Raw genomic sequence first — 459,073 nt, 5'->3', positions numbered from 1 at the left:
GGCGTAGTAGAACTCCTCCATCAGGAAGCGTCCGGACGGTTGCAGGTCGACGATGGTCGGCATGCCGCGACCGATGCGGGTCCAGTCGTCCAGGTCCAGCTGCACGCCGATGCGTCCGGCGATGGCCTTGAGGTGAATCACCGCGTTGGTCGAACCGCCGATGGCAGCGTTGACGCGGATGGCGTTTTCGAAGGCTTCCTTGGTCAGGATCTTCGACAGCTTCAGGTCTTCACGGACCATTTCCACGGCACGCATGCCCGACATGTGGGCCAGCACATAACGGCGTGCGTCCACGGCCGGAATCGCCGCGTTGTGGGGCAGGGAGGTGCCGAGGGCTTCGGCCATGCAGGCCATGGTCGACGCCGTGCCCATGGTGTTGCAGGTGCCAGCCGAGCGGGACATGCCGCCCTCGGCCGCGAGGAAGTCGTCGATGGTGATGGTGCCGGCCTTGACCTGTTCGCTCAGTTGCCAGACCACGGTGCCCGAGCCGATGTCCTGGCCCTTGTGCTTGCCGTTGAGCATCGGCCCGCCGGTGACGACGATGGCCGGCACGTCGCAACTGGCGGCGCCCATCAGCAGGGCCGGAGTGGTCTTGTCGCAACCGGTGAGCAATACCACGCCATCAATCGGGTTGCCGCGAATCGCCTCTTCCACGTCCATGCTCGCCAGGTTGCGGGTCAGCATAGCGGTGGGGCGCAGGTTCGATTCGCCGTTGGAGAACACCGGGAATTCCACCGGAAAGCCCCCGGCCTCGATCACGCCGCGCTTGACGTGCTCGGCGATCTGCCGGAAATGCGCGTTGCACGGTGTCAGCTCCGACCAAGTGTTGCAGATACCGATGATCGGCTTGCCATGGAACTGGTGGTCGGCGATGCCCTGATTTTTCATCCAGCTGCGGTACATGAAGCCGTTTTTGTCGGCGGTGCCAAACCATTGGGCCGAGCGCAGGGAGGGTTTCTTATCAGACATGATCGATTCTCTTATTGTATGACTATATTGTTCGAGCTGAAGCGTAACATAAGCGCAATTTACGCCGTTTGGAAGTGTTGTTGGGTAAATAGTATTACTATATAGTCCGATTTAACGGAGGGGTTGTCCTGGCGGTCATTCGCGAGAGAAATCCCCCGAGGTTCTATAACAACAACAATCGGAGACCGGTCCCATGAGCCAGGAATTGCGGCTTATACGTCGCATCACACTCAAACTGATTCCCTTCCTGATCCTGCTTTACCTGATCGCGTACGTGGATCGCTCCGCCGTGGGCTTCGCCAAGCTGCACATGGGCGCGGACATCGGCATCGGCGACGCCGCCTACGGCCTCGGCGCGGGCCTGTTCTTCATCGGTTATTTCCTCCTGGAGATTCCCAGCAACCTGATGCTGGAGCGCTTCGGTGCGCGGCGCTGGTTTGCCCGGATCATGATCACCTGGGGCGCAATCACCATCGGCATGGCTTTTGTGCAGGGGCCCTATAGTTTCTACGTGATGCGCTTTCTGCTGGGCGCGGCCGAAGCCGGGTTCTTTCCGGGCGTGCTGTATTACATCACCCAGTGGTTCCCGGTGCGCCATCGCGGCAAGATCCTCGGGCTGTTCATTCTTTCCCAACCCATTGCGATGATGATCACCGGCCCAGTTTCCGGTGGCTTGCTGGGCATGGACGGCATCCTCGGCCTGCACGGCTGGCAGTGGTTGTTCATCGTCATCGGCCTGCCGGCGGTGCTGTTGACCTGGCCGGTGCTGCGTTATCTGCCGGACGGCCCGCAACAGGTCAAATGGATGGACCAGTCCGAGAAGGACTGGTTGACCGGTGAGCTGAAAAAGGACCTGGAGGAATACGGCCAGACCCGTCATGGCAACCCGCTGCATGCGCTCAAGGACAAGCGCGTCCTGCTGCTGGCGCTGTTCTACCTGCCGGTGACCCTGAGCATCTACGGCCTGGGGCTGTGGCTGCCGACGCTGATCAAGCAGTTCGGCGGCAGTGACCTGGTGACCGGCTTTGTCTCTTCCGTGCCGTATATCTTCGGCATCATTGGCCTGCTGATCATTCCTCGCAGCTCCGACCGCCTGAACGACCGTTACGGTCACCTGGCCGTGTTGTATGTATTGGGCGCCATCGGTCTGTTCCTCAGCGCCTGGTTGACCGTGCCGGTGCTGCAACTGGCGGCGTTGTGCCTGGTGGCGTTTGCACTGTTTTCCTGCACGGCGGTGTTCTGGACCTTGCCGGGACGATTCTTCGCCGGTGCCAGCGCGGCGGCGGGCATTGCCTTGATCAACTCGGTAGGCAACCTGGGCGGCTACATCGGCCCGTTCGTGATCGGCGCCTTGAAGGAATACACCGGTAACCTGGCGTCCGGGCTGTACTTCCTGTCGTGCGTGATGGTGTTCGGCCTGGTGTTGACCGGCGTGGTCTATCGCTTGCTCGAACGCAAGCACGTGTTGCCGGCTGACCAGTTCGCGGCAAGCGCCCGCGGGGCGACGCGTAGCTGAATCTGAGGGCTGACGCTGATCAAGCTGTGGGAGCGAGCCTGCTCGCGAAAGCGGTTTTCCATCCACCAATAATGTCGACTGTCAGACCGTTTTCGCGAGCAGGCTCGCTCCCACAGGGGACTGCATAGAGGTCAAAATTTGTTTACAGGGAGAAACCCATGCGTTTAGTTCAGTTCGAATTGAGTAACGGCGAACGCCGCGTCGGTGTAGTTGACGGCGAGCAGGTGCGCGAAGTGCAGGGCGCCACGACGGTGCGCGACCTGGCGCTGACCGCCATCGAGGCGGGCTTCAAGCTTGAGCAACAGGTCGACGGCCTGGGCCTGGGAGCGAGCCATGACTATGCGCAACTGCTGAGCGAGTTGCGCATCCTGCCGCCGCTGGACCATCCGGACCCGGCTCACCTGCTGGTCAGCGGTACCGGCCTGACTCACCTGGGCAGCGCCTCGGCCCGGGACAAGATGCACCAACAGGCTGGCGACGAGAGCGCCATGACCGACACCATGCGCATCTTCAAATGGGGCGTGGAGGGCGGCAAACCCGCCGCCGGGCAGGCTGGCGTTCAGCCGGAATGGTTCTACAAGGGCGACGGCAGCATCGTCGTCCGTCCCGGCCATCCGTTCCCGCTGCCGCCCTTTGCCGAAGACGCTGGCGAGGAGCCGGAAATCAGCGGTCTGTATGTCATCGGTCATGACGGCAAGCCATATCGGCTGGGCTTTGCGGTAGGCAACGAATTCTCCGATCACGTCATGGAACGCAAGAATTATCTGTACCTGGCCCATTCGAAACTGCGCAGTTGCAGCTTCGGCCCGGAACTTCGCGTGGGCGAACTGCCTCAACATCTGTCCGGGACCAGTCGTATCCTGCGCAACGGCGAAGTGCTGTGGCAGAACGAATTCCTCAGCGGCGAGGCGAACATGTGCCACAGCCTCGAGAACCTCGAGTTCCACCATTTCAAGTACAGTCAGTTCCTGCGCCCCGGGGACGTGCACGTTCACTTCTTCGGCACCGCGACGCTGTCGTTCGCCGACGGCATCCGCACCCAGCCGGGGGACGTGTTCGAAATCAGCCAGGCCGAATTCGGCGCACCGCTGATCAACGGCATTGCTCCGGTAGACGCGGTGTTCAACCCAGGTACTATCGGCACACTTTAAAAGGAGACTTGCGATGAACCAGATCCTTGGCCACAACTACATCGGCGGCGCCCGCAGCGCGGCCGGCCAGACTCGCCTGCAAAGTTTCGACGCCAGCACCGGCGAGGCCTTGCCGCATGATTTCGTCCAGGCCACGGCGGAAGAAGTCGACGCCGCCGCCAAGGCCGCCGCGGCGGCTTATCCAGCCTACCGCAGCCTGAGCGCGGCGCGCCGGGCCGAATTTCTCGATGCCATCGCCGATGAGCTGGACGCCTTGGGTGATGAGTTCGTCGCCGTGGTCTGCCGCGAAACCGCGTTGCCAGCCGCACGAATCCAGGGCGAGCGCGGCCGCACCAGCGGGCAGATGCGCCTGTTCGCCAAGGTCTTGCGCCGTGGCGATTTCTACGGCGCGCGTATCGACCGGGCCTTGCCGGAGCGTACGCCGCTGCCGCGCCCGGACCTGCGCCAGTACCGCATCGGCCTCGGCCCGGTGGCCGTGTTTGGCGCCAGCAATTTCCCCTTGGCATTCTCCACCGCTGGCGGTGACACCGCTGCCGCGCTGGCCGCCGGTTGCCCGGTGGTATTCAAGGCCCACAGTGGCCACATGGCCACCGCCGAGCATGTGGCCGATGCGATCATTCGCGCGGCTGAAAAGACTTCGATGCCGGCCGGTGTGTTCAACATGATCTACGGCGGTGGCGTCGGCGAATGGCTGGTCAAGCATCCGGCGATCCAGGCCGTCGGCTTCACCGGTTCCCTGAAAGGCGGGCGTGCCCTGTGCGACATGGCGGCCGCGCGGCCGCAGCCGATCCCGGTCTTCGCCGAGATGTCGAGCATCAACCCGGTGATCGTCCTCCCGCAGGCGTTGCAAGCGCGCGCCGAAAGTGTCGCTCGCGACCTGACCGCTTCGGTGGTGCAAGGCTGCGGTCAGTTCTGCACCAACCCTGGCCTGGTGATCGGTCTCCGCTCACCTGAGTTCACTGCCTTCACCCAGCAGGTGGCTGCGCTGATCGGCGACCAGGCACCGCAAACCATGCTCAACGCCGGCACGCTGCAAAGCTACGGCAAAGGCCTGCAAAAATTGCTCGCCCACCCAGGCATCGAACACCTGGCCGGTCGCGAGCAGCAGGGCAACCAGGCGCAACCGCAATTGTTCAAGGCTGACGCCAGCCTGTTGATCAACGGTGACGAGGCGTTGCAGGAAGAAGTCTTCGGCCCGACCACGGTGTTTGTCGAAGTGGCGGACCAGGCGCAATTGAGCGCTGCGCTGCATGGCCTGCACGGCCAGCTCACCGCCACGATCATTGGCGAACCGGCAGACTTCGAACGGTTCGGCGAACTGACGCCGTTGCTGGAGCAGAAGGTCGGCCGCATCTTGCTCAACGGTTATCCAACCGGTGTGGAGGTCTGCGATTCGATGGTCCATGGCGGGCCTTACCCGGCGACGTCCGATGCGCGTGGCACTTCGGTCGGCACGCTGGCGATCGATCGGTTCCTGCGTCCGGTGTGCTTCCAGAACTACCCCGACAACCTGTTGCCAGAGCCGTTGAAGAACGCCAACCCGCTGGGGATCCTGCGATTGGTAGATGGCGTGCCGGGGCGCGAGGCGCTCTGAGGAGCTGAACAGGCCGTTGCATTCATGTTGAATGCGCCGGCCTTTTCGCGAGCAGGCTCGCTCCCACAGGGGATTTCTGGTGGGTATGAATCCTTTGTGGGAGCGAGCCTGCTCGCGAAAGCGATAGGTCGGCCAGCACCGCTTTCGAACCTTATGGCCCAAGCCCCACTCTGACATTGGGTTATCATGCCGCCTTTCCCAATGACTGACTGATCGCCATGACTGCCCCGACCAACACTCTGCTGCACGCCCTCGAACACTGCGACATGCTGATCATCGATGGGCTGCACGCTTTCGATTTTTCCCTCGACGAGCAGGATCAACTGCACGTCGAATGCATGAACGGCCGCACCCTCGAGCATTGGCGCTTCACGCCGGCACAGATGCAGGCCGCGACTTTCGACACAGCCTCGAAACATTGGGTCATCACCAGTGATTCGGGCGATCACCATCTGGAATGCGTGGAGGCGACCAGCGGCCACGACGACGAGGACTCCGAGCATGAAGATGCGTAGTTTCTGGCCATTGCTGATGGCCGGTAGCGTGGGCGCCATGGGCGTCCAGGCAGAAACCACCGAGCACTATCAATTGCTGGTGGGCTCCTACACGGCGGACCAGAGCCAGGGCATCTACCGCATGCAGTTCGACAGCCGGACCGGCCAGCTCGACGCCAAGCCACTGCAGGTGATCAAGACGGACAACCCCTCTTGGTTGACCCTTTCCAAGGACCTGAGCCGGCTGTTCGTGGTCAACGAAAACGGCCCGGGCCAGAAAGACCCGGTGGGCAAGGTCAGCAGTTACGCCGTTGACCCCAAGACCCATGAACTGAGCCTGATCAATCAGGTCCAGTCCCTGGGCAACGAGCCGACTCATTCCAGCCTGAGCCATGACGGCCAGCATCTGCTGGTGAGTAATTATTCCGTTCTGGAAAACCCGGGCGGCACCTTGGTCGTGCTGCCGGTGGGGGCGGATGGCAAGCTCGCGCCGGTGGTGCAGTCGGGCAGCCATCAGCCGAGCCGGGTCAACCCTGAGCGGCAGAAGTCGGGGCATGTGCATTCGGCGGTGCCTTCGCCGGACGGCAAGTATGTGTTTGCCAACGACCTGGGGGCGGACAAGGTATTTGTCTACCGCTACGACCCGAAAGCCAACCCCGAGCTGCCGCTGACGCCTGCCGATCCGGCATTCGTGCAGTTGCCGCCGGGCAGCGGGCCGCGTCACCTGCTGTTCAGCAACGATGGCAAGCACGCCTGGCTGACCATGGAGATGACCGCCCAGGTTGCGGTGTTCGACTACCAGGATGGCCGCCTTACCCAGCGTCAACTGGTCGACCTCGCCGTCGGCAAGCCCCAGCCGGGTAAAGCGGCGGCAGCGCTGCATGCGTCCAGGGACGGCAAGTTCCTGTACGTCAGCAATCGGGGCACCACCAACGAACTGGTGGTGCTTGCCATCGACCCGGCGGCTGGCACGCTGAAAGAGCTTCAGCGGCGCTCTGTCGAGGGCGACCACCCTCGGGAATTCAGCCTCGACCCGAGTGAAAAATTTGTCCTGGTGGCCAACCAGAAGAGCAACCAGATCGTCGTCATCGAGCGTGATCCGAAGACCGGCCTGCTGGGTAAAACCGTCCAGAAGCTGGCGATGGATGCGCCGAGCGACTTGAAATTCATGGTTCGTCAGTAAGCTGAAGGCCCCGATTCACGGGGCCTTCGCCGTTGTATCAACCAGACTGATAGTCGCTAGTATTACAAAGCATTTCAAGACGAGACGCCTCGGCGCGTAAGTTTGCTTCACGGCCCCACCGGGCAAATCAGCAAACTGAATCCGAGGACTACCGCCATGAATCTGAATCTCTTCTCCGTTATTGCCGCTTCCGCTATCTCTGCTACCGTGGCATTGCCAGCCAGTGCCAGCATCGAAATCAGCGACAAGAAAAACCGCACCCAGAGCTACACCGAGAAATACCTGCAACAGAGCGCCAACTTCTACGCCGCACTGGATCACAAGACCCAACACTGAATCACGTTGACCCTTGAAGCCTGCGATCTTTTCATTTCCTGCTGCATGCCAGCGGAGAGAAAAGATCGCAGGCTTCGTGCGTGGGCAGAAAAATCCCGTTGTGATATCACATAGCCATGTGTTTAAATTTGACGCTATTTAATTGACTCCTTACCAATAAGGATCGACACCATGGCGATGCGTCTGGCAGTGATGCTGCTGTTTCTCTACTCCACTCCGATTGTCTCGGCGGCCCAGCCAATTCCTGGAGAGCTGGAAGTGGCTCGCGAGCGATTGTTGAGCTTGGTCAACGACTGATTTCAGGGTTTCATCAATCAATAAACCTGATGGTGACTATGCATAATCGTCGCTATTCATAACGGTTTATTTGATTGATTCTGTGGGCATCGAAACATGCCCACGGAGAACCCCATGGCCCGCGCAATCCTTTCTTCCGCCAGACACGGCGCCTACATAGCCATCGGCCTTTACGTCGCATTGGTGCTGGTGGTCAGCGTCGGCGCCCAATACCAAGGCTTCGTTGGTTCGTCGCTGCATGCGTCGGTTTCCACTGTCGCCGCCGAACGCGGCGCAGGCAAAGGGGCTGTCGGCGCATGAGCAGATGCAAGTTCTGGGTGATTGCCTTCCTGGCGTTTATCACCAACGGGTTTTCGTTGCTTGGATTGGGGCAGGCGTCGGCGGGGTCGTTGGCGCGGACGATCGAGTGCAACCACAACATCGCCCATAACATTCTCACCGCCAGGGCATTGGGGGTGTTGGTGGGTAATCCGCCGTCGGCGCCGAGGGTGGCTGAGTTTGGGCCGTTTCAGGTTGATTGCGCGCTGGTGCGCATGTGCACCGTCGCCGCTTGAAGGGATCTACGGGCTTTTGTGGCGAGGGAGCTTGCTCCCGCTCGGCTGCGCAGCAGACGCCTTGGGTGTAGACCGAATGGGCTTGCTGCGCAGGCCAGCGGGAGCAAGCTCCCTCGCCACGACGGCGATGCAGCTCACTTGGCCATGATCGCTACGAACAGCTCGGAATCCAGGAATTTCTGCAACCAACCTTGCAATCGCGGATAGGGCGCCTCGGCAAACCAGTCGCGATCGACATGGGCGAACTGGCGTACGAAGGGCATCACCGCCACGTCGGCCAGGCTCTGATGTTCGGCCGCCAGGAACGGCCGGGTTTCAAGCAGTCCTTCCAGCTTGCGCAGAAAAACTTCGCCTTCGCTGCGGTAGTGTTCCTGCGTGTATTCGGGATGTCGCTCCGGGTATTTGTAGCGGTTCAGGTGAAGCTTGAATACCTGGTCGTTTTCCTCGATCAACGCTGCCGTCAATGCCTGGGCCTTGGCATCGTCCCGTAGCTGCCAGTCCTGCGGATCGTGTTGGGCCAAGGCCCAGTTGATGATCTCCAGGCTTTCGTCGATCACTCGGCCATCGACCTGCAACACCGGCACCGTGCCTTTGCTCGAGAGTGCAAGCATCTCGGCGGGCTTGGCCTTCAGGCTGACTTCGACGATCGTCAGTTCGACCGCGCTGTAACGCAATGCCATGCGTGCACGCATGGCATAGGGGCAGCGGCGGAAGGAGTACAGCGTGGCACGGCTCATTTCACCTCCAGCGTGCTCAGCCCATTGCCCTGGCGACGGACCTGGATCTGCACCGGGATTCGCTCGTGCATTTCCTGCACATGGGAGATGACCGCGACCTTGCGCCCCTGGGCCTGCAAGCCGTCGAGGGCGTCCATCGCCAGTTGCAGCGATTCGGGGTCGAGGCTGCCGAAGCCTTCGTCGATGAACAACGATTCGATTCTCAGCGTGCTGGACGCCATCGAAGCCAGGCCCAACGCCAGGGCAAGGGAGACCAGGAAGGTCTCGCCGCCGGACAACGAATGTACCGAGCGCAGTTCATCGCCCATTTCCGTGTCCATTACCAGCAGGCCAAGCATGCTGCCGCCGCGCTTGAGCCGGTAACGGCGAACCAGTTGGCGCAACTGGGCGTTGGCGTGGTGGACCAGCAAGTCGAGGTTGTACGCCTGGGCCAGTTTGCGGAAGCGGTCGCCGGTGGCCGAGCCAATCAAGGCGTCGAGGCGCGCCCAGCGCTGGTATTCGGCATAGGCCTGCTCGATCTGTCGGGCCAGGGCCTGGTTGGCGTGCTGCCGACGCTGGTCTTCAGCCTGTTCGGCGCGCAACTCGGCGCAGCGTTGTTCGCTGGCGGCAAACTGCTCCTGCAGTACCGCCAAGGCTTGGGTCAATTCTTCAGGCGGCAGGTTGCCGTTGTGTTGGGCCTGGTGGTTGTGCAGGCGCTGCTCGCGTTCGGTGAGCAGGACGCGGGCCTGCTCGATGGCTTTTTCGCTGGTGAGCAGGCGTTGCCGCAGTTGACTGACCTGTTGCTCGTCGAGGCCGAGCAGGGCATCGAGCGCGGCGTCGTCGAGTTCCGGATGAGAAGCGCGCCATTGGGCGATGCCGGCGGCGAGCGTCTGCTGTTCGGCCTCAAGCAACTGGGCCTGCTCATGCCGGGCCTGGAGCTCGGCAGCCAGTTGCACAAGGGTATTGCGCAACTCCTGTAACTGCTGACCGGCCGCTGCCTCGGCATGGCGGGCCTGTTCCAGGGCCTGGTCGAGTTGTTGCTGCCATTGTTCGGCACTGGAATGTTCGCCCAGCAGTTGCGTGAGCTTTTGCTGGCAGGTCTGCTGTTGTTCATTCAGTGCGTTGAATTGCTGCTGCGCCGCTTCGAGTTGTTGCACACGGGTCTGCTGGCGGTCCTGCTCTTTCTCCAGGGCTTGCTGGCGTTGAAGTTGTTCGCCGAGTTCTTCGCGTTGCTGTTCCAGTTGCGCCAGGCGCTGGGTGATCTGCTGGTCGAGTCGCATGAACGTCGCGGCGGGATCGCTGCGCAGGGCCTGCAAGGTATCGGCCGGCAGCAGCGCACTGAAATGCCCGAGCTCTTCGTCCAGGCGCTGGCGGTCGCGGGCCATTTCCTGTTGCTGGTTGCCCAGGTGCAGTGACGCCTGCTGGCTGGCGGTTTCCGCTTCGCGCAGTTGCTGCGCCAGGCGCGCGGCGTCCTGTTGCAGGGTGAGCAGGGCGGCCTGGCGTTGTTCGTCCTGGCTGATGCGCAGGTTCAACTGGCTGTTTTGCTGGGCCAGCCAGGCGTCGCGCCGGTCTGGCGCCTGAGCCAGCAACTGCTCCGACAACGGATGGGCTTCGAGGCTTGGCGCGAGGCCTTGTTGCTGGGCGGCGAGTTGTTCCTGCTGCTGTTTGAATTCCTTGAGCTGGGCAATGACCCCACTGTATTGCGCTCGCAGATCGATGACTTTTTCATTGAGCAGGCCGACGGCTCTGCGCGCATTGGCCTCTTCGCTTTCATCGAATCGGCCGAGGCTTTGCAGCAGCGCTTCGGGCTGATGGTACGGGTGTTCGACGCTGCCGCAGACCGGGCACGGCTGGTTGTCCTGCAACTGTTCGCGCAGTTGCTCGACGCTTTCGCTGCGAGCCAGGCGCTGGCGTTCCAGCAGTTCACGGGTGACAGTCAGGGTCTGTTCGGCAATGGTCAGCTCGGCCTTGGCTTCGCCGCCTTCGGACACCAGCCGGTCGCGCTCCTGCAAGGCTTGCTGCTGGCGTCGCTCCAGCTCCGCGCTGCGTTTGTCCAGCTCCTGCTGGCTGGCCCAAAGCCGGGCCAGTTCTTCGAATGCGCGCAGTTGCTTGCGATTGTCTTGCAGCAGGTTGCCGAGCAACTGGATCTGTTCCGCCACCGCTTGCGGTTCGGCCCCGGCTTCCTTGTAGAGCACTTCGAGGTTTTGCCGGCGGGTTGCCAGGTCATCGGCGGCGCGAGTGGCGCTTTGTTCCAGCAGCGCGAGTTCGTCCTGGCCCTTGTTCAGCCGGTTGCCGATCAACATCAACTGTTGCAGGCGATCGCGGTAGGCGGACCAGGCATCGCCCAGCGGTGCGAGATCGGTACTTTGTTCCAGTTCGCCGGCGATCCTTTGCAGGCGCTCATCAACCTGCCGTTGCTGTTCGAGCAGGGTGTCGATGCTGCGCTGGCCGTCGGTGCAAGCCTGCTGGACCTGTTGCAACTGTTCGGCGCCTTGGCCGGCTTCCCTGGCCAGGCGAGCGAGGCTGCTTTGTTCGTCGAATGCCTGGCGTAGCAGCGGTGCGTTATCCGCACTCTGCTGGCGGGCGGCGGCCAGGGCCAATTGCGCCACGCCCAGGCCTTTTTCCAGTTCGGCCTGTTGCTCATGCAACTCGACTTGCTGCTGGGTCAGTTGCTGGATCCTGACTGCCAGCGGCTCCAGCTGACGATCCAATTCCGCTTGGCGGATGAATTGGTGCCGCTGGGGCGCCAGTTGTTCCAGGCGTGTCAGTTTCAGGCGTTCGTCGGCCAGCGCAGCCCAATCGGCCTGGGCCCGTTGCAGTTGTTCGGCGGCGCTGGCCTGTTCGTCCTGCAATTGGCGCAGGTCCCTGAGCCAGGTGTGCTGCTGTTCCAATTGCTTGAGCTGTGCCTGCTGGGTCTTGAGCAATTGCTGGGCGTCGTTGAAGCGTTGGTCCAGCTCGGCGCGGGCTTCGGCGGCCAGCGGCGTGACGCCGGTGGCCTGGTCCTGCAACTGCTTGTGGGTTTCCCTGGCCTGCTTGGCCTTGTCGAAGGCGCGGCGGCCCAGACGCGTATACAGGGCTGTGTCGGTGAGTTTTTCCAGCAACTCGCTGCGGTCGTTGTCGTCGGCCTTGAGAAAGGCGCTGAACTCGCTCTGGGCCAGCAGCACCGCGCGGGTGAACTGCTCGAAATTCAGGCCCAGGGCGGCTTCGAGCTGGGTCTTGTACTCGCCTTTCTGGCTGGCCAACAGTTGGTCATTGTCCAGGTCGCGCAGGCTCTGGCGGCTGGCCTGCAATTTGCCGCCGGCTTTTTCCCGGGCGCGATTGGCCTCCCAGCGAGCCCGGTAGCGGCGCCCGTCGATACCGCGAAAATCCACTTCGGCATAACCGTCACCGGTGCCACGGCGCAGCAGCGTGCGCGGATCGCCCGTGGCGATCTCGCCATCGGCATCCGGTACCTTGGCGTCACGACCGGTGTTGTTCAGGCGCGGCACCGCACCAAAAAGCGCCAGGCACAAAGCATCGAGCAGCGTGCTCTTGCCGGCGCCGGTGGGGCCGGTGATGGCGAACAGGCCGGCGCTGGCCAACGGCTCGGCGGTGAAATCGATTTCAAATGGCCCGGCGAGGGAGGCGAGGTTCTTCAGGCGGATCGCGAGGATCTTCATGGCTGCTCGCTCTCCATCTGCACGTCTTGCAACAACACGGCAAAATCCTTGAGGGTCTGTTCGTCCACTTCGTTGCCGTAGGTGTCCTGCCAGGCACGGCTGAACAATTCGTGCGGGCTCAACTGGTCCAGTTCGACCAGCGCGGTGCCGTCCTCGAAGCCGCTGGAGCCGCCGTTGCCGGCGTACTCGGCGGCGATGCGCACCAGCCGCACGGCTTTGCCTTGCAACGCCGTCTCCACTTGATGGCGCAAGTCGGGCTGCGGCTCGTCGAGGCGTACTCGAACCTCCAGCCAGGGCTGGCGCTGCACGTCCGCCAGCAGGTCGATGTCCGGCAGGTCCTTCAGTTGCAGCAGAATATCGGCCAGCGGCGCCGGGCCCAGGCGCTGCAGGTTGACGGCGCGGGGAATCAGCCGGGGTTCGACGTTTACCAGGGTTTCGCCGTCCAGGGTGACGTCGAGGATCTGGTGCCGATAGCCGATCTCGGAGAACGACAGCGGGATCGGCGAGCCGCTGTAGCGGATGCGCTCTTCACCGTTGACCTTCTGCGGCTTGTGCAGGTGGCCGAGGGCAACGTAGCTGATGCTCGGGCCGAAGAGGCTGGCGGGCAGCGCTTCGGCATTGCCGATGATCAGGCTGCGCTCGGAGTCCTCCGATACCGAGCCGCCGGCCATGTGCGCATGGCTGACGGCGATCAGTGCCTGGCCTTTCTTGCGCTTGTCGTTGGCAGCGGCGATCAGCCATTCATGGACCTGGCCGATGCCGCGCAGGTAATCATCCCCCAACTGCGCGCCAGTGACTTCCGCCGGCCGCAGGAACGGCAGCGCCAGGCACCAGGCGCGGACCTTGCCCTTGGCGTCGGGCAGTGGCAGCAACAGGCGCTCGACGTCCAGTTGTCCATCATCCAGCCACAGCACCCGGCCCAGGGCATGGGTGCGCAAGCGTCGCATCAGCGGCGCTGGCAGTTCGATGCGTGAGCCGGAGTCGTGGTTGCCAGCAATCATGACGATGGTCAGGTTGGCGTTTTGTTCGTGGGCGCTGACGATGAAGTCGTACAGCCGCTCCTGGGCTTTGACCGGCGGGTTGACGGTGTCGAAGATATCGCCAGCGATCAGCAGCACATCGGGCTTTTCGCTGCCCAGCTGACGCAGCAGCCAATCAAGGAAACAGGCGTGCTCGAAGTCGCGATCCTGGCCGTGGAGATTTTGCCCAAGGTGCCAGTCGGAGGTGTGAAACAGACGCAAGGCAGACTCCAGAAAACAGACGGTGGCCGCGGGAAGAGAGGCGGCGCAAAAATGCAGAGTTTACTGGGAAACGCAGGGGAGGGGCTGCTCGACTTTGTCGGATGGACCAGCGCTGTGCTTGTGGCGAGGGGGTCGCCGCCGCTGCGTTGTCGCGCAGCAAACAATTATTCGGCCCAAGATAGGCGCTTGCTCACGAAGTCAGTCTGACAACTGGCCAGGATTATGGCCGAGTGCATATCCATCGATGCGGTAACGGCCACTTTGGGTTCCGCCCTGACGGCGGGTCACTTTCGAAAAGCGCGAAAGTAACCAAAGCGCTTCTGCCCCACCACTTGGTGCCTCGCTAAGGCTCGGCATGCCCTCACTCCGGCCTTGCTCCGTGGGCCCGCCGCGAAGGGCCGTCCCTGGCCCAGCACGGCTATCCCGGCATCCATGCCGGGATGCCCACTGCGCAATGCCTGCGTTCGGCCAGCGTGGTTAACGGGGCGCCGAGATCAACGTCCGTCGCGAGGCGGCCTCATAGCCGACCTGGCTCTTGCGGTCGTACTCCGGTCCAATTGTGGGAGCGAGCCTGCTCGCGAAGACGGTCTGATAGTCGGCCACAGATTCTGGGCGACCATATTTTTCGGTGGAAATTGGCCCTTTTCGCTACCGCGCAGCCTTGACCTGGAATTTGTTTAAAAAAAAATCAATGGTTCGCGTTTTGTTTGATAGGAGCTTGCTTCCTTGCCACAAAAGCCCTGCGCAACAAAACCGGGTTATTTGGGATAGAGCGGCGGCAGGCTGGAATCACTGGCAGCGTCCGGCGTTCCTTCCAGAGGCGGAATGGTCCGGATCGCCCGCCATAGGTCTTCACCTAGCCAATACTGGCCGGTTTCGCTGTAGAGGGCGCCGTTCAAGCCGTCGAGGGCGTCGGACAGTGGCACGAAACGCGCCGCCATGTCGGCCAGGGTTTCCGGCTGCTGTCGAGCCCAGGCGTCCAGTGCCTGTCGGGTGGCGTGCGAGTCGTTGGCCAGGCAGGCGCGCTTGAGGTCATCCAGCAGTGTGCGTGGGCTCGGCCCGGCCTGGGCCGAGCGCAGGATCGCCGGTTGCCAGCGCGCGCGCCACCACAGGCCGAAGCCGAGCAACGTCGTGCAGGCCAGGATCAACGTACTGAGTTGCCAGTACCAAAGGGTTTCGCTGTCGACAGTGGTGACGATCTGAGTGGTGCCTGCCGGTGTGTCGACCATCAGGCTCGGGTTGTTCGCCACTTGCAGGGTCCGGGCCGGCAGGCTGGTGCGGTCCAGGTGGTCTTCCAGGGTGTTCCACCAGACCACTTCCACGGGCGGCAGCTCGATGGTGCCGCTACGATTGGGCACCAGGGCTTCGCGGTCTTCGCGGCTGCCAACCAGGCCGCGCTCGCTGCTGCGGCTGCTCAGCACCGGCTGGTCGGGGTAGCGCCGCAGGCCATTGATTTCGGTAGGCGGAAGCGGCGGCAACTGGGCGCTGGTCAAGCCTTCCGCCTCCAGGGTCAGGCTGCGGGTGAGCGAATCGCCGACCTGGCTGTGAGTCGGTTCCGGGCTCCAGCTTTCGCTCAAGGACAAGCTGCGCGCCGGCAGCCAGGGGAGGTCGGCCGGGTAACTGGCGGGCTTGGGCTTGACGGTCAGTTGCAGTTGCGTGGAACTGACGCGCATCAACTGGCCGGGTTTGGCGCCCGGTGCTGCGGTGCCCTGGGCCGTTGGTTCAACCAGCGTGGCGCTGAAGGTCTGGGCCGGGATCGCCAGTTCGCCGCTGCGCTGCGGGTAGATGCCGTAACGCAACTCGATGACGCCGTGGCGCACATCGTTGATGACTTTTTCGTAGGTGCGCGATTCGCCCAGTTGCTCGGTGCGCGCATCGGGAATATGCAGCGGTGTCAGGCTGCTGTCGTCGTACAGCGACACCGAATGGTAGATGCGCAGCGTCAGGATGGCCTGGGCCTGCACGTACACCTCGCGCTGGTCGAGGCTGGCTTCGATGAACACCGGCGCGAGGGTGCCAGAGGCGTTGCGGGTTTCGCTTTCGATCACCTGCAAAGTGATCGGCTGGCTGCTGACTTCGCCCAGTTGCAGCGGCGGGATCACCACCGTGCCGCTTTGACGCGGTAGCAGCGTGACGATCCAGCGGGTAGTGGCGCGATTCTCGCCGTCAAGGGTGGTCAACTGGTTGACCTGGCGGGTACCGCGCACATCAAACAGTGCCTGGAGCGGGCTCAGGTCAGGTTTGCCGAACAGCGTGGCATCGTTGGACTCCAGCGTCAGCTCGACGGTCTCCCCGGAGTTCAGGCGACTGCGGTCCACGCTGGCAGTCAGCTGCGCGGCCTGGGACCCGGCAGCCCAGAGCAGCAAGACGAGGAGATAGGCGGTGAAGCGCGTCATTGGTGTTTTTCCTGAGCCTGGTGGCTTTGCTGTTCATACCAGAATTTTCGCCTGAGCAGTTCGCCCGGGTTGTCCGGGATCTGGCGCAGCCATTGTTCCAGTGCCTGGCGCTGCTCTTCGGCATTGCGCTGGCCCGCGGCCGGGCGCAGCGGCGGGGTGGTGGTCTGCTCGTCGGGCAGTTCGCTGCCGGGCACGTCCTCGGCGCGGGTCGGTGGCGCCTGGGACGCCGGGGATTGCTCCGGCGTCGCTGGCGCCTCGGAAGAAGGCTGGCCCGGCTCGGACGACTGGTTCGAGGTATCGCTATCCGGCGATTGCTCGGTGGGCGCGGGGTCCTGGTTTTCGTCGGGCTTGGCGGTGTCCGGTGGCGCAGCCTGCTCTTTCAGCAGGCTTTCCACCAAGGCCTTGTTGGTCTGCGCCGGGCGCAGGTCCGGCTGCAATTCCAGCGCTTGCTCATAGGCATCGATCGCGGCCTCCAGTTCGCCGCTGCGGGCCAGGGCATTGCCGCGATTGTAATGTGCGCGGGCATCGTTGCCTTCAGCGAAACGCCGGGCGGCCTCGCTGTACTGGCCGGCCTCGTAGAGGGCGACACCTTGCCATTGGCTGTCCTCGAAGCGAGTGGCGGCCTCGGCCGGGCGTTTCTGCTTGAGCAGGTGCTGGCCCTGTTGATCGGGGCGCAGCCACAGGTCCTCGAATTCGAAGGCATGGCTAGTCTGCGGCAGCGCAAACAGGAGCGGCAGGCAGAACAGCCAGCCCCGACGCCCGGCGCAGGCGGCCAGCAGCAGGAGCGGCAACAGCAGCCAATAACCCTGGTCGGCCCAGGTGTCCAGGCGCAGTTTCTGGCCATCGCTGCGCAGACGGCGCGGACCGTCCAGCAGGCCCAGGCTGCGCAGGTCGCTGTCGTCCAGGTGCGCGGGACGGTAACGGCCGTCCAGCTCATCGAGAAATGACTTGAGGCTTGGGCTGTCCAGGCGCGGCACCAGGATCGCGCCTTGGGCATCCTTCAGGTAACTGCCGTCTTCCTGGGCCACGGGCGCACCTTCACGCGTACCGATGCCGAGCATCAGCAAACGAGTGGCGGAACCGTCGAGCCTCTGGCTTATGCCAAGGCGTTCCTGCTCGTTCAGGGATGAACCGATCAAGAGGATCCGGCCGTGGCCGAGCCCGGCCTGGTCCAGCAGCGCCATGGCCTTGTTGACGGCCAGGTCGGCACGGTGGCCGCCTTGCGGCATGATCGATGGCGCCAGGGCTTCGAGCAGGTTGGCGCTGGTGGCTAGGTCGTCGGACAGCGGCACCAGCGTATGGGCGCTGCCGGCATAGACGATGATCGCGGTCTGCGCGTCGCTGCGGTTCTGCAGCACGTCGAGCACTTTGCGCCGGGCCTGTTCCAGGCGCGTGGGCGGGACGTCGGTGGCGAGCATCTCTGGCGTCAGTTCGAGAATCACCACCAGCGGATCGGCGGGTTTCTGGCTGGTCTGTTCGACCCGCGTCCAGCTGGGGCCGAGCAAGGCCAGCACCACCAGCAGCCAGCCCAGCCCGAGGGCGATCCACGGCAGCTTGCTTTCGCGACCACTGCCACCAGTGAGCAGCACGGCATGGAACGCCGGCGGCAGGATCATCTGCCAGCGGCCCACGCGTTTCTGTCGGTGCCACAGTTGCCAGAGCAGCCAGCCCAACAGGGGCAGCAGCAAGATAAAAGCGGGACGCAGCCAATGCGGCCAGAGCGCAATCATCGACGCCTCCGCAGTCGCAGGCGCTTGAGCCGCTGGCGCCATTCGGAGGTTTGCGAGGGTTGAAACAGCGGCTGGGTGAACAGGCGTTGCAAGGGGTTGTCCGGCCAGCGCTCACGAACCACCAGCAACATGCTCAACAGCAAGGCAACGGCCAGCGGCCAATGATAAAGCGCCTGGGCGGGACGGGCCTGGGTCGGCTGCTGGGTCACCGGTTCGAGTTGGTCGAGGGTGGTCTTGATCGCCAGCAACTGCTCGCCATCCTGGGCGCGGAAATACCGGCCGCCGGTGACCTGAGCGATTTCCCTGAGTGTCGCTTCATCGAGATCCAGGCTTGGGTTGACACCGAGAAAGCCGGTCGTGCCACTTTGCTCCGGATCGGCACCTACGCCGATTGGGTAGATTTTCACGCTTTCGTCGGCAGCCAGCTGGGCGGCCGTCAGCGGGTCGATTTCGCCGCCGTTATTGGCGCCATCGGTCACCAGGATCAGCACGCGGCTGTTGGCCGGACGTTGCCGCAGGCGTTTGAGGGCCAGGCCAATCGCATCGCCGATCGCCGTGTTTTTGCCGGCAATGCCGATGCGCGCCTCGTCGAGCCAGTGGCGTACGGTGCGGCGGTCGAAGGTCAGCGGCGCCTGCAGGTAGGCCTGGCTGCCAAACAGAATCAGGCCGACCCGGTCACCTTCCCGACCTTCGAGAAAATCCCCGAGCATGTGCTGGACCAGCGCCAGGCGACTGATGTCCTCGTCTTTCCACTGCATGTCAGGAAAATCCATGGACCCGGAGACATCCACCGCCACCAGCAGGTCGCGACCGCTGGCGGCAATCGGCAACGGCTCGCCCAGCCACTGCGGGCGGGCGGCGGCGATCAGCAGCAACAGCCAAAGCAGGATGAAAGGCGCCTGCTGGCGCCATGTCGGCAGATTGGCCCGGGCCCGGCGTCCGACCAGCCCTTCGAGGTCCTCGAGGAAACTCACCTTGAGTGCCGGTTCGCCACTATCTGCTGCGGGCAGCACCATGCGCATCAGCCAGGGCAGCGGCAGCAGGGCGAAAATCCACGGCCAGGCGAACTCAAACATGTTTGCGAATCCACGTCTCGACCGCTTGCGTCAGACCGGCGATGGCTTTGTCGTCAAGCTTGCATTCGGGCTTGTAGGCACCTTCTACAAGGATCATCCAGCGGGTCAGGCCGGCGGCCGGGCAGCGGTTGTCGAGGAAGGCCAGCCATTTGCGCCCGTTGAGAGTATGGCTCTGGCTGTAGGGATAATGGTTGCGGCACAGGCGCTTGAGCAGCCCGTTGAGTTGCTGCAGCCAGGCGCCGGCCGGCGCGCCGTCGTAGGGCTTGGGCAACCGCGCCAGCTCGGCCAGCGCGGCCAGGCGCACCGGATCCAGGGGTTGTTCGGCGCGGTCGTCAGTGCGCTTGGCGGGAATGAAACGGCGCAACTGCCACAAGCCCAGGCCCAGCAATGGCAATAACACCAACAACATCCACCAGCCCGGCGCGGGCGGCCAGAAACCGATGGGCGGCGGCGCCATCAGCGGCTGCAGCTGATCGAGGTTGCTCATCGGGTTTTCCCTGGGCGCTTGGGGTTCAGGTACTCGCGCAGTTGTTCAACCATGTCGCCTTGAGTGCTCAAGGGCAGCATCAGGATCCGCAGCTTCTGCGCCAGCATTTCCCAGCGCTCCAGGCGCGCCTCGGCCTGGGCGCGGTAGGTCTGGCGCAGTTCCAGGTTCAGCGTGTCGAGCTCCAATTGCTCACCGCGCTGGGCAAACCGCAGCAGGCCGGCGGCAGGCAGGGCGTGGTCCAGCGGGTCGGACAGCGGCAGCAGCAGCAGGTCGCAATGACGCGACAGCAGGCTCAACTGCTGCTCGGCACCGTCGGAGAGGGCGCGCTCGTCACAGATCACGATCGCCAGGCTGCCGGGCCGCAGGACTTCCCGGGCCCGGCGCAAGGCGACACCGAAGGAATCGCGGTCCGACTCGCCTTCGGTGTGCAACGACTGATTGACGCGCACCAGGCGGTTGAGCAGCTGCAGCAGGCTTTGTTTGCTGCGCCGAGGCTTGACCTCGTAGTGGCTGTTATTGCCGAACACCAGACCGCCGACCCGGTCGTTGTGCCCCAGCGCGGCCCAGCCGATCAGGCTGGCGGCCTGGGCGGCGAGCACCGACTTGAAGACCTGCCCGGAACCGAAGAACAGGCGGTGGCTTTGCTCGATCATGATGAAGATCGGCCGTTCGCGTTCCTCATGGAACAGTTTGGTGTGGGGCTCCTGGGTTCGGGCGGTGACGCGCCAGTCGATGGTCCGCACGTCGTCGCCGGCCTGGTAGACCCGCACCTGATCGAAGTCCACTCCGCGCCCGCGCAGCTTGGAATGGTGCAGGCCGATCAGCGGGCTGCGCTGGCCAGGGGTGGAGAACAACTGCACTTCGCGCACGCGATGGCGCATCTCGATCAGCTCCGAGAGGCTGACGCGGATGCCCGGGACGGGCGCCAGTGGGTTATTCATGATTCATGCTCAAGCGACAGCGACGACGTCGAGAATCCGCTGCACGACCCGATCCTGGTCGATGCCGGCGGCTTCGGCTTCGAACGACAGAATGATGCGATGGCGCAGCACGTCGAACAGCACGGCCTGGATGTCTTCCGGGCTGACGAAGTCGCGTCCGGCCAGCCAGGCGTGGGCCCGGGCGCAGCGGTCCAGGGCAATCGAGCCCCGCGGGCTGGCGCCGTAGGCGATCCACTCGGCCATCTCCGGGTCAAACTTGGCCGGGTTGCGAGTGGCCATGATCAGTTGCACCAGGTATTCCTCCACGGCGTCCGCCATGTACAACCCGAGGATCTCCTTACGGGCAGAAAAAATTGCCTGCTGGCTGACGCGACGCTCGGGCTTGGTTTCGCCATTCAACGCTTCTCCGCGTGCCTGCTGCAGGATACGGCGCTCGACCGCGGCGTCCGGAAACCCGATCTTGACGTGCATCAGGAACCGGTCGAGCTGTGCTTCGGGCAGCGGGTAGGTGCCTTCCTGCTCGATCGGGTTCTGCGTGGCCATCACCAGGAACAGTGGCGACAGCTCATAAGTACTGCGCCCGACGCTGACCTGCCGCTCGGCCATCGCTTCGAGAAGGGCCGACTGGACCTTGGCCGGGGCACGGTTGATTTCGTCCGCCAGCACCAGGTTGTGGAAGATCGGCCCTTGCTGGAACACGAAGCTGCCGGTTTCCGGGCGATAGATCTCGGTGCCGGTGATGTCGGCAGGTAACAGGTCGGGGGTGAACTGGATGCGATGGAACTGCGCTTCGATGCCCTCGGCCAGCTCTTTGATCGCCTTGGTCTTCGCCAGCCCGGGGGCGCCTTCCACCAGCATGTGGCCGTCGGCGAGCAGGGCGATGAGCAGGCGCTCGATGAGTTTTTCCTGGCCGAGAATCTGCGTTGAAAGAAAGGTTCGCAGCGCCAGCAGCGCTTCACGATGTTCCATCGGTGACTGTTCCTGGAAAGGGTGGCCCAGGCGTTCGGATAACGCCGGGGCTGGGGGCGATACTTTAATGCATGGCGGGGGGTGGCGACTAACGGGATTTTGATGGAGCGTGCGGATTTGTGATCGGCTTCGGTCTGGTGTGGGGGCGGATTTGCTCGCGAAGGCGGTCTGACCGGTGTAATGCTGTTCACTTAAGGCAATCGGAGAACCCGTGGCGAGGGAGCTTGCTCCCGCTGGGCCGCGAAGCTGCCCCAAAACCTGCCAAATACGTAGTATCAGACACACCGCATCCGCCGGTTTACGACTGCTTCGCAGCCGAGCGGGAGCAAGCTCCCTCGCCACGGATACATCATTTTGTTAAGTGAACAGCATTAGTCTGACCGGTGACAATTCTCAGCCTTTCCAGGCCCCCGGATTCACCAGATTCATCGGCCGCTCACCCACCAACGCCGCCAGCAGATTGTCCACCGCACAACGCGCCATCGCTTCCCGGGTCTCGTGGGTCGCCGAGCCCATGTGTGGCGTCGCCACTACGTTATCCATCTGCAACAGCGGCGAGTCCGCATTCAGGGGCTCGCGTTCAAAAACGTCCAGCCCGGCGCCACGGATCTGCCCGCTGCGCAGGGCTTCGATCATCGCCGCTTCGTCCACGACCTTGCCCCGGGAAATATTGATGAAGATGCTTTCGGGTCGCATCCGTGCAAATGCCCGTGCATCGATCAGCCCTTGGGTTTCAGCAGTCAGGGGCAAGGTCAGGCAAATGAAATCCGCTTGTTGCAGCAGTGTGTCGAGGTCGCAGTAGCGCGCATTAAAACGTTGTTCCACCGCAGGCTTGGGCGAGTGGCTGTGGTAGAGCACCGGCATGCCGAAACCGAAGTGGCCGCGCTGGGCCAGGGCTTCGCCAATGCGGCCCATGCCGACGATGCCCAGGGTCTTGCCATGGACATCGCTGCCGAAATGCCGCGGGCCGATACTTTGCTGCCATTGGCCGGCCCGAACCAGATTGGCCAGTTCGACGACGCGTCGGGCCGTAGCCAGGATCAAGGCGAACCCGGTATCGGCGGTGGTTTCGGTCAGTACATCCGGCGTGTTGGTGAGCAGGATCCGGCGTTCGGTCAGGTAATCGATGTCGTAATTGTCGACGCCCACCGAAACGCTGGCGATGGCCTCAAGATTCGGCGCCAGATCAAGCAACGAAGCATCGAGCTTGAGGCTTGCGCCCAATAAGGCATGGGCGCTGGGCAGGGCGTCGCGCAGTTGCGCGAGGCCCTGGGCGTCGAGGCGTTCTATGAGGGTGACCTGGGCCTGCGCTTGCAGGCGCTCCATCAGTTGCGCTGACAGCGTTTTGTACAACACCACGTTTTTTTTCATGGGAAGCCTCATTCAGGAACGTGCTGGCGCCGGGTTTGGCGTCGCGGTTTTGGACACGACCCGGTCACTGGCGCCGGGCTTGAGGGCGAGGGTCAGCACCACCGACAGCAGCAACGCGCCACTCATCAGCAGGAAGGACATGCCGGTGGAGCCGGTGGAGCCGTTGAGGTAACCCACCAGGTACGAGCCGCCGAACGAGCCCAGCGCGCCCATGCTGTTGATCAGCGCCATGGCGCCGCCGGCGACGTTGGCCGGGAGGATTTCCGGAACAATGGCGAAAAACGGACCGTAGGGCGCGTACATGCACGCGCCGGCAAGCACCAGCAAGGCGTAGGACCACCAGAAATGTTCCGCCCCGAGCAAATAGGAGGCGTAGAAGGCGATGGAGGCGATCAGCAGCGGCGGCCAGACAAAACGCTTGCGCTTCTGCACCTTGTCCGACGCCCATGAGACGATCAGCATGGCGATCACCGCCGCCAGATAAGGCAGCGATGACAGCCACCCGGCCTCGACCATGTTCATTTTCAGGCCGGCCTTGAGGATCGACGGCAACCACAGCACAAACCCGTAGACGCCGATGCTCCAGCAGAAAAACTGCAGGGCCAGGATGATCACCATGGGCGAGCGGAAGGCCTCGGCATAGTTTTTCACTGCCTTGATGCCGACCTGTTCGGCCGCCAGCACGGTTTCCAGGTCTTGTTTTTCCTGGTCGCTGAGCCACTTGGCCTGGGCCGGGCGATCATCGGCCAGGCGCCACCAGACAAAGGCCCAGAGCACCGCCGGCAGTCCCTCGATGATGAACATCCAGCGCCAGTCGAATTGCTCCACCAGATAGCCTGAGACCACTGACATCCACAACATGGTCACCGGGTTGCCGAGGATCAGGAAAGTGTTGGCGCGCGAGCGTTCGGCCCGGGTGAACCAGTGACACAGATAGACCAGCATCGCCGGCATCACGGCGGCTTCCACCACGCCGAGCATGAAGCGGATCACGATCAGCCAGTACGCGTTGGACACCACCCCGGTGAGGGTCGCCAGCGAGCCCCAGAGGATCAGGCTGACGAAGATCAGCTTCTTGACGCTGTGCTTTTGCGCGTAGATCGCTCCCGGCACCTGGAAGAAAAAATAGCCGAGGAAAAACAGTGCGCCGAGCAGCGAGGAAAGCCCTGGGGTGATCATCAGGTCCTCGGCCATGCCCGACGCGGCGGCGAAGCCATAGTTGGCGCGGTCGAGGTAGGCCAGGCTGTAGGTGATGAACACGATGGGCATGATGTACCACCAGCGGCGGGTGGCGAGATTGAGCGTTTGCATGTTGTGACTCCTGAGCTTGTTGTTTTTGTTCAGCAGGTGCGTTTGCGGTGGCTTTTTCGCGAGCGGGCTCGCTCCCACAGGGTCAGCGGCGGCCCTTGTGGGAGCGAGCCTGCTCGCGATCGGCAGTTTCAAATCCAGCCAATAATTCTTGGCGCGTCGGCAAGCCTTCCATGTCCCCGCGGCTCTGTACCGCGCGGCTGCCGATCCAGTTGGCGCGCTGTACCGCCTCGCTGACGTCGCGGCCTTCGAGCAACGCGCTGATCAGGCCGACGGCAAAACCATCGCCGGCGCCCACCGTGTCCACTACTCTGGACACCGGCACGCCGGCGACAAATCCCTGGTCCAGTTGGGTGCGGTAGTAGGCGCCGTCCGGGCCAAGCTTGATCACCACGACTTCGGCACCTTGGTCCAGGTAAAAGGCAGCAATGTCGGCCGGGTCGTCAAAACCGCTCAGCAACCGACCTTCGCCGAGGCCCGGCAAGACCCAGTGGGCGAGGGCGGCATGGCGGTTGATCTCGCTGATCATCAACGCTTCGCTGGCCCACAGGCTCGGGCGCAGGTTGGGGTCGAACGACAGGCTGCGGCCGGCCTCGCGCATGCGGCTCATCAATTCGAAGGACATCGCGCGGGCTGTGTCCGACAGCGCCGGGACGATGCCGGTAGCGTGCAGATGACGGGCGCGGAGCAGGGGCGGTGCGATGGAATCGATCGACAGGTGACTGGCCGCCGAGCCGCGACGGAAATACTCGACCTGCGGATCGCTGCCGTCATCGGTGCGGGACTTGAACTGGAATCCGGTGGGGTGCGCCGGATCGACCGCCACGTGGCGGCAATCCAGGCCCTCCTTCTCCAGCGTCTGCACCACGAAGCGTCCCAGGGAGTCGGCGCCGACCCGGCTGAGCCAGGCCACCTGGAAACCCAGCCGCGCCAAGCCGATGGCGACATTGCTGTCGGCCCCGGCGATGCGTTTGTGAAACTGGTCGACGCTGGCCAGGTCGCCGGTCTGGTCGGCCACCAGCATCGCCATGGTTTCGCCGAACGACAATACATCGAACTCAGGCATGGACAGTCTCCCGGCGTGATTGTCCGAGGCGGGACAGGGTGGCGACATGTTCAGCGGTCAGTTGCGCCAGGTCGTCGCCTTGCAGCGGATACTCGGCGGCGCGCATCACCCCGACGGGCATGTGCTTGAGCAATTGTTCCCACAGGTGCAGGTCTGCCAGCGCCGGGGGCACGGCGATCAGCTTGCCGTCGTCACGTCTGGCCACGGCCTTGCAGTGCACATACGCCACATGCCGCCCGAGTTGGCGCGCCGCCACGGTGGCCGATTGGTCCTGCCACTGCCAGTTGCCGATGTCGAAGGTCATGGCGACGGGCAACCCCTGTGCTTCAACTGCCGTGAAAAAACGCTGCAGGGGTTCGATCCGTCCGCCCTGCAGGGTCTGGTCGTTTTCCACCAGCAGTTGCACCGGGCTTGTCGCCAATATTGGCGCCAGGGCCGAGAGGTCATGGGAATCGGTGAAGTGGCCGAGGGACACTTTCAGCCAGGACGAGCCGAACGCCTCGCAACGTTGCAAGGCGATCAGCAGAGCTGGATTGGGCCTGGGTTGGCCGGGCAGCCAAAGTTCGAGCGGCGATGAATAGATGCTTGCCAGCCCTTGAGCCCGGGCGCCAGCAGCCAGCTCGTCGGGCTGTTCGTGGGTGAACAGTTCCTCTCGCCATTCGATGCGCGAGGCACCGGCGGCGGCCAGCAGTTCGACGAAGCTGCCTTGGCCGCGTTGGCGCACGAGGTCGGCGCCGAAGCTGGAGAGGCTGATGGAAACGTGTGGTCTGGTCATTGTTGTTGTACCTCTGAAACCGGTTTCATTTCTATTCAAAAAAAGGGTTTTGCTTCAGGGCCTTTCGCGAGCAGGCTCGCTCCCACAGGGATCTCCAGTGCGACGCCGATCCAGTGTGAGAGCGAGCCTGCTCGCGAAGGGGCCAGCCCGATCATCGCAAATCTCCCCGTGTCGATCCGCGCTCAATCAACCGCGCCGCAAAATCCAGGGTCTGCACCGGCCCGTTGTCACCGCGCAAGCGCTTGAGCAGGCATTCGAATGCACGGGCGCCGATTTCGGCGGTGGGTTGGGCGAGGGCGGTGATGCCGCTGCCCACCAACGGGTACCAATCCAGGTCATCCAGGGCGATCAGGCCGATGTCGTTGAACAAATGGCAATCGAGGTCGCGCAGTACCTGAGTGGCGGCCAGCGCGGCGATGCCGTTGGCGCAGAACAGCGCCTTGGGGCCCCGGTCCGGCTGGGCGAGAAAGGTCCTGATGCGCGAAAGGAGTTGATCGCCGGTTTCCACCACGGCTCCGGCCAGGGCTGGACGCCGTTGGATGCCGGTCTTGAAACTCTCGACCCGTTCGATCCGCGAGCTCGTGCCATCGAATGGCTCGGTCACCAGCAGCAGGTCGCGGTAGCCTTGCTGGTCAAGGTGATCGAGGGCCATCTCGACGGCGGCCGGGTTGTCCAGCCCGACCAGGTCGGTGTCGAGCCGGTCGACCTTGCGATCCACCAGCACCATGGGCATTTCGCTGCGCAGCTCGAACAGTTCGTCGCGGTGATGACCCAGGGTGTTCACGATCAGCCCTTCGATGTTGTAGGCGCGCAACAGCGCCAGGTGCTGGCGTTCCTGCTCGTCATCACGGTCGGTGTTGCACACCACCAGGCTGTAGCCGTGGCGACGGCAAGCGGTTTCCACGCCATGCATCACGGCAATCGAATAAGGGTTGCGGATATCGGCCACGAGCATGCCGATCAGGCGGGTGCGCCCGCGCTTGAGGCCGCGGGCCATCTGGTTGGGCCGGTAGCCCAGCTCGTCGATCGCCTGCTCGATGCGCCGGGCGATGGCTTCGGAGAGCAGGGCGCGGTCTTCGCCAATGAAGCGCGAGACACTGGCCTTGGAGACCCCGGCGCGCTCGGCGACATCAAGCATGGTCACGCGGCTGCGCTGGGCGGCGGAGAAAGAAGTCACGGATTTAAACCTGCTTATTGGATTTATTAGCGGTTCTGAAACCGGTTTCAGGAGACACCAGAAGCTCATCGGGCGTCAAGGGCGGCGCGTCACAGGAGCGACCAACGGTGCTTCGCAGCCGCGGGGCCGTGGCGGCGCTTCAGGCAGGTCTTGTCAGAACCGGGCCAGGCAGGCGATTTGCAGCGCGCCAGGCCTTGTGTTTAGCTGCCTGACGTTCCCAGCCCCTTGACTGCCGAAGCCACCATGAACCTTACCCAGCCTCGTTTGAGATTGCTGTCGATATTGAGTGTGATCGTATTGGTGGTAGGCGGTACGTCCTACACCCTGTTTCGTCACAGCGGCGCGCCGCAAGACGAAGGTTTTGTCGCCGGGGAACTCAACGAAGGGGGCGTGGAAGACATCGGCACGCTGGCGTTGCCCGAGGTGGAAAAGCGCCTCAACTATTTGCTTCAGGACACCGGGCAAACCCTGCGGTCCCTGGAGTTGGTGAGTGATGCGCAACTGAGCTTGTCCATCGAAACGAGCGAGTCTGCCGGCCAGCAGTCGTTGCAATACGAGCCGCTGTTTGTCCCGTTCACCAGCGCGCAGCTGAAAGCTGAACTGGCGACGATCCAAGGCCTGCGTTTTGCCCAGAGGCTGTTTGCCGATGGCTCCGAAGCAAGGCTCGACACCAGCAGCCTCGATCCGCTCTGGAAGCGCGCCGGCACCCCGGACGAGCCAGTGGCCGAGCGGTACCTGCCGCAACGCCTGCGCTTTCGTGATGGCAGCGAAAAAGCCTTCGCCGAACTCAAGGCACCCCCCGAAATTGAGTCTGACGACATGATCGCGTCCCATGACGCCTTCCTGATCGATGTCAACAAGCCATTGGCGAGTATCGGCCTGACGGTTGCTTACCGCAGCTATCCGGCGTTCAGGAAAGTGCAACTGGACAAGGATCAGCCGAAAGTGACGCTGGACGACGGTCAATCCTTCCAGCTCACCGCCTTGGGCGACGCGAGCGCCTCCGTGCGCTTGAGCACGCCGAAGTCGTCGACCTTCGTCGTGCAGGGCCTGGACGGGACGGGCAAGGCGCTCTACAGCAACGGCAGCAGTTCGCGGACGTTTCCCTCCGAGAGCGATATCGCAGCGTTGCAGGATTATTACCAAGCGCTGCAGCAGACCAAGGATGATCTCAAGCAACTCAAGACCGGCCAGGCGGTGCAACAGCAGCTGGAGCGCCTGACCGAAGCGCTTGTCGCCCAGGTGGGGCCGTTGAAAAACACCGAGGTCGAGTACCAGTTCGAGGCCACCCCGCAACGTATCGTCATTCATGTGCTCGAGCCGCTGGAAGACAACAGCGTTGAATTCGGCCAGGTCAACAACGTCCTTGCGCCACAGGCGCGTTACATCGCGCTTGACCGAGACACCGAGCGCTACGGCTTTATCGATGAGGCCGGCCAGTGGCTCATCAAGCCCCGTTGGGTACAGATACAGGACAGCCTGATGGCGGATGCCTACACGCTGTTTTCAGCCGAGAAGCCCAGCGACCCGGAGTCGGACGGGCAGGCGTTGCGCAGCCAGTTCGCCTATTTTCCCGCAGGCAGCAACAAGCTCGTCGATCTGCCATTCGAGTACATCGCCGAGGCATTGAGCGATGGCCTGCTGCTGGTGGAGCGAGAAACCAACGGCCCTTATGGGCTCTACGATGCCAGGAAGCATCGTTTCATCTTGCCGATGAATTTCGTCAACCCCACCGTGGCCGGCAAGGTGTTCATTGCCCGTCTCGGCAAACGCACCGATCTCATGGAAGGCCTTTACGGCGCCTATACCCTGGAGGGTAAGGAAATCCTGCCAACGCAGTTTTCCGGCATCGAGCACAGCGAGGGTTACCTCTACGCCAGCTCCGCCGATCGAAGCCGGCAGGATGTCTACAACCTGGACGGCAAGCGGATCAACCCCGAGGGATACAACACGTCAGGTCGCTTCGTGGGGCAGCAACCGCTGCTCGTGCAGGAGGTTAAAACCAAGAAGTTCGCGTTTATCAATCGCCAGGGCGCGCGACTGCCTATCAAGTTGCCCTATGACGAGGTGGAGCCGTTTTCCAACGGCATGGCGGTGGTCGGGCGCGATGGCAGCTACGGTGCCATCGACCTGGCCGGCACGCTGAAGGTTCCGCTGGAGTACGACCGGCTCAACGCCTTCCAGACCCGCTACGCAGCCGCCACCCGGGCCGGTGGTGGTTCTGCCCTGGTGTTGATCAGTCAAGACAACAAACTGTTCAAGAAACTGGGCTCCTATACCAGCATGAAGGTGCCGGATAACGGCAATGACGCCCGTTATTATGTAAGGGGACCGGGTGATAGCGATGAATATCTGGTGTATGACGCGGATGGCAATCTGGTGAAGGACGGCGAATAAAGCCGCCCCCCCTGTGGCGAGGGAGCTTGCTCCCGCTCGGCTGCGCAGCAGTCGCAAGTCGGCCGATGCGGGTTCCCTGGCAGATTTGTGATAGCTGGTTTTGGGGTTGCTGCGCAACCCAGCGGGAGCAAGCTCCCTCGCCACGGGGAGCTCAGAGCTGGCTGATGTAAGTACCGGTTCCCTTCAGGATGTTCTGCAACGTCAGTTCGACTTCCGCCAGATCCGTCACGTTTGCGTCGTAGGTTATCTCCAGCACGTCATCACCATTGAGCGCATCGGCATCCGCCGCGGCGATTTCGATTTTCAACAAGGTACGGCTGAGGGTGACCTTGACGCCTTCCAGCGTCGAAGGCTCGCCGTCCAGGGTGATCTCCAGCTCGTCTTCGTCGGGATAGCGGGTCATCAGGAACATGTCGCCCTGGTTGCTGTGGCAGCACAGCATGGCCATGTTGTCCTCTTCTTCGTCGCACGGGTTGGCGATCAGCAGGGCGGTGGTCATTTGCATGGGGAGGGCTCCTGGCTCGATGAGCCTTGCGGGGGCGAAAACGGGAATTCTGCCAGTCCGGACGATTTTCTGCAGGATTACCACCTTCGGGTGCCGTTTGGGCTCCAGGCTGCTAGGGTTGTTCGATGCGGAGCGGTCATAACGCTTGCCGATGACCGAATATGTCGCAGCGTTGCAAGCAGGCACATTGTCGCACTCGTTAAGCTGCGCAACGGATGTGCACCTGCAAAGGCCACCCGAGGGTGTTTTTTGCAGGTGTCCATGACATGGAATTACATGGAAAAGGATGTGACCTGCGGGTCTCGTCCAGCTTCACCCACCTGTCATCCTGTTTCCTCTGCCCGAGAATCAGGAACAGGATGGCCGACGGCCCCGAAAGGGGTTGCACGCGACGCTACCATCAATAACAAGCCCAAGCGGAGTACCACAGATGGCGTTCTTCACCGCAGCCAGCAAAGCCGACTTCCAGCACCAACTGCAAGCGGCACTGGCGCAGCACATCAGTGAACAGGCACTGCCACAAGTGGCGCTGTTCGCTGAACAATTCTTCGGCATCATTTCCCTCGATGAACTTACCCAGCGCCGGTTGTCCGACCTCGCCGGCTGCACCCTGTCCGCCTGGCGCCTGCTTGAGCGCTTCGATCACGCGCAACCGCAGGTGCGTGTCTACAACCCCGATTATGAACGTCACGGCTGGCAGTCGACCCACACCGCCGTCGAAGTACTGCACCACGACCTGCCGTTCCTGGTGGACTCGGTCCGCACCGAGCTGAACCGTCGCGGCTACAGCATCCATACCCTGCAAACCACCGTCCTGAGCGTGCGTCGCGGCAGCAAGGGCGAGTTGCTGGAAATCCTGCCCAAAGGCACCCAGGGCGACGACGTGCTGCAAGAGTCGTTGATGTACCTGGAGATCGACCGCTGCGCCAATGCCGCTGAACTCAATGTCCTGAGCAAGGAACTTGAGCAAGTGCTGGGCGAAGTGCGCGTGGCCGTGGCCGATTTCGAGCCGATGAAAGCCAAGGTCCGGGAAATCCTCGCGAGCCTGGACAACAGCGCCTACACCACCGATGCCGACGAAAAAGCCGAAATCAAGAGCTTCCTGGAATGGCTGGTGGGCAACCACTTCACTTTCCTCGGCTACGAAGAGTTCGTGGTTCGCGATGAAGCCGACGGCGGCCACATCGAATACGATCCTGAATCGTTCCTCGGCCTGACCAAATTGCTGCGCGCCGGCCTGACCGCCGAAGACCTGCGCATCGAAGACTACGCGGTCAATTACCTGCGCGAACCGACCGTGTTGTCGTTCGCCAAGGCCGCGCATCCAAGCCGCGTGCACCGTCCGGCCTACCCGGACTACGTGTCGATCCGTGAAATCGACGCCAACGGCAAGGTCATCAAGGAATGCCGTTTCATGGGCCTGTACACCTCTTCGGTGTACGGCGAAAGCGTGCGGGTCATTCCGTATATCCGTCGCAAGGTCGAGGAAATCGAACGTCGTTCGGGCTTCCAGGCCAAGGCGCACCTGGGCAAGGAACTGGCCCAGGTGGTCGAAGTGCTGCCCCGTGACGACCTGTTCCAGACCCCGGTGGACGAGCTGTTCAGCACCGTGATGTCCATCGTGCAGATCCAGGAACGCAACAAGATCCGCGTGTTCCTGCGCAAGGACCCGTACGGTCGTTTCTGCTACTGCCTGGCCTATGTGCCGCGTGACATCTATTCCACCGAAGTGCGCCAGAAGATCCAGCAAGTGCTGATGGATCGCCTGAAGGCGTCGGACTGCGAGTTCTGGACGTTCTTCTCTGAATCCGTACTGGCTCGCGTGCAACTGATCCTGCGCGTGGACCCGAAAAACCGTCTCGACATCGACCCGGTCCTGCTGGAAAAAGAAGTCGTGCAGGCCTGCCGCAGCTGGAAAGACGACTACGCCAGCCTGGTGATCGAGAGCTTCGGCGAAGCCCAGGGCACCAACGTGCTGTCGGACTTCCCGAAAGGCTTCCCGGCCGGCTACCGCGAGCGTTTTGCCGCGCACTCGGCCGTAGTGGACATGCAACACCTGCTGAGCCTGAATGAAACCAATCCGCTGGTGATGAGCTTCTACCAGCCGTTGGGCCAGGTGTCCGGCCAGCGTGAGCTGCACTGCAAGCTGTATCACGCCGACACGCCGCTGGCGCTGTCCGACGTGCTGCCGATCCTGGAGAACCTCGGCCTGCGCGTGCTGGGCGAGTTCCCGTATCGCCTGCGCCACACCAACGGCCGCGAGTTCTGGATTCACGATTTCGCGTTCACCGCCGCCGAAGGCCTCGACCTCGACATCCAGCAACTCAACGACACCCTGCAGGACGCCTTTGTCCACATCGTCCGTGGCGATGCCGAGAACGATGCGTTCAACCGCCTGGTGCTGACCGCCGGCCTGCCATGGCGCGACGTGGCGTTGCTGCGTGCCTACGCCCGTTACCTGAAGCAGATCCGCCTGGGCTTCGACCTCGGCTACATCGCCAGCACCCTGAACAACCACACCGATATCGCTCGCGAGCTGACCCGGTTGTTCAAGACGCGTTTCTACCTGGCGCGCAAGCTCAGCGGCGATGACCTGGAAGACAAGCAACAGCGTCTGGAACAGGCGATCCTCACGGCCCTCGACGATGTGCAGGTGCTCAATGAAGACCGCATCCTGCGTCGTTACCTGGACCTGATCAAGGCGACCCTGCGGACCAACTTCTACCAGACCGACGCCAACGGCCATAACAAGTCGTACTTCAGCTTCAAGTTCAACCCGCACCTGATTCCGGAACTGCCGAAGCCGGTGCCCAAGTTCGAGATCTTCGTCTACTCGCCACGGGTCGAAGGCGTGCACTTGCGTTTCGGCAACGTCGCTCGCGGTGGCCTGCGCTGGTCCGACCGCGAGGAAGACTACCGCACCGAAGTGCTCGGCCTGGTAAAAGCCCAGCAAGTGAAGAACTCGGTGATCGTGCCCGTGGGCGCCAAGGGCGGTTTCCTGCCGCGTCGCCTGCCACTGGGTGGCAGCCGGGACGAGATCGCGGCCGAGGGCATCGCCTGCTACCGCATCTTCATTTCGGGTCTGCTGGACATCACCGACAACCTGAAGGACGGCGCTCTGGTGCCGCCGGCCAACGTCGTGCGGCATGACGATGATGACCCGTACCTGGTGGTGGCGGCCGACAAAGGCACCGCGACCTTCTCCGACATCGCCAACGGCATTGCCATCGACTACGGCTTCTGGCTGGGTGACGCGTTCGCCTCCGGCGGTTCGGCCGGCTACGACCACAAGAAAATGGGCATCACCGCCAAGGGCGCGTGGGTTGGCGTACAGCGTCACTTCCGCGAGCGCGGCATCAACGTGCAGGAAGACAGCATCACCGTGGTGGGCGTCGGCGACATGGCCGGCGACGTGTTCGGCAACGGCTTGCTGATGTCCGACAAGCTGCAACTGGTCGCGGCCTTCAACCACCTGCACATCTTCATCGACCCGAACCCGGAGCCGGCCAGCAGTTTCGCCGAGCGCAAGCGTCTGTTCGATCTGCCGCGTTCGGCCTGGACCGACTACGACACCAGCATCATGTCCGAAGGTGGCGGTATCTTCTCGCGCAGCGCGAAGAGCATCGCGATTTCGCCGCAGATGAAAGAGCGCTTTGACATCAAGGCCGACAAGCTGACCCCGACCGAACTGCTGAACGCCTTGCTCAAGGCGCCGGTGGACCTGTTGTGGAACGGCGGTATCGGCACCTACGTCAAGGCCAGCACCGAAAGCCACGCCGATGTCGGCGACAAGGCCAACGATGCGCTGCGCGTGAACGGTAACGAGCTGCGCTGCAAGGTGGTGGGCGAGGGCGGCAACCTGGGCATGACCCAGCTCGGTCGCGTCGAGTTCGGCCTGCATGGCGGCGCCACCAACACCGACTTCATCGATAACGCCGGTGGCGTGGACTGCTCCGACCACGAAGTGAACATCAAGATCCTGCTCAACGAAGTGGTGCAGGCCGGCGACATGACCGACAAGCAACGCAACCAGTTGCTGGCGAGTATGACCGACGAAGTCGGCGGCCTGGTGTTGGGCAACAACTACAAGCAGACCCAGGCCCTGTCCCTGGCGGCGCGTCGCGCCTTTGTGCGGATCGCCGAATACAAGCGTCTGATGAACGATCTGGAAGCCCGTGGCAAGCTGGACCGTGCCATCGAGTTCCTGCCGACCGAAGACCAACTGGCCGAACGTGTCGCGGCAGGCCAGGGCCTGACCCGTGCCGAGCTTTCGGTACTGATCTCCTACAGCAAGATCGACCTCAAGGAAGCGCTGCTCAACTCCCTGGTGCCGGACGATGACTACCTGACCCGCGACATGGAGACGGCTTTCCCGCCAACGCTGGTGAGCAAGTTCTCCGAAGCGATGCGTCGCCATCGCCTGAAGCGCGAGATCGTCAGCACCCAGATCGCCAACGACCTGGTCAACCACATGGGCATCACGTTCGTCCAGCGGTTGAAAGAGTCGACCGGCATGAGCCCGGCGAACGTGGCCGGTGCTTATGTAATCGTTCGGGACATCTTCCATCTCCCGCACTGGTTCCGTCAGATCGAAGCCCTGGACCACCAGGTTTCCGCCGACGTGCAACTGGAGCTGATGGACGAGCTGATGCGCCTGGGCCGTCGCGCCACGCGCTGGTTCCTGCGCAGCCGCCGCAACGAGCAGAATGCTGCCCGTGACGTCGCTCACTTCGGTCCGCACCTGGCGGCGTTGGGCCTCAAGCTCGACGAACTGCTGGAAGGCCCGACCCGCGAAGGCTGGCAGACCCGCTACCAGGCCTACGTGGCCGCCGGCGTGCCGGAGTTGCTGGCGCGCATGGTTGCCGGCACCACGCACCTGTACACCTTGCTGCCGATCATCGAGGCGTCCGACGTCACCGGCCAGAACGCCGCCGATGTGGCCAAGGCCTACTTCGCCGTGGGCAGTGCGCTGGACATCACTTGGTACCTGCAACAGATCAGCGCCTTGCCGGTTGAAAACAACTGGCAGGCCCTGGCCCGTGAAGCGTTCCGCGATGACATCGACTGGCAGCAGCGGGCGATCACCATCTCGGTCCTGCAGGAAGGCGACGGTAGCCAGGACGTGGAAACCCGTCTGGCGCTGTGGCTGGAGCAGCACCGCGAGATGGTCGAGCGCTGGCGCGCCATGCTGGTGGACATCCGTGCCGCCAGTGGTACCGACTACGCCATGTACGCAGTCGCCAACCGCGAACTGCTCGACCTGGCGTTGAGCGGTCAGGCGGTCGTCACGGCCAACTGATACACCGCTGAATGAAGAAGCCCCGCCTCGAGAGAAGCGGGGCTTTTTTATTGGTTTTCAAACAGTTCGCACAAAGCTGAGTGTTCCAGCGTGAAGCTGATAAGATTTGGTTAACTCATTAACTATTTTTCCGCGAAAACATGTCATGCCCAAACCCCGGCAATCCCTGACCTTGACCCTGCTGCAGGCCCGTGAAGCAGCCATGGCTTTTTTCCGTCCATCGCTGAACCAGCACGGATTGACCGAGCAACAGTGGCGGGTCATCCGCATCCTCAGCCAGCATGACGAGCTGGAAATCAATCGCCTGGCCGAACTGGCCTGTATCCTCAAGCCGAGCATGACCGGCGTACTGGTACGCATGGAAGCAGCGGGCATGGTCGTGCGGCGCAAGGCCGAACAGGACCAGCGCCGCGTGCTGGTGCGCCTGGCCCCCCAGGGCCAGGCATGCTTCGACTCGATGAGCCAGAGCATGGAGGAAAACTACCAGCGTCTACAGGGGCGGTTGGGGGAGGAGAAATTGCAGACGTTGTTGGGGTTGCTTGATGATCTCAAGACAATCAAACGCTAGAAGGCGCGAGTGGTTCACCTTGTGGTGAGGTAGCTTGCTCCCTCACCACAAGGTGACGGTGAGTCAGTAGACACCCCCGGTCGATGGTTTTGGGGTGTTCTTGAATGTTGCAGCCAACGCCTGTAACCCACGCATCAGCACCGTCGTGTCCACGCCCACGGCGACAAAGGCTGCGCCGAGTTCGATGTAGCGTCGGGCGAGTGTCTCGTCGGCACTGAGGATCCCGGCCGCTTTGCCCGCCTGGCGAATGCGCGCGATGGCGTCCTCGATGGCGGCTTGCACTTGCGGGTGGCCGGGATTGCCGCGATGGCCCATTGATGCGCTCAAGTCCGCCGGGCCGATGAACACCCCGTCGACGCCCTCGACGGCGGCGATGGCGTCCAGGTTGGCGAGTCCCTCGCAGCTCTCGATCTGCACCAGCAGGCACATCTGCTCATCGGCGTGGTCGAGGTAGCCGGCAATGCTGTTCCAGCGCGAGGCCCGGGCCAGTGCGCTGCCGACGCCGCGTACACCGTGGGGCGGGTAATGCATGGCGCGCACCAGTTCGCTGGCTTGGGCGGCGCTTTCCACCATCGGCACCAGCAGCGTTTGCGCGCCGATATCGAGCAGTTGCTTGATCAGCGCCGTGTCGCCTATAACCGGGCGAATCACCGGTTGGCCGGGGTAGGGCGCGATGGCCTGGAGCTGGCCGAGCACGGTGCGCAGGTCGTTGGGCGCGTGTTCACCGTCGATCAGCAACCAGTCGAATCCGGCATTGGCTGCCAGCTCCGCGCAGTAGGCGCCGGCCAGGCCCAGCCACAGGCCGATTTGTGCTTCACCGCTGCGCAGGCGTTGCTTGAAGGTATTGACGGGCATGTCCATGAGAAGTCTCCGGTCAGACGAAACGGCAAGCGATGGAGCCGAGCATGTCGTAGTCGACATGGAAGGTATCGCCCGGATTGGCCGCCACCGGGCGGGTGAAAGAGCCGCCCAGGATGATCTGGCCCGGCTGCAGCGTGACGTCGTAGGCCGCCAGTTTGTTCGCCAGCCAGGCCACGCCCTTGGCCGGGTGATTGAGCACCGCCGCCGACACGCCGGACTCTTCGATCACGCCGTTGCGATAGAGCACTGCCGGCACTTTGCGCAGGTCGATCTCGGTGGGCCGCACGGCACGGCCGCCCATGACCACGCCGGCATTGGCGGCGTTGTCGGAAATGGTATCGAAGACCTTGCGGGTGACCTTGGTCTGCGGGTCGATCTGCTGGATACGCGCATCGATGATTTCCAGCGCCGGAATCACCCATTCGGTGGCATCAAGCACGTCGAACAGCGTCACGTTCGGGCCTTTGAGCGGCTTGCCGAGAACGAACGCCAGCTCGACTTCCACGCGCGGCACGATGAAGCGTTCGAACGGAATGTCGCTGCCTTCATCGAAAAACATGTCGTCCAGCAGCGCGCCATAATCCGGTTCGGTGATATTCGACGAGACCTGCATCGCGCGGGAAGTCAGGCCGATCTTGTGGCCGACCAGCTTGCGCCCGTCGTTGATTTTTTGCGCGACCCAGGCGCGCTGGATAGCGTAGGCGTCATCGATGGTGATGCCTGGATGGTCGAGGGAAAATTGCCGCACCTGTTCCCGGGAGCGTTCGGCTTGGTCAAGGCGCGCGGCGGCTTGCTGGATGAGGCTTTGATCGAGCATGACAAGGATCTCTATTGTGGATTGACGATGGCTGCCCGGGTGCGCAGCACCAACAGGCCACCCAGGGCGATGAGCAGTGCCAGGACATAAAGGGCCAGGCTGGCGCTCTGGGTGGTGTCGCGCATCCAGCCGATCAGGTAGGGCGCGAAGAACGAAGCGATGCTGCCGAAGGAACTGATCAGTGCGATGCCGGCGGCCTGGGTGCTGTTGGACAGGAACGCCGGTGGCAGTTGCCAGAACATCGGCAACGCGGCACTGGCGCCCATGCCGGCGAGAATCAGGCCGCCCAGCACCAGGGTCGGATTGGCCGGGGAAAGCCCGGCGACGGCAATGCCAGTCGCCGCCATCAACAGCGGCACGCACAGGTGCCAGCGGCGTTCGCGGTGGTGATCGGAGGAGCGTCCGCAGCCGATCATGAAGAAACAGCCGGCCAGGTAAGGCACGGCGCTGAGCAGCCCGACCTTGCCATCGCTGCCGATGCCGGCGCCATGGATCAGGGTGGGCATCCAGAACGCCAGGGTGTTGACCGCCAGCATCACCGCGAAATACACCGCCACCAGCAGCCAGACCTGCGGGTTGCCGAGAATGGCCGGGAACGAGGTAATGGATTTGCGCTGTTCTTCGTGGCTCAGTTGCTCACGTAGTTGCTGCTTGGCGTCGGCGCTGAGCCAGTTGACCGTCTCGAAGCTGTCGGGCAGGCACTTGAGCACCACCAGGCCGAGCAGGATCACCGGCAAGCCTTCGATGATGAACATCCATTGCCAGCCGCGCAGGCTGCCGAAGTCATGGAAATGTTCCAGTATGCCGCCTGACAACGGCCCGCCGATCACGCCCGCCATCGGCACCGCAATGGCAAACAGCGCCGTGACCTGGGCCCGGCGCCGCGCCGGGTACCAGCGGTTGAGAAAGACCAGGATGCCCGGAAAGAACCCGGCCTCGGCCACGCCCAGCAGAAAGCGCAACACGTAGAATCCGCTGGCGCTTTCGATGAGGAACATGCCGGTCGACAACGCGCCCCAGACCACCATCAGCGTGGCGATCCAGCGACGCGGGCCGACCCGGTCCAGGGCCATGTTGCTCGGCACGCCGAACAGCGCATAGGCGATGAAGAACAGGCCGGCGCCGAAGCCATAGACCGTGTCGCTGAATTGCAGGTCGGCGCTCATCTGCATCTTGGCGAAGCCGATGTTGATGCGGTCCAGGTGGGCAAAGAGGTAGCAGACCAGCAACAGCGGCATCAGCCGCCAGGTGATGCTGGCATGGGTGCGGTCGTGCGCGAGGGTGCCGGCGGTGTCGGCAGTATTGGCTGTGCTCATGATCTTGTACTTTTTGTCTGAGAGGCCGATGGGGCGAACGGGCTAGCTGGACTGGCCCTTGAGAAAGGCGTGGACGTTGTTGGCCTTGAAGTTGAGCTGCTCGTGCAGCTCGATCATCTCGAACGACAACGCCAGCAGGCGTTGGGCCTGCAGGTCGGCGAAGTGCGTGGTGATCAGTTCGAAAAGTTTTTCCGCGACCTTTTGCCGGGTAGCCAGGTCGCGACCATGGCCGACCTTGAGCGTCATATGGACAAAGGCGTAATCGTGCTTGCCGTCGGCCATGCGCCAGGTGTCCAGGCGTACGCCACGGCTGCGGATGCCGCCCAAGGGAAACACGCCGCTGTCGCCCAGCAAGAGGTGGACCTTTTCAAACAGGCCGGGCAGGTCGGCCTGCTGCTCGATGTTATCGGTGTATTCCGCGATGAAATGGGGCATGGGGGCCTCCTGCGTCGGCAGCTTCGAGTTGTAAGCGGCAAGCGGCAAGTTGAGGCGATCAGCTTGAGCTTGCGGCTGTTGTTCAGACTGGAAAAATCGCGTTGATCTGGCCGGTGCCAGAGCTGCCGAAGGGCTCGGTGATGATTTCGGCGGGTTTGGCGTAGTCCGGCCCCCCGAGCAGCCCCAGCAGCATCGCCGTGTCGTGCATCTTGCCTTCGCCGAAGCAGTGTTCGGCGTAGTCCGGCAGCATGGCGCAGAACTCTTTCCAGCGGCCTTCGCGCCACAACTTCACGACGTGCAGATCGACCTGTTTGTCGAATTCCCGCGTCCAGTTGTGGATGTTGGCTTCGGCGTTGCGGTCGTCGGAGAAACGGTGGGACAGCGAGCCGGAGGCCAGGACCAGGACCTTGCGGTCGCTCTTCTCGATGGCCCGGCGCACGGCGGCGCCGAAGGCAAAGCTGTCCTGCAGGCGGTGCCAGGCGCACCAGGCGGCAATCGACACCACGTTGAATTTCTGCTCCGCCGGTACATCCATGTGCATGTAGCGCATCGGCACCAAGGTGCCGTATTCCAGCTCGAGGCTGGGGATGTTGTGGGCCAGGGTCCTGATATCGGCGGAATTGGCTTCGGCGGCGATCAACTCGCCCAGCTCCGGGCAACCCGGGTATTCGTACTCCATGTTCTTGATGAAGTGCGGCAGTTCGTTGCTGGTGTAGATGCCTTTGAAATGCGCGCCGCTGTTGACGTGATAAGCGCTGTTGACCAGCCAGTGCACGTCGAACACCACGGCGGTATCGGCGCCGAGTTCACGGGCGCGACGGCCGATTTCCTTGTGCCCGGCAATCGCTGCCGCACGGCAGCCATGATGCTTGCCGGGCAGCTCGGACAGGTACATCGAGGGAACGTGGCAGATTTTCGCAGCCAGGACGACTTCGCCCATGATGATTCTCCTGAAATGTTGTTCTTGTTGATCTTGAAAGTGGTGAATCAGGTCTTGACCGATGAGCTCTCGTGGCGAGGGAGCTTGCTCCCGCTGGGACGGTCCGACGCTTCGGGCGAAGCGGCCCCATTTTTTTACGATCGCTACGCAATCGAGCGGGAGCAAGCTCCCTCGCCACGGGGCCATCGTCGCCAAAGAGGCTTGGGCTACACCCCCCACCGCGGAATGTGATGGCTGCCCATGGAAATGCACACGTTCTTGATCTCGGCGAAGACTTCGAAGCTGTACTGTCCGCCTTCGCGGCCGGTTCCGGAACCCTTTACGCCACCGAAAGGCTGGCGCAGGTCGCGCACGTTCTGGCTGTTGATGAACACCATGCCGGCCTCGATGCCATGAGCCAGGCGATGGGCCTTGCCGATGTCCTGGGTCCAGATATAGGACGCCAGGCCATATTCGGTAGCGTTGGCCAACCGCAACGCCTCGGCCTCATCCTTGAACGGAATCAGGCACACCACCGGGCCGAAGATTTCTTCCTGGGCGATGCGCATGTTGTTGTTCACGTCGGCGAACACCGTCGGCTGGATGAACTGGCCGCGACTCAGATGCGCCGGCAGGTTGGCCGGACGCTCCAGGCCACCAGCGAGCAGGGTGGCGCCTTCTTCGAGACCGATCCTGATGTAGCCGGTGACCTTGTCGTAATGGGCCTGGGTGATCATCGAGCCGACTTGGGTCTTGGGGTCCTGCGGGTCGCCGACGATCAGGCGTCTGGCGCGGGCGGCGAACTCGGCTACGAATTGGGGGTAGACACTTTCCTGGATGAAGATCCGGCTGCCGGCGGTGCAGCGCTCGCCGTTCAACGAGAAGATAGTGAACAGTGCCGCGTCGAGGGCACGGTCCAGATCGGCGTCTTCGAAAATCAGTACCGGTGATTTGCCCCCCAGTTCCATCGAGTACTTTTTAAGGCCAGCGGTCTGCATGATTTTCTTGCCGGTGGCGGTGCCGCCGGTGAAAGAAATCGCCCGCACGTCCGGGTGACGCACCAACGCATCGCCGGCCGTGGCGCCGTAGCCCTGGATCACGTTGAGCACCCCGTTGGGAATGCCGGCCTCGACGGCCAGGCGCCCGAGTTCGTTGGCAGTCAGGGGCGACAGCTCGGACATTTTCAGCACGGCGGTATTGCCCAGTGCCAGGCACGGCGCGGTCTTCCAGGTCGCGGTCATGAACGGCACGTTCCACGGCGACACCAAGGCGCAGACACCCACCGGCTGGTACAGGGTGTAGTTGAGCATCTGGTCGTCGACCGGGTAGGTGTGACCGTCCATCCGGGTGCAGACTTCGGCGAAGAAATCGAAGTTGTGCGAGGCCCTTGGGATCAGCACGTTCCTGGTCTGGTGGATCGGCAAGCCGGTGTCGAGGGTTTCCAGTTCGGCCAGTTTCGGCACGTTCTGTTCGATCAGCTCGCCGAGTTTGCGCATCAGCCGGGCCCGTTCTTTCGCCGGGGTGTTGGCCCATTTCGGAAACGCTGCCTTGGCCGCCGCGACAGCCTGGGCGACTTCCTCGGCGCCGCCGCTGGCGACTTCGCCAATGGCCTCGCCGGTGGCGGGGTTGTAGTTGACGAAGACGTCTTTGCTCTCGACCTCACGGCCATCGATCCAGTGTTTGATCATGCTGCTCAAGCCTCTTTCCGGGACGCGAAGAACTCGGCTTCGCTGACGATTGTGTTGACCAGGCGACCGACGCCTTCCACTTCCACGACCACTTCATCGCCCGGCACCACATCGGCCAGGCCTTCCGGCGTGCCGGTGGCGATCATGTCGCCGGGTTGCAGGGTCATGAAGCTGGACAGGTATTCGATGAGGTACGGAATGTCGAAGATCATGTCCTTGGTGCTGCCTTGCTGGCGCAACTCGCCATTGATCCAGGTGCGCAAGGTCAGGTTGCCGGGGTCGGCTACATCGGCAACGTCGACGATGTACGGACCGACCGGTGTCGTGGCGTCACGGTTCTTCACCCGCAGGTTGGGGCGGTAGTAGTTTTCCAGGTAGTCGCGGATCGCGTAGTCGTTGCAGACGGTGTAGCCGGCCAGGTAGTCCAGCGCGTCCTCACGCTTGACGTTGCGCGCCGGTTTGCCGATGACCGCCACCAGCTCGCACTCGTAGTGCATGTAGGCAACGTTGTCGGGCCGCCAGGTAACCTGGTTGTGGCCGGTGTAGGTGCCGGGGGATTTGATGAAGGCCAGTGGTTCGGTCGGCGGCTTGAACGCCAACTCCGCAGCGTGATCGGCATAGTTCAGGCCCAGGGCGAACATGCTGCCGGTGGCCGGGGGCAGCCACTGCACCTGGTTTTCGGCCAACAGCCGACCGTCGGCCAGGCGCACGGCGTTATCGTTCTCGACCGTGACGGCGTGGACCCGGCCTTCAAAGTGAATGCGTGCGCGTTTCATGAGGCGGCTCCTGTTTCCTCGGCCACGATGGTATTGACGAGTCGGCCGATGCCGCTGATGTCCACTTCGACGCGATCGCCGGGCAGTACATCGACCCGGCCCTCGGGCGTGCCGGTGATCAAGACATCGCCGGCATGCAGGGTCATGAACTCGCTGATCTCGGCGATCAAGCGGGGGATGTCGCGAACGAAATTGGCCGTGTTGTTCTGCTGGCGAACCTCGCCGTTGACGTACAGCGTGACCGCCAGGCTGTGGGGGTCGGCCACGTTGGCGCTGGGCACCAGGTCGGGACCGACGGTGCAAAAGCCATCCCGGCACTTGGCCTTGACGGCGGGGCGGTAGTAGCTGTCCTCCGGCAGGCTGAATTCATTGACCACGGTGTAGCCGGCCACATAGTCCAGCGCCTCGTCGGCGCTGACGCGACTGGCGGACTTGCCCATCACCACACCCAAGGCCGGCCCGGGTTGCAGGCGCTCGCCCTGGCCTGGATGAATCACCTCGGCCTCGTGCTGGTTGCGGGTGTTCGGCGTCTTGATGAACAGCACGGGCTTGAGCGGCGGCTTCTGGTAAGGCGCTTGCTCGAACTCGGCGAGGCGCTGCTTCAGCAGCCCCTGGTAGTTCAGCGCGACCCCGAACAGGGTGCCGGTCGCGACGTCATGCAGGGCACGGCTCATGCTTGTCTCCTGGGATGGCAGAGACCAGTGCTCTGCGAATATTGTTAATGTGTTAACAGTTATAATTAAGATGTTAACTATCGTCAAGCGTGGCAGAATCTTCCGGCACTGGTTGCCCTGCCGATTTCGGCGCAGCATGAGCGCAGGCAGTGGCCTGAATCAGAATAAAAACGAGTAATGAGTGATGACCGACCGGCAGCCGATCCCGAACATCAACATTGGCCAGGTGTACGACCAGCGCTACAGCGATGCCGAAGTGCATTACGACCGGCTCGCCAACCTGGCCGGCTTTTTTGGGCGCAACATGCCGGTCCATCGGCATGACCGGTTCTTCCAGGTTCACTACGTCAAGAGCGGCACCGTGCGGGTGTATCTGGATGATCGGCAGTACGTCGAATCAGGGCCGATGTTTTTTCTCACGCCGCCGACCGTTCCCCACGCTTTTGTTACCGAAGCCGACAGCGACGGACACGTATTGACGGTGCGTCAGCAACTGGTGTGGCAATTGATCGATGCCGATCCGAGCCTGGCGCCGGCGGGCGTGCAGATGCCGGCGTCCTGCGTCGCGCTGGCGCAGTTGGGGCCAGAGCAGACGGGGGAGGTGCGGCGGCTGGACTGCCTGTTCGAGGAATTGAGCGAAGAGGTGACGGCCGGGCGGCCGGGGCGCAGCGCGGCGCTGGACGGCTTGACGCGGCTGATCATGATCAGCCTGCTGCGGCTGTGCTCCAACTCCCTGGAAGCCAGGCCGGCGCGGCATGAAGACCTGAAGATCTTCCACCGTTTTAATGAGTTGATCGAAGCGCATTATTTCCAGCACTGGCCCCTGTCGCGTTATGCCGCGGACATTGGCGTGACCGAGGCGCGCCTCAACGACGTGTGTCGACGAATCGCCGACCTGCCTTCCAAGCGCTTGATCATGGAGCGCCTGATGCAGGAGGCCAAGCGGCTGCTGTTGTTCACCGGCAGCTCGGCCAATGAAATCTGCTACCAACTCGGCTTCAAGGACCCCGCGTATTTCAGCCGGTTTTTCCAGCGTTACGCCAGGCTGACACCGGGGGAGTATCGGCAACGGCAGTCGGGCATGTTGTTCAAATAGGTCGACTAACCCGTGGCGAGGGAGCTTGCTCCCGCTCGGCTGCGCAGCAGTCGTAAAGCCTGCCAATGCATTTCGTCCTGGACAGCGGGGTTGAATGGTTTTGGGGTCGCTTCGCGGCCCAGCGGGAGCAAGCTCCCTCGCCACAAAAGCGAGGCGCTTGCAGCAGCCTGCCGGCGACACTAAGCTGCCGACTCGCCCATCCATACAGTTAGAACATGGCCAACCCGAGACCCTCACTGACGCTGACTCTGCTGCAAGCCCGCGAAGCGGCGATGGCGTTTTTTCGTCCGGCGCTGAATCAGCATGATCTTACGGAGCAGCAGTGGCGAGTGATCCGCATTCTGCACCAGCAGGGTGAGTTGGAGAGCCACCAGCTCGCCCATCAGGCCTGCATTCTCAAGCCCAGCATGACCGGCGTGCTCACTCGCCTGGAGCGCGACGGGCTGGTGCGGCGGCAGAAATCCAGCCAGGACCAGCGTCGGGTTTTCGTTGGCCTGACCGAGCGCGGCCAGCAGTGTTTCGTGTCCATGAGCGAAGGCATGGAAAGCAACTACCGGCGGATCGAGGAACAGTTCGGCGAAGAAAAAATGCAGCAGCTGCTGGGTTTGCTCAATGAATTGAAAAACATCAAGCCCTGAACCCTGAAGCTTGAACCCTGGAGCTTGGAGCTTGGAGCTTGGAGCTTTTGTGGCGAGGGAGCTTGCTCCCGCTGGGCTGCGCAGCAGCCCCAAAACCATTCAACCCGGTTCTCCATGAAAAACCGGCTGGCAGGTTGACGACTGCTGCGCAGCCGAGCGGGAGCAAGCTCCCTCGCCACAACAGCGCTTTCATGCGGTGCTGCGTTCACGCAGCTCCTGCAACCGATCAGCCCCGCCTTCAGCCACGCGATTCTGAATCAGACGATCAGAGCCACCCTCAGCCAGCTGCTGCGCAGCCTGGCCATGGGAAGGGGAGTTCTTGGCCGAGGCCGCCGTCGACAAGCCGACACCGCCAACCAGCGTCAGGGCAATTGCGAGGGATGAAAGTTTCGAGAAATTGAACATGGTGATTCTCCTTGCGCGTTATTGAGTGGGCCGTGGCAGCGCCTGTGTGCTGCTGTCCGGTGTGTGCAGTTAAACGCGCAGGTGTATCGGCGATGTGTGCCGGGAAGGCGTGAAATCGCCGAATTCGTATCAATTCGCTGCCCATATACACAGCGATACAAATCCCCCCGTGACCAGCGGGTTAGACCCCGTAATCCACTGACCAGTGACCGATAATCGCACGCTAGTTCCGTCTTGATCCGTGCTCAGGCCCCGCAAGGTTATTGACCGGATTAACTGGGTAGTACATTTTAGCTGGCACTCAGCCTCGCCAAGCCCAGGCAAGGCCATAATAAAAAACAGAGGTCCTCATGCGCTCCCGTCCAATGGCTTTCGCCCCGTCCCACGCCTCCAGCTCCGGTATCTGCCGGGACGTTTCAGTTTCGATCCGATAGCGCACGCGTTTGCGCTCTGTCGCGCCGGATGCATGTCGGCGCTCGGTCAACCTGTGAGGTCTTCAAGATGACAAAAGTCGTCGATTTGTATTTCAAGCTGCTGAAGCTGCTGATTGTCCTGTGCATGGTCGCGATGATCGTGCTGGTGTTTGGCAACGTCGTGCTGCGCTATGCGTTCAACTCCGGCATCAGCGTTTCGGAAGAACTGTCGCGCTGGTTCTTCGTCTGGATGATTTTCCTCGGCGCCCTGGTGGCGCTCAAGGACCGCGCCCATCTGGGCATGAACAGCCTGGTCAAGCGCTTGCCGCCCGCCGGCAAGCGTGCCTGCCTGGCCATCAGCCATCTGCTGATGCTGTATATCTGCGGCTTGATCGTCAGCGGCAGCTGGCAACAGGCGGTGATCAACCTGGACGTGGTTGCGCCGGCTTCGGGTCTGTCGATGGCGTTGTTCTACGCCGCCGGCCTGGTGTTCGGCGTCAGCGCCACCGCCATTCTGCTGTATGAACTGTACCTGGCGCTGTTCGGCAAACTGGCGGATGACGAGCTGGTGATGGTCGAGGCCAGCGATGCCCCGGCAATCAACCACGACCCCCTCAAAGGTAGCCGCCCATGACCTTGGCCATTTTCCTCGGGTCGCTGATGGGCAGCATGGCGCTGGGTATGCCGATTGCCTTTGCCTTGCTGGTGGTCAGCGTCGCGCTGATGTTCTACCTGGACCTGTTCGATGCCCAGATCATCGCGCAGAACCTGCTCAATGGCGCTGATAGCTTTCCGTTGATGGCCGTGCCGTTCTTCATGCTCGCCGGTGAGGTCATGAATGTCGGCGGCCTGTCCAAGCGCATCGTCAACATCGCCATGGCGCTGGTGGGGCACAAGCGCGGAGGCCTGGGTTATGTCGCGATCATCGCCTCCTGCCTGTTGGCCTCGCTTTCCGGTTCGGCGGTGGCTGATGCGGCGGCACTGGCAGCGCTGCTGGTGCCGATGATGGTGCTGGCCGGGCACAACCGAGGGCGTTCGGCCGGGCTGATTGCCGCTGGCAGCACCATCGCGCCGGTCATTCCGCCGAGCATAGGTTTCATCGTTTTTGGCGTGGCCTCCGGGGTATCGATCTCCAAGCTGTTCCTGGCCGGAATTGTGCCCGGGCTCATGCTCGGTGCCGGGCTCGCCATCGCCTGGTGGTTCATCTCCCGCCGCGAGAATGTCGAGACGGCGCCCAAGCGCTCCCGTGCCGAGGTACTGCGCACATTGCTGGACGGCAGTTGGGCGATGGGCCTGCCGCTGATCATCATCCTCGGCCTCAAGTTCGGCATCTTCACCCCCACGGAAGCGGCGGTGGTCGCGGCGGTCTATTCGCTGTTCGTGTCGTTGGTGATCTACCGGGAAATGAAGATCAGCCAGCTGTACGAAGTGATCCTGTCATCGGCCAGGACCACCTCGGTGGTGATGTTGCTGGTGGCGGCCGCGATGGTCTCGTCTTGGCTGGTGACCATCGCCGACCTGCCGGGCCAGTTGGCCGACCTGCTGGCGCCGTTCATGGACAACCAGACCCTCCTGCTGCTGGTGATGATGGCGCTGATCATCCTGGTCGGCACGGTGATGGACATGACCCCGACCATCCTCATCCTCACGCCGGTGCTGATGCCCGCGGTGATCCAGGCGGGCATCGACCCGGTGTACTTCGGCGTGCTGTTTCTGATCAACACCGCGATTGGCCTGATCACGCCGCCGGTGGGCACGGTGCTCAACGTGGTCTGTGGCGTGGCGAAGCTGGAATTCGAGGAAATCGTGCGTGGCGTGTGGCCGTTCATGCTTGCGCAATTTGCGGTGCTGTTCCTGCTGGTGCTGTTCCCTCAGCTCGTCCTGGGACCGTTGAAGTTCTTCACCGGTTGATGCCGGTGCAATCCGTAGCAGCTCGAAACCAACAACAATAAAGATCGGAGACTGACATGCAAAAACTGATAAAAACCTTGCTGGCCGGGGCCTGCGCAACAGGCTTGCTGCTCGGCAGCGTGGCCGGCCACGCCGCTGAGATCCGCGAGCGTACCCTGCGTTTTGCCTTCCAGAACGTCAAGGAACATCCGCAAGGGCAGGGCGCGCAAAAGTTTGCCGACCTGCTCAGTGAAAAGAGCGGCGGCAAGCTCAAGGTTCGTCTGTTCCCTGGCGGAACCCTGGGCGGCGACGTGCAGACCGTCTCGGCCCTGCAAGGCGGCACGCTGGATATCACGGTGCTGAACTCCGGCATCCTCGCTGCCCAGGCCGCGGATTTCGCCATGCTCGATTTCCCGTTCCTGTTCAACAACGCCGAGGAAGCCCACGCGGTCATCGACGGGCCGGTCGGCCAGAAACTCGCGGCGCAGTTGGACAGCAAGGGCCTGGTCGGCCTGGGTTACTGGGACCTGGGGTTCCGTCACCTGACCAACAGCAAGCATCCGGTGGCGAAACTTGAAGACATGCAGGGCTTGAAGGTGCGCGTCATCCAGTCGCCGATCTATCTGGAAACCTTCAGTGCCCTGGGCGCCAACCCGGTGCCGATGGCTTTCCCGGAGGTCTATACCGGCCTGGAGCAACACACCATTGATGGTCAGGAAAACCCGTTCACGGTGATCGAAGGCAACAAATTCTACGAGGTGCAGAAGTACCTTTCGGTGACGGGCCACATCTTCAATCCGCAGTCGTTGATCATCAGCCAGAAAACCTGGAACCGCCTCAACGACGATGAAAAGGCGCTGATCCGCGAGGCCGCGAGCGAGGCGCAGAAGTTCCAGCGCGAAGTCACCGCGGCGAGCATGGACAAGGCCAAGGCGACGCTGGCGGGCGCCATGACCGTCAACGAAATCACCCCGGCCGAGAAAGATCGTTTCCGCGAACGCGTGCAGCCGGTGATCGATAAATTCGCCAAATCCCTGGACGGTGAGCTGGTAAAGATGATGTACGCCGAAATTGCCAAGGTGCGGGCGGGGCAGTGAGACCCCTTTAGAGACCCTGAACTGGACTGACCCCAAACTGTGGGAGCGAGCTTGCTCGCGATAGCGGTGTATCAGCAACGTCAATGTGGCAGATCTGACGCCATCGCGAGCAAGCTCGCTCCCACAGTCTGTTTTGGGTTGGACTCAGGATCTGCATGCGCCACAGATGTTCTTGTGGGAGCGAGCCTGCTCGCGAAAGCGGTGTGTCAGTCGATGAAGATGTCGACTGGTCTGACGCCTTCGCGAGCAGGCTCGCTCCCACAGTCTGTTTTGGGTTGGACTCAGGATCTGCATGCGCCACAGATGTTCTTGTGGGAGCGAGCCTGCTCGCGAAAGCGGTGTGTCAGTCAATGAAGATGTCGACTGATCTGGCGCCTTCGCGAGCAGGCTCGCTCCCACAATTTGTTTTGGGTTGGACTCAGGATCTGCGTGCGCCAAAGATGCTCTTGTGGGAGCGAGCTTGCTCGCGAAAGCGGTGTGTCAGTCAATGGAAAATGTCGACTGATCTGACGCCTTCGCGAGCAGGCTCGCTCCCACAGTCTGTTTTGGGTTGGACTCAGGATCTGCATGCGCCACAGATGTTCTTGTGGGAGCGAGCCTGCTCGCGAAAGCGGTGTGTCAGTTGATGGAAATGTCGACTGGTCTGGCGCCTTCGCGAGCAGGCTCGCTCCCACAGTTTGTTTTGGGTTGGACTCAGGATCTGCGCGCGCCAAAGATGCTCTTGTGGGAGCGAGCTTGCTCGCGATAGCGGTGTGTCAGTTGATGAAATGTCGACTGAGCGGACGCCTTCGCGAGCAGGCTCGCTCCCACAGTTTGTTTTGGGTTGGACTCAGGATCTGCATGCGCCACAGATGCCCTTGTGGGAGCGAGCCTGCTCGCGAAAGCGGTGTGTCAGTTGATGGAAATGTCGACTGGTCTGGCGCCTTCGCGAGCAGGCTCGCTCCCACAGGTTTTATATTTGCAGATACATCACTGGGCGCCGGGGACGGCCAGCCACTGTCCGATCACTTTCTGGTAGCTGCCATTGGCCTTGCTCAGGTGCAGCCACTGGTCGACGTACATTTTCCAGGTGTGGTCATCGCGCGGCAGCAGGTAGGCCTTCTCGCCGTATTGCAGGTACTGGGTCGGGTTGACGGCGCACAGGCCCGGTTTGAGTTTCTGCTGGTAGAGCGCTTCGGAGGCATCGGTGATCATTACGTCGGCGCGTTTTTCCAGGAGTTCCTGGAAGATGGTCACGTTGTCATGGAACGCCAACTGGCCCTTGGGCAGGAATGCCCGCACGAAGGCTTCGTTGGTACCGCCGGCAGGCTCTACAAGACGTACCGAAGGCTGGTTCATCTGCTCGATGGTCTGGTAGCGCGACTGGTCTTCGCAACGCACCAGGGGGATCTTGCCGTCAACGTCCAGGGTGCTGCTGAAATAGGCTTTTTTCTGCCGTTCCAGGGTCACCGAAATCCCGCCCATCCCGATGTCACATTTGCCGGCCAACATGTCTGGCATCAGGGTTTTCCAGGTGGTCTGGACCCATTGCACTTTGACGCCGAGGCTGGTGGCGAGGGAACGGGCCATGTCGATGTCGATGCCCTCGTATTCACCCGATGCGGCCTTGTAGGTATAGGGCTTGTAGTCGCCCGTCGTGCACACCCGCAGTTCACCTTGTTGCAGGACCTTGTCCAGATGCGAAGGGGTTGGCTCGGCCAGGGCGCTGCTGCAGAACGCCAGCAGGCCACAGAACGTCATCGTGCTTGTTATGGTTTTCATGGATCGGACGTCTCGCAAAGGGAGGGACAAGACGGGCGAGTGTAGTAAAAGTGTCGGCGGGCTGTCACCGGATCGTCGGGACGAGCAGTCAGCCTGGCGCGATCTCGACGGCTTTCTGCCGCAGACTCTCCAGATAGGCACAGAACATATCGGCCATGGCATCGGCATAGGCTCGGATTTCCTCGCCGGAGCGTGGCGTTGCCGAAAATTGCTTACCCACGGAACCGAGCGTGGTGATGATCAGGTCACCGGCCAGGGCGCGGGTCTGCGCGCTGGCTTCCGGCAGCACTTGTTGCATGAAAGCGTCCACCGATTGCTGCACCGAGATTCGCGCCGTCTGATGTTCGGGGGCATCGCGGTAGAGCGGGGCGGCGTCATTGAGGGCGATGCGTATCTGCGCCTCGTCGCATTCGGACTGGATGAACGCCTGCACCAGATCCCTCAATCGCTGCAGAGGCGGCTTGCCCTGGTCCTCGAGGATGTCCCGCAGCATGGCGGTGGTTTGTTGCCACTCGTCACTCTGCAACCGGAACAGGATCGCCGCCTTGTTCGGGAAGTATTGATACACCGACCCGACGCTGACACCCGCGCGCTCCGCCACACGAGCCACGGTGAAACGCGGGGCGCCGTGGCTTGCCAGAACCTGAACAGCCGCCTCCAGGACGGCCGCCACGAGTTCGGTGGAGCGGGCCTGTTTCGGCTGTTTGCGCGAGGAAATCTGCGGGCTTGGGCGTTCGGACATGAAGGTCATGCACCTCGAAAGGAATGCGAATAGGCAATGCGACGGATTATTCGTATCTTGAATGCGACTAATTGATCGCATTCTAGTCGGCTGCACAGACGCCGTTCAACTTCACTTCGCTTCCTTTCCATGGGTAGGGTCATGACTCAAGAAAATCTTCATCACGGCGCCGCATCGGCGCTCGGGGCAACCGTCGAGGCCAATCCGGCGCTCAAGCTGTTGCCGCTCACACTGACCGTGTTCGTCGGTTTCCTCACCATCGGCATGCAATTGCCGGTCTTGCCGCTGCACCTGCATGACACGCTGGGCATGGGCACGCTGGTGGTTGGCCTGGTGGTCGGGGCACAGTTCGCCGCGGCGCTGCTGTCACGGGCCTGGGCCGGCAATTTTGCCGACCTGCGTGGCGGCAAGCGCGCGGTCATGGCCGGGCTGGTGACGGCCGCCGTTTCCGGGCTGGTCTATCTGCTTTCCCTGGCGTTCGTTACCGCGCCGGTTACGTCGGTCTGGCTTTTGTCGGGCGGCCGCGTGCTGCTGGCGATCGGGGAAAGCCTCATCGTCACCGGAGCGATGGGCTGGGGCATCGGCCTGGTGGGGCCGCAGCATGCCGGCAAGGTCATGGCCTGGAACGGCATCGCCATGTACGGCGCCTACGCACTGGGTGCGCCGCTCGGTGTTGCGTTGAATGCCGGTTGGGGCTTCGTGGGTATCGTCCTGGCCTCGATGTTCGTGCCGCTGCTGGCCTTGGCGATTGTCGCCGGCGTGCGCGCCGTCGCCCCTACGGCGACCCGGCGTACACCGTTCTACAAGATGCTCGGCGCCGTCTGGGTTCCCGGCCTGGGGTTGGCGTTCTGCAGTGTCGGTTTTGGTGTCCTCACGGCGTTTATCGCCCTGTTGTTCGCGGCCCGGGAGTGGGGCAACGCTTCGTTGGCGTTCACCGCGTTCGGCGTGGCGTTCATCGGTGCGCGCCTGCTGTTCGGGCACCTTCCCGATAAGATCGGCGGCGCCCGTGTGGCACTGGTTTGTGTATTGATCGAAAGCGTTGGGCTGCTGCTGATCTGGAGCGCCGACAGCGCGACCAGCGCCTACCTGGGGGCGGCACTCACCGGTTTCGGTTATTCCCTGGCGTTTCCCGGCTTTGGCGTGGAAGCGGTACGGCGCGCACCACCACAGGCTCGCGGTCTCGCCATGGGCGCCTATGTCGCCTTTCTCGATATTGCCCTGGGCATCACCAGCCCGCTGGCCGGCCTGTTGGCCAGTGGCTGGGGCATTGGTGCGGTTTACCTGGGCGGCGCCATTGCCGTGGCGCTGTCATTTGTAGTGGCTTTGGTGTTGCTCGGAAGGCAGCCAGGCAAGCTCCCTCGCTAGCGGGAAACAAGTCCGTGATCGATCGCGTATTTCACCAGCGCCGCGGGCTTGTCGATATTGAGTTTGCGGCGGATGCTCAGGCGGTGGGTTTCGACGGTGCGTACGCTGATGTCCAATTCGCGGGCCATTTCCTTGTTGTTCAGCCCCTCGACCATTTTCGCCAGGACCTGGCTCTCGCGCGGCGTCAGTTCGCTGTCGGTGTTCGGGTCGGTGGCGAGGCGCTGGGCGATCTCGGCGCTGTAGAAGGTGCCGCCGCCGATGATGGCTTCGATGGCGGCAATGATCTCCTTGGAAGGGGAATTCTTCAGGACGTAACCGCTGGCACCGGCGCGCACGGATTCACTGATGTACTCATGATTGTCGTACATGCTCAGGATGAGGATCTTCAAGCCGGGGTATTGCTTGCCCAGCAGCCGGGTCAGCTCTAGGCCGTTCATGTCCTTCAGGCCGATGTCCATCAGCAGCAGGTCCGGCTGGCAGCGCCCGACCATGTCGATCGCTTGCGCGCCGTTCTCCGCTTCGCCGACCACGTCCAGGCGGGGCATGACGGACAGCAGCGCGCGAATACCGTCACGAACCAGCGAATGATCGTCGACCAGGGCGACGCGTATGGCGGGGGGCATGGTCATGGGCAGGTGCTCTTGTGGAAATGAACGCGCATCAACTTTCCGTGGCCGACAGGGTCATGGGCAACAGGATATCCAGTTCGCTTCGTCCCGGAACCGAGGTCATTTCCAGCCGCCCGCCAAAATGCTCGACCCGTTCGCGGATATTACGCAGGCCGATGCCGGTGTGACCACGCTCGACCTGCGGGACGTTGAAGCCCATCCCGTCATCCACCACGGTCAGGCGCAGGGATTGGCCCGAACCGAACAGGGTGATGGCGACTCGTTTCGCCCCGGCGTGTCGCTCGATGTTGGTCAGCGCCTCCTGGGCAATCCGGAACAGCGAGACCGGGGCGCCGTTTTCCAGGCGACAGTCGAACTCGTTGCTTCGGTAGGACACTTCCAGGCCACTGCGCTGTTCGAATTCGGCCGCGAGCTGGCCGATGGCGGCGGGCAGGCCCAGGGTATCGAGCAACGAGGAACGCAAATCATGGGAAATACTTCGGATTTCACCGATCGCTTCGCCCAGTCGATCGGTGGCATTCTTGAGGATGCCGAGGCCATTTTCCTGGCCGTTCTCGATGACATGGCTGGCCAGTTCGAACTGGAACTTGATCGAAACCAACAGCTGGCTGATGCCGTCGTGGAGCTCGCGAGACACCCGTGAGCGCTCTTCCTCCTGCAAGCTGACGATACGCTGGTTCAAGCGCTGCAGTTTCTTGTCAGCCAGGCGATGCTCGCTGACATTGAGGGTGATGCCGCCGGCAAACACCAGCAGCACCGCTACCAACGCGATGGCGGCGATCGCTTGCATGGTGGTGTGGATGCCCTGGGCCACTTCGGCGCGAGCCTGCTGGGTGGCTCGTTCGACGTCTTCCAGGTAGATCCCGGTGCCCAGCATCCAGCCCCAACGATCGAGCATCACGACGTAGGCGAGCTTGTCGGTTACCTGGCCGGAGGAGGGCTTGTTCCAGGCGTAGCGCTGAAAGCCTTCGCCTGATTCGGCGCTCTTGAGCAACGCCTGGATGACGGGCAGGCCCTGGGGATCCTTCATGTCCCAGAGATATTGCCCCACCAGCTCCGACTGGCGGGCATGCATCAGGCTGCGCCCCTGGCGGTCGTAGACGAAAAAATAACCGTTGATGCCAAAGCTGAGCTTGCGCAGTTCTTCCAGCACTTGCTGCTGCGCCCGCGCATCTCCCTGGCCGTCGTTGTACAACGGGGCGATCAGGCTCTGCGCCATCTCTACGTAGTTCTTCAGCTCGGCGCGTTTACTGGCCAGGATACTGTCTTCGATCAGCTGCGCCTGTTGGTCACCCAACTGGCGATTGAGCGAGATGACCAAGGCACCAATAACGGCAATCGCCAGGACCAGCGGCAGGATCCCGAGAGCGACGATCTTGTGTTTGAGCAGCATCTGTACTCCTGTCCGGATCCGGCGGGGAGGCGAATGGCGGCATCATATGCCAAACCCATGGGCGAAACATAAAACCTGTGGGAGCGAGCCTGCTCGCGAAGGCGTCGGGTCAGTCAGGATTATCGTTACCCGACACACCGCCTTCGCGAGCAGGCTCGCTCCCACAGGGGGACACAGGGAGGAAGGGGCATCTACGTAGTACTACGGATTTATTTATTGACGGCCAGCAGGGATATTGGGCCAGCTCCGAATTGCCGGGGCCACACTATAAAAACAATCGCCGCAATCCACTGGATATCGGCAGGAGACATGCAATGACAACCCGTCTGGTTAAACACCTCGCCTGGTTTGCCGTGGCTGTTCTGGGAGCGTGTGCGCTGAGCGTCGTGGCCCTGCGCCGCGGAGAGCCGATCAACGCCCTCTGGATCGTCGTCGCAGCCGTGGCCATCTACCTGGTCGCCTACCGCTACTACAGCCTCTTCATCGCCAACAACGTGATGCAACTCGATGCGCGCCGGGCCACGCCCGCCGTGCTCAACAACGATGGCCTGGACTACGTCCCGACCAACAAACACATCCTCTTCGGCCACCACTTCGCGGCCATTGCCGGCGCGGGGCCGCTGGTCGGGCCGGTGCTGGCGGCGCAGATGGGCTATCTGCCCGGCACGCTCTGGCTGATCGCCGGCGTGGTGCTGGCCGGTGCGGTGCAGGACTTCATGGTCCTGTTCCTGTCGACTCGCCGCAACGGTCGCTCGCTGGGCGACATGGTGCGCGAGGAAATGGGCCGCATCCCCGGCACCATCGCGCTGTTCGGCTGCTTCCTGATCATGATCATCATCCTCGCGGTGCTGGCGCTGATCGTGGTCAAGGCCCTGGCCGAGAGCCCGTGGGGCATCTTCACGGTGATGGCGACCATCCCGATCGCGATGTTCATGGGCATCTACATGCGCTACATCCGCCCGGGCCGCATCGGTGAAATCTCGCTCATCGGCGTGCTGTTGCTGCTCGGTTCGATCTGGCTGGGCGGGCAGATTGCCGCCGACCCGGTCTGGGCCAAGGCCTTCACCTTCACCGGGATCCAGATCACCTGGATGCTGATCGGCTACGGTTTTGTCGCCGCGGTGCTGCCGGTGTGGCTGATCCTGGCGCCACGGGACTACCTGTCCACATTCCTCAAGATCGGCACCATCATCGCCCTGGCGATCGGCATCCTGGTGACCATGCCCGAGCTGAAAATGCCGGCGCTGACCCAGTTCACCGACGGCACCGGGCCGGTGTGGAAGGGCGGTCTGTTTCCGTTCCTGTTCATCACCATCGCCTGCGGCGCGGTCTCGGGTTTCCACGCGCTGATCTCCTCGGGCACCACGCCCAAGCTGCTGGATAACGAAACCAACGCCCGCTACATCGGTTACGGCGGCATGCTGATGGAGTCGTTCGTGGCGATCATGGCGATGGTCGCGGCCTCGGTGATCGAGCCGGGCGTGTACTTCGCCATGAACAGCCCGGCGGCGATCGTCGGCACCGACGTGGTGGCTGTGGCCCAGACTGTCAGCAGCTGGGGTTTTGCAATCACCCCCGACGCGCTGCAAGCGGTGGCCAAGGACATCGGCGAAACCACCATCCTGGCCCGTGCCGGCGGTGCGCCGACTCTGGCGGTGGGTATCGCGCAGATCCTTCACTCGGTGCTGCCGGGTGAGAACACCATGGCGTTCTGGTACCACTTCGCGATCCTGTTCGAAGCGCTGTTCATCCTCACCGCGGTAGACGCCGGCACCCGTGCCGGGCGGTTCATGCTGCAGGACCTGCTCGGCTCGTTCGTGCCGGCCCTCAAGCGCACCGAATCGTGGACCGCCAACCTGATCGCCACCGCCGGCTGCGTCGCGCTGTGGGGCTACCTGCTGTACCAGGGCGTGATCGATCCGCTGGGCGGCATCAACACCTTGTGGCCGCTGTTCGGCATCTCCAACCAGATGCTGGCCGGTATCGCGCTGATGCTCGCCACCGTGGTGCTGATCAAGATGAAGCGCCAGCGCTACGTCTGGGTCACGCTGCTGCCGGCCAGCTGGCTGCTGATCTGCACCACCACCGCGGGCCTGATCAAGCTGTTCGACGCCAACCCGGCGATCGGCTTCCTGGCCTTGGCGCGCAAGTACAACGATGCCCTGGCCGCCGGCCAGATCCTGGCCCCGGCCAAGAGCATCGAGCAGATGCAGCACGTGGTGTTCAACGCCTACACCAACGCAACGCTGACGGTGTTGTTCCTGTTCGTGGTCTTCAGCATCCTGTTCTATGCGCTCAAGGTTGGCATCGCCGCCTGGGGCACGAAAGAACGCACGGACAAAGAAGCACCATTCCAGGCCCTGCCGGACGCTTGATAGGGGATTGCAACGATGTTCAATGACTTGAGTCGCCTCGGTAAATACCTCGGTCAGGCCGCCCGCCTGATGGTCGGCATGCCCGACTACGACAACTACGTCGAGCACATGCAAACCAAGCACCCCGACAAGCCGCTGATGGACTACGAGGCGTTCTTCCGAGAACGCCAGGAAGCCCGCTACGGTGGCAAGGGTGGCCCCAAATGCTGTTGAACTGAAGTAATCCCCTGTGGGAGCGAGCCTGCTCGCGAAAGCGGAGTGTCAGTCAAGGATGATGTCGACTGACTGGACGCCTTCGCGAGCAGGCTCGCTCCCACAGTTGTTTTCGGTTGGACTCAGGATTTGCGTGTGCCACAGATGCCCCTGTGGGAGCGAGCCTGCTCGCGATAGCGGTGTGTCAGTCAAGGATGAGTCGACTGACCTGACGCCTTCGCGAGCAGGCTCGCTCCCACAGTTGTTTTCGGTTGGACTCAGGATTTGCGTGTGTTACAGATGCCCCTGTGGGAGCGAGCCTGCTCGCGAAAGCGGAGTGTCAGTCAAAGATGATGTCGACTGACCTGACGCCTTCGCGAGCAAGCTCGCTCCCACAGTTGTTTGGGGTGAATTCAGGATTGTATGTGCGCAGAAAGGCCAATGTGGCGAGGGAGCTTGCTCCCGCTGGCGTGCGCAGCAGGCCCCGGCGGTTCTTCAGGCTGACCGCATCACCCGTCTTGCGACTGCTGCGCAGCCGAGCGGGAGCACGCTCCCTCGCCACAGTTGTCTGGCTTGATCCTTTGATCAGTCAGCCAGCAACACCGCCGCATCAAACCCCACCCGCAGGTTGCCCCAGTGACGGCCGCCAAAGAAGAACGGTACGTCGATTTCGGTCATGATTTCCCCGGTGTCGCGCAGGTAGGTCTGGAGCAGGAAGCGCTGGACGTTGCCCGCCGCGCGCAGGCCGATCGGGTCGTTGAAGATCCGCTTGTTGCGGCACACCGGCAGGTCGACCGCGCGGTCGCCGGTGGGTTGCTTGGACACCCAGCTGTTGTTGACCGGGCAATAGCCCTTCGTATCGACGATGAACGAGACCTTGCCGCCCGGCGTGCTGCGGGTCAGCTTGTCGCATTCTTCCTGGCAGACCCGGGCGAAGCGTTCGGTGTAGCTGGTCATGTATTGCTTGGGATCGGTGCCCGGGATCAACTGGTAATTCTGGTCGAACAGGTTGACGCCTTCTTCCTGCAGCGCCTGCAGCTGAACCTGGAGCGTGTCGCGGCATTCGCTGGCGCGGGTGATGGCGGCGTCCAGCTTGCCGTGGCCGAGCACGAAGCGGCCCAGCAGCGTCTGAACCTTCTCGGCAACACCGGAAAGATCGCGGGTGGCGGTCGCCGACTGCTGCATGCGCTGGTCGATCGACTGGCTGTCGGCATGGATCTGGGTGACGCGTTCGTTGATACCGGTGTTGGAGTCGGCGAACTGCTGGATGTGGTCGGCGATATCCGCCAGTTTGCCGTTGGTGGACTCGAAGTCGACGATCATGCTCTCGAAATGGCCAGAGGCGCGTTCCACTACCTTCTGGGTTTCCCGGGCGCTGTGGCTGATCTGGGTGGTCTGCTCGTGGGTGGAGCTGACCTCCTGGAGCATCGCGTCGATGTTGCGCGAAATATCGTCGGTAGCCCGGCTGACGTTTTGCGCCAGGGTGCGCACTTCATCGGCGACCACGGCGAAGCCACGGCCACTTTCCCCGGCGCGCGCCGCTTCGATGGCGGCGTTGAGCGCCAGCAGGTTGGTCTGGGCGGAAATCTGCTGGATCAGCCCGACGATGGATTTGATGCTCGACGAACGCTGGTTCAGCGCGTCCACCAGCGTGGCGAACTCACCCAGGCTGCTGGAGATCTCGCTGATGTTGCCGGTCACTTCCAGCAACTCGGCGTAGGAATCGCGGGCCATGTTCAGGTTCTGCGCGGTGGTGCTGGAGATGCCCTGGGTCTGGCGCGAGACTTCTTCGATACGGCCCACGGCGGTGTTGCTCTGGTCCATCACTTCCTTGGCGAAGCGCGCCTGGTGGGTCGCGCTGTCGCTGGAGTCGCTGATGTTCTTCAATGAACGGGCCGACTCCACGGCAATGTGCACCGTCAAGGCCTGGACGTTGCTGATGATCTCGCGCTGCTTGGCCAGGAAGCGGTTGCAGGTGGCGGCCAGCGTGCGGATCTCGTCATGGGTGACCAGCGGCAAGTCCTTGGACAAGTCGCCCTCGCCGTTGGCGATCTCTTCCAGCGCCTTGGTCATCACAGTGACGGGGCGCACGATGAGGTGGCGGAAATACCAGACCATGAAGCTGATCATGCCGAACGTCAGGAGCGCGCCGAAGAGCAGGGCATGGGTGAGGCTGTCGAGACGATCTTCGATCTGGCCCAGCAGCGCGGCGTCCAGTTGGGCCGTGCGCAACTGCACGAGAATATCGGCCCGGGCACTGACGGCGACCCAGTACAGCAGGCCACTGACGACGACCAGCAGGAAAAGGCTTGAAAGCTTTTTGGTGAGGGTATCGAAGAATTGCATCTCGATAGACTCGTACAAGGCCTTTAACGTCTGCATGCCGCTGCTCCTGGGCAAAAAAATCACTGAATGGAATACATTCGACCGCTGACGCCAAAGCTTTAGGGTAGCAGGGCGATTTGATATCACTTTCCACCATTTGACCTGACTCACTGCAAAAAACTGTGGGAGCGAGCTTGCTCGCGATATCGGTGGACCTGTTGCATCGAAGGTGAACGTACCGCCCTCATCGCGAGCAGGCTCGCTCCTACAGGGTGTATAGCGCTATCAATTTGATACAAAAGATTTACTGGGAATGATTCTCAAAGTATATTCGCTCTCATTCACATCCCCCCCATGAGTGCAGCGTCTTGAATCGTTCCACCCCCCTCGCTTACCGCAATGCCCTCGTCAAATGTGTTTTACCCGCGCTGTCCTGCTGTTTCATGGCAAGCCCCTTGAAGGCCCAGGACGCCCTTGAACTGCCCACCACGGATGTGCAAGGCAGTCGGATCATTCAGGACGAAGGCTACACGGCGACGCAAGCCAGCACGGCGAGCAAGAGCGATGTACCGATCAAGGAAGAGGCGCAGTCGATCAACGTGGTGACCCAGCAGACCCTGGCGGACTACCAGGTGCGCTCGCTGGACGACGCGATGAAGTTCGTCAGCGGCGTCAGCCAGGGCAACACCCTGGGGGGCTCCCGGGACTCGCTGGTCAAGCGCGGTTTTGGCACCAACGATGACGGTTCGATCCTGCGCGATGGTGTGCGTTCGAACCTGGGCCACAACTTCAGCGCCACCACTGAGCGAGTCGAAGTGCTAAAAGGCCCGGCCTCTATGTTGTACGGCGCGCTGGAACCGGGTGGCCTGATCAACGTTATCAGCAAGAAGCCCGAATACACCCAGAGCACCACGCTGAGCGGCTCCGCCTACAGCGAGGGCGGCGGCACCATGGCCCTGGACACCACCGGGCCGTTGGGCGACACCGGGTTGGCCTATCGCCTGATCGCCGAACGCGGCCATGAGGATTACTGGCGCAACTACGGCGTCAATGAGAGCACGCTGGTGGCGCCATCGCTGGCCTGGACCGGTGAGCGTGCTTCGTTGAACCTGAGCTACGAGTACAACGAATATTCCAACCCGTTTGACCGTGGCACGGTGTTCAAGAATGGGCATCCGGCCGACATCGACTATGACAAGCGCCTGGACGAGCCTTGGGCCAAGAGCGTCGGGATCCGCGAGACGGCCACTGCGCGGTTCGAGTACGAGTTGAGCGAAGCGTGGAAAACCCGGGTGACCTACGGCTGGAACAATGACCGCTACAGTCTTGCGATTGCCCAGCCCAACTCGCTGGTCGGCAATACTCTGCGGCGAGCCGCTAACGGCGCTCACTACGATGATGAAACCCGTTACGCCAGTTGGGATTTCATCGGCAAGCAGGAGCTGTTCGGCCAGCGCCATGACCTGCTGATCGGTGCCGATAATCAGGTGTCTGACCAGTACCGTGGCAAGACCTACCGCGGGCCAGTGCGGGGCGGCTTCGATATCACGGCGCCGGTGTACGGAGGTTTGGCGCAGCCCAGCGTCATCAACCCCGCCCAGAGCAACCTGAGTAACCAGCTGACGTCCAGCTCGGTGTACCTGAAGGACAACTGGCACTTGGATGATCGCTGGATTCTGGTCTTTGGTGGGCGTTATCAACACTACGATCAGTTCAGCAAGCAAGGGTCGATCACGAGCGTGCCGGTTCGCGACGACAACGGCGATGCCTTCGTGCCGTTCCTGGGCCTGGTCTACAAGGCCACCGAGGACCTGTCGCTGTATGGCAACTACAGTCGTTCGTTCAAGCCCAACGATACCGTGGATGACAACCTCAGCACCTTCAAGCCGGAAGAGGGCCGCAGCTACGAAATCGGGGCCAAGTACGATCCGCTGCCGGGGCTGAATATCAATCTGGCGTTGTTCGACATCGTCAAAAAGAACGTCGTCACTACCACCCTGGTCGGCGGGCAGAACATCGCCGAAGCCGCCGGCAAGGTCGGCTCCCAAGGCCTTGAGCTGGACATCACGGGACGTTTGGCCGAGCGGTGGGACTTGATCGGCACCTACGCCTACACCCACACCGAAATACTGGATGATCCAAGAAACGAAGGTCACCGTCTGGCCGATGCCCCCAAGCACAGCGCCAGCCTGTACCTGAGCCACCATCTGAACGTGCCGGCCGAATTCGGCGCCTGGCACGCCGGGGCCGGAGCGCGGTATGTCGGCGAACGCGCCGCCAACAACGCCAACGATTTCTGGCTCAGCAGCTACACCGTCGCCGACGCGTTCCTGCGCTGGGAGTCGCCGGTGTTCGGACAAAAGACCTCGTTGCAGTTGAACGTCGACAACCTGTTCGACAAGCAGTACTACCCGTCGTCCACCGGGAGCCAGTTGCAGGTCAACGTCGGCGAGCCGCGTACTGCCAGATTGAGCGCCAGCGTGACGTTCTGATCGCAGTGCTTGAATAAAAATGCCCGGGCATCAAATGTCCGGGCTTTTTTTTTCAGCTTCAATCCGCCTTCGCGAGCAGGCTCGCTCCCACATAGGCTGCGGGTGTTACAGACCCTGTGGGAGCGAGCCTGCTCGCGAAGACGGTGGCACATTCAACATTCATGCTGACTGACACTACGCCTTCGCGAGCAGGCCCGCTCCCACAGGATCAGCGAAACGCCGGCACCACCTGCTGGATGAACAACTCCAGGGATTTTTTCTTCTCGGCATGCGGCAAGCTGTTGTCGCACCAGAAACTGAACTCGTCCACGCCCAGTTCCTGGTAGTACTTGATCCGCTCGATGATTTCCTTCGGGGTGCCGATCATAGTGTTTTTGCGGATGTTCTCCAGCTGAAACTCCGGGCGCTCGGCGAATTTTTCTTCCGGGCTTGGCGCCAGGAAGCCATTGACCGGCACCTGCTTGTTGCCGAACCAGGCGTCGAAGGTGCGATAGAACTTCGAGATTGCCTGGGCACCGATCTTCCAGCCCTCGGGATCGTCCTCGGCGTGTACATGGGTGTGGCGCAGCACCATCAATTGCGGACGTGGCACGTCGGGATTGTTGTCCAGGGCGGCCTGGAATTTGTGCTTCAGGTCGAGGACTTCTTCATCGCCTTTCATCAAAGGCGTGACCATCACGTTGCAACCATTGGCGACGGCGAAGTTGTGCGAGTCAGGGTCACGCGCGGCGATCCACATCGGTGGATGAGGCTTGCGGATGGGCTTGGGTGTTGCGGCACGATCAGGTTCTTCACGGCGCCGACCATGATGGCGTGGTCGCCACCCTCGTATTCGCGCCACAGTTCGCATTCGATGATGGCGGTAGCGTTGCCCAACAACGGATTGCCCAGCTCGCGATTTGCCCGTCATCGTCCAGCGTGGTGATCACCGTCACGCCGGACGGGAACGAACCCATGACTTGTTTGTAGAGGTTGGCATCGATCATTTCGCAGTCCTCGCGCGCAGGCGGTTATGGCGCAGTGTTCTCAGGGGCGGGCAGGAGGTCTTGAGGATGCCAGGGACCCCGTGGCGAGGGAGCTTGCTCCCGCTCGGCGACGCAGTCGCAGCAAAGGAGTCCACCGGGTGTAACAGGTGAAATGGTTGCCGATGATGGGGCCGCTTCGCGCCCCAGCGGGAGCAAGCTCCCTCGCCACGATGTGCTTTCCCGCGAAATCTCGGCGCTTGAGCTATCGTTGGGTAAACCCAGCCATTTTTGCCGGTGGGTATAAATTTCCCCTTTTCAGGGCATCCGGGGCCAACTTCTCGCCCGACTGCACCGATTCGACCCGTTTGTGGCATCGACGCCGGGCATTGAAATAAACGTTTCAGCCAGCAAACCGATTTTTGCCGTCAAATAGAAAAGAAATTTCGCTTTTTCAGCGTTGCGCGCCGTTTTTTCCAGCATTGTGTGGATGTCTCCGCGCTTAGGCACAGCGTTTGCTACGGCTCAAAGACGCAAGAACCAAGAGGTGCTCCAAGGAACAGGCTCATCAAACAAGGCAAGGCCAGACTGGTGAAATGACGAAGTCATAAGAAATGCCGTGTACGACACGGCTGGGAGTTGGCTATGCCCCACGCTTTTTTCAATGAAATGTACGACGCACAGGGTGACTGCCGCCCGCATTACCAAGCCTTCTCGCGCTGGCTGGCGGATACGCCGCTGGAGCTGTTGGAACAACGCCGCCGCGAAGCCGACCTGCTGTTTCATCGCGCGGGCATCACGTTCACCCTCTACGGCGACGAGCAGGGCACCGAGCGCCTGATCCCCTTCGACATCATCCCCCGCAGCATCAAGGCCAGCGAATGGCAGACGGTCGAGCGTGGCTGCATCCAGCGGGTCCAGGCCCTGAACATGTTCCTGGCCGATATCTACCACGGGCAACGCATCCTCAAGGAAGGCATCATCCCGGCCGAGCAAGTGCTGGCTAACGAGGGCTACCAGATCGCAATGCAGGGCCTGGACCTGCACCGTGGCATCTACGCGCACATTGCCGGTGTCGACCTGGTTCGCGACGGCGACGGCAGCTACTACGTGCTGGAAGACAACCTGCGCACGCCCAGCGGCGTGAGCTACATGCTCGAAGACCGCAAGATGATGATGCGCCTGTTCCCCGAGCTGTTCGCCGCCCAGCGCGTGGCGCCCATCGACCACTATCCGAACCTGCTGCTCGATACCCTCAAAAGCTCAAGTCCACTCGACAACCCTACCGCCGTGGTGCTGACCCCGGGGCGTTTCAACAGTGCCTATTTCGAACATGCGTTCCTGGCCCGGGAAATGGGCGTGGAGCTGGTAGAGGGCGCCGACCTGTTCGTGCGTGACGACCACGTTTATATGCGCACCACCGCCGGCCCCCAGCAGGTGGATGTGATTTACCGTCGCCTTGACGACGCCTATCTCGATCCGCTGTCGTTCAATCCCGATTCGATGCTCGGCGTGCCCGGGCTGGTCGCGGTCTATCGTTCCGGCAACGTGGTGCTGGCAAACGCCGTCGGCACTGGCGTGGCGGACGACAAGTCGATCTACCCCTATGTCGACGAGATGATCCGCTTCTACCTCACCGAAGAACCGATCCTGAAGAACGTGCCCACCTGGCAGTGCCGCAAACCCCAGGACCTGTCCCATGTGCTGGCGAACCTGCCCGACCTGGTGGTCAAGGAAACCCAGGGTTCCGGCGGCTACGGCATGCTGGTGGGGCCGGCCGCCACCGCAGCGGAAATCGAGGATTTTCGTGCCCGTCTCAAGGCCCGGCCGGAGGCCTACATCGCCCAGCCGACCTTGAGCCTGTCCACGTGCCCGACTTTTGTCGAAAGCGGCATCGCCCCGCGCCACATCGACCTGCGTCCCTTCGTGCTGTCCGGCAAGGAAACCCGCCTGGTACCGGGCGGCCTGACCCGCGTGGCGCTGCGCGAAGGCTCGCTGGTGGTGAACTCGTCCCAGGGTGGCGGCACCAAGGACACTTGGGTAGTGGAGGACTAAGACATGCTTTCAAGAACCGCTTCGGACCTCTATTGGATGTCCCGCTACCTGGAGCGCGCCGAGAACCTGGCGCGCATGCTCGAAGTCAGTTATTCGCTGTCGTTGATGCCCCAGGCCGGGCGCAGCGACGGGCATGCCGAGCTGGCGATGTCGCTGCTGGCAGCCGGTACGCTGGACGATTACAACGCCCGTTATGACGCGCTCAACAGCGAGCGCATGCTGCATTTCTTTGCTCTGGATGAAGCCAACCCCGGCAGTATCTATAGCTGCCTGCGTGCCGCGCGCACCAATGCCCACGCCGTGCGCGGACGCATCACCGCCGACATGTGGGAAAACATCAACGCCACCTGGCTGGAGATGCGCAACATCGCCAGTAACGGCCTGGGCCGCTACGGCATCAGCCATTTCTGCGAATGGGTCAAGGAGCGTTCGCACCTGTTCCGCGGAGCGACGTCGGGCACGATCATGCGCAACGACGCCTACAGTTTCATTCGCCTGGGAACCTTCATCGAGCGCGCGGACAACACCTTGCGCCTGCTGGACGCGCGCTACGAGATGTTCGGCGAGGAGTCGGAGGAGGTCAGCGACAACTCGGCGCGCGGCTATTACCAATGGAGTGCCTTGTTGCGGGCGCTGTCTTCGTTCGAGGCGTTCAACGAGATCTACCGTAACGCGCCCAACGCCGAGCAGGTCTCGGAGATGTTGCTGCTGCGGGCCGACGTGCCGCGCTCGCTGCATGCGTGCATCGAAGAACTGGACCATATCCTCGCCAGCCTGCCTGGCAACAACGGTCGTCCGGCCCAGCGCCTGGCCGCGGAATTGAATGCGCGCCTGCGTTATTCCGGCATCGACGAGATTCTCGCGTCGGGCCTGCATCAATGGCTGACCGAACTCATCGGCCAGATCCGCCACCTGGGCCAGACCGTCCACGATGCCTACCTGGAGGTGGTATGAAATTGTCCATTCGCCACGACACGACCTACAGCTATGCCGACGAAGTCTGCACCAGCATCCAGTTCCTGCGCCTGACGCCCAAGGACAGCCCGCGCCAGCGCATTCTGCAATGGCACCTGGAGTTGCCACGCCTGGTGCGCAGCCAGCTCGATCCTTACGGCAACATCCTGCATGTCATGACCATGGACGAGCCTCATGGAGCACTGGTACTGACCGCTTACGGTGAAGTGCAGATCGACCAGGCCGTGGAGATGGAGCCTGACAGCCAGTCACCGCTGCCGTTCCTGCGCACCAGCCGTCTCAGCCAGGCCGATGAGAGCCTCAGCGCTTTCGCCGTGGCCCGGTGCGGGGCACGGCGTGATCGTTCGGCGCTGGCCGACTTGATGAATGGCCTTGCCGATCGCATGGCCTACCTTCCGGGCACTACCGCGGTCAGCAGCACGGCGGCCGAGGCGTTTGCCGGCGGTGCCGGCGTCTGCCAGGACCACGCCCATGCGTTCGTGGCGTGTGCCCGTAGCCTGGGCGTGCCGGCGCGGTATGTGTCTGGCTACCTGTGCACCGAAGACGAAAACCACCTGGCGAGCCATGCCTGGGCTGAAGCCTGGCTGGGGGATGGCTGGTACAGTTTCGACGTAACCAATCGCCTGACCCGTCCCGATCGCCACCTGAAACTGGCGATCGGCCTGGACTATCTCGACGCCTGTCCGGTGCGCGGCATGCGCCGGGGCGGCGGAGCGGAGCAGATGCACGCGCGGGTGCAGGTGAGCTCAATGGTGCAGGTGCAGCATCAGTAATTGATCCAATAAAGCCTGAGCCCCCTTCGCGAGCAGGCTCGCTCCCACGGGTTCACGGAGTCACGTACTCCGCAGCCGTCCCAAAACCGTGGCGAGGGAGCTTGCTCCCGCTGGGCTGCGCAGCAGCCCTGAAACCAAGCACCTCGGTGCATCAGGCAGAACGCATTCGACGATTTGGGGTTGCTGCGCAACCCAGCGGGAGCAAGCTCCCTCGCCACAAAAGCTGTGCTGGTGGGGCAATTGAGGCTGGGGAGCAGGATCCTTGGTGCCTTCGGTCCATTGTGGGAGCGAGCCTGCTCGCGAAGGTGGCGGCACGGTTCTTTTGCGTACGCAGCCGTGCGAACCTGTCATCATCGCGCTTCGCAACACCCCTTGATAAAGGAACAGCGCCATGGACGATGTACAGCAATTGGGCGAGATGCTCCGTCACTACGCCGACAGCGAAGCGCACAAGAAGCAGCAGCACCAGGCTCACTCGGCGGTATGGGCTGAGCGGATCGAGGCGTTGTACGGGCAGATCGAGCAATGGTTGGCGCCGGTCCTGGCGCCGAACCTGCTGGAGTTGAGCCGTGGCGCGTATGTCGCCCATGGGCCGAGTGTTCCTGCCGAGACGTCGGCCTTCAAGACGGAAAAACTGACGTTGTCCATTACCGGTAAACCGGTTGAGTTTGTGCCGGATGTGATGGGCGCGGGCGGGTTGATTTCCTTGTCCATCATCGGCCTGACCGCCACTCGCCACGGCAGCATTTCCCTGGTTTGCCAGCCGCCATCAACGCAGTGGCAATGGCGCAGGACCAACGGGTTGAAGGATCCGGACACCTACGTCTTCGATGCAAATTTCCTCGCTCAGCAGTTGCAGAGTCTTATACCGCGCGAGCGAAGCTGAATACGCTTGGTCGGGCAAAACCCCGCGCATTGGCTATACCTGTAGTTCCGCCCCCCGTCGGGTGTGGCTTACAGGAGTAACAGCATGAAGTTCGCCTCCATGATCGGCACCGTTTGCATTGCCTCGCTCGCGCTCGCTGGCTGCTCCAGCAAAGTCACCCAGCCGGACGAGTATTCCGGATTCCTGGGGGACTACAGCCGGCTCAAGGAAGAAAAATCGCCGTCGGGGGCCGAGGTGATGCGCTGGGTCGATCCGAAGATCGATCTGGCGAAGTACTCCCGCATCTATATCGAACCGACCCAGCTGTACCCCAAGCCGCAAGCGACGGTGAAGATCCCGTCGGCAACGTTGGCCGGCATCACCAGCTACTACGACCAGGCGCTCAAGCGTGAAGCCGGCAAGTCCCTGCCGCTGGCGACCAGCCCTGGCCCGGGTGTCCTGGTGGTGCGGGCGGCGATCACCGCGGTCAGCAGCAAGACCGAGGGCCTGAAACCCTACGAAGTGATTCCGATCGCCCTGGTGGCCGCCGCGGTCAGTACCGCCAGCGGCATTCGTGACCAGGAAACCACCCTGGGCACCGAAGCGGTGTTTCTCGACGGTGGCAATAATGCGGTAATCGCCCAGGTGGTGCGCAAGGGCACGGGTAAACCGTTGTCGAACGAGTCCCAGGTCATGAAGCCCGATGATGTCAAAGGGGTCATCGATGGCTGGGCGGCGGATCTGCATCAGTCATATTTGCAGCTCAAGGCTAAATAGCAGGCCCGGTCACTCGTGACTTTTTGTGTGCAGGCATAGGTCGGAGCACCATTTCATGGTTAACTCCGGCCTCACCATTTTCAAACCTGTCAGAAGGAATCCGTTCATGGCTCAAGTCACTCTCAAAGGCAACCCTGTCCAAGTCAACGGCCAGTTGCCCCAAGCCGGTTCCAAGGCGCCAGCCTTTTCCCTGGTTGCCGGCAATCTGTCGGACGTTTCCCTGAAGGATTTCGCCGGCAAGCGCAAAGTGCTGAACATTTTCCCAAGCGTCGACACGCCGACCTGCGCCACTTCCGTGCGCAAGTTCAACGCCCAGGCCAACGATCTGAACAACACCGTAGTGCTGTGCATCTCCGCCGACCTGCCGTTCGCCCAGGCCCGTTTCTGTGGTGCCGAAGGCCTGGAAAACGTGCAGAACCTGTCGACCCTGCGCGGTGCCGAGTTCATTGAGAACTACGGCGTTGCGATTGCCGACGGCCCGCTCAAAGGCCTGACCGCCCGTGCCGTGGTGGTGCTGGATGAAAACGATACCGTGCTGCACAGCGAGCTGGTCAAGGAAATCGCTGAAGAGCCGAACTACGACGCTGCACTCGCTGCTTTGAAATAACTGCTCTGAAATAAAGTATTTATTACAATTGTTAACGGCCTGGCCTGACCAGGCCGTTTTCATTTGTGTTTCAAGGCTTTAGCTAACCGGGCGGAATGTAAGCCCAAGGTAAATTGCCGGTAAAGGCGCTTTGCTAAATATCCGCCAGTGCTTATCGTTCAGCCTCCTGTAAAAGAAGCTCACGCGCCCAATGGTTGACCACTCCATGCAATCCTCTGTTTCCCGCAAATCCCGTCGTTGGCTGTTCGGCCTGTTTGTCGTACTGGTCATCGCGTTGCTGGCCTGGAAGTTCTGGCCCGCCAGTACCGACCCGAAAAACGGCGCAGAGCAGAAAGCCGCGGCTGGCCATGCGGGGCGCTCGGGCGGCATGCGGCCAGGGTTTGGCGGTGCGGCGGGGCCGATTCCGGTTCGGGTGGCGCCAGCGGTCACCGGGGATTTTCCCCTGTATTACAAGGCGCTGGGCACGGTCACCGCGCTCAATACGATCAACGTTCGCAGCCGGGTCGGCGGCGAGTTGGTGAAGATCGCCTTTGAAGAAGGGCAGATGGTTAAGGCCGGCGACCTGCTGGCGGAAATCGACCCACGTCCTTACCAGAATGCCTTGCTCCAGGCCGAAGGCACGCTGCTGCAAAACCAGGCCCAACTGAAAAATGCCCAGGTCGACCTGGAACGCTATCGCGGCCTGTACGCCGAAGACAGTATCGCCAAGCAGACCCTCGATACCGCCGCTGCGCTGGTGGGCCAGTACCAGGGGACGGTCAAGACCAACCAGGCGGCGGTCAACGACGCCAAGCTCAACCTGGAATTCACCAGGATCCGCGCGCCGATCAGCGGCCGCGTAGGTCTGCGTCAACTGGACATCGGCAACCTGGTGGCCGCCAACGACACCACGGCCCTGGCCGTCATCACCCAGACCCAGCCCATCGGCGTCGTGTTCACCCTGCCGGAAAACAACCTCGAAACCGTGCTCGCCCGCTATCGCAGCGGGGCGAAGCTGCCGGTCGAGGCCTGGGACCGTGGCGATGTGAAACTCCAGGCCAGCGGTGTTCTGCAAAGCCTGGACAACCAGATCGACGTCACCACCGGCACCTTGAAATTCAAGGCGCGCTACGAAAACCGCGACCAGTCGCTGTTTCCCAACCAGTTCGTCAACGTGCGCCTGCTGGCCGACACCCTCAAGGGCGTGGTCCTGGCGCCGACCGCAGCCATCCAGTTCGGCACCAACGGCACCTTCGTCTACGCCCTTGATGGCGACAAGAAAGTCACCATCAGGAAGCTCAAGATCGGTGCCAGCGATGGCGAAAAAACCATTGTCACCGAGGGCCTGGCCGCCGGCGACAGGGTGGTGCTCGAAGGCACCGACCGCTTGAAGGAGGGCAGCGAGGTGGAAGTGGTCAACGACAGCCAGGAGGTGCCGACCACACCGACCGAACACCTGCAAGGCAAGACGGCCGCGGCCCCGACTGAGCCGACCGCGGCCGACAAGGCGAAAAAGGGCGGCGCATGAATCTCTCGCGGCTGTTCATCCTTCGCCCGGTCGCCACCACGTTGAGCATGCTGGCGATTGTCCTGGCCGGCCTGATTGCCTATCGGCTGCTGCCGGTGTCGGCACTGCCCCAGGTCGACTACCCGACCATCCGCGTGATGACGCTGTACCCGGGGGCCAGTCCCGACGTCATGACCAGCGCGGTTACCGCGCCCCTGGAGCGGCAGTTCGGGCAGATGCCGGGCCTCACCCAAATGGCTTCCACCAGTTCCGGTGGTGCGTCGGTGATCACCCTGCGTTTCAATCTGGACATCAACATGGATGTCGCCGAGCAGCAGGTGCAGGCCGCGATCAACGCCGCCACCAATCTGTTGCCAACCGATCTGCCGTCGCCGCCGGTGTACAACAAGGTCAACCCGGCGGACACCCCGGTGCTGACGCTGGCGATCACCTCCAAGACCATGCTGCTGCCCAAGCTCAATGACCTGGTGGACACGCGCATGGCGCAGAAGATCGCCCAGATCAGCGGCGTTGGCATGGTGACCATCGCCGGCGGCCAGCGCCAGGCCGTGCGGATCAAGGTCAACCCGGAGGCACTTGCGGCCGCCGGGCTGAACCTGGCCGATGTGCGGACCCTGATCGGCGCTTCCAACGTCAACCAGCCCAAGGGCAACTTCGACGGCCCGACGCGGGTCTCGATGCTCGACGCCAACGATCAGCTGACCTCGCCCAAGGACTACGCCGAACTGATCCTGGCCTACGCCAACGGCGCGCCATTGCGGCTCAAGGACGTGGCACAGATCGTCGACGGCGCGGAGAACGAACGCCTCGCCGCCTGGGCCAACGAAAACCAGGCCGTGCTGCTGAACATCCAGCGCCAGCCCGGGGCCAACGTCATCGAGGTGGTGGACCGGATCAAGGCGCTGCTGCCGAGCATCACCGATAACCTGCCGGCCGGCCTCGACGTGACCGTGCTGACCGACCGCACCCAGACCATCCGCGCCTCCGTCACCGATGTGCAGCATGAACTGCTGATCGCCATTGCCCTGGTGGTGATGGTGACGTTCCTGTTCCTGCGGCGGGTCAGCGCCACGATCATTCCGTCGGTGGCCGTGCCGCTGTCGTTGATCGGCACCTTCGGCGTGATGTACCTGGCCGGGTTTTCCGTCAACAACCTGACCCTGATGGCGCTAACCATCGCCACCGGTTTTGTGGTGGACGATGCCATCGTCATGCTGGAGAACATTGCGCGTTTCATCGAGGAGGGCGACAGCCCGATGCAAGCCGCGCTGAAGGGCGCCAGGCAGATCGGTTTCACGCTGATTTCCCTGACGCTGTCGTTGATCGCGGTGCTGATCCCGCTGTTGTTCATGGCGGACGTGGTCGGACGATTGTTCCGTGAGTTCGCCATCACCCTCGCGGTGGCGATCCTGATTTCTTTGGTGGTGTCCCTGACCCTGACGCCGATGATGTGCGCCCGCTTGCTCAAGCGCGAGCCCAAGGAAGAGCAGCAGGGCCGCTTCTATCGGGCCAGCGGTGCCTGGATCGACTGGTTGATCGCTGCCTATGGGCGCAAGTTGCAATGGGTGCTCAAGCATCAGCCGCTGACCCTGCTGGTGGCGGTGGGCAGCCTGGTGTTGACGGTGGTGTTGTACCTGGCCGTGCCCAAGGGCTTTTTCCCGGTGCAGGACACGGGCGTGATCCAGGGCATTTCCGAAGCGCCGCAGTCAATTTCCTTCGCCGCCATGAGCGAGCGCCAGCAGCAGCTGGCCAAGGTCATCCTCGCCGACCCGGCGGTGCAGAGCCTGTCCTCTTACATCGGTGTCGACGGCGACAACGCCACGCTAAACAGCGGACGCCTGCTGATCAACCTCAAGCCCCACAGCGAGCGGGACGACAGCGCCAGCGAGATCATCACCCGCCTGCAACCGCAGCTCGACCGGCTGGTGGGCATTCGCCTGTTCATGCAGCCGGTGCAGGACCTGACCATCGAAGACCGCGTCAGCCGCACCCAGTACCAGTTCAGCCTGTCATCGCCGGACGCCGAGTTGCTCAGCCTCTGGAGCGGCCGTCTGGTCGAGGCCCTGGCCCAACAGCCGGAACTGACCGATGTCGCCAGTGACCTGCAGGACAAGGGCTTGCAGGTCTACCTGGTCATCGATCGCGACGCCGCCTCACGCCTGGGCGTGTCGGTGTCGAACATCACCGATGCGCTGTACGACGCTTTCGGCCAGCGGCAAATCTCCACCATCTATACCCAGGCCAGCCAGTACCGTGTGGTGCTGCAGGCCCAGGCCGGGGAAAGGATCGGGCCGCAGGCGCTGGACCAGATCCACGTCAAGACCACCGACGGCGGCCAGGTCCGATTGTCGAGCCTGGCCCGTGTCGAAGAGCGTCAGGCGCAACTGGCAATCGCCCACATCGGCCAGTTCCCGGCGGTGATGATGTCGTTCAACCTGGCGCCGGGCGTGGCCCTCGGGCATGCGGTGGAGGTGATCGAAAAGGTCCAGCAGGACATCGGCATGCCAGTGGGCGTGCAGACCGAGTTCCAGGGCGCGGCGCAGGCGTTCCAGGCATCGTTGTCGAGCACTTTGCTGTTGATCCTGGCTGCGGTGGTGACCATGTACATCGTGCTGGGGGTCTTGTACGAAAGTTACATACATCCGATCACCATCCTGTCCACCTTGCCCTCGGCGGCCATCGGCGCTTTGCTGGCGTTGATCCTCACCGGCAATGACCTGGGCATGATCGCGATCATTGGCATCATCTTGCTGATCGGCATCGTCAAGAAAAACGCGATCATGATGATCGACTTCGCCCTGGATGCCGAACGCAACCAGGGCCTGGATCCGCAGACGGCCATCTATCAGGCCGCGTTGCTGCGCTTCCGGCCAATCCTGATGACCACGCTGGCGGCGCTGTTTGGCGCGGTGCCCCTGATGCTCGCCACCGGCTCCGGCGCCGAGTTGCGCCAGCCGTTGGGCCTGGTGATGGTGGGCGGGTTGCTGGTGAGCCAGGTGTTGACCTTGTTCACCACTCCGGTGATCTACCTGTATTTCGATCGTCTGGGCCGTCGGTTTGCCCGGCCTGAGGAGAACGAGGTGCGGGTATGACGTCCGGACTCCATGGGTGCTTTCCGTGGCGAGGGAGATTGCTCCCGCTTGAGTGCGCAGCGCTCACAAAAGGGGCCGCTGCGCGACCCAGCGGGAGCAAGCTCCCTCGCCACAAAAGCCTGTTGGTTGAAAGCTGGAGCGGCGATCAGTGAACCTCTCCGGCCCCTTCATCCGCCGCCCGGTAGCGACCATGCTGCTGAGCTTCGCCATCATGCTGCTCGGCGGTGTGTGCTTTGGCTTGCTGCCGGTATCGCCGCTGCCGCAGATGGATTTCCCGGTGATCGTGGTCCAGGCCAACCTGCCGGGGGCGAGTCCCGAGGTGATGGCTTCTACCGTGGCGACGCCGCTGGAGCGTTCCTTCGGCGCGATCGCCGGGGTCAACACCATGAGCAGTCGGTCCAGCCAGGGTTCGACCCGGGTGATCCTGCAATTCGACCTGGACCGCGACATCAACGGTGCGGCCCGGGAGGTGCAGGCGGCCATCAACGCCTCGCGCAACCTGCTGCCCAGCGGGATGCGCAGCATGCCGACCTACAAGAAGGTCAACCCGTCCCAGGCGCCGATCATGGTGCTGTCGCTGACCTCGGATGTGCTGGAGAAAGGCCAGCTCTACGACCTGGCCTCGACCATTCTGTCCCAGAGCCTGTCCCAGGTGTCGGGCGTGGGCGAGGTGCAGATCGGCGGCAGTTCGCTGCCGGCGGTGCGCATCGAACTGGAACCGCAATTGCTCAATCAGTACGGCGTGGCGCTGGACGACGTGCGAACGGCGATTGCCAACAGCAACGTGCGCCGGCCCAAGGGCTCGGTCGAGGACGACCAGCGGATGTGGCAAGTCCAGGCCAACGACCAACTGGAAAAGGCCAAGGATTACGAAACACTGATCATCCGCTACCAGGATGGCTCGGTGTTGCGGCTCAAGGACGTGGCCAAGGTCAGCGACGGCGTCGAGGACCGCTACAACAGCGGTTTCTTCAACGACGATGCCGCCGTGTTGCTGGTGATCAATCGCCAGGCCGGCGCCAACATCATCGAGACCGTCAACGAGATCAAGGCCCAGTTGCCGGCCTTGCAGGCCGTGTTGCCCGCCAGCGTCAAGCTGAACCTGGCGATGGATCGCTCGCCGGTGATCAAGGCGACCCTGCACGAAGCGGAAATGACCTTGCTGATCGCCGTCGCCCTGGTGGTACTGGTGGTGTTCCTGTTTCTCGGCAATTTCCGCGCTTCGCTGATCCCGACCCTGGCGGTGCCGGTGTCGCTGGTGGGCACGTTCGCGGTGATGTATCTGTACGGTTTCTCACTGAACAATCTGTCGCTGATGGCGTTGATCCTCGCCACCGGGCTGGTGGTGGACGATGCCATCGTGGTGCTGGAGAACATTTCCCGGCACATCGATGAAGGCGTGCCGCCGCTGAAGGCCGCGTATTTGGGGGCCGAGGAGGTGGGCTTCACGCTGCTGTCGATGAACGCCTCGCTGGTGGCGGTGTTCCTGTCGATCCTGTTCATGGGCGGGATCGTCGAGAGCCTGTTCCGGGAGTTTTCCATCACGCTGGCGGCGGCCATCGTCGTCTCGCTTATCGTGTCCCTGACGCTTACGCCGATGCTCTGCGCGCGCTGGCTCAAGCCTCACGTGCCAGGGCAAGAGAACCGCTTGCAGCGTTGGAGCCAGGGCGCCAACGAAAGAATGGTCCGTGGCTATGCGCGCACGCTGGACTGGGTACTGCGCCATCGGCGCCTGACCTTGCTCAGCCTGCTGGTGACCATTGGCGTGAACATCGCGTTGTATGTGGTGGTGCCGAAAACCTTCATGCCCCAGCAGGACACCGGCCAGTTGATCGGCTTCGTGCGCGGTGACGACGGACTGTCGTTCAACGTGATGCAACCGAAGATGGAGATCTTCCGTCGCGCGGTGCTCAAGGACGAGGCCGTACAGAGCGTGGCCGGTTTTATCGGCGGCAACAACGGCACCAACAATGCCTTCATGCTGGTGCGCCTCAAGCCGATCAACGAGCGCGGGATTTCCGCGCAGAAAGTCATCGAGCGCCTGCGCAAGGAGATGCCCAAGGTGCCCGGCGGCCAGTTGATGCTGATGGCCGACCAGGACCTGCAATTTGGTGGCGGCCGCGAGCAGACCACCTCGCAGTATTCCTACATCCTGCAGAGCGCCGACCTGGCGTCGCTGCGCGAGTGGTACCCCAAGGTCGTCGCTGCGTTCCGCGCCTTGCCGGAGCTAACCGCCATCGATGCCCGTGACGGTGGCGGCGCACAGCAGGTAACCCTGATTGTGGACCGCGACCAGGCCAAGCGCCTGGGCATCGACATGGACATGGTCACATCGGTATTGAACAACGCCTACAGCCAGCGGCAGATATCAACCATCTACGACAGCCTCAACCAGTATCAGGTAGTCATGGAGGTCAATCCCAAATACGCCCAGGACCCCAATACCCTCGAACAGGTCCAGGTGATTACGGCCGATGGCGCGCGGGTCCCGCTGTCCGCAATTGCCCATTACGAGAACAGCCTGGAAGACGACCGGGTCAGCCACGAAGGCCAGTTCGCTTCCGAGGGCATCTCTTTCGATATGGCCGAAGGCGTGACCGTGGAGCAGGGCACGGCCGCCATTGAACGGGCGATCGCCAAGCTGGGGATGCCCGAAGACGTCATCGCGAAAATGGCCGGGACCGCCGACGCTTTCGCCGCCACCCAGAAAAGCCAGCCGTTCATGGTGCTCGGGGCGCTGCTGGCGGTGTATCTGGTCCTGGGCGTGCTGTATGAAAGCTACATCCACCCGTTGACCATCCTGTCCACGTTGCCTTCGGCCGGCGTTGGCGCGTTGCTGTCGATCTACGTGCTGGGCAGCGAGTTCAGCCTGATCTCGCTGCTGGGGCTGTTCCTGCTGATTGGCGTGGTGAAGAAAAACGCGATCCTGATGATCGACCTCGCGCTGCAACTGGAGCGCGCCGGCCAGACGCCGTTGGAGTCGATCCGCAGCGCCTGCCTGTTGCGCTTGCGGCCGATCCTGATGACGACGGTGGCGGCGATCCTCGGTGCCTTGCCGCTGTTGCTCGGCGGTGCCGAAGGTTCGGAGATGCGCCAGCCGCTGGGCCTGACCATCATCGGCGGCCTGGTGTTCAGCCAGGTCCTGACGCTTTACACCACGCCGGTGGTTTACCTTTATCTCGATAACCTGCGCCACCGCTTCAACCGCTGGCGTGGGGTGCGCACCGATGCTGCCCTGGAAACTCCGCTATGACCGACCGTTCGCTTTTCAACCTTGCCGCACCGCTGGCAGCCGCCCGTGGCTCGCGGGTATTGAGCCTGGCGCTGTGCGTTGCGCTGCTCAGTGCTTGCGCGATCGGCCCGGATTACCAGCGCCCGGAGGCCGCTGCGCCGGTGCAGTACAAGGAAGCCCAAGGGTGGCGCCAGGCCAACCCCAGCGACGCCTTGGCCCGGGGCGCCTGGTGGGAGCTGTACAGCGACGCCCGGCTGAATGAGCTGGTGGCAAAGCTCAACGCATCCAACCAGACCGTGGCCCAGGCCGAAGCCCAGTATCGTCAGGCCCAGGCGTTGGCGCGCAGTGCGCGGGGAGCTTTTTTCCCAACGGTCGACCTTACCGTCGGCAAGAACCGCTCCAGCCAAGGCACCGGCAGCAGCAGTTCGAGCCTGAGCAGTTCTTCCAGCGGCATTCGCGACACCTACAGCGCCCAGGCCGGGGTGAGTTGGGAAGCGGATGTCTGGGGCAAGTTGCGCCGCACCCTGGAAGCCGATGAAGCCAGCGCGCAAGCCAGCTTTGCCGACCTGGCGGCGATGCGCCTGAGCCAGCAGTCCGAGCTGGTGCAGAACTACTTGCAGTTACGGGTCATCGACCAACAGAAGCGCTTGTTGCAGACCACGGTCGATAACTATCAGCGCTCATTAAAAATGACCGAAAACCAGTACCGCGCAGGGGTGTCGGGCAAGGACGCGGTGGCCCAGGCGCAGAACCAGCTCAAGACCACCCAGGGCGACCTGATCGACCTGATCTGGCAGCGGGCGCAGTTCGAAAATGCCATCGCCGTGCTGATCGGCCTGCCTCCCGCCGAATTCAGCTTGGCCGAAACCGAGGACGTCCCGGCGCTGCCGCAGGTCCCGGTGGCGGTACCCTCGCAGTTGCTTGAGCGGCGTCCGGACATCGCTTCAGCGGAACGCTCGGTGATGGCCGCCAACGCCAACATTGGCGTGGCGAAGGCGGCCTATTATCCGGACCTGACCCTGAGCCTGAGTGGCGGCTACAGCAGCAGTACCTACGATAACTGGATAAGTGTGCCGAACCGCTTCTGGTCGGTCGGGCCACAGCTGGCGATGACGCTGTTCGACGGCGGCCAGCGCTCGGCGGAAGTCGACCGCAGCGTCGCGGCGTACGACCAGACCGTGGCGACCTATCGGCAGACCGTGCTCGACGGTTTTCGCGAAGTCGAGAACTACATGATCCAGCTCAAGGTGCTCGAAGACGAAGCCCGCGTGCGCCAGGAAGCCCTCGACGCGGCCCGCGAGTCCCTGCGCCTGACCCAGAACCAGTACCGGGCCGGCTTGATCGGCTACCTCGACGTGGTAACCGTCCAGGCCACCGCCCTGAGCAACGAACGCAGCATGCTGAGCCTGCAACAGAGCCGGTTGATCGCCAGCGTGCAACTGATCGCGGCGCTGGGCGGCGGGTGGGATGGGCAGTTGCAGGCGAGCGAACAGCCAGCAGCGGACTGATCGCCACTGCCCCTGTGGGAGCGAGCCTGCTCGCGAAAGCGGTGGTTCAGATTGCGTAAATGTTGACTGAACTGCCGCCATCGCGAGCAGGCTCGCTCCCACATTGGCTTGCGTCGTGTGGATGCAGTCCCGCTTTTGGCCGATGCGCTGCCTACGTCCCTTGACGATGGCTTGGTATAGTTCAGGCCTCTTTTCAACCGGTAAAGGATCACTGCCATGTCGCAATACCAAGCGTTCCACGTCGAACTTGCAGACAAAATCGCCCATGTGCAGATCAATCGCCCCGACAAGATCAATGCCATGAACGCCGCGTTCTGGAGTGAGATCATCGAGATCTTCCAGTGGATCGACGATACCGACGAAGTGCGGGTGGTGGTCCTGAGCGGTGCCGGCAAGCATTTTTCCTCGGGTATCGATCTGATGATGCTGGCCGGCGTGGCGAACGAACTGGGCAAGGACGTCGGTCGCAATGCCCGTGTGCTGCGGCGCAAGATCCTCGAACTGCAAGCCTCGTTCAACGCCGTGGACAATTGCCGCAAACCGGTTCTCGCGGCGATCCAGGGTTATTGCCTGGGCGGTGCCATCGACCTGATTTCTGCCTGCGACATGCGCTACGCGGCCGAGGATGCGCAATTCTCCATCAAGGAAATCGACATCGGCATGGCGGCCGATGTTGGCACATTGCAACGCTTGCCCCGGATCATCGGGGACGGCATGCTGCGTGAACTCGCTTATACGGGGCGCACCTTTGGTGCCGACGAAGCGCGCAGCATGGGTCTGGTCAATCGTGTCTACAGCGATGCCGCCAGCCTGCTTGACGGAGTGATGGGCATCGCCCGGGAGATCGCCGCCAAGTCGCCGATCGCCATAGCCGGCACCAAGGAAATGATTGGCTACATGCGTGACCACGGCATCGACGACGGGCTGGAATACGTCGCCACGTGGAATGCCGCCATGTTGCAATCGAATGACCTGCGCGTGGCCATGGCCGCCCATATGAGCAAACAGAAACCCGAATTTCTGGATTGATCGATCATGATTTCACGCTGGACCACCGCAGTACTCGACACCGACCTCGCGGGCGGCTGGGCCGTGGCCCGCAGCCCGGAGGGCTTTCTCTACGACGACAACGGCGCACTGTTTCCCCGCGAGTGGCTCAAGCGCCAGGATGTGTCGATTCTCGCCGAGCACGGCATTGGCCATCTCGACGGCGAGCCGGTCTACCTGCTGGAACTGCATAGCTCGCTGGAGATTCCCGGCTGCAACTGGAAAGGCCTGCGGGCCTTCATGCTCGAGGACGACCACACGCTGTTCAAGGTGCTGGGTTATGCGGCGCAGATCGGCACCTGGGCTCGCGAACATCGCTTTTGTGGCAGTTGCGGCCAGCGCATGATCCAGGTGCCGCGAGAGCGGGCGATGTACTGTGAGGCATGCGATCTGCGGCATTACCCGCGAATCTCGCCGAGCATGATCGTGCTGATTACCCGTGGCGATGAGGTCTTGCTGGCGCGTTCGCCGCGCTTTGTCACCGGTGTCTACAGCACCCTGGCCGGGTTTGCCGAGCCGGGCGAGTCGGCCGAGGATTGCCTGATCCGGGAGGTGCGCGAGGAGGTCAGCATTGAAGTGAAGAACATCCAGTACATGGGCAGCCAGTGCTGGCCGTTTCCCCATTCGATGATGCTGGGTTTTCATGCCGAGTATGCCGGCGGTGAGATCGTGCCCCAGGAAGACGAGATCGAGGACGCCCAATGGTTCAGCGTCCATGACCTGCCGCCGTTGCCGGCCTCGCGCTCCATCGCCCGCTACCTGATCGACCTGTATGTCGCCCGACGTCTAGGCCACGCTGAACCAGTGCTGCCAGGCTAGGCGCACGGTCAGGCCCAGAACCACGGTGATGAACACCGGGCGGATGAACTTCGCGCCGCCGCTGATGGCGGTGCGCGCGCCGAAGAACGCGCCGACCATCACCGACAGGCCCATGCTCAGGCCGATGATCCAATCCACCTGGCCCGAAAAGATGAACACCGACAGCGCCGCAATGTTGCTGACGAAGTTCATGCTGCGGGCCACGCCGCTGGCCTTGACCAGGTCGATGGGGTAGAGCAGCAGGCTGCTGACGGTCCAGAACGCACCGGTGCCCGGGCCGGCCACGCCGTCGTAGAAACCCAAGGTGAAACCCTGGGATGACTGCCACGTCTTCTTGATCGGCGCGTTGCTGTCCAGCGGCGCCTTGGGCGTGCCGCCGAACAACAGGTACAGGCCACAGGCAAAGACGATCACCGGCAGCATCTTGTTCAGCCACTCGGCGGGCAGGTAATGAGCAACGACGGCGCCGACCAAGGCACCGACCAGCGTGCCGACGAGGGCGTGGGTCCATTGTCGTGGGTGAAACAGCTTGCGCTTGTAAAAGGTAAAACTCGCCGTGGCTGAGCCAAAGGTCGAGCTGAGCTTGTTGGTGCCCAGCACCAGGTGCGGTGGCAGGCCGGCGGTCAATAGCGCCGGCGTGGTCAGCAGCCCGCCACCGCCGGCGATGGCGTCGATGAAGCCGGCGATGAACGCGACGACGGCAAGGATAGCGAGGGTGGAGAGGTCGACGCTGAGTTCAAAAGGCATGGAATGGGGCTTATTCGGCAGGGCGCAGAAAGACTGCGGGAAAGGCCGCTATGTTACCCATAATAACGCCGGGCCGCGACTGCCTCAAATCGTGGCGAGGGAGCTTGCTCCCGCTGGGCTGCGCAGCGGCCCCAGATTGCCGCATACGGTGTATCAGGCAAACCGCGCCCGCCGGTCTACGACTGCTGCGCAGCCGAGCGGGAGCAAGCTCCCTCGCCACGGTGATGCGTTGTATTTGCCAGCGCGGATCGACTGTAGCGAATTTGATCCTGCAAATAACAGCGGCGGCGAAGCTGCGAAGATACACGGGTGCACACCCGCTTTCGTGGCGAGGGAGCTTGCTCCCGCTGGGCTGCGCAGCGGCCCCAATTGCCGCACACGGTGTATCAGGCAAACCGCGCCCGCCGGTCTACGACTGCTGCGCAGCCGAGCGGGAGCAAGCTCCCTCGCCACGGTGATGCGTTGTATTTGCCAGCGCGGATCGACTGTAGCGAATTTGATCCTGCAAATAACAGCGGCGGCGAAGCTGCGAAGATACACGGGTGCACACCCGCTCTCGTGGCGAGGGAGCTTGCTCCCGCTGGGCTGCGCAGCGGCCCCAATTGCTGCACACGGCATATCAGGCAAACCGGACCCGCCTGTCTACGACTGCTGCGCAGCCGAGCGGGAGCAAGCTCCCTCGCCACGCTACTCGCTCAAACTACGTCGTCCACGATGATGTGCCGCTCATCCCTTGAACAGCGTTCGATCCGGGCCTGGACCCGGTACACGTTGCGCAGCATCTGCTCGGTGACCACTTCTTCACTTCGACCGCAGCCTTGCAGGGTGCCCTCGGCGATGACCAGCACCTGGTCGGCAAAGCGCAACGCCTGGTTCAGGTCGTGAATGGCAATGAACACGATGATCGAATGTTGGCGGGCGAGGGCGCGCATGAAGCTCAGGACCTGGACCTGGCGGTGCATGTCCAGGGCGCTGGTGGGTTCGTCCATCAACAGGACTTCGGGCTCGCGCACCAGCGTCTGGGCGATCGACACCAGTTGCTGTTGCCCACCGCTCAGTTCACCGAGGTTGCGAAACGACAAATCACTGATGCCCAGGGACGCGAGGATGCGGTCCACCACTTCCAGCTCATCGGCTTGCACTGTCCAGCCGGGCGCCTGCTGTTTGCGCGCGAGCAGCACCGATTCGTAGACCGTCAGCCGGGCGTTGGCGTTGAGGTTCTGCGGCATGTAGCAAACGCCCTGCTGGCCCCGGAGCGAGCCTTCCAGGCGAACATGGCCGGGGCCGTCGATGAGGCCGGCGATGCGTTTGAACAAGGTCGATTTTCCGGCCGCGTTGGGGCCCACCACCGCCACGACCTCGCCACCCGTGAGCACCGGCGTGGTGATCCCGTGCAGTATCGACCGACGACCATAACGAGCGCCGACACCTTGCAGCTCGATCGTCACCATGACTGTTTCCTGCCGCCCAGAATGAGAGAAATGAAGAACGGCACGCCGACCAACGATGTGACCACGCCGATTGGGAAGATCGCCCCGGGTATCAGGGTCTTGCTCACCACCGAGCTGGCCGACAGGATCAGCGCGCCGGTCAGCAGCGAGGCCGGCAGGAAGAAACGCTGGTCTTCGCCGATCAGCATCCTGGCGATGTGCGGCCCCACCAGGCCGATGAAGCCGATGGTGCCGACAAATGCCACTGGAAAAGCGGCCAGCAGGCTGACCATGACCAGGGTCTGCAAGCGCAATTTGCGCACGTTGATGCCGAAACTCGCGGCTTTTTCATCCCCCAGGCGCAGGGCGGTCATGGCCCAGGCGCGGCGGGCAAAAATCGGCAAGGTGACGAGGATTACCAGGCAAATCACGCCGAGTTTCGGCCAGGTGGCCTTGGTCAGGCTGCCCATGGTCCAGAACACCACGGCGGCCACGGCCTGCTCGGTGGCGAAGAACTGCACCAGCGCCAACAGCGCATTGAAGGTGAACACCAGGGCGATACCGAGCAGCACGATGGTTTCGCTGGTCATGCCCCGGCGCAGGCTCAAGACATGGATCAGCAGCGCCGAGAGCATCGCCATGATAAAGGCATTGAGCGGCACCATGTACTGGGCGATCACCGGCACCAGGGCCACGCCGAATGCCAAGCCCAGGGCCGCGCCGAAACTGGCAGCCGCCGAGATGCCCAAGGTGAATGGGCTCGCCAGCGGGTTGTTGAGGATGGTCTGCATCTGGGCGCCGGCCAGGGACAACGCGGCGCCCACGGCCACGGCCATCAGCGCCACCGGCAGGCGAATATCCCACATCACCACCCGCACCTGGGGCGCCGCGGCATCGGGAGAGAACAGCGCGCCCAGCACTTCATCCAGGCTGTAGCTGGCCGGGCCGAGGGCCAGGTCGAGCAGCACGCTGAACAGCAGCAACAGGGCCAGGCCGAGCAGGATCAAGCGTTTGCGCCAGACCTGCTCGCGGTAAATCGTGCCCAGGGCGATCCCCTCGATACGGCCATTCATGGTTGGGCCTGCGCGGGCTTGAGGCTGACGAAATAGCCTGGCTCATAGGGCACAGGCAAGAAGCGCTGGTGGAACTCGCGAAACGTCGCGTCGGGGTCCAGGTCGGTGAACAGCTCCGGATGGAACCACTTGGCCAGTTGCTGGATGGCGATGAACTGGTAGGGGCTGTTGTAGAACTGGTGCCAGATGGCATGAAAGCCCTGGGTTTGCTGAGCCTTGATCCCGGCATAGGCCGGGCGGGCGGTGTACCACTGCAATTTGCGCCGCGCCTCGGCCAGATCGGCACCGGGCCCGACACCGACCCAGTGCCCGCCCGGCGCAAAGGCCTCCCAGTTGGCGCTGGTGACCACCACCTGTTCCGGGTTGGCGACGATCACCTGTTCCGCGTTCAACTGGCCAAAGGTGTTGGGAATGATTGCGCTGGCAATGTTGCGGCCCCCGGCCAGCTCGACGAAACGGCCGAAATTTTCGTTGCCGAAACTCAGGCAGCAATCGTCGGTGTAGCCACCGATGCGTTCGATGAACACTTTCGGGCGGGGCGGCTGGCGGGCCTGGATCACATCGGTGACGCGACGGATCTGCTGGTTGCGAAAGGCGATGAACGCCTCGGCGCGTGCCTCTTCGCCGAACAGCTGGCCAAACAGGCGCATGGTCGGTTCGGTGTTCTGCATCGGGTTGTTGCGAAAGTCGACGTAGACCACCGGAATGCCCAGTGCATCGAGTTTCTCGATGTAGCGCGCGTCTTCGGTGGCGTGCTGGGCCTCGATGTTGAGGACGATCACGTCCGGTTGCTGGCTGATCGCTTGCTCGATGTCGAAGGTGCCGTCTTCGAAACCGCCGAAGGTCGGGATCCGGGCAATTGCCGGATACCGCCGCAGGTAGGCGCCGTAGGTGTCAGGGTCGGACTGGATCAGGTCCTTGCGCCAGCCGACGATGCGGCGGATCGGATTGTCGGTGTCGAGTGCCGCGACCAGGTACAACTGGCGACCTTCGCCGAGGATGACCCGTTGCACCGGAATGCGCACCTGGACCTGGCGGCCGAGCAAGTCGGTGACGGTGGTTCTGGTGGCGGGCAAGGTGTCTGAAAACACCAGGCCGCTCAGCAGCAGGGCGGCAGCACCCAGCAGCCAGGCGGTGAGCGATGAGCGCGTCAGAAGTGGAATCTGCATGGTTGGAGCCTTGTCAGGGATCGCCCCGCCAGCGGTGCACGCGCTGTCCGGGGCGAGGCGCAATCAAAAGTCGACCGTCGCTGAAAGCAACAGGGTGCGTGGCGCGCCTTGGGAGAACGCGCCGTAGGAGGCCACGCCGGACCAGTATTCGCGGTCGAATACGTTCTGCACCGTGGCGCGCAGCGTGGTCGGCCGGCCATCAAGTATCGTGCTGTAGCGGGCGCCGGCATCAAAGCGTGTCCACGGATCGAGCTCTTGGGTATTGGCCTGGTTGACGTATTGGCTGCCGGTGTAGATCGCTCCACTGGTCAACGTCAGGCCCTGGACCCAGGGGGTGTCCCATTCGGCCCAGAGGTTGGCCTGCACTTCGGGCACGCCCACCGGTTTGTTGCCGCGATTGGCGGCGGTCCCGCTTTTGGTGAGTTCGCCGTCGAGCAAGGTGACGCCACCGAGCAGGCGCGTACCCTCGCGCAGTTCGCCGAACATGTTCAGTTCGATGCCGCGGTTGCGCTGCTCGCCCTGGACCGAATACACGCCACCGGCCGTGCCGTTGGTCAATTCGCCGGCGGGCTTCTTGATCTGGAACAGCGCCAGGGTCGAGGTGAACGTGCCGTAGTCGACCTTGACCCCGACCTCCTGCTGGCGAGAGATGTAGGGCTTGAAGATTTCGCCCGAGTTGCTCGCAGTGGCCGGCGCGGTGTCGCCCTTGCTCAGGCCTTCGATGTAGTTGTAGTAGAACGACACATGTTCCCAGGGCTTGACCACCGCGCCGAACAAAGGCGTGGTTTCGCTTTCGTCATAGGCGCTGGTGACATTCCCGAGAGTGCTGTAGTTGTTTGATTTAATGCTCTGCTTGCGCAGGCCAAGCGTTACCTGGACCCGTTCATCGAGGATCGACAAGGTATCGGCCAGGGCCACGCCGGACAGTTCGGTATCCGAGACCTTCGCCACATCGGGCGACGCGATGGACGGTTTGTCGCGCGCCACCGGGTGATAGATATTCGAAAAGACCGGGGCGCCAGAATTGATTCCTCGGCGCAATTCATCGCGATAGCGGCTGGCCTGCAAGGTGGCGCTGTGGCTGACCGGACCGGTTTCGAAGCGGGCACGGGCACCGGCATCGACGGTGTAGCGCTCCACCTCGAACTTGTAGTAGCCCGGTATCGAGCGGGTGTCGCCGGCGCTGTTGAGAATCGTCGGGGTCTGGTCCGACAGTCGTGCCACATCGGACTTGCCGCCCCCGGCGTGGCCGAATACCGTCAGGTTGTCGCTCAGGTCATATTCGCCACTGAGCAGCGCCGACTTGTCGCGGGTTTCGGACCAGCCCCATTCCTGGGTCACGTTGCTGCGCCCGTTGGCCGCCGAAGGCACCTCGACACCGCTGGCGATGGCAAACGGCCGGGAGGGTGCGTCCCACTGTTCTTCCTGGCTGATCAGGTCCAGGCTGGTCCTGAACCGGTCGCCCTGGTAATCCAGGGAGATCGCACCGATGCCGACATCCCGGGACTGCTTGTCGATCGCGGTATCGCCACCCTGCAGGCTGCCGTTGATGCGCACACCGAAGCGGCGTTCCTCGCCGAAGCGGCGGCTGATGTCGACATGCCCGCCTGCCTGGGTGTCCATGGCGTAGCTGGCGGTAACGCGAGTCAGGTCCTGGTCCAGCGAGCGCTTGGGCACGATGTTGATCACGCCACCGACGCCGCTGTTGGGCGACATGCCGTACAGCAGCGCAGCCGGGCCCTTGATGACCTCGATGCGCTCGGCATATTCAGTGAACACCCGGTAGTTGGGTGCCACGCCGTACACGCCGTCGAACGCCAGCTCACCCAGGTTGCCTTCGCCCACAGGGAAACCGCGAATGAAGAACGAATCGACGATGCCGCCGGTCTGGCCGGTGGAGCGCACCGAGGAGTCGCGCTCCAGCACGTCGGCGGCGGTCACGGCCTGCTGGTCCTTCATCAGGGTCGAGGTGTAGTTGCTGACGCTGAATGGCGTGTCCATCAGGTCCTTGTTCCCCAGCAGGCCAACCCGGCCGCCACGGGCCACCTGGCCACCGCTGTAGGCCGCCGGCAAATCCCCGGGGCGCACCTCGGCGGCATTGATGGTGGTTGGCGCCAGGGCCAGCCCCCCGTCGCCGGCGGATTTTTCCAGGGTGTAGCTGCCATCGTCGCGGGCGACCAGTTCCAGGCCGCTGCCGGCCAGCAATCGGGTAAACGCTTCACGCGCGGTGAACTGGCCTGAAAGGCCCGGGCTGTTCAAGCCTTGGGTCAAGGAGGGTTCAAACGATAATGCGATGCCGACCTGCACGGCGAACGCCGACAACGTGGCACCCAAGGGGCCTGGCTGGATGTTGTAGGACTGGCTGGCAACGTTGTCCAGCGGCGCGCCCGGTGCCGCCCAGGTGCACGGGCTCAAGGTGGAAAGTGCAACGCTGAGCATGGCACTGCGAATCGCCAGATTCAGCTTGCGATCCGAACGCAGGGGGCGGGCAACGGGCATGGCGGGGTGATCCTGTGCAGAGGGTTTGCTCTCTAAGCCAGCCAGGATTGAAAAAAGTATCAGCCCCGCCCGATTATTTATTCAGGGCTCAAGCCGGCGCCAGCATGACCCAGTAATCGCCCAGGCGGGATGTGACGCGGATGGGGTAGGTTCGGGCGAGCATGTTCAGGGTCTGCCGGCTGTCGTTCAGGGGAAAGGCGCCGGATATCCGTAGGTTGGCGATCGCCGGGTCGCAACGCAGGACGCCGTTGCGATAACGGCTCAGTTCGTTGACGAAATCCGCCAGGCGCATGTTGTCGGCCATCAGCATGCCCTGGGTCCAGGCCAGCACCGACTTGTCGACAGGTTTCAGGGCGTCGATGCCCCGGGCGGTAAAACCGCTGCTCTGGCCAGCCCCGACCACTTGCTCGCCAATGCCCTTGACCTCGATGCGCACCGCGCCTTCCAGCACGACGAGGCGAGTATGGCCGGTGTCTTCGCGAACGCTGAAGCGCGTCCCGAGCGCCTGCATCCTGCCTTCGTCGGTCTGCACCCGGAACGGCCGGGCGAGCGCTGATGGGTCCGCTGCGGTGTGGACCAGTATTTCGCCTCGGCGCAACAGCAGCAGGCGCTGGTGTTCGTCGAAAAACACATCGATTGCGGTGTCGGTGTTCAACGTCAGGCGGGTGCCGTCGGTCAGGGTCAGGTCGCGCCGCTCGCCCACCGGAGCGCGGTAATCGGCGGTCCACTGTTGCCAGTCGTTGAGCTTCCAGCTGCCCCAGGCCAATGGCGCCAGGGCGAGCAGGGCGGCCAGCTTGCCCATGGCGGCACGCCGCGCCGGATTGCTCGGGCGGTCCAGCGCCGGCATCGCCAGCGCGGGCGGCAAGCCTTGCAGCTTGCTCAGCAGCAGTTCGGCCCGCGCCCAGGCCTGGCGGTGGGCCGGGCTGCTGGCACGCCAGCGTTCCCACTCCAGGCGTTCGGCGTCGTTGACGCTGCCTTCGCTCAGGCGCATCAGCCAATCGGCGGCTTCGTTGAGAATGGCCGGGTCGAGGGCGTGGCGGTCATGGGCAGGCATTCAGTCCACCAGCATCAGGCAGTGCAGGAAAGCCTGTTTCATGTAGCGCTTGACGGTGATCAGCGAAACGCCGAGTTGCGTGGCGATGTCGTCATATTTCAGGCCGTTGATCTGCGACAGCAGGAACGCACGCTTTACCAGGGGCGGCAGGGTGTCGAGCATGGCGTCGATTTCATGCAGTGTCTCGAGCACCAGCAAGCGTCGTTCGGGTGATGGCGCTTCGGGCTCGGGCAATGTCGCCAGTGCCTGGAGGTAGGCGCGTTCGAGTGCCTTGCGCTGGAACCAGTTGACCAGGATGCCCCCGGCGACGCAGCTCAGGTACGCACGCGGTTCCTCGATCACCGCCACCTTCGAGGCGAGGATGCGAATGAACGTGTCATGGGCCAGGTCGGCGGCGTCCAGCGCATTGCCCAGTTTTCGATAAAGCCTGGCGTACAACCAGCCATGGTGTCCGCTGTAGAGGTCTGCGACGGTGCGCAGGTGACAATCGTTGACCGCTGACCCTGGATCGCTCATGGCTGTTGTATTTTTTTGATAGTGAGAATTATTCCCAATAGTAGTGGAGGCGCTTAGTGCCGCGCAAGGTTGATAGGCGGGCATTTTTGGTTTGTGTCGCTATTCGCCGGCCCTGTCGGCCATTCCGAGTGGTTTGTGGCGCAGTAGCATCAAGGGCACCAGTGCGATTGCGTAGGCAAGGCAGACATAAAGGAAAATGTGCTCCAGGCCATACACCTGACTGAGCAATGCGCCAAGGGTGATGCCAATGATCGATGCCGTCTGTGAAACGCCCTGGGCCAACCCCAGCACCTGGCCCTGGCGACTGTTGTCGACGCTTCTGGAGATAAGCGCCGTCAGCACTGGCGTGGTTGCGCCCAACAGCAGGCCCCAGATGAAATAGGCGAGGGCGAAGACGACCGGCTGGCGCGTCAGGCTGGCCACGGCGGTGACGATGACCAGGCCGATGACAATGCTCGCCATGGCCTGCAGCGTTTGCGCCGGGTTGCGCCGTTCGAAGTAGCGCGACCAGGACGTCGCACAAAGAATGAAGCCCAGGGCTAGCAAGCCGTAGCAAAGCCCGACCATGGCATTGCTGACCTCGAAGGTCGCCCCCACGTACAAGGAAAACGAAGTCTGCGGCAGCATTCGCGCCAGCAGCAGGAGGCCCATGATGCCCAGCAGCCAGCTGATAGCCGGGTTCAACAGCCTGGGCGGCAGGGGAGGCTTGCCTGCCAGCGGTGCTTTTTTTACTGGCGCCACGTTGGGCAACGCCAGCGCCGCGACAACGGTACATACGGCGCAGAGGCCCGAGGCCACGATGTTGATCCAGAAAAACGTCGCATGATCGAGAATCAGCCCGCCGACCACCGCCCCGAGCAACGAACCGACGTTGGTGGAAATCTGCAGGAGCGCAAACAGCCTGGCCCGCCGCGACGGTGCCTCGATGCTCACCCCATAGGCCTGGGCCGGGGCGATATAACCGGCAAAGGCGCCTTGCAGGAAACGCAGGAGCAGGATCGTCCAGATATCGCTGCTCAATGCCAGCCCGAGCTGGGTCAACGAGAGCCCCGCCAGCGCGCGAATCATCATCAGCTTGTGGCCGTAACGATCACCGATCCGGCCCCAGAAGGCACTGGTCAGGATGATGCCCAGCATCGGGCCGACGTACACCGCCGTGCTGGCAAAGCTGAACAGCGCGTCGTTGCTGGTCAGCTGGCGCAAATGCACAGGCCAGAACGGCCCGCTCATTTCCATCGCGCCCATGGAAACCAGCTGGATGGAGAACAGCAGGAAGACGAGCAGGCGGACACTGGAAGCCTGGGGGAGACCTATACGCGGCATGGACACATTCGCAGGGCGACAAAGCTGTGTCTTATCCACCAGTGCGTCGATCCGGGCAAGGGGAAAATGCTCCGTGAGGAAATCGCGTGGCTGCGCATCCGCTTTCGTGGCGAGGGAGCTTGCTCCCGCTGGGCTGCGCAGCGGCCCCAGATTGCCCGACACGGTGCATCAGGCAAACCGCGCCCGCCGGTCTACGACTGCTGCGCAGCCGAGCGGGAGCAAGCTCCCTCGCCACGAGCTTCACTCCGGCCGAAATACCGCCCGCAGACAATCCTGGCGTTTTTCCTTGAACATCCCATAGCCTTCCACCGACTGCTCAAGCCCCATGGGATGGGTCAGCAGGTAGGACGGGTCCAGCTCACCGTTCTGGATGTGTTCGAACAAGCGCTTCACGTAGCGCTGTCCCGGTTGCTGGCCGGAACGCAGGGTCAGGGATTTGTTGACGATCGCGCCCATCGGGAATTTGTCCAGCAAGCCGCCATAGACCCCGACCACCGACACCGTCCCGCCTTTGCGACAGGCGCGGATCGACTGGCGCAGCACCGTTCCGCGCTCGGTGTGCAGGCGCAGCATCTGCTTGGTCTTGTCGTAGAAATAATCGACCTCGGTGCCGTGGGCCTCCATGCCAACGCAATCGATGCAGCGATCCGGCCCACGACCGCCGGTCAGCTCCAGCAAGGCGGCATGCACATCGGTGGTCTCGTAGTTGAGGGCGATGGCCCCGGCTTTTTCCTCGGCCAGGCGCAAGCGATCGGCAAAGCGGTCGATGGCGATCACCCGTTCGGCGCCCAGCAGGTAGGCGCTGGTGATCGCCATCAGCCCGACGCCGCCGCAGCCCCAGACGGCTACCGTATCGCCGCGCTGAATGTCGGCGTTGTCGGCGGCGAAATAGCCGGTAGGCACTGCGTCGGAGACAAACACTGCCTGCTCATCTCTGACGCCTTCGGGAATGCTGAACAGATTGACGTCGGCGTAGGGCACGCGGATATAGGTCGCATGGCTGCCGGCATAACCGCCGAAGGCATGGCTGTAGCCGATGATGCCGCACGCCGGTTGGCCGTAGGCAATGTCTGTCGCCGTGGGGTTCGGATTGGAATTGTCACAGCAGGAAAAGTCCGAGCGCTGACAGTGCTCGCATTCTCCACAGCCGACAATCGACACCGTGACAACCCGGTCGCCCTTTTTGAATTGCGTGACGGCCGAGCCGGTCTCCACTACCTCGCCCATGAACTCGTGACCAATGATGTCACCGGCCTGCATGGTCGGCACGTAACCGCCCAGCAAGTGCAGATCCGAGCCGCACACCGAGGACAGGATCACCCGCACGATGGCGTCACGAGGGTTTAGGATGGATGGGTCGGCGACCGTCTCGACCTGAAGCTTGTTGGGGCCTTGCCAAGTCAATGCGCGCATCAGACGGTTCCTCCGTTGAGTTCGGATTTTTCAGTGGATGAGTCATTGGCGGGTGCCTGAGTCGCGCGTGTGGCGGGGTGCACGAAGAGGAAATCCTGCGTCTGTTCCGGGCGCATCCTGTTCGTACTGACTTCTCCGGTTTCAAGCTGCTGCTTGATGCTGCGCAGCACATTCAACAAGGCTTTGTCCGAGAACCGGGAAATCGCCGCCGCCAGCGCGTAGCCAGCCGCGCCGAGCGGCGTCTGGCAAGCGACAATGACTTTGATCTGCGTACCGCGCCCGCCCGGGGCATCGCTGAAATGCATCTGGATATCGTGCTTGAATCGTGTGTCCGGCCCGGCGATCCAGTGCAGCTTGCGGTCTTCCTTGGGCTCGCACTGTTCGAGGTCGCAGTGCAACGTCTTGTCCATCGGGCCATGGGCGACCCAGCGATAAGTGCGTTCGCCGGTCTGCTCGATGGCGTCGATCCAGGGCATCAGCGCACCCAGATTGGCCGGGTCGCGACAGAACGCGAACACTTCCTCCCTGGGCTTGCCAACCGTGATGCTGCGGGAAATCACCTTGCTGCCGCCCCAGTCACGATCCTGTTCGAAGGTCTGCTCGAACGGACTATGAGTCAGCGCCCGTTTTACCCGGCACGTGCCGGAATAGGCACGCCAGGCAGCACACGCGCCAAGCAATACCTGAGGCCAGCCCTTGAGGCCGCCTTGGCGCAGGCCGTTGGCGATCAACAATGAACCGGCCGCCAGCGACATCAGCCGCTCCGGCTTGCCGAGATTAGGATGCGAAGGCGTGGGCACCGGAGCCCGGCTCGCCACGAGTTGTGGGCGTTCAGTCATGATGGTTCTCCTTTACTGATTCAAGGACGACATAACGAATGAACCGAGGGTGAAGGAGGTTGTTCCGTTTAAGTCGATGGTTTCCCGATGAGCAGGAGACAAGGGTCCAGCTCGTTGCGCTACCCCGTCGAAAAGCCGCTTTGGCCTGGCCATCAGGTAAATTTTTTTTGAAATCAAGGGGTTGTCAGCCTGGGCAAATGAGTACATAATTGCGCCCATCGAATGCATCGGAGCGTAAAAAACTTCAATGTTTTCAAGGAGATAGCGCGCTGTAAGCGAGCTGGGCTCCGATACAGTTTGTATGCGGTTGATGTGGTTGTAGTGCATCAGGCGTCTTGAGGCCGAATAGCAAAATGGTTATGCAGTGGATTGCAAATCCACCTACGCCGGTTCGATTCCGACTTCGGCCTCCACTTTTTAAAAGCTCTGTAGATTATTGATCTACAGAGCTTTTTTATTTCCAGGCAAGGAAAGGTTTTGTCTTGAAAAGGCCGATGCCAACCTTGCTTCACAGGGGAGGGATGTATATATTTCCCGCTCTGTTGCACTAGCCTGGATCCTGTCAGATGCACATTTGACAGTTCCACACGGCTTGACCGCGCTACCGCCCGAATGGCGAAACTGGTAGACGCATGGGACTTAAAATCCCCCGCTCGTAAGGGCGTGCCGGTTCGATTCCGGCTTCGGGCACCATTCAAGATCAAGGGTTTGCGAGCGAAAGCTAACGTAAACCCTTGTTCGTTTCTGGTCCGCAATTTTGACGATGGTCCGCAATTACTTGGTGGGCGATACCTTTTTGCCTATCCGGTTGCGAATGTACTGTTCGGTCATCACAACCGTCGTATGCCCAAGTTGATCTCTCGCCTGCAGAATATCACCGGTTGATTCGGCCTTGTCCGTGCCGGCTTTCGCCCGTAGATCCCTCATCTGAAATTCAGATTTCGCGACCCCGGCCGCTTCTCTGGCCAAGTCAAATCGCCTCCGCAACATGGCCACCGTCATCGGTGTTCCGGCCTCCGTGACGATCAACCGCGTCGATCGAACCTTGTGTTCCGATTTGCGGGTCATGATCCGGTCTATCAAAGCCTTCAGTTCCCCCGTCACTTCAATTCGAAGCTTCGCCTTCGTTTTGCCCTGCAGAACCCACAGCTGACCGCCTCGAACGTCCCGCTCGTCCATCAGCCTGGTGTCGGTCACCCGTTGGCTCGTCAGGTAGGCAAGATCCATCGCATCGCGCAGGCCGACGTCTGCTTTCTCGTAGACGCGCTTGAATAGCTCATCTTCGACGTAGGTGTTCCGGCCGGTCTCCTTGTTGCCCTTGATGCCGGCGCATGGGTTGGCGAGGGCTGTGTAACCTTTGTCCCTAGCGAAGTTCCATATCGCACTGAGCAGCGCCTTCTCACGGTTCGCCCTGACCGGCGCCGCCTTGCGCCAGGTGAGGTACTGCCTTACGTGGAGTGGCTCGATTGTTTCCAGCGGCGCCGGCGGATCGTCGAAAAAAGCCAGCAGGTTTTTCACCTCCCGTTGATTGTCCAGTTGCGTCAGCTTTCCTTTCGTCGGAACGACGTCGACCATGTATTTTTCGGCGACGTAGCGGAAGGTGATCACCTTCGAGACCAGGTCGGTCGCGGTACGATCACGCTCAAGCTTGGCGTACTCCATGATCGCAAGGCCGTAGTCGCTGCCGAGCGGTATTTCTTTGCGGTCCTTGCCGCCGGTGTCGTAGTAGTAATACACCCGGCCGCTGCGCTTTTTGCGCTCGCGCAGCCGGGCAATAGAGCCCGGTTTGCTCGGTCTTCGTCCCATGTCAGCTAGCCTTACGTGGTGTCCATATGGGTTTTTCTGCTTCAAAAATGCCAACGGCGGTCACGGCCATGGCGGTAACGCTCGGCCAGCCGTTCACCTTGATCGTGTGCCGAACGCCGTTTTTCTTCAGGTTTTGAATTTGCCCTGCCTTGGTCCGCGCGCCGGTGAGCTCGCAAACCTCCTCGTGGGAAAGAAACTGGATGCTCATGAGCTGCTCCATGCCGCGCGTGGCGGCAGAAGGTGGTGAGGGTTATTCGCTGGCCTTGGCCAGAACTGCGTCGGCCACCGCCATTGCTGCTTGGGCGTCGTCGACGTAGGCAGGATCGAACCCGCCGGCCAAGTGGATGGTTGCTTGGCAGGCGCGCAGGTTTTCTCGGGTGAGTTTCAGCGCGGCGACCAGCTCTTCGTGCAGTCCGCGTTCCTCGCGGCCGATATCCCAGAAGCGCTGGCCCCAGTGTCCGGCTGGTGGTGGGTTGGAGTTCTGCGCGCCCATGGCCAGCGCTCCGACCACTGCGTCCAGCAGGTCGCGCTTGTAGGCGTTGTCGCCGTCGATGCTTAAGCCCTGGCGGCGCAGAGCGTCGAGGGCACTGTTTAGGTTCGCCTCGGGCGAGGGCAGGACCAGGTCGAAGTCGTCCTTGCCAGGGCGGCACACCACCAAGAACATTTGGCAGTCAAGCGGAAGGTGCTGGGCGATATCGGATATCGCATCGATCGCCGCATCTCGCAGCAAAGATTTTTGATCAGGCATAGGAATTCCTCGCCTGCCATTAGCAGACAGGCTGTAAGAGTCGAAAGTTTTCGTGTCGACACGAGAGTTCGGTGTAGGCTGCAACGAAGACAAATGGAGGTGGAAATATGGATGCTTCTAAAATATTGCCTTGGATTGCGGTCCTGTTTGGGTTTTCAGGTTGGTTTAAAGTTTTTTTAGATCACTTATCAAACAAGCCAAAAATAACAGGTGAAATAATAAACGTGGTTAGAGGTCAAGCAGATATTGGTCTTGGTCAAATGGCTACCTTCCTCACTTATCCATACCTTCACAATCTTCGAAAAAACGCAATGCATATACTGGATTATAGGCTGCGGGTTAAGGTTGCTAATAAGTGGGTCGAGGTTCATCGTTTCTACGGTATTGAATTCGTGCCATCTATGAGTTTCACTAGTATTAATGGAACGGTTATCCAAATCCCTGATTTTGCGAAAAAATTGATCTATAAGAAAGATGAGCCTGTTGAGCAAGGTGTCCCTCTGCATGGCTGGCTATTGTTTGCAGGTAGCCTAGATCTATACGAAAGTAAAATTTCCGAATATGAGTTGATCTGTATTGATGTAAATAAAAAACTGCATAAAATTAGATCTAAGCCAGAAGGTATGAACGACTTGCTACTAGCGCAGTTTGCGGAGATCCAAGTTCCAAAAGATATGAGGCCAGATGTTCTCCACCTATAACTTGCACCGGAAGCAGAGCACGTCGATAAAGCCGGCCCCTTACAGATGAGCCGGGCCACGTAGAACAAGGGGAGTATCATGGCGGTGGCTCCTCTGCTTCCCACGGGTTTTCGAATAGGTGCTGTGTCACCTCGTCATAGACGGCCTGGGCAATGTGATCGTCGGACGGGCTGTCCTTGTTCAGCGTGAGGTTCAAGTACAGCGGTTCGCGCTCTTGGCCGTCTTTCTTGAAGTGGATTTCGACGTTCAGGCTGACTTTGCTCATGGCGTCACCCGCTTGAACTAGACGACCCAGACCCAGGGGTTAGCGTCCCAGTTTTTTTGACCGTTGATGCCTACCCAAAGGTCGTGGAAGGCCCATACGGGTGTCTTGAATCCGAACTGATGCCAGTCATCGACGTCGCTTGGGTTGTGCGGATGCCAGTGCCAGCCACCCCTGACGTGCGGAATGATGCCCTCGGCCTTGGCCTGCTCGTCGCTGATGTCCTGCAACCGCTCGACGCGGACGGCGGTGATCTCCAGCAGGATGCGACTTGCCCAGCGCTGCATGTGGATGCTTGGGCGGGACTTTCGCGGATAATCCCAGTGGGCAACAGAGCCGTTGTACTCGGGATCTCCGCAACCCGAGTGCAGGACTGGTTCCCCGTCGGCGGCGTATCGTGATAGCACGGCGCCGTTGGCGTAATCCGCCTCGGTGGTCTCGCGCACCCACAGCCGGTCGCCTGGTTTGCCATACGGGCAAAGTGCGCACTCTTCCAGTTCCTTGGCGCACTCCGCTTCGGTCGCTCCGAACACGCCGAAACCGTAGCGTGGATCGCGTTGGGCAATTGCCATCCAGCGATGGCGCTCGCCGGCGGCAACTGAAGTGTCCTCGGTCGGGATCTGTCCACCCTTTACCGGCCGCCGTGTGACCCTCTTCCGGTCTTCCAGGATGGCGCGCACCATCGGCGCCGAGAACAGGATCGGCCGTTCCTTTACTTGAGACATGAGTCGTCCTTGCCGCTATAGCGGCTGACTTTGAAGGGGGAGGGTTACGGGTAGTTCTTGCTGATGCGCTTGGCGATGGCGTCGAGCTTTTCGGCCATGTACCACATGTCGTTGTTGTCGCGGCGGGACGTCACGGGAGCGCGATGGACATTTCGGCCAATCAGGATCCCGGCGGCCAGCAGGATCAGCCAGGCCTCAAGCTTTCGTCGTAGGGCGTGCTTCATGGTTGCGCCGCCGGGTGTATGGCGTTCCAGCGCTCGAAGGCTTCCTGCGTGGTGGCGGCTTCGATCTTCTCGTCGCAGGTGTAGCAGTGCGCAACGCCGCCGGCCGCACCGACGTCTCGGTGACCTTGCTTGCACGGATGCATGCGCCAGTCTTCATCCTTGGCCGCTTCTGCCTCTGGATATTCCGGACGAGCAGGCGGATACGCCGGAGCTGTCATCGCCTGGTCAATGGCGGCGCGAAGGTTCTCGCTGTAGTTCTCGCCGATGACGCGCTCGAACGGCTTATCCATCCAGTGCCCGACGATCTCGATGCTGACGCTGCTGTCGCCGGCATCGCCGTTGGGGCTGCTGTCGAAGCGCACGTCCCAGCAATTGGACTCCAGCGCATCCAGCCGGGCCTTGTCGTGCGCCAGTTCGTCGTTCCGCTGATCCGCTGCGTTCAGGCGCTGCTGCAGGGCATCACGCTCGGCGCGGAATTGATTGATCTCCTCCTGAGCCTGGTCAACGACCTTTTGCGCTTCGTGCACATCGATCCAGTTGCCCATGGCCTGGTCTTCGAACTTTTGCACCGACTTGCCCGATGGTGAAAGCAGGAAGGCGTAGCGGGGCAGCGCGTTCAGCTTGTCCCAGAACTCAAAGCCTTCGCGAGTTTTGATGTTTCTCATCCTGCAATCTCCAATCAGTTGTCGGTACCGGTGTAGGTGCGCCATGGCACCTTCACGCCGTTTACGAGAAATCCCCAGTCACCGCGCCACTTGCTGGTGATGAACAGGGTGATGACGCCGCCGGGTGATACCTGGTCGATGCGGTGGTATTCGCCGTGCCGGAGTTCAGCGGTGTCGCCTGGCTTGCGGTTTTTCGTCGCCAGCTTGCGGATCTCGTCGTCTGGCAACCAAAACAACTGGCGCCTGGGCGTCAGTATGTCGACGGGGCTTGCCAGTTCCAGGCGCTCCTCCGTGTACCAACCGCGCAGGATGATCGTCCGAGCGTTCCAAGGGTGATCGTGCAGGTCTCGGTCAGCGTCCGGCCGCATGATGTGGTGGATGCGGAACGACCACGGGCACCACCACAGCGCCGGCTTGTGCGTCTCCCGACTGTAGGGGTTGAACAGCCACCAGCGGCCCATGTACATCTCGGCGCCGTCGGCAGACATGATGTGCTGGTACGGGGTGAGCTTTGCCCAGGCGATGAGCCAGTCGGCGATGGCCGGGCGCGCGAGTACCTTGGCGATGATTCGCCAGAAGAGATTGATCACGGTTGGCGTCCTTTGCCGGGGCATGCCCGGGCGGTGGAGTGGGGGAGTTATGCGGCTTCGGCTTGGCGCTCTGCTGCGCGCCACGGATCGTTGGCCCGGGCGAGTGCTGCCATCGGCGGCGGGCTGACGCTGTTGCCGCACATGTGCACCTGCTGGGTCTTGGTGAACGGCTTGCCGTCGGCGCCGTGGCTGATCACGTAGTCGGCGGGGAAGCCCTGGGCCTTATACAGCTCGGACGGCTTCAGCATGCGCAGGCAGATGTCGACGATCACGTACGGCGTGCCCTTCACCATCACGGTGACCATTGCCAAGCGATCCTTGGTGGTGATCGTCGGCGCCGGTACATCGCAGGCGCTGATGTTCTCAGTGCCGTAGTAGCTGACCAGGAACGCGGCTACCCGCAGCGCGCCGGCTTCATGCTCCGGCGACAACGTCAGTGAAACCAGCGAGCTTTTGCCGCCGCCACCCGCCGTGATGGTTGGCGCGGGCTCTTCCAGGCCCTGGCCTACGCTGGCGCCGAAGGCTCGCTCCATGAACGCGCTGACCAGGGCGTGGTGTTCGCCGCCGGCACTGATGGTGCGCAGAGGCTCTTCAGCCGCCCGGGCATCACAGTTTCCGCGCAGGTGCACCAGGTTGGCCGTGACCAGTTGCTGCTGGCTTCCGGTGTTAGTCACCGTGGTCAGCGGCTCGTCCATGCCCTTGGCGTCGGTGATGTTGAAGCCGCCATTCATCTGCGCCATGTAGGCGGTGGCCACCGCGCGGTGATTCTGAGTCATCAACGTGCCGACAGGCTGATCCGTCGCCGCTGGCTTTCCGCTGTATTCAGGCCCGCCGGCCCCGACCAGAACCGAACTCGTCAGGGCATGCTTGATGCCGCCTGCTACGACCGTTCCCAGTGGCTGACCCAGGCCGGGGACGCGCGGCTCTTGCCCGGGGCGCTCGCCGTAACCCGATTGGATCAACGTCGGGCTGATAAGCGTCAGCTCCCCACGGTTGGCGCATGTCACGGTAGGCAAGGGCTCCATGGGATCGTTGACCCTGACGCTGCCTTGATGCGTGGCGGGTGCAATGACCGGGCTCGCCATGGCGAATGAACCGCCGCGCGGCCAGCTGGTGATGGTGCGCAGCGGCTCCGCCGACGATTGCGCCAGTTCACCGGACCAGTTCGCAATCGGGACAATAAACGGCGCCGGATTGTCGATGACGAACTTCTTCATACCCTTGGCAACACGGCGCAGGGTGGCCGGGGCCAGGTCCTTCTTGCGCCCGAAGATGCTTTTGCCCAGATCGCTGAAGTCAATGCAGTCAGCGGCGGTCTTCCACTTCAGCTGGCCTTTGACCGGGTTCTTGGCGTGGGTTGGCTCCGGCCACACGATTGGCTGTCCGTCGCACCGGGCGATCATGAACAAGCGTTCCCGGCTGGTCGGGGCGCCGAAGTCGCAAGCCTTAATCACTCGCCACTCGACGGCATAGCCCAGGCGCTTCAACTCGGCGACAAACACGGCCCATGTCTGCCCGCGACGCTTCGGGTCTGGCACCAGGAACTGCTGGTGGACCGGCACGACTTCGCCAGGCTCGGCGATATCGCCGCCCAGTTTCACGACTCGGCCAGTGGTCTTGCAGCGCTTGGCAATCAGCGGCCCCCACTGAAGGATCTGCTTCACGTTCTCAAGGCTGATGACGCGAGGCTTCTTTTTGCCGCCCCACTTGAGGCCGATCCACGACAGGTTGCGGATCTCACGCTTGCGCGGCTGGCCGCCGGCGGCCTGGCTGTGATGTGTGCAGTCCGGCGACATGTGGAACCAGCCCACGGCCTTGCCGCCACACTCGGTGTCTGGGTCACCGTCGAAAACATCCGTGGTGAAGTGCACCGCTCCCGGGTGATTCACCGTGTGCATGCTGATCGCCTGCGGGCTGTGGTTCTTCGCGACGTTCACTGTACGACCCAAGCCCATCTCCAGCCCGGTACCGGCGCCGCCGCCACCGCAGAAGAAGTCGACAACGATCTCATCGTCCTGAGGATTGAAGCCGAGTCCGTATTGAGTTTTGAAATCGAAGGGGTGTTTCTTCTGTTGTGCGGACATAGGGGATCCTCGCCGGTTGGCGTGATTCGAGTTTGTGGGCTATTGGTTGATGGCCCGGCATGAGGCCGGATCAAGGAGACAGATGGTGGGTACGATTGAGCTCAGCGATCTGCGCGGGTATTTCAAGGAGCTTGCCGGCCCCGCTTTTGAGGAATTTTGGTTCGAGTATCAAGCCGACATCCAAGTCGACATCGGAAGGTTTATGCTCATCTACCGAAGGCTGGTGACGGCGATCTTTTTTTTGAACCACATGACCGATAAAGCGGCAAAGTTACGCGGCGCAAATAGCCCGGGCCACGTTATCAGCATGGTAAAGGCCTCGGATATTGACGCAGGGACGGCTCTCGACGTGTGCCGACAACTGACCAATGATGTGAAACATCCAAAGACGCAGCCTCAGTCATTCGGTGCTAGAAACCGGACAGCAGGTGATGAGGCAGGACTCAACCAATTGCCCTGCTGGATTTACACAGACAAGGCGGGCGCACAACACGAGTTGTGTGATATCGCCCAGCGCGCCTGGCGTTATTGGATCGATTACCGCCACGAGAAGTGAACGTCTTTCAGGCGCCGCCCTCCGTGACCTGTGGTGGCAATTTGGTTGGGGTTGGGGTATTACGGGTGACCGGCATGGAGCCGGATCAAGGAGATGTAAATGGCTAATGATCGTGAAATCGTTTTAGAACAGGCAATCGTTGCGTTGTTATGTGAAGCAAAGGAAGCCGGTGTGGACCTGGTAGATATCGCCGAAAAAGCCAAAACTGGCGTTCTCGAAAATAAGCCCTATACGTGGGTGGGGCCAGACCACAAGACGGGCGTCCGCGATGCAATCGACTACCTATTAACTCGTTTTAGTTGACTTCGATGTATGGAATAGGGTTGCTGATTCGCCTCGTTGCGGCCCAGGGAATTTAATCCCGTTCTCGCGAGCGATCAGCTTTGCGCGTTTCAGGTCCATGGCAATTTCCTTGGCCGCCTCGCCGAGGGTTTTGCCGGCCTTGGCCAGGGCCTGCAACCGCGGCGCATCTTTGTCGCGAGCTTCCCGCAGCTTCTCGCTGCGGGCGCTCTTGATCGGGCCACCACAGTCCCCGCTGACACCGCTGTCGATCAGCTCGACTTTGTTCCCGGCACCGAAGAACTGGTCCAGCTTCTGGTTCAGGTCCTGAATGATTGCGTCCCGCGGGTTGGGCATTGGCTCGCCGATCATTGCCGGTCACCCGAGAGCGTGACCTTGATGCCGTCGGCGCGCGACTCGAGCTGCTGCGCGAAGTTGACCGCTGCCTTGTAGCTGAAGCGGAAGCCCCGCACCTTGTTCGTTGCCAGCTCGACGATGTGGTATGCGCTCTCGCCCTTGGTGACGACCTGGTAGCGGATCTTCTGCACGGGTGGCTCCTTTCCGATCAAGGCGTAGAACGCGGCGGTGGCGACGGTTGAGCGAACGTGAAGGGCCGCAACCCCGTCGACTCGCTGTTGAATGGATGGATGCATGACAGTGCCTCTTGGGGGGGCGTTTATTCGTCAGCACTCTGCTCGACTGCCGTTTGCCGTGGGGCGCAGGGGAGAGTGCTGGCGGGTAAAGACAGGCGTAAAAAAGCCCGATCGAGACCGGGCTTTCGGTTGGCTCCACAAACGCCTCCGTATGTGAACGCCGGGTGCCTTCGTTGGAAGGGCTTGAGGTTGGCTATTTCATGGCGGTTATCCTCCGTTTTTCGCTCACTGGGCAGGCAGTGGCCACCTTTGAATCCGCATCGGAGATCGCTCGAATCTGGCTGGCGAGTAAACCGTCTTCGCCGCGTTGTTCGTCGCTCTGGCTCGGGTAAAGGTGGCCACCCTGCTATCTCGGGTCAGTCAGCCGAGCGATCTCCGATGCGGCCTGGTGCTGGGGAGTACCAGGTGCTCGGGCAGTTAACGACAGGCTGTCGTGGCGCTGGTTGTTCGGTAATCAGTGAGTGGCGAATCGATGGTTCCAGCGCTCAACCAGTTTTAGCGCCCGGTCTCGCGACCTGACAAACCGAACGGGCCTCATCTCATCTTCCTGTGCGCGGGGGAGTGAGCTGCACTCCGCATCACTCCAGGACCTAGAGATGGCCCAGCCCTTGCTGACGCTGTGACCTTCGCAGTAGAGCTTCATGCGGCAGCCTTGCAGTCAGCCGCCGTCATTCGATGGCCGTCTTCGCATTCAACGACGCGCACTCCGCTGGTGAGTCCACATTCAGCGTTGAGCCTGTTTGCCTCGCGGATGCAGGCGTCCAAGTCGTCATCGGCGAATACCTGCAGCTCTCCGCGCAGGGTGATGTGAATGACCTTATTCATCGTCTTGCCCTCGGTTGTCATCCCGCTGCACCCTGTCGCCAAGGTGCAGAAGTGATGCTTTCCGTCCAATTACCGCCGGAAGGGGCGGGGCGCATTGCATGCCGGGTCGTTCACTCGGTTCTGGCGTTTCACCATCGAGCAGCCGTCCAGGTTGTTCCTGTCGTTGGCAGGCTTTCGGGCCTGTCTGCTCGCCGGTCGCCGGTAGAGGCAATGCGGTCTGTTGTTTGTTGCGCTGGTTGTTAAAGAGCGGCGGGTCTGGGTGGGCCCTGGCAAGTCGCTGTGGCGTCTCGATGGATCAACAATAAGCCAATGCCTAATATCTTGTAAATAGGTAATGCCTTATTATTTTCATGTTTTTTTCCTTTCGAGAATTGCCCTGTGCGAGGGGTTACTTTTCGGTTCCACTGAGATAGGCTTTGCTAGAACTGTATGGATATACAGCAATAGGAGGTGTGGAATGGCGGAGCAGGCGGACAAAAAAGAAGCATCCCGGCGGGAAATGACCGGGCTAGAGAGACTCGGATTGAGGGTTTCGAACATGATCAATCACCCAGTTGCGCAGATTCAGCGCTGGGTGACGATCCATCGCCTGGACAGCGACGGAGACAGGGAGTGGGAGGAGGTTATGGGGGTACTATCCGAAACGGATGGCATAGACATGACGTTCAACGACGATGAGTCGGTGACGCTGAGGTGGGAGGCGTGCGCCGAAGAGGATCGGCCGGTAGAGGTTATCGAAAGGGCAGAGGAGCCGGCGCCTTTCTGAAAGGCAAAGAAAAGCCCGGCTCATGGCCGGGCGCTTTATTACTTCTACTTGGTCACCGGAGGGACTGGTGCTGCGGAAGGCTGCGGGGGAGGTGTCGGCGCGGATTCACTTTTCCCGGCTTGATACGCAGACAGCGTGGTAGCTATGGCGCTGAGAGTGTTTGCCTGAGTCGCAAAATACGCTCCCACGATGATCGCCGCCACAGCAAATAGCTGAACTCCGACCGCCGCCCAATAATTCGATTTTACGGTAGCCGCTTGCTTCGCCGCCTCTTCCGCACCCTCGGCAGCTTTTGTCACTCGTTCGGCGAGCAACTCATATCGCTTATCTCGCTCCGATTGCGCAGCTAGGAATCCGTCTATTTTCGAGGACACGGATTCTACCCTGGCATCCATCTTCACTTCGATGGTTTCCATCCGGGCATTGAATTCTTCGCGAGTGATGTCTGTCATAACTTCATTCTTGCTCAAAGCAACCGGAATGTCACCTTCTCCCAAAATCGCAGCAAGCCTCTGCTTTTCAGCGATCGCTTGCGATAGCTGCTCCATCTGTATATCGAGGAGACGAAAATCAATGGTCTGCATCTTCGCCTTCCTCGATGGCTTCGGGATTTATCAGGCGCACAGCTTTTTTAATTTTTGCTAATGCTTGATTTACGCTGTCTCTGGATCTCATCACTTCGGACACGAGAGCTTTTCTCTCGTCTTCACTGTCCATTTTTGACGCGAGCACAGCGGCCATATCGACGTTCAAAGACAAAATGCTGGCACTAGCCTGCCAAACCTCTAGCAGAGCACTGACAAGAGCAACATTTATTCGCTCCTGATCGACATTATCTGAATTGCTCATTGATTAATTCCGTTTGATCGTCGCTCCGGCAATTCACCGGACAAAATTTAGAAGATACGGCGCTGCCTCGTGAGCCACCCTCTGAACTAGCGTGAGCTTTACGGAAGCTTACACCGGCTGACCATTCCATACGTACAGCACGCGGGCCAGGATGTGCGTGTCATCCACTCGAATGTCCTCGGGGTCGTGGTGCTTGTTGTCCGAGATCATCTTGAAGAGATTCTTGCCTTTCTTCTGTAGGCGTTTCACGTACAGCATCTGATCGTGGGAAAAGAGATAGATGCCATCACCCGTGAACTCCCGAACCGTGATGTCAACGAGCAGGGGGTCGCGATCCTTGATTGTCGGGGCCATCGACTGACCCCAACCAGTGATCATCTTAAGATGGAAGTGCTCTTTAAACTTGACGCCCATCTCGCGCAAATGCTGGGGGCTCACTCGGATGTCCTGGAGCATTTCCGGATAGTCATGCGGGATTTGCCCACCGCCCATGGCCGCGCGAACGTCGTAGTGGGCGATCCACACCTCATCACCCACCGCACCTGGCCGGTAATGATCCAGCTCGATTACACCGCCACCATCATCAGCCTCGGCGGCAGCCAGCAGGCGACGACGAGACTCCTCCGAAAGCCCTTTCCCTTGCGACGACAGCATGCCGCGAACCAGTTCGGACGCAGAAAGAGCCGGGCCCTGGTCGACCGCAGCATCCAAATCATCCGGGATGTTTTCGTAGGAGAAGCCTGGTCGCAGACCCCAGTGCTCAGGACCCACTACATCGGCGAAGTAGGCGATCACATCCATCAGCTTCGACTTGTCAATACGGCCGTTTTTCACCCAGCCCTGCACCGACGGAGGCTTCACTTGGAAGTCGTCTGCGAGTCTTTTTTTGGATACGCCCTTGGCTATCCGCGCGGCCTCGATGGCGGCGCCTAAATCCGGTCCGGTAAGCATTGCCTAATTAGGCCTATCGGCATATCGGTTAGGCAATGGCTTGTTTGCGATAAGGTAATGCCTTATATTCATCCCAAATCTCCAGGAGAGAACTCATGAAATCAGCAGAAGCAGCCAAAGAAGCATCCCGCTTGCTGGGCAGCCAGGCGGAGATGGCGCGCCTGCTGCGGGTAACAGCACCCACCGTGAACCAATGGTGTTCCGGTGAGCGCGCAGTCCCGGCGAAGCGAGCCCTGCAAATCGAGGCCTTAACCGAAGGCCAGATCAAGAAGGCCGACCTTTGCCCCTCGTTTCCATGGGCGCAGATCAGTTCTGCGCCCAGCCAATCCCTTTCAGCTGCATAACCCTTTAGAACAACCAAGGAGCCTCACCAATGGCAGATGAACCACGAAAAAACCAAAAGCACGTGAACCAAATCAAGGTTCTTCTGGACGAGCAGTTCGAAGACCTATTGACCTGTGCTGCGCAGATTCACGGCACCAAAAAAGCCGTTCTTGCTCGTGAGGTTCTAAAGTCCTGGCTGCTTGATCTTGTTGGCAATTCTATTCGTGACGACCGGGCGGCCTGAAGCAAAACCGTAGGGACCCAGTAGGGACCGCGCAGGGACTGGAGGCGATATGCCAGAAGAAAAAGGCATGGACCTTTGGGAGTTACTTGATCCGGAAGAGATTCAGTTGCTGGAAGCTGAAGCAGCGAAGCGGGGCATGACCCCGATAGAGCTGGCAAAGCTTGGCATCCAGCAGGAGTTGACGAGAAGGACAAGACCCAAGGCCATGACTGGAACGATTCAAGCGTTCCGCCGGAAAGATTGAATTTCAGACACAAAAAAGCCGGGCTGCAACCCGGCTCTTCGAACAACTTGTAAATCACAGTGGGGCCATTATGAGCATGATCATCGCTCCGTGCAATACGCCTGAAAAACTCCAAGGAATCTCGTCGTGAGCGTTCAAGCTATGTCCTGGGCGCTTTCTCTGCCCGTTCAAACACTCAAGGACTCCAGCGCGCGCCACGTGCTGCTGTGCCTTGCCAACTATGCCGGTTCCAACGGCGCCGGTGCGTTCCCGTCAGCTTCAACGCTGGCCCAGGACACTGGCCTGTCCGAGCGCACTGTGCGTTACAAGCTGGACGCCCTGGAAGAGTCGGGCTTGATCAAGAAGGGAAACCAGGCTATCGCCGCGGTGCATATCGATCGCCACGACCGGCGCCCGGTGGTTTATGACCTTCAGCTTGTACGGGGTGCAAATCCTGCACCCCGTGTAGAGCGGGGTGCAGATGACGCAACGGGGTGCAACTCACAACAGAACGGGGTGCATCCTGAGACAGAACGGGGTGCAGAATCTGCACCCAATACGTCAATTAACCATCAAGTAACCGAACAGCAGCTGCAGCGCGAGATTTCCGATGTGGTTGCCGAGCAGGACGGCCAAGCCCTTGATGGCACCGATCCGCGTCAACGCTTTTCCATGTTCGCCGAATGGGCATACAACCCCAAGCAGTTGGAAAGCCAGCTCCACCTGATGGGCCTGAAATTCAACGCCGTCACCGATGAAACGGTCGGGTCCTTCAAGGGTTTTTTCATCGCCAAGAGCGAAACCCGCGACTCGGACAGTGGCTGGTGTTACCGCCTGGCGAAGTGGATCAAGCGTGACAGCGCCGTGAAACGCGGCGAGCCCTCCGATGACATGGACGGTTCCGGCGACTGGACTGCCAAGGGGGTGCGCTTGTGAAAACCCCAACCCACGTCAGCGAGCTGATCGCTACTCGCCGAACTGATGTGACCTACCAGCCGCCAAGCGATCCGGTTGTCGCTGAAGTCGACCCCGCGACGAAGGCCGTGATTGATGACCTTTTCCTGCGGTTGCGTGGAGCGTGCGGTGCCTGGCGTCAATCCTGGCCCACCGAGGCAGTGATGAACGCCGCGAAGCTGGAATGGCTGGGCGAGTTCATGCGTTCCGGCATCACCCGAATGGAACAGATTGATCACGGCATGCGGGTTCTGAGCGCGAGCAAAGTCGCATTCGTTCCCGCGCCGGGGGTCTTCGTCAGCTGGTGTTTCGCCCCTGAAGGCCTGGGCCTGCCCAGTGTGGAGAAGGCCTACGCCCAGGGTCTGCGCAACTGCCACCCGGCCATGCGCGCCTCGGCGAAGTGGATGCACCCGGCCATTTATCACGCCACGGCCGCCGCCGGCTTCCACAGCCTGCCGCTGCTGTCCCGCGAACTGGGTCTTGCCAGCTTCGAGCGGCACTACCTGGCCCAGTGCCGGAAGATTTGGAAAGGCGAGGCACTGGGGCCAATTCCCGCCGCTGAGCTCGCGGCACCAAAGCCTGAACGTAACCCTGAGGTGGGTAATTCTGCCCTGGCGGAACTTCGTGCATTGCGCGTCAAAGGAGGTGCCCGTGGCTAACTCCCGTCTCGCTCCTACAGATCCAGCGGAATACCGCTACGCCGTGCACTGCTGCGGCTACAAGTGGGAGCTTTCCGACAAGCCTGATCGCGCCGTCGCTCTGTTCGAGCACTCGACTGCCGCGCTGAAGTTCGGGCAGCTGATGTGGCCATCAAATTTTGAGGTGGTCGATCGCACCACCGGGGAGCGGGTATGCGCGTGACCTCGAAGAAACTCAGAGCCTCGGCCAACGGCCAGGACTGCGCCGTCCGTATGCCGGGCATCTGCAACCACAACCCGGATACCACCGTCCTGGCGCATTTGCCGTGCGGACAGAAGGGCATGGGCATGAAGGGCTTCGACACGGTCGCGGTCTACGCCTGCAGCGCTTGCCACGATGTCATCGACGGCCGGGCCGCAGGCGACGTTGAGTGGGCGGACATGCCGCGGGCCATTGCCGAAACCCACGAAGCGTTGATCCGGGCCGGGATCCTGACCGTAAAGGGTGCCGCATGAAGGCGTTTGGGTTGAAGCCGAAGCGCGCCAAGTCCGTCGACCGCGAAGGCCTGGAGCAGGCCGCTCTGCTGAAGGAGGTCACGCTGCGTTACCCGGCGGCCGCGAAGCTGATCTACCACGTCCCGAACGGCGGGCACCGCCACAAGCTGGTGGCGATCAAGCTGAAAGAGCAGGGCGTGAAGGCCGGGGTTCCTGACCTGGTGCTGCCCATGGCCCGTGGCGGGTACTTCGGGCTGTACATCGAGTTCAAGGCCATGCCGCCGTTCGATGCTGCTGTCTCGGCCAGCCAGGACGCGTACATCCAAGCGCTGACCGAGCAAGGCTATCTGGCCATCGTTTGCCGTGGGCACATCGACGCCCTGGAAGCGATTCGCGCGTATCTGCTCCAACCACCAACGAGGGTCGCTGCATGAACCATAACTTCAAACCGGGCGACCTGGCGCTGACGCTTGTTTCAGGATTCGGGTTTCCCGCAATGACCACGGTGAAGCTCGATATTTTCCTGCGCGAAGGGGAGACAGCGCAGGAGCCTGATGGCTGCCTTTGGACTCCGAAGTTCGACGGCTGGGCTGTTTATCGCGATGACGCGGAAGGTGCTGGGTTTTTCCGACCTGAGCACCTGATGCCCTTGCGCGGCGACTTCGTTCCAGAGCAGCAGAAGTCGCGGGAGGTGTCGGCATGATCACCGTAGCCGTGAAAATCTCCGATGCCGAGATCACGCGCCAGGCCGCGAACGCAGACGTTTACAGTCTCCGGGACCCGGGAAACCCTGGGCTCTATCTGCGATTCTCAACTGATCGCGCCCGGGGCTCCTGGTACCTGCTGGTCAAACGCCAGTGGTACAAGATCGGAGCGTACCCAGGGCTGAGCGCGAAGCAGATGATCGGCGCGCTGCCCGATATCCGCCTGCGGATTGCCAGCCACGGCGGGGCGGTGGCGTCCGAGTGGGGCACTGTGGGCGAGGTGCTGGCGTGGTTCGCTGAGCGCATGGCCAAGGACCGCAACCTGTCCGACAAGCGCAAGAAGACGGCCGCCTCGGCGATCAAGTGCCATTTGATACCGCGCCTCGGTGAAGTGCCGCTGGCTGACCTGGACCGCCAAACCTTAGACCGGCTGCTGATGTGGCCGCTTCAGGAGGTTCTGAAGATTGACACCGTGCGCCTGGTGTTTCAGCTGCTGGCATTGGCCTTTCGTCAGGCAATGGTCTTGCGCCTGATCGACAAGAACCCGATGCAGGGCATCAAGTTCAGCGACTTCTCCAAAGCGAAGGTGCGGGTCAAACCGTCGAAGCTTCGGGTCGCTCACCTGGATGACTTGATCGCGGGCCTGACCGAGGAGTACGAGACCCATCCCGAGGAGGCCTTGCTGGCCCTGCTGATGCTGTGCCATGGCAACCGCGTGGGGGAAACCCGCTTGGCCGAGTGGCCACACCTGAGCATCGCCGAACGCACCTGGTTCCTCCCACCGGAGAACACCAAGACCCGGGCTGAGCATTCCCTACCGCTGACAGACCAGATCTGCGCGCTGCTGGCCAAGCACAGGGCCAATCAACAGGCCGCCGGCTACACGGGTCGCTATCTGTTTCCGGGACGCAATGGCAAGCCGCTGAGCGAGAGCCAGGCCAGTGCAGTGTTCAGGCGCCTGGGGCGTGGTGAGTGGACCAGTCACGACCTTCGCAAGCTGGCTCGCACCTCCTGGGCGGATATCGGCGTGGACCATCTGATCGGTGAGCTGCTGATCAACCACGCCATGGGCCACAACGTGAAGGTGTACATCCAGTCCGACGTCATGGCTCGCAAGCGTGCCGCCCTGGAGCTGTGGCACGCCCATCTAGACAGCAAGGGTTTTGTCCTGATTCACGGTTACACAGGTGCTACATCTGCTGAATCCGATAATTCGCTGAAAGCCGCGCCGAATAAGGTCTGCGAGGCTACTCACGAATCAACCGTAGGCGAGGTTTAAAAATGGCTAATCAAGTACGTTTCACCCCGCTCGCAGAGCTGGTCCGGCTGGCTGCAACCGCGAAATCGAGTGGGTGTGAGTTGGCGGAAATCCTCGGTGATACGAGCCAGATGTATCCAGCGCAAGGCGCGCTGATCGAATTCTATGAGGCTGCCACACCCGATGCGTTCCTGGCTCTGGTGGCGATGAGTCGCGAGCATATGGAGGAGAAGCATGGAACCCAGGCTCGCTGTGCCCAACTTGAGGCAGAACTCTCTGATCTTCGCTCTCGGATGCTGGAGGTCAAATGAAGAGGTCCCACGGCCCAGCATTCCGCGCCGCCCAACTCGACCTGGCAAAGTGCCCAACGTGCCATGGGCGTGCGGTCATCAAGGGCGTCTTTCATGAACTTGCCTGCGTGCAGTGCAATGCCTCTGGCTGGCTCACCGCTGAAACTGGTGAGGCGCTGCCGCTTGAGGTCCTCGTGACGCAGTTGAGCATCCGGCTCCAGGCCGCCGAGCACCATATCGCGGAGCTCAGCTGCTTCAAGCCAGCCGGTGCTGAAGCGCAATACAACAAGAACAACCGCCGTGGCGCCGGCGGCACCAATTACACAGGGGATTGATCATGGGCATCTATAAAGACGTGATGAGCACACTTGTTCGGGTGCTTGCCGCCGACAACATCGATAACAGCACCAAGCAGTCCTGGCAGAAGCTGATCGACGCCGACCTGCGCCAGGGCGGCACTGGCAGCACGCTGTCAGTGCGTGACAAGTTCGATTACGACTGCTGCCTGTACGCGCTGCTGCACCGTCAGCTTGAGCCGGCTCAGTGGGATGTGCTGGTGGCCAAGTATTCGACCCACAAGGCCAATAAAGTCGCTGCCATTGGCAGGCTGGTAGCGCGCATGGTTTCGCCGGCACCGCAGCTGTTCATCTACAAGGCGATGACGGCCTGGGCTATTCCAAAGCTGAAGGGTGTGCAGGTAGGCAAGCGCTCCACCGACATGATCGTGCTGCCCGCCGAGTTCTACGACATGAACACCTGGGATCTGGAGGGATCGCCGGAGCGCACACGCCGTAACTGGCGGGGCGGAATCCACAAGCGGCTGGAGGCCCTGGAAGAGCAGGCTGTGGTACATGCCACCGAGATATTCGATCGAGAACAAATCTTTGTAGATGCCGCTTGACCGGCTGGCCGACTGGCCGTAAATTAGCCCCATCATGTCGATCTTGCGCGTTATGAGAGACGACCAAAAATTCTGAGCCCCGCCACCGTGCGGGGCTTTTTCGTTTCTGGAGTATCGGATGGATCCTACTGACCTCGGCCCAGGCACGGCTACCTGGCTTGGCGGTAGTGCCACCGTCGCGCTCGGCGGGCTGCTCTGGCTTCGAAAGTTCTTGTCGAAGGACGCCACCGATCGGGCAATGGATAACGCCGACATCGGTACCGTCCGGCGCTTGAACGAACTACTGGACACCGAGCGTGCACGGGCGAACGCCGCCGAGGCGCGAGCCGACCAGTTCGCCAAGGAGCGCAACGAGCTTGCAGCAGCAGTCGGGCGGATGGAGGGCAAGATTGAAGCGCTCACCAGCCAGGTCGCTCAGCTAACTGATCGTGTGACGCAGCAGAGCGACGAGATCAACCGCCTGCGAACCAAGCTGGGAGGAGTCGCCTGATGGACAGATGCGCAATCAACTTCATCGCACGCCACTGGTGGAGGCGAGCCGAGGTGTGGGTCATCGCGCTGTTGCTGGTAGCTGGCGGATCGATCCTTGGCTATCAGGCCGGTGTGTGGTCGGCCAGCACCGAGCAGACCAAGCAGCTTGCCGAGGTGCGCGCCGCTTACGACGCTGCGCTGGGCAAGCGGGACCGGCGGCTGACCACGTTGGCCGAGAAGACCCAGGACGCGGCAGTCAAGGTGCAAGAGGCATCAAACACGGCAGTCCAGGCGGCAGACACTGCGGCCAAGGCAGCTGATAAGGCTGATGAAGCGCTCAGTCGAGCGGCTCAGTAATGGCCTGCAGTGGATGCGCTGCCCGCCGCGCCAGGGCGGTCAAGTGGGTGAGGATCGCAGCAGAGCGTGCAGCCTCAGTTCTTTCACCAAAACCACACAACGGAGCGCCATCTGATGGGAAGGCTGAAGACCTTGGGGAACAGGGTAAAGACCCAGCCTGATCGTCTCGCTGCCGTTAACACCAACTCGTGGCGAGCCACGAAGGAAACCTCTGCCCAACGTGGCTACGGCTACAAATGGCAGAAGGCGCGCGAGGGCTGGCTCCATGCCCATCCGCTCTGCGTCTACTGCGAGCGCCTTGGGAGAGTGACAGCAGGCTCAGTTGTCGACCACATCGAGGCTCACCGCGGCGACATGGCGGTGTTCTGGGATCGCAACAACTGGCAAACCCTGTGTAAGCCATGCCACGACTCGGTCAAGCAGGCCGAGGAAGCGAGTGCTGTACAGTCCTGGTAGCCTTCCCTCAAATGAGAGAAATTCCCATTAGAGATGCACCAGAATGGTGCAATAGCGGGTTTCAATGGTGGGGGGGGTCTAAATATAGGGAGTGTATCGCTTCCAGACCGCGCCCGATCCCATTTGCACTTTTTTTCCCGACCCCAAGGTATTTTGTTAATGGTGTTAACAGACAAACAACGACAGTTTGTTGACGCTAAGGCCCGTGGTGCGTCAAACAAAGAAGCGGCTGAAGCCGCAGGCTGCAAGGCTTCGACGGCCTCCGCCGCCGGCTCGCGCTGGGCCAACGACCCAAAGATTTGCAGCGCAATCCTTGCTCGCCGATCCGAGCTGAGTGTTAAGCCTGAAAAGCAGCGCAAACAGAAACCGCCCGCCGACGACCATGCTCCTGAAGTGGAGGAGGCTGGTGGCGAGTACCTCGACTGCCTGCCTACCACCGAAGATCCTCTCGCCTGGCTGTTGGCTCTTATGAATGAGCCCAGGGCCAAAATTTTCGACCGGCGAAACGCAGCTCAGACGGCCGTTCCTTATGTGCACGGCAAGAAAGGGGAGGCCGGCAAGAAAGATCTCAAGGCAGAGGCCGCGAAAGAAGCGGGCAAAGGCAAGTATGCCGCGGGTAAGCCGCCGCTCACTGTAGTGAAGAGGTAGCCCATGCAATGGACAACTGCCTGCCCGGACTGGTGGCGGCGCCTCTCTGCCGGCGAATCGATAATTCCACCACCACTTTTCCCGGCCGAAGCTGAAGAAGGCCTCGAAGTCTTTCGATCACTGAAGATCGTCGATGCGCCAGGTTGCCCGACAATCGAGTCAGCATGCGCACCCTGGGTGATCGATTTTGCCGGGGCAATTTTTGGTAGTTACAACAGCGAGACAGGCCACCGCCTGATTAGCGAATACTTCCTCTGCATTCCGAAGAAGAATTCAAAGTCGACGATTGCTGCGGCGATCATGCTGACCGCGCTGATCCGCAACTGGCGGCTGGAAGCCGAGTTCATCATCCTGGCCCCTACCAAGGAAATTGCCGACAACGCTTTTAAGCCTTGCGCGGCAATGGTCAAGCATGATGAAGAACTGAGCGATCTGCTTCACGTCCAGCCGCACCTGAAACTGATTACGCACCGCGAGACCGGTGCCACCTTGAAAGTGGTAGCAGCGGATAGCGATGTGGTTGGCGGCAAAAAAGCCGTTGGCGTGCTGATCGACGAGGCCTGGCTGTTTGGCAAGAACGTCAAGGCCCCGGATATGATCCGAGAGGCTACGGGCGGGCTGCTGTCCCGTCCGGAAGGCTTCATCATTTGGCTGACGACTCAGTCAAACGAGCCGCCGGCCGGTATATTCAGGTCGAAATTGAGCTATGCCCGCGGCGTGCGGGAAGGTCGGATTGAGGATCCTCGGTTCCTCCCTGTGATCTATGAATTTCCGCCTGACATGATCGAGAGTGGAGAGGCCCGCCGGCCGGAGAATTTCCACCTGGTAAACCCGAATATGGGCTACTCGGTGGACAGGCCAACCCTCGAACGTCTGTTTATGCAGGCTGAGATGGATGGTGAAGCAGAAGTTCGCGGCTTCCTCGCCAAATTCCTAAACATCGAGATTGGCCTGGCGTTGATGTCGGACAGCTGGGTCGGTGCTGATTTCTGGGAGCCCCAAGCCGAAGCGGGTCTTACCCTCGACTCCCTGATTGAGCGTTGTGAGGTGATCGTCGTGGGTGTCGACGGCGGTGGCCTTGATGACTTGCTCGGTCTCGCGGTGATGGGGAGGGTTAGGGAGTCCAGGACCTGGCTGCATTGGGCTCACGCCTATGCGCATCCGTCAGTGCTTACACGGCGGAAAACCGAAGCGCCGCGGCTGATGGACCTGGCCGCGGTCGGCGATCTCACGCTCGTGAAAAAGATCGGTGACGACGTTGAGCACCTCGCCGCAACGGTGGCCCGCATCAATCAAGCCGGGTTGCTGGACAAAGTTGGCCTTGATCCCGCTGGCATCGGCGCCGTGCTTGATGCGCTGGCTGACGCGGGCGTCGAGGAAGACAAAATTATCGGCATATCTCAGGGATGGAAGCTCACCGGGGCGATTAAAACCACCGAGCGCAAGCTTGCTGAGGGCGCGTTTTTGCACTGCGGACAGCCGCTGATGGCCTGGGCCTGCGGTAACGCGAAAGGCGTGCCCTCGGCAAACGCATTTCTCATCACTAAACAGGCGTCGGGCACCGCGAAAATTGACCCACTCATGGCCACGTTCAACGCCGTTTCGCTTCTTTCGCTCAATCCCGAGGCGCTCGGCGGCATGGACGACTACCTCAATAACGGCTTTTTCGGACTAGTAGGCTGACCATGGCATTTCGTTGGTATAACCCCCGGACGTGGGGATTTTTCGGGTACACCGACCCGACCACAGGCGACTATGTCGAAGTGGATATGGAGGTCGGCGGCAAGCGCACCAAAGCCGGCGTCCGTGTGACCACCAAGACAGCCTTGTCGATCAGCATGGTCTGGTCCTGCGTGAAGATCCTGTCGGAATCCTTGAGCGGATTGCCACTGAAGCTATACGACGAGGCCGCTGGCACTCGAGCGGTGGTGAAGAGCAGGGATCGGGAGCTCAAGCTGCTGCGAAAGCCCAACCCCTACATGACGCTGCTGAACTTCTTGAAGTTCGTGGTAGTGAACATGGCGCTGCGGGGCAATGCCTTTGCCCTGATTGAGCGCAACCGCAACGGTGAGGCAATCGGTTTTGTGCCCCTGGACTGCAACACTGTCACGATCGATACAGATGACGAGCTGATCTACTGGGTAACCCCAAAAGACGGGGATAGGTTTCCCGTCTCACCTGAAAACATGCTGCATTTCAAATTATTCAGCCTGGACGGCATCGTCGGGCTGTCACCCATCGAATATCAGGCGGAAACGATGGGTTTGGCCAAGGCCGGACAGCAATGGTCCTCACGCTTCATGCGCAAGGGCGGATTTACCGGCGGATACGTGATCTACGAACAGTTCCTGACCAAGGTGCAGCAGGCGCAGGTCATGGAGAAGTTCCCGGACGTACGCCAGGGGGACGTGGATGACATCGGGAAGATGGCCATTCTGCAAGGCAACCCGAAGATCGTGCCCGCCGGCCTCAGTCAGAAAGATGCTCAGTTCATTGAATCCCAGCAGTTTCAAGAAGAGGCGTTGGCCGGTATCTACGGCGTGCCTCTCTGGCTGGCGAACAGGGCCGGCAAGACCTCGATTATGGGCTCGAACCTTGAGCAGCAACTCACCGGCTTTATCACCTTCGGCCTGAAGCCCTACATCGACGCCGTCGAGGATGAGCTCAACGACAAGGTTTATCGAAAAAACTCCCGATTTGTCGAATTTACCGTTGAGGGCTTGTTGCGGGCCGATAGCGCGGGCCGCGCCGCCTATTACCAGGCAGCACTTGGTGGTTCCGGCGGATCCGGGTGGATGACCATCAACGAAGTCCGCGAAAAGGAAAATCAAACGCCCCTGGATGGCGATGAATACAACCGGATTACCCGGTGGGAGATGCAGACCAATGTCAAAACTTGAAGTCCCGTTTGAACTCAAGACGGTGGACGACGCTGGCAATTTTGAAGGTTACGCAGCGGTGTTCAACAACGTTGATCTTGGTGATGACGTCATCCTTCCCGGTGCTTTTACTCGTGTGAAGTCCACCCGCGGTGGCAAGTTGAAGCTTGCGCTCTATCACGACCTGACGCGTTTGGTCGGCGCTGCCGACTACATCCAGGACGACCACGGCCTGCTGCTCAAAGGCCGGGTCAATCTTGCGGTCAGTTATGCGCGCGATGCCTATGAGCTGATGAAAGCCGAGATTCTCGACAGCATGTCGATCGGCTTCAACACCATCAAGGAAAGCTTCGAGGAGCGCGCGGGACGCCGTGTACGGATCATCAAGGAGGCAGAGCTCTGGGAGGCCTCCTTCGTACCCTTCGGGATGAATCCAGAGGCGCAAATCCTCAGTGTGAAATCTGACATTCGACTTTTCGAGAACGCCTTGCGCGAGCGCATCGGGCTTTCTCAGAAGGAAGCGGCGGCAGTCGCTTCGCTCGGCTACTCCGCACTACGCCGTGATGGCGGCAGTGAGGCCACGGTGATCGTGGATGAGCTGAAAGACATATCCACCTTGTTCGCCCACCATTTTGGAGTATCACCATGAGCGAAGTAAAAGAACTGAAGGAATCCCTCGATCTGCAACTTAAAAGCGGTTTCGAAGGGCTGCAAAAGAAATACGACGCCGCTATCGCGGAGGTTGAAAAGGGCAACCAAGTCACCTCCGACCTGAAAAGCCAGATCGACAACCAAAAGGGCGAGCTGCAGCGAGTTATCGACCAGGTTCAGGATCTGGAGCAGAAAGGCGTCAAGCTGCGCGGCCAACCAGGTGAAGGCAAAAGCTTCATCGACATGGTCAAGGGCGACGACAATTACAAGGGTCTGCAGCAGAAGAACGTCAGCACCGCGCTCATCGAAGTCACGAAGTCTGATCTGGCTTCGATGAAGGAAATGAAGGTCACCAGCGCTGGCGTCGTAGCGCCAATCTACGATCCGGTGATTCAACCCGGCATTCGCCAGGAGCTGCGCATCCGCGACCTGCTCACCACTATCCCGGTGACTGGTCAGAGCTACACGTATTTCCGCGAGAACCTGCACACCCGAGGCGCTGCGCCGGTGGCTGAAGGTGGCTTGAAGCCAACCAGCAACGTGACCTTCACCACCGAAACCGATCGCGTAAAAAAAATCGCGGTCTGGATGCCGGCTACCGACGAGGTGCTCTCCGACGTGCCTCAGATGTTTGCGTACCTGCAACAACTGCTGCGCTACGACCTCAAGCTCGAGGAAGAAGGCCAGATTCTCAAAGGCGACGGTACCGGCGAGAACCTCAACGGCTTGATGACTCAGGCCACGACCTACAACACCGCGCTGAGCAAGGCAGGGGACACCGCCATCGACCTGGTGCGTCGTGCTATCTACCAGGTACGCAAGCAGTCGCAGATGTCCGCCGACGGCGTCGTAATGACCGAACTCGACTGGATGAACATCGAGCTGCAGAAGGATGGCGAAAACCGCTACCTCTTCGCCAACTTGCAGGGTCTGGTCACACCAATCCTGTGGGGCCGCCCGGTCATCACCTCTGACAGCATGGACGAGGGGGACGTCGATACGGGTGGCGAATTCCTCGTGGCCAACTTCGCTCGTTCCACTACGTTGTTCGACCGCATGTCGTTCCAGTTCAAGATGGGCCTGATCAATGATCAGTTCATCCGCAACGAGATCGCGCTGTTGGTCGAAGAGCGTCTGGGCCTGGGCGTGCGTCGCAAAGAGGCGCTGGTCAAGGGTCAATTCCCAATCGCGCCGTAATTCACCAAACCCGATGAAGGCCGGCGATACGCCGGCCTTCTTTTTTCCGGAGGCAATATGAAAGTTAAAGCTCTGTGGGGCTTCGTTGGCAACGCTGAACTGCTTGGCGCCGACTCGCCAAAGGTCTCGCGAGGTCAAGAGTTCGATGTCGCTGACGAAGAGTATGCGCACGCCCTGGTCGGCAAAGGACTGGTCGTTGAGCTCGATGCCAATGGCAAGCCAAGAACTGCCAAACCCAAGGACAGCAAGCCTGCTGCGCCGAAAGAGGCTAAGTAAATGATCGAGTTGGCCACCTTGAAGATGCACCTGCGGGTCGATGGCGACGAAGAAGATGCCTTGATCGGTGGCTACCTCGAAGCGGCCAAAGCTCACATCGAGCAACACTGCGACCGGAGGCTGGTCGAGGCAAATCCGGTTGAGCCAGATGAAATGGGCCTAACCAGGGACGTCGAGCAGGCGCTTCTGCTCCTGGTCGGGCATTGGTACGCCAACCGTGAAGCGGTGGTGATGGGCGGGGGGCCGTCAGCCGTTCCTCTCGCAGTCGACAGGCTGCTCTGGTACAGGAAGCGATTCTAATGCAGGCCGGAAAACTCAGGCATCGAATTCAAATCCAGCAGAAGGTAACTGGACAGGATCCTCAAACCGGGGAGCAATTGACTGAGCAATGGGTGGATTTCGCCAAGGTTTGGGCTTCAGTCGAGGACTTGAGCGCTCGTGATTTCATTGCAGCGCAGGCCGTGCAATCCGAAGCAAAAACTCGCATCGTCATACGGTATCGAGAGGGCATAGCCCCTGCGATGCGCGTTGTACTGAGCACCGGTGCCATCTGCGGAATCGTTGGCCCGCCGTTGGCCGACATCAACTCACGAAAGGAATACCTGACTCTGCTGGTTTCGTCGGGGGTGAATGATGGGTGATTGGGTCACATACAACCTCAAGGGCGCCGATGCATTATCTGCCAAGTTCAAGGGCTTGACTGAGGAAATGCGGCGCAATGTGGTTTTGCCGGCCGCCAAGGACGCCATGGACATCGTGCTTCTCGACGCGAAGGATCGGGCGGCGCGGATCGACGACCCAGAAACGGCCAACTTCATCCCGGCCAACCTGGCCATGATCGAACGCAAGGCGCTGGGCCAGGAGGTCGGTGCAGTGGTCGTTTCCGTGGGTGTTCGCATGCGCAAGCGAGGGCAGAAGGGCGGCAACACGTTCTACTGGTGGTGGGTGGAGCTGGGCACGGAGAAGAACCGGGCCAAACCGTTTCTCAGGCCGGCTCTTGCCAACAACCGCGAGACGCTATTCAAGGAGTTTCTCGGTTCGGCCAGGTATCAACTGATCAAGCTGGGGGTGAACTGATGACGGCCCCCATCTTCACCGTGTGCGCCGCGGCACCATCGGTCACTGCGCTGCTTGGCGCCGGTCCAACACGCCTCTATCCGCATGGCGAAGCACCAGAGGGGACGGTCAAGCCCTATGCAGTCTGGCAGGTCGTCAGCGGCTCGCCGATCAACTACGTCAACGGCGTGCCAGACACGGATCGATATGGCCTCCAGGTGGACGTGTACGCCGATACCGCATCGTCTGCTGATGCAGTTGTGAAGGCGCTCCGCAAAGTGATTGCGCGGTACGCGTACATCACGGGCTTCGGTGTTGATGACCGGGACATGGACACGCACAACTACAGGAAAGGTTTCGACGTCGCCTGGCTCGTGAGCCAGTAGACCGCACCAGAAAGAACGCCCCGCCCCGGCGGGTTTTTTTATGCCCGTCAAACAGTGATTTCGCAGGAAATCGAGGAGTACCAAATTGACCATTAACACCCAAGGCACGGAGCTTTTCGCGCTGGATCCGGCTGACAACAGCGTCATCGATGTCGGTTGCTTCACCTCGCTGGACGGGATTGACACTGCAATCGCGCAGATCGACGTGACGTGCACAAAATCCAAGGCGCGCGAATATGAAGCGGGCTTGGCCGAGCCGGGATCTGCATCGTTCGGCCTGAACATCGATCCGAAAAACCCTTCCCATCTGCGGCTGCACCAGCTGAAGAAAGCGGGAACCAAACTCAAGTGGGTGGTGGGCTGGTCGGACGGATACGACTTCGAAGCAGAAACCGGTATTCCGCCCTTGGTAGGTGCTGAAGGCACGCTGGCGGGCATCGTGCTGAACTCTGCGGGCACGGATTACACCACGGCTCCAGCTGTTGCCATCACCGGCGGTGGCGGTAGTGGTGCGACTGCTACGGCCCAAATTGCCGACGGCAAAGTCACCGGTTTCACCATCACCAACGCTGGCTCTGGTTACACCACTGTTCCGGCCGTGGCCCTCACCGGTGGCGATGGTACCGGCGCTTCTGCTCGTGCATTGATCAACGAAAGCGCTGACTTCGACCTGCCAAATACCCGGACCTGGCTCACTTTCGAAGGTTACATGAACGCCTTCCCATTCACCTTTGGGCTCGGTGATGTCGTCAAGTCCAACGTCGGTATTCAGGTGTCCGGCGAGATCGAACTGATCGTGAAAACCTCTGCTTAAGGACTTCCCATGGATCTGAGTATCGCAGCGCTGGCAGCCGCCGGCGCATTCGCCGCACCGCCGGTTAAGAAAGAAATCCAATGGCATGCCGGTGGTGTGCTTCAGAAAGCCACGGTCTATGTGGCCCATGAGTCGTACATCTCTGTCACGCAGCGCTGGGATGCGCAGAATCAGGGCGTCGACATTACCGCTCAACGCATTGCGTCTTGCATCGTCGATAAGGACGGCAAGCCAGTGTTCACCGTGGCTGACGTCGTCGGCGGACCTGATACGGGGCATGGCGCACTGTGCGCTGAGCTTGCAATCGTGCTGCTCTCGGCCATTGGCGAAGTCAATAAAGTGCCGGAGGGTGCCCTGGAAAAAAAATCGACGCCGAGGAAGAGTTCTGGCACGAGCTCGTCCTCGCGGGCGTCGGCGGCCGCACGATCCGGGAAGCAAAGCAAAACCTGACGTATGTCGAGGCGCTGGCCTGGATGCGGTACGCCCAGAAGGCGGGCTCGCTGAACCTGGGGCTTCGCCTCGAGCATGGTTTTGCAATGCTGGCGACGCTGCTCAACAACGTGCACGGCGGCAAGGCGACCTTTGAAGACTTCCTTCCTGATCGTGGACAGAAGCCCGAGCCAAAAGCAGCCACGCCGCAGGATCTTTTAGCGCTGCTGCAGTCGGTCAAGAGGTGATTTATGGCTGTTGATTCACTTGGCCAACTGACGGTCGATCTGGTTGCCAACACTGGCGGCTTTGAAAAGGGAATGGACCGGGCTCAACGCTCCCTCAAGGCCGCCACTCGGCAAGCCAAGTACCAGGCGGACCAGCTGGATAAGCTGGTCGGCCAAATTGATCCGGTGATCGGGGCTTATGGCCGCCTCGATAAAATGGAGGAGCAGCTGCGCAAGCACCGCGCGGCAGGCCGGCTGGACAATGCCGACTTCACCATGTACCTCGATAAGCTGAAGGAACAGCGTGACGCGGTTGAAAAGGTGGACCGCGTCATGGCCAAGAACGGCCAGACTGCCAAGCAGTATGCGGCCAACTTGCGCGGGGTTCCGGCGCAGTTCACCGATATCGCCGTTTCGCTGCAGGCTGGGCAGAACCCGCTGACGGTTTTCCTACAGCAGGGCGGGCAGCTCAAGGATATGTTCGGCGGAGCCGGTCCGGCGGCCAAGGCTTTGGGCGGGTATGTTCTGGGTCTGGTGAATCCGTTCACCGTTGCGGCGGCTGCGGCCGCGGTGCTCGCGCTGGCGTACAAGCAAGGGTCCGACGAGGGAACGGCGTTTACTACCTCGCTGGCAATGACCGGGAATACCGCCGGCACTACGGCAAGCAGCTTGGCAACCATGGCTCGCCAGGTGTCGGGCGCTAGCGGTACGGTCGGCAAAGCATCCGAAGTGCTGGCGCAGTTGGCGGCATCTACGCGCATACCAGTGGCTGCGTTCGAATCCATGGCCGCCGCGGCGATCAAGTTCGAATCGGCTACCGGCATCGCTGCAGAAACCACGGTTGAAAACTTCAAGCGGATCGCCAAGGACCCGGTAGCGGAAATTCTGAAGCTCAACGAGTCGATGAATTTTCGGACGGCGACCACTTACGAAAATATCAAGTCGCTGCAGGAGCAGGGGAAGACCCTGGAGGCCGCCGCGCTGGCAACCGCCGCGTATGAAGACGGATTAAACCGCACATCCACGTCCATCAAGCAGAACCTCGGCGTCCTTGAGGCCAGTTGGGGGGCGGTGAAGAACGCCGCCAAAGGGGCTTGGGATGCGGCGTTGAACGTTGGGCGTGAGGAAACGCTTGATCAGCAGATCGCGAAACTGGATGAGCAACTCAACGCGATTTCCGACAGTGCGGCCCTTCGTAACAAGCGCGATCCCAGAGGAAGGCTCGCGGATCCGTTTAGCAATCTGACGCCCGATGACAGTTTCCGCAAGGACGCCCTTGAGCGTGAGAAAACCGAAAAGCTGGTGCTCAAGTCCGAACAGGATCGACGAGCCGCCGCGAAAGGCTTTCAGCAGCAACAACAGCAGCAATCGCTGGAAGACCAGGTGCGCCTGGACAAGCTGCGCAAAGAAACGGAGAGCAACTCGGTCAAGCGTGAACGCGACTTGGGGGAGTACCGGCTGCTGGTTGAGCGGCGCGTCACCCAGTCGAAGGCCTCGGGCGATAAGTCGTTGTTGATATCTGCAGAGCAGCAGGCGAAGGATGTCGCCGCTATCAACGAGAAATACAAGGATACCAAGGCCGCCAAGGCCCCGGCGTATCGTGAAGACGCTGGCATTAAGGCGCTTGACCAGGCGAAGCAGCAGTACGCAGTGCTCCAGCAACAGAGCGCGCTGATCGGTGATCAGTCGGCGGCGAGCCAGACGCTTGGTGCGAATGCGAAAAAGCTGGTCGAGTGGGAGCAGCAGCTGGCTGACATCAAGAGCAAGAAAACGCTCACTACCGAACAGCAGTCGCTGCTGGCCAACAAGGAACTGATCACCGCCCAGCTCAAGCGCAACGCCGCGCTCGAAACCGAGAACACGTTGCGTGAGAAAGGGCTGGAAACCCGCCGAAAACTGGCGGCGTTCGATGAGAACCTGAAGAGTCAGCTTTCCAGTGCACAACAGGGCCTCGACAACAACCTGGCCGGCATCGGTCTCGGTGATGAACAACGCAAGCGCTTGCAGGAGCAGCGAAGCATCCAGCAGGCTTACCAGTCGCAGCTGGACAAGCTGACTTCCGATTACAACAAAGGCAACAAGGACCAGTTCAGCACCGAGCTGTACGACAAAGAAACCCAGGCGCTGAGATCGGCGCTCGATCAACGCCTGGCCATGCAACACCAATTCTACGCCAGTGAGGATGAAGCCCGGGGTGACTGGACGCTGGGGGCGTCCTCGGCCTTCCAGAACTACCTGGATAAGGCGAACGATGTTGCTGGCCAGGCCAAGTCGGCCTTCACATCGCTCTATGACGGCCTCACTGATGCCGCGGTTGATTGGGCGTTCGGAGCCGACCAGAGTTTTGGAGAAGTGGCCATAAGCTTTGCGAAGATGATCGCCAAGATGGCATTGGAGTCGGCCGCATCGGGCGTCTTCAGCAGCATCGCGGGTAGCGCCTTGGGCACTGCTATCGGGAGTGCGTTCGGCGGCGGCAGTGCGCCGGTTTCGGCGGGGAGCACCGCCGCTGGCTATAGCGCCCAATATGGGTTTGATGATGGCGGCTACACCGGCCCTGGCGGCAAGTACGAGCCGGCCGGCATAGTCCACGGTGGCGAGGTGGTGATCCGCAAGGAAGTTGTGGATCGGCCAGGCATGAAGGAATACCTGGTCAATCTGAACAAGCGAGGGTATGCGGATGGCGGCTATGTGGGGTTGTCGGGCGGGTCGTCCGCCGCGCCGGCTGCGCCTGGGCAGATCGTCATCAATCAGTCCTTTGCGGTGCAGAGCGCTGGTGCCGGAGCATCCCAGCAAGAGTCTCAAGCCTTGGGCCAAGCCTACGCCGATGTCGCAAAACGCGGCGCACAGCAGGAAATCGTCAGGGAAACCCAGCCAGGCGGCAAAATCTGGAGGCTTGTGAATGGCCGTTGAAACGTTTGACTGGTGTCCGATGGTCGAGTCCACCAGCACGCCGGAATACCGAACCCGCTCTTCGAAGTTCGGCAACGGTTACGAGCAGATAGTCGGGGACGGCCCGAACAATCGGGTCGATTCCTGGCCGCTGACGTTTGTGGTTAGGGAGGCGGTGGCGCTGGAGATCAAAGCGTTTTTGGATCGCCACGCCGGGCACAAGTCGTTCTTCTGGACGCCGCCGCTTGGGGAGCTCTCCTTCTTCCGCGGCACTGCACCGTCGATCGCGCCGAAAGGCGCCGGTTGGTTCACCTTGACCACGACCTTCACCCAATCGTTTCTACCTTAAGGGGCAATCATGCCGCTGATCAGTGACATCCAGGTTCTCGAGCCTGGCAGCGAAGTGCTGCTTTTCGAATTGGACGGGTCTGACTATGGCGCAGACGTTTTGCGCTTCCATGGGCACTCGATCCCGCACACGCCGGCTGAGTTGATCGCCGCCGGCGCCGCCGCCCATGAGCTGCCGGCCAAGCCGATTTACTGGCAGGGCAACGAGTACAGCGCCTGGCCGATGCAGATCGACGGTATCGAATCCAATGGCGATGGCACGGCGGTTCGCCCCACTCTCTCGGTGGGGAACGTCAATGGCCGAATCACAGCCCTGTGCCTGGCTTTCGATGACCTGCTCGAGTTCAAGTTGACAATGCGGCACACGCTGGGCACGTATCTCGACGCGGTGAACTTCCCCGGCGGCAACCCAACGGCAGACCCCACCCAGGAGACGATCGAGGTCTGGTACATCGACCAGAAGACGAACGAGGACGGGGCGACGGTCACCTGGGAGCTTGCCAGCCCAGGCGACGTGGGCGGCGAGTCGATCGGGCGCCAGGCCACGACGCTGTGCCATTGGTGCCTGACCGGCGGCTACCGCGGGCCGAACTGCGGCTACACCGGGCCCTACGTGACGAAGGATGGCGTGGTCACCGATAACCCTGAGCTGGACGAATGTGATGCCACGCTGGGCCGGGGTTGCATCCCGCGCTTCGGCGAGGGCAACGCCTTGCCATTCGGCGGATTCCCTGCCGTTTCCTTGATCGCCCGGAGCTGACCATGCGCAAACACATATTGAGCGCGATCCAGGTTCACGCAGCGGCTGAGTATCCGAAAGAGAGCTGCGGGCTGCTGCTGGCTCTTGGCCGAAAGCAGCAGTATTTACCGTGCACCAACACCGCTACCGAGCCGAACGAGGAGTTTCGCATCGATCCAGAGGAGTACGCCGCGGCTGAAGACCTGGGGGAAGTTATCGGCATCGTTCACTCCCACCCGGACGCCACCAGCCGCCCATCGCCGCGCGACCTGGCTATGTGCGAAGCGACCGGGTTGCCCTGGCACATCCTGAGCTGGCCCGAGGGCGACTTGCGGACGGTGGTACCCACTGGCGAGACACCGTTGCTGAAACGGCCATTCGTGCACGGCGCCTGGGACTGCTGGCAGGTTTGCGCCGACTGGTACAAGCGCGAGTGTGGGCTAGAGTTCGAAGCCTTCAAACGTGCTGATGGCTGGTGGGAGAGCAAGGACAACGCCAGTCTGTATGAGGCGAACTACGAGGCTGCAGGATTCTACCGGGTCGACCAACCAAGGCGCGGAGACATGATCGTGATGGAGGTAGGCCGGACGGTTCATCCTAACCACGCAGGAATTTTTCTCGGCGCGGAGCCGGCGCTGCCCGGCGAGGATGCCCAGACGTTTGGACCAGGGCCGTTCCTGCTGCACCACCTGTATGGGCGGCCGAGCGAGATCATCGTCTACGGCGGTCCCTGGCATGACAGAACACGACTGATCCTCAGGCACAAACACGTCTGGGCGACCCACTAAGTGTGCCTACGGCACGCGTCGTAGATCGGTGAGATCAACACTGCAAAGGAAATTGTGTACCCATGAAATCAGATCCTTGTGAGTCTGAGCAGACTGAGCGCGCGGGTAAATCGTTATTAGAAATTGCGGCTCTTTTTCACGGAAGGAAAATGCCCGATACGTCCATTCCACATTACTGCGAAGCGCATCCGCCAGGCCCGGATATGCAGCGCAATTCGTCGCATTCCACTGGAGCCATTGAGGGTAGATTGCCTTGATGGCGTCTTCGTCACGGGCGATAGCGGGATCGCGAGGGGTGAATTCAATATAGGTGTAGTAAACCCCGTCAATATCGCCTGCAATACATCCTAACGTCATGAATGCCCGGCCTGGCTTGTTCATGGAGATGAGCAAATCCCTGAGACCATTTTCCTCAGTGGCCTCATGGATGATGTCGATCAGCTCCGGGTTGGCGACTAGGTCAATGCCACCATTATTTCTGTCACCATTTACCGATACCTCGGCGGATCTAAACGGCCAGATGGCATAGCTAGTAGAATCGTCATCCTTTTTCATTTCGGCTTTTACTGCCTGGCTAACTACCACATCGACCTCCAGGTCATAAACGCGCCGAAATTGGCGCAATCCCAGTCCTTGGGCTTGCAGGCGAAGGACCGGGAAATCCGTTGCTCAATTGCCGAGGTCCATAGATAACAGTTCCCTCATGAGGGAGCCTGGGGGCTCGCAGCCTGGGTCCACGTGTCGAGCTTGAAGATAGTCCGCGAAATCCATTGCCAATCTGGCTGAATTAGCAGGGCGCTCATTCGCGATGGGGGCGATCATGTCGAGCATGTCAGTGGTTCGACTGAACCGGTATGCAAGCCGATCAGGACCGCTCAACGCCTCCGCCTGTGACGGAGAAAGAGTGCGCCGAAAATTCTCGCGATCCATAAACGATTCAATTTCCAGCATCATCGCGTAACGAAGAGCTCGGACCCATTGCTCATCCGCGCGAGGCATGGCCGAAGCTTTTCTAATCATGTCCCCAGGAATCTTTCCCACCTTGCATCCCCTATGTGCTGTCCGTGCGATATAGCCAAACGCTACTACCGAATTGACGAGGTGCGTTACTGGGGATTCGTACAGCCGGCAACGGTGATATCTTGGTGCCATCTTCCACAGGAGTGACCCCATGAGATTGTTCGTAGGCGCGGTAGCTGTTGCTTTGCTGGCGGGGTGTGCGACCTCTCCCGTTCCTTCCAGTGAGGCTGACCCGGTCCCATCGTCCAGATTATTTGCGTTCCAGGCTCCGGCGCCAGGTGGTTCGACGCTCGTCGTCACTCGAGACAAGGGTTTCGTGGGCGGAGGCTGCAATACGACGGTGAGCATTGACGGCCGCCGGGCGGCAGAAATCGGTACCGGCGAGACCGCGAAATTCCGTGTTACTCCAGGTGAACACATTGTCTCGGCATCATCCTGCGGGAGCGGCCTGAAAGAGCGGGAAACCGAAATCAAGGCCGGCAGCACGAAGAAATTCAGGATATCCATAGACTCATCGATGAGCATGGACTTATCACCCACCATGCAATAACAAAAAGCCGCCTCTGGGCGGTTTTTTTACGTCCGGAGAAAAGCCTTGGCAGCCACGCTCAGCATCAATCCAGCCATGACCACCATTCTTCTTTCTGGTCCGCTCATCAAGCTGTTCGGCCGGGTTCACTATCGTGAGCTTGGCAGCAAGTCCGTAGGGGAGGCCTTCAAGGCGCTCAAGTGCACCCTGGAGGGATTTGAGGCGGCGATCAGGGGCCTTGAGCGAAAGGGCATGCGCTTCGCGATCTTCCGGAATCGGAAAAATGTGGCCGAGAAGGATTTTGTTCTCGGCGGAGCGCAAGAGATTCGCATCGTCCCGGTGGTATCCGGGAGCAAGCGGGCCGGTCTTCTCCAGACCATTATCGGTGCCGTGCTCATCGTCGCCGGCTCCTACTTCGGGCAGACGTGGGCCGTACAGCTTGGCGTCGGCCTCGTCGCCGGCGGCGTAATCCAGATGCTCAGCCCTCAGGCATCCGGCCTCAAGCAGAGTGCTGGGCCTGATAACGCACCGTCCTACGCCTTCGGCAGCGCCAAGAACACCACGGCCAGCGGTAACCCCGTCCCGATCTGCATCGGCGAGCGCCGGTGGGGCGGGATGATCATTTCCGCATCGATCTACGCCGAAGACAAAGCGTAACCACACAGCAGCAAGCAGGCCGCCCATGAGGCGGTTTTTTTTCGCCTGGAGGAAAGCATGGGCGCAGCACGCAAGATCGATATCCACGGCGAGAAGGGCGGCAGCAGCAAACCGAAAGCGCCGAGGGAAGCCAGCGACAGTCTGCGCTCGACAAACCTGGCAAAGCTGCTGATCGCGGTGGGAGAGGGTGAGTTCGAAGGGGTGCCTACGGCGGCCGACATCTACCTGGACAACACGCCGATCAACGACGCCAGCGGCAACGTCAATTTCCCGAACGTGAAATGGGACTGGCGCTCGGGCTCGGTAGATCAGACGTACATCCCCGGGATTCCGTCGGTCGAGAACGAAACCTCGCTGAATATTGAGCTGCGCAGCGATGCGGCGTGGGTCCGGTCTGTCACCAATACCCAGCTTTCAGCCGTGCGCCTGCGGTTCGCCTGGCCAGCGCTCCAGCGCCAGGACAATGAAGGCAACATCGGCGGCTACCGGATCGAGTACGCCATCGATGTCGCTACCGACGGCGGTGCCTATCAGCAGGTGCTGACCGACGCCGTTGATGGCAAGACCACCACCCGTTACGAGCGATCGAACCGTGTTGATCTGCCTGAGGCCACCATCGGATGGCAGATCCGCGTCCGCCGCCTGACAGCCAACCAGAACAGCAACAAGATCGCAGACACCATGCTGATTGCCGGCTTCACCGAGGTGATCGACGCCAAGCTGCGCTACCCGAACACGGCACTCCTCTACATCGAGTTCGACGCCGAGCAGTTCACCAACATCCCGGCCGTCACCGTGAAATGCAAGGCCCGGAAGTGGCAGGTGCCGAGCAACTACGACCCAATCGCCCGCACCTACACCGGCACTTGGGACGGCACCATGAAGCAGGCCTGGACCAACAACCCAGCCTGGATCACGTACGGCATTTGCACCGAGGACCGTTTCGGCCTGGGCAAGCGCATCAAGACGTTTATGGTCGACAAGTGGGAGCTGTACCGGATCGCTCAGTATTGCGACCAGCTTGTACCCGATGGCCTGGGCGGCACCGAGCCGCGCTTCCTCTGCGACATGAACCTGCAGGGCAAGGCCGACGCCTGGACGCTGCTGCGGGACATCTCCGGCATCTACCGGGGCATGACCTACTGGGCCCAGGGCCAGCTGATCATGCAAGCCGACATGCCGCGCGCCCAAGACATCGACTACGTGTTCACCCGGGCGAACGTCATCGACGGAAAGTTCTCGTACGGCAGCGCCTCGGCCAAGACCCGTTACACCCGGGCCCTGGTCAGCTACGACAATCCGGCCAACAACTTCGACACCGATGTCATTCCGTTTTCCGACCTGGACCTTCAGCGTCGCTATGGCGACCGGCCTACCGAACTGAGCGCCATTGGTTGCACCCGGGCATCCGAGGCCCAGCGCCGCGGCAAGTGGGCCATCCTCAGCAACAACCTGGACCGGACCGTCACGTTCAAGACCGGGATGGAGGGCGCGATTGCTCTGCCTGGGTACATCATCCCGATTGCAGACTCGCTGTTGGCCGGCAGGGAGATTGGCGGGCGGATCTCGGCTGCTGCCGGCCGGGTAGTCACCTTGGACCGCGACACACTGGCGAAGCCGGGCGATCGGCTGATCATCAACCTGCCCGGCGGCCGTGCTGAGGGGCGCACCGTGCAGAGTGTTGCCGGCCGCGCCGTGACGGTGACCGTAGCCTACAGCGAGGCGCCGCGGGCGCAGCTTCAGTGGGCTCTCGATGCCGACGGCCTGGCGATCCCGCTATACCGCGTGCTCCGTCGTCGCCGTACAACTGAGGGCGATTTTGAGTTCAGCGCTCTGCAGTACGAGCCGAGCAAATTCCCCTACATCGATACCGGTGCCCGCCTTGAGGACCGGCCGATCAGCGCGATACCGATCACCGTCGTTCCGGCGCCTGCGAGCGTCACGGTGGCGTCGACCTCTTCGGTTGTACAAGGATTGGCCGTCGCCACAATGACCATCAGTTGGCCCGCCGTGGAAGGCGCGGTTGCCTATGACATCGAATGGCGCAAGGACAGCGGCAACTGGATCAAAGTCCAGCGCACCGGATCCACCAACGTAGACGTGGTCGGCATTTATGCCGGCTCTTACGTGGCCCGCGTCCGCGCGGTGAGCGCTTTCGACATCTCGTCGATCTGGCGCAACTCGGTGCTGACCGAGCTCAAGGGTAAAGAAGGCCTGCCGCCGGCGGTCACCAGTCTGACGGCAACATCGCTTCTGTTCGGCATCGGCCTGAAGTGGGGCTTTCCTGCTGGCGCCGAGGACACCCAGCGGACCGAGATCTGGTACGGGCCAACCAACGTGCTGGAGAACTCCACCAAGCTGGCCGACCTGGCTTATCCCCAGAGCGACTACAGCATGCAAAGCCTGCTGGCCGGCGCCACGTTCTTTTTCTGGGCGCGCCTGGTGGATCGGACCGGCAACATCGGACCTTGGTACCCGGTGGGGAACGGCGTGCTGGGCCAGGCGAGTTCTGATGCGGGCCCGATTCTGGACATGATCGAGGGGCAGATCACCGAAACCGAGCTGGGCCAGGATTTGCTGGACGAGATCAACAAGATCCCAGGCCTTCAGGACCAGATCAACGCGCTCGACGGGCTTTCGGCCTACAAACCGGAAGAAGAGTATGACCCGGGGCAGATGGTCGTCGGGGATGGTCGGATCTATCAGGCAAAAATCCCTGTCCCGATCAACACGCCGCCGCCGAACACCACGTACTGGATCGATGTCGGCCAGTCCGTCGAGACAGCCAACGGCCTGGCGCAGCAGGTGGCGACCAACACCGCCGAGATCATCGAGCTTGACGGACAGGTCACTGCCCAGGCCACTGCCTTCCAAGCGCTGCGGGCCTCTTCTCGCGACGACAATGGCGAAGGGGAGCTGGCCGATGCAATCAAAGGATGGACAAGCACGGCGGCTATTGCCTCGGAAAGCAGAGTACGAGCGTCGGAAAACGAGGCAACAGCCCGCAGGCTGACGACCTTCGATGCGCAGATCGGGGAGAACACGGCGAACCTGACCACCCTTGAAGAGGTAGTGGCCACCAACGATTCGGCGACCTCGACGAAAATCAACCAGCTCACCGCGACAGTTGGCAGCAACAGTGCGGCGATTCAGCAAACCGCGCAAGCCCAAGCCTCCACGGATGGGAAGCTGGCGACCATCTGGTCCGTGAAGATGGAACTTACTTCCAGCGGTTATCAGTATGCAGCTGGATTCGCGTTGGGTCTCGAAACAGGCCCTGGCGGTACATCATCCAACTTTGTGGTCAGGTCTGACACCTTTGCGGTTATGAGCCCCAGCGCTCAGAACCCTGAACTGTTCTTCGCGATAACAGGTGGACAGACCTTCATCCGGTCGGCCTTCATCCAGGACGGCAGCATCACGATGCTGAAGATCGGCCAGTACCTGCAATCCGACAATTACGTCGCCGGCGTGCAGGGCTGGCGCCTGGATAAGGCGGGGAACTTGGAGTTCAACGGACCGGCACCTGGTGGTGGACGCCTGACCATGACGAACCGAGCCATCAAGGTTTTTGACCAGAACGGCGTTAAGCGGGTCCAGCTTGGAGATCTCGACGCATGAGCCATGGAATAAGGGTGTGGGGCCCCGACGGGGTCCTGCGGCTCGACGAGACCTCTTTCACAATGCGAGTGGTGCTTTCCGCCTTAGTTACCTTTGCTGATACCGAAAAGGCCATGCAAAGCTTTTCTGTCCCTGGATGTACAGCATCCAACTCTATTGCCGTGGTTATACCGAACGGACCTTACAATCAGTCGGTGAACAAGCAGTTTGAAACGGAAATGGTCTCTGGAGAGGCTCGAGTTTACAACTATATACGCACCCATGCAGCGAGCCTTTCCACCTCAGGCACCATGCGACTACTGGTTATAAGGTTCGCCACATGACATACGGACTGACGTTTACGAACAATGATAACGAAGTCGTCATTGACTCTGAGTTTGGACGGCTTAATGTTATTTGTAGTGGTCGCTATGCGCCAACTGAGGAGTTTAATCTAGGCTCGACCACAACTTTTCCGCTTGCTATCACCAGCGCTGAACCTCCCCTTATATTTTGCCGGCCAGATACTGGTGCTATTGCTGGTCTTGGGCAAATGCAAGTAATTGGAAGCCCAGGAAACTGGACCGGATTTTATGTTCGAGCCTACAACGACTCTACCGCACAGCCGAATGGTCGCTATTTTGCGGCTGCGTTTGGCTCACAGCCAGTCGCATCATTCGGCTTAAGGCTATGGGATGGGTCATCGAAACTGTTGTTTGACTCCGGAACGCCGAGTGCTCTTTTTGTAAGGGCATTTCAAAACTGGACATATCAGCGATTCGAAAACACCGGTTCTGGCGGAACAAGGAACTACTACACGGTTCCGTTCGCCTTTCCTGAGAATGAATACCTGCTCATAAATACGTTCAGCATGCTCATGGTTTCAGGGGCTCCACAAGGCCGTTTGGTTTATACGCTGTGGGATTTCGCAAGCGGAACGCTATATGCCGTAGCTACAGGGACCGCTAATCCGTTCGCGTTTTTCATGCCAGCAGTATTCGCAAAACTTGTCGCTTAATTAAACTAAGGAATTCGCCATGCCCTGGTATAAAACAGGAACGGTCTCTGTCACCCAAAATTCCAACGCCGTTATTGGCACGGGAACCGCTTTCATAGCAAACAGCCGCGTCGGCGACGCCTTTCACGGGCCTGACGGCAGATGGTACGAAGTGATCAACGTCGCCAGCGACACGGCGATGGCGATTTCACCGAACTATCAAGGCGCCAGCAACGCGGCCGGTGTTTACGCGCTCGCACCGATGCAGGGGTATGTAAAAGACTCTGCGGATGCTCTGCGTGCGCTCGTCAATACATACGGCGCCAAGATCGCAGCACTGGGCACGACCGGCAACTACGAGATCCTGCCGGTGGACAAGGGCGGTACTGGCGGGGATACGCCAGCAGAGGCGCGCGCTGGGCTGGAACTGGGCACATCTGCAACTCTAGATGTCACGACAACGTCGAGCGATTCTACCGCCGGCAGACTCATGAAAGTCGGTGACTTCGGAATTGGTGCTGCTGGACCGTTGCTAGCTCCAAATTCTGCTATAAAAAACGGCATGTACACTTTTGCGGCTGGAGCTGCTGGTGCGCCTCTTGAACTAGCCTCTGCGGGCGGCTCACTGATCGTAAATACGCTAGGGGGCAATTACATACAGCAACTTGCCATGTCTGTTCCTGGCAGCACCTCTAATCCATATTTTGGTATGCGGCATTTTGACTCTGCTGGAACGCCAGGCCCATGGAGAAAGTTTTTCCATAACGCAAACATTCTGGGCACCGTTTCTCAGGTCAGCGGAATTCCCACAGGAGCGGTCATCGAGTCAGGATCTAACTCAAACGGAACTTATATAAAATGGGCTGATGGAACCATGGTTTGCATACGAAATATCGTATGCACTGCCGCTAGTCTTAGCGTTATAGCTGCTCCGGTTCATGGCGTAGGCCCGTTCTTCGGGCAAACAGCAATGACTTTTTCTTCAGTTCCAAGCTACACCCAGCAGATACAATATTGCACCGGGCAACTTGGGTGGTACGCGCATGGCGCGAGCCAAGGTTCTGTGTCACAAGGCCCCAATTTCTGGATATACGGTCTTTCATCGGCTGGCATAACAGCTCATGTTTCGCAAATTGCGTGGGGGAGGTGGTTCGGATGAAAATTATTTTAAGTCCGCAGCGGCGCGATGACACTCTTGAAGTTATCAAGAGTGGGGATGTACTAACCATAAACGGCGAGAATTTTGATCTGTCGCCCATAGGTGAAGGTGACACCCTGCCAAGGGATGCAATAAGTTCTATTTGGTTTTCAGGCAATGTAGATCGAATTAACGGCGAATTGGTGCTGACTCTGCTGTTCCCGAATCCATGGAACTACAGCCAAGAGCAAGCTTTTCCTGTCCCACTGGAAAACGTTCCTGATGGGCCGGTTGTTTTCCCAGGTCCATTACCAGAACCACAAAACACGGAGGTGCCTTGATGAATATCGACTGGTCTCAACTCATCACCAAGGCCATGAAGGACGCCGCAGCGGCTGCCGCACAGCTGGCCGCTGCGAAACTGGATTTAGCAGGCAGGAACAGCAGAGCGGCCGAGCAGATCGCCAGAATCCAGGACCGGATCGATACGATCGGTTTCGGCATAGAGATCGGCGAGGCCACGCCAGAAGAAGAGGCGGAGCAGGCCGCATTGCTACTCAACCTCAAGGCCTGGAAAACGTACAAATACGCCCTGGGCAAGGTCACGGTTCAGCCGACCTGGTATCAGGCGCCGGTGTGGCCAGTTGAGCCGCCAACTCCTGAAATCATCGCCGCGCCGATGCTGGGCACCGCCGAAACCATCTGACCCGAACCTGCTACCGCAACCCGCCATCGAGCGGGTTTTTTTTGCCTGGAGAAAAGTTATGACCGCAACCGAGAAGGATCGCGACATCCTGGCCCGTACGCTGTGGGGCGAAGCCCGTGGCGAGAGTTTCGCCGGCCAGGTGGCCGTGGCCTGCGTGATCCGCAACCGCGTGAACGACGGCAAGGACCGTTCGTGGTGGGGCGAGGGCTACGCCGGCGTCTGCCTGAAACCCTGGCAGTTCAGCTGCTGGAACAAGAACGACCCGAACTATCCGTACCTGAGCGGCGCCAAGCCGATTCCGCCGGCGCAATTCGCCCAGGCGCTGCGGGCGGCTGATCTGGTGATCTCCGGCGCCGAGCCTGACATCACCAAGGGCGCGACGCACTACTACGCGACCACGATGCCGAAGCCGCCGGCATGGGCCAAGGAGGCGACCCAGACCTTCCGCCTGGGCAATCACATCTTTTTTAAGGACGTGCCATGAGCCCCGGAACTCCGAAGCTGTTGATCGCCGGTGTAGCCGTGGCGTTGATCCTGGTGATCGGCGCGACATGGAAGGTGCAGGACTGGCGGTACAGCGGTCGGCTGGCAGAGCAGGCCAACGCCCATCTATCCGACCTCGCCAAGATCGGCAGCGCGGCCGCGGACGAGGTTCAGGCGGAACAGCGCAAGCGCCTGGCCATGGAGCAGCAGCTGACCACCAGTGACCAAACCCACCACCGAGCCCTTACCGATGCCCAACGTGATCAAGATCGCCTGCGCGATCGCCTCGCTACTGCTGATGTACGGCTGTCAGTCCTCCTCGACCAGGATCCAGCCAGTAGCAACGCAGTGCCTGCCACCGCCAGCACCGGCGGCATGGTTCATGGAAGAACAAGAGCCCAACTTGACCCAGCGCATGCTCAAAGAATTATCGCCATCACCGACGCCGGCGACCGGGGGTTGATCGCGCTGCAGGCGTGCCAGGCATATGTCAGGGCATTGGGTCAGTGATAGGGCCGGGGAGACGGCCTATCATCGGCCATCTGTCATGTATCCAGGCGAACTCAGTGGGAGGGGAGGTGGTGACCACATACACGCGCCGGTTTTCCTCCTCGCCCAGCACCAGGCACTCCAGCCCGTAGCCTTCGTTCATATCGAACCAATGAGATACACGCTCGCCGTCCTTCTCCATGTATCGCTGCACCAGGCCCAGGGCCCGCTGTGGCTGATACTTCTCCCATCCGCCGCGCTCGACTGTCTCCAGCTTCGCCCATCCCCCTGATGGGCCTGTGCCTTTCTCCTCGCGGCGCCGGCCCCATCGCACCCACCCAAGATCCGTGCCGTCTTCAAGCACCACGGGAAACGCTGCCTTGGGATTCGGGAAATACACCTTGACCCGCTCATACGCCCGATTCTTGTCCGCTGCTTCAACTCCGCCGCACATTTTCATCCCCTGGTTCGCTGGCCGTGCTCGGTTGACCGTGGCACTGCGCTGGAAGTTTGCCCGGGCCGCGCGGTTTTTCGACAAACCCCAAGCCGTCGCACTGCGTGCAGTCCTCGCGCTCGCCGAACCGGTCTAGGCACGACGAACATTGAACAAACCCTGCCAGTTCGGCGAATGGCCGGAGCTTTTCCATCAACAACAGGTTCCGATTCTCGCGTGCGATTTGCACAGCATCGGTAAGCCAGCGATAGATATCAGGATCGTCAATGGCGGGGTAAACAATTCCGTTGATCATCCTGGACGTTTCGACCAGGTCGAACTGGCGCCCGTCATTCAGGGTGAGCACGAGCCCTTCAATTACGCCGTTTGGCGAGCCTCGGCAGACCAGCTCCAATTTCTCGCCTTGTCGGTAGACCTTCCCATCGTAGGCGTGAATGCGGTGGCTCTCGGTTCTCTCTGTGAATGTTGACTGGTGAATCGTGCCCAAGCTGGGCGAGCCGTCTCGTGAGACAAGAACGTAATGGGACGCGCCGTGATAGAGGACTTGCCTCGATTGCAGCTCTTCCACGGCGTGCCAGTACGCGGCGTTCGCCATTTCGTCCATCTCGAACTGTTGCATTCGATCAATCAGCCGTTCCTCGGCTAACCGCGCGCTTGCTTCAAGCAGGCAGGACCGGTGCGCCTCCGGGTTCTGCATCCTGAAATCGTGATCATCAAGGGTGTCGCGCCATCGCTGGATCCTCAGCGCCTTGGCCTGTTCAAAGTTCATGATGGGGTTCGCTTGCTTATTACTGTTTGGATATACAGTAATCGAGGCGATCGGCTCAGGCGAGGTTGAGCCGACGAGCAGCGCTATTTCACTCTGGTGCCATCAGCACAGCGAGCGTCAGCTTGATGAACTCCTCGTTCTGGTCAATGGTGTCCAGGGCGCCGCGCACGTTGTCGGCGACTTCGGGGGAGCCATGCTGCTCAACCCAATTTGACAGTTCCAGGATGGCCGCTTCGAGCGCCAGCTGGTTTTCGTTGATCTTGTACAGCAGGGAAGGGAGCAGGTCTGAGTTGGGCAATTGATGTCCTCCAAGGTTGAGGACAGGTTAGCAGTTGGGAGAGATTTTTCGGTAGGCAGGACGCCGTAGAGGTTATGCCGCATCGGCATAGAGATGGGAAGTGGGCCTTTCGCCGAAGTTGCTTACAATGCCTCCTGAACCCGGCATTTGATGGTCCGCAATCATTTCAAACTATGCGGAAACATTGGCCTTCATGGCAGGCAATCGAGGTAGATTGCGGACCATAAAATCTATCGCAAGGCACGTCCTGATTGATTTCCCCTCAGGACTTAAAATCCCCCGCTCGTAAGGGCGTGCCGGTTCGATTCCGGCTTCGGGCACCATTCAAGATCAAGGGTTTGCGAGCGAAAGCAGAGGCAAGCCCTTTTTCGTTTCCGGGAACTGTAAAAAGCAGCCCGGCTGATCAGCCATGGCTGTTCACCACAGACCCGTGGCGAGGGAGCTTGCTCCCGCTGGGTCGCGAAGCGGCCCCAAAACCTGCTGAACACCGAGCATCAGACACACCGCATCCGCTGGTTTACGACTGCTTCGCAGCCGAGCGGGAGCAAGCTCCCTCGCCACGGGTTTGTCGTTTCTCTTAAGTGAGCAGCACCAGGGCCACCAGCCGTTTTTGGTCCGCTCGTCGACGCCATAGCACCTCCCGCCCGAGCAAACCCTCTCAAAGGTATGCGCAGATCCTGCGCTCTATACGGGAGAACATCATGGTAATCGACAACAACGGTCCAGAAGCGCCATACCCGGGACCTGATGAAAAAACGCCTGAGACTGGCGAAGGTCATGATTCTGGCCTTGAACAGGCTGAATCCGAGCCAAAGCAGGGCACTGGCGAGAGGCCGGAAGACTGGAATCCACCGCCGGGAAACCCCGGTTCCGATCAGGACGCCCAGACGAACCGCCAGAATGGCGGGGCGAAATAGTTTGCAAAGGGCTTCACAAAACCCGGCCGCTGTGCCGGGTTTTTACAACCTGCGCCGAAACGCCTCGAGAATTTCCCGCATGCCCTTTTTCATCTGCAATTGGGCGAGGGCATCCAAGGGGTGCCACAGGCAGTCGCTGATTTCATTCTGCGGCCTGGCGCCCTTCGAGTCGTTGACCGAAGCCTCAAAGACGTGGTGTTCGGTGTCGCCATCGCTGATCCGCATCAGGTAGAGCAGGTTTTCGGCGCTCAGTCCGGTTTCTTCCGCCAGTTCTCTCAGGGCAGCATCGGCATGCGTCTCGCCACGCTCGACGGTGCCGCCAGGCAAGGCCCAGCGGCTTTTGGGCTTACGGACTAGGAGGATGTGGCGGTTTTCTTCGCAAATGACGGTCGCTCGTATCTTCATAAACGTTGCCCAATTACTGACTGTCATTAAATTGCAATATAACTGCAATATTTGAGCCTTGCGTCATCCGCACGTTCAAAAAGTATTTCGGCTCATACCGCTGGGACCGTGGGCAGCCATGAAAGGCTGCGTTTATTTCACCAATGGCTATCGGTGTTGCGCGGCATCGACCGGTCATCGCAAAAAATGAATCAGCGCCGGAAAAACGTATCAATGTTGGGTGGACGATCCGGTCCCGGTAATGGGGGAGCGAGAAGAGATGACCACCGTTGAAGACTTCAAAATCAAATCCCACGAACTTTTAGTCGAGCTCGACACAGCGACCTCAGAAATGATGGCGCTGATCTGTGTCCATCAAATGTCCGGGACTGCCTGGGATGAGGCCGTCCGGCGCCAACATGAGGCCTATGAGCAATGGGTCGCCTATCTGAATGAACGCTCGTAGCTGCATCGCCTCTCTCCGCAGGTAACAGGCAGATTCTTTGAACGGTCCCGCAGCGGTCATGCCTAATCCATAGACTGACAAGAGGATAAGGCCATGTCTGAACTAGCCAGTTATTTCTGGATCGCGGTTGCGGTAATCGTGTTGCTATTGGATCTGTGGGCGATCGTCAGCGTCTTTCGCAGCGACAAATCGGCCGGGACCAAGGCAGGCTGGGCACTGCTGCTGGTCATCCTGCCGGTGCTGGGCTTGATTATCTGGGGTGTGGCCGGGCCGCGAGGCATGAAAAATCCGCCTTCGTCGCCCGAGCACAGCAAGGGCTGACATCGGGACATGCGGGCCACCCCGGTCAATGGTTTTTCCATTCGCCGCCGGTGGTTTCGCAGTCCTTTTTCGCTTGCTGAAGCTGTTCTGCGCCGTAGTAGTACCGGGTGACCTGGGCATTGTCCGGAAGATTCGCCGAGCTGCCACTGCGGTCCTTGCTGGTGGAACGTGGATTGGCCAGGGCCTCCTGGGTCAGCCTCGCCTGGCAGGTGGCTACGTAACCCTCGGCGCAGCGTTCGACGGGTTTCTTCTCGGTGCTGAGCGTGCCCTTGCTTTCGTTACTGCACGACCAGCCGATGGCTTCGGCAGGAACACCCTGGTACTCATAACAACTGCGGGTTTCGATTTCCGGCACCGCTTGGCTCTGGGACCGGGTGGTGACTTCACAACCTTGCGCCAGGACAGTCGCAGGGCTGGCGCAGGCGATCAGAAGCAGGACCTTGGCATTCATGATGTTCTCCCTTTCAAGACGATTTTGCACCGATACCTAACGATATCGAGGCGCAAAAGACGTGCTCGTTCCATTGGTTTTGCAACCGTGGAACAGGGGAGGCCTGCCTGGGGCGATGGCTAACGGAACTTCGGCAGTGGCGGTTCCGCGGGCTTCAATGAGGACAGCGCGCTCTGGATCGTGGGGGCGTCCTTCTCGATATCATTGAGTCGGTCGCGGATTCTTACGGCGGCGGGGTGCCCGCCCTGGTGGTCGACCCAGTCGGCAATTTCCTTGCAGGCGGCTGTCAGCCGCGCCTGGCGCGATTCCAATAAGGTCAGCAGGGTGGTGATGGACTCTTTTTCAGACATGTCACACCTCCGTTAAAGGTCAGGATGGGGCAGCACAAAAGCCGCCAGTGACGGCGGGCCATGCTGCAGTTAAGCGTAGTTGAGATATTTCTGATCGGACGATATCCGGCGCACGACTGGACAATCGGTACGCCGGACGTGTTCATGTCTGTTTCAGCCTGACTCCCTGACCCATGACGGCGCGACGGAAGCTCGCCAGCGCACATCGGTAATGCCATATTTTTCTGCCATGGGTTTGGAGACCCGCTTGACCTTTTCCCTGCCGAATTTGGGTATACGTCCGACACCCGCATCGCAACTGGCCCAGTGCCAAGCTTCGGAGTTATTCATCACTTCTGCACGAATGATGAAAGACTTGGGCTCGCCATGGAGCACGTAGTCGATGATGTAAAGCGATGGACCGCCCATAAATCCTCCCTAATTGATCCTATACGGATGGATACGGAGGCGTTCGGAAAATTCCATCGAATTTCCGGACGGTCAAAATCGGGGCGGGCAGGGCTGCCGCGTGAGATGTATCACACGCCGTGAATGAAGGCGCTTATGGTGAGGAACCAAACCCGGTTAACCTTCTCCAAGGTGGGCTTCAACACCGGTGCCAGGGATCGAAGGCGACGCAGGTTTGGCACTGAATAAAGGCAGGACATGAATAAGATCGCCAAGGCACTGCTTGTGGTGCTGCTTGCCAACGGCCTGTCGGGATGCATCGGCTCGCCCATCGAGCTGACCGCGCAAACCGAGCAACGCTTGCGCGTCCAACCGCCGATCCGTTTCCTCCTGACATTCGATGACGGTCCCAGCGCCTCATCCTTCTGGAACCCGAGCCTGGACGTGCTCGACGCCCTTGCAGACAACCCGGTGCAGCCGGGAATCAAGGCGCTGTTTTTTGTCCAGACGCGCGCGCCACGGGCCGGTGGCAGCGACATCGGTCGTTCGGTGCTGCAACGTGAGCAGCGCGAGGGGCATGTCCTGGGTTTTCACACGGCCACCCATTGGCACACCAACCATCGATCTCTCGATCCCGATGAACTGGAGCTTTCGCTTACCCACGGTGCAGCCGACATCGCCGCGGTTACCGGGGCACCCCCGACCCTGGTCCGGCCGCCATTCTGGAGCTATGACCAGCGCACCTTCGCCGCCTATCAACGGCATGGCATGCATGTTTTGCTGACTGACTTGAGCGCCAACGATGGCAAGGTCTGGGGCATTACCCTGAGTCCTCGCCGGCGGATAAACCTGCTACGCCAGCTCTCGGAGGTGCGTGAGCGCATCGCCGCCGGGCAGTTGCCTGCGGTGGATGGAGTGATTCCGGTGGTGGTGACCTTCCATGACCTCAACCGCTATACCGCCCGTCATGCGCGGGAGTATCTGCAGATCCTGATCGACAGCGCCCAGGCCACCGGATTGAAGACCTACGCGAAACCATTCTATGACGATCGCCAGGCGCTAGAGCGCGCAGCGATGGCCCGGACCCTCAAGGACGCTACCCAGCCGGTGCGCCTGCCCGGTCTGTGGGATTGGTTATGGAAGCGCGATCCTGACTGACGGGCATTGACGAGCCAGCGTGGCGACGCTCGGTTGGCCCTTATGGGCGCACCGGGAGTAAGGTAGGCGCGGTAACCCCGTTTTCTTGAGGAGGTGACGATCATGAGTACTGCGATGCTGACCAAAATGCACATCAACGGCTATGACGTGCTCAGCGTGAACAGCGGGCCCTGGAGGGTCTGCACCCAGGCGGACCGGTTGGGTTCCTTTGCCTCGCGCGAAGAAGCGTTGGCCTATGCCGCCGCGTTGCCCGCCAGGAGACGCCGCAGCGCTGCGTCCGCGAACGTCAGGTAGACAGACGTTCCGTTGACTTCGCGGCGGGAATAAACGCTCGCCGCGAAGTCAACCTGTCTCAGGAAATTGCCAGTTCCAACGGGATTTCCAAAGTGAACAGGGCGCCTTGCCCCGGTCCGTCGCTTTCAACCTGCAGGCGACCGTTCATCTCCACCGCCGCCAGGGCACAGCTGTGCAGGCCAAAACCGTGGCCATCCTTGCGGGTGGTGAATCCGTGGTTGAAGATCCTCGCCTGATTTTCAGGCGCGATCCCTTCGCCACGATCCCTGACGCTGACGCAGAGCGTTGTCTGATCGACGATGCGGACCCCCAGGGTCATTTCCCTTGGCGGCTCGACGTTGGACATGGCGGCCTTGGCATTGCTGATCAGATTGATCAGGATCAGCAGCAGGCGATGCTTGTCGCCCATGATCATCGGAATGTCCTGATAATCCTTGATCACGGTGACCTGGTGTCGGCTGAGCGCACCCGAATTCATGCGCAATGCATCTTCGAACAGGTCGGCCACATTCAGCGGCTCGATCAGCCGCGCAGCCCCGGCATAGGTCTGCTGAGTCGTGACGATCTCCTTGATATGGTCGATGCTTTTGGTCAGTTGCGCGAGTTCTTCAATCAGCAACCCCTGTTCGGTGGCGATGGAATCCACCAGTTCATTGAAATACCGGGGCAACAACCTGCCTTTTTCATCCTCGGTGATGAACTGACCCAGGTCCGTGGCATGTTCATTCATCATCCTTACCGCTTTGCCCAGCCCTTGCGTCTTGCTGTTCTTCAACTTGCGCGTCACCAGCTCCGCCGAGATGTTGACGCTGTTGAGGACGTTGCCAACGTTGTGCAACACGTTCGTGGCGATCTCGGCCATGCCTGCCATGCGCGCCGCGTCCACCAGCTCACGCTCGGCCTCCTTCAACTCGCGCGTACGCTCCTGCACGCGTTGCTCCAGCTTGTCGTTGGACGTTTGCAGCTCATGGTTGATCTGGTTGATGAGCGAAGAGCTGCGCACCAGCCGTACGGCGAGGTAGATCATCAAGAGCGCCATCAGACTGGCGCAGATGGCCAGGTACATATGATATTTGCGATCGGTCGCGGCCGTCCTGCGCTGCGTTTCGTTGAGCAGCTCGTTGATGCTGTCCAGTTCCTGGGCGACGGGGATGACGCTGATGCGATCCAGCAGATCGTTGACCACTGGCTGTTCCTGGATAACGGTCTTGACGTGCCGGGTCAGTGAGGTGAAAGCCGGCCGATAGGGCGAGGGCAACTGGTCGATCCGATGTTCGAGTTCGCTTAGCTGTTCTTGCAGTTCGCTGGCTTTGTCCGAGGTGACATAAAGCGCGTACTCCAGTGTGGTCAGCGCCAGGTCGAGAACGCTGGAGGCTGCCGTCAGCCGAGCGATTTCTCCGTCATCCTTCATCTGTTGCAGCAGCGTCTGAATTTCATCCTCTACCGTCGGAAGTGCATCCAGGGAGGCGCGCAGATTGGCATTGTGCTGCTCGAACTGTTCCACCAACAGGGTCTTGTTCCTGACCGCGTCCATGTAACCGTTGCGTCTCGACGCCCAAAGTGCAGCCAGTGGACCGGAACTGTTCAGTTGCTCCAGTTGCTCCCATCGGCTTTGCGCGTCGGCTGGCGGAGCGAGTGACAGGTTGTTGCTGACGCCTATTTTTTTCCTGAGAATCTTCACGTTCCAGTTGGCGTCGGCTTGTTTGAGCTGACGGATGAAGTCGCGTGACTCGAAGAAGGTCGCGGTGTCGCCCGTGTAGGACTTGATCAGGAAGAATATCAGGGCTGAAAACACAACCAGCGCGGTGGCCAGCAGGGCGGGCCATTTGTATTTCTTGATAAGGGAGACGGGGTGTTTCGTCGAGCTGCTTTGGCCTGGGTACACGTAGAGCTCCCTGCTAACGTTCAAACGTCGGATGCGTCAGTGAGCAAAGTGTAGCGTCAACGAGGCGGACGGATGTGCTCCGGGCACACTGCGCTGCGAGGAGGCGCGGCCAGGACTGGCCGCGCCGAGGGGCATTACTTGTTGAGATCGATGAAGGGCAGCGCGGTGTTGGGCAGCATGGTGGTGGGGAGTTCACCGTTCCAACGCTCGGCCTTGGTCAGCTCAACCAGGTTCTGGTTGCTGGCCAGCGCCTGGGCGCGCGCCTTGATCGCCTCGGCTTCAGCCTTGCCGCGCAGCTCGGTGGCCAGCGCGTCGGCCTTGGCCTGGGCAACTTGCGAATCGGCTTCCGCCTGGGCCTGGGTCACCCGAATCTGAGCCTGCACCTGCTCGGTGGCGAGCTGCTGCTCACGAGTCTTGACCTGCACTTCAGCGGCCATACGCGCTTCGATGGCTTTTTCGTAGGCGTCGCTGAAATCGATGTTTTCAACCTGGACGCTGTCGATGATCACCGGCCCGGTGATCGTTGCCTTGATCGCCGCCGAAATATCATTGACCAGTTGCACGCGGTTCTGCACGGCGGCGACGGCGTTGAACTTGCCGAACACGTTTTCCACCTGAGTCGGCACCTGGCGGCTGATCATCCGGTCGCGAATGCCTTCCAGGTCCTTGAACTGGGTATAGACCTTCGCCACATCGGAAGGCGCGATATGCCAGGACACGGACACCTTGAGCTCGGCCGATTGCTGGTCCTTGCTGTACGCCTGCAGGTCGTCATAGGACGTCACCTGGCTCTGTGTGCTGATCAGGCGGACCGACTCGATGAAAGGCGTCTTGAACGACAGGCCCGGCTCAACCACCCCAACCAGCGCGCCGTTGCGCAAAAGCACGCCACGCTCGGTTTCATCAACCGTGTACCAGCTGCCAAAGAACACGCATAACAGGACCACGCCGATAATTGCCGCGACGATCGAACCGATGGTTTTGCTGGTCACTTTACTTTCCTTGAGTGGGGTAGGGGATGGCATGCACTGTTTCCTTTGTGAAGACCGTCACTGTTTTTTCAAACGCCAGACACGAAAAAGCCCTGAATGATCAGGGCTTTGACGTTAGAAGATGGCGGAGGCGATGGGATTCGAACTCATGGACCTGTTACAGTCGACGGTTTTCAAGACCGTTGCCTTAAACCACTCGGCCACACCTCCGTACTGCGTTGCGGGCGCCATAATACCCGAATGAAACACACTGTCAAACTCTCTACGTAGCTTGTTACAGAGCGTCTGTTATTATCCTTGCCACTGAATGTTTCAAACCCGGAGGAGTGTCGCCATGCGCGAACAGGATTACGCAGTGAACAACAGCGTGCAGGCTGAGCAGCTAGAGGTTAGCCGCGTCCTGCGCAACACTTATGGCTTGCTGGCTCTCACGCTTGCTTTCAGCGGTGTGATGGCCTTCGTCGCACAACAGATGCGTGTCGGTTACCCGAACATCTTTGTCGTGCTGATCGGTTTCTACGGCCTTTTCTTTCTCACCAACAAGCTCCGCGATTCGGCCTGGGGCCTGGTTTCGGCCTTCGCCCTGACCGGTTTCATGGGCTTTTTGCTCGGCCCGATCCTCAACCGCTACCTGGGCATGCAGGGCGGCGCCGAAGTGGTCAGCTCGGCTTTCGCCATGACGGCGTTGGTGTTCGGTGGTCTGTCGGCCTACGTGCTGATCTCGCGCAAGGACATGAGCTTCCTGAGCGGTTTCATCACCGCCGGTTTCTTCGTGTTGCTGGGTGCGGTAGTGGCCAGCTTCTTCTTCCAGATCAGCGGCCTGCAACTGGCGATCAGCGCCGGCTTCGTGCTGTTCTCGTCGGTCTGCATCCTCTACCAGACCAGCGCCATCATCCATGGCGGCGAGCGCAACTACATCATGGCAACCATCAGCCTGTATGTATCGATCTACAACCTGTTCGTCAGCCTGCTGCAACTGTTCGGGTTGATGAGTCGCGACGACTGATAGGGCGGTGACGGCTGTCATGGCCTGAGCTGTTCAATTAAAAAAACGGCGCTTTCCCGAAAGGGAAGGCGCCGTTTTTTTTGTATTCGGATACCGGCCCCTGTGGGAGCGAGCCTGCTCGCGAAGAGGCCAGCACATCCAACATCTTCATCGACTGTGATATTGCTTTCGCGAGCAGGCTCGCTCCCACAGAAATGCGGTCACTTCAAAAGCCCTCACTCCATCGGCGGCAAGCGCCGCTTGACCGGTGTCTTCTTGACGATCGCCGTATTGGTTTCGGCAAGCACATTCAACTTGTCCAACAGCACATCCAACTGCTCCATCGAGCGCACGTGCAGTCGCGCAATGAAACAGTCTTCCCCCGTCACCTTGTCGCATTCGGTGAATTCGCCGATGGCCTGGATCTGCCGCTCCACTTCCTGCAACTGCCCCGGTAACGGACGGATGCGCACGATGGCCTGAAGTTGATAACCGAAGCACTTTGGATCGACCTCGACGGTGTAGCCCTTGAGCACGCCACGTTCCTCCAGCCGGCGCAGGCGTTCGGCAACGCTGGGGGAGGAAAGGCCGCTCAGGCTCGCCAAGGCCTTCAGGGAACGTCGTGAGTCTTCCATCAAGGCGCTGATGAGGATCTGGTCGATGTCGTCAGTCATTTTCGCTCCGTTAGGCAAATGCTCGAAGTTGCCTTGATAAAAAAGGTCGAAAGCCAGTCTAGCCTTTTTCAAACCATGGAGAAGCACCCAGGCGGGTCGGCATACTGTGTCCATTCACTGAAGGAGCCTGAAGATGGACAAGACCCTACGCCGCGGTTCGCTCGAAATGACCGCCGCCATGCTGATTTCCGGAACCATCGGCTGGTTCGTGCTGGTGTCCGGCCTGCCGGTGCTGGATGTGGTGTTCTGGCGCTGCGTGTTTGGCGCCGGCACGTTGTTGCTGATCTGCGCCGGTTTCGGTTTCCTGCGCCGGGATATCCTGACCCGCACGACTTTCCTGCTGGCGGTGCTCAGTGGTGTTGCGATCGTCGGTAACTGGGTGTTGTTGTTCGCTTCATACTCCCGCGCTTCGATCGCCATCGGCACCGCCGTGTACAACGTCCAGCCCTTCATGCTGGTGGGGCTGGCCGCGCTGTTCCTGGGAGAGAAGATCACTGCGCAGAAGCTGTTCTGGCTGGCGGTGTCGTTTCTCGGGATGTTGGCCATTGTCAGCGCCCACGGCGAGCAGGGGCAGGGAGGCGAGGATTACCTGGTGGGCATCGCCCTGGCGCTGGGGGCGGCATTCCTGTACGCCGTTGCGGCGTTGATCATCAAGCGCCTGACCGGCACGCCGCCGCACTTGATCGCGTTGATCCAGGTCGCCACCGGTATCCTCTTGTTGGCACCATGGGCGAATTTTTCGGCCTTGCCGCAGCAACCCGAGGCCTGGGCCAGCCTGCTGACCCTCGGCATGATTCATACCGGCGTGATGTACGTACTGCTGTACAGCGCGATCCAACGCTTGCCGACTGCCGTGACGGGCGCTCTATCCTTTATTTACCCGATCGCGGCGATCTTCGTTGACTGGTTTGCCTTCGGCCATCGCCTCGAGCCGCTGCAATGGCTGGGTGTGGCGGCGATCCTGCTGGCGGCTGCCGGCATGCAGCAGGGCTGGGGCATCAAGTCGCGCCGCCCAGCCCTGAGTTGAGGGTCGGTGCTGATCAGAAGATGTAATCGGTGGTCAGGAAGTTCGAATCCCGCTCACGAATGATGTCGCTGATCAGCGCCTTGTTGTTGTCCTGGAACTTGGTCGCGACCAGGGTGCGGATCGAAAAGGTCCGCAGTGCGTCGTGAACCGACAATGTGCCCTCGGCGGAGTTTTTCCGGCCATTGAACGGGAAGGTGTCCGGGCCACGCTGGCATTGGGCGTTGATATTGATGCGTCCGACCTGGTTGGCGAAGGTGTCCACCAGCCTGCCGACTTCGGCCGGGTGAGTGCCGAAAATGCTCAGTTGCTGGCCAAAGTCGGACTCGAGGACGTAATCGATCACGGTATTGACGTCGCGGTACGGCACGATGGGCACGACCGGGCCGAACTGTTCTTCGTGATAGACCCGCATGGCGGTGTTCACCGGATAGAGTACCGCCGGGTAGAAAAACGAAGCCCGGGACTCGCCGCCGTGCTGGTTCATGACGCCGGCACCCTTGGCAACGGCATCGGCCACCAGCGAATGCAGGTAATCGACCTTGCCCGCTTCGGGCAATGGCGTCAGTGCGACGCCGTCTTCCCATGGCATGCCGGGTTTTAGCGCAGCAAGCTTTGCGTTGAATTTCTCGATGAACGCCGGAGCGATGTCTTCGTGGACGAAGAGGATCTTCAACGCGGTGCAGCGCTGGCCGTTGAAGGACAGCGAACCGGTCAGCGCCTCGCTGACGGCATTGTCCAGGTCGACGTCGGGCAGGACCAGGCCAGGATTCTTCGCGTCCAGCCCCAGCGCGGCGCGCAGGCGATGCGGGCGCGGATGGAGTTTCTTCAGGTCGCTGGCGGCCTTGTTGGTGCCGATGAAGGCGAATATGTCGATCTTGCCGCTGGCCATCAGGGCGCTGACGGTTTCCCGGCCGCTGCCGTAGATCACGTTGATCACGCCGGCGGGGAAGCTGTCGCGAAAGGCTTCCAGCAGTGGCCGTACCAGCAGTACGCCAAGCTTGGCCGGCTTGAACACCACCGTGTTGCCCATGATCAGCGCGGGAATCAGCGTGGTGAAGGTTTCGTTCAGCGGATAGTTATAAGGGCCCATGCACAGGGCCACGCCCAATGGCACGCGACGGATCTGTCCGAGGGTGTCCTGTTCCAGCTCGAAGCGGCTGGATCGACGGTCCAGTTCCTTGAGGGCATTGATGGTGTCGACGATATAGTCGCAGGTGCGGTCGAATTCCTTCTGGGAATCCTTGAGGTTTTTGCCGATCTCCCACATCAGCAGCTTGACCACCGCCTCACGCTGCTCGCGCATCCGCGCCAAAAAGGTCTCGACATGACGGATGCGTTCGGCGACACGCATGGTCGGCCATTGGCCCTGGCCGCGATCATAGGCCCGGACGGCAGCGTCAAGGGCCGTGAGGGCGGTCTCGGCATCCAGCAATGGCGTGCTGCCGAGAATGACCTGTTCATCGCCATCGGCGCCGGCCAGGTACACCGGGCTGCGCACCGTGGCGAGCGGACCCTGCCAGGTCTTCAGGACGCCATCGACCAGGTATTCACGCTGCTCCACCTGGCCTTCGAGGCGGTAGGCTGGCGGGATGTCGGCGGCACCGGGGAACAGATTGGCGAGGAAGGTGGCTGTGGTCATGTCGTTACTCCATCAATGAAATGAGCCATGGGCTGCGGCAGGCATGAATCGCTTTTAGCGTTATACGCCTTAATGGAGGTGTTTTTTAAGTGTGCCGGGACGCGAGGCCATGCCATTCACTCCGCCGAGCGCAATGCCCGCGTGGCGAAGATGCCGGTTTCTCGCCACGAGGGAGCGGGTGTGAACGGCGAGCACTTACCAGCGCATCCGCACGCCGAGGCTGGCAATGACGCCATTGAGGTCGTTGTCGTCGACGTCGCTGCTGTAGTCAGCGCTGACATAGAGGCTTACCACCGGCGTCACCCGGGCCACCAGCCCCAGGCCCACCTCAACGGTAGAAGACTTGCGGCTGCTGCTGATTTTTTCGACCTTGTCCAGGCTCAGGGTGTCGGCGCTCTGGACCGTGTGCCAGAGGTTCGTGCGCACGTAAGGCTCCACGCCCAGGCCGTTGACCTGGTACGTACCTTTGAGTTGGGCGCCGACGCGGCCGCTCCAGCTGTTGAGTTTGTTGTTGCCATTGCCGGCATTCGGTGTGTCGAGTGTGATGCGCTGGTTGATCAGTTGGGCCTGGGGTTCGACGATCCAGTTATCGCTGATGCCGATGGGAAATCCGCCCTCGACCGACAGCGTGACGGCGTTGCCCTCGGTGGCCTGGCGCTGGCCTTGTTCGGTCAGGCTGTAACCATTGACGCGTCCGCCGCTCGCGCTCAAATCCAGGTGCCAGCCTGCCGGACCGGTCAGGCTCCAGTAGGCGCCGAGGCTGGGGCCCTGCAGGTTCAGCGCATCCTTGCCGGGATCGCTCATGGCCGGTGTCACCAGCAGTCCGCCATGGTTGGCAGTGATCTGGTGTCGAGCGCTGATCAAACCCATCCGTTGGGTGTGACCGCTGTCGTTTCGCAGGGTAAGCAGGGCGGGGCTCCTGCCCGTTACGGCGTCGTTGTCCATCTGGCCGTCGGCTGGCATTCGGTCATACCAAAGGGAAGCCGGCCGCTCGGCGGGCTCGGCCTGGAGCTCCATGGAGGAGCACAGCAATAACGAAGTGGAGACGGTGCAGAGGGTAGCTTGAAGAGCTTGGGGGCGCTGGGACGTTTTCATGGGGGCCTGCCTTGCAATCGCATGTATCTCTCGCTCAGGGCGTCTCTCCTACCCCGAATGAGGGGCGACCGAATGGGTTGGGGCAAGCCTCTGGCAGCCCGTCGTAACGGGGTTCCAGAGGCCTGCCCCTGACTGTGTTTCCGGGGGTAGTACGTTGTAGTCAAGAGGACTGATGCGGGTGCGTCAAGAAAATGGCCGACCAGTGGCACGCTGAAATCAGTGGCCAGTAAATAACTGATTACAGTTGGTTATTTTTGACTCTTATCAGGCGTCAATTAGTCGCCATCCTCGATCACCAACTGATTCGCACGCCGACATTTCCGGCCACGCTGCGTTGCTGGTTGCTGTCGAGGTTATTGCCGTAGTCCACTCCGGCGTAGGCGCTGACCGTAGGCGCAAGGCTGACGATGACGCCCGCGCCCAGGTCGGCGGTTGAGCTGCGTTGTTGGGTCTCGATCCGTTGGGCGTCGTCGAATGTCACCGTGTCGGTGCCGGAAAACGTGTGCCAGACATTGGCCCTCAGGTACGGCTCTACCGGCGTGTCGCTGATCAGGTAGCGACCCTTGAGACGGGCACCGAGCCGTCCGGTCCAGGCGCTGTCGGAGTCGAATTCGACTCTGGAAATCCCATCATCCTGGGTGTCCAGGGAGATCTTCTGATGGATGATCTGTGCTTGTGGCTCGACGACCCAGCCACTGCCCACGGCAAATGGGTAGCCGGCTTCCGCCGAAAGGGTCAGCGCATGCCCGCGATTATCCAGCTTGAGGCCGCGTTCGGAGCGGTTGTCCCCATTCAACCGGGTGCCCATGACCACCGTGTCGATGTAACCACCGGAGGGAGCGGTCAGCGTCCAGTACAAGCCATAACTGTCGCCGTCGAGTTCAACCTTGCCGGCGCGCCGCCCTTCGAACCCCAGGTTGTAGCCGTCGACGTTGCCGTTCAATTCGCTATGGCCAACGAAAAAACCGATGCGCTGGGTCTGGCCGTCGAAGACCGGCGCGCTGTAAAGGTCGTTGCCGACCTGGAAGCCCTTGATGGAGCCGTCGAACCTCGGTGTCACCGTGCCGGCCCAGGTCTGATCGAGGTCCTTGCCATAGACTCGACCCCAACCGGCCCCGAAGGCGCCGGTTTCCGTCAGCAGGCGTTGGTCGCCCTGGCGATCATGGAACGTGCCCAGGGCCATCAGGGTCAGTTGGGCGGCGACGGGAGGCAACGCCGACCAGACGGGTACTTCCGGACGGTACAGCGCAATGGGCGCTGCGCCAGGCACGGCGACGGGCAAGGCCGGCAGCGTGGGGCTGGCCACGGCAATCGGACCGGCGACCACGGTCGAGCGCAGATACCAACTGTTTTCATTACCGGTCACGCCGCCCTTGAACAAACGGTAATCGAACGCGCCGGCCGACACCGATCGCGCCAATGAAAAAGCCCCGCTGTCGCTGACGGCGCCGCCCTGAGCCTGGACCAGCTCGATACCGTCGCGGGCAGTCAAGGCACCTGCACCGCCGATGTTCGTGACGGTGATGGCCGTGCTGCCGCCAAGCGTGCCGGCATTGACGATCAGCTTGTCGCTCGGCGAGTCGTCTGCACCAAGCAGCGTCTGCAGGCGCAACTGGCCGTCATTGCCGACGTAGTTGCCTTGTACGGTAAGGGTGTCGCTGGTGCGGGTGTTGCCTGCACCGAGGTCGATGGTTCCGGCATTTTCAAGCGTCGCCATCTGGCCGGCGGTGAACGGGCGAATGCTGCCCTGGCTGGCCGTCAACAGGCTGCTTGCGTCGATGTTCAGCGTGCCGGTGCCGGTGATACCGTCGCCCAAGACCAGCGTGTCGCCCAAGTCCAGGCGCGAGCCTTGGGTGACGCTGACCGATTCCCAGTTGAGGTAACGGGCGCCATCGCCGGTCGTGCTGGCCACAAAAGCCAGTGTGTCCTGGCCCAACCCCCCATCCAGGCTGGGTGTGGTGGCGAGCAGGGTTTTATCCAGGTTGCTCAACAGCGCCGTGTCGTTGCCTTCGCCCATGAGGATGGCGGAGCGGATGAGGCCGCCGCTCCACTGCAACTGGTCATTACCGAAACTGGCTCGAACCTCGCCGACGATCTCGCCCCCGCTCACGGCAATCCGGTCGTCACCGCCACTGACACTGACGTTTGCGCCGATGCGTCCCGCGCTAACGATAATGGTGTCCCGCCCAAAGCCGGTCACCAGATTGCCAAGAATCTGCCCACCTGACATGTCGAAAATATTATCGTCGAGTTTCATGTCGACCCGGCCGATGGTGCCGCCGGTCATTGTCGCCTGGTCTCCGTCTTCGAACGCGCCGACGATGGTGCCGCCGGTCATCAGGAACGTATCGAGCCCATCGCCCTGGGCCAGTGACTGGATGCTGCCGCCGCGCATGACAAAATCATCGGTGCCCGAGCCTTGTTGCACGTCGCCTGCCACGATGCCGTCGTGATTGATCTCGACGTAATCGGCTCCGGCGCCGAAGGTGATGTCTCCCTGGATCACACCGCTGCCATTGGCCGGCATCGTCAGGCGGTTATCTCCCGACAGGTCGCTTAATCCAGGGCTGGTGCCGCTGTCGCAGACATAACTGTCATTGCCTGCCGTCGGCGTCAGGGTGCATGCCGCCATGACGGGCGATGCGTCCAGCAACAGCGGTGTAGTCAGCCACAAGGCATTGAACAGCCGGTTGACGCCATGATTGCGCAAGCTCATCTGCTTTCCCTCAGCATCGGCATCCGTGGCATGCCGCAATCCAGCCTCGGTTGCTCTACAGAAGGCTCACGGGCCTCGCAACGCTTGCTGTATGTGGGGCACGCTAACAACGGGTGATGAGGGGCGCTACTGTCAGATCTTACAGGTCAGCGTCGGTGACCGCGGCTACAGGTGCACCTCCACCGACAGCGGCAAATGGTCGCTCAGGTGTGTCCAAGGTCGGTTGCCGAGAATCTGCGGAGCATGGCTGGTAGCGTTGCGCAGATAGATCCGGTCCAGGCGCAGCAGGGGAAAACGCGCCGGATAGGTCCTGGCCGGGCGGCCATGGTGGTGTTCGAAGGCTTCGTGCAGGTAGCGGCGGCGGGCGAGGGTGGTATTGCCGCGCAGCTGCCAGTCATTGAAATCCCCTGCAATGATGACGGGCGCGTTTTCGGGCAGCGAATCGAGTAGCTTGCAGAGCAATTGAAGCTGCAGTTGGCGATGGCTTTCGAGCAGGCTGAGGTGAACGCAGATCCCATGGACTTCCGCGTGCCCTGGCACGTCCAGTACACAGTGCAGCAATCCGCGCCGCTCCGGGCCGGTGATGGACACGTCCAGATTGCGGAACTGGCGGATCGGATATTTCGAGAGCAGGGCATTGCCATGGTGGCCGTCGGGGTAGACCGCATTCCGGCCATAGGCGAAATCGCTCCACATGCTGTCGGCGAGGAACTCGTACTGCGAGGTCTGGGGCCAATTGTCATAGCGTGACGCGTGGCGGTCGTGTTCACCCAGCACTTCCTGGAGAAATACCAGGTCGGCCCCCGTGCTGCGTACCGCTTCGCGCAGTTCGGGCAAGATGAAGCGGCGGTTGAGGGCGGTAAACCCCTTATGCGTATTGACCGTCAGGACCCGCAGCCGATGAACCGCCGCAGATGCATCCACCGCCGCGGGTTGCTCGGCCTGCCAGTTGGAATCGCCAGTCACGTTCACTCCTGAATCAGACGTATGTGTTCATGCGACTGACGACGGCTGCGGCAGTTCCGGATTTGTTGAATGTCGAGTCCGGGCCATCCAGAGCACCCAGGCACAACACAAAATCCTGTAGGAGCGAGCCTGCTCGCGATGGCGGTGTTTCAGGCGATGAGGATGCTGAATGGACTGGCCTCTTCGCGGGCAGGCCCGCTCCCACAGTGGAGCTGCGCCATCCGGAGCATCGCTTTAGACCTTGATCTTGATCTTGATCTTGATCTTGATCTTGATCTTGATCTTGATCTTGATCTTGATCTTGATCTTGATCTTGATCTTGATCTTGATCTTGATCTTGATCTGATCTTGATCTGGAACGCCCCGTTAACCACGCTGGCCGAACGCAGGCATTGCGCAGTGGGCAACCCGGCATGGATGCCGGGTTAGCCGCGCTGGGCCATGGATGGCCCTTCGCGGCGGCCCACGGAGCAATGTCGGAGTGAGGGCACACCGAGCCTAGGCGAGGTGCCGAGTGGTGGGGCGAAGCGTTTTTGCTTACTTTTGGCGCTTTTCCAAAAGTGAGCCGCCGTAAGGGCGGAACCCTAAGTGGCCATTACCGCAGCAAAGGATATGTACCCAACAATCCCCGCAGCCGTCAGCCCGTTATCGCGAGCAAGCTCGCTCCCACAAGGTTGTGGTGCCCCGGATAAACAGGCCCTAGCCACAGGACGGGGAACTAATCAGATGAAAACGATTTCGTACGGCATGCCCATGCGGTCGAGAATCACCCGCGGTACCAGCGGCGCGATACCGTTGGCGGGTTCACCGTTGAGCTGGCTGGAGTAGGCATGCATGGCGTGGCGCTTGCGAGCGGTGGTCCAGACATCCAGACGCAGTTTGCGAGCCCGATGCCAGGGGATCCTCTTCTGTTCGCGGACGGGCCAATGCCACGCCCATACCGGCAGTTCGTTGAACACCGCGCCGATCGCTTCGGCTGCCTGGGCCCCGGCGCGTCCGACAGTGTCGTGATCGCTGTCGCCGTCCTGGCGCCAGGTGCTGAATATCACATCACCGGGACGAAGATGATGACCGATGAACGCGGCCAGTGGCTCCTCGTGCTCGGCCAGGCTCTTTTCTGGAAAGCCGCCGCGCACCCATTGCAGGCCGTTGGGAGGCACACCCAGGCGATGCAGGGCGTCGACGCTTTCCTGAGGGTGGGGGCGGAACGTGCGCAGCCGCTCATCGTTCCATAATGGCGAACCCGGATGGCCGAGGCTGCCGTCGGTGACGGAGATCAGTAGCATGGGATGGTCCAGGTTGCTCAACAACTGGAGCAGTCCGCCGCAGGCACCGACCTCGTCGCCCGGGTGCGGGGCAAGGATGACCGCGCGGGAGCCGGCGGGTATGAGTGTCTGGGTGCTGATGATGGGAATGTCGGCCAGTTGCGGCGCGCTGTTCCATATCTGGGGATGCTGCCGGCCTTGCAAGCGGGAGGCGGGTTTCATATGAGGCTACGTCCTTGTGCTGTTCAATCGTTCAGTCATGCACCGGACCGACTGCCCGGCGTCGCCCCGCAGGGCTGACTGTGATTCGCGGCGCTCCGAGTCCTGGAACCGCCGTACGGGAAGTATTGACTATGCTGGCGGTTTCGTCGCGTCAGATTGCGTATCTGAACCGCTTTTTTTTATTCGAACTGCGTCGTCTGAGTGACCAGAAAAACCGCGTCCCTGCGGTTTTGTCGATTTGCCGTCTTATTCCTCTTCGTCGCGTTGCAGCTCGAACAACAGCAACGAGCGGCCGGTCACGGAGTATTCGGCATCAAAATCGAAGCGCTCCTGGCCGCGCACCGTCGGCTGGTTGGTGTCCACCATGCACGTCCAGAAACTGCCTTCCGGCACCTCCGGCAAGCGGAAATTGACGATGTCATGGTGTGCGTTGACGACCAGCAACAAGGTAGCGTCGCCCCCTTTGCGGCGGATACCGGTTTCCTGGGCGCGCCCGTCCATCAGCATGCCCAGGCAGCGGTTCTGGCCGTCCTGCCAGTGTTCAACGGTCATCTCGTTGCCATCCGGGGCCAACCAGGTGACATCCTTGACGCCGATGTCCTCGTTGTAATTGCCCACCAGGAAGCGTCCGCGCCGCAGGATCGGGTAAGTCAGACGCAGCTTGATCAGACGCTTGACGAACTTGAGCAGCGCCGCGCCATCCTCGCTCAGGTCCCAATTGACCCAGCCGATCTCGCTGTCCTGGCAATAGGCATTGTTGTTGCCATGCTGGGTGCGGGCGAACTCGTCGCCCGCGACGATCATCGGCGTGCCTTGGGCGAGCAACAGCGTTGCGAAGAAATTACGCATCTGCCGATGGCGCAGCGCGTTGATCTCGGGATCATCCGTCGGACCTTCGACGCCATGGTTCCAGGACAGGTTGTTGTTGCTGCCGTCCTGGTTGTTTTCGTCGTTGGCTTCGTTGTGCTTGTCGTTGTACGACACCAGGTCGTGCAAGGTAAAACCGTCGTGGGCGGTGACGAAGTTCACCGAGGCATAAGGGCGTCGACCGCGCTGGTTGAACATTTCGCCCGAAGCGGTCATGCGGCTGGCGAAGTCGGCGAGTTGGCCGTCGTCGCCTTTCCAGAAGGCGCGCACGGTATCGCGGAATTTGTCGTTCCATTCGACCCACCCCGGCGGGAACCCTCCGACCTGGTAACCTCCAGGCCCGCAATCCCAAGGCTCGGCGATCAGTTTCACCTGGCGCAGCACCGGATCCTGGCGACAGGCGACGAGGAAGCTGTGGCGTTCATCGAAACCGTCATGGTAGCGACCCAGGATCGTCGCCAGGTCGAAGCGGAAGCCATCGACGTGCATTTCGGTGGCCCAGTAGCGCAGGGAGTCAGTGACCATCTGCAGCACACACGGGTGGCTCAGATCGAGGGTGTTGCCGGTGCCCGAGTCGTTGATGTAATAGCGCTTGTCGTCGGGCATGAGCCGGTAGTACGAGGCATTGTCGATCCCGCGCATGGACAGGGTCGGGCCCTGTTCGTTGCCCTCGGCGGTGTGGTTGTAGACCACGTCGAGGATCACTTCAAGATTGGCCTCGTGCATGTGCGCGACCATTTCCTTGAACTCGGCGATCTTGCCGCTGGCCAGGTAACGCGGGTCCGGGGCGAAAAAGGCGATGCTGTTGTAGCCCCAGTAATTGGTCATGCCTTTGTGCAGCAGGTGCTGGTCATTGACGAACGCATGAACGGGCATCAGTTCGACCGAAGAAACCCCCAGCTTGCGGATATGTTCGAGTACATCGTCGACCATCAGGCCGCCGAAGGTGCCACGCAGGTTCTCAGGCACTGCGGGATGGCGCATGGTGATGCCGCGCACATGGGTCTCGTAGAGGATGGTCTTGTCCCACGGCACGCTGACGCGATGGTCGTTGCCCCAGGTGTGGGCCGGGTCGATGACCTTGCACTTGGGCACGAAAGGGGCGCTGTCGCGTTCATCGAAACTGAGGTCGCCGTCGGGGTGACCAATGGTGTAGCCGAACAAGGCCTCGGACCATTTCAGCTCTCCCACCAGCTGTTTCGCGTAGGGATCGATCAGCAGCTTGTTGGGGTTGAAGCGGTGGCCATTCTCCGGATCGTAAGGGCCATAGACACGGTAGCCATAGATCAGCCCCGGATGGGCATCGGGCAGATAGCCGTGGTAGATCTCGTCGGTGTACTCCGGCAACTCGATGCGTTCGAGTTCGACTTCGCCGGTGTCATCGAAAATACACAGTTCGACCTTGGTGGCGTTGGCTGAGAACAACGCGAAATTGACCCCCAGGCCATCCCAGGTCGCGCCAAGCGGAAACGGCAGCCCTTCACGAATCCGCGAAGCCTCGATAACCGGCGGCGGCGTGGTTTTTTTTGGACGGGTCATAGTTGCTCCTGCAAAAGACAGATTCGGTGATGCGGCGCACGCAGGACTGCGTGCCTTGCGCTTGTGGTGGGAAGATAAAGCCCCATGCCACAAGCAGGCCCCTTCATTGGAAGGAGCACGGGCTTGAGAACGATGAGTTTGCTGGATCAGACCGCCGGTGGTTTGCGCACCGCTCGTGGCTTTTTCGCGGCAGTCTTGTCGGCGGGCGGGACCACCGCGGCAGTCGCCGCGGAGGGTTTGGCCGCAGGCTTGGCCTTGGGCGTGGTGTTCTTCGCAGCGGTCTTGGTCGCAGCGCTCTTGGCGGGTGCCGGCTTGGTGCCGTCAGTCTTGCTGGCGGCGGTCTTGCTCGCTGCTTTTGGCGGCTTGCTAGGCGCTAGTGCCTCGGCTTCAGCCAGTTTGCGCGCCATTTCCCAGTGACGTTTTTCCTGCCCGGCGGGCTTACCCTCCGACTCCCAGATCTGATAGGCAAATTCACGAATGCGTTTATCGTCGGTACTCATCGCAGTGCTCCTGACTAAACTCAAGATTCAATAAAGACATTGACCGGGAAATCCCCCAGCGCGGCGCTGACCATCAGCTCCCTTTGGGGTGTGACTGCTGCGCTTGCAAAAAGTCCCTTCAGTTTTCCATCCTCGGCGGCGAACGGTAACGACACCCGGGTATCGCCCCAGTCCGATGCAGCCACGTGGGGCAAGGCACCGTTTTCCAGCAGGCGGGCGGCGTGCACCGGGACCACCACAATCGCCCGCTGCTGCTGGTATTCGCGCATGAATGCCAGCACCCGCCCGGCGTGTTCGCCAAGCACCGGCAGCGGTTGATAGCTGCCTTGGCGAAACAGCTGCGGGTATTCGGCGCGCAAGGCCAGCGTCCGCGCTATCAGTGCCTGCTTGACCCGACCGTCGCGCCAGTCGCGTACCAGCGTCGCCGGTGAGCTGTCGCCCTGTACCGCCTCACGGCGAGCATTAAAATCCACCGGGCGACGGTTGTCCGGATCCACCAGGCTGAAATCCCAGAACTCGTTGCCCTGGTACAGGTCCGGAACGCCGGGTACGGTCATGCGCAGCAAGGTTTGCGCCAGACTGTTGAGGGCGCCCGCCGGAGCGATGGCCTGGACCGCCTCGGCGATGGCGCTGCGCAACGGCAGGCCCTCGTCGCACAGCAGCAACCGCTCAAGGAACATCTGGGTGGCTTGCTCATAAGCGTCATTGACCGCCGCCCAGCTGCTTTGCAGCTTGGCTTCGCGCAGCGCCTTGCGTTGCCATTGCCACAGGCGTTCGCTGTATTCGGCCAAGGCTTTGGGGTCCTGCAGGTCGAGGTCCAGCGGCCAGCTGCCGAGCAGGGCCTGGTAGAGGATCAGTTCATCACCGGCCGATGGGGCCGCCGGGTCGCTGTGCAGCGACGGTGAGAGGATGCGCCATTGCTCCACGCACGCGGTGTACCAATCCGGGCGTTCGCTGATCACTGCCAGCCGGGCTCGGGTGTCTTCGCCGCGCTTGTGGTCGTGGGTCGCGGTGGTGACGAGGTTGTCGGGAAAGTGTTCGAGCCGTTCCCGGCACGCTTCATGGAATTCCTCGGCCGGGGCACTGAAGCGCTCGGTGTTGTAGCCCACGTCATTGCGTGAAAGCAGTACCGCCGAGCGATACAGTGCAGTGTCCTCGACAGCCTTGGCCGCTGCCGGCGACGTCAGTTGCTGGAAGCGCACGCAGGCGTGGCGCAGCCGTTTGCGCTCGCTGCCCCGAGGTCGCCTGCGCCACGGCATGCCACCGAGCCAGTCGGCCAGGCAGTCGAGCACCGGCCAATCGGCTTCGCTCAGGGTTTGCCGGGCGCCTTCCAGCGCTTTCTGGAAAAACACTTCATCCTCGGCGGAGCGCCCCAAAGGATTGATGTACGTGCGATACACCGGGAAATGCACGATCAACTCCTGCAACGCCCGACGAATCGCGCCCAAGGTCAGATCGCGGGTCATCACATCGTCCCGCGCGACTTGCAGCAGGGCCTGTGCCACGCTTTCGAAATCCCCGGCGAGGGAGCCGTTGAGAATCTGCTGGCGGGCCAGGCGGGCCTCTTCGATGAAGTGCGCCGGGCGCTCGCTGTGCCGGCTCCAGAACTCGGCGAGGGGCTCGGCGCCGGCCGGGTCGTGCTGCAGCAGCGAAATCTGGTTCATGAACTCGTAACCGGTGCTGCCATCGATGGTCCAGTCGCGGCGCAGGGTTTCGCCGTCGCCGAGGATTTTCTCGACGAAAATCGGCAGGTGCCGCGAGGGCGAAAGCGAGTCCACGCGACGGCGCAGCTTGCGGCAGTAACCGCGAGGGTCGGCCAGGCCGTCGATGTGGTCGATCCGCAGGCCGTCCACCAGCCCCGCGGCGATCAGCTCGAAGATCTTGGCGTGGGTCGCCTCGAACACCGCCGGACGCTCGACCCGCAGGCCGCCCAGTTCGTTGACATCAAAGAAGCGCCGCCAGTTGATATCGTCCGCCGCCGTGCGCCAGCTGGCGAGCCGGTAGCTCTGGCGCTCGAGCAGTTGGTGCAGGCGCTCGAACCCCGCGGGCTCGGTGGAATCGTAGCCGCGCAGGTTGTCTTCGATGGCGCTGAGGATGTTCGTTTGTTTGGCAAGGTCGCGCAGCTCTTGCTGGAGCGGGCGGGCGAGGGAGTGGGCGTCGGTCTGGTAGTTCAGCGTGGTGAAGCGCTCGGCCAGCGCCTTGAGCGCGTCGACCTGCTCGGGCTCCAGAGCGTCCGCAGGCTTGAGCAGCTCACCGTATTGCATCGGGCAGATAGGGAAACGGTGCTCGTAATGCTCGACATGGAAGCTGCCTTGCGCGGCATCGAAGCGCAGTTTCAAGGTGCCTTCCTGCAGCGCCACGCCATAGTCGCTGCCCAGGAATGGCAACAGCAGTTGGCCTTCCATCAGCGGGTCGGGGGAATGCCACTGGATGTCGAAGAATTCGCCATAAGGGCTCAAGCGTCCCCACTCCAGCAGGTCCAGCCACCAGGGGTTGTCGTTGCCGCCAACGGCCATGTGGTTGGACACGATGTCGAGAATCAGGCCCATCCGGTGCTCACGCAAAGTGGCGACCAGGCGCTTTAGCGCAGCCTCTCCGCCGAGCTCCGGGTTGACCTGGGTCGGGTCGACCACGTCGTAGCCGTGCATGGACCCGGCCCGTGCCTTGAGCAGGGGAGACGCATAGATGTGGCTGATGCCCAGCGCTGCGAAGTAGGGCACTTGCGCTACCGCATCGTCGAGGGTGAAGCCTTTATGAAATTGCAGGCGCAAGGTGGCCTGCAGCGGTTGGATCAGTGTCTGGTTCATCGGTCACGCTCGTTCGCCTGAAGTCTCGCGCAGGCGAGTATTTCCAGACGCCGTGCGGCGTCCGGGTCATCCAGCAGCGCGCGGCTTTCCAAAGCCAGGCGCCGCCGCCAGTTGGGGTGGGTGTCGGTGGTGCCGGGCAGGTTGGCCTGTTCGTCGATACCCAGGGCATCTTCCAGGGGCAGCAGCACCAGCGGCGCGCGGGTATGGCCGAGAAAGCGCACGCTGGCGTCCAGCACCTGGTCGGTTTCGCGGTGTTCTTCGCGAAAATTCTGCGGGTCCTGGTTCAATGCATTGCGTAACCCGTCACGCTCGCGTTGGCGGTGCCGGCGCCAGTCCATCTCGGTGTGGGAGTCGATCAGGTCCAGCCGGGCGTTCCAGTCGATGTCGTGACCGTGCCACCAACCGTTCAGGGTCGGCAGGTCATGGGTACTGGTGGTGGCCAGGGCGTCATCCGGCCAATCTAGGATCGGCTTGAAGTGGGTATTGTCCTGTTCGAACAACAGCACACGCATGCCGAGGATGGCGCGGGCCGCGAGTTTTTCCCGCAGGCCTTCGGGCACGGTGCCAAGGTCCTCGCCGAGCACGATGGCCCGGTGGCGATGGGATTCCAGCGCCAACAGCCGCAGCAGATCATCGATCGGGTAATAGAGGTAGGCGCCATCGGTGGGCGGGGCGTCGTTGGGGATCACCCACAATCGTTGCAGACCCATGATGTGGTCGATGCGCAAGCCGCCGGCGTGGGCGAAATTGGCTCGCAACATTTCTATGAACGCGCGGAAACCGTTGCGTACCAGCCCCTCTGGCGAGAACGCCGAGATACCCCAGCCCTGGCCGGAGCGGTTGAGAATGTCCGGCGGTGCGCCGACGGTGAGCGAGGCGAGCAATTCATCCTGGCGGCTCCAGGCCTGACTGCCGGCGCCGTCAGCGCCCACGGCGAGATCGGCGATCAGGCCGATGCCCATTCCACTGGACTTCGCCGCGCTCTGGGCGCGCTCCAGGCAGCGGGCAATCAACCATTGGCAGAAGGCGTAGAAGCCGATTTCATCTGCGTTCTCTTCGGCGAAACGGGCCAGCGCGGCGCTGCGCGGATCGCGCCATTCTTGCGGCCACTGGCGCCAGTCGAGGCTTTCGCCCCGAGCGGCGCGATCGGCCTGGAGGGCTTCGAAGCGGCAATGGTTTTCCAGGGCCTCGCCGCTGCTGTGGCGGAAACTGCTGAAATCCTCATGCAGCGGATGTTCGCCCTGGCTGAAGCCCTCGTACAGCGCGCGAAGAACCCGCTGCTTGGCTTCGGCAGCCACCGGCCAGTCGATCAGCGGCTGCTCTTCGAGGCTGCGCAACTGGTTGGTCAAGCCGGTGGCGTCGATGGCCGTGCGCAACGCACGCTCGCCAAGGATGGTGCCGGGCGCGGCGTACAGGCTGTTGAGAAAAAGCCGGCTGGAGGGCGAATATGGGCTGTAGCGCCCGGTATCGCTGCTGAACATCGCATGCATCGGGCTGATGGCCAGGGCGTCGGCACCACGTTCGCCGGCCACCCGGGCCAGTTCTTCCAGGGCCTGGGTGTCGCCGAAGCCGCCATCGCCAGGGCGGCGCAGGGAATAGAGTTGCGCGCTCAGGCCCCAGACCCTGGGGATCGGGTCGTCCACCGCATCCGCCACGCTGTAGCAACGGGCGGGCGCCACCGCCAGGGTGAAATGCTGGCCCTGGATGCTGACCTGCTGATAGCCCACCGGGACGATCCCCGGGAGCGTCGCGTCGGCGTCAAGTTTCAGATTCAGCGTCGCGCCATCTTCAAGCTGGATCTCGCACGGGGTCGCGGGTTCGAAATAGCGGCTCAGGTCAACATTCACGCCTGCGTCTGCGGTAAGCAGCGGCGGCAGGCGGTGGTTCTGTTGGTCTTCCTGCAACTGCAACAGGCTGGCGTCGATTTCCTGGGCAGTGCCGGCGGGATGCCCCAGGCCGGTGAGGACCGAGCGCAACACCGCGGGTGTAACTTTCTGGGCACGGCCATTGGCATCGATCCAGTCCACCGCCAGGCCCGCTCGGCCAGCGAGGATTTCCAGTTGCGCATCGCTCATAGGCGCTCTCCAGTGATATTGGGCAAGGTTGTCGCTTGCGTCAGACTGACCAGCGCGCTGTGGGGCGTGAGCACCCCTTGTTGCAACAGACCCATGGCCTGCGATGGATGTTCGAAAAGAATCTGCGCATCTTGCGGTGCGCTGTGTTCGACCGGTTTGTCGCTGAGGTTCAGGTCGATGCGCAACACGCTGCCGTCGCCCATCTGCCAGCGCGCGCTGACGGCGCCATGGCCCAGCACATCCGCGCCCAGGGCATGGGCGGCGGGCAGGCGCGGGACGATTTCCTCACGGCGGATCTTCAATAACTGGCGATAAAGGGTTTCGCAGGCCAGTTGTTCCGGTTGATGGGCTTCCAGGTTGGGGCGTGAAGCGTCGAACGTGCCGGCCGCGTTCGGGTCGGGAATCCGCTCGCGTTTCTCGGGGTCGGCAAAGGCTGCAAAGGCCTTGAACTCGTTGCGTCGACCTTCGCGCACCAACTCCGCCAGTTCGCCATGGTGGCTGGTGAAAAACAGGAACGGTTGTTCGGCGACCACTTCATCGCCCATGAACATCAGCGGGATCATCGGTGACAGCAGTAACAAGGCGGTCGCGGCTTGCAGCGCCTGTGGCGGGGCCAGCTGGTGCAGGCGCTCGCCCAAGGCCCGGTTGCCGATCTGGTCGTGGTTTTGCAGGAACAAGACGAAAGCGCTGGGCGGCAGGTGACCGCTGGCCTCGCCGCGGGATTCACCGTGGCGGTTGGTATGGCCCTGGAACACGAACCCCTGGCTCAGGCAGCGCGCCAGCTTTTCCGTGGTCTGCTCGGCATAGTCGGCGTAATAGGCATCGGTCTCGCCGGTCAGCAGCACGTGCAAGGCGTTGTGCCCGTCATCGTTCCACTGGGCATCGTAGCCGTGCTCCAGCAGGCTGGCCTGGTTGTGTTCGTTCTCGACGGTCAACCAGACGTAGCGCGTCGGGTCGACCTGTTGGCGCACCGTGGCGGCGAGCTCCTGGAGGAAGTCCGGGTCTTCGATTGCATGCACGGCGTCCAGGCGCAGGCCGTCGAAACGGTATTCGAGCAACCACATCAGGGCGTTTTCGATGAAGAAATCGCGGACCTCGCGGCGCCGGAAGTCGATCGCTGCGCCCCAGGGTGTGTGCTTGTCTTCGCGAAAGAAACCCTTGGCGTAGCGGTGCAGGTAGTTGCCATCGGGGCCGAAGTGGTTGTAGACCACGTCGATAATGACCGCCAAGCCATGGCCATGGGCGCTGTCGATCAGATGCTTGAGCTGGTCCGGCGTGCCATAGGAGGCCTGGGGAGCGTAGGGCAATACGCCGTCGTAGCCCCAGTTGCGATCGCCGGGAAACTGCGCCAGGGGCATCAGTTCGATGGCGGTCACGCCAAGCCCGGCCAGGCGTGCCAGTTGCTGCTCGACGCCTTCGAAGCCACCGAGGGCGCCAACGTGCAGTTCGTAAATGACCGCGTCGTACCAGGGGCGACCGGACCAGCTGGTGTGTCGCCATTGGTAGGCGTGAGGGTCGACCACCACGCTGTGGCGATCGATATCACCGTCCTGGGCGCGGGAGGCTGGATCGGGCACCTCCAGCTCGCCATCGATGTTGAAGCGGTAACGAGTGCCAGCGGGGCAACGGGCCTGGATCATGAACCAGCCGTTGGCCTGAGGCAGCATCGGTATGGATTCTCCAGTGTCGAGTTCGACACTGACGTAAAAGGCATCCGGGGCCCATAGCGCGAAGCGGGTGTGCTCGGAATCGAGCAAGACCGCGCCGTGGGTCCAGGTTTCAGGCGTCCTTGACGGCATCGGTTACCTCATTGTCTGGCCGATTTTCCCAGCGATTTAGCTACCAGTTGTTCATAAAGTTCGGCATAGGGCTCTACGGCCTTGGACCAGTTGAAGGGGGCCGACATCGCCCGGCAACGCATGGCATTGAGCAACTCGGGAAACTCGAATACCTTGAAAGCCCGGCTCAGGGCCTGCTTGTAGCTTTCCACGGTGGACTCGTCGAACAGGAACCCGGTGATGCCATCCTCGATGGTGTCCGCCAGGCCGCCGGTATTGCGCGCTACCGGCAGCGAGCCGAAGCGCTGGGCGTACATCTGGCTCAAGCCGCACGGCTCGTAGCGCGATGGCATCAGCAGGAAATCGCTGCCAGCGAACATCCGCCGGGCATCGGTTTCGTTGAAGCCGATGCGCACGCCGATCTTGCCGGGGAAGCGCAGCGCCAGTTCACGCATGGCCTGTTCTTCTTCCGGTTCGCCGCGGCCAATGATCGCGATCTGCCCGCCGGACTCGACGATGAATTCGGCGACGGCCTCGGTCAGGTCCAGGCCTTTCTGATACACCAGGCGCGATACCACGGCGAACAGCGGGCCGGTGGTGTCATCCAGGCCGAACAGGTTGCGTACGTGGGCAGCGTTGACCGCCTTGCCTTCCCAGTCGCCAATGGAGAACTGGCGCTGGAGATGTGAGTCGGTCGCCGAATCCCAGCTCTCGTCAATGCCGTTGGGGATCCCGCTGAGCAGGCCTTGTTGGGTTTTGGCGGCGAGGAACCCGTCAAGCCCGCAGCCGAACGCCGGGGTGGTGATTTCCTGGGCGTAGGTAGCACTGACCGTGGTGATGTGGCTGGAATAGGCCATGCCGGCCTTGAGGAACGACAGCTTGCCGTAGAACTCCATGCCTTCCTGTTGCAGCGCGTGCTCCGGGATGCCCAGCTCCGGGCAGGAAGCCAGGCTGACCACGCCCTGGTACGCCAGGTTGTGGATGGTGAACAGGGTCGGGGTACGTTGGCCGCGCCAGTGCATATAGGCGGGGGCCAGGCCGGCCGGCCAGTCGTGGGCATGGACCAGGTCGGGGCACCAGTGGATCTGCGCCAGATTGGCGGCGATGTCGGCTGCGGCCAGGCCCAGGCGGGCGAAGCGGATGTGGTTGTCCGGCCAGTCGCGGCCATTGTTGGCGCCGTAGGGCGAGCCTTCGCGGGCATACAGTTCGGGACAGATCAGGACGTAGATCACCAGACCGTCGGCCATGTCCATGCGGCCGATCTTGCACGGCGGCAGCGCTGCGTGGCCGCCCAGTTCACCGATGATATGGATCGGATTGCCGCTGTTCATGACTTGCGGATACCCGGGGATCAGCACCCGGACATCATGCAGGCCGGCCATGGCCCGGGGCAGGGCGGAAGAAACGTCGCCCAGGCCACCGGTCTTGACCAGGTCGGCGATTTCCGAGGTCACGAACAGGATCTTCTTGCGGTTGGGGTTCTGTCGAACGACAGGGAGCAGTGCCTTGCCTCCGGTGGCCAGCACCGGTGCCGTCGGCGATTCAGCCGCCGGCGGTAATTGAGAGCGGACTTGCTGTGGTTCCAAGGCAGCACTGATCATAAATAACTCCTATTTCTCGATCTGTTTCCGGCAAGCGCCAGAGCTGTTGTTTCATTGGCCGAATCCTGCGGCCAGGCGCACGAGCGCTACGCAAGGAGAGCAAAGCGCTGCCCAATGCGGCGAAGCGAATCAGGTGAGGGGGCCGTTGCAAGGAATGCTCCAGCAGTTGTTGCCCTTCCTCTAACCTGACCTGTCGCCGTTGTGAAAAGTTTCGACTTTTTTTCCTTCGGATGACCGGTCGGTTTTCCCCACGGAAAGGCAGTCTAGGTCAGAAGCTAGAGCGCTGCGGTTCGGTTCGTCGAATTGTCCGACAATCACGTCGATTGTCGGCAATGTCTTACACGAAGCAGGGGAATACGAACCGACGAAGTGCAGGTTGTTTGAAACATTCAGGGGTAGGAAGGGCGCGACGGTTCAATCGCGTGCGCGGTTCAACAGCGCTCCGCACCATAAGGGGGCGGGCTGGATGGAGGCGTTTTGATGGCTTCAGTACGGCGGCGACGGCCCCCAAATGTGGGAGCGAGCCTGCTCGCGAAAGCGGTGGATCAGACTGAAAATCCGCGACTGACACCCCGCTTTCGCGAGCAGGCTCGCTCCCACATGGGGCTACCAGGAAAATTTCACGAAGCCGCGGTCAGTACCCGGATCGGCTTGCCAGCCGCCCAGGCCTGCAGGTCCTCGATCATCTGGCCGTAGAACTGCTGATAATTCTGCCGGCTCACATAACCCACGTGAGGTGTGGCCAACACGTTGTCGAGGGTTCGGAACGGGTGCTCGGGCGGCAATGGTTCCTCGGCGAATACGTCCAGCGCGGCGCCTGCCAGGCGTTTGTGCCGGAGTGCGTCGATCAGGGCCGCCTCGTCGACAATCGGCCCGCGCGCGGTATTGACCAGCAGCGCCTCGGGTTTCATCCAGCCCAGGGTCTGGGCGTCCACCAGGCCCCGGCTGCGCTCGCTGAGCACCAGGTGGATCGAGAGGATATCGGCCTGCTCGAACAGCGCTTGTTTGCTCACGTATTGCACGCCGGCTGCGGCGGCTCGCTCGGCGGTCAGGTTCTCGCTCCAGGCGATCACACGCATGCCGAACACTTGGCCGAACTGCGCCACGCGCGTGCCGATGCTGCCCAGGCCCAGGATCGCCAGGGTCTTGCCGTGCAAGTCACCGCCCAGGCCCTGTTGCCACAGCCCGGCGCGCAGGGCGTTGGCTTCCGGTACAAGATTGCGGCTCAGGGCCATGATCAGCGCCCAGGTCAGTTCCGGCGCAGCGTGCTTGTAGCTCTCGGTGCCGCAGATCTGGATGCCCAGTGTCGCGGCAGCCTTGAGGTCGAGGGCGGCGTTGCGCATGCCGCCGGTCAGCAATAGCTTCAGGTTGGGCAGGCGGCGCAGCAGCTCTTCGTCGAAGCGGGTGCGCTCGCGCATCACGCAGATGACGTCGAAGCGTTGCAGGCGCTCGGCGAGGGTGTCGCGGTCGGCGGGGTAATCGTGTAGGAAGGCCACTTCACCAATGCTATCGAGCACCGACCAGTCCACCACGTCCTTGGCGACGTCTTGCCAATCGTCGATGACCGCTATTTGCACCGCCATGGAACACCTCTATCAGGGAATGGGTTTGTCCAGCCAGCCGAGCAGGGCCTGGTGGAACCGCGCCGGCTCTTCCATTTGCGGCGCGTGCCCCAGGTTGGGGAATTCCACCAGGGTCGACTGCGGAATCAGTCCGGCGACCTGTTTGCCCAGCACCTCGTAACGGCCCAGCCGGGCTTTCACGGCTGGCGGGGCAATGTCACTGCCGATGGCGGTGGTGTCGGACGTCCCGATCAACAGCAGCGTGGGGACCTTCAGGTCCTTGAACTCGTAATAGACCGGCTGGGTGAAGATCATGTCGTAGATCAGCGCCGAATTCCACGCCACGTGTGTATGTCCCGGGCCCTTGTTCAAGCCGGCGAGCATGTCGACCCAACGCTCGAACTCCGGTTTCCAGCGTCCTCCGTAATAGGTGTTGCGCTCGTAGTTGCGAATGCCCTCGGCGCTGAGTTTCAGCTCGCGCTCGTACCATTGGTCCACGGTGCGGTAAGGCACGCCAAGGGCTTTCCAGTCCTCGAGGCCGATGGGGTTGACCATCGCCAGGCGTTCGACCTGGTCGGGGAACTGCAAGGCATAGCGGGTGGCAAGCATGCCACCGGTGGAGTGGCCCAGCACGATGGCCTTCTGTACGCCGAGGGCCTTGAGCAGGGCCTGGGTGTTGATCGCCAACTGCTGGAAACTGTACTGGTAATGGTCCGGCTTGCTCGACGTGCAAAAACCGATCTGGTCCGGGGCGATGACCCGGTAACCGGCGTCACTGAGCACCTTGATCGAATCGCCCCAGGTGGCGGCGCAGAAATTCTTGCCATGCATCAGCACCACCGTCCGGCCGTTGGCCTTGCCTTGGGCGGGCACGTCCATATAGCCCATCTGCAGCGATTTACCCTGGGACTGCAAGGCAAAATGCTTGAGCGTATAGGGGTACTCGAAACCCTCAAGCTGCGGGCCATAGGCCGGGCCTTCAGGTGGGTTCGCGGCCTGGGCGAGCATTGGCAAGGCAGCGGTGAGGAACAGGCTGGGCAGCCAGCGGGCGGTCAAACGCGACATGAGCAATCTCCTTGAGGCGACCGGCCGATCCTGGAACGGCTCGATTATGGCGACATTAACCACAGGCAACCCAAGCGCAGGAACGTTCAACCCATCCAGCCGAGGGTCGCCCAGGTGAGCACGCCATAACGCAAGCCTTTGGCGAGCGTCACGATCAACAGGAAGCGCCGCCAGGGCTCACCCATCACGCCTGCGATCAAGGTCAGCGGATCGCCGATGATGGGCAGCCAACTGAGCAGCAGCGACCAGTAGCCATACCGTTGATAGTGCCGACGGGCCTTGTCCAGGTGGGACGGGCTGACCGGAAACCAGCGGCGATCCTTGAACTGTTCCAGGCGTGTACCCAGCCACCAGTTCACCAGGGAACCGAGGACGTTGCCCAAGGTTGCCACTGCCACCAGCAGCCAAATGGCGTAACGTTCGCTGAGTAGCAGGCCCACCAGCAGCGCCTCGGATTGCAACGGGAACAGGGTCGCCGCGCCAAACGCTGCAAAGAACAGCCCGATATACGCCTCGCCCATCAATGGGCCGGATAGTCCGCCACCACGGTTTGCGTCCCGTCTTTTTTCAGCCCGATCACCTGGTAGGCATCGCTCATGCCGTCCATTTCCATGCCTGGCGAGCCCATCGGCATGCCGGGCGCGGCCACGCCAAGCAGGTCGTCGCGTTTGCTCAATGCCAGCACCTGCTCGGCCGGAACGTGGCCCTCGACGAATTTGCCGTTGATTTCAGCGGTGTGGCAGGAACGCAGGTTGGGCGCGACGCCGAGGCGTTGCTTGACCGCGCTCATGTCGGCCTCGACATGGTCGTTGACCTTGAAACCGTTCTCCTGCAAGTGGGATATCCACTTCTTGCAGCAACCGCAATTGGCGTCGCGGTGCACATCGATGGTCGCCGGTTCGGCGGCCTGGGCCAGGGCGGAAATGAGCAAGGTACTCAAGGCGAGCAGGTGCAGGGGATGGGCCATGTGTATGGTCTCGTAGCGAACAGTTTGGAAGGAGGATAACAGAGTAGCGGCGAGCGGCTGACACGAGGCTGAGGCGCGGATTACAGAATTGTCAGCTCGGGAACGCAACTCTCGTGGCGAGGGAGCTTGCTCCCGCTGGGCCGCGAAGCGGCCCTAAGATTGCTTTATTATCAGCCTGACACACCGAGGCGAGGCCCAAAGGGGCTGCTGCGCAAGCCCAGCGGGAGCAAGCTCCCTCGCCACGGTGGGATAGATTCAACGAACCTTGAACCGCCCCATGATCGCATTCACCCGGCTGTTGGCTTCCAGCAGCTGGCGGGTGTTGTTCTGGCTGGCCAGGCCGCTTTCCACCAGTTCCTCGACCATATGGCGGATCTGCACCATGCTGCGGTTGATTTCCTCGGTCACTGCGCTCTGCTGTTCGGCAGCGGTGGCGATCTGGGTGCTCAGGCTGTTGATCTGGCTGACGGAGCCGGCCATTTCATCCAGGCCCGAGTTGACCCGGGACGTGGCGTCGGCCGCCGATTGGCAACTGGCCTGGGTGTTTTCCATGGCCGCGACCGACGAGGTTACGCCCTGGGTCAGGCGGGTCAGCATTTCATTGATTTCCGAGGTGCTGGCCTGGGTGCGGGCGGCGAGGGCGCGGACTTCGTCGGCGACTACCGCGAAGCCACGGCCCTGCTCGCCGGCCCGGGCCGCTTCGATGGCGGCATTGAGGGCCAACAGGTTGGTCTGCCCGGCGATGGCGCCGATCACGCCGAGAATCTCGGTGATGCGTTGCGCGTCTTGCTGCATGTCTTCGACTTTGCGCGTGGCGCTGGCCACTTCATCGATCAGCGCCACGACGCTGTTGGACGCTTCACCGACCACGACCCGCGAACGATCGGCATGCTCATTGGCGCGCTGGGTGAACGCTGCCGTTTCGGCGGCGTTTTGCGCCACGCTTTCGGCGGTGGAGCTCATTTCGGTGATGGCTGTCACGGTCTGGTCGGTTTCCGAGGCGTGGCGCATCAGGATTTCGCTGGTGTGGGCCGAACTCCGCTGCAGGCTGTCCAGGCCCGAGGCCATGGCGCCGGTGGCCTGGGTGACTTCGCCGATCATGTCTTGCAGATAGGCGATGAACCGGTTGACCGAATGGCCAATGGCGCCCAGTTCGTCTTCGGCACGGATGGTGATGCGTCGGGTCAGGTCGGCATCGCCAGTGGACAGCGCGTCGATATTGCCTTTGAGGACCTTCATGCGGTGGGTCAGTTGGCGGATGGCGTACAACTGCATCAGCACCAACAGGATCACCAGCGGAATCTGCAGCAGGCTCAGCGTGCTCAACACGTCGTCACGCTGGGCGGTGATCAGGCGGGTCGGCAGGGCAGTGGCGAGGAACCATGGGGAGCCTTCGATGGGGCGCATGAAAAACGTGCTGGCCTCACCCTTGTTGTCGAACTCGAGTCGTTGCAACGGCTGGTCACGGTTGGCCAGGCCTGCCTTGACCTGGGCGGCGAACGGCGAGGTAGCCGCCAGTTCGCTGATGTTTTTCAGCACGATCGGCCCGCTGATACGCGAGCTGTTGCTGATGATCTTGCCGTCGGCTTCGACGATCAACATCTCGGCGCTCAGTTCCGCTTCCTTGCGCGCGATCAGATCGTTGAAAAAGCCCAGGGTCACGTCAATGGTGGAAACGCCGTAAGGCGCGCCGTTCTTCTGGATCGCCATGGCGCAGTTGGTCCGAGGCTCGGCGCTGGCGTCGTCCTTGTAGGCAGCGGCCCAGGCGCATTTGCCGGGAGGGGTGGCCATGCCGCCCTTGTGCCACGGCTGTTCGAAATAGTTCGGCGCAGCGTCGCTGTTCCAGAAGGTGTTGACCGCCAGTTTGCCGGATGCGTCGCGGTGCCAGAACGTGCTGAACTTGCTGCGACCCTCGGCGCGCTGGTTGGGCAGTGGCCAGATCCCGCCGCCGAACACCTTCAATTCGCCGTATTGATCCACCAGGCCAGGCAATACCTTGTCGATGGCGTCGCTGTCGAGCAGCGGGATGGTCTGGGTGATGCTCCGCTGCTGCGCCTGCACCTTGTTCAGCTCGCCCTGGATCTGTTCCGCGACCTCTTCAATGCGGTTCAGCGCCACTTGCTCCTCGGTCTGGCGCAGCTTTGGCGCGACCAGATAGCTGATACCGACCACCGTCAGGATGGACAGCACCAGGATGAACAGAACCAGGAACAGCGTATAGCGGGCTTGAATGGTGCGGAATGCGGGCATGTAGAGATTCCTTGCACGATGGCGGCTTTCTAGAGACAAGTGGAACGGACGTACTTGTCTTTATCGGCCTATCGCCAGCGGTCTTGAACTCCATGGCGCACATTGTTGGTTCAGGACCTGTCGTAACTGCGCCAAAAACGCTCCGACGGCTGTACCATGGGCATCCGTTTGCGGCCTCGTCATCGCACCGGGCACGAGCCTGGCAGGCGCGCGGAAACAGCACGAATATATTCAGGAAATTGGCAAATGACTCATTCGCAACGTTTGAAATACTCGATCCTGGTGGTCCTCGTTGTCCTGGCAATCATGCTCGGGCTGTCATGGATGCAAGGTAAAGGCATGATCAGCGAGCAGCTGTTTCAATACATTGCTATTGCCGTGGCGGTCATCGTGGTGGTGATCAACGGGGTGATGAGGCGCAAGGTCAAGCCTTGAGCCCCGGCTACTGCTTGGCGTTGAGCACGGCCACCGCACTCGGGTGCAAGCTGTAGCTTTTATCCGGATGGAGGCTGACGACCCCCTCGCTGCACAGGCGCTTGAGCACCTCGCGCACACTGAGGAAGGACAACGGAATGTCCAGCCCCAGCAACTGGCTATGCACACCCCGCACCCCCAGTTGCCGATTCTCTTCGGCGGCCTTGACCAGCGCATCGATCACCTTCAGGCGGATCAGGCTTGTTCGCAGCCCGTAGCTCTTGAGCAGGCGCCTGATGTGGTCATTGCCGCCGCGTTCCGTTGGTTTGGCGAAGACGTTGTTGGTGGTGCTCATTGACATACGTGCCGATCCTGGCTTGCCCTCCATGGGCATTGGTGCGTTATGCATGTAAAGACTCCTTAACAGCCTGATCAGAAAAGGTCATGAAATGCTCTCCTCTATAAGACGAACGAGGAGGGCCAATCATGAAGGCGGCGATGTGAAAAAAATGCCTGGAAATCAGCAAAGCCCCGCAGTCAGGCGGTTGTCCGCGGTTAAATTTTTTTCATCCGGTTCGTTCCCAAGGGAGGCGTATTGGTTTTTGATCAGGAGTGAGCGTGAGAATGTCCGGGCAGTTATCGAGGTTTTGCCTTGCGGGTGCGTTGCTGGGGATGGCCCTGGGTGTCAGTACCGTTGTCAGCGCGCGAGGAGAGGTGGAGCAGGCCAGCGCCGAGATTCGCCGCACCAGTTTTGGCGTGCCGCACATACGCGCCCAGGATGAGCGTGGATTGGGCTACGGCATCGGGTACGCGTATGCCCAGGATAATCTTTGCCTGCTGGCCAATGAGATCGTGACGGTCAACGGCCAGCGCTCGCGTTACTTCGGCCCCGAACAGGTCACCCTGGAGCAGCGGTCCAACCGGGCCAGCGACCTGTTTTTCAGCTGGCTCAACACGCCGCAGGCCGTATCCGGTTTCTGGCAGGCCCAGACGCCCCAGGTGCAGCAACTGGTCGAAGGCTACGTGGCCGGTTACAACCGCGCACTGGCCGAGCGCAAGGCACAGGGCTTGCCCGCACAGTGCGCCAGCGAATGGGTGAGGCCAATTACTGCGCTGGACCTGGTCAAACTGACCCGGCGTCTGTTGGTGGAAGGTGGCGTCGGCCAGTTCGCCGAGGCCGTGGCGGGCGCGCAGCCGCCCAAGGCGACCACACAGGCCGACACCTCGATGTCCGGCTTCGAGGTCGCCGCGACCCGCCAGCAGCGCTTCGCCCTCGACCGCGGCAGCAATGCCGTGGCAATCGGCAGCGAACGTTCGTTCAACGGTCGCGGCATGTTACTCGCCAATCCCCATTTCCCCTGGGTGGGCGGCATGCGCTTTTATCAGATGCACCTGACCATTCCCGGCAAGCTGGATGTCATGGGCGCCGCGTTGCCCGGCTTGCCGATGATCAATATCGGTTTCAGCCAGCACCTGGCCTGGACCCACACCGTCGACACCTCCAAGCATTTCACCCTGTACCGCCTGCAGCTCGACCCGAAGGACCCGACCCGCTATCTGCTGGATGGCAAGTCAGTGCCGATGAGCCAGCAGGTGGTCACGGTGGACGTCAAGCAGGCCGACGGGCAGATCAAGCCGGTTTCGCGGGTGGTGTACGGCTCGCAATTCGGGCCGGTGGTGCAATGGCCCGGCAAGCTGGACTGGGACAACCGCTTCGCCTACAGCCTGCGGGACGCGAACCTGGAGAACGATCGGGTGCTGGCGCAGTGGTACGCCATGAATCAGGCGGTCACGCTCAAGGATCTGCAGGCGTCGGTCCAGCGGATCCACGGGATTCCCTGGGTCAATACCCTGGCGGTGGACGACCAGGGACAAAGTCTCTACATGAACGTTTCGGTGGTGCCCAACGTTGACGCGGCCAAGCTGGCGCGGTGCAGTGATCCGAGGGCCGGGCTGAAACTGATCGTGCTGGATGGCTCGCGCAGCGAATGCAACTGGAGCGTGGACCCCAAGGCCGCGCAGAAGGGCATCTATGCCGCCGACAAACTGCCGCAGTTGTCGCGTCGTGATTACGTGCAGAACTCCAACGATTCGGCCTGGATGGTCAATCCCGCTCAGCCCTTGTCCGGTTATTCGCCACTGATCAGCCAGCAGGACCAACCGCTGGGGTTGCGCGCACGTTTCGCGCTGGATCGACTGGGCCAGTTTGGCAAAGACGGGCCGGTGCAAGTGGATGAGTTGCAGCGCATGGTCATGGACGACCAGGTTTACCTGGCGGAACAGTTGATGCCGGACCTGCTGGCCTTCTGCGCCGGGGACCTGAAGGCTGATGCCGCAGCTCTGACCGAAGTATGCACCCGCCTGAAGGCCTGGGATCGCACGGCGAGCCTGGACAGCGGCGTCGGCTTCGTGCATTTCCAGCAGATCATGAAGACGCTGCAAGCCGTGCCTGATACCTGGCGCGTCGCGTTCGATCCGAAAGATCCGCAACACACTCCGCGGGGCCTGGCAATCGAGCGGCCTGCGGTGGCCGAGGCGCTGCGCCAGGCCATGCTGGCTTCACTGGAGTCGGTGAAATCGGCAGGGCTGGCGGCGGACAGCCGCTGGCGGGACGTCCAGGTTGCCAGTCAGGGCGGTCGCCAGACGCCGATCCACGGCGGCCCGGCGGAGCTGGGAATCTATAACGCGATCCAGAGTGTGCCGGGGGCGAACGGCAAGCGGGAAGTGGTCAGCGGCACCAGCTATCTGCAAGTGGTGACATTCGATGGCAGCGGCCCCCAGGCCCAGGGACTGCTGGCGTTTTCCATTTCCAGTGACCCGGCCTCGCCTTACTCGGCGGACCAGACCCAGGCGTTCTCGAAGCGGCAGTGGAGCACGCTGCCCTTTACCGAACAGCAGATCAAGGCCGATCCGAACTACCAGGCCAAAGTCATCCGCGAGCGTGATGAGGCGGGCAGGGTCGCGACGCAGTAAGGCAGCTTTGTCGTGAAGAAAAGCCGCGACCCGAATGGGCGCGGCTTTTTAATGTTTGGCCGGATGATGGCCGATGGAATTGAGGACCAGGTTGCCGTCCTGGTTCTGGGTCAGATAGATCGGCAGGACCTTGGGCAGCGAGGGCACGAGGTTCTTCACTTCGTTGAGGTTGTAGATGCCGCCGACACGCAGGGTGCCGGTAGCATGGTCGGCCAGCATGACGGGACGTTCGAGGTAGCGATTGATCAATGGCAGTGCGTCGGAAAGGGCCAGGTCATTCAGCACCAACTTGCCGTTGCGCCAGGCCAGGGAGCTGTCGCCGGGTTCGATCTCGCGTACCTGCGGCTGGAAATCGCCCGCCTTGTAGCTTGCCTGCATCCCCGGTGACAGTTGCGAGCCGCCCGCAGTGGCGTTCATGTTGCTGGTCACCCATACCGAGCCTTCCACCAGTGTGACCCGAACCTGGTCCTGATACATCCACACGTTGAAACGGGTGCCTGTCACACGCACCTGGCCCTGGCCCGCCCGAACGACGAAAGGATGCCGGGTGTCGTGACTGACATCGAAGAACGCCTCGCCTTTTTTCAGCGTGACCCGACGCTCATGCTTGTAGTTGGCGAACACCAGTTCGCTGCCAAGATTGAGCTCCACCTGGCTGCCATCGCCCAGCGTGACATGACGTACGCTCGCGCCGGCTTCCAGGCGCTGGTACGAGTCAGGCAGCCACCCCATGTTCCAACCGGTAATCGCGGCCAGGGGCAAGCCCAGCGCGATCACCGCGGCGGCGACAGCCAGACGGCTCCAGCGCGGCCGTGGCCGCCGGGCTGGCGGGGTCGGCGCGGATTCGACACGCGGCAGATGCTCGGCCACGCCCCAGATTTCCAGCATGGCCTGGTATTCGAAAGCGTGCAGAGGGTCGGCGTCATGCCATTGCTTGAACGCCAATCGGTCGGCATCGGTGCAGTCATCAGCGTGCATACGCATGCACCAATGCGCGGCCGCATCGCTGATGGCGTCGTATTCGGCTTCCGAGAGTATTCGTTCGGTCATTGGCTGTTCCTGGTTTGCCGCATTCTAACCTTCGACGGCAGCTGCCGAGAACAACCGACATGGCGATTAAGCATCAAATACCCTTGTTTTTAATGTGATAAAGCCGGGCGTTGCCCCGTATAGCCTTACCGTCGCACGAGCGGCGTGAAAAAAAGATCAAATCGACCCGCATTCCAGGAAGGGTGTACCCACTATGGCGTAGCCACCGGAGGCGGATCCAATTGTCGCCCCAGCTCACAAATGAGCAGCGTTATAGAGTCGGCATTTTTAAATATGACGTCGATCCGTCGATCCGCTGAGTTCAGGTTCAGGAATGCGTCGCGGGCTTGCTCCAGATTTGCAGTGCGGGTGATCTGCAGAATTGTTTTGACGGTGTCTTTGTGCCAGGGCAGGAGGTCGAGACTCTTGAGCGAGTGGGTTGCACGGTCCCAATCCGTGAACAGGCGTGCGCGCGGCGTGGTCCACGAAAAACCGTTGAGTTGCAGGTCCTTTTGTTCAGCGGCTTTTTCTTGTGCCAATGGAGTCACTGTTAAAATGAGGTCGTGGAATGGTAAGTAGGCGGCCAGGTAGACGATATCCAGTGTGTCGCGCAGCAGATGGGACAGTTCATGAATGAAGGTTGCGCCTTGGGCGTGCGCGTCGACATTGAATGTATCGGGCACGGCACTGCTGTACCAATCCGGCACCATGGCGAAAAACTCTTGGGTGAGATAAATCCTGCCGCCCTTGCCGCCCTCTAATACGAAGGCACTCGCATCATAGTGGGCGCTTTTGGTGATGCCGATTACGATGCGACTGCCGTTCTGCCGCAACCACAACGGATCTGCTAACGTCTGGCAGATGGGGGCGACAGCGCTGTGGATTTTTTTTACAAGGCCAGCGTCGATTGCCCTGACACCGAGGAAAAACTTCAGGAACGTGTCCAGTCGAGAACCCGCAGGCACGCCGCCTTTGACCTGTTCAAGATTTTGCAGCGCGTTGCAGGAGTAATGCCGTGCCGTCTCCAGGGCTTGCTCGATCATGTTGGCGCGGGAGGGGGATATCCGCCGTATCTGCTTCATGCCCCGTGCTTCAATATTGAGGACCTCCTTCGCGTTGAAGTCGCTATACACATCGGTCAGCGTCGACATCACTTTGCCGTAGCGGATGTGCTGCGAGTCTGGATCAATGGTCCACCGCCCGGACTCGGGCGAGCGCTTGAGTATCGGCCCTTCTCCATTCTGGTGGACGATGCGCCAATCGTGGGCAGCCTTTGCTACCTGAAAAACCTTGCCGAACACCGGGGCGTAGCGCTTGCCGGACGCCAGGGCCTCATGAGTACCGTCGCTTGCATGTTTCTTCAGGTCGGCCAGGCTGACCTTGAGATCTACGAAAGCCTGCAGGTCGGTCCGCGCTGCACCGGTCAGGCGCTGCCAATCAGTTGGTTTTTTTAGCGCAGGGTGCGGCAGGGCAGCGGGACCGACCGGATCGAGCAGGCCGAAGGTATCGTCCCGATTGAGCCAGCCCAGGGAGACCATTTCCGCCGCGCCGGAAATGAAGTTATGCAAGCCTGCTCCCCAGTCATTTTGCTGAAAGGCCTCGGAGGAGGCTTTGAAATCTTCATAGGCGTCCATGAGTGTCTCGATCAAGGCGAGTTTGCCCGGCAATACCCGACCAAGGGCCTTGATGCCGGTGCTGAAAAGATGCCCGACGGTTTGCCAGTCGAATTGGCGTGTCTCATCGGTTTGGGTTTTCAGCATGCCTGCCAGCAATGAGTTGTTGTCGTTGAACAACGTATTGAGGAGGCTGGAGATCGGGTTCGAAGCCAGGGTTATTTCCGAGAGTTCTCCAGCCGTGGACGCGAAGAGGTTCCGGAACGTGGCCTGCTGGCTTTCCGGAAGCCGGTGAATCAGCATGTCCTGAAGCGACCCTGGCCGGTTGAAAGCGGCGATGACGCTCGCTTCGCTCGCGAGCTCGGTGAAGACGTCGCCTTCATGGTAAGGCGAATACAGGATATGGGGGGCTTTTGCGTCGACGCTCGACCCGATCAGATAAAGCCCTGTCGCCTTGACGGCTTCGGCGCCTTGCGTCTTGATCAGCTCAATCGGGCGAATGGTTGCCTCGCCCCCCTCCGTTGCCAGCCGGGCGATGCTGTCCGGCATATCGAACACTTGGCTGATCAGCCTGAAAGCAACAGGAGAGAGACCCTGTTGCAAATATCGCTCGTGGGCGTGTTGCAGCAGTTGCCAGGGTAGTTGTCGATAAAATCGGCTTTTCCTTTGCTGGATGTCAGCAACGCTGTCGGAGAGCTTTTCCAGCACATGCGCCCTGTAGTGGGTTGAAGTACCCAGCGATAGCAGCGTTTGCCTGACGGCGGTCTCGGTCAAGTTGTCGGGGAGTTTTTGTTGTGACATCGATGAAATCTTGAAGCCGGGTCGCTGACGACTGTCGAGATGATTCAACGCGAACTCGGTCAGGCTGCTCGCCGGGCCTGCCAGCGCGAGATGGGGCGAAATCAGCAGCGTGGCGGGGTCAAGATCGATGCCGGGGAAGCGCGTTTTCAGCAGCGCTTTCAAGGTTCTTTCGACGTAGGCGCGTAGCGGTTCTATACCGTCCAGGTAGTCCTTGTCCTCGGTTACGCTGTTTCGATATTGTTCAAGCAACTCGATATGCAGGCGTTGATCCTCGAGCGAGGCGGCGCCCAGCCAGGCGGGAAGCTTTTGCTGAAACCTGTTGGAGTGGGCGATGCGCTCGGCGTTTGACAGGTTGGTCGGGGCGCCTTTTTCCAGCAGCGCTTTCAAACCTTCGAGCAATGCCGGCTCGGCCAGTCGCCAGTCCCCTATCTTTAAAGCACGCAGATACGCGTGTTCGGCCGCGAAGTGTTCGCTGAACGAAGTCATCCGATTCATCAGCACGTTGCCTTCGATCAGTTCAAACGCCTCGAGCTGGTAGCTGGCGTGGGGATTACGTTGCGCGGGCGTGAGATTGGACAGCACATCGAAACGCGACCGGGAGTCGGACAGGTATTGATTCAACTGTTGGCTGGCAAGGGCGACGGACGGAAAAACCTTGAGTCCGCAAATGGGGATCCACAGGATTGCCGTGCCGGAAAAAGGCGTATCCAGCCCGCCACGCTCGGTCAGCAGGAAGCAACTGGCCGGAGAAACGGCGGTCGTGGCGCCTTCCGTTGTGCAGGTCAACTTCAGCGAATATACGTCCGGGCGGAAACCTTTGACGCTTGGGCGTTGTTCACGGTCGGGGTAGTTTGCGTCGAAGGCAAACACGCTGTTGATCAGCTTGTGGACGTCGGTCGACAGCGTCCCGTTGAGCTGCCGCAGCTCGGCCTCCTCTCGGATGCCCAGGGAAAAAGCACTGCACAGCTTGGAAAGCAGCTTACTCAGCTCGCTACCCAGCAGCTCTGATTCGCTTGAATGGGGTAACAGCCGGAACTCGGTATCAATAGCGTCTTGCACGCTGGCATAGGTCTTGAGCTTTCTTTGCAGCACATCGGCGATGAAATTGGAGGGGCGCAGGTTTCCATAAAACGCCGGCCGCGCGCCCCAGTGCCCGTCTACCTTCTGGTCAAGCAGGCTGTTGTCGATCAGGGTGCGTATGTCCAGCGCCTTGTCCACCAGCGCATGGGTGTCAAACTCGCCCTGGCGGGACATTTCCAGCGCGAAGTGAATATTGTCCAGCTGTTTGGCAATGATCGCCTGGCCCAGGGACTCGGCTACGGGCAAGCCCACCTCTTTGCCGGAAACCTGCGGAGCATCGAAGCGCAGAAAACGGTTGCGTTCTTCAAGGCTCAGCAGCCCATAGAGGGCGTCCATTTGCGGGGCCGCGGTGGGCGGGCCCAGCAACGTATCCCTGAAGTCCAGATGATGGTCAACTTTCTGAATGCCTTTGCCAGGGGTGTAAAGGTAGTGGCCATTCGCGCTGATCATCAACGAGCCCGCCAGTTCGACGCTGTGGGTTGCATGGTCCCAGAGGCGAACCGTTTCGATGAACATCAACCTCTCGTCCTGGCGAGATGGCCGAAACAGGCGATGCAGCTCGCTGCTTTGTGCTTCTGTCAGGTAGCCTTTTTCGCGTTCGATAACGATCGCTGACCGCAGCTTGTCGTCGATGACACGGGACAGGAACTGTCGCCGTGAAATGTTCAGGGGACTCGCAGCGTCCCAGTAGGCCTTGAGACGATCAGTGAGATGGCGCACCAGATTCCTTGCGGTGAGCTTTACCATGGTTTGCCAGTGCAAGGCGTTTGCGGGCGACTCCTCGGTGGCGGGGTGAGTGAAAGCCGCCTCGTATCCGTCAGGCCAGCCTTGATGATGGAAGTAGATCAGCACTGCATCACTCAGTGGCATGTTCCGGGTCCACTGCTGTAACGGGACGTCCGCGCCCTTGATGAGGCTAAGCGAGACGCGTGCCTGCTTATGATCGAAGTTGTCCAACAGCTCCTGCAATATCTGGTCGAGCATCGCTGCCAGCGACGGAACCTGGAGCAACTCATGCACCATTGCCCGGGCGTTGAGTTCCTGGGCATTTCGGATCGATGCCAATCGTGTCTCGAGCGGATCTCCGTAGACTGTTCGGCGGGTTTTCTGGAAGGATGCGTCATTGAGTTCGTTGCGCTGGGAGAGCGAAAGGAGGCGAAACAGCTCATTGCGTTCCAGCGGTGTCGCCAGCATTTCATCAAGCTTGTGCTCGAGGGTTTCCGGGCTATCGAACTTTGCGATGCCGCCGTACGGTGTATAGAGGAATGCCGGGTAATCGCCCGGCGCGCTGAGCACCAGGCATCCGGCGAGCGGGATCAAGGGTTTGCCCTGGACATCCAGGGTGATCGTTTCGATCGTCATTGCGGGTGACTGCTCGCCGCGTTGCGTGTAGTTGGGCAGGGCAGCGTGATGCAGCCAGTCAAGATCTGCCTGGGTCAACCCGTGGGGCATGGTCAATTCATCCAGGCGCTGGGCTTTGAATATTTCGGGGAACAGCAGGGGCGTTTTTGCAATAGTCATCGTTGCTTCTCGATCAGGCGCCTCAAGGCGATACAGCCGTCAGTGAGGCGCCAGACTAGGCAACATGGAATGAAGAAAGGTGGTACATAGTTACCGCACGCAAGCTGCAAGCCTGTCGAACCATGATGCGGGCTTGGGCGGTTGACATGGTTGCCGTGAAGCGGTAATCAGCGAGCTTGCCTCTTCACGCTGTTGCTACCTCCAACAATCACTATGGAGCTTCAGATGTCCGCACCATCCAATCATGCAGGTTCTGGCAGCTTGTCCTTTGACGCTTTGGTGAGCTTGCTGGAGCGGATTTTCCTGCGCCATGGCACCTCGAACGACGTCGCCCGCACCTTGGCCGAGAACTGCGCCGGCGCCGAGCGTGATGGTGCCCACAGCCATGGGGTGTTTCGCATGCCCGGGTATGTTTCGACGTTGAACAGCGGCTGGGTCAACGGCCAGGCCGTGCCGATCGTCGAGGATGTTGCGTCCGGGTTCGTCCGGGTCGATGCCTGCAACGGCTTTGCCCAGCCCGCCCTGGCCGCCGCCCGCCCATTGCTGGTGAAAAAGGCTCGCAGCGCCGGTATTGCGGTGCTGGCGATACGCAACTCTCACCACTTCGCCGCGCTGTGGCCGGATGTCGAGCCGTTCGCTTATGAAGGCCTGGTGGCCTTGAGCGTGGTCAACAGCATGACCTGTGTGGTGCCCCATGGTGCGGATCGGCCATTGTTCGGTACCAATCCCATTGCTTTCGCCGCCCCACGCAACGGCGGCGAGCCGATCGTTTTCGACCTCGCTACCAGCGCCATCGCCCATGGCGACGTGCAGATTGCCGCGCGCAAAGGTGAGCGATTGCCTCCCGGCATGGGAGTGGACAGCCTCGGTCAGCCGACCTGTGATCCGAAGGCGATTCTGGAGGGCGGCGCGCTACTGCCGTTTGGCGGTCACAAGGGGTCGGCCTTGTCGATGATGGTGGAACTGCTGGCGGCCGCGCTGACGGGGGGCAACTTTTCGTTCGAGTTCGACTGGCACAACCATCCGGGAGCCAAGACTCCCTGGACCGGACAGTTGTTGATCGTGATCGATCCGAGCAAGGCCGCCGGCCAGGATTTCGCTTCACGAAGCGAAGAATTGGTCAGGCAGATGCACGGTGTCGGATTGCGTCGGTTGCCAGGGGATCGCCGACACCGTGAGCGCAGCAAGTCCAGCGAACAAGGGATTGTGCTGGACGAGCAGACGCTGGGCCAACTGCGCGAGTTGGCGGGGCTATAGGCTTTTTTGGCTGGGGCTTAACGGCGTCCCAGCAACAAGCCCACCACGAGCCCGAAACCTGCCGAAATCGCTACGGTCTGCCAGGGATGGCCGCCGATGTAAGCCTGTGTGGCGTCGACCATCGGGCGCGTGCGTTCCCGAGCGCTGGCGACCGAATCCAGGGCTTGGCGCAGTTTCTGTGAAATCTGCTCGCGCAGGTTCTCCGCGTCTTCGCCAACCAGGGCGGCACCGCTCTTGAGCAGCTTCTCCGACTCTTCAATCAATGCTTTCAGTTCGCTGAAGGCTTGATCCTTGATTTGCTCTCCGTTCGCTTGCGCGGCGCTTGTGCGAGCCATTGAAGTACTCCTTGAGGTTGATGGCAGTGAACAATGGAGTGTTGCGCTTGGGCAAAAGTTGCAGCAGTTGGCGTGGCCCGGGGGCGCTGGCAAAAATCATGGTTAAGACGTTTCTATGCAAGGTGTAAGATGGCGCCTATTTACGCAACAGGAAATTCCCCATGAGTTTCAATCTGGCTGACAAGCCCCTGGCCGAGCGCGCGGCGCTGGAAGATGAAAAATCCCGACTTTTCGAGCTGTGGCAAAACAACCTGGGCAAGGCCAAGGGTGACGCTGCGCGGTTGTTTGGCGAACGCTCCAAGCGCAAGGGCAAATGGGCTGAGTGGGTGCGCGCCGAGCTGGACGGCATGTCGCCTCCGGAGTACGCCAACATGGTGCGCAGCGAGGTCAATCGGCTGATGGCCGCGAACAAATAAACCTCAACTGAACGTTTCAATGATCGCCTCGCGCACTTTGTCCGCGGCAGGGTCCCGCTGCGCATGGGTCCGCCATCCTAGCTCGATCGGGTAGCGCGGCAACGCCAGCGGGCAGGGCAACAACGACAGGCTGCTGAGCGCCGCGATGGCCTTGGCGGCATGGTCTGGAATGGTCGCCACGGCCTGGCTGCCCTTGAGCAGGAAGGGCAGCGCGGCGAAGTGAGTGGTCGAGGCGCTCACCCGCCGGCGCAGACCGAGTGCGGCCAGTCCTTCATCAGTGATGCCGATGAAACCGCCCGATGAAACCAACAGATGCTCCCGCGTCACGAACGCTTCCATACCCAGGCCCTGCTGGCCCTCCGTCAGGCTGGCAGGGTCGACCAGGCAGGCGTAGCCGCCTTCGCCGAGAACCTGGCGACTCAATAGCCGTTCGGTAAATCCCCCCGCTGTGATCGCCAGGTCCAGGCTGCGCTCCATCAAGGCGCGACCGACGATCTGGCTGTGGGTCTGGCGAAAGATCAAGCGCAGCCCCGGCGCTCGTCGCGCAACTTCCTCGATCAATCGCCGGCCATAGGCAATTTCAAAATCATCCGACAGCCCGACGATGACTGAACGGCCCTCGTAGTGGCTGGCGCCCGGATCGATCATCGCCAGGCTCTGGCGGCATTTGTCCAACGCTTCGCTGATCACCGGTTTCAGTTGGTTGGCCCGCAATGTCGGCGCCAGGCCGCGGCCGGTGCGCACGAACAATTGATCGTCGTACACGCCTCGCAGCCTGCGCAGCGCGGCGCTGATGGCCGATTGAGTGACGCCCAGGCGCAGTGCGGCGCGGCTTGCACTGGATTCGTCGTGCAGGGCTTCGAAGGTCTTCAGCAGGTTCAGGTCTACATCAGCGATATTCATTTGCTTCATATCTTTTAGCAGCGGACAGGGCTTTATTCATGATCCGTCGGCACCTGAGAATCAGCAACACTTGAAATCACGGAGTTGAAGACCATGCCCAAATCCATTGTGGCTGCCCTGCAGATCGGCTCGCTGCCAGGCGGCAAAGGCGAAACCCTCACGCAGATTCTTTCCTACGAAGATGCCATTCGTGATGCCGGTGCACGCCTGGTGGTCATGCCCGAGGCGCTGCTGGGCGGTTACCCCAAGGGCGAGACTTTTGGCACCCAGCTCGGCTATCGGCTACCGGAAGGGCGCGAAGCGTTCGCCCGCTACTTCGCCAACGCCATCGACGTGCCCGGTGCGGAAACCGAGGCGCTGGCGGGTCTTTCGGCGCGAACCGGGGCAAGCCTGGTGCTGGGCGTCATCGAGCGCGCCGGCAATACGCTGTACTGCACCGCGCTGTACTTCGAACCGGACGCCGGCCTGGTCGCCAGGCATCGCAAACTGATGCCCACCGGCACTGAGCGGCTGATCTGGGGCAAGGGCGACGGTTCGACGTTACCGGTGATCGACAGCCAGGTCGGGCGCATGGGCGCGGCGGTGTGCTGGGAAAACATGATGCCGCTGCTGCGCACCGCGATGTATGCCAAGGGTATAGACGTCTGGTGCGCGCCGACGGTGGATGAGCGGGAGATGTGGCAGGTGAGCATGCGGCATATCGCTCATGAAGGGCGTTGCTTTGTGGTCAGTGCCTGCCAGGTCCAGGCCTCGCCGGCAGAGCTGGGTATCGAGGTGGCGAACTGGCCGGCGGAGCGGCCCTTGATCGCTGGCGGCAGCGTGATTGTCGGGCCCATGGGCGACGTGCTGGCCGGGCCGTTGAGGGGCTCCGTCGGATTGCTGACTGCTGAAATCGATACCGATGAGCTGGTGCGGGCGCGTTACGACTATGACGTGGTCGGGCACTACGCCCGGCCCGATGTATTCGAGCTGGTGGTGGATGAGCGAGCCAAGCCGGGCGTGCGCTTTATTGCATGATTCACCAGGTGGCCGCGGAATTTGGTAGATCAAGGGTTCCGTGATCGACGAAGCGCAGGGTGCCGAACAAGCCGCCGGCGAGTTTGCCCTTGAGCACATAGGGCAGGTTGTCCAGGCTCTGGGTCTGGCTCAGGCCGAGGGTCTGGCGGATCACTGAAAACGCCGAGATGCTCACCGGTATGCTCAGGATTGCTTCGGAAAAGCGTGGTATCGAGCCGCTCTGGTCACTGACGCCGGTCGCCAATGTGCGGCCGTTGACTTCCAGATCCAATGCCGCACCGCTGTAGTCGATGGCAGTTTCGTTGGGATTCTGCAAGCGCAGTTTCACCGCGAAGCGCATCTCCAGACCCTCGCTGGGCAGTGGCTCGATACCGACCACGTTGATATTCAGCGGGTCGCGGTGCGGGAAGAGGGCGCAGGCGCTCAGGCTGAGCAGTAAGAGGATGAGGGGCAAGCCGAGGATTCTGCGCATGGACGTTCTCGCATGTGGATTATTGGTTACAACCCTATCACCTGGCGACGCATGAGTCCGTGGCGAGGGAGCTTGCTCCCGCTGGGTTGCGTAGCAGCCCCAGGCTTTTGCGGTCGCTGCGCAACCGAGCGGGAGCAAGCTCCCTCGCCACAGGGATTGATGTCACGGCGGTACGGCTGCTGACAGTTTCTGACACCAGCCTCTGCTAATCTGCTTCATCTTTTCCCTGGATCCGCCATCGTGTCGCGAACCACTCGGCTGCTGACTTTGTTGCAAGTCTTGCGGGGCAAGCGCTGCCCGGTTACCGCCGCGACGCTGGCGTCCGAGCTGAAGGTGTCCGAGCGCACGCTTTATCGCGATATAGCCGAACTGACTGCCCTGGGCGCGCCGATCCAGGGCGAGGCGGGCATAGGTTATGTGCTGCGCAGCGGCCTGTTCCTCCCGCCGCTGATGTTCACCGCCGATGAAATCGAAGCCATAGTGCTGGGCTTGCGCTACGTCGACCAGCGTGGCGATGAGGTACTGGGCAAGGCCGCCGCCGACGCTTTGGCAAAGGTCGAGGCGGTGTTGGCCCCTGGTTTGCGCGATGCCTTGCACAACCCCACGGTGTTGCCCGGCCCACCGGGTTACGGTTATCCGCAGAACGCCGTCGAGCTGAATGTCTACCGCCAGGCCATTCGCACTCAAGCCAAGTTGCACATCGATTACGCCGACGTCAACAAGACCCCCACCCAGCGGTTGATCTGGCCGTTGGCCCTGGGCTTTTTCAATGAGGCGCGGGTGGTCGTGGCCTGGTGCGAGCTACGCGGTGCCTATCGGACGTTTCGTACCGACCGGATTGCCTCAGCCAGCGTCCAGGGCGAGCGCTACCCCGGCAGGCGCAGCGACTTGCTGCGAGCCTGGTTGGCGCTGATGAATCTCGATGAGGCGGGGCGTTTTACTCCTGACAAAAACTGACACAGCGCTGTTCTAGGATGGCTCCGGATCGATACAACAAGGAGCCCCTGACATGTCCAATCCCGTCTCTTCCCTGGCCCCGGCCATTGCCGGCTACATCGCTGCCGCGAATGCTCGCGACAGCTCGGCGGTGACGCGTTTCTTCGCCGAGGATGCCAATGTGTTCGATGAAGGCAACCACCGGGTCGGCACCCAGGCCATCGCCCAATGGATGGAAGATACCGCGCGCCGTTACCAACCGCGGGTGGAAGTCCTCAACGTGCAGCAACGCACCGGAAAGGTGCTGGTCCATAACCTGATCTCCGGAACCTTTCCCGGCAGTCCACTGGAGTTGCGCTATACCTTCCGGCTCGATGAGCAGGGGAAGATCAGTCGGCTGGATATTTCCGCCTGACTTTTGTGGCGAGGGAGCTTGCTCCCGCTCGGTTGCGCAGCGACCGCAAAGCTTGGGGCTGCTACGCAACCCAGCGGGAGCAAGCTCCCTCGCCACGGGATTTGTGGTGAATCATGAAATACTTCTCGGATCCTGCTGCATGGCATACTCCAAAACTTCGCCTTCCGGACCCGGGTCGCATGACTTTCACTTCCCCCTTGAGCGCCTGGCAGCATGCCATCGAACACGACGGCTTCGTCCAGGACGAAGCCCAGGAGCTGGCAATCATGGCATTGGAGCAGTGCCACCAGGCATTGCACGAAGGCCGCAAAACAATCAAGGGCGTTTACTTGTGGGGGCCGGTCGGGCGGGGCAAGACGTGGCTCATGGATCGCTTTTATGAAAGCCTCGAGGTTCCGGCCCGTCGCCAGCATTTCCATCATTTCATGGCCTGGGTGCATCAGCGCTCGTTCCAGCTCACCGGCACGCCAGATCCGTTGCAAGCCCTGGCTCGGGAGTTGAGCCGAGAGGTGCGGGTGTTGTGCTTCGACGAGTTGTTCGTGACCGATATCGGCGATGCGATCATCCTCGGCCGCCTGTTCCAGGTGATGTTCGAGCTGGGCATGGTAGTGGTCAGCACGTCCAACCTGCCGCCGGATGAGCTGTACGCCAGCGGTCACAACCGTGAGCGCTTCCTGCCGACCATAACGGCCATCAAGCAGTACATGCAGGTCGTGCCGGTGAATGGCTGGCAGGATCATCGCCAGCACCCGGGCGCCTTGCAGCAGCGTTATTGGCTGCGTGACCCGGCCCAGCCTGATCCGTTGGCGGAGGTTTTCGCCCAGTTGAGTGCCGGGCAGAAAACCCGCAACCAGGCGGTCGAGGTCGGCCATCGCCAGATCGTTCCGGTCCAGGCCAGCGATACAGTGCTGTGGAGCCGTTACCCCGATCTTTGCGAGCAACCGTTCTCGGCGCTGGATTTCATGGCGCTGTGCGATCGTTTCAAGGCCATTCTGCTCAGTGACGTACCCTGCCTGAGCGCCGAACAACGCGAAGGGCGTATAGCCCGAGGTACCGAAGACGGGGTCGAGCGGGTCGAGGCCGGTGATCGCGAGCTGCCGCAGCTGTCGATTCATGACGACGGCGTACGGCGTTTCATTGCCCTGGTCGACGAATGTTATGACCGCAAAGTGCCGTTGTACCTGTCGGCCCAGGTGCCGATGGACCAGTTGTACACGCAGGGCTATCTGCAATTCCCGTTTCGCCGTACTCTCAGTCGCCTTCAGGAAATGCAACTGCAACGTTTTGGTCAGCCCATCTGACCCGACCCTGCCGACGCCAAGCCGTCGGCCTTATCGAAACGAGATGGAAGATCATGGAAGAAGCCAAGGATATCCTTGTACTGCAAGCCAGCTACACCAACCCGGTCCACGCTGAAGCGATCTGCCATGTGCTCAACGGGTATGCCGAGGATCCGATGGGCGGTGGGCACTCGTTGCCGGCCGAGGTGCTGGCCCATCTGCCTGAAGAGCTGGCCAAGCGTTCCCACGCTTTCAGTGTGCTGGCATTCGTCAATGGCGAACCGGCGGGGTTGGTCAACTGTTTCGAGGGGTTTTCGACCTTCGCTTGCCGGCCTCTGGTGAATGTCCACGATGTAGCCGTGATGCCGGCGTTTCGTGGGCTTGGCCTGAGCCAGAAGATGCTGCAGAAAGTCGAAGACATCGCCCGCCAGCGCGGGTGCTGCAAGATCACCCTGGAAGTGCTGGAAGGCAACGCCGTGGCCCAGGCCAGTTATGCCAAGTTCGGCTTTGCCGCCGGCATGTTCGACCCGGCCCACGGGCGCATGCTGTTCTGGATCAAGCCCCTCTAGGGGCGTAATGCGGTTCACTTAAGAACCCGTGGCGAGGGAGCTTGCTCCCGCTCGGCTGCGAAGCAGTCGTAAACCGGCGGGTGCGGTGTGTCTGATGCTCCGCATTTGGCTGGTTTTGGGGCCGCTTCGCGGCCCAGCGGGAGCAAGCTCCCTCGCCACGGGATTGCCCCCAGTGAACCGTATAAGATGCGGGCTGTGGCTTTTCGACTACTTCTGCACGACCTGGCCAGCAGGGCCTTTTGGCTGCATCAGGCTGAAATCGATCAGCCCCTTGCGCTGGTCCTGGTAGGGGTTGCCGATCAACAGCGGCCGCGACTTGAAGTCATCGCTGACCAGGCTCTTGCTGCGATCGAGCTCATCAAAGCTCAAGCCCGCCATGTCCGCCCAGGTGTGAATCAGGTGCGAGCTGCTGTAGGGCCGCGACAGGTCGCCGGCGAAGTTCCAGTCATGGGTTTCGCGCCACTTCGGCGAGGCCCACGCCATGAACGGGATGGTGTACATCGGCGCTGTCGGCTTGGCCTCGTTGCGGCCCAGGGTGCCATGGCCCGGTGAATCGAAGACGTCTTCGCCGTGGTCCGACAGATACAGCAGGAAGCCGTTGGGGTCGCTCTTGGCGTAGTCCTTGATCAGGCTGGACACCACGAAGTCGTTGTACAGCACCGCGTTGTCGTAACTGTTGTAGGTCGGCACCTGATCGTCACGCACCCCGGCAGGCACGCCCTGGCGGTCGGTGAATTTGTTGAAGGTCGGTGGATACCGGTACTGATAACTCATATGGGTGCCGAGCAGGTGCACCACGATCAGCTTGCGCGGCGCGGTGTCGGCCAGGGCTTTGTTGAAGGGCTCGATCACGTCGCCGTCGTATTGTGCGGCGTTCTGGTTGCGGTTGTTGTTCAGGTAGACCTGCTCATCGGCCTGTTGCGAAAACGTCGTGAGCATGGTGTTGCGCTTGGTCATGGTCTGCTGGTTGGTGATCCAGAACGTCTTGTAGCCAGCCTGTTTCATCATGCTCACCAGCGATGGTGTGCTGAGATAAAGGTCCGGATTCTCCTCGTCGGCGAAAGTCAGTACCTGCTGCAGCGCCTCGATGGTATAGGGGCGCGGGGTAATGACATTGTCAAAGACCGAGAGCTGATCCTTGAGCTTGTCCAGCTCCGGCGTGGTTTCTCTCGGATAGCCGTACAGGCTCATGCGCTGGCGGTTGGTCGATTCGCCGATGACCAGCACCAGGGTGGCCGGCTCGTTGGCCATGGTGTCCTGAAGGTTGCGCAAGGGCGCAATCTTGCTGGTGCTGTGGAGCATGCCCTGCATGTTTTCCAGCTGTTCGGTGTAGCGGCGGTACGCTACCAGCATCTGCCAGGGCACCGCCGGCTCGACGCGGCTCTCGAACTTCTCGAAGCCCTTGGCCAGGGTGCCGGTGCGCAGGGTCTGCTTGGTCAGCGGGTAGCCGACCACGGCCACCATGATGACCAGCGCTGCCGCCCAGGCCTGGCTGCGTGGCAGGTAGACCGGGCGAAGGCGCGTCCAGAGGAAGTAACCGACCAGGGTATGCGCCAGGAACGCCGGCACCATCCACCAGGCAAAATACTGGGTCATGTATTCGCCAGCTTCGGACACGTTCGACTCGAACATGATGAAGATGACGCTTTGGGAAAATTCCTGCTGGTAAATGAAGAAATAGCCCAGGCTGGCCATGGAGCAAGCCCAGAGCACGATCCCGATGATCGCGGCAAGCAGGCGGGTGCGGGCAGGGAAGAGCAGCAGCGGTGCCAACCACAACGCACTCATCACGAAGGCCTGGCGAAACCCGGCGAACCCGGCAGTGCCGCTCGACAGGATCAGCAGTTGGGTGATGCCGGAAAAATACCAGAAGAACAGAAACAGCCAACCGAACCCGGCCCAATCGAAACCTTTCGCAGTCGTTTTGCTGCGTTTGAACACACTCATCAAGCGCTCCAGCGTTCACCGACGAGACTGCCGGCACCGGACTGGTGCGCACGGGCCGTCGCCGTAACTATTTGTGATTGCAGGATTATTACGGACCAGGTGTGAAAACTTCGTGAGTTTTTCAGCTACAAACGGTCGCGCGCACCTGGGGGCGGGGTTGCAGGGGCGATTCTGTGATGGGGAACAAGCTTCCTCACCACAGGTTGTGCGGTGTTTTTGTCAGCGTGACACCGGTTTGCCCGGCGTCACCAAAGTGTCTTGCCCGGAGGACAGGATCAGCGAGCCAAAGCCTGGCCCTGGTGTGAGAGCTGTGCGTGTTGCAACTGCATGCGCAACTGCGTCACTTCATCAAGCAGCAGATCACGCTCTTCCTTCAGCAGGCGTAATTCGTCGCGACGAATGGTCACATAAAGGGTTTGTGGAGGACGTGCGGTAACGACAGGGCCCATTGCTCACCTCGCAAATGGCTACATCAACTAGAGAGATGTCGTCAGTTTCTTGGCGACAATTCTTTATCGGCACCAATTCTGAATACTTTTGCCCGTTGATGGAACTTTTTTATTTTTCATGGTCCGCGTGTCTTCGGCCGGTTTTTGAACGTTATCCTTTGTGATCGGGCGATTTACCCGGAAACTATGCGGCAATGCTCTGGACTAACCTCCACAAGTCACCTTGAGCTAAACCTTTGACACACCTTTATTTGTAGTAGGGAGCATCAGCACATGCAACTCGGGATCATTGGACTGGGCCGCATGGGCGGCAATATTGCGCGGCGCCTGATGCTCAATGGGCACACCACCGTCGTCTATGACCGCAATGCCGCTTTTGTCGAAAACCTGAGCCAGGAAGGCGCGACGGGCGTCGCGGACCTGCCGGCGCTGGTCGCAGGCCTGGAGAAGCCTCGGGCTGTCTGGGTCATGCTGCCGGCCGGCGCACCCACCGAAGACACCATCAACGTGCTCAGCGACCTGCTCGAGCCAGGGGACGTCATCATTGATGGCGGCAACACGTACTACAAGGATGACATCCGGCGCGCCCAGGCGCTGTCGGAAAAAGGCTTGAACTACATCGACGTCGGTACCTCCGGCGGCGTCTGGGGGCTTGAGCGCGGCTATTGCATGATGATCGGTGGCGACACTGAAGTCGTGCGGCGCCTGGATCCGTTGTTCGAGAGCCTCGCGCCGGGCATCGGCGATATCCCGCGTACCCGTGACCGCAAGTCTGACGACGACCGCGCCGAACGTGGCTACATCCATGCGGGCCCGGCCGGTTCCGGTCATTTCGTCAAGATGATCCACAACGGCATCGAATACGGAATGATGCAGGCTTTCGCCGAGGGCTTCGACATCCTCAAGACCAAATCCAGCGAAAGTCTGCCGCCGGAGCAGCGTTTCGACCTCAACCTGGCCGATATCGCCGAAGTCTGGCGACGTGGCAGCGTGGTTTCGTCCTGGCTGCTGGACCTGACCGCTGATGCGTTGGCCAGCGATCCGAAGCTCGATGGCTTCTCCGGCGAGGTCGCCGACAGCGGGGAAGGCCGTTGGACCATCGAAGCGGCCATCGAGCAAGCGGTGCCGGTGCCGGTGCTGTCCAGTTCGCTGTTCGCCCGTTTCCGTTCCCGCCAGCAAGCCACTTATGGCGACAAGATGCTCTCGGCCATGCGCTTCGGCTTTGGCGGCCATGTGGAGACGCCGAAAAAATGACCTCGATCGGCAGGAAATCCAAGGCAGAACCGGCACCACCGACCACGTTGTTCCTGTTCGGTGCTCATGGAGACCTGGTCAAGCGTTTGCTCATGCCGGCGCTCTACCACCTGAGTCGTGACGGGTTGTTGGGGGATGGCCTGCAGATCATTGGTGTCGACCACAACGCTATCAGCGATGTGGATTTTGCAAAAAAACTCGAGGATTTCATCCGTAACGAAGCGGCGAGCAAGGGCGGCGACCCCGACCAGGCGCTCGATCCGGTGCTTTGGGCCAGCCTGGCCCAAGGCATCAGTTACGTCCAGGGTGATTTTCTCGATGACAGTACCTACGAAGCGCTGGCGGCGAAGATCGCCGCCAGCGGCACCGGCAATGCAGTCTTCTACCTGGCGACCGCGCCACGCTTCTTCAGTGAAGTGGTCCGCCGCCTCGGCGCGGCCGGGCTGCTTCAAGAGCAGGATGACGCCTTCCGGCGCGTGGTGATCGAGAAGCCGTTCGGCTCCGACCTGCAAACCGCCGAGGCGCTCAATGCCTGCCTGCTCAAGGTGATGAGTGAAAAGCAGATCTACCGGATCGACCATTACCTGGGCAAGGAAACGGTGCAGAACATTCTCGTCAGCCGTTTCTCCAACAGCCTGTTCGAGGCGTTCTGGAACAATCATTACATCGACCACGTGCAGATTACCGCCGCCGAGACCGTCGGCGTGGAAACCCGTGGCAGCTTTTACGAACATACCGGTGCTCTGCGGGACATGGTGCCCAATCACCTGTTCCAATTGCTGGCAATGGTTGCCATGGAGCCGCCGGCCGCGTTCGGCGCCGACGCGGTGCGAGGCGAAAAGGCCAAGGTGGTGGGCGCAATCCGGCCCTGGTCGGTCGAGCAGGCTCGAGCCAATTCGGTGCGCGGCCAGTACACGGCGGGTGAGATCAACGGCAACCCTGTCAGCGGTTACCGCGAGGAAACCAATGTCGCGCCCGACAGCAGCACCGAAACCTACGTTGCGCTCAAGGTCATGATCGATAACTGGCGGTGGGTAGGCGTGCCGTTCTACCTGCGCACCGGCAAGCGCATGAGCGTGCGCGACACGGAAATCGTCATTTGCTTCAAGCCGGCACCGTATGCGCAGTTTCGTGACACCGAGGTCGACGAACTGCAACCTACGTACCTGAGGATCCAGATTCAGCCCAACGAAGGCATGTGGTTCGACCTGCTGGCCAAGCGGCCCGGGCCGGCACTCGACATGGCGAATATCGAGCTGGGCTTTGCCTACAAGGACTTCTTTGAAATGCAGCCATCAACGGGTTACGAAACCCTGATCTACGATTGCCTGACGGGCGACCAGACCTTGTTCCAGCGTGCCGACAACATCGAAAACGGTTGGCGCGCGGTGCAGCCGTTCCTCGATGCCTGGCGGGAAGACGCAACGGTACAGCCGTACCAGGCCGGTGAGGATGGCCCGGCGGCCGCCGACGAATTGCTGACTCGCGATGGTCGCGTCTGGCATGGCCTCGGATGACTGAACAGTTGAAACGTCCCATCCGCTTCCTGCTCAGTGACATGGACGGCACTTTGTTGCTTCCTGACCACAGCCTCAACCAGCGCACTATCGAAGCCGTCCGCTCCTTGCGCGAGGCCGGCGTGCTGTTCAGTCTCGCCACCGGGCGTCCGCCCCGTGCGATGTTGCAGCAGATCGAAGCCCTGGGCGTCGACCTGCCCACGGCGGCGTTCAACGGCGGCACGCTGGTGCACCCGGACGGGACCTTCCTGGCTGTTCACTACTTGCCGCCCGAGGCGGCACTGACTACGTTGGCGCTGTACGCCGATCAGCCCGGCATCGAAGTGTGGGTGTTTGCCGACGGCGACTGGCTGGTGCGCGACGCCAACGGACCGATGGTGCCGGTTGAAACCCGCGGCCTGGGGTATCCGCCGGTGGAAGTGGAGAGTTTCGAGCCTTACCTTGAGCGCATCGACAAGATCGTTGCGACCAGCGCCAACACGGATCTGCTGGTGGAGCTGGAGGCGCGCTTGCATCCGCTGCTCAAGGGCCAGGCCCAGGTGTCGCGTTCGCAACCGATTTACCTGGACGTGACGGCGATGAAGGCGAACAAGGGCGAGGCACTGTCGACCCTGGCGGATTTTCTGGGCGTGCCGCTGGAACAGACCGCCGCCATGGGGGACGGTGGCAACGACCCGGCGATGTTCCATCGCGCGGGGCTGTCGATTGCCATGGGGCAGGCGGAAGAGGCGATCAAGCGTCAGGCGGATGTCGTTACCGCAGCCAACACCGAGGACGGTGCGGCATTGGCGATCGAGCGGTACATCCTGCCGCGCTAGATGATCCTGCACCGTTGTGGCGAGGGAGCTTGCTCCCGCTCGGTTGCGAAGCGACCGCAAAAAAGGGGGGCCGCTGCACCCGAGGCGTCGGACCGGCCCAGCGGGAGCAAGCTCCCTCGCCACGAAGCCATATCCATTCAGTCATGGCGTTACAGCCAGTAAGTCACCGCATACCAGCCCAGGCTACCCATCACCACGGTATAAGGCAGCGCCATCCAGACCATGCGGCCATAGGACAGGCGAACCAGCGGGGCAATGGCCGACGTCAGCAGGAACAGGAACGCCGCCTGGCCGTTGGGCGTGGCGACGCTGGGCAGGTTGGTGCCGGTGTTGATGGCGACCGCCAGGGTCTCGAACTGCTCGCGGCTCATGTGGCCGGCAACAAAGGCCTGTTTCACTTCGGTGATATAGATGGTGGCGACGAAGACGTTGTCGCTGATGGCCGACAACAGGCCATTGGCGATGAACAGCATGCCGGGCTGCTGATCGGCCGGCAGGGCCAGGACCCATTGGATCAGCGGTGTAAACAGCTGCTGGTCATGAATGACCGCGACCACCGCAAAGAACACCACCAGCAGCGCAGTGAACGGCATGGCGTCCTTGAATGAGCTGCCGAGTCGGTGCTCGTCAGTGATTCCGGTAAAGGCGGTGATCAGGACGATCACTGCCAGGCCGATCAGGCCGACCTCGGCAATGTGCAGGGCCAGGGCGACGATCAGGAGCAGCGCCGCGAGGCCCTGGACGATGAGGGCAGCACGCTGGCGTGCGGTGCGCTCACGGTTGTCTTCCTCGGCATAATCGGCCAATACCGCCCGGACATTATCTGGCAGCAGCGTGCCATAGCCGAACCAGCGCAGTTTCTCCAGCACCACGCAAGTCGCCAGCCCGGCCACGAGCACCGGTAGCGACACTGGCGCGACCTTGATGAAGAAGTCGACGAAGTGCCAGCCCATTTCATGGCCGATCAGCAGGTTCTGCGGCTCGCCCACCAAGGTGCATACGCCGCCCAACGCGGTGCCCACGGCGCCATGCATCAGCAGGCTGCGCAGGAAGGCCCGGAACTGTTCCAGGTCCTGATGGTGCAGTGACGGCAGGTTATGGTCTTCATCTACGCTGCTGTCCTGGCGCGGGTCATTGCCCGAGGCCACGCGATGGTACACCGCATAGAAACCCACCGCGGCGCTGATAATCACCGCCGTCACGGTCAGCGCATCGAGGAATGCCGACAGGAACGCCGAGAGGAAGCAGAACATCAAGGCCAATACCGCCTTGGACCGCACACCCAACAGCAGGCGCGAGAACAGGAACAGCAGCAGGTCCTTCATGAAGTAGATACCGGCCACCATGAACATCAACAACAGGATGACCGGGAAGTTGTGGACCAGTTCGTCGTATAGCGCTTTTGGCGTGGTCATGCCCAGCGCCACGGCTTGCAGGACCAACAGCCCGCCAGGCATCAGCGGGTAGCATTTCAAGGCCATGGCCAGCGTGAAAATGAACTCCAGGACCAGCATCCAACCGGCGACGACCGGGCCCAGCGTAAAGAACGCCAACGCATTGAGAATCAGGAAAATGATGATGCACGCTTTGTACCAGCGTGGAGAATGCCCCAGGAAGTTGTGCGCAAAAGCTTGAGCCATTTGACCGGACATTGGCTGCTCCTTTTATTTAGAAGCGCGCAACTTGCCGTAAGCCATGAGGAATATCAAGCGTAGGACTTGTTACCGCTAGCCGAAAGGTCGGAAATCAGGCGCTGTACCGCGTCAACACGGCCCTGGAGGTGCCCTGTAATGAATGCCCACCCACCAGTATTTTTTCGTCGGCCTGCACCGCCACGGCCGTCGCGGTATCGAGGCTGTAACCCAGTCGGGTGCGCAGCCAACCCTGGCCCTGGCCGAACGCCGGATCAAGATTGCCGTCCGGCAGGTGTCGAGCCAGGATGAAGTCGGCGTCGATGCCGCCGATGGTTGCGCCGGCCGTCACGACTTTTCCATCTGCCTGCAGCTGGGCGGCCGTCCACTGGCTGGCATGGTTGCCGATTGCCAGGAGGCGGCATTGGTTTTCGGCGTTGTCCGGCGTCGGTTGGCCGTCCCTGGGAATGCACACCGACAGACAATGCTTGGGGTCGCGACTGCCGCCAAAAGCATGCAGATCGCCGTTGGCGTTTTCAACGACCTGGCTGACCATCACGCTGCGTCCCTGGGCCGTGAAGGACAGGAAACCGCCGTCGCCGAAGCGCTCGTCGAGTTGGCCGCAGGCGTCGTAGCGAGCCATCAGGCCGCGCTGGGGCCAATCGATGGCACCGCCTACGACGATGTGGCCGTCGGCCTGCAGGGCCAGGCAGCTCAGCCAGCTGTTTTTCAACAATCGCCGAACCATCACGAAACCACGATGGTTGAACGAGTCATCCAATGAGCCGTCCGGCAATAATCGAATCAACACGCCAACGTGATCGGACGTCCGGAAGTGATGGTTGGCCAGGATGAATATCCTGCCATCGGCCTGTACGCGCATGTCACAGGCTTCGACCCCAGACACGCCGGGCGGTAGCCAAGGATCGCGCATGCCCTGGGAAAGGTTGCCGCAAAGTCGCACGACTTGTCGCCCGGCATCGCCAAAACCATGGACGGCATGACCGTGGGGATCGAACAGCGCCAGGGCAGGGAGGGTATTGTCGGCGCTTTCGTAGTGCAGGCCGGATAACAGGATATTACCGTCGCGCAGCTCGGTGACCTTGCCCGCGGTGGCTACGCAGCCCGGTGCAAACGCGTCGATCACGTAGCCGTTGATGCCAAAGTCCCTGTCGATCATGCCGTTCGGGGTAAGCCGGGCAAGACCGAAACGACTGCCTTGGGCGGTCATGACCCGCGCCGCCAATAAGATTCGGCCGGCATGGTCAACGGCCAATCCGGTGGTGAGTGTCGAGGTATTTCCTGGAAAACGAACCCAGGCTTTACCACCGTCGGCAAAGCCTGTATCGAGGCACCCGGCCTGAACCCGGGGTATAGGGAGTGCAAATGCGGATTGAACGGGCATGCGTGGCTCTCCTTGCGCATCGACCGGCCTGGATAAAGAGGCGGTGTTAGCATGAGAGCAACATTCAATCCATGAAACAGACAGTGCACAACTGTCAGGTCCTGCAGGCACGAAGACTATTCGTGCCTGAACAATGGCTTTGCAATCCAATGCCAAGCCGGCAAATAAACAACCGGCTTGTCAGGGCATTATTCAGGCATGGACCACGATTGCAGCTTGTAACCTTCCTGGCTCAACTCGGCACGGGCCTGCTTCAACAGGTCGGCAAGTTGCGCCGGGTCCGTATAGGCACTGCTGGGGATCTGGGTACGGCCAATGTGGGTGTTGGTGCGGTCGATGACGGTCAGGCTCAGTTCGCCGTTACCGTCTTGGGGGGCCCAGGCCACGCATTGGAAAGGACGGAATGCGCGGTCGGCAATCAAAAGAGCTTCGTTGATACGGAGCGGGGCGTTCATGGCGTTATCTCTCAATAGTGCCCAATCAAATGATCTGCCGTCGGTTGGGCGTACCGTGCGGCTGGTTACTTGTACTGATGTCCCGAACCCGGGAGCAGGTCACACAATCGATGAATAAATTTCGATTTTCTTTCAGACCAGGCTTTCGGACTTTTGTTTGAAAGGCGGATGAAAGATTCGCCGCGAGGTGAACTAACGAAACGCCCGCTTATAACCGGTTCTCTGATGTCCTGATAACTAATCGATACAAGCAAGTGTCAAGTTCTTGCTACTGTTACATGCAGGTTCGCCAAACGCCTGTTTCTAATCATATTTCCTTATTTTGGCGCCAAGGATCAGTCGTGATTGAAACCAGTGCGTTGCGTCGTCTGCTCGTGGTCGATCCCTGCGATGATTGCTATCGCCTGTTACCGGGCCTGCGCGAAATCGGTTGGGACGTCGACAGCTGCTCCCTGGAACACGCCAGCGACCGGACGTGTGACGTCGGCTTGTTGCGCCTGCAGCCTTTTCACCTGGAGCGTCCCGAGGCCGTCAAGGAATTGATTCGCCGCAGCGGCGCCGAGTGGATCGCCGTCCTCAGTCAGGAAGTGCTGCGCCTGCAAAACGTCGGCGATTTTGTCTGCGAATGGTTTTTTGACTTCCATACCTTGCCGTTCGATGTCTCCCGCGTCCAGGTGACATTGGGCCGGGCGTTCGGCATGGCGCGGTTGAGGGGGCGGGGCGCGGTTCACATCAATCAGCCTGAACATGAGCTGCTGGGCGACAGCAAGCCGATTCGCGAGCTGCGCAAATTATTGGGCAAGCTGGCCCCCGCCGAGTCGCCGGTATTGATTCGTGGTGAAAGCGGCACGGGCAAGGAGCTGGTCGCGCGCACCCTGCATTGCCAATCGCACCGGCGTAACAAGCCGTTCATTGCCATAAATTGTGGCGCGATCCCCGAGCACCTGATCCAGTCCGAGCTGTTCGGCCACGAGAAGGGTGCTTTCACCGGCGCTCATCAACGCAAGATCGGACGGATCGAAGCCGCTCATGGCGGCACGTTGTTTCTCGATGAGATCGGCGATCTGCCGTTGGAGCTGCAGGCCAACCTGCTGCGCTTTTTGCAGGAAAAGCACATCGAGCGTGTAGGCGGCAGCCAACCGATTGCCGTCGATGTGAGGGTGCTTGCGGCGACGCATGTCGACCTGGAGGCGGCCATCGAGCATCGGCGTTTTCGTGAGGACCTGTATTACCGCCTCAACGTCTTGCAGGTGCTCATGGCACCGCTGCGCGAACGCCATGGCGACCTGTCGATGCTGGCCAGCCACTTTGCCCATTTCTACAGCCACGAAACCGGTCGCCGGCCGCGCAGTTTCAGCGAGGACGCGCTAGTAGCGATGGGCATGCACGACTGGCCCGGCAATGTGCGGGAGCTGGCCAACCGCGTCCGTCGCGGCCTGGTGCTGGCCGAAGGGCGGCAGATCGAGGCCCGCGACCTTGGCCTTGTCGGCCAGCAGGGCGTCGCCGCACCGATGGGTACCCTGGAAGACTACAAGACCCGCGCCGAGCGCCAGGCGTTGAGCGATGTGCTCAACCGCCACAGCGATAACCTCAGCGTGGCGGCCCGCGTGCTGGGCGTGTCGCGGCCGACGTTCTATCGGTTGTTGCACAAGCATCAGATTCGTTAGAGCCGCGCCTGCGCAAAACCTGTGGGAGCGAGCTTGCTCGCGATAGCGGTCCTCCAGTCAACATTAATGCTGGCTGAGAGGGCTTCATCGCGAGCAAGCTCGCTCCCACATGGGACCTGCCTTAAAAGTAATACGGCAATTTCAGGCTGAAGGTGAAGTCCGGCGCATCGTCGGTCAGCCCGATGGACAGGTTGGGCACGATGGTCAGGTTGTCGCTGGCGGCCACCGTCATGCCGATGTTGAAGTATCCGGCGTTGGCGTCGCTGGAGACCACCGATTCCCAGTCCCCGCCGTCCTGCTTGAGCTTGCTTTTCTTCTGGATCAGGTCCGAGACCGAGAAAGACATGCTCATCTTCTCGTTCAAGGCAAAGGCGATGCCGGCGCCGATCTGGAAGCTGTCGCCGATACGCACCTTGCCTGGCACTTCCTGGTTGACGGTGGAACTGATGTCGTCGAACGACTCTTCGAAGTTGTGGGTGTAGGACAGGCTGCCGAACAGTACTGCCGGGTCGAAGGTCTTGACCAGGGATATCCCGGGCGTGATCGACCACACGCCGTTACCGGTGGGCAGGTCTTCCGGCACGAACAGGTTGGTGTTGGCCTGAGACTGGCGCAGCTTGATGCCGAACGGGTCCTTGCCGGTGGGTGCCTTGACGCGCAGGGTCACCACCGCGTCCGGGCTGTTGACCGATTCATCCATGAACTTGTACGCAATGCCGAAATTGACGTCGCCGATGGTGGGGTCGCGGGTCACCGTTTCTTCGCTGGTGACGCCGGCCGCGCCCTGGTTGGCGCCACCGGACTGGTAGGTGGACTCGCGGTAGATCACCGGCACGTTGAGGTCGAACTGCCAGCGATTGTCGAAGTTGTAGCGACCGGTAAGGTCCAGGGTCCAGGTGTCCGCCTTGATCCGGTCCAGGTTGATGTTGCCAAGGAAAATCGAATCCAGGGCCAGGAAGCCGTTGAGGATCAGTTGCCGGGTGTCGTAGCGCGAGTAGGTCACGCCGGTTTCGAAGCTGAATTTGCCGCCGCCGAAAAAGCCGCTGGCTTCGTCATACAGGTTGGAGACGCTCTGGGCCGGTTGCGAGTCGTCGGCCAGGGACTGCCCGTAGCCGCTGCCACCCGCCGTTGCCGCGCCGCTGCCGGCCACGCCTTGGTTGCCTTTCATGTCGGCGGGAGATTTGGCCAGGCGCTTGGGCGGCGGGGCGGCGGGTTGATCCTCGACCTGGCGGACTCGCTGTTCGAGTACCGCCAGGGCTTTTTGCTGGACCTCGTAGCGTTGCTTGAGCTCGAGAAGTTCTTGCTTCAGGGCCTCGATGTCCGCGTCGGGTGCCGCTTGCAGCACGGTCGCCGGAAACATCGTGCTTAAACACATCACAGCGCGCAACGATACGGATCGATACATGAAATATGCCGTCCCTAGTTAGCCCAATGATCGGAGATCAGCGTAGTTCAATATCCGAGGTTTCGAAGGCCACGCAGCTGCGTCAGGTTGCAGTCCAATGCCCCGGCGCTGGGGCCGTTGCTGTTCAGCACCACGTTGAGCTGGGTCATGTTGTTGACCAGGTTGCCGTTGCCCAGCAGGCGGGTGTTTTGCAGCAAGCCGCCCTGGGCCACCTGTTGCAGGGTGCTCCCCTGGTTGTGGTTGGCCTGGATTGCCATCTGCACGCCGCTGCCGGTGGCGGTGACCGCCACGCTGCCGGCGGCGTTGCTGCCGCTGATGGTCTGGCCCTTGTCGAGCAATTGGCCTTGGGCGGGCGCCAGGGCAGGTGCCTGGCTACTTTCTTTCACGTTGATGCTGACATCGTTGTACGCGCTGTTGCCGTCGCCCGCGGCGCGCACGCTCTGGGTTACGCCCTGGCCCGAGCCGAGACCGGCGCCGCCGGTGATCGTGCCGCCACCCTGTTCCGGGGCGCTGCCGTTGCCGATCTGCTTGATCGTGGAGACGTAGAACTGCGGTTTGACCGTTGCAGCCTGGATCTGCATGGAACTGGAAGCGCCGATCAGGTCGCCACTGGCGTTGCGCCAGGTGCTGCTCATGACGATGCCAAAACTGATGACTCGTCCGGGCATGACGTAGCGACCGCGCAGCTCGGCGAGCTCCTGGTCCTGGACTTCGATGGGTTTGAAACCGGCGTGGGCAAGACCCGACGTCGTTGCGGCCAGGCAGGCCAGCGTGAGCCAGTATGAGCGTTTCATCTGTTGCTCCCGGAGCGTCCTGCTCCTTTTGTATTTTTATTGGCAGTTGTTCGGCGATTAGAAAAAGTCGCTCTGGATGAAGCCGAAATCCATCAGTTCCGCGTCCTTGACCGGATTAAAACCGTCCAGCTTGTTGCGCGCTGTCAGAGGTTGCGGAGGGCTGCGCAAGGCGTTGGTCTTGTCATAGCCGGGGCCGACGATGGCGAAGACAATGCCGTTCCAGCCTTTTACGAATTCGTCATGGGCGTAGCGTTTGTGGCCCAGCACCGGGTCGGCGATATACACCCATCGCTTGTCCGCCCGCTGCAATACCACGAAGTGCTTGTAGCCACGAATTTCCATCAGGACCACGACCGGGATCGTCACCGCGGCGAGTTTTTCCGGTGGTATCCGATAGCCGCGGGCGCGCATGCCGATGGTTTCCACGTAGCGCTTCATGTCCAGCATGGAAAAACCCTGGGTGCGGACCAGATCCTGGTCGGCATTGACCAGCATGCCCTTGATGACATGTTCTTCGTCGACGTCCAGCCAATAGGCCTGGCGCAACACAGTGGCCAGCGCCGCGGCGCCACAACTGAAATCGGTCTTCTGCTCGACGATGTCGCTGAACTTGCGCTCGCGTACGCTTTGCACGGGTTTGTACACCAGCATGCCGCCAGGCAGGGCGGCGACCGGCATCTGCGCGGCTTCGGTCAAGCCGGCAAGCAAAACCAACAGGCAAAGGGCAGTCGCACGCATGGTCGATACGCCTAGTGATACCCAGGGAAAAGCCCCTGTGGGAGCGAGCCTGATCGCGATAACAGTGTGTCAGGCAACACAAAGGTCACTGATCCAATGCCTTCGCGAGCAGGGCTCGCTCCCACAGTGGTACTTTTTTACATGCAAGCCTTGCAGCCGGCAGCAATCGACAGCGAGTTGCTTTGCTGGTTGCCCACGCCCGCCGACACGTTGGCGCCGCCGTTACCGGAGAAGCCGTTCATGGAGTTGGTCATGGTGGCGTTGTTGTAGACCGGATTTTTCCAGCCGTCGCGAGTCAGCACCTGTTGGGTATTGCTGCCGGCAAGTTCGAAAGTGCCCACGGCGGAGAACTTGAACTTGTCGTCATCGTGACCACCACCGTAACCGCCCTTGTTGCCCCAGCCGCCGTCATCCTCGACGGTACCGGTGCCTTTGGCCTTGAAGGTGCCGGAAGCCTCGGAGGTGCTGGTGAGGGTGTCGGTCTTGTAGGTCCGCACGCCTTTGTTGTCGACGACAAGGCCGGTGGATGACTGGTCGGCCGCGGCGGAAGCCTGGGCGACACGACCGCCCGATACGGCGATGGCCAGGTTGTTTTTCTGCTGGTTGAAGTTGCCGGCGGTCACGTTGATGCCGATGTTGCCGGAGCCGTTGTTGCCCGCGCTGGTGAGCGAGGCGTTGTTCTGCGTCGAGTTGTTCTTCACATAGTTGTTGTTATTGACTTGTGTGGCGCTGGACGCTGCGACAGCCGAGCCGAAGATGAAGCTTTCGTCGGCGGTGGCCAGGGCGGCGGCATTGTCTTGCTGGTTGCCGTCGCCGGCGGCGATGTTGGCGCCCATGTTGCCGTTGCTGCCGTTGAGCGAATCAGTGGCTTCAGCGGTGTTGCGGGTGGCCTGGTTGGTCACCACGTTGCCATCGCTGTTCTGCTCGTCCAGCACCGTGGCCCCTGCGCCGGCGCTGATGGAAAGCAACTGATCCAGCGTTGGCCCTTGAGGGCCGTGGTTGCCGTGGCCGTTACCGTTTCCGCCGGCCTGCGCAGCCATTGCCATGACAGCGGCGAGAGCGAAAACCAATGGTTTGAGCGCCATTGTAGGTTTCATGGTGTTTCTCCTTGCGTGTCGTTGGTTAAGTGTCGGTACGTTCTTATCCACTGCGCCGGGTCAGTCTGCGACCCGGATGCTCAGGGTGTTGGCCATGCGGTTCCCCACCCCGGCACTCTGGTTCACCTGGATCACCCCTCGGCTGCCGGTGAAGGCCTGGTCGCTGGTGGCGACCTGGCGACTGCCGGTTGGGGTGTCAGTTGCTCCCGAGTTCGGTACCAGCGCCACGTTCTGTTGGGAAAGGGCACTGTCGTCCATGCTCTGCGGCTGGGCGCTGATGCCCACTCGCATGACATTGGCCATCTGGTTGTTGGCCCCGGCGGACTGGTTGACGCCCAGTACGCCGTTGCCATTGGTGAAAGAATTGCCGCCGATACGCGCGCTCGCGTTCATCGACGGGTTGGCCGGCGTATCGAGGCGCTGGTGCACGACGGTGCTTGCGTGGGCATCGGTGCCGATGGCGATGGCACGGGTGTTGGTCTGCTGCGTCTGGTCGCCGGCCGCCTGGTTGACGTTGAAATTACCGGTGTAACGACCGCCGGAATTTTCCAGGTCGGCCTGGTTGACCACCGCCACGCCCGGGGCGGCGAGCACGGTGGAGCTGCCGAGCAGGGCAACCCTGAGCCAGGTTGGATTCATCTCACTGTCCTCCCGCCAACCGACCCAGAGGGGCCAGGCCGGAACTCAGCGAGCGGTTGATGGTGCCCGAGATGGCGCCACCGCTGCCGCCACCGTGGCCGGCACTCATGCCCGGCATGCCGTTGGGGTTGGTCACGACATTGACGCCCTGCACGCCGGTGTTCGCAGTGATGGTGTTGCGGATTGTCGAGCCGCTGGCGACACCGGCAAATTCGCCGTCGCTGAGCTCGGTACTGGCGGTCGCCTGGTTGATCCGGACGGACGGATTGGCATTGACGGTGGTCGGGTAGGGGTCTTTGCCGCCATTGCGACCGAAATGAACCGGTTGCACGTCACGGTCGAGTACGATGACACCGTTACCCTCGGCCTGGGCCGGCAGACTGAGCGTCGTCGCACCGATGGCGCAGCCGATCAACAACAGACAGGTCAGATTTCTGTTGGAAGTCCCCATGACATCGATTCCTTCTTCGCTGGACGCTGGCCCTAGTCAGCGCTGCGAAGGGAAGAGCAGGTGTTGTGCCGTGTTTGGAAAAGACTTCGGATTCAATAGCTTGTGAGAAGGGCGCAGATCCGTTGGCGGGACCTGTTTCATCGCTGAGACAGGCTCGCGGCCCGCAACGGCCCGCCGCTGCCGCTGGGCTCCGGATCCAGGCATCGGAGGGCGGTGTATCAGTGACTTTACAGTCAGGGTCGCAACGGATCGGAGTGGCTTTGAATCCGGGCTCGGCGCATCAATGATGTTTCAACGATGAAACAACCTCAGGCCTGGAGGAGCCGCGCAACGGCCGCGAACACTTGCTCGCGCCGTTGCTCCCAGTCGCCTTCAATCAACAGGAACGGTTGTTGGTGGCGAACCAGCCAGTCCCTGATGGTCTCGAAAAACCTCATCCGTTCTGCCAGCTCCGGCTGGCAGCGCAAACCGTCGCCGACCCATTCGACCTGCTCGGGGCTGAGCAGCAGATGCAAATCGTAATGGCGCGCCAGCAAGGCGGGTTCGAGCCAATCCGGGCAATCATCGAACAGGGTCTGGCTCCAGAGGATATTGCTCAACAGATGGGTATCGAGGATCAGCAGCGCCGGCTGCCGGGCGCGAGCCGCGTCTTCCCAGGCGAGTTGCCCGGTGGCGATATCGGTGATGTCGGCCAGGCAGGTATCACGCTGGGTTTGCTCCATGAAGTGGCGCACGTATTCGTCCACCCGCAAACCACCGAAATGCGTCTGCAGTTGCCCGGCCAGCCAGCTTTTGCCGCTGGATTCCGGGCCGGTCAGTACCACTACTTTCATGTGCGCAGGGCCGGGTCGGCGCGCCATTCCCGCCAGCCTTGCACCGCCAGCAGAGTGAACAGCGCATAAAGCGCGGCGGTCAGGTACAGGCCCTTGTAGACGAACAGGCCGACGAAAATCACATCCAGGACGATCCACAGCGGCCAGCACTGCACACGCTTTTGCGCCATCCACCACTGGGCCACCAGGCTGAAACCGGTCAGCGCCGCGTCGAGCCAGGGTTGGGCGGCGTCGGTCCAATGCGCCATGGCCGCCCCGAGCATCAGACTGCCCGTCGCACCGATGGCGAGGCTGAACAGTACTGACGGCGTACCCAGATACGTCACCTGCCGACCATGGTGATTGTGTCCGGCGCGGGTCCACTGCCACCAGCCATACAGTTGCAGGATGGCGTAGACCATCTGCAAGAGCATGTCGGAGTACAACTTCACGTCGAAGAAGAACCAGCTGTACAGCAGCACCATGACCAGGCCGATCGGCCAGCACCAGGGATTCTGCTTGACGGTCAACCAGACAGCGATCACGCCGAGGGCTGCGGCAAACAGTTCAAGCCCGGACATGGCGGTTCCTTGGGGAAGACGAAGAGGGCGGGGATTGTAAACGTTATGGCGGGCGGAGCTCCAATCCTGGTGCTGGCTGTGCTACCGCCTTCGCGAGCAGGCTCGCTCCCACAGGGGATTTGCGGTGGGCACTAAATCCAGGGCCAACACAAAAACCAATGTGGGAGCGAGCCTGCTCGCGAAGGCGGCGGGTCAGCTTGTATCAGTGCTGAATGTGCTATTGCATTCGCGAGCAGGCTCGCTCCCACAGGGGATTTGCGGTGGGCACTAAATCCAGGGCCAACACAAAAACCAATGTGGGAGCGAGCCTGCTCGCGAAGGCGGCGGGTCAGCTTGCATCAGTGCTGAATGTGCTATTGCATTCGCGAGCAGGCTCGCTCCCACAGGGCGTTTTGTGGTGGGCACCAAATCTGGGGCCAACACAAACCCCTGTGGGACCACCAGCCTCAGACCCGAAACTGCTTGAGCAGGCCGTTCAGTTGTTCGCTCAGGCCTTTGAGGCGGGCGCTTGCCACGCTGGACTGTTCCGCGGCCATGGCGGTGCTGTGGGACAGCCCAGCGGCCTGGGTGACGTTCTGGTTGATGTCTTCAACCACATGCGCCTGTTGCAGGGTGGCGCTGGCGATGGAGGCGTTCAGGCTGTTGAGGTTGCGCAGGGCCTGGCCGATGGCGTTGAGGCTGGCGCCGGCCAGTCCGGCCTGCTCGATGGTCAGTTGCGAGGCACGGCTGCTGTCGCTGATGACTTTCACCGCGGCTTCGGAATGATTTTGCAGGCGTTCGATCATCGCCTGGATTTCAGCGGTGGACTTCTGCGTACGCTGGGCCAGCAGGCGCACCTCGTCGGCCACAACGGCAAAACCGCGACCTTGCTCGCCGGCGCGGGCGGCTTCAATGGCGGCGTTGAGCGCTAGCAGGTTGGTCTGCTCGGCAATCGAGCGGATCACTTCCAGCACGCTGCCGATCTGGGTGCTTTCGCTGGCCAGGGTGCGGATCACTTCCACGGCCTGGTCGATGGTCTGGGAGAGCCGGTCGATCTGCTGCAGGCTGCCGTCGATGTTCACCTGGCCCTGCTGGGCCTGGGATTCGGCGTCGCGCATTTCGCTGGCGGCGTGTTCGGCATTCTTCGCCACATCCTGCACGCCATAAGTCACTTCGTTGATGGCGGTCGCTACCAGCTCCATCTGTTGCGATTGTTGCTGGCTGCGCTGCTGGGCCTGGGCGGCGTCGTTGCCCAGGTCGCTGGACGATTGCCCCAACTCACTGGCTGAAACCTGCAACTGACCCACCACCTGGCGCAGCTTGGCGGTGAAGGCATTGAAGTGCCTGGCCAATTGCGTGACTTCGTCCTGGCCATGGGTATCGAGGGTGCGAGTCAGGTCACTCTCGCCGCTGGCGATGTTGGCCATGGCATTGACTGTCTCCTGCAAGGGCCGGACGATGCTGCGTACGATCAGGGTCAACAGCAGGCCCATGAACAAGGTGATCGCCAAGCCGATCAAGGAAGCCTTGATCAACTGGGACTGGAATTCCGCCTGTACATCATCCACGTACACGCCCGAACCGATGATCCAGCCCCAAGGCTCGAACAGCTTCACATAGGACGTTTTCCCCACTGGTGCCTCGGCGCCCGGCTTGGGCCAAAGGTAATCGACCATGCCGGCGCCCTTGGCCTTGGCGATGGCGACCATTTCGTTGAACAGGGCAAAACCGTTCGGATCGCGGATGGCCGAAAGATTCTGCCCTTCAAGTTTCGGGTTGGTCGGGTGCATGACCATGACCGGCGCCAGGTCATTGATCCAGAAGTAGTCATTGTGGTCATAACGCAGGCCGCGCACCGCGCTGAGCGCCTGCTTCTGCGCCGCCTCGCGCGTCAGGGTACCGGCGGTCTCCAGGCCATGGTAATAGCTCAGTACGCCGCTGGCGGTCTGCACTACATGTTGGGTTTTCTGCACCTTGGCCTGATACAGATCGATGTGGATCTGCTTTAGCATGAACGCGCCCAGCGTGAACAACATCACGATGGCCACGACCAGGATGAGCCACAGGCGTCGGCTGATCGATACACTGCGCAAGCTATTCATACGCTGTCACTCCGGTTTTTATTCTTGTCATTAACGACGGCGGCACTTTAACGCTCGACGTCTACGCGCGATTGACCTGGGTCATAACGCGGCAGCGTTATCAGGGCTTGTCTGATAGGATTTCGGCCCCGCAGCGCAAAACCTGAGTCGCTTCTGATTTTTCATTGGTTTTTTTTGCAAGGTCGCGGTTATCGTGCAGCCGCTGCGTGCACCTGCGTAACATTTGAATAGCGACAAGGCCTGAAACGACAGGCTTTTTTGGGGGATGAATGGATTTGTGGACGGCCTTTTCGGCATTGATTCTTGGCGTGGTAGAAGGGCTGACGGAGTTCCTGCCGATTTCCAGTACGGGGCACCAGATCGTCGTCGCCGACTTGCTCGAATTCGGTGGGGAACGCTCGATGGCGTTCAACATCATCATCCAGCTCGGTGCGATCCTGGCGGTGGTCTGGGAGTTTCGGCGCAAGATCTTCGACGTGGTGCTGGGCCTGCCGACCCAGCCCGGCGCTCGCCGCTTCACCGCCAACCTGCTGATCGCGTTTTTCCCTGCGGTGATACTGGGCGTACTGCTTGCCGACTGGATCCACCATTACCTGTTCAACCCGATCACGGTAGCCACCGCATTGGTATTGGGTGGTCTGGTGATGCTCTGGGCCGAGAGGCGCCAGCACACGGTGCACGCCGAAACCGTGGATGACATGACCTGGAAGGATGCGCTGAAAGTCGGCCTGGCCCAGTGCATCGCGATGATTCCCGGCACCTCGCGCTCCGGCGCAACCATCATTGGCGGCCTGCTGTTCGGCCTGTCGCGCAAGACCGCCACCGAATTCTCGTTCTTCCTGGCCATGCCAACCATGGTCGGCGCGGCGGTCTACTCGGGTTATAAATACCGCGAGCTGTTTGTCCCGGCGGATTTCCCGGTGTTTGCCATCGGTTTCATCACCGCGTTCATCTTCGCCATGATCGCGGTCAAGGGCCTGCTGCGCTTCATCGCCAGCCACAGTTATGCGGTGTTCGCCTGGTACCGGATTGCGTTCGGCCTGTTGATCCTGGCGACCTGGCAATTCGGCTGGGTCGACTGGACGGCTGCCCAGCCTTGAACGAATCGGCCAGGCGAGTCGCACGTAACACCGGCGGGGCCGTGCAGAACCTGTGCCTCAAGTTGACGGTATTTGCGATTCTGTGCGCGTTGCCGCTTTTTGGCTCGCTGCTGCTCGGATTGCGGGGCGAGTCGTGGGTGCCCATGACGGCTTACGGAGTCGTCAGTGCCGTGGCGTTCCTGCTTTACTGGAGCGACAAGCGCAAGGCACGCGCCGATGCCTGGCGCACGCCGGAGAACATCCTGCACGCGGTCGAACTCGCCGGTGGTTGGCCGGGCGCATTGCTGGCCCAGCAGGTGTTTCGCCACAAGACCCGCAAAGTGTCGTTTCAAGTGGTGTTCTGGTTCATCGTGGTGTTGCACCAGGGATTCTGGATCGACCAGTTGTTCCTGGGCGGCCATCTGTTGGCGTTGTTCTGATCGGTATGCGTTCCCTGTGGGAGCGAGCTTGCTCGCGATGACGCCGGTACATCCAACATCTTCACTGGCTGTGGCACCGCTATCGCGAGCAAGCTCGCTCCCACATTGGTATGCAGCGGCTGCAACCCGGCTGAGCCGCTACAGCAACAACCCAACCTGCGTGCGCTTGGGCAACTTGCTGACCACCAGCTGATGGGAACGCCGCAACAAACTGCGCAGCTCCTCATCGCCCAGCGGGTAGGGCGCTTGCATGATGACCCATTGGGCCCTGGCCAGGTACGGCGCCGGATGAATGCCGGGGCGGTCGCAATGGCCGAGAAACAGGTCCTTGTCGACCTTGAACGCCAACGAATCCCCCCGCAGGTTCTGCAAGGCGAACATCTTGTTGCCGGCGATCGAGAATACTCGCACGCCGCCCCATTTATAGTCTTCCCGGGCGCCCGGCAAGCCCAGGCAGAATTGCGCGACGTCCCCTTCGCTCAAGCTCATATCGTCCTGTCTCCACATTGTGCAAAAGCTTCCACCAGATGATCGATCCACGCACGCACCGCCGGCAGCATGCCGCGCCGGTGAGGATAGACCGCCTGGAGCCAGCCATCCGGTGATGACCATCCAGGCAACAGCTCCACCAGTCGACCGTCGCGCAGTTCTTCTTCGCAATACATGCTCGGCAACAGGGTAAAGCCCAGACCTGTCAGGGTGCAGGCGCGGCGCACGATAAAGTCGTCGATGCCCAGGCGCGCCTCCAGGGCCAGCTCGACGCTTTGCCCTGCGGTACTGAGCAGGCGCACATGCACCAGACGGTCCGCCTCCAGCGCTCCCAGCACCGGCAATTGCCTGAGGTCGTCCGGAGTTTCGATCCGCCTTCCTTCAATGAGCACCGGGCTGGCAACCAGGGTCAGGCGGGCCTGGCGCAAGCGCCGGGTCATCAGCAGCGGGTCTTCGTCGCCCAGGTCACGGACGCGCAACGCCACGTCGATGCCCTCGCTGATCAGATCCACGCGCCGGTTGAGCAGGATCATCTCCAACTGCACCTGCGGGTATTTTGCCAGGAAGCTTTCGATGATCACCGGCAGGAACTGGTGCGCCAGACCCACCGGGCTCGACACCCGCAAACGCCCACGGGGCTCGCTGGACATGCTCGCCACCGCTTCGTCGGCCATCTCCGCTTCCAGCAACATGGCCTGGCAATGACGCAGGTAACGTTCACCCACGGCGGTCAGCTTCAACTGGCGGGTGGTGCGTTGCAGCAGTCGGGCGTCAAGGCGCTCTTCGAGCTCGGCGATTCGCCGTGACAAGCGTGACTTGGGGATGCCCAGCAAGCGCCCGGCGGCCGCGAAGCCACCGGCTTCAACCACCTTGGCAAAGTAATACAGGTCATTAAGGTCTTGCATGTCGAATCGATTGTCCTGTCAGTGGAACGAACCATCACATTCTTGCAGACTTATCTCGGATTGGCTTCATCGATAGGATTGTTCTCAATTGATCGCCTGGTTGCGATCCTCACTTGGAGAGCATTCACATGAAACTGCTGCACATCGATTCGAGCATCCTCGGCGACAACTCCGCTTCGCGCCAACTGAGCCGTGAACTGGTGCAAGCCTGGAAAGCCGCCGAGCCAGCTATCAACGTCACCTATCGTGACCTGGCCGCTGACGCCATCAGCCACTTTTCCGCGCAGACCCTGGTCGCTGCCGGCACCAGCGCCGAATTGCGCGATGCCGCTCAACAGCACGAAGCTGACCTCAGCGCGTCGACCCTGGCCGAGTTCCTCGCCGCCGACGCGGTGGTGATCGCAGCACCGATGTACAACTTCAGCATCCCGACCCAACTCAAAGCCTGGATCGACCGTATCGCCGTGGCCGGCCAGACCTTCCGCTACACCGAAGCCGGCCCGGAAGGCCTGTGTGGCGACAAGAAGCTGGTCATCGTTTCCACCTCGGGCGGCCTGCACGCCGGTCAACCGAGCAGCGTGGGGCATGAACAATACCTGAGGTTGATGTTCGGTTTCCTCGGCATCACCGACATCGAATTTGTTCGCGCCGAAGGCCTGGCTTACGGTGACGACATGCGCACCAAGGCCATCAGCGAGGCCAAGCTGCAGATCAGCCAGCAGTTCGCCGCTGCGTAAGGCTTGCATCGAGGCATCAAGCTCTACGGGCAACCTCCGGAAAACCCTGTATTCTCGTCGTCATCGGATGGCTGGGGTGCAGGGTTTTCCTGCATTTGGCGCTGGGAAACATGGCGCAGGTCGTGCATGGCCGGAGCGGCGAGCGACGTGGCTCCTGGTGGGTGGGTGAAGGTGGACTATTCGATGATGCGTCTTGGTGCGCTGCTGCTGTTTTGCTGGGTGAGCGGTCTCGGTTCGGTGCAGGCCGCGCCGGCGCCACATCCGCATTGGAGCGCGGGCTTTCATGAGCTGGATTTTCCTGATCCGCTGGACCACCAGCCGATGCATGCCATCGCGTTTTACCCCTCCACCGCGAAGGAGCAATCCAGTCTATTGGGCGGCTATCAGATCGATGCGGCGGCGGATGCACAGATCGCCATCGGGCGGTTTCCGCTGCTGATGCTGTCCCATGGCAATACCGGCACGCCGCTGGCCCTGCATGATCTGGCCACGTCGCTGGCCCGCAAGGGCTTCGTCGTGGTGGCGGTGATTCATCCCGGCGATAACGCCCAGGATCACAGCCGGCTCGGTACGCTGAGTAACTTGTACGGGCGGCCGATCCAGATCTCCGAAGCCATCACCGCGACGCTGAACGACCCGATGCTGGCGCCCTTCGTCAACGCCGGGCAGGTCGGCGTGATCGGCTATTCGGCCGGTGGCGAAACCGCGCTCATCCTGTCTGGCGCCACGCCGGACCTCAATCGCCTGCGCCGTTATTGCCAGGAGCGACCGGATGACCGTGACGCCTGCAATACCCAGGGTGAGCTGATTGCCGACCGCGATGACCTGTATCCGGTGGCCGATCCCAGGGTCCGCGCGCTGTTGCTGATGGCGCCGTTGAGTTTGAAGTTCGGTCGGCACACGTTGGCCGATGTCCATGTGCCGGTGCTGCTCTATAGCGGCGACGGCGACAAACTGGTGGCTTTCGACAAGAACGCCGCGGCCCTGGCGCGCAAGCTGCCTACCGCGCCGGATTTCAAGACGTTGGCCGGGGCCGGGCACTTTGTTTTCATGGCGCCCTGTACGGACGAGCAGATCGCGGCGATGCCGGCGCTGTGCACCGATGCCGACGGCGTTGATCGCAAGGACATCCACCGCACCATGATCACCGAAGCCAGTCGCTTCTTCAGCCAGGCACTGGGAAAGCCGACCCGTGCGGGCCTGCGGACCGCCGATCAGTGATGCGGGCTTTCGGCTCGCCGACGCAACACGAGCGTCAGGCCCAGGCCGATGATCGACAGCAAGGCGGCGAAGAAAAAGATCGACGAATAGCCAAGGTTCAATGCCACCGCGCCCATCAACGGTCCGGCAATCGCCAGTGCCAGGTCAAAGAACACCGCATAGGCACTCAAGCCGGCGCCGCGGCTGCTGTTGGGCACCTGCTTGATGGCCTCCACGCCCAGCGCCGGGTACACCAGCGACAACCCGAAGCCCGCCAGCCCCGCGCCGACCAAGGCGAATGCGGTGGAGGGCGCCAGCCACAGCAGCACCAGGCCCAGGGTCTCGATGCTCATGCAGACAATGGCCGAACTGAAGCCACCGAAACGGGCGATGCTGGAGATGAACAGCAACCGTGACAGGATGAAGCAGATGCCGAAAACGGTCAGGCACCAGGCGGCGCCGGTCCAGCCTCGGCTGAGGTAGAACAGGGTGATGAAGGTAGTCAGGGTGCCATAGCCGATCGAGGCCAGGCACAGGCTCGTCCCGAACGGTGCAATGCGTCCGAACACGGCCCAGAAGGGCAGGCGCTCGCCGCGAACGACCGGCACCGAGGGTTTGTTGCGAATCAGCAGCAATGCGCCGCCGGCCAATAACGACAAGGCGATGCCCAGGCTGGCGAAGCCCAGGCCGCCGACCATGACCACCCCCAGCGGTGCGCCGATGGCGATGGCACCATAGGAAGCGATGCCGTTCCAGGAGATCGAACGGGCGGTGTGCTCCACGCCGACCTGTCCCATGCACCAGCTGATGGTACCGACGCCGATCAGGCCTTGGGCGACCCCGAGCAGCAAACGCCCGGCAATCAGGATCACCAGGCTGGGCAACGGAAAGCTTTGCAGCAGCGTCGACAACAGCGTTAGCACGCCACTGAGCAGGATGCCCACCAGGCCGTAGACGATCGCCCGCTTGGTGCCGACATTGTCCGACAGTCGCCCGGCCATGGGCCGGCTGAGCAAGGTCGCCAGATACTGCGAGCCAATGGTCAGCCCGGCCACCACCGCGCTGAAGCCCAGTTGCTCATGGACATACCCAGGCAACACGGCAATCGGCAGGCCGATGCAGAGGAAGGCGATGAAGGTATAAAAAACGATGGAGACGATCTGCAAGGTGATCGACAGGGAACTGGAAACGGGCTGGGGCGTTGGCATGGCGGCTCGTTCGCGGGCAGCGGTAAGAGTGCTTCATCATGGCGCGTGCGGGGGAGAAAAGGAAGCAGGCTAACGGTTCGCCATCAATGATAGCTTCATAGTCAGCTAGGTCACCCACTTTGATATGGGGACAGGGCCATTGTGGGAGCGAGCCTGCTCGCGAAGGCGGTGTGTCAGGCAATCAGATGCCGACAGCGATGGCCTCTTCGCGAGCAGGCTCGCTCCCACAGGGTGTTGTGTTTGCTGTAGGAATGAAAAAGCCCCATCACATGGACAGGGCTTTTACTTGCAGCTTTCAGCTTGAAGCTTGCAGTTGTTTTAGAACAACACGCCCTGGCTGCGCAGGTAGTCGTCATAGGTGCCGCTGAAGTCGACCACGCCGTCGGCGCTGAGCTCGATGATGCGGGTTGCCAGGGACGACACGAACTCACGGTCGTGGCTGACGAAGATCAACGTGCCCGGATAGTTTTCCAGCGCCAGGTTCAGCGCTTCGATGGATTCCATGTCCAGGTGGTTGGTCGGTTCGTCCATCACCAGCACGTTCGGCTTTTGCAGGATCAGCTTGCCGAACAGCATGCGGCCTTGTTCACCACCGGAGATGACCTTGACCGACTTGAGGATCTCGTCGTTGGAAAACAGCATGCGGCCCAAGGTGCCACGAACCAGCTGCTCGCCACCCTGGGTCCACTGGCCCATCCAGTCGAACAGGTTGACGTCATCCTCGAAGTCATGGGCGTGGTCCTGGGCGTAGTAGCCCAGTTCCGCGGCGTCGGTCCATTTCACGGTACCGGCATCCGGTTCCAGTTCATTGACCAGGGTGCGCAGCAAGGTGGTCTTGCCGATGCCGTTCGGGCCAATGATCGCCACGCGCTCACCGGCTTCGACGGTGAAGCTGAAATCCTTGAACAGCGGCTTGCCGTCGAAGCCCTTGGCCATGCGTTCGACGATGACCGCCTGGCGGTGCAGCTTCTTGGTCTGCTCGAAACGGATGAACGGACTGACGCGGCTCGATGGCTTGACCTCGGCCAGCTGGATCTTGTCGATCTGCTTGGCGCGGGAGGTGGCCTGCTTGGCTTTCGAGGCGTTGGCCGAGAAACGGCTGACGAACGACTGCAGTTCGGAAATCTGTGCTTTCTTCTTGGCGTTGTCCGACAGCAGTTGCTCGCGGGACTGGGTCGCCACGGTCATGTACTCGTCGTAGTTGCCCGGGAACAGGCGCAGCTCGCCGTAGTCCAGGTCCGCCATGTGGGTGCAGACACTGTTCAGGAAGTGACGGTCGTGGGAGATGATGATCATCAGGCTCGAACGCTGGGTCAGTACGTTTTCCAGCCAGCGGATGGTGTTGATATCCAGGTGGTTGGTCGGCTCGTCGAGCAGCAGCACTTCCGGGTCGGAGAACAGCGCCTGGGCCAGCAGCACACGCAGTTTCCAGCCTGGCGACACTTCGCTCATCGGACCGAAATGCTGCTCGATGCCAATCCCCAGGCCCAACAGCAGTTCACCGGCGCGAGATTCGGCGGTGTAGCCGTCCATCTCGGCAAATTCGGTTTCCAGCTCAGCCACGGCCATGCCGTCTTCTTCGGTCATTTCCGGCAGCGAATAGATGCGGTCGCGCTCGGCCTTGACCTTCCACAGCTCTTCGTGACCCATGATCACGGTGTCGATCACGGTGAATTCTTCGTAGGCGAACTGATCCTGGCGAAGTTTACCCAGGCGCACGTTCGGCTCGAGCATCACCTGGCCGCCGGACGGCTCGAGGTCGCCGCCGAGGATTTTCATGAAGGTCGACTTGCCGCAACCGTTGGCGCCGATCAGGCCGTAGCGGTTACCCGCGCCGAACTTGACAGAGACGTTTTCGAACAGTGGCTTGGCGCCGAACTGCATCGTGATGTTAGCTGTAGAGATCAAAGGTTTATCCTGCGGAACATTCAGAGTAGCTAAGGGTGCGGCAGTACCTGTTCAGTACCTGTTTGCGCAAGTCCCGACCGCGCAAGCGGCTTGGCGATCACTGGCGCAAGGGTCCATCCGGCATATAGAGGACAGCTGCATACGGAGCGCCTGGCCCGAGTGGATATGCGCCGAAGCCGGGATTGCCGGTGTCAGCCAGAGGGGGCGCTTGATAGTTGGCGGCGATTGTACTGATCTGGCCGCGTTAACGATAGGGTGTAACCCAGGCAAGACAGTTTTTCACAACGCAGGGATAACTTTAAATCGGCAACTGTGGCTAAAATGCCATCTCACTCTACGCCATCTCCCTTGCCGCTTGGCTGGCCCCGGAGAAGCAGCCTGTTCACTTCTGGACCCTGACCAAATCCGTGAAGCTCATTATTGTCGCAATCTACGTACTTTCCATTGGCTATGTGCACCTGCGCGGGCGCGTGCGGCATAAACTCGGGCGCCAGTTGAGCGATCACTCATCCTTCCTTGCGCCGATCAATTGCCTGCTCTACCTGTGTTCGAAACTGCCCAACAGGCCTTTCCTGAGCCCGGCCCAGTTTCCCGACCTGAGCCCCTTGCAGGTCCATTGGGAAGAGATCCGCGCTGAAGGCCAGAGCCTGCTGCAAGCGGGGGAGATCAAGCGCTCCGATCAATATGACGACGTGGGCTTCAACTCGTTTTTCAAGACTGGCTGGAAGCGCTTCTACCTGAAGTGGTATGGCAACAGCCATCCCTCGGCGATGAAGCTGTGCCCGCGCACCACCGAACTGGTGCAGAGCATCGGCTCGATCAAGGCCGCGATGTTCGCCGAGCTGCCGCCGGGTTCGAAGCTGGTGCGTCATCGCGATCCGTATGCCGGGTCTTATCGCTACCACCTGGGGCTGCAGACACCCAACGACGCCGGCTGCTACATCGATGTCGACGGCGAGGCCTATCACTGGCGCGACGGCGAGGCGGTGGTGTTCGACGAAACATTCATCCACTACGCCGAGAACACCACGGCGCAGAACCGCATCATCCTGTTCTGCGACGTGGAGCGGCCGATGAGATTTCGTTGGGCCACCGCCTTCAATCGCTGGTTCAGCCGTACCGTGATGGCCGCTGCTGGCGCGCCGAATGACGCCGGGGACCGGACCGGTGGCCTGAACCGGGCGTTTTCCCGGCTGTACAAGATCCGCCTGCAAGGCAAAGCGCTGAAAAAGCGCAATCGCAAGCTGTATTATCTGCAGAAATGGGCGTTCTTTGGCGGCCTGTTGGCGATCTTCATCTGGATCTGAATGGTTCAGCCGCCCGGTTTTTCAGCCTCCAACTGTTCCCACATCTTCGCCGTGATCCGTTGGCGATGGTTGTAGCCTTCCCACGGATCGGCGCCCAGGCCCTTGGCCCGTTCCAGCGCGGTATGGATATCCCATTGCTGCGCGTTGCGCAGGCCGGCGAGTTCGTCCCGGGCGATCGGTATCGAAACCGGCAGGCCCGGCCGGGCACGCACCGAATAAGCGGCGACGGTACTGGCACCACGGGCGTTGCGCAGGTAGTCAATAAAGACCTTGCCCACGCGGTTTTTCGGGCCCATGGTCGCGGTGATCCGTTGCGGCATCTGCCGGGTCAGGAACTGCGATATGGCCTTGGCAAAGGCCTTGGTGACGTCCCACCCCTCGCTTCGCGCCAGCGGCACGATGACGTGCATGCCTTTGCCGCCGCTGGTCTTGAGAAACCCCTGCAAACCCAGTTCGTCGAGTACTGACAGGGTCATGCGCGTCGCGTCGAGCATGGCGTTCCAGGGCAACGACGGATCCGGGTCCAGGTCCAGCACAAACAGATCGGGCGTCTCGATCCGGTCATGGGTCGCCGTCCAGGTGTGCAGTTCCACCGCGCCCATCTGCGCCGCGCCGACCAGGGCATGGATGCTGTCGATTTCCATCAAAGCCGCATGGCCCGGGTCCAGCGCCGGATCGAGTTGCCTGATATGGGGGATTTCCAGGCGATCGGCGTGCTTCTGAAAAAACAGCTCCTCGCCAATCCCTTCCGGCGCCCGTACAAGGGAGACCGGCCGCAACTTGAGATGCGGCAGGATCCAGGGGGCGATGTCCAGGTAATACTGGGCCAGTTCGGCTTTCTGCACACCGCTGACGCTGTCGACGACGCGGTCCGGGTGGGTGATGACCACGCCGTCGACTTTCGCGGTGTCGGCCTTGCCGCGGCGTTTGGGCTTGGCGGGCGTGGCTTTGATGGGCATGGGTTGTTCACGCGTCACCCGACTGACCTGCCGGTCGCCGGGCAGATCGAGGAACACCGCCTGACGCACCAGCCCGTCGCGGGTCCATTCGGCAAATTCGATTTCGCAGACCTGCGTCGGCTCGACCCAATGCACGCCGCGCGCCGGTGCGCCTTTGAGCGGCTGGTCGAGTGGCGACGTTTCACGTTCCAAGGCACATAGCTGTTCATGCAGTTGTTTGAGTTGGGATTGGCTGAAGCCCGTGCCGACCCGGCCGGCATAGACCAGCCCCGACGGCCCGTTGACCGCCAGCAACAGTGCGCCGAAGCCGTTGCGCGTGCCTTGCGGGCGGGTGAACCCGACGATGACGAAGCATTGGCGCAGCCGACATTTGAGTTTGACCCAATCGGCGTTCCGTCCCGAGGCATAAGGGCTGCCCAGACGCTTGCCAACCACGCTGTCCAGTGACAGGGCGCTGGCGCTTTCGAAGATGTCATGCTGGCTGGCGGAAAACGCCTCGGAGAACCGCAGGCGCTTGCTGGCGTTGCTCTTGAGCGCATTTTTCAAGGCGGCGCGGCGTTCTTCAACCGGTTTGTCGCGCAGGTCGACGCCATTGAGAAACGGTGCGTCGAAAAGGAAATACAGCATGTCGACGCTGCGGCCGATCTCGAAGGCCTGGCGCAGGGCAGGGAAGTCGGAGTGCCCGGTTTCATCGAGCAGCACCAGTTCGCCGTCGAGCCAGCTGTCGCCCAGATTCAACTGGGCCAGGGCGTCGGCGTGCAGCGTGAGGCGATCGGTCCAGTCCGCATGGTGGCGATTGAACAGCCGGACCTCGCCGTTCTGGATGCGCGCCATCAACCGGTAGCCATGAAACTGCACTTCATAGCGCCACTCACCGGCCGGCGGTTGCTCCACCGGTGTCGCCAATTGCGGCGACAGACGTTCGGGGATTCGCCCCGTGTCGGTCTGCGCATTCCGGCGAGTGCGGCTACGAGTCGTTGGTTCATCCGCCTCCACGGCGGACAGGCGGGCATATTCACTCTCGGCCTTGGCCATGACAGATTCCCTTGTATTACAGGCGCCCGGGGGTTAGCCCCGGGAGGCCTTGGTGGCTTTTTTAGCAGGAGCGGATTTGCGCGTCTTGGTCGATTTTGCCGCAGGCTTTTCGGCAGGCTTTTCCGCCGTCTTGCCCTTGCCGCCGAGGCTGCGCTTGAGCAGCTCGGTGAGGTCGATAACGTCGGCGGTTTTGCGCTGTTCTTCGCCGGGGTCGGTTTCCACCGCTTCGAGCCGGCCTTCGGTGGCTTTTTTCTCCACCAGTTCCATGATCTTTTCCTGGAAACTGTCACGGTATTCCTGGGGTTCCCAGTCGCCACTCATGTCTTCCACCAGCCGTTTGGCCATGTCCAGTTCGCCCTTCGCCAGCGTCGGGTTGGTGACTTCGTCGCCCAGTTCCAGGACGTCGAGTTCGCGGACTTCGGCGGGCCAGCGCAGCAGCACCAGCACCAAGGCCGATTCCAAGGGCATCAGCGCGGCCAGGTGCTGGCGGGTATGCATCACCACATTCGCCAGCGCGACTTTGTTGGTCTTGAGCAGGGTTTCGCGCAGCAGGGCGTAGACCTTGCCACCACGTTTGTCAGGTGCGAGGAAATACGGCTTTTCGATGTTCTGCAGGGGGATCTTCTCGCTGTCGACGAAGGAAAAGATGTCGATGGTCTGGGTGGACTTGGGGTGGGCGGCGCGAATCTCCTCTTCGCTGATCAGCACGTATTGGCCTTTCTGGTATTCCACGCCTTTGACGATGTCGTCCTTGGTCACCTCCTTGCCGGTAACCTTGTTGACCCGCTTGTAGCCCACCGGGTCCATGCTGCGTTTGTCCAGCCAGTCGAAATCCACGCCCTGGGACGCGGTGGCTGACACCAGGGCCACGGGAATGTGGACCAGCCCGAAACTGATTGCGCCTTTCCAGATAGCCCGTGCCATGGTGGAGTTTTCCTTGCCGGTGAATAGTCTCTCTGGTGACCCTTGGGTCTCTGGAAAAGTTTCCATTGGGCGCCGGCTGGCTGCGGTTGGGGTCCTCCAGGGGCGCTGAGTTGGAGACGCCTGGTTACATCTTCGTGAGGATATTTTGCTTAACAACGGCGAACCTGCGGCGTAGCGTGTTTTCGAAATGCGGGTGCCGTACCCATGAAATCAGGAAGGTCTCGATGAACAGGCTGATACTCGCCATCTTGGTGCTGCTGACGGCAGCCACTGCCCAGGCGGCTACGCCCGGCGCCGATCCAGTACTCGTGGCGCAGAGCCTGCCGGGCAACAACAATCCCTACAACAGTCCGATTCGCCGGGCCAACCCGAACAGCATGCAGGGCACCCAGCCCAACGTGCCAGGCCTACGGAACAACCCGACGGTTCCGGTTCCCCGACCGCCGACCCTGGAGAATGGCGGCATCGGCAACGGCTACCCGCGTTCCGGGCCGCCATCGGGGTCGCCACGCCCCACCATCGAGGCGCCGACGCCTCCCCGGCACACCAATAACGGCAATCGTTGAGACACCGTGCCGATCAACACCACCACAGAAGGAAGTGTGCATGTTGCGTAAAACATTCCTGGCAACACTTTGCGCCAGCGCTGTCCTGGCCCTTTCAGCGCCGGCCTCTGCCGCGCCAGTCCAGCAATTCAAGGCCGAGGATGGCACCGTCGAAGTCACCACGGTCACCCGGGGGCTGGAGCGGCCCTGGTCCGTGGCGTTCCTGCCGGAGCAGCAGGGCATGCTGGTCACGGAGCGTCCCGGTAACCTGCGATGGGTGAAGGCCGACGGGAAATTGTCTGCACCGTTGAGCGGGGTTCCCGAGGTCTGGGCCAAGGGGCAGGGTGGTTTGCTGGATGTTGTGCTGTCTCCGGACTTCAAACAGGATCGCACCGTCTACCTGTCGTATGCCGAGGCGGGCGAGGCGGGCGAGGCGGGCGAGGATGGCAAGGCCGGCACGGCGGTGGGCCGTGGGCAGTTGTCCAGCGACATGACGCGCCTGGACAACTTCGATGTAATTTTCCGCCAGCAACCCAAACTCTCGACGGGCAACCATTTCGGTTCGCGCCTGGTATTCGACCGGGACGGCTATCTGTTCATCACCCTGGGCGAAAACAACGACCGTCCGACCGCACAGGACCTGGACAAGCTGCAAGGCAAGATCGTGCGGATCTATCCCGACGGCAAGGTGCCGGACGACAACCCTTTCGTGGGACAGAAAAACGTCCGTCCCGAGATCTGGTCCTACGGCTTGCGCAATCCCCAAGGCGCCGCGCTCAATCCCTGGAATGGCACGCTCTGGGAGAATGAGCATGGCCCCAAGGGCGGTGACGAGCTGAACATCATCGAGCGCGGCAAGAACTATGGCTGGCCGTTGGCGACTCACGGCGACAACTATTCCGGCGCGCCGATTCCCGAGGCCCAAGGCAAGACCGCGAAGGGTACGGTCGGCCCCCATCACGTCTGGCAGGTATCGCCAGGGCTCAGCGGCATGGCGTTCTACGACAATGACCGGTTCAAGGCCTGGCAACGCAACGCGTTTGTCGGGGCGCTGGTTTCCAGGGACCTGATTCGCCTGGAGTTCGACGGCGACAAGGTTGTCCATGAAGAACGTTTGCTCGGCGAGCTCAAGGAGCGGATCCGCGACGTTCGCCAGGGGCCGGATGGTTTCCTCTATGTGCTGACAGACGACGATGACGGTGCGCTGTACAAGGTCGGGCTGAAGCAATAAGCATGTCATGAAGCTTTTTGTGGCGAGGGAGCTTGCTCCCGCTGGGCTGCGTGGCAGCCCCATGCAGGCAACGCGATGAGCCTGACACACCGAGTGTCCGATCTTGGGGTTGCTTCGCAACCCAGCGGGAGCAAGCTCCCTCGCCACAGCATCAAAAGCGTCCGAGGATCACGGAGGCCGGGGATTTCCGTTGACTTCCCGTTCCCTCGCGGCTAGTTTCCAACCATGACTTCCACCGTACTGCGCAGCCAGCCAAGCATTATTACCGCCATTCCTTATCTGGCGGGCTAGCTGACGACTGCACCCAACCCGCCCTAGAGGCGGGTTTTTTCTTTCTGTCTCCAGGGCTTTACCCGACCAGGAGACCGCCATGACCCCAACCAGCCCCGAGCAGACGCTACTGGAGCACTACGTCAAGAAGATCCTTGCCGCTGCGGTGTACGAACTGGCGGTGCCCACGCCGCTGCAAGCGGCTGCGGCGCTGTCCCAGGCCTTGGGCAATCGGATTCTGCTCAAGCGCGAGGACCTGCAACCGACGTTCTCGTTCAAGATCCGCGGCGCTTATAACAAGCTCGTGCAACTGACCCCCGAGCAACGCAGCCGTGGCGTGATCACCGCATCGGCGGGCAACCACGCCCAAGGCGTGGCGCTGACGGCTCAAGCGTTGGGTATATCGGCGTGCATTGTCATGCCGCGCACGACGCCACAACTGAAAGTACTGGGCGTGCGCAGTCGCGGGGCCGAAGCGTTGCTGCACGGTGAGAGTTTTCCATTCGCCCTGGAATTCGCCCTGGACCTGGCTCGGCAGACCGGGCGGGAATTCGTCTCGCCGTTCGATGACCCGCAAGTCATCGCCGGGCAGGGAACCGTCGCGATGGAGATCCTGCGCCAGCATCCAGGTCAGCTGGATGCCATCTTTGTTCCGGTCGGCGGTGGCGGCTTGATTGCCGGGGTGGCGGCTTACGTCAAATACCTGCGTCCGGAGGTGCGCATCATTGGCGTCGAGTCGGAACACTCCGCATGCCTCCAGGCCGCACTGGCAGCAGGGGAGCGGGTGACGCTAGCGAGCGTCGGCACGTTCGCCGACGGCGTGGCTGTCGCGCAGATCGGCGCCCATGGCTTCGATATCTGTCGTTTCTGCGTCGATGAAGTGATCACCGTCAGCAACGACCAGCTCTGCGGCGCGATCCGGGATATCTATGACGACACCCGCTCGATCACCGAGCCATCCGGCGCCCTGGCGGTGGCGGGGATCAAGCGCTACGTGACGGACAGCGGAGCGCAGGGCCAGACACTGGTGGCGATCAACTCTGGCGCAAACATCAACTTCGACAGCTTGGGCCACGTGGCAGAGCGCGCGGCAATGGCTGCGTCTTGAGGTGCTCCCGCGCACCATATTTTTTGAAGTAGCCGACGGGTGCCCGCCCGTGAAGTCGAAATAGTGGCTAATCTCCAGCCTGGCAAGTTGAGCGGCGCGATGCAGTTTGCATGGATAAAACACCGTTTCCTTGCATTTTGCATGGCCGTTGCGTTGGACCTGACTGCTAAGTAATTGATTTGTAACAGTGTCGCTGTACTGATTTACGGGCATATTTTTTGCGAGTTGATACCCGAGTCCGATGACGGGCTCCAACACCAGAAAACGCCAAAATGAACGAACGGCACGGCATTCGAAGTCCTGTCCGCAGGGAAGAATCGGACGAAAATACCGCCGTCGTGAACATGAATTGGCTGCCTCAAAAGGAGAGAGTTGCCATGTTTTTATCTGCCCTCGAAATGCGAAACATCATTGAAAGCAGCCTGCTGCCCAAACGCTCGCAATGCACCTTGTCACCTGATCTGTCCATGACCGTTAAAATCTACGACGACCACCAGACCGACCGCGTGGCGTTGGTCAAGAGCGATATTGACGCCACCAAGCTCACCGGCTGCCGCGCCATTAACGATCTGATTGCGGAACTGCGTACCGAACTCGACCGTGGCCAGGGTCACGGCCACGGGAACTATTTCCACCAGCAACACCGGATGAGCGGGCGTTAAGCACCGCCCGACCTTTGCAAACCTGACGACCGGGTCCGATATTGTTCGAACCCGGCGTCCAGCTTTCGATTTTTCCTAGACCAATTGCTGCCGATAGGGCAGGTCTGGCCCGACTTTGCCGCACGTCAGTGCCGCGGCGCGCATGGCGAAATGCAGCATCTCCCCGATCTGCTCCGCGCTCAGCGAATGCAAACCCTGCACATCATCCAACTGCTGCTCGGTCAGCCAAGCGATCAGCGCAGCCTGGAACGTGTCGCCCGCGCCCACCGTATCGGCAATCTGGACCGGGCAGGCGGGAAGCGACCATACGCCATGCTGACGGCTGAACACCGTTGCGCCCTGGCCGCCACGGGTGAGGAAGGCCAACTGACAGCGGTGCTCCAGCCAGCCCCCAATCACTTCATGTGGGTCCCGGTCAGGGTAGAGCAGGCTCAGGTCCTCATCGCTGACCTTGATCAGGTCGGCGTATTCCACCAGCGTCGCGATCCGTGAACGCCACAACTCGATGTCTGGCTGCGGATTGAGCCGCACGTTAGGGTCGAGGCTGATGAGGCGTCGGCCGCTTTCGCGTTGTACCAGTGCCAGCAGCGTATCGCCCACTGGTTGCACCACCAATGAGAACGAACCCACATGCAGGCCGCGCACTTGCGGGCCCAGCGTCGGCAAATGCTCCACGCGCAGTTGCCGGTCTGCGCAGCCTTCGCCACGGAAGCTGTAGTGGGGCGAGCCGTTGGCGCCGACAGCGACCATGGCCAGGGTGGTAGGGGCCTCGAAGTCCTGGGCAAATTGAATGCTGACGCCTTCGTCCACCAGCACCTGTTTCAAGCGCCGGCCCAGATAGTCGGTGGACAGCCCGGTGAACAGCGCCGACTCGATCCCCAGTCGACGCAAACCCACCGCCACGTTGAACGGTGAGCCACCGGCGAGCGCCTTGAAGTTAACTTGCGAAGCCGGAGTCTGCGCTTCGTTTGCGCTGAAGAAATCAAACAGCGCTTCACCACATACCAGATACATAATTGCCTGCTCTCAAAGGGTTGCGACGTGTTGCCGGTAACGTTCGTAGGCTTGTTGTGACGCCGCTACGTGTGCGGCGACGGGCCGGGTTTCGCTGGCCGGGTCGAGTTTGACGCAGCGCTCGCACAGGTCGGCCAGGGATGTTTGCCCGGCGCCATGACACCACGCCGCCTGGATCGCCCCGCCCAGGGCAGCGGCTTCGCTCTGTTCGGTGCAAATGACGGTAGTGTCCATGATGTCGGCGACGATCTGTCGCCAGACCGGGCTCTTCGAACCGCCGCCGATCAGGCGAATGCTCTGGGCCTTGAGCCCGTTGGCACGGAGCAGGTCGAGGCCATAGCGCAGGCCGAAGGTCGTGCCTTCGACCACCGCGCGGCAGAGGTTGGCCCGGGTCAGGTTGGTGGTCGTCAGGCCCAGCAGGCTGCCGGTGGCATGGGGCAGGGCGGGGACGCGTTCGCCATTGAGGAACGGCAACATGCACACGCCCTCGGCACCGATCGGTGCCTGGGTTATCAGGGTATTGAACGTATCGATGTCCAGTTCCAGCAGCTCGCGCAGCGCTCCGGTGGCGTTGGTCAGGTTCATGGTGCAGATCAACGGCAGCCAGCCGCCGCTCGACGAACAGAACGTCGCCACGGATGCTTGCGGGCTGACCACGGGCTCGGCGGCATACGCATACACCGTGCCGGAGGAACCGAGGCTCATGGTGATCACGCCGGGCTGGATGTTGCCGGTGCCGATGGCGCCCATCATGTTGTCGCCGCCGCCACTGGCGACCACCGCGTCGGGGTTGAGGCCCAGGTGTGCGGCGATCTCGGGCAGGATCCTGCCGACTGGCTGATGGGCCTCGATCAGCTCGGGCAAGGCCGATTCCAGCCGGCCGCTGGGGTCGATATGGCGCAGCAGCGCGCGATCCCATTGGCGGGTACGGACGTTGAAGTAGCCGGTGCCCGAGGCATCGCCATACTCGCTGCAATGGCGCCCGGTAAGCCAGTAGTTGAGGAAGTCGTGGGGCAGCAGGATGCTGGCGGTTCGCTCGAATACCTGCGGGTGCTGTTCCCGGGTCCAGAGCAGTTTGGACACCGTGTAGCCCGGCGCAATCACCACGCCGAGGCGTTCCAGGCTGCCTTCTTCACCGCCGAGATGCGCCAGGAGACGATCGTTTTCCGCGGTCGTCTCGGTATCGCACCACAGTTTTGCCGGGCGCAGTACCTGGCCCTGCTCATCGAGCAATACCAGGCCGTGCTGCTGGCCGGAGACGCCGATGCCGAGAATCGACTGGCCATCGACCTTTGCATCCGCCAGCGCTTGCCGAGTGGCCTGGGTGAACGCGTCGAGCCATTGCCGGGTGTCTTGTTCCCGGCGGCCGTTGGCACCGCTGATCATGTCGTGGGCGGCGGCGCCCTGGCCGAGTACCTGGCCGCTGATCGAATCGAGGATCAGCGCCTTGGTGCCTTGGGTGCCGCAGTCGATGCCCAGGAACAGTTGTTGGTTTGCCATGGAAATCCTCGGGTCAAAAGAACAGTCGATACAATACCTGCGGTTAACGGCTTACCTGTGGCGAGGGAGCTTGCTCTCGCTGGGCTGCGCAGCAGCCCCACCCAGGCAACGCGGTGAATCTGACAAACCCAGGGGGTCGCTTCGCAACCCAGCGGGAGCAAGCTCCCTCGCCACGAATGCGGGTTGCATCTAGCCTTGATCAGCCAGCACTCGCTCCAGCGTCTTGGTCACCCCTTGCTCGCGCAAGCTGTTGCAGCACCATTCGAATGCTGCCACGAACTCGGGCGAACGGGGGATGGCCGTGCCAAAAATTTCTTCCACTGCAAGCATTCTCTGGGTCACCAGCGCGTCGTCGGCCACCAGCGCCTGGCAGAACGCCGCGCGTGGATCGGGGATCGTATAGGTCGTGCCATTTTCATCTACCCCTTTGAGGTAAACAGCCCAGGCCGCCACCACCAGCGCCGCGCGGCGGGTCTGGCCGCCGTCGGCGATCAGGCGGTTGATGGTCGGCACGGTGAATTTGGGAAATTTCGACGAGCCATCCGAACACACCCGTTCCAACTGGTCGGCGATGGCCTGGTTGGAGAAGCGCTCCACCAGGGTGTCCTTGTATTCCGTCAGGTCGATGCCCGGCACGGGGGCCAGTTGTGGCGTCACGTCCAGGTCCATGTAGGCGCGGATGTAACGCACGAACAACGGGTCGTTCATGGTTTCGTGGACGAAACGATACCCCTTGAGGAAACCCAGGTACGTCAACGCGAGATGACTGCCATTGAGCAGCTTGATCTTCATCTCTTCATAGGGCGAAACGTCATCGGTGAACTGCACACCGACCTTCTCCCAGGCCGGGCGACCATTGACGAACTTGTCCTCCAGCACCCATTGCACAAAGGGTTCGCACACCACTGGCCAAGCGTCGTCGATGCCATGCTCGTCGTGCAGCTGCAAGCGGTGGGCGCTGCTGGTCATCGGGGTGATGCGATCGACCATGGCGTTGGGGAAGCTCACGTTCTGCTCGATCCATTGTTTCAGTCCGGGGTCTCGCAACGTGGCAAACGCCAGCATTGCCTTGCGCGTGACGGCGCCGTTGTGGGGCAGGTTATCGCAGGACATCAGGGTGAACGCCGGCGTCCCTGTAGCCCGGCGTTTGGCCAGCGCGGCGCAGAGGAAGCCGAACACGGTGTGCGGTTCGTCCGGATGGGCCAGGTCGTGCTGGATCTGCGGCAGATGGGCCATGAATTCGCCGTTGCTGTCGTCAATGCAATAACCACCCTCGGTGATCGTCAGCGAGACGATGCGGATCTGCGGGTCGGCCAGTTTGTCGATCAACGCCTGGGCGCCATCCTCGGCCAACAGCATGTCGGCGATCGCGCCGATGACCCGGACTTCGGTGTCGTCGGTATCGCCCAGTTCATACAGGGTGAACAGGTGGTCCTGGCCAGCCAGATCATCCCGGGCCCGGCGATCTTCCGCCCGCAGGCCGACGCCGCAGATCGCCCAGTCGAGGCCTTCGCCGGTGTTCATCAACGCATCGGTGTAATACGCCTGGTGCGCACGGTGGAAACCGCCGACGCCGATGTGGGCGATGCCCTGGCGGCGGTCGCCCATGTTGTAAGCGGGCAGGGCGACCTCGGCGTTGAGGTTGTGCAGGTTCTGTCGGTTGAGTTTCATCGCAAATCTCGGCAATCAGGCGGCAGCGCGCAGCGCGCGGGAAACCGCAACGCCTTCGGCATCGAATAAGTGGCAATGTTCGGCGTCCAGGTGCAGCTCCAGTTGCTCGCCGAAACGGCTCGCCAGGTCACCCCGCACGCGCATGGTCAGGGCTTCGCCGGAGGCGGTGACGACATGGCAGAAGGTGTCGCTGCCCAGGCGTTCGCTGACATCGGCGGTGACCCGCAGCGTGCAATCACCCGGTTGCGCCAGGTTCAGGTGTTCCGGGCGAATCCCCAGGGTTACCGCGCCGCCGACGCTCAGGTTGGCACCGCTGCGCGGCAGGCTGATGCGGGTGCCGGCGTCCAGCAGCACTTCACAACCCTGGCCGTCCAGGCCGGTGACCTTGCCCTTGAGAAAACCCATCTTCGGCGTGCCGAGGAACCCGGCGACGAACAGGTTGGCCGGCTGGTGATACAGCTCCAGCGGCGAGCCGACCTGCTCGATGCGCCCGCCGTTGAGCACCACCACCTTGTCGGCCAGGGTCATGGCTTCGACCTGGTCGTGGGTCACGTAGATCATGGTTGCCTGCAACTCTTTATGCAGGCGCGCCAGTTCCAGGCGCATCTGCACGCGCAGGGCGGCGTCGAGGTTCGACAAGGGCTCGTCGAAGAGGAAGATTTTCGGGTTGCGCACGATGGCCCGGCCGATCGCCACGCGCTGGCGCTGGCCGCCGGACAGCTGCTTGGGCTTGCGCTCCAGCATCGGCCCCAGTTCGAGGATGCGCGCCGCTTCGTTGACTTTTTTTTCCACCTCGGCCTTGGGCACACCGGCGAGGTCGAGGGCGAAGGACATGTTCTTGCGCACGCTCATGTGCGGGTACAGGGCATAGGTCTGGAACACCATCGCCAGGTCGCGCTTGGCCGGGCTGACTTCGGTGATGTCACGGCCGTCCAGCTCGATGGTGCCGTCGCTGACTTCTTCCAGGCCGGCGATCAGCCGCAGCAGCGTGGACTTGCCGCAGCCCGAGGGGCCGACGAAAACCACGAATTCGCGGTCGTTCACTTCAAGGTCGATGCCCTTGATGATGGAAAAGCCTTCGAAGCCTTTTTGCAGATTCTTGATTTTCAGGTTGGCCATGATGATGGGCCTCCACTTCTGATGACTGTGTAGGGCGCGTTACTTCACCGCGCCGAAGGACAAACCGCGCACCAGTTGTTTCTGGCTGATCCAGCCGAAAATCAGGATCGGCGCGCAGGCCAGGGTCGAGACGGCGGACAACTTGGCCCAGAACAGGCCCTCGGGGCTGGAATAAGAGGCGATCAGTGCTGTCAGCGGCGCGGCTTTGGATGAGGTCAGGTTGAGCGACCAGAACGCCTCGTTCCAGCACAGGATCAGCGACAGCAGCACCGTTGACGCGAGGCCGCCCTTGGCGATCGGCAGCAGCACGCGGACCATTTCCTGCCACAGGGTGGCACCGTCCAGGCGCGCGGCTTCGAGGATGTCGCGCGGGATGTCCTTGAAGTAGGTGTAAATCATCCAGACCACGATCGGCAGGTTGATCAGCGTGTAGATGATGATCAGCGCGAGGCGCGTGTCCAGCAGGCCGAACTGCTTGGCCAGCAGATAGATCGGCATCAGCACGCCCACCGGCGGCAGCATTTTGGTGGAGAGCATCCACAGCAGCGTGCCTTTGGTGCGCTGGGTTTCGTAGAACGCCATGGAGTAGGCCGCCGGCACCGCGATCAGCAGGCACAGGGCGGTGGCGCTGAAGGAAATCACCACCGAGTTCCAGGCGAAGCTGAAGTAGTTGCTGCGCTCGTTGATGTGCAGGTAGTTCTCCAGTGTCGGCGCGAAGATGAACTGCGGCGGCGTGGCGAAGGCGTCGATTTCAGTCTTGAAGCTGGTCAGCACCATCCAGAAGATCGGAAAGAAGATCAGGATCGCGATGGCCCAAGCCAACGTGCCCAGCAGCAGGCTTTGCAGGCGACGGGATTGTTGAAGAGTCATGGCGACGGCCTCAATGCTTGTCGGTGAGGTTTTTGCCGATCATCCGGACCAGGATGATGGCAGCGATGTTGGCGATCACCACGGCGATCAGGCCACCGGCTGACGCCATGCCGACGTCGAACTGCACCAGCGCCTGGTTGTAGATCAGGTAGGCGAGGTTGGTGGAGGCGTAGCCAGGGCCACCGTTGGTGGTGGTGAAGATCTCGGCGAACACCGACAGCAGGAAAATCGTCTCGATCATCAGCACCACGGCAATAGGACGCGCCAGGTGTGGCAGGGTCAGGTGCCAGAAAATCGCGATCGGTCCGGCTCCGTCCAGGCGCGCGGCTTCTTTTTGTTCCTGGTCGAGGGACTGCATGGCGGTCATCAGGATCAGGATCGCGAAGGGCAGCCATTGCCACGACACGATAATGATGATCGACAGCAACGGGTAATGCGCCAGCCAGTCCACCGGCTGCGCACCGAAGAGCTTCCATACCGAGGCGAGGATGCCGGAAACCGGATGGAAGATCAGGTTCTTCCAGATCAGCGCGCCGACGGTGGGCATGATGAAAAACGGCGAGATCAGCAACACCCGCACGATGCCGCGACCGAAAAACTCGCTGGCCTCCAGCAACGCGCTGATCAATACGCCGAGCACGATACTGATCAGCAGCACGCTGCCCACCAGCAGCAAGGTATTGGTGGCACCGGGCATGAAGCCCGAATCGGTCAGGAAGTAAGTGAAGTTCTCCAGCCCGACGAATTCGTTTTCACCGGGGTAGAGCAGGTTGTAACGGATCATCGAGAAATAGACGGTCATGCCCAGCGGCACGATCATCCACAGCAGTAACAAGGCGACCGACGGGCTGACCAGGAACCAGCCGGGGTTGGCCAGGCGGATCTTGCGGACTGGAGGCGGAGCAATCTCGACGGGGGCTTTGGCGGTTGTCGTTGAGCTATTCATGAGCGCTTACTCTTATGCAACACATTCCCTGTGGCGAGGGAGCTTGCTCCCGCTGGACCGCGCAGCGGGCCCATGCCCATAGGCAATCTTTCTGATCGCCAGGGCGGGCTTTGCCCGCCAGCGGGAGCAAGCTCCCTCGCCACAAATGGATATTTACAAGTCTTTACTTGGGATACCCGGCGCGTTTCATCTCGCGCTCGGTGGTGGACTGCGCGGCGGTCAATGCCTGGTCCACGCTCTGCTGGCCGGTCAGCGCGCCGGAGAAGAACTTGCCGACCTGGGTGCCGATGGCCTGGAACTCGGGAATGGTCACCAACTGAATGCCGATGTAAGGCACGGGCTTGAGCGTCGGTGCTTTCGGGTCGGCGACTTTCAACGACTCCAGCGTCACCTTGGCAAACGGTGCGGCCTTCATGTACTCGTCGCTGTAGGTCGAGGCGCGGGTGCCTGGCGGTACGTTGGCAATGCCGTCGGTCTTGGCGACCAGTTGGCCGTATTCCTTGGACGTTGCCCAAGTGGTGAAGACCTTGGCCGCGTCCTTGGCTTTGGAACTGGTCGGGATGGCCAGGGACCAGGAGTACATCCACGAGGTGCCCTTGTCGGTTTTTTCGTGGGGGGCGAAAGTGAACCCGACGTGATCGGCCACCTTGCTCTGGGTCTTGTCGGTCACGAACGAACCGGCGACGCTGGCATCGACCCACATCGCGCACTTGCCGCTGTTGAACAGGGCCAGGTTCTCGTTGAAGCCGTTGCTGGACGCGCCCGGCGGGCCGGATTTCTTCATGTTGTCGACGTAGAAGTTCAGGGCATCCTTCCACTCAGGCCCATTGAACTCCGGCTGCCACTTCTCATCGAACCAGCGCGCGCCAAAACCGTTGGCCAGGGTCGTGATCAGCGCCATGTTCTCGCCCCAACCGGCCTTGCCCCGCAGGCACAGGCCATACTGTTCCTTGGACTTGTCGGTGAGCTTTTGCGCGAATTCACCGATCTGGGTCCAGGTCGGGTGCTCAGGCATGCTCAGCCCGGCGTTCTTGAACAGGTCCGTGCGGTAATAGGTGATCGAGCTTTCGGCATAGAACGGCAGGGCGTACAACGAGCCCTTGACCGACAAGCCATCGCGCACGGAAGGGAAGACGTCTTCCAGGTCGTAGGACGCCGGCAGGTCCTTCATCGGCTCCAGCCAGCCCTTGGCTCCCCACAGTGCGGCTTCGTACATGCCAATGGTCAGCACGTCGAACTGTCCACCCTGGGTGGCGATGTCGGTGGTCAGGCGCTGGCGCAGGACGTTTTCTTCGAGCACCACCCAGTTCAGCGTGATGTCCGGGTGCTCGGCCTCGAAAGTCTTCGAAAGCTTTTGCATGCGGATCATGTCGCTGTTGTTGACGGTGGCAATGGTCAGGGTTTGCGCGCCGAAACTGACGCTGCTGAGGGTCATGCAGGTGGAGACAAGCAGAGCTTTTACCGAAGGTTTCATCGCGCACTCCTTTTCCGCGCCCACGGGCTGCAGAAGGACAGTTATTGTTTTTGTGTCTTCCGGATGAGAGGAAGAATGTGCGCTGATTACAGCCCTCAATGGATTGCATGACAAATCATTCGTCGCACTTTTACTGATACTTTTTTGCACTGAAGACGAGAGAGGGCTAACTGTGGCGAGGGAGCTTGCTCCCGCTGGGGCGCGCAGCGGCCCTGTTTTTTGGGGCTGCTTCGCAACCCAGCGGGAGCAAGCTCCCTCGCCACAAGGGTCAGGCCTGGTTCTGCTCGGTCAACCGCTGCACCGCCAGCCGCCGGTAGTGCGACGGGGTCATGCCCTTGAGTTGCTGGAAGCGTCGGTTGAAGTTGGAAATATTGTTGAAGCCCGACTCGAAGCACACATCGGTCACTGGTTTGTCGCCATCGGCCAGTAGCTCGCAAGATTTGCTGATGCGCAGGCGATTGACGAATTCGATGAAGCAACGCCCCGTGGCTTGCTTGAAAACTCGGCTGAAATAGGTGGGTTTCATGCCCAGGTGCTCGGCGACTTCTTCCAGGGGCAACTCCCGGGCGTAATGGGCAAAGATGTAATCCACCGCGCGGTTGGTGCGGTCGATGCTGTGCTCGTCCGCCGCGTGTGGTGTGGTGGCGCCGGAAAGCAGCTGGAAGTCGTCGCAGGCCGCCAGCAGCTCCATCAGGATAAAAAAGTAGCCCAGCCGGCTCATGCCCTGGGCGTCGGCGATGCGTTGCATCAACGTCATGGCCTGGCGGATGGTGCGCTTGCAGCGAAATTCGATGCCGTGCTGGGCACGCTCCAGCAGCGGTGCGAGGGCCTTGAGCTCGGCGAACACCTGGTTGCCGCTTTCAAACAGCTCATCGGTGAAGTTCACCAGCATGTCGCGCTTGGGCACCACTTCGTCCTCGGCCACCTGGCTGATCCAGTTGTGGGGCAGGTTGGGGCCGGTAAGGAACAGCGACTGCGGAGAAAAATTGCCGATGTAGTCGCCGATGAAGACCTTGCCCGAACTGGCGACGATCAGGTGCAGCTCGTATTCCTTGTGGAAATGCCAGCGCACCAGCGGGCAAGGAAAGCCGTGCTGGCGATAGATGATGGACAGCCCGTTGTGGTCGTCCATCAACTCGTAGGAAGGGTCGGTGACTCTGGCTGTTCGGGTCATGGGCCTGGCGCTTTTATTGTTATCGCCGCTGGATAATGCCCCCTTCGCCGCGCAGGTTCCAGCCCCGGAACGAAGGCCGGTCAGCTGTTGCGGTTCTTCTCTTCGATCCACTGGGACATGTACTGGGTGCTCTTGTGCTGGTGATGGCGCAGCATGCTGCCGGTGAAGTTGTCCCGGCGTCGGCGCGCCAGATCGGCACGACAGGCATTGATGCTGTCGGTCAGCGCGGGGCCGTGCACCTGCCGGCGAAAGCGCGCCGCCAGCAAAGCCAGCCCGGCGTCCTGGGCATCGGCCCAGCGTGCCTGATCGCTATACAGCTGTACGGCGGCGTTGGCGATGTCCTCGGCGCTCTGCGCGATGACACCGGGCCAGGGCATGCCGGCGTGCATGGCTTCGGCACCGATGGGCGTGGTGACGCTGGGCGTGCCGCAGAGCATGGCTTCGATCAGTTTGCCCTTGATGCCCGCGCCGAAACGCAGGGGGGCCAGGCAGATGCGCGCCGCGGACATGACCTGCAAGGCATCCTCCGCCCAGTTCATGATGTAAAAGCCTTGGGCCGGGTTATGCAGCGCTGCGGCCTTGGGTGGGGTGTAGGCGCCATACAGATGCAGCTGTGCACCGGGCAGTCGCTGGCGAATCAGCGGCCACACGGCATTTTTCATCCAGAGTACGGCGTCCCAGTTCGGTGCATGGCGGAAATTGCCGATGCTGAGGAAGTGCGCCCGTTCTTCGAACGGCACGAAGGCTTGCTCAGGCAGGTCGAGCATCAATGGGCACCAGAGCAACAGCTCACGGGGCACCTTGAAGTGCTCCACCAACAGTTCGATCTCGACTTCGGACACCATCAGGTTCAGGTCACACCGGTACAGGGCGGCAATCTCGCGCTTGGCCAGGTCGGTGTCGGCCATCAGCTCGAATTCTTCGCGCAGGGCGGGGGCGAACAGGTCGCTGAAATCCTCGCAGGTTTCATCGGCTTTCAAGCGATCCTTCAAGCGCTGATGCCGCGCGTGCCGCAGGCTTTGCAGGTCGGAGGTTTCCAGCACGCGCAGGGCGTCGGGGCAGTGCTTCTCGACTCGCCAGCCAAACTGTTCTTCCATCATGTACTGGTCGAACAGGACGACATCGGGGGCGAGTTCGCTGATGAATGCGTCAAAGCTGCTGCTATTGAGCTCGATCGGTACCTCGCGGATGCCGAGGGCGATCAGGTCGGCGCGGTTTTCCCCGGGCCTGGCGGGGCTGCTGAAAGTGATGTCCCAGCCTTGCCCGAGAAAAGCCTCCAATAACTGCATGACATGCCCACCGGCCGCCGATGAGCGTGGCTCGGGCCAGACATAGCCGATCACCAGGACCTTGGTGGCGGTGGGATGAGACATGAGGGACATTCCTTGAGGCGGGTCAGGCGCGGTCGGCGCGCGGGGCGCCGATAGTGACCAAGAATGCGCCTGGGCTCAAGAAAGAATCTTTTTGACCTTGTCGCGTAGTTGGTCGATGGAGAAGGGTTTGCCGATCACGTTCATGCCTTCGGGCACATCGATGCTTTCGGCATAACCGCTAGCGAACAGGATCGGCAGCCCGGGCCTGGCCAGTTGGGCCCGTTTCGCCAGCTCGCGGCCGTCCATGACCGGCAGGCCGACGTCCGTCATCATCAGGGCGATGGGCTGAGCGTCATCGTTCAGAAACTCAAGTGCCTGCTCGCAGCCGTCAGCTTCCAAAACCTTGTATTCCAGTTCTTCCAGCACATCGACAATCAACATGCGCACGATGTTGTCGTCTTCGACTACCAGGATGGTGGAGGGGGTGTCAGAAGCGGGGACGGACATAATAGACTTCTCGGAAGATGGAATCGGTAGGGGCGCGGCAAAAAGTAGCCGTATGCATGAGTAAGTAGCGAAGCGGTACAAGTTCCCGAGGTTGTACAAGAAAGGATCTATAGTACAAGAGCTGACAAGGATAGTCGCATCCTTATGACCCGGTCGTACCGTCAGGAAATTGTGGCATTGCCTTGTCAGATGTGTGGATCCAACCCGTATTTTTGGGCAAACTCCATCGTCTTCAATTGTCCACCAAGGCCTTTTCCATGACTCCTTCGTCTTCGGTCGACGAACAAAGTTTTCGCAAGCTCCTGAGCCGCAATATCAGCCTGCCGCTGGGCATGGGTGCACTCAGCGCGGTGTTTTTCATCGTGTTGATCACTTATCTGCTGTCGGTGATCCAGTGGGTCGGGCACACCGATCGCGTCATCAACAATGCCAATGAAGCGCTGAAGCTGAGCGTCGATCTGGAAACCGGCATGCGCGGTTACCTGCTGAGCGGCGACGAGCACTTCCTCGACCCTTACGAGGTGGCCAAGCCGCGCATCGCCGTGGCTCTGGATACATTGTTGGAATTGACAGCCGACAATCCCGTCCAGACCGATCGCCTGCGTAAGGTCCAGGCACTGCAAACAGAATGGGCCAACTATGCCCAGAGCATGATCGACCTGCAGCGCAGCAGCGGTGATTACCGCGGCGCGGTGAAGAAGGGGCGTGGCAAACGGTTGACGGACGAGATTCGCACGACCTTCGAAGACATCGTCGAAACCGAGCAGCAGTTGCGCGCCGAGCGCAACGACCAGGTGCGCACCACGACGCTCTGGAGCATTGCCCTGTATTTGCTCTTCGTCGCGGCCATCAGCGGGTTGCTGGCCTACGTGGGGCGGCGCGATCTGTTGGCCCTGTCGAGCAACTACAGCGCGAGCCTGAAAGTCCAGCAAGAAAGCGCCCTGCATCTGGAAAAGCAAGCGTGGTTGCGCAACGGCCAGACTCAACTGGCCGAGCAGGTGCTCGGCCAACTGACGCTGAATCTTTTGGGGCGCAACATTCTGCAGTTCTGCGCCCAGTACCTGGGCAGCGTCGTTGCCGCACTGTATGCGCGGGAGGAAAACGGCGTGCTCAAGCGCATCGCCACCTATGGCATGTCCCGGGAAGACGACGAACAGCACCAGATGGTCATGGACGGCGAAGGCATCGTCGGGCAGGCCGTGCGCCAAGGGCGGCTCATCCGTCTGGATGACGTGCCAAGCGATTACCTCAAGGTCAGCTCAGGGCTCGGCCAAGGGCTGCCCAACTGCGTGATGGTGGTGCCGACCCGTGACGACGACCGCATCAATGGTGTCATCGAGCTGGGCTTCCTGCGTCCCCTGGCCGGGCGGGACATCGAGTTGCTGGAACTGGTGGCCGGCAATATCGGCACCTCCATCGAAGCGGCCCGTTACCGTCAGCGTCTGCAGGAAGTATTGGCCGAAACCCAGCAACTCAACGAAGAGTTGCAGGTGCAGCAGGAAGAACTCAAGACGGCCAACGAAGAGCTCGAGGAACAGTCGCGCATCCTCAAGGAATCCCAGGCCCACCTGGAAGCCCAGCAGCAGGAACTGGAGCAGACCAACGAGCAGTTGGCCGAGCAGCGCGACGCCATGGACCAGAAGAACAGCGAGTTGAACCTGGCCCAGATCCAGTTGCAGGAGCGCGCCGAAGAGCTGCAGCGTTCGAGCAAGTACAAGTCCGAGTTTCTCGCCAACATGTCCCATGAGCTGCGCACGCCGCTCAACAGTTCGTTGATCCTGTCCAAGCTGCTGGCGGAAAACCCGCAGAGGAACCTCAGCGACGAACAGGTCAAGTTTGCCGAATCGATCTACTCCGCCGGCAATGACTTGCTGAACCTGATCAACGACATCCTGGACATTTCCAAGGTCGAGGCCGGAAAACTCGAGGTGCGCCCGGAAAACACCAGCGTGCCTCGCCTGGTCGAGGGGCTGCGGGACATGTTCAAGCCGCTGGCGGCAGACAAGGGCCTGAGTTTCGAGGTGCAGTTGCAGCCTGACGCGCCGTCGATGCTGTATACCGATCGCCAGCGCCTTGAGCAGGTGCTCAAGAACCTTTTGTCCAACGCGGTGAAGTTCACCGAGCAGGGTTCCGTCTGCCTGACCATCACCGGCCAGCCCGGCTCGGGTACCGCGTTCATGGTGCGCGACTCGGGGATTGGCATCGCCGCCGACCAGCAGCAGAGTATTTTCGAGGCGTTCCGTCAGGCCGACGGCACCACCAATCGGCGTTACGGCGGCACCGGCCTGGGGCTGTCGATTTCCCGCGACCTGGCGACGTTGCTCGGCGGCTCGATCTCGGTCTCCAGCGAGCCGGGGCAGGGCAGTGTGTTCACGCTGGTGATGCCTGGGCGTTATGTCGAGCCAGGGGAGGCGCCTGTCGCACCGATGGCGTTCACCCCGACGACCACTGCCCCGGCTCATGTGCCGGCTCCGACACTGGTCGCCGAGGTGGAAACCCCTGTGCCGCAATTTGCCGATGACCGGGACAAGGCGCCTTTCGCTACCCGTTGCATTCTGGTTATCGAAGACGAACCAAAGTTTGCCCGGATCCTGTTCGATCTGGCCCATGAACTGGGCTATCAGTGCCTGGTCGCCCATGGCGCTGACGAAGGCTTTGACCTGGCCTTGCAACTGAGCCCGGACGCGATCCTGCTGGACATGCGTTTGCCGGACCATTCCGGGCTGACCGTGTTGCAGCGGCTCAAGGAGCAGGCCCAGACCCGGCACATCCCGGTGCACGTCATTTCCGTCGAGGACCGTGTCGAAGCGGCGATGCACATGGGCGCGATCGGTTATGCCGTCAAACCGACGACCCGAGAAGAGCTCAAGGACGTTTTCGCGCGCCTGGAAGCCAAGCTGACCCAGAAGGTCAAGCGCGTGCTGCTGGTGGAAGACGATGACTTGCAGCGCGACAGCATTACCCGGCTGATCGGCGACGATGATATCGAGATCACCGCGGTCGGCCTGGCCCAGCAGGCGCTAGATCTGCTGCGCACGCATGTCTATGACTGCATGATCATCGACCTCAAGCTGCCGGATATGCTCGGCAATGACTTGCTCAAACGCATGTCCAGCGAAGAGATCTGCTCGTTTCCGCCGGTGATCGTCTACACCGGGCGCAACCTGACCCGTGATGAAGAAGCCGAACTGCGCAAATACTCGCGCTCGATCATCATCAAGGGCGCGCGCTCGCCGGAACGGCTGCTCGACGAAGTCACACTCTTTCTGCACAAAGTCGAATCGCGGTTGTCCCATGAACGACAGCGGATGCTGCAGACCGCCCGCAGCCGCGACAAGGTTTTCGAAGGCCGCAAGGTGCTGCTGGTGGACGACGATGTGCGCAACATTTTTGCCCTGACCAGCGCCCTGGAGGCGAAAGGCGCCGTCGTGGTCATCGGCCGTAACGGTTACGAAGCGATCGAACGGCTGAACGAAGTCGAGGATATCGATCTGGTGCTGATGGACGTGATGATGCCCGAGATGGACGGCTTTGAAGCCACCGCGCTGATCCGCAAGGACCCGCGCTGGCGCAAGTTGCCGATCATCGCCGTGACCGCCAAGGCCATGAAGGATGACCAGGAGCGCTGCTTGGCGGCGGGCTCCAACGATTACCTGGCCAAGCCGATCGACCTGGATCGCCTGTTCTCACTGATTCGCGTGTGGTTGCCGAATATGGAAAGAATCTAGTGGAACGAAACACTGACATCGAACTTCGTTTGTTGATCGAAGCGATCTATCTGAAGTACAGCTACGACTTTCGTGACTATTCCGGCGCCTCCATCAAGCGCCGGGTCCTGCATGCGTTGAATCAGTTCGAATGCAAGACCATCTCGGCCTTGCAAGAGCGCGTACTGCACGACCCGAGCGCGTTCATGCAATTGCTCCAACTGCTGACGATTCCAGTCAGCGAGATGTTTCGCGACCCTGCGCACTTCCTGGCCATTCGCGAGGAAGTGGTGCCGCTGCTCAAGACGTATCCCTCGATCAAGATCTGGATCGCCGGCTGCAGCACCGGTGAAGAGGTCTACTCCATGGCGATCCTGCTGCACGAAGAAGGGCTGTTGGACCGCACCCTGATCTACGCCACGGACATCAATCCGCGTTCACTGGAGAAAGCCAAGCAAGGCATTTTTTCCTTGGAGAATGTCCGGGCCTACACCCAGAATTACCAGCTCGCCGGAGGCCGGCGTTCGTTTGCCGACTACTACACGGCCGCCTACGATTACGCCATGTTCGACAAAACCCTGCGTCAGAATGTGACCTTTGCCGATCACAGCCTTGCGACGGACAGCGTGTTTTCCGAAACTCAGCTGATTTCATGTCGTAACGTATTGATTTATTTTAATAAAAAGCTGCAAGATCGCGCATTTGGACTGTTTCATGAGTCCCTCTGCCATCGTGGTTTTCTGGTGTTGGGCAGTAAGGAAACACTGGATTTTTCGGCTTTCGGCAAGCAGTTCGAGCCGTTGGTCAAACAGGAACGGATCTATCGCAAGTTATGAGCCCAATGACGGACAGATCCAGGCCCCTGATCGAGGCCATCGTAGTCGGCGCTTCCGCCGGAGGCGTCGAGGCGCTGCTCAACATCTTCACGCCGCTGCGCAAGGGCTTTAGCCTGCCTGTCCTCGTGGTGCTGCATTTGCCCGACGAACGTAACAGCCAGTTGGCCCAGGTGTTTCGTCATCGCCTGGCAATACCCGTCGAAGAAGCCCGGGACAAGCAGGACATACGCCCGGGCACGTTGTATGTCGCAACGCCCGGTTATCACCTGTCGATCGAGGCTGATCGCAGCCTGTCACTGAGCCTGGAAGCGCCGGTGCACCATTCGCGGCCATCGATCGACGTGTTGTTCGAGTCGGCCGCCGATGTCTATGGTCCTGGTCTGCTGGCAGTGGTCCTGACCGGTGCCAACAGTGACGGCGCCAGGGGGCTGGCCAGGGTGAAAGAGCTGGGCGGCATCACCGTCGTCCAGGACCCGAAGGAGGCACAGGTTTCCACCATGCCCGAAGCGGCGCTTACGTTGCATGAGCCCGACCATATCCTAACTTTACAGGGCATCGGCCAGTTGCTGGCCGGGCTGGAATGAACCACATGCCAAGAGATATTCAAGCCAAACTGCTGATCGTCGACGATCTGCCTGAGAATCTGTTGGCCCTGGAAGCGCTGATCAAGCGCGAGGACCGCGTGGTCTTCAAGGCCTTGTCGGCGGATGAAGCGCTGTCGCTGCTGTTGCAACACGACTTTGCCCTGGCGATCATTGATGTGCAGATGCCGGGCATGAACGGATTCGAATTGGCCGAGCTGATGCGCGGCACGGAAAAGACCCGCAGCATCCCGATCATTTTTGTCAGCGCCGCCGGCCGCGAGCGCAACTATGCATTCACCGGCTATGAAAGCGGCGCGGTGGATTTCCTGCACAAGCCGCTGGACACCCACGCGGTCAAAAGCAAGGTCAGCGTGTTCGTCGAGCTCTATCGCCAGCGCAAGGCGATGAAGGAACAAGTGCTAGCTCTCGAGCAGAGTCGCCGGGAGCAGGAGCAATTGCTCCAGCAGTTGCAAGCCACCCGTGGCGAGCTCGAGCAGGCGGTGCGCATGCGGGACGATTTCATGTCGATCGTCGCCCATGAGGTTCGTACGCCGCTTAACGGCCTGATCCTGGAAACGCAGTTGCGCAAGATGCACTTGGCGCGCGACAACGCCTCGGCGTTCACCCTGGACAAGATCAAGGCGATGGTTGAACGTGATGAGCGCCAGATCAAGAGCCTGATCCGCTTGATCGAGGACATGCTGGACGTGTCCCGGATTCGCACCGGCAAGTTGTCCATCCGTCCGACCCGCTTCAACCTGACGGCGCTGGTGGAGAACCTGCTGCGCAACTTCCAGCCGCAGATCGCTGCCGCCGAATGCTCCGTGAGTTGTATCGCCGAGCCTATGGTGGAAGGGCACTGGGATGAGTTTCGCATCGAGCAGGTGGTCTCGAACCTGCTGACCAACGCGTTGCGTTATGGCAGCAAGAGCTCGATCGAGGTGCGCGTCTACCAGACGCCCGACCACGCCTGCATCGAAGTGCAGGATCACGGTATCGGCATCAGCGAAGAGAACCAGAAGCGCATCTTCCAGCAGTTCGAGCGGGTATCGTCCAAGGCCGCCACCGCTGGCCTGGGGCTTGGCTTGTTCATCTCCGAGCAGATTGTCACTGCCCATGGCGGTATCATCACGGTCAATAGCCGCCTCAACGAAGGGGCGTTGTTTCGCGTTTGTCTGCCTTTTCAGAAAACTGGCGAACGGACGCAACCTCTGAGTGGCCCCAAGGTCGTATCAGCAGCTATTGATCCAACAAAGGCTTCTCATGAGTGAAGATGCGCAAGACGTTGTACTGATTGTCGAGGATGATCCGTCGATCCTGATGGTGCTGTCGGCCTACCTGTCTGGCGAAGGATACCGGGTGCTCCAGGCTGAAAACGGCGAGCAGGCGTTCGAGATTCTGGCGAGCAAGCCTCACCTGGACATGATGATTACCGACTTCCGTCTGCCGGGGGGGATTTCCGGGGTGCAGATCGCCGAGCCTGCGGTGAGGTTGCGTCCGGACCTGAAGGTCATCTTTATCAGTGGGTATGCTCAGGAAGTGCGCGAGACCGATAGCCCCATCACGCGTAAGGCGCCGATTCTGGACAAGCCGTTTGATCTGGATGTGTTGCAGAAGATCATGCAGGGGATGTTGTCGTAGTTCAGCCGGGCGGTTCGCTGTTGGGCTTGGGTGTATATCCATTTTTTGCGTGACGGCCGCTTAGGGTTCCGCCCTTACGGCGGGTCACTTTTTTCAGACGCCAAAAAAGTAACCAAAAAGGCTTTGCCCCACCACTCGGTGCCTCGCCAAGGCTCGGCATGCCCTCACTCCGGCATTGCTCCGTGGGCCCGCCGCGAAGGGCCGTCCCTGGCCCAGCGCGGCTATCCCGGCATCCATGCCGGGATGCCCACTCCACAATGCCTGCGTTCGGCCAGCGTGGTTAACGGGGCGCTGAGATCAACATCAAAAGCACAGCAAGAGCAAGAGCAACAGCGGGTACATGCAAGCATTTGCGTAGCTGACCCACCGCTATCGCGAGCAAGCTCGCTCCCACATTGGACCTTCGACAGACACAGGCCTCACGGCACACAGCAATCCCTGTGGGAGCGAGCCTGCTCGCGAAGGGGCCAGTCCATCCAACATCATCATTGACTGACCCACCGCTATCGCGAGCAAGCTCGCTCCCACATTGGACCTTCGACAGACACAGGCCTCACGGCACACAGCAATCCCTGTGGGAGCGAGCCTGCTCGCGAAGGGGCCAGCCCATCCAACATCATCATTGACTGACCCACCGCTATCGCGAGCAAGCTCGCTCCCACTTTGGATTTTGGGCAGACATAGGCCTCACGGCACACAGCAACTCCTGTGGGAGCGAGCTTGCTCGCGAAGGGTCCAGCCCATCCAACATCATCATTGACTGACCCACCGCTATCGCGAGCAGGCTCGCTCCCACATTGGATTTTGGACAGACACAGGCCTCACGGCACACATGGAATCCTGTGGGAGCGAGCCTGCTCGCGAAGGGGCCAGTCCATCCAACATCATCATTGACTGACCCACCGCTATCGCGAGCAGGCTCGCTCCCACATTGGATTTTGGACAGACACAGGCCTCACGGCACACAGCAATCCCTGTGGGAGCGAGCCTGCTCGCGAAGGGGCCAGTCCATCCAACATCATCATTGACTGACCCACCGCTATCGCGAGCAAGCTCGCTCCCACTTTGGATTTTGGGCAGACACAGGCCTCACGGCACACAGCAATCCCTGTAGGAGCGAGCTTGCTCGCGAAGGGGCCAGTCCATCCAACATCATCATTGACTGACCCACCGCTATCGCGAGCAAGCTCGCTCCCACTTTGGATTTTGGGCAGACATAGGCCTCACGGCACACAGCAACTCCTGTGGGAGCGAGCTTGCTCGCGAAGGGTCCAGCCCATCCAACATCATCATTGACTGACCCACCGCTATCGCGAGCAGGCTCGCTCCCACATTGGATTTTGGGCAGACACAGGCCTCACGGCACACAGCAATCCCTGTGGGAGCGAGCCTGCTCGCGAAGGGGCCAGCTCATCCAACATCATCATTGACTGACCCACCGCTATCGCGAGCAGGCTCGCTCCCACATTGGATTTCGGCAGACACAGGCCTCACGGCACACAGCAATCCCTGTGGGAGCGAGCTTGCTCGCGAAGGGGCCAGTCCAGCCAACATCTGTATTGACTGGCACTCAGTCTTCGCGAGCAGGCTCGCTCCCACATTGGATTTTTGGGCAGACACAGGCCTCACGGCACACAGCAATCCCTGTGGGAGCGAGCCTGCTCGCGAAGGGGTCAAACCTTGATCATCTCTCGCACCTTCGCCGTCAACAGATCAAACGTGAACGGCTTGGTGATCATCTGCATGCCAGGGTCGAGGAAGCCACCGCGCACCGCCGCGTGTTCGGCGTAACCGGTGATGAACAGCACTTTCAGATCGGGGCGGATCTGCCGGCCGATTTCGGCCAGTTGCCGCCCATTCATGCCGGGCAGGCCCACATCGCTGATCAACAGGTCGATGCGCTGGTTCGATTGCAGGATCGGCATCGCCGCGTTTGCGTCGCCGGCCTCGACGAAGGCGTAGCCCAACTCGCTCAGCACTGCGCTGACCAACACCCGCACCGCCGCATCATCTTCGACGATGAGCACGGTTTCGCCATCCTGCGCATAAGGCGCCTGCTGGGTGACGGCGGCTGGTTCGTGTATCTCCTCACCCACAAAGCGCGGCAGATAAAGGTTCACGGTGGTGCCTTTGTCGACCTCGCTGTCGATGGTAACGTGGCCACGGGACTGCTTGCTGAAGCCATAGATCATCGAAAGGCCGAGGCCGGTGCCCTGGCCGATCGGCTTGGTCGTGAAGAAAGGATCGAACGCACGGTGCATCACCGATTCCGGCATGCCGCATCCGCTATCCTGCACGCTTAACACCACGTAGTCCCCGGGCTCCAGGTTGGTGTAGGCGTCGGTGAAGCCGGTGTCCAGGTAACGATTGAACGTCTGCACCAGCAGTTTGCCGCCACCGGGCATGGCATCGCGGGCGTTGAGTACCAGGTTGAGCAGGGCGCTTTCCAGTTGATTGGGGTCGGCTTCGGCGATCCAGAGTTGCTCGTCCAGTTGCATTTCCAGGCGGATGCTCTCGTTGAGGCTACGCTGCAGCAGCTCGCCCATGGACAATACGAGCGTGTTCATTTGCACAGCCTTGGAGTCCAGCGATTGCCGCCGGGAAAAGGCCAGCAGCCGATGCGTCAGGCCTGCCGCCCGGTTGGCCGAGGTCACGCCCAGGTCGATCAGGCTGTCCAGGTCTTCGGTGCGGCCGCGGGCCAGGCGTCGGCGCAGCAATTCGAGGCTGCCAATGATGCCGGTGAGCATGTTGTTGAAGTCATGGGCGATGCCGCCGGTCAATTGGCCGACTGCTTCCATTTTCTGCGACTGGCGCAGGGCTTCTTCGTTATGACGCAGCTGGGCGGTGCGCTCCTCGACCTGTTGTTCCAGGGTTTCGAGGGTCGTCTGCAGGCGCAGTTCGCTGTTGCTCAGGTCGATCAGCCGGTCCCGCGCTTCGTATTGCCTGCGGCGTCCGCGCAGCGCGGTGGTCACCAGGCTGACGAGCGTCACCGGATGGAACGGACGCTCCAGGAACGTCACGTTGCCCAGCTGCACGCCGATGCGTGCCACCGGGTTCTGCTCCGGGCCACCGTGATGAGTCAGCAGGACAATTGGCAAGTCGGACCAGGCCGGCTGCTGTTCGATGTGCTGGAACAGGGTTTCCAGATCCGGTCCGACCAGGGCTTCCGATGAAATCACCAAAAGGCCTGCGCCTTGCCCCAATTCTTCGCATAAATGGCCCAGATGACTGCAAACGAGGCCGTTAAAACCGGCTTCCTTGAGAATCATCAGGGCAATCTGGCTGTCCCGTCCGAGCGGCGCGAGAATCAGCGCTCGCTCGGACAGTGGCTCGGCCGACGTCACGGAGTGCCATCCTCAAGCAATGGGTTGTCCGCACCCATATAGGTCGGTACGCCACGCAACACGCCCTGGAATGCTTCCAGCGGTTGGCCGATGGTCATGCCCAGCTTGCTGATGCGATATTCACGGATAGTCGACTCATGGGCGCCGGTGCGCTTCTTGATAACGGAAACCGCCCGGCGAACCTTGCCCAGCGCTTCGAAGTAACGCAACAGGATGACGGTGTCGGCGAGGTAGGTAATGTCCACTGGCGCCTGCATGTCGCCCACCAGCCCGTGTTGCGCGACGGTCATGAAGGTCGCCGCGCCTTTGCGGTTGAGGTAGAGCAACAGCTCATGCATATGCAAGACCAGGGCGTTTTCTTCCGGCATGGCGGCCTGGTAGCCGTTGATGCTGTCGATCACGACAGTTTTGATGTTGCCGTCACTGACGCAACGCCGCACGCGATGGGAAAACTCACCCGGAGACAGCTCCGCGGCGTCGACCTGCTCGATCAGCAGGTTGCCGGTTTTTTGCAATTCGTGCAGATCGATGCCGATGTTTTTCATGCGCTCGAACAGCAGCCCCAGCTCTTCGTCGAAGATGAACAGCGCGGCTTTTTCTCCGCGGCGTACCGCAGCTGCAGCAAAGATCAACGAGATCAGCGATTTGCCGGTACCGGCCGGACCGAGAATCAGGGTGCTGGAGCCGGTCTCGATGCCACCGCCCAACAGGGCGTCCATTCCGCCGATGCCGCTGGACAGCTGCTGACGCAGGTACTGGCCACGATGCTCGGCGGCCACCAGGCGAGGGAAGACATGCAGGCCGTCGCTCATGATGGTGAAATCGTGGTAGCCGCCACGGTATTTCTGCCCGCGATACTTGACCACCCGCAGCCGGCGCCGTTCGGCACCGTAGCTAGGGGTCAGTTCCTCGAGGCGAATGACTCCGTGGGCCACGCTGTGCACGGTCTTGTCCAGGGATTCAGTGGTCAGGTCATCCAGGAGCAGGACCGTGGCGTCATAACGCACGAAGTAGTGTTTGATCGCGAGGATCTGCCGACGATAGCGCAGAGAGCTCTGCGCCAGCAGGCGGATCTCCGAAAGGCTGTCGAGCACGACCCGGGTCGGCTTGATGCGCTCCACCACTTCGAAGATCTGCCGGGTCGCTTCCCCCAGTTCCAGGTCGGAGGAATACAGCAGGCTCTGCTGCTGATCGGCGTTGAGCAGGCTCTCGGGCGGGGTCAGCTCGAAGATGTGGATGCTCTCATCGAGCGTCCATCCATGGGAGGCCGCGCCCTGACGCAATTCACGCTCGGTTTCCGACAGCGTGATATACAACGAGCGTTCGCCGGCCTTGGCGCCGGCCATCAGGAAATGCAACGCGACCGTGGTTTTACCGGTACCCGGCTCTCCCTCCAGGAGAAACACGTGACCCCGGGACAAACCACCGGAAAGGACATCGTCCAGCCCTTCGATCCCGGTGGCGGCTTTTGCGCTGATCGACTCGTTAGATGTAATCAAAAATAACCCTCTCATGACTAGGGAAGTGGGCAGCAGGCGGGGTATCGCCTGAAAATGAACTGCCTGAACACTTGACCTTTGGCAGTGATGGCGGTTCCGCTTCCTTTGACAAAACGCGCACTGCTGCACAACTTTCCACCCGCGCAAATGGGCCTACAGGCCTTGTTGTATCGCCGGGTCGTCAGGGTTCAGTTGTTCCAGTTGGGCCAATAAAACCTGGACATGCTGCAACTGACCGGTCTCCTTCCAATAATTGATCAGCAATACCCGCGCCTTGCGATCGGCAGGGTAGCGCTGGACGATTTCCTGTAGCTGTTTCTGCGCGGCTTCCACCTCCTGCTCGGCGTGCAAAGTGGTCGCCAGGTCATAGCGGTAGTGCCGGTTCTCAGGCTCAAGCTCCACCGCCTTGGCCAGGCCAAGCACGGCGTATTCGGTCTGCCCGTGCTGGAGCAGCCACATGCCCAGCGCATGTTGCAGATAAGCCGATGCCGGCTGGGTTTGCAACTGCCGGGCGAGCAGTTGTCGTGCAGCTTCGGCCTGGCCTTGTCGGTCCAGCACATCGACCTGCATGACCAGCGCCGGCAGGTTGTCCGGCTGCAGGCGCAGGGCCTGCTCCAGCGCCTGCTGGGCTTTTTTCAGATCAGCGTTATGCAGGTACAGCCGGGCGAGCTGATAGAGCGACTCGGTGGTGGGCGGAGCGTCGCTGAGTACCTGCTTCCAGGTATCGGCGGCGATCTGCATCGCGCCGAAATACAGGCCCAGTTCGTCTGGCGAAAGACCCAGCAGGGCATTCACGGCGGCAAACCGGACGTCCGGCTCGTTGTCCTCCAGGAGCGGGCCGAGCAACAGGCTGCGCTGGGCGTTCGGCACCAGCCCGACGATGCTGTCAATGGCCGCGCGGCGCACCTGCGGCGATTCGCTGTGCAAGTCCGCTTGTGCCAGTTTCAGTGCCTGGGGGCTCGGATAGTTGGGCAGCTCGGCGTGCAAGCGTACGCGGCGCTTGGGCGAGAGGTCCGGGCGTCCGAGTTGCTGGTAAAGCATCCGCGCCGCGCCGGGCTGCCCGTTGCGGGCGTTGTCCAGGGCCTCACTGTAACCACGCTTGATTGCTTCGGGGATTTGCGGCGTGGTGCTGCGTAGCCATATCGCGACGAGACCGATGACCAGGACGACGGCGAGGCTGAGGAGCAGATAGCGGCGAGACGAGGACATTCAGGTAATCCATAACCAGAAGCGTGAAGTGTCGCAAGCTTCGGTCAGGTCCGGGCTTGAGTCAAACCTGAATAGCGGTGGGGGATCTGTGGGAGCGAGCCTGCTCGCGATGACGGTGGGACAGGCAATGACATTTCATCGCCAGGAACCCGATATATCAGACAACCCTGTGGCGAGGGAGCTTGCTCCCGCTGGCCGGCAAAGCCGGCCCTGGCTGTCTTCAGGCAGACCGCGTCAGCCGGTTTTGCGACTGCTGCGCAGCCGAGCGGGAGCGAGCCCCCTCGCCACGGGGTATCTGGGCTGGTCTCATCGCGAGCAGGCTCGCTCCCACAACAGGCTTTTCCAAGAGCGCTGGTCGATAAACAAAAAAGCCCCGCGACCGAATGAGACGCGGGGCAAAGGGATTGGTTGGTTGCGGCCAACCAAAGGAGCTCGGTTGGGGAGGGCTCAGTTGCTGGCGACGGTTTCCGGTTGCCAGCCGCCGCCCAGGGCCTTGTAGATCGCGACGATGCCGCGATACAGGTCCACTTCGGCCTGGGCCTGGCTGTCCTCGGCAGCGAGGCGTTCACGCTGGGCGTCGAGCAGCACGAGGAAGTCCTCGGTGCCTTCGCGGTAGCGAATCTCGGCCAGGTCGGCGGCCGCGCGGCTCGATTCGCTCTGGCGGATCAGCGAGATCAGCCGCTGTTGGCGTTTGCCGTAATCGCTGAAGGCGTTTTCCGATTCTTCCAGGGCCAGCAGCACTTGCTGTTCATAGTTCGCCAGGGCGCCATCAGCCTCGGCGCTGGCACCGCGCAAGCGCGCTCGCACACTGCCCAGGTCGAACGCGGCCCAGGTAATGCTTGGACCCAGCGCCCAGGCATTGGCCGCCGAGGAACCGATCTGCGAGCCACGCCCGGCGGTGAAGCCGAGGAAGCCGCTGAGGCTGACCCTTGGGAACAGGTCGGCCTTGGCCACGCCGATGCGCGCCGTGGCAGCCGCCAGTTGACGCTCGGCACTCAGGACATCCGGACGGCGTTGCAGCAGTTGACCGGGGTCGCCAATCGGCAGGGCCTTGGCAATCGCCGGCAGCTGTTTAGGGCTCAGGTCCACGCTCAGCTTGTCCGGACGCTCGCCCAGCAATGTCGCGATGCGGTTGCGTTGGCGCGCCTGTTCGGCTTGCAGTTGCGGCACGCTGGCTTCCACCGCGGCCAGGCGCGCATCGGCACGCACCACGTCGAGCTGATCGCCGACGCCGGCATCACGCAGGCTTTCGGTGATCTTGCGCGACTCCTGCTGGTTCTGCAGGTTGGCCAGGGCGATTTTTTCACGCAGTTGGGCGCCGCGCAGCTGGCCGTAGGCGTCCACCAGTTCGGCGATCATGCTCACCTGCAACTGATAGAGATCGGCCTCGGCGGCCTGCTGGTCGGCATCGGTCGCTTCCAGGTTGCGCTGGATGCGGCCGAACAGGTCCAGTTCCCAGGCCATGTCCAGGCCCAGGTCATAACGCTCGGAGTTGACCCGGTCGTCGGTCTGCCCCATCGGGTTCTGGCCTTTGCCCAGCTCGCTACTGGCGCGGCTGGTGATGGTCGGCATGGCGTCATTGCTGGCGTCGTCGCGAATCGCCCGGGCGGCCCGCAGGCGGGCGAAGGCCACGCGCAACTCGCGGTTACCGTCCAGGGAGCGAGTCACCAACGCGTTGAGGGTCGGGTCGTCGAACTGCTGCCACCAGATACCTTCGAACCGCGCGCGGTCGAAGTTCTTCTGACCGGCGGCGCCGTCGGTGGCGGCGGTGATGTTGGCCGCCTCCGTTTTCGGTGCCTGGTAATCCGGGCCCACGGCGCAGGCGCTTAACGCCAGGACCAGCAGGCTCGGCACGAACGCTTTCAAACTCATTGTTGCGCCTCCAGTTTCAAGGCCCGGGCCGCTTTGCGGGCCTCGCTGCGCTCGACGAAGTTACGGATCAATACGTAGAACACCGGGGTCAGCAGCAAGCCGAAGAAGGTCACCCCAAGCATGCCCGAGAACACCGCGACACCCATGGCGTGGCGCATTTCCGCACCGGCGCCGCTGGAGAACACCAGGGGCACCACGCCCATGATGAAGGCGAAGGAGGTCATCAGGATCGGCCGCAGACGCAGACGGCAGGCTTCCAGTACCGCAGCCAGCGGAGTCATGCCTTCGAGCTGTTTATCCTTGGCGAACTCGACGATCAGAATCGCGTTCTTGCAGGCAAGTCCCACCAGTACGATCAAGCCGATCTGGGTGAAGATGTTGTTGTCGCCACCGGAGAGAATCACCCCGGTAATCGCCGACAGCAGCGTCATCGGTACGATCAGGATCACCGCCAACGGCAGGCTCCAGCTTTCGTATTGAGCGGCGAGCACCAGGAACGCCAGCAGTACGCAGAGCGGAAACACGAACAGCGCGGTGTTGCCCGAAAGAATCTGCTGGTACGTCAGGTCGGTCCACTCGTAGGTCATGCCGTTGGGCAATTCGTCCTTGAGCAGTTTCTCGATGGCTTTTTCAGCCTGGCCGGAGCTGTAGCCCGGGGCGGCGGCACCGTTGATTTCAGCGGTGATGAAGCCGTTGTAGTGCATCACGCGGTCCGGCCCCGAGGTGTCGCTGACCTTGATGAAGGTCGCCAGCGGGATCATCTCGCCACGGTTGTTGCGCACCTTGAGCTGGCCAATCTGGTCCGACTCGAGGCGGAACTGCTGCTCGGCCTGGACGTTGACCTGGTAGGTACGGCCGAAGCGGTTGAAGTCGTTGGCATACAGCGAGCCCAGGTAGATCTGCAAGGTGTCGAAGATGTCGCTGACGGCTACGCCGTGGGTCTTGGCTTTTTCACGGTCGATGGCGGCATCGACCTGAGGCACGTTCACCGTGTAGCTGGTGAACAACCCGGCCAGTTCCGGCACGTTGTGGCTCTTGGTGATGATGTTCATGGTTTCTTTGTACAGCTCGTCGTAGCCCAGGTTGCCCCGGTCTTCGATTTGCAGGCGGAAACCACCGATCGTACCCAGGCCCTGTACCGGCGGCGGCGGGAAGATCGCCATGTAGGCTTCCTGGATCTCCGAATACTGGCCGTTCAACGCACCGGCGATGGCACCGGCCGACATGCTCGGGTCCTTGCGCTCATCGAAGGGCTTGAGGGTGACGAAGACGATGCCGGCGTTCGGGCTGTTGGTGAAGCCGTTGATCGACAGACCCGGGAAGGCCACCGCGCTTTCAACGCCCGGCTGCTTGAGGGCCATCTCGGACATGCGCTTGATCACATCCTCGGTGCGGTCCAGGCTCGCGGCGTCCGGCAGTTGCGCGAAGGCCACCAGGTATTGCTTGTCCTGGCCGGGCACGAAACCGGTCGGCGTGCTGGAAAAACCAAAGAAGGTCAGTACCATCAAGCCTGCGTAAAGGATCAGGGCAATGCCGCTGCTGCGGATCACGCGGCCGACGGCGCCTACATAGCTGTGGCTGGCACGGTCGAAGAAGCGGTTGAACGGTCGGAACAGCCAGCCGCCGAAAATCTTGTCGAGGAACCGCGAGAAACGGTCCTTGGGCGCGTCATGGCTCTTGAGCAATACCGCGGCCAGCGCCGGCGACAGGGTTAGCGAGTTGAACGCCGAGATCACCGTCGAGATGGCAATGGTCAAGGCAAACTGTTTGTAGAACTGCCCGGTCAAGCCGCTGATGAAGGCGGCGGGAACGAACACCGCACACAGTACGAGTGCCGTGGCGATGATCGGCCCGGTCACTTCGCCCATGGCGCGCTTGGTGGCTTCCACCGGCGTGAGCCCGAGGCCGATGTTCCGCTCGACGTTCTCCACCACCACGATGGCATCGTCCACGACGATCCCGATGGCCAGTACCAGCCCGAACAGCGACAGCGCGTTGAGCGAGAAGCCGAACAGGTGCATGACCGCGAATGTACCGATCAGTGACACCGGCACCGCCACCAGCGGGATGATCGAGGCGCGCCAGGTCTGCAGGAAGAGGATCACCACCAGCACCACGAGAATCAGCGCTTCGAACAGGGTATGCACTACCGCTTCGATGGAGCCGCGCACAAAGATCGTCGGGTCGTAGACGATGCTGTAGTCCATGCCGGCCGGGAAGCCTTTCTTCAGCTCCTCCATTTTCTCGCGCACATCATTGGAAATCTGGATGGCGTTGGAACCTGGGCGCTGGAAGATCGGGATCGCCACCGCCGGCTGGTTGTCGAGCAACGAGCGCAGGGCGTATTGGCTGGAACCCAGCTCCACCCGGGCGATGTCTTTCAGGCGAGTGATTTCACCATTGGCGCCGGAACGGATGATGATGTTCTCGAACTCTTCTTCGCTGACCAGGCGACCCTGGGTGTTGACCGAGAGTTGGAACGCCTGGGCATTCGGCGCTGGAGGCGCGCCCAGGGCACCGGCGGCAACCTGGCGGTTCTGCTCGCGGATCGCCGTGACAACGTCGGTGGCGGTCAGGTTGCGCGACGCGGTCTTGTTCGGATCCAGCCAGACCCGCAGCGAATAATCACCCATGCCGAACAACTGCACATCACCGACGCCGCCGAGGCGCGCCAGCTCATCCTTGATGTTGAGCAAGGCGTAGTTGGACAGGTAAAGCATGTCGTAGCGTTTGTCCGGCGAGGTCAAGTGCACGACCATCGTCAGGTCGGGCGACGCCTTGTCCACCGTGATGCCGATCCGGGTCACTTCCTCCGGCAACTTGGGCTCGGTGCGGGTGACGCGGTTCTGCACCTGCACCTGGGCGTTGTCCAGGTCGGTGCCCAGGGCGAAGGTGATGGTCAGGGTGATCTTGCCGTCGGCGGTGGACTGCGAGGACATGTAGAGCATGTTCTCGACACCGGTGATGGCTTGTTCCAGAGGCGCGGCTACGGTTTCACCGATGACCTTGGGGTTGGCACCAGGGAAGTTGGCGCGCACGACCACGGTCGGCGGCACGACTTCGGGGTATTCGCTGATCGGCAACTGGAACAGCGAGATCGCGCCGGCGATCAGGATCAGCAGCGAGAGCACCGCTGCGAAGATCGGCCGCGAAATGAAGAACTGGGAAAATTTCATCTTGGGTTCAGTCCCTTAGCTGCGTGGGGACGCAGAGGCCAGTTTGCCTGCCGAGCCGGACGCTGCCTTGTTGGGCGCGACCTGGGGCAGGTTGCTGGCTTCGAGCGCTTTACGTTGTTGTGCCAGGGCGGCGAGTGTCTGCTCGCTGGCCATCGGCACGGTTTCAGGCGTGACCGGCGAACCCGGACGGGCCCGCTGCAGTCCCTTGACGATAATGGTGTCGTCCTTGCTCAGGCCGTTGCGCACGATACGCAGGCCTTCGATTTTCGGCCCCAGCTCGACGGCGCGGTACGCCGGCTTGTTGTCGGCGTCCATCACCAGCACGAATTTCTTGCCCAGGTCGGTGCCGACGGCTTCGTCGTTGATCAGCACGGCGGAGTAGGTGCCGCTGCCCACCAGTTTCAGTCGGGCGTACAGGCCAGGGGTGTAGGCGCCGTCCTTGTTGTCGAACACCGCGCGGCCACGGATGGTGCCGGTCTGCGGGTTGACCTGGTTGTCGACGAAGTTCATCTGGCCCAGGTGCGGGTTGCCTTCCTCGTTGGACAGGCCCATGTAGACCGGCGTGGCCTGGCCGCGCTGGCCCTGGCGGGCGAGTTGGGTGTACTTGAGGAAGACGCGCTCGTCGGCGTCGAAGTAGGCGTAGACCTTGTCGGTGGAGACCACGCTGGTCAGCGGCGTGACGTCGGCGGTCACCAGGTTGCCGGCGGTGATTTCCGCCCGGCTGACACGGCCGTTGATGGGCGAGGTGACCCGGGTGAAGCTCAGGTTCAGCTTGGCCAGGTCCAGTTGCGCCTGGATGCCGGCCACGGCGGCGCGGGCTTCCTGGGCTGCCGTGGTGCGCGAATCCGCCAGTTCAGCGGAAATCGCATTGCTCAAGCGCAGGCGTTCGCCGCGCTGGGCCTCGTTCTCGCTGCGGGTCGCGGTGGCACGAGCCTGGGCCAGTTGGGCTTCGAGACGACGCACTTCAGCCTGGAACGGGCGCGGGTCGATCTGGAACAGCAGGTCGCCTTTCTTGACTAGCGCGCCTTCGGTGAAGGCCACTTCATCGATCTGCCCGGAAACGCGCGGGCGGATCTCGACGGTTTCCGGCGCTTCGAGGCGCCCGGTGAACTCGTCCCATTCGTTGACGGGTTGCTCCAGTACCTTGGCCACACTGACTTTGGCCGCCGGCATCGAAGCTGCCGTGTCGGGGGTCTTGCCGCACGCGCTGATCACCAGCACTGCCAACAGTGCCAGGGGAAAGCGCAATTTAGAAAGTGAATGTTCCATGGATAGCATCCGCCAAGTGTATTGAGATGGGCGGATGATGCGTGGCAAGGCTGAAAGGAACGAATCGAATGAAGCAAAGGTAACTATCATTCGGAATGATATAAGCCATTGATGAGCCATGGCATACGGCAACTGTGTAGTGGATCGGTGCCAGCCGGCTACTTAGTCAGGCAGATAAACCTCACGTATCCGCTTGATCGTGCCGTCCTTGCGCAGGGCCTCCACGGCTCCACGCAAGTCTTCGACAATTTTTTCGGAGCAGCGCCTGGAACACGCCAGATAGAGGTCGGCACTGCTGCCAACCGGGCTCATCAGCAGTTTGCGCCTGGACACCTTTGGCCAGATGTAGCGACTCTCCGGAACACCGTTGAACCAGGCATCGATACGTCCCATCAACAGCATCTGGGCAGGGTTGTCACCGATGGCCAGCGGATAGATCTGTTCGTCGCTGAAGCCTTCGGCGCGCAGGATGTCCTCTTGTGCACTGCCCAGGCCGACGCCGATCTTGCGGTAGGTTGCTTTCGCCTGGGCGAAACTGGTGACCTGCCGGTCGAGGCTGAAGAAGGCGCGCTCCATGGGCATGATCGAAGCGATCCAGGTGAAGCGATCCTCGCGCACAGGAATGCGCGACAAGGGAGCTATCAGGTAGTCGTGTTCTTCGCTGACATGTTTCTGTGCCCTGGCCCAGGGCAGCAGGTGGATCTTTGGCGTATACCCGGCCCGGGTAATCGCCTGCACCGCGACGTCACCGACGATGCCGTACCCCTTGGGGTCGTTGATGAACGTCAGCGGAGGTGCGTCCGGGATGTGCAGCTCGATGACTTGTGGCTCACCGTGCGCTGGTTGGATAACCCATGCCAGCAGTAACAGGCAGAGCCGGGCAAACACTTTGGGACGGCCATTCAATACGCGCGGGATCCGGCTCATGATCGATACTTCAGGCATTAAAAGGGGGGGGCGCCATCCTACCTGTCCGGCGCCGGGAACATGTCGCAGGCCAATGCACGGAGGCCACGTTTCCCTGACTGGTCAATCGTCTTGCCCGGGCGTCTCTTATTGTCGTCTGGCCTGGGCGCGTGTTCCTGTAGGTATAGATCATCCTGCCGGTAACGGTGGGTTCATGGGGGACGCAAACAGGTTAGTCTATTTTGATGTCGATCAAAATCAAAAATCTTGACGTCTATGATTATGGTCATCATCATAGGTTCGCCCGACACGCACCGATGCCGGGCCAACCAGGCAGCCGAGGAAAACTTCATGACCACCACTAAACCCGTAGCGTTGGTGACTGGCGCTTCGTCCGGCATCGGTGAGGCCATCGCCAACAAGCTGGCATCCGCAGGCTACACCGTCTATGGCACCAGTCGCCGCGGAACCCGCGGTGAGCATCAGCCCTATGCGATGCTGGCGCTGGACGTTACCGACGACGCCAGCGTCGAAGCCGCCGTCGCCGAGCTGCTGCGCCGGGAAGGGCGCATCGATTTGCTGGTCAACAATGCCGGCTTCGGGCTTGCTCCGGCCGCGGCGGAAGAAAGCTCGATCGAGCAGGCCAAGGCCGTCTTCGATACCAATTTCCTCGGTGTCGTGCGCATGACCCGCGCCGTTGTGCCCCACATGCGACGTCAGGGCAGCGGTCGAATCATCAACATCGGCTCCATTCTTGGTGTCGTATCCGTACCTTATGTAGCGCTCTACGTGGCCAGCAAACATGCGGTGGACGGCTATTCCCAAGCGCTGGATCACGAGTTGCGTACCCATGGCATCCGGGTGGTCGTCATCGAGCCCGGCTATACGCGCACGGCCTTCGAAAGCAACAGCCTGCAGGCTGACGCCAAGCTGGACGTGTATGAGGACATTCGGGTTAAGGTAACGAAGGTCGTCAACCAGGCGATGGCGACCGCCGAGGGCCCCGACGTGGTGGCTGACGTGGTGCTCAAGGCTGCTCGCGCCGAGCGGCCGAAGCTGCGTTACACCGCCGGCAAGACAGCCGCGCAGCTGCAGTTCATGCGTCGCTTCGCGCCGGCTGGCGTGCTGGACACGGGCATCCGCAAGGCCCTGCAGCTCGCGTGAATTGCCAGCCGGGCCAGCGCCCGCATTCGCTGCGTTGGCCCCGACCCGCTCAGAATGAAGAGGAAACCAACAATGACCTTCAAAGCGCTGCTTTGCACCAAAACCGCTGACGTGATTTCCACCAGCCTGGTCGACTTCAAGGATGAGGACCTGATGGCCGGCGACGTCACCGTCGCGATCGAGTACTCCACCGTCAATTACAAGGACGCCTTGGCGCTCAGCGGTCGCACACCCGTGATCCGCCAATTTCCGCTGATTCCTGGCATCGACTTTGCCGGCGTTGTCGAGAGTTCCAGTCATGCCGGTTTCCAGGCTGGCGATCGGGTGCTGCTCAACGGCTGGGGGCTGAGCCAGACCCACCACGGCGGCTTTGCCCAGAAGGCGCGCGTGAGCGGCGACTGGCTGGTGAAGGTTCCGGAGGTTTTTTCGACCCGCCAGGCCATGGCCATCGGCACCGCCGGCTACACCGCGATGCTCAGTGTGTTGGCCCTGGAGCACGGTGGCCTGACGCCTGAGCGTGGCGACGTTCTGGTGACCGGCGCCAACGGCGGCGCGGGCTCGGTTGCAATCGCACTGTTGTCCGGCCTGGGCTATCGGGTGATTGCCTCGACCGGCCGTCAGGAAGAAGCCGATTATCTGCGCGATCTGGGTGCCTGCGAGATCATCGATCGTCATACCTTGTCCGAGCCGGGTGCTCCGGTTGCCAAGGAGCGCTGGGCCGGCGTCATCGATTCGGTCGGTAGCCATACCCTGGTCAATGCCTTGGCACAGACTCGATATCGTGGCGTTGTCGCCGCTTTCGGCCTGGCCCAGGGGGCGGATCTGCCCGGCTCGGTGCTGCCCTTCATCCTGCGCAACGTGACCCTCGCCGGTATCGACTCGGTGAACGCTCCGCAAGATGTTCGCCTGCAGGCATGGGCGCGACTGGCCCGGGATCTCGACGTGAACAAGCTCGCCCGGACCACCCAGGTCGTCGGCCTGGCGCAGGTTCCGCAGGTCGCCGCTCAGGTGTTGGAAGGACAGGTGCGTGGCCGTACGGTCGTGGATGTGAACGCATAACCAAGGCCTCCCGCGGTGTCCGACGAGGGTTTGCAAAGCCGTCAGAGCATGCGGCGCAGCACGTCGCTTCGGGGATCGCGGTCGAGGAACCGGTGCTTGAGCGCGCCGGCAACGTGCAGCAGGATCAGGCCGAGCAGCGTGTAGGCGAGCACCTTGTGCAGCCACTGGAAGACGACGAACCAATCGTCATTTTTGCCAAGCAGCTCCGGGAGGTTCACGCCAAAGAAGAACACCCCGTCGCTCATCGTGTAGGTGCTCGACATCGAATAGCCCATCAACGGCACGATCACCAGCAGCGCATACAAGGTACGGTGGGCGAGTCTTGACGAAACCCGTTCATAGCGCGCCAATGATTCCGGCGGCTGCGGCAGCCTGGGGGTTCGCATGCGCAAGACGATCTGGACCAGGACCAGCAAGAATGCCAACACCCCGAACGATTTGTGCCACGGATAATAAAGCTCGTATTTGCTCGCCACCTCGTCATCCAGCCCGGTCATGTGCCAGCCTGCCCAGAGCAGGCCTGCGATGAGCACGGCGCGCGCCCAATGCAGGAGTCGCAGGGACGTAGGATACCGATCAACAGGTGTTTGATTTGCCGGATGCATCGCGGTCTCTCCATCGGTAACAAAAATGCACCTGAGCGACCCTCGGGTAATCAGCGCATCGAGGGTCGCGCGGTCAGTGCAGGGATGGCTATCAGGTGGGCAGCAATACGGTGATGACTTTTTCTTCGGTGTAGGCCAACGCGCCGGCAAATCCGCCCTCACGGCCAATGCCGCTGGCTTTCACCCCGCCCCAAGGCAGGTTGGCGTCCAGCGGGCTCCAGCAGTTGACGCCCACGGCGCCAGCCTTCACCGCCCCAGCCACGCGATGCGCCTTTGCCAGGTCATTGGTCCAGACCGTCGCCGCGAGGCCGTAAGCCGAATCGTTGGCCAAGGCAAGAGCCTCGTCTTCGCTGTCGAAAGTGATCACGGTGCCGACCGGGCCGAAGATCTCGTCCCGGGCGATCGCCATGTCATTGTGTGCATTGGCAAAGATGGTCGGTTGGACAAACCAGCCCCTTTCGGGCGTCGATACGCCGCCAGCCAACAGCGTGGCACCTTGCTCGATGCCCAGTTGGATGTACCGGTTGACGCGCTCGAATTGGGCTTTGTTGGCCACGGGGCCCATCTGTACGTCGGTTTGCCGAGGATCACCGACCTTGACCGCCCGTGCCGCATCGGCAAGCGCCGCGGCGAAGCGCTCGGCGATGCCGCGCTGGACCAGGATGCGCGAGCCGGCCGCGCAGATCTGTCCCTGGTTGACGAACAGGCCGAGCGAACAGCCGTGCAACGCATCGTCGAAGGGTGCGTCGTCGAAGACAATCTGCGGACTCTTGCCGCCCAGCTCCAGGGCGACGCGCTTGAACAGCACACCGGCGGTGCGCTGGATTTCGCGACCCGCTTCGGGGCTGCCGGTGAAGCTGATCTTGGCGACGTGCGGGTGTTCGCACAGGGCACGGCCGACTTCATCGCCGTAACCGGTGACCACGTTGATCACCCCGTCGGGGAAGCCCGCTTCCTGGGCCAGCGCCACCAGGTGCAGGGCCGATTGCGGGGTTTCTTCCGAAGGCTTGATGACCACCGTGCAGCCTGCCGCGAGTAACGCAGCGAGCTTCCAGACGGTGATCATCAGCGGCGAGTTCCAAGGCACGATGGCGCCGACCACGCCCACCGGTTCGCGCACCGTATACGACAGGGTCCTGGTGCCGAAATAGCCGCCGGAGGGGATGGTCCGGCCCTCCAGCTGATTGGCCCAGCCGGCGGCGGCGCGCAGATTCGCAACGGCGTTTGGGATGTCCATCCGGCGGGGTTCGAGGGGGGAGCGGCCGATGGCATTGGCGTCGAGGTCGGCGAGCTGTTCGGTGTCGCGCTCGACCAGGTCAGCCAGTTTCGACAGCAGTCGCGCGCGCTGGGCGCCGTCAAGTCGACTCCAGGCGCCACGCTCAAGTTGGTCGAGCGCAGCGTTCACCGCACGGTCGACGTCCTCGGCGGTGCCGCGTGCAGAGCTGCCGTAGGCCTGTTCCGTCACTGGATCGACGAGGGGGATGCGGCGGCCGTCGGAGGCTTCGACGGCCGCGCCTTCGATGAAGTGCTTGAAGTGCTGGGTCATTTTGCAGTCCGTAATAAGGTGAAGTGGACGGTCATGCCTTGAGGGTGGCCAGGGCGTCGCCAAAAATGTCCAGGGCCTTGAAGAACATCGAGCGTGGGATCGTCAGCGAAGGCATCACCCGCATCACGTTGCTGTAGCGACCGCAGGGAATCATCAGTACGCCGTGGTTCAGCAGGTAGCCCATCAGTTGACCGATCCTGGCCGGCGCCAGCGGCGTTTTGGTTACCGGGTCCTCGACCAGCTCGATGCCGATCATCAGGCCGCGACCGCGTACCTCGCCGATGAACGGGCTGTCGAAACCGCGGATGCGTTCCTGTGCTTCCAGCCCAAGCGTGTGGGCGCGGTTGAGCAGGTCGAGCTCAGGGTCCTGGAGGATGCTGATATTGGTCAGCGCCACTGCCGCCGAGAGTGAGTTGGCGGCAAAGGTATTGGGCACCGAGCCATCAGGAATCGCCGCCGCCAGGTCCGAGCGCATGATCAGGCCCGCCATCGGCAGGTCGCTGCCGATGCCCTTGCCGAAGGTGAGCATGTCGGGCTTCACGCCTGAATGTTCGACCGCCCACATCTTGCCGGTGCGTCCCGCGCCGGACTGCACTTCATCGACGATCAGCAACGCGCCACTGCGGTCGCAGGCCTTGCGCAACAATTGCAGGAACTCTGGCGACGGGGGCACGTAGCCGCCTTCGCCCTGGACCGGTTCGACGATCACCGCGGCCACGTCATCGGCCGCTGTGTAAGGGGTGTTCAGCAAGTAATCCACGTATTCGCCGGCGATCTGCTCGGCGCTTTTGTGCGTGGTGTCGAAGGGAAAACGATAGGCGTAAGGGTAGGGCGCATGAATGACTCCGCCCATCTGGGCACCGTAGCCCTTGCGGTAGGCGGTGCCAGTGGTCAGCGCGCCCGAGGCGTTCCAGACGCCGTGATAGCCACCGTGGAAAGCGATGATCTGGTGCCGCCCGGTAATGCGCTTGGCGAACTTGACCGCGGCCTCCAGCGCGTCGCTGCCGCTTTGCGTGAAGAACGTTATGCAATCGCCGCGCAAGCCGTCGGGGGCGATTTCGGCAATCTTCGCCGCCAGTTCGGTGCGCCGGGTACTGTTCACTTCCAGGGCGTGCATGAGCACTTCGGACTGTTCACGGATCGCTTGCACCACCTTCGGATGGCAGCGGCCTACGCTGCTGACGCCCACGCCGGCGGACAGGTCGATATAGATGTTGCCATCGGGGTCCTTGAAGGTCGCGCCAAAAGCCCGGTCCATGGCCACGGGCATGCGTCCGCCGCCGCGCGCCATCGACTCGGTACGCGCCGATAACGCCAGGGCCTCGATGGTCCTGGGGCCGGGAATGGCGGAGGTGATCCGCGGGGCATCCGCAAAATGCAGGGATTCAAGTTTGGCTTCACTCATGACGGTCTCTCAGGATGTCGGTTTCAGTGTCCCGATCATCCCCGTCGCCCGTGCGCGGCCGGTAGCCCGAATCGGCACATTGGCTGGCCGCCACAAGCGTTCCGGCATGACTGCTGAAAGCTAACCAAATAAATTTGCAGAATTCTCCTATCGTGAGAATATTGCGCACAAAGACGATCCCAATAACAAGAATATCGGCAGAGGCTTTTGTCATCATGAAAAACCACAACATCAGCCATTTCCGCGATATTCATGTCCACGCCGCTACCGTCCAGGAGTGGAATCAGGATTACAACCAACTGACCGCCGGCTCGGCCGAGAGCTCGCTCATACAGCTGAGCACCGCGCGCTGCCACGTATTTCGCGAGAAGATCAACCAGCGTGTCGTGCAGCACGGCGTCGCGCCCCGGGGCAAGATGTGTTTCGCCGTGCCCATCACGGTTCCGGGTTCGATCCGGATGCAAGGGCGGGAGGTCGACGACAGCAGCCTGTTCTTCCTGCACGGGGGCGAGGAGTTCATGTTCCATATGCCGATGGGCATGGAGCTGCTGGCCATTACCTTCGAGCGCGAATGGTTCGAGCAGGCGCTGGCACAAACCACCTCGGCAAAGGAAATCGGCCAACTGCTGCGTCAGCCGGTTATCAGGCTGCCCACTCAACGTTATGCCGACGCCCGCCGTCGCATGCTGGCGGCATTCTCCCTGGCCCTCTCAAGCGAAGAGCTCGACCCGACGCACGATCGCGAGCTGGCGCTGGAACAGGCCATGCTCGGCGAGTTGCTGCAACTGATGACCGATCCGGCCTGCGACAAGCAGCAGCGCACGCCAAGCTCGACGCGCAGTTACATTGTCGAAAAATGCCACCGCCTGGCGACCGCGGAACTGAACAACGTGCCCAGCGTGGACGACCTCTGCCAGCGCCTCCAGGTGAGCCGGCGTACCGTACAGAACAGCTTCCGCTCGGTTGCCGAGACCACGCCGCTCAACTATCTGCGCTCCGTCAGGCTCAACGGTGTGCGCCGGACCTTGATGTCTACCCGGGCGTCCCATCTGTCGATCGGCGACGCCGCCGCCCAATGGGGTTTTTATCACCTCAGCCATTTTGCCGCGGAGTATCAGGAGCTGTTCGCGGAATTGCCCTCCCATACTGCCCGCGCCGCCATTCCTGATTGCGCCCATGCCTGAAGGTTCTCCTGGCGCAATCGGCGGTGCGCTGGCGTCGATTCCGGGCGAGACGCTTCTCGCTTCTGATGGAAGGCGAGGTTATCGATTCATTGAGCATGGGCGTGTTTTTCCTTGTCCGATTTTTCGATCGCAGGTGCCATGCAGGAGGCAATGATGAAAACTGTTAAAGCCGGTGTTCTGGAAATCGCCTATCTGGAGGTCGGTCCGGTCGACGGGGCCCCCGTGGTGTTGCTCCACGGTTTCCCCTATGACGTGCATGCCTACGATGAAGTCGCCAGGATCCTGGCCTCAGCGGGAAAGCGATGCTTGACGCCTTACCTCCGTGGCTATGGCCCCACCCGATTTTTGGACGAGCAGACAATGCGCTCGGGAGAGCAGGCGGCAATAGGAGCCGACCTGTTGGCTTTTCTCGACGCACTGAAAATCGAAAAAGCTGTACTTGCGGGTTATGACTGGGGCGGAAGAGCGGCTTGCATCGTCGCCGCGCTATGGCCGGAAAGGGTAACCGGTTTGGTCAGCTGTGGTGGCTACAGTATTCAGAATATTGCTGAAGCGCACCAGCCTGTTTCTCCCGAGGCTGAGCACCTGCTCTGGTATCAGTACTATCTTCACGGTAGCCGTGGTCGCGCTGGATTGACCTCGAACAGAAGGGATTTCTGCCGCTTGTTATGGCGCATGTGGTCGCCAACCTGGGGGTTCACCCAGGAGGCGTTCGAAACGACCACTGCAGCGTTTGAGAACGACGACTTTGTTGACGTGGTAACACACTCGTACCGCCACCGTTTCGGATTGGTCGAGGGAGATCCAGCCTATCGGAACATAGAATCCCGGCTTGCCGCACAACCCAGGATCGCGGTGCCTTCATTGGTTCTGGAGGGTGGCGCTGATGCGGTTGATCCGCCTGCCGAGGAGGACCCATTCGCCCGTCAGTTTACCGGGTCGTATCGCCGGGAAATCCTGGAAAACATTGGCCACAACGTGCCTCAAGAGGCGCCAGGAAAATTTGCTGACGGGATCTTGAGCGTCGGTGGATGACTTCCTTGGCAGGCTGCCCAAGTCGTGAGACTTAGGCTCGATGCTGCTGGTCATCCCGATCCAACCCCAGCAACAACCCGGAACCAGCGCCCCCAACATCCTGGGCAAATGAGCAGTTAAGTAAGTTAGGCTGTTCGCGCGACAGGCCGTCGGTAGTCGACGGCCTGAAAACAAAGGCCTTATCAATGTCGAAGCATTTGCTGTTGGGCTGGACCCGTTCCTTGTGCGTGCTTGCTGCCTTGAGCGGCGCGGCCACCATGGCAGTTGCTGCCTCGCCTGAAGAAACCGCTACGGCGGCATCGGATACGCAAGCGGTGTCCCTGGCAGGCGGCAAGCTGAAGTTCGTGCTGAACGGCGTCGAGGCCCGTACCTTGAACAGCGATAACGGCGGCACGATGTACTTCGATCCGGAAAGCGAGCGGGCCATCATCGTTACCGAAGGTCCGGCGCCGACTGCGGGTACCACCCCGGACGCTGCGTTTCGCCTTGCCGTGGATACCGTGAAGGAAAAGCAGCAGGCCGCGTCAGCCAACTTTCGCATGACTGGCGAGAAGACCATTCAGGTGAACGGCCTGAAGATGTACCGCCTGGACGGCACCGACGATTTCAACGGCCTGAAACTACTGATGGCCTCGTTGATGACCATGAACGATCAGAAGATCACCATCATCGAAGTGATGTCCAGCGTAAACGACCCGGCCGGCCATACCGCTGCGTTGGAGAACATTCTGGGCCAGTAACCCGCAGGTTTCCGGATAGTTCGCTATTCCTGGCCAGTTAAGCCGTTGGGCCAGGTTGCTGATCAATCGTTAGGGTTGGAAATCCGAAACTGCGGCATGCTCAGTGTTTCTCGCGCGCGGGGAGGGTTGCCTCCAGGCTCAAGCCCTCGAGGTAATGCTCCAGATCATCCCCTTCGGTCACCTGAGTAAAGCGCCCGTGCTCAAGATCCATGATGCCGATTGAGGTCGCCTGACGCAGGGCCTCGATTTTGGCGGTGTCTTCGGCGACACGCTGCTCCAATAAACGTAAACCTTCTCGCATCACTTCGCTGGCATTCTGATAACGGCCGGACTTTACCAAGTCATGGATAACCTGTTCCTGGTGAGGGGTGAGCACAACGTTTCGCGTCGCCATAACTAGCTCCAGTTCTATGCAAACAGGTACTTTTGATTGTTGGCATTTATGCCATCTTCGCTCAGGAGAATAGCTTGGGGCCGATATCCAGCGATCAGGTGATGGCTGACTCGGCGCCAATCAGCAAGGTTCAAAGTCATCCGCCCATAATAAAGCGACCTGCAGATCAGTGCCCGCCGTTCCGCTGAAAGCTTCAGGCCGGCCTATCGAATCGCAGAGTGTCCGGTGGGAGGTATCCTCATCAATAGCCGACTTGGCCTTAGGCTGGGGGCATCCTTTTCAAACCATCCAAAGCATGCCCCCAGTTTTGCCCCAATTCGAACCGAGTGTGCGAGCGATCGCGAGTGACGATTTCTGCCGCTGAGGCCCTGAGTAACCAGATATTGCGCCTGAAGCCGCTGACAATAATTGACACCACGCAAACCAGGCGCCAGCTACCGACTGCGGAGACCGCTAAGGAAAGAGCAACTGACACAAGCTCGCTGCATGGTCAATCAAGACGGCGCCAGAAGGGATAGCGTTTAACTCCGATTTCGGTCAACTCTATTTCCTACTCCAGACTCCCGAGATAGTTATATAAGTTCATTGCTTCCGGTGACAGACGCGAGGCGTCAGCCACGCCGACATATAACGTACGCGTCGCCCAGGCCCCCTCCAGCGGTATCGCTCGTAGCTTCGATTCGAGCAGTTCGGGATGGACCGACCCGAGCGGCAGAATGCCAATGCCCAATCCAGCCTCGATCATGCGGCAGATACCGTCAAAGCTGCTGACTTGAATCCGTACTTTCAGCAGCCTCCCAGTGCTGGCAGCGGCGTCGTTGATGCGACGCAACAGTGAGCTCCCCTGATTCAAAGCCACGTAATCAAAATCCAGCGTGTCAGCCAGGGTCACGGCGGCACGCTGCGCCAACTCGTGGGCTTGGGGCACCAGCACCACGAGGCGGTCGCGTCGATAGGGCTGCATTTGCAGCCCGGGAGCAGGCGCATTGTCGGCAAAGATTCCTATCTCGGCCTGGCCGCTTTCCACCGCATGGATGGTGCTGTCGCTGAGCGCTTCCGCAAGCTCGATACGTACGTGGGGGTTGGCCGCCAGAAATATCGCCAGGTCATGTGGCAGGAATTGGATCACTGCGGAGGTATTCGCAAACAACCGCACATGGCCGCGAACACCATTCGCGTAGTCGGTGGCGTCGTGGGCCATTTGCTGTGCGACGTCGAGGATGGCCCGCGCATGTTCTGCCAGGCCGCGCCCAGCGGGAGTGAGCTGCAGTCCTCGGGGCACACGGGTGAACAAGGTGCAGTGGGTCACCCTTTCAAGTTCAGCTAACCGCTTGCTCGCTGCGGAAACGGTCATGTGCGCACTGTTTGCGGCCTGGGTCAGGTTTTCCGTGTTGGCGGTCAATACCAACAGGCGTAGCGACACCAAATCGAGCTGCAACAAATTGAACATATCCACCTCTGTGTTTCCAGTTTGGAAAGAGTAGTGGAAATCTTTGAAATTCTCACGCCGTGCGTTTGAGTGGATTATCCGACCATCACCTCCAACAAGAACGGAAAACGTCATGAGCCTACCGCTAGAAGGCATCAAGGTGGTCGAAATGGGCCAGCTGATTGCGGGGCCTTTCGCGGCCAAGATCCTCGCCGAGTTCGGCGCTGAAGTTATCAAGATCGAACCGCCGGTCACCGGCGACCCCCTGCGCAAATGGCGGTTGCTGCACAACGGCACCTCAGTTTGGTGGGCGGCCCAGTCACGCAACAAGCAATCGGTTACCCTCGATCTTCGTCAGGCCGAAGCCCGGGAAGTGGTCAAGCGGCTGGTCAAGGACGCCGACATCCTGATCGAGAACTTCCGTCCTGGAACACTGGAAAAATGGGGGTTGGGCTGGGATGAGCTGTTCGCTATCAACCCTGGCCTGGTGATGCTGCGGGTGTCCGGCTACGGCCAGACCGGGCCTTATCGCGACTTGCCAGGCTTCGGCGTTATCGGAGAAGCCATGGGCGGTTTGCGACATCTATCCGGCGAGCCAGGGCGCACACCAGTGCGGGTGGGGGTGTCGATAGGCGACTCGTTGTCCGCACTCCATGGTGTGATCGGGGTGCTGCTTGCACTACGCCATCGCGAACAAAACCACGGTGTCGGCCAGCAGGTAGATGTGGCTTTGTATGAGTCGGTTTTCAACATGATGGAAAGCCTGATTCCCGAGTATTCGGTGTTTGGCACGGTGCGCGAGCCGGCCGGTAGCAGCCTTCCGGGTATTGCGCCGACCAATGCCTACCGTTGCAAGGATGGAAAGTACGCATTGATCGCGGGCAACGGCGACAGCATCTACCGCCGCCTGATGGAAAAGATCGAGCGCCCGGACTTGGCCGAGGACCCGGAACTGGCGCAGAACGATGGCCGTGTGCGCCATGTGGCGCGCATTGATGCGGCAATTTCCACGTGGACGGCCGAGCGGAACCTTGATGATGCGCTCGCCGCGTTGAAGGACGCCAACATCCCCTCCGGCAAGATCTATGACGCCGCCGACATTGCCTCCGACTCCCATTACCAGGCACGCGACATGCTACTCGCCAGCCAGTTGGACGACGGCACTGCGGTCACCTTGCCCGGCATCGTTCCCAAGTTGACGGCCACGCCCGGCCGTGTGCGTTCGCGTGCGCCGAGTCTTGGACAACACACAGATGCGGTGCTTGAGAACATCGGTATCGATGCGCCGACCCGTACAGCCTGGCGCGCTCGCGGCCTCATCTGAAACCAGGAGTACCTCAATGAAACGCTTATACCTGCAGGAAGTCGCGACCCGTGACGGCTTCCAGAACGAAAAGACCTTTATCGACACCGAAAAGAAAATCGCCTTGATCGATGCGCTGAGCCAGTGCGGCTACGCCAAGATCGAAGTGACTTCCTTCACTTCGCCCAAGGCCATTCCCGCGTTGCGTGACGCCGAGGCCGTGATGGCTGCAATTCAGCGGCATAAAGATGTGGAGTACACGGTGCTAGTGCCCAACATTCGGGGGGCAGAAAGAGCGCTGGGGTGTGGAATCGACGAAGCCAACCTGGTGATGTCGGTGAGCGAACCGCATAACCGCTCCAACCTGCGCATGACACGGGAGCAGTCGTTTGCCCAGCTCCGAGATGTGGTGGGGGTAATTGGGCGCGGGCCGGTGGCGGTCAACGTGTCGCTGTCCACGGTATTTGGCTGCCCGATGCAGGGCGACGTGCCGGCCGACGATGTATTGGGTTGGGTCGGGCGTTTCGCCGAATTGGGCGTGCGTGGCGTCACCTTGTGTGACACCACCGGCATGGCCTATCCCTCGCAAGTGGAGGCGTTGTCGCGCCAGGTGCGCGAGCGCTTTCCTGAGTTGCAACTGACTTTGCATTTTCATAACACGCGTGGCATGGCCCTGACCAATACCCTGGCGGCGTTGCAGGCCGGCATCGACCGCTTTGATGCATCCCTGGGCGGCTTGGGCGGTTGCCCGTATGCCCCAGGTGCCAGCGGTAATGTGTGCATGGAGGACCTGGTGCACATGCTGGACCTGATGGGTTACGACACCGGCATGAACCTGGACCGCGTACTGGCGGCGTCCGCCCAGTTGCCCGGACTGATTGGTCACGACATCCCCAGCCAGATCCTCAAAGCCGGCAAACGCCTGGACCTGCATCCTATCCCCGATCACGTACACAGCCTAAGCAAGCAAGTGGCCAACCCTGAACTGGAGCGCACCCCATGATTGATCATCTAGACCATCTGGTTCTTACCACCATCGACGTAGCGGCCTGCAAAGACTTTTACATTCGCGTCATGGGCATGCACCAGGAGAGCTTTGGCAACGGCCGACTCGCGTTCCGCTTCGGCAACCAGAAAATCAATGTGCATGAGCGTGGACAAGAGTTCGAGCCCAAGGCCCATCTGCCGGTGCCCGGTGCGCTGGACCTGTGCTTTATCACCAGCACTTCGCTGGAGGAAGTGATCGCCCATCTGCAGGCCCAGGCCTGGCCGATCATCGAAGGCCCGGTGCCGCGTACAGGCGCCACTGGGCCGATTCGTTCGGTGTATGTGCGCGACCCGGACCTGAACCTCATCGAAATTTCTGAACAGGTGCGCGTATGAATATCGTGTTTCTCGACGGTGCAAGCTTGCCGTCGCCATTGGCGCGCCCGGCCCAGGCCAGCACGTGGACTGAACGAGAAAAAACCACTCCCGACCAGGTTGTGCAGGCGTTGGCCGAAGCCGATGTGGCCATTACCAACAAGGTACGTATCGACCGAGCTACCCTGGGACAACTGCCACATTTGAAGCTGATCTGCGTGGCTGCGACTGGCTACGACTGCATCGATATTGCGGCTTGCCGTGATCAAGGCGTGACGGTGTGCAACGTGCCGGCGTACAGCGCGGTCAGCGTGGCCGAAGCGGTGATCGGCTCGCTGTTTGCGCTACGTCGTCAACTCATGGCGTATCGTGCGGCGTCGACCAGGTTGTGGCCACAGTCATCCCATTTCTGCGTGCATGCGGCGCCGATCCAAGACCTGCAAGGCTCGACCCTGGGTATCATCGGCCGAGGTGATATCGGCAGCCGCGTGGCGCGCCTGGCCAAGGCCTTGGACATCACCGTGCTGTTTGCCGAACACCGTGGCGCGTCGCGGGTGAGGGAAGGCTACACGGCGTTCGACACGGTATTGGCCAAGGCCGATGCGCTGACCTTGCATTGTCCATTGACGCCGCAGACCCGTAACTTAATCGGTTCCGCCGAGATCGCACGGATGAAATCCGGTGCCTTGCTCATCAACACCGCACGCGGTGCACTGGTAGATGAAAACGCCGTGCTCGACGGGCTCGCCCGCGGCCGATTGGGGGGGGCTGCACTGGATGTACTTCAGGTGGAACCGCCCCAATCCGACCATCCCTTGCTGCACTGCGAACATCCCAATTTGCTGGTTACGCCCCACGTCGCTTGGGCCAGCCAAAGCAGTGTCGAGCGGCTCAAAGCCGTGCTGGCAGCCAATATAGCGGCGTTCGCCGCCCATCAACCGATCAACGTGGTGACTTGAACCCTCAGCTCCCCCAATCACAACCCCATAAGGCAGAGCCATGACAAAAATAATCAGCTCGTCGGTCGAATCCGTGGATGAACCGCTTCCACGGCGCAAAGCGTTTTACCAGCACCTCTACGTGCAAGTCCTCGCAGCGATCGTACTGGGGGTGATCCTCGGTCACTTCAGCCCCGGTCTCGGTGAGCAGATGAAACCCTTGGGCGATACGTTCATCAAGCTGATCAAGATGCTGATAGCACCGATCATATTTTGCACGGTGGTCAGCGGTATCGCCGGCATGCAGGACCTTAAGCGCATCGGGCGTATCGGTTTCAAGTCTCTGATTTACTTTGAAGTGCTGACCACCATAGCCCTGGTGATCGGCTTGATCGGGGTGAACCTGCTCAAGCCAGGTGTCGGCATGCACATCGACCCGGCCAGCCTCGACGCTTCGGCTATCGCGGGCTACACCAAGGCCGCCCATGATCAAAGCGTGGTCGGGTTCCTCACGCACATTGTGCCGACCACGGTGTTCGGCGCGTTTACTGAGGGCGATATCCTCCAAGTGCTATTCATCTCGGTGCTGTTCGCCTTCGGCCTGCAATTGTTGGGCGAGACTGGCAAGCCGCTGCTCAATACCATCGACCTGGTGGCGAAGGCATTCTTTCGCATGCTCAAGATCGTCATGTACCTGGCTCCCCTGGGAGCCTTCGGCGGCATGGCTTTCACTGTGGGCAAGTACGGCGTGCAGTCGCTCGGGGCCTATGTGAACCTGCTGGTGTGTTACTACCTTACCGGGCTGGTATTCGTATTCGTGGTGCTGAATCTGGTGGCGCGGCTGGCTGGTTTCAGCCTGTGGAAGTTCCTCAAGTACGTCCGCGAAGAACTGGTACTGGTCCTCGGCACTTCCTCGTCGGAGTCGGCGTTGCCGCGCCTGATGGGCAAGCTGGAGAAGCTCGGCTGCGAGAAGTCCACCGTCGGCCTCGTGGTACCTTCCGGCTACTGCTTCAATCTTGACGGCAGTTGCATCAACATGACGGTACTGGCGATTTTCATTGCCCAGGCCCTGGACATCGACGTGTCTCTTTATCATCAAGTAACGCTGTTACTGATCCTGTTGCTGACGTCCAAGGGCGCCGCGAGCGTGACCGGAGGCGCGTTCATCACCCTGGCGGCAACCCTCGGTTCGATCGATGTAATACCGGCGGCAGGCCTGGTACTGGTGCTAGGCGTCTACCGGTTTATCTCCGAAGGCGGCGCGCTGATCAATGTGATCGGTAACGGTGTCGCCACGCTGTTCATTGCCCGCTGGGATGGGGCTCTGGATCGTGAGCAACTCAGCCGTGAACTAGGTTAGGTTTAACGCAGAGACTCTTTGTTGTTGGCCACCACGCCTGGCTGATGCCCTGGAGGCTCTGCGTTTTTTCCGAGATTGAGTCATATGGCGGCAATATAAAAAGCCCTCACACTGCACTGTCGTGGGCAGGCCGTGAGGGCAACAGGGAAGACGTCCGGGCGGGGTCAGGATTTGCGCTGCAAGGTGTGGTAATTCAGTGCTGTTCTGGCGTCCCTGAGAGATTTGCCTCCAGCGAGCAAGGCACGAATACGCGATTCCACTTCTTCGATCGAGCGGGCGCAGGCGGCCACTTCACGGGCCCTTTCTCGAGGAACGATCACCACGCCGTTGGCATCGGCGACTACGATGTCCCTGGCGCAAACCCGGGCCTGGCCGATGGACACCGGTTGATTGACCGCGGCGACTTCGACCCGATCCTTGCCGGTGCGCATGAACCGGCCTTTGCTGAAGACCGGATACCCGTCGCCCAACGCCTTGCTGACGTCCCGGCACACACCATCGATCACCGTCGCGGCGATGCGTTTGCTGCTGGCATATTGGGTCATGATGTCGCCCCAGACTGTGCAGTCGGTGCGCCCGTCATTGTCGATGACCACGACATCGCCTTCGGCAACATCATCGATGAAGTCGCCGACCGTTCCCGGCGGGCTACTGGCGCTGACGTAGCGCACGGTGAATGCCGGGCCGATCACCACCTGACGGTAGTTATCCAGCGGCATGACCCCGAGACATTGTCCGGGCAGATCGAGTTTATCCAGGGCGTCGGACACACCGGGCGTATCCAGGCCTTCAAACAGGGCAACCAGTTCCTGGTCTTCGGGAGACATAAATAATTCCTCTTGTTCTTCAAATCAGCGCAGCTCAAGGCGCTGCGCACGGGTGGTTGGATGCGTCAATCGGCACGGGCGGCGGCGGGCCTTGGCTCGGCGATGGTCAGCAGGATGATGAAGCTGATGAACGAGCCGATCGCCAACCAGGCGAACACATAGTTCCAACCATAGTTGTCCAGCAACAGGCCGGTAATGAACGGCGTCGCGGCCGCGCCCAGTTGCCCGATCATGTTCACCACGGCGTTGGAAATGGGGAACGTTTTCTTGGTGGTAAGCCCCATCGGGTAAACCATGTAGGAGGAAAACCCGAGGCTGAGGACCACGCCGGTCAGCATCAGCAGCAGCCCATAGGGCAGGGGCTCGGCGGGGGAGTTGATCAGCAAGTACATCATGACCGAGGTGCCCAGCGCTGACAGGAGCATGCCGGGTTTGCGCCGACCGCCCATCAACCGGTCCGAGCAGAGGCCTCCGAGCAGGTTGCCTAGCACGGCGCCTACCCACGGTGCGGCCGACACCAGTCCCATGTTCATGATCGAGAACTGTTTGACGGTCATCAAGTAGGTCGGAATCCAGGCCAGTAGCACGCTAGAGACACCGAGCTGGAAACAATAGCTGGTGGCGCAGCCCCAGATATTCCACGACTTGAACACCTGCCGGTTGGTTTCAAGGGCAACCACATCACGGGTGCGAATGAACCGATCGAGTTTTTTGACCCACGCCGGCGGTTCCGGTGGCCGCACGGCCTCGGCGGCCTGGGCAACGGGTTTGTCGTCGGCGATGTAGTTGAGTTCGGCTTCGTTGACGAAGCGACTGCGGGACGGATGGTCCGCCACCATGAAATACCAGACCACGGCGAGGACGATGCCCGGTATGGCGAAGAAGTAGAAGATCTCTCGCCAGCCCCAGACGGAGATGATCACTGCGCAAAGTGGCGGCACGATCACCGGGCCGAATTTGACGGCAGACAGGAAGATGCCCGACGCCGTGCCTTTTTCCCGTGGTGGGAACCAGTTGTTGATGGTGGTCGTCATGCTGATCGGCAATGGACCTTCAGCCAGGCCGAGGCCCAGGCGATACAGTTTCAACGCCAGCAACGAACCAGCGGTGCCGACCAGACCGGTCATCACCGAGGTCAGGATCATCGCGCCTGGGAGAATCTTGCTGACGCCAAACCGTCCGAAGGCGAAACCGGAAGGAATCTGTGCCATGGCATAAGCCAGCAGGAACAGGCTCATCAGGCCGCCCGCTTCGGCGTTGCTCATCTCGAATTCTTTACGGATGAAAGGCAGCGCCACGCCGAGGTTGGCGCGGTCGGCGGCGGCAACGGTGTAGATCAGGAAAATCAGCGCGGCAACGACCCAGCGGTATCTGCTGCGCACCGCAGGCTTCAAGACTTCGGGCATGGACATGGAAGCGGACCTTGTTTTTATCGGTTGTCTGGTCAAGCGGTTCTTGGTGCGGCTGGGGGCATCGCCAGCGCACCGGTAAACCGGGCGTCAGTTCGCCAGCCCGGCTTTTTCCAGCACCCTGTCCAGCCAGGACTGATCAATCGCCCCGGTGGCGATTTCGGCTTTGACTTCCTGTTCATGGGCGTCGTGTTCGTGGGCCTTGCGCAGGAGCTCCTCGGCGACGTCTGGAGAAAACACCACCAGGCCGTCTTCGTCGCCGACCAGGATGTCGCCGGGGTTGACGATCATTCCGCCGATCGACACCGGCACGTTGATCTCGCCGGGGCCGCTTTTGTAAGGACCGCAATGCACCACGCTGCGCGCATAGCATGGGGTGTCCTGGAAGCTGGCGACGTCGCGGATGGCGCCGTCGACGACGAAACCGACACAGCCACGTTGTTGCGCGTAGAGCTTGATCAGCTCACCGATCACGGCGTTGGTGTCGTCTCCCTGGGCGTCGATCACCAGCACATGGCCCGGTTCGATCAGGGTTAATGCCTTGTAGATGTACAGGTTGTCGCCAGGGCGGGTTTTCACCGTGAGCGCGGTGCCCACCAGCTTGCCGGTGAGGTTGTAGCGCGTCAGGCCCCGAGCGCCGATGTGGCGTCCCAGGTTGTCGCTGATATGGGGCGTGACAACCGATCGGAATGCGTCCAGCAAGGAGCCCGGAGCCTGGGGCGGAGATGGATGGATGCGTGAACCGGGCAATGACATGGCGACCTCACTTACGAATAACCCTGGCGGGCGATAAGCGCATCTTAAGAAAGGTCGTTGGCCAGGATTAGCGATATTTATCTATGCAATCCCATCACTTTTTTTCTCCTTTCGGGTGCGGGATTACCAGACCATCTTGCTGAAATCACAGAGCTCGGCGGCCAGACGCGCGACCTCGACGCTCAGGCCCTGGAGCCGGTCGGCACGGTGTGCGGCGATGTAGTGGATCGGCGGCAACCCGGGCTCGGTTTCGATCACCTGCAACCGTCCCTGATCGACCAGCGGCGAGAGGCATTGGCGCGGCAAATAGCTGATGCCGACGCCGGAGAGGGTCAGGCCCAACTGGGCGATCAGGTAGTTGCTCTTGAGGGTGCGGTTCAGGCGCACGTCGTTCTGAGCAAGCCAGCGATCATAGATCAATCCCGTGCCGGAGCTGCCGCCCTGTGTTAGCACGGTGTACGACGACAGGGTCTGCATGCTCACACTTGCGTTGCCCTGATGCAGCGAGGGCGCGCACATCCAGGCGTTCTCCACCGAGCTGAGGGCGGTGCTGACAAAACGTGCGTCGGCGAAAATGTCAGGCACGATAATCAGGTCGAGCTGATCGTTCTCCAGCTTGGCCACCAGTTCAGTGCTGAGCTCCACCGAAGGTTCCAGCACCACTTTCGGGTAGGCGCTGCGAATGGCTTCGATCAGCGCCGGCAACCAAGTGATGGCGGTCAATTCGGTCACGCCAATACGAAAGCGCCTGACCAGCACTTCCTTTGCGCTGATGCGCTCAAGCAGAAAGTCGCGCTGACGCAGGATCTGCGACGCTTCCTCGAACAGCTCGGCGCCCTTCTCGGTGAGTCGGGCGCTGCGCCTGGAACGGTCGAAGATGGGCATGTCGAACACTTCTTCCAGTTCCTGGATACGCTTGGAGATGGCCGACTGGGACATGTTCAGCTTCATGGCCGCCGACTCGAAATTGCCCAGTTCGACGATCCAATAAATGGCTTCCAGTTGTTTGAAGGTAATCATGCGCAGTCAGACCCGGTAGGAAGTGATTCGATGCCGATCCGCCGAGTCTGTTCGTCCGGCCCGGTCAGCGCAAGGCCTCGCAAAAACGCCGGATTGCCTCGCACGCCTGGTGCAAGGAAGCATCATCCAAGGCGTAGGCGATGCGAAGATAAGGGCCGAGGCCGAACGCGCTGCCATGGACCACCGCCACGTTCGCTTCATCGAGCAAGGCGTGGGCGACGTCCTCATCCGTGACCAGCCGCCGCCCTGCAGGCGAGCTGCGACCCATCAGGCCGGCGCAGGAGGCGAACGCATAAAACGCGCCGCCAGGGCTGGCGCATTCCAGGCCCGGCGTGGCATTGAGCAGCGCGACCATCATGTCACGACGCTCCTGGAACGCGGCGCGGCTTTGCTGAATGAAATCCTTCGGGCCGCTCAGCGCGGCCAGTGCCGCTTGCTGGGAAATGGAGCAGGCCCCAGAGGTTTGCTGGCCCTGAAGCTTCTCCATGGCTTGCAGCAGCCAGCGCGGCCCGGTGGCAAAACCGATGCGCCAGCCGGTCATGGCGTAGGCTTTGGAAACGCCGTTCATGGTCAGGGTTCGCGGGGCCAGTCGCGGTTCCACCGCTGCCAGCGTATGGAAGACCTGATCGTCGAAGATCAGGTGCTCATAGATGTCATCCGCAAGTATCAGTACGTGGGGATGGGCCAGTAGCACTTGCGCCAAGGCGAGCAACTCGTCGCGGCTGTACACGGCCCCGGTCGGGTTGGACGGTGAATTGAGGAGCAGCCATCGCGTCTTTGGCGTGATCGCCTCGGCCAATGCCGCAGGCGTCAGCTTGAAGCCGCTGTCGGCGTGGCACGTCACGATCCGCGGCTCGCCACCGCACAACTGAACCATTTCGGGATAACTGACCCAATAGGGCGCCGGCACGATGACTTGATCGCCCTCGTCCAGCGTTGCGGCCAGCGCGTTGTAGATCACCTGCTTGCCGCCGTTGCAGACCAGGGTGTCTTGCCAGTCAACGTCCAAGCCATTTTCGCGGCGAAACTTGGCGGCCACCGCTTCGCGCAATGAGCGCACGCCGGCCACCTGGGTGTAGCGCGTGTGGCCTTGCTCAATTGCCTTGATCGCCGCTTCGCGAATGTGCCCTGGCGTATCGAAATCCGGTTCGCCGGCGCACAGGGAAATAATGTTCGCGCCTTGTGCCCGGCGTTCCGCCACCCGGTCCATGATGCGGTAGGTCGCCGAAGGCTGGGCACTCGCCAGGCGTGGATTCAAGCGTTGGATATCGATGTTCACGTCGACTGCCTCGTTTGTGACATTCATCGTGCGTGCTCTACCTGAATGGCTTCGAACTGGCTGTCATGCATGACCTCGGCGACCGAGCGGCCACCGCGGACGGCCTCGACCATACCGCCCTGCCGGTGGGCGATGCGTTCGCCCAGGTCGAGCACTTTTTCGATATGGGCCTGGGGCACGAAGACAGTCCCGCAACTGTCGGCGATGACGAAGTCGTCCTCGCTGACAGGCGCGCCGGCGATGTCGAGGGTCACGGCCGAATCGATCTGGATGACCCGATTGCGCGCGCTGACCATGGTCACGCCCCGGCCATACACCGGGTACCCAATCGTCGCGCTGCCGTCGATGTCACGGCTGTAGCCATCGATCACCGTGCCGCGTATCTGCTTGCCCACCGCCGCGTTGGCAAGGATGTCGCCCCAGCAGGACACACCGTCAAGCCCGCCGGCGATCACCAAAATCCGGTCTTCGCTGTCGATCCGTTCGATAACCGGGGTGATCAGGTGCACCGTCGGGGCGTTGTCGGTCTTTGCCGCCAGCAGCACGGTGCTGGCGCGGCCGACGATCTTCGGGCAGCTCCAGAGCGGGCGCAGCCCGACGGTGGCGCCGGGCAAACCGAGGAAATCGAGTGCATCGGACACGGTGTTGGTGTCCAGCAATGCCAGGCGTTGGAGTAAATGAGCTTGATTCATGGAGGAGCCCCTTGATAGCGGAGGAGCCCAGTGTCAGCGAGGGGATTTGATAGGTATATTACGAATCACGGATGTATTACATACGTTGAACCTATGGAACCCCATGATCAACTTTCGCCTGATTCGTCATCTGTGGTTGTTTCTGGCGGTGGCCGAGGAACAGAATTTCGGCCGCGCCGCCAAACGCCTTGGCATGTCGCAGCCACCGTTGAGCGAGCAAATCCAGATCCTTGAACAAGCACTCAAAGTCACTCTGTTCGAACGTTCGCGCCGTGGTGCCAGGTTGACCCCGGTCGGCGCTGCGATTCTGCCAGCCGTGCGCAAATTTGCCGACCAACTGCAGCGTTTGGAGCTCGCGGTGGAAGAGGCGGTGGCGGGGCAGTCCGCAATGCTGACCATCGGCGCGATTTCCACGGCGATGTTCGATGTTCTGCCTGGCGTGATCGAGCAACTGAAAACCCAGTATCCGCAGCTCACCGTATCCGTTCGGGAAATTGACAGCGTCGAGGCGATTCCGGCGCTGGAAGCGGGAGACATCGATCTGGCCTTTGCTCGCCTCGACGGTGACTTTGGCGCGTCGATCCAATCATTTCCATTAACGGAAGATCGCCTGATGGTCGCGCTGCCCGTCGATCATCCATTGGCATCACGCAAGCGAATAAGCCTGGCCAGCCTGGCTACCGAACCGTTAGTGATGTTTTCTCGCAAGGTCAGCCCGGTGTATTTCGACAGTCTGATTGCCACCTGCCGCGCCAGCGGATTTTCTCCACGGGTCCTGCACGAAGTCCGTTCGGTGGCATCGCAAATCGCGTTCGTCAGTTGTGGCCAGGGTATTGCGTTGGTACCGGCGTCGCTGAAGAAACTGGCGCCCAGCAACGTGGTATTGCGCCCGCTGAGCCAGAAACTCAATGTCGTCACGACTGCCGTGGCCTGGAATACGCTGCGTCCGAATCCGCTGGTGGAAGCGTTGGTCAACCAGCTGAAAGGCAGGGAGTGATACGTTCGGCCTATGGAAGCTCTCCTGGGTAAGGAAATTCAAGCGGGCTGCTAACTCTGGCGCTGCGCGCCTTGCTAGCAGCCATGCCTACTTGTTGCCTTGGTCCCCGACAAGGCTTTTAAGCACTTGCACAAGTGGCTCGCCGCAGTGGGCGACGCGCTTTCCAGAAGCCGAACCCGTACTCCTCGGCATGTTAGATCAGCGTTAGTGCCAAATAGCTTACACCGTCTGCGGCGGGCAGGACCGGTGACCGAAACCATTTGTGCCATCGCGGCATGTCTGAAATTCCATCTGGTCGCATTTCGCTGGCTTCCGGAAACCCCTAATTTAGACGCCTACGCATGTGATTGATGGAAGAGAGATGTTCTTCAAGTAGCGCGCGACTACTGTTGATCAACCCTGCGAAACGTTTGGCGTCCGGATGTGGAGTGCGCATACACGCTGTGACGACGTTGCGCGCTGCCTCGTAAATTGAATATCCGGTTAACGTGCATGAATTGATTCAAGGAAATGATCAAAAAATTATGCCTCACGTGGAATACCATTTTTGTTCTGCCGTCTTATATGGACTTTTAATTAAATGTCTATAGGTTTCATATTAAGAGAGCGCAGTAATGATCAGATTTAACGACCTAGCCATTTTTGTGCGTGTTGCAACAGTTGACAGTTTTTCCGCCGTGGCCAGGGAGATGGATCTCTTTCCTGCTCAAATCAGCGCCGCTATCAAGCGCTTGGAGTGCGAACTTGATACGCGCCTGTTTGCGAGATCAACACGAAGTCTGCGCCTTACCGCAGAGGGCGAGCGTTATCTGCCTTATGCTCGGGATGTGCTGAATACGCTCAGCGAGGGGAGAGCCGGGTTACAGCAGGACGATCTGAAACTCCATGGGGTTTTGCAGATCGCCAGTGCCTCGGACTTCGGGAGAAATGTGTTGCTTCCCTGGCTGATCGATTTTCGACGAGACAACCCTGGTCTGGTGCTCCGAGTGATGTTGTCCGATAGCGTCTCGGACATCTTTCGCGATCCTATCGACGTGGCCGTCAGGTATGGCACGGTGCAAAACGCCGACTTCATTTCGTTGCCATTGGTGCCGACCAATCGCCGTGTATTGGCTGCCTCGCCGGCTTACATAGCGCTACACGGCCGCCCCGAGTGCGTGGAAGACCTTAGAAACCATGCGTGTCTTCGCTTCCATATGAATGGGAAACTGTACGACAGATGGATATTTCCCAAGGTGCCGGAGAATGATGTTGTTATTGTCAACGGTCCTGTTCTCAGTGATGACGCAGATGTCATTCGACGTTGCGCCATCGCCGGTGAGGGGATCTTGTATAAGTCATGGATGGACGTATGTGAAGACGTAAAGGCAGGCCACTTGGAGGTATTACTCCCTGAGGTTTCAGGTGAGCTTTATCCTTTAAGTTTCGTCTGCCCACACAGGAAGCAGTTTACCCCGGCTCTTCGGTTGCTTTACGCGTACCTGAAAGAAAAGTGCGAGGCACTTCTAGTGACGCACGCCTAGGCGTGCGCCGGCAATCGCTCGATACCCCATGGCCGCCTGGTCATGCTCCACTTGGCCAGTCACCAAGCCCGGGATAGTCGGTGTATCCTTCCTTTCCTTGGCTGAACCACGTTGAACGATCCTCTTGCCTCAGTGGCAAGCGACGGCGAAGTACCTCTGGCAGCTGGGGATTAGCGATAAATGGACGTCCGAACGCCACCGCATCGGCAACACCCGCTTTCACAACTGTCTGGGCACGAGCCGAATCGTAATCGGAGTTAAGGATAAGCGAGCCTTTGAAGGCATTACGAATGACGGCGGCGCTTGGCGGGTATTCCGACACACCGAAACTCCCGTCAGCCGGCGGCTCGCGAAGCTCGAGATGGGCAATGCCGATCTCGGATAATACTTCAGCGGCGTGAATAAACAGAGGCACAGGATTACTGTCCCTCACGCCCTGGTCATGACTGCTGGGCGTCAATCGAATGCCGGTCCGATCTGCGCCTACGACGTCGGCGACCGCTTGCGTGACCTCCTTGAGCAGCCTGACCCTGTTTTCAATCGATCCTCCGTAAGCGTCGGTGCGAAAGTTGCCGCTGTCGCGTAAAAACTGATCGATCAGATAACCGTTGGCGGCGTGAATCTGTACGCCATCGAACCCGGCCAGCAACGCGTTCCGGCCTGCCTGGGCGAAATCGCCAATCAGCGATGGGATCTCTTCCAGCGGTAAAGCTCGGGCCTGGGAGTACGGTTGTTTCCCTGCGTAGGTATGGGCCAGCCCAGGCGCTGTTGTCACCGAGGGGGCTATGGGTTGGGCACCATCGAGGAAGCTGGGATGAACCACCCGGCCCATGTGCCACAGTTGAGCGATTATCCGGCCCCCGGCAGCGTGCACCGCGTCAGTGATGAGCCGCCACCCGGCAATTTGTTCGGCGGACCAGATGCCCGTTGCGTAGGCCCACCCCAGCCCTTGCTGGCTGATGCCTATCGCCTCGCTGATGATAAGGCCCGCAGTCGCTCGCTGGCTGTAGTAGTCGATCATGATGGGGGTAGGAACGTGATTCTGGGTTCCCCTGGCCCGGGTCATCGGCGCCATGATGATGCGGTTGGGCAGGGTAAGAGCACCCAGGCGAAGCGGCTCGAATAGTGTGGTCATGTGACCTCCTTTTGGCTAACGAAAATTGTCGGGTTTAAACCAGGCGTGCGCCGCCATCGACGTTGATCGTGGCGCCGTTCATGAAACCGTTGGTCATCAGGAAAAGCACCGCTGCAGCCGCTTCGTCGGCGGTGCCCAGGCGATGCAGCGGCAGGGTTTGCTCAAGTGCGGCGACAAAACCATCACGCGCCTCACCCATGGCTTTGGTGAGGATGGGCGTGTCGATAGGGCCTGGAGACAGGGTGTTGACCCGCACAGGCGCCAATTCCAGGGCGAGGCCACGGGCGAACGCTTCCATGGCCGCTGACGCAGCTGCGAGCACCGCTGTGCCATATGCATTGGGGCGGTCTGCCAGTGAGCCGGAAATAAAAGTCACAGACCCGTCTTTGGAAAGGCGGTCGCCAAGGGCCCTCAACGCATGTACCGAGGCCCAGATTCGCTCGTCGAACGCGCGATGCAAATAGGCAACGTCCGCTTCGAGTATTTTGCCGGCGACGAAAGTACCGGCCAGTAGCACCAGGTGGTCGACCTTTGGAATGTCGGCCAGAGCAGCCTGGATGTGTTCGGGCTGGGTGACATCAGCCGCACGCCAGCCATCCAGCTCATGGGTATGGGCGGCTTGCCGCGCCCGTTCTGGGTTGGAACCGATCACGAAGACCTTTGCACCAGCCGCCTTGGCCTGAATTGCAGTTGATAGGCCGATACCGGATGTGCCGCCGACGACTACCACGGTGCGATTGCGCAGGGTGTGGGGTTGTATGTCGCTAGGGCCAGTGCTGGAAATGTTAGGCATTGCTGTTGCTCCTCGGGGCATCGAATTGATGCTGTGGAGAACAGCGTATGCGCATCCATTCAGGTTGATAATAGGGTCTTAAGTGGTTACTCTTGTGCCATGAAAGCACAAATAGGTTTGGACCGCCTGACAGGTCTCATTGCGTTTGCCCGCACGGCATCGCTAGGCAGCTATACAGCCGCTGCACGGGATCTCTCCGTGTCGCCGTCGGCCGTCAGCAAAAGTGTTCAGCGACTGGAAGAGCATTTTGGCCTGCGCCTCTTCAGTCGTACCACCCGCTCGCTGACCTTGACCCCCGAGGGGCGCGAGCTGTACGAGCGTGCGTTGCGCGTGATCCGGGAAATCGAGGACATCGAGCAGGCTGCGGTTGCGTCCAGAGGTGAGCCGTCAGGAACCTTGAAGGTGACTGCGCCGCTTCCCATAGGGGTCAATATCCTCGCTCCGGCGCTTCCGGCCTTTCGTGAGCGTTACCCGAAGGTGGTGGTGGACCTGCGACTCGGCGATCAATTCTCCGACATAATCGAGCAGGGGATAGATGTTGCGATCAGGGTCGGCAATCTGGCTGACTCCCGACTCGTTTCCAAGCCTCTGGGACCTCATCGAATTTGCGCCTTTGCATCGCCCGGGTACCTCGCCAGAAAGGGTAAGCCTCGCAACATCGATGATCTCGTAAACCATGATTGCATCAATTTTCGTTACCAGAGTTCGGGGCAGGCGCTGCGCTGGCCGTTCCAGGTGGGGGAGCGAGTCGTCGAGATCACCCCCGACGCCACCATGACCATTGATGTGAGCGATGCCGTGGGAATGGCGCTCGCGGCAGGCGGCGGTATTGGTATCTCTCCGACGTACGTTGCCGCACCTTATGTGCAGCGTGGTGAGCTGGTACCTGTGTTTCCCGAATATGCGGTGGACAGGTTCATGATCACCGCTCTTTGGCCCGAAAGCCGAAGGGGCAATCCAAACGTGAAGGCCTTTGTAGACTTTCTCCAGGACGTGTTTCCAACGCCTGCTCCCTGGGATTTGATAGTCGAATCAGCTGCCAATGCCCAGCGTTAAGGGGAGGCCGAAGACCTTGAGCTTGCTCAGGCATAAAGCACATCCCAAAGCCGTTTCAGCTTGGGCGTCATGTTCGCTTCAGATACGCTCTGGAGTGTTTCGATTTCTTTGAAGTATTTGGCGTAAACCGCTTCAGTGACATGCTGGGTTTCGCCGCGTTCATCCAGCTCGACATCGGAAAATCGCAGGATGCCAACAGGCTCGAACCCTGCACGCTCGGTAAATTGTTGCATCGCTTTTGACTTCATTGTTACGTACGAATACGCCATTGCGATTCCCATCGGTTGAGCCAGGGCGTCCACAATGTAAGCCGCAAAAAGTGTCGCGCCAGTGCCCCGATGCTGTGGAGCACACACGCCATAGCGGCTATGCAGGGTCAGCGCGTCTCGATCCACTTCCAGACACAAGGCACAAACAATTTCCTCGGCGTGTCGACCGATGTAGACGATGACGTCCTTTGTTTCTTCACCTGGAAAGTAGACTTTTGTTCCGTAAAATTTGGGGTCAATGTACTTTTTCCCCGAGCCCACACTGATGTCCGGGTACCACGACTTGATCAGTTCGCATAAAAGCTCGATATCGCTGCGCTTCAATTGTTCGTAGCTATATTCAGCCGGCGTAATGGTGTTTTTCGGCAGCTCTGTAAGTGGCGGCCAGGATGGGTGCTTTATCATGTCGCTCTCTCGATGCGTTAGTGTCCAGGTGTGATGGCTGCTGACAACATGAAAGCCGCTATCTGCGACTGCATGACGTTGCCGTGGGAACGGCATGCAGGTCGCTGGAAGTTTATTGAGTGACGCTGGTTTGCACTTGCGCCAATGGACCAGGTTGGTCCGGTTTGCCGGCCAGAATTACCAGGAAGCGGCGCTGCTCTTGCGCATCGTCCTGCACGATCTGGCGAATAGGACCGGTGGTGTTCACGATGGCGGAGCCAGCCAGATTGGTCATGAACATTGCGAGCGGTTGCAGCCTGCCGCCACCGTCGGGCTTTTCAGCCAACGCCAGGGTATAGGGTTGTTTTGGTTCAAGGCCTGTCACCGCTGCTTGCAATACCTGGGTCAGGCCCTGGTTGAACAGCGTCACACTTGTAGGCGCCTTGTCTGCAGGGCTGCTCACCGAACCAAGCGTCAGGTGCGTGGCCTGACCGGCTGTACCCAAAGGCTTGAGATTGTCCGTGCCCTGACCTTGCGTCACTGCATTCGGCACATAGGCGATGGCTTGTGGCGCCTGCCCAATCGGGATGGTCGCAATGACAGTGTTTTGCAGCGTATCGATAACTGCGAATGCGTCGGCGTTCTCCAACCCCACATAGATGCGAGTTCCATCCCCCGATGGCCAGATGCCGTGAGGTAGATCTCCCACTGCAATCGTCGCGACCTTTTCAAAGGTGTCGGTGCGATATACCTGCACCTCGTTCAGCCCGCCTACGGTGATGTAAGCGAAGGATCCATTGGCATTCGTCACCAGGTTGACGTGGTTGGCGATTGGGCCGATGTCCAGTGTCTTGATGAGCCGAAACGGTGGTGTTGCCTCGAATACCTGCGCTTTGCCGACATCCTTGAGCGTGAACCAGACTTGCTTGCCGTCCGGCGACGCCGCGATGTTCGGGCAGAACGGGCTTGCTTGTTCGACATGACCGACGATTTTGTGAGTCTCTACCGAGACCACTACTGTTTCAGGATTGAATGACGAGCAAACATAGCCGTACTTACCATCGGGCGAAAAAATCTGCATGCCGGGGCCGGCCGGCGTCTGGATGCGCAGTTTCTCTTTGTAGGTGTGAGCGTCCAGGACCGCCACATAGTCTTCGCCGCGCACGGTCACCCAGACTTCCTTGCCATCTGGTGTAAAGAAGGCTTCGTGCGGCGCCCGGCCTACGTAGGTTTTGTGCTTCACGGTGTTGGTGCGGGTATCGATGAACGAGACTGAGTTGGTGCCGATGGATACCACCGCCAGCGTTTTATGATCCGGCGAAAACCCTAAGCCGTGTACCAAGACTTCACCGCGATAGAGCGGGCTTAAGTTGCCTGGCTGCATATCACCCAGGCTGATGACCCCGAGTAACTTGTTATCAACTGGATCGGTGACCGACAGCGTGTTGGAAAATTGCTCTGCTGCGTAAACGCGATCTTGATGGCTGATTGGAATGTCTTTCGAAGATGCTTGGCCGGGGGCTTGGCCTGCAAACACGAATGCCGGGCCGGTAAGCAATGCACCGGCGATGAACGCAGTGGGTAGTCTCATGTGAGTACCTTTATGGCCGTTAACAGAGGATTACGGTTTGGAAACCAATGGTTGTGTAGGCGACGCCACTGAAGGTGGCAGGGGATCTCCCAAAGCCTGGCGCATCGCCGCAATTTCCTGTTGTTGGTCGACGATGATTTCCTGTGCCATACGCTTGAGTTGTTCGTTGTGGCCGTACTTGAGCAGGGTCACTGCCATGTCGATGGCGCCTTGATGATGGGCAGACATGCTGGTGACAAAGTCACGATCAATGTTGCCAGTGGGCGTTGCGCCCATGTCTGCCATCATCTTTTCCATGGCAGTATTATTCTCTGCAATGAATAAGGCTTCAGCTGTTACTGCGCTGTCCTGCAGCGGCTCGTGGAGCTCATGGGCGTGCACTTTTAAAATGCAGCCAGTAAACGCCAGGGCGAGACAACACAGCAGTTTCTTTTCAAACATCGACACGTTGATTTCTCCAGTTAAGTCTCGATAAGGAAGACGTAGCAGGGCGCCTGTTATTCCATCGCTCACGAAATGGCTCAGTGGAGCCTCAACCATTTCAGAAAACCTCCGGGCATCGCCGTCGGTGCTTTCTGCAAAAGAATGGAGCGGGCATGCTGATGACGTACCATTTGCAGGCGGGTCAGAGACGTGCGTAGTTGCGATCTTTCGCCCATGCACTGACGCACCTCATCCCGATGCAGTTGAAGGACCTTCACGACTGAGAGCGCGATGAACTGGGCTCCGTTTGGCTTGTTATCCATGACGCCTTCTTCACCCAATACTTCTCCTGGTCCCATTCGCGCGACTTCGACCCAGTTGTTCCCACTGCGTAACTGGACGGACACCACACCACTGCCGATGACCAATAGCTGTTCACTGATCTCATCGGCTTTCAACACAAAATCGCCGGCCGCCAGATAAGATGATTGCAGGTTCATTGCCAGACGATCTTTGTCCTCTGTCGTGAAGCTTGCGAAGATGCGCACGTCGTCCAGGACGAAGCGCGTCATCTTGGATGCAGGGATCTCCGTGGCGTCGGCAATATCAATTCCGGATGCACGCAAATGCCTATAAGTGATGTCGTAAAGGCGATTGCGTGCGGTGATTTTTTCGGCAGGCGTGCCGACAAAACCGATGACTTCATACTCCAGTAAGCCTTCGGTGATGCCTTTGAGGATTACCTTTGGCGCAGGAGCTGGCAGTAGGGCGGAATAACCCAGCAGCGCCTGCTCCAATATGTCCTGGATGCGCTCAGGCCGAAATCGAAGGGGCAGATGCAGGCTTATCGTTACCCCGTGTTGATCTTCAGGCCGGCTCATGTTTTGTATTTTGGTTTTCGCCGCAACCGAGTTTGGGATGACTACGGTGCTACCTTGGGAGGTCAGCAACAACGTCGCCCGCCAATCGATATCGGTGACCCGGCCTTCCATGCCATCGATTTGAATCCAGTCGCCCACTTGATAGGGCCGAGTGGCATTCAGGACGATCCCGCTAAACACATCGCTGAGTGTGCTTTGTAACGCCAGGCCGACAATAATGGCCAGCGCACCAGAAGTGGCCAGCAGCCCTTTTACGGGTAATTCCAGTACATAGGCTGCAGCCGCAACGGTGGCGACCAGGAAAATCAGGGCGCCGAGCACTTCCCTGATTAGGCGCCCTCCGCCTTCGGTCCTGGATATCAGAATTGCGCCGAGCAATTGCGTCAGCATCCGGGCACTTAAAAACCACCAGACAATCATCAACAGCGAAGCAGTTAACTGCCAGGAGCCGGAATCAGCGTCGCGTACCGGTTGCAGCGGTGAGTAGCCTGAAAGAAGGATGGATGCGCTGTAACCGGTATAGAGACAAATGCCAATGCCCGCACGCAGACCGGGCAGCCTTCGGGGAACAACCCACCAACCAATGATATCCGCGATTAATATCGCCCCGAGGAGGGCGCACAGCCATTCAATGTTCACAACGTGGTCCTCCAGGCCGGTGGTGTATTCGCGCTTTCACCTGCGCTGCGAAACAGGTGGTCAAGTGGCTAAGCCACGCCAGAATTGGTGGAGCTCGGCGCTGATAAATTCAGGCTGCTCTTCGAATACCCAATGTCCGCACTTCTCGATGACGCCACCTTTTGCAGATGAAGCGATGTGTTGAGCGCAGGTATGGCAATGGTCACCAAAAGAGACTTCGCCACCCCACGCCAACATCGGAATTTTCAGTTTTTCCCGGGTCAATTGCGCGGTCTGTTCTGACATTTCGGGGATATATCCATAATGGTTCAGGCTCGCGCGAAGATTGCCCGGCTGCCGCATCTGCATAACGTAATAGTCAATGTCGCTCTCGGGCATCGCCGTTGGGTTGTAGGCAAAATCCCTGAAAAAATGCCGCAGATAGATATCTTCCCGGCCTTCAATAAGCGCCCGGGCGATGTCCATGTTCATGTGCATGCTCAGATGCCAATAAGGCACTCGAGGATCGACATACCCTGGAAAATCCAGGCCGAAAAAAGGTGTCTCGATGGTTGCCAGTGACAAGGCACGTTCAGACGCCAGGTAGGCCAGGGCGACCGAGGGTGGACCTCCCAGGTCGTGACTCAGAATGTGGAAGCTATTGACCTGTTCGACGTCCAGCAGGTCGAGCATGTCTTTGGCGATATTGATGGGGTCGTAACCCTGGTAAGGCTTATCGCTGTCGGCGAAACCACGCAGATCAGGGGCGATGAACGTGTAATGTTGGGCAAGCCTGTCGATGACAGGCATGAACTCTCTATGATTTTGTGGCCACCCATGCATGCAGAGGACTACCGGGCCTTTGCCGGCAACTACATAGCTGAGCCGAACACCGTTAACGTTGGCGCGTTTGTGCGTCAGGTTGGTCATGGTGAGTGCCTTTTTTGTACCGTCTTATCCAGGCCGTTCAAGCCTAGGACCATGTGACGGTTGTGCAATGGGATGCATGCCGCACCCGACCGGGTGAACGGCATGCGGTAGGCTTGCTTAGTTGAGGTGAGCCTTGAGTTCTGTACCCGCCTGCCTCATGGCAGCCTTGACTTCGGACACCTGACTCAAAGGGTTCAGCAGGCCATAGTCATGGATCATGCCGTTGTAGCGAACCGCCGTGACATCGACCCCGGCCGCGTCTAGCTTCTGCGCGTAGGCTTCGCCTTCGTCGCGCAACACGTCCAGCCCTGCGGTTTGCACCAGGGCAGGTGGAAGTCCTCTCAATTGATCGATGCTGGCCTTGAGCGGGGAGGCATGAATCTCGGCCCGGGCATTCAGGTCGGTTGTGTAGCTGTCCCAGAACCAGGTCATCATGTTCTTGGTCAGGAAATGGCCTTCAGCGAACTGCTTGTAGGTGTCCGTCTCGAAGTTGGAGTCGGTGACCGGCCAGAGGAGCAACTGGAACCGAATTTTTGGGGTGGCTTTTTCTTTAGCCATCAGGCTCACGACGGCGGCCATGTTACCGCCGACACTGTTGCCGGCCACCGCCAGGCGCTTGCCATCCACGTTGATCTGTTTGCCGTTTTCGGCCACCCACTTGGTGGCGGCGTAAGCCTGGTTAATGGCAGTAGGATAATGTGCTTCAGGGGACGGTGTGTAATCGACGTACACCGCAACGGCGCCGGAAGAGACGACCAGATCACGAATCAGACGCGCATGCGTTGGGTAATCCCCCAGAACCCAGCCTCCACCATGAAAGAACATGAAGGCTGGAAGCTCGCCTTTTACTTTTTCAGGCCGCACCACCGTCAGTTTGATGGTTTTGCCATCGGCGGTAATGGTCTTGTCACTCACCTCAACGCCCGACATATCGACCTTTACCGAGTTTTGTGCGCCCGTAAGAACCGCGCGGGCTTCTTTGGGGCTCAACTGCTCCAGAGGTTTTCCTCCTCCTGCCGCCAGTGCATTCAGAAAGGCTTGGGTTTGATGTTCCGGTACTGGGGTTACAGCGGCCATTGCGGACCCAACCGATAGGGCGATCATCGCCGGCACTGCTTTCGCTACGTGTTTCATGTTGCCTCCTGAAGCTATTGGTTTATATGAAGTATGTAAGGAGGAGGGCGGCTATCGGCGTCGCCCACTCAGTCTTATGTGGATGGGTTACTGGGCGAGATAGCCGCCATCTACGGCTAGACTCTGTCCCGTTACGAAGCTGGCTGCGCCGGAGGCGAGGAACAGGATCGTCTGAGCCACCTCCTCAGTGGTCCCAAGACGTTTGGCAGGTATCAGGCCGCTCAATGCTTCTTCGGTGAGACCCACCTCGGCCAACCTGTGAAGCATTGGCGTGTTCGTAGGGCCGGGAGCTACGCAGTTGACTCGAATGCCGGTCGCGGCGACCTCCAGCGCGGCAGACTTGGTCAGTCCCTCCACTGCGTGTTTGCTGGCTGCATAGAGGGCGCTGCCGGGAAAGCCGACACTTCCGCCGATTGACGACAAGTTGACGACGCTGCCAAAGCCCTGCCGTTTCATGGCGATCAACTCGTGCTTCATGCTGAGCGCCAGCCCCAGCACATTAGTATCGAACACCTCGCGGTAGATCTCTGTGGTGATCTGGTCGATGTCAGTGAACGTACCTTCGATGCCAGCGTTGTTTACGGCAACATCCAGGCGCCCGTATTTGGCGTCTACAAATTCCACAGCCGTCACCACGTTGTTCTCGAATCGAACATCGACGTTAACGAAGTCAGCATCTGCCGCCCCTGCCTCGAGCAGTTCTTTACGCAACGATTCGCCAGCTTCGGCTCGCCTGCCGGTCGCCACGATTGATGCACCGTTGCGGGCGAATGCGAGGCAGACGGCTCGACCAATTCCGGTTAATGCTCCGGTCACAAGAACGACATTACTCATCATGGTTTCCTCTTTCTAATACGACATGGCGACGTCAGCACGACGCAGCGCGTGGGGTCTCTCGACGTCAAACCAACCGCGAACCGCCATCGACATTGATCGTGGCGCCGTTCATAAAGCCGTTGCTCATCAAAAACACAACGGCTGCACCTGCTTCGTCCGCCGTGCCGAGGCGATGCAGCGGCAGGGCTTGTTCCAACGCGGCGACATAGCCATCGCGGGCATCGCCCAAGGTTTTCGTGAGAATCGGCGTGTTTGTCGGACCCGGAGACAGGGTATTGACCCGAATGGGCGCCAGTTCCAAAGCGAGGCCGCGGGCCAGTGCTTCCATGGCCGCTGATGCAGCAGCGAGCACCGCGGTGCCGTAAGCGTTTGGTCGATCGGCCAATGCACCTGAAATGAACGTCACGGAGCCCTGTTTGGAAAGGCGATCACCGAGCGCCCGCAAGGCATGGATCGATGCCCAGATTCGCTCGTCAAAAGCGCGCTGCAAATACGGGATGTCCGCTTCAAGCACTTTGCCGGCGACGAAGGTACCGGCCAACAGCACCAGGTGATCGACTTTCGGGATGTCTGCCAGCGCGGCGCGGATTTGTTCGGGTTGGGTGATATCTGCCGAACGCCAGCCATCGAACTCATGGGTCTGGGCGGCTTGCTCTGCGCGCTGCGGATCAATACCCAAGACAATGACTTTTGCACCGAGGGCCTTGGCCTGAATCGCTGCAGCCAAGCCAATGCCGGAGGTCCCGCCAAAAACAATAATATTCTTGCCTGCTAAATCGCCGGTTATGGCGCCCTGCGTGAATGTAATAGAGCTCATGTCTTAATCCTCTTGCTGATCGCGGGTGGTATATGTTTTGAAATCGACGCTACTTAATGGTTTGTCGGGGGGACGTTCGGAGCCAGATCGATACGGCGTGTGCAAAAGCTTCCACATCTTTTCCGTTGCCGGTAATGACCCATTTCAATGTCACAACATCATCTGGAATAAATATCGTGCCGTAGCTTTTCAGCTTAATCACCAACTCCACCGAATTGGCGGTGGTTGCCTCTTTGCCAACCAGAACTCCTGCTTGTGCGAGCACTATCGAGCCCAGGCCAATCCCGGCAACCAACTTTCGGGCTTTATCGAATTTTTGTAGCTGGGCGATAACGTCGATGTTGTCCCACAGGTACTCTTTAGTTCCAGCTCCGTCCATAACAGCGATGGCATCGAAACATTCGCTATGCATTTCTTCGAGGTCATGCGCCTTAATGTTTTCAAAGGCCATTCCGTCCGTATTACGGACGTCGACGGAAAAGATCCTCAGGTTGTATTCTTTGCGCCATACACCCAGACACGACATGAGCATCGGCGCGTCAATCCGTCTTGGCGGAATAATGATCGCTAAATTTTTCATAGTGGATCCTGGCAACGCGGCTAATTAGAGGTGTCGGATAAGAAACAGGTGCAGATGGGCTATCGCCTTTACCTGTCAGTCACTGCACCGGTTGCAGGCCTGTAATTAGCATCAACCAGTCGAACTTGAAAATACAGGTGCGCTGCGGATTAGGACCTACACCCCAAGGATGCAAATCAATTAGCGCCCCGGTTTCAAAGGGCTGGCGGTATTCGCGCTAAATTCGTGTAAGTCCTAAATGTTGGCGTGCGTTCTCTTTTCGGCGACGCACAAATATGATTCAACGACAAAAGGGTTCACTCACTGATCAACCTGCAGAGTGATCCTTCTGCAGCGGCTTATTGTCAATTGAATGCGTAAGAAAATCTGTGAGGTGTTTAATGAATCAGCCATCGGAAGAGCAAGGTTTCGAAAGTTACAGTCAAATCAGGGTGCACTTTCATGTGTGCCCATCTCTGCCTTGCCTTGAAGTACAAGGCGCCCTTGATCGCCTCGCATTGCTTCCCGGATGCATTGATTACACTTTAACGTATTGGCAGCAAAATGCATTTCAATGGTCCATTGCCGGCGTATGGACTAATGAGGAAGACCGCAATCGTCATTACTGCGGTGAGCAAATTCAAGTTCTTTTCAAATGCCTTATTCAGCGAAGTGCCTCGTTGATCATCTGCAGCGAAGGGCAGATTTTGCACCCCGAGACAGAGAACATCTGAGCGTCACACATCCGGGAGGATAAATGGCATGAGCCTCGAAAAACGCTATCAACCTTACCTCGGCCCCGCAGCAGGATGGGGAGCACTGGTATCTGTTGCGAAATACTGGATGCGAAGCGGAAACGCTATGAAGAATGTCCGCGCGCTTCTGAAGGTCAATCAAGGAAACGGTTTTGATTGCCCCGGTTGCGCCTGGGGCGAGAGCCCTGAAAAGGGCCCAGTCAAATTCTGCGAAAACGGTGCGAAGGCGGTGAACTGGGAGGCAACAACCCGGCACGCGGGACCGGCATTTTTCAGAAGGTATAGCGTTTCCTGGTTATCCGGCCAAAGCGATTACTGGCTGGAGCACCAAGGGCGCTTGACGCACCCAATGCAGTTCGACGCGGCTTCCGGTCACTACGTTGAAGTGAGCTGGGATGAGGCATTTGCCTTCATCGCCCAACAGCTAAATCAGCTGAAGTCCCCAGACCAGGCCGAGTTTTATACGTCCGGCCGGGCCAGTAACGAAGCCGCATTTCTGTACCAGCTGTTCGTCCGGTCCTATGGCACGAACAACTTCCCGGACTGCTCCAACATGTGCCATGAAGCCAGCGCCATTGGAATGTATGAATCTTTGGGCGTGGGGAAGGGGACGGTGACCCTGGAGGATTTCGCCAAGGCCGATGCGATTATCGTGATGGGGCAGAATCCCGGAACCAATCACCCGCGGATGCTAGAGACCCTGCGCGAAGCGGTTACTCGAGGTGCTCAGGTTGTCGTGTTCAATCCCCTAAAGGAGCGCGGCCTCGAACGATTCCAGCATCCTCAGCATCCACTGGAAATGTTGAGCAATGGATCGAAGCCGACCAGTACAGCGTATTTTCGTCCAGCCTTGGGCGGCGATATGGCGGCTATGCGCGGAATGGCGAAATTCCTTTTGCAGTGGGAAAGATTGGCGCAGGCGACCGGCGCAGAGCCGGTTCTCGATCAACGCTTCATCGAAGAACATACCTCGGGTTTGGAAGAGTATGTGGAGACCGTCGAGTCGACGCAGTGGGACGAGATTCTTGCGTTGTCGGGCATGACGCTGGAGGACATAGAGGCGGCTGCGCGCGTCTACCGGAAGGCGAGCAATGTGATCGTTTGTTGGGCCATGGGCTTGACGCAGCATGCCCATTCGGTCGCCATCATCCAGGAGGTGATCAACCTGCAACTGCTGACCGGGAACATGGGACGCCCCGGCGCTGGCGTATGTCCTGTGCGTGGCCATAGCAACGTTCAGGGCGATCGCACGATGGGGATCAATGAGCTTCCACCTGAATGGTTGCTGGATGCCATTGAAGCTCGCTTTCATTTCAAGGTACCGCGTCATTCAGGGCATAACACGGTGGCCGCCATCAAGGCGTTCGAGGAAGGCAAGTCGAAAGTCTTTATTGGTCTGGGCGGAAATTTTGCGCAGGCAACGCCGGACACGTCTCGTACTCATGCAGCGCTCAGGCGCTGCGAATTAACCGTGCACATCTCCACAAAGCTCAATCGCAGTCATCTGGTCACTGGCAAACACGCTTTTATCCTGCCTTGCCTGGGGCGGACTGAAACCGACATGCAGGCATCGGGTCCACAGGGCGTCACGGTCGAAGATACGTTCAGCATGGTTCATCTATCTCACGGTCCTTTGCGCCCCCAGTCGTCTAAACTCAAGTCCGAACCGGCGATAGTTGCGGGACTGGCGAAAGCGGTATTAGGCACGCATCCAATAGATTGGAGTTGGGTGATAGAGGATTACGGTCGGATTCGTGCGCTGATTGCCGACGTCATTCCCGGATTCGTCGGTTTCAACGAGCGACTTAAAGCGCGTGGCGGATTTCACTTAGGCAACGACGTTGCCCTGCGTATCTGGCGCACTTCGACGTCCAGGGCACGCTTCATTTCGAATCAGTTGCCGGGCGACCTGATTACTTCTCTCGCAGAAAAAACCGGCGATCGGGCAGACCTTCTCCTGCAAACTCTTCGTTCTCACGACCAATACAACACGACTGTTTATGGGCTCGATGACCGTTATCGCGGTGTTCACGGTACTCGCCAAGTCATATTCGTAAACGCTGAGGAAATCACTCGGCTAGGATTTGAACCGGGAGAACAGGTCGATATTGTCTCGCTGTGGCCGGATAAGCGAGAGCGTCGGGTGACCGGTTTTACACTCATCGCATACGACATACCTCCAGGCCAGGCCGCTGCTTATTATCCCGAGACCAACCCACTTGTCCCATTGGACAGTTACGGGCATCGAACCTTCACACCAACGTCCAAGTCTGTCGCCATAAAACTTGTAAGGTCAGCCGTTGAGGCGGGTGGCCCCTTGATTTCTTATGTGTCGGTTCCGTGATATCGCGGAAAACCAAAAGGACACCGCCAGGCACACGTCAGAATTACCAAGAAGCCCAATTGCTCGCGGAGCTGGGCCATCTCGGGGCTGGGGGCATCCTTTTCAAACCATCCAAAGCATGCCCTCAAATATGCCCCCAACGCAGCAATCCACTGGAAGTGAATGGAGTTCCATGGTTGGTGGAAAGGCAAAAATGATCACATGAACAGCCTGCCCGACGACGCCTAAAGACTCTCAGGGTCGCCAAAAAACATTTTGACTGGGCTCTAGGACGGTATTTTCAGGCGGAAAAAATTCAAATGTGCCCCCAATTTTGCCCCCAGTGCATCAGGTTCGCGAGTGACGATTTCCCACAGAGCCAGATGGATTCAGATGGCTTTCAGTAGTTCATAAGTGCGGGGGAGTGGCTCACGCTGCCTACCTCTCAGTCGGGAATGACCAGCGGCGTTGGATGGGGCTGTCTACAGTGCTGCGTATCTTTCAATCCGACGCTGATTGACCTACGAACGAGTGGATATTTATACAGCTGTTACGCAGACTCCGACGATTTGTACCAAAAATTGTCTCCGATCTTGTTTACCGGTCCTGTCAATCACGCTAACTTGCGGTAACGCTAGCACAGTGCCGCTATCGGTCATCATCCCTGACTAGATCTCACTCGCGCGCACAGCTGCTCAGCTAGTGCCTACCCTTAATCAGGGCGGGATCATTGATCGCGCGCAGCAACCGCAAGAGGATTCTGCGGTTTAGTGTTTGTAGGAAGTGTTATGGATGGCGTGAGCTTCAAGCAGGTAGACCAGTATGCCCTGTGTTGTGTCGAGAATTTTTCTGATGAGCTTAAGCTCGCGCTGAGGAAAAACCTCACCCGTATCTGCCATGGTGCTGATCAGGCCAGCAAGGACAGGGCGATCTACAAATACCCTGCGACGATTAAGCACTTCTGGAACGAGCGCTATTCCAAGAAAACTTGGGAAACCCGGATTGGTATGCTGGGTGAGCTCCTGTCTCACGTCATCATTCTGAAGCTCTTCCCCAACTTCGATGTGGTCTCCCCGTTCTTCAATATGGAAGAGAAGAGTATCCGGAAGGGCTTCGATCTCCTCCTATACGAGACCTCAACCAACAACGTCTGGATCACCGAGGTCAAGTCGGGCGGCAGAGGGGCGGACAAGACTTCTTGCTCGGCCACAAGTGCGCAATTGCGTTTGGCTCGGGATGACCTCAAGAGGCGTTTGGCTGAGCCGGAGCTCAATCACTGGCTCAACGCGATCAATGCCGCGAAAAATGCGATCCACAACAAAGCTAATTACCGGGACTCGGTTATTGAGATCTTGGAGATGGAAGGTGATTTAGCTGAAGAAGACGGGGCGAGTGCTTCGGACAACAATGTGTTTCTGGTCTCTGCCCTGTTCAGCGAAGTGTCCCAGGCTATCGCCGAAAATACCGTGTCAAATTTCACCACCAAGCTGGTAGCTGAAGCTGTGTTCAAAACGGTGTGGGTGCTGTCCCTCCACAAAGGCACCATGGAAAAGCTGGAAGAGTTTTTGAGGCAGGAGGCGGAGCAGTAGCATGGAAGAGCTGACTATCAGGAAACTGGGCAACACCAAGTTCAAGGATCTGTATTTCCAACTCCTCAAGGGAGACGAACTGGGTAACACAGAGATTGTGAAACTTTTGGCGATCGCCGTGCTGCTCCTTAACCACAAGACCCTCGAAATTCGGCGTCTCGGCTACCGCATTATCCTGTTTTACGGTAACGCTTCGGGTCAGTACCAGGCGCTGTACGATGTAGCACTCAACAGTGGCCTGCACCCTGTCTCAGCAGTGATCAGCAGCTACTTTTCCGAGGATGACCACCGCAGCGAGTCGTTCATCCGAAACATCGTGGGCAGCTACATCGATACCTTCCGTGATCAAGGCATCGTGCTGACTGAGCAACAGGATGCCCTGCGGACATTTGTTCAGTCGGAGTACCGTAAGTCGTCAGTCGTGGTTGCTCCGACTAGTTACGGTAAATCTGAGCTCATCATCCAATCGGTGAGGGAAAATCCAGGGCAGCGGATCCTGATCCTCGTGCCCTCTAAGGCTTTGCTGGCCCAGACGAAAAAGCGGTTGATCTACGCGGACATTGAGGGGTTGGGCAAGGTGGTGACCCACCCCGAGATGTATTCGGTTGAGCGAAAGAACAGGGCATTTGTCCTGACCCAGGAGCGGCTCAACAGGCTCTTGAACGAGAACGCCGGGCTGAGCTTCGATATGGTCTTCGTCGACGAGGCCCACAACCTGCTGCAGAGCGACCGCAGAAGTGAGTTACTGGCTGCCATGCTGTGCATCCTGGGGGCTCGTAACCCGGAAACATCGTTCAAGTTCCTGACTCCCTTCCTGTGCGATGAACTCAATGTCCGTGTGCGCTTCCTGGACATGATCCCGAGCGGATTCAAGATCGACGAGTACATCAAGTCTGAGCGCTTCTACATCAAGGATTTTAGGGCAGGGAGGGGCCAGACGAAGCTCAAGCTCTATGACCATTTCCTGAATGACTGGATGGAGTTCGATCGGAGGTATGCCAACTGTTTCGAGCTCATCAAAGGCGAAGCACTGTCCAAAAACATCGTTTACGGCAACAGGAAGAAAAGCATTGAGTCATTTGCGGTTGAACTGGCAGCCGTGCTGCCGCTCGTAGACTGTCCGCTGATCCAGACAGCCTGTGCCGAGCTAGAAGAGCTTTTTGACCGACGCTACAAACTGATCGGCTGCTTGCGCAAAGGGGTTATGTACCACCATGGTTCGATCCCTGACACCATCCGTCTTTACTTGGAAAGCCTGTTCAGCAGCTCCAAGCAGATGAGGTTTCTTGTCTGCAACTCCACGCTTCTGGAAGGGGTGAATCTGCCGATCGAACGACTCTTCGTCTTTGATTTTTTCAAAGGGAAGCAAAAGCTGACGCCATCTCAATTCAAGAACCTGGTCGGACGCGTCAACCGGTTCAGTGAGGTCTTCGCGCCTGGAGCTAAGGCTGCGTTGAGAAAGCTGGAGTCCAGCGTCTACCTGTTGGGCGTAAATGGCTACACACGCGACAATGCAGCGCTTGAGACTTTCTACGATAAATCCGTCAACGTCTCAAAGGTGGTCAAGGACACTGTCAGCAACGTTCTGCTTGAAGCCACCAAGATCATCGATGGGAAGGTGTCGGTTCTCTACGACGACGCCGTGGCTCGTCTTGAGAATCTGCATCCTGGCGTGGTTAAAGATCGGGAGTGTCGGTACGTTACCACCCAGGTGGGCAAGCTCCTCATCGCGAACAGTGTCAGTGAAATTGACGTGTTCTCAGAGGAGGAGGCTATTGAGCGGAAGATCAGGCGAGGCATCGAGGCGAACGGCGTCATCAACACCGTTGACAGGCTGATGCTTGCGATCTCAAAATCGTTCGTCGATCACTTCGACAACAGCCGAGAGTACAGCGACCTGGTGCGTCTCAAGCAAGAGCCTGCCCGGAATTTCTACGCCATGATCCTGGATTGGAAGCTTAAGAAACTCAGCGTCAAGCAGACGATCCGACAGACGCTCGCGTACTGGAAAAAGCTGGTCGAGACTAGCCATAGCGATCACGTGTTCGTGGGTAAATGGGGTGATACCAAATATCGCGACAGCAAGTACGAGAACTGGGTAAGGATCTCCCAAAAGGATGACGGCGAGCGTATTAACCTGGCAATCGTCCGTCTCAAGGACGAGGACGATTTCTTCGACAACAAGATCTTCAAGTTCGTCGAGGTGCTGAATGGGGTAGGTGCCCTGGATCCAGGGTTCTACAAACTCATCAAATACGGTACTGCGGATGACACCAAGATCAAGCTCATCCGCGATGGCTACAGCCATGGCCTGGCGGATCTGATGCTCGAACGGTACCCCGAAACTGTGCGTGCGACGTTCGGCGGCGAGATCGAAGTGAGCCCTCGCCTAGTCAACATGATGATCAACAACGAGGAAAGCGATCTGCTGATCTTTGAAGCCAAGATGAACCTCAAACCCATCTGATTGAGGATCTTGATGGCCAGCAAGGGTTGGTTGACTACAGCCCTGCGGCTGCCCTAGCTGTCTATTGGTTGCAAAAAAATACTTTCCGACGTTGAACGTCGGTAAGCGCACGGCAAACCGTCTTGCACGATTAAGTCGGATGCCACCTATGTCGCAACAGCGCTGTAATCTCACTCGGCCGCTGCGTAGGCAGGCGCGTCAGCACATCCTTCAGGTAGGCATACGGATCGTGCCCATTGTTCCGGGCCGACTGGATCAAACTCATGATCGCAGCGGCGCGTTTGCCGCTGCGTAGCGACCCAGCAAAGTGCCAGTTCTTGCGCCCCAGCGCCCAAGGCCGTATCTGGTTCTCACACCAATTATTATCAATGGGCCGAGGTAGCGCGACAGCGCCGTCCAGCATTTCAAGCTGTAATCCAAGGCTTTGCCAATGGCCGAACAGTTGTGCACGATATCGCGCTGGGCGACCATCCAGGCATGCAACGCATCCATCACTGGTAACGCCTTTTCTTGCCGTATTCGAAGGCGTATGTCCGGCTCCAGATCCACAAATACCACGCTTGTCTCATGGCAATTTGATGTGGCGAAGGCTCTATTTCGGGGTTATATGATTGGATCCACTTTACATCACAAGTAATTTTGATGTAAAACGTTCCTATTCGGCGCTCCTTAATGGTGCATCGAACAGACAAGGAGCGTCAGCAATGAGAATCATTCCCTGGGTTATCTATTCCAGATTTTTGACCGCCGGCATGATGCTGGTCGTCCCGGGCCCACAGGTCCGGGCCGTCAAAAATACAAATAACATGTCAGCGGAGCTCGACACGTCATTTGTAACCGCTATGGCTGTGCGACTGAAATGACATACGCTTCGGTCTATTTCAGCGCATGGACCCTCACAGAAATCGCCCGTCAATCCGTCGCGCCTGGCATGATCGAGCGCGCTGGAATCATTCACGGACAAAAGCTTTCGTTGTATGGCTCGGCGACCAATACCACTCACCTTCCCCGATATTTCAAAAAAGACCAGTCTGTTCAGACCTGTCTCAATCTGGCCGCGCTATTGACCTGCTGGGTGGGCCTGGGCTCTGTTACTAACACTATTGCTGCATTGGCATTACCGACGATGTCGCGCTCCAACATTTGAATACTTAAATTCAATGGCGTACAAGGACTAATAACGCCTGCATTTTAAGTCGTATATGGCGGTTCTTGACTAATACTTTGACGAGGCCAATACATGGGGTTGAAAGTATTTTATTGCCTGCCAATTAGGGCTTTCTAAGGATGGTTATGTCTGGAAGAGATTTGTATTTTGAACCCGGCACAATGCCGGAAATTATTAAGTTGAGTGTTCAAACACCTGAATGTATTGTTGTCATTGTTGGGGATGACCCGACGTCAGTTATACACGGTGCAGAACTGCGTGATGACAGACTGAAGCACAATGACAAAGACGTCAGGCTAGCCATATCGAATTAATCATTGGCCACGGAAGGATTGCCACATGAAACTATGGGATGCGAAGCTATTTGACACCGCGTTAAAAGTGGGAGGATTTGAAGAAAATGACCGCTTGCTGGCGGGACTGAAGGAAACTGTACCGGTTGATATACAGGCAATATCTTCTGCCGCCACCAGGCTGTGTTCATTGATCTGCTCGACTTTGAAAAATAATTACAAGTCGGATCTGCACGCCATGGCCACGGCGATAGGATTCAGACCCGAAGCGGCAAAATTAATGCGATATTTTTCTGAAGAAATTACATCGCGAGTCTTTTCCCGGGTGGATCTGTTTGTTGAGCAGGATGGATGGAAATTTCTAGAGTTTAATATGGGGAGCCTGATGGGGGGTATGCAGTATGCATCGCTGCCTCGATTATCTGGATTTGAACAGCCGGGCGACGTTCTTGAACGTTGGGCTCAAGGAATGAAAGATCACGGTATCGGACCGAACTCGCTTACGTTGTTTCTGGTAGACGAGTCAATATTTGAAGAGGCCTGTCACCCATTGACGGTTTTTTCGCAAGCACTGCAACAGGAAACCGGGAGCGAGGTGATTATCAGCTCGCCGTGTTCTGTCTCATGGGATGGTCATCGCCTGCGCTATCAGGGAAGGGCAGTGGATAACGTGTATTGCCGGTTTGATCAAGAACAATTATTGCACGGGATGGATGATTATCGCGACTTTCTTTCGGCACTTGAGGCGAAGGCGGTTAATTGTCCATTTGGACTTGGTTATAACGTACTTGCCGGGAAAGGTGTCTGGGCGTTGCTTTGGCAGTTGTGTTCGGAAGACAAACTTGGCATTGAAGATCGTTCTTTGGTGGAAAAGCACTTGCCCTATACTTTTTGGCTAGTCGATTCCTCACTGGATATCGCGCTAAAACAGCAACAGAAGTGGGTGCTTAAACCAACAGACGGTTACGCTGGACGTGACGTCGTATGTGGCAGGGAAGTGACAGGGCAGCAGTGGGAAGACGCGTTACATGCTGCGCTGTCGGTCGGGGGCAAGGCATTTATTATTCAGGAGTATGTTGAGCCTGATCCCCGATGGGTGGCGACGTACGATGTGGATGGACATCTGGAGGAGTATCAGGCTCGGGTCGTATGGGGGCTTTATTTTCTTGACGAAAAATATTTGGGCGGACTGTTACGCGCGCTTCCCGTTACGCATTCAGCCGTCATCAACTATGCAAGCGGCGCGGCAACCGGCCCCATGATGAAAGTAGAGTGATCGAGGAACAGGTATGAACAAATTTACTAATTTCAGCAAAATGATTCAAATTAGCGAGCCTTCTTGGGAGGTTGCGGAAACTGAAGGATTAGCCGGTCTGGCGGTCAATTACCAGAACGCGCCCTTCCTCAAACATGAGGATGTGAGCTTTATCAATATGTGCGGTTGTTCATATTTGGGCCTGGATACACATCCGGCCATTTTGCAGGGCGCCGTCGAAGGTGTGCAAAAGGCTGGAACTCTTCACCTGACGACAGCGCGGACCCGTTTAAAAATATCCATGCTGGATGAACTGGAAGGGCGCCTGTCCGATCATTACAAAGGTTACACGGCCTCCTACATCACCTGCTCGGCAGCGACGGCAGCGTTTCTTCCTATCTATGCATCCGGAACCTTCACACAAGGTGTGAAACCAACGATGGTGTTTGACAAGTACGCACATTTTTCAATGAACCATGTGAAGCCAATTTGTGCGGACGAAACAGAGGTTTTAACCTCTCCTCACAACGATCTTGATTATCTGGAAGACGTGTGCCGAAACAATAACAAAGTCGCTTATATTGCAGACGGCACTTATAGCGTGGATGGCTTTGCCCCGATAAAAGACCTCATCTATCTGCAAGATCGTTATGGATTATTTCTCTATCTTGATGATTCACATGGTTTTTCAGTTACCGGAAAAAAGGGTGAGGGAATCGTGCTTCAAGAGATGGGCGGTATCAATGAGAATACCGTAGTCGTCGCTTCTCTGGCAAAAGCATTTGGTGCTTGTGGCGGCATGCTGCTGAGCGGGCGAAAAGACATGGTTGAGCGCGCCGTGCGCTACGGTAATCCATGGTCCCAGTATCTCAACTCGGCGGGTATTGGTGGTTGTCTTGCATCGTTGGATATTCATAACAGTCCAGAGTTGGCTATTCGGCAACAACGCTGGCGCAAAAACCTCCAAATAATTGATGATAGTTTTACTGTAACTAACAGTGGCACGGAGTCGCCGATCAGAGTGGTCTTGTTAAAATCTCCGGAGGCTGCGGTAAAAAGTGCCAAGCTGCTATTTGACCTGGGTTATTACACGTCCGCTGTGTTTTTTCCAATAGTGCCGAGAGATAAGGCGGGTCTGCGGATCATGCCGAGTGCAAATCTGTCAACTGAACAGATGGTTGATTTTTGCAACAAGGTTAAGGAGGTTTGTAAAGGACAGTTGCTTTTGTCTCATTGAAATACATGGAGTGTGATGTCGTTGTTACCCTGTAAGGATGCAGAATGAGTATGTATACGCTGAAGCAGATTGTATCGTTGGCGAAAGAAAATTCTCCGATTTATCGTGAGCTGTATAAGGATATTAATCTCGACCTCATAGCCCTTGAAACATTACCGATCCTGACGCATGAGCAGTTGATGAGGATCGTTCAAGACAAAGATGCCATTCGCTTTTTTAGCAGTGAATACAATGATGGTATCGTCTATCAGTCTTCCGCGACCACCGGCCAGCCGAAAGCGACTCTGTTTGGCCGTGATGAATGGCAGACAACGGTAAAGTTATTGGCTGTTAATCATTGGCGTTCGGCTACGCTACAGGCCAATGATGTTGTCGCTAATCTTTGCGTTGGTGGAAGCGCATCGTTCATGTTCGTACACGGCACGATAGAGAACTTTCCTGGTCGATGCTGTGAGTTGCCTCTGGGCAGCGATCATGATTTCGATTACCTGATCAATTCGTGCAAAAAATTCTCGGTTAATGTGCTGGCAGGGATCAACTCCACTTTTATCGGACTTGCCCATCATTTGTTAGCCCAAGGACAAAGCGCGCCAGAAATCAAACGTATTCTCTGTGGTGGTGAGCTTTTTTATGGCAAGCAACTGGCATTAGTCAAAGCCGCATTTCCTGACGCCGACATTATTCCCTTTATGTTTGCTACCACTGAAACAGGGCTGATTGGCTTGGCAGAACCAGGCTTCGCACAGAACGTGTTTTGCGTTTGCCCGGAAGCTTGTTTGCTGGAAATCGTGGATGCCGAAACCAAAGAGGTGATTACTGAACCTGGGAAAATGGGATTGGCGGTTGTGACCAGCCTTTTGCGCAGTGCAGCCCCCGCGATTCGAGTGGAAGTGGGCGACTATGCGCAATGGATAGATTCGCCGGGTACAGCGCGCCGTAAATTCAGTATCCACGGGCGGCGCTATCTTAAGGAGCATCCGTTTTACAATACGAATATTACTGAAACGGATGTTTACAAGATTATTGAATGTCTTGAAAAAGACGTTGATCTGCTCAAACTCAAGCTGGAGCTTCATGAGCGTGGTATCAGGTTTATTGTTGCCTGCGATGGCACAGACACTGATGTGAAAGCTGTTGAAAAAATAGTCACGGACGCCTTAAGAGTTGTCAAGCCAGATGCAATTATTCCTTGTGAAGCTGTGCATGTAGTACTGGTCGATTTCCCATATTTTATTGAAGGTATTCGCCGGAAAGGACGAGTGATTTCCGATCTGCGAGCGCCGCGATAAATATTCATAATCTTAAAGGGGATGAGAAATGCGAACACCCGCGACCTGGCTATACGTTCCTTCTGTGAAGGAGCGAATCATGCATAAGGCGATTGCCTCTTCGGCAGACGTGATTATTTTTGATTTAGAAGACTCCGTGCCCGAGTCGGAAAAAGAAAGTGCCAGAAATAATATAAAAAACATATTCAGCAATACCGATAGGAATTATCTGTCGTGCATTAGGGTCAATCAGGTTTCGACGACAGAGGGTGTTGCTGATTTGCTTTTTTTGCGTGAAAACAATATTTGTCCTGATTATATTTTGCTACCAAAAGCGGATATGGAAAAGGACGCCTGGTTCGCAATGAACCTACTGGGTTTTTTCGAAAAACCGCCACGCTTATTCCTGCTGATTGAAACAGTTTCATCGTTTGTTCAGTTTCGTAATCTTTCAGAGAAGCCTGAACATGTTGAAGGGGTGTTTTTTGGATCTGCCGATTTCTCGGCAGATCTGTGTGTTAGCCCAGCAGACAATGAATTTCTGTGGGCTCGGCAAGAAATTGCGCTTCAATCACGCCGGTTGAACATCCCAGCCATTGATACACCTTGCTTCAATATCCATGATCGAGAGTCGAACAGTCGACACGCAAGACAAGCAAGGGATATGGGGTTCGTAGGATTGCAACTCATTCATCCAAAGCAACTGGAGGATATTGATTTTTCATTTTCGCTTGACCCGTCTGAATTTAAGGAAATGACGACGTCAATTGATGATGCCCGACAAAATGGCGATTGCGCTGTTCAACGGTTTGATAACTTTGTTTTTGGCCCTCCCTTGTTGCGTTATGTTCGCAATATGGAAAAACGAATGGATAATGAAAATGCTGACTGATACGTTGGAAGTTATCAATAAAAACGGCATCGCGATTAATGATGATTTGCTATCGCCCGAGTTGCTGGTTGAACTGCAGGATTTTTTTGAAAAAAATGTCACTTGGACCTTTGGTTCTCAGTCCGACCGAAAAGAGATGCAATTGGGTCATTGGAATTATGACTTTATCAATGCATTACCAGGTAGCCAAACCAACTATGAACAAGCCCTGTTTGAATTGGAACATGGCGAAGTACTGACCAAGGTTTGGTTGCAGTTGAAAGACACTTTGTTAAAAGGGCACCAATTGGTGCGTTTCTACGCCAATGCGCACACCTATGGCGTGGAGGGTTATCCGCATATTGATAACCGCACCGATAATAACTACTCCACGGTCCTGTATCTAAATCCTGAGTGGGATATTGAATGGGCTGGTGAAACCATCATTGCGAATGAGTTTAAGGATGTCACCCATGCTGTGCTGCCTAAGCCTGGGCGTGCGGTCACCTTTAACGGGCGACTGTGGCATGCCTCACGTTCCGTCAGTCGGCGTTGTCCGGCATTGCGCGTCTGCCTGGTGATCAAGACGCGACTGCAGCCGGGCAATGAAAAAGAGCGCTTTCACGAACATCTTTCTTTTCTCGCAAAAACCGGGGCTGCGGATCAAGTGCATAGCGGTCGTAGCTCCCTGCAAGACCACCTCTTAGGCACCGCCACCATCCTGAGCAAGACAGGGGCGGGGGACGATGTTCAATTGGCCGGAATGTACCATTCCATTTATTCCACCCAGTCTTTTCACCACGTGACTATTCCTATTGAGGATAAAGATCAGGTCGTGGGAATGATTGGTCCCGCCGCAGAAAAACTGGTGCGCGCATTTTCGGTGTTGCCCCGTCCCGCAGTCCTGAGTCAGGCCTTGATCGAGAAGGGTGAGCATTGGATTGAGCATCTCTGGCCTTTAATCGTTGATTACCCGCAGTTACGGGACCTGGAAAAAAATGATTTGTCAGGACTGCTGCATTTGGAGTTTGCAAATCTGGTCGAGCAAAAAGGCTTGCACCTCTATCCCGTGATTGGAAAGTATGCCGTTAAGCATGGCTGGTTGAGTGAGAACGGATATTTAAATAATTAAATTCATTTTTCAAAGGATGGGAAGGTGATGAAAAGCCGATTTTTTACGACCTATTACTGGGGCTACAAGACGCTGTCCGAAGGCGATATCCTGAAAATGAGTGCCGTCGAACGTGTTTTTGTTATTGATCGCCTGAGCGAGAAAGATAATCTGGAGTATTCCTTTCCAGCAAAACAGAATGAACAGAAGAGCGAGCTGACTCATGAAAAGGTTAGCTGATAAGACTGCGCTCATTACGGGTGGGAGCAAAGGGATCGGACGAGCGATTTGTAATGCTTTCTCCCAGCAAGGTGCGAACGTTATCTTTACCTATGCGCATGATAAATTTTCTGCCGACACGCTATGTGAGGAGATTCGCGAGCGAGGAGGGGAAGCGCATGCCATTTGTATTGATCATACATCGCCGGACTGTGCCGAGGAAATTCACGCCCAGGCCTTTAAAAAGAATCAACAGATTGATGTGCTGGTCAATAATGTGGGGATTTTCGATCGTACCTCTTTTCTGAGTATTACAAAGGAACAGTACGACAGTGTGCTGGATGCGAATTTGAAGGTGCCTTTTTTTCTGTGTCAGTTAATCGCTCGATCGATGGTGCGGCAAAAAATTAACGGCAGCATTATTAATGTTTCCTCGTTAAGTGCATTGCTGTCGCGTAGTTGTATGACGCATTATCAATGTAGCAAAGCGGCGCTTACCACTCTTTCCCGTAGCTTGGCACTAGAACTGGGTGAGTACGGAATACGTGTGAATACTATTTCGCCCGGCTTGACCGCCACCGATGCAAACAAATCACAGTGGGAAGGGGATGACAACGCCTGGCAAGGAAGAAGTGCCGGTATTCCCTTGAGGCGTACCGGCGTACCTGATGATCATGCAGGTGCTGTTGTATTTCTTGCCTCGGATGAGGCCCGATGGATTACCGGTGCCGATATCATTATTGATGGCGGAATGTCGGTCTATTAAGAAGATATGATGACTAATAAATTTATACGTGTTCTCGAGCTCCTCGGTGAGCAACGTTATCGTGAATGTTACGGTATGCATTACGATAACTTTTCCATCGGTGATGTTTATGAACATTGGCCAGGCAGAACGATCACGGAATCTGATTGTTATTGGCAGACACATCTTCATGCTAATCCGCACCCGTTACATTTCGATAATGATTATGCGGCGCAAACAGAATTTGGGCGGGTGGTTGTGTCCAGCTTGGTAACGCTGCCGCTGATTCATTCCATGACCGTTGCAGCAACGAGCGTGAACGCGATCGCCAACTTGGGGTGGGAAAAAATTCGTCTTTCCGCCCCTGTATATGTCGGCGACACGCTATACGCCGAAACCGAAGTGCTTGATAAGCGCTTATCTGACTCGCGCCCCGGTCAAGGCGTTGTGACGGTATGCACGCGAGGTTTTAAAAGCGGAAAAGAACTGGTGATGACGTTTGAGCGTTCTTTCCTAATTGCTCAAATGGCAACAGAAAAGGGCTGCTAAGACATGACTGTTTACTACGGTTACGATGAGTTGATGGCACAGGTCTCTTTACCTGAGTTAGTTGACTGTATGGACCTTGCACTCCGACAGGGAACTGAAGCGCGCAGTGATGTGCCGCAGCGCAGCATGATTTACAAAGACGAAGGGCGTTCCGCCTATTTTTCCATGCCGGCGTTTTCCGCCGACATGCAAATCTTTATCACGAAAGTCGCGACGTTCAAGGCGAGAGCGGCGGACGATAAATTCCCGTCGATCCAGTCAGTGGTTGTGGCTTTCGAAAGCGAGAACGGCGAGCTCTGTGCTTTGCTGGATGGTGCTGCGATAACCAATATCAAGTGCGCCGCAATCTCTGCATTGGTGACTCGTTATTGTTCGCAGGACAAACCCCATCATCTGGCCGTTTTGGGCAGCGGTGTTCAGGCTCGCCAGCAGTTATGGGGGCTCTCAAGTGTCCGGTCCATTGAAAAGCTGTCGATATGGTCACGCTCGCGTAGTAACGCTTTGCGTCTTGGGCAGGAAGCCAGGGAGCTCTGGTTACCCGATTGCGAAATTCGGGTGGTGGACGATGCTGAAGAGGCAATTCAACAGGCCAGCTTGATAGCGACAACAACGGCCTCTTGTCAGCCAATAGCCACTTTTAAATCGCTCAAGCACGGTGTGCATATCAATTGTATGGGTGCACACACACCTGATTCACGGGAGATCCCCCGCGAAGTCCTCGAGCGTTCGGTCCTGATTGTTGAGAATCGGGCCACGGCGTGTGATGAGGCGGGCGAATGGCATCGCCAGGCAACCGAAGTCTCGTCGCTGGTCAACGGACCTTCACGGGTGGAAGATACGACGATTTTCAGCTCCACGGGATATGCATATTACGACTTGATAACCACGTCTTACTTGTTGCGTAAGTTGCGAAATATCACTGCTTAAGGATAAGCGTCAGATGAAGAATGATTCGGTTGTTTGGCCCCAGGAGATGGTTGACTACGGCGCTACCAAGGCGATGGTGGGAGAGCCGATTATTATCGGTGGCCCTGAAATGGCCCCCGAAGAACTTATGCAGGCGAGCGATTCGATCGCCCGTGTAATTACCTTGCTGGCATCGTTACCTGCGCGCACGGGAAAAACACTCCATGAAACAGCCCGCTGGCTTGGTTTTTCGCCTGAAGAGGCGCAGGCGTTAACCGAAGGTTGCGATCAGCTGGACGCAAACGCCTATGCCCGGGCAGACGTGATCCGCAGCGAGGGCGGCGTCAAACTGGTTGAAATCAATATGGGGGCCGTAGTGGGCGGTGCTATTGAAGGTTCGCTGCCCTGGCTCTCTGGCTCATACCAACCCCACAACCCAATGTGCGCATGGATCGAATATCTTGGGCGGGTCATCCCACGTAACGGGCGCGGGGTGCTGGTTTACGATGGTCCGGACGGATCGGAGTGGAACGCACATATTCAGATCATGGCAAGTAAAATGGCTCAGATACTGGGTATTGAAATCGTTGCTTCATGTCGCCCCTCGATAACATGGGATGGCGTGCATTTACGTGATGAAAATGGATCGTTCGACTGGATTTATCCTGTCTATTTCCCGTGGCAGGTCACGGCAAATCCGGACTACTACCGCCCGATTCGCGCGGCTATCAGCAGTGGAGCTGTTGCGGTACCGGTTCATCCTTCCACGTTGTTGCTGGCCAGCAAAAAAATGTTCGCTCTGGTCTGGCAGTGTTTGGAAAACGGGCTGTTGTCTGATGAAGAAGCCGAACTGGTCAAAGCGATCGTACCATTTACCTGCTCGTTGTCCGAAGAAACCCTCGCCTACGGCATCCAGCATCAACAGTCATTGGTGTTAAAACCGAGCAATGGGCATTGTGGATTAGGTGTGGTCGTCGGATATGAAGTTTCTGCTGATATCTGGCGGGATGAACTTGAACGAGCAATGTGTGACACCGATGATGATTATCTGCTTCAGCAGTGCTGCGAGCCGGTGTTGGAGATGGCCATTACGATCGACCAAGAGGGGCGACGCGAAGAGTATTCGGGGCGATATATTTGGGGGATGTTCGTTGCGCAAGGGGAGTTTTGCGGTACGCCGTTTATGCGATGCCGTTCTCTTGAAGGTTCGTTGGTTATTAATTGTGCCAATGGGGCCGCGTGTGGCCCTTTATCCCGGACGTCGTCGCTATGGTAAAGGCGTTGGCAAAACATTTCGGCGTGTTTGTCCTGCGTACTCCATTGTTTGTGCCAGCAGAGATCGAGATCTTACAGGCTGAGTTGCGCAAGATTCATCCGGACTGTCGGGTACTTGCGCAGCATGTCCTGTTTAATGAGGCTTTGTGGCTGGCAAGTCAGCGACTTCACGGCCTAGTTCACGCGAACCAACTGGAAAAGTATCCCGATGCGATTCTGGCGTTGGAAAGGTACTTGCTGAGGATGAGTCAGCGAGCGACACCCTTCGGCATTTCTGCGGGAATTTGTGCGGGTGTATTGGGCGATAAAGCCGTTGTGAAATCCCCTGATCGATCAAATGCGCGGCGGTATGTCCGTCTTGATGCAGGCTGCGCGCTCGGGCTCAAAGCGCATATGTTGCAAACGCCAGCGTTGCGCCGATTGTTGACATGGCACTGGAATGACGCCCGATGCGTATTGGGTCAGGCGGAATTGTTCATTGCGGGGCCTGACGAGGAACAGCCTCATCGCCACCAGCATAGCTTTATGCCGGATAACTCATTAGTTGGACGCTTGCGTAAGCGGGTCGAGGGGAGGTTTCAGGCTGATACAGTGCTGACGGCGATTCGAGAAGTGTTGTGCTGTGATCCAGATGAGGCTGATCAGGTATTTGATTACCTGACCCGTCAGGGGCTGGCGATTCCTGAAATAACTCGCCTGTCCAGAAATCATAATGTGCTCAATGCACTGAATGATGCATACGACGGGAAAGACGATGATGCACTTCCTTTTATCAATAGCCTGAATGACATCAGTCAGCAACTCATATCCGTAAATCGGACCTTGGAGCAGCCAGTTCTTGCCGGCTATCAGCATATCAAGCAGCACTTGGCAGGCTTGGTTCCAGCCGCCGCGCTTAAGAATCCGGTCCATGTTGATTTAATTACACCCTATCCAACTATCACGCCGAGCACGGATCAGGCTAGCCGTCTGGTAGTCGACGTTCTGAAAATCATGCAGTTCTCGGCATCCCCCGGTGAAGTGTTAGAAAATTTTATCGGGCGATTTGTTAATAGATACGGCTCAAAGGAAGTGCCGTTGTTGCTGGCATTGGATAAAGATTTGGGTGTCGGTTATGGTTTTACCTGCTATGGAAAAGAGGATCTATTGCAGGATGCGAGTTTCATTTATGGAGCGAATAAACCGCGCCCAGAGGTTGTCGTTGACACCTTGAATCAGTACGTCATCGAAACTCTGTTGGTGAAGGGGAGGGACGTGCAGGATTTATTGTTACCTGAGAGATTATTCAATGCTAATGTAGAACGGGTATTTCCCCAAGGCGATACGCTCGCAGCAGTAGGCACCCTGCTCGAAACAGAAGCGGAAAGTGGTGACTTCAGCTTCTTGTTACGACAGTTGAAAGGCCCATCTGCCGTCACCTGGCTTGGTCGTTTTTGTGAGGCTGATGAGGACATTGCAAAAATAGCCGCTACGCTTGCCGAAGATGAACAGCACAGCCTGGGTGATAAGGGCATTGTTGCTGATGTGATATATGCGGCGCAGGGGCGCGATGCTAATGTCACGCAGCACTCCCCGGTGCGGAAGTATGAGATCGAATATTTCTTGCGCTCAGAACTGCAGGGCGACCGTGCAATTACATTGGATGATATTGTTGTCAGTGTGAGACAGGGGGAAGTTATTTTACGATCAGTAGCACTGAATAAACGGATCTTTCCACGCCTGTCTTGCGCACATAATACGCGCCGACTACATCATCCGCCGATCTATCAGTTTTTTGGCGATGTATTCATGCAAACAGGGCATTACACATTGCCCGATTTCAGCGCCGCATTAAGAATGACGAAGAAATTGCCACGAATACGTTTCGGTAGTCTGGTTCTGCAGCCCGCCGTGTGGTGGATTGGCGAAAATGATAGAGAGACCATTCAACGAGAAGCTGTTGTGGCGGGCGTCATTCCTGCCATCAACAGGCTACGGGAACAACGTTCTTTACCCGCCAATGTCTCTGTTGGGGAGGGGGATCAGTTACTGGAAATTTCTTTAGACGATCCTTTGCATGCCAAGATTTTGTATGAGTTTATTGTAACGGATAAAATATCAACGATTAGAGAAACACTTTCTTCATTCGGCTCTGATGCAAACAGTGAGCGGAGTCATCATGAAATATTTATTCCTTTCAAAACCTTGGGCGAACGAGGTAAGAATAAGGATGTTTCATTCATCAGGCTACCCCAGCCCCTCGTTGAGCAAATGGCCCACTACACTACTAAGAAAACGCATGGTGGAATAATTACCTCTCCCAATATCTGTTCGGCTGAGCAGATTTCACAGCACGCAAGCCAGTGGGTGTTTACTTCAGTTTGGTGCGGTAGAGGTTTAGTCGACGCTATTCTTACGCAGTATATTTTGCCTTGGACAGTGTCGGCTGAAACTGAGGGTTACCTTAACCAGTGGTTTTATGTCCGCTATGATGATCCGCGCGCTCATATCCGGCTGCGATTCAAGGGCGATAAGGCCCAGATAAGGGAACATTTACATTCGGAGCTGCAAAGGATTAATGAAGTATTCGCAGGGCAGCTTTCTTTTTCTGAAGAATGTTATGAGCCGGAGTCCATTCGCTATGGCGGTCTGGTAGGCCTGCAGTTTGCAGAGGATATTTTCTGTCTTGATAGTATGTCGGCAGTCAACTTTTTAGCGAAGCGGTGCACCTCTAACCATGATGAGTTGATGACCGAATATTGTTTGAACTCCATGGATTCACTTTTAAGCGTCCTGGGTCTGAAAGTTGAGCAAAAGTACCTTGTGATGAATGAAATTTGTAGGAAGTATTACGCCGAATTTGACGTTTCAGGTCAAAGAAAAAATAGCCTTGATAAAAATTTTCGGCGAATTTTGACGAGGTCAACGGTGCTGAAAGAACTGGTTCGTCAAGGTGCTTCCGGCGTCTACGAAGAGTGCATTGACGTTCGAAACAGAAACATAGGCGCGCTGTTAAGTAACGCTGTTAACGCGCGGCAAAAATGGTTGCGACATGCAGACGTCGTTACGTTTATCCCGGCCTATTTTCATATGTGTCTAAATCGTCTATTTAGTGATAATCGTCGGCTCAAGGAAATGATGATCGGCGATTTATTGAGACGCTCATACGAGAGCCATCTGGCTAGAAAATACCCGCAGAAGAAAAAAGGAGTTTTTTCGTGAGTTTCTGGAGCGGCGAAATTGCACGGAAGGCCCGCCAGCTTTCAATTGTGGGTAATAGTGAAGCGGTCATTGTAGGCTCCCCTTTATTATCCGAAGGCCAGCAGTTAGAGGTGGGCGCCTTAGTGAGCAGGCTTTTGCGTCTGCTTGTGGACTTGCCTGGTCGGCTGGAGAAGAGTTATCTGGCATACGCCGTGGATAAGCTGAAGATGCGTGAAGAGGCGGCGCGTATAGTCCTGTGCCAGGATTTGTTGTTATCGGAAGATGTATTCGCACGTGCAGACATTGTCCGGCAGGAAGGTATTTGGAAACTCTTGGAGATGAATGTCGGAAGCACTGTAGGTGGTATGTTCTATGCCTCGTTGCCTCGTCTAAGTGGTTTTTCTCAATCCCATGATGCGCTAAGAACATGGGCGGAAATTATCCATCGGAATTATTGCCAAGGAATTCGCCATATAGCGATCGTCGAAGACGCGGCGATAATCGAGGCATTGCGTCCGCAGTTTGCTGTGTTGGCCAACGAGCTAAGTGAGCAGGTGGGTATCACCTGTTCCGTCGTCAGCGCTGACGAACTCTGGATTGATGGTGAAACACTTAACAGCCGGCGCGGCACGGTAGACTGTATATATCGTTTTTTTAACGAGAAAGACGTACTGAGAAACCCCGATCAATATTTCTCGTTGATGAAAGCTATCGCGAACAAAATAGTTTCGGTGCCAATGGGGTTTTGCACGCAGTTGCTGAGTAATAAAGGCGCGCTGGCGTTATTGCATGAACTTGTCGAAACCTCATTGCTCAGCGATGAAGAAAAACAATTAGTCACGGCATTCGTGCCTTATACCTGTCATGTCACGCCGAATAATATCCATGCCTTGAAGAAGAAACCAGAACAGTGGGTAATAAAGCCTACTGATAGCGCCTGCGGATATGGCGTGAAGTACGGAGGAGAAATGACGAGCGAGAAATGGAATCACCATCTCGAATATATAGCTAATACGCCATCGGAGCCTTATATCGCTCAATCATTTTGCGAGGCGGAATACGTACCTACAGTATTCAGTCTCAGTGACGGGGAGAACTTTACCGAAAAATCGAGTGTTGTCTGGGGCGTTTATGTATTCGGTGATCGGTATCTGGGAACGCTGGTACGTGCGAAGCCTCACCAAGACACGATCATTATCAATCATGCGGCTGGCGCAAGTGTTGGACCGCTGAGTGATAACGCAACCTGTGCGATCCATGGAATGGTAAATATCAAGGAGTCAGTATGAAGGCATGGCCGTTCGAGATCATTGAGACAGGCAGGAGTTGGGGGTTTGTTGATGATGACGATGTCATTATCCTCGGAGTCGAACAGGCACTGCCGAGTGATATCCCTGCCGTTTCTCACCAAGTGACAGCGTTGTTGAATCTGCTGTGCTCTCTGCCGGAGCGGCTTTTTGGCGGGAGTCTTATTCGCATGGCGCAAGAGGTGGGGTGTGATAGCCAACTCTTGTCCTATTTAAACTTAGTGCCAAGTACTCTATCTGCAGATGTTTTTGCTCGTGCCGATCTTTTTATTGATGGGTCGGGGTGGAAGCTTCTAGAGCTGAATATCGGGGGCTCTATCGGTGGCATGCATATGGCGTCGTTGCCCCGCCTGGCAGGTCATCCACTTAAGTACGATGCGCTGGCCGGGTGGGCGCATCATTCTATCTGTCATCTTGATGACAGAGAAGGGAAGATGCTCTTTATAGTTCCCGGTAATGAGATAGACGCGTTACGCAAACCCTTGAGTGTACTGCTGGCTGAACTCAGTCAATGGTCAAATAAAGGTGTCTCAATTGCCAGTCCTAGCGAGTTGGACGCCAGCGGCAGTGAATTGTTTTGGAAGGGTGAGTCAGTAAAATACCTGTATTTTCGTGACGAACAACAAGCTTTTGAACTGACGGAGACATGCGTGCAGCTCAGAGCATTATTGGCCTCCGGCGCAGCGTCAATTCCGATGGGGCCCGAATATGGTGTCATATCCAGTAAAGGTGCCTTGGCCATACTCTGGAACAGTTGCAAAAACAAGCTGCTTAATCAGGAAGAAGACGCGTTGGTAAGGAAGCTTGTCCCTGAAACGTTCTGGTTGACTGAATCCACGTTGGCGGATGTTTTGGACGAGCCGGCCCAATGGGTGCTCAAACCCGCCAATGGTTTTGGTGGGTACGGTGTCATATGTGGTTGTGAGGTAAGCGAGGAATATTGGCGTACGTCGCTGCATGGCGCATTGTCCATCGGACGGAATCAATACGTTCTTCAACGCTATGTCAGTTCGGTGACATCAGATTTCTTTGTGGCTACTTCTGCAGGAGAGCAAACAATTCAACATGGGCGAGTGGTGTGGGGACCTTATATTTTTGGTTCAGACTACTTGGGCACGCTCATACGGGCACAATCTGTCGAACATTCAGCTGTCATCAATTACGCCAAGGGAGCAGCCTGCGGCTTTATTGGTATGGACCATGCTTGAAGCATAAGTGAATGACTTCAGTGTCTTAACGATTTTCGGATCGACCCAAGACCGATCTTAGTAATTGAAGGAAAAAAATTGAAATCTATCTACGTTACTACACCGATCTATTACGTTAACGATCGGCCGCATCTGGGGCATGCATATGCCAGCATTCACGCCGATGTTTTGGCGCGTTATTCGCGTTTGGCAGGGAGGGATACATTCTTTCTGACCGGGGCTGACGAACATGGTGAAAAAATTGCCAAGGCAGCTATCGAGAACGGAGAAAAATCCCAGGATTTTGTTAATCGTAATGCAGACCTGTTCATAGCAGCGTGGAAGGAACTGGGTGTTGAACCTTCCCAATTTGTCAGAACCACGCTGCCTGGCCATAAGAGTTATGTCTCTAAGGCTCTTCAGTCTTTGTATGAAAAAGGTGATATTTATCAAGCCGAATACGAGGGGCTGTATTCAATAGGTCAAGAGCGCTTTGTTACCGAGAAAGAGTTGGTTAACGGGAAACTTCCGGAGGACAAGGATCCTCCGCAGTTGAGGAGAGAAGTTAATTATTTCTTTAAAATGGAAAAATATCGAGGTTGGGTAAAGGATTTTATCGAGTCACACCCTGGTGTGATTCAACCAGAAAATTACGCAAAAGAGATGTTGGCGCTACTCGATGAGCCTATTGGGGATCTCAGTATTTCGCGCCCTGCAAGCCGCCTTTCCTGGGGCATTCCTTTGCCTTGGGATAATGAACATGTCACCTACGTCTGGTTCGACGCGCTTTTGAGTTATGTCTCTCCATTAACCACCCTCGAAGGCGGTTTTGAGCGCTATTGGCCTAGTGTTCGTCATATCATCGGCAAAGACATCTTGCGTCCGCACACATTGTTTTGGCTTGCCATGTGTAAAGCCCTGGAACTGCCACCTTATAAAAAGTTGTATGTGTCCGGGCATCTTTTAGGCAGTGATGGTCGCAAGATGAGTAAGTCGTTGAACAACGGAGTAGACCCATTGACTGCGGCGAGGAAATACACCAGCGATGTGTTGCGATACGTGCTGGTACGTGAAGTCCCTTTTGGCGTAGACGGAATTGTCAGTGAGCAGGTGATAGAGAATCGCTTGGACAAAGACTTGGCGAACGAATTGGGTAACTTGGTATCACGGACACTCACCATGATCGGACTGTACTGTGATTTCAAGGTCCCTACGTCGCAAGCCTACGGCGCTGAAGAGCAGGCATTGATGGAACAAAGCCGGGAACTGCAGGAGGGCATTATGGGCTGGGTCGATGACATGAAGATCCGGATGGCCATGGAAAATATCATGGCATTCGTCCGAGAGATGAATCGCTATGTCACGGCGCGTGCGCCATGGAAACTCGCCAAAGACTTGTCACAGCGCGATGAACTTAACGCTGTTTTACAAACGTTGCACGAGGGGCTCGTCGTTGTTTCTACGCTCTTGGGTCCTGTTATGCCCGAAAAAATGAGAGGGTTGCGCAGCGCTTTGGGCGTAGCCGAACATTCAGAAAGCTTGAACGAAGCGTGGCAGTTGGACAGAGGTGTTCAGGTAATTAACGTTCCTTTCATCATGTTCGCCAAGATTAACAACGAAGGCTGAATCCCCGGCAGAGTTTCGTGAGTTTACGGGCTCCGACGGGTGTCAAGAGCGGCCGCTGTTTAATGCGCGGTCGTTCACTTTAACGATAAGGAGAGCCCGCTACGCGGGTATCAGACCTAATGCTCTACCGTCATTTTGAACAACTGATAGATATTTTCCGCGATGCGCCCACAGCGAATCCTCCGGACCGGGTCTTGCCTTTCTACTTCTATTACATCAAGCAGGTCTGGCCAAGTTTCGCGGCTCTGTTGGTGGTCGGGCTGTTTGTCGCCCTGATAGAGGTTTCGCTATTCAGCTATCTCAGCAAGATTATCGATTTGGCGCAAGGGGCCCCGAACGTCGATATCTTCAAGACCCATGGCTTGGATCTGGCCTGGATGGCGATGGTTGCATTGATCTTTCGACCCTTGTTCGTCGCCCTGCATGGTCTATTGGTGAATCAGACCATCGGCCCCTGCATGACCAGTCTGATTCGTTGGCAAAACCATCGCTATGTACTCAAACAAAGTCTGAACTTCTTCCAGAATGATTTCGCAGGGCGCGTAGCCCAGCGCATCATGCAGACCGGCAACGCGCTGCGAGAGTCCACTGTCCAGGCCGTAGATGCGTTGTGGTATGTCCTGATCTATACCGTCAGCGCTCTGGTGCTGTTCGCCGAAGCCGACTGGCACCTGATGATTCCGTTGCTGGTATGGATCGCCTGCTACGTTGGCGCTTTGTATTACTTCGTCCCCAAAGTCAAGGAACGTTCGGTGGTGTCGTCTGACGCCCGCTCGAAACTCATGGGACGAATCGTTGACGGCTACACCAACATCACCACCCTCAAGTTGTTTGCCCACACACACGTCGAGCAGAACTACGCCCGCGATGCCATCGCCGAGCAGACTGAAAAGACTCAGCTTGCTGGCCGTTTGGTAACCAGCATGGATGTGGTCATCACCGGCATGAACGGTCTGCTGATCGTCGCCACCACTGGCCTTGCGCTGTGGTTGTGGACGCAGTCGCTGGTCTCGGTCGGGGCCATCGCCCTGGCCACTGGCCTGGTGATCCGCATCGTAAATATGTCCGGCTGGATCATGTGGGTGGTCAACGGCATCTTTGAAAATATCGGCATGGTCGAAGATGGCCTGCAAACCATTTCCCAGCCATTGAGTGTGACTGACGATAAGCAAGCCCAGCGTCTTGCTGTGGCCAGCGGCGAAGTACGTTTTGAACACGTCAAATTCCACTATGGCAAGCGCAGTGGTGTGATCGACGACCTGAACTTGGTCATCAAACCGGGTGAAAAGATCGGTCTGATTGGCCTATCCGGGGCGGGTAAGTCGACGCTGGTCAACTTGCTGCTGCGCCTCTACGACCTCCAGGGCGGACGAATCCTGATCGACAATCAGAACATCGCGCAGGTCAAACAGGACAGCCTGCGCGAACGCATCGGCATGATCACCCAGGATACCTCCCTGCTGCACCGCTCGATCCGCGACAATTTGCTTTACGGTAAACCGGGCGCCACCGACGATGAGATACAAGAGGCGGTGCGCAAGGCTCGCGCCGACGAGTTCATCCCGCAGCTGTTTGACGGGCAGGGTCGCACTGGGTTTGATGCCCTGGTCGGCGAACGCGGGGTGAAACTCTCCGGCGGCCAGCGCCAGCGTATTGCGATAGCCCGGGTGCTGCTCAAGGATGCACCGATCCTGATCATGGACGAAGCGACCTCGGCGCTGGATTCGGAAGCAGAAGCCGCGATACAGGAAAGCCTGGAAATCCTGATGCAGGGTAAAACCGTTATCGCCATTGCTCACAGGTTGTCCACCATCGCCCGAATGGACCGCTTGGTTGTGCTGGAAAAGGGACGTATCGCTGAAAGCGGTACCCACAATGAACTGCTGGCCCAAGGTGGATTGTATGCACGTCTGTGGCGGCGCCAGACCGAGGGCTTTGTCGCTATCGATTGAGGTGTGGCCCCCAGCCACGTCGTCTGTTCGGACTGCTACTGATACTGAAAAGCTAACGTGAACAGAGGGGGCGCAGCGATTGTACGCAGCCTTGGCCAAAAGCGGAGGTTTCGTAATGTTGCTTCGAGATTGACTTGTCCGGCCATCCACAGCACTATCCGCCCATGATTTACATACGCCGAATGAACATGATGTGTTCCTCTATGACCGCCTCTGGCGGGCCATGAGGTCATGCGTGCTTAGAATTTGCGTGTTACCCCAAGCCCCGCCAGAGATGGACGGGGCTTTTTAGTTCTCCGTCCGAACATGGTTGACGGAGAGTGAAATGTTCGAGATTAGACGAGCCGGCCACAGTGATTCCCAGAAAGCGTTCGACATTCGCCTTCTAGCGATACGGCATCAATGCATCGGGCCCTATACCGAGACGCAGCTATTGGCCTGGACGGCTGGTGCGGCCGAGGATGGATATTACAAACTGATGGAGAAGCACTTCTATCTGGGCTGTATTGAAGGAGAGCCTGTGGCGACAGGAATGCTTGACCTCGAGAACAGCGAAATCGGCGCGATCTTTGTGCATCCTGGTTTTATGCAACGAGGTATCGGCAGGAGAGTCCTGGATCACCTCGAACGTCTGGCACGAGATTTGGGCCTGGAAGAAGTCAAGCTTGATGCTACTTTGAATGCAGCTGACTTTTACCGACGCTACGGTTTCGTTGGTGAGGAGCCTGCGATTTACCATTCTCCTTCGGGGCTTCAGCTAGCGTGTATTCCTATGGTGAAGGGGCTTTGACTGGTCTGATTTGATGCTCAGGAATTGGAGCATCAAATGATGCGATCGCAGTTTTCTGAAGATTCATCATGCCCCATACGCAAAAACGGCACCCGAACAGACTGTGTGAAACTTAGCAATCTGCGCGGTGCATCATAGAAAAATGCTCCGTATCGAAAGATACGGAGCATTTTTCGTTTTGGCGTACATCCAAGGAGCATCCCACAGCCAGACCAGCCAGTTACCGGTCTCGCTGGAATAGTTGATCCCCGAGGACCACCTCGTTCGTGTCATCAATCTATACTTCGGCAAGCTGAATCTCGCGCTGCTGGGCTTTGATAAAGCGCCACCCAAAAGCACCGGGCGCCCCTCTTATGATTCGGCCGATCAGCTAAAACTTTTCCTTTACGGCTATTTTTCCAGTGGATCTGCTCTTCGCGGCGGCTCGAAGCCGAGTGCCAGAGCAACAGTGATTTGGCTGATCAACCGGCTCCAGTTTTGCCGCGTGGTGGGTTTGATCGCAGGCGAGTTCGTGGCAATTGATAGCAGCTCGATGGGTTTTCTTCTCGCCTGGCGCGAGCATTTGCACCGGCATTTCATCAACGTGCACAACGTTGTGCTCAAGCATCACTTCGCGTAGGGCATCGACCAATGGCAGCAATTACACACCGCAAATACCGACCCAGCTGGCCAGCGTTGAACGAGGAATCGCAAGTTTTACAATAGAGCAGGTGAGCCTGAGGCGCGTGAGGGCTTCGTGCAGTTCGGGGTTGGGGTAATTAGGGGGGCTCGCGAACCTGCATCCAGTCGAAAAAGTCTTCGAATGCAAAGCCGACGCTGCAGTTGGCGTCGAACCGCTCGTTGATTCTGATGAGAGTCATCCGCTTAGCTTCTTGTGGTGAGGTCGGGAAGAAAGCTCCACCAGGTTCGCTGTGCATGAAGAAATCGCCGAGTTTTGCTCCGCAGTTTTCGCAGTGATTCATCAGGTAACAGCTGCCTGTCGTTTTGCTGTAGGCCTGCTTGAACTTGTTGGTGAAGTGATGGATCTGCTTCGTGACCAAGGGGGAGAGGCTGTGGACGTTGGAGACCGTTCCGCGATACCCATGGCACTTCCATTCGCCGAGGTTGCTTGTGAGCGCGAAATCTTCGTCCTCATCCTCGTAGTAATCGAATTCTTCGTGTTGCTCGGGTAGCTTGAACGAGAACACGCGGGTCAAATTGGAGCAGCCCCAGCAGTCGGACACCGACTCTATGACGTAGTAATACGGTGCTCTGACGCTAAATTCAGGCCCGTGCTCCAGGTCTGCGTACTCTGTTACGGGCAGCCATTGAGCCAAGGGGCTGATGTCGACACCCTCGGGGATGTACCAAGTCTTCAGGCTCGGGTCCCATCTGGCACCGAGTGATTTCGCTTCATCTTTTTCTGAGAAGGGGACTTTCAGATCAATCCTTGCCATTTCTGTATCCGTACGTATTGCTCATCAGTAAGCGCAGCTTTAACCTGAAGCGACTTATGGAATCTTGATCCCCAACGCATTCAGCGATGGTGTATCCATCCGGCCATTCACGGTCAGCCCACTGTCCATCTGAAAGGCCATCAACGCACCACGTGTTGCTTTGCCCATCACCCCATCAATGGAGCCTTGGTAATACTGGCGCACCATCAGCGCGGTCTGCACACGGGTTACCAGGTTGCTTTTCTGCTCATTGGTCGCGCGGCTCTTAGAAGTGCTTGTCCCGCTGGTAGTGCCAGACGACTGATAAAGGCTGTTGCTGCTTGGAGGGCTGCTCGAAGCACTCGGCGCGCTGTAGCCTCGGGTACTAGTAGCGGGTGGGCTGTAGTAGCGAGGTGCGCTATAGCCACCCGAGCCGCTGTAGTGAGAACTGTGCGAGCTGTGGGACCGGTGAGAACTGTGCGAGCGATGCGCCGCATAGATGTTGACGGTGTTTGGCGCATTGAGCGTATCGGCAAATACCGGGGGCTGTAGCTTGTCGTTGGGTTGCCAGTTCGCATCGGCGAGTGGCAGATGGCCCGCCTGTGCCAGGGTGGTACCTGCTATTGGCAGCAGGCTGATCCCACTGATCAGGACTTTCCAGCGGTCGAGCAATTTCACTGTGCACTCCTTGCATAGGCGCTAAAGGCCTCGGTCGATAGTAGTTGTACGCCGCGGCTCTGCCAGCGGTAGGTGTGGGATTTGAAGAAGCCAGAGCAATGTTTGACGGCAGCGCATTGTTGGCAGGTATCGATGAACAGATTCTTCCAGTCCGAGATGCTCTGGCGGGCGAAACGCGAGAGGTGGGCCGGGATCAGGCACAGGGGCAAGTTGTAGATCGAAACCGGCACTCCGCGGTTGAACAGGAAATACACGGCCTGGCTCAACGACTCTTGATAGTCCAGCGGGTCAATCCACAGTTCTTCGTAGTTTTTCCTGGCCAGGCCGGTGCTTTCGATACCCATCAGCGCAACATGCCGCACGAAGGGCAGGTTCCTGAACACGTAGTGGGCGAGCTCGGGCAAGCGTGGCGTGGTCAGGCGATTGAGTACCACGCGTATCTCGATGATCTGGTTGGCGCGCGCCAGGTTGTAAAGACCTTGCAGGGTTTCGCTGAACGCGCCTGGAGCCTGCACCACATGGTCATGGTCTTCGGCATTGTCGGCATACAGGGGGATGCCCCAGCTCAACTGAGGGTGGCTGATGGCAGAGAGCGCTGCGATCCAGCTCGGGTCTTGGAACAGACGCCCGTTGCTGAGTACATGAATGGATTTCTGTGGCAAAACGGCTTTGCACTTGGCCAGGATTTCAAGCAGGCCGTCGCGATAAAGCGTGGGTTCTCCGCCGCTGATTCCCAGATTTTCCTCGCCCGAGTCCATCAGGTCGATCAGCCGTAGGTTCTCCTCGATGTGCCAACGGTCATCGATATCTTTGGGCGGCTGCGAGCACATCAGGCAGAGGCTGTTGCAACGATCGGTCATGAACAGCAGGTTGCTGTCTGAGCCTCGTCGATAGAGCACTCGCACCAACGCGCTGCCTGGTGTGACGGCAATGACATCGCCGGGCTGCACGACATCCGCATCTTTGGGGGTGTGCAGGTATGGCCGCGCGCTGTCGAAGTCGCCGATCACTGGCTCCGGGATCAGGAATCCTCCCACTGGTAATGAGAGCAGATGCGGGCTCCGTAGCCGTTCTTCGTTTGGCAGCCAAAGCAGCAGGTCACCGAACTCAGCGCTTCCGGCACAAACAGCCAGGCCTTGTTCGATGAACTCATCCAGAGTGATGACCTTGAGCAGTTTCGGCTCATTCAGGTGATGGATTTCGAAGTGGGTATCTTTGCGCAGCATCCCTATCAGCCCCTGTAACCCGGGAACCGGACATCGTTGTAAGAGCGCCTGCTCAACCAAGACAGCAGCACCCTCTGCACGTTGTCGTCGCCATCGCAAAGCAGGCCGAAAAGATGCTTCAGCAGCCCCATGTTCTTCTTGCAGAAGCTGCTGAACACTCGGTGTCCGATCGGGTCAGCTTGGCGGGCATAGTGTTCGACGGGGTCAGCACCACAGTACGGGACAAGTGCGCAGTCGGAGCAGCCCGGCAGCGCCTCTGCTACACCACTGGCGAGCAACGCATTCATAACGGGCGATGCGAGTAATTCAGACAAGGGTTGCTGCACGGTGCCGAGCCTCAAGCCGTCTTCACCCATCTCCAGCAACATTCGGGCTTCGTCCGAGGGATAGACGTAACCGTCATAGTTGTAGACCAGCGCCGCAGTGCCTGCGCCAGCGGGGGAGCGCAGGTCTACATAGCCGGAGGAGAAGGGTGTCAGAATAGTCTTCAGCAACAGGCTCGTATAACTCTCTGAGAGGTATACGCCCTGTTGGTTGATATGCAGCAAGTAGGCCAGTGCCTTCTTGTAGAAGGCCAGGTATTGCTCAATAGGGTAATCAAGTCGATGGGCACTCTTGGTGGCGAATCCATAAGGGCTCAGAGGCCGAAGTGAGATGCTGGAGAAGTCCTGGCTTACATACTCATCGATGATTGCTTCAGGTTGTTCGAGGCTTCTTGAAGTCAGCGTGGTCAACGCGGAAACTGCATCATGGCCAAGGCGCTCACGGACCCATTGGATGCCTTTTACTGTGCGTTCGTAGGAGTCTCGTGACGGTGTAGGGCGGTTCGCATTGTGCAAGGGCGCCGGCCCATCGAGCGAGGTCGAAAACTGGATGTGATTTTGTTCTGCGAAGTCGAGTATTTCCTCCGTCAGGTGGTGCAGCGTGGTGGTGATGACGAACTGGATATCCCGTTGTTCGACCACGTTCCGTTCAGCGACCCATTCGACAATCTGGCGGACGCGCTCGAAAGCCAGAAGCGGCTCGCCACCCTGAAATTCTACAGTGAGGGCGGGAGCGTTCGATTCGAACAGGCGATCGACCGCCGCCAGTGCATCCGCTTCCGACAGGTCGTGGCCGGATCCTCCCAGAGGGGCCCGCGACACCTGGCAGTACTGGCAGGTGTGGTTGCAGCGCAATGTAACCACGAACAAGTGAAGTGCAGGGCCCTGGAAGAGGAAGTCCTTGCGGCTGCGATACTGCGCGGCCATTTCCGGGAGCGGGTCGTGGCGGCCTGGTTCGTAGATGAAGTGACGGGCCAGCAGGTCCTTGTAAAAAGACGTACTTGCTTGAACGTCGAAGTAACTGAGGGCTCGTAATTGCGCGTCGTTCACGTGCATGTACTCACCGGTATCGGAGGTGAGCAGGATGTCACGGTCATGTCCCGTGTTCATGCGCATGAATCGAAAAGGCAGCAAGCGGTAGTGCTTGGCGTCTGTCGCTATCAGTGTCACTGCGAAACCCCACATCCAGTGAGCGCAGCTCGGGCCAGGATCTCACGTAACCCTGCTGTTTCGCGGTTGATATGGTCGCGTAGGGCGAAGTCGTTCAAATGCTGAAAGATCAGCGATTGAGCCTGCTTCGGGGAAAGCGTTAGCTTTGCTTCAGCGGGGTGGGCCGTGAGGCTTATCTGATTGGCTTCAATACCGACCTGGATCGTGACAGTGTCGGCCAGGGAATAAGCGGCGCGTTGCACCACGCTGAGCGGGTAGGCTGCGCTGTCGAGCTTCAGCGTGACTGGCCATGTCATCGGAACCGCTCCTTCAAATCCGTTGGGAACGTGTGGATATTGATGGTTTCCGAGGCATTATGCCATCATAATTTTTTATATTTGCACGCATCTATCCAGCTGATGGCGGAGAATCAGTCAAATGTTCATCGGCTGCATGTTCACCGTTCCGCTGCGGTATAGCGACTCGCAGAAAGTCCGGTCGGAGCTATCCTCATCAATAGCCTGCTTGGCCTTAGGCTGGGGGCATCCTTTTCAAACCATCCAAAGCATGCCCTCAGATGTGCCCCCAATGTAGCAATCCACTGGAAGTGAATAGATCTCCATGGTTTGTGGAAAGGCAGAAATGATCAGCCGAACAGCCTGCCAGACGACGCCTAAAGACTCTCAGGGTCGCCAAAAAACATCTGAATCCGCGATCTCAACCAGCGTTCGCCCGGGTCGTTGTCCTGGGAGCCGCGCCAGGCCATGTGCAGTTCGAAGCTGCGCACCGGGATCGGTGGGTCTTCAGCGCGCACGCCGCCGGCGGCGGTCAGTGCTTCGGCGGTGTAGTCGGGCACGGTGGCGATGATGTCGGTGCCCGACAGCAGCGTGCTCAGGCCGTTGAACTGCGGTACGGCCAATACCACATGGCGCTTGCGGTCGAGCTTTTCCAACTCTTCATCAATGAACCCGCTCAAGTCGCCGGCAAAGGACACCAGTGCATGGGGGCGGGCGCAGAATTCGTCCAGCGTCAGACGTCCCGGTGCGGTGTCGGCGCGCAGCACTTTCGGCGAGCTGCGCCGCAAGACCTTGCGCTTGGCGTTGGCCGGCAGGTCGTCGGTGTAGCTGACGCCGATGGAGATTTCGCCAGAGGCCAGCAAGCCCGGCATCAGGATGTAATTGACCCGGCGCACCACCAGCACGATGCCTGGCGCTTCGGCCCGCAGGCGCTTGAGCAGCATCGGCAGCAGGGCGAACTCGGCGTCATCCGACAGGCCGATGCGAAAGACCGAGGTGCTGGTGGCCGGATCGAATTCCGCCGCCCGGCTGACCGCCGTGGAGATCGAGTCAAGGGCCGGAGAGAGCAGGGCGAAGATTTCCACCGCCCGCGCGGTGGGCTCCATGCTGCGCCCGGTACGCACGAACAGCGGATCGTCGAACAGGCTGCGCAGGCGCGACAGCGCGGCGCTGATGGCCGGTTGGCCGAGGAACAATTTCTCGGCGGCGCGGGTCACACTGCGCTCATGCATCAATGTTTCGAACACGATCAACAGGTTCAGGTCGACACGACGCAGGTCATTACGATTCATCTGGGGTCCTGGCAGATTCGGCAAGCTTGACGTGGGCGGCCATATGGGAACAATGGCCGGCATGAATCTTACGGGGAAAGGCTGGTACTCTGCACCGGCTAATTGCATTTTTCAGGGCGGGGTCCTACAGGGCCGGTTCAGTTTTCTTGCTGCGGAATCAATGACAGGCATGTCGACTATTAATAGCCACTGATGGTCTTGGCTACAAAGCCCGGATAGAGTTCATGGCATTAGAGGTTACTTTGACGAGGTTTGCGATGTCCCGCACGATCCGTTTTCACAAGTTTGGTGGTGCCGAGGTGCTCAAATGCGAAGAGCATGCGGCGGCTCTTCCTGCGCCAGGAGAAGTGCAGGTCCGCGTCGAAGCGATCGGCATCAGTTGGTACGATACCCTGTGGCGCCAGAACCTGGCATCGTCCCAGGCGCGCCTGCCTTCAGGCCTGGGCCATGAAATGGCCGGCGTGGTGACAGCCGTCGGCGACGGGGTCGATGACTTGGCCGTGGGCGACAAAGTCGCCAGCTTCCCCGCCGAGAGCCCGAACGATTATCCGGTGTACGGTGAGGTCATCGTCCTGCCGCGCACCGCTTTGACCCGCTATCCCGACGTGCTCAGCCCGATCGAAGCCGCGGTTCATTACACGCCGCTGCTGATCGCCTATTTCGCCTACATGGACCTGGCAAGGGTCAAGCCCGGGCAATTTGCGCTGGTGACCGATGCCAGCCATTGCGCCGGTCCTTCCTTCGTGCAACTTGGCAAGGCGTTGGGCGTGCGGGTGATCGCCGCCACCAAGACGGCTGAAGAGCGTGAATACCTGCTGTCGCTGGGCGCCGAAAAAGTCATCGTCACCGAAGAGCAGGACTTGTTGATGCAAATCAACAAGCTCACCGACAGCCGTGGCGTCGATGTGGTGTTCGACGGCTTGGGCGGGCCGCAGATGTCGCTGCTCGGCGATGTCCTGGCGCCCCGTGGCAGCCTGGTGCTGTATGGCTTGCAGGGCGGCAACCAGACACCGTTTCCAGCCTGCGCGGCGTTCCAGAAGAACATCCAGTTCTTTGTCCACTGCATCGGCAATTTCACCGGCAAGCCGGAGCTGGGCATTCTCCAGGACCAGGTCGCGTTGCAACGGGCGTTGCGTGATATCAACCAATTGACCGCCGACCGTGTCCTGTTGCCCCTCAAGACTCGGGTGTTTCCGTTCTCCGAGTTCGTCGAGGCCCATCGGTACATGGGCGAATGCCCTTGCCGTGAACGCGTTGCCCTCCAGGTAGTCGACCCCGCCTGATTTCCTCTCTTGCGCAAGAGTCATCGTTTCGACTCTTGCGCTGTTTTCGGCCGCCCTGGCCAGTCTTTTTGACCGTTCTGTGTGTCTGTCCTTCAGCAAGCCTGCGCATAACTGCGCACGAATCAACGACCCTGTTTACTCTCGTCTGTCGAAAGGCGGCATCTTGCAAAAAGCAACTGAACTGGTTTTTGCCGCCAATCTGTATCTTTTAATCATTACTCAAGTCTTGATAATTGAATACTGACTTTCGAACTCAAGGAGGAATTGCTGCGCAGCACTCGTTTGCGCGGCCGTCTGCTGTTTCTTGTTCCTATTTAAAGTGTCCGGGGTGTTGTTTGCCCTGGGTCGCCTGCTGCCTTGAAGAAGATTATTGGCAAGAGGTAAAGCGTCGCTCGGCATATTCCTTGTTTTCTGTCTCCATTGTCTGTGGGACGCTGTAAGAAATCTCCTAGGACGGTTTGGTAGGTGGGCGAAGACCAATGAATACGGGTGCTTTGGGCTGAAAGACAAAAGCAGGGGGGCACGACCCATACATGTGTGGATTAATTACATCGCGCGAAAGCAAAGTGTATCGTCAATACTCTTAATAAATGGCAAAGGCATTCACCCGACTGGCGCGTCGAGCAATCAAGTGGTGTGGGTGCGACGTCGATAAACGGATTTTAGGTAAAAGTTATGAGTGCAATTCATCAGCAGGCAATGACTTACGTATATCAACAGGTATTGCAACGCTTGTTGGAATTTTATTCCCGTGCGGAACGGACCGCACTGCAGCTTCTAGTCCAGCGATTGATCGTCGCCGCTGGCGGTATTGAACGAATTGGCACCTATCGGGTGCTGGTGGCCCAGAATGGCAGTCGGGAGGGCTTCTATGCGCTGACGGCCCTGCGCGCCGCGCAGTTGAGCATTGCTGGCCGGCATCCGACGACTTTTGACCTGCGCGTCGCCACGCCACGCCTGGGCGAGATGACCCAGGCCACCCTGGAGAATATCCACTGTTGCTACAGCGCTCTGTTTCTCTACGACGATCCACGGGTAGAGTTGCTGATGGCGGACAATCGAGAGGTGGTGCCGTTTGATCGCTCGAAGCCGTTATCGGCGCAAGGGCGCGAGGCCAATCGCACTGACATGCTGATGCTTGGGCACCTGCGTTCCTCCGACAGCCTCCTGGGCGTGGGCGACGAAGGCTACCTGGCGATGGCGGAGTTCTACAAGAACATGGCTCGCTGGGATGCGGGCGTGGATTCATGGGTCAGTTGCGACACGCCACGCCAGCAAAAGCAGTTCCTGTCCGGGTTGCGCCGGGCGACCCGCAAGATCGGTCTGGTGTTTGAGCCCGTGGGTGGATTCGACGGCCTGTTTGCCCAACTCGATTTCCTGGGCAGTGACCTGTTCCGGCGTTTTTATGGCCAGGAGCACCTGGGTGTCTGGCAACCCGAAGGGCGGCTGGAGGCCTGCCGGCAAGTGGGGCACATCCGTATTGATGATCTGATCACCGAGCGGCTGGAGGAAAGCAACTGGGCGTTGTTCAGCGAATTCCTCGGCGTCAGCTCCGATGAGCTGGTTGCGCCATCGCTTGAGCATGAATACCTGAGCCCGTACCTCTCGGCCCACCTATGTGGCTTGCAGGCCTGTCATCAGCAGGAACGCGGCTATGCGGCTGGCTACACCGATTATGTGCAACGCATGATCATGGTCATGCACCGCAAGCGTATGCCGGAGCCCGTCTGCCAGCAGGTCCAGGGGCTGTTGGGTTCACCGTCGGAGATTCCCGACCGTCGAACCGTGATCGCCCTGGAAACGGAAAAAAATCTGAATCTGAACGAAACGCAACTGGTGTGCATGCTGTTTGCGCCCTTCGTTGAAAAGGGCGCCGGCCTGGAGCATTTCCTGCGGTGCTGTCATCCCGGCATGCTGGTGGGCATGCCCGATCTGCACAGGGCGTTGCGGGGCGGCCCGGTCACGGATCAGGTGGCGCATTGGATGGTCGATGTCAGTGGCCTGCCCGTTACGATGCTGTGCAAGTTGTACCGGGCCCGAATCACCACGCCGGAGCCGGAGATCATCCGGGCGGACCCGCAAACCGCTATGGAGCGCGCTGATACGGACCAGGGCGGGCAGGGCGCCGATGATCCCGGCGAACGTGCAGCGCGGCGCTGAGGGACGGGGTTTGACGTATTTTGTCGCGATCGCCCGGGCCCGGTTGGTGAAAGTTCGGTTCGGCGGCCCAGTCTCATGAAGGGCCATCGTGAAACAGACTTCACCTACCAGGCGGTTTATCGGTACCTGACGAACCTGATCAATGAGCTGGGCGCTGATGCTCGGGTGCGTCTGCCGTCATTGCGGCAGTTGGCCGAGCGCCTCAATGTCTCCATATCCACCATCCAGTACGCTTATTCCCTGCTGGAAAAGGAAGGGCGGGTCTATTCGATTGCCAAGTCCGGATACTACGCATTGCCGATGGTCAGCGTGTCCACTCTTGGCGATGGCGATGATTTGCTGGAGACCCTGTACGTCAACGCGCGTCGCCCAGGCATGCTGGTGCTCAGCGGTGATGAACCGGCTTCGTTGCAGCCGCTCGACAGTCCGCTTCTGTTGCTTGAACGCGAGCTCCTGCGCCAGTACCCGCGCGCTTCACAACATCCGCTGCAGCCCTGGGGAGAGCAGGAGTTGCGTACCGCACTGGCGGCACGCTACACCTCTTCACCGTCGCGATGCTGGAGTGCCGATGACGTCTATATCGGCGCTGACTTGCGCGGCGTTCTGGAAATCCTGATTGCAGTGCTGGCACTCAAGGGCAACACGGTGCTCGTGGAGTCGCCCTGCGAATGGACCGTCCTGCGTTTGTTGCAAGCGGCCGATATCCGCGTCATCGAGCTGCCCTTGCTGGCCGAGGGGGAAATCGATATTGAACAGTTGGAGCGGTTGCTGGCGAATGAAACGGTATGCCTGATGGTGGTGTCTTCGGTGTTGAGCATGCCCAGGGGCAGGTTGAAAAGTGCAGCCGACCGGCGAGCACTGGCGCGTCTGCTGGAACAGTACGGCACGTGGGTACTGGAGAACGACAGCCATACGGAGTTGGTATTCGAGCCCGGCGCGTTGCCTTTTCGAGAGTGGCTCGACCCGGACCGGCTGATCGTGTATTCCACCTTCGAGACAACCATAGGGGCCGAGGCGCCCTACGGTTATGTGCTGTCGCGTCAGCTGACGCTGATGTTGCAGCGTCATTTCCTGTTGCGCGCATTTCGTCTTTCGCCGATTCGCCAGAAAGCGATTGCGCGTTTATACAACAATGGCCGGATCGACCAGCATCTACTGGTATTGCGACGCCTCCTACGTGAAAGCGCCGCGTCGGCGACGCAACTGTTGCGCGAGCGAGTCGGAAACTGCCTGGAATGGGAGGAGCCCGAGGGCGGCGCAACAATCTGGGTACGCTCTTCACGCCAGGTCGATCTGCGGCGGGTTTTCCAACGGCTGCTCGCCCGGCGAATCGTCATCGCGCCGGGAGAGCTGTTCAGCACCCAAGGACGATATGACCAGCATTTTCGGTTGGCTCATGCTCTCGACGGCGTGGGCGGCCGGGAAGCGGTCTTCTGCGCACTGGCCGAGGCCTTGAGGCTCGAACAATCCTGATCGCGGGGCGATGGATCGAACCCGTCGCGTGATGGTCGAACTGTCAGTAAACTGCCTTCATTTTTCCGAGCCACTCCATTCCGAGGTTTTGCATGACAGTCAGTCCATTTGCGGGCAAGCCGGCGCCGGCAGAGTTGTTGATCGATATCCCGCGACTGGTGACGGCGTATTACACCGGCCGGCCCGACGCCTCGATTGCGACCCAGCGCGTCGCGTTCGGCACTTCCGGGCATCGTGGCAGTTCGTTCGATCTGGGGTTCAACGAATGGCACGTACTGGCCATCAGTCAGGCGATCTGCCTGTACCGTGAAGCCCAGGGCATCGACGGACCGCTGTTTGTCGGTATCGACACTCATGCACTGTCGACTCCGGCGGGAGCCAGCGCGTTGGAAGTGCTGGCCGCCAATGGCGTGACCGTGATGATCGCCGAGGGTGACGAGTACACCCCGACGCCAGCGATTTCCCACGCCATCCTGTGCTACAACCGTGGCCGGACCACTGGGCTGGCTGACGGCATCGTCATTACGCCGTCGCACAATCCGCCACAAAGTGGCGGCTACAAATACAACCCCACCAATGGCGGTCCGGCCGATACCCATATCACCAAATGGATTGAAGCCAAGGCCAACGAGCTGTTGGCCAACCAGTTGGCCGGCGTCAAGCGCATCAGCTACGAACAGGCACTCAAGGCCCAAACCACTCACCGTCACGATTACCTCAATACCTACGTGGCAGACCTCGGCAACGTCATCGATTTCGACGCGATCCGTGGTGCAGGGCTGCGCCTGGGCGTAGACCCGCTGGGCGGCGCTGGCGTGCGCTACTGGCCCGCCATCGCCGAGCACTATCGACTGGACCTGGAAGTGGTCAACACCCAGGTGGATTCCACCTTCCGCTTCATGACGGTCGATTGGGACGGGCAGATCCGCATGGACCCGTCCTCCAGCCACGCCATGCAAGGGTTGATCGGTTTGAAGGAGCGCTTCGACGTGGCCTTCGCCTGCGACCCGGACCATGACCGCCACGGCATCGTGACGCCGAGTGGCGGCTTGCTGGCGCCGAACAATTACCTGGCGGTCTCCATCGATTATCTGTTCCAGAATCGGCCGCAATGGCGTGCCGATGCGGCGGTCGGCAAGACAGTGGTCAGCAGCGGCCTGATCGACCGCGTGGCCAAGCGCCTGGGCCGCCGCCTCTATGAGGTGCCGGTGGGCTTCAAGTGGTTCGCCGACGGCCTGTTCGATGGTTCCCTTGGCTTTGGCGGTGAAGAAAGCGCCGGAGCCTCGTTCCTGCGCAAGGATGGCGGCGTATGGAGCACCGACAAGGATGGGCTGATCCCGGCCTTGTTGGCCGCCGAAATGACGGCTCGCACCGGTCGCGACCCAAGCCAGGCCTATCGCGCCCTGACGGACGAGCTGGGCGAGCCGTTCTCGGTACGTGTCGATGCCAAGGCCAGCCCGCAGCAGAAAGCGCTGCTGAGCAAGCTGTCGCCGGATCAGGTCCAGTCCACTGAACTGGCGGGCGAAACGATCCAGAGCATCCTCAGCCACGCCCCGGGTAACGACCAGGCCATCGGGGGCCTGAAAGTCATGACCGAAAATGGCTGGTTTGCCGCGCGTCCGTCCGGCACCGAGGACATCTACAAGATCTACGCCGAAAGCTTTATTGGCGACGAGCACCTGAAACAGCTGGTGGTCGAGGCCCAGGCGCTCGTGGATGGCGCGATTTCCGGGCAGTGATCGAGTCCTTTCGCGAGCAGGCTCGCTCCCACAGGTAATCTGACTGTGGGAGCGAGCCTGCTCGCGAAGGGCCTAGTCCCCTGAAATAGCGCAATGCCAACCTGCCATATCACTTTCATTTCATCGTCTAAATAGCTGACAGCAAAGCTTTTGGCTGGAATCCGGCTGCAAATCCAGACACCATAGCCCTCATGGTTCTGAACACCGGAGTCCTTCAGCGTGTCGCAACACACTCCCGATCTTCCTCCCGAACTCCTGCCACTGGCCCAGATGCCCTGGCTCAAGCGCCTGGCTGCGCGATTTTTTGGTCATGGCCTGACGCGCCTGCGCGCCCAGCATCGGGCGTCCTGGTTGCATGGCCAGGCCGATGGCTTTCGTAGCGGGCACACCGCGGGTTTTGATTATGGTTTCAAGGAAGGCAAGGCCGAAGGCCTGGAAGAGGGGCGTCAGGTCCTGCTGATCAGGGATTGGCGCAGCACCGAGCATCCGGGGCCCAAGGTCGACGATCTGTTGTTCGATGACTGGCGCCTGCCGCTTACCGCCGAACTGAAGAAGCGCATCAAGGCCGACGTCGCGCGCCTGCTACCGGCGCATGCGCAACCCAGCAGCGCGCAGTGGAAGATGATTTTCAGCGACACCCCGGCGACGTCGGTCGTCGCGGGGGCAGGCGCAGGCAAGTCCACAACGCTGGTACTGCGCATCGTGCTGCTCTGTCATTACTTGGGGTTCGAGCTGGATTCGATGACCGTGGTCACGTTTACTCGCGAATCGCGCAAGGACTTTATGCAGAAGCTCATCGACATGTTTGCGCTTTGGGGGCGTACGATCAGCCTGGCGCAGGCACGCGAGCTGGTGCGCACGTTCCACTCACGAATCCTGCCCATGGTGCGCAGCCTGCCTGGATTCGAACGGCTCCAGGCCTTCGAGGCGCTGAGCCTTCGCGCCGGGCCAAGTGACGATGGCGCCTTGGCCAGCCCATTCGACTTGCGCATCAACGAGGTCCAGCGCCAGCACCTCAACGCCTGTTATCACAGCCTCTACAAGCGTGACGAGCGTTTCCGCGAGCTGATCAAGCCGCTTTCCCGGCACGCCTTGCAGCTCAAGACGCTGGAGCGCGATCACCCGGATGTGCAGAAGCGGATAGCCGTGACTGAACTGGCGGCCCAGCGCGACGAAGCACTGTGCGACGCGATCGAGGATCTCTGGTTCAAGGCGGGCGCCTGGCCAATCAAGGGGATCGAGCCGAAACGCCAGGCCTTCGAAGTTAATGGTTCCAGGTTTCATTCCCACGGTTACGTTCCGTCGCTGGACGCTTGGGTAATGCTGGGTTTCGATCCACGTGAAGATTCTCAGCTCAGCCGGCCCGGCGCCAAGCTGAGCCTGCGCGCGGAATGGGCTGTAAAGCGGACCCTGTTTCAAGCTTTCTGTCGTAAGCCATTGATATGGCTCGACAGTTATGAGGAATCCAGACGCGTATTGGCCTCGTTGGCCGGGGATGCCAGTGCCGGGCCGGGGTTCGATTACAAGGTCAAGGGAGAGCTGGGCTCCGCCCCTTTGCTGGACTGTTTTGTCGCGGCGGCAGGGTTCATCGAGAATCTCGGCTTGGATGTCCCTGATGCCGTGGGCCAGATGAGTTTCTCCCATGACGATCCCGATCGGTATTTCTTCGAAGCGTTGAGCCGCTTCTGGCGCGCTTTCGAGGATCATCTGCTCGACCAGTCGCCGCCGGTCATGACCTACAACCGCATGTTTGCGCTGTTCAGCGAGCATTCAGAGGAAAACTTCAAGCTGCTCGATGACGCGCTGTTGCGGCCGATGGCCCACTTGATGATCGACGAGTTCCAGGACGTTTCGCCGCAGATCGTCTCCTGGCTCCGAGCGAGCCTGCGCGAAGTGCGCAGGCGCGGTACCGCCCTGCACGTGGGGCGCGCCGCCCAGCGTTCTTCGCTGTTGTGCGTGGGTGACGACTGGCAATCGATCTATGGCTGGCGGGGCAGTTCGCCGAGTTTCTTCATGGCCTTCAACAAGCAATTCCCGTCCCCGGCCAGCACGCGGGTGATGCTCACCGAAAACTACCGCAGCCATCAATACATCATCGACGCCGCCGAGCATGTCGTGCGCGCGGCGGCGGCCATGCCTGGCAAAAAAGCCAAGGCCAGCGGCGTGCCACGAACGCCAAGTCCGGTCAATGTGCTGGATCGGGATGACGAAGGGTTGGCGCGGCGGCTTGATGAGCATTACCGGAAGGGTGATTCGATCTTGATGCTGTATCGAAGAAGTAGCGACAAGTCATTGTTAGAAAAGCATATTCAGCCAATAGTTAATGTTGATTCTAGCTTGCCGATGCCAATGAGACGCTTCAGGCAAATGACTTATCACAGCGCGAAAGGCCTTGAGGCGGATGCGGTATTCCTTCTGGGTGACTGCCAGCATCTGACCAGTTCGCCGTACAAGAACCAGGTCTACCGGATGGCCGGGCTGGGCCAGGACGGCGACACCGAACCGTACGACACGGCGCAAAAAGATGAGATTTTGCGCCTGGCCTACGTGGGGATCACGCGGGCGGTGCAACATTGCTACTGGTATGTGGACGGCCAGGACAGTCAAGCCGCCAACGCGCCCAGAGCCTCGGACCGTGTCGCGGCGGGCAAGCCATTCTTTGTCGATCATCGCCGTGCGCGCGGCTGATACGTGTCACAGTCGATAATCACAAAAAAGCCCGTGGCGAGGGAGCTTGCTCCCGCTCGGCTGCGGAGCAGTCGTAAACCTACGGGTGCGGTGTGCCTGATACTCCGCATTGGCAGGTTTTGGGGCCGCTTTGCAGCCCAGCGGGAGCAAGCTCCCTCGCCACGGGTTTGTCGATTGCCTTGAATGAACCGCATCAGTGAATGTGGGTTTTTTTGTTCAGGAAGCGAATCGTCGCAAGCCAACCGGCGGTACGAAGGCTTCAAGCTCGGCTTCCACCGCTTCGATGATCCGCTCCACATCGGGCGCGTTCATCACGGTGGCGCAGGGAATGCCTGCAATCGCGATCATGGTTTCGCCGCTGGCACGGTCGAACAACCGCGCAACCATGCTGCCCGGCGCATCCATGCTGGCCTCGAAGCCCATGGGATGGAAATGCCAGCGCATCAATTGGCAGGCGTTGGGGAACGTAACCTTGCTGAAAGATCCTTTATTCATCTGTAGCCCGCCTTCTTCATCAAGCGCTTCCGTTTGCTCATGTCAGGAAGGAAGAGCCATCATGGCCCTACCAGTGAGAATTAAAATAGCACCGGAAAATGAAGCTGATGTGGATTTTTTCAGTCCGTTTGGCGATTGGTTCAGTTTTTTTGATCTGGATCATGACTTAATCGGGAATGTTCAGAATGCCATCATCGGTTGCATGAGGTTTATTGCCGTTGGGACGACGGCTCTGGATCGCGGTATTTCAGCGCAATCAGCAGTGCCAGGCCCGCCATTGCGAGGGCAATGGCGAAGGTGACGTGCAAGCCGTGGGCCGCAGTTTCGGGTGTTGTAGCGCCGATACCGTTCGTCGGCAAAGCGCTGGCGAAGACTGCACCTAGCACCGATGCGCCAGTAAGGAATCCCAGGTTGCGCGACAAGTTGAGCAAGCCGGCAATGGCACCCCGCTGATGGGCGGGGAGCTCGGCCATGACCGATGTATTGTTGGCCGTCTGGAACATCGCATAGCCAAGTGTCGTGACTACAATGGCCGCGGCATAACCGGCTATGCCCAAGGCGGGAGGAACCAGCGACAGCAGCAGACAGCCGAACATCAGGGTCGTCAGCCCGACAAGACGCATGAGGCGCACGCCGAAACGGTCCGTCAGCCGCCCGGCGGGCATGCCGGCGAGGGCGGCGACACACGGCCCTGCCGCCAACACCAGGCCCACCGTTGTCGGAGGCAACCCGAGGGCGATGGCGAGATAGAACGGGCCGACCAGCAGGGTCGCCATCATGATCGCGGCGACCAGCGCGCTTGTAGCCAGGCCCGAGACGAGCAGGCGGTCGCGAAACATCGGCAGCGGGATCAGCGGCGACGCGAGTCGTTTCTGCGTCCGGACGAACCATCCGCCGCTCAGGACCGCCGCCAGCAACAGGCCGATATTCAATGCGCCAAAGCTCCCACGTCCGAGTGTCATGGCCAGGGCATAAGCGCCCAGTGTGAAAGCCAGCAGGAGCGTGCCCAGGCCATCGAAACCCACGCGCCCGGTCTTTTGCGCCGGGTATCCGGCAGGCAAAAAGCGCCAGGCCAGCAACAGCGTCAGTAATCCGAGAGGAACGTTGATCAGAAACAACGCCTGCCAGCCGAACCCGCTGATCAATATGCCGCCAAGGGACGGCCCGAGGGCGGTGCCGACCGCTGACAGCGTGGCGAGCAGACCCATGGCGCTGCCGGTCCTGGCTTTGTCGACCGTTTCGCCGACGAGGGCCAGGGTCAACGTCATCATGATGGCCGCGCCCACGCCTTGCAGGGCCCTGGCAGCGATCAGCAGCCACAACGACGGCGCCAGGCCACACAGGGCCGAAGCCAGCGTGAACAGCGCGATGCCCGCCAGCAGCAGCTTGCGGCGTCCGATCAGGTCGCCCAAGCGTCCGAGGCTGACGATTAGCGTGGTGATCGCCAGCAGATAGGCGAGGACCACCCACTGGACCAGTTGGAAGGACGCATCGAATGCCTGGGCCAGCACCGGCAAGCCGACGCTGGCGACGCTGGCGCCCAGGGATGCGAGCAGCGTTGCCAGTGCAAGGCTGGCCAGGGCTCCATGTGCCTTGCGCTGCGGTGGATTGTCGGCATTTGTTGACAGGTGATCTGCAGTAACGGGTTTCATCGTGTCCTCTCTGTCTGCGGCTCCTTCGGCGCAGCTGTCAGAACGGTACGCCGAGGCATAACATGGCGGAAGACGCAGCGGTTGCATGTTATAGCTGCACACAACGCCACCTGTGATCGAGTCCCGTCAATGTCCGCACCCGATTTGAATTTGCTCCTCACCCTGGATGTGCTGCTGTCCGAAGGCAGCGTGGCTGGTGCGGCGCGCCGGCTGCGCCTCAGTCCTTCGGCCATGAGCCGGGCATTGGCGCGGTTGCGCCAGGCCACTGGCGACCCGTTGCTGGTGCGGGCCGGGCGGGGTCTGGTGCCAACTCCGCGCGCGCTGGCGTTGCGCGAGCAGGTCAGGCAACTGGTCCAGGACGCCCAGGCCGCGCTGCGCCCGGAGCAGGCGCCGGATCTGCGTCGAGTGATCCGAACCTTCACGCTGCGTACCCGCCAAGGCTTCGTGGAGAATTTCGCGCTGGAGCTGATTGCCCGAGTCAGCGAACAGGCGCCAGGGGTTCGGCTGTGTTTCGTCGACAAGGCCGATAAGGACAGCACCGCGCTGCGCGAGGGCAGTGTGGATCTGGAAACCGCCGTGGTGGATGAGCGCACCCGTCCGGAGTTGCGCACGCAGGCGTTGTTTCGAGACCGCCTCATCGGCGTGGTTCGCCCGGGGCATCCGCTGAGCCAGATCGAGGTGAGCGCTGCCGACTATGGGATGGGCGCGCACATCGGCGTGTCCCTGCACGACCTCGATCAGGGACCGATGGATCAGGCATTGGGGGCATTGGGTCTGTCCCGTGAAATCATCACCAGCGTCCCGGGCTTTTCCGCTGCGCTGGGGCTCGCCCGGTCCAGCGACCTCATCGCCAGCGTGCCGGAGCGCTACACCACCCGCTTGCGCACCGGCATGCACAGTTTCGCGCTGCCGTTTGCGCTGCCCGGGTTCACTATCGCTATGCTCTGGCACCCGCGTATGGATGCCGATCCGGTGCATCGCTGGTTAAGAGGTTGCATGAGAGAGGTTTGCGCGGATCAATACGCGCGCAAAAAACCTGGGGGGCAATAAGCCTGGAGGAAACGGTTCAGTCTTCCTTGCGAATCGTCGCCACTTCATCGGCGCGGACCCGGACTTTGCGGCCAGAAATGTCTTCGAATTCGTAGAAGCCATCGGCGGTGCGGGTGTTCGGCGTGTCCTCGGTCAAATACTGGGTACCGTTCTGCAAGGTCACCACGGTCGGAGAGGCGCAGCCGGCCAGCGCAAGCAGCGCGGTGACGACCAAGGGCAGGCCCAGAAACCTGATGTTCATATCCATAACCTCTTTCGAAAGGACGCAGCCCGGCTGATTCGACCGGGCCATCACTGAGTTAACCGCCATTGGTCTCGCTTGTTGTAGGAAAGTTCATCGCACAGGGAAGGATTTCTCCTTTAAATATAGGCGACCGCTCATCTTTTGCAGTTGCCTGGGCGGCGAGTAGCTGATATCTGTACGCATAACCAGTATTTCAGCATGCGTGGCGCTTTTTTCCGTGACAGCCAATCCCCTTGACGACCCCTTTTATTACCTGAACAACTTCCAGCGGGTCCTCGCCTGGTTGACGCAACGCTATGCAGACGTATTGAGTATCGAAGAGCAGCGGTTTATCGATGATTTCATCGCTTTGCCGCGTCCGGCCCAAGGCTTGCTGGTGCGGATGGTGATGCGCAAGGGCCTGCACTTTCGTCACACCAAGCTGCGCTATGCGGAAATTGGCGACATCGCCGACGCCGTGGCGCCGTTGTTGGCGCTGGGCTGGGTCGAAGAGCAGGCGTGCCTGAGCCTTGTCGAACTGTTCGATATGCTGCTCAAGCCGGAAATACTTCTGTGCCTGGGGCATCTGATCGAGCAACCCAAGGCACGCAAATCCGAATGGCTGCACACTCTGAGTGATCAGGACGGCCAGCCGCAGCCGTTTCGCGCCTGGTGCCCGCAACTCGAAGAGCGGCTGTACAGCCTCACGGTGATGGGGCTGTGCGACCGTTTGCGGTTGATGTTCTTCGGCAATCTCTATCAGGACTGGTCGGAGTTCGTGCTGGCGGACCTGGGTATCTTTGTCTATGAAGCCGTTGAGTTCAGCGCCGAGTCCCGGGGGCTGCGCAGCCGTGAGGACATCGATGCCTGTGTCTTCCTGCATGAATGCCAGCAACGCTTCGACGCCGGCGAACCGCTCGAACCGATCATCGCCCGGGTCAATGCCCTGGAGCTGGACAATCCCTGGCTTGAGCGGCGCCGGGGCAAGCTGTTGTTCCAGATCGGCCAGCATTGCGAACGCATCGGTGATTTTGCCCAGGCCCTGAGTCTTTATCGCGGCTGTACTTACCCCGGCGCGCGACTGCGAATGATCCGCGTGCTGGAGCGCATCGGCGAATATGCCCTGGCCCTCGAACTGGGTGAGGCCGCGGCCCAGGCGCCCCAAAGCGCTGCCGAGCGCCAGGCCTTGCTCCGGATCGTGCCCCGACTGCGGCGCAAACTCGGCGGCCCGCCGGTGGCCCGCGCCGTGGCCAGGGAGGTCGAACGACTGGACTTGCATCTGCCGCGTGTCGACCCGACGTTGTCGGTGGAATATTACGTCCAGGCTCACCTGCATGACGAAGCTGCCCCGGTGCATTACGTCGAGAACAGCCTGGTCAATTCGCTGTTCGGCCTGTTGTGCTGGCCGGCGATTTTCGCGCCGCTGCCGGGGGCTTTTTTCCACCCGTTCCAGCGCGGGCCGGTGGACCTGCTGAACGAAGATTTCCATGACCGTCGCGCCGAACTGTTCGCGGCCTGTTTCGCCGAGTTGGACGACGGGCGCTATCGGCAGACCATCCGTCAACGTTACGCGGAAAAATGGGGCGTGCAGTCACCGTTCGTGTTCTGGGGCGCACTGTCCGAAGACCTGCTGGACCAGGCGCTTGACTGTCTGCCGGCCGAACACCTCAAGCACTGGTTCGGCCGTCTGCTGCTGGACATCAAGGCCAACCGCGCCGGCATGCCCGACCTGATCCAGTTCTGGCCGCAGCACAAGACCTACCGCATGATCGAAGTCAAAGGCCCCGGCGATCGCCTGCAGGATAACCAACTGCGCTGGCTGGAGTTCTGCCACGAACACCGGATGCCCGTCGCCGTCTGTTATGTGCAATGGGCGGAGCAGGGCGCGTGACCGAGATGCCGGGCTACAGCATTGCCGTGCGGGCGTTATGCGAGTTCACCGCGAAGGTCGGCGATCTCGACCTGCGTTTCACGCCGTCACCCACCGCCCTGGAAGGTATCGTCGGCCACCGTACCGTGGCAGCGCGGCGCCAGGAGGGCTATCAGGCCGAAGTCAGCCTGGAAGGCGTCTACCAGACCTTGAAGGTCAAGGGGCGGGCCGACGGCTACGACCCGGCCCGCAATCGTCTGGAGGAAGTGAAGACCTATCGGGGCGACCTGAGCAAGCAACCGGACAACCACCGCCAATTGCATTGGGCCCAGGCGAAAATCTATGGCTGGCTGCAGTGCGACAAGTTGCAGTTGCCGCGCATAGACGTTGCCTTGGTCTACTTCGACATCGTCAGCGAAAAGGAGACCTGCCTGACCCAAAGCTGCGAAGCCTCGCAGCTCCAGGCGTTCTTCGAGCAGCAGTGTGCTCGGTTCCTGGCGTGGGCCGAACAGGAAATGCGCCATCGCCAGGCGCGTAACCTGGGCGCCCAGGCGCTGACGTTTCCCCACGCCGGCTTTCGGCCGGGGCAACGTCACCTGGCTGAATCGGTGTTCAAGGCGGTCAGCACCGGGCGCTGCCTGATGGCCCAGGCGCCCACTGGCATCGGCAAGACCGTCGGCACCTTGTTCCCCATGTTCAAGGCCTTGGCGCCGCAGCGTCTGGACAAGGTGTTCTTTCTCACGGCAAAAACCCCCGGACGCAGGCTGGCCCTGGATGCGGCCCGGCTGATCACCAACAACGCCCCGGCGATGCCGCTGCGGGTATTGGAAATGATCGCGCGGGACAAGGCCTGCGAGCATCCGGACAAAGCCTGCCACGGCGAATCATGCCCGCTGGCCCGGGGGTTTTATGATCGCCTGCCGCTGGCCCGGGCAGCGGCGAGCCAGGTCACGCTGCTCGACCAGGCGGCGTTGCGCGATATCGCCTTGAGCCATGAAGTCTGTCCGTACTACCTGAGCCAGGAAATGGCCCGTTGGGCCGACGTGGTGGTGGCGGACTACAACTACTACTTCGATTTCAGCGCCTTGCTCTTCGGCCTCGCCCAGGCCAATGGCTGGACGGTCGCGACCCTGGTGGACGAAGCCCACAACCTGGTGGAGCGAGGGCGCCTGATGTACAGCGCGAGCCTGGACCAGCTTGCGCTGGCGACGGTGCTGAAAACGGCGCCGGAGCCTTTGAAGAAAGCGTTGCGCAAGGTCAGCCGTCAGTGGAACGCCTTGCACGAGCCGCAAATTGCCGCCTACCAGGCGCATGAAAAACCACCGGAGAAACTGCTTCAGGCACTGGGAACGTGCACCAGCGCCATCGGCGATTACCTCAATGACCATCCCCAAGGGCTGGACAGTCAGCTGCAAGCGTTTTATTTCGATGCGTTGCAGTTCGCTCGCGTGGCGGAGGCATTCGATGAGCGTTTCCTGTTCGATATTCACAAGCGCGAATCCGGCCGCCAGCGCAGCCTGTCGACGCTGTGCCTGCGCAACGTGGTGCCGGCCGGTTTCCTGCGACCCAGGTTCACGGCGTCGCGCAGCAGCGTACTGTTCTCCGCGACCCTGAGCCCGCGGCGCTATTACGCCGATTTGCTGGGGACACCCGCGGACACGGTATGGATCGATGTCGAATCACCGTTCCAGGCCGAACAGTTGGATGTCCAGGTGGTCAGCCGGATCTCCACCCGCTTCGCCCATCGCCAGGGCTCCCTTGAGCCGATCGTCGCGCTGATGGCTCGCCAGTTCTCCGAGCGTCCCGGCAACTACCTGGCGTTCTTCAGCAGCTTCGATTACTTGCAACAGGTGGCCGGGTTGTTGGCCGAGCGACATCCGCACATTGCGACCTGGACGCAATCGCGCGGAATGGGGGAGGCGCCGCGGCAGGCGTTCCTCGAACGCTTCATGGAGCACAGCCAGGGCATTGGCTTCGCGGTGTTGGGCGGCGCGTTCGGCGAGGGCATCGACCTGCCAGGCTCGCGGCTGATCGGAGCGTTCATCGCCACCCTCGGGCTGGCGCAGTTCAACCCGGTCAATGAACAGATCAAGCAGCGCATGGCGACGATCTTTGGCGACGGCTATGACTACACCTACCTGTATCCCGGCCTGCAAAAAGTCGTGCAGGCCGCTGGCCGGGTCATCCGAACCCAGCAGGATCGCGGAGTGGTGATGCTGATCGACGACCGCTTTGGCGAGGCCAAGGTGCAGCGATTATTGCCGCAGTGGTGGACCGTCAGGCAGGAACGAGATACTCCAGCTGTGGGAGCGAGCCTGCTCGCGAAGGCGTCGGACCCTCTTGCACCTTCGCTGGCTGGCTCAACCGCTTCGCGAGCAGGCTCGCTCCCACAAGGGTCTGCATAGCCCCACATAAATCAGGTTTTTACTCGGGCTACAGTTGTTCCATACTCCGCACAAATCCCCATGATCCCTCGGCCAACATGCTTGAGAACAACCCAAAGACTACCCGCATCAACGAAGAGCAGCGCTTCCGGCTGCTTATCGATGCCGTGGTCGACTACGCCATTTACATGACCGACCCGTCCGGCATCATCACCAGCTGGAACTCTGGCGCTCGACGCTTCAAGGGCTACGAGGAATCCGAGATCCTCGGCCTGCACTTTTCCCGGTTCTACACCGATCAGGACCGTGCCGCCGGGCTGCCGCAACTGGCCCTCGATACGGCCGTGCGCGAGGGGCGTTTCGAAGGCGAAGGCTGGCGGGTGCGCAAGGACGGCACGCTGTTCTGGTCCCATGTGGTCATCGACCCTATCATCGACAGCCAGAGCGGCGAACTGCTCGGTTTCGCCAAGATCACCCGGGACCTGACCGATCGCAAGATGGCCGAGGAAACCCTCAAGCAGAGCGAGCAACAGTTTCGCCTGCTGGTGCAAAGCGTCACCGACTACGCCATCTACATGCTTGATCCGGACGGGCAGGTGACCAACTGGAACCAGGGTGCGCAGCGGATCAAGGGCTACCTGCCGGCCCAAGCGATCGGCCAGCACTTCTCGATGTTCTACACCCCCGAAGACCGGGAGGCCGGGGAGCCGCAGCGGGCCCTGAGCATCGCCGCCAGCGTCGGCCGTTTTGAAAAGAAGGGTTGGCGCGTGCGCAGGGATGGCACGCGCTTCATGGCTCATGTGGTTATCGATGCGATTCGCAGCGATACCGGCACACTCCTGGGATTTGCCAAGATCACCCGCGACATTACCGATGCCACGCAGGCGCAACAGGCCTTGGAGCAGGCTCGCGAGGCACTGTTTCAAGCGCAGAAACTGCAAGCGATCGGCCAGCTTACCGGCGGCATCGCCCACGATTTCAACAATCTGCTGACAGTGATCCTCGGCAACCTGGAAATCATGCGCAAGCGCATGCCCAGCGAACCAAAACTCACCCAACTGCTGGACAACGCCGTGCAGGGGGCGCTTCGCGGTGTTTCCCTGACCCAGCGCATGCTGGCGTTCGCCCGTCGGCAGAAGCTCAGCTCCGAACCAGTGGAGCTGGCGACGCTGGTGCAAGGCATCAGCGGCCTGCTGCAAAGCTCGATGGGCCCGTCGATTCATATCCAGACCCGATTTGCCGAGGCGTTGTCGCCGGTGCTGGCCGACGTCAACCAGCTCGAACTGGCGATCCTCAACCTGGCGACCAATGCCCGGGATGCCATGCCCCAGGGCGGCAGGATCTTGATCGAGGCGCAGGAGCGGCTGGGTAGCCAGGCCGGTGGTCCAGGAAGGCCGTTGGGCAACGAGCGATACATTTGCCTGTCGCTCACCGACGAAGGCGATGGCATGGACGAGATGACGCTGGCCTCGGCCGTGGATCCTTTTTTCACTACCAAGGGCGTGGGCAAGGGCACCGGCCTGGGACTGTCCATGGTGCATGGTCTGGCCGAGCAACTGGGCGGACGGCTGATCCTCAAGAGCGAAAAAGGCGTAGGTACCACCGCCGAGCTGTGGTTGCCGGTGGCTGATGAGTCGACCACGGACAAGCCGCCCGCAGTAGAGACAGCTACGCCACCTGTCCACGCGCTGCTGGTATTGGTGGTCGACGATGACAGCCTGGTGATGACCAGCACGCGGTTGCTGATCGAAGACCTGGGCCACCGGGTGCTTTGCGCGCTGTCGGGCCCCCAGGCGCTGGAGTTGTATGAGCGCAACCCGGATATCGACCTGGTGATCACCGACATGGCCATGCCCCAGATGGACGGTGCGCAGTTGGCGAAACTGCTGCGCGACCGTCAGCCGACGCTGCCGATCATCCTGGCGACTGGCTACGCCGAGCGCCTCGAAGGCTTCGCCACGCAGTTGCCACGGCTGACCAAGCCGTTCAAGCAGATTGATCTGGTGCAGGTGATTGGGCAGACGATGAAATAAACCGTCTTGGGGTCGCTGCGCAACCCATCGCGAGCAAGCTCCCTCGCCACCAAAGCGACTTGCGCAGCTACTGGGTATTTTTCTTGAAGCCCCGCAGGTTCATCGCACACAGGCAGAACTGCAGGACGATCAGCGCATAGGCATCGGTGTGCAGACCCCACACGACCCAGAGAACGTTACTGACGATAAAACAACTGAACCCAGCGACCCGCCGGCGGGGTTGGCGTGAGCCGATCAGCCACGCGGCCAATACCGTTACCGCCATCGCGGGCCATTGGACCCATCCCAGATAATCCACGCATTTCTTCCTCTTGCCGTTGATGCTCTACAGACCTTGGCACGGGCGTGGAATTCTTTTTTTCAAGCACAGGGCCGTTCTCAATTGAACGGGATATCTTCCAACCTCAGCAACGTTTCTATCCGCGCCGGACTGAAAGGCGGGCGAGGAGCAGGCGGCGTCCAGCCAAGCAGATGCTCCAGCGCCGCACCACAGACCCGGCCCTGACACGCCCCCATGCCGCAACGACTCGCCAGTTTCGCCTCACGCCAGTTCTCAAAATCGCTCAGCTCACCATAGGCCACGTCTTCACAACGGCAGACCAAGGTGTCGCGTTGGGGCAGGTTTTTCAAATGGGCATCAAGGGCAAAGGCAGCGTTCAAGGCCCGGGCAAAACCTTGCCAGCGTGCACGACCAGGCCACAGACGCTCGGCGGCCAGGGTATCGCCGACAGCGGCGTGGCCAGCGATGGCGCCCTCCACCAGGGCCAGTTCGCTGCCGCCGAAACCGGTGCATTCACCTGCGGCGTAATGATCAACGCGAGTCGTGGCTTGCCGGGCATCGACCGCAAGCGCTTGTCCATCAAGGCCACAGCCTAAAGCCTGGCCCAGCTGGGTATTGGGAATAAGGCCGAAGCCACAGGCCAACCGGTCGCAGGCCAGTTCAACGGTTTTGCCGTGTTGCAGCAGACGCACACCTTCGAGCTTGTCCGTTCCCAAGGCCTCCAGCACGTAGGCGTCGGTGCGGTAGTGAGAATCGAACAGGCTGAACGCCTGCAACAATTTCCCCGGCCAGCGCGGCAGATTCGCGGCGAAACCCGCCACGGCGGCGCGGTTGGCTTGCTCGGCGATTCGCAGCAGTTGCGCCCCGTGATGTTTCGCCGTGGCCGCACTGGCAAGTAGCAGCGGCCCGCTGCCGGCGATCACCAAACGTTCGCCACGCACCGGCAGGCCGCCCTTGATCAACGCCTGCAGGCCGCCGGCGCCGGTGACACCGGGCAGCGTCCAGCCAGAGAAGGGCAGCAGCAGTTCACGGGCTCCGGTGCACAGGATCAAGCGGTCATAGGCGATCAGCCAACCCTGCTCGGCGTCTTCTACCAGCAGGGTTTTATCGGCGGTGCTGGCGATCACGCGGGCGCCCATGCGCCAGGACACATTGGTGCAAGCGCGCACACGTTCCCGCAAGCGCCGTGCCTGCTTGGGCAGGTTGGCCTGGGGGCCGTCGCGCCAGATCTGTCCGCCGGGGACCGGGTTGTCGTCGAGCAGCACAATGCGCGCGCCGCTGCTGGACGCCGCCAGCGCCGCCGCCATTCCGGCAGGGCCGGCACCGATGATCAGAATGTCAGTGGATTCATTCATGCCCGGGTGTCCACTTGCATGCCATCACGGCACAGCGTCTGGCAGGCCAGGCGCCGGCGGCTGTCGATCAGCACCCGGCACTCCTGGCAGATGCCCATGCCGCACAAGGGCGCGCGTCGCTGGCCGGTCACCGAGGTTCGGCTGCAGCCGTCGGAGCCCAGGGCCAAAGCCGCGGCGACGGTGGTGCCTTCAGCGATCGAGAATTTACGTCCATCAATGCAGAGTTCAGGCATGGTCTCTTACCCTTCAGCCAGATAGAGCCTGGAGCAACCCACCGTGGCGAGGGAGCTTGCTCCCGCTCGGTGGCGCAGCCGCCGCAAAACCAGTACACGCGGTGTGCCTGGGTAACCTGCTAGCAACGTATTGGGACCGCTGCGCAGTCCAGCAGGAGCAAGCTCCCTCGCCACGGGAGAGAGGTTCAGGGCTTCAGGCATGGGCAGGTTCTCCCAGGAAACGTTGCGGCAGATAAGGTTGTGGGGCCAGCGGCGCGGTTTCGTTGAACAGTTGCGCGACCAGCAGGTCGGCCGTCGCCGGCGCGGTGGTGACGCCGAGTCCTTCGTGACCCACCGCCAGCCACAGGCCCTTGCGTTGCGGATGCTGGCCCACCAGCGGCAGGCCGTCGGGGCTCGCCGCGCGAAAACCGGTCCAGGCGCGGATGCCGTTGAGATGCGCCAGGCCAGGCATGTAGTCGACGGCGCGCTTGAGCATCTTCGCCAGCATCCAGCCCTCGACCTGCGGATCGATGTTGCCAAATTGCCGAGAGGCGCCAATGAACAGTTGTCCGGTCGGGCGCGGCTGGATGTTACAGGCCACCGATGGCCCGCTGGCGTTGTGGGCGCTGGTGACATAACCCAGTTCGACCAGGGTGTGGGTGACAGTGGCGGGGTAGCGATCGGTGATCAACAGGTGGCCTTTCTTGGGTTCGATCGGCAGCTCCGGACACAAGTCGGTGGCCTGGATGCCGTTGGCGAGCACCACCGCTTCGGCACTCAGCCAATGACCGTCACTGAGTCGTACGCGGAGGCCGTCCACTTCGCTGACCTCGGCACGTTGCTGGCGAATGTTGTCGTGATCGAGCATCCAGCGGGCGGCGGCGGGCGCATAGAGAATGCCGTCGCCCTTGATCAGCAGCCCGCCTTCCAGTCCCGTCCGCAGTTCCGGTTCGCGCTGCTGCAAAGCGGCCCGGCCAAGCAGTTCGCAGGCTTCGCCGTGGGCCATCAGACTCAGGTACTTGTCGTGGGCCACGGCCATCTCTTCGGCGTTGGCGGCCAGCCACAGTGTGCCGTTATTGCGCCAGGCGCAGCCCTCAGGCAAGGCGGGGGCCAACTCGCGCCATCGCCGCAGGGAATATTGACTCAGGGCCAGCTCCGCCGGGTTGTCGTCGAGCACCAGCAGATGCCCCATGCCGGCCGCCGTGGCGCCGTGCCAGCCGGCGTCGAGCACCAGCACCCGCAAGCCACGCAGGGCCAAGGTCCGGGCGCAGGCCGCGCCGATGATGCCGGCGCCAATGACGATGACATCGGCGACAGGACCCTCGCTCACGGACGAATGCCCCAGGCGAACGGGTCGTCCGGATCGATGATCAACGTAGTTTCGGCGCTGATGTAGGCGCGGCCGCGGATGGTCGGGACGATGCGCTCGCCTGAACGCTCGTACGAGCCTTCGAATTCACTGCCGATGACACTGGCCTGACGCCAGATCTGTCCCGGTTGCAACTTGCCGTCGGCGGCCAGGCACGCCAGTTTGGCGCTAGTGCCGGTGCCGCAAGGGGAGCGGTCATAGGCCTTGCCGGGGCAGAGCACGAAGTTGCGACTGTCGGCATCGGGATCATCGGCGAACAGTTCGATGTGATCGATCAGCCCGCCGTCCTCGCCCCGAAAGCCCTGCTGTTCCAGAGCCTGGTGGACCGCGAACGTGTAGGCGGTCAAGGCATCGAGATTGTCGCCCGCCACCCGCTGGCCGTGGTCGGCGATCAGGAAAAACCAATTGCCGCCCCAGGCCACGTCGCCCACCACCGGACCGATGCCGGGCACTTCCAGGCGCAACGCCTGGCGATAACGGTAGGCCGGCACGTTGCGCACGCTGACAGAACGATCCTCGTGCAGAGTGGCCTGCACCGTGCCCACCGGCGTCTCGATGTTATGCACGCCGGGGCCGATCCGGCCCAGGTGCGCCAATGACACCACCAGGCCGATAGTGCCGTGGCCGCACATGCCCAGGTAGCCGCTGTTGTTGAAAAAGATCACTCCGGCACAGGCCGTCGGGTCCACCGGTTCACACAGCAGGGCGCCCACCAGCACATCGCTGCCCCTGGGTTCCAGCACGCACGCGGTGCGCCAGGCATCATGCTGTTCGGCCAGGCGCTGCCTGCGCTCGGCCATGCTGCCGTGGCCCAGGTCAGGGAAACCGGCGGTGACCAATCGGGTCGGTTCGCCGCCGGTGTGGGAGTCGATCACAGTGATGCGTTTCATGGCGCCACGTCCGTTCAGGTGAGTGAACGCAAGCGTGGCCCGCGCCGAGGGTTGGCGGCTTGAGGGTTTTATCTGTCGCTCGTGACGAAATCGGCACAGTGCGAAGGCATCATCGGCTCGACGGCAGGAATTCGAACAGTGTCTGGCAGACTCCGGCGATGTGTTCGTCCAGCAGCTTCACCGCGCGTTCGACATCACCGGCCCGGCAGGCGTCGAGTATTTCCCGGTGCTCGTGGTCGGCGCGCTCCTTGCCCGCCGACAGGCTCATCTGCATGCGCAGATAACGTTCCAGCTTGTCGTGGACCGAGCGGATCAGCCCGACCATGAACGGCCGTTGCGCCGGTTCGTAGAGGCAGGCGTGCAGTTGCCAGTTGAGCTCGGCCCAGCGGCCGACGTCATCTTCGCCGATGAACTCGCGACAGATGCTGTCGGCGCGGGTAAAGGTCGCTTCGGTCATGTTGGGAATGGCCAGGCGCAGGACCTTGTCCTCGAGCAGCATCCGCACCTCGAACATCTGCGCCAGTTCCGCTTCGGAAATCCGCGTGACCATCGCCCCGCGGTTGCGCTGGAACATCACCAGGCCTTCGGCCTCCAGGCGCTTGAGCGCCTCGCGCACGGGGATCTTGCTGACATTGAACTGCCGGGCGATGTCGTCCTGGCGGATCGGCTCGTCTTCGGCAAAATGCCCGGCCACGATGGCATCGCGCAGGTGACGGGTGATGATTTCCGAGGTGGAGGGGGTGTTGCCCAGGTCGGGCAGGTTGAACTTGGATAATGTCACGGCGGCGAGTCGTTCGGGCTGAGTTGGGGATATGGTATACGACTTTGCCTGCGGCGATGTCGAGCGCTGGTGTGGCGAGGTCAGCCATGGGATGGCTGGGCGATGAAAGCTTCGCTGCGAACGATCAGCAAACCGGTGACCGCTGCGCCCGCCAGCAGTGCCAGGCCGAACACCAGCAGCGCCATGTCAGCGCCGAAACGATCGGCCAGCAACCCGGTCACCACCACCGGGATGCTGAACCCGACGTAGGCGAACAGGAAAAAACCGGCGCTGACCCGGGCTTTCTGCGCACCGGCCATGGCGGTCACTGCCGACAACCCGCCGAGATACAAAAATCCATAGCACGCACTGCTGGCGCCCAGGGCCCCGAACAGCACCGCGGCCAGGGAGCCGATGCTCGCGCCCCAGGCGAGCAATGCATAGCTCAACGGCAAGACCAACAAGCCCAAGCCGGTAGCTCTGGCCGGATGCATGCGTCGCACCCAGGGCTGGAAGAGCAGGCCGCAGCTGATGACAGTAAACGTCGACAATCCCGACCAACGCTGCAAATCGTGGCTGGCGAGCACCGACGGCAGGATCGCGATCACCAGCCCGGAAGTGGCCCAGGCCAGCAGCATGGAAAAGCTGTAGGGCAGGCTCCCGGCGGGAAACAGCGGCAGGCGCAGCAGCGGCGCCTGCTCGATTCGCACCGCGGGGTCGGGCAGCCGCCAGACGACGATCAGCGCCAGGCCAGCCAGCACCAACTGCAGCCAGAAACTGCCAGGGGTAACGCTGGGACAGGCGAAAAGAAACAGGCTGGTCAGCGCCGCGCCCAGGCCAAAACCCAGGGAGGTGCTCGCCGTGACCCGGTTGGCCGGTGAACGGCTGTCGGCGGTTGCCAGCAGTTCCGTCATGTAGGCGGTCGCGGTCGCCGAGGCCAGCCCGGTCCCGACGCCCATCATCAGGCGCGCCACACCCAGGGCGATCAGGTTGGGCCAGAGCACGGTGACCAGCGTCGCCAGCATCGACAGGGCAAGCGCCGCGATGATCAACGGTTTGCGGCCCACCCGGTCGGCCAAGCCGCCGAAGGCCAGCAGCACCGGCAACACCCCCAGCACATAACCGGAGAACGCCACCGCCGTGGCGCCGGCTCCGTAGCCGGAAAGCTGCGCATAGGTGGTGTACAGCGGCGCCTGGAGATTGACCGCCAGGGTGATCAGGCACAGTCCGAATGCCAGGCCCCATGAGTGTCGTTGCGATGCGTTCAAGAGCGTTCCTTGAGGGTGCGGAGTCTCGGCGAACTATCGCGGCCGTCCCGCAGGCAAACAAGGAACAGACGGACGCCTTTTATGTTTAACTGTTTGCGCGAAATTCAAGAACACTTGGAGAGAGCCCGTGTCATGGACCTGAACATCAATCGCAACGCTACGGGGTCCCTGGTCCGGCAACTCGTCGCCAGCGTCAGCGACTGGATAAACGCCCACGGCATTCGCCCTGGCGCCCGCATGCCTTCGATCCGTCAACTGGCGACGGAAAATGGCTTGAGCCTGTCGAGCGTGATCAAGGCCTACGACCAACTGGTCGCCAGCGGTGTACTGGAATCCCGGCATGGGTCAGGGTTTTTCGTGGCGCAACGCCGCCCCGAAGCGTTGGCCCCGGAAGCCGAGGAGGCTGTCGCCTGGAAACTGTTCGATAATCCATCGATCCAACTCAAGCTGGGGTGCGGCTGGCTGCCGGACGTCTGGCGCGACGACAGCGATCTGGGCCAGGCGATCCGCCAGGTGGTGCGCTGCGACAGTCACGCGTTGTTCAACTACAGCACTCCGCTGGGCTCCGCTCCTCTGCGCCTGCAGATCCAGAAGCGCCTGGGCCTGATCGATATTCACGTCGATCAGGCGCAAATCATCACGACCCAGGGCGCCAGTCATGGCCTCGACCTGCTGGTGCGCACGTTGCTCGAACCCGGCGACCTGGTACTGGTGGAAAGCCCCGGTTACTACAACCTGTTCAACCTGCTGAAGCTGCACGGGGTCAAGACGTTGGCGGTGCCAAGGACCGCGCAGGGCCCGGACGTCGCGAGCCTGGAGCGCTTGCTCGGCGCGCATGAACCGAAGTACTTCTTCGTCAACAGCATGTACCAGAACCCCACCGGCACCAGCCTGGCGCCGAGCGTTGCTTATCGCCTGCTGCAACTGGCGACGCTGCATGACTTTCGCATCATCGAGGACGACATCTACGCCGACTTCCAGAACGGTCCGACCTCACGCCTGGCTTCCCTCGATGCCCTGGACCGGGTGATCTACCTGGCGAGTTTTTCCAAGACCTTGTCCAGTTCATTGCGCGTCGGCTACGTAGTGGCCCAGCCGGAAATCATCAACCGCCTGGCTGAAATCAAGATGGTGACCGGCATCGGCTGTTCATTGCTGGCGGAAAACGTCGTGGCGACGCTGTTGGCCAACGGCGCTTATCGCAAGTTGATCCAACGCTTGCGCCTGCGTTTGAACAAGCAGATGGCAAACACGTTGCGCCAGCTTGAACCGGCCCTTTGGGAGGTGTTTGCCGAGCCCTCGGGTGGCCTGTTCATCTGGGCGCGGCCTCGGCATGTGCCGGCGGCGCGCGTGCAAAGGATCGCCGAGCAATTGCAGGTGCAGTTGTCCCAGGGCTCGACGTTCCTGCCGAACGGGGAGGGCAATGACTGGTTGCGCCTGAACGTGGCGTATACCCAGGATGCTCGTGCCCAGGCTTTTTTCCGCGAGATTGAACGGGAGTCGACTGTTGGGACGTCAGTGCTAATGGGAATAGATATCAAATAGGAATGAGTTGCTGTATCTTTCGCGACCTATTCCTGCCGGCCTTCAGGCTGGCGTTCTTTCGTTAGGATTGTGTGTCGATGCGTCGGATACTCGTTTCTCTGTGTGTGCTCCAGGCTTATTCCATTTCCACCTGGGCAGAAGAACCCGGCACGACGGACAGGGCGCCTTTGGAGCTGCAAGCCACCGATATCGTCGGCACCTCGGACTTCGAGACCGCGCAGGGGCCGGTGAAGGGCTACCACGCGACCCGTTCGGCCAGTGCCACGCGTACCGACACCGCGATTCATGAAACCCCACAATCGATCTCCGTCGTCTCCCGCGACGTGGTGGAGGACCTAAGCGCCACGCGTCTGCAGGATGCCCTTGATTATGCCGGTGGCGTCGGCAGGGCCAACAACTTCGGCGGCCAGGGCCTGACCACCTTTACAGTGCGCGGCTTTACCACGGGCGAGTTCTACCGCAATGGTTTCCCGATCAACCGCGGCTATCCGAACATGCCGGATGCCAACACCATCGAGCGGCTGGAGGTACTGCGCGGCCCGGCGACGATGCTGTATGGCCGTGGCGACCCGGGTGGCACGTTCAATATCGTATCCAAGCAACCGCTGGCCGAGCGCACGGTGACCCTGGGCAGCCAGGTCACTGACCAGGGCATGCGTCGCGGCACCCTGGATGCGTCGGGGCCGCTGGATGAAGAAGGGCGCCTGGCTTATCGCCTGAACGTGATCGGCGAGGGCGGCGATACGTTTCGCGATCACGTCGAGACCGAGCGTTATGGCATCGCCCCGGTGGTCACCTGGCAGGTCAACGACACCACGCGCCTGACGTTCGAAGGCGATTTCATGCGCAACAACCATCCGCTGGACCGTGGCTTGACCCGTTATCCCGGTCAGCGCGGCACGGCGTCCCGCGATACCTTCTTCGGTGAGAAAGACGCCGGCAAGCTGCACAACGACAACAGCATGCTGCAGGTGCGTTTCGAGCACATGCTCAACGACGACTGGACCCTCGCCGGCGGCACCCAGTGGCTCGACGGTACGTTGCAGGGCAACGCCGTCGAAGCCAACGGCATCGGCGCCGATGGGCGGACCCTGGGGCGCAACTTCAACTATCGCAAACTGGAATGGACCGACCGCGATACCCAGCTCAATCTCACCGGGCATTTCTCCACCGGCGGGTTCGAGCACACGCTGTTGACCGGCGTCGAGTATGAAGACTACGACTATAAGTCGATCATCCAGCGCTCTGCTGCCGGTGCCGGTGCGTATCCGATCGACATCTTCGATCCGGTGTATGGGCAGCCGCGCCCGGCGTTGACCCGCACGCCCACCAATGACCAGGAAAACCTCAAGACCTTCGGCTTTTTCATCCAGGACCAAGTGGCGTTGACCGAGCGTCTCAAGGTGCTGGCCGGTGCGCGGTTCGAGCGGTTCGAGCATGAGTACGAAACCTTCGTTCCCCAGGCGCGTCCCGGCAGCCGCAACTGGGACGTCACCGACAACGCCGTCACCCCACGCCTGGGCGTGATCTATGACTTGACCGACACGGTCGCCGTCTATGCCAACACCGCCCGTTCGTTCAAACCCAACAACGGCGCCAGCCGCGAAGGGGGCGGGTTCAAGCCGGAGGAAGGCAAGTCTTACGAAATGGGCATCAAATGGGAGGCGCTGGATCGTCAGTTGAGCGTCGATGCGGCGATATACCAGATCGAAAAACGCAACGTGCTGACACCCGATCCGCTGGATTCGACCTTCAGCGTGGCGGCCGGCGAGGTGCGCAGCCGTGGTTTCGACCTGAACGTGGCGGGCAACCTGACGCCGGAGTGGCGCGTGATTGGCGGCTACGCCTATGTGGATGCCGAAGTGACCGAGGACGTCAGCATCCCCACGGGGACGCGCTTGCTCAACGTGCCGAAGAACTCCGTCAGCCTGTTGAACGTCTACGAGTTCCAGGACGGCGGCCTCAAGGGACTGGGCCTTGGCGTGGGCGCCAGGTACGTCGACGAGCGGGCTGGCAACACCGCGGCCACCACCTTCACCATGGACGATTACACGGTGGTTGACCTGCTCGGCTACTACAAGGTCAACGAGCGCATTCGCCTCAACCTCGACCTCAAGAACCTGTTCGATGCGGATTACGAGGAGGGCGCGTTTGGTGGTGTGTACGCCTATCCGGGCGCGCCGCGCACCGTGCAGGCAGGTATTTCCTACACGATGTAAACAAAAGGCCTGACGAAAAACCCGAAGGTTTTGCCTTCGGGCTTTTTTTTACCACTTGCCGGTGCTCATCCCACCGTCCACCGGCAGGATCGCGCCGGTGGTGAAATCGGCACCCGCCAGGTACAGGACCGCTTCGGCAATCTCGTCGATGGTGCCTACCCGACCGGCCGGGGCCAGGTTGTTGAGGAAGTCACGATTGGCCGGGTCATGCATCGGCGTGTCGATTATGCCTGGCGCTACCGCGTTGACCTTGATGTTGTGCGGCGACAGTTCGAGCGCCAGGGCACGGGTCATCTGGTTGACACCGCCCTTGATCAACACCGGCAGCGCTGCCGGCACCTGAATGTTCGGTTGCAGGGCCACCGAGGCGGAGATGTTGATGATGAAACCCTGGCGGCGACTGATCATGTGTGCGGCAGCAGCCTGGCTGGCGTAGACGAGCCCCTTGAGGTTAGTGTCCAACAGCGATTCGAGGTCTTGGGGGCTGTATTCGATGAAGGGTTTGGGCAGGAAGAACCCGGCGTTGTTCACCAGCCCGTCCACCGCGCCGAAGACTTCGATGGCTTTGCCGACGAGGGCGGTAGAAGTTGCCGGGGCGGCAATGTCACCGGCCACGCCGATGAAGCTCGCCGGGTGACCGAGCTGGCCGGCCGCGTCATCCAGGCCCGATTGCGAGCGGGCATTGCCCACCACGTTATAGCCGCGAGCGAGGAACGCCTTGACCAGGCCAAGGCCGATGCCGCTGGACGCGCCGGTGATAATGACGGTTTTCCGATTGCTCATGATGTTGACTCCTGATCACGTTGGGTTAGAACCGCTGCGCCTGGGTTGGCGGGGTTGAGATCAGGTTATTGATGCGCTCGGGTTTGATAAATGGGGGTTCTGGTACTTGAGTTGATACTTGGTGTAATCAATGGCTGCGATTGGCGCAACTTTCCCTGTGGGAGCGAGCCTGCTCGCGAAGCGATCGGACAGTCGATATCAATATGCCTGATAGGCCGCTTTCGCGAGCAGGCTCGCTCCCACATGGATCCTGTGGCGCATACACATCCAACGCCTGGCCCATTCCAGTGTAGGAGCGAGCCTGCTCGCGAAGGGCCAGCACATTAATATCCTCATCGCCTGATAGGCCACTTTTGCGAGCAGGCTCGCTCCCACAGGAGGTGGGTTAGCGCAGGCAGAAAAAAGCCCGGTCATTCGGACCGGGCTCGTCAGGGATGAAGCGTCATTCCTTGGGCTTGCTTCGATACTCGGTTGTCGTCATGCCCGCGTAACCCCAGTTATCCGTGTCGACTTCCTCGATCACGATATGGGTCAGGTGCGGGTCCTTGCCCAGCACGCGCTGCAGCGTCTCGGTGATTTCGCTGATGACCTGGGCTTTCTGCTCGCGGGTAACGCCGTCGCGGGTGATACGAACATTGACGAAAGGCATGATGCACTCCAGTTGAGGAACGTGCGCAGCAGATGCCGCGCAATCGATGACCACTGTATTTATACGTCACGGGCTGATAAACAGGCATCGGGAATCTTCTGTTGATACGCGGTGTAATGAATCATGAAGCGGCATTTCGAAGATTTGCAGTTGGGCAGCATCGAATTGTTCTGCCTGGCGGCCGAGGCAGGCAGCTTCACGGCGGCCGCCCAGGTGGCCGGGGTAACTCCGGCGGCGGTGAGCCGGTCAATCTTTCGCCTGGAGGAGCGCCTGGGTTCGCGGCTATTCGTGCGCACCACTCGAAGCATCCGGCTGACCGACGCCGGCCGGACCTATTTTGAGCAATGCCGCCAGGCGTTGACGCAACTGGTCGAGGCGCAACAGGAAGTGATGGGCGCGCAAACGGTGCCGTCCGGGCAACTGCGCATCAGCGTGCCCACGACTTATGGTCATCATCGCATCCTGCCGCTGCTGCCGGCATTTCGCGCGTTGTACCCGCAGGTCACGGTGGATGTCCACCTGAGCAACCGCAACATTGACTTCGTTGCCGAAGGTTATGACCTGGCGATACGGGTACGCGCCCAGCCGGATTCTTCGATGATCGCCCGGTTGCTGGAGGACGCCGGGTTGGTGGTGGTTGCGTCCCCGGAGTACCTGCAACGGGCCGGCACGCCGCTCACCCTGGAAGACCTCGACTTACACGAATGCATCCAGTTCGAACTGCCCAGCAGCGGGCGGCGTATCTCCTGGCTGTTCAATGTCGAGGGCAAGGAGAGGGAGGTGTTCGGGCAGGGCGGGTATTGCTGTTCCGATGATGTGCTGGGCGGCGTAACGCTGGCCAGGCATGGCGCGGGATTGTTCCAGACCTACAGATTCATCGTGGAAAAGGAATTGGCGGACGGGCAACTGGTGGAAGTGCTGGCGCCGTTCGCGGGACGCTCGCGCCCGTTCACCTTGCTGTACCCCCACGGCCGTTACGTGCCGCAACGGGTGCGGGCGTTTGTGGATTTTCTGTTGGGGTATCGGCAGCAATGGGCCGAGGGTTGAAAGCACCCCCCCGGCCTGGCTGGATCCCCCGTGGCGAGGGAGCTTGCTCCCGCTGGGCCGGTCCGACGCTTCGGGCGTAGCGGCCCCTTTTTTGCGGCTGCTTCGCAACCGAGCGGGAGCAAGCTCCCTCGCCACGATGGATCACCATTACCTCAAATAACGCTACCCGCGATCAGAACCGAAACGCCTGACGCCCGATCAGCAGCCACTTCCCATTCTGCTTCTGCCAGATCTGGAAGTTCTCGATTTCCGTCGGGATCACTTCGGTGCCCTTGAGTGCTTGCGCGGAAAAATGATTGCGCACCAGGGCCACATCGCCTGACAGGGTGATTTTCTGATTCTTCATCTCCAGGGTCTTGAACGCGCTTTTGCCGGTTTCGATGTCGGCGATGAAGGCTTTCTTGTCCTGGATGTTGCCGCTGGAATGGCCGTAAGTCAGGTTCTCGGCGGCGAGCGCCTGAAGCTGGGGAATGTCCTTGTGCAGCATGGCCTGGGTCAGGTGGTCGACCGCTTCGGCAACCTCTTTTTCAGCCGAGGCGGGGGCGGCTGCGGCGTAGCCGCTGAACAGGCACAGGAAGCCGATGACCGATAGCGCTTTTTTCATGAGAATTTCCTTGTTGTTGTAGGTATGCAGGAACGAGGCGTGAGCTCTCGTCGGTCATCGTACAACGTGGCGTGGCGGCACGGGAATAGCCAACTCGCAGTGCGTCGTAAATTGATAGAGAAGGTTGCAGTCAGGTTACTTGGACGCGCCCAGCCGTTATTATTTCGGCGACTGTCGCTGCTTGGACGCGAATGAAACTAAAATGGAAGGAATCAGAATGGCCCTGACACTTTTGGACCGCTATCGCGGATGCCTGCTGGGCTTGGCGTGTGGCGACGCCGTTGGCACTACTGTTGAGTTCAAGCCACGGAATTCCTTTCTACCTGTAGCCGACATGGTCGGTGGCGGCCCCTTCAATCTCCAGCCAGGCCAATGGACCGATGACACCTCCATGGCTTTATGTCTCGCGGAAAGTCTGTTGCAAAAGGGTGGTTTTGATGCAGCTGACCAGATGGGTCGGTACCTTAATTGGTGGCACTGGGGTTACCTGAGTTCCACTGGTGCTTGTTTCGACATCGGCATGACCGTTCGCGACGCACTGGAGCGCTATCAAGCTCATGGCGACCCATTCGCGGGTAACACCGATCCACAGACGGCTGGCAATGGCTCGCTTATGCGCCTGGCACCGGTTGTGCTGTTCTTTTATCCGGATCGCAACCGTATGCACGAATTCGCCGCGATGAGTTCACGGACGACTCATGGGGCAAGCGAGGCGGTGGAGTGCTGCCAGGTGTTGGCCGATATTATCGGCAACGCGTTGAGCGGTGATTCAAAGACGGACGTGTTGCGTATATCGTCCGAACAACTGACCGAGGCCAAAGTAATCGCGGTCGCCCAAGGAACGTATCAGCGAAAGGCCCGTAGTGAAGTGGCGGGCACTGGCTATTCGGTAGCTTCCTTGGAAGCGGCGCTGTGGTGTTTTTCTCACACGGACAATTTCGCTGATGCAGTACTGGCAGCAACGAACCTGGGCGACGACGCTGACACCACCGCAGCCATTGTCGGGCAAGTGGCCGGTGCCTTTTATGGAATACAGGGTATACCCTCCGGTTGGTTGCAAAAGTTGTGGATGCGACAGGAGATTGAAACCATGGCCGATGCGCTTAACCGTAAGGCCTGAGCCGCTTTTCGAGTTCATGCTCCTATTGCGGAGTCAGCCGATAGCGCGAGCATCTGGCTCCGTCCTCACAACCCCTCCCGAACCGCCCCGCGAATCCCCTCCAACAGCATCGTGAACGCCGGATTGTCGTTATCCTCCCGCCACACCAGATGCAGTTCGCTCTGCACGCCTTCGCCCAGGTCGATCTCGCGAAACACCACCTGCTTGAACACCACGCTGGTCGCGCATCGGGGCACCAGCGCCACGCCCATGCCGGCGTTGACCAGTGCCAGGATGGTCAGCGATGAACCGAGCCATTGCACGAACTGTGGGGCGACGCGGGCCGAGCGCAGCATGCCGGTGAGCAGTTCGTTGAAGGGTGGGTAGGCGGAGTGGGAGTACATGAGGAACGGTTGTCCGTCCAGATCCTGCACGCTGACAGACTCGGCGCTGGCCAGCGGATGGCCGGCCGGCACGGCCAGGACGAACGGCTCGCGTACCAGGCATTCGGTCGCGTAGCCGGTTTCCAGCAACGGCGAACGAACGATGCCGAGGTCGATGCGCCGGGCGCGCAAGGCTTCGTGCTGTTGGTAGGTGTTCATCTCCGCGAGAACGATCTTGACCTGTGGCTGCTTGAGCCGCGCCTCGGCAATGACTCTGGGCAGGAATTCATACACCGCGCTGCCGACGAAGCTGATGGTGACCGAGCCGATATCGCCCTGGGCAAAACGCTTGGCGGCCTCGGCGGCTTGTTGCGCCTGTTGCAGCAGGTTCTGCGCTTCGATGAAAAATGCCCGGCCGGCTGCGGTGAGGGCGACGCTGCGGGTGCTGCGGGTAAACAACTCGACGCCGAGGTGATGCTCCAGCAACTGGATCTGTCGACTCAAGGGTGGCTGGGTCATGTTCAAGCGTTCGGCGGCCCGGCGGAAATTCAGTTCGGTTGCCACTGTGGTGAAGCAGCGCAGTTGGGCCAGTTCAAACATTGATTCAATCCTGGTATCAATCAAGTGCCAAGTTAGATTAGACGGGAACAATCCCTCGCGTCCATCATCAATCCGCTCCTCGCAAAAGCAGAAAGCCCCACAAAAACAAGATTGGGAGGCACCCTTGAATCACGTATCGGACTCGACCCTGGCCACCGCCGCGGCCAAGGTCAAACGTCACGTCCTGCCGTTGGTGGTGGTGATGTTCATCGTCAACTACATCGACCGCGTCAACATCGGCTTCGTCCGCAGCCACCTGGAAACCGACCTGGGCATTGGCGCTGCAGCCTATGGCCTCGGTGCCGGGCTGTTCTTCATCGGCTACGCGCTGTTCGAGGTGCCGTCCAACATGCTCTTGCAGCGCTACGGCGCCCGGGCCTGGCTGACACGCATCATGTTCACCTGGGGCGCGGCGGCCATGGCCATGGCGTTCGTGCGTGGCGAAACCAGTTTTTATGTGTTGCGCTTCATCCTCGGAGCGGCGGAGGCGGGGTTCTTTCCCGGCATCATCTATTACTTCACCCAATGGTTGCCGGCCAACGAGCGCGGCAAGGCGATGGCGATCTTCCTCAGCGGTTCGGCGATCGCCTCGGTGATTTCCGGGCCGGTATCCGGCGCCTTGCTGCACATCAGCGGGCTGGGCCTGCATGGCTGGCAATGGATGTTCCTGATCGAAGGCGGCGCGTCCATCGGACTGTGCGGGTTTGTCTGGTTCTGGCTGCAATCGCACCCCAGCCAGGCCAAATGGCTGACGGCTGAAGAAAAAACCGTGTTGATCGCCGCCATCGCCGAAGAGCAGCGGGCGCGGGAAGCCGCCCAGGTCATCAAGCCTTCAATGTTCAAATTGCTCGCCGACCGGCAGATCGCGCTGTTCTGCTTCATCTATTTTTCCATTGCCCTGACCATTTATGGCGCCACGTTCTGGCTGCCGAGCATGATCAAGAAGATGGGCAACCTGGGGGATTTCCAGGTCGGCTTGCTCAACTCGATTCCGTGGATCATCTCCATCGTCGCGATGTATGGCTTTGCCGCCCTGGCCGGCAAGTGGAAGTTCCAGCAGGCCTGGGTCGCGGTGACGCTGGTGATCGCCGCGTTCGGCATGTTCATGTCCACCACCGGCGGGCCGATCTTTGCCTTCGTCGCCATCTGTTTCGCGGCCATCGGCTTCAAGGCCGCCTCGGCGCTGTTCTGGCCGATCCCCCAAGGCTATCTCGACGCCCGCATCGCGGCGGCCGTGATCGCCTTGATCAATTCCATCGGCAACCTCGGCGGCTTCGTCGCCCCGACGGCCTTCGGATTCCTGGAGCAGACCACCGGTTCCATCGAAGGCGGCCTGTATGGGTTGGCGATCACCTCGCTGGTTGCCGCCGTGGTGATCTTTTTCGCCCGGACCCAACCGGGGCGCGGCAAACCTGGCGCGCTGTCCGGCCAGCCTGAAAACTCGGTCGAAGCTGACCTGCTGAACAATTCTCAAGCCCTGAAACCTGGCCCATCGGGAGCCGCTGCATGAAGATCAAACGCGTTACCGTGACCCCCATCGCTTTTCGCGATCCACCTTTGCTCAACGCCAGCGGCATTCATGAGCCGTTCGCGCTGCGCTCGATCATCGAGATCGAAAGCGACAACGGTTACATCGGCCTCGGCGAGAGCTACGGTGATGCGCCGGCCCTGGCGATCCAGCAGCAGGTACAGAGCCAGTTGATCGGCCTCGATCCGTTCAATCTCAACCAGTTGCGCGCTGTCGTCCAGGCCACCGTGGCTGCCCACAAACCGGCGAGCGTCGCCGGGGCGGAACTGGCGCCGGGCTCCCATGCGAGCAAGGCGGTGAGCAATGCCTATTCCGCTTTCGAAGTCGCTTGCCTGGACTTGCAGGCGCATTACCTGAATGTGCCGCTGGTGGATTTGCTGGGCGGTGCGATCCGCGACGAAGTGCCGTTCAGCGCCTACCTGTTTTTCAAGTACGCCGAGCATATCGACTCACCGTATCCCGCAGACAGTTGGGGCGAAGCGCTGAATGAGCAGCAGATCGTCGCCCAGGCCCGACGGATGATCGACGAGTACGGTTTCAAGAGCATCAAGCTCAAGGCCGGGGCATTGGAGCCGGAGCATGAAGTGGCCTGCATCAAGGCCTTGAAACAGGCTTTTCCGGGATTGCCGCTGCGCATCGATCCCAATGGCAACTGGTCGCTGGAGACCTCTATCCGCATGGCCGAGCTGCTCGGTGATGACCTGCAATATTACGAGGACCCCACGCCCGGGCTCGAAGGGATGGCCGCGCTGCACAAGCGCACGGGCCTGCCGCTGGCGACCAACATGGTGGTCACCGACTTCGACGAGTTCCGCCGCAGCGTGGCGCAGGACAGCGTGCAGATTGTCCTGGCCGACCACCATTACTGGGGCGGGCTGCGCGATACCCAGATGCTCGCGAAGATGTGCGAGACCTTTGGTCTGGGCGTGTCGATGCACTCCAACTCGCACCTGGGCATCAGCCTCATGGCCATGGCCCACGTGGCGGCTTCGGTGCCGAACCTGGATTACGCCTGCGATACCCATTACCCCTGGCAGGAACCGGATGAAGAAGTGATCAAGGGCGGCAAGGTGGCGTTTGTCGACGGCTGCGTGAAGATCACCCGGGCGCCGGGCCTTGGCCTGGAGCTGGACCGCGATCAACTGGGCAAGCTGCATGAGCAGTTCCTCAGTTGCGGCATTCGCCAGCGCGACGATGTGCGGCAGATGCGGCGTTATCGGCCGGACTGGACCACGGTCAAACCGCGGTTCTGATCCGAAGCCCGAGGCCTGCTGCGCAGGCCAGCGGGAGCAAGCTCCCTCGCCACAAGAGCTGGGTATGGCTTCAATCTTGAGGACGGAAGCAATCCCGTGGCGAGGGAGCTTGCTCCCGCTGGGCGGCGTAGCAGCCCCTAGACCAGACAACTCGGTACCATTGCCCAATGAACTGATCTCCCAGACCACCCAGCGGCCCCCACCCAAAGTACCGCGCCCGCCAGCCTCGCCGTCTTACACCCAAACTGCCGCGCCGGGCCGGCGCTGCCAAAGCAGCCGGCAATCCCCTCCAAGGCAGCGTATGACGCGCCCGGTTGCCTTTCGATAATCGCCTCCGACATCCCGTCCCCTGTTGCGGAGCGCGCCATGCACAACAATAAGAATACCTGCCTGCGTTTTTTGCCTGCGGTCATCGCCGGCCTGTCGAGCCTGGGCCTGACGCCCTGGGCGCAAGCCGAAATCATGCTGTACGACAAGGACCAGACCACTTTCTCCACCGATGGCTACATCAACGCTTTCTACGTCAACAGCGACGTGGACCGGGCGGGGGAGCAGTTCGATCGGCGCCAGTCGCGGGTCAAGATGGGCTTTTTGCCCAACTACCTGGGCTTCAACATGGGCAAGCAGGTCGATGACCTCAAGCTCGGCGCCCGCGCCTCGTTCTGGGTGACCATCAATGACAGCGAAACCAACGGCACCGACACCGCCATCGACGTGCGGCAGTTCTACGGCACCGTCGCCAATCCGGAGTGGGGCGAGGTGCTGATCGGCAAGGACTTCGGCCTGTTTGCCCGTTCCAACATCTTGCTTGATGAGTTGCTGGCCGGTTACGGCCAGGTCAGCGACACCCTCGGCCTGGTGGACGGCGGCGGGGTGTCGTTCGGCAATATCGGCAGCGGCTACCCATACCCGTTCCCAACTTCGCAGATCACCTATCGCACTCCGGTGATGGACGGGTTGCGTGTGGCGGTGGGCATCATGGACCCGGTGGACACCAACGACAGCAGCGCCACCGGCAAGGCCTACCAGGAAAACCCGCGTACCGAGAGCGAGGTCACCTACCAATTCGATCTCGGCGGCGCGAAGATCTACAGCTGGCTGAACGGCAGCTACCAGACCTCGGATAACACCGATACCAATGTCGAATCGGTCACCTCCAAAGGCCTGGGTTATGGCGTGCAAGCGAAGATGGGCGGGCTCTCGCTCACCGGCTCCGGGTTCCAGGCCAAGGGCATCAACCCGTTTTTCACCAATAACGCCGGCGAGGCCACGCTGCGCAACGTCGACAGCAAGGGTTATCTGCTGCAGGGTTCCTACAAGCTCGGCAAGAATCGCCTGGCGCTGTCCTACGGCAAGACCGAGGACGACGGCAACGGAGTGGTCGGCAGTGGCGCCGACTACGAGACTCGCGGTGTCGCGCTGTTTCATGACATCAACGACAACCTCAAGCTCGTCGCCGAATACAACCAGTTCGAAATCAACGGCCACGACACCAGCGCGCAGAACGAAGACACCGACACCTTTGCGGTGGGGGCCGTGCTGACCTGGTAAGGCCGCACCGGCGTGGCGAGGGAGCTTGCTCCCGCTGGGGTGCGAAGCAGCCCCAAAAATCTGACTGAATGAGCCTGATATACCTCAATGCCAGTTCAAGGGGCTGCTGCGCAGCCCAGCGGGAGCAAGCTCCCTCGCCACGGTTGCGAACAAACCCTCGGTTCTCCTCCCATGGAAGTGTCCACCCGCTACCCAAGTAGCATTCGTCCGCCGGGCGCGGGTTCGTACACTCAGGGCTCTATCACACACCGTCGGAGGCGCAGATGCAGCAGGCCCAGAGCGAAGGTGTGGTCAGCGCCATGTCCCAGGCAACGGACGTCGAGCAAGTGGCCCGGGAACTGGCGCGACAGCTGTTGCACCCGTACCTGGGTTTCGTGCTGTTTTTCTGTTCCGCCGAATACAACTTGCCGGCCCTGGGCCAGGCGCTGTCACGCAGTTTCGGCGGGATTCGCCTGGTCGGTTGCACCAGCGCCGGGGAAATTACCCCGCAGGGCTACGGTCGTAACTGCGTGACGGCGGTGGGGTTCGATCATCGGCATTTTTCCATTGCCGCCGAGCTGATCGGCGAGATGGAGCACTTCAGCCTGATCGACGCCCAGCAGATGGTCGAGCGACTGGCCGGTGGCTGTCGCAGCAACGTCCTGGCGCCGATCAAGGGCCACAGTTTTGCCTTGACCTTGCTCGACGGCCTGTCCAGTCGCGAGGAAATGGTACTGGCCGCGTTGAGCGCAGCCTTGGGCGACATCCCGCATTTCGGTGGCTCGGCCGGCGATGACAATTACCTGACCCACACCCACGTCTACTTTGAAGGCCAGTTCCACAGCGGCGCCGCCGTGGTGGTGCTGATCAATACCTGGCTGGAGTTCGAGGTGTTCACCACCCATCACATCCTGCCTCGCCAGGAGAAGCTGGTGGTGACCGGCGCCGACAGCGCCTCGCGGCGGGTCTACGAGCTCAATGCCGAACCCGCCGCCGAAGAATACGCCCGGCATATCGGTGTGCCGGTCAGCGTGCTGGATTACCGGATCTTTGCCGCCCATCCACTGGCCGTGCGCATCAACGATCAGTACTACGTGCGGGCGATCCAGCAAGTCCACTCGGACCTGAGCCTGAGTTTTTATTGCGCCGTAGAGAACGGCATCGTGCTCACGGCCATGCGCCCGGGGCCTCTGCTGCATAACCTGCAAGCGCTGTTTGACGGCTTGCAGGAGCGCCTGGGGGACCTGTTGTTGACCATCGGCTGCGACTGCTTCCTCAGGCGCCTTGAGCTGGAAGACAGCGCTGGCCTGGAGCAGATCGGCCAGTTCCTGCGCGAACAACGGGTGATGGGGTTCAACACCTATGGAGAACAGTTCAATGGCATGCACATCAACCAGACCTTCACCGGAGTTGCCATTGCCCGTCATCGCGTCCCCGGTCATCGCTGAACTGCAGGCACAGATCGCCGCCCTGCAACACGACAACCATAAGCTGCGGCGCATCAACGCGGCGCTGATCGAGCGGGTCGAATCCGGCGTGACCCGTGGCAGCGACCCGTACGCAGCGTTCCAGCATTCGGTGGTGCTGGCCGAACAGGTCCGCGAGCGCACCGACGCCTTGAACCAGGCGATGGCCGAGCTCAAGGCCGGCAACCATCTGCTGGGCGAAGCCCGGCTGCGGGCGGAAACCGCCCATCGCCATCTGATCGATGCGATCGAGAGCATTTCCGATGCGTTCGTGCTGTTCGACGAACAGCAACGCATTGTCCTCTTCAACAGCCGTTTCAAGGCGTTCTGGGCCCACAGCCGGGTGCGGATCATCGCGGGGATGCGCCTTGGCGAGGTCAAGCGCCTGATGACCGCCAATGGCCTGTTCAGCGAAGAAACCCGCGGCCAGCCCGATGAGCCGGTGCTGTACCGATTGCAGAACGGTCGCTGGCTGCAGGTCAGCGAACGGCCGACCCAGGAAGGCGGGCGGGTGTTCCTGTTTACCGATATCACTGACGTCAAACTCAGCGAAACCGTACGCCGTGAGCAAGCCATCGCGCAGAAATCCCACTTGCTGCAGCGCGCGGTGGACAACCTGTCCCAGGGCGTAGCGATGGTCAATTCCCAGGGCATATTGGAATTGTGGAACCGGCGCTTCCTGGAACTCAGCGGCCTGGCGCCGGTGGCGGCTCATCGGCCATTCAACGAGGTGATCGCCGACAGTGAGCTGCAACTGCTGACGCCGGCCAGTCGCGACGGCAATGGGCGGTCGATCCAGGAGTGCGAACAGCGCCTGTCCGATGGCCGGGTCCTGGAGATCCGGACTCATCCGCTGCCGACCGGCGGCTACGTCAATACCTTCACTGACATTACCGAGCGCTACCAGCATGCCGAGGCACTGAGCGAAAGCGAGCGCTGGATCCGCTTGATCACAGATCACGTACCGGCACTGATCGCCTACCTCAACGCCGACCTGGTCTACGAATTCACCAACAAGGTCTATGAGCAGTGGTATTGCTGGCCGCGGGGCGTGATGCTCGGCCAAAGCCTGCGCGAAGCCCACAGCGAGCAGCATTACCAGCGCCTGGAAGCCTACGTGGCCCGAGCGTTGGCCGGGGAGAGCGTGACCTTTGAATTCGCCGAGACCAACATCAACAACCAGGAGCGCTACATGCTGCGCTCCTACGTGCCCAATCGGCTGGCCAATGGCGAGGTGGTGGGCATCTTCGTGCTGATCCGCGACATCACCGAACGTCGCCGCACCGCCGAGGCCCTGCATCAGGCCTACCAGAACCTGGAGCAGCGCGTGCAGGAGCGCACGGTCGAGCTGACCACGCTCAACGACCAGCTGCTACGCGAGATCGACGAGCGCAGCCGGGTCGAGCTGCGCCTGCGCGAAGCCAAGCGCGAGGCCGAGCGGGCCAACCTGTCGAAAACCAAATTCCTCGCGGCGGTCAGCCATGACCTGCTGCAACCGTTGAACGCGGCGCGGCTGTTTACCAGCGCCTTGCTCGAACGCCGCGAACCGGTGGCGAACGCCCAACTGGTGCGCAACGTCAGCAATTCGCTGCAGGACGTGGAAAACCTGTTGGGCACCCTGGTCGATATTTCCAAGCTGGATGCCGGGGTGATCAAGGCCGACGTGGCGCCGTTCGCCCTCAGTGAGCTGCTCGACACCCTGGCCGCCGAATACCTTCAGGTCGCCCGTAGCGAGGGCCTGGCGTTGCGCTTCGTGCCTTGTTCGGTGCTGGTGCGCAGCGACATTCAGTTGCTGGCGCGGATCCTGCGCAACCTGTTGAGCAACGCCATTCGCTACACCCCCAGCGGGCGGGTGGTCCTGGGTTGCCGGCGTCACGGTAACCGTGTCTCGATCGAAGTCTGGGATTCCGGCATCGGCATTGCCCAGGATCGGCTGGAGGAAATCTTCCAGGAATTCAAGCGTGGTGACGTCCAGCGCCCGGACCAGGACCGCGGACTCGGCCTGGGATTGGCGATCGTCGAGAAGATCGCCGGGATTCTCGGGCATCCGATCCAGGTCCGCTCCTGGCCGGGCCAGGGCTCGGTGTTCGCCATCGAGGTGCCGCTCAGCGCTACCGCACCCAAGCCGCTGGCGTGCCTGGATATGAGCGAGCCGATGCTCGAACGCCTGCGTGGCGCGCGGGTCTGGGTGCTGGACAACGACGCGGCGATCTGTGCCGGCATGCGCACCTTGCTCGAAGGTTGGGGCTGCCGCGTGGTGACTGCACTGTCGGAACAGGACCTGGCACGCCAAGTGGACGATTACCGCGCCGAGGCGGATTTGCTGATTGCCGACTATCACCTGGACCACGATCAGAATGGCATGGACGCGGTGGCCGGGATCAACGCCTGCCGCACCTCACCGATCCCGGCCATGATGATCACGGCCAACTACAGCAACGAACTCAAGCAGCAGATCCGCGAGCGCGGGCACACGCTGATGCACAAGCCGGTGCGGCCGATGAAGCTGAAGATTGCGATGAGTCATTTGTTGGGCCAGGCAACCAGCCGTTGAGAAGAACCGCTTTTTGTGGCGAGGGAGCTTGCTCCCGCTGGGCTGCGCAGCAGCCCCCATCCATTCAACTCAACCAGACTGACACACCGCGTTGCCTGGGTTTGGGGCAGCTGCGCAGCCCAGCGGGAGCAAGCTCCCTCGCCACGGGCGATCTTCTCCAGGCCGCGGTTCAACGCCGCAGGTAAGCCCCGAAATCGATATCCCCCGCACTGAGAATCGCCTGCACCCGGTTATGCACGTTGAGCTTGCGCAGGATCGCCGAGACGTGGGCCTTGACCGTGGTTTCGGCGATGTCCAGCGTGTAGGCGATCTGCTTGTTCGACTCGCCTTTGGTCATGCGTTCGAGCACCAGCAGTTGCTTGCGGGTCAGGGCCTGGAGCAGTTCCGGCGGGAACGCCGGGGTCTCGTTCAGGCGCCGGCCCGTCGGGCTCTTCTGGGTGCGGATGATGTCTGGCGGCAGGTACACGTTGCCGTTGAGGATCTGCTCGATGGCGTCGGTCATCTGCGCGCGCGGCGACGACTTGGTGATGAAACCCACCGCGCCATAGGTGATGGCCTGCAGGACGATCTGCTTGTCCTGCTCGGCGGACACGATCACCACCGGGATGGTCGGTGCCTCGTTGCGCAAGTTGATCAGGCCATTGAGGCCGTGCATGCCGGGCATGTTCAGGTCGAGCAGGATCAGGTCGAGGTCATCGTGTTCGCGAGTCAGCGCCAGGGCGCTGTCCAGGTCAGCGGTTTCCATCACCTCGCTCCCGGCGAAACCGTCGCTGATGACGTTGTGGATGGCTTCGCGAAACAGTGGGTGATCGTCGGCTATCAGGATTTTATACATGGCCATTCACCTCGTTATTGTCGTGTTGGGGCAGTTGCATGGCTCTCGGCCATTCAGGGCAAGGGTTCGGGGCGGGCCGCTTGCAGGGGCAGGTTGGCCGCCTCCCAGGCATCCAGGCCGTCGCGGTACCAATACAGATGTTTATAGCCCAAGGCGGCGGCGCGTTTTACCGCGTTCCAGCTCAACCAGCAATCGGAGCGGCAGTAAAAGACCAGCGGTTGATCGGCCTGGCCGGCGGTGGCTTTGCGCAGGTAAAACGTGAAGTAGTCCTGCCAGGTCGCGTCCAGTTCGCCGTCGCCGGTGTTGGCCAGCCACAAGCTGCCGGGCAGGTTGGCATGGGGTTCGGTGTCGATGAACCGGCCCTGGACCCAGGGCCGGCGGTAGACGTCGATCAGCACTGGCGCGGGCGTTTGCTTTAGCAGGCGCTGCAAGGCTTCGGTGTCGACGGTTTGCGCGCTGTCTGCGGAGGCGGGCGTCGGGCTGCGGTATTGAGTGATGCGAAAGCCCTGCGGGGAAAACAGCGAGGTGTCGGCCTGCGCGACATTCAGCGACAGGCCCAGCAAGACGATCGCGAGCAAACGAGGCATAGGTTTTATCCTTCTTGTTATGCGCCCATTACATGCCACGGTCGAGGTCTTGTGAATGCGACCATAGACAGGAGAACCGGTACTAAAGTAGTAATTTCCCAATTATGGACGTACACACCAATCCCTTGTGGGAGCGAGCCTGCTCGCGAAAGCGGTCATCCAGCCGCCATTGATGTATCTGATCCACCGCCTTCGCGAGCAGGCTCGCTCCCACAGGGATATTTGCCAGGTAGCTTTAATTCGCCTTGCGCAACGCCGCATGCTGCGGATTGAACGTCCACACCGCCAGCAACGCCAACACCAGGCTCAGACCCACGCACACCGACATTGCCAGCAGGTTGAATTGCCCATACAGGGCGAAGCGCACCAGCTCCACGCCGTGGGTGAACGGGTTCACCGCGCACAGCCAGTACAACCACGGACTGGCCTCGAGCATTTTCCACAGCGGGTACAGCGCCGAAGACAGGAAAAACATCGGGAAGATGACGAAGTTCATCACCCCGGCGAAGTTCTCCAACTGGCGGATCGCATTGGACAGCAACAAGCCGAGGGCACTGAGCATCAAGGCCACCAGCAGCAACGTCGGAAGCGCCAGCAGCAAGCCCGTGGCTGGAGGCTGGACGCCATACAACCAGGCGATGGCGAGAAAGGCATAGACCTGCATCAGCGAGATCAGCGAAGTCGCGAGCAACTTGCTCGCCAACAGGAAGGCCCGGGGCAGGGGGCTGGTGAGCAGTACGCGCATGCTGCCCATTTCCCGGTCATAGACCATCGACAGTGAGCCCTGCATGCCGTTGAACAGCAGGATCATGCAGGCCAGCCCCGGCACGATGTACACCTCATAAGGAATGTAGGTGTCGTAGGGCGCGATGATCGCAATGCCCAGGGCGGCCCGGAAGCCGGCGGCGAACACCAGCAGCCATAACAACGGCCGTACCAGGGCACTGAGCAACCGCGTGCGTTGCAACACGAAGCGCAGCCATTCGCGCATCACGATGCCACTGAAACATTGCCAATACGCATTCATGCGGCCACTCCCGGGGTGGTCAATCGATCGAAGGCCGAGCCGAGGCTGCCGCCATGTTCCAGGCTCACCGCCTCGGCGCGACCGCTGGCGACCAGCCGCCCCTGATGCACGATCAGCAAGTCATCGCGAGGCTGCACTTCGTCCAGCAGGTGCGTGGTCCAGAGCACGCTGATGCCCTGTTCGCGGCACAGTTGGCGGATATGCTCTCCAAGGGCCTGACGGCTGGCCGGATCGAGGCCGACACTCGGCTCATCGAGCAATAACAGGCGCGGCTCATGCAGCAGCGCGCGGGCAATTTCCACCCGGCGCCGATGCCCGCCGTTGAGGTTGCGCACCCGCTCGTGACGCCGTTCGGTCAGGTGCTGGCGAGCCAGTTCGAGCTCAATCCGGACGTCAGCCTGGCGCCGGGCAAAGCCGTGCAGCGCGAGGTGATAACGCAGGTTCTGTTCGACGCTCAGGTCCAGGTCCAGGGTGCTTTGCTGGAACACCACCCCCAACTGGCGCAAGGCCTGGCGTGGCGCGCCCTGCAACGAGTGGCCGCCGACCCGGATCTCGCCGCGTTGCACGTCGTACAGGCGCGTCAGCAAGGCAATCAGCGTCGACTTGCCGGCACCGTTGGGCCCGAGCAGCGCGGCGAAGCGTCCGGCGGGCAGGCTGAAGCTGATCTGGCGCAGGGCTTCGCGCGCGCCGTAGGCAAAGCTCAGGTCGCTGACCTCCAGGGCGTTCATGGCGTGACCACCACGCCCCACGGATAACGTCCGACTTTCACTGACTTGAACACTTTGCGGCTCTGCACGTCGATCACCGAGACATCGCCGCTGACGCCATTGGTTGCCAGCAGTTGCCTCTGGTCCGGGGTGAATGCCAACTGCCAGACCCGTCGACCCACCAGCAGGTAATCCAGCACTTCGAAGGTTTGCGCGTCGATCACCGCGACATGGTTGGCCGGGCCTAGGGCGACGAATGCCAGCTTGCCGTCGGCGCTGAGCTTGATGCCCACCGGTTGGACCTTGTCCGGGTGCACGCCCTTGATCTGGAAGGTCAGGGTCTTGAGTACCTGGCGGGTGGCGACGTCGAGAATGCTCAAGGTGCCGCCGATCTCGGCCGAGGCCCAGAGCTGCGTACCGTCGCGGTTGAATTCGACGAAGCGCGGCCGCTGGTCCACCAGGGTGTTGTCGGCCAATGTCTGGGTGCTGGTGTCGATCCAGTGCAGCATGTTGGTGGTCTCGCTGGTATTGACCGCCCACTTGCCATCGGGACTGACGGCCATGCCTTCGGGCTCGACGCCCACAGCGATCTGGCCGAGTACTTCGGAGGTTTCGGTGTCGATCACCGTGACCAGGGCATCGTCTTCGTTGGAGACATAGAGCCAGCGATCGTTGGGGTGCAGGGCGAACTGTTCGGGGTCCTTGCCGGAGGGCAACTCCTTGATGATCTTGCGGGTGGCAACGTCCATCACCTGGACGCGATCCGAATCGCTGGCGCAGATGTACAGCAGGCGATTGTCATGGGACAGCAGCAGACCCCGAGGGCGCTGGCCCACCGGCAGGGTGTCGACGACTTCCAGGCTCTGCATATCGATCAGGCTCAGGCTGTTGTCTTTCTCGTTGGAGACCCAGGCGATGGCGGCGACGGCAGGGCCCGCCGCGATCAACGCAGCGCCGAAGGCGAGGATCTGGCAAAGCAGGGAGCGGCGCATGGCGTTTTCCTTGTTGTTGTTATTGATCAGGGGTAGCGGCAGCTGACTTCGGGCCGGTCGTAGCCCAAGCTGTCCATTTCGTTACTGGGGTGCAGGAACCCGTCCTGGGGCGAGGTACTGACCAGGGCGCGTGGCTGGACCAGCGCAATCGGTTGACGCAATTGGCCGTTCCAGGGGCGATAGCTGAGCTTGCGGCCCTTGAAACCGTCGAGCGGCAGTTGGTCGCCGAGGGCCAGTTGGCGGATGGCGAACGGGTCATCCTGACGCAGTTTGCCGACGGCGGCGGCGATGCTGCGCACGGCGATCCAGGCGGCGAAGTCGCGGTCGTTCATCCAGCGCCCGGCCAAGGCTTCGAAGCGTTTTTGCAACTGCGCCGCACCGTAGGTCTCGACGGTCTTGTGCCAGCCGGTCGGGGTCAATCCCTGGGTGCCGGCTACGGGGCGCGGGTACCACGTCTGGTAGGGCACGTACTCGCCAAAATCGCCGCGCTCGTCGGCCACCAGCACCACGTCGTATTCGGCGGTCTGGGTGAACAACGGCATGTCGGCCTGGGCACTGCGGCGCTGGTCGTTGTCGAACTGCCAGGGTTTCTCGGCGACGATCTTCATGCCGAAACGCTTCATGGCCCGGCGCAGTGCGGCGGCGTAGGCCTGGTCCGCGGGTGTCTGGCCGACGATCAGCAAGGCGCGCTGCCATTTGCGCACAACGCTGAACTGGATCAGCGCATCGGCGAGTGTCGCCCGATCAGGCAGGGTGTGCAGCACGTTGCCCAGGCAGTCGCTGGTGCGCAGGCTGTCGTCGGGGCTGCCGGCGTTGAACAGGAGGCTGTCGGGCAGGGCGGCGCTGAGCTGGCGCAGGCTGGTAGCGGGTGCATTCACCACGAACAGCCGCAGGCCCCGATCGTGCTGGGCGCGGGCGGCCTGGAGCAGCGCTTCGGGGCTGTCTACGCTGGCGCTTTCGAGGCGGTAGTCGTGCTTGAGAAAACGTCCGGTGCTGTTGCTGTCGACAATCGCCAGCTCGGCGCCGCGCAGCCCGGCATCGGTGGGTTCGGCAATCACATTGGACAGCAGCGGGCCGGGATCGGGGCGATAACCCAGGTAGCCGATGCGCACTTGCAACGCCACGGCATCGCCGGCCTGAGCGGTGGTCGTAGCCAGCAGATAAACCAGGGCAAAACGTGCGAGCCGGCGCATGACATCCTCCATTGCAGGTAGCGCCAGCATAGGAAGGCCACGAGCGCGGGGAAATATGCAGAAAGTACCGCCGGGGCAGTACCAAGGTAGTAGCTCGGCGCGGGCGTCGGGGTTTTAGGATGGCGATAACGTCATTCATCAGGGAGCGGACGGATTGTGCGGATACTCAAGACGCTGCTGTTGCCGTTGTTGCTGATCCTGAGCCTGATCGGGGTTAGTCGCCCCCCATCTTTACCGGTGGGAGCGAGCCTGCTCGCGAATACGGCGGCCCAGCCACCCATGACGTCGCCTGGGCGACCGCTTTCGCGAGCAGGCTCGCTCCCACAGGGGGCCGGTGTCCTACAGGAGGCCGGTGTTCCACACGGGGCCGGTGTAGACAAAGGATCGGGGCGCTAGCCATGTCCGCCCTCTGGCGAATCAACCTCTGGGTCACGGTGTTCTTTGCCCTGGTCGCCGTGGCCTGCGCAACGCTGCTGCTGCACCAGGCCACCGCCGATGTGCAGCGCGAACTGCAATCGGCCGAGTCGGTGGTGCATTACCTGCGCGAAACCGCCGAGCGTGATCCGACCAGTCTTCAATCGCGGCTCACCGGCAGCCTGCGTCACGTGCGGGTGCATTGGCTGGCGCCTGGGGAGAACGCCCCGGCGAACGATCCCGGGTTGCAGGCCTGGCTGGGTCGCCAACTGTTGGCCGACGGCCCGGCTGCGCAGATGGTGGTCCTGCAGGATGGACGTCGGGCCTGGATCGCTGTTGATCCACGGGATGAAATTGACGAGATTCTCGATTCCCTGGCGCAACTGTTTGGCGTCTGCCTGATGGCACTCTTCGTCAGTTTGCTGGTGATTCGCTGGGCGGTGCGCCGGGGCGTGCGTTTGCTGGATGAATTGCTCCACGCGATGCGCCAGGTGTCCGCCGGGGACTTGCAGGTCAGCCTGCGCACCGAAGGCGTTTCGGAAGCCCAGCAGTTGGCAGAGAATTTCAATCGGATGACCGCCGCCCTGGCCCAGACCCGCGCGGACAACGCCCGGCTGACCCGGGCACTGCTGGCAGTGCAGGAGCAGGAGCGCACGCGCCTGGCGCAGACGCTGCACGATGACCTTGGCCAATACGTGGCCGGTATTCGCGCACGGGCCTGTCTGCTGCGCCTGGTCATCCATCAGCCGCCAGCCTTGGAGCAGACGGCAAACGAACTGGAAGAACACTGCGATCACCTGCAAAAAGGCTTTCGCGCGTTGGTCCACGACTTGTATCCGGTGGTGTTGCAGCACCTGCCATTGTGCGAGGCCATCGGGCTGCTCGCGAGGCAGTGGCAGGACAGACACGGGATCGCCTGTCAGTTGCGAGTCGATGGAGCGTCGCCGTCGATAACCGGGCCTGACAAGGCCCACCTTTATCGCCTGTTGCAGGAAGCACTGACCAACATCGCCCGGCACGCCAACGCCAATCAGGTACGGATTCGCTTGCAGCACCGCAGCGGCCGCCTGCGCCTGCTGGTGCGCGATAACGGACGTGGCGCGCAGCAACCGGCCCGGGCGGGTGTCGGCCTGCATTCGATGGCCGAACGGGCCCGCAGCCTTGGTGGTGAGCTGCGCATCATCAGCCAGCCCGGCGCCGGGTGGGCGCTGGCCTTGAACATTCCCCTGGAGGCTTCATGAACATCTTGTTGGTGGACGATCACGCTGTGGTTCGGCAAGGTTATGCCAGCCTGTTGCGAGCGTTGATGCCGGAACTGCTGGTGCGCGAAGCGGCCTCGGGCGAAGAAGCGTTGAGCCAGGTGCAGGAACAGGTGCCGAACCTGGTGATCATGGACTTCGGCCTGCCGGGCATCAGCGGCTTGGAAACCACCCGCCGCCTGCGTCAACGCTTGCCGCAACTGCGCGTGCTGTTTTTCAGCATGCACGACGAACTGCCATTGGTGCGCCAGGCGCTGGACGCCGGCGCAGCGGGTTACCTGACCAAAAATTCGGCACCGCAAATATTGCTGGAGGCGGTGCGCCGGGTGCTGGCCGGCCATGCCTATATCGAGCAGGCGCTGGCGACCCAACTGGCCTGCGCCAGCACCCGGCCCGATGCGGACCCGCGCCTGCAATCGATGACCCAACGCGAACTGGAGATCTTCGTCATGCTCGCCAGGGGCACCCCGGCGCGGACCATCGCCGAACAGCTGTGCATCAGCGCCAAGACCGTGTCCAACCATCTGACGCTGCCCAAGAGCAAGCTGCAGGTCAGCTCCCATGCCGAACTGGTCCACCTGGGAATCGATATGGGCGTGGTGCGCGTGGCTGGGTGAAATGCTGATCCGTGGCGAGGGAGCTTGCTCCCGCTGGGCAGCGAAGCAGCCCCAACAAGCTCGATTCAATGAACCTGACATTCCGAGGTGTCTGGTTTTGGGGGCGCTTCGCACCCCAGCGGGAGCAAGCTCCCTCGCCACGGTCTCAGTGATCCCAACTTGTGGGGCAACCGATGCAGTCCTGCATATTCGCATCCTGGAAATTCCCGTAATGCTGGCGCGAGCCATTCAGGTTGGCCTGTTCCAGGTTGCTTTCAGCGAGCTTGACCTCTTGCAGGTTGGCATCGCGCAGGTCGGCGCCCTTGAGGTCGGCCTTGCTCAGCCAGGCCATCTCCAGGTCGGCGGCTTGCAGGTTGGCCTCGTGCAGGCGAGCCCCGGACAAACGGGCGAACTGTAGGTAGGCACCGCTCAGGTCGGCCCGCTGGAACTGTGCGCCCTGGGCGAACAGCCCCCAGCCCTGGATTGCCTTGAGCGTGGCGCCGCTGAAATTCGCCAGGCGCAGGTTGCTCTGTTGCAGGCTGGCACGGTTCAGGTTGGCGCCCTGGAGCTGCGCCTTTTCAAGGTTGGCCAGGTCCAGCCGCGCATGACGCAGGTCGGCATCGCGCAAGTCGGCACCGGCGAGATTCATCTTGCGCAGGTCCTGGCTCGCCAGGTTGGCGCCCCGCAGGTTAGCGCCAGGGCATTGACTGGATTCGGCGATGAGGCAGCCGTTGATGGTCAGAGGGGTGTCGGGTTCGTCGGCATGGGCAATGGCGCCAACGAACAGAAATAGAAGCGGCAAGCATTTCATGTCAGGAACTCGGTCAACTGTGGGAGCGAGCCTGCTCGCGAAAGCGGTGGTTCAGCCTGTATTGATATTGACTGGCACTGGGCTTTCGCGAGCAGGCTCGCTCCCACAGGTATTGTGATGTAGGTCAGATCCCAATTGGCTCAGGATTATTTCTGCGCCGTCGCTTTATCCCAACTCGGAATCTTGAACACCCAGAACGACCCGCCCTGGGCCACCGGTTTGGTCAGTTCGGCCATGTCGCCGCCCCACAACGGCACGGCGCCGCCATAACCGACGGTCACACCGATGTACTGCTCGCCGTCCTGTTCCCAGGTGATGGGCGGGGAGACGATGCCGCTGCCGGTCTGGAACTTCCACAGCTCCTTGCCGGTTTTCGCGTCGAAGGCCTTGAAGAAGCCGTCACCGGTGCCGGTGAACACCAGGTTGCCCTTGGTTGCCAGCACACCGGCCCACAACGGCAGCGGCTCCTTGTGCTCCCACACCACCTTGCCGGTGGTGGGGTTCATCGCCCGCAGGCTGCCGACGTGATCGTCGTACATGCGCTTGATGCGAAAACCCATGCCCAGGTAGGCCGAGCCTTTTTTGTAGCTGACCTCCTCGGTCCAGTACTCCTCCTTCCACTGGTTGCCGGGCACATAGAACAGCCCGGTGTCCTGGCTGTACGCCATGGGGTTCCAGTTCTTGCCGCCGAGGAACGGCGGCGAAACCTCCACCGGTTTACCCTTGGTTTCGCCTGGCAACGGCTTGGCCGGACGCTGGCCGGGGTTCTCCACGGGACGCCCCGTCTTCAGGTCGATGTGGCTGGCCCAGGTGATGTTGTCGACGAAGGGGAACGCGTTCTGCAGCTTGCCGTTGTTGCGATCCACCACGTAGAAAAAACCGTTGCGGTCGGCGTGGGCGGTGGCCTTCACCTGTTTGCCGTCCTTGTCCTTGTAGTCGAACAGCACCAGCTCGTTGTTGCCGGAGAAATCCCAGGCGTCATTGGGCGTGTGCTGGTAGAACCACTTCACTTCGCCAGTGCTTGGATCGACTCCCACCTGGCCCGAGGTGTAGAGGCTGTCGTAGTCATGCGGGTTGCCGTCCTTGGCGGTGCGCGCCCAGGTGTTCCACGGGCCGGGGTTGCCCGCGCCGACGATGACGGTATTGGTCTCGGGGTCGAAACTGGCGCTCTGCCAAGGCGCGCCGCCACCGTGGCTCCAGGCCTCGACCTTACCGGTCTCGGTGGTTTTGTCGTCAGGCCAGGAGGGCGCCTTGACGTCGCCGGTCGGCGTGCTGTCCTTGCCGTTGAGGCGGCCCATGTGGCCTTCGACAAACGGCCGCATCCAGACCTCTTCACCGGTGTCCGGGTCGCGGGCGAACAATTGCCCGACGACACCGAACTCGTCGCCGGAGCTGCCGTGGATCAGCAGGACCTTGCCGCTGGTCTTGTCCTTGATCAGCACTGGGGCGCCGGTCATGGTGTAGCCGCCGGCGTGGTCGCCGAATTTCTTGTTCCAGACCACCTTGCCGGTGTTCTTGTCCAGGGCAACCACCCGTGCGTCCAGAGTCCCGAAGTAGATCTTGTCGCCATAAATGGCCGCGCCACGGTTCACCACATCGCAGCACGGCCGGATGTTGTCTGGCAGGCGGTGGTTGTAGGTCCACAGACGTTTGCCGGTCCGGGCGTCGAGGGCGAACACCCGGGAATAGGATCCGGTGACATACACCACGCCGTCGCTGACGATCGCCTGGGATTCCTGGCCGCGCTGTTTTTCGTCGCCGAACGAGTAGGACCAGGCCGGGGTGAGCTTGAACACGTTCTTGTCGTTGACCTGGGCCAGCGGACTCCAGCGCTGGGCGTTGGTGCCCATGCCGTATTGCAGCACGTCCTTCGTCGTCAGGTGATCGTTGGCAATGTCTTCCCAGGTCACGGCGGCGTGCGCCTGCGGCCCCAGGGACAGGCCGCCGGCGAGCAGCAAGGCAACGCTCAGGGAGGAGAGGGCAGGTAGCGTTTTTATTGTCATGGTGGGATTTCCCAGTGAGGTTTTGGCCTGACTAGGGTCAGGTGCCTGCACCCGTGTCGGATACGGAAAAAGTCCCGCCCTTGCCGGGAAGACTTCCCAAAACGCCTGTCTTTGCGACTTGCGTCGTATGGCCCGCTACCAAGGAACTAGACCCCGGCCACCAAAGCAGCATTCGGCCGGCGGCGGGCGCTTCCTAAGATGACGGCACGGCCTCTGTGAAGAGGTCTTGCGTGCAATTTCGAGGGCATAACAATGACAACAAAACGCAACGCCATCATCGCTAGCGCATTGCTGATAGGGCTGACTGGCGCAGGCTCGGCATGGGCCCATGGCAACGTAGTGCCCCAGGCAGTGGAAACCCAAGGGCTGACGCCGATCAAGGACACCAACCTGCCGTTGGATGCCGACGGCTGGGCGGCACAGAACCCGTATCGCAATTCTCCCGAACGCGAAAAAGCCGTGGAGATCGGCGCCTCGGCCTACAACCAGAACTGCGCGGCCTGCCATGGCCTTGAGGCCAAGTCCGGCGGTATCGCCCCGGACTTGCGCATGCTCGACGCCGCCGAGGCTGGCGATGAATGGTTTGTCGAACGCGTGCGCCATGGCGCGGTGCGCGATGGCCGGGTGTATATGCCAAAAATGGCCGATTACCTGAGCCAGGAAGCGCTGTGGGCGGTGCGTACCTACCTGGACAGCGTGCACGTCGAGGAGTGATTGTCATGCGCCTGTTCGCGTGGGTGATGTGCAGCCTGCTGCTGTGTGGCCAGGCGGTGCAGGCGCAGGTGCGCAGCTATGACCAGATGATTGCCGCCGGTGAATTGAAGGTCGCGGTCTACAAGGATTTTGCCCCCTACAGCTTTGAAGACCAAGGCCAGCCGCGGGGCGTTGACGTGGAGCTGGCGCAGGCCCTGGCCAAGGCCCTGGGCGTACGGCTGAAATTGCTCTGGGCACCGCCCGGCGAGAAGCTCGACGACGACTTGCGCGACTACATCTGGCGCAGCAGTCCACTGCACGATCGACAACTGGCCGATCTGATGATGCGAGTGCCTTATGACCATGACTATGTGCAAAGGCGCAACGACGTTGGCGAGCTGGAGAACGCCCAGGTCGTGATGTTCGGTCCGTATCAGCAGGAATGCTGGCAAGTGGCGTACGACCGGCGTCGACTGGACTCGGTGGGCAGCGTTGCGGTGTTCCAGCAACACCCGATTGGCGTTGAAGTCGACAGCGTGCCGTCGTTCTACCTGACGTCCGTGTTCAACGGCATGCTCAGCGCCAAGACTCGCCATTACCCCAGCGTTGCCAAGGCCTTCGGCGCCATGCAGGCCGGGGAGGTTGATGCCGTCATGGCGATGCGCGGGGAAATCGACTGGCAAGTGCGCCGGACGGCTGATCCGCAATTGGCCCTGGCGGAGAACGCTTATCCGAACATGGGCAAGCAGCGCTGGGAAATCGGCATGGCCGTGCACGAAAGCAACCGGCAACTGGCCTATGCGGTGGAGGAAGCCTTGGAAGCGTTGATCCGCGACGGCAGCCTCAAGGCCGTGTATGCCCGCTATGGCCTGCGCTACGAAGTGCCGGACATGTATCAATAGGAGCGCAGCGATGAACTGGCGAGCGTGGGGCCTGCTGTGGTGTTGCCTGCCGTTGATGGCGAGCGCGATCGAGCCGGGAAAGGACCCGGTGCCTTCCGTGATGTGGGCTTTCTATCACAAGCAACTGCTGGCGGACGCGCCGTTCGTGTTCGACGAGCGAGTCCGGCTGCTGGCGCCACCGTTTGCCGAAGACGCGCGCCAAGTGCCGCTGGAAATCGATGCCCGCGCCTTTACCGGCGACGTCGTGCGTATATTGGCCTGGGCCGAATTGAACCCGCTGCCGAAGATTATCGACTTCCAGCCCACGGAACGGGTGCTGCCCTGGCTGTCGATCCGTATTCGCATCGAGCAAGCCACTCCATTGCGTGCGGCGGTGCAGACCCGCGACGGGCTGTGGCACGTCGGTTCGACGCTGATCGACGCGGCGGGTGGCGGCTGCACCGCGCCCAGCGTCGTGCGCACCCAACCGGGTTGGGAGGAGCACTTGGGCGAAGTGCTGGGCGGTCGCTACCCGCGGGGCGATTCGAGTCGCCTGCGTCTGCAGGTTGCCCACCCCATGGACAACGGCCTGGTCAGCGGCATCCCGGAGTTTTTCATCAACCAGGCTCGGCTGCTGGATGCCGACGGCAAGCTGTTGGCGCGCCTGGAGCTGTTTCCGGCGGTCAGCGAAAACCCCTCCCTGGGCTTCGACATCCAGGGCCCGGGACAGACCCGCCTGTTGCTGCGCGACACCAGCGGCAACGAGTTCGAAGCTGCCATTCCCTGACCACAAGGAGCACGCCATGCGCTGGTTGTTGCTGATCTGTCTTGGGCTGTGCCTGCCGGCCTGGTCCGCCACCGAGTATTCGCTCAAGCCACGGCAGATCGCTGAGGGCACGTGGCTGCTGGAAGGCAGCACGGATAATTTTGCCAAGGCCAACGGCGGCAATATCGTCAATACCGCGTTCATCGTCACCGAGGCCGGCGTGGTGGTCATCGACACCGGACCGTCGAAGCGCTACGGCGAGGCGCTGCGCCAGGCCATCGCCGCAACGACTGACAAGCCGGTGGCTCAGGTGCTGCTGACTCATCATCACCCTGACCATGTATTGGGCAACCAGGCCTTCAGCGATGTGCCCATCGGGGCGCTGCCCGGCACCACCGATCTGCTGCGACAGCAGGGCGACGCGATGGCGGAAAACATGTACCGGCTGGTGGGCGACTGGATGCGCGGCACCGAGGTGGTGCTGCCGACGCAGGCGTTGAGCCCCGGCACGCTGCGGGTGGGTGAGCATTCGTTGCGCTTGCTGGCGCTGGCCGGGCATACCGGGGCGGACCTGGCGATCCTTGATGAAACCACGGGTGTGCTGTTCGCCGGCGACCTGGTGTTTTATGAGCGAGCGCTGACCACCCCGAACAGTCCCGGCCTGGAGGTATGGCTCAAGGACCTGGACACCTTGCAGGGCCTGCCATGGAAGCAGATCGTGCCCGGACATGGTCCGCTGGCGGCGGATGCCCGGCCATTCGCGCAGATGCGAGATTACCTTGGCTGGCTCGACCAACTGATGCGCGACGGCGCGGCCCGGGGCGACGACATGGCCGAGATGATCCGTAGCCCCATCCCCGAGCGCTTCGCCGCGATCAGCCTGAGCCGTTATGAATTGATTCGCAGCGTCAGCCATCTTTACCCGCGTTATGAGCGGGCGGGGATGAGGCGGGTGGACACCCAAAACCCTGACTGATCACTCATCCCCGTGGCGAGGGAGCTTGCTCCCGCTGGGCTGCGCAGCAGCCCTTCTGTTGTCACCCTGGTTATCAATGTTGACCGGCTATCTTAGGGCCGCTGCGCGCCCCAGCGGGAGCAAGCTCCCTCGCCACGGGGGACATGTACCAAGGAACTAGAAAACTCAACATTGCGGGCAATTGTTGGCGACGGCGCCGAGCCCAAGAATCTGTGGCAGACCGGGAAAATTTCCCGGGTATAACAATAACCGCAGAGGTAGCCGTCATGACTCATCCCGCACGTCGCCAATCCTTCGCCGTGAGCCTGCTGCTCAGTGCCATGCTGCTGTCCGGCTCGGCCTTGGCCGCCGTGACCGACCAGGAAATTCTCCAGGACCCGAAAAATCCGCAGCAAGTCGTGACCAACGGCCTCGGTGTGCAGGGCCAACGTTATAGCCCGCTCGACACGCTTAATGTGAACAACGTCAAGGACCTGCGGCCGGTCTGGGCGTTTTCCTTCGGCGGCGAAAAGCAGCGCGGCCAGCAGGCCCAGCCGATGATCAAGGACGGGGTGATGTACCTCACCGGCTCCTATTCGCGGGTGTTCGCGGTGGACGCACGTACCGGCAAGAAACTCTGGCAATACGATGCGCGCCTGCCCGACGACATCCGTCCCTGCTGCGACGTGATCAACCGTGGCGTGGCGCTGTATGGCGACCTGGTGTTCTTCGGCACGCTGGACGCCAAGCTGGTGGCCTTGAACAAGGACACCGGCAAGGTGGTGTGGAGCAAAAAAGTCGCTGACCACAAGGAAGGTTATTCCATCAGCGCCGCGCCCATGGTCGTCAATGGCAAGCTCATCACCGGCGTGGCGGGCGGCGAGTTTGGCGTGGTCGGGCAGATCAGCGCCTTCGACCCGAAAAACGGCGAACTGCTCTGGACGCGGCCGACCGTGGAAGGCCACATGGGCTACGTCTACAAGGACGGCAAAGCCGTGGAGAATGGTATTTCCGGCGGCGAGGCCGGCAAGACCTGGCCCGGCGATCTGTGGAAAACCGGCGGTGCCGCGCCTTGGCTGGGCGGTTACTACGATCCGGAAACCAACCTCCTATTGTTCGGTACCGGCAACCCGGCACCGTGGAACTCCCACCTGCGCCCTGGCGACAACCTCTATTCCTCGTCGCGCCTGGCGCTGAACCCGGACGACGGCACCATCAAGTGGCACTTCCAGAGCACGCCACACGACGGTTGGGACTACGACGGCGTCAATGAACTGATCTCGTTCAACTACAAGGACGGTGGCAAGGACATCAAGGCGGCAGCGACGGCCGATCGTAACGGTTTCTTCTACGTGCTCGACCGCACCAATGGCAAGTTCATCCGTGGTTTCCCGTTCGTCGACAAGATCACCTGGGCCTCCGGCCTGGACAAGGACGGGCGCCCGATCTACGTAGACACCAGCCGCCCGGGCGCACCGGGCAGCGAAGCCAAGGGCAGTTCGGTGTTCGTCGCCCCGGCGTTCCTCGGCGCGAAGAACTGGATGCCGATGGCCTATAACCAGGACACCGGTCTGTTCTACGTGCCGTCCAACGAGTGGGGCATGGACATCTGGAACGAGGGCATCGCCTACAAGAAAGGCGCGGCGTTCCTCGGGGCCGGGTTCACCATCAAGCCACTGAACGAGGATTACATCGGCGTGCTGCGGGCCATCGACCCGAAGACCGGCAAGGAAGTCTGGCGCCACAAGAACTTCGCGCCGCTGTGGGGCGGGGTGCTGACCACCAAGGGCAACCTGGTATTCACCGGTACGCCTGAAGGTTTCCTGCAAGCCTTCAACGCGAAGACCGGGGAAAAAGTCTGGGAGTTCCAGACCGGTTCCGGCGTGCTCGGCTCGCCGATTACCTGGGAGATGGACGGCGAGCAGTACGTCTCGGTGGTCTCCGGCTGGGGCGGCGCGGTACCGCTGTGGGGCGGCGAAGTGGCCAAGCGCGTGAAGGACTTCAACCAGGGCGGCATGCTCTGGACGTTCAAGTTGCCGAAAGAGCTGGTGGCCAAGCGCTAAAGCAGTTTTGGCAGATGTAGAACCTGTGGGAGCGAGCCTGCTCGCGAAGGGGCCAGAACATCCTGCATTGATGTTGACTGATCCGCCGCCTTCGCGAGCAGGCTCGCTCCCACAGACCTACGACCAAATAACGAGAGCGCCCCCTGCCAATGACGCATTCGTCCATCGCGCGGGGCTCTCTACCATCGGCCTATCGCCTGTCCCGCGACAGGCATCGACCAGGCAGAGGCCCATCATGATTTACGCACAACCCGGAACCCCAGGCGCCGTCGTTTCCTTCAAGCCGCGCTATGGCAATTTCATCGGCGGCGAATTCGTTCCGCCGGTCCACGCTGAGTACTTCACCAACACGTCGCCGGTCAACGGCGAAGTCATCGGCGAGTTTCCGCGCTCCAGCGCCGCCGACATCGACAAGGCCCTCGACGCCGCCCATGCCGCTGCCGACGCCTGGGGCAAAACCTCGGTCCAGGATCGCTCCCGGGTGCTGTTGAAAATCGCCGACCGTATCGAGCAGAACCTGGAGCTCCTCGCCGTGAGCGAGACCTGGGACAACGGCAAGGCCGTGCGCGAAACCCTCAATGCCGACGTACCGCTCGCGGCTGATCATTTCCGTTATTTCGCTGGCTGCATCCGCGCCCAGGAGGGCGGGGCCGCCGAAATCAACGAATTGACCACGGCCTACCATTTCCATGAACCGCTGGGCGTGGTCGGGCAGATCATTCCGTGGAACTTCCCGTTGTTGATGGCCGCCTGGAAACTCGCCCCGGCCCTGGCGGCCGGCAACTGCATCGTGCTCAAGCCGGCGGAGCAGACGCCGCTGTCGATCACCGTGTTCGCCGAGCTGATCGCCGACCTGCTGCCAGCCGGCGTCCTGAACATCGTCCATGGCTTCGGCCGCGAAGCCGGTGAAGCCCTGGCCACCAGCAAACGCATCGCCAAGATCGCCTTCACCGGTTCCACCCCGGTCGGCTCGCACATCATGAAATGCGCCGCCGAAAACATCATCCCGTCCACCGTGGAACTGGGAGGCAAGTCGCCGAACATCTTCTTCGAAGACATCATGCAGGCCGAACCGGCGTTCATCGAAAAAGCTGCCGAAGGCCTGGTGCTGGCGTTCTTCAACCAGGGTGAAGTCTGCACCTGCCCATCCCGGGCGCTGGTCCAGGAGTCGATCTACGACGAATTCATGCAAGTGGTGCTGAAGAAGATCCAGCAGATCAAGCGCGGCAACCCGCTGGACACCGAAACCATGGTCGGCGCCCAGGCGTCCGAACAGCAGTACGACAAGATCCTTTCGTACCTGGACATCGCCCGGGAAGAGGGTGCCGAATTGCTCACCGGCGGCGCGGCGGAACGCCTTGAAGGCGACCTGTCGAGCGGCTATTACATCCAGCCGACCCTGCTCAAGGGCCACAACAAGATGCGCGTGTTCCAGGAAGAAATCTTCGGGCCGGTGGTGGGCGTGACCACCTTCAAGGACGAAGCCGAAGCCCTGGCCATCGCCAACGACACCGAGTTCGGTCTCGGCGCCGGCCTCTGGACCCGCGACATCAACCGCGCCTACCGCATGGGCCGGGCAATCAAGGCCGGACGCGTCTGGACCAACTGCTACCACCTGTACCCGGCGCATGCGGCGTTTGGTGGCTACAAGAAGTCCGGCGTCGGGCGTGAGACGCACAAGATGATGCTCGACCATTATCAGCAGACCAAGAACCTGCTGGTGAGCTATGACGTCAATCCGTTGGGGTTCTTCTGATCCTCGCCGCATCCATTAACTGAGCCCTGTGGCGAGGGAGCTTGCTCCCGCTGGGCCGCGGAAGCGGCCCCCTTCTTCAAGGCAAAGCATTGATTGTGTAGCGGCTATTTTTGGGGCTGCTGCGCAGCCCAGCGGGAGCAAGCTCCCTCGCCACGGTAATCGCTGTTGCTAATACCAACGCACCCCGTGCACTCCTTCGAAAGTAGCATTCGGCCCCAGGCCGCCCCGTGCATTAATGAACCTGCCGGAATCGCCCGGTACAAGAAGAGGAAAGACCCATGTGGACTAAACCCGCGTACACCGACCTGCGTATCGGCTTTGAAGTGACGATGTACTTCGCCAACCGATGAGTGCCGGCCCGGCCTGACGCGTTCGGGCCGGGCTACCCATTGGTCGGATTGCATTCACGGCGCGATGCTTTAGGCTCAAGGTATCCCACGACAATAACAACAGGCTTACCGATGAGCCCCCCTGAAAAAATGAGCCTCAGCCCGCTGCGCAAGTTCGTTTCTCCTGAAATCATGTTCGGTGCCGGCTGCCGGCACAATGTCGGCAACTACGCCAAGACCTTCGGCGCCCGCAAGGTGCTGGTGGTCACTGACCCCGGGGTCATCGCCGCCGGTTGGGTCGGTGATGTCGAAGCCAGCCTGCAAGCCCTGGGCATCGATTACTGCATCTACAGCGACGTTTCGCCCAACCCACGGGTCGAGGAAGTCATGCTGGGCGCCGAGACGTACCGTGAAAACCACTGTGACGTGATCGTCGCGGTCGGTGGTGGCAGCCCGATGGACTGTGGCAAGGCGATCGGCATCGTCGTCGCCCACGGTCGCAGCATCCTCGAATTCGAAGGCGTCGACACCCTGCAGGTACCCAGCCCGCCGCTGATCCTGATCCCGACCACGGCCGGTACCTCGGCCGATGTGTCGCAGTTCGTGATCATCTCCAACCAGCAGGAGCGCATGAAGTTTTCCATCGTCAGCAAGGCGGCGGTGCCGGATGTGTCGTTGATCGATCCGGAGACGACCCTGAGCATGGACCCGTTCCTTTCGGCCTGTACCGGTATCGACGCGCTGGTGCATGCCATCGAGGCGTTCGTCTCCACCGGCCACGGGCCGTTGACCGATCCTCACGCGCTGGAGGCGATGCGCCTGATCAACACCCATCTGGTGCAGATGATCGCCAACCCGGCCGACGTCGCCCTGCGCGAGAAAATCATGCTCGGCAGCATGCAGGCCGGGCTGGCGTTTTCCAACGCGATCCTCGGCGCGGTGCATGCCATGTCCCACAGTCTCGGTGGCTTCCTCGACCTGCCCCATGGCTTGTGCAACGCGGTGCTGGTGGAGCATGTGGTGGCGTTCAACTACAACTCGGCGCCGGAGCGTTTCAAGGTGATTGCCGAAACCCTGGGCATCGATTGTCGCGGGCTCAACCATCGACAGATCCGCACGCGGCTGGTGGAACACCTGATTGCCCTCAAGCACACCATCGGTTTCCACGAAACCCTCGGCTTGCATGGGGTGAGTACCTCGGACATTCCATTCCTGTCGCAACACGCCATGCATGACCCGTGCATCCTTACCAATCCACGGGAGTCGAGCCAGCGGGATGTCGAGGTCGTCTATGGCGAAGCCCTCTGACGAACAGCAAAAGGCTCTCGCCGGGCTGCTGGGATTGGGCAATCATTCGACGCGCAAGAGCCATTACCCGGAGCTGGCGGCGCGTCTCGCCGAACTGGAACAGGCCCGCCGGCATCTGCAGCAACTCAACGACCAACTGGAGCAACGGGTAGCGGAGCGCACCGATGCGTTGCTGGAGGCCAACCACAACCTGCAACAGCAGATCGCCCAGCGCGAGTTGGTCGAGCAACAGCTGCGCGATGCCCGGGACGCCGCCCAGGCCGCGAACCGCAGCAAGGACAAATACCTGGCCGCCGCCAGCCACGATCTGCTGCAACCGCTCAACGCCGCTCGGTTGCTGATTGCTACATTGCGTGAACGCCAGATGCCTGCAGCCGAGCATTTGCTGGTGGAACGCACGCACCAGGCGCTCGAAGGCGCCGAGGACCTGCTCACCGACCTGCTGGATATTTCCCGGCTCGACCAGGCCGCCGTAAAACCCGACCCGGCGCCGTATCGGCTGGATGAGCTGCTCGCGCTGCTGGTGTCGGAATTCCAATCGGTGGCCGGCGCCGCGGGCCTGGAATTGCGCGTGCGATTCGCCGATGAAGCGGTGCTGACCGACCTGCGGTTGATGACCCGCATCCTGCGCAATCTGCTCAGCAACGCCTGTCGCTACACCGACCAGGGCGGCATCCTCCTGGCGGCGCGGCGACGGGGAGGGCGCTTGAGCCTGGAGGTCTGGGACACAGGCAGGGGCATTGCCGGCGATTGCCTGGAATCGATTTTCCTCGAGTTCAACCAACTGGATGTCGGCCGCGCGGCGGACCGCAAGGGCGTCGGCCTGGGGCTGGCGATCGTCGAGCGTATCGCTCATATCCTCGGCTACCGGGTGCGGGTGCGTTCGCGACCGGGACGCGGCTCGGTGTTCAGCATCGAGGTGCCATTGTCTGCCGAAAAGCCACTGCCCCTGACCCACGCGCCTGCTCAGGCCGTCGCCGGAAACCCGTTGCCCGGGCGCCGGTTACTGGTCATCGACAATGAGCTGAGCATTTTGCAGAGCATGGCGGCACTGCTCGGCCAGTGGGGGTGCGAAGTCCTGACCGCCACCGACGAAGCAGGCGCCTTCGATGTGCTGCAAGGCCGCGCACCGGAGCTGATCCTGGCGGATTTTCACCTCGACCACGGGGTGGTCGGCTGCGAGGTGGTCAAGCACCTGCGCGAACATTTCCAGCAAACGATCCCCGCTGTGATCATCACCGCCGACCGCAGCGACCAGTGCCGCCGTGCCTTGCGCAAGCTGAATGCGCCGCTGCTCAACAAACCGGTCAAGCCGGGCAAGTTGCGGGCGGTGTTGAGCCAGTTGTTGGGATAATCAGTCCGCACACAAAACCCTGTGGGAGCGAGCCTGCTCGCGAAGCCGTTGGATCAGCTGGACTTATTTCGCTGACACGCCGCTTTCGCGAGCAGGCTCGCTCCCACAGGGTTCAGGTTATTTGTGGTATGTGTTATGTTATTGCCTTTCTTTTGGCAGGAATTCTCATTCCTGATCCTGCAACGCCCCGACTCCTGAGTACCGCCATGAGCCTATCCCCAAGCGCGACAAGCCCGTCCGCTGTCATCGCTCCAACCCTCGCTTCCAGTACCGCAACAACCGCGACGCGCCTGCTCGCCATCGATGCCTTGCGGGGTTTTGTCATGTTGCTGATGCTGGTCGACCACGTCCGCGAAACCTTCCTGCTGCACCGCCAGGTCACTGACCCGATCGATGCATTGAGCGTGACCCCGGACCTGTTTTTCACTCGTTTGCTCAGTACGCTCTGTGCGCCAGTGTTCATCTTCCTTACCGGTTTGTCGGCCTGGCTCTACAGCCAGAAACACACCGCCAGCGAGACTTCGGTGTTCCTGCTCAAGCGTGGTCTGTTCCTGGTATTCCTGGAGCTCACCTTCGTCTGTTTCGCCTGGAACGCCGAGTTTCCGCCGAAGACTCTGTGGCTGCAGGTCATCTGGTGCATCGGCATCTGCATGATCGCCCTGGCGGCGTTGCTGCACTTCAAACGCAGCTGGCTGATCGTGCTGGGCGTGGCCGTCGTTGCCGGGCATAACCTGCTGGATGGTGTGGTGCTGGGGCCGGACTCGCCGTTTTTTGTGCCGTGGTCGATTCTTCATCAGCGGTCGTTCATCGAGATCACCGAGTTCACCCGGGCACGCACCACCTACCCGGTGTTGCCATGGATCGGCGTGATCCTGCTGGGTTGGGCGATCGGGCCATGGTTCGGCAAGGACATCGAAGCGGCCACGCGAGTGCGGCGCCTGCTCAAGGTCGGCATCGGCTTGCTGGTGGCGTTCATGTTTATCCGTTATCTCAACGTCTACGGTGACAAACCCTGGGTCCAGACCGGAGATGCACTGCGCACCGTCATGAGTTTCATGAGCGCGACCAAGTACCCGCCGTCACTGATGTTCCTGATGCCGACGCTGGCGGTGGGCCTGATCCTGCTGGCGCTTTTCGAAAAAGCCCAGGAGAAGGGCGGCATCGCGATTCTGGCCATTTATGGCGGCGCGCCGATGTTCTTCTACCTGCTGCACCTGTACGTGCTGAAGGCCATGTATCTGGTGGCAGTGTTTATCTGGGGCACCAATCAGGGCGCTTATTTCGGCTTCGATCACTTGCCGATGGTCTGGTTGTGGAGCGTGTTGTTGAGCGTCGTCCTGTTTTTTCCAACGCGTTGGTTCGCAGCGTTGAAACAACGTCGGCGCGACATCGCGATCCTCAAGTACCTCTGATTTCGGGGCAAAGCGCGTATCCACTGCGCGCAACCGAGCCATTAAAACGCCGTCATTTGGTCGGCGTTTTTACCTCGAATGCAAAAATGCGCTTCGGTCTGCTTATTTCCTTCTGTAAACTCCCCCGCTGCGACAATCGGGCACGGCCTTGGCAGGCCCGATCCAGACCGTTTTGCAGTGTCCCTCACCCAGCTGAAGCCAAGACCTACAAGAAGTCAGCGCCGGAGAGACATAAATGTGAGGCCGATATTGCTCGGCCCCTGTAGGTCCTTCCTCCAGTCCATCGATCCCCGCCCGCTGGCCATGCCGGCATGGGTGCGGACCCTGCTCGAACAGGATTGGGGGACGGAATGGCGTTCCACCCTAGGGATACACACATGTTGAAGAAAACACATACGGCGCTGCTGGGCCTGGCGATGGCGATGGGTCTTGCGACCACGCACGCCGCCGAGCCGAAAAAAGTGGATGTCTTGCTCATTGGCGGCGGCATCATGAGTTCGACCCTCGGCGTCTGGCTCAATGAGCTGGAGCCGGGCTGGACCATGGAAATGGTCGAGCGCCTGGACGGTGTTGCCGAAGAGAGCTCCAATGGCTGGAACAACGCCGGTACCGGGCACTCCGCCCTGGCCGAGTTGAACTACACGCCGGAAGACAAGAACGGCAAGGTCGACATCTCCAAGGCTATCGAAATCAACGAAGCCTTCCAGATTTCCCGTCAGTTCTGGTCCTGGCAGGTCAAGAACGGCGTGCTGAAGAACCCGCGCTCGTTCATCAACTCCACACCGCACATGAGTTTCCTGTGGGGTGACGAGAACATCGCATTCCTGAAGAAGCGCTACGACGCTCTCCAGGCCAGCCCGCTGTTCGCCGGCATGCAGTATTCCGAAGACCCTGCGCAGATCAGCAAGTGGGTTCCGCTGATGATGCAAGGGCGTGACCCGAGCCAAAAAGTCGCGGCCACCTGGAGCCCGCTGGGTACTGACGTGAACTTCGGCGAAATCACCCGCCAGTTCGCTGCCCACCTGCAAACCAGGCCGAACTTCTCGCTCAAGCTGTCCAGCGAAGTGGAAAACATCACTCGCAACGAGGATGGTTCCTGGCGCGTTTCGTACAAGAACCTGAAAGACGGTACCGAAACCGAGACCGACGCCAAGTTCGTGTTCATCGGTGCCGGTGGCGGCGCGCTGCACCTGCTGCAGATGTCGGACATTCCGGAAGCTCGTGAATACGCCGGTTTCCCGGTGGGCGGTTCGTTCCTGGTAACCGAAAACCCGACCGTCGCCCAGATGCACCTGGCCAAGGCGTACGGCAAGGCTTCGGTTGGCGCGCCACCGATGTCGGTTCCGCACCTGGACACCCGCGTGCTCGACGGCAAGCGCGTGATCCTGTTTGGCCCATTCGCCACGTTCTCCACCAAGTTCCTGAAGAACGGTTCGTACTTCGACCTGCTGACCAGCACCACGACCCACAACGTGTGGCCGATGACCAAGGTCGGTATCGAACAGTACCCACTGGTTGAATACCTTGCCGGCCAGCTGATGCTGTCGGATGAGGACCGCTTCAACGCGCTGAAGGAATACTTCCCGGACGCCAAGCAGGAAGACTGGCGCCTGTGGCAAGCCGGCCAGCGCGTGCAGATCATCAAGCGTGACGAAGAGAAGGGCGGCGTGCTGAAACTCGGTACCGAAGTCGTCGCTTCCCAGGACGGCAGCATCGCCGGTCTGCTGGGTGCCTCGCCAGGCGCCTCGACCGCTGCACCGATCATGCTGAGCGTGCTTGAGAAGGTCTTCAAGGACAAGGTAGCCACCCCGGCCTGGCAGGAAAAACTGCGCCAGATCGTACCGAGCTACGGCACCAAGCTGAACGACAATCCTGAGCGTGTCGCACAGGAATGGGCCTACACCAGCGAAGTCCTGCAACTGGACCCGCCACCGGCTATCGGCAAGCCAGGCACCGCGGTAGCACCGGCCCAACCGGCTGCTCCTCGCGAGGCCAACCCAGCGGCCGACATGGCGCTGTAAACCGGACGCTGTCTGGTGAGGTACAAAAACGCCGCTCATTGAGCGGCGTTTTCATTTGCAGGCTCGCCCCCCCTGTGGGAGCGCCTGCTCGCGAAAGCGTTGTGTCAGTTTGCTTAAATGCCGAATGTGCTGCCGTCTTCGCGAGCAGGCTCGCTCCCACAGGGATCAGTGGTGAGGCTCGACCTCGTGGGCGCCCCGAAACCGCGCATCAAAATCCTCGGCCAACTGCGCCAGGGTAATGCTGCCCAGACGCTTGAGCAGCAACGCCTGGGCCTCGTCGAAGGCGTCCGTCAGCGCCGCATTCACCGCTTGTTCCACCAGGCATTGCGGGTGGTCGGTCGACAGGCCAAGCGCAAAGATCGATGTGCTGCCCAACGCTTGATGAATATCCAGCAGCGTCATCTCCGAGAGCGGCTTGGCCAGGGCCCAACCACCTCGATGGCCTTTTTCCGACGTGACGTAACCCTGTTCCTTGAGCAATGCCATGGTCCGGCGCACGACCACCGGGTTGGTGCCGAGCATCTGCGCGAGGGTGTCGGAGGTGGCGGATTGCTGGTGGCGCTCCATGTGGATCAATACATGGAGCATGCGGGACAGGCGTGTGTCGTTTCTCATCGGGTTGACAGATTCCATGACTGGGGCGGGGATGAGTATTACCCGTAATCGCAAAAGTTACGAGACTGTTGACAGTGGCTTTTCAAGAAACTTACGATGTGTCGAGACTTGCCGTGCCATCGAAACCACTCTTGGAGATCGCCCATGGAATACGACGTCATCATTACAGGCGGCAGCTATGCCGGTATGTCCGCGGGTCTGCAACTGGCCCGCGCCCGGCGCAAGGTGCTGGTGATCGACGCGGGTGAGCGTCGCAACCGCTTCGCCGCGACATCCCATGGTTTTCTCGGGCAGGACGGTCGTGCCCCAGGCGATATAGCTGGCGACGCCCATGTTCAGCTCATGGCGTACCCGACAGTTGAATGGGTTCGCGACACCGCGACCCAAGCCAGCAGGGATGCCGAAGCTTTTATTGTCGAGACCGCAAACGGCCTGCGTTACCGTTCTCGCCGGCTGTTGCTGGCCACAGGCGTGATTGATGACTTGCCCGACGTGCACGGGCTGACTGAGCGCTGGGGCAAAAGCGTCTTCCATTGCCCGTATTGCCACGGCTACGAGTTGGACCAAGGGCCGATCGGCGTTCTCGCAACCTCGCCGATGTCACTGCACCACGCCCAGATGCTGCCCGACTGGGGGCCGACGACGTTCTTCACCAATGGCGTGCTGGAGCTTGATCCGGAGCAACAAGCGAGCCTCGATCAGCGTGGCGTCACCGTGGTGACCGAGCGAGTGGCGCGTATCGAAGGCGAGCGGGCCGACGTGGTACTGGTCAACGGTCGGGTGGTCGCCATCGACGGCCTGTTCGTCTTGCCGCGTACGCGGGTTGCCAGTCCACTCGCGGCAGCCCTGGGCTGCGCGTTTGAAGAGGGTCCGCTTGGCGCGTTCATCCAAAGCGACGCGATGACCCGGGAAACCAGCGTGCCGGGCATATTTGCCTGCGGCGATGCGGCCATGCCGTTCGGCTCGGTCGCGCTGGCCGTTGGCGATGGGGTGAGGGCGGGCTCCGGGGTACATCGGTCGCTGATCTTTCAAGCCCACCCTTGAGTTTCACACTTGAACAGCCCCGGTTGCCACGGCAAAGGCGAGCATTACCAGGCTGACGCCCCAGGCCCAGAAAAACGTGTAGGCCATGTGCTTGCGTAATTCTACGCCGGACAGTGCCAGGGCCAGATACACGCTGGGTACCACCGGGCTGATTGAGAAGCCGGTGTTCTCACCGATCAGCATGGCCCGGGCCACCGCTTCGAGAGGAACGCCAGCGGCGATGGCGACGTCCTTGATCACTGGCAGCAGGGCGAAATAGTAGGCGTCCGGCGAGAAGATCATTCCAAGGGGGACGCCGAAGAACCCGACAATCACATGCAGGTATTGGGCAGCACCGGCGGGCAGGATGTCGATCAGCGCCAAGGCCATGCCGTCTGACATCTTCGCTCCGGAGAGCACGCCCAGCAGCACGGCGGCGGCCATCATCACCAGAACCATCTGCAACGCATCGGACGCGTGGGCCTTGAGGCGTTCGGCCTGGGCGTCGAGGGATGGGAAGTTCAAGGGCAGGGCGATGCCCAATCCCACCATGAAACAGGCGTACAGCGGAAAGATACCGGTGAACAGGCACAGCAGAATGCCGCCGGTCAGGGCCACATTCAGCCAGTAGCGCAGCTGCCGGGGAGACAGACTGAATTCGCGGCTTTGCATTTGCAGGTCGTCCATGTCACGCGTCGCGGCCGCGCCCAGCGACATCGGTTGGCGCCGCTGGGCGCGCGACCCCAGTATTGTCGCCACCCCGAGCATGCACACCAGGCCCACCATCTGCACCGGCAGCAACCCCAGCCACAGCTCAGTGGCATCGAGCCCCGACACGGCAGCGGCCCGCGCAGTCGTCCCGCCCCAGGGCACCATGTTGATGACCCCGGCCGTGGTACCCACCAGGCACAACAGCATCGTCGGGCTCATGTTCAGGCGCTTGTACAAGGGCAGCAGTGCCGGGATCGTCAGCAGGAACGTCGCGGCGCCGACGCCATCCAGATGCACCACTGAAGTCACCAGAACGGTAACCAGCGCCACCGCCAGGGGCTTGCCGCCCGTGCTGCGGATCAACAGGTTGACCAGCGGATCGAACAAGCCACGGTCGCGCATGATGCCGAAGAACAGGATGGCAAACAGAAACAGCGCGGCGGTCGGCGCGACGGTGACCAGGCCGGCCTTGATGAACTCGCCGATCTGCGCGAGATTGAAGCCGGCGAGCAGGCAGACGACCACGGGAAGGGTGGTGAACGCCACCACCGGACTGATCCGGCGCAGCAATATCAGCCCGATAATGGCAAGCATCATCAGGAAACCCAGGGTTGTAATCATGTTGCAGCCTCTCTTTTTATTGTTGTCGGATGGTGATTTGGGCGGCGAGTCGGTCAGTCTTCCGGTCCCGGCAGGCGCAAGGCCAGGAGCAGGTAGCTCAGGCTTTTCCCATGGCGGTCGAGACCGCAGCTTCGATTCACGCCGCCTTCCAGGGCGTCCTCGAGCACAAAGTTCAACGCCTTCAGGTTCGGCAGTTCATAGCGATGCACCTTGGAGGGCTGGCGCGTCGCGAACTGCTCGGCGACGCGCTCGCAGGTCAGCACCCGGAGCAGCCAGGGATAATGGGCCGGGTCGTGGGGAAATACCGCGATGCTGAGGATGTTGCCTTTATCGCCGGCACGGGCGTGGGCGAAGTCGGCGAGGGTTACCAGGCTCATCAGTACCACTCCAGGGCTGTATGGATTTCATCACGCGGCAGCAGGAAGCTGCGGGTGGTAACGGCTTCCGCGAGGTGGCGCCGGACGCCACCGCCGCCAGCCGGTCCGTTGGTGTAGAGCGACTCGACTTCTGCCAGGAGGGTTTCGAGCAGCGATCGGTCGGTGTGGGTCAGGCCGATACGCACCCGCACGTCCTCCAGCAAAGGCGCCTGGGCCAGTTGTTCTTGCAGATAACGGCCACCCTGGTCGTTGAACAGGCTGGCGACTCCCGACAGGTCGATCCAGGGCTGTACACCAGGCGCCAAACGATCGAAACGCTGCAGCAGGATGTCGCGCGCCAGGGCGGCACGCGCCACGGCACCGGGGCCTGCATAGGAAATCTCGGCCTCGCCGAACCAGAGTCCGCGCATACCCGCCAGGCCCTTGAGGGTGTCGGGGCGCGGATGGCCGATCACGCCAGTGACTTCCACCCGGTCGTTTCCCAGGTCCTGTACGTGGGCCGCGCCCAGATCCAGCACGACGTCCGGCGTCAGATAACGTCGCGGGTCATGGACTTCGTAAAGCAATTGCTCCTTGACGGTCTGCTCGCTGACTCGTCCGCCGCTGTTGCGCGTCTTGCCGATGATCAAGCGGCCGTCCTGGTGAATTTCGGCGATCGGGCAGCCAAGGTTGGCCGGATCCGGGATGTCCTTCATTCCGGGATGGGCGAAATAGCCGCCGGTGACCTGGGCGCAGCATTCCAGCAGGTGTCCGGCGGCGGTCGCGACGGCCATTTTTTGCCAATCGTCGGCCTTCCAACCCAACCCATGGCGGATCGCGCCTACCGCCAGGGACGGATCCGCAACCCGGCCGCACAGCACGATGCCAGCGCCCTCGGCCAGTGCCAAGGCGATGCCGTCGGCCCCGGTGTAGACGTTCACCGAAACAGGCTGTTCATCGGTACTCGACGACAGCCATTGTTCATAGCGCGGAGGCGTTTCTTCGAGCAGGTCGTCGCCCAGTACGCAGGCGATTTTCAGCGCCGGGAAACGGCCGGCCAATTCGTCGCGCAACCGTTGCGCGGCGGCCCTGGGGTTGGCTGCGCCGCCGTTGGTGATGATCGCAATGCCGGCTTCGATGCAAATGTCCAGCATGGGTTCGAGGAAGTCGAAGAGGCGCGCGGAGTAGCCCGACCGTGGATCGAGGCGCTTGCGCAATTGCGCCTCGGCGAGGGTCCGTTCAGCCAGCAGCTCCAGCATGATGTAGCGCTGGCCGCTGCGTTGCGCCAGGTCCTGGGCCAGGCGTAGCGCGGCGTCGGGCCGATCATTGGCAAAACCTGCGCCACACCCGACGAGAATTGTTTTTGTCATGTTCGTGTTCCACTGAAGGGTGGCCCCATAGTGGAGAGACAGAATTAATCTGTGAATTTTAAAGATAGAATCAATTGATCCAGTAATTTTATGAGCCGGTCATGAACGTTTCTTTCCGACAGCTTCGAGCCTTCATCCTCATCGCCGAGACTTCAAGCTTCACCCGCACCGCGGAACAGCTGCATCTGTCACAACCGGCGCTGAGCTACAGCATCCGCAAACTGGAAGAGAGCATGGGGTTGCAGCTGCTTGCGCGTAATACCCGCAGCGTCGAGTTGACGCCAGCCGGCGAGCATTTCCTGCCCCAGGCCAGGCGCATGCTGCGGGACATGGACGATGCCGTGCGCGATGCTCGCGACACCTTGAGCCTGAGTCGCGGCACGCTTCGGCTCGCGGCCTTGCCCACGGCTGCCGCGTCGTTTCTGCCGATCGCCATGGCTGCTTTCCAGCGTGAAAACCCCGGTGTGACGGTGAGCCTGCTGGATGGCCGCGCCGGAGAGATTCTCGGCTGGGTACAGCGCGGCGAGGTAGACGCCGGCATCAGTTCGCTGCCTGACGACCTGTCCGGACTGAGCTTCGAGCGCCTGTTGGATGACAATCTGGTACTGCTGAGCCACAGGCGCTCGCAGGGTGACGGCCAGGATGAGTGGACGCACCAGCCCTACATTGCCCTGACGCCTGACACGAGCATCCGGCCTTTGGCTGACGCGGCGCTGCGCTATTTGAACGTGGATGCAATCCCAGCCTGGGAGGTGGCGCATATGAGCACGGCCACGGCGCTGGTACGTGAGGGGCTGGGATTCTCTTTGTTGCCGGCCAGTTGCACGGCGGTGTTCAACATCGGCGAACAGTGCGCTGTAACCCCGATCGATCAGCCGGCCAAGCGCTCGATCGGGCTGTTGCAGCGCAAGCCGGTGGCACAATCGCCGTCGTTGAGCCAGTTCATGGGACATCTGCGGCGGGTTTTGCGGGGGGGTGAGGCGGGCGCTTGATGTGGGGCCGTCTGCCGCCTTCGCGAGCAGGCTCGCTCCCACATTGATTGCGGCGCACGCGGGTTCTTCGTTCACCCGGACCCTTTGTGGGAGCGAGCCTGCTCGCGAAGGCGCAAGCCCGGTCAGCACCGGTCATTGAGTACCGAACATTGCCGTCCAGTAGATCCCCGCATCACTTTTCGGGTCCACCGCATACCCGGCTCCCAGTTCGCGAAATTGCGGGTTCATCAGGTTGGCGCAATGCCCGGGGCTGGCCAGCCAGCCGTCCACCACCTTCAAAGCCGTGTCTTGCCCGGCGGCGATGTTTTCGCCGATGGCCTGGCCCAGGTAGCCGGCCAGTTCGGCGCGGTCGCCGGGCGTGCGGCCATCGCGGTCCTTGTGGTCGAAAAAGTTGTTGTTGGCCATGGCGCGCGTGTGATTTACCGCCGCCAGGGCCAGGGTGGCGTTCCAGGCCAGCGGAGTGGTCGCGGTGTAGGCCTCGGTGCCGCAGCGGCGCGGTTGCGCGCGGGCGCTGTTGATGAGTTTGAGCAGTTTCTGGCCCTCGGCTTGCCAATCGCCCAGTCGCGCCGACAACAGCGGGCGAGCCAGGACGATGCGCCATTCGCGGTCCAGTCGGCTGACACCGACGTCAATGAACTGCGGGTCCAGCACGACCTGGCAGAAACTTTCCTGCACGGCCTTCATCGCCGCTTGCGCGTCGCGCGGCCCGGACAGGCTGATCGCTTGCACGTTGACCATCGGATAGGCCGCCCGGGCCAACGCCTGTTGCAGATCGCCGATGCCATTGGCCGACAGGATCAACCGCGAATCCATCGCCAGCGGCGGCAGCTCCAGGGACGCCTGGCCGGCGCAGCTCTGGGACTGGCTGCGGTAGAGGTTGATGGACTCGACCAGTTTCGTCTCTTCGGTGGCTACCGCACTGACGGCGAACGTCAGCCCCAGCGACAGCGCGGCAAGACGCATGGCGGAAAAAATGGCACGCATGTAAATCTCCCTTGAGCGGACGGCGCCTATGATGCGCAATTTTTGCCCCGCTGGGGCAACGGTATTCACGCTCTTTTGAAATCCCAGGGACGGCACCGTTTGGTACCGTTCGGGACGCTCCTCACGTAGTGGGATCAATTTTCAGGCGAATAGGTCCATTTTCATCGTCTTATTTCCGGCTCGCCACATCCAGACACGCAACCGCATTCGACAAATCCTCGCTGAATCTGCGTTCATGCCCAGTGTCGAAATTGTGAGCCGGCAATCAAGCGCGGCTCGTCATTGAACAGAACCGCGACCATGCACGAGAAAACCTACGAACTGCTGGAAGTCGCCAACGGCAAGCCCATCAAACTCTGGACCCAGGGCGTGCCGGTGGAGGCCGAAGCTCGCCAGCAATTGCTGAACACGGCAAAAATGCCATTCATTTTCAAACACCTGGCGGTGATGCCCGATGTGCACCTGGGCAAGGGCTCGACCATCGGCAGTGTCATCCCCACCGTAGGCGCGATCATTCCGGCGGCGGTGGGGGTGGATATTGGTTGCGGCATGATCGCCGCGCGCACTTCGCTCGATGCCGCCGATTTGCCGGACAGCCTCCAGGCCCTGCGCAGCGCTATCGAAAAAGCCGTGCCCCATGGGCGCAGTCTCAGCCATGGCGGACGCGACAAGGGCGCCTGGAGCAATGTCCCACGCGAGGCTGACCAGGCGTGGGTCGCGCTGGCCGCGCGCTTCAAGGCGATTACCGACAAATACCCGAAGCTGGCCCGGACCAACAACCGGCAGCATCTGGGTACGCTGGGCAGCGGTAATCATTTCATTGAAGTGTGCCTGGATGAGGCCAACCGGGTCTGGTTCATGTTGCACAGCGGCTCCCGGGGCGTGGGCAATGCCATCGGCAATCTGTTCATCCAGTTGGCCCAGGCCGACATGCGCCAGCACCTCGCCAATCTGCCGGACCGTGACCTGGCCTACTTCGAGGAGGGCAGCCGGCATTTCGACGATTATGTCGAAGCGGTGGGCTGGGCCCAGGATTTCGCCCGGCAGAATCGGGCTTTGATGATGGACGCGGTGATACGCGCCGCCCGGCAGGTCATCGGCAAACCGTTCGAAGTGGCGCTGGAAGCGGTGAATTGTCATCACAACTATGTGCAGAAAGAGCGACACTTCGGACACGACGTACTGGTAACACGCAAGGGCGCGGTGTCGGCCAGGAAAGGCGAGTTGGGTATCATCCCCGGTTCGATGGGCGCCAGGAGTTTTATCGTGCGCGGCCTGGGCAACGAGCAATCGTTTTGTTCGTGTAGCCACGGTGCCGGCCGGGTCATGAGCCGGACCGAGGCGAAAAGGCGTTTCAGCGTCGAGGATCAGGTCCGCGCGACCGCCCATGTGGAATGCCGGAAAGACGCTGCGGTGATTGACGAAATTCCGATGGCATACAAAGACATAGACAAGGTAATGCATGCACAACGTGAACTTGTCGAAGTGCTGCATACGCTGCGTCAGGTCGTGTGCGTGAAAGGTTAGCGGAGCCAGCATGTTGAGCATTGTCGAGCAGGCAGCCAGTGAAGCGTTGCGCCAGCGAATGGAGGCGGCCGGTTGTGCTTTCGAATTCCTGGTACTTGCTCCCGAGGCGGATGCAGTCGTCGATCAGTCGCTGCACCGCCAGGCCGTGGACCGGCTGTTCCAGTACATCGAGGCGCAATGGCTTGAGCGTGATCGCCAACTGCGCCTTGATCCGCGCTATGCCGATATCGCCCCACCGAGCATGCACTGGGACCTGAGCAAGGCCGTTCCCAAGGCGCTGGGTCAGGACCAGGTCATTCGGCTCATGCGCACGGGAAAGACTGAACGCAACCCGCAAGCCTATGCCTTGTACGACGCGTTCTGCGAGCCGCCCTACAGCACCCGCTTCGTCAACGACACGCCCCAGGCGCTGTTCAAAGAGTGGCTTGAACTGCTCGGGCTTGTGCCGGATAGCGGCGTGGTGGTGCTGGATTGGGTCGACAACTTCAACTTCAACGCAATGGCCAGCGACGAGCCCGATCCCGCCCTGGATCCCTGGAGCGACTATTTCGCTGATGGCCTGGAGTGGTGGGGCGTGTGGTGCCTGAGCATCTGGAATCCCGAGCGCCGGACCCTGGGTGTGCTGACGGCGAGCACCACGGATTGAGTGCTTCCAGCGCCGGCCAGTATTGGACTGACAAAAAACCGTGGCGAGGGAGCTTGCTCCCGCTCGGCTGCGCAGCAGTCGCAAAGAGGCTACTGCGGTCTGCCTGAAGAAATGCAGGGGCCTGCTGCGCAGGCCAGCGGGAGCAAGCTCCCTCGCCACGGGGTTTGTGGCCGATGTCTTCGCGAGCAGGCTCGCTCCCACTGAGCCTGTTTTACTCGTCGATATTGCGTTGGTGTTTCTTCAATCGGTAGGCGAACTGCGCCCGGCTCAAGCCCAGCGACCTGGCTGCCGCCGCCAGGTTGCCGCTGTTCAGTTGCAGGGCTTCGTTGATCAGGCGCGACTCCAGGCCATCGATGGAGAAGTCCGCGTCCCATTGGCTCAGGGACGGCAACAACGGCGCCTTCGCCGTGGCGTCGCTCGCGGCCGGCGCCAATGACGTGAGCCCGCCATTGCCGTCCACCGAATACGCATCCGCCGGCAATCGCTCGTCGCGAAACAGATGCACCAGATCAATGGCCTGGCCTTCTTCACTGGCAATCAAGCCGCGCTCGATGAGGTTCTGCAGTTCCCGCACGTTGCCTGGGAAGTCGTAGCGCAGCAGCATCTTCAAGGCGCGCATGGTCAGGCCCACCGGTGTACGACCGTATTCCCGGCAGAAGCGCTTGAGAAAGGCATTGATCAGCAACGGTATGTCATCGCGGCGATCGCGTAAGGGCGGGAGGGCAATGGGATAGACGTTGAGCCGGTAGAACAGGTCTTCGCGAAACTCGCCTTGCGCCACGGCTTTGCGCAGATCGAGGTTGGTCGCCGCGACCACTCGCACGTCGACCTTGATGGCATGGCCGCCACCGACCCGCTCGATTTCGCGCTTCTGCAACGCGCGCAAAAGCTTGCCTTGGCCGGCCAGGCTCAGGCAGGTGATTTCATCGAGGAACAACGTACCGCCATCGGCCCGCTCGAAACGGCCGGGGCGTGAATGGGTGGCGCCGGTATAGGCACCGCGCTCTACGCCGAACAGCTCGGCTTCGATCAGGTTGTCCGGTATCGCCGCGCAGTTGAGGGCGATGAACGGCCCCTGGCGGCGCCGGCTCAGTTGGTGCAACTGACGGGCGAACATTTCCTTGCCCACGCCAGACTCGCCGGTGACCAGCACGGTGGCCGGTGTCAAGGCGACCCGCTGCAGAGCCAGCGTCGCCGCGTTGAACGCCGCACTGGCGCCAATCAGCGGTTGTTCGCTGTCAGGCAGGGGATCACTGGCAGCCATTGGGTCGGGCCTGGCGCCGGACGACAAAGGCGCCGCCGGCTGTGAGGCATTCAGGTAGCTCAGGTCGCGCTCGTTATCGCCCCATTGTTCGGCGGTCTTGCCGACGACACGACAGCGCTCATGCCCCATGCCCCGGCATTCCACTTCGCGAAAGACCACCAGTTGCCCGAACAACCCGCTGACGAAGCCGATCGCATAACCCAGCTCGGTCCAGCACACCGGATCCTGCCCGGTGCCATAGGCGGCGATATGTTCGTCGGCTTCGCAGGAGTGGTGCCAGAGAAATTCCCCCTCGTAGAACCCCGATTCCGCATCGAACTTGAAATGCAGCGGCTCGACCTTGGTCATGCCTTCGAGGGTATGCAGGTGCGTGCCTGCGCGAAACACCGCGGCAGCGTCGGCGTGGGGCCAGCGTTCACGAATCAGCCGGGCGTCCCGGGCGCCGGAGCAATAGCCGGTGCGGGTGAGCATGCCCCGGGCCTGCTCCAGTCCCTGGCGCTCGATGATTTCTCGACGCAACGCGCCGAACGACGAACTGTGCAGCAACAACATGCGTTGGTCGTTGAGCCAGATACGCCCGTCATCGGGGGAGAAAAACAGGCAGTTGGTCAGTTCTGCCGGGGTTGGCGAGCTGCTGTCGCTCAGTTCCTTGCTATCGCCGCGTGGACGAAAAGGCTCGGCAGCGATCCGCTCCGGCAGCGGACAGTGGGGATTATTCATTGTTATTGCCCCTGATGGTGGTAGTCGAAATGAACACCTGGCCAGATAGTTATTAAGCATAACTTTATCAAATGAACAAGTGGCGATCGGCCAGCGGCTGGTTCGACGCCAGCGACGTTGCCCTTTGCTAGCCGGGGAGCCTTGATCCAGAGCCTTGCGACAAGTTTGTGCAGGACCGCGGGTGAATTCGGCACACGGCTTGCTCAGCCACTCCTACGGCGTTTGCGCCAGCGTCGGCAAGGCGTGGCAAACGATGACAACAACAAAGAGCCGGGAGCTTTAAATGTCTGCATCCGAAAACCACTTGCTAGCCCAGGTGATCGCGTCCGAATGTGTCTTCAACGGGAACTGGGTGCCTGCCTCGGGCCCGTTGCTGACTATCATCGAGCCGGCCACCGGTGAGGCGCTGATGCGCAGTGCTTCGGCCGATGCGGCCGATATCGCCAAGGCCAGTCGCGATGCGGCCCTGGCGCAACCGGCCTGGGCTGTCCTCGGTCCACGGGAACGGGCGGCGATCTTTCGCAAGGCGGCTGACGTCGCCGAACGCTCCTTCGCGGAACTGGCGCTGTATGTCGCACGGGAAACCGGCGCGGCATTGTTCAAGGGCCAACACGAGGTGCGCGAGGCGATCGTGCTGTTGCATCAGGCCGCCGGCATGCTGTCTCAAGCCCATGGCGTGGTGCTGCCCAGCGAGGCCGGGCGCCTGTCTTATGCGCGGCGCTTGCCCCATGGGGTGATCGGCGTGATCTCACCGTTCAACTTCCCGCTGGTATTGTCGATGCGCTCCGTGGCACCGGCCCTGGCGGCGGGCAATGCGGTGGTGCTCAAGCCGGATCCGCAAACGCCGGTCAGTGGCGGTTTTCTGATTGCCCGTCTCTTCGAAGCCGCAGGCCTGCCCAAGGGCTTGTTGCAGGTATTGCCCGGTGCGGCCGACGCCGGGGAAGCGCTGTGCCGTGATCCCAACGTGAAGATGATCGCCTTCACCGGTTCCACCGGCGCCGGTCGCAAGGTGGCCGAAGTGGCCGGGCGCAACCTCAAGAAAGTCGCGCTGGAGCTGGGCGGCAAAAACCCGTTGATCGTCCTCGAAGACGCCGACCTGGACCTCGCCGCCCGCAATGCCGCCTGGGGCGCCTGGTTGCATCAGGGGCAGATCTGCATGGCCACCGGGTTGATCCTCGCCCATGAGTCGATTGCTCAGGCGCTCATTCAGAAACTGGTGGATAAGGCCCGGGCGTTGACCGTCGGCAACGCCGCCCGCGAGGAAGCCGCGCTCGGACCGTTGATCAACCAACGCCAGTTGCAGCGCGTCCACGACATCGTCAATGACAGCGTGCGCGCCGGGGCGAGGCTGGAAACCGGCGGAAACTACGACCGTCTGTTTTATCAACCGACCGTGCTCAGCGGCGTGAAGCCGGGCATGCGTGCCTTCGAGGATGAAGTCTTCGGTCCGGTGGCGAGCGTGGTCAGTTTCGCCAGCGACGAGGAAGCCATCGAGCTGGCCAATCGCAGCGAGTACGGCCTGTCGGCGGCGGTCATTTCACCGTCGGTGGGCCGGGCCATGGCCATTGGGGAGCGGTTGATGTGCGGCATGCTGCACATCAACGACCAGACTGTCGCCGACGAGTGCATCAACCCGTTCGGTGGGCGCGGTGCTTCGGGCAATGGCGGCAGCGTCGGCGGTCCGGCGGACTGGGACGAGTACACCCAGTGGCAGTGGGTCACGGTCAAGGACAAGGCGCCTGTCTATCCGTTCTGACCGGTCGGTTTCAACGGGGCAGATAAAAATAACAAGAGGACTCAACATGAAACTCGACAACAAGATTGTGCTGGTGACCGGCGTCTCGTCGGGCATCGGTGCCGCCACGGCGAGCCTGCTGCGTGCCCACGGCGCCCAGGTGATCGGCGTGGACCTCAAGGCGCCGCACCAGACCCTGGACGGTTTTGTGCAGGGCGACCTGAGCAGCGCCGAGAACATCGACCGCCTGCTGCCGCAGCTACCCGCACGGTTCGATAGCCTGTGCAATATTGCCGGCGTGCCGGGAACCGCCAATCCGCAACTGCTGGCGCGGGTCAACTACCTCGGGTTGCGCCACTTCAGCCAGGCGTTGCTGCCACGCATCAATGCGGGCGGCAGCATCGTCAATATCGCCTCGATCCTTGGCGCCGAATGGCCGCTACGCGTAGAGCAGCACAAGGCGCTGGCGCGCAGCGAAGGGTTTGCCGCCGGGCAAGCCTGGCTGGCTGACCACCCGGTGCCGGACCAGACCTGCTACCAGTATTTCAAGGAAGCCTTGATCGTCTGGACCTACCTGCAGGCCCAACCCTGGTTCCTGGAGCATTCGGTGCGCATGAACAGTGTCGCGCCGGGGCCGGTCTTCACGCCCATCCTCGACGACTTCGTGAGCATGCTCGGCGAGGCCCGGACCCAGGCCGATGCCCATCGCATGAAACGTCCCGCCTACGCCGATGAGGTAGCGGCGGTGATCGCCTTCCTGTGTGCCGACGAGTCGCGCTGGATCAACGGCGTCAACCTGCCCGTCGATGGTGGATTGGCCTCCACCTACGTCTGAGAACCCAAGCCGCCACCCGAGCGGGTTGCGGCAAAGCCATGCCAAACAATAACAATAATGAGAGCACCCCATGGACAACCTCAAAGACAGCTTTGGTTTCAAGCATTGCGCGCTATTCCTGGCGCTTTGCAGCAGCGGTGTGATGGGCGAGAGGGCCGAGGCCATGCAAATGGACCTGGGCGACTCCGACTGGAAACTGCGCTGGGATAACACCATCAAGTACAGCCAGGCCTGGCGCCTGCACGGACAGGACAGCCGTCTGGTCAACGCACCGACCGCCAACGGCCTGTACCCCTCGATCCAGAGCCAGGGCGACAAGAATTTCAGTCGCGGGCTGGTCTCCAACCGTCTCGACCTGTTTTCCGAAATGGACCTCAGCCGGCAAAACTACGGGCTGCGGGTCAGCGGCGCGGCCTGGTACGACGATATCTACAACCAGGACACCGACAGCAGCGAGCAGCCACATTTCCCCAGCGAAACCCGCGAACTGCATGGCCGCGACGCAGAGATTCTCGACGCCTTCGTGTTCCTGCGCGGAGACCTCGGGGATGACTCCCAAGGCGTGGCGCGTCTTGGACGCCACAGCCTGATCTACGGCGAAAGCCTGTTCTACGGCGGCAACGGCATTGCCAATGCCCAGGGGCCGACCGATGTGGTCAAGTTGCTCAGCGTGCCGGGCACACAGTTCAAGGAGATCCTGCGGCCGGTCAATCAGATTTCCGGGCAGTTGCAGATCAACCCGCAGCTGTCGGTGGGCGCCTACTATCAGTTCGAGTGGGAACGTTCCAACCTGCCCGGCGCCGGTAGCTACCTGAGCGACGCCGACGCCATCGGTTACGGCAGCGGTCCGCTGCGTGAGGTATTCGGCAACGACACGGTGAATGGCGGCGACCTGAAACCGCGCAATTCGGGGCAGGGCGGTATGCAGATCCGCTTCAAGCCGGCCGGCACAGAGCTGGAGCTGGGTTTCTACGCGGCCCAGTATCACGACAAGGCGCCGATCGGCTTGTATGCCTACCTGGACGGTCCGGCGGCTGCGGCCAGCGGACTGCCGATCCTCGGCTCCTATCGCCAGGTCTACGCCGAAGACATCAAGACCGCCGGCGTCAGCTTTTCTACCGCTTACGGTCCGTTCAACTTTGCTGGTGAATCGTCGGTGCGCTGGAACGCGCCGCTGGTGAGCAACCTGCAAGTAGTGACCCCCGGTATGCAGGCCGATGGCGGCGACGATGCGCTGTTCGCCCGAGGCAAGACCGCGCACGTCAATCTGTCGGCGATCTACCTGCTATCGCCCAGCGCTTTCTGGGACGGCGGCTCGGCCCTGGCCGAGCTGGCCTGGAACCGCACCCTGAGCGTGACCGAGAACGCAGCGGCGCTGGATTCCAATACCACCCGGGATGCCACGGCGTTGCGAGTATTGATGGAACCGGCGTACTTCCAGATCGTCGACGGGATCGACCTCACCGTGCCGGTCGGCATGGGGATCGTGCTTGATGGACGTTCATCGGCAGTGAACAAATCCGGCTTCGGCAATACCCATTCCGGCGACTGGAGCGTCGGCCTCAAAGCCACCTACCTGCAGCGCTGGGATGTCGGCCTCAATTACGTGAACTTCTTCGGCGCACCCAAGGCCGGGCTGCGCGAGGACGGCAATTTCAGTTACGGCCAGTCGTTGGCCGACCGCGACTTCGTCTCGCTCTATGTGAAAACCTCATTCTAACAAGGTGGATTCGCCATGCAGAACACAGCATTCCTGAACACCTGCGTCCTCGCCCTTGCCCTGGCCGGCATGAGCCTGGCGCAGGCGGCGGTATCGCCTGAGCAGGCCGCGCGGTTGAAAACCGATCTGACCCCCTTCGGTGGTGAGCGCGCCGGCAACGCCGATGGCAGCATCCCGGCCTGGCAGGGCGGTTATACCCAGGTCGCGCCCGGCTACAAAGCGGGCGACAAGCGCCCTGATCCATTTGCCGGCGACAAACCGCTGTACTCGATCAAGGCGTCGAACATGACGCAGTACGCCGGCCAACTGGCCGAGGGCACCCAGCTGCTGCTGAAGAAATATCCGGACTATCGCCTGGATGTGTACCCGACTCATCGCTCGGCCGCCGCGCCGCAATGGGTGTACGACAACACCAGCAAGAATGCCACGCGCGCCGCACTGGACGTGGACAGCGAAAAAGTCTCCAACGCCTATGGCGGCATCCCGTTCCCGATCCCTGAGAACGGTGCGCAGGTGCTGTGGAACTATCGGTTGTCCTGGCAGGGCGGCGACACCATCAGCTCGCCGTTCGATACCTGGCTGATGACCGCCGGTGGCAAGAAAGTCCAGGCGACCCGGGCCCAGTACACCTACCAGTTTCCCTACTACGTCGAAGGCGGCAGCCCGGAAAACTATTCGGGCAAGTACCTGCTGGGCAAGCTGTTCACCGAATTGCCCTCGTCCAAGGCCGGCGAGGGCCTGATGACCCATTGGGACCTGGACCCGGCCAATCGTGCGGCCTGGCAGTACCTGGTCGGTCAACGCCGGGTTCGTCGTGCACCGAACATTGCCTATGACACACCGGACTTCGTCACCTCCGGCGTCGGCCTGTTCGACGAGGCGTTCATGCTGTTCGGGCCGACCGATCGTTATGACCTCAAGCTGGTGGGCAAAAAAGAACTGATCGTCCCCTACAACAATAACCGCGCCGCGCTGGCCAAGAGCGACGAGCTGGTCAAGGTCGGCTTCCTCAATCCTGACCTGGTGCGCTGGGAAAAACATCGGGTCTGGGTCGTCGAGGCCACGCTCAAGTCTGGCAAGCGCCATGTCGTGCCGCGTCGCACTTACTACGTCGACGAAGACTCCTGGCAGATCCTGATGGCCGACGGTTATGACGCCCAGGGCAAGCTCGGTCGGCAAATGTATTCGCTGACGCTGCTGGCACCGGACCTGCCGGCCCTTACCGCACAGGTCATGTGGGGCAGCTACAACCTCGATACCGGGGCCTACTTCCTCAATTCGTCGAGCAACGACCTGACAGTCCAATACCAGAAGGTCGCGAAGCCTTCAGCGTCCTATTTCACGCCGGATGCCATGGCCAACGAAAACATGCGTTGAACCAGCGGTGGCCGTGACGAGGGAGTTCGGCGCGGCCACTGACGATTTTCCAGGCGGGATGACGATATGAACGTTGAAAAAATCTTCGCGAGCCGCGGTCCGCTATGGGCAGTTTGTGCCCTGGTGAGTTGCCTGTGGGCGAGCGTGCCTTGGGTCGCGCAGGCCACGACCTTGGCCGTACTGCAGCAACCGGCGCTGCCAACGGCCAAGGCGCCGCGCGCGGTATTGCTCGGGCTGGCCCGGGCCGGTGAGCGCCTGGTGGCGGTCGGTGAGCGCGGGATCGTGCTGCTTTCCGACGATGCCGGAATGAATTGGCGCCAGGCCAAGGTGCCGGTCAGCGTCAGCCTGACGGCGGTGCAATTTGTCGATGCCGAACAGGGCTGGGCGGTCGGTCATCTGGGCGTGGTGCTGCACACCCGGGACGGCGGCGAAACCTGGGAAAAGCAACTCGACGGTGAGCGTGCGATCGCCCTCGCGATGCAGGTTGCAGAGCGCGATGCCAATGAACCCGGCGGTGCCAGCCAGTTGACGCAGGCTCGGCATATGCTCGCCGACGGGCCGGATAAACCGTTCCTTGACCTGTACTTCATCGATCGCCTGCACGGCTACGTCGTGGGGGCCTACAACCAGATCTACCGTACCGACGACGGTGGGCGTAGCTGGCAGCCGTGGATGCGTCATGTCGACAACCCGCAGGGCTTGAACCTGTATGGCGTCCGCGGCGTGGGCAAGGACCTGCTGCTGGCGGGAGAGCGCGGCCTGCTGTTGCGTTCGAGCGATGGCGGACAGTCGTTCCACGCCTTGAAGTCACCTTATGAAGGCAGTTTTTTTGGCCTGCTCGGCACCCGCGATGGGGCCTTGATTGCCTACGGTCTGCGTGGCAATGCCTGGTGGTCGGACGATCGAGGCAACAGTTGGCGACGCCTCGAAACCGCTATCGAGTCGACGCTGGCGGCAGCGCTTGAGCTGCGCGACGGCAGCCTGTTGTTGGCCAGCCAGGGCGGTGAGTTTTTATTCAGCCATGACCAGGGCCGCAGCTTTGACAAGCGTCAGAGCCGCAGCGGTGGCACGGTTGCCGCCGTGCAACAGGCGGTCGATGGCAGCCTCACCAGCGTCGGTTTGAGCGGCGTGGCCGCCGACCAGGATCCGCGAGGCTCCAGTAAACCTTGAAACTTCACGGTGTAGCGCTATCGGGCCACGGCTCGTGCAACAGGAGTCAAACTTGAAAGACGACAGAATCCAAACCGTGATCGGCCGCCAGGAAGACTTCGACCGGGCGTCGGGCAATTTCGCCGAGCGGGCGATTTTTAACCATCGGCCGCTGGTAATCCTGCTGTGCCTGCTGGTGACCCTGGTGCTGGGCTGGCAAGCCACGCGCATCGGTATCAATGCCAGTTACGAGAAGACCATTCCCACCGGGCATCCCTACGTCGCCAACTTCCTGGAGAATCGCAGTGAGTTGAGTGGCCTGGGCAATTCGCTGCGTATCGCCGTGGAGGTCAGGCAGGGCAGCATTTTCACCAAGGACTATCTCGATACTCTGGCCAGGCTCAATGATGAGCTCTATTTGCTACCGGGCGTCGACCGCCCCTATATGAAATCGTTATGGACCCCGACCACCCGCTGGACCGCCGTGACGGAGGAGGGGCTCGATGGCGGCACGGTGATCCCTGACGATTACGACGGCTCGGCCAGCAGCATCGAACAGGTGCGCACCAACGTGGGCCGTTCCGGTGAAGTCGGCCAGTTGATCGCCGGCAACTACAAGTCCAGTGTGATCTTCGTGCCGCTGCTGGAGATCAACCCGCAGACGGGCAAGGCGCTGGACTATGGTGAGTTTTCCCGGCAACTGGAGGCGTTGCGAGACAAATACCAGACCGACGACCTGCGGATCCATATCACCGGCTTTACCAAGATCGTCGGCGACCTGATCGAGGGAATGACCCAGGTCCTGCTGTTTTTCGTGGTGGCGGTACTGGTGACGGTGATGGTGCTGTTTGGCTACACCCGTTGTGCGCGCAGCACCCTGGTGGTGGTGACCTGTTCGCTGGCCGCCGTGCTTTGGCAGCTGGGGCTGCTGGCACTGCTCGGTTACGAGCTGGACCCATACTCGGCACTGGTGCCGTTCCTGGTGTTCGCCATCGGCATGAGCCACGGCGCGCAGAAGATGAACGGCATCATGCAGGACATCGGCCGGGGCACCCACCGGGTGGTTGCCGCGCGTTATACCTTCCGCCGGCTGTTCGCCGCCGGCATCACCGCCTTGCTCTGTGATGCGGTGGGCTTTGCGGTGTTGCTGCTGATCAACATCCGGGTGATCCAGGACCTGGCGGTCACCGCCAGCCTCGGGGTGGCGGTGCTGATCTTCACCAACCTGATCCTCTTGCCGATCCTGCTCAGCTACATCGGCGTCAGCCCGGCAGCGGCGCAACGCAGCCTGAGTGCGGAAACCATCGAACAGCAAGCGCAGATCAAACATCCGCTGTGGCGCGTGCTCGATCTGTTCACCCAGCGGCGCTGGGCCATTGGCGCCATGCTGGCTGGCTTGCTGTTGGCCGCGTCTGGTTTTGCCGTGAGCCTGCACCTGAAAATCGGCGACCTGGACCCCGGCGCTCCGGAACTGCGTGCCGACTCGCGCTACAACCGCGATGCGCTGTTCATGACGCAAAACTATGCGGCCAGCTCGGACATCTTCGTGGTCATGATCAAGACCCCGGAGGATCAGTGCACCCGTTACGCCAGCCTGTCCGCGGTCGACGCGCTGGCCTGGCAACTGGAGCAATTGCCCGGCGTGGAATCGACCACCTCGATGGCGGCGCTGAGCAAGATCGCCACGGCCGGATATAACGAGGGCAATTTCAAATGGTATGAACTGATCCCCAACGACGGCGCGCTGGGCGCCGTGCAAACCCGCGCGCCGCGAGAGCTGTTCAACCAGGGCTGCTCGATGTTGTCGTTGTACGTCTACCTGGCCGATCACAAGGCTGACACCTTGAACCGCGTGGTGGAGGCCAGCGAGCAGTTCATCGCCGGACATCAGCTGCCAGAGGTCAAGTTCATGCTGGCGGCCGGCAGTGCGGGGATCGAAGCGGCGACCAATATCGTCGTGAAGAAATCCATGCGCGAGATGCTCTTCTGGGTCTACGGCGCGGTCAGCCTGTTATGCCTGCTGACGTTCCGCAGCTGGCGCGCCACCCTCTGCGCGATGCTGCCGCTGATGCTCACCTCGATTCTGTGCGAGGCGCTGATGGTGGGGCTGGGCATGGGCGTGAAAGTCGCGACGCTGCCGGTCATCGCCCTGGGCGTGGGCATCGGCGTCGATTACGCGCTCTATGTGCTCAGCGTGATCCTGGCGCGCATGCGTGCCGGCGACACCCTGGCCCAGGCGTACTACCAGGCGCTGTTATTCACCGGCAAAGTGGTGTTGCTGACGGGCATGACATTGGCGGTGGCGGTGTCGACCTGGGCTTTTTCGCCGATCAAGTTCCAGGCCGACATGGGGATTTTGCTGGCCTTCATGTTCCTGGTGAACATGCTTGGCGCCCTGATCCTGCTGCCGGCCCTGGCATGGTGGCTATTGCCGCGGAAGGTGTTTGAAAAGAAGCCTGAACTGAGCCGGCGGGAGCGCTGGGTGAGGGGCTGAAGCGGTGATCCTGTGGGAGCGAGCCTGCTCGCGAAAGCGGAGCGTCAGTCGATAAAGAGGCTGAGTGTGCAGGCCCCTTCGCGAGCAGGCTCGCTCCCACAAAGGAACCTGGCGTAGACCTTCGTCATGACCGCCGAAAGTGCGATGTGGAAGCGATAGCCCCTGTCAGGATTTCTGCGCCACCGGCTCTGCCGTGCCCAACCGTGGCCGGGCCGAACGGCGGATCACGCTGAGGATGGCCAACGTCGCCACCACCAATCCAGGGGAGGTCGCCAGCAATACCGCAGTGGTCCCGCCGCCGGCCGCGAGGATCTGGCCGGCGGCCAAAGGCCCGGCCACCGAGCCCAGGCGCCCGATGGCAACGGCTGCACCGACGCCGGTTGCGCGCACCGCCGTAGGGTAGGAGGGCGGCGCCGAGGCATAAAGCACCAGTTGGGCCGCCATGACGAACAACCCGGCGGCAAACCCGGCGATGCCCATCGGCATGATGCCCACCGACAAACCGACCCCGGCCAGGGCGCTCAGCAGGCCGGCATAGACAAACAGCACTACCTTGACGGCGTTGAAACGGTCCAGCAACAAACCACCGATCAACGATCCCAGGGCCCCGCCGATGTTGAACAGCATCTGCACCAGGCCGGCCTGGGGTTTGCTGAAACCTTGCTCCACCAGCAAAGAAGGCAGCCAGTTGAGCAGCATGTACATCACCGTCAGGGTGAAGAAATAACTCAACCAGAGACCCAACGTTGTCAGCCCCCGGCCTTCGCCGAACAGCGCCTGACCGGTCGAACCACGGACCTCGCCCGCGACGTGTCGTATCTGCTTGAATGCGCTGGACTCCGGCAGCCACAGCAGCATCAACGGCACCACCAGCAACGGCGCCAAGCCGCCGATGAAAAAGGTCATCTGCCAGTGCTCGCCAAAGGTCATGGCGACCACTGCCGCCAGCGCGCCACCCAGCGGAACCCCGGCATACATCACGCTGATGGCGGTACCCCGGCGTTGTTCGCCCACGGCTTCAGCGCACAGGGCGATGAGGTTGGGGAGGGCGGCGCCCAGTCCCAGGCCGGTCATGAAGCGCACCAGCAGCAGGCTGGAGAATTGCTCGACAAACGCGGTGCCGAGGGAAAACACGCCGAACAGCAGGACAGCGGCAATCAGGATTTTCTTGCGGCCGATGCGATCGGCAATCCAGCCGCCGAAAAACGCACCTGGCAACAGGCCGATGATCCCCGCGCTGAAGACCCAGCCCATCATCTTCGGGTCCAGGGCGAAGGTCTGTCGCAAGCCGGCAGCGGCGGTGCCGGCCGATTGAAGATCAAAGCCTTCGATCAGCGCGACGATGAAACACAGGGCAATGGTCAGCGTCGCACGACGCGGCGGATGGTTCATGGCGAATCCTCTTATTGTTTTTGTCGGGACTGCGGCTCGAAGGGAACCCCGCAGCGCGGGATTAAGATTAACAAAGCTAACTAAAAAATGAATCGCGAGGAGCAAACCCGCGAAATCTTCGGTTTCTCTTGGAAATTCAGCAGTTTGGTATCTATAGGACGAACAGTCGCCATATTGATTAATCATATTAACGTTCGATTATCGGACATTGCCGATTGACGAAGTACCGGGCCGTTTCCATTCTCTGTCCGCACAGCCCTCCACTCAGGGCTGCCTCGATAGAAAACAACAACAAAAAGCGGACATCGAACATGCCAGATATCATCCGGGACGCCCAGGCGGCGATCCCTGTTTCACCGCTCGTTCACTGGTTGGCCGGTGCCGGGCTGAGCCTTCTTTGCAGCGTGGCGCTGGCCGAAGGCTTCATCGACGACAGCCACGGCACGTTGACCCTGCGAAATTACTACATGGATCGCGATTACAAGGACGACGGCGCCAAGACTGCGGCCCGGGAGTGGGCCCAAGGCGTGTTCATGAACGTCGAGTCGGGATTCACCCCGGGTACGCTCGGATTTGGCCTGGATGTGAGGGGGCTGCTGGGCATCAAGCTCGACTCCTCGCCGGACCGCAGCGGCACCGAACTGTTGCCGGTGTCGAGTAGCGACAAGCGCGCGGCGGATGAATATTCGCGGCTGGGCGTGACCGGCAAGTTGCGTTTCGGCCAAACCACGGTAAAGACCGCCGATGTCTCGATTTTCCTGCCGTTTGCCTTCGCCAGTCCGTCGCGGCTATTGCCGCAGACCTTTCGCGGGACAACCCTGAGCTCCAAGGACATCGACGGATTGACGCTGAACACCGGTTACATCGATCGCATCGCCCGGCGCGATTCCACCGATTACCAGCCCATGAGCATCGCCTCGCCCAATCGTCGTTTCAACGGCGCGGCTACCTCGTCTCACATGGCGTACGTGGGAGGCGATTATCAGGTCAACAAGGATCTGGGCCTGCGCATCTACCACGCCGAAGTTGCCGATCTGTACCAGCAGAATACCTTGGCATTGCTGCACAACCTGCCATTGGGTGATGGCGTGCTGACCACCGATCTACGGAGTTTTTTCAGCAGCGAGGAGGGCGCCGCCAAGGCTGGCAAGGTGGATAACCGCAACGTCTCGGCGCTGGTCGGTTATCGCCTGGGCGGGCATCGCGTCAGCCTGGGCTACATGCATTCGAGCGGCGATACGGCCACGCCCTATGTGTCCGGCACCGAGCTGATGGGTTTGAGTGAAATGACCATGAGTTCGGACTTTCTTAATGCCAAGGAGCGCACCTGGCAAGCGATCCACGATTATGACTTCGCCGCCGTTGGCGTGCCTGGCTTGCGGACCCGGTTGCGTTACGTGCGTGGCGACCATATCGAGCTGGCGGCCCTCAATTTCGAGGATCGCAAGGAGCGTGAGTTCCAGATGGAGTTGGGTTACGTGATCCAGAGCGGCCCGCTGAAAAACGTCGGCCTGCTGGCGCGCAAGTCGATCTACCGAAACGACTTCCCGGGAACGGCGGCGTTTCGCGATGAAAACCAGACCCGGTTCCTGGTGACGTACAGCGTGCCGATCTGGTGAAGCCAGTGAAGCCGTCATTGACGAGCTTTCGTGGCGAGGGAGCTTGCTCCCGCTGGGCTGCGCAGCAGCCCCAAGCTATTGGCCGCGGCGCTTCAGGCAAACCGCGTCCACTGTGTTGGGGTCGCTGCGCAACCCAGCGGGAGCAAGCTCCCTCGCCACAGGGAGGAGTGAGGTTCCTTACTGGTAAACCTTCTTCAGCAACCGCAGCAGCTCCCCGCGCTCCGCACCATTGAGAGCGGCGGTGGAGTCCAGGTCGCTCTGGGCGGCGATCTGCTTGAGCTCCTTGAGCAGGGTTTCGCCGGTCTTGCTCAGGAAAATCCCGTAGGAGCGCTTGTCCGGCTTGCAGCGCACCCGTACGGCCAGGGCGCGGCTTTCCAGTTTGTTCAACAAGGGCACCACTTGCGGCGGCTCGATGGCCAGCGCCTTGGCGAGGTCTGCCTGCATCAGGCCGGGGTTCTGGTCGATGATCGCCAGGGCCGAGAACTGGGCCGGTCGCAGGTCGTGGACAGCAAGACGGCTGATCAGGTTCTGGAACAGTTTCAACTGCGCGCGACGCAAGGCGTAACCGATCAGGTCATCCAGCGCGGAATCCAGCGGCGCCTGCGTGTCGGTACCGTCGGCCAGGGGCGCGGCGGCGGCTTCGGCAAGCTTGGAAGACTTGGCCATCGAAAGGTGCATCCTCAAGGTCAGTGATTAACAAGGCTATCCAGTTTGCCGGGGTTGCCGCGCGGTGGCTACGGTCGCCGGTATTTTTGTTCTCCAGCTCTGGATCCGGGCCGTCAGGAAAATACAGATAAATCGATTAATAGTTAATTGACATAACTAATATTCGAGGTTAGTTTTTCTCCATCTTCAGCCAAGAACAAGAGAGCACCCGCCATGAGCAACTACGAAGGTCGCTGGACAACGGTCAAGGTCGACATCCAGGAAGGCATCGCCTGGGTAACCCTCAATCGCCCGGAAAAACGCAACGCCATGAGCCCGACCCTCAACCGCGAGATGATCGATGTGCTGGAAACCCTGGAACAGGATCCCGCCGCTGGCGTGCTGGTGCTGACCGGTGCGGGGGAGGCCTGGACCGCCGGCATGGACCTCAAGGAATATTTCCGCGAAGTGGATGCCGGGCCGGAAATCCTCCAGGAAAAAATCCGTCGCGAAGCCTCGCAATGGCAATGGAAACTGCTGCGCATGTACGCCAAACCGACCATTGCCATGGTCAACGGCTGGTGCTTTGGCGGCGGCTTCAGCCCGCTGGTGGCGTGCGACCTGGCGATCTGCGCCGACGAAGCCACCTTCGGCCTTTCGGAAATCAACTGGGGCATCCCGCCCGGCAACCTCGTGAGCAAAGCCATGGCCGATACCGTGGGCCATCGTCAATCCCTGTACTACATCATGACCGGCAAGACCTTCGGCGGGAAAAAAGCCGCCGAGATGGGCCTGGTCAATGAAAGCGTACCTCTCGCGCAACTGCGTGAAGTCACCGTGGAGCTGGCGCGCAACCTGCTGGAGAAAAACCCGGTGGTGCTGCGCGCGGCCAAGCATGGTTTCAAGCGTTGCCGCGAGCTGACCTGGGAGCAGAACGAGGACTACCTCTACGCCAAGCTGGACCAGTCGCGCCTGCTCGACACCGAGGGCGGCCGCGAGCAGGGCATGAAGCAGTTCCTGGACGACAAGAGCATCAAGCCGGGCCTGCAAACCTACAAACGCTGAGACGACAGCGCGGCGGGCGCCATCGTGGGCCCGCAGGTTGTTCGTCCAAGGCCCTCGGCGCTACTGTGAACGTGTTCCCGATAAAGACAATAAAGAGGAATCACCATGCTGGACGTGCCCCTGTTGATTGGCGGCCAGTCGTGCCCGGCCCGCGATGGCCGGACCTTCGAGCGCTGCAACCCGGTGACCGGTGAAGTGGTGTCCCGTGTGGCCGCCGCCACGCTGGAAGATGCAGACGCCGCCGTGGCCGCCGCACACGCTGCCTTCCCGGCCTGGGCCGCGCTGGCGCCCAATGAACGTCGCACCCGCCTGTTGCGCGCGGCCGAGCAGTTGCAGGCGCGCAGCGGCGAATTCATTGCCGCCGCTGGCGAAACCGGCGCCATGGCCAACTGGTACGGCTTCAATGTGCATCTGGCGGCAAACATGCTGCGCGAAGCCGCCTCCATGACCACGCAAATCAATGGCGAAGTCATCCCTTCGGACGTGCCCGGCAGTTTCGCCATGGCCTTGCGTCAGCCCTGTGGCGTGGTGTTGGGCATCGCCCCGTGGAACGCCCCGGTCATTCTCGCCACCCGCGCAATCGCCATGCCCCTGGCGTGCGGCAACACCGTGGTGCTCAAGGCCTCGGAAGTCAGCCCGGCCGTGCACCGCCTGATCGGCCAGGTGCTGCAGGACGCCGGTCTGGGCGATGGTGTGGTCAATGTCATCTGCAATGCGCCCACGGATGCGCCGGCCATTGTCGAGCGCCTGATCGCCAACCCGGCGGTACGGCGGGTCAACTTCACGGGCTCGACCCACGTCGGCCGCATCGTCGGCGAACTGTCGGCGCGTCATCTCAAACCGGCATTGCTGGAGCTGGGCGGCAAGGCACCGCTGCTGGTGCTCGATGACGCCGATCTTGACGCAGCGGTGCAGGCGGCGGCGTTTGGGGCCTACTTCAACCAGGGCCAGATCTGCATGTCCACCGAGCGCCTGATCGTAGACGCGAGCGTGGCCGATGCCTTTGTCGCCCGACTGACCGCGAAGATTGCGACCCTGCGCGCCGGCGATCCTGCCGCGGGTGATTCGGTGCTGGGCTCGCTGGTGGATGCCAGTGCCGGACTGCGCATCAAAGGCCTGATCGACGATGCCCTGGCCAAAGGCGCCAGATTAGTCGCCGGCGGCCAACTGGACGGCAGCATCCTTCAGCCTACCTTGCTCGACGGCGTCACCCCGGACATGCGCCTGTACCGCGAAGAGTCCTTCGGACCGGTAGCGGTGTTGCTGCGCGGCGACGGTGACGAAGCGTTGCTGCGCCTGGCCAACGATTCCGAGTTCGGCCTGTCGGCGGCGATCTTCAGCCGCGATACCAGTCGCGCCCTTGCGCTGGCCCAACGAATCGAATCCGGCATCTGCCACATCAATGGCCCGACCGTGCACGACGAGGCGCAAATGCCCTTCGGCGGGGTCAAGTCCAGCGGCTACGGCAGCTTTGGCGGCAAGGCCGCCATCGAGCATTTCACCCAGTTGCGCTGGGTGACGATGCAGAACGGCCCACGGCATTACCCGATCTGAAAATCCGTCGCATCGCCGGCGAAGGGCCGCCCGAGCCATCGCCCGATGCAGGCCAGACATGACAATCACAAGGCCGCAGCCAGACGCTGCCACGCTCCGCTCGCGTCAAGCGACCCGAGTGTGCCTTGATGGAGGAGATGCACCGTGAGTTCCGAGTTCAGATCATCCTCCCGGCCCGAACCCGCGCGCTATCGCCAGGTGTCGATCGGGCATCCAGCCGTTGAAGTGAAGGAAGAGCAGGGCATCCTGCACATGCGCTCCCTGGAGCCCTTGGCGGCGTTGCCGTCGCGCCTGCTCGATCGCCTGGTGCACTGGGCCCGGGTGCGACCGGACCAGACGTTCATTGCCGCTCGCGAAAACCAAGGCGATTGGCGTCACGTCAGCTATGCCGAAATGCTCGACAGCGTGCGGGCCATTGCCCAAGGCCTGCTTCGTTATGGCCTGTCGGCCGAAAAACCCCTGGCGCTGCTCTCGGGTAACGACATCGAGCATTTGCAAATGGCCTTGGGCGCGATGTACGCCGGGATTCCCTATTGCCCGGTGTCGCCGGCCTATTCGTTGCTGTCCCAGGATTTCGCCAAGCTGCGGCACGTCTGCGACCTGTTGCAGCCGGGGCTGGTATTTGTCAGCGAGGCCGCGCCGTTCGAGCGCGCGATCAATGCGGTATTGCCTATGGATATCCCCCTGGTCAGCGTGCGCGGAGAAATACCCGGCCGCGCCAGGACAAGCTTCGCCAGCCTGCTGGCGCAGCCGGGCGGCAGCGAGGCCGAGCGGGCCTTCACCGCCACCGGTCCGGACAGCATCGCCAAGTTCCTGTTCACCTCCGGCTCCACCAAGCTGCCGAAGGCGGTGATCACCACCCAACGCATGCTTTGCGCCAACCAGCAGATGCTCTTGCAGACCTTCCCGGTGTTTGGCGAGGAACCACCGGTGCTGGTGGATTGGCTGCCCTGGAACCATACGTTCGGTGGCAGCCATAACGTCGGCATCGTGCTGTACAACGGCGGCACCTTCTATCTGGACGATGGCAAGCCCACCGTCCAGGGCTTCGCCGAAACCTTGCGCAATCTCAAGGAAATTTCCCCAACCGCCTACCTGACCGTGCCCAAGGGCTGGGAAGAATTGGTCAGCGCGCTGGAACAGGACGCCGAGTTGCGCGCGCGTTTCTTCAAGCGCATCAGCCTGTTCTTCTTCGCTGCGGCGGGGCTTTCGCAGAGCACCTGGGATCGCCTCGACAAGGTGGCCGAGCAGCATTGCGGCGAGCGCATCCGCATGATGGCCGGCCTGGGCATGACCGAAGCGTCGCCGTCCTGCACCTTCACCACCGGGCCGCTGTCCATGGCCGGCTACATCGGCTTGCCGGCGCCAGGTTGCGAAGTGCGGATGGTGCCGGTGGACGGCAAGTTCGAAGGGCGCTTTCGCGGACCGCACATCATGCCCGGCTACTGGCGCTCGCCGCAGCAGACCGCCGAGGTGTTCGACGAGGCCGGTTTCTATTGTTCGGGCGACGCCATCAAGCTCGCCGATCCCGCCAACCCGCAGTTGGGGCTGATGTTCGACGGGCGTATCGCCGAAGACTTCAAATTGTCCTCCGGCGTGTTCGTCAGCGTCGGGCCGTTGCGCAACCGCGCGGTGCTGGAGGGCACGCCGTACGTCCAGGACCTCGTGGTGACGGCGCCGGACCGCCCGCACCTGGGCGCGCTGGTATTCCCGCGCCTGCATGACTGCCGGCGCCTCTCGGGCCTGGCGCAGGACGCCAGCGACGCCGAGGTCCTGGCCAGCCCGCCGGTGCGCCAGTGGTTTGCCGACTGGTTGCAGCGCCTGAACCGCGAAGCCAACGGCAACGCCAGTCGTGTGGAGTGGATTGCACTGCTCGACGAACCCGCTTCCATCGACCGTGGCGAAATCACCGACAAGGGCTCGATCAACCAGCGCGCCGTGTTGCAATGGCGCGCGGCGAAGGTCGAGGCGCTGTATCGAGGCGAGGACCCAACGATCTTGCGTGCCGGCAATTAACACCAAACCCTGTGGGAGCGAGCCTGCTCGCGAATGCGGTGTATCAGCGAGAATTGGATATTGCTGAACCACCGCTTTCGCGAGCAGGCTCGCTCCCACATTTGATTGCAATTACTATGGCGGCTCTCTCTTCTCTGGATATCACCTGAATGAGTAAGCCCGGCCAAACGGTGCTGGTCGCGTTGCGTCGAATGATCGCTTCAGGCGAACTGGCGGCGGGCGAGCGCTTGATGGAAATTCCAACGGCGCAACTGTTCGGCGTCTCGCGGATGCCGGTGCGCATGGCGTTTCGCACCCTGGAACAGGAAGGGCTGCTGGTGCGTTTTGGCGGGCGGGGTTTCCAGGTGCGCTCGGTCAGCGCCGAGGAGATTGCCGGGGCGGTGGAAGTGCGTGGGGTGCTGGAGGGCCTGGCCGCCCGGCAAACCGCCGAACGCGGCTTGTCCGAGGAGGCTCGCCGGGCGCTTGAGCAGTGCCTGGTCGATGGCGATGAACTGTTCGCCAAAGGTTATGTGACCGAAGAGGACCTGGAGGTCTATCACGACCTCAACATGCGTTTTCACCAGGTAATCGTCGAGGGCAGCCACAACCCGGCCATCGCCGACGCCCTGGCGCGCAACGATCACCTGCCGTTCGCCTCGGTCACGGCCCTGGCGGTCGATCGCCAGAACATGGCCGGCGAATACCGGCGCTTCAACTATGCCCACATGCAGCATCATTCGGTGTTCGATGCGCTGGTCAATCGCCAGGGCGCCCGGGCCGAGGCGATCATGCGCGAGCATGCCAACGCGACCCTGCGCTACGCCGAGGTGTTTGGCTCGACGCTGGCGGATGAGCGGATGAAGGTAATCCTTAGAACTGAATGAACCTCTACTGTGGGAGCGAGCTTGCTCGCGATAGCGGTCGTTCAGCATCATTAATATTGCCTGACACACCGCTATCGCGAGCAAGCTCGCTCCCACAGGGTAGTGTTTTAGAGACCCCCGCATAGGATTGGTACTCAGAGATCCAGCACCAACAACGGCGTCCTCGACCTCGAACAGCACGGCGTGAACTGGTCGTTGCAGGCTTGCTCGGCTTCGGTCAGGAACATGTCCCGATGGTCCGGCACGCCTTCCAGCACGCGGGTCAGGCAGGTGCCGCACACGCCTTGCTCGCAGGAAATCGGAACCTCGATGCCATGGCTTTCCAACACCTGGACCACGCTGCGGTCCGCCGGCACCTCGAAAACCTGGCCGCTGCTGGCAAGCTTCACCGAGAAGCGGCCATCGGCCGTGGTGTCGATCGGCGCCGCGGCGAAGTATTCCCGGTGCAGATTGGGTTCCTGCCAGCCCTGGGCCTTGGCGGTGTCGAGGATGTGCTGCATGAACCCGCCGGGACCACAGACATACAGGTGCAGGTCGGCGCTGGGCGAAGCCAGTACCCGAACGGCATCCAGTGCCGTGGCGGGTTCTTCATCGAAATGCAGGAATACCCGGTCGGCGTAAGGCGACTGCTCCAGGCGTTCGATAAAAGCGGCGCGGTCCCGGGACCGGGCACAGTAGTGCAATGCGAACGCAGCGCCGCTCTGGGCCAGGTGCTCGGCCATGCACAGGATCGGCGTGATGCCGATGCCGCCGGCAAACAGCAGGCTGCCCTGGGCCGCAGGGGCCAGGGCAAACAGGTTGCGCGGTTCGCTGATCAGCAGCCGCGCGCCCGGCTGGATCTGTTCATGCAGGCTGCGTGAGCCACCTCGTGACGAGGGGTCCCTGAGCACGCCGATGAGGTAGCGATGCCGTTCTTCCGGGTGATTGCACAGCGAGTACTGGCGAACCAGCCCATCGGGCAAATGCACGTCGATATGGGCGCCGGCGGTAAACGCCGGCAGTGGCTGACCGTCGATGCTGGTCAGCTCGTAGCTGCAGATGTCCGGGGTTTCAATAGTGCGTGCCGCGACCTGGACTTCGATCATGGCCGTTGCTCCGCGTGTTGCGGCTGCTGGGTACTGGCGATCAGGGCGGCCTGTTGCTCACGCTCGCGGGCGATCCAGCGTTCCAGTACCCGACGCGACTGCACGCCGCCGGCATCGATGTTGAGCTTGAGCAGATTGCGTTGCGGATGGTCCAGCAGGTTGCGCTGCTGGCGTTCGAGCATCTCCAGGTCTTCGCTGAAGATCTTGCCCTGGCCCTCGCGAATACTCGCGGTCAGCGCGTCGTCCTGAGGCTGGAAGTGGCGTGCCATGCCCCAGAAGTACCAGATGGAGGTCTCGGTTTCCGGCGTGATGAAATCGACGACGATGCTCGATGCCTTGTATTGCGGCGCGGCGTGATAGCCACCGTGGCCGGCATGGGCCACGCCGACTTCGATCATTACGTGGCTGGGCGGGGTGAATCGGCAGATCTGCCAGCGATCCACCGGCACGTCGTCGGCCAGGTTGTTGCCGCGCAACGCCATGCGCCAGAAGGGCGGAGCCATGATGTTTTCCATGTGGCGGGCGGTGACCACCTCGTCGCCTTCGACCGTGGTCACTGGCGGTGCCTCGTCGATTTCCTTCTGGCCGATGCTCGAGGCATGCACGTAGGTTTCGTGGGTCAAATCCATCAGGTTGTCGATCATCAGGCGATAGTCGCAGTGGATATGGAAGAGCCCGCCGCCATACGCCCATTCCTGGTTCTCCGCCCATTCCAGAGGATGGATCAGCGAGGGGTCGGCCAATGCCTGTTCACCCGGCCAGACCCAGATAAACCCGTAGCGCTCCTGCACGGCAAAGGTCTTGTTGCAAGGAAATCCCCGCACCCGTTGCCCGGGCATCTCGACAGTCTTGCCGTCGTCGCCCATGACCAGCCCATGGTAGCCACACACCAGGTTGCCATTCTCGACATAACCGAGCGAGAGCGGTGCGCCTCGATGGGGACAGAAGTCCTCGACGGCGGCGACTTTGCCGGCTTGCCCGCGGTAGAAAACCATTTTCTCGCCACAGATCTGCCGACCCAGCGGCTTGTCGGCAATCTCGTCCGGGGTGCAGGCAACGTACCAGGCGTTCTTGGGGTACATGAGAGGGATCTCCAGGCTGGTTTTGTTATTATCAGTGGATCCATTAACTCTCTTAACTAATTTGCTTGTCAACGATTTTGGTGGCTGTGCAGATGATCGGTGTTTCTCAATGGATCCATTGCTCGCTTTAAAACCGATAGGCCGCCGGCACTTGCGCCTCGATGAATCGCTGCATGTGTTCGAGGAAGCGCGCCTGCAGTTTCGACAGCGGTCCATGGATTGGCAGCAGCATGCTGAAGTCCATTTCGATCGCCGGTTCGAAGGCCCGGAAGACGATGCCGTTGCCGCGGTATTCAACGGCACTGATGGCGTCCACCAGGGCGACGCCCAGGCCTTGCTCAACAAAAGTGCACATCGGCTGGGACAATTGGGTTTCCAGGCGCAGCTCACGCTCGACGCCGTGAGCGGCGAAAATCGCGTCGATGTGTTGTCGGGAGCCGATGGATTGCGGATAGGAAATGAACGGTTCGCCCTGCAGGTCTTCCGGCTTGATGGACGCGCGGTCCTGTAGCCGATGGCCGGCGGGCAGGGCGCAGAGCATGCGCGTAGCCAGCAACTTTTCGGCACGGGGACTCGGGTAGGTATTGGGCAGGACGATCAGGCCCAGGTCACAGCGCTGGCCTACCACCAGGTCAACGACTTCCCGCGAGGAATGCACCACCAGCGAGATCTGCACCTGCTCATGCTCGGCCATGAACGCGGCAATCGCCCGCGGCAGGAACGACAAGCCCATGGCCGGCGCGCAGGCAATGTGCAGCGAACCGCGCTTGAGATTCCGGATGTCCTGGGCCGTGCGCGCGATCCGCTCCACCCCCAGCAGCGAGCGCTGCACCTCCTGATACAGCGTCATGGCCTCGGCGGTCGGTTGCAGCCGGCCCTTGATACGGTCGAACAGGCTGAAGCCGATGTCTTCTTCCAGGCTGGCAATCAGCCGGGTCGCGGCGGGTTGCGAGATGTGCAGCATTTCGGCGGCGCGGGTCACCGTCTGGCCGAGGATCACCGCGCGAAACGCTTCCAGCTGGCGGAGGTTCATAAGGATGCTCACCCATAACAAAAAGACATGAGCTATCAAAAATAAAGCATTTTTAATGAGCGTGGCAGCGTCCTAGGATCGATCGCATGAACTCGCCCGGCCATGAAGCGGCGCTTCGCCGTACTTCAAGGCCTCTGGAACAGCGATATAGCAGTCATGCAAAAAACTGATGTGATCATCGTAGGTGGCGGCCTGGTGGGTATGTCCATTGCCTATGGCCTGGCCCTGCTCGGCCGCCAGGTGAGCGTGCTCGACGAGGGCGACGACGCGATTCGCGCCGCCCGTGGCAACTTCGGTTTGCTCTGGGTCCAGGGCAAGGGCTACGGAATGAGCCCGTATGCACAATGGACCCGTGATTCGGTGGCGCTATGGCCGCGCTTCGCCGAAGCGCTGCAAGCCGACACGGGTATCGATATCCATTTGCGCCAGCAGGGCGGTTTCCAGTTGTGCCTGAGCGATGCGGAAATGACCGAGGAGGCCGCGCGCCTGGCCTGGCTGCGCGAGGCCCTCGACGGTGATTATCCCTATGAGCTGCTGGACAGAGCACAACTGCGCGGCCGTCTGCCGGGTATCGGCCCCGACGTGGTGGGCGGCTGTTTCTCGCCCATGGATGGTCACGTCAACCCACTCAAGCTGTTGCGTTCGCTGCATGCGGCCTGCAAAGCGCGTGGCGTGACGTTGATCAATGGTCACCGCGTCGAGGCCATCGAACCGCACGCCACGGGTTTGCAACTGCGCGCCGCCGATCAGCGCTGGTCTGCCGCGCAGGTTGTCCTGGCCGCGGGCCTGGGCAATCGGGCATTGGGCGAAAGGGTCGGATTGGACGTGCCCGTGCAACCCAATCGCGGGCAGATCCTGGTGACCGAAAGACTCAAGCCGTTCCTCCATTACCCCACGACGTATGTGCGCCAGACCGACGAGGGCACCGTGCAACTAGGCGATTCCCATGAGTCGGCGGGCTTCGACGACAGCACCGGCAGCCAGGTCATGGCCGCGATCGCCCGACGCGCCGTGCAGTGTTTCCCACTGCTGGGTGACGTACGCCTGGTGCGGGCCTGGGGCGCGTTGCGGGTGATGAGCGCCGACGGGTTTCCGATTTACGAAATGCCCCAGGGCTGCCCGGGCCTGACGGTCGTCAGTTGCCACAGCGGCGTGACCTTGGCCGCTGTTCACGCCCTGCGCCTGGCCCCGTGGATTGCCGGCGAGTTCGATGACCCAGCCGTCAAGCCATTCGGCCTGCAGCGCTTCAATTCGCCAACCGAGGTGCGTCATGTCGGCTGAAAGCCTGTTCCGGCCTTTGGCCGTCTCGCAGAACCAGGTACTGATCGAGTTCGACGGCAAGCCCTTGCGCGTGCCGGGTGATGTCTGCCTTGCGGCGGCGCTGCTCGCCAGCGGAGTTCGGCATAGCCGTGAAAGCGCTGTCAGCGGCAGGCCCGCTGCGCCGTACTGCCTGATGGGCGTGTGCTTCGAATGCCTGGTGCAAGTGGACGGCCAGGCCAACGTCCAGTCGTGCCTGGTGGCGGTGCGCCCGGGCATGCGCGTAAAACGCCAACGCGGCGCCGTCAGCCTGGCGCCGAACGAGGAGGGGACCGATGAGTAACGCCGTGATCGACTTGATCATCATCGGTGCCGGACCGGCCGGCATGAGCGCCGCCATCGAGGCCAGGGACCATGGATTGACGGTTGTGGTGCTGGATGAGCAGGCCAGTCCTGGAGGGCAGATTTATCGCCAGGTGCTTCAAGCCGATGCCCGCAGCCGCGCGGTGCTCGGCGAAGACTACAGCGCCGGTGCGCAGCTGGCGGCGGATTTTCTCCGATGCGGGGCTCGTTACCTGCCCAACGCGGCGATCTGGCAAGTCACCCCCCAGCGTGAGGTGCACTACCTGATCGACGGCTGCGCAGAGGTTTTGCGCGGGCGCCATCTGCTGATCGCCACGGGCGCCTTCGAACGGCCGATGCCAATTCCCGGCTGGACCTTGCCTGGGGTCATGACGGCCGGTGCGGGGCAGATCCTGCTCAAGAGCGCGGCGCTGGTACCGGCGGGGCCGGTGGTCCTGGCGGGTTGCGGTCCGCTGTTGTACCTGCTGGCGGCGCAGTACCTGCGCGCCGGCATTGCCGTCGAGGCGCTGGTCGATACCAGCCACCGTCGCGAGCTGCTGCGGGCCTGGCGACTGATTCCCGGTGCGTTGCGCGGCTGGCGCGACTTGTTCAAGGGCGTGGGGCTGCTGGCCGAGTTGAAGCGTGGCGGCATCCGCCATTATCGCGGTGCCCGCAATCTGTGCGTCGACGGTGAGGACTGCGCCAGCGCACTGAGCTTCGACAGTGGAGGCCAGCACGTGCGCGTGCCCGCCGGATTGATTTTATTGCACCAGGGCGTGGTGCCGCACACGCAGATCAGTTGGTCGTTGCGCCTGGAGCATGACTGGAGCGAGGCGCAACTGTGCTGGATTCCACGGCGCGATGGCTTTGGCCAAACCAGTGCACCGGGCATTTTCATCGCCGGTGACGGCGCTGCCATCGGCGGCGCGCAGGTGGCGCGGCTGGAAGGGCGACTCGCTGCGATGGCGATTGCCGGTGTGTCTCGGGGAGCACGCAGCCTTAAGAAAGGCCTGCGTCGTGCTCGTGCTGCGCGGCCCTTGATCGATGCGTTGTATCGCCCCCCGGCAGAAAGTTGCGTCCCACCCGACGACGTCATCGTGTGTCGCTGCGAAGAAGTCACGGCTGGCGCTATCCGCCGCTACGTCGACCTCGGCTGCCTGGGTCCCAACCAGACCAAAGCCTTCAGCCGTTGCGGCATGGGCCCGTGCCAAGGGCGCCAATGCGGCTTGAGCGTCACCCAGATCATCGCCGCCCAGCGCCGCGTGTCGCCCGCTGAAGTCGGTTACTACCGCATCCGTCCCCCCCTCAAACCCATCACGCTGGCCCAACTGGCCGGCGAACGTCACTGCGTCGAGGAACCGTCATGACCATTCAACGTATCGAAAGCAACCCGCGCCTGAGCCGCAGCGTCGTGCACAACGGCGTGGCCTGGCTCAGCGGCATTGTCGCCGCCGATTGCAACCAGGACATCCAGGGCCAGACCCGCCAGGTGCTGCAGCGGATCGACGAATTGCTCGCCGCGTCGGGCAGCGACAAGCGCCGCCTGCTCAGCGTGCAGATCTGGATGAAAGACATGGGCCGCGATTTCGCTGCGATGAACACAATCTGGAGTGACTGGGTCGACGCCGCGCACACCCCGGCGCGAGCCACCGCACAGGTGGCGTTCGATGACCCGCAGATCCTGCTGGAACTGATCGTCACCGCGGCAGTGTAGGACCGCCGGACACTGCTGTGCCGCTATCGGGCAAGACCACCGCCAGAGTGGTCGCCCGCGCTTGTTCAGATTGCTGCTGCCATAACGGACGACTTCCCGTGGAGCGTCCGAAATCAATAACATCGCATCCGGAGCTAATGAATGAACGTTAAACGCATTGCACTCAAGCTGGGCTTCGTCTCGCTGCTGGCATTTGGCGCCAATCTGCACGCCGCCGAAACCTCGCTGCGCATCGGCATCGAGGCGGCATACCCACCCTTCGCCTCGAAAACCCCGGACAACGCCATCGTCGGCTTCGACTATGACATCGGCCAGGCCCTGTGCGCCGAAATGAAGGTTCGCTGCGACTGGATAGAACAGGAATTCGACGGCTTGATCCCGGCACTCAAGGTGAAAAAAGTCGACGCGGTGATTTCTTCCATGTCGATCACCCCGGAGCGGATGAAGTCGGTGGATTTCACCGACCGTTATTATCGGATTCCGGCGCGGCTGGTGTTTCGCAAGGGCAGTGGCATCCAGGATATTCCCGCGCAGCTCAAAGGCAAGCGGATCGGCGTGCAACGGGCAACCAACTTCGATCGTTACGTTACCGACAAATTTGCCCCGGCCGGGGCCGAAGTGATCCGTTATGGCTCGCAAAACGAAGTCTTCCTCGACCTGCTGGGCGGACGCCTGGACGCGACGATGGCCAGTTCGGTGGCCATCGACGAAAGCCTGCTCAAGCGTCCTGAAGGCAAGGATTTCGAATTTGTTGGCCCAAACTTCGTCGAAGAACAATACTTCGGCACGGGCATTGGAATCGCCGTGCGCAAGAATGATCCGCTGGCGGGCCGTTTCAACCAGGCGCTGGCGACCCTTCGCGCCAACGGCACCTACGAGCGGATTCGCCAGAAGTACTTCGATTTTGATATCTATGGCGAATGACCGTCGCCGTGTCCATCGCCCGCAGCTTCGGCTGACGGGCCTCACGCTGCACAGCATGGAGTGATTCATGAAAACCAAAGCGGTACTCACCGAACAGGACGTTGCCCAGTTGCTGGTAGCAGCCAAAGAGCTGGCCCACCAGCGTCAATGGGCCGTATCGGTCTGCGTGGTAGACGATGGCGGGCACCCCTTGGGGCTGCTGCGCCTGGACGGGGCCTCGCCATTGTCGGCCTACATCGCCACCGAAAAAGCCCGCACCGCCGCCATGGGCCGGCGTGACAGCAAGGTTTTTGAAGACATGATCAATGGTGGCCGCATCGCCTTCCTCAGTGCGCCGCACTTGCAAGGCATGCTCGAAGGTGGCGTGGCGATCCGTCACGACGGTCAGTGCATCGGTGCCATCGGCGTGTCCGGGGTCAAGGCTGAGGAAGATGCGGAGCTGGCGCGATTGGCGGTGGAGACGGTGTTGCCGGTGATCACGCCGGATGCCTAAGGGCTGGCGCGAACCCTGTGGGAGCTAGCTTGCTCGCGATGGCGTCGGCACTCTCGACATCAATGCAAGCTGATCCACCGCATCGCGAGCAAGCTCGCTCCCACATTGGATCTCCGTTAGCCCGCTAGCTATTGTGGGAGCGAGCCTGCTCGCGAAGAGGCCAGTACATCCGGCATCTTCATCGACTGATACACCGCCTTCGCGAGCAGGCTCGCTCCCACAGGAGGAACACAATGCCGGATTGAAACTGCACAAATCTTCCAGACCACCCCATCCAAGTCGTTTAATCTCAGCCAGCCGATACATAAACGAGACAGCCCATGACCGCGCGCAACTGGATCGATCTCAAGCAGGACGCCACGTCCGGCATCGAGACCGTGCGCGCGCATTTCGAAGGGCATGCCTACGATCCGCATTGGCATGATGCGTACCTGGTGGGCGTGACGGAGCAGGGCGTGCAACAGTTCCATTGCCGTCGGCAGCAACACAACAGCACGCCGGGCAAAGTGTTCCTGCTCGAACCCGGTGAATTGCATGACGGAAACGCACCCCACGAACACGGTTTCACCTACCGCACGTTGTACCTGGAACCGCATTGGCTCGAGCGCGAGCTGCGCTCCCTGTTCGATGAAGCGCCGGACAATGCCCAGCTGGGCTTTGCCACCACTCTGAATGATGACGCGCGTCTGGCGAGCGCCACCGCCACGGCTTTCCATAGCCTGCATGAGCAAGACATCCTGATCGTCCGCCAGACCGCCCTCGACGCGCTGCTGGCGAACCTCACCCAGCACTTGCACTGGCGCGCGCGGATCAATCCCGACCCGCGCCTGCCGCTGGTTGCGCAACAGGCCCGCGACTACCTGCACAGCCACTTGAGCGAAGACGTCGGCCTCGACGACTTGGCGCGGGCCACCGGTGTCGACCGTTTTCGCCTGAGCCGTGCATTCAAGGCCGCTTTCGGCCTGGCGCCCCATGCCTACCTGATCCAGCTGCGCCTGGCCCGGGCGCGGCGTCTGCTGGCCCATGGCGAAAGCGCCGTGGCGGTGGCCGCCATGCTCGGCTTTGCCGACCAGAGTCACCTCGGCCGCTGGTTCCAGCGCGCCTATCGAATGAGCCCGGTGGACTACCGCAAGCGCTGCTCAATTGTTCCAGACTGAGCCCGGCTGCAACGGGATGATCAGGTTCACGATCATTCATCGAGAAGTTGCGCCATGGATCAGTTGTTGCCGTTTGCCTTGTTTGCGTTTGTCGCCTCCATCACCCCGGGTCCGACCAATATCCTGGTGCTGAGCCATAGCTCGCGCTTCGGCCTGGCAACCACCTGGCCGATCATCTTCGGCGCCTGTGCTGCCGCCGCGTTGCTGGTATTGGTGGTCGGCACCGGCTTGGGGGACGTGCTGGCCCGACACGCGACAATCCAGACCGTGTTGTCCTGGGCCGGCATCGCCTGGCTGAGCTGGATGGCCTGGCAGATCTTCAGCGCCCCCGCCGAGGCCATTGACCCCGACAAACCCGTGGAAGGCCCCCGGCTGGGCCTGGCGGGCGCCGCCGGGTTGCAACTGGTAAACCCGAAGACCTGGATGATGGCCCTGGCGGTGGTCAGCGTATTCGCCGGCGCCGAGGCAGACCGTACCGTGCGCGTGCTCTGGCTGTCCCTGGCGTTTTTTGCGATATCCATTCCTTGCATGACGGCCTGGGCCTACCTGGGGCGCGGGGCCGCAAGGTTCTGCCGTTCCGCCGTGGCGATGGGGCGCTTCAATCGCGTCATGGCGGTGTTGCTACTGGTGTCGGCGTGGTTGACGCTGGTGGTCTGATCCACGATGCAGGAAGACCGGCAGGGCCGGACCAGCTGACGAAAATGTAATTTTTCTTTTGAAACCCGCGGTTCATGCGTCAAGTCGCACGCTTATACCTGCCTAGAACAGGCGGTATGTATTTTTTGATCGACCTTCAAAAAAGGAGAGTGCCATGAACAGCCGTTATCAAACCTGCATCGACGAGTGCCTGGCCTGCGCCATGGCCTGCGAGGCCTGCGCCAGTGCGTGCCTGCAAGAGCAAAACGTCCAGATGATGGCGCGTTGCATCGAGCTGGACCGTGACTGCGCCGACTTGTGCCGTCTCGCGGCAACGCTGATGCAGCGCGACAGCCGGGTGGCGACGGATCTTTGTATCGTCTGCGCGAGCATCTGCCGTGCGTGTGGCGAAGAATGCGCGAAGCACGAAGCGGGTCATTGTCAGGATTGCGCCAAGGCCTGCCAGTCTTGCGCCGAGGCCTGTGAGCGGATGGCCGCCTGAGACTCAACCGGACCGGCAGCAACGGCAGGCATCACTCGATGACTGCCGTTGCACCACCGTACCGTCGAGCACGATCATCAGCACGCCCAGGCACAAGACGATCAATGCGCGCCAGCGCTGGCGCGGGTCGGAAATGTGTAATCCCGGCACGAAGTTCTCAGCCGATGGCCGAGTCGTCACGCCTGAACACCAAGGCCTTCAAGCCACAGGCGGGGTCCGCATCTGGAAACTCCGGAGGGTTTGCCAACCGCTCTTCGAACGTCAGGCCAGGCGCCTCGCGCATGACGCCTTCGATGAGGAAGCCGGGGCCGGTCGCCGGGTCGTTGCTACACGCCAGGACCGTACCAGCGGCGGTCAGCAGCTCCGGCAGGCGGCGCAGCACTCGCTGATAATCCTTGGTCAGCAGGAAGCTGCCTTTCTGGAACGTGGGCGGGTCGATGATGACCAGGTCATAGGGCCCGCTGTTGATCACCTTGCCCCAGGATTTGAACAGGTCGTGCCCCAGAAAGCTCACTTGGCCCAGGTCATGGCCGTTCAGGCGATGATTGTCACGACCACGGCTCAGGGCTGCGCGGGACATGTCCAGGTTGACCACGTGGCGGGCACCGCCGGCGATGGCCGCCACCGAGAAACCGCAGGTATAGGCGAACAGGTTGAGCACGCGCTTGCCTTGGGCGTGAGCGCGCACCCAGTCGCGGCCATAGCGCATATCGAGAAAGAGGCCGTTGTTCTGCTTCTTGCCCAGGTCGATCCGATAACGCAGGCCGCCTTCGGTCAGGGTCCATTCATCGATCGGTTCGCCCACCAACCATTGGGTCAGGCTGTCGGGCAGGTACCGATGTTGCACCGCGAGGGTGTGGGCGCCGCTGTGTTGCCAGGCGGGCAAGGAGGCGAGGGTGCGCAGCATGGCGAACAGGTCATCGAGTTGCGTAGGATCGGGTTCCTTGAACAGCGAGACCAACACCACGCCTTGCAGCCAGTCGACGGTGATCTGTTCCAGCCCCGGCCAGCAGCGCCCGCGGCCATGGAACAGGCGACGGGTTTCGTCGGGCGCCGATTCCAGCGCCGTCAGCAAAAGGCTCTGCAATGTTTGAAGGGCTTGAGGGTTCATCAGATAAAAACGCCAGCAGCTCGAAAGGCCGGCATTTTAACCACGAACCCATGCACTGCAATCCGCTTTATCAGCCCCCGCTGGTCGCGAGGATGCTCGCCACCTGCTGCGGCTGGCAATTGAGATAGGGCGAGCGCTTGAGCCACGCCGGGTCCGGGTACCAGGAAAACATGAATTGCCCGCCCTTGAGCTTGTCGATCACCTGGCGCGCTACTTGCGGGCGCACGGCCGGGCAGCCCTGGCTGCGGCCGATGCGCCCCTGGCGCACGCTCCAGAGCGGGTTCACGTAATCAGCGGCGTGGATGACGATCGCCCGGTCGCGCGCCTGGTCATTGAATCCGGGTTCCAGGCCGTCCATGCGCAGCGAGTAGCCGTGGGTGCCCTGGTAGCTTTCCTGGGTGCGGAACAGCCCCAGGCTGGATTGATAGCTGCCCAGTCGGTTGGAAAACTGGGTGGCGAAGTTTTCCCCGGATTTCTGCCCGTGGGCCACGAGATCACGCAGGACCAGCTTTTTCTGGCGCAGGTCGAAGATCCACAAGCGCCGGGCCGTCGAAGGTTGCGAATAATCGATCACCGCCAGGTGGCGAGCCTGTCGAGCACCGTTGGCAACTGCGCACTGCATCGCACTCAGGGCACTTTTCAGCGCTTGGGGATTGAGTTCCGGCGCGGCGTGGGCGAGGCTGTTGTAAAGAGGCTGGGTGTTGAGTTTTTCGGCCAGCGCCGGGCTGCACAGGATGCCAAGGCCAGTCACGACCAGGCAGAATCGGCGCAAGAAGGCCGATACAGGTGAAGGCAGCTTGCGGTGGCGTTCGTTTGCGGCATCCCGTCCGGTTTCGTTTGTCTGCATGATGGCGGGTCGTACCTGTCGCAAAATTCACCGTCAACGAGACGGCCATGGATTGGAGTAAAGCAGTTGTTCAAAAAGTCCGCATGTTACCTGAGCCTTTTATTGCTCGTTGCGCCATTGGTCGCCACGGCCGAGGACGGCGATCCGGCTCAGGCGCAAACCACACTGGCGCAACTGTCGGTCAATTGCCCCGAACTGGCCGGTGGCGTCGACTTTCCGACGGTCATGAGCCTGCAGGCCTTGTACCAGCAAAACGCAGGCCAGGCGATCTGGGCGGACGACGGGCGGTTACAGGCGTTGCAAGCCCAGCTACAGCAACTGGCCGATGACGGACTCGATCCGGCCCGCTACGACCTGCCGGGCGATGGCCGTTACGTCAACGTGGCCTGTACCGACATCGCCATCAGCCAGCGCTACCTGCAAGCGCTGCATGAGCTGCGTTTCGGCTACCTGCCGCAGAACCGCCTGGAGCCGATCTGGAAGGCCAATCCCCAGTTGCCGGACCGTCAGGCCATGGTGCTGCACTTCGCCGTCGCCGGCTTGCACGACCCCGCCGAGGCGTTCGAGCAGGCGCGGCCGCCGTTGGACCTGTATCGCAACCTGCGCGAACTCTACGCCCGGCAACGCCAGCTACCACTGGCTGACTGGCAGTCAGTGCCGGCTGGCCCATTGATGCAACCCGACAAACGTGACGCCCGCGTGCCCGCACTGGCGCGGCGCCTGTTCAACGAAGGCTACCTGAGCGTGCCTCCGCTGGAAGCCGATGAGCACTACAGCCCGAGCCTCGTGGAGGCGATGAAAAGCTTCCAGCTCCACCATTCACTGCAAGCCGATGGGGTAGTGGGGCCGTGGACGGTTACCGAGCTGAACATCAGCCCGGCCATGCGCCGCGAGCAATTGCGGATCAACCTGGAGCGCATGCGCTGGCTGGCTCAGGATCTGGAGCCCGACAGCGTGCTGGTCAACGTGGCGGCGGCGCAGCTGACGGTCTACCAGGCTGGCGCCCCGGTATGGCAGACCCGGACCCAGGTTGGCCGCGCCGAACGCCAGACACCGCTGATCAAGTCGCGTATCACCCGACTGACGCTGAACCCGACGTGGACTATTCCGCCGACGATCATGCGCGAGGACAAACTGCCCGAGATCCGCCGCGACCCGGAGTTTCTCACCCGGCATAACCTCAAGGTGATCGATCGGGATGGATTGCCCCTGGCGGTGGAAAATATCGACTGGGATCACCCTGGCAATCTAATGCTGCGCCAGGATGCCGGTGCGAAAAATCCCTTGGGCAAACTGGTAGTCCGCTTTCCCAATCCGTTCTCGGTGTACCTGCATGACACCCCCAGCCAGGCGCTGTTCAGCAAGGGCCCACGGGCGTTCAGTTCGGGCTGCGTGCGCATCGAGCAAGTCATGCATCTGCGCGACCTGTTGGTGACCCCTGCCGAACGCACGCGCACCGACACCTTGCTGGCAAGCGAGTTGACCCATGAATTCAGGCTGGCCAAGCCGATGCCGATCCTGCTTGGATACTGGACAGTGCAAGCGGACAGCCAGGGGCGGGCGGTGTATATCCCGGATATCTATCAGCGCGATGTGCCCCTGTCTGCCGCCGACCGTCGAGCACTCTGATCATGCACACGCGGCGTTGGCTTCTACGGGTGTGGTCTGCTCGATGGCCGAGAACACCCGCTGGCCGAGGGCTCGGGCCTTCTGCAGATGCACGTTCGGATCAAGGGTTTCCGAATCCAGCAAGCGTTCGGAGCTCACCACGCGGGCACCGCAGTAGCCGAAGATGCCGTGGTCGATCTGCGTGACCATCGCCTGGTCGTAGCCGTGGCGTTGAAAACTGTCGGCGTCGGCTCCACCGAGGGCGACCAGATGGACCCGCAGTTGCTGCAGTTTTTGCACAAAGAACTCGTCGAGCTTGAAGTCGAACGCCCAGCCATTGGAGAACACCCGGTCAATCCAGCCCTTGAGCAGCGCCGGCATCGACCACCAGTAGATCGGGTAGACCAGCACCAGGGCGTCGGCCCGTTCGATCCTGGCCTGCTCGGCCAGCACGTCGGCAGGCGGCAAGGCCTCACGGTGGTGGACGGCATGGTCGGCGAAGCCGAAGCGCGGGTCGAAGCCTTCGGCGGCCAGGTCGGCGATTTCGAAGGTATCGCTGGGATTGGCCTGGAGAATTCCATTGCCAATGGCCTGGGCAAGCGCATGGGTCAGGGAGCGGGGGTCATGGTGAGCAACGACGATAAGGGCGTGCATGGCGAATCTCCTTCTGGCATTACCCGAGGTCAAGCGAGTATGCTGGGTTAAGTTACGGTTAGTAAGTTACGGTTGGTAAATTTAACATGTCAAGCACAGATGAAAATGCACCGCCCATTGCCGCGCCTCGTCGCCGACTTTCCCGCGCCGATCGGCAACGGCAATTGCTGGATGTCGCCTGGCGCCTGGTTCGGGAGGAGGGCAGCGAAGCGTTGACCCTGGCCCGGCTGGCCGACCAGGCAGGCGTCACCAAGCCCATCGTCTACAACCATTTCATTACCCGATCCGGGCTGCTGGCGGCGCTCTACCAGGATTTCGATGCGCGCCAGACGGCGCTCATGGATGCTGCACTCGACGCCAGCGAGCCCACGTTGCAGAGTCGTTCACGGGTGATTGCCGAAGCGTTCGTCGAATGCGTCCTGCTTCAGGGCCGGGAGATTCCGGGCGTCAGTGCGGCGCTCTCCAGTTCACCTGAACTGGAGAGCATCAAAAGGGAGTATGAAAGGCTGTTCCTGGATAAATGCCGGGCGGTGCTGGAGCCGTTCGCCGATAACCGGGGCCTGTCCCAAGCGAGCCTGCGCGCGATGCTGGGGGCGGCGGAGGCGTTGTCCGATGCGGCGGCCAACGGGGAAATCAGTGCAGAGGAGGCCAAGGGAGAGCTGTTCATCAGCATGGTGGCGATGGTCAACCGGGCCGCTGGCATCGCCTCCAACTGATCGGGCGATTCGCGAGCAGGCTCGCTCCCACATGGGCGGGCCGATCCTGAGGCAGGGACATCGGTCTGACTTGATATTTGTCGCGCCGGAGCAGGTTAGCGTGGCGAGGGAGCTTGCTCCCGCTGGCCTGCGAAGCGGGCCCCAGCAACCTTTCAGGCAGACTGTATCCGCCGGTTTGCGACTGCTGCGCAGCCGAGCGGGAGCAAGCTCCCTCGCCACGGGTTCTGAGTTGGTCAGGCTGACGCTTTCGCGAGCAGGCTCGCTCCCACAGGGGACAGGGTTCACAAAGGTCCACTGTGGGAGCGAGCCTGCTCGCGATGACGGCGGCACATCAAACATCTCTTCCGCTGATTCACTCCCCATCAAGAAAAAACGAACCACAAGCCCCTTTTCCGGTTCTTAACTGATGTCCCCTGTCGACAGGGGCATCAGGCGGGGCTGCGGTCTTGCCCACCACACACTGCGATCAGAGGAGGCGACATGCCCAACTCCTTCCCTTCGCCCTGGTGGAAGAACGCCGTGATCTACCAGGTTTACCCTCGCTCCTTTGCCGATGCCAACGGCGATGGCGTCGGCGATCTTCCCGGTTTGACAGCGCGCCTGGACCATCTACAACGCCTTGGCATCGATGCGTTGTGGCTCTCGCCAGTGTTCCGCTCGCCCATGTGCGACGCAGGCTACGATATCTGCGACTACACCGATGTGGATCCGCTGTTCGGCAACCTGGCCGACCTCGATGCGTTGATCGCCAAGGCCCACGAACGGGGCTTGAAAGTGCTGCTCGACTTCGTGCCCAACCACACCTCCGACCAGCACCCCTGGTTCGTCGAATCGCGCTCCAGCCGCGACAACCCCAAGCGCGACTGGTACATCTGGCGTGACCAGCCGAACAACTGGCGAGCCTCGATCGATGGCGGCAGCGCCTGGACCTGGGACGAAACCAGCCAGCAGTACTACCTGCATTTCTTCCTGCCCGAACAGCCGGACCTGAACTGGCACAACCCGCACGTCGTGGCAGCCATGCATCAAGTGCTGCACTTCTGGCTCGAGCGTGGCGTCGATGGGTTTCGCGTCGACGTGGTGCATTGCGTCGGCAAGGACCAGAGCTTTGCCGATGACCCGCGCTGCATGGCCGGCGAAACCATGGTCAAGATCAATGACCAGCCCTACAGCCACGAAGTGCTGCGCGGGCTGCGGCGCCTGGTGGACAGCTACCCCGGCGAGCGGGTGCTGATCGGCGAGGTGAACATCCGCTCCACGGCGCAGGTGGCGGCTTACTACGGCGCCAGTGACGAACTGCACATGTCCTTCAACTTCCCGCCGCTGGACGCGCCCTGGGATCCGGTGGTGTTTCGCATGTGCATCCGTGAGGTGGAAAACGACCTCGGCCCCTTGCAGGCCTGGCCCACTTGGGTGCTGTCCAATCATGACAACAGCCGTCATCGCACTCGCTACGGTGGCTCATTGCGCCGGACACGGGCCGCGGCGGTGATGCTGCTGACGCTGCGCGGCACGCCTTTCATCTATCAGGGCGAGGAGCTGGGCCTGGAGGACACGCAAGTGACCGCCCAGACCCGCGTCGACCCCGGCGGACGGGACGGCAGCCGCGCGCCGTTGCCGTGGACCGAACAAGCGCCTCACGGCTGGTCGGGACAGGTGCCATGGCTGCCTTTCGCACCCGATGCGGGGTTGCTGTCGGTGCAAGCGCAGGAGCGTGCCGATGATTCGGTGTTGGCGCTCTACCGACGTTTGCTGGCCTGCCGGCGCAACAGCCCGGCCCTGCGCCTGGGCGGCTGGGAAGAGCTGCCATCGCACCCGCAGGTGTTGGCGTATCGACGTCGTTGCGACGGCGATGAGCGCCTGGTCTGCGTCAACTTTGCCGACCATGAGCACACGTTTCCCCTGGCCGGCCCCTGGCGCGTGGAGATCGCCAGTGACAGGGCCGATGAAGGCCGGCCATTCAGCGGCCGACTGGCCGCCGAGCAAGCCGTGATCCTGTGTCGATGAGGAATGACTGATGAAAGCCAACTGGCACCGAAACACCTTGATCTACCAGATCGACCCTTCCTTGTTCTTGGACAGCAACGGCGACGGTCGGGGCGACTTGAAGGGCGTCATCCAGCAACTCGACTACTTGCAAGCGTTGGGCGTCGGTGCGCTCTGGCTGATGCCGTTGTACCGGTCTCCCTTCAAGGACGCCGGTTATGACGTCAGCGATTTCATGGCCTTGGATCCGCGTTTTGGCAGCGAGGAAGACCTGCGCCAGTTGATCGTCCAGGCTGGGGAGCGCGGCATGCGCGTCATTCTCGAACTGGTGGTGCAACACACCAGCGACCAGCACCCGTGGTTCCTTCGGGCGCTACGGGACAAGGACAGTGTCTACCGGGATTACTACCTGTGGTCCGACACGCCGGTTGACGACGGCAACCAGCCGATCTTTCCCTCGGTGGAAGACAGTATCTGGCAGTGGGATGAGCAGGCAGGCCAATACTATCGGCATCTGTTCTATCGCCACGAACCGGACCTGAACCTGGCAAACCTGCGGGTCGTCGAGGAGATCGAGCGGATCATGGATCACTGGCTCGAACTCGGTATCGCCGGTTTTCGTCTCGATGCCGCTTCGCACCTGGTTGAGCAGGCCGGTGGCGGCGATGAAGAGCAAGGCGTCTGGGTGCTGGACCGATTCTATAAATGCATGACCCGCATCAACCCTGAGGGTGTGCTGTTGGGCGAGGTGGATGTCGAGCCGGAGCGCTACAGCCATTATTTCGGCACGGGCGAGCGCTTGGGCCTGGTGCTGGATTTCTGGGTGAACAACCACCTGTTCCTGGCCTTGGCCCGCGGCGAAGCCGAACCCCTGCAACGGGCCATTACCCGGCGGCCGGCACCGCCCGACGGCGCGAACTACGCGGTGTGGCTGCGCAACCACGATGAGCTCGACCTGGAACGCCTGAGCGAGCAGGAGCGCGAAGAAGTGATGCAGGCGTTCGCCCCGGAGCCGGACATGCGCTTGTATGGCCGAGGTATCCGCCGACGCTTGGCGCCGATGCTCGACGGCGATGTCCGGCGCCAGGCGTTGGCCCAGGCATTGTTGCTGTCGCTGCCCGGCACGCCGATCGTGCGCTATGGAGAGGAAATCGGCATGGGCGACGACCTGTCCCGCCCCGAGCGCCTGTCGGTGCGCACGCCCATGCAATGGAATGACCAGGCCAATGCCGGATTTTCCTCGGCCCAACGTTTGGCCGCCCCGGTGATCGATGAAGGGCCGTTTGCCTATGCGCATTTGAACGTTGCAGGCCAACTGAAGGACTGCGAATCACTATTGAACCGGGCACGTCATTTGTTGCTGACCCGCGCGGACCTGAACGAAGTCGGTGACGGCAAGGCGCAACTGCTGACGGTCGATCATCCCGCGGTGTTCGCCATCGCCCATGCCTGCGAGGCCACCTCGGTCATGCTGGCGAACCTCGGCAACGAAACGGTCACCGTGCGGTTGCGGGAAATGGACCTGGAGGGTTTCGAAGAAATGTTATCCGACAGTCCATACCCGGCCACGACACAATCGGGCCTGACGTTGCACGGGTACGGTTATCGGTGGTTCCGCCGCGTCGACTCAAAACAATAGCAGCACGACCGCCAGCAACCCGCCGACGGCGAACAGCAAGGCCGATACCTGCGTCGAACTCAGGGCCAGCGCAGAGTCCCGCGCGCGACCGCTGAACCGCCCACGGGTACGATGCAAGGACTCCTGCGATTCGAACAGGTTATCCGGACGCTGAGGGTCGTCGTCCTCGTTGGTCAGCTGTCCTGAATAGGCGCTACGGGCCATCAAGCGATCGAGCAGCCCCGGCATCAGGCAAGTGCCGACGATGGCCTTGAGCGAGGCCGCACCCAGCCACAATTCCCTGGGTGTGCGCTTGACCACGCTGAATACCGCCCGGGCGGCCACGTCCGGGTCATGAATCGGCGGCACGGGTTGCACGCGCTTGCCCAACTTGTTGCGCGCCCAATCGAACTGAGGCGTATTGATCGCGGGCAATTGCACCATGCAGACCTTGATGTCGCTGTGCTCGTGAAGCAGTTCGCAGCGCAAGGAATCGGTGAAACCTCGCACCGCGAACTTGGCCCCGCAATACGCCGCCTGCAGCGGAATGGCGCGATAGGCCAGTGCCGACCCCACCTGGATGATCACCCCGCGGTTGCGCCGGCCCATGATGTCCAGCGCCGCGAGCGTGCCGTGGACAGTGCCCAGGTAAGTCACCTCGGTTACCCGACGGATTTCCTCGGCGCTCAGTTGGCGGATCGGCGAAAACACCGTGACCATCGCGCAATTGACCCACACGCTGACCGGCCCCAATTCCCGCTCCATTCGCTGTGCCGCTTCAAACACCGCTTCGGCGTCGGCGACATCAACGCTGATCGCCACGCATGTTGCGCCCAGTTGCTTGAGTTCTTCTTCCGTGGCCGCCAAGGCTTGTTCGCCCCGGGCCAGCAGCCCGACCCGATAGCCTGAGACAGCGAATCGGTGTGCGGTCGCACGCCCGACGCCGGCGGTGGAACCACAGATCACCACCACAGGTGGGTTTCGCTCATCCATTGTGCTTGCTCCGCAGCTCCTACCAAGGGTCAGTGGGGTTGCGCGACGCCGCGCAGCAGGTTTGCGCTGACCTTGTCGGCGTTGCAACTGGCGACGTTGGCCAGCGAGACCATGCCCACCAGGCGCTTGTCACGGTTCACCACCGGCAGGCGGCGTTTTTCGATCTGGGCCATGTTCTTGGCGACGTGGTCGATTTCCTCGTCATCGAAGCAATAGCGCACCTCATCGCTCATGATCCGGCTGACCGGGGTGTCCATGTTCATGCCTTCGGCCATGGCCCGGATCACCAGGTCGCGGTCGGTCACCATGCCGGCCATGCGGTCGTTCTGATTGATCACCAGCGCGCCGATATCGGCCTGGCGCATGATCTGCGCGACTTCGCGCAGAGGGGTATCAGGCGAGATCGTGCGGACTTCCCGACTCATGATTTCATTGATTTTCATCGTTGAATCTCCTTCGTTTCGGGTTGGACAGCAAGCCACTGTCCGGCTGTCGCGGGTCACTTGTGCGGCCACCGGACTGGCTCCTCACTTATTGTGAAAATCGGGGCTGACGATGGTTCAGGATTTTTGCCGGCGGGTTTGAAGGGGTGCACTTTTATGAAGCCGCAGGTGGGTTGCCGCACCATCGCAAGGCAGATGGTGGTGTTAGCGAGACGGTAGCCGGCGCCGGTCAGCTTGAGGTGGCAGGGCGGGCGTCTTCGCGGGCAGGCCCGCTCCCACAGGGGATTAGCGGTGGCTATGCGGCGGCAGATCAGCTGCGGATGAGGATTGGCACGCTCGCTGCAAGACGTTGTCCAGGCCCACCGCGAACACAATCGAGTGGGCAGCCCCGTCGGTCAACGAAGATCGAGTGCCAGCAGGCCGGGGATATTACGGTAGGTCAGGGCGCAGTCGCCGGATCGATACCGCACAGAACAGGCAAAGACGCCTGGAACCGCAAGGTTTCAGGCGTCTTTTTTTTGCTTTCAAAAAACCGTGATGGGCTTTTGTCGGGTGCTTTTATGAATTCCAACGTTGCTTCCCTGAACAAGCTGCAAACGCTGATCGTGATCGGCAATGGCATGGTCGGCCATCACTGCGTCGAGCAATTGATCGAGCGCGGTGCCCTCAATCATTACCGCGTGCATGTGTTCAGCGAAGAGCCGATGCGTGCCTACGACCGTGTGCATTTGTCCGAGTATTTCTCGGGCCGCGATGCCGAGTCGCTGGCCCTGGGCGAAGCCTCGTTGTACCAGACGCCCGGCGTCACGCTGCACTTGGGCGTGCCGGTGGTGGAAATCGATCGCCAGGCGCGCCAGGTTGTCACCGCCACCGAGCGCCTCGGCTACGACAAGCTGGTGCTCGCCACCGGTTCGTACCCCTTCGTGCCGCCGATCCAGGGCGCCGAAGGTGACTCATGCCTGGTCTACCGCACCCTTGAAGACCTCGACGCCATCCGCGCCGCCGCGAACGATGCCCGGCGTGGCGTGGTCGTCGGTGGTGGCCTGCTGGGCCTGGAAGCGGCCAATGCCCTCAAGACCCTTGGCCTGGAAGCTCACGTGGTGGAATTCGCCCCACGGCTGATGCCGGTGCAACTGGACGAGCAGGGCGGCCTGGCCCTCAAGGCGCGCATCGAAAAACTCGGTGTCGGCGTGCACCTGTCCAAGGGCACCCAATCCATCAGCGCCGGTGAGCAATACCGTTACCGGATGAACTTCGCCACCGACGACTTCCTGGAAACCGACCTGATCGTGTTTTCCGCCGGTATCCGCGCCCAGGATGCCCTGGCTCGCCAGTGCGACCTGCAGATCGGCCCGCGCGGCGGCGTGGTGATTGACGACCATTGCCAGAGCAGCGACCCGGACATCTACGCCATTGGCGAATGCGCGGCCTGGAACGGCAGCATCTTCGGCCTGGTCGCGCCGGGCTACCAGATGGCCCGCAATGTCGCGGCGCGCCTGTGCGGCGAGGCTGGCGAGGCGTTCACCGGCGCAGACATGTCCACCAAGCTCAAACTGTTGGGCGTGGACGTCGGTTCCATCGGCGACGCCCATGGCAACACGCCGGGTGCGCGCAGCTTCCAATTCATCGACGAAACCAGCGCCAGCTATCGGCGCCTGGTAGTGGACGCCGACGGCAAGCGCGTGATCGGCGCGGTGCTAGTGGGCGACAACAGCTACTACGACACCCTGCTGCAATACATGCAGAACGGCATCGCCTTGCCCAAGGACGCCGCCAGCCTGATCCTGCCATCGTCCGAAGGCGCACCGACACTGGGCCCGGCCGCACTGCCCGAAGCGGCGACCATCTGCTCGTGCCACAACGTCACCAAGGGCTCGATCTGCGCGGCCATCGACGGCGGCTGCAGCGATCTAGGCCAGCTCAAGTGCGACACCAAGGCCGGTACCGGTTGCGGCGGCTGCGCGGCCCTGGTCAAGCAGGTATTCGAGCACGAGCTGATCGCCCGTGGCGTCAGCGTCGACAAGAGCCTGTGCGAACACTTCGCCTATACCCGCCAGGAGCTCTACGCACTGGTGCGGGTGGAAGGGATCATCAGTTTCGAAGAGCTGCTGGCCAAACACGGTCGCGGCCATACCGGTTGCGACCTGTGCAAGCCGGCGGTGGGTTCGATCCTGGCGTCGTGCTGGAACCAGCCGATCATGGACGCGCACCTGGTGCCGTTGCAGGACACCAACGACACCTTCATGGCGAACATGCAGAAAAACGGCACCTATTCGGTAGTGCCGCGCATTGCCGGTGGGGAAATCACCGCCGACAAACTGATCGCCATCGGCGTGGTCGCGAAGAAATATGACCTCTACACCAAGATCACCGGCGGCCAGCGCATCGACCTGTTCGGCGCGCAGTTGCACCAGTTGCCGGACATCTGGGCCGAGCTGATCGAAGCCGGTTTCGAGACCGGCCACGCCTACGGCAAATCGACGCGTACGGTGAAGTCCTGCGTCGGCAGCACCTGGTGCCGCTATGGCGTGCAGGACAGCGTGCAGATGGCCCTGACCATCGAGGACCGCTACAAGGGCCTGCGCTCGCCGCACAAGCTCAAGTTCGCGGTGTCCGGTTGCACCCGTGAATGCGCCGAGGCGCAGAGCAAGGACGTGGGTGTGATCGCCACGGAGAAGGGCTGGAACCTCTACGTGGCCGGCAACGGCGGCATGCGTCCACGCCACGCCGAGCTGTTCGCCACCGACCTGGATGACGCCACGCTGATCCGCTACATCGACCGGTTCCTGATGTTCTACATCCGCACCGCCGACAAGTTGCAACGCACCTCGGTCTGGCGCGAGAGCCTGGAAGGCGGTCTGGACTACCTCAAGGACGTGATCATCCACGACAGCCTGGGCCTGGGCGCCGAGCTCGAAGCGCAGATGCAACTGGTGGTCGACCGCTACGAGTGCGAATGGGCCAACGCCTTGAAGGATCCGGAAAAACTCAAGCGCTTCCGGACCTTCGTCAACGACAAGCGCGGCGATCCGGACGTCCACTTCGTCCGCGAACGCGGCCAGCGCCGGCCGGTGCATGCCGGCGAACTTCACCTGATTCCCGTCACCGAGGAGGTGCTCTGATGAGCCAGTCAAACGTCGTTCGTATCGCTCAAGAACCCGTCCAATGGCGCACCCTGTGCAGCCGCGAGGACCTGGTGCCCAATTCCGGCGTGGTTGCCTGGCATGACGGCCGCCAAGTGGCGCTGCTCTACCTGCCGGAGCATACAGACAAGCCGCTGTACGCCGTCGACAACCGCGACCCCAAGTCCGGCGCGAACGTCATCGGTCGTGGTCTGCTGGGCAGCATCAAGGGCGAACTGGTGATCGCCTCGCCGATGTACAAACAGCATTTCCGCCTGGAAGACGGCCATTGCCTGGAATATCCCGAACAGCGCCTGCGGGTCTGGCCGGTGCGGTTGAACGGGGATCTGGTGGAGATTGGCGCGGACTGACTCACTCCAGTGGATGAGTTGAAAAATGCATGAATACCTGTGGGAGCGAGCTTGCTCGCGATAGCGGTACGTCAATCACTATGGATGTGGCTGACCCGACGCTATCGCGAGCAAGCTCGCTCCCACACAGTAATTCGTTGACTGTCAGGCCTGGGTTCAAACATGCCTTTCGCTGAATGTGGGGATGGAAAATGAAAACCGCCGCTCAACTGGTAAAGCTCAAGAGTGTGCAGAACCGGCAGGTCCACAGCATCGCGCCGGACCAGACCGTGCTCGAAGCGCTGCAGATCATGGCCGAGAAAAACGTCGGCGCGCTACCGGTGATCGAGGCCGGCGAGGTGGTGGGGGTGTTCAGCGAGCGGGACTACGCGCGCAAGATGGTACTCAAGGGGCGCTCGTCAGTGGGCACCACGGTACGCACCATCATGAGCGCGCCGGTCATCACCGCCAGCAGCCAGCAGAGCATCGAACGCTGCATGGAAGTCATGACCGAGAGCCACCTGCGCCATCTGCCGGTGCTGGATGACGGCCAGTTGATCGGTCTGCTGTCCATCGGCGACCTGGTGAAGGAAGCGCTGGTCGAACAGGCGGACCTGATCCGCCAGCTGGAGCATTACATCCGCGGCCACTGAACCCACCCGTTGCAGGGAGGCACAGCTCTTGTGGCGAGGGAGCTTGCTCCCGCTGGGCTGCGTAGCGGCCCCAAAAATCTTACGGTCGCTACGCACTGGAGCGCCAGCCCGGCCGAGCTGGAGCAAGCTCCCACGCCACGCTACGCTGACGGCTCGATGCGCTGGTCAGCCGTCCCTCGATGCTGGCGCAACAATTCGATCTGCTCGGCGGGAATCAATGTACGCAGCGATTTGTATAGGGCTCGGGTTTCCAGCAGATTCCAGACCCGCAGCATGGTTTCCAGGGCGTCGAGGGGCTTGCTGATGAAGTCCCGGGCGCCTAATGCCAGGGCCCGCAGGCGGGTGTCGCGCGTGGCGTCGGCGGTCAGCACCAGGATCGGCAGGTAGTCATTGGCCGGGATGCGCCGGTTGAGCTGCTCCAGCACGGCAAACCCGTCGAAGGCCGGCATGTGCAGGTCGAGGATGACCAGGTCCGGCTCAAAACTGTTGAACAGGTCGAGTGTGCGCAACGGCTCGGTACTGCTCAGCACGTTGTGCAGCCCTTCACGGGCCAGCAGCTGTTCCATCAACTCAAGGTTGGGGCGCTGATCGTCGATAATCAGGATGCGCAGATCGCGATTCATGCGGACTCCGGTAAATAACGTTCAAGGTGGCCGAGGAAGGCCTGGATATGAATGGGCTTGGTCAGGATCGCCGTGGCGCCTGCCTCGTGCAGGGCGCGGTGAGTGAGGTCGCTGGCATCCGCGGTGATCATCAGCACCGGCGTGGACGCGGTTGCCGCCGACTGGCGCAACCGACGCAGGACTTCCAGCCCCTCCAGGTCCGGCAATGTCACGTCGAGCAGGATCAGCTGCGGCGCGTGCTGGCGCGCCAGGTCCAGGCCCAACTGGCCTTGCATGCTCGATAGCAGCTGGATGCCCGGGCGACGCTGCATCAGGGTTTCGATCAAGGCGAGGCTCGACAGGTTGTCTTCGATGCACAGGACCTTGCCGTCGAACTCGGTGCGCGGGCGGGTGATTTCCAACGCCGCCAATGGCGGCAACTGGGCGCCTGATACCTGGGCAGCGGGCAAGCGCAAGGTGAAGCAGCAGCCTTGTCCCGGTTCACTAAGTACCTGAAGGCTACCCTGCATCATCTCCAGCAGGCTTTTGCTCAGGGACAGTCCCAGGCCTGTGCCTTCGACCTGCGGGTCGGCGCCCAGGCGTTCGAACGGCTTGAACAACTGGTCCAACTGTTCGGGGGCGATGCCGTGCCCGGTGTCGCTGACGGCAATGCCCACCTGATGGCCCTCGACGCTCACTTCGATACGCACCTCGCCGCCGGGCCGGTTGTACTTGATGGCGTTAGAGAGGAGGTTGAGCAACACCTGGACCAGGCGTTGGCGATCGGCAAGCACGCCACTGCCTTCGGGCAGCGCGGGCAGGGCGGCCAGATGAATTCCTGAATCCGCGGCCATCGGCGACACCAGCGTCAAGGCTTCGTGCAGCACGGTCGGCAGGGCGATTGGCTCGATGTTCAGGGGCAGCCGGCCGGCTTCGATCCGGGCGATGTCGAGCACTTCGTTGATCAACGCGAGCAAATGCTGGCCGGCGCGCAGGATGTGGCTGACCTGCGGGCGCTGGCCGGCGACCGAGTCCATGTCCAGCAATTGCGCGAAGCCGAGGATGGCGTTCAGCGGCGTGCGCAACTCATGACTCATGCGCGAAAGAAATTCGCTCTTGGCCCGGCTCGCGCTTTCCGCTTCCTCACGGGCGGTACGCAGGGCGATTTCAGCGGTGCGCCGGTCGGTGATGTCGCGGGTGATCTTGGAAAAACCACGCAGCGCGCCGGTGCTGTCGTATTGAGTGGTGATGACCACGCTGGCCCAGAAGCGACTGCCGTCCTTGCGGCAACGCCAGCCTTCTTCCATGTAATGGCCGTCGCGGGTGGCCTCGCGCAGGGCCATTTCGGGGTGGGCCGGGCACTCTTCGGCCAGATAGAAAAGCGAGAAATGCCGGCCGAGTACTTCCTGTTCGGTATAGCCCTTGATCCGCTCGGCCCCGGCATTCCAGGTGATCACATGGCCCTTGGCGTCGAGGGCGAAAATGCCGTAGTCCTTGACGCCATCGATGATCAGCCGCAGGCGTTCCTCGTTATCGCGCAGGGCGCGCTCGCGTTCGGCGAGCAACTGCCCGGCCTCCACCAGACGGGTGCCCAACTGGCCGATTTCGTCTTTCTCCGGCGGTTGCGGCAACAATGGCTGGCCCAGCGCCAGGCGCTGGGCGTTGCCTTGCACCTGCTGGACCCGGGCGACAATGCCCTTGGACAGGAACAGCACCGCGACAATGGCCCCGAACAACCCGCACACCGCCGCCAGCAACGTCGCGAACAGCAGCCGCATGCGCGTGGCCGACGCGGCGGCGCTGCGGTCGGCGAGCAGGGCATCCTCGCGGATGCGCATGGCGCTGATCTGCTCGCGCAGTACGTCGAGCACCTGTTTGTTTTCGATCAGGATCGCGGTGATGGCCGCGGTGTCGTCGGCCTTGCCGGTGCGCAACGCCTGCAACCCGGCAAGCTTTTCGGTAATCAGCGGGGTAATGGTCTTGAGGTGCTCGCGCATCCTCGCGTCACGGATATTGTGATCCAGGCGTTGCAATGCAGCCTGGATCCTCGGGGTGGCCTGTTCGTAGCCGGGCAGGAAATCTTCACGCCGGGTCAGCAGGTAACCGCGCACGCTGGCCGCGGCCTCGGCCAGCAAGGTGTGCACGGCCTGGATGTCGCCCTGGACCAGCAGCACCCGGCGCACATCCTCTTCGGCACGGGCCGTCTGGCGTTCGGTGATGTAGATCAGCACCAGCGACAGCAGCAGGACCACCAACGGCAGCGAGATCACCACCAACGCCTTGCCCCGTAACGGCAAGTCGGCCCATCTCCGGGCGGCCAGAAACCTCATGGCCATTGTCCGCTGGGCTGCGCCACCAGCCCCAGGGCAACGCCGCGCACCGCCGCCTGGGTCCGGTCGGCGGCGCCGAGCTTGCCGATGACCCGCTCCACATGCGCTTTGGCCGTGCCGGGGGCGATGCCGAGCTTTTCACCGATCTCGCGATTACTGAACCCACCGGCCACCAGCCCGAGTACCTGGCGTTCGCGCGCGGTCAGGGCCTGGACGGGCGGCGCACCGTTGGCGCCGCGTTCGGCCATGCGGCGCAACAGGCGGGCGCTGACCGAACTGTTCAGTGCCTCTTCTCCCTGGGCGACCCGCCTGAGGGCCTGGAGCATCTCCTCGCGGCTGGCATCCTTGAGCAGATAGCCGACGGCGCCCGCACCGATGGCCGCTTCGAGGTGGTCGGGGCTGTCGTCCATGGTGAAGATCATCACTTTGATCTGCGGCTGGCGTTGTTGCAGGATGCGCGCCGCGCCGAGGCCGTTGAGCACGGGCATGCGGATATCGAGGATGGCGATGTCCGGCTGTAGCCGTTCGCACAGGTCGAGCGCCTCCTGGCCGTCGCAGGCCTGGGCGACAACTTCGAACCCTTCGGTACCGGCGAGCATGGAAATGAACCCGGTGCGGGTCACTTCGTGATCATCGGCCAACAGCAGGCGCAAGGGACGATTCATGGCTGTGCTCCGTGGGCTGGCAACGGCACGCTGGCCAGCAGTCGAGTGCCGCGGTCGGGTGCGCTACGACAGTTCAGTTGGCCGCCCAGCAGGCTCGCGCGCTCCTGCATGGCGGCCAGGCCGAGGTGGCGGGTGCCATTGGTCTCGATGGGTTGTTCCAGGGCGAAGCCGCAGCCATCGTCCTCGACCCGCAGCCAAGCCTCGCCGTCTCGTACCGCCAGCCCGAGGGAAACCTGATTGGCCTGGGCGTGCTTGAGAATGTTGTTGATGCCTTCCTGGGCGATGCGAAACAGCGCAATCTCGGTATTGCCCGGCAGGCGCGCGATGCTGTGCTCGACCCAATCGACCCGAAGCCCGGCGTCACGCAGACGATCGGCCTCCTTGTCGACGGCTTTGTACAAGCCGAAATCGTCGAGCACATGCGGACGCAGGCCGCCGATCAGTTGCCGACCTTCGCCGACGCAGCCCTGGGCCAGTTCGAGAATGCCCCGCAGTTCATCGGCCAGCGCCGCCGGCAAAGGCGGGCAGCGACCGGCGAAGCCCTGGAGGCGTTGATGCAAGCCGGCGAGGTTCTGCGCGAGGCCATCGTGCAGGTCATAGGCGACGCGCTTGCGCTCGTCCTCCTGGGCGCTGAACAACCGATGGACCAGCTCGGACATGGTCCGCTCGCGGGCCTGGAGCGTTTGCAGCAGGCGGCTGTTCTCCAGGTGCGCCGCCAACAGCGTGGCCAGCAATTGCAGCGATTCGATGTCTTCATTGTCAGGGGCGCCCAAGGGCACACTGTTGCCCAATAGCAGCGCGCCGAACGCAACGCCGTCGGACCCGCGCAGAGGGATCCGCAGGATCTGCGGCAACGGCGTGCCGGGGCGATCCATCCACTGCGAAGCGGGCGAGGGCGGTTGGGCCAGCTCGGCGAGCAGCTCGAGGCGCTCGCCGCTGCCGTGGCTGGCGACGGTCTGCAACAGGCTGTCAGCGTTCCATTCCAGCAACAGACCGTGATCCATGGCGACGAACGCGCACGCACGTTCCACCGCGCGTTGGCGCATCTGCGCCAACGGCAAGCGGGTCAGTTCGTGCCCGGTGCCCAACAACAGGCCCAGGCGCGCCGCCCGGCTTTGCGACTGGCGGTACTGGGTGCGGATCGCCAAGGCGCTGCCAGGGTCATGGGGTGGGCTTTGCATGGGGAACTCCAGCGTGGAAGGGGAAACCGGCGCGGTTGGTGATGGTTTCATTAAACCCTGTGATCGACACCCGGCCTATCTGCCGAATGGCATAGGCGATCGGCACCGGTTGGCCGATGGCGAGGCCTGCGAAGGCCGGCACAGTGGGCTCATTGAAACCCAAAGGAACGCTACGATGAAAATGAAAACCTGTGCCATTGCCGCTTTTCTCCTGCTGGGCGCACCCCTTGCCCAAGCGCTTGAGACCACGCCGTTTGTCTACAGCACCGTGGCCGAGCAGCCGCAGAACGCCAACGACCGTGAAATCGCCGGGCTGTTCGACCGCTGGAACGCTGCGTTGAAGACCGGCAGCGCCGTCGCGGTCACCAGCCTGTACGCCCCGGATGCGATTCTGCAACCGACCGTATCGAACAAGGTGCGCAGCACGCCGGCGCAGATCCAGGACTATTTCGTGCACTTCCTGGCGGCCAAGCCGGTCGGGGTGATCAACTACCGGGAAATCCGTCACCTGGGGCCTGACGCGGCGATGGACAGCGGAGTCTATACCTTTACGCTGACCCAGGCCGACGGTTCCAAGCGGGAAGTGCAGGCGCGCTATACCTTCCTTTACGAGCGACTCGACGGTCAGTGGAAAATCATCAACCATCACTCGTCGGCCATGCCGGAAGTACCGAAGACCCTGCAGGCCAGCCACTGACCGCAGGCAATATACGGCGCGCCCTGGGTGTCCAAGGGCGCCTGCTTCGCCAGACGTTTTGACCGTCGATGAATTAAAGCCTTGGATTCACCTGGGAACATTAATTAGAATCAGTCTCATTTAAGACATTCTTGCCCAGGGCCACTTCACATGCTTGATGCAGCTAAGCCGGCGGAGCACGCCCTCGACGCGTTATACCGTGACCATGGCGGTTGGCTGGAAGGCTGGCTGCGACGGCGCATGGGCAATGCGTGGGATGCCGCCGACCTGCGCCAGGATACGTTCCTGCGCGTACTGTCCAGCGCCCAGTCGCTGGCTGACCTGCATGAACCGCGCGCCTACCTCTTGACGGTGGGCAAGCGCTTGTTGAGCAATTTCTACACGCGCCGCCATCTGGAACAGGCTTATCTCGACGCGTTGGCCAGCCTCCCCGCCGAATGCGTGCCGTCTCCAGAGCAGCGGTGGCTGCTGCTGGAAACCCTGCAGGCCCTGGACGAGTTGCTCGACGGCCTGCCGCCGGTGGTGCGTCGGGCGTTCCTGTGGAGCCAGCTCGAAGGCCTCGGTTACCGCGAGATCGCCGAGCGCCTGCAAGTCTCCGAACGCACGGTGAAGCGTTATATGGCCCAGGCCTACGAACATTGCCTGTTGGTGGACTTCTGATGCGCCAGGCTCCGTCGGCCGAAGCCCGTGAAGTCGCCCGGGCGGCGGCCCGCTGGCTGGCGCTGATCGAGTCAGGCGCCGATGAATTCGATCATGGCGCGTTGCAGCGCTGGCGCGAAAGCAAGGCCGAGCACGAAGCGGCCTGGCAGAAAGCCCAGCGCCTGCGCCAGCGGTTTGCCGAGGTGCCGTCATCGTTGGGCCTGGCCACCCTGGATCGTCCCGCACTGGCCCGTCGCAGCGTACTCAAGCGCGCGTTGGGTGTCGCCGCGCTGGTACCGACCGCGTGGTTGCTGGGACGTGAACTGCCGCTGGAGGCCTGGCGCGCCGACCTGCACACCGCCACCGGGGAACGCCGTCGGTGGACGCTGGCCGGTGGCAACGTTTTGCAGTTGAACACCGATAGCGCTGTGGACCTTGACCTTGAGGCGCGCCGCCTGATGCTGCTGCGCGGCGAGATCGCCCTGAAAGTCGTCGACGTCCCCTTGGCGGTCCAACTGCCCTACGGTGAGGTGAGCGTCGGCCGAGGCGAAGTCTGTATTCGGCTGGATCAACGCAACTGCCGGGTTTCGGTAGTCAGCGGCGCGGTGCAACTGCAACCTGCGCAAGGGCCAGCGCGGAGACTCGCAGAAGGCCAACAGGTCGACCTAAGTGCCACTGGCGCGGCTGCGACCAGCACGTTCGACGCCGGGCAGATGGGCTGGCGTGAAGGCGTGCTCGTGGCGCAGAACCAGCCGCTGGGGGATTTCCTTCGGGAGCTGGACCGCTATCGCCCCGGCGTGTTGCGCTGGGACGAAGGGCTGGAAGCGCTCCGCGTCACCGGCAGCTTCCGCCTGGAAAACACCGACCGGATCCTCGCGCTGCTCTCGGCCAGCCTGCCGCTTGAGGTGCACATGCGTACCCGCTATTGGGTCACCTTGACGCCGCGAAAAAATATCGCCTGAAGCCTGTCCCCTTTTTTTGTCTCGCTTGTCATTCAAGGCAACTGAACAAAAAACGAGAGTTGCTCCAATGCCCGCAGCAGTATCTTTACGTTTTCGTCCGGCCCTTGCTGGCTGGCGCCCGTTGCTGAACCTGAGCCTCATGCTGAGCCTGAGCTCCGGTGCGTTTTTCATCTCGCCCAGCCAGGCCGAGGAAAGCGCCCGGCGCAGCTATCAGGTTCCCGCCGGCAGCCTCGGCGCCGCGCTGACCCGGTTCGCCGGCCAGGCTGGCGTCAACCTCTCGGTGGACCCGGCCCTGGTGAGCGGTCGCAACAGTGCCGGGCTCGCTGGCGAGTTTGGCGTGGAGGAGGGATTTGCCCGGCTGCTGCAGGGTTCTGGCCTGCAGTTGCAACCGGTGGGAGAGCAGGCTTACATGCTCACTCCTGCGGCGCAAGGCAGCAGCCTGCAACTGGCGCCGACCTCGATTTTCGGCGCCACCGGCGCGACGCAAGGCGATCCCTACGCAGGGGGGCAGGTGGCACGGCGTGGATCCCAGGGATTGCTCGGCTCCCGTGACTTCATGGAAACGCCGTTCAGCATGACCACCTACACGGGGGAGACGGTCAAGAATCTGCAAGCACGGACCCTCGGTGACCTGGTCGCCAGCGATCCCTCGGTGCGCGCCACCAACCCGGCGGGCGGGCGTTATGAGCAATTCACCATTCGTGGCTTGAGCCTGTTCAACAGTGACGTGGCCTACAACGGCCTTTATGGCGTGCTGCCGACTTATACAATCGACATGGAGATGGCCGATCGCGTCGACATCCTCAAGGGCCCGACCCAACTGATCAACGGGATCTCGCCGCGAGGCAGCGTCGGCGGCGGGATCAACATAGTGCCCAAGCGGGCCACTGACAAGCCGATCACATCGTTGACCGGCAGCTACGCCTCCGACAGCCAGCCCGGCGCTGCCGTGGATGTCGGCCGCCGTTTTGGCGAGGACAACCAGTTTGGCGTGCGTTTCAACGGCGTCAAGCAGGCCGGCGACACCGACTGGGATCATCAGCGCGTGGATCGCCAGATGGCCGTGCTGGGCCTGGATTTTCGTGGCGAGCGCCTGCGTCTTTCTACCGATATAGGCCACACCGAGCGTGACACCGACGCACCGCAGGAGCGCGTCCAGGTCGGCGCCGCCGCGCCGGTACCGCATGCCAGCGATGTGCGACGCAATTACGCGCAGCATTGGAGCAAGGCGCGTACCGAGGACACTTTCGGCGCTGTGAACGGCGAATTCGACGTCAGCGATTCGGTCATGCTCTACGGCGGTGTCGGGGCGCGTAAAAGCAACCACGACTTTCTGCGGCACAACGTGTCGGTCACTAATGCGGCCGGCGATTTCACCGTGTCGCCCCGCGACTTTACCCGGGACGAGAATGTGCGGACGGCCAATGCCGGGGTGCGCAACTGGTTCCAAACCGGCCCGGTGAGCCATGAGCTGAACCTGGCGGCCAGTTATTTCTACATGGATTTCGAGAACGGCGGCGCCCGTTATGCCAACGGGCGCAGCAACCTCTATGACCCGGTGCCGACACCGACGCCGAACACCCCCACACGGCCGGACCCGAAGGTCTACACCGAGAACCACTTCAGCGGCGTGGCGCTGTCCGACACCCTGGGTTTCTTCGATGACCGCCTGCTGCTGACCCTTGGCGCCCGCTGGCAGCGGGTGGAAGTTGACGACTGGTCCGATGGGATCAAAGGTCCCACCGCCTATGACGAGGAAAAAGTCTCGCCGTCGGGCGGCATCCTGTTCAAGGCCACCGACAAGCTGTCCCTCTACGCCAACTACATGGAAGGCCTGAGCCAGGGCAAGATCGCGCCGACGTCCTCGGACAACAGCGATGAAATCTTCCCGCCGTTCATCAGCCGCCAGGTCGAGGTTGGCGCCAAGTACGATGCCGGCGCACTGGCCGTTACCGCCGCCGTGTTCCGGATCAAGCAACCGGCCTATGCCACCGACGCCACGACCAACGTCTTCGGCCCGAACGGCAAGCGCGAGAACACCGGCGCGGAAGTCAGCGTATTCGGTGAACCGGTCAAGGGATTGCGCCTGCTCGGTGGCGTGATGTACATCGACAGCGAACTGACCGACACCACCAACCCAGCGTTTGACGGCAACCGCGCGCCGGCGACACCGGAGTACAACGTCAACCTGGGCGCCGAATGGGACGTGCCGACTGTGCAGGGGTTGACCCTGACCAGCCGCGGCATCTATTCCAGCTCGCAGTACCTGGACCCGTCCAATACCAAGGAAATCGATTCCTGGGAGCGGTTCGACGTCGGTGCGCGGTATGCCTTCAAGGTCGATGACAAGCACATCACCTTGCGCGCCAATATCGAGAACGTGGCGGACAAGCGCTATTGGAGTTCGGCCGGGGCTTCGGACGACAGCGAGCCGGGGCTGACCCTGGCGACGCCGCGCACTTACCTGGTGTCGGCGACTGTCGATTTCTGACCGGAGCTGCTGTTTATCCTGTGGGAGCGAGCAGCCATGAAATTCTGGTCGCCCAATCCAACTGTGGGAGCGAGCCTGCTCGCGAAGAGGCCGGTACATTCAACATCTTCATTGACTGTGCTACCGCTTTCGCGAGCAGGCTCGCTCCCACAGGGGAACTTCGGCAGCCATAAAATTCGGGTCGCCAGGGGGATGCATTGGCCTTTTAAAAAGACAATGTCAGGCGTCGCGAAACAGGTCGTGGGCATCCAGCAGCCGCCAGGCGATTTCAGGCCGTTTGTCCAACCCCCGACGGATCGCCGCCGGAATCGACTGGCGGATCTTGCGGCACAGGCCTGGCTGGTCCTGGAATTCGATAGCGATGCCGCGCATGGTCCGCACTTCGTTGTAACCCGGCTCGATGGTTACCCGTACGCCGAGGTTTTCATACAACCGCTGCTGCAAGCGTTCAAGCTCGTCCAGGCTCTGGATGTTTTCCAGTCGCTCAAGCAGGCGTTTTTCTTCCTGACGATTCAGGCAAAGGATGCGCAAATCGCTGCCTGGGGTTTGCAGCAACGCATCACGCCCGCAATCACAGACGCCGGGCGGGCAGGGGGGACGAATCGGCATCGACGCGGTCATGGGCTCCACAAGCTCTGCGACACAACAAAACCGCCTTTGGGCGTAGGGGCGACCCCGGCAATGTGATGCCTCGCGGCGCGCTGGTCAACCCTCCCTAGAGGCCACTGGTCCGCGACCGGACAGGGGCCGCTCGTCTGTTTTGCCGCAATCCGATCAAATTTTTCAGCACCGCGCGGGCTCAAGAAGACAAACACGTCGCGGCTCGCTCCGACAACTGGGCCGCTCCCGGAAAAAGGAGAACCCATCGTATGCAACCCGATCCGTCCACCTTACCGCTGCTGGAAGAATTGCTGATGGCCCGTGGGCCCGGCGGGCAGGAGCATGAAGTGCGCGACATCTGCCTGCGGGAACTGCGGCCGCATTGCGACGAGACCCGGGTCGACCCGGCCGGTAATGTCATTGGCCTGATCAAGGGCACACGCCCGAGCGGCAAGGCGAACCAGCCCATCCGGATCATGGCGCACCTGGACGAAATCGCCATGCTGGTCAAACGCATCGAGCCGGACGGCACGTTGCGCGTGGTGGCATTGGGCGGCGCCAATCCGATCAATTTCGGGGTGTGCCCGGTGGACATTCTCGGCGACCAGGATTTCATTCCCGGCGTACTGTCGTTCGGGTCGATGCACAGCACCGGTGAAACCCATCAGGGCGCCGATGTGCTGTCGGGGAACGTTAATTGGGGCGATGTCCATGTGATCACCCGGTGCTCCGGTGAGCAGCTGCAAGCGCACGGCGTGCGGCCCGGTACCCGGGTAGTGCTGAGCCAGCATTGGCGACGTCCGTTCCGGGTCGGCGATGCCATAGCGGCGCATTTCCTCGACGACCGCGCGCCGATGGTCGCGACACTGCAAGCCGCAAGGTTATTGGCTGAGCGCCGCGAAGAACTGGCAAACGACGTTTATTTCGTCTTCACCACGCAAGAGGAAGAATCCAATGCCGGTGCGCTTTATGCCGCCAGCCATCTGCCGGGGGATGCCACGGTAGCGGTTGAAGTGGGCCCGATCATTTCCGAATACGCTACCCGACTGAGCGTCGATCCGATCATCAACACTGGCGATAAAAACGGTTGCTACAACCGCGAGATCGTCGACCAGCTGTACCAGGCCGGCAAACGTCGCGGGTTGACGCCTCAGTTCGCGCTGCTGGTGGATTTTGCCAGTGACGCCAGCGCGATCATGAGCAGCGGCGTGTCGGCCCAGGGTGGCTGCATTGCCATCCCGACTGAAAACACCCACGGTTACGAGCTGATCCTGGAAGGAAGTATCGAGGCCTGCGCGGTAACGTTGCTGGAATTCCTGCTGGATCGCGGCCACGACTGACACGCCAAAAATCCCTGTGGGAGCGAGCCTGCTCGCGAAAGCGGTTTCACAGCCGATGAAAATATCGACTGTGATGGCCCCTTCGCGAGCAGGCTCGCTCCCACAAGAGGGACAATTACAGGCCCAATTCGGACAGTCCCGGATGATCATCCGGACGACGACCTAGCGGCCAATGGAATTTACGCTCGCTTTCCTTGATCGGCAGGTCGTTGATGCAGGCGTAGCGATTGCACATCAAACCGTTCTCGTCGAACTCCCAGTTTTCGTTGCCGTAGGAGCGGAACCAGTTGCCTGAGTCGTCGTGCCATTCATAGGCGTAACGCACGGCGATGCGGTTGTCGGTGAACGCCCAGAGTTCCTTGATCAGCCGGTAATCCAGCTCCTTGGCCCATTTACGGGCCAGGAAGGCCTTGGCTTCTTCCCGGCTATGGACGAACTCGGCGCGGTTACGCCACTGGGTGTCGAGGGTGTAGGCCAGCGATACCTTCTGCGGATCGCGAGAGTTCCAGCCGTCTTCGGCCAGGCGAACTTTCTCGATCGCTGTTTCACGGCTGAACGGCGGCAGCGGCGGGCGAACTTCAGCAGAGGACGACATGGTTAATCTCCCGATAAATGAATGATGAATTGCACTATTGCCTGTCTCAACGGCAGTCTGTCTCAACGACGGTCTTGCGATACGCGTGTTGCTTATTCGATAGCCAGCAGGGTTTTCAGAACGTGCTGTGCCTGATCGGCTGCATTGTGATCGCCCATGACCAGTGCAACGGTGATGGCCCCATCGATCAGGATAAGCAGCTTCCCCGCCAGCACTTGCGGTTGCTCGATGCCTTGATCGCTGCACAGGCGGGTTACATAGTCGAGCAGCTTCTGCTTGTGCATCTTTGCCACCTGGCGGACCGGGTCCTGCGGGTCGCCGGTTTCGCCGCTGGTATTGATGAAGGCGCAACCGCGAAAACCTTCGCTGTCGAACCAGCCCTTGAGCACCGGAAACAGGTTCAGCAACCGCGCGAGCGGCGTCGGCGCCTTGTCCACTTCGCTGCAGAACCAGTGCATCCAGCGTTCATCGCGGCGCTTGAGGGCGGCGACAACCAGGTCCTCCTTGTTGGCGAAGTAGCGGTAGATGCTTTTCCTCGAGACGCCGGCGGTTTTCACCAAAAGGTCCATGCCGGTGGCGGCGATGCCACTTTTGTAGATCAAC

Annotated in this window: 416 protein-coding genes, 3 tRNA genes and 5 pseudogenes (2 of these 424 running past the window's edge); 218 read left to right on the top strand and 206 right to left on the bottom strand. The window is 60.9% G+C overall.

All coding sequences use genetic code 11. The annotated features are described in order from the left end of the window. Window positions 1-969: the 5' portion of an IlvD/Edd family dehydratase gene (locus tag J3P97_RS16100; RefSeq protein ID WP_181290491.1), read on the bottom strand. The gene continues 768 nt to the left of window position 1, outside the view; the window shows 969 of its 1,737 coding nt (coding positions 1-969); its start codon is at window positions 967-969; the stop codon falls past the left edge of the window. 193 nt (window positions 970-1,162) lie between these two features. Here J3P97_RS16100 and J3P97_RS16095 point away from each other — a divergent pair, with 193 nt between their 5' ends. The 9 genes from J3P97_RS16095 (at window position 1,163) to J3P97_RS16055 (ending at window position 8,094) form a co-directional block, all read left to right on the top strand. Beyond that, window positions 1,163-2,485 (top strand): MFS transporter, encoded by a 1,323-nt coding sequence (locus J3P97_RS16095; RefSeq protein WP_434573625.1) that lies wholly within the window; start codon window positions 1,163-1,165, stop codon window positions 2,483-2,485. 158 nt (window positions 2,486-2,643) lie between these two features. Continuing rightward, on the top strand, window positions 2,644-3,636 hold the full coding sequence (gene araD1, locus J3P97_RS16090; RefSeq protein ID WP_434672248.1) for an AraD1 family protein: 993 nt from the start codon (window positions 2,644-2,646) through the stop codon (window positions 3,634-3,636). A gap of 13 nt (window positions 3,637-3,649) precedes the next feature. Continuing rightward, entirely contained in the window at window positions 3,650-5,230 is a 1,581-nt protein-coding gene (locus J3P97_RS16085; protein ID WP_434601079.1) for an aldehyde dehydrogenase (NADP(+)), read from the top strand. 218 nt (window positions 5,231-5,448) lie between these two features. Beyond that, window positions 5,449-5,745: a DUF5629 family protein gene (locus tag J3P97_RS16080; RefSeq protein ID WP_434601077.1), complete on the top strand. Its 297-nt coding sequence runs from the start codon at window positions 5,449-5,451 to the stop codon at window positions 5,743-5,745. Next, window positions 5,732-6,907 (top strand): lactonase family protein, encoded by a 1,176-nt coding sequence (locus tag J3P97_RS16075; protein ID WP_434672247.1) that lies wholly within the window; start codon window positions 5,732-5,734, stop codon window positions 6,905-6,907. The genes J3P97_RS16080 and J3P97_RS16075 overlap by 14 nt, the downstream gene beginning before the upstream one ends. A 156-nt stretch (window positions 6,908-7,063) precedes the next feature. Next, a complete protein-coding gene (locus J3P97_RS16070) occupies window positions 7,064-7,243 on the top strand; it encodes a hypothetical protein (protein ID WP_018611529.1) in 180 nt (59 codons plus the stop codon). Between the two features lie 171 nt (window positions 7,244-7,414). Next, entirely contained in the window at window positions 7,415-7,540 is a 126-nt protein-coding gene (locus J3P97_RS16065; protein WP_305500469.1) for a hypothetical protein, read from the top strand. A gap of 114 nt (window positions 7,541-7,654) precedes the next feature. After that, the gene (locus tag J3P97_RS16060; RefSeq protein WP_434672246.1) at window positions 7,655-7,840 is read left to right on the top strand and encodes a hypothetical protein; all 186 of its coding nucleotides are present in this window, start codon (window positions 7,655-7,657) and stop codon (window positions 7,838-7,840) included. After that, entirely contained in the window at window positions 7,837-8,094 is a 258-nt protein-coding gene (locus J3P97_RS16055) for a hypothetical protein (protein WP_434672245.1), read from the top strand. Before J3P97_RS16060 ends, J3P97_RS16055 begins: the two co-directional genes overlap by 4 nt. A gap of 134 nt (window positions 8,095-8,228) precedes the next feature. On the opposite strand, the gene J3P97_RS16050 is transcribed toward J3P97_RS16055, so the two are convergent. From J3P97_RS16050 to J3P97_RS15985, 14 genes are all read right to left on the bottom strand, one after another. After that, complete coding sequence (locus J3P97_RS16050) at window positions 8,229-8,831, bottom strand: glutathione S-transferase (RefSeq protein WP_434573639.1); 603 nt, start codon at window positions 8,829-8,831, stop codon at window positions 8,229-8,231. Continuing rightward, a complete protein-coding gene (locus tag J3P97_RS16045; RefSeq protein ID WP_434672244.1) occupies window positions 8,828-12,469 on the bottom strand; it encodes an AAA family ATPase in 3,642 nt (1,213 codons plus the stop codon). Before J3P97_RS16045 ends, J3P97_RS16050 begins: the two co-directional genes overlap by 4 nt. Further along, complete coding sequence (locus tag J3P97_RS16040) at window positions 12,466-13,710, bottom strand: exonuclease SbcCD subunit D C-terminal domain-containing protein (protein ID WP_434672243.1); 1,245 nt, start codon at window positions 13,708-13,710, stop codon at window positions 12,466-12,468. Before J3P97_RS16040 ends, J3P97_RS16045 begins: the two co-directional genes overlap by 4 nt. A 758-nt stretch (window positions 13,711-14,468) precedes the next feature. After that, window positions 14,469-16,106, bottom strand: coding sequence for a BatD family protein (locus tag J3P97_RS16035; protein WP_434672242.1), 1,638 nt, complete (start codon window positions 16,104-16,106; stop codon window positions 14,469-14,471). Further along, window positions 16,103-17,836 carry a tetratricopeptide repeat protein gene (locus J3P97_RS16030; RefSeq protein ID WP_434672241.1) on the bottom strand — a complete coding sequence of 578 codons (1,734 nt, stop codon included), beginning with the start codon at window positions 17,834-17,836 and terminating at the stop codon, window positions 16,103-16,105. The genes J3P97_RS16035 and J3P97_RS16030 overlap by 4 nt, the downstream gene beginning before the upstream one ends. Beyond that, complete coding sequence (locus J3P97_RS16025; protein WP_434601068.1) at window positions 17,833-18,912, bottom strand: vWA domain-containing protein; 1,080 nt, start codon at window positions 18,910-18,912, stop codon at window positions 17,833-17,835. Before J3P97_RS16025 ends, J3P97_RS16030 begins: the two co-directional genes overlap by 4 nt. After that, window positions 18,905-19,399, bottom strand: coding sequence for a DUF4381 domain-containing protein (locus J3P97_RS16020; protein WP_434601066.1), 495 nt, complete (start codon window positions 19,397-19,399; stop codon window positions 18,905-18,907). The genes J3P97_RS16025 and J3P97_RS16020 overlap by 8 nt, the downstream gene beginning before the upstream one ends. After that, a complete protein-coding gene (locus J3P97_RS16015) occupies window positions 19,396-20,340 on the bottom strand; it encodes a DUF58 domain-containing protein (protein WP_434573652.1) in 945 nt (314 codons plus the stop codon). The genes J3P97_RS16020 and J3P97_RS16015 overlap by 4 nt, the downstream gene beginning before the upstream one ends. A gap of 9 nt (window positions 20,341-20,349) precedes the next feature. Then, window positions 20,350-21,309, bottom strand: coding sequence for an AAA family ATPase (locus J3P97_RS16010; RefSeq protein WP_039589986.1), 960 nt, complete (start codon window positions 21,307-21,309; stop codon window positions 20,350-20,352). Between the two features lie 393 nt (window positions 21,310-21,702). Beyond that, window positions 21,703-22,680 carry an NAD(P)-dependent oxidoreductase gene (locus J3P97_RS16005; protein WP_434672240.1) on the bottom strand — a complete coding sequence of 326 codons (978 nt, stop codon included), beginning with the start codon at window positions 22,678-22,680 and terminating at the stop codon, window positions 21,703-21,705. Between the two features lie 12 nt (window positions 22,681-22,692). Then, window positions 22,693-23,991, bottom strand: coding sequence for an MFS transporter (locus J3P97_RS16000; RefSeq protein ID WP_434672239.1), 1,299 nt, complete (start codon window positions 23,989-23,991; stop codon window positions 22,693-22,695). A gap of 82 nt (window positions 23,992-24,073) precedes the next feature. After that, window positions 24,074-25,054, bottom strand: a complete 981-nt coding sequence (locus J3P97_RS15995; RefSeq protein WP_434573657.1) for a sugar kinase — start codon at window positions 25,052-25,054, stop codon at window positions 24,074-24,076. Next, window positions 25,047-25,829, bottom strand: coding sequence for a sugar phosphate isomerase/epimerase family protein (locus J3P97_RS15990; RefSeq protein ID WP_434573659.1), 783 nt, complete (start codon window positions 25,827-25,829; stop codon window positions 25,047-25,049). Before J3P97_RS15990 ends, J3P97_RS15995 begins: the two co-directional genes overlap by 8 nt. A gap of 151 nt (window positions 25,830-25,980) precedes the next feature. Further along, window positions 25,981-27,006, bottom strand: a complete 1,026-nt coding sequence (locus J3P97_RS15985) for a LacI family DNA-binding transcriptional regulator (protein WP_434672238.1) — start codon at window positions 27,004-27,006, stop codon at window positions 25,981-25,983. 243 nt (window positions 27,007-27,249) lie between these two features. On the opposite strand from J3P97_RS15985, the gene J3P97_RS15980 reads away from it, so the two are divergent. Continuing rightward, the gene (locus J3P97_RS15980; RefSeq protein WP_434672237.1) at window positions 27,250-29,403 is read left to right on the top strand and encodes a WG repeat-containing protein; all 2,154 of its coding nucleotides are present in this window, start codon (window positions 27,250-27,252) and stop codon (window positions 29,401-29,403) included. A 151-nt stretch (window positions 29,404-29,554) separates the two neighbouring features. On the opposite strand, the gene J3P97_RS15975 is transcribed toward J3P97_RS15980, so the two are convergent. After that, window positions 29,555-29,908 carry a hypothetical protein gene (locus tag J3P97_RS15975; protein WP_434573665.1) on the bottom strand — a complete coding sequence of 118 codons (354 nt, stop codon included), beginning with the start codon at window positions 29,906-29,908 and terminating at the stop codon, window positions 29,555-29,557. A gap of 430 nt (window positions 29,909-30,338) precedes the next feature. Here J3P97_RS15975 and J3P97_RS15970 point away from each other — a divergent pair, with 430 nt between their 5' ends. Continuing rightward, complete coding sequence (locus J3P97_RS15970) at window positions 30,339-35,207, top strand: NAD-glutamate dehydrogenase (protein ID WP_434657220.1); 4,869 nt, start codon at window positions 30,339-30,341, stop codon at window positions 35,205-35,207. A 145-nt stretch (window positions 35,208-35,352) separates the two neighbouring features. After that, window positions 35,353-35,775: a homoprotocatechuate degradation operon regulator HpaR gene (hpaR, locus tag J3P97_RS15965; protein WP_434573669.1), complete on the top strand. Its 423-nt coding sequence runs from the start codon at window positions 35,353-35,355 to the stop codon at window positions 35,773-35,775. 63 nt (window positions 35,776-35,838) lie between these two features. Here hpaR (J3P97_RS15965) and hpaI read toward each other — a convergent pair whose 3' ends face one another. The 8 genes from hpaI to J3P97_RS15925 form a co-directional block, all read right to left on the bottom strand. Continuing rightward, window positions 35,839-36,636: a 4-hydroxy-2-oxoheptanedioate aldolase gene (gene hpaI / locus J3P97_RS15960; RefSeq protein ID WP_434672236.1), complete on the bottom strand. Its 798-nt coding sequence runs from the start codon at window positions 36,634-36,636 to the stop codon at window positions 35,839-35,841. A gap of 13 nt (window positions 36,637-36,649) precedes the next feature. Continuing rightward, on the bottom strand, window positions 36,650-37,453 hold the full coding sequence (gene hpaH / locus J3P97_RS15955) for a 2-oxo-hept-4-ene-1,7-dioate hydratase (RefSeq protein WP_434672235.1): 804 nt from the start codon (window positions 37,451-37,453) through the stop codon (window positions 36,650-36,652). An 11-nt stretch (window positions 37,454-37,464) separates the two neighbouring features. Then, entirely contained in the window at window positions 37,465-38,769 is a 1,305-nt protein-coding gene (locus J3P97_RS15950) for an MFS transporter (protein ID WP_434672234.1), read from the bottom strand. Between the two features lie 42 nt (window positions 38,770-38,811). Next, window positions 38,812-39,204 carry a 5-carboxymethyl-2-hydroxymuconate isomerase gene (locus J3P97_RS15945; protein WP_434672233.1) on the bottom strand — a complete coding sequence of 131 codons (393 nt, stop codon included), beginning with the start codon at window positions 39,202-39,204 and terminating at the stop codon, window positions 38,812-38,814. Window positions 39,205-39,286: 82 nt separating this feature from the next. Continuing rightward, the gene (gene hpaD, locus J3P97_RS15940) at window positions 39,287-40,144 is read right to left on the bottom strand and encodes a 3,4-dihydroxyphenylacetate 2,3-dioxygenase (protein ID WP_434672232.1); all 858 of its coding nucleotides are present in this window, start codon (window positions 40,142-40,144) and stop codon (window positions 39,287-39,289) included. 206 nt (window positions 40,145-40,350) lie between these two features. Continuing rightward, the gene (gene hpaE / locus J3P97_RS15935) at window positions 40,351-41,811 is read right to left on the bottom strand and encodes a 5-carboxymethyl-2-hydroxymuconate semialdehyde dehydrogenase (protein WP_434601046.1); all 1,461 of its coding nucleotides are present in this window, start codon (window positions 41,809-41,811) and stop codon (window positions 40,351-40,353) included. 5 nt (window positions 41,812-41,816) lie between these two features. Further along, entirely contained in the window at window positions 41,817-42,587 is a 771-nt protein-coding gene (locus tag J3P97_RS15930) for a fumarylacetoacetate hydrolase family protein (RefSeq protein ID WP_434672231.1), read from the bottom strand. Next, window positions 42,584-43,261 (bottom strand): fumarylacetoacetate hydrolase family protein, encoded by a 678-nt coding sequence (locus J3P97_RS15925; protein WP_434672230.1) that lies wholly within the window; start codon window positions 43,259-43,261, stop codon window positions 42,584-42,586. The genes J3P97_RS15930 and J3P97_RS15925 overlap by 4 nt, the downstream gene beginning before the upstream one ends. A gap of 184 nt (window positions 43,262-43,445) precedes the next feature. Here J3P97_RS15925 and hpaA point away from each other — a divergent pair, with 184 nt between their 5' ends. Both hpaA and hpaR (J3P97_RS15915) read left to right on the top strand, forming a co-directional pair. Beyond that, a complete protein-coding gene (gene hpaA, locus J3P97_RS15920) occupies window positions 43,446-44,357 on the top strand; it encodes a 4-hydroxyphenylacetate catabolism regulatory protein HpaA (protein WP_434672229.1) in 912 nt (303 codons plus the stop codon). A gap of 215 nt (window positions 44,358-44,572) precedes the next feature. Beyond that, window positions 44,573-44,995 (top strand): homoprotocatechuate degradation operon regulator HpaR, encoded by a 423-nt coding sequence (gene hpaR / locus J3P97_RS15915; protein ID WP_305500516.1) that lies wholly within the window; start codon window positions 44,573-44,575, stop codon window positions 44,993-44,995. Window positions 44,996-45,184: 189 nt separating this feature from the next. Here hpaR (J3P97_RS15915) and J3P97_RS15910 read toward each other — a convergent pair whose 3' ends face one another. Further along, window positions 45,185-45,400: a phage infection protein gene (locus tag J3P97_RS15910; RefSeq protein WP_434672228.1), complete on the bottom strand. Its 216-nt coding sequence runs from the start codon at window positions 45,398-45,400 to the stop codon at window positions 45,185-45,187. Between the two features lie 501 nt (window positions 45,401-45,901). Between J3P97_RS15910 and J3P97_RS15905 the strand changes: the two genes are divergently transcribed. Genes J3P97_RS15905 through J3P97_RS15895 form a run of 3 tightly spaced genes read left to right on the top strand, consistent with a single transcriptional unit; the run spans window position 45,902 to window position 48,800 of the window. Further along, window positions 45,902-46,447: a TRAP transporter small permease gene (locus J3P97_RS15905; protein WP_434672227.1), complete on the top strand. Its 546-nt coding sequence runs from the start codon at window positions 45,902-45,904 to the stop codon at window positions 46,445-46,447. Continuing rightward, complete coding sequence (locus J3P97_RS15900; protein ID WP_434601037.1) at window positions 46,444-47,724, top strand: TRAP transporter large permease subunit; 1,281 nt, start codon at window positions 46,444-46,446, stop codon at window positions 47,722-47,724. Before J3P97_RS15905 ends, J3P97_RS15900 begins: the two co-directional genes overlap by 4 nt. A gap of 56 nt (window positions 47,725-47,780) precedes the next feature. After that, the gene (locus J3P97_RS15895; RefSeq protein WP_434672226.1) at window positions 47,781-48,800 is read left to right on the top strand and encodes a TRAP transporter substrate-binding protein; all 1,020 of its coding nucleotides are present in this window, start codon (window positions 47,781-47,783) and stop codon (window positions 48,798-48,800) included. Between the two features lie 969 nt (window positions 48,801-49,769). Here J3P97_RS15895 and J3P97_RS15890 read toward each other — a convergent pair. Continuing rightward, complete coding sequence (locus J3P97_RS15890; RefSeq protein WP_434672225.1) at window positions 49,770-50,561, bottom strand: transporter substrate-binding domain-containing protein; 792 nt, start codon at window positions 50,559-50,561, stop codon at window positions 49,770-49,772. An 88-nt stretch (window positions 50,562-50,649) separates the two neighbouring features. Next, window positions 50,650-51,303 carry a TetR family transcriptional regulator gene (locus J3P97_RS15885; protein ID WP_434672224.1) on the bottom strand — a complete coding sequence of 218 codons (654 nt, stop codon included), beginning with the start codon at window positions 51,301-51,303 and terminating at the stop codon, window positions 50,650-50,652. Window positions 51,304-51,444: 141 nt separating this feature from the next. On the opposite strand from J3P97_RS15885, the gene J3P97_RS15880 reads away from it, so the two are divergent. Continuing rightward, a complete protein-coding gene (locus J3P97_RS15880) occupies window positions 51,445-52,668 on the top strand; it encodes an arabinose transporter (protein ID WP_434672223.1) in 1,224 nt (407 codons plus the stop codon). Here the strand turns inward: J3P97_RS15880 and J3P97_RS15875 are convergent. Together J3P97_RS15875 and J3P97_RS15870 are read right to left on the bottom strand one after the other, a co-directional pair. Further along, complete coding sequence (locus J3P97_RS15875) at window positions 52,665-53,297, bottom strand: response regulator (RefSeq protein WP_434672222.1); 633 nt, start codon at window positions 53,295-53,297, stop codon at window positions 52,665-52,667. The two genes, J3P97_RS15880 and J3P97_RS15875, sit on opposite strands and share 4 nt — an antisense overlap. A gap of 31 nt (window positions 53,298-53,328) precedes the next feature. Beyond that, a complete protein-coding gene (locus J3P97_RS15870) occupies window positions 53,329-54,690 on the bottom strand; it encodes a cache domain-containing protein (RefSeq protein WP_434601032.1) in 1,362 nt (453 codons plus the stop codon). Window positions 54,691-55,004: 314 nt separating this feature from the next. Here J3P97_RS15870 and J3P97_RS15865 point away from each other — a divergent pair, with 314 nt between their 5' ends. Beyond that, window positions 55,005-57,065 carry a carbon starvation CstA family protein gene (locus tag J3P97_RS15865; protein ID WP_434573701.1) on the top strand — a complete coding sequence of 687 codons (2,061 nt, stop codon included), beginning with the start codon at window positions 55,005-55,007 and terminating at the stop codon, window positions 57,063-57,065. A 15-nt stretch (window positions 57,066-57,080) separates the two neighbouring features. Further along, a complete protein-coding gene (locus tag J3P97_RS15860) occupies window positions 57,081-57,278 on the top strand; it encodes a YbdD/YjiX family protein (protein ID WP_003201656.1) in 198 nt (65 codons plus the stop codon). A gap of 564 nt (window positions 57,279-57,842) precedes the next feature. Here J3P97_RS15860 and J3P97_RS15855 read toward each other — a convergent pair. Continuing rightward, on the bottom strand, window positions 57,843-59,639 hold the full coding sequence (locus J3P97_RS15855) for a methyl-accepting chemotaxis protein (protein WP_305500532.1): 1,797 nt from the start codon (window positions 59,637-59,639) through the stop codon (window positions 57,843-57,845). 386 nt (window positions 59,640-60,025) lie between these two features. Here J3P97_RS15855 and J3P97_RS15850 point away from each other — a divergent pair, with 386 nt between their 5' ends. Continuing rightward, on the top strand, window positions 60,026-62,074 hold the full coding sequence (locus J3P97_RS15850) for a TonB-dependent siderophore receptor (protein ID WP_434672221.1): 2,049 nt from the start codon (window positions 60,026-60,028) through the stop codon (window positions 62,072-62,074). Window positions 62,075-62,282: 208 nt separating this feature from the next. On the opposite strand, the pseudogene J3P97_RS15845 reads toward J3P97_RS15850, so the two are convergent. Then, window positions 62,283-62,846: pseudogene (locus J3P97_RS15845) on the bottom strand (LLM class flavin-dependent oxidoreductase); the annotation flags it as partial. Continuing rightward, window positions 62,750-63,060, bottom strand: a pseudogene (locus tag J3P97_RS15840) (flavin reductase family protein). The pseudogenes J3P97_RS15840 and J3P97_RS15845, both read right to left, overlap by 97 nt. Before the next feature lie 621 nt (window positions 63,061-63,681). On the opposite strand from J3P97_RS15840, the gene J3P97_RS15835 reads away from it, so the two are divergent. The 12 genes from J3P97_RS15835 to nudC all read left to right on the top strand — a co-directional run bounded on the left by J3P97_RS15835 (window position 63,682) and on the right by nudC (window position 80,293). Continuing rightward, on the top strand, window positions 63,682-65,091 hold the full coding sequence (locus J3P97_RS15835; RefSeq protein WP_305500557.1) for a circularly permuted type 2 ATP-grasp protein: 1,410 nt from the start codon (window positions 63,682-63,684) through the stop codon (window positions 65,089-65,091). Between the two features lie 3 nt (window positions 65,092-65,094). Then, entirely contained in the window at window positions 65,095-66,045 is a 951-nt protein-coding gene (locus J3P97_RS15830; RefSeq protein WP_305500558.1) for an alpha-E domain-containing protein, read from the top strand. Further along, complete coding sequence (locus J3P97_RS15825) at window positions 66,042-66,839, top strand: transglutaminase family protein (RefSeq protein ID WP_434573730.1); 798 nt, start codon at window positions 66,042-66,044, stop codon at window positions 66,837-66,839. The genes J3P97_RS15830 and J3P97_RS15825 overlap by 4 nt, the downstream gene beginning before the upstream one ends. A 391-nt stretch (window positions 66,840-67,230) precedes the next feature. After that, window positions 67,231-67,725 carry a hypothetical protein gene (locus tag J3P97_RS15820; RefSeq protein ID WP_434672220.1) on the top strand — a complete coding sequence of 165 codons (495 nt, stop codon included), beginning with the start codon at window positions 67,231-67,233 and terminating at the stop codon, window positions 67,723-67,725. A gap of 84 nt (window positions 67,726-67,809) precedes the next feature. Then, window positions 67,810-68,481, top strand: coding sequence for a DUF3313 domain-containing protein (locus tag J3P97_RS15815; protein ID WP_305500564.1), 672 nt, complete (start codon window positions 67,810-67,812; stop codon window positions 68,479-68,481). A gap of 106 nt (window positions 68,482-68,587) precedes the next feature. Next, window positions 68,588-69,088: a thiol peroxidase gene (gene tpx, locus J3P97_RS15810; protein WP_434573734.1), complete on the top strand. Its 501-nt coding sequence runs from the start codon at window positions 68,588-68,590 to the stop codon at window positions 69,086-69,088. 190 nt (window positions 69,089-69,278) lie between these two features. Continuing rightward, window positions 69,279-70,595 carry an MdtA/MuxA family multidrug efflux RND transporter periplasmic adaptor subunit gene (locus tag J3P97_RS15805; RefSeq protein ID WP_434672219.1) on the top strand — a complete coding sequence of 439 codons (1,317 nt, stop codon included), beginning with the start codon at window positions 69,279-69,281 and terminating at the stop codon, window positions 70,593-70,595. Next, window positions 70,592-73,687: an MdtB/MuxB family multidrug efflux RND transporter permease subunit gene (locus J3P97_RS15800; protein WP_434672218.1), complete on the top strand. Its 3,096-nt coding sequence runs from the start codon at window positions 70,592-70,594 to the stop codon at window positions 73,685-73,687. Before J3P97_RS15805 ends, J3P97_RS15800 begins: the two co-directional genes overlap by 4 nt. 148 nt (window positions 73,688-73,835) lie before the next feature. Further along, window positions 73,836-76,940: an efflux RND transporter permease subunit gene (locus J3P97_RS15795; RefSeq protein ID WP_434672217.1), complete on the top strand. Its 3,105-nt coding sequence runs from the start codon at window positions 73,836-73,838 to the stop codon at window positions 76,938-76,940. Then, window positions 76,937-78,427, top strand: a complete 1,491-nt coding sequence (locus tag J3P97_RS15790) for an efflux transporter outer membrane subunit (RefSeq protein ID WP_434672216.1) — start codon at window positions 76,937-76,939, stop codon at window positions 78,425-78,427. The genes J3P97_RS15795 and J3P97_RS15790 overlap by 4 nt, the downstream gene beginning before the upstream one ends. A 216-nt stretch (window positions 78,428-78,643) precedes the next feature. Further along, window positions 78,644-79,456 carry a crotonase/enoyl-CoA hydratase family protein gene (locus J3P97_RS15785; RefSeq protein WP_434672215.1) on the top strand — a complete coding sequence of 271 codons (813 nt, stop codon included), beginning with the start codon at window positions 78,644-78,646 and terminating at the stop codon, window positions 79,454-79,456. 6 nt (window positions 79,457-79,462) lie between these two features. Further along, entirely contained in the window at window positions 79,463-80,293 is an 831-nt protein-coding gene (gene nudC, locus J3P97_RS15780; protein ID WP_434672214.1) for an NAD(+) diphosphatase, read from the top strand. Here nudC and J3P97_RS15775 read toward each other — a convergent pair. The 11 genes from J3P97_RS15775 to J3P97_RS15725 form a co-directional block, all read right to left on the bottom strand. Continuing rightward, entirely contained in the window at window positions 80,261-81,040 is a 780-nt protein-coding gene (locus J3P97_RS15775) for a TSUP family transporter (protein WP_305500574.1), read from the bottom strand. The two genes, nudC and J3P97_RS15775, sit on opposite strands and share 33 nt — an antisense overlap. A gap of 695 nt (window positions 81,041-81,735) precedes the next feature. Beyond that, window positions 81,736-82,491 carry an ABC transporter ATP-binding protein gene (locus tag J3P97_RS15770; protein ID WP_434672213.1) on the bottom strand — a complete coding sequence of 252 codons (756 nt, stop codon included), beginning with the start codon at window positions 82,489-82,491 and terminating at the stop codon, window positions 81,736-81,738. Beyond that, window positions 82,485-83,543: a FecCD family ABC transporter permease gene (locus tag J3P97_RS15765; RefSeq protein ID WP_434672212.1), complete on the bottom strand. Its 1,059-nt coding sequence runs from the start codon at window positions 83,541-83,543 to the stop codon at window positions 82,485-82,487. The genes J3P97_RS15770 and J3P97_RS15765 overlap by 7 nt, the downstream gene beginning before the upstream one ends. Then, window positions 83,540-84,712 (bottom strand): ABC transporter substrate-binding protein, encoded by a 1,173-nt coding sequence (locus tag J3P97_RS15760; protein WP_434672211.1) that lies wholly within the window; start codon window positions 84,710-84,712, stop codon window positions 83,540-83,542. Before J3P97_RS15760 ends, J3P97_RS15765 begins: the two co-directional genes overlap by 4 nt. 63 nt (window positions 84,713-84,775) lie before the next feature. Beyond that, window positions 84,776-87,211 (bottom strand): TonB-dependent siderophore receptor, encoded by a 2,436-nt coding sequence (locus J3P97_RS15755; protein WP_434672210.1) that lies wholly within the window; start codon window positions 87,209-87,211, stop codon window positions 84,776-84,778. Window positions 87,212-87,299: 88 nt separating this feature from the next. After that, a complete protein-coding gene (locus tag J3P97_RS15750) occupies window positions 87,300-88,265 on the bottom strand; it encodes a FecR domain-containing protein (protein WP_434672209.1) in 966 nt (321 codons plus the stop codon). After that, a complete protein-coding gene (locus tag J3P97_RS15745) occupies window positions 88,266-88,781 on the bottom strand; it encodes a sigma-70 family RNA polymerase sigma factor (RefSeq protein WP_305500585.1) in 516 nt (171 codons plus the stop codon). A gap of 99 nt (window positions 88,782-88,880) precedes the next feature. Continuing rightward, window positions 88,881-90,104, bottom strand: a complete 1,224-nt coding sequence (locus J3P97_RS15740; protein ID WP_434672208.1) for an MFS transporter — start codon at window positions 90,102-90,104, stop codon at window positions 88,881-88,883. Window positions 90,105-90,344: 240 nt separating this feature from the next. Further along, on the bottom strand, window positions 90,345-91,517 hold the full coding sequence (locus J3P97_RS15735; protein WP_434672207.1) for a zinc-dependent alcohol dehydrogenase: 1,173 nt from the start codon (window positions 91,515-91,517) through the stop codon (window positions 90,345-90,347). Then, complete coding sequence (locus J3P97_RS15730; RefSeq protein WP_434672206.1) at window positions 91,517-92,356, bottom strand: SRPBCC family protein; 840 nt, start codon at window positions 92,354-92,356, stop codon at window positions 91,517-91,519. Before J3P97_RS15730 ends, J3P97_RS15735 begins: the two co-directional genes overlap by 1 nt. Before the next feature lie 12 nt (window positions 92,357-92,368). Beyond that, complete coding sequence (locus tag J3P97_RS15725; protein WP_434672205.1) at window positions 92,369-92,683, bottom strand: hypothetical protein; 315 nt, start codon at window positions 92,681-92,683, stop codon at window positions 92,369-92,371. 12 nt (window positions 92,684-92,695) lie between these two features. Here J3P97_RS15725 and J3P97_RS15720 point away from each other — a divergent pair. Then, window positions 92,696-92,769, top strand: a tRNA-Cys gene (locus J3P97_RS15720). Window positions 92,770-92,962: 193 nt separating this feature from the next. Continuing rightward, window positions 92,963-93,049: transfer RNA gene (locus J3P97_RS15715), tRNA-Leu, on the top strand. An 81-nt stretch (window positions 93,050-93,130) separates the two neighbouring features. Here the strand turns inward: J3P97_RS15715 and J3P97_RS15710 are convergent. From J3P97_RS15710 to J3P97_RS15700, 3 genes are read right to left on the bottom strand one after another with little or no spacing between them, the layout of a single operon-like run. After that, window positions 93,131-94,162, bottom strand: a complete 1,032-nt coding sequence (locus J3P97_RS15710; protein ID WP_434672204.1) for a tyrosine-type recombinase/integrase — start codon at window positions 94,160-94,162, stop codon at window positions 93,131-93,133. A 1-nt stretch (window position 94,163) separates the two neighbouring features. Next, entirely contained in the window at window positions 94,164-94,370 is a 207-nt protein-coding gene (locus J3P97_RS15705) for a DUF4224 domain-containing protein (RefSeq protein ID WP_434672203.1), read from the bottom strand. 42 nt (window positions 94,371-94,412) lie between these two features. Then, window positions 94,413-94,910, bottom strand: coding sequence for a hypothetical protein (locus tag J3P97_RS15700; protein WP_434672202.1), 498 nt, complete (start codon window positions 94,908-94,910; stop codon window positions 94,413-94,415). A 107-nt stretch (window positions 94,911-95,017) separates the two neighbouring features. Between J3P97_RS15700 and J3P97_RS15695 the strand changes: the two genes are divergently transcribed. Next, window positions 95,018-95,611 carry a hypothetical protein gene (locus tag J3P97_RS15695; RefSeq protein WP_434672201.1) on the top strand — a complete coding sequence of 198 codons (594 nt, stop codon included), beginning with the start codon at window positions 95,018-95,020 and terminating at the stop codon, window positions 95,609-95,611. 76 nt (window positions 95,612-95,687) lie between these two features. On the opposite strand, the gene J3P97_RS15690 is transcribed toward J3P97_RS15695, so the two are convergent. Genes J3P97_RS15690 through J3P97_RS15665 form a run of 6 tightly spaced genes read right to left on the bottom strand, consistent with a single transcriptional unit; the run spans window position 95,688 to window position 100,161 of the window. Further along, window positions 95,688-95,876: a hypothetical protein gene (locus J3P97_RS15690; RefSeq protein WP_434672200.1), complete on the bottom strand. Its 189-nt coding sequence runs from the start codon at window positions 95,874-95,876 to the stop codon at window positions 95,688-95,690. Between the two features lie 17 nt (window positions 95,877-95,893). Next, window positions 95,894-96,598, bottom strand: a complete 705-nt coding sequence (locus J3P97_RS15685; protein WP_434672199.1) for a hypothetical protein — start codon at window positions 96,596-96,598, stop codon at window positions 95,894-95,896. Window positions 96,599-96,642: 44 nt separating this feature from the next. Beyond that, a complete protein-coding gene (locus J3P97_RS15680; protein ID WP_434672198.1) occupies window positions 96,643-96,822 on the bottom strand; it encodes a hypothetical protein in 180 nt (59 codons plus the stop codon). Further along, entirely contained in the window at window positions 96,819-97,487 is a 669-nt protein-coding gene (locus J3P97_RS15675; protein WP_434672197.1) for a hypothetical protein, read from the bottom strand. The genes J3P97_RS15680 and J3P97_RS15675 overlap by 4 nt, the downstream gene beginning before the upstream one ends. A 14-nt stretch (window positions 97,488-97,501) precedes the next feature. Continuing rightward, a complete protein-coding gene (locus tag J3P97_RS15670) occupies window positions 97,502-98,077 on the bottom strand; it encodes a hypothetical protein (RefSeq protein WP_434672196.1) in 576 nt (191 codons plus the stop codon). A gap of 47 nt (window positions 98,078-98,124) precedes the next feature. Next, window positions 98,125-100,161 carry a DNA cytosine methyltransferase gene (locus tag J3P97_RS15665; RefSeq protein ID WP_434672195.1) on the bottom strand — a complete coding sequence of 679 codons (2,037 nt, stop codon included), beginning with the start codon at window positions 100,159-100,161 and terminating at the stop codon, window positions 98,125-98,127. An 82-nt stretch (window positions 100,162-100,243) separates the two neighbouring features. Between J3P97_RS15665 and J3P97_RS15660 the strand changes: the two genes are divergently transcribed. Beyond that, window positions 100,244-100,717 (top strand): hypothetical protein, encoded by a 474-nt coding sequence (locus J3P97_RS15660; RefSeq protein WP_434672194.1) that lies wholly within the window; start codon window positions 100,244-100,246, stop codon window positions 100,715-100,717. A 99-nt stretch (window positions 100,718-100,816) separates the two neighbouring features. Beyond that, complete coding sequence (locus J3P97_RS15655; RefSeq protein WP_434672193.1) at window positions 100,817-101,020, top strand: hypothetical protein; 204 nt, start codon at window positions 100,817-100,819, stop codon at window positions 101,018-101,020. On the opposite strand, the gene J3P97_RS15650 is transcribed toward J3P97_RS15655, so the two are convergent. From J3P97_RS15650 to J3P97_RS15640, 3 genes are all read right to left on the bottom strand, one after another. Continuing rightward, window positions 101,003-101,368: a hypothetical protein gene (locus tag J3P97_RS15650; RefSeq protein WP_434672192.1), complete on the bottom strand. Its 366-nt coding sequence runs from the start codon at window positions 101,366-101,368 to the stop codon at window positions 101,003-101,005. The genes J3P97_RS15655 and J3P97_RS15650 overlap by 18 nt on opposite strands. Beyond that, a complete protein-coding gene (locus J3P97_RS15645) occupies window positions 101,365-101,649 on the bottom strand; it encodes a hypothetical protein (protein ID WP_434672191.1) in 285 nt (94 codons plus the stop codon). Before J3P97_RS15645 ends, J3P97_RS15650 begins: the two co-directional genes overlap by 4 nt. A gap of 639 nt (window positions 101,650-102,288) precedes the next feature. Then, complete coding sequence (locus J3P97_RS15640) at window positions 102,289-102,474, bottom strand: hypothetical protein (protein WP_434672190.1); 186 nt, start codon at window positions 102,472-102,474, stop codon at window positions 102,289-102,291. A 457-nt stretch (window positions 102,475-102,931) separates the two neighbouring features. On the opposite strand from J3P97_RS15640, the gene J3P97_RS15635 reads away from it, so the two are divergent. Next, complete coding sequence (locus tag J3P97_RS15635) at window positions 102,932-103,240, top strand: DUF1654 domain-containing protein (protein WP_434674565.1); 309 nt, start codon at window positions 102,932-102,934, stop codon at window positions 103,238-103,240. 44 nt (window positions 103,241-103,284) lie between these two features. On the opposite strand, the gene J3P97_RS15630 is transcribed toward J3P97_RS15635, so the two are convergent. The 3 genes from J3P97_RS15630 to J3P97_RS15620 all read right to left on the bottom strand — a co-directional run bounded on the left by J3P97_RS15630 (window position 103,285) and on the right by J3P97_RS15620 (window position 105,040). Next, window positions 103,285-103,824, bottom strand: coding sequence for a hypothetical protein (locus tag J3P97_RS15630; RefSeq protein ID WP_434672189.1), 540 nt, complete (start codon window positions 103,822-103,824; stop codon window positions 103,285-103,287). Then, entirely contained in the window at window positions 103,811-104,089 is a 279-nt protein-coding gene (locus J3P97_RS15625; RefSeq protein WP_434672188.1) for a hypothetical protein, read from the bottom strand. The genes J3P97_RS15630 and J3P97_RS15625 overlap by 14 nt, the downstream gene beginning before the upstream one ends. A gap of 108 nt (window positions 104,090-104,197) precedes the next feature. Then, window positions 104,198-105,040, bottom strand: a complete 843-nt coding sequence (locus J3P97_RS15620; protein WP_434672187.1) for a S24 family peptidase — start codon at window positions 105,038-105,040, stop codon at window positions 104,198-104,200. Window positions 105,041-105,135: 95 nt separating this feature from the next. Here J3P97_RS15620 and J3P97_RS15615 point away from each other — a divergent pair, with 95 nt between their 5' ends. The 33 genes from J3P97_RS15615 to J3P97_RS15455 all read left to right on the top strand — a co-directional run bounded on the left by J3P97_RS15615 (window position 105,136) and on the right by J3P97_RS15455 (window position 125,682). After that, a complete protein-coding gene (locus J3P97_RS15615) occupies window positions 105,136-105,384 on the top strand; it encodes a transcriptional regulator (protein WP_434672186.1) in 249 nt (82 codons plus the stop codon). 29 nt (window positions 105,385-105,413) lie between these two features. After that, a complete protein-coding gene (locus J3P97_RS15610; RefSeq protein ID WP_434672185.1) occupies window positions 105,414-105,608 on the top strand; it encodes a hypothetical protein in 195 nt (64 codons plus the stop codon). A gap of 49 nt (window positions 105,609-105,657) precedes the next feature. After that, the gene (locus J3P97_RS15605; protein ID WP_434672184.1) at window positions 105,658-105,852 is read left to right on the top strand and encodes a hypothetical protein; all 195 of its coding nucleotides are present in this window, start codon (window positions 105,658-105,660) and stop codon (window positions 105,850-105,852) included. Between the two features lie 141 nt (window positions 105,853-105,993). Beyond that, entirely contained in the window at window positions 105,994-106,767 is a 774-nt protein-coding gene (locus J3P97_RS15600) for a helix-turn-helix domain-containing protein (protein WP_434674564.1), read from the top strand. Next, window positions 106,764-107,444, top strand: coding sequence for a replication protein P (locus J3P97_RS15595; RefSeq protein ID WP_434672183.1), 681 nt, complete (start codon window positions 106,764-106,766; stop codon window positions 107,442-107,444). The genes J3P97_RS15600 and J3P97_RS15595 overlap by 4 nt, the downstream gene beginning before the upstream one ends. Beyond that, complete coding sequence (locus J3P97_RS15590) at window positions 107,437-107,646, top strand: hypothetical protein (protein ID WP_434672182.1); 210 nt, start codon at window positions 107,437-107,439, stop codon at window positions 107,644-107,646. Before J3P97_RS15595 ends, J3P97_RS15590 begins: the two co-directional genes overlap by 8 nt. Continuing rightward, complete coding sequence (locus tag J3P97_RS15585; RefSeq protein WP_434672181.1) at window positions 107,637-107,939, top strand: nuclease domain-containing protein; 303 nt, start codon at window positions 107,637-107,639, stop codon at window positions 107,937-107,939. Before J3P97_RS15590 ends, J3P97_RS15585 begins: the two co-directional genes overlap by 10 nt. Then, a complete protein-coding gene (locus tag J3P97_RS15580; RefSeq protein ID WP_039594635.1) occupies window positions 107,936-108,352 on the top strand; it encodes a VRR-NUC domain-containing protein in 417 nt (138 codons plus the stop codon). The genes J3P97_RS15585 and J3P97_RS15580 overlap by 4 nt, the downstream gene beginning before the upstream one ends. After that, window positions 108,349-108,621, top strand: coding sequence for a hypothetical protein (locus J3P97_RS15575; RefSeq protein ID WP_434672180.1), 273 nt, complete (start codon window positions 108,349-108,351; stop codon window positions 108,619-108,621). Before J3P97_RS15580 ends, J3P97_RS15575 begins: the two co-directional genes overlap by 4 nt. Further along, window positions 108,618-109,901, top strand: a complete 1,284-nt coding sequence (locus tag J3P97_RS15570; protein WP_434672179.1) for a tyrosine-type recombinase/integrase — start codon at window positions 108,618-108,620, stop codon at window positions 109,899-109,901. The genes J3P97_RS15575 and J3P97_RS15570 overlap by 4 nt, the downstream gene beginning before the upstream one ends. A 2-nt stretch (window positions 109,902-109,903) precedes the next feature. Beyond that, window positions 109,904-110,191, top strand: coding sequence for a hypothetical protein (locus J3P97_RS15565; protein ID WP_434672178.1), 288 nt, complete (start codon window positions 109,904-109,906; stop codon window positions 110,189-110,191). Next, on the top strand, window positions 110,188-110,505 hold the full coding sequence (locus tag J3P97_RS15560; RefSeq protein ID WP_434672177.1) for a hypothetical protein: 318 nt from the start codon (window positions 110,188-110,190) through the stop codon (window positions 110,503-110,505). The genes J3P97_RS15565 and J3P97_RS15560 overlap by 4 nt, the downstream gene beginning before the upstream one ends. A gap of 2 nt (window positions 110,506-110,507) precedes the next feature. Continuing rightward, window positions 110,508-111,071: a hypothetical protein gene (locus J3P97_RS15555; protein WP_434672176.1), complete on the top strand. Its 564-nt coding sequence runs from the start codon at window positions 110,508-110,510 to the stop codon at window positions 111,069-111,071. A 118-nt stretch (window positions 111,072-111,189) separates the two neighbouring features. After that, entirely contained in the window at window positions 111,190-111,561 is a 372-nt protein-coding gene (locus tag J3P97_RS15550; protein WP_049712367.1) for a hypothetical protein, read from the top strand. Further along, window positions 111,561-111,899, top strand: a complete 339-nt coding sequence (locus J3P97_RS15545) for a hypothetical protein (protein ID WP_434672175.1) — start codon at window positions 111,561-111,563, stop codon at window positions 111,897-111,899. The genes J3P97_RS15550 and J3P97_RS15545 overlap by 1 nt, the downstream gene beginning before the upstream one ends. 114 nt (window positions 111,900-112,013) lie before the next feature. After that, entirely contained in the window at window positions 112,014-112,355 is a 342-nt protein-coding gene (locus J3P97_RS15540) for an HNH endonuclease (protein WP_434672174.1), read from the top strand. Window positions 112,356-112,514: 159 nt separating this feature from the next. Next, entirely contained in the window at window positions 112,515-113,003 is a 489-nt protein-coding gene (locus J3P97_RS15535; RefSeq protein ID WP_434672173.1) for a terminase small subunit, read from the top strand. A 3-nt stretch (window positions 113,004-113,006) separates the two neighbouring features. After that, a complete protein-coding gene (locus J3P97_RS15530) occupies window positions 113,007-114,686 on the top strand; it encodes a terminase large subunit (protein ID WP_186707475.1) in 1,680 nt (559 codons plus the stop codon). A gap of 2 nt (window positions 114,687-114,688) precedes the next feature. Then, a complete protein-coding gene (locus J3P97_RS15525) occupies window positions 114,689-115,903 on the top strand; it encodes a phage portal protein (protein WP_434672172.1) in 1,215 nt (404 codons plus the stop codon). After that, window positions 115,890-116,531, top strand: coding sequence for an HK97 family phage prohead protease (locus J3P97_RS15520; protein ID WP_434672171.1), 642 nt, complete (start codon window positions 115,890-115,892; stop codon window positions 116,529-116,531). Before J3P97_RS15525 ends, J3P97_RS15520 begins: the two co-directional genes overlap by 14 nt. Beyond that, entirely contained in the window at window positions 116,528-117,730 is a 1,203-nt protein-coding gene (locus tag J3P97_RS15515) for a phage major capsid protein (RefSeq protein WP_434672170.1), read from the top strand. Before J3P97_RS15520 ends, J3P97_RS15515 begins: the two co-directional genes overlap by 4 nt. 57 nt (window positions 117,731-117,787) lie before the next feature. Further along, window positions 117,788-118,006, top strand: a complete 219-nt coding sequence (locus J3P97_RS15510) for a hypothetical protein (RefSeq protein WP_434672169.1) — start codon at window positions 117,788-117,790, stop codon at window positions 118,004-118,006. Beyond that, entirely contained in the window at window positions 118,007-118,306 is a 300-nt protein-coding gene (locus J3P97_RS15505; RefSeq protein ID WP_434672168.1) for a head-tail connector protein, read from the top strand. After that, window positions 118,306-118,647 carry a phage head closure protein gene (locus J3P97_RS15500; RefSeq protein ID WP_434672167.1) on the top strand — a complete coding sequence of 114 codons (342 nt, stop codon included), beginning with the start codon at window positions 118,306-118,308 and terminating at the stop codon, window positions 118,645-118,647. Before J3P97_RS15505 ends, J3P97_RS15500 begins: the two co-directional genes overlap by 1 nt. Then, window positions 118,640-119,083, top strand: coding sequence for an HK97-gp10 family putative phage morphogenesis protein (locus J3P97_RS15495; RefSeq protein ID WP_434672166.1), 444 nt, complete (start codon window positions 118,640-118,642; stop codon window positions 119,081-119,083). Before J3P97_RS15500 ends, J3P97_RS15495 begins: the two co-directional genes overlap by 8 nt. Further along, window positions 119,083-119,448 (top strand): DUF3168 domain-containing protein, encoded by a 366-nt coding sequence (locus tag J3P97_RS15490; protein WP_434672165.1) that lies wholly within the window; start codon window positions 119,083-119,085, stop codon window positions 119,446-119,448. Before J3P97_RS15495 ends, J3P97_RS15490 begins: the two co-directional genes overlap by 1 nt. A gap of 85 nt (window positions 119,449-119,533) precedes the next feature. After that, the gene (locus J3P97_RS15485) at window positions 119,534-120,262 is read left to right on the top strand and encodes a phage tail tube protein (protein WP_434672164.1); all 729 of its coding nucleotides are present in this window, start codon (window positions 119,534-119,536) and stop codon (window positions 120,260-120,262) included. A 9-nt stretch (window positions 120,263-120,271) separates the two neighbouring features. After that, window positions 120,272-120,712, top strand: a complete 441-nt coding sequence (locus J3P97_RS15480) for a phage tail assembly chaperone family protein, TAC (RefSeq protein WP_434672163.1) — start codon at window positions 120,272-120,274, stop codon at window positions 120,710-120,712. Window positions 120,713-120,735: 23 nt separating this feature from the next. Further along, window positions 120,736-120,939 carry a phage tail assembly protein T gene (locus J3P97_RS15475; RefSeq protein ID WP_319017025.1) on the top strand — a complete coding sequence of 68 codons (204 nt, stop codon included), beginning with the start codon at window positions 120,736-120,738 and terminating at the stop codon, window positions 120,937-120,939. Window positions 120,940-120,942: 3 nt separating this feature from the next. Then, on the top strand, window positions 120,943-123,828 hold the full coding sequence (locus J3P97_RS15470) for a phage tail tape measure protein (protein WP_434672162.1): 2,886 nt from the start codon (window positions 120,943-120,945) through the stop codon (window positions 123,826-123,828). Further along, window positions 123,818-124,156 (top strand): phage tail protein, encoded by a 339-nt coding sequence (locus J3P97_RS15465; RefSeq protein WP_434672161.1) that lies wholly within the window; start codon window positions 123,818-123,820, stop codon window positions 124,154-124,156. Before J3P97_RS15470 ends, J3P97_RS15465 begins: the two co-directional genes overlap by 11 nt. Window positions 124,157-124,165: 9 nt before the next feature. Continuing rightward, window positions 124,166-124,915 (top strand): phage minor tail protein L, encoded by a 750-nt coding sequence (locus tag J3P97_RS15460; protein WP_434672160.1) that lies wholly within the window; start codon window positions 124,166-124,168, stop codon window positions 124,913-124,915. A gap of 2 nt (window positions 124,916-124,917) precedes the next feature. Then, window positions 124,918-125,682 carry a C40 family peptidase gene (locus tag J3P97_RS15455; protein ID WP_434672159.1) on the top strand — a complete coding sequence of 255 codons (765 nt, stop codon included), beginning with the start codon at window positions 124,918-124,920 and terminating at the stop codon, window positions 125,680-125,682. A gap of 6 nt (window positions 125,683-125,688) precedes the next feature. Here the strand turns inward: J3P97_RS15455 and J3P97_RS15450 are convergent, their stop codons facing one another. Beyond that, window positions 125,689-126,306, bottom strand: a complete 618-nt coding sequence (locus J3P97_RS15450) for a hypothetical protein (RefSeq protein WP_434672158.1) — start codon at window positions 126,304-126,306, stop codon at window positions 125,689-125,691. A 547-nt stretch (window positions 126,307-126,853) separates the two neighbouring features. On the opposite strand from J3P97_RS15450, the gene J3P97_RS15445 reads away from it, so the two are divergent. The 9 genes from J3P97_RS15445 to J3P97_RS15405 all read left to right on the top strand — a co-directional run bounded on the left by J3P97_RS15445 (window position 126,854) and on the right by J3P97_RS15405 (window position 135,322). After that, complete coding sequence (locus J3P97_RS15445) at window positions 126,854-127,252, top strand: hypothetical protein (RefSeq protein WP_434672157.1); 399 nt, start codon at window positions 126,854-126,856, stop codon at window positions 127,250-127,252. Between the two features lie 75 nt (window positions 127,253-127,327). After that, window positions 127,328-127,888, top strand: coding sequence for a tail assembly protein (locus J3P97_RS15440; RefSeq protein ID WP_434674563.1), 561 nt, complete (start codon window positions 127,328-127,330; stop codon window positions 127,886-127,888). 57 nt (window positions 127,889-127,945) lie between these two features. Beyond that, window positions 127,946-131,509 carry a TipJ family phage tail tip protein gene (gene gpJ, locus J3P97_RS15435; RefSeq protein WP_434672156.1) on the top strand — a complete coding sequence of 1,188 codons (3,564 nt, stop codon included), beginning with the start codon at window positions 127,946-127,948 and terminating at the stop codon, window positions 131,507-131,509. A gap of 319 nt (window positions 131,510-131,828) precedes the next feature. After that, window positions 131,829-132,506: a hypothetical protein gene (locus J3P97_RS15430; RefSeq protein ID WP_434672155.1), complete on the top strand. Its 678-nt coding sequence runs from the start codon at window positions 131,829-131,831 to the stop codon at window positions 132,504-132,506. Between the two features lie 19 nt (window positions 132,507-132,525). Next, complete coding sequence (locus J3P97_RS15425; protein ID WP_434672154.1) at window positions 132,526-133,644, top strand: phage tail protein; 1,119 nt, start codon at window positions 132,526-132,528, stop codon at window positions 133,642-133,644. Next, window positions 133,641-133,964 carry a hypothetical protein gene (locus J3P97_RS15420; RefSeq protein ID WP_434672153.1) on the top strand — a complete coding sequence of 108 codons (324 nt, stop codon included), beginning with the start codon at window positions 133,641-133,643 and terminating at the stop codon, window positions 133,962-133,964. The genes J3P97_RS15425 and J3P97_RS15420 overlap by 4 nt, the downstream gene beginning before the upstream one ends. Further along, window positions 133,961-134,329 carry a phage tail protein gene (locus tag J3P97_RS15415; protein WP_434672152.1) on the top strand — a complete coding sequence of 123 codons (369 nt, stop codon included), beginning with the start codon at window positions 133,961-133,963 and terminating at the stop codon, window positions 134,327-134,329. Before J3P97_RS15420 ends, J3P97_RS15415 begins: the two co-directional genes overlap by 4 nt. Before the next feature lie 58 nt (window positions 134,330-134,387). Further along, a complete protein-coding gene (locus J3P97_RS15410) occupies window positions 134,388-134,813 on the top strand; it encodes a cell wall hydrolase (RefSeq protein WP_434672151.1) in 426 nt (141 codons plus the stop codon). After that, a complete protein-coding gene (locus J3P97_RS15405) occupies window positions 134,810-135,322 on the top strand; it encodes a lysis protein (protein WP_434672150.1) in 513 nt (170 codons plus the stop codon). The genes J3P97_RS15410 and J3P97_RS15405 overlap by 4 nt, the downstream gene beginning before the upstream one ends. Here J3P97_RS15405 and J3P97_RS15400 read toward each other — a convergent pair. The 3 genes from J3P97_RS15400 to J3P97_RS15390 form a co-directional block, all read right to left on the bottom strand. Further along, window positions 135,303-135,761 (bottom strand): hypothetical protein, encoded by a 459-nt coding sequence (locus J3P97_RS15400; RefSeq protein WP_434672149.1) that lies wholly within the window; start codon window positions 135,759-135,761, stop codon window positions 135,303-135,305. The two genes, J3P97_RS15405 and J3P97_RS15400, sit on opposite strands and share 20 nt — an antisense overlap. Continuing rightward, window positions 135,739-136,524 carry a hypothetical protein gene (locus J3P97_RS15395; RefSeq protein WP_434672148.1) on the bottom strand — a complete coding sequence of 262 codons (786 nt, stop codon included), beginning with the start codon at window positions 136,522-136,524 and terminating at the stop codon, window positions 135,739-135,741. The genes J3P97_RS15400 and J3P97_RS15395 overlap by 23 nt, the downstream gene beginning before the upstream one ends. Window positions 136,525-136,612: 88 nt before the next feature. Then, window positions 136,613-136,822 (bottom strand): hypothetical protein, encoded by a 210-nt coding sequence (locus tag J3P97_RS15390; RefSeq protein ID WP_434569151.1) that lies wholly within the window; start codon window positions 136,820-136,822, stop codon window positions 136,613-136,615. A gap of 701 nt (window positions 136,823-137,523) precedes the next feature. Between J3P97_RS15390 and J3P97_RS15385 the strand changes: the two genes are divergently transcribed. Beyond that, complete coding sequence (locus J3P97_RS15385; protein WP_305500591.1) at window positions 137,524-137,739, top strand: hypothetical protein; 216 nt, start codon at window positions 137,524-137,526, stop codon at window positions 137,737-137,739. A 42-nt stretch (window positions 137,740-137,781) separates the two neighbouring features. Here J3P97_RS15385 and J3P97_RS15380 read toward each other — a convergent pair whose 3' ends face one another. Further along, entirely contained in the window at window positions 137,782-138,144 is a 363-nt protein-coding gene (locus J3P97_RS15380; protein WP_305500592.1) for an NUDIX hydrolase, read from the bottom strand. Between the two features lie 259 nt (window positions 138,145-138,403). Here J3P97_RS15380 and J3P97_RS15375 point away from each other — a divergent pair, with 259 nt between their 5' ends. Together J3P97_RS15375 and J3P97_RS15370 are read left to right on the top strand one after the other, a co-directional pair. Then, a complete protein-coding gene (locus tag J3P97_RS15375; protein ID WP_305500594.1) occupies window positions 138,404-138,589 on the top strand; it encodes a hypothetical protein in 186 nt (61 codons plus the stop codon). Window positions 138,590-138,682: 93 nt separating this feature from the next. Beyond that, on the top strand, window positions 138,683-138,910 hold the full coding sequence (locus J3P97_RS15370) for a PLD nuclease N-terminal domain-containing protein (RefSeq protein WP_434601000.1): 228 nt from the start codon (window positions 138,683-138,685) through the stop codon (window positions 138,908-138,910). 25 nt (window positions 138,911-138,935) lie between these two features. Here J3P97_RS15370 and J3P97_RS15365 read toward each other — a convergent pair whose 3' ends face one another. The 3 genes from J3P97_RS15365 to J3P97_RS15355 form a co-directional block, all read right to left on the bottom strand. Beyond that, window positions 138,936-139,361 carry a hypothetical protein gene (locus J3P97_RS15365; RefSeq protein ID WP_434672147.1) on the bottom strand — a complete coding sequence of 142 codons (426 nt, stop codon included), beginning with the start codon at window positions 139,359-139,361 and terminating at the stop codon, window positions 138,936-138,938. 119 nt (window positions 139,362-139,480) lie between these two features. Next, window positions 139,481-139,711, bottom strand: a complete 231-nt coding sequence (locus tag J3P97_RS15360) for a hypothetical protein (protein WP_305500600.1) — start codon at window positions 139,709-139,711, stop codon at window positions 139,481-139,483. Window positions 139,712-139,864: 153 nt separating this feature from the next. Then, complete coding sequence (locus tag J3P97_RS15355; RefSeq protein ID WP_305500602.1) at window positions 139,865-140,119, bottom strand: DUF6555 family protein; 255 nt, start codon at window positions 140,117-140,119, stop codon at window positions 139,865-139,867. A 237-nt stretch (window positions 140,120-140,356) separates the two neighbouring features. Between J3P97_RS15355 and J3P97_RS15350 the strand changes: the two genes are divergently transcribed. Both J3P97_RS15350 and J3P97_RS15345 read left to right on the top strand, forming a co-directional pair. After that, on the top strand, window positions 140,357-141,256 hold the full coding sequence (locus tag J3P97_RS15350) for a polysaccharide deacetylase family protein (RefSeq protein ID WP_434573770.1): 900 nt from the start codon (window positions 140,357-140,359) through the stop codon (window positions 141,254-141,256). Window positions 141,257-141,358: 102 nt separating this feature from the next. Beyond that, entirely contained in the window at window positions 141,359-141,550 is a 192-nt protein-coding gene (locus tag J3P97_RS15345; protein ID WP_305500606.1) for a DUF2188 domain-containing protein, read from the top strand. A 58-nt stretch (window positions 141,551-141,608) separates the two neighbouring features. On the opposite strand, the gene J3P97_RS15340 is transcribed toward J3P97_RS15345, so the two are convergent. The 3 genes from J3P97_RS15340 to J3P97_RS15330 all read right to left on the bottom strand — a co-directional run bounded on the left by J3P97_RS15340 (window position 141,609) and on the right by J3P97_RS15330 (window position 144,637). Further along, window positions 141,609-143,435, bottom strand: coding sequence for a DAHL domain-containing protein (locus J3P97_RS15340; protein WP_434672146.1), 1,827 nt, complete (start codon window positions 143,433-143,435; stop codon window positions 141,609-141,611). A 134-nt stretch (window positions 143,436-143,569) separates the two neighbouring features. Next, window positions 143,570-144,427, bottom strand: coding sequence for an SPFH domain-containing protein (locus J3P97_RS15335; protein WP_305501228.1), 858 nt, complete (start codon window positions 144,425-144,427; stop codon window positions 143,570-143,572). A 122-nt stretch (window positions 144,428-144,549) separates the two neighbouring features. Further along, window positions 144,550-144,637, bottom strand: a tRNA-Ser gene (locus J3P97_RS15330). Window positions 144,638-144,761: 124 nt separating this feature from the next. Here J3P97_RS15330 and J3P97_RS15325 point away from each other — a divergent pair. After that, a complete protein-coding gene (locus J3P97_RS15325) occupies window positions 144,762-145,433 on the top strand; it encodes a Bax inhibitor-1/YccA family protein (RefSeq protein WP_434600996.1) in 672 nt (223 codons plus the stop codon). 215 nt (window positions 145,434-145,648) lie between these two features. Here J3P97_RS15325 and J3P97_RS15320 read toward each other — a convergent pair whose 3' ends face one another. Beyond that, window positions 145,649-146,086 carry an Lrp/AsnC family transcriptional regulator gene (locus J3P97_RS15320; RefSeq protein ID WP_434600994.1) on the bottom strand — a complete coding sequence of 146 codons (438 nt, stop codon included), beginning with the start codon at window positions 146,084-146,086 and terminating at the stop codon, window positions 145,649-145,651. Window positions 146,087-146,219: 133 nt separating this feature from the next. Between J3P97_RS15320 and J3P97_RS15315 the strand changes: the two genes are divergently transcribed. After that, a complete protein-coding gene (locus tag J3P97_RS15315; RefSeq protein WP_434573777.1) occupies window positions 146,220-147,113 on the top strand; it encodes a DMT family transporter in 894 nt (297 codons plus the stop codon). Window positions 147,114-147,126: 13 nt separating this feature from the next. Here J3P97_RS15315 and J3P97_RS15310 read toward each other — a convergent pair whose 3' ends face one another. The 4 genes from J3P97_RS15310 to J3P97_RS15295 all read right to left on the bottom strand — a co-directional run bounded on the left by J3P97_RS15310 (window position 147,127) and on the right by J3P97_RS15295 (window position 153,529). Then, the gene (locus tag J3P97_RS15310; RefSeq protein WP_434573779.1) at window positions 147,127-148,752 is read right to left on the bottom strand and encodes an NADP-dependent glyceraldehyde-3-phosphate dehydrogenase; all 1,626 of its coding nucleotides are present in this window, start codon (window positions 148,750-148,752) and stop codon (window positions 147,127-147,129) included. 195 nt (window positions 148,753-148,947) lie between these two features. Further along, entirely contained in the window at window positions 148,948-149,847 is a 900-nt protein-coding gene (locus J3P97_RS15305) for an autotransporter domain-containing protein (protein WP_434672145.1), read from the bottom strand. Window positions 149,848-150,139: 292 nt separating this feature from the next. Then, complete coding sequence (locus tag J3P97_RS15300; protein WP_434672144.1) at window positions 150,140-152,563, bottom strand: autotransporter outer membrane beta-barrel domain-containing protein; 2,424 nt, start codon at window positions 152,561-152,563, stop codon at window positions 150,140-150,142. A 165-nt stretch (window positions 152,564-152,728) separates the two neighbouring features. Further along, entirely contained in the window at window positions 152,729-153,529 is an 801-nt protein-coding gene (locus J3P97_RS15295; RefSeq protein ID WP_434573785.1) for an endonuclease/exonuclease/phosphatase family protein, read from the bottom strand. A 69-nt stretch (window positions 153,530-153,598) separates the two neighbouring features. Here J3P97_RS15295 and J3P97_RS15290 point away from each other — a divergent pair, with 69 nt between their 5' ends. After that, window positions 153,599-153,958 (top strand): hypothetical protein, encoded by a 360-nt coding sequence (locus J3P97_RS15290; RefSeq protein WP_434672143.1) that lies wholly within the window; start codon window positions 153,599-153,601, stop codon window positions 153,956-153,958. Window positions 153,959-154,251: 293 nt separating this feature from the next. Here the strand turns inward: J3P97_RS15290 and J3P97_RS15285 are convergent, their stop codons facing one another. From J3P97_RS15285 to J3P97_RS15230, 12 genes are all read right to left on the bottom strand, one after another. After that, entirely contained in the window at window positions 154,252-155,016 is a 765-nt protein-coding gene (locus tag J3P97_RS15285) for a PIG-L deacetylase family protein (protein ID WP_434573788.1), read from the bottom strand. A 246-nt stretch (window positions 155,017-155,262) separates the two neighbouring features. Next, on the bottom strand, window positions 155,263-157,422 hold the full coding sequence (gene glgX, locus J3P97_RS15280) for a glycogen debranching protein GlgX (protein ID WP_434600989.1): 2,160 nt from the start codon (window positions 157,420-157,422) through the stop codon (window positions 155,263-155,265). Between the two features lie 146 nt (window positions 157,423-157,568). After that, the gene (locus J3P97_RS15275; RefSeq protein WP_434672142.1) at window positions 157,569-157,922 is read right to left on the bottom strand and encodes a DUF2934 domain-containing protein; all 354 of its coding nucleotides are present in this window, start codon (window positions 157,920-157,922) and stop codon (window positions 157,569-157,571) included. Between the two features lie 20 nt (window positions 157,923-157,942). Continuing rightward, entirely contained in the window at window positions 157,943-160,729 is a 2,787-nt protein-coding gene (locus J3P97_RS15270; protein WP_434672141.1) for a malto-oligosyltrehalose synthase, read from the bottom strand. Then, a complete protein-coding gene (gene malQ, locus J3P97_RS15265) occupies window positions 160,726-162,804 on the bottom strand; it encodes a 4-alpha-glucanotransferase (protein WP_434600987.1) in 2,079 nt (692 codons plus the stop codon). Before malQ ends, J3P97_RS15270 begins: the two co-directional genes overlap by 4 nt. Then, window positions 162,801-164,603: a malto-oligosyltrehalose trehalohydrolase gene (gene treZ, locus J3P97_RS15260; RefSeq protein ID WP_434672140.1), complete on the bottom strand. Its 1,803-nt coding sequence runs from the start codon at window positions 164,601-164,603 to the stop codon at window positions 162,801-162,803. The genes malQ and treZ overlap by 4 nt, the downstream gene beginning before the upstream one ends. Before the next feature lie 8 nt (window positions 164,604-164,611). Beyond that, entirely contained in the window at window positions 164,612-166,183 is a 1,572-nt protein-coding gene (gene glgA / locus J3P97_RS15255) for a glycogen synthase GlgA (protein WP_434573798.1), read from the bottom strand. A gap of 620 nt (window positions 166,184-166,803) precedes the next feature. Continuing rightward, window positions 166,804-167,766: a D-2-hydroxyacid dehydrogenase family protein gene (locus J3P97_RS15250; RefSeq protein ID WP_434672139.1), complete on the bottom strand. Its 963-nt coding sequence runs from the start codon at window positions 167,764-167,766 to the stop codon at window positions 166,804-166,806. 12 nt (window positions 167,767-167,778) lie between these two features. After that, on the bottom strand, window positions 167,779-168,810 hold the full coding sequence (locus J3P97_RS15245; RefSeq protein WP_434672138.1) for an alpha/beta fold hydrolase: 1,032 nt from the start codon (window positions 168,808-168,810) through the stop codon (window positions 167,779-167,781). Window positions 168,811-168,896: 86 nt separating this feature from the next. After that, window positions 168,897-169,331 carry a YqaA family protein gene (locus J3P97_RS15240; protein WP_434672137.1) on the bottom strand — a complete coding sequence of 145 codons (435 nt, stop codon included), beginning with the start codon at window positions 169,329-169,331 and terminating at the stop codon, window positions 168,897-168,899. Then, a complete protein-coding gene (locus J3P97_RS15235; protein ID WP_305500630.1) occupies window positions 169,331-169,777 on the bottom strand; it encodes a DUF411 domain-containing protein in 447 nt (148 codons plus the stop codon). Before J3P97_RS15235 ends, J3P97_RS15240 begins: the two co-directional genes overlap by 1 nt. Before the next feature lie 255 nt (window positions 169,778-170,032). Next, on the bottom strand, window positions 170,033-172,027 hold the full coding sequence (locus J3P97_RS15230) for a methyl-accepting chemotaxis protein (RefSeq protein ID WP_305500631.1): 1,995 nt from the start codon (window positions 172,025-172,027) through the stop codon (window positions 170,033-170,035). 246 nt (window positions 172,028-172,273) lie between these two features. Here J3P97_RS15230 and J3P97_RS15225 point away from each other — a divergent pair, with 246 nt between their 5' ends. Then, window positions 172,274-172,462: a hypothetical protein gene (locus tag J3P97_RS15225; protein ID WP_186631798.1), complete on the top strand. Its 189-nt coding sequence runs from the start codon at window positions 172,274-172,276 to the stop codon at window positions 172,460-172,462. Window positions 172,463-172,469: 7 nt separating this feature from the next. Here J3P97_RS15225 and J3P97_RS15220 read toward each other — a convergent pair whose 3' ends face one another. Further along, complete coding sequence (locus tag J3P97_RS15220) at window positions 172,470-172,850, bottom strand: fe2+ zn2+ uptake regulation protein (RefSeq protein ID WP_434600981.1); 381 nt, start codon at window positions 172,848-172,850, stop codon at window positions 172,470-172,472. A gap of 215 nt (window positions 172,851-173,065) precedes the next feature. On the opposite strand from J3P97_RS15220, the gene pvdQ reads away from it, so the two are divergent. Beyond that, window positions 173,066-175,414 (top strand): bifunctional acylase PvdQ, encoded by a 2,349-nt coding sequence (gene pvdQ / locus J3P97_RS15215; RefSeq protein ID WP_434672136.1) that lies wholly within the window; start codon window positions 173,066-173,068, stop codon window positions 175,412-175,414. Between the two features lie 48 nt (window positions 175,415-175,462). Here pvdQ and J3P97_RS15210 read toward each other — a convergent pair whose 3' ends face one another. Together J3P97_RS15210 and J3P97_RS15205 are read right to left on the bottom strand one after the other, a co-directional pair. Beyond that, the gene (locus J3P97_RS15210; RefSeq protein WP_434672135.1) at window positions 175,463-176,464 is read right to left on the bottom strand and encodes a FecR family protein; all 1,002 of its coding nucleotides are present in this window, start codon (window positions 176,462-176,464) and stop codon (window positions 175,463-175,465) included. 191 nt (window positions 176,465-176,655) lie between these two features. After that, on the bottom strand, window positions 176,656-181,458 hold the full coding sequence (locus J3P97_RS15205) for a dermonecrotic toxin domain-containing protein (protein WP_434672134.1): 4,803 nt from the start codon (window positions 181,456-181,458) through the stop codon (window positions 176,656-176,658). A 225-nt stretch (window positions 181,459-181,683) separates the two neighbouring features. Between J3P97_RS15205 and J3P97_RS15200 the strand changes: the two genes are divergently transcribed. Continuing rightward, window positions 181,684-182,715: an Ldh family oxidoreductase gene (locus J3P97_RS15200; protein ID WP_434672133.1), complete on the top strand. Its 1,032-nt coding sequence runs from the start codon at window positions 181,684-181,686 to the stop codon at window positions 182,713-182,715. 17 nt (window positions 182,716-182,732) lie between these two features. On the opposite strand, the gene J3P97_RS15195 is transcribed toward J3P97_RS15200, so the two are convergent. Beyond that, window positions 182,733-183,050: a DUF883 family protein gene (locus tag J3P97_RS15195; protein ID WP_434573816.1), complete on the bottom strand. Its 318-nt coding sequence runs from the start codon at window positions 183,048-183,050 to the stop codon at window positions 182,733-182,735. A gap of 161 nt (window positions 183,051-183,211) precedes the next feature. On the opposite strand from J3P97_RS15195, the gene J3P97_RS15190 reads away from it, so the two are divergent. Continuing rightward, window positions 183,212-183,466, top strand: coding sequence for a hypothetical protein (locus J3P97_RS15190; protein WP_003181187.1), 255 nt, complete (start codon window positions 183,212-183,214; stop codon window positions 183,464-183,466). 3 nt (window positions 183,467-183,469) lie between these two features. Here J3P97_RS15190 and J3P97_RS15185 read toward each other — a convergent pair whose 3' ends face one another. After that, window positions 183,470-184,378: a LysR substrate-binding domain-containing protein gene (locus J3P97_RS15185; protein WP_434672132.1), complete on the bottom strand. Its 909-nt coding sequence runs from the start codon at window positions 184,376-184,378 to the stop codon at window positions 183,470-183,472. A gap of 84 nt (window positions 184,379-184,462) precedes the next feature. Between J3P97_RS15185 and J3P97_RS15180 the strand changes: the two genes are divergently transcribed. Beyond that, window positions 184,463-185,386: a carbon-nitrogen hydrolase family protein gene (locus J3P97_RS15180; RefSeq protein ID WP_434600975.1), complete on the top strand. Its 924-nt coding sequence runs from the start codon at window positions 184,463-184,465 to the stop codon at window positions 185,384-185,386. 1 nt (window position 185,387) lies between these two features. Here the strand turns inward: J3P97_RS15180 and J3P97_RS15175 are convergent, their stop codons facing one another. Further along, a complete protein-coding gene (locus J3P97_RS15175) occupies window positions 185,388-185,858 on the bottom strand; it encodes an LEA type 2 family protein (RefSeq protein ID WP_434600974.1) in 471 nt (156 codons plus the stop codon). 240 nt (window positions 185,859-186,098) lie between these two features. On the opposite strand from J3P97_RS15175, the gene J3P97_RS15170 reads away from it, so the two are divergent. The 4 genes from J3P97_RS15170 to J3P97_RS15155 all read left to right on the top strand — a co-directional run bounded on the left by J3P97_RS15170 (window position 186,099) and on the right by J3P97_RS15155 (window position 189,058). Beyond that, window positions 186,099-186,815: a helix-turn-helix transcriptional regulator gene (locus tag J3P97_RS15170; protein ID WP_434573823.1), complete on the top strand. Its 717-nt coding sequence runs from the start codon at window positions 186,099-186,101 to the stop codon at window positions 186,813-186,815. Window positions 186,816-186,867: 52 nt separating this feature from the next. Next, complete coding sequence (locus tag J3P97_RS15165) at window positions 186,868-187,209, top strand: nuclear transport factor 2 family protein (protein ID WP_434573825.1); 342 nt, start codon at window positions 186,868-186,870, stop codon at window positions 187,207-187,209. Between the two features lie 179 nt (window positions 187,210-187,388). Then, window positions 187,389-188,510, top strand: coding sequence for a cell division protein ZapE (zapE, locus tag J3P97_RS15160; protein ID WP_434672131.1), 1,122 nt, complete (start codon window positions 187,389-187,391; stop codon window positions 188,508-188,510). A gap of 53 nt (window positions 188,511-188,563) precedes the next feature. Next, entirely contained in the window at window positions 188,564-189,058 is a 495-nt protein-coding gene (locus J3P97_RS15155) for a GNAT family N-acetyltransferase (protein ID WP_434573829.1), read from the top strand. Window positions 189,059-189,265: 207 nt separating this feature from the next. Here J3P97_RS15155 and J3P97_RS15150 read toward each other — a convergent pair whose 3' ends face one another. Beyond that, a complete protein-coding gene (locus J3P97_RS15150; protein ID WP_434600972.1) occupies window positions 189,266-191,005 on the bottom strand; it encodes a phosphoethanolamine transferase CptA in 1,740 nt (579 codons plus the stop codon). Between the two features lie 275 nt (window positions 191,006-191,280). Next, window positions 191,281-191,454, bottom strand: a complete 174-nt coding sequence (locus J3P97_RS15145; protein WP_305500661.1) for a DUF6026 family protein — start codon at window positions 191,452-191,454, stop codon at window positions 191,281-191,283. A gap of 273 nt (window positions 191,455-191,727) precedes the next feature. Here J3P97_RS15145 and gnd point away from each other — a divergent pair, with 273 nt between their 5' ends. From gnd to J3P97_RS15130, 3 genes are read left to right on the top strand one after another with little or no spacing between them, the layout of a single operon-like run. After that, window positions 191,728-192,708, top strand: coding sequence for a phosphogluconate dehydrogenase (NAD(+)-dependent, decarboxylating) (gnd, locus tag J3P97_RS15140; RefSeq protein ID WP_305500662.1), 981 nt, complete (start codon window positions 191,728-191,730; stop codon window positions 192,706-192,708). Continuing rightward, window positions 192,705-194,225: a glucose-6-phosphate dehydrogenase gene (gene zwf, locus J3P97_RS15135; protein WP_434672130.1), complete on the top strand. Its 1,521-nt coding sequence runs from the start codon at window positions 192,705-192,707 to the stop codon at window positions 194,223-194,225. Before gnd ends, zwf begins: the two co-directional genes overlap by 4 nt. Continuing rightward, entirely contained in the window at window positions 194,222-195,043 is an 822-nt protein-coding gene (locus J3P97_RS15130) for an HAD family hydrolase (protein ID WP_434672129.1), read from the top strand. Before zwf ends, J3P97_RS15130 begins: the two co-directional genes overlap by 4 nt. 149 nt (window positions 195,044-195,192) lie before the next feature. On the opposite strand, the gene nhaB is transcribed toward J3P97_RS15130, so the two are convergent. The 3 genes from nhaB to J3P97_RS15115 all read right to left on the bottom strand — a co-directional run bounded on the left by nhaB (window position 195,193) and on the right by J3P97_RS15115 (window position 198,534). Then, entirely contained in the window at window positions 195,193-196,695 is a 1,503-nt protein-coding gene (nhaB, locus tag J3P97_RS15125) for a sodium/proton antiporter NhaB (RefSeq protein WP_434600970.1), read from the bottom strand. A 94-nt stretch (window positions 196,696-196,789) separates the two neighbouring features. Continuing rightward, window positions 196,790-198,079, bottom strand: a complete 1,290-nt coding sequence (locus J3P97_RS15120) for a hypothetical protein (protein WP_434672128.1) — start codon at window positions 198,077-198,079, stop codon at window positions 196,790-196,792. Between the two features lie 188 nt (window positions 198,080-198,267). Beyond that, the gene (locus tag J3P97_RS15115; RefSeq protein WP_030142711.1) at window positions 198,268-198,534 is read right to left on the bottom strand and encodes a hypothetical protein; all 267 of its coding nucleotides are present in this window, start codon (window positions 198,532-198,534) and stop codon (window positions 198,268-198,270) included. Window positions 198,535-198,875: 341 nt separating this feature from the next. Here J3P97_RS15115 and J3P97_RS15110 point away from each other — a divergent pair, with 341 nt between their 5' ends. After that, window positions 198,876-200,201 carry a sigma 54-interacting transcriptional regulator gene (locus J3P97_RS15110; RefSeq protein WP_434672127.1) on the top strand — a complete coding sequence of 442 codons (1,326 nt, stop codon included), beginning with the start codon at window positions 198,876-198,878 and terminating at the stop codon, window positions 200,199-200,201. Between the two features lie 121 nt (window positions 200,202-200,322). Here J3P97_RS15110 and J3P97_RS15105 read toward each other — a convergent pair whose 3' ends face one another. The 9 genes from J3P97_RS15105 to J3P97_RS15065 form a co-directional block, all read right to left on the bottom strand. Continuing rightward, on the bottom strand, window positions 200,323-201,606 hold the full coding sequence (locus J3P97_RS15105) for a hypothetical protein (RefSeq protein ID WP_434573842.1): 1,284 nt from the start codon (window positions 201,604-201,606) through the stop codon (window positions 200,323-200,325). 47 nt (window positions 201,607-201,653) lie between these two features. Further along, window positions 201,654-202,400 (bottom strand): hypothetical protein, encoded by a 747-nt coding sequence (locus J3P97_RS15100; protein ID WP_434672126.1) that lies wholly within the window; start codon window positions 202,398-202,400, stop codon window positions 201,654-201,656. Between the two features lie 57 nt (window positions 202,401-202,457). After that, complete coding sequence (locus J3P97_RS15095) at window positions 202,458-203,138, bottom strand: C39 family peptidase (protein ID WP_434600967.1); 681 nt, start codon at window positions 203,136-203,138, stop codon at window positions 202,458-202,460. Between the two features lie 137 nt (window positions 203,139-203,275). Next, entirely contained in the window at window positions 203,276-204,235 is a 960-nt protein-coding gene (locus J3P97_RS15090; RefSeq protein WP_434672125.1) for a heme utilization protein, read from the bottom strand. Window positions 204,236-204,295: 60 nt separating this feature from the next. After that, window positions 204,296-204,874 (bottom strand): adhesin, encoded by a 579-nt coding sequence (locus J3P97_RS15085; RefSeq protein ID WP_434672124.1) that lies wholly within the window; start codon window positions 204,872-204,874, stop codon window positions 204,296-204,298. A gap of 1 nt (window position 204,875) precedes the next feature. Beyond that, window positions 204,876-205,325 (bottom strand): hypothetical protein, encoded by a 450-nt coding sequence (locus tag J3P97_RS15080; RefSeq protein WP_434672123.1) that lies wholly within the window; start codon window positions 205,323-205,325, stop codon window positions 204,876-204,878. Window positions 205,326-205,633: 308 nt separating this feature from the next. Continuing rightward, the gene (locus J3P97_RS15075) at window positions 205,634-206,158 is read right to left on the bottom strand and encodes an AAA family ATPase (RefSeq protein WP_434672122.1); all 525 of its coding nucleotides are present in this window, start codon (window positions 206,156-206,158) and stop codon (window positions 205,634-205,636) included. Next, the gene (gene pnuC / locus J3P97_RS15070) at window positions 206,155-206,718 is read right to left on the bottom strand and encodes a nicotinamide riboside transporter PnuC (protein WP_434672121.1); all 564 of its coding nucleotides are present in this window, start codon (window positions 206,716-206,718) and stop codon (window positions 206,155-206,157) included. The genes J3P97_RS15075 and pnuC overlap by 4 nt, the downstream gene beginning before the upstream one ends. A gap of 446 nt (window positions 206,719-207,164) precedes the next feature. Then, window positions 207,165-208,799, bottom strand: coding sequence for a methyl-accepting chemotaxis protein (locus tag J3P97_RS15065; RefSeq protein WP_434630597.1), 1,635 nt, complete (start codon window positions 208,797-208,799; stop codon window positions 207,165-207,167). A gap of 269 nt (window positions 208,800-209,068) precedes the next feature. On the opposite strand from J3P97_RS15065, the gene J3P97_RS15060 reads away from it, so the two are divergent. Further along, window positions 209,069-209,899, top strand: coding sequence for an undecaprenyl-diphosphate phosphatase (locus tag J3P97_RS15060; protein WP_305500687.1), 831 nt, complete (start codon window positions 209,069-209,071; stop codon window positions 209,897-209,899). Continuing rightward, window positions 209,896-210,318: a DUF1294 domain-containing protein gene (locus tag J3P97_RS15055; RefSeq protein ID WP_434672120.1), complete on the top strand. Its 423-nt coding sequence runs from the start codon at window positions 209,896-209,898 to the stop codon at window positions 210,316-210,318. Before J3P97_RS15060 ends, J3P97_RS15055 begins: the two co-directional genes overlap by 4 nt. Window positions 210,319-210,456: 138 nt before the next feature. Here the strand turns inward: J3P97_RS15055 and J3P97_RS15050 are convergent, their stop codons facing one another. Continuing rightward, entirely contained in the window at window positions 210,457-210,807 is a 351-nt protein-coding gene (locus J3P97_RS15050) for an MmcQ/YjbR family DNA-binding protein (protein WP_434600961.1), read from the bottom strand. After that, window positions 210,804-211,712 (bottom strand): LysR substrate-binding domain-containing protein, encoded by a 909-nt coding sequence (locus J3P97_RS15045; RefSeq protein ID WP_434600960.1) that lies wholly within the window; start codon window positions 211,710-211,712, stop codon window positions 210,804-210,806. The genes J3P97_RS15050 and J3P97_RS15045 overlap by 4 nt, the downstream gene beginning before the upstream one ends. Window positions 211,713-211,840: 128 nt before the next feature. On the opposite strand from J3P97_RS15045, the gene J3P97_RS15040 reads away from it, so the two are divergent. Together J3P97_RS15040 and J3P97_RS15035 are read left to right on the top strand one after the other, a co-directional pair. After that, the gene (locus tag J3P97_RS15040) at window positions 211,841-212,449 is read left to right on the top strand and encodes an FMN-dependent NADH-azoreductase (RefSeq protein WP_305500692.1); all 609 of its coding nucleotides are present in this window, start codon (window positions 211,841-211,843) and stop codon (window positions 212,447-212,449) included. Between the two features lie 183 nt (window positions 212,450-212,632). Next, window positions 212,633-213,670: an alpha/beta hydrolase family protein gene (locus tag J3P97_RS15035; RefSeq protein WP_434573861.1), complete on the top strand. Its 1,038-nt coding sequence runs from the start codon at window positions 212,633-212,635 to the stop codon at window positions 213,668-213,670. Here the strand turns inward: J3P97_RS15035 and J3P97_RS15030 are convergent. Both J3P97_RS15030 and J3P97_RS15025 read right to left on the bottom strand, forming a co-directional pair. Further along, on the bottom strand, window positions 213,664-214,857 hold the full coding sequence (locus J3P97_RS15030) for an MFS transporter (RefSeq protein ID WP_434672119.1): 1,194 nt from the start codon (window positions 214,855-214,857) through the stop codon (window positions 213,664-213,666). The genes J3P97_RS15035 and J3P97_RS15030 overlap by 7 nt on opposite strands. A gap of 318 nt (window positions 214,858-215,175) precedes the next feature. Next, on the bottom strand, window positions 215,176-216,765 hold the full coding sequence (locus J3P97_RS15025) for an ABC-F family ATPase (protein ID WP_215005954.1): 1,590 nt from the start codon (window positions 216,763-216,765) through the stop codon (window positions 215,176-215,178). 407 nt (window positions 216,766-217,172) lie between these two features. On the opposite strand from J3P97_RS15025, the gene lpxO reads away from it, so the two are divergent. Next, window positions 217,173-218,072: a lipid A hydroxylase LpxO gene (gene lpxO / locus J3P97_RS15020; RefSeq protein WP_434672118.1), complete on the top strand. Its 900-nt coding sequence runs from the start codon at window positions 217,173-217,175 to the stop codon at window positions 218,070-218,072. A gap of 5 nt (window positions 218,073-218,077) precedes the next feature. Here the strand turns inward: lpxO and ligD are convergent, their stop codons facing one another. Beyond that, window positions 218,078-220,066, bottom strand: a complete 1,989-nt coding sequence (gene ligD / locus J3P97_RS15015; RefSeq protein ID WP_434672117.1) for a DNA ligase D — start codon at window positions 220,064-220,066, stop codon at window positions 218,078-218,080. A 33-nt stretch (window positions 220,067-220,099) separates the two neighbouring features. Continuing rightward, entirely contained in the window at window positions 220,100-220,990 is an 891-nt protein-coding gene (locus J3P97_RS15010) for a Ku protein (RefSeq protein ID WP_434600956.1), read from the bottom strand. Between the two features lie 224 nt (window positions 220,991-221,214). Between J3P97_RS15010 and J3P97_RS15005 the strand changes: the two genes are divergently transcribed. The 4 genes from J3P97_RS15005 (at window position 221,215) to J3P97_RS14990 (ending at window position 224,806) form a co-directional block, all read left to right on the top strand. Further along, the gene (locus J3P97_RS15005) at window positions 221,215-221,556 is read left to right on the top strand and encodes a hypothetical protein (protein WP_434672116.1); all 342 of its coding nucleotides are present in this window, start codon (window positions 221,215-221,217) and stop codon (window positions 221,554-221,556) included. Window positions 221,557-221,596: 40 nt separating this feature from the next. Then, window positions 221,597-222,766 (top strand): PQQ-dependent sugar dehydrogenase, encoded by a 1,170-nt coding sequence (locus tag J3P97_RS15000; protein WP_434672115.1) that lies wholly within the window; start codon window positions 221,597-221,599, stop codon window positions 222,764-222,766. A 370-nt stretch (window positions 222,767-223,136) separates the two neighbouring features. Continuing rightward, complete coding sequence (ilvA, locus tag J3P97_RS14995; RefSeq protein ID WP_434672114.1) at window positions 223,137-224,144, top strand: threonine ammonia-lyase, biosynthetic; 1,008 nt, start codon at window positions 223,137-223,139, stop codon at window positions 224,142-224,144. Window positions 224,145-224,521: 377 nt separating this feature from the next. After that, window positions 224,522-224,806, top strand: a complete 285-nt coding sequence (locus tag J3P97_RS14990) for a DUF1652 domain-containing protein (protein WP_434605157.1) — start codon at window positions 224,522-224,524, stop codon at window positions 224,804-224,806. A 75-nt stretch (window positions 224,807-224,881) separates the two neighbouring features. Here the strand turns inward: J3P97_RS14990 and J3P97_RS14985 are convergent, their stop codons facing one another. The 10 genes from J3P97_RS14985 to J3P97_RS14940 form a co-directional block, all read right to left on the bottom strand. After that, on the bottom strand, window positions 224,882-225,820 hold the full coding sequence (locus J3P97_RS14985) for a carbohydrate kinase family protein (RefSeq protein ID WP_434672113.1): 939 nt from the start codon (window positions 225,818-225,820) through the stop codon (window positions 224,882-224,884). Window positions 225,821-225,832: 12 nt separating this feature from the next. Further along, entirely contained in the window at window positions 225,833-227,320 is a 1,488-nt protein-coding gene (gene xylB, locus J3P97_RS14980) for a xylulokinase (protein ID WP_434672112.1), read from the bottom strand. Window positions 227,321-227,509: 189 nt separating this feature from the next. After that, window positions 227,510-228,991, bottom strand: coding sequence for a mannitol dehydrogenase family protein (locus J3P97_RS14975; RefSeq protein ID WP_434672111.1), 1,482 nt, complete (start codon window positions 228,989-228,991; stop codon window positions 227,510-227,512). 15 nt (window positions 228,992-229,006) lie between these two features. After that, on the bottom strand, window positions 229,007-230,110 hold the full coding sequence (locus J3P97_RS14970; protein ID WP_434600949.1) for an ABC transporter ATP-binding protein: 1,104 nt from the start codon (window positions 230,108-230,110) through the stop codon (window positions 229,007-229,009). Between the two features lie 39 nt (window positions 230,111-230,149). Continuing rightward, window positions 230,150-230,980: a carbohydrate ABC transporter permease gene (locus tag J3P97_RS14965; RefSeq protein ID WP_014338173.1), complete on the bottom strand. Its 831-nt coding sequence runs from the start codon at window positions 230,978-230,980 to the stop codon at window positions 230,150-230,152. Between the two features lie 10 nt (window positions 230,981-230,990). Beyond that, complete coding sequence (locus tag J3P97_RS14960; RefSeq protein WP_434672110.1) at window positions 230,991-231,926, bottom strand: carbohydrate ABC transporter permease; 936 nt, start codon at window positions 231,924-231,926, stop codon at window positions 230,991-230,993. A gap of 163 nt (window positions 231,927-232,089) precedes the next feature. Further along, window positions 232,090-233,400, bottom strand: coding sequence for an ABC transporter substrate-binding protein (locus tag J3P97_RS14955; protein WP_434573885.1), 1,311 nt, complete (start codon window positions 233,398-233,400; stop codon window positions 232,090-232,092). Window positions 233,401-233,668: 268 nt separating this feature from the next. Next, window positions 233,669-234,574 carry an AraC family transcriptional regulator gene (locus J3P97_RS14950; RefSeq protein WP_434672109.1) on the bottom strand — a complete coding sequence of 302 codons (906 nt, stop codon included), beginning with the start codon at window positions 234,572-234,574 and terminating at the stop codon, window positions 233,669-233,671. A gap of 80 nt (window positions 234,575-234,654) precedes the next feature. Beyond that, complete coding sequence (locus J3P97_RS14945; protein ID WP_434672108.1) at window positions 234,655-235,947, bottom strand: glycosyltransferase; 1,293 nt, start codon at window positions 235,945-235,947, stop codon at window positions 234,655-234,657. Between the two features lie 75 nt (window positions 235,948-236,022). After that, the gene (locus J3P97_RS14940) at window positions 236,023-236,394 is read right to left on the bottom strand and encodes a response regulator (protein ID WP_434573892.1); all 372 of its coding nucleotides are present in this window, start codon (window positions 236,392-236,394) and stop codon (window positions 236,023-236,025) included. A 257-nt stretch (window positions 236,395-236,651) separates the two neighbouring features. On the opposite strand from J3P97_RS14940, the gene J3P97_RS14935 reads away from it, so the two are divergent. The 5 genes from J3P97_RS14935 to J3P97_RS14915 are packed head-to-tail and all read left to right on the top strand — an operon-like array spanning window position 236,652 to window position 243,162. Next, window positions 236,652-240,122 (top strand): response regulator, encoded by a 3,471-nt coding sequence (locus J3P97_RS14935; protein ID WP_434672107.1) that lies wholly within the window; start codon window positions 236,652-236,654, stop codon window positions 240,120-240,122. Then, the gene (locus J3P97_RS14930; RefSeq protein ID WP_434573896.1) at window positions 240,122-240,937 is read left to right on the top strand and encodes a CheR family methyltransferase; all 816 of its coding nucleotides are present in this window, start codon (window positions 240,122-240,124) and stop codon (window positions 240,935-240,937) included. Before J3P97_RS14935 ends, J3P97_RS14930 begins: the two co-directional genes overlap by 1 nt. Continuing rightward, on the top strand, window positions 240,934-241,521 hold the full coding sequence (locus J3P97_RS14925; protein ID WP_434672106.1) for a chemotaxis protein CheB: 588 nt from the start codon (window positions 240,934-240,936) through the stop codon (window positions 241,519-241,521). The genes J3P97_RS14930 and J3P97_RS14925 overlap by 4 nt, the downstream gene beginning before the upstream one ends. Before the next feature lie 5 nt (window positions 241,522-241,526). After that, window positions 241,527-242,792, top strand: coding sequence for a hybrid sensor histidine kinase/response regulator (locus J3P97_RS14920; protein ID WP_434672105.1), 1,266 nt, complete (start codon window positions 241,527-241,529; stop codon window positions 242,790-242,792). Then, the gene (locus tag J3P97_RS14915) at window positions 242,785-243,162 is read left to right on the top strand and encodes a response regulator (protein ID WP_434573902.1); all 378 of its coding nucleotides are present in this window, start codon (window positions 242,785-242,787) and stop codon (window positions 243,160-243,162) included. The genes J3P97_RS14920 and J3P97_RS14915 overlap by 8 nt, the downstream gene beginning before the upstream one ends. Before the next feature lie 1,673 nt (window positions 243,163-244,835). Here the strand turns inward: J3P97_RS14915 and J3P97_RS14910 are convergent. The 7 genes from J3P97_RS14910 to J3P97_RS14880 all read right to left on the bottom strand — a co-directional run bounded on the left by J3P97_RS14910 (window position 244,836) and on the right by J3P97_RS14880 (window position 256,458). Next, window positions 244,836-246,506 carry a response regulator gene (locus J3P97_RS14910; protein WP_434600945.1) on the bottom strand — a complete coding sequence of 557 codons (1,671 nt, stop codon included), beginning with the start codon at window positions 246,504-246,506 and terminating at the stop codon, window positions 244,836-244,838. Then, entirely contained in the window at window positions 246,503-248,005 is a 1,503-nt protein-coding gene (locus J3P97_RS14905) for an ATPase domain-containing protein (protein ID WP_434672104.1), read from the bottom strand. The genes J3P97_RS14910 and J3P97_RS14905 overlap by 4 nt, the downstream gene beginning before the upstream one ends. Window positions 248,006-248,158: 153 nt before the next feature. Next, the gene (locus tag J3P97_RS14900; protein WP_434672103.1) at window positions 248,159-249,214 is read right to left on the bottom strand and encodes a tetratricopeptide repeat protein; all 1,056 of its coding nucleotides are present in this window, start codon (window positions 249,212-249,214) and stop codon (window positions 248,159-248,161) included. A gap of 447 nt (window positions 249,215-249,661) precedes the next feature. Then, window positions 249,662-251,086 (bottom strand): efflux transporter outer membrane subunit, encoded by a 1,425-nt coding sequence (locus tag J3P97_RS14895; RefSeq protein ID WP_434600942.1) that lies wholly within the window; start codon window positions 251,084-251,086, stop codon window positions 249,662-249,664. Continuing rightward, the gene (locus J3P97_RS14890; RefSeq protein WP_305500741.1) at window positions 251,083-254,262 is read right to left on the bottom strand and encodes an efflux RND transporter permease subunit; all 3,180 of its coding nucleotides are present in this window, start codon (window positions 254,260-254,262) and stop codon (window positions 251,083-251,085) included. The genes J3P97_RS14895 and J3P97_RS14890 overlap by 4 nt, the downstream gene beginning before the upstream one ends. 15 nt (window positions 254,263-254,277) lie before the next feature. After that, a complete protein-coding gene (gene mexE / locus J3P97_RS14885) occupies window positions 254,278-255,531 on the bottom strand; it encodes a multidrug efflux RND transporter periplasmic adaptor subunit MexE (RefSeq protein ID WP_434672102.1) in 1,254 nt (417 codons plus the stop codon). A gap of 162 nt (window positions 255,532-255,693) precedes the next feature. Beyond that, window positions 255,694-256,458 (bottom strand): substrate-binding periplasmic protein, encoded by a 765-nt coding sequence (locus tag J3P97_RS14880; protein ID WP_434672101.1) that lies wholly within the window; start codon window positions 256,456-256,458, stop codon window positions 255,694-255,696. A 330-nt stretch (window positions 256,459-256,788) separates the two neighbouring features. Here J3P97_RS14880 and J3P97_RS14875 point away from each other — a divergent pair, with 330 nt between their 5' ends. Both J3P97_RS14875 and acuI read left to right on the top strand, forming a co-directional pair. Further along, complete coding sequence (locus J3P97_RS14875; RefSeq protein ID WP_434573913.1) at window positions 256,789-257,601, top strand: oxidoreductase; 813 nt, start codon at window positions 256,789-256,791, stop codon at window positions 257,599-257,601. A gap of 72 nt (window positions 257,602-257,673) precedes the next feature. Next, window positions 257,674-258,660: an acrylyl-CoA reductase (NADPH) gene (gene acuI, locus J3P97_RS14870; RefSeq protein ID WP_434573915.1), complete on the top strand. Its 987-nt coding sequence runs from the start codon at window positions 257,674-257,676 to the stop codon at window positions 258,658-258,660. 41 nt (window positions 258,661-258,701) lie between these two features. On the opposite strand, the gene J3P97_RS14865 is transcribed toward acuI, so the two are convergent. The 4 genes from J3P97_RS14865 to J3P97_RS14850 all read right to left on the bottom strand — a co-directional run bounded on the left by J3P97_RS14865 (window position 258,702) and on the right by J3P97_RS14850 (window position 262,448). Beyond that, on the bottom strand, window positions 258,702-259,265 hold the full coding sequence (locus J3P97_RS14865) for a cytochrome b (protein ID WP_434600939.1): 564 nt from the start codon (window positions 259,263-259,265) through the stop codon (window positions 258,702-258,704). Between the two features lie 91 nt (window positions 259,266-259,356). After that, window positions 259,357-260,811, bottom strand: coding sequence for an aldehyde dehydrogenase family protein (locus J3P97_RS14860; RefSeq protein WP_434672100.1), 1,455 nt, complete (start codon window positions 260,809-260,811; stop codon window positions 259,357-259,359). A 31-nt stretch (window positions 260,812-260,842) separates the two neighbouring features. Beyond that, window positions 260,843-262,216 carry an aspartate aminotransferase family protein gene (locus tag J3P97_RS14855; RefSeq protein ID WP_434672099.1) on the bottom strand — a complete coding sequence of 458 codons (1,374 nt, stop codon included), beginning with the start codon at window positions 262,214-262,216 and terminating at the stop codon, window positions 260,843-260,845. Further along, window positions 262,209-262,448 carry a hypothetical protein gene (locus J3P97_RS14850; RefSeq protein ID WP_434672098.1) on the bottom strand — a complete coding sequence of 80 codons (240 nt, stop codon included), beginning with the start codon at window positions 262,446-262,448 and terminating at the stop codon, window positions 262,209-262,211. Before J3P97_RS14850 ends, J3P97_RS14855 begins: the two co-directional genes overlap by 8 nt. Between J3P97_RS14850 and J3P97_RS14845 the strand changes: the two genes are divergently transcribed. The 3 genes from J3P97_RS14845 to J3P97_RS14835 all read left to right on the top strand — a co-directional run bounded on the left by J3P97_RS14845 (window position 262,432) and on the right by J3P97_RS14835 (window position 265,175). Beyond that, a complete protein-coding gene (locus J3P97_RS14845; protein WP_434672097.1) occupies window positions 262,432-263,400 on the top strand; it encodes a helix-turn-helix domain-containing protein in 969 nt (322 codons plus the stop codon). The genes J3P97_RS14850 and J3P97_RS14845 overlap by 17 nt on opposite strands. Before the next feature lie 150 nt (window positions 263,401-263,550). Further along, a complete protein-coding gene (locus J3P97_RS14840) occupies window positions 263,551-264,435 on the top strand; it encodes an alpha/beta fold hydrolase (protein ID WP_434674562.1) in 885 nt (294 codons plus the stop codon). Window positions 264,436-264,620: 185 nt separating this feature from the next. Continuing rightward, window positions 264,621-265,175 carry a hypothetical protein gene (locus J3P97_RS14835; protein ID WP_434672096.1) on the top strand — a complete coding sequence of 185 codons (555 nt, stop codon included), beginning with the start codon at window positions 264,621-264,623 and terminating at the stop codon, window positions 265,173-265,175. Between the two features lie 100 nt (window positions 265,176-265,275). Here the strand turns inward: J3P97_RS14835 and J3P97_RS14830 are convergent, their stop codons facing one another. Both J3P97_RS14830 and J3P97_RS14825 read right to left on the bottom strand, forming a co-directional pair. Further along, on the bottom strand, window positions 265,276-265,569 hold the full coding sequence (locus J3P97_RS14830) for a type II toxin-antitoxin system ParD family antitoxin (protein WP_434672095.1): 294 nt from the start codon (window positions 265,567-265,569) through the stop codon (window positions 265,276-265,278). A 550-nt stretch (window positions 265,570-266,119) separates the two neighbouring features. Continuing rightward, a complete protein-coding gene (locus J3P97_RS14825; RefSeq protein ID WP_434672094.1) occupies window positions 266,120-267,019 on the bottom strand; it encodes a LysR family transcriptional regulator in 900 nt (299 codons plus the stop codon). A gap of 112 nt (window positions 267,020-267,131) precedes the next feature. Between J3P97_RS14825 and J3P97_RS14820 the strand changes: the two genes are divergently transcribed. Genes J3P97_RS14820 through dctA form a run of 5 tightly spaced genes read left to right on the top strand, consistent with a single transcriptional unit; the run spans window position 267,132 to window position 271,961 of the window. Next, window positions 267,132-268,322 (top strand): CaiB/BaiF CoA transferase family protein, encoded by a 1,191-nt coding sequence (locus J3P97_RS14820; protein WP_434672093.1) that lies wholly within the window; start codon window positions 267,132-267,134, stop codon window positions 268,320-268,322. A 16-nt stretch (window positions 268,323-268,338) separates the two neighbouring features. Then, window positions 268,339-269,304 (top strand): hydroxymethylglutaryl-CoA lyase, encoded by a 966-nt coding sequence (locus tag J3P97_RS14815; RefSeq protein ID WP_434672092.1) that lies wholly within the window; start codon window positions 268,339-268,341, stop codon window positions 269,302-269,304. Continuing rightward, window positions 269,301-269,684: a VOC family protein gene (locus J3P97_RS14810; RefSeq protein ID WP_434672091.1), complete on the top strand. Its 384-nt coding sequence runs from the start codon at window positions 269,301-269,303 to the stop codon at window positions 269,682-269,684. Before J3P97_RS14815 ends, J3P97_RS14810 begins: the two co-directional genes overlap by 4 nt. Then, a complete protein-coding gene (locus J3P97_RS14805; RefSeq protein WP_434672090.1) occupies window positions 269,681-270,622 on the top strand; it encodes a D-2-hydroxyacid dehydrogenase in 942 nt (313 codons plus the stop codon). Before J3P97_RS14810 ends, J3P97_RS14805 begins: the two co-directional genes overlap by 4 nt. 40 nt (window positions 270,623-270,662) lie before the next feature. Further along, complete coding sequence (dctA, locus tag J3P97_RS14800; RefSeq protein WP_434672089.1) at window positions 270,663-271,961, top strand: C4-dicarboxylate transporter DctA; 1,299 nt, start codon at window positions 270,663-270,665, stop codon at window positions 271,959-271,961. 164 nt (window positions 271,962-272,125) lie between these two features. On the opposite strand, the gene J3P97_RS14795 is transcribed toward dctA, so the two are convergent. The 6 genes from J3P97_RS14795 to J3P97_RS14770 form a co-directional block, all read right to left on the bottom strand. Beyond that, a complete protein-coding gene (locus J3P97_RS14795) occupies window positions 272,126-272,788 on the bottom strand; it encodes an RraA family protein (RefSeq protein WP_434672088.1) in 663 nt (220 codons plus the stop codon). Between the two features lie 65 nt (window positions 272,789-272,853). Continuing rightward, complete coding sequence (locus tag J3P97_RS14790) at window positions 272,854-274,200, bottom strand: MFS transporter (protein ID WP_434600925.1); 1,347 nt, start codon at window positions 274,198-274,200, stop codon at window positions 272,854-272,856. A gap of 87 nt (window positions 274,201-274,287) precedes the next feature. After that, window positions 274,288-274,953 carry an RraA family protein gene (locus J3P97_RS14785; RefSeq protein WP_434600924.1) on the bottom strand — a complete coding sequence of 222 codons (666 nt, stop codon included), beginning with the start codon at window positions 274,951-274,953 and terminating at the stop codon, window positions 274,288-274,290. A 123-nt stretch (window positions 274,954-275,076) separates the two neighbouring features. Beyond that, complete coding sequence (locus J3P97_RS14780; protein ID WP_434672087.1) at window positions 275,077-275,973, bottom strand: LysR family transcriptional regulator; 897 nt, start codon at window positions 275,971-275,973, stop codon at window positions 275,077-275,079. 64 nt (window positions 275,974-276,037) lie between these two features. Then, window positions 276,038-277,252: a pyridoxal phosphate-dependent aminotransferase gene (locus J3P97_RS14775; protein ID WP_434674561.1), complete on the bottom strand. Its 1,215-nt coding sequence runs from the start codon at window positions 277,250-277,252 to the stop codon at window positions 276,038-276,040. Between the two features lie 23 nt (window positions 277,253-277,275). Continuing rightward, window positions 277,276-277,944, bottom strand: a complete 669-nt coding sequence (locus J3P97_RS14770; RefSeq protein WP_434672086.1) for an RraA family protein — start codon at window positions 277,942-277,944, stop codon at window positions 277,276-277,278. Window positions 277,945-278,047: 103 nt separating this feature from the next. On the opposite strand from J3P97_RS14770, the gene J3P97_RS14765 reads away from it, so the two are divergent. Next, window positions 278,048-278,941, top strand: a complete 894-nt coding sequence (locus tag J3P97_RS14765; RefSeq protein WP_434672085.1) for a LysR family transcriptional regulator — start codon at window positions 278,048-278,050, stop codon at window positions 278,939-278,941. A gap of 614 nt (window positions 278,942-279,555) precedes the next feature. Beyond that, complete coding sequence (locus tag J3P97_RS14760; protein ID WP_434657571.1) at window positions 279,556-280,464, top strand: LysR family transcriptional regulator; 909 nt, start codon at window positions 279,556-279,558, stop codon at window positions 280,462-280,464. Window positions 280,465-280,504: 40 nt separating this feature from the next. Here J3P97_RS14760 and J3P97_RS14755 read toward each other — a convergent pair whose 3' ends face one another. Both J3P97_RS14755 and J3P97_RS14750 read right to left on the bottom strand, forming a co-directional pair. Beyond that, window positions 280,505-281,599, bottom strand: coding sequence for an alkene reductase (locus tag J3P97_RS14755; protein ID WP_434672084.1), 1,095 nt, complete (start codon window positions 281,597-281,599; stop codon window positions 280,505-280,507). A gap of 34 nt (window positions 281,600-281,633) precedes the next feature. Next, complete coding sequence (locus J3P97_RS14750; protein ID WP_434672083.1) at window positions 281,634-282,392, bottom strand: SDR family oxidoreductase; 759 nt, start codon at window positions 282,390-282,392, stop codon at window positions 281,634-281,636. Between the two features lie 99 nt (window positions 282,393-282,491). Between J3P97_RS14750 and J3P97_RS14745 the strand changes: the two genes are divergently transcribed. Further along, a complete protein-coding gene (locus J3P97_RS14745) occupies window positions 282,492-283,448 on the top strand; it encodes a LysR family transcriptional regulator (RefSeq protein ID WP_434657579.1) in 957 nt (318 codons plus the stop codon). Between the two features lie 26 nt (window positions 283,449-283,474). Here the strand turns inward: J3P97_RS14745 and J3P97_RS14740 are convergent, their stop codons facing one another. The 9 genes from J3P97_RS14740 to J3P97_RS14700 form a co-directional block, all read right to left on the bottom strand. After that, on the bottom strand, window positions 283,475-284,122 hold the full coding sequence (locus tag J3P97_RS14740; RefSeq protein WP_434672082.1) for a hypothetical protein: 648 nt from the start codon (window positions 284,120-284,122) through the stop codon (window positions 283,475-283,477). A 112-nt stretch (window positions 284,123-284,234) separates the two neighbouring features. Next, on the bottom strand, window positions 284,235-285,692 hold the full coding sequence (locus J3P97_RS14735) for a YncE family protein (RefSeq protein ID WP_434672081.1): 1,458 nt from the start codon (window positions 285,690-285,692) through the stop codon (window positions 284,235-284,237). A gap of 30 nt (window positions 285,693-285,722) precedes the next feature. After that, window positions 285,723-286,205, bottom strand: a complete 483-nt coding sequence (locus J3P97_RS14730) for a DUF305 domain-containing protein (RefSeq protein WP_434672080.1) — start codon at window positions 286,203-286,205, stop codon at window positions 285,723-285,725. Between the two features lie 8 nt (window positions 286,206-286,213). Beyond that, window positions 286,214-287,635, bottom strand: coding sequence for a mechanosensitive ion channel domain-containing protein (locus J3P97_RS14725; RefSeq protein WP_434672079.1), 1,422 nt, complete (start codon window positions 287,633-287,635; stop codon window positions 286,214-286,216). 60 nt (window positions 287,636-287,695) lie between these two features. Beyond that, entirely contained in the window at window positions 287,696-288,544 is an 849-nt protein-coding gene (locus J3P97_RS14720; RefSeq protein WP_434672078.1) for an alpha/beta fold hydrolase, read from the bottom strand. Between the two features lie 117 nt (window positions 288,545-288,661). Next, a complete protein-coding gene (locus J3P97_RS14715) occupies window positions 288,662-289,678 on the bottom strand; it encodes an alpha/beta hydrolase (RefSeq protein WP_434672077.1) in 1,017 nt (338 codons plus the stop codon). An 87-nt stretch (window positions 289,679-289,765) separates the two neighbouring features. Continuing rightward, the gene (locus J3P97_RS14710; protein WP_434657598.1) at window positions 289,766-290,515 is read right to left on the bottom strand and encodes an SDR family NAD(P)-dependent oxidoreductase; all 750 of its coding nucleotides are present in this window, start codon (window positions 290,513-290,515) and stop codon (window positions 289,766-289,768) included. 64 nt (window positions 290,516-290,579) lie between these two features. Next, complete coding sequence (locus J3P97_RS14705) at window positions 290,580-291,332, bottom strand: SDR family oxidoreductase (RefSeq protein WP_434672076.1); 753 nt, start codon at window positions 291,330-291,332, stop codon at window positions 290,580-290,582. 49 nt (window positions 291,333-291,381) lie between these two features. Next, window positions 291,382-291,912, bottom strand: coding sequence for a DJ-1/PfpI family protein (locus tag J3P97_RS14700; RefSeq protein WP_434672075.1), 531 nt, complete (start codon window positions 291,910-291,912; stop codon window positions 291,382-291,384). Between the two features lie 380 nt (window positions 291,913-292,292). Here J3P97_RS14700 and J3P97_RS14695 point away from each other — a divergent pair, with 380 nt between their 5' ends. From J3P97_RS14695 to J3P97_RS14680, 4 genes are all read left to right on the top strand, one after another. Further along, a complete protein-coding gene (locus J3P97_RS14695; protein WP_434672074.1) occupies window positions 292,293-292,625 on the top strand; it encodes a hypothetical protein in 333 nt (110 codons plus the stop codon). Window positions 292,626-292,653: 28 nt separating this feature from the next. After that, window positions 292,654-294,990: an FdhF/YdeP family oxidoreductase gene (locus J3P97_RS14690; RefSeq protein WP_434672073.1), complete on the top strand. Its 2,337-nt coding sequence runs from the start codon at window positions 292,654-292,656 to the stop codon at window positions 294,988-294,990. A 767-nt stretch (window positions 294,991-295,757) separates the two neighbouring features. Further along, window positions 295,758-296,558, top strand: coding sequence for a hypothetical protein (locus tag J3P97_RS14685; RefSeq protein ID WP_434672072.1), 801 nt, complete (start codon window positions 295,758-295,760; stop codon window positions 296,556-296,558). Between the two features lies 1 nt (window position 296,559). Further along, complete coding sequence (locus J3P97_RS14680; RefSeq protein WP_434672071.1) at window positions 296,560-299,025, top strand: DEAD/DEAH box helicase; 2,466 nt, start codon at window positions 296,560-296,562, stop codon at window positions 299,023-299,025. A 130-nt stretch (window positions 299,026-299,155) separates the two neighbouring features. On the opposite strand, the pseudogene J3P97_RS14675 reads toward J3P97_RS14680, so the two are convergent. Then, window positions 299,156-299,553 (bottom strand): annotated as a pseudogene (locus tag J3P97_RS14675) (IS66 family transposase); the annotation flags it as partial. A 331-nt stretch (window positions 299,554-299,884) separates the two neighbouring features. On the opposite strand from J3P97_RS14675, the gene J3P97_RS14670 reads away from it, so the two are divergent. The 18 genes and pseudogenes from J3P97_RS14670 to J3P97_RS14585 form a co-directional block, all read left to right on the top strand. Beyond that, the gene (locus tag J3P97_RS14670; RefSeq protein ID WP_434672070.1) at window positions 299,885-300,172 is read left to right on the top strand and encodes a hypothetical protein; all 288 of its coding nucleotides are present in this window, start codon (window positions 299,885-299,887) and stop codon (window positions 300,170-300,172) included. 360 nt (window positions 300,173-300,532) lie between these two features. Next, window positions 300,533-301,762, top strand: coding sequence for a hypothetical protein (locus tag J3P97_RS14665; RefSeq protein WP_434672069.1), 1,230 nt, complete (start codon window positions 300,533-300,535; stop codon window positions 301,760-301,762). A 13-nt stretch (window positions 301,763-301,775) separates the two neighbouring features. After that, window positions 301,776-302,978, top strand: coding sequence for an aminotransferase class I/II-fold pyridoxal phosphate-dependent enzyme (locus J3P97_RS14660; RefSeq protein WP_434672068.1), 1,203 nt, complete (start codon window positions 301,776-301,778; stop codon window positions 302,976-302,978). Between the two features lie 44 nt (window positions 302,979-303,022). Continuing rightward, a complete protein-coding gene (locus tag J3P97_RS14655; protein WP_434672067.1) occupies window positions 303,023-304,267 on the top strand; it encodes a hypothetical protein in 1,245 nt (414 codons plus the stop codon). Window positions 304,268-304,346: 79 nt separating this feature from the next. Next, window positions 304,347-305,138 (top strand): aldolase/citrate lyase family protein, encoded by a 792-nt coding sequence (locus tag J3P97_RS14650; RefSeq protein ID WP_157169913.1) that lies wholly within the window; start codon window positions 304,347-304,349, stop codon window positions 305,136-305,138. Next, the gene (locus J3P97_RS14645; RefSeq protein ID WP_434672066.1) at window positions 305,122-306,249 is read left to right on the top strand and encodes a DUF6817 domain-containing protein; all 1,128 of its coding nucleotides are present in this window, start codon (window positions 305,122-305,124) and stop codon (window positions 306,247-306,249) included. The genes J3P97_RS14650 and J3P97_RS14645 overlap by 17 nt, the downstream gene beginning before the upstream one ends. 27 nt (window positions 306,250-306,276) lie before the next feature. Next, window positions 306,277-306,468 (top strand): hypothetical protein, encoded by a 192-nt coding sequence (locus J3P97_RS14640; RefSeq protein ID WP_434672065.1) that lies wholly within the window; start codon window positions 306,277-306,279, stop codon window positions 306,466-306,468. Then, on the top strand, window positions 306,452-307,213 hold the full coding sequence (locus J3P97_RS14635; RefSeq protein ID WP_434672064.1) for an SDR family NAD(P)-dependent oxidoreductase: 762 nt from the start codon (window positions 306,452-306,454) through the stop codon (window positions 307,211-307,213). The genes J3P97_RS14640 and J3P97_RS14635 overlap by 17 nt, the downstream gene beginning before the upstream one ends. A gap of 9 nt (window positions 307,214-307,222) precedes the next feature. Then, a complete protein-coding gene (locus J3P97_RS14630) occupies window positions 307,223-307,741 on the top strand; it encodes a MaoC family dehydratase (protein ID WP_434672063.1) in 519 nt (172 codons plus the stop codon). 3 nt (window positions 307,742-307,744) lie between these two features. Then, on the top strand, window positions 307,745-308,668 hold the full coding sequence (locus J3P97_RS14625) for an ornithine cyclodeaminase family protein (protein ID WP_434672062.1): 924 nt from the start codon (window positions 307,745-307,747) through the stop codon (window positions 308,666-308,668). 13 nt (window positions 308,669-308,681) lie between these two features. After that, window positions 308,682-309,923: a hypothetical protein gene (locus tag J3P97_RS14620; RefSeq protein WP_434672061.1), complete on the top strand. Its 1,242-nt coding sequence runs from the start codon at window positions 308,682-308,684 to the stop codon at window positions 309,921-309,923. Beyond that, window positions 309,917-313,123, top strand: a complete 3,207-nt coding sequence (locus J3P97_RS14615; protein WP_434672060.1) for a lantibiotic dehydratase — start codon at window positions 309,917-309,919, stop codon at window positions 313,121-313,123. Before J3P97_RS14620 ends, J3P97_RS14615 begins: the two co-directional genes overlap by 7 nt. Then, on the top strand, window positions 313,120-314,391 hold the full coding sequence (locus J3P97_RS14610; protein ID WP_434672059.1) for a circularly permuted type 2 ATP-grasp protein: 1,272 nt from the start codon (window positions 313,120-313,122) through the stop codon (window positions 314,389-314,391). Before J3P97_RS14615 ends, J3P97_RS14610 begins: the two co-directional genes overlap by 4 nt. Then, complete coding sequence (locus tag J3P97_RS14605) at window positions 314,388-315,617, top strand: hypothetical protein (RefSeq protein WP_434672058.1); 1,230 nt, start codon at window positions 314,388-314,390, stop codon at window positions 315,615-315,617. The genes J3P97_RS14610 and J3P97_RS14605 overlap by 4 nt, the downstream gene beginning before the upstream one ends. Window positions 315,618-315,695: 78 nt before the next feature. Then, complete coding sequence (gene metG, locus J3P97_RS14600) at window positions 315,696-317,222, top strand: methionine--tRNA ligase (protein ID WP_434672057.1); 1,527 nt, start codon at window positions 315,696-315,698, stop codon at window positions 317,220-317,222. Between the two features lie 119 nt (window positions 317,223-317,341). Beyond that, window positions 317,342-319,174 (top strand): ABC transporter ATP-binding protein, encoded by a 1,833-nt coding sequence (locus tag J3P97_RS14595; RefSeq protein ID WP_434672056.1) that lies wholly within the window; start codon window positions 317,342-317,344, stop codon window positions 319,172-319,174. Window positions 319,175-319,499: 325 nt separating this feature from the next. After that, window positions 319,500-319,964: a GNAT family N-acetyltransferase gene (locus tag J3P97_RS14590; RefSeq protein WP_434672055.1), complete on the top strand. Its 465-nt coding sequence runs from the start codon at window positions 319,500-319,502 to the stop codon at window positions 319,962-319,964. Window positions 319,965-320,142: 178 nt separating this feature from the next. After that, window positions 320,143-320,532 (top strand): annotated as a pseudogene (locus tag J3P97_RS14585) (transposase); the annotation flags it as partial. Here the strand turns inward: J3P97_RS14585 and J3P97_RS14580 are convergent. From J3P97_RS14580 to J3P97_RS14550, 7 genes and pseudogenes are all read right to left on the bottom strand, one after another. After that, window positions 320,485-320,658: pseudogene (locus J3P97_RS14580) on the bottom strand (IS66 family transposase); the annotation flags it as partial. The pseudogenes J3P97_RS14585 and J3P97_RS14580 overlap by 48 nt on opposite strands. A gap of 64 nt (window positions 320,659-320,722) precedes the next feature. Next, window positions 320,723-321,400, bottom strand: coding sequence for a DUF5710 domain-containing protein (locus J3P97_RS14575; protein WP_434672054.1), 678 nt, complete (start codon window positions 321,398-321,400; stop codon window positions 320,723-320,725). 54 nt (window positions 321,401-321,454) lie between these two features. After that, window positions 321,455-322,057, bottom strand: a complete 603-nt coding sequence (hxsA, locus tag J3P97_RS14570; protein WP_434672053.1) for a His-Xaa-Ser repeat protein HxsA — start codon at window positions 322,055-322,057, stop codon at window positions 321,455-321,457. Further along, window positions 322,054-323,289, bottom strand: coding sequence for a His-Xaa-Ser system radical SAM maturase HxsC (gene hxsC / locus J3P97_RS14565; protein WP_434674560.1), 1,236 nt, complete (start codon window positions 323,287-323,289; stop codon window positions 322,054-322,056). The genes hxsA and hxsC overlap by 4 nt, the downstream gene beginning before the upstream one ends. Beyond that, a complete protein-coding gene (gene hxsB, locus J3P97_RS14560; RefSeq protein WP_434672052.1) occupies window positions 323,289-324,776 on the bottom strand; it encodes a His-Xaa-Ser system radical SAM maturase HxsB in 1,488 nt (495 codons plus the stop codon). The genes hxsC and hxsB overlap by 1 nt, the downstream gene beginning before the upstream one ends. Beyond that, window positions 324,773-325,072: a His-Xaa-Ser system protein HxsD gene (hxsD, locus tag J3P97_RS14555; protein ID WP_434672051.1), complete on the bottom strand. Its 300-nt coding sequence runs from the start codon at window positions 325,070-325,072 to the stop codon at window positions 324,773-324,775. Before hxsD ends, hxsB begins: the two co-directional genes overlap by 4 nt. Window positions 325,073-325,428: 356 nt before the next feature. Beyond that, a complete protein-coding gene (locus tag J3P97_RS14550; RefSeq protein ID WP_434600907.1) occupies window positions 325,429-326,343 on the bottom strand; it encodes a LysR family transcriptional regulator in 915 nt (304 codons plus the stop codon). Window positions 326,344-326,600: 257 nt separating this feature from the next. Between J3P97_RS14550 and J3P97_RS14545 the strand changes: the two genes are divergently transcribed. The 5 genes from J3P97_RS14545 (at window position 326,601) to J3P97_RS14525 (ending at window position 335,686) form a co-directional block, all read left to right on the top strand. Continuing rightward, on the top strand, window positions 326,601-327,626 hold the full coding sequence (locus tag J3P97_RS14545) for a zinc-dependent alcohol dehydrogenase family protein (RefSeq protein WP_305500796.1): 1,026 nt from the start codon (window positions 326,601-326,603) through the stop codon (window positions 327,624-327,626). Between the two features lie 675 nt (window positions 327,627-328,301). Then, the gene (locus tag J3P97_RS14540) at window positions 328,302-329,786 is read left to right on the top strand and encodes a hypothetical protein (RefSeq protein ID WP_434672050.1); all 1,485 of its coding nucleotides are present in this window, start codon (window positions 328,302-328,304) and stop codon (window positions 329,784-329,786) included. Between the two features lie 75 nt (window positions 329,787-329,861). Next, window positions 329,862-331,259: an aminotransferase class I/II-fold pyridoxal phosphate-dependent enzyme gene (locus J3P97_RS14535; protein ID WP_434672049.1), complete on the top strand. Its 1,398-nt coding sequence runs from the start codon at window positions 329,862-329,864 to the stop codon at window positions 331,257-331,259. 92 nt (window positions 331,260-331,351) lie between these two features. Then, the gene (pgm, locus tag J3P97_RS14530; protein ID WP_434657618.1) at window positions 331,352-332,998 is read left to right on the top strand and encodes a phosphoglucomutase (alpha-D-glucose-1,6-bisphosphate-dependent); all 1,647 of its coding nucleotides are present in this window, start codon (window positions 331,352-331,354) and stop codon (window positions 332,996-332,998) included. Window positions 332,999-333,217: 219 nt separating this feature from the next. Then, window positions 333,218-335,686 carry a UvrD-helicase domain-containing protein gene (locus tag J3P97_RS14525; RefSeq protein WP_434672048.1) on the top strand — a complete coding sequence of 823 codons (2,469 nt, stop codon included), beginning with the start codon at window positions 333,218-333,220 and terminating at the stop codon, window positions 335,684-335,686. 216 nt (window positions 335,687-335,902) lie between these two features. Here J3P97_RS14525 and J3P97_RS14520 read toward each other — a convergent pair whose 3' ends face one another. Beyond that, the gene (locus J3P97_RS14520; RefSeq protein ID WP_003201764.1) at window positions 335,903-336,181 is read right to left on the bottom strand and encodes a DUF1652 domain-containing protein; all 279 of its coding nucleotides are present in this window, start codon (window positions 336,179-336,181) and stop codon (window positions 335,903-335,905) included. A 209-nt stretch (window positions 336,182-336,390) separates the two neighbouring features. Beyond that, window positions 336,391-337,833, bottom strand: coding sequence for an MFS transporter (locus J3P97_RS14515; protein ID WP_434672047.1), 1,443 nt, complete (start codon window positions 337,831-337,833; stop codon window positions 336,391-336,393). 129 nt (window positions 337,834-337,962) lie between these two features. On the opposite strand from J3P97_RS14515, the gene J3P97_RS14510 reads away from it, so the two are divergent. Further along, window positions 337,963-338,883: a LysR family transcriptional regulator gene (locus J3P97_RS14510; protein ID WP_434672046.1), complete on the top strand. Its 921-nt coding sequence runs from the start codon at window positions 337,963-337,965 to the stop codon at window positions 338,881-338,883. Window positions 338,884-338,899: 16 nt separating this feature from the next. Here J3P97_RS14510 and J3P97_RS14505 read toward each other — a convergent pair whose 3' ends face one another. Further along, window positions 338,900-339,124, bottom strand: coding sequence for a YgdI/YgdR family lipoprotein (locus J3P97_RS14505; protein WP_434573973.1), 225 nt, complete (start codon window positions 339,122-339,124; stop codon window positions 338,900-338,902). Window positions 339,125-339,344: 220 nt separating this feature from the next. Between J3P97_RS14505 and J3P97_RS14500 the strand changes: the two genes are divergently transcribed. The 3 genes from J3P97_RS14500 to J3P97_RS14490 all read left to right on the top strand — a co-directional run bounded on the left by J3P97_RS14500 (window position 339,345) and on the right by J3P97_RS14490 (window position 345,393). After that, complete coding sequence (locus J3P97_RS14500) at window positions 339,345-340,997, top strand: VRR-NUC domain-containing protein (RefSeq protein WP_434672045.1); 1,653 nt, start codon at window positions 339,345-339,347, stop codon at window positions 340,995-340,997. 5 nt (window positions 340,998-341,002) lie between these two features. Continuing rightward, window positions 341,003-343,381, top strand: coding sequence for an ATP-dependent DNA helicase (locus J3P97_RS14495; RefSeq protein WP_434674559.1), 2,379 nt, complete (start codon window positions 341,003-341,005; stop codon window positions 343,379-343,381). Window positions 343,382-343,458: 77 nt separating this feature from the next. Continuing rightward, window positions 343,459-345,393, top strand: coding sequence for a PAS domain S-box protein (locus J3P97_RS14490; RefSeq protein ID WP_434672044.1), 1,935 nt, complete (start codon window positions 343,459-343,461; stop codon window positions 345,391-345,393). A 67-nt stretch (window positions 345,394-345,460) separates the two neighbouring features. Here the strand turns inward: J3P97_RS14490 and J3P97_RS14485 are convergent, their stop codons facing one another. The 7 genes from J3P97_RS14485 to J3P97_RS14455 form a co-directional block, all read right to left on the bottom strand. Next, a complete protein-coding gene (locus tag J3P97_RS14485) occupies window positions 345,461-345,691 on the bottom strand; it encodes a hypothetical protein (protein ID WP_434672043.1) in 231 nt (76 codons plus the stop codon). A gap of 80 nt (window positions 345,692-345,771) precedes the next feature. After that, complete coding sequence (locus tag J3P97_RS14480; protein WP_434672042.1) at window positions 345,772-347,028, bottom strand: FAD-dependent oxidoreductase; 1,257 nt, start codon at window positions 347,026-347,028, stop codon at window positions 345,772-345,774. Then, on the bottom strand, window positions 347,025-347,261 hold the full coding sequence (locus J3P97_RS14475) for a 2Fe-2S iron-sulfur cluster-binding protein (RefSeq protein ID WP_434672041.1): 237 nt from the start codon (window positions 347,259-347,261) through the stop codon (window positions 347,025-347,027). Before J3P97_RS14475 ends, J3P97_RS14480 begins: the two co-directional genes overlap by 4 nt. A gap of 193 nt (window positions 347,262-347,454) precedes the next feature. Then, the gene (locus J3P97_RS14470; RefSeq protein WP_434672040.1) at window positions 347,455-348,570 is read right to left on the bottom strand and encodes an NAD(P)/FAD-dependent oxidoreductase; all 1,116 of its coding nucleotides are present in this window, start codon (window positions 348,568-348,570) and stop codon (window positions 347,455-347,457) included. Continuing rightward, window positions 348,567-349,499, bottom strand: coding sequence for a 4-hydroxyproline epimerase (locus tag J3P97_RS14465; RefSeq protein WP_434672039.1), 933 nt, complete (start codon window positions 349,497-349,499; stop codon window positions 348,567-348,569). The genes J3P97_RS14470 and J3P97_RS14465 overlap by 4 nt, the downstream gene beginning before the upstream one ends. Before the next feature lie 109 nt (window positions 349,500-349,608). Further along, window positions 349,609-350,280, bottom strand: a complete 672-nt coding sequence (locus tag J3P97_RS14460; protein ID WP_434600896.1) for a GntR family transcriptional regulator — start codon at window positions 350,278-350,280, stop codon at window positions 349,609-349,611. Between the two features lie 80 nt (window positions 350,281-350,360). Continuing rightward, complete coding sequence (locus J3P97_RS14455) at window positions 350,361-351,527, bottom strand: MFS transporter (protein WP_434672038.1); 1,167 nt, start codon at window positions 351,525-351,527, stop codon at window positions 350,361-350,363. Window positions 351,528-351,659: 132 nt separating this feature from the next. On the opposite strand from J3P97_RS14455, the gene J3P97_RS14450 reads away from it, so the two are divergent. Next, window positions 351,660-353,072 carry a PLP-dependent aminotransferase family protein gene (locus J3P97_RS14450; protein WP_434672037.1) on the top strand — a complete coding sequence of 471 codons (1,413 nt, stop codon included), beginning with the start codon at window positions 351,660-351,662 and terminating at the stop codon, window positions 353,070-353,072. A 77-nt stretch (window positions 353,073-353,149) separates the two neighbouring features. After that, window positions 353,150-355,291 carry a TonB-dependent siderophore receptor gene (locus tag J3P97_RS14445; protein ID WP_434672036.1) on the top strand — a complete coding sequence of 714 codons (2,142 nt, stop codon included), beginning with the start codon at window positions 353,150-353,152 and terminating at the stop codon, window positions 355,289-355,291. 48 nt (window positions 355,292-355,339) lie between these two features. Here the strand turns inward: J3P97_RS14445 and J3P97_RS14440 are convergent, their stop codons facing one another. Continuing rightward, the gene (locus J3P97_RS14440) at window positions 355,340-356,074 is read right to left on the bottom strand and encodes an SDR family NAD(P)-dependent oxidoreductase (protein WP_434672035.1); all 735 of its coding nucleotides are present in this window, start codon (window positions 356,072-356,074) and stop codon (window positions 355,340-355,342) included. A 442-nt stretch (window positions 356,075-356,516) separates the two neighbouring features. After that, window positions 356,517-356,723: a tautomerase family protein gene (locus J3P97_RS14435; protein ID WP_030140737.1), complete on the bottom strand. Its 207-nt coding sequence runs from the start codon at window positions 356,721-356,723 to the stop codon at window positions 356,517-356,519. Between the two features lie 123 nt (window positions 356,724-356,846). Between J3P97_RS14435 and J3P97_RS14430 the strand changes: the two genes are divergently transcribed. Next, a complete protein-coding gene (locus J3P97_RS14430; protein ID WP_434672034.1) occupies window positions 356,847-357,770 on the top strand; it encodes a LysR family transcriptional regulator in 924 nt (307 codons plus the stop codon). A gap of 172 nt (window positions 357,771-357,942) precedes the next feature. On the opposite strand, the gene J3P97_RS14425 is transcribed toward J3P97_RS14430, so the two are convergent. Next, window positions 357,943-358,374 (bottom strand): nuclear transport factor 2 family protein, encoded by a 432-nt coding sequence (locus tag J3P97_RS14425; RefSeq protein ID WP_305500832.1) that lies wholly within the window; start codon window positions 358,372-358,374, stop codon window positions 357,943-357,945. A 217-nt stretch (window positions 358,375-358,591) separates the two neighbouring features. Here J3P97_RS14425 and J3P97_RS14420 point away from each other — a divergent pair, with 217 nt between their 5' ends. Further along, window positions 358,592-359,494 (top strand): ADP-ribosylglycohydrolase family protein, encoded by a 903-nt coding sequence (locus tag J3P97_RS14420; protein ID WP_434672033.1) that lies wholly within the window; start codon window positions 358,592-358,594, stop codon window positions 359,492-359,494. Window positions 359,495-359,559: 65 nt separating this feature from the next. Here the strand turns inward: J3P97_RS14420 and J3P97_RS14415 are convergent, their stop codons facing one another. Beyond that, window positions 359,560-360,456 carry a LysR substrate-binding domain-containing protein gene (locus tag J3P97_RS14415; protein ID WP_434573994.1) on the bottom strand — a complete coding sequence of 299 codons (897 nt, stop codon included), beginning with the start codon at window positions 360,454-360,456 and terminating at the stop codon, window positions 359,560-359,562. Between the two features lie 202 nt (window positions 360,457-360,658). On the opposite strand from J3P97_RS14415, the gene J3P97_RS14410 reads away from it, so the two are divergent. The 5 genes from J3P97_RS14410 (at window position 360,659) to nahK (ending at window position 368,787) form a co-directional block, all read left to right on the top strand. Continuing rightward, a complete protein-coding gene (locus tag J3P97_RS14410) occupies window positions 360,659-361,966 on the top strand; it encodes an MFS transporter (protein ID WP_434674558.1) in 1,308 nt (435 codons plus the stop codon). Continuing rightward, the gene (locus tag J3P97_RS14405) at window positions 361,963-363,237 is read left to right on the top strand and encodes a glucarate dehydratase family protein (RefSeq protein WP_434672032.1); all 1,275 of its coding nucleotides are present in this window, start codon (window positions 361,963-361,965) and stop codon (window positions 363,235-363,237) included. Before J3P97_RS14410 ends, J3P97_RS14405 begins: the two co-directional genes overlap by 4 nt. A gap of 366 nt (window positions 363,238-363,603) precedes the next feature. Next, window positions 363,604-364,788 carry a porin gene (locus tag J3P97_RS14400; RefSeq protein ID WP_305500837.1) on the top strand — a complete coding sequence of 395 codons (1,185 nt, stop codon included), beginning with the start codon at window positions 363,604-363,606 and terminating at the stop codon, window positions 364,786-364,788. 263 nt (window positions 364,789-365,051) lie between these two features. Beyond that, on the top strand, window positions 365,052-366,215 hold the full coding sequence (gene nosP / locus J3P97_RS14395; protein WP_434672031.1) for a nitric oxide-sensing protein NosP: 1,164 nt from the start codon (window positions 365,052-365,054) through the stop codon (window positions 366,213-366,215). Continuing rightward, window positions 366,145-368,787 (top strand): hybrid sensor histidine kinase/response regulator NahK/ErcS', encoded by a 2,643-nt coding sequence (gene nahK / locus J3P97_RS14390; RefSeq protein WP_434672030.1) that lies wholly within the window; start codon window positions 366,145-366,147, stop codon window positions 368,785-368,787. Before nosP ends, nahK begins: the two co-directional genes overlap by 71 nt. 169 nt (window positions 368,788-368,956) lie before the next feature. Here nahK and J3P97_RS14385 read toward each other — a convergent pair whose 3' ends face one another. The 6 genes from J3P97_RS14385 to J3P97_RS14360 form a co-directional block, all read right to left on the bottom strand. After that, the gene (locus J3P97_RS14385; RefSeq protein ID WP_305500841.1) at window positions 368,957-369,622 is read right to left on the bottom strand and encodes a response regulator transcription factor; all 666 of its coding nucleotides are present in this window, start codon (window positions 369,620-369,622) and stop codon (window positions 368,957-368,959) included. Window positions 369,623-369,675: 53 nt separating this feature from the next. Then, window positions 369,676-370,209: a PQQ-dependent catabolism-associated CXXCW motif protein gene (locus J3P97_RS14380; protein ID WP_434600884.1), complete on the bottom strand. Its 534-nt coding sequence runs from the start codon at window positions 370,207-370,209 to the stop codon at window positions 369,676-369,678. 235 nt (window positions 370,210-370,444) lie between these two features. Further along, on the bottom strand, window positions 370,445-371,236 hold the full coding sequence (locus J3P97_RS14375; RefSeq protein ID WP_434672029.1) for an ABC transporter permease: 792 nt from the start codon (window positions 371,234-371,236) through the stop codon (window positions 370,445-370,447). After that, a complete protein-coding gene (locus tag J3P97_RS14370) occupies window positions 371,233-371,964 on the bottom strand; it encodes an ABC transporter ATP-binding protein (RefSeq protein ID WP_434672028.1) in 732 nt (243 codons plus the stop codon). The genes J3P97_RS14375 and J3P97_RS14370 overlap by 4 nt, the downstream gene beginning before the upstream one ends. After that, window positions 371,961-372,935: a YVTN family beta-propeller repeat protein gene (locus J3P97_RS14365; protein ID WP_434672027.1), complete on the bottom strand. Its 975-nt coding sequence runs from the start codon at window positions 372,933-372,935 to the stop codon at window positions 371,961-371,963. Before J3P97_RS14365 ends, J3P97_RS14370 begins: the two co-directional genes overlap by 4 nt. 26 nt (window positions 372,936-372,961) lie before the next feature. Then, entirely contained in the window at window positions 372,962-374,128 is a 1,167-nt protein-coding gene (locus J3P97_RS14360) for an ABC transporter substrate-binding protein (protein ID WP_434672026.1), read from the bottom strand. 398 nt (window positions 374,129-374,526) lie between these two features. Here J3P97_RS14360 and J3P97_RS14355 point away from each other — a divergent pair, with 398 nt between their 5' ends. Together J3P97_RS14355 and J3P97_RS14350 are read left to right on the top strand one after the other, a co-directional pair. Then, window positions 374,527-375,783 (top strand): histidine kinase, encoded by a 1,257-nt coding sequence (locus J3P97_RS14355; protein WP_434672025.1) that lies wholly within the window; start codon window positions 374,527-374,529, stop codon window positions 375,781-375,783. Next, entirely contained in the window at window positions 375,780-376,418 is a 639-nt protein-coding gene (locus J3P97_RS14350; RefSeq protein WP_434672024.1) for a response regulator, read from the top strand. Before J3P97_RS14355 ends, J3P97_RS14350 begins: the two co-directional genes overlap by 4 nt. A gap of 145 nt (window positions 376,419-376,563) precedes the next feature. On the opposite strand, the gene J3P97_RS14345 is transcribed toward J3P97_RS14350, so the two are convergent. Both J3P97_RS14345 and exaA read right to left on the bottom strand, forming a co-directional pair. Next, window positions 376,564-377,208: a pentapeptide repeat-containing protein gene (locus J3P97_RS14345; protein WP_434672023.1), complete on the bottom strand. Its 645-nt coding sequence runs from the start codon at window positions 377,206-377,208 to the stop codon at window positions 376,564-376,566. A gap of 146 nt (window positions 377,209-377,354) precedes the next feature. Further along, entirely contained in the window at window positions 377,355-379,211 is a 1,857-nt protein-coding gene (gene exaA / locus J3P97_RS14340) for a quinoprotein ethanol dehydrogenase (RefSeq protein WP_434672022.1), read from the bottom strand. Window positions 379,212-379,463: 252 nt separating this feature from the next. On the opposite strand from exaA, the gene pedF reads away from it, so the two are divergent. The 11 genes from pedF to mqo all read left to right on the top strand — a co-directional run bounded on the left by pedF (window position 379,464) and on the right by mqo (window position 392,749). Next, window positions 379,464-379,925 carry a cytochrome c-550 PedF gene (gene pedF / locus J3P97_RS14335; RefSeq protein WP_434574013.1) on the top strand — a complete coding sequence of 154 codons (462 nt, stop codon included), beginning with the start codon at window positions 379,464-379,466 and terminating at the stop codon, window positions 379,923-379,925. Window positions 379,926-379,930: 5 nt separating this feature from the next. Then, window positions 379,931-380,806, top strand: a complete 876-nt coding sequence (locus J3P97_RS14330) for a substrate-binding periplasmic protein (RefSeq protein WP_434672021.1) — start codon at window positions 379,931-379,933, stop codon at window positions 380,804-380,806. Window positions 380,807-380,816: 10 nt separating this feature from the next. Continuing rightward, the gene (locus tag J3P97_RS14325; protein WP_434672020.1) at window positions 380,817-381,572 is read left to right on the top strand and encodes a quinoprotein dehydrogenase-associated SoxYZ-like carrier; all 756 of its coding nucleotides are present in this window, start codon (window positions 380,817-380,819) and stop codon (window positions 381,570-381,572) included. Between the two features lie 16 nt (window positions 381,573-381,588). Next, complete coding sequence (locus tag J3P97_RS14320; RefSeq protein ID WP_434672019.1) at window positions 381,589-382,527, top strand: quinoprotein relay system zinc metallohydrolase 1; 939 nt, start codon at window positions 381,589-381,591, stop codon at window positions 382,525-382,527. Between the two features lie 266 nt (window positions 382,528-382,793). Further along, window positions 382,794-384,569 (top strand): PQQ-dependent methanol/ethanol family dehydrogenase, encoded by a 1,776-nt coding sequence (locus J3P97_RS14315; protein ID WP_434600872.1) that lies wholly within the window; start codon window positions 382,794-382,796, stop codon window positions 384,567-384,569. A 235-nt stretch (window positions 384,570-384,804) separates the two neighbouring features. After that, window positions 384,805-386,325 (top strand): acetaldehyde dehydrogenase ExaC, encoded by a 1,521-nt coding sequence (exaC, locus tag J3P97_RS14310; RefSeq protein ID WP_434672018.1) that lies wholly within the window; start codon window positions 384,805-384,807, stop codon window positions 386,323-386,325. Between the two features lie 278 nt (window positions 386,326-386,603). Continuing rightward, on the top strand, window positions 386,604-386,675 hold the full coding sequence (gene pqqA / locus J3P97_RS14305; protein WP_003243383.1) for a pyrroloquinoline quinone precursor peptide PqqA: 72 nt from the start codon (window positions 386,604-386,606) through the stop codon (window positions 386,673-386,675). A 129-nt stretch (window positions 386,676-386,804) separates the two neighbouring features. Continuing rightward, the gene (gene ercA, locus J3P97_RS14300) at window positions 386,805-387,962 is read left to right on the top strand and encodes an alcohol dehydrogenase-like regulatory protein ErcA (protein WP_305501237.1); all 1,158 of its coding nucleotides are present in this window, start codon (window positions 386,805-386,807) and stop codon (window positions 387,960-387,962) included. Beyond that, window positions 387,946-389,316 (top strand): ATP-binding response regulator, encoded by a 1,371-nt coding sequence (locus J3P97_RS14295; RefSeq protein ID WP_434672017.1) that lies wholly within the window; start codon window positions 387,946-387,948, stop codon window positions 389,314-389,316. The genes ercA and J3P97_RS14295 overlap by 17 nt, the downstream gene beginning before the upstream one ends. Window positions 389,317-389,522: 206 nt before the next feature. Then, window positions 389,523-390,728, top strand: a complete 1,206-nt coding sequence (locus tag J3P97_RS14290) for a DUF1624 domain-containing protein (protein WP_434672016.1) — start codon at window positions 389,523-389,525, stop codon at window positions 390,726-390,728. A 377-nt stretch (window positions 390,729-391,105) separates the two neighbouring features. Further along, entirely contained in the window at window positions 391,106-392,749 is a 1,644-nt protein-coding gene (gene mqo / locus J3P97_RS14285) for a malate dehydrogenase (quinone) (RefSeq protein WP_434630826.1), read from the top strand. A gap of 165 nt (window positions 392,750-392,914) precedes the next feature. Here mqo and J3P97_RS14280 read toward each other — a convergent pair whose 3' ends face one another. Then, the gene (locus J3P97_RS14280; protein ID WP_434600869.1) at window positions 392,915-393,364 is read right to left on the bottom strand and encodes an Rrf2 family transcriptional regulator; all 450 of its coding nucleotides are present in this window, start codon (window positions 393,362-393,364) and stop codon (window positions 392,915-392,917) included. A gap of 144 nt (window positions 393,365-393,508) precedes the next feature. Here J3P97_RS14280 and J3P97_RS14275 point away from each other — a divergent pair, with 144 nt between their 5' ends. Next, window positions 393,509-394,408 carry an NAD(P)/FAD-dependent oxidoreductase gene (locus J3P97_RS14275; RefSeq protein WP_434672015.1) on the top strand — a complete coding sequence of 300 codons (900 nt, stop codon included), beginning with the start codon at window positions 393,509-393,511 and terminating at the stop codon, window positions 394,406-394,408. 3 nt (window positions 394,409-394,411) lie between these two features. Here J3P97_RS14275 and J3P97_RS14270 read toward each other — a convergent pair whose 3' ends face one another. Genes J3P97_RS14270 through J3P97_RS14260 form a run of 3 tightly spaced genes read right to left on the bottom strand, consistent with a single transcriptional unit; the run spans window position 394,412 to window position 397,445 of the window. Beyond that, a complete protein-coding gene (locus J3P97_RS14270) occupies window positions 394,412-395,719 on the bottom strand; it encodes a CitMHS family transporter (protein WP_434574031.1) in 1,308 nt (435 codons plus the stop codon). 53 nt (window positions 395,720-395,772) lie between these two features. After that, on the bottom strand, window positions 395,773-396,096 hold the full coding sequence (locus J3P97_RS14265) for an AtuA-related protein (protein WP_434672014.1): 324 nt from the start codon (window positions 396,094-396,096) through the stop codon (window positions 395,773-395,775). Then, window positions 396,096-397,445: an acyclic terpene utilization AtuA family protein gene (locus J3P97_RS14260; protein ID WP_434672013.1), complete on the bottom strand. Its 1,350-nt coding sequence runs from the start codon at window positions 397,443-397,445 to the stop codon at window positions 396,096-396,098. The genes J3P97_RS14265 and J3P97_RS14260 overlap by 1 nt, the downstream gene beginning before the upstream one ends. Window positions 397,446-397,546: 101 nt before the next feature. Here J3P97_RS14260 and J3P97_RS14255 point away from each other — a divergent pair, with 101 nt between their 5' ends. Then, window positions 397,547-398,437, top strand: coding sequence for a LysR family transcriptional regulator (locus J3P97_RS14255; RefSeq protein ID WP_434672012.1), 891 nt, complete (start codon window positions 397,547-397,549; stop codon window positions 398,435-398,437). 132 nt (window positions 398,438-398,569) lie between these two features. Here J3P97_RS14255 and J3P97_RS14250 read toward each other — a convergent pair whose 3' ends face one another. Beyond that, on the bottom strand, window positions 398,570-399,421 hold the full coding sequence (locus tag J3P97_RS14250; RefSeq protein ID WP_434672011.1) for a CAP domain-containing protein: 852 nt from the start codon (window positions 399,419-399,421) through the stop codon (window positions 398,570-398,572). A gap of 300 nt (window positions 399,422-399,721) precedes the next feature. Between J3P97_RS14250 and J3P97_RS14245 the strand changes: the two genes are divergently transcribed. Further along, window positions 399,722-400,948: an RtcB family protein gene (locus J3P97_RS14245; RefSeq protein WP_434672010.1), complete on the top strand. Its 1,227-nt coding sequence runs from the start codon at window positions 399,722-399,724 to the stop codon at window positions 400,946-400,948. A 10-nt stretch (window positions 400,949-400,958) separates the two neighbouring features. Next, the gene (locus tag J3P97_RS14240) at window positions 400,959-401,594 is read left to right on the top strand and encodes a hypothetical protein (protein ID WP_434672009.1); all 636 of its coding nucleotides are present in this window, start codon (window positions 400,959-400,961) and stop codon (window positions 401,592-401,594) included. 211 nt (window positions 401,595-401,805) lie between these two features. Here J3P97_RS14240 and J3P97_RS14235 read toward each other — a convergent pair whose 3' ends face one another. Continuing rightward, window positions 401,806-403,578, bottom strand: coding sequence for a sigma 54-interacting transcriptional regulator (locus J3P97_RS14235; protein ID WP_434672008.1), 1,773 nt, complete (start codon window positions 403,576-403,578; stop codon window positions 401,806-401,808). A gap of 283 nt (window positions 403,579-403,861) precedes the next feature. Here J3P97_RS14235 and J3P97_RS14230 point away from each other — a divergent pair, with 283 nt between their 5' ends. The 6 genes from J3P97_RS14230 to J3P97_RS14205 all read left to right on the top strand — a co-directional run bounded on the left by J3P97_RS14230 (window position 403,862) and on the right by J3P97_RS14205 (window position 412,888). Beyond that, the gene (locus J3P97_RS14230) at window positions 403,862-405,334 is read left to right on the top strand and encodes a benzaldehyde dehydrogenase (RefSeq protein ID WP_434672007.1); all 1,473 of its coding nucleotides are present in this window, start codon (window positions 403,862-403,864) and stop codon (window positions 405,332-405,334) included. A 46-nt stretch (window positions 405,335-405,380) separates the two neighbouring features. After that, on the top strand, window positions 405,381-406,148 hold the full coding sequence (locus tag J3P97_RS14225; RefSeq protein ID WP_434672006.1) for a coniferyl-alcohol dehydrogenase: 768 nt from the start codon (window positions 405,381-405,383) through the stop codon (window positions 406,146-406,148). A gap of 70 nt (window positions 406,149-406,218) precedes the next feature. Further along, window positions 406,219-407,868 carry a DUF1302 domain-containing protein gene (locus tag J3P97_RS14220; protein WP_434672005.1) on the top strand — a complete coding sequence of 550 codons (1,650 nt, stop codon included), beginning with the start codon at window positions 406,219-406,221 and terminating at the stop codon, window positions 407,866-407,868. Between the two features lie 15 nt (window positions 407,869-407,883). Next, window positions 407,884-409,245 carry a DUF1329 domain-containing protein gene (locus J3P97_RS14215; protein ID WP_434672004.1) on the top strand — a complete coding sequence of 454 codons (1,362 nt, stop codon included), beginning with the start codon at window positions 407,884-407,886 and terminating at the stop codon, window positions 409,243-409,245. 66 nt (window positions 409,246-409,311) lie between these two features. Continuing rightward, a complete protein-coding gene (locus tag J3P97_RS14210; RefSeq protein WP_434672003.1) occupies window positions 409,312-410,415 on the top strand; it encodes a WD40/YVTN/BNR-like repeat-containing protein in 1,104 nt (367 codons plus the stop codon). A gap of 52 nt (window positions 410,416-410,467) precedes the next feature. Next, window positions 410,468-412,888, top strand: coding sequence for an efflux RND transporter permease subunit (locus J3P97_RS14205; RefSeq protein WP_434574054.1), 2,421 nt, complete (start codon window positions 410,468-410,470; stop codon window positions 412,886-412,888). A gap of 165 nt (window positions 412,889-413,053) precedes the next feature. On the opposite strand, the gene mhpT is transcribed toward J3P97_RS14205, so the two are convergent. Next, window positions 413,054-414,280: a 3-(3-hydroxy-phenyl)propionate transporter MhpT gene (gene mhpT / locus J3P97_RS14200; protein ID WP_434672002.1), complete on the bottom strand. Its 1,227-nt coding sequence runs from the start codon at window positions 414,278-414,280 to the stop codon at window positions 413,054-413,056. 311 nt (window positions 414,281-414,591) lie between these two features. On the opposite strand from mhpT, the gene J3P97_RS14195 reads away from it, so the two are divergent. Then, window positions 414,592-415,899 carry an OprD family porin gene (locus tag J3P97_RS14195; protein WP_434672001.1) on the top strand — a complete coding sequence of 436 codons (1,308 nt, stop codon included), beginning with the start codon at window positions 414,592-414,594 and terminating at the stop codon, window positions 415,897-415,899. Window positions 415,900-416,076: 177 nt separating this feature from the next. On the opposite strand, the gene J3P97_RS14190 is transcribed toward J3P97_RS14195, so the two are convergent. Next, window positions 416,077-416,565, bottom strand: coding sequence for a MarR family winged helix-turn-helix transcriptional regulator (locus J3P97_RS14190; protein ID WP_434672000.1), 489 nt, complete (start codon window positions 416,563-416,565; stop codon window positions 416,077-416,079). Between the two features lie 213 nt (window positions 416,566-416,778). On the opposite strand from J3P97_RS14190, the gene J3P97_RS14185 reads away from it, so the two are divergent. The 4 genes from J3P97_RS14185 (at window position 416,779) to J3P97_RS14170 (ending at window position 422,042) form a co-directional block, all read left to right on the top strand. Continuing rightward, window positions 416,779-417,609: a p-hydroxycinnamoyl CoA hydratase/lyase gene (locus J3P97_RS14185; RefSeq protein WP_434671999.1), complete on the top strand. Its 831-nt coding sequence runs from the start codon at window positions 416,779-416,781 to the stop codon at window positions 417,607-417,609. Window positions 417,610-417,714: 105 nt separating this feature from the next. Continuing rightward, window positions 417,715-419,163 (top strand): aldehyde dehydrogenase, encoded by a 1,449-nt coding sequence (locus J3P97_RS14180; RefSeq protein ID WP_434600855.1) that lies wholly within the window; start codon window positions 417,715-417,717, stop codon window positions 419,161-419,163. Between the two features lie 144 nt (window positions 419,164-419,307). After that, complete coding sequence (locus J3P97_RS14175; RefSeq protein WP_434671998.1) at window positions 419,308-421,179, top strand: feruloyl-CoA synthase; 1,872 nt, start codon at window positions 419,308-419,310, stop codon at window positions 421,177-421,179. Window positions 421,180-421,328: 149 nt separating this feature from the next. Next, complete coding sequence (locus tag J3P97_RS14170; protein ID WP_434630884.1) at window positions 421,329-422,042, top strand: GntR family transcriptional regulator; 714 nt, start codon at window positions 421,329-421,331, stop codon at window positions 422,040-422,042. 134 nt (window positions 422,043-422,176) lie between these two features. On the opposite strand, the gene J3P97_RS14165 is transcribed toward J3P97_RS14170, so the two are convergent. The 3 genes from J3P97_RS14165 to J3P97_RS14155 form a co-directional block, all read right to left on the bottom strand. Further along, window positions 422,177-423,127, bottom strand: a complete 951-nt coding sequence (locus J3P97_RS14165; RefSeq protein WP_434671997.1) for a PDR/VanB family oxidoreductase — start codon at window positions 423,125-423,127, stop codon at window positions 422,177-422,179. Next, complete coding sequence (locus tag J3P97_RS14160; RefSeq protein ID WP_434671996.1) at window positions 423,124-424,209, bottom strand: Rieske 2Fe-2S domain-containing protein; 1,086 nt, start codon at window positions 424,207-424,209, stop codon at window positions 423,124-423,126. The genes J3P97_RS14165 and J3P97_RS14160 overlap by 4 nt, the downstream gene beginning before the upstream one ends. Window positions 424,210-424,336: 127 nt before the next feature. Beyond that, window positions 424,337-425,242: a LysR substrate-binding domain-containing protein gene (locus J3P97_RS14155; RefSeq protein ID WP_434671995.1), complete on the bottom strand. Its 906-nt coding sequence runs from the start codon at window positions 425,240-425,242 to the stop codon at window positions 424,337-424,339. Between the two features lie 156 nt (window positions 425,243-425,398). Between J3P97_RS14155 and J3P97_RS14150 the strand changes: the two genes are divergently transcribed. The 9 genes from J3P97_RS14150 (at window position 425,399) to J3P97_RS14110 (ending at window position 432,267) form a co-directional block, all read left to right on the top strand. After that, entirely contained in the window at window positions 425,399-426,523 is a 1,125-nt protein-coding gene (locus J3P97_RS14150; RefSeq protein ID WP_434671994.1) for an NAD(P)/FAD-dependent oxidoreductase, read from the top strand. Beyond that, window positions 426,513-426,842 carry a (2Fe-2S)-binding protein gene (locus tag J3P97_RS14145; RefSeq protein ID WP_434671993.1) on the top strand — a complete coding sequence of 110 codons (330 nt, stop codon included), beginning with the start codon at window positions 426,513-426,515 and terminating at the stop codon, window positions 426,840-426,842. The genes J3P97_RS14150 and J3P97_RS14145 overlap by 11 nt, the downstream gene beginning before the upstream one ends. Further along, window positions 426,835-428,208 (top strand): FAD-dependent oxidoreductase, encoded by a 1,374-nt coding sequence (locus tag J3P97_RS14140; protein ID WP_434671992.1) that lies wholly within the window; start codon window positions 426,835-426,837, stop codon window positions 428,206-428,208. The genes J3P97_RS14145 and J3P97_RS14140 overlap by 8 nt, the downstream gene beginning before the upstream one ends. Beyond that, window positions 428,205-428,555, top strand: a complete 351-nt coding sequence (locus J3P97_RS14135) for a RidA family protein (RefSeq protein WP_434671991.1) — start codon at window positions 428,205-428,207, stop codon at window positions 428,553-428,555. Before J3P97_RS14140 ends, J3P97_RS14135 begins: the two co-directional genes overlap by 4 nt. A gap of 141 nt (window positions 428,556-428,696) precedes the next feature. Beyond that, window positions 428,697-429,479, top strand: coding sequence for an ABC transporter substrate-binding protein (locus tag J3P97_RS14130; protein WP_434600847.1), 783 nt, complete (start codon window positions 428,697-428,699; stop codon window positions 429,477-429,479). Between the two features lie 67 nt (window positions 429,480-429,546). After that, on the top strand, window positions 429,547-429,972 hold the full coding sequence (locus tag J3P97_RS14125) for a GlcG/HbpS family heme-binding protein (protein WP_434600846.1): 426 nt from the start codon (window positions 429,547-429,549) through the stop codon (window positions 429,970-429,972). A 320-nt stretch (window positions 429,973-430,292) separates the two neighbouring features. Next, window positions 430,293-431,129, top strand: a complete 837-nt coding sequence (locus tag J3P97_RS14120; protein WP_434671990.1) for an AraC family transcriptional regulator — start codon at window positions 430,293-430,295, stop codon at window positions 431,127-431,129. A 54-nt stretch (window positions 431,130-431,183) separates the two neighbouring features. Next, on the top strand, window positions 431,184-431,786 hold the full coding sequence (locus J3P97_RS14115) for a LysE family translocator (RefSeq protein WP_434671989.1): 603 nt from the start codon (window positions 431,184-431,186) through the stop codon (window positions 431,784-431,786). A gap of 154 nt (window positions 431,787-431,940) precedes the next feature. Continuing rightward, window positions 431,941-432,267 (top strand): four-helix bundle copper-binding protein, encoded by a 327-nt coding sequence (locus J3P97_RS14110; RefSeq protein WP_181288801.1) that lies wholly within the window; start codon window positions 431,941-431,943, stop codon window positions 432,265-432,267. A gap of 3 nt (window positions 432,268-432,270) precedes the next feature. Here the strand turns inward: J3P97_RS14110 and J3P97_RS14105 are convergent, their stop codons facing one another. The 3 genes from J3P97_RS14105 to J3P97_RS14095 all read right to left on the bottom strand — a co-directional run bounded on the left by J3P97_RS14105 (window position 432,271) and on the right by J3P97_RS14095 (window position 434,129). Then, window positions 432,271-432,417, bottom strand: a complete 147-nt coding sequence (locus J3P97_RS14105) for a hypothetical protein (RefSeq protein ID WP_434671988.1) — start codon at window positions 432,415-432,417, stop codon at window positions 432,271-432,273. A gap of 7 nt (window positions 432,418-432,424) precedes the next feature. Beyond that, entirely contained in the window at window positions 432,425-433,378 is a 954-nt protein-coding gene (locus J3P97_RS14100) for a class I SAM-dependent methyltransferase (protein WP_434568337.1), read from the bottom strand. 70 nt (window positions 433,379-433,448) lie between these two features. Next, window positions 433,449-434,129 carry a murein L,D-transpeptidase catalytic domain family protein gene (locus J3P97_RS14095; RefSeq protein ID WP_434674557.1) on the bottom strand — a complete coding sequence of 227 codons (681 nt, stop codon included), beginning with the start codon at window positions 434,127-434,129 and terminating at the stop codon, window positions 433,449-433,451. A 162-nt stretch (window positions 434,130-434,291) separates the two neighbouring features. On the opposite strand from J3P97_RS14095, the gene J3P97_RS14090 reads away from it, so the two are divergent. Continuing rightward, window positions 434,292-435,854 carry a L,D-transpeptidase family protein gene (locus tag J3P97_RS14090; protein WP_434671987.1) on the top strand — a complete coding sequence of 521 codons (1,563 nt, stop codon included), beginning with the start codon at window positions 434,292-434,294 and terminating at the stop codon, window positions 435,852-435,854. Here the strand turns inward: J3P97_RS14090 and J3P97_RS14085 are convergent, their stop codons facing one another. After that, window positions 435,855-436,487: an NAD(P)H-dependent oxidoreductase gene (locus J3P97_RS14085; RefSeq protein ID WP_434600842.1), complete on the bottom strand. Its 633-nt coding sequence runs from the start codon at window positions 436,485-436,487 to the stop codon at window positions 435,855-435,857. A gap of 86 nt (window positions 436,488-436,573) precedes the next feature. Here J3P97_RS14085 and J3P97_RS14080 point away from each other — a divergent pair, with 86 nt between their 5' ends. The 3 genes from J3P97_RS14080 (at window position 436,574) to J3P97_RS14070 (ending at window position 440,828) form a co-directional block, all read left to right on the top strand. Further along, on the top strand, window positions 436,574-437,203 hold the full coding sequence (locus J3P97_RS14080; RefSeq protein WP_434671986.1) for a TetR/AcrR family transcriptional regulator: 630 nt from the start codon (window positions 436,574-436,576) through the stop codon (window positions 437,201-437,203). Window positions 437,204-437,683: 480 nt separating this feature from the next. Further along, entirely contained in the window at window positions 437,684-439,210 is a 1,527-nt protein-coding gene (locus J3P97_RS14075) for an alpha-amylase family glycosyl hydrolase (RefSeq protein ID WP_434671985.1), read from the top strand. Between the two features lie 10 nt (window positions 439,211-439,220). After that, the gene (locus tag J3P97_RS14070; protein WP_434671984.1) at window positions 439,221-440,828 is read left to right on the top strand and encodes an alpha-amylase family protein; all 1,608 of its coding nucleotides are present in this window, start codon (window positions 439,221-439,223) and stop codon (window positions 440,826-440,828) included. On the opposite strand, the gene J3P97_RS14065 is transcribed toward J3P97_RS14070, so the two are convergent. Beyond that, a complete protein-coding gene (locus J3P97_RS14065; RefSeq protein WP_434568343.1) occupies window positions 440,817-441,800 on the bottom strand; it encodes an SDR family oxidoreductase in 984 nt (327 codons plus the stop codon). The two genes, J3P97_RS14070 and J3P97_RS14065, sit on opposite strands and share 12 nt — an antisense overlap. Before the next feature lie 29 nt (window positions 441,801-441,829). After that, a complete protein-coding gene (locus tag J3P97_RS14060) occupies window positions 441,830-442,243 on the bottom strand; it encodes a CBS domain-containing protein (RefSeq protein WP_434568344.1) in 414 nt (137 codons plus the stop codon). 560 nt (window positions 442,244-442,803) lie between these two features. Here J3P97_RS14060 and nirB point away from each other — a divergent pair. The 3 genes from nirB (at window position 442,804) to J3P97_RS14045 (ending at window position 446,368) form a co-directional block, all read left to right on the top strand. Further along, window positions 442,804-445,365: a nitrite reductase large subunit NirB gene (gene nirB, locus J3P97_RS14055; protein ID WP_434671983.1), complete on the top strand. Its 2,562-nt coding sequence runs from the start codon at window positions 442,804-442,806 to the stop codon at window positions 445,363-445,365. Beyond that, on the top strand, window positions 445,365-445,736 hold the full coding sequence (nirD, locus tag J3P97_RS14050) for a nitrite reductase small subunit NirD (protein WP_434568346.1): 372 nt from the start codon (window positions 445,365-445,367) through the stop codon (window positions 445,734-445,736). The genes nirB and nirD overlap by 1 nt, the downstream gene beginning before the upstream one ends. Before the next feature lie 191 nt (window positions 445,737-445,927). Next, window positions 445,928-446,368, top strand: a complete 441-nt coding sequence (locus J3P97_RS14045; RefSeq protein WP_434671982.1) for a CBS domain-containing protein — start codon at window positions 445,928-445,930, stop codon at window positions 446,366-446,368. Between the two features lie 140 nt (window positions 446,369-446,508). Here the strand turns inward: J3P97_RS14045 and J3P97_RS14040 are convergent, their stop codons facing one another. From J3P97_RS14040 to J3P97_RS14025, 4 genes are read right to left on the bottom strand one after another with little or no spacing between them, the layout of a single operon-like run. Continuing rightward, window positions 446,509-446,991 (bottom strand): response regulator, encoded by a 483-nt coding sequence (locus J3P97_RS14040; RefSeq protein ID WP_305500942.1) that lies wholly within the window; start codon window positions 446,989-446,991, stop codon window positions 446,509-446,511. Further along, window positions 446,988-449,300, bottom strand: coding sequence for an ATP-binding protein (locus J3P97_RS14035; RefSeq protein WP_434671981.1), 2,313 nt, complete (start codon window positions 449,298-449,300; stop codon window positions 446,988-446,990). Before J3P97_RS14035 ends, J3P97_RS14040 begins: the two co-directional genes overlap by 4 nt. Continuing rightward, window positions 449,297-449,965, bottom strand: a complete 669-nt coding sequence (locus J3P97_RS14030; protein ID WP_434671980.1) for a response regulator — start codon at window positions 449,963-449,965, stop codon at window positions 449,297-449,299. The genes J3P97_RS14035 and J3P97_RS14030 overlap by 4 nt, the downstream gene beginning before the upstream one ends. Then, on the bottom strand, window positions 449,962-451,146 hold the full coding sequence (locus tag J3P97_RS14025) for a sensor histidine kinase (protein WP_434671979.1): 1,185 nt from the start codon (window positions 451,144-451,146) through the stop codon (window positions 449,962-449,964). The genes J3P97_RS14030 and J3P97_RS14025 overlap by 4 nt, the downstream gene beginning before the upstream one ends. Before the next feature lie 175 nt (window positions 451,147-451,321). Between J3P97_RS14025 and J3P97_RS14020 the strand changes: the two genes are divergently transcribed. The 4 genes from J3P97_RS14020 to J3P97_RS14005 all read left to right on the top strand — a co-directional run bounded on the left by J3P97_RS14020 (window position 451,322) and on the right by J3P97_RS14005 (window position 455,935). Continuing rightward, entirely contained in the window at window positions 451,322-451,843 is a 522-nt protein-coding gene (locus J3P97_RS14020; protein WP_434671978.1) for an SgcJ/EcaC family oxidoreductase, read from the top strand. Between the two features lie 150 nt (window positions 451,844-451,993). Continuing rightward, window positions 451,994-452,503 (top strand): sigma-70 family RNA polymerase sigma factor, encoded by a 510-nt coding sequence (locus tag J3P97_RS14015; RefSeq protein WP_434568353.1) that lies wholly within the window; start codon window positions 451,994-451,996, stop codon window positions 452,501-452,503. Further along, window positions 452,503-453,444, top strand: coding sequence for a FecR domain-containing protein (locus J3P97_RS14010; protein WP_434671977.1), 942 nt, complete (start codon window positions 452,503-452,505; stop codon window positions 453,442-453,444). Before J3P97_RS14015 ends, J3P97_RS14010 begins: the two co-directional genes overlap by 1 nt. Window positions 453,445-453,511: 67 nt before the next feature. Further along, the gene (locus tag J3P97_RS14005) at window positions 453,512-455,935 is read left to right on the top strand and encodes a TonB-dependent siderophore receptor (protein ID WP_434671976.1); all 2,424 of its coding nucleotides are present in this window, start codon (window positions 453,512-453,514) and stop codon (window positions 455,933-455,935) included. 219 nt (window positions 455,936-456,154) lie between these two features. Here J3P97_RS14005 and J3P97_RS14000 read toward each other — a convergent pair whose 3' ends face one another. Continuing rightward, entirely contained in the window at window positions 456,155-456,556 is a 402-nt protein-coding gene (locus J3P97_RS14000; RefSeq protein ID WP_434600827.1) for a hypothetical protein, read from the bottom strand. Window positions 456,557-456,804: 248 nt separating this feature from the next. Here J3P97_RS14000 and J3P97_RS13995 point away from each other — a divergent pair, with 248 nt between their 5' ends. Further along, the gene (locus tag J3P97_RS13995; protein WP_434671975.1) at window positions 456,805-457,875 is read left to right on the top strand and encodes a M42 family metallopeptidase; all 1,071 of its coding nucleotides are present in this window, start codon (window positions 456,805-456,807) and stop codon (window positions 457,873-457,875) included. Between the two features lie 115 nt (window positions 457,876-457,990). On the opposite strand, the gene J3P97_RS13990 is transcribed toward J3P97_RS13995, so the two are convergent. Then, complete coding sequence (locus J3P97_RS13990; RefSeq protein WP_434568358.1) at window positions 457,991-458,470, bottom strand: DUF1348 family protein; 480 nt, start codon at window positions 458,468-458,470, stop codon at window positions 457,991-457,993. A gap of 92 nt (window positions 458,471-458,562) precedes the next feature. Continuing rightward, window positions 458,563-459,073: the 3' portion of a TetR/AcrR family transcriptional regulator gene (locus J3P97_RS13985; RefSeq protein ID WP_434657821.1), read on the bottom strand. The gene runs 56 nt beyond the window's last position; the window shows 511 of its 567 coding nt (coding positions 57-567); the start codon falls outside the window, past its right edge; the stop codon is at window positions 458,563-458,565.

This window comes from Pseudomonas sp. R1-15, from assembly GCF_051132085.1.
Taxonomy (GTDB): Bacteria; Pseudomonadota; Gammaproteobacteria; order Pseudomonadales; family Pseudomonadaceae; genus Aquipseudomonas.
This window is presented reverse-complemented; position numbering and strand designations above follow the sequence as displayed.

Coding starts and splice junctions, on each gene's coding strand:
- J3P97_RS14605 (WP_434672058.1), top strand. CDS start 314,388: ATGAAGGCATGGCCGTTCGAGATCATTGAGACAGGCAGGAGTTGGGGG.
- J3P97_RS14955 (WP_434573885.1), bottom strand. CDS start 233,400: ATGAAACCTTCGGTAAAAGCTCTGCTTGTCTCCACCTGCATGACCCTC.
- J3P97_RS14010 (WP_434671977.1), top strand. CDS start 452,503: ATGCGCCAGGCTCCGTCGGCCGAAGCCCGTGAAGTCGCCCGGGCGGCG.
- ligD (WP_434672117.1), bottom strand. CDS start 220,066: ATGGCCAAGGCCGAGAGTGAATATGCCCGCCTGTCCGCCGTGGAGGCG.
- J3P97_RS15660 (WP_434672194.1), top strand. CDS start 100,244: ATGGTGGGTACGATTGAGCTCAGCGATCTGCGCGGGTATTTCAAGGAG.
- J3P97_RS15185 (WP_434672132.1), bottom strand. CDS start 184,378: ATGAAGCAAATGAATATCGCTGATGTAGACCTGAACCTGCTGAAGACC.
- J3P97_RS14370 (WP_434672028.1), bottom strand. CDS start 371,964: ATGAACGCCCTGGAGGTCAGCGACCTGAGCTTTGCCTACGGCGCGCGC.
- J3P97_RS16005 (WP_434672240.1), bottom strand. CDS start 22,680: ATGAAAAAAAACGTGGTGTTGTACAAAACGCTGTCAGCGCAACTGATG.
- J3P97_RS15835 (WP_305500557.1), top strand. CDS start 63,682: ATGCCCCACGCTTTTTTCAATGAAATGTACGACGCACAGGGTGACTGC.
- J3P97_RS15475 (WP_319017025.1), top strand. CDS start 120,736: ATGCGGTACGCCCAGAAGGCGGGCTCGCTGAACCTGGGGCTTCGCCTC.
- J3P97_RS14900 (WP_434672103.1), bottom strand. CDS start 249,214: ATGTCCTCGTCTCGCCGCTATCTGCTCCTCAGCCTCGCCGTCGTCCTG.
- J3P97_RS15710 (WP_434672204.1), bottom strand. CDS start 94,162: ATGGGACGAAGACCGAGCAAACCGGGCTCTATTGCCCGGCTGCGCGAG.
- J3P97_RS14820 (WP_434672093.1), top strand. CDS start 267,132: ATGAGCCTACCGCTAGAAGGCATCAAGGTGGTCGAAATGGGCCAGCTG.
- J3P97_RS14025 (WP_434671979.1), bottom strand. CDS start 451,146: ATGCAAAGCCCACCCCATGACCCTGGCAGCGCCTTGGCGATCCGCACC.
- J3P97_RS15765 (WP_434672212.1), bottom strand. CDS start 83,543: ATGAATGGCCGTATCGAGGGGATCGCCCTGGGCACGATTTACCGCGAG.
- J3P97_RS15130 (WP_434672129.1), top strand. CDS start 194,222: ATGACTGAACAGTTGAAACGTCCCATCCGCTTCCTGCTCAGTGACATG.
- J3P97_RS14520 (WP_003201764.1), bottom strand. CDS start 336,181: ATGAATAAAGGATCTTTCAGCAAGGTTACGTTCCCCAACGCCTGCCAA.
- J3P97_RS15530 (WP_186707475.1), top strand. CDS start 113,007: ATGCAATGGACAACTGCCTGCCCGGACTGGTGGCGGCGCCTCTCTGCC.
- malQ (WP_434600987.1), bottom strand. CDS start 162,804: ATGAGCGATGCGCAACTGGAAATCCTCGCTGGCCGAGCGGGCCTGGCG.
- J3P97_RS15995 (WP_434573657.1), bottom strand. CDS start 25,054: ATGCCTGAGTTCGATGTATTGTCGTTCGGCGAAACCATGGCGATGCTG.
- J3P97_RS15695 (WP_434672201.1), top strand. CDS start 95,018: ATGGATGCTTCTAAAATATTGCCTTGGATTGCGGTCCTGTTTGGGTTT.
- J3P97_RS14760 (WP_434657571.1), top strand. CDS start 279,556: ATGATCAGATTTAACGACCTAGCCATTTTTGTGCGTGTTGCAACAGTT.
- J3P97_RS15240 (WP_434672137.1), bottom strand. CDS start 169,331: ATGGGCGAGGCGTATATCGGGCTGTTCTTTGCAGCGTTTGGCGCGGCG.
- J3P97_RS15905 (WP_434672227.1), top strand. CDS start 45,902: ATGACAAAAGTCGTCGATTTGTATTTCAAGCTGCTGAAGCTGCTGATT.
- J3P97_RS14880 (WP_434672101.1), bottom strand. CDS start 256,458: ATGAGCCGGATCCCGCGCGTATTGAATGGCCGTCCCAAAGTGTTTGCC.
- J3P97_RS14810 (WP_434672091.1), top strand. CDS start 269,301: ATGATTGATCATCTAGACCATCTGGTTCTTACCACCATCGACGTAGCG.
- J3P97_RS16010 (WP_039589986.1), bottom strand. CDS start 21,309: ATGGAACATCGTGAAGCGCTGCTGGCGCTGCGAACCTTTCTTTCAACG.
- J3P97_RS15805 (WP_434672219.1), top strand. CDS start 69,279: ATGGTTGACCACTCCATGCAATCCTCTGTTTCCCGCAAATCCCGTCGT.
- J3P97_RS15790 (WP_434672216.1), top strand. CDS start 76,937: ATGACCGACCGTTCGCTTTTCAACCTTGCCGCACCGCTGGCAGCCGCC.
- nirB (WP_434671983.1), top strand. CDS start 442,804: ATGAATTCCAACGTTGCTTCCCTGAACAAGCTGCAAACGCTGATCGTG.
- J3P97_RS14950 (WP_434672109.1), bottom strand. CDS start 234,574: ATGACCCGAACAGCCAGAGTCACCGACCCTTCCTACGAGTTGATGGAC.
- J3P97_RS14150 (WP_434671994.1), top strand. CDS start 425,399: ATGCAAAAAACTGATGTGATCATCGTAGGTGGCGGCCTGGTGGGTATG.
- J3P97_RS16030 (WP_434672241.1), bottom strand. CDS start 17,836: ATGATTGCGCTCTGGCCGCATTGGCTGCGTCCCGCTTTTATCTTGCTG.
- J3P97_RS15875 (WP_434672222.1), bottom strand. CDS start 53,297: ATGACCATGCCCCCCGCCATACGCGTCGCCCTGGTCGACGATCATTCG.
- J3P97_RS14195 (WP_434672001.1), top strand. CDS start 414,592: ATGCCAGATATCATCCGGGACGCCCAGGCGGCGATCCCTGTTTCACCG.
- J3P97_RS14985 (WP_434672113.1), bottom strand. CDS start 225,820: ATGTATCTGGTATGTGGTGAAGCGCTGTTTGATTTCTTCAGCGCAAAC.
- J3P97_RS14245 (WP_434672010.1), top strand. CDS start 399,722: ATGCACGAGAAAACCTACGAACTGCTGGAAGTCGCCAACGGCAAGCCC.
- J3P97_RS14365 (WP_434672027.1), bottom strand. CDS start 372,935: ATGCGCCGCTCCCTGCTTTGCCAGATCCTCGCCTTCGGCGCTGCGTTG.
- J3P97_RS15675 (WP_434672197.1), bottom strand. CDS start 97,487: ATGAGAAACATCAAAACTCGCGAAGGCTTTGAGTTCTGGGACAAGCTG.
- J3P97_RS15580 (WP_039594635.1), top strand. CDS start 107,936: ATGAAGGCGTTTGGGTTGAAGCCGAAGCGCGCCAAGTCCGTCGACCGC.
- J3P97_RS15360 (WP_305500600.1), bottom strand. CDS start 139,711: ATGTCTGAAAAAGAGTCCATCACCACCCTGCTGACCTTATTGGAATCG.
- J3P97_RS15885 (WP_434672224.1), bottom strand. CDS start 51,303: ATGTCCGAACGCCCAAGCCCGCAGATTTCCTCGCGCAAACAGCCGAAA.
- J3P97_RS15350 (WP_434573770.1), top strand. CDS start 140,357: ATGAATAAGATCGCCAAGGCACTGCTTGTGGTGCTGCTTGCCAACGGC.
- J3P97_RS14400 (WP_305500837.1), top strand. CDS start 363,604: ATGCACAACAATAAGAATACCTGCCTGCGTTTTTTGCCTGCGGTCATC.
- J3P97_RS14975 (WP_434672111.1), bottom strand. CDS start 228,991: ATGAAACTCAACCGACAGAACCTGCACAACCTCAACGCCGAGGTCGCC.
- J3P97_RS14745 (WP_434657579.1), top strand. CDS start 282,492: ATGAAAGCACAAATAGGTTTGGACCGCCTGACAGGTCTCATTGCGTTT.
- J3P97_RS15420 (WP_434672153.1), top strand. CDS start 133,641: ATGAAAATTATTTTAAGTCCGCAGCGGCGCGATGACACTCTTGAAGTT.
- J3P97_RS15850 (WP_434672221.1), top strand. CDS start 60,026: ATGGCAAGCCCCTTGAAGGCCCAGGACGCCCTTGAACTGCCCACCACG.
- J3P97_RS15890 (WP_434672225.1), bottom strand. CDS start 50,561: ATGAAAACCATAACAAGCACGATGACGTTCTGTGGCCTGCTGGCGTTC.
- J3P97_RS15425 (WP_434672154.1), top strand. CDS start 132,526: ATGCCCTGGTATAAAACAGGAACGGTCTCTGTCACCCAAAATTCCAAC.
- J3P97_RS14860 (WP_434672100.1), bottom strand. CDS start 260,811: ATGACCCAGCACTTCAAGCACTTCATCGAAGGCGCGGCCGTCGAAGCC.
- J3P97_RS14815 (WP_434672092.1), top strand. CDS start 268,339: ATGAAACGCTTATACCTGCAGGAAGTCGCGACCCGTGACGGCTTCCAG.
- J3P97_RS15545 (WP_434672175.1), top strand. CDS start 111,561: ATGGACAGATGCGCAATCAACTTCATCGCACGCCACTGGTGGAGGCGA.
- J3P97_RS15155 (WP_434573829.1), top strand. CDS start 188,564: ATGGAAGAAGCCAAGGATATCCTTGTACTGCAAGCCAGCTACACCAAC.
- J3P97_RS14700 (WP_434672075.1), bottom strand. CDS start 291,912: ATGAAAAATTTAGCGATCATTATTCCGCCAAGACGGATTGACGCGCCG.
- J3P97_RS15945 (WP_434672233.1), bottom strand. CDS start 39,204: ATGCCCCATTTCATCGCGGAATACACCGATAACATCGAGCAGCAGGCC.
- J3P97_RS14965 (WP_014338173.1), bottom strand. CDS start 230,980: ATGACTCTTCAACAATCCCGTCGCCTGCAAAGCCTGCTGCTGGGCACG.
- J3P97_RS15205 (WP_434672134.1), bottom strand. CDS start 181,458: ATGACTATTGCAAAAACGCCCCTGCTGTTCCCCGAAATATTCAAAGCC.
- J3P97_RS14865 (WP_434600939.1), bottom strand. CDS start 259,265: ATGCATCCGGCAAATCAAACACCTGTTGATCGGTATCCTACGTCCCTG.
- nahK (WP_434672030.1), top strand. CDS start 366,145: ATGGCATGCACATCAACCAGACCTTCACCGGAGTTGCCATTGCCCGTC.
- J3P97_RS14170 (WP_434630884.1), top strand. CDS start 421,329: ATGAGTAAGCCCGGCCAAACGGTGCTGGTCGCGTTGCGTCGAATGATC.
- J3P97_RS15725 (WP_434672205.1), bottom strand. CDS start 92,683: ATGCACTACAACCACATCAACCGCATACAAACTGTATCGGAGCCCAGC.
- hpaH (WP_434672235.1), bottom strand. CDS start 37,453: ATGCTCGATCAAAGCCTCATCCAGCAAGCCGCCGCGCGCCTTGACCAA.
- J3P97_RS14255 (WP_434672012.1), top strand. CDS start 397,547: ATGAACGTTTCTTTCCGACAGCTTCGAGCCTTCATCCTCATCGCCGAG.
- J3P97_RS14270 (WP_434574031.1), bottom strand. CDS start 395,719: ATGATTACAACCCTGGGTTTCCTGATGATGCTTGCCATTATCGGGCTG.
- J3P97_RS14890 (WP_305500741.1), bottom strand. CDS start 254,262: ATGAAATTTTCCCAGTTCTTCATTTCGCGGCCGATCTTCGCAGCGGTG.
- J3P97_RS15910 (WP_434672228.1), bottom strand. CDS start 45,400: ATGTTCAATTTCTCGAAACTTTCATCCCTCGCAATTGCCCTGACGCTG.
- J3P97_RS15290 (WP_434672143.1), top strand. CDS start 153,599: ATGTCGAGTCCGGGCCATCCAGAGCACCCAGGCACAACACAAAATCCT.
- ercA (WP_305501237.1), top strand. CDS start 386,805: ATGAGCCTCAGCCCGCTGCGCAAGTTCGTTTCTCCTGAAATCATGTTC.
- nhaB (WP_434600970.1), bottom strand. CDS start 196,695: ATGTCCGGTCAAATGGCTCAAGCTTTTGCGCACAACTTCCTGGGGCAT.
- J3P97_RS14420 (WP_434672033.1), top strand. CDS start 358,592: ATGGCCCTGACACTTTTGGACCGCTATCGCGGATGCCTGCTGGGCTTG.
- J3P97_RS14895 (WP_434600942.1), bottom strand. CDS start 251,086: ATGAGTTTGAAAGCGTTCGTGCCGAGCCTGCTGGTCCTGGCGTTAAGC.
- J3P97_RS14645 (WP_434672066.1), top strand. CDS start 305,122: ATGAAAATGCTGACTGATACGTTGGAAGTTATCAATAAAAACGGCATC.
- J3P97_RS15550 (WP_049712367.1), top strand. CDS start 111,190: ATGGATCCTACTGACCTCGGCCCAGGCACGGCTACCTGGCTTGGCGGT.
- J3P97_RS14080 (WP_434671986.1), top strand. CDS start 436,574: ATGTCAAGCACAGATGAAAATGCACCGCCCATTGCCGCGCCTCGTCGC.
- J3P97_RS15510 (WP_434672169.1), top strand. CDS start 117,788: ATGAAAGTTAAAGCTCTGTGGGGCTTCGTTGGCAACGCTGAACTGCTT.
- J3P97_RS14135 (WP_434671991.1), top strand. CDS start 428,205: ATGACCATTCAACGTATCGAAAGCAACCCGCGCCTGAGCCGCAGCGTC.
- J3P97_RS15250 (WP_434672139.1), bottom strand. CDS start 167,766: ATGGCGGTGCAAATAGCGGTCATCGACGATTGGCAAGACGTCGCCAAG.
- J3P97_RS15405 (WP_434672150.1), top strand. CDS start 134,810: ATGAGCCCCGGAACTCCGAAGCTGTTGATCGCCGGTGTAGCCGTGGCG.
- J3P97_RS15610 (WP_434672185.1), top strand. CDS start 105,414: ATGGCAGATGAACCACGAAAAAACCAAAAGCACGTGAACCAAATCAAG.
- J3P97_RS15445 (WP_434672157.1), top strand. CDS start 126,854: ATGAGATTGTTCGTAGGCGCGGTAGCTGTTGCTTTGCTGGCGGGGTGT.
- J3P97_RS15245 (WP_434672138.1), bottom strand. CDS start 168,810: ATGTCGCGTTTGACCGCCCGCTGGCTGCCCAGCCTGTTCCTCACCGCT.
- J3P97_RS15370 (WP_434601000.1), top strand. CDS start 138,683: ATGTCTGAACTAGCCAGTTATTTCTGGATCGCGGTTGCGGTAATCGTG.
- J3P97_RS15375 (WP_305500594.1), top strand. CDS start 138,404: ATGACCACCGTTGAAGACTTCAAAATCAAATCCCACGAACTTTTAGTC.
- J3P97_RS14020 (WP_434671978.1), top strand. CDS start 451,322: ATGAAAATGAAAACCTGTGCCATTGCCGCTTTTCTCCTGCTGGGCGCA.
- J3P97_RS16075 (WP_434672247.1), top strand. CDS start 5,732: ATGAAGATGCGTAGTTTCTGGCCATTGCTGATGGCCGGTAGCGTGGGC.
- pgm (WP_434657618.1), top strand. CDS start 331,352: ATGACAGTCAGTCCATTTGCGGGCAAGCCGGCGCCGGCAGAGTTGTTG.
- J3P97_RS15045 (WP_434600960.1), bottom strand. CDS start 211,712: ATGCAAGACCTTAATGACCTGTATTACTTTGCCAAGGTGGTTGAAGCC.
- J3P97_RS14830 (WP_434672095.1), bottom strand. CDS start 265,569: ATGGCGACGCGAAACGTTGTGCTCACCCCTCACCAGGAACAGGTTATC.
- J3P97_RS14100 (WP_434568337.1), bottom strand. CDS start 433,378: ATGAACCCTCAAGCCCTTCAAACATTGCAGAGCCTTTTGCTGACGGCG.
- J3P97_RS14260 (WP_434672013.1), bottom strand. CDS start 397,445: ATGACAAAAACAATTCTCGTCGGGTGTGGCGCAGGTTTTGCCAATGAT.
- hpaR (WP_434573669.1), top strand. CDS start 35,353: ATGCCCAAACCCCGGCAATCCCTGACCTTGACCCTGCTGCAGGCCCGT.
- J3P97_RS14230 (WP_434672007.1), top strand. CDS start 403,862: ATGTCTGCATCCGAAAACCACTTGCTAGCCCAGGTGATCGCGTCCGAA.
- J3P97_RS15825 (WP_434573730.1), top strand. CDS start 66,042: ATGAAATTGTCCATTCGCCACGACACGACCTACAGCTATGCCGACGAA.
- dctA (WP_434672089.1), top strand. CDS start 270,663: ATGACAAAAATAATCAGCTCGTCGGTCGAATCCGTGGATGAACCGCTT.
- J3P97_RS15220 (WP_434600981.1), bottom strand. CDS start 172,850: ATGCATAACGCACCAATGCCCATGGAGGGCAAGCCAGGATCGGCACGT.
- J3P97_RS16050 (WP_434573639.1), bottom strand. CDS start 8,831: ATGAGCCGTGCCACGCTGTACTCCTTCCGCCGCTGCCCCTATGCCATG.
- J3P97_RS14595 (WP_434672056.1), top strand. CDS start 317,342: ATGCTCTACCGTCATTTTGAACAACTGATAGATATTTTCCGCGATGCG.
- J3P97_RS14440 (WP_434672035.1), bottom strand. CDS start 356,074: ATGAGCAATCGGAAAACCGTCATTATCACCGGCGCGTCCAGCGGCATC.
- J3P97_RS14590 (WP_434672055.1), top strand. CDS start 319,500: ATGTTCGAGATTAGACGAGCCGGCCACAGTGATTCCCAGAAAGCGTTC.
- J3P97_RS15830 (WP_305500558.1), top strand. CDS start 65,095: ATGCTTTCAAGAACCGCTTCGGACCTCTATTGGATGTCCCGCTACCTG.
- J3P97_RS15900 (WP_434601037.1), top strand. CDS start 46,444: ATGACCTTGGCCATTTTCCTCGGGTCGCTGATGGGCAGCATGGCGCTG.
- hpaA (WP_434672229.1), top strand. CDS start 43,446: ATGACCGACCGGCAGCCGATCCCGAACATCAACATTGGCCAGGTGTAC.
- J3P97_RS15685 (WP_434672199.1), bottom strand. CDS start 96,598: ATGTCTCAAGTAAAGGAACGGCCGATCCTGTTCTCGGCGCCGATGGTG.
- tpx (WP_434573734.1), top strand. CDS start 68,588: ATGGCTCAAGTCACTCTCAAAGGCAACCCTGTCCAAGTCAACGGCCAG.
- J3P97_RS15575 (WP_434672180.1), top strand. CDS start 108,349: ATGAACCATAACTTCAAACCGGGCGACCTGGCGCTGACGCTTGTTTCA.
- J3P97_RS14495 (WP_434674559.1), top strand. CDS start 341,003: ATGCCGGGCTACAGCATTGCCGTGCGGGCGTTATGCGAGTTCACCGCG.
- J3P97_RS15625 (WP_434672188.1), bottom strand. CDS start 104,089: ATGAGCAATTCAGATAATGTCGATCAGGAGCGAATAAATGTTGCTCTT.
- J3P97_RS15180 (WP_434600975.1), top strand. CDS start 184,463: ATGCCCAAATCCATTGTGGCTGCCCTGCAGATCGGCTCGCTGCCAGGC.
- J3P97_RS14115 (WP_434671989.1), top strand. CDS start 431,184: ATGGATCAGTTGTTGCCGTTTGCCTTGTTTGCGTTTGTCGCCTCCATC.
- J3P97_RS14795 (WP_434672088.1), bottom strand. CDS start 272,788: ATGTCTCCCGAAGACCAGGAACTGGTTGCCCTGTTTGAAGGCCTGGAT.
- J3P97_RS14970 (WP_434600949.1), bottom strand. CDS start 230,110: ATGGCCAACCTGAAAATCAAGAATCTGCAAAAAGGCTTCGAAGGCTTT.
- J3P97_RS14695 (WP_434672074.1), top strand. CDS start 292,293: ATGAATCAGCCATCGGAAGAGCAAGGTTTCGAAAGTTACAGTCAAATC.
- J3P97_RS15570 (WP_434672179.1), top strand. CDS start 108,618: ATGATCACCGTAGCCGTGAAAATCTCCGATGCCGAGATCACGCGCCAG.
- gpJ (WP_434672156.1), top strand. CDS start 127,946: ATGGGCGCAGCACGCAAGATCGATATCCACGGCGAGAAGGGCGGCAGC.
- J3P97_RS14660 (WP_434672068.1), top strand. CDS start 301,776: ATGAACAAATTTACTAATTTCAGCAAAATGATTCAAATTAGCGAGCCT.
- treZ (WP_434672140.1), bottom strand. CDS start 164,603: ATGCCGTCAAGGACGCCTGAAACCTGGACCCACGGCGCGGTCTTGCTC.
- J3P97_RS14850 (WP_434672098.1), bottom strand. CDS start 262,448: ATGTTGTGGTTTTTCATGATGACAAAAGCCTCTGCCGATATTCTTGTT.
- J3P97_RS15035 (WP_434573861.1), top strand. CDS start 212,633: ATGATGCGTCTTGGTGCGCTGCTGCTGTTTTGCTGGGTGAGCGGTCTC.
- J3P97_RS15655 (WP_434672193.1), top strand. CDS start 100,817: ATGGCTAATGATCGTGAAATCGTTTTAGAACAGGCAATCGTTGCGTTG.
- J3P97_RS14940 (WP_434573892.1), bottom strand. CDS start 236,394: ATGTCCGTCCCCGCTTCTGACACCCCCTCCACCATCCTGGTAGTCGAA.
- J3P97_RS14465 (WP_434672039.1), bottom strand. CDS start 349,499: ATGAAACGCATCACTGTGATCGACTCCCACACCGGCGGCGAACCGACC.
- J3P97_RS14280 (WP_434600869.1), bottom strand. CDS start 393,364: ATGAGAAACGACACACGCCTGTCCCGCATGCTCCATGTATTGATCCAC.
- pedF (WP_434574013.1), top strand. CDS start 379,464: ATGACAACAAAACGCAACGCCATCATCGCTAGCGCATTGCTGATAGGG.
- J3P97_RS15970 (WP_434657220.1), top strand. CDS start 30,339: ATGGCGTTCTTCACCGCAGCCAGCAAAGCCGACTTCCAGCACCAACTG.
- J3P97_RS14265 (WP_434672014.1), bottom strand. CDS start 396,096: ATGAGCCTGGTAACCCTCGCCGACTTCGCCCACGCCCGTGCCGGCGAT.
- J3P97_RS15500 (WP_434672167.1), top strand. CDS start 118,306: ATGCAGGCCGGAAAACTCAGGCATCGAATTCAAATCCAGCAGAAGGTA.
- J3P97_RS14920 (WP_434672105.1), top strand. CDS start 241,527: ATGCCAAGAGATATTCAAGCCAAACTGCTGATCGTCGACGATCTGCCT.
- J3P97_RS15555 (WP_434672176.1), top strand. CDS start 110,508: ATGGGCATCTATAAAGACGTGATGAGCACACTTGTTCGGGTGCTTGCC.
- J3P97_RS15785 (WP_434672215.1), top strand. CDS start 78,644: ATGTCGCAATACCAAGCGTTCCACGTCGAACTTGCAGACAAAATCGCC.
- J3P97_RS14375 (WP_434672029.1), bottom strand. CDS start 371,236: ATGAATGCGTATTGGCAATGTTTCAGTGGCATCGTGATGCGCGAATGG.
- J3P97_RS15455 (WP_434672159.1), top strand. CDS start 124,918: ATGCGCAAACACATATTGAGCGCGATCCAGGTTCACGCAGCGGCTGAG.
- J3P97_RS15005 (WP_434672116.1), top strand. CDS start 221,215: ATGAACAGGCTGATACTCGCCATCTTGGTGCTGCTGACGGCAGCCACT.
- J3P97_RS15300 (WP_434672144.1), bottom strand. CDS start 152,563: ATGAGCTTGCGCAATCATGGCGTCAACCGGCTGTTCAATGCCTTGTGG.
- J3P97_RS15190 (WP_003181187.1), top strand. CDS start 183,212: ATGAGTTTCAATCTGGCTGACAAGCCCCTGGCCGAGCGCGCGGCGCTG.
- J3P97_RS13995 (WP_434671975.1), top strand. CDS start 456,805: ATGCAACCCGATCCGTCCACCTTACCGCTGCTGGAAGAATTGCTGATG.
- J3P97_RS15225 (WP_186631798.1), top strand. CDS start 172,274: ATGACTCATTCGCAACGTTTGAAATACTCGATCCTGGTGGTCCTCGTT.
- J3P97_RS14790 (WP_434600925.1), bottom strand. CDS start 274,200: ATGTCCATGCCCGAAGTCTTGAAGCCTGCGGTGCGCAGCAGATACCGC.
- araD1 (WP_434672248.1), top strand. CDS start 2,644: ATGCGTTTAGTTCAGTTCGAATTGAGTAACGGCGAACGCCGCGTCGGT.
- J3P97_RS14990 (WP_434605157.1), top strand. CDS start 224,522: ATGTTTTTATCTGCCCTCGAAATGCGAAACATCATTGAAAGCAGCCTG.
- J3P97_RS15630 (WP_434672189.1), bottom strand. CDS start 103,824: ATGCAGACCATTGATTTTCGTCTCCTCGATATACAGATGGAGCAGCTA.
- J3P97_RS14845 (WP_434672097.1), top strand. CDS start 262,432: ATGAAAAACCACAACATCAGCCATTTCCGCGATATTCATGTCCACGCC.
- J3P97_RS14625 (WP_434672062.1), top strand. CDS start 307,745: ATGACTGTTTACTACGGTTACGATGAGTTGATGGCACAGGTCTCTTTA.
- J3P97_RS15770 (WP_434672213.1), bottom strand. CDS start 82,491: ATGGTGACGATCGAGCTGCAAGGTGTCGGCGCTCGTTATGGTCGTCGG.
- J3P97_RS15515 (WP_434672170.1), top strand. CDS start 116,528: ATGAGCGAAGTAAAAGAACTGAAGGAATCCCTCGATCTGCAACTTAAA.
- J3P97_RS15200 (WP_434672133.1), top strand. CDS start 181,684: ATGTCCGCACCATCCAATCATGCAGGTTCTGGCAGCTTGTCCTTTGAC.
- J3P97_RS14130 (WP_434600847.1), top strand. CDS start 428,697: ATGAACGTTAAACGCATTGCACTCAAGCTGGGCTTCGTCTCGCTGCTG.
- J3P97_RS14165 (WP_434671997.1), bottom strand. CDS start 423,127: ATGATCGAAGTCCAGGTCGCGGCACGCACTATTGAAACCCCGGACATC.
- ilvA (WP_434672114.1), top strand. CDS start 223,137: ATGACCCCAACCAGCCCCGAGCAGACGCTACTGGAGCACTACGTCAAG.
- J3P97_RS14430 (WP_434672034.1), top strand. CDS start 356,847: ATGAAGCGGCATTTCGAAGATTTGCAGTTGGGCAGCATCGAATTGTTC.
- J3P97_RS15465 (WP_434672161.1), top strand. CDS start 123,818: ATGGCCGTTGAAACGTTTGACTGGTGTCCGATGGTCGAGTCCACCAGC.
- J3P97_RS15755 (WP_434672210.1), bottom strand. CDS start 87,211: ATGCCCGTTGCCCGCCCCCTGCGTTCGGATCGCAAGCTGAATCTGGCG.
- J3P97_RS15975 (WP_434573665.1), bottom strand. CDS start 29,908: ATGCAAATGACCACCGCCCTGCTGATCGCCAACCCGTGCGACGAAGAA.
- J3P97_RS15880 (WP_434672223.1), top strand. CDS start 51,445: ATGACTCAAGAAAATCTTCATCACGGCGCCGCATCGGCGCTCGGGGCA.
- J3P97_RS13990 (WP_434568358.1), bottom strand. CDS start 458,470: ATGTCGTCCTCTGCTGAAGTTCGCCCGCCGCTGCCGCCGTTCAGCCGT.
- J3P97_RS14030 (WP_434671980.1), bottom strand. CDS start 449,965: ATGAATCGTCCCTTGCGCCTGCTGTTGGCCGATGATCACGAAGTGACC.
- J3P97_RS14250 (WP_434672011.1), bottom strand. CDS start 399,421: ATGCGTGCCATTTTTTCCGCCATGCGTCTTGCCGCGCTGTCGCTGGGG.
- J3P97_RS14490 (WP_434672044.1), top strand. CDS start 343,459: ATGCTTGAGAACAACCCAAAGACTACCCGCATCAACGAAGAGCAGCGC.
- nudC (WP_434672214.1), top strand. CDS start 79,463: ATGATTTCACGCTGGACCACCGCAGTACTCGACACCGACCTCGCGGGC.
- J3P97_RS15010 (WP_434600956.1), bottom strand. CDS start 220,990: ATGGCACGGGCTATCTGGAAAGGCGCAATCAGTTTCGGGCTGGTCCAC.
- J3P97_RS14360 (WP_434672026.1), bottom strand. CDS start 374,128: ATGCGCCGGCTCGCACGTTTTGCCCTGGTTTATCTGCTGGCTACGACC.
- J3P97_RS15980 (WP_434672237.1), top strand. CDS start 27,250: ATGAACCTTACCCAGCCTCGTTTGAGATTGCTGTCGATATTGAGTGTG.
- J3P97_RS15150 (WP_434600972.1), bottom strand. CDS start 191,005: ATGAGTGTGTTCAAACGCAGCAAAACGACTGCGAAAGGTTTCGATTGG.
- hpaI (WP_434672236.1), bottom strand. CDS start 36,636: ATGGACATGCCCGTCAATACCTTCAAGCAACGCCTGCGCAGCGGTGAA.
- J3P97_RS16080 (WP_434601077.1), top strand. CDS start 5,449: ATGACTGCCCCGACCAACACTCTGCTGCACGCCCTCGAACACTGCGAC.
- J3P97_RS14685 (WP_434672072.1), top strand. CDS start 295,758: ATGGATGGCGTGAGCTTCAAGCAGGTAGACCAGTATGCCCTGTGTTGT.
- J3P97_RS14065 (WP_434568343.1), bottom strand. CDS start 441,800: ATGGATGAGCGAAACCCACCTGTGGTGGTGATCTGTGGTTCCACCGCC.
- J3P97_RS15860 (WP_003201656.1), top strand. CDS start 57,081: ATGTTCAATGACTTGAGTCGCCTCGGTAAATACCTCGGTCAGGCCGCC.
- J3P97_RS15060 (WP_305500687.1), top strand. CDS start 209,069: ATGGATTTGTGGACGGCCTTTTCGGCATTGATTCTTGGCGTGGTAGAA.
- J3P97_RS15395 (WP_434672148.1), bottom strand. CDS start 136,524: ATGAACTTTGAACAGGCCAAGGCGCTGAGGATCCAGCGATGGCGCGAC.
- J3P97_RS15320 (WP_434600994.1), bottom strand. CDS start 146,086: ATGACTGACGACATCGACCAGATCCTCATCAGCGCCTTGATGGAAGAC.
- J3P97_RS14035 (WP_434671981.1), bottom strand. CDS start 449,300: ATGAGGTTTCTGGCCGCCCGGAGATGGGCCGACTTGCCGTTACGGGGC.
- J3P97_RS15585 (WP_434672181.1), top strand. CDS start 107,637: ATGCGCGTGACCTCGAAGAAACTCAGAGCCTCGGCCAACGGCCAGGAC.
- J3P97_RS14925 (WP_434672106.1), top strand. CDS start 240,934: ATGAGCCCAATGACGGACAGATCCAGGCCCCTGATCGAGGCCATCGTA.
- glgA (WP_434573798.1), bottom strand. CDS start 166,183: ATGATCAGTGCTGCCTTGGAACCACAGCAAGTCCGCTCTCAATTACCG.
- J3P97_RS15460 (WP_434672160.1), top strand. CDS start 124,166: ATGCCGCTGATCAGTGACATCCAGGTTCTCGAGCCTGGCAGCGAAGTG.
- J3P97_RS14875 (WP_434573913.1), top strand. CDS start 256,789: ATGACCACCACTAAACCCGTAGCGTTGGTGACTGGCGCTTCGTCCGGC.
- J3P97_RS14085 (WP_434600842.1), bottom strand. CDS start 436,487: ATGCACGCCCTTATCGTCGTTGCTCACCATGACCCCCGCTCCCTGACC.
- J3P97_RS14665 (WP_434672069.1), top strand. CDS start 300,533: ATGAAACTATGGGATGCGAAGCTATTTGACACCGCGTTAAAAGTGGGA.
- mexE (WP_434672102.1), bottom strand. CDS start 255,531: ATGGAACATTCACTTTCTAAATTGCGCTTTCCCCTGGCACTGTTGGCA.
- hpaD (WP_434672232.1), bottom strand. CDS start 40,144: ATGGGCGAAGTCGTCCTGGCTGCGAAAATCTGCCACGTTCCCTCGATG.
- J3P97_RS14345 (WP_434672023.1), bottom strand. CDS start 377,208: ATGAAATGCTTGCCGCTTCTATTTCTGTTCGTTGGCGCCATTGCCCAT.
- mqo (WP_434630826.1), top strand. CDS start 391,106: ATGTTGAAGAAAACACATACGGCGCTGCTGGGCCTGGCGATGGCGATG.
- J3P97_RS14005 (WP_434671976.1), top strand. CDS start 453,512: ATGCCCGCAGCAGTATCTTTACGTTTTCGTCCGGCCCTTGCTGGCTGG.
- J3P97_RS14385 (WP_305500841.1), bottom strand. CDS start 369,622: ATGTATAAAATCCTGATAGCCGACGATCACCCACTGTTTCGCGAAGCC.
- J3P97_RS15410 (WP_434672151.1), top strand. CDS start 134,388: ATGACCGCAACCGAGAAGGATCGCGACATCCTGGCCCGTACGCTGTGG.
- J3P97_RS14650 (WP_157169913.1), top strand. CDS start 304,347: ATGCATAAGGCGATTGCCTCTTCGGCAGACGTGATTATTTTTGATTTA.
- J3P97_RS15080 (WP_434672123.1), bottom strand. CDS start 205,325: ATGGGGACTTCCAACAGAAATCTGACCTGTCTGTTGTTGATCGGCTGC.
- J3P97_RS15525 (WP_434672172.1), top strand. CDS start 114,689: ATGGCATTTCGTTGGTATAACCCCCGGACGTGGGGATTTTTCGGGTAC.
- J3P97_RS14655 (WP_434672067.1), top strand. CDS start 303,023: ATGAGTATGTATACGCTGAAGCAGATTGTATCGTTGGCGAAAGAAAAT.
- J3P97_RS14540 (WP_434672050.1), top strand. CDS start 328,302: ATGAGTGCAATTCATCAGCAGGCAATGACTTACGTATATCAACAGGTA.
- J3P97_RS15175 (WP_434600974.1), bottom strand. CDS start 185,858: ATGCGCAGAATCCTCGGCTTGCCCCTCATCCTCTTACTGCTCAGCCTG.
- J3P97_RS14715 (WP_434672077.1), bottom strand. CDS start 289,678: ATGAAACACGTAGCGAAAGCAGTGCCGGCGATGATCGCCCTATCGGTT.
- mhpT (WP_434672002.1), bottom strand. CDS start 414,280: ATGAACCATCCGCCGCGTCGTGCGACGCTGACCATTGCCCTGTGTTTC.
- J3P97_RS15700 (WP_434672202.1), bottom strand. CDS start 94,910: ATGCCTGATCAAAAATCTTTGCTGCGAGATGCGGCGATCGATGCGATA.
- J3P97_RS14160 (WP_434671996.1), bottom strand. CDS start 424,209: ATGTACCCCAAGAACGCCTGGTACGTTGCCTGCACCCCGGACGAGATT.
- J3P97_RS16055 (WP_434672245.1), top strand. CDS start 7,837: ATGAGCAGATGCAAGTTCTGGGTGATTGCCTTCCTGGCGTTTATCACC.
- J3P97_RS14275 (WP_434672015.1), top strand. CDS start 393,509: ATGGAATACGACGTCATCATTACAGGCGGCAGCTATGCCGGTATGTCC.
- J3P97_RS14680 (WP_434672071.1), top strand. CDS start 296,560: ATGGAAGAGCTGACTATCAGGAAACTGGGCAACACCAAGTTCAAGGAT.
- J3P97_RS15560 (WP_434672177.1), top strand. CDS start 110,188: ATGAAGAGGTCCCACGGCCCAGCATTCCGCGCCGCCCAACTCGACCTG.
- J3P97_RS14120 (WP_434671990.1), top strand. CDS start 430,293: ATGACCGCGCGCAACTGGATCGATCTCAAGCAGGACGCCACGTCCGGC.
- J3P97_RS14240 (WP_434672009.1), top strand. CDS start 400,959: ATGTTGAGCATTGTCGAGCAGGCAGCCAGTGAAGCGTTGCGCCAGCGA.
- J3P97_RS15925 (WP_434672230.1), bottom strand. CDS start 43,261: ATGAGCCGTGCCCTGCATGACGTCGCGACCGGCACCCTGTTCGGGGTC.
- J3P97_RS14215 (WP_434672004.1), top strand. CDS start 407,884: ATGCAGAACACAGCATTCCTGAACACCTGCGTCCTCGCCCTTGCCCTG.
- J3P97_RS15800 (WP_434672218.1), top strand. CDS start 70,592: ATGAATCTCTCGCGGCTGTTCATCCTTCGCCCGGTCGCCACCACGTTG.
- J3P97_RS15065 (WP_434630597.1), bottom strand. CDS start 208,799: ATGAATAGCTTGCGCAGTGTATCGATCAGCCGACGCCTGTGGCTCATC.
- J3P97_RS14190 (WP_434672000.1), bottom strand. CDS start 416,565: ATGGCCAAGTCTTCCAAGCTTGCCGAAGCCGCCGCCGCGCCCCTGGCC.
- J3P97_RS14290 (WP_434672016.1), top strand. CDS start 389,523: ATGAGCCTATCCCCAAGCGCGACAAGCCCGTCCGCTGTCATCGCTCCA.
- pvdQ (WP_434672136.1), top strand. CDS start 173,066: ATGTCCGGGCAGTTATCGAGGTTTTGCCTTGCGGGTGCGTTGCTGGGG.
- J3P97_RS14840 (WP_434674562.1), top strand. CDS start 263,551: ATGATGAAAACTGTTAAAGCCGGTGTTCTGGAAATCGCCTATCTGGAG.
- J3P97_RS15895 (WP_434672226.1), top strand. CDS start 47,781: ATGCAAAAACTGATAAAAACCTTGCTGGCCGGGGCCTGCGCAACAGGC.
- J3P97_RS14070 (WP_434671984.1), top strand. CDS start 439,221: ATGAAAGCCAACTGGCACCGAAACACCTTGATCTACCAGATCGACCCT.
- J3P97_RS15355 (WP_305500602.1), bottom strand. CDS start 140,119: ATGGGCGGTCCATCGCTTTACATCATCGACTACGTGCTCCATGGCGAG.
- J3P97_RS15815 (WP_305500564.1), top strand. CDS start 67,810: ATGAAGTTCGCCTCCATGATCGGCACCGTTTGCATTGCCTCGCTCGCG.
- pnuC (WP_434672121.1), bottom strand. CDS start 206,718: ATGTCCGGGCTTGAACTGTTTGCCGCAGCCCTCGGCGTGATCGCTGTC.
- J3P97_RS14770 (WP_434672086.1), bottom strand. CDS start 277,944: ATGAATCAAGCTCATTTACTCCAACGCCTGGCATTGCTGGACACCAAC.
- J3P97_RS16045 (WP_434672244.1), bottom strand. CDS start 12,469: ATGAAGATCCTCGCGATCCGCCTGAAGAACCTCGCCTCCCTCGCCGGG.
- J3P97_RS15535 (WP_434672173.1), top strand. CDS start 112,515: ATGGTGTTAACAGACAAACAACGACAGTTTGTTGACGCTAAGGCCCGT.
- J3P97_RS14155 (WP_434671995.1), bottom strand. CDS start 425,242: ATGAACCTCCGCCAGCTGGAAGCGTTTCGCGCGGTGATCCTCGGCCAG.
- J3P97_RS15665 (WP_434672195.1), bottom strand. CDS start 100,161: ATGTCCGCACAACAGAAGAAACACCCCTTCGATTTCAAAACTCAATAC.
- J3P97_RS15775 (WP_305500574.1), bottom strand. CDS start 81,040: ATGCCTTTTGAACTCAGCGTCGACCTCTCCACCCTCGCTATCCTTGCC.
- J3P97_RS15235 (WP_305500630.1), bottom strand. CDS start 169,777: ATGGCCCATCCCCTGCACCTGCTCGCCTTGAGTACCTTGCTCATTTCC.
- J3P97_RS14805 (WP_434672090.1), top strand. CDS start 269,681: ATGAATATCGTGTTTCTCGACGGTGCAAGCTTGCCGTCGCCATTGGCG.
- J3P97_RS14635 (WP_434672064.1), top strand. CDS start 306,452: ATGAAAAGGTTAGCTGATAAGACTGCGCTCATTACGGGTGGGAGCAAA.
- J3P97_RS16025 (WP_434601068.1), bottom strand. CDS start 18,912: ATGTTTGAGTTCGCCTGGCCGTGGATTTTCGCCCTGCTGCCGCTGCCC.
- nosP (WP_434672031.1), top strand. CDS start 365,052: ATGCAGCAGGCCCAGAGCGAAGGTGTGGTCAGCGCCATGTCCCAGGCA.
- J3P97_RS14615 (WP_434672060.1), top strand. CDS start 309,917: ATGGTAAAGGCGTTGGCAAAACATTTCGGCGTGTTTGTCCTGCGTACT.
- J3P97_RS16035 (WP_434672242.1), bottom strand. CDS start 16,106: ATGACGCGCTTCACCGCCTATCTCCTCGTCTTGCTGCTCTGGGCTGCC.
- J3P97_RS15855 (WP_305500532.1), bottom strand. CDS start 59,639: ATGCAGACGTTAAAGGCCTTGTACGAGTCTATCGAGATGCAATTCTTC.
- J3P97_RS14630 (WP_434672063.1), top strand. CDS start 307,223: ATGACTAATAAATTTATACGTGTTCTCGAGCTCCTCGGTGAGCAACGT.
- J3P97_RS15690 (WP_434672200.1), bottom strand. CDS start 95,876: ATGAGCAAAGTCAGCCTGAACGTCGAAATCCACTTCAAGAAAGACGGC.
- J3P97_RS14720 (WP_434672078.1), bottom strand. CDS start 288,544: ATGACCAACCTGACGCACAAACGCGCCAACGTTAACGGTGTTCGGCTC.
- J3P97_RS14620 (WP_434672061.1), top strand. CDS start 308,682: ATGAAGAATGATTCGGTTGTTTGGCCCCAGGAGATGGTTGACTACGGC.
- J3P97_RS14475 (WP_434672041.1), bottom strand. CDS start 347,261: ATGCCTGAACTCTGCATTGATGGACGTAAATTCTCGATCGCTGAAGGC.
- hpaE (WP_434601046.1), bottom strand. CDS start 41,811: ATGATCAAACACTGGATCGATGGCCGTGAGGTCGAGAGCAAAGACGTC.
- exaC (WP_434672018.1), top strand. CDS start 384,805: ATGATTTACGCACAACCCGGAACCCCAGGCGCCGTCGTTTCCTTCAAG.
- J3P97_RS16070 (WP_018611529.1), top strand. CDS start 7,064: ATGAATCTGAATCTCTTCTCCGTTATTGCCGCTTCCGCTATCTCTGCT.
- J3P97_RS14545 (WP_305500796.1), top strand. CDS start 326,601: ATGTCCCGCACGATCCGTTTTCACAAGTTTGGTGGTGCCGAGGTGCTC.
- J3P97_RS14325 (WP_434672020.1), top strand. CDS start 380,817: ATGAACTGGCGAGCGTGGGGCCTGCTGTGGTGTTGCCTGCCGTTGATG.
- J3P97_RS14040 (WP_305500942.1), bottom strand. CDS start 446,991: ATGAATCGCGATCTGCGCATCCTGATTATCGACGATCAGCGCCCCAAC.
- J3P97_RS14140 (WP_434671992.1), top strand. CDS start 426,835: ATGAGTAACGCCGTGATCGACTTGATCATCATCGGTGCCGGACCGGCC.
- J3P97_RS14935 (WP_434672107.1), top strand. CDS start 236,652: ATGACTCCTTCGTCTTCGGTCGACGAACAAAGTTTTCGCAAGCTCCTG.
- J3P97_RS15440 (WP_434674563.1), top strand. CDS start 127,328: ATGACCACCATTCTTCTTTCTGGTCCGCTCATCAAGCTGTTCGGCCGG.
- J3P97_RS14670 (WP_434672070.1), top strand. CDS start 299,885: ATGACATACGCTTCGGTCTATTTCAGCGCATGGACCCTCACAGAAATC.
- J3P97_RS15315 (WP_434573777.1), top strand. CDS start 146,220: ATGGACAAGACCCTACGCCGCGGTTCGCTCGAAATGACCGCCGCCATG.
- J3P97_RS14045 (WP_434671982.1), top strand. CDS start 445,928: ATGAAAACCGCCGCTCAACTGGTAAAGCTCAAGAGTGTGCAGAACCGG.
- J3P97_RS16085 (WP_434601079.1), top strand. CDS start 3,650: ATGAACCAGATCCTTGGCCACAACTACATCGGCGGCGCCCGCAGCGCG.
- J3P97_RS14785 (WP_434600924.1), bottom strand. CDS start 274,953: ATGTCATTGCCCGGTTCACGCATCCATCCATCTCCGCCCCAGGCTCCG.
- acuI (WP_434573915.1), top strand. CDS start 257,674: ATGACCTTCAAAGCGCTGCTTTGCACCAAAACCGCTGACGTGATTTCC.
- J3P97_RS14825 (WP_434672094.1), bottom strand. CDS start 267,019: ATGTTCAATTTGTTGCAGCTCGATTTGGTGTCGCTACGCCTGTTGGTA.
- J3P97_RS14015 (WP_434568353.1), top strand. CDS start 451,994: ATGCTTGATGCAGCTAAGCCGGCGGAGCACGCCCTCGACGCGTTATAC.
- J3P97_RS14855 (WP_434672099.1), bottom strand. CDS start 262,216: ATGAGTGAAGCCAAACTTGAATCCCTGCATTTTGCGGATGCCCCGCGG.
- J3P97_RS15870 (WP_434601032.1), bottom strand. CDS start 54,690: ATGCTGCTCAAACACAAGATCGTCGCTCTCGGGATCCTGCCGCTGGTC.
- J3P97_RS15565 (WP_434672178.1), top strand. CDS start 109,904: ATGGCTAATCAAGTACGTTTCACCCCGCTCGCAGAGCTGGTCCGGCTG.
- J3P97_RS14380 (WP_434600884.1), bottom strand. CDS start 370,209: ATGCCTCGTTTGCTCGCGATCGTCTTGCTGGGCCTGTCGCTGAATGTC.
- J3P97_RS15305 (WP_434672145.1), bottom strand. CDS start 149,847: ATGAAAACGTCCCAGCGCCCCCAAGCTCTTCAAGCTACCCTCTGCACC.
- J3P97_RS15090 (WP_434672125.1), bottom strand. CDS start 204,235: ATGAAACCTACAATGGCGCTCAAACCATTGGTTTTCGCTCTCGCCGCT.
- J3P97_RS14320 (WP_434672019.1), top strand. CDS start 381,589: ATGCGCTGGTTGTTGCTGATCTGTCTTGGGCTGTGCCTGCCGGCCTGG.
- J3P97_RS15105 (WP_434573842.1), bottom strand. CDS start 201,606: ATGTATCGATCCGTATCGTTGCGCGCTGTGATGTGTTTAAGCACGATG.
- J3P97_RS14425 (WP_305500832.1), bottom strand. CDS start 358,374: ATGAAAAAAGCGCTATCGGTCATCGGCTTCCTGTGCCTGTTCAGCGGC.
- J3P97_RS14735 (WP_434672081.1), bottom strand. CDS start 285,692: ATGAGACTACCCACTGCGTTCATCGCCGGTGCATTGCTTACCGGCCCG.
- J3P97_RS15490 (WP_434672165.1), top strand. CDS start 119,083: ATGACGGCCCCCATCTTCACCGTGTGCGCCGCGGCACCATCGGTCACT.
- J3P97_RS14480 (WP_434672042.1), bottom strand. CDS start 347,028: ATGAATGAATCCACTGACATTCTGATCATCGGTGCCGGCCCTGCCGGA.
- hxsD (WP_434672051.1), bottom strand. CDS start 325,072: ATGACATGGCCAGTCACGCTGAAGCTCGACAGCGCAGCCTACCCGCTC.
- J3P97_RS14060 (WP_434568344.1), bottom strand. CDS start 442,243: ATGAAAATCAATGAAATCATGAGTCGGGAAGTCCGCACGATCTCGCCT.
- J3P97_RS14755 (WP_434672084.1), bottom strand. CDS start 281,599: ATGACCACACTATTCGAGCCGCTTCGCCTGGGTGCTCTTACCCTGCCC.
- J3P97_RS15400 (WP_434672149.1), bottom strand. CDS start 135,761: ATGAAAATGTGCGGCGGAGTTGAAGCAGCGGACAAGAATCGGGCGTAT.
- J3P97_RS15310 (WP_434573779.1), bottom strand. CDS start 148,752: ATGACCACAGCCACCTTCCTCGCCAATCTGTTCCCCGGTGCCGCCGAC.
- J3P97_RS14515 (WP_434672047.1), bottom strand. CDS start 337,833: ATGAAACCCGTTACTGCAGATCACCTGTCAACAAATGCCGACAATCCA.
- J3P97_RS14410 (WP_434674558.1), top strand. CDS start 360,659: ATGTTCATCGTCAACTACATCGACCGCGTCAACATCGGCTTCGTCCGC.
- J3P97_RS14145 (WP_434671993.1), top strand. CDS start 426,513: ATGTCGGCTGAAAGCCTGTTCCGGCCTTTGGCCGTCTCGCAGAACCAG.
- J3P97_RS15275 (WP_434672142.1), bottom strand. CDS start 157,922: ATGAGTACCGACGATAAACGCATTCGTGAATTTGCCTATCAGATCTGG.
- J3P97_RS15380 (WP_305500592.1), bottom strand. CDS start 138,144: ATGAAGATACGAGCGACCGTCATTTGCGAAGAAAACCGCCACATCCTC.
- J3P97_RS14295 (WP_434672017.1), top strand. CDS start 387,946: ATGGCGAAGCCCTCTGACGAACAGCAAAAGGCTCTCGCCGGGCTGCTG.
- J3P97_RS14125 (WP_434600846.1), top strand. CDS start 429,547: ATGAAAACCAAAGCGGTACTCACCGAACAGGACGTTGCCCAGTTGCTG.
- J3P97_RS14235 (WP_434672008.1), bottom strand. CDS start 403,578: ATGAATAATCCCCACTGTCCGCTGCCGGAGCGGATCGCTGCCGAGCCT.
- J3P97_RS14505 (WP_434573973.1), bottom strand. CDS start 339,124: ATGAACATCAGGTTTCTGGGCCTGCCCTTGGTCGTCACCGCGCTGCTT.
- J3P97_RS15210 (WP_434672135.1), bottom strand. CDS start 176,464: ATGACCGAACGAATACTCTCGGAAGCCGAATACGACGCCATCAGCGAT.
- J3P97_RS15750 (WP_434672209.1), bottom strand. CDS start 88,265: ATGCCTGCCCATGACCGCCACGCCCTCGACCCGGCCATTCTCAACGAA.
- J3P97_RS14405 (WP_434672032.1), top strand. CDS start 361,963: ATGAAGATCAAACGCGTTACCGTGACCCCCATCGCTTTTCGCGATCCA.
- J3P97_RS14000 (WP_434600827.1), bottom strand. CDS start 456,556: ATGACCGCGTCGATGCCGATTCGTCCCCCCTGCCCGCCCGGCGTCTGT.
- J3P97_RS15990 (WP_434573659.1), bottom strand. CDS start 25,829: ATGACCAGACCACACGTTTCCATCAGCCTCTCCAGCTTCGGCGCCGAC.
- J3P97_RS15620 (WP_434672187.1), bottom strand. CDS start 105,040: ATGCTTACCGGACCGGATTTAGGCGCCGCCATCGAGGCCGCGCGGATA.
- J3P97_RS15270 (WP_434672141.1), bottom strand. CDS start 160,729: ATGAACCAGACACTGATCCAACCGCTGCAGGCCACCTTGCGCCTGCAA.
- zapE (WP_434672131.1), top strand. CDS start 187,389: ATGACTTTCACTTCCCCCTTGAGCGCCTGGCAGCATGCCATCGAACAC.
- J3P97_RS15345 (WP_305500606.1), top strand. CDS start 141,359: ATGAGTACTGCGATGCTGACCAAAATGCACATCAACGGCTATGACGTG.
- J3P97_RS15645 (WP_434672191.1), bottom strand. CDS start 101,649: ATGCATCCATCCATTCAACAGCGAGTCGACGGGGTTGCGGCCCTTCAC.
- J3P97_RS15600 (WP_434674564.1), top strand. CDS start 105,994: ATGTCCTGGGCGCTTTCTCTGCCCGTTCAAACACTCAAGGACTCCAGC.
- J3P97_RS15740 (WP_434672208.1), bottom strand. CDS start 90,104: ATGCCGCGTATAGGTCTCCCCCAGGCTTCCAGTGTCCGCCTGCTCGTC.
- J3P97_RS15115 (WP_030142711.1), bottom strand. CDS start 198,534: ATGAACGCCCCGCTCCGTATCAACGAAGCTCTTTTGATTGCCGACCGC.
- J3P97_RS15095 (WP_434600967.1), bottom strand. CDS start 203,138: ATGCGTGCGACTGCCCTTTGCCTGTTGGTTTTGCTTGCCGGCTTGACC.
- J3P97_RS15480 (WP_434672163.1), top strand. CDS start 120,272: ATGGATCTGAGTATCGCAGCGCTGGCAGCCGCCGGCGCATTCGCCGCA.
- J3P97_RS14180 (WP_434600855.1), top strand. CDS start 417,715: ATGCTGGACGTGCCCCTGTTGATTGGCGGCCAGTCGTGCCCGGCCCGC.
- J3P97_RS15030 (WP_434672119.1), bottom strand. CDS start 214,857: ATGCCAACGCCCCAGCCCGTTTCCAGTTCCCTGTCGATCACCTTGCAG.
- J3P97_RS15195 (WP_434573816.1), bottom strand. CDS start 183,050: ATGGCTCGCACAAGCGCCGCGCAAGCGAACGGAGAGCAAATCAAGGAT.
- J3P97_RS15285 (WP_434573788.1), bottom strand. CDS start 155,016: ATGAAACCCGCCTCCCGCTTGCAAGGCCGGCAGCATCCCCAGATATGG.
- J3P97_RS15120 (WP_434672128.1), bottom strand. CDS start 198,079: ATGCCCGTTCAATCCGCATTTGCACTCCCTATACCCCGGGTTCAGGCC.
- J3P97_RS14220 (WP_434672005.1), top strand. CDS start 406,219: ATGGACAACCTCAAAGACAGCTTTGGTTTCAAGCATTGCGCGCTATTC.
- J3P97_RS16020 (WP_434601066.1), bottom strand. CDS start 19,399: ATGAGCAACCTCGATCAGCTGCAGCCGCTGATGGCGCCGCCGCCCATC.
- J3P97_RS15145 (WP_305500661.1), bottom strand. CDS start 191,454: ATGGGCCCTGTCGTTACCGCACGTCCTCCACAAACCCTTTATGTGACC.
- xylB (WP_434672112.1), bottom strand. CDS start 227,320: ATGGCAAACCAACAACTGTTCCTGGGCATCGACTGCGGCACCCAAGGC.
- J3P97_RS15615 (WP_434672186.1), top strand. CDS start 105,136: ATGAAATCAGCAGAAGCAGCCAAAGAAGCATCCCGCTTGCTGGGCAGC.
- J3P97_RS15000 (WP_434672115.1), top strand. CDS start 221,597: ATGTTGCGTAAAACATTCCTGGCAACACTTTGCGCCAGCGCTGTCCTG.
- J3P97_RS14450 (WP_434672037.1), top strand. CDS start 351,660: ATGGACCTGAACATCAATCGCAACGCTACGGGGTCCCTGGTCCGGCAA.
- J3P97_RS14435 (WP_030140737.1), bottom strand. CDS start 356,723: ATGCCTTTCGTCAATGTTCGTATCACCCGCGACGGCGTTACCCGCGAG.
- J3P97_RS15730 (WP_434672206.1), bottom strand. CDS start 92,356: ATGACTGAACGCCCACAACTCGTGGCGAGCCGGGCTCCGGTGCCCACG.
- J3P97_RS14075 (WP_434671985.1), top strand. CDS start 437,684: ATGCCCAACTCCTTCCCTTCGCCCTGGTGGAAGAACGCCGTGATCTAC.
- J3P97_RS15100 (WP_434672126.1), bottom strand. CDS start 202,400: ATGAAACGCTCATACTGGCTCACGCTGGCCTGCCTGGCCGCAACGACG.
- J3P97_RS15745 (WP_305500585.1), bottom strand. CDS start 88,781: ATGAGCGATCCAGGGTCAGCGGTCAACGATTGTCACCTGCGCACCGTC.
- J3P97_RS14705 (WP_434672076.1), bottom strand. CDS start 291,332: ATGAGCTCTATTACATTCACGCAGGGCGCCATAACCGGCGATTTAGCA.
- J3P97_RS14445 (WP_434672036.1), top strand. CDS start 353,150: ATGCGTCGGATACTCGTTTCTCTGTGTGTGCTCCAGGCTTATTCCATT.
- J3P97_RS15650 (WP_434672192.1), bottom strand. CDS start 101,368: ATGATCGGCGAGCCAATGCCCAACCCGCGGGACGCAATCATTCAGGAC.
- J3P97_RS15705 (WP_434672203.1), bottom strand. CDS start 94,370: ATGAGCATCCAGTTTCTTTCCCACGAGGAGGTTTGCGAGCTCACCGGC.
- J3P97_RS15635 (WP_434674565.1), top strand. CDS start 102,932: ATGGCGGAGCAGGCGGACAAAAAAGAAGCATCCCGGCGGGAAATGACC.
- glgX (WP_434600989.1), bottom strand. CDS start 157,422: ATGACCCGTCCAAAAAAAACCACGCCGCCGCCGGTTATCGAGGCTTCG.
- J3P97_RS15325 (WP_434600996.1), top strand. CDS start 144,762: ATGCGCGAACAGGATTACGCAGTGAACAACAGCGTGCAGGCTGAGCAG.
- J3P97_RS15040 (WP_305500692.1), top strand. CDS start 211,841: ATGAAACTGCTGCACATCGATTCGAGCATCCTCGGCGACAACTCCGCT.
- exaA (WP_434672022.1), bottom strand. CDS start 379,211: ATGACAATAAAAACGCTACCTGCCCTCTCCTCCCTGAGCGTTGCCTTG.
- J3P97_RS14185 (WP_434671999.1), top strand. CDS start 416,779: ATGAGCAACTACGAAGGTCGCTGGACAACGGTCAAGGTCGACATCCAG.
- J3P97_RS16015 (WP_434573652.1), bottom strand. CDS start 20,340: ATGAATAACCCACTGGCGCCCGTCCCGGGCATCCGCGTCAGCCTCTCG.
- J3P97_RS14210 (WP_434672003.1), top strand. CDS start 409,312: ATGAACGTTGAAAAAATCTTCGCGAGCCGCGGTCCGCTATGGGCAGTT.
- J3P97_RS14960 (WP_434672110.1), bottom strand. CDS start 231,926: ATGAATAGCTCAACGACAACCGCCAAAGCCCCCGTCGAGATTGCTCCG.
- J3P97_RS14780 (WP_434672087.1), bottom strand. CDS start 275,973: ATGATTACCTTCAAACAACTGGAAGCCATTTATTGGATCGTCGAACTG.
- J3P97_RS15165 (WP_434573825.1), top strand. CDS start 186,868: ATGTCCAATCCCGTCTCTTCCCTGGCCCCGGCCATTGCCGGCTACATC.
- J3P97_RS15075 (WP_434672122.1), bottom strand. CDS start 206,158: ATGAAAGTAGTGGTACTGACCGGCCCGGAATCCAGCGGCAAAAGCTGG.
- J3P97_RS14535 (WP_434672049.1), top strand. CDS start 329,862: ATGAAGGGCCATCGTGAAACAGACTTCACCTACCAGGCGGTTTATCGG.
- J3P97_RS14945 (WP_434672108.1), bottom strand. CDS start 235,947: ATGTCTCATCCCACCGCCACCAAGGTCCTGGTGATCGGCTATGTCTGG.
- J3P97_RS15605 (WP_434672184.1), top strand. CDS start 105,658: ATGCCAGAAGAAAAAGGCATGGACCTTTGGGAGTTACTTGATCCGGAA.
- J3P97_RS15820 (WP_434672220.1), top strand. CDS start 67,231: ATGGACGATGTACAGCAATTGGGCGAGATGCTCCGTCACTACGCCGAC.
- J3P97_RS14915 (WP_434573902.1), top strand. CDS start 242,785: ATGAGTGAAGATGCGCAAGACGTTGTACTGATTGTCGAGGATGATCCG.
- J3P97_RS15640 (WP_434672190.1), bottom strand. CDS start 102,474: ATGAATAAGGTCATTCACATCACCCTGCGCGGAGAGCTGCAGGTATTC.
- J3P97_RS15865 (WP_434573701.1), top strand. CDS start 55,005: ATGACAACCCGTCTGGTTAAACACCTCGCCTGGTTTGCCGTGGCTGTT.
- J3P97_RS14710 (WP_434657598.1), bottom strand. CDS start 290,515: ATGATGAGTAATGTCGTTCTTGTGACCGGAGCATTAACCGGAATTGGT.
- J3P97_RS15680 (WP_434672198.1), bottom strand. CDS start 96,822: ATGAAGCACGCCCTACGACGAAAGCTTGAGGCCTGGCTGATCCTGCTG.
- J3P97_RS15365 (WP_434672147.1), bottom strand. CDS start 139,361: ATGAATGCCAAGGTCCTGCTTCTGATCGCCTGCGCCAGCCCTGCGACT.
- J3P97_RS14690 (WP_434672073.1), top strand. CDS start 292,654: ATGAGCCTCGAAAAACGCTATCAACCTTACCTCGGCCCCGCAGCAGGA.
- J3P97_RS15930 (WP_434672231.1), bottom strand. CDS start 42,587: ATGAAACGCGCACGCATTCACTTTGAAGGCCGGGTCCACGCCGTCACG.
- J3P97_RS14575 (WP_434672054.1), bottom strand. CDS start 321,400: ATGGCAAGGATTGATCTGAAAGTCCCCTTCTCAGAAAAAGATGAAGCG.
- J3P97_RS14110 (WP_181288801.1), top strand. CDS start 431,941: ATGAACAGCCGTTATCAAACCTGCATCGACGAGTGCCTGGCCTGCGCC.
- J3P97_RS15050 (WP_434600961.1), bottom strand. CDS start 210,807: ATGAGCTTGAGCGAAGGGGACGTCGCGCAATTCTGCCTGGGCTTGCCG.
- J3P97_RS16060 (WP_434672246.1), top strand. CDS start 7,655: ATGGCCCGCGCAATCCTTTCTTCCGCCAGACACGGCGCCTACATAGCC.
- J3P97_RS14350 (WP_434672024.1), top strand. CDS start 375,780: ATGAACATCTTGTTGGTGGACGATCACGCTGTGGTTCGGCAAGGTTAT.
- J3P97_RS15230 (WP_305500631.1), bottom strand. CDS start 172,027: ATGCCCGCATTCCGCACCATTCAAGCCCGCTATACGCTGTTCCTGGTT.
- J3P97_RS14835 (WP_434672096.1), top strand. CDS start 264,621: ATGTCGAAGCATTTGCTGTTGGGCTGGACCCGTTCCTTGTGCGTGCTT.
- J3P97_RS15505 (WP_434672168.1), top strand. CDS start 118,007: ATGATCGAGTTGGCCACCTTGAAGATGCACCTGCGGGTCGATGGCGAC.
- J3P97_RS14765 (WP_434672085.1), top strand. CDS start 278,048: ATGATCAACTTTCGCCTGATTCGTCATCTGTGGTTGTTTCTGGCGGTG.
- J3P97_RS14315 (WP_434600872.1), top strand. CDS start 382,794: ATGACTCATCCCGCACGTCGCCAATCCTTCGCCGTGAGCCTGCTGCTC.
- J3P97_RS15540 (WP_434672174.1), top strand. CDS start 112,014: ATGGGAAGGCTGAAGACCTTGGGGAACAGGGTAAAGACCCAGCCTGAT.
- J3P97_RS14355 (WP_434672025.1), top strand. CDS start 374,527: ATGTCCGCCCTCTGGCGAATCAACCTCTGGGTCACGGTGTTCTTTGCC.
- J3P97_RS15385 (WP_305500591.1), top strand. CDS start 137,524: ATGGTAATCGACAACAACGGTCCAGAAGCGCCATACCCGGGACCTGAT.
- J3P97_RS15495 (WP_434672166.1), top strand. CDS start 118,640: ATGGGTGATTGGGTCACATACAACCTCAAGGGCGCCGATGCATTATCT.
- J3P97_RS14225 (WP_434672006.1), top strand. CDS start 405,381: ATGAAACTCGACAACAAGATTGTGCTGGTGACCGGCGTCTCGTCGGGC.
- J3P97_RS15470 (WP_434672162.1), top strand. CDS start 120,943: ATGGCTGTTGATTCACTTGGCCAACTGACGGTCGATCTGGTTGCCAAC.
- J3P97_RS16000 (WP_434672239.1), bottom strand. CDS start 23,991: ATGCAAACGCTCAATCTCGCCACCCGCCGCTGGTGGTACATCATGCCC.
- J3P97_RS15735 (WP_434672207.1), bottom strand. CDS start 91,517: ATGCGCGCATTGACTTGGCAAGGCCCCAACAAGCTTCAGGTCGAGACG.
- J3P97_RS16095 (WP_434573625.1), top strand. CDS start 1,163: ATGAGCCAGGAATTGCGGCTTATACGTCGCATCACACTCAAACTGATT.
- J3P97_RS14750 (WP_434672083.1), bottom strand. CDS start 282,392: ATGCCTAACATTTCCAGCACTGGCCCTAGCGACATACAACCCCACACC.
- nirD (WP_434568346.1), top strand. CDS start 445,365: ATGAGCCAGTCAAACGTCGTTCGTATCGCTCAAGAACCCGTCCAATGG.
- J3P97_RS15760 (WP_434672211.1), bottom strand. CDS start 84,712: ATGCAGATTCCACTTCTGACGCGCTCATCGCTCACCGCCTGGCTGCTG.
- J3P97_RS15085 (WP_434672124.1), bottom strand. CDS start 204,874: ATGAATCCAACCTGGCTCAGGGTTGCCCTGCTCGGCAGCTCCACCGTG.
- J3P97_RS14415 (WP_434573994.1), bottom strand. CDS start 360,456: ATGTTTGAACTGGCCCAACTGCGCTGCTTCACCACAGTGGCAACCGAA.
- J3P97_RS14510 (WP_434672046.1), top strand. CDS start 337,963: ATGTCCGCACCCGATTTGAATTTGCTCCTCACCCTGGATGTGCTGCTG.
- gnd (WP_305500662.1), top strand. CDS start 191,728: ATGCAACTCGGGATCATTGGACTGGGCCGCATGGGCGGCAATATTGCG.
- J3P97_RS15520 (WP_434672171.1), top strand. CDS start 115,890: ATGTCAAAACTTGAAGTCCCGTTTGAACTCAAGACGGTGGACGACGCT.
- zwf (WP_434672130.1), top strand. CDS start 192,705: ATGACCTCGATCGGCAGGAAATCCAAGGCAGAACCGGCACCACCGACC.
- J3P97_RS14740 (WP_434672082.1), bottom strand. CDS start 284,122: ATGATAAAGCACCCATCCTGGCCGCCACTTACAGAGCTGCCGAAAAAC.
- hpaR (WP_305500516.1), top strand. CDS start 44,573: ATGGCCAACCCGAGACCCTCACTGACGCTGACTCTGCTGCAAGCCCGC.
- J3P97_RS16065 (WP_305500469.1), top strand. CDS start 7,415: ATGGCGATGCGTCTGGCAGTGATGCTGCTGTTTCTCTACTCCACTCCG.
- J3P97_RS14550 (WP_434600907.1), bottom strand. CDS start 326,343: ATGAATCGTAATGACCTGCGTCGTGTCGACCTGAACCTGTTGATCGTG.
- J3P97_RS15430 (WP_434672155.1), top strand. CDS start 131,829: ATGACATACGGACTGACGTTTACGAACAATGATAACGAAGTCGTCATT.
- J3P97_RS14330 (WP_434672021.1), top strand. CDS start 379,931: ATGCGCCTGTTCGCGTGGGTGATGTGCAGCCTGCTGCTGTGTGGCCAG.
- J3P97_RS15950 (WP_434672234.1), bottom strand. CDS start 38,769: ATGAGCACAGCCAATACTGCCGACACCGCCGGCACCCTCGCGCACGAC.
- J3P97_RS14640 (WP_434672065.1), top strand. CDS start 306,277: ATGAAAAGCCGATTTTTTACGACCTATTACTGGGGCTACAAGACGCTG.